Annotated in this window: 463 protein-coding genes, 9 tRNA genes, 9 pseudogenes and 2 riboswitches (2 of these 483 cut by a window edge); of the genes and pseudogenes, 219 read left to right on the forward strand and 262 right to left on the reverse strand. The window is 53.2% G+C overall.

All coding sequences use genetic code 11. The features are described 5' to 3' along the window. On the forward strand, nucleotides 1-383 hold the 3' portion of the coding sequence (galE, locus tag CAP31_RS06385; protein WP_087446771.1) for a UDP-glucose 4-epimerase GalE. It extends 625 nt beyond the left edge of the window; the window shows 383 of its 1,008 coding nt (coding positions 626-1,008); its start codon lies off the left edge, out of view; it ends in the stop codon at nucleotides 381-383. A 44-nt stretch (nucleotides 384-427) separates the two neighbouring features. Here galE and CAP31_RS06390 read toward each other — a convergent pair whose 3' ends face one another. Continuing rightward, entirely contained in the window at nucleotides 428-1,273 is an 846-nt protein-coding gene (locus CAP31_RS06390; RefSeq protein ID WP_157662681.1) for a GGDEF domain-containing protein, read from the reverse strand. A gap of 331 nt (nucleotides 1,274-1,604) precedes the next feature. On the opposite strand from CAP31_RS06390, the gene CAP31_RS06395 reads away from it, so the two are divergent. Continuing rightward, nucleotides 1,605-2,093: a low molecular weight protein-tyrosine-phosphatase gene (locus CAP31_RS06395; RefSeq protein WP_223247398.1), complete on the forward strand. Its 489-nt coding sequence runs from the start codon at nucleotides 1,605-1,607 to the stop codon at nucleotides 2,091-2,093. A gap of 64 nt (nucleotides 2,094-2,157) precedes the next feature. Here the strand turns inward: CAP31_RS06395 and CAP31_RS06400 are convergent, their stop codons facing one another. After that, nucleotides 2,158-5,037 carry an Rne/Rng family ribonuclease gene (locus CAP31_RS06400; RefSeq protein ID WP_087446774.1) on the reverse strand — a complete coding sequence of 960 codons (2,880 nt, stop codon included), beginning with the start codon at nucleotides 5,035-5,037 and terminating at the stop codon, nucleotides 2,158-2,160. A gap of 565 nt (nucleotides 5,038-5,602) precedes the next feature. Here CAP31_RS06400 and CAP31_RS06405 point away from each other — a divergent pair. From CAP31_RS06405 to CAP31_RS06435, 7 genes are read left to right on the forward strand one after another with little or no spacing between them, the layout of a single operon-like run. Beyond that, nucleotides 5,603-6,562: an RluA family pseudouridine synthase gene (locus CAP31_RS06405; RefSeq protein ID WP_087446775.1), complete on the forward strand. Its 960-nt coding sequence runs from the start codon at nucleotides 5,603-5,605 to the stop codon at nucleotides 6,560-6,562. Next, on the forward strand, nucleotides 6,546-7,202 hold the full coding sequence (locus CAP31_RS06410; protein WP_087446776.1) for an HAD-IA family hydrolase: 657 nt from the start codon (nucleotides 6,546-6,548) through the stop codon (nucleotides 7,200-7,202). The genes CAP31_RS06405 and CAP31_RS06410 overlap by 17 nt, the downstream gene beginning before the upstream one ends. A gap of 59 nt (nucleotides 7,203-7,261) precedes the next feature. Continuing rightward, nucleotides 7,262-8,209 (forward strand): S49 family peptidase, encoded by a 948-nt coding sequence (locus tag CAP31_RS06415; RefSeq protein ID WP_087446777.1) that lies wholly within the window; start codon nucleotides 7,262-7,264, stop codon nucleotides 8,207-8,209. Next, the gene (locus tag CAP31_RS06420) at nucleotides 8,206-8,454 is read left to right on the forward strand and encodes a hypothetical protein (protein WP_087446778.1); all 249 of its coding nucleotides are present in this window, start codon (nucleotides 8,206-8,208) and stop codon (nucleotides 8,452-8,454) included. The genes CAP31_RS06415 and CAP31_RS06420 overlap by 4 nt, the downstream gene beginning before the upstream one ends. Nucleotides 8,455-8,462: 8 nt before the next feature. Beyond that, the gene (locus CAP31_RS06425; protein WP_087446779.1) at nucleotides 8,463-9,023 is read left to right on the forward strand and encodes an RNA polymerase sigma factor; all 561 of its coding nucleotides are present in this window, start codon (nucleotides 8,463-8,465) and stop codon (nucleotides 9,021-9,023) included. Continuing rightward, nucleotides 9,016-9,393: a DUF3619 family protein gene (locus CAP31_RS06430; protein ID WP_087446780.1), complete on the forward strand. Its 378-nt coding sequence runs from the start codon at nucleotides 9,016-9,018 to the stop codon at nucleotides 9,391-9,393. The genes CAP31_RS06425 and CAP31_RS06430 overlap by 8 nt, the downstream gene beginning before the upstream one ends. Continuing rightward, on the forward strand, nucleotides 9,393-9,797 hold the full coding sequence (locus tag CAP31_RS06435) for a DUF3106 domain-containing protein (RefSeq protein WP_223247419.1): 405 nt from the start codon (nucleotides 9,393-9,395) through the stop codon (nucleotides 9,795-9,797). Before CAP31_RS06430 ends, CAP31_RS06435 begins: the two co-directional genes overlap by 1 nt. Nucleotides 9,798-9,803: 6 nt before the next feature. Here the strand turns inward: CAP31_RS06435 and CAP31_RS06440 are convergent, their stop codons facing one another. The 5 genes from CAP31_RS06440 to CAP31_RS06460 all read right to left on the reverse strand — a co-directional run bounded on the left by CAP31_RS06440 (nucleotide 9,804) and on the right by CAP31_RS06460 (nucleotide 16,525). Further along, on the reverse strand, nucleotides 9,804-10,256 hold the full coding sequence (locus CAP31_RS06440; RefSeq protein WP_087446782.1) for a NifU family protein: 453 nt from the start codon (nucleotides 10,254-10,256) through the stop codon (nucleotides 9,804-9,806). Between the two features lie 2 nt (nucleotides 10,257-10,258). After that, nucleotides 10,259-14,212 (reverse strand): phosphoribosylformylglycinamidine synthase, encoded by a 3,954-nt coding sequence (gene purL, locus CAP31_RS06445; protein ID WP_087446783.1) that lies wholly within the window; start codon nucleotides 14,210-14,212, stop codon nucleotides 10,259-10,261. Between the two features lie 149 nt (nucleotides 14,213-14,361). Beyond that, a complete protein-coding gene (locus CAP31_RS06450; protein WP_087446784.1) occupies nucleotides 14,362-14,793 on the reverse strand; it encodes an Hsp20/alpha crystallin family protein in 432 nt (143 codons plus the stop codon). Nucleotides 14,794-15,079: 286 nt separating this feature from the next. After that, the gene (locus CAP31_RS06455; protein ID WP_087446785.1) at nucleotides 15,080-15,898 is read right to left on the reverse strand and encodes an NYN domain-containing protein; all 819 of its coding nucleotides are present in this window, start codon (nucleotides 15,896-15,898) and stop codon (nucleotides 15,080-15,082) included. Between the two features lie 114 nt (nucleotides 15,899-16,012). Then, a complete protein-coding gene (locus tag CAP31_RS06460) occupies nucleotides 16,013-16,525 on the reverse strand; it encodes a DNA-deoxyinosine glycosylase (protein ID WP_087446786.1) in 513 nt (170 codons plus the stop codon). Between the two features lie 240 nt (nucleotides 16,526-16,765). Here CAP31_RS06460 and CAP31_RS06465 point away from each other — a divergent pair, with 240 nt between their 5' ends. From CAP31_RS06465 to CAP31_RS06490, 6 genes are all read left to right on the forward strand, one after another. Continuing rightward, complete coding sequence (locus CAP31_RS06465) at nucleotides 16,766-17,350, forward strand: OmpW family protein (protein WP_189836656.1); 585 nt, start codon at nucleotides 16,766-16,768, stop codon at nucleotides 17,348-17,350. Nucleotides 17,351-17,581: 231 nt separating this feature from the next. Then, entirely contained in the window at nucleotides 17,582-17,959 is a 378-nt protein-coding gene (locus CAP31_RS06470; protein WP_087446787.1) for a DsrE/DsrF/DrsH-like family protein, read from the forward strand. Then, a complete protein-coding gene (locus CAP31_RS06475) occupies nucleotides 17,959-18,336 on the forward strand; it encodes an HIRAN domain-containing protein (RefSeq protein ID WP_223247399.1) in 378 nt (125 codons plus the stop codon). Before CAP31_RS06470 ends, CAP31_RS06475 begins: the two co-directional genes overlap by 1 nt. A gap of 64 nt (nucleotides 18,337-18,400) precedes the next feature. Continuing rightward, complete coding sequence (gene tsaB / locus CAP31_RS06480; RefSeq protein ID WP_087446788.1) at nucleotides 18,401-19,072, forward strand: tRNA (adenosine(37)-N6)-threonylcarbamoyltransferase complex dimerization subunit type 1 TsaB; 672 nt, start codon at nucleotides 18,401-18,403, stop codon at nucleotides 19,070-19,072. Continuing rightward, nucleotides 19,069-19,542 carry a ribosomal protein S18-alanine N-acetyltransferase gene (gene rimI, locus CAP31_RS06485; RefSeq protein ID WP_087446789.1) on the forward strand — a complete coding sequence of 158 codons (474 nt, stop codon included), beginning with the start codon at nucleotides 19,069-19,071 and terminating at the stop codon, nucleotides 19,540-19,542. The genes tsaB and rimI overlap by 4 nt, the downstream gene beginning before the upstream one ends. Beyond that, nucleotides 19,535-19,999 (forward strand): DNA polymerase III subunit psi, encoded by a 465-nt coding sequence (locus CAP31_RS06490; RefSeq protein ID WP_087446790.1) that lies wholly within the window; start codon nucleotides 19,535-19,537, stop codon nucleotides 19,997-19,999. Before rimI ends, CAP31_RS06490 begins: the two co-directional genes overlap by 8 nt. 61 nt (nucleotides 20,000-20,060) lie before the next feature. Here the strand turns inward: CAP31_RS06490 and CAP31_RS06495 are convergent, their stop codons facing one another. After that, complete coding sequence (locus CAP31_RS06495) at nucleotides 20,061-20,384, reverse strand: hypothetical protein (protein WP_087446791.1); 324 nt, start codon at nucleotides 20,382-20,384, stop codon at nucleotides 20,061-20,063. Nucleotides 20,385-20,488: 104 nt separating this feature from the next. Here CAP31_RS06495 and CAP31_RS06500 point away from each other — a divergent pair, with 104 nt between their 5' ends. Genes CAP31_RS06500 through CAP31_RS15005 form a run of 4 tightly spaced genes read left to right on the forward strand, consistent with a single transcriptional unit; the run spans nucleotide 20,489 to nucleotide 24,308 of the window. Next, nucleotides 20,489-20,902, forward strand: a complete 414-nt coding sequence (locus CAP31_RS06500; protein WP_087446792.1) for a hypothetical protein — start codon at nucleotides 20,489-20,491, stop codon at nucleotides 20,900-20,902. Next, nucleotides 20,899-21,747: a CbbQ/NirQ/NorQ/GpvN family protein gene (locus tag CAP31_RS06505; protein WP_087446793.1), complete on the forward strand. Its 849-nt coding sequence runs from the start codon at nucleotides 20,899-20,901 to the stop codon at nucleotides 21,745-21,747. The genes CAP31_RS06500 and CAP31_RS06505 overlap by 4 nt, the downstream gene beginning before the upstream one ends. Before the next feature lie 30 nt (nucleotides 21,748-21,777). Further along, nucleotides 21,778-23,493, forward strand: a complete 1,716-nt coding sequence (locus CAP31_RS06510) for a hypothetical protein (RefSeq protein WP_223247400.1) — start codon at nucleotides 21,778-21,780, stop codon at nucleotides 23,491-23,493. Next, on the forward strand, nucleotides 23,379-24,308 hold the full coding sequence (locus tag CAP31_RS15005) for a nitric oxide reductase activation protein NorD (RefSeq protein WP_223247401.1): 930 nt from the start codon (nucleotides 23,379-23,381) through the stop codon (nucleotides 24,306-24,308). Before CAP31_RS06510 ends, CAP31_RS15005 begins: the two co-directional genes overlap by 115 nt. A 61-nt stretch (nucleotides 24,309-24,369) precedes the next feature. On the opposite strand, the gene smpB is transcribed toward CAP31_RS15005, so the two are convergent. Next, nucleotides 24,370-24,852, reverse strand: a complete 483-nt coding sequence (gene smpB, locus CAP31_RS06515; RefSeq protein ID WP_255377136.1) for an SsrA-binding protein SmpB — start codon at nucleotides 24,850-24,852, stop codon at nucleotides 24,370-24,372. Between the two features lie 32 nt (nucleotides 24,853-24,884). On the opposite strand from smpB, the gene CAP31_RS06520 reads away from it, so the two are divergent. Further along, nucleotides 24,885-25,322, forward strand: a complete 438-nt coding sequence (locus tag CAP31_RS06520) for a type II toxin-antitoxin system RatA family toxin (protein WP_087446795.1) — start codon at nucleotides 24,885-24,887, stop codon at nucleotides 25,320-25,322. Beyond that, nucleotides 25,319-25,645: an RnfH family protein gene (locus tag CAP31_RS06525; protein WP_087446796.1), complete on the forward strand. Its 327-nt coding sequence runs from the start codon at nucleotides 25,319-25,321 to the stop codon at nucleotides 25,643-25,645. Before CAP31_RS06520 ends, CAP31_RS06525 begins: the two co-directional genes overlap by 4 nt. A 54-nt stretch (nucleotides 25,646-25,699) precedes the next feature. Here the strand turns inward: CAP31_RS06525 and CAP31_RS06530 are convergent, their stop codons facing one another. Beyond that, complete coding sequence (locus CAP31_RS06530) at nucleotides 25,700-26,026, reverse strand: hypothetical protein (RefSeq protein WP_087446797.1); 327 nt, start codon at nucleotides 26,024-26,026, stop codon at nucleotides 25,700-25,702. 220 nt (nucleotides 26,027-26,246) lie between these two features. On the opposite strand from CAP31_RS06530, the gene guaB reads away from it, so the two are divergent. The 22 genes and pseudogenes from guaB (at nucleotide 26,247) to CAP31_RS06640 (ending at nucleotide 53,972) form a co-directional block, all read left to right on the forward strand. After that, entirely contained in the window at nucleotides 26,247-27,710 is a 1,464-nt protein-coding gene (gene guaB, locus CAP31_RS06535) for an IMP dehydrogenase (protein ID WP_087446798.1), read from the forward strand. A gap of 72 nt (nucleotides 27,711-27,782) precedes the next feature. Next, nucleotides 27,783-29,348 (forward strand): glutamine-hydrolyzing GMP synthase, encoded by a 1,566-nt coding sequence (guaA, locus tag CAP31_RS06540; RefSeq protein WP_087446799.1) that lies wholly within the window; start codon nucleotides 27,783-27,785, stop codon nucleotides 29,346-29,348. A gap of 22 nt (nucleotides 29,349-29,370) precedes the next feature. Continuing rightward, entirely contained in the window at nucleotides 29,371-30,660 is a 1,290-nt protein-coding gene (gene aroA / locus CAP31_RS06545) for a 3-phosphoshikimate 1-carboxyvinyltransferase (RefSeq protein WP_087446800.1), read from the forward strand. An 8-nt stretch (nucleotides 30,661-30,668) separates the two neighbouring features. Next, nucleotides 30,669-31,352 carry a (d)CMP kinase gene (gene cmk / locus CAP31_RS06550; protein ID WP_087446801.1) on the forward strand — a complete coding sequence of 228 codons (684 nt, stop codon included), beginning with the start codon at nucleotides 30,669-30,671 and terminating at the stop codon, nucleotides 31,350-31,352. Nucleotides 31,353-31,404: 52 nt separating this feature from the next. Then, on the forward strand, nucleotides 31,405-33,123 hold the full coding sequence (gene rpsA, locus CAP31_RS06555; RefSeq protein WP_087446802.1) for a 30S ribosomal protein S1: 1,719 nt from the start codon (nucleotides 31,405-31,407) through the stop codon (nucleotides 33,121-33,123). An 11-nt stretch (nucleotides 33,124-33,134) separates the two neighbouring features. Then, a complete protein-coding gene (locus CAP31_RS06560) occupies nucleotides 33,135-33,422 on the forward strand; it encodes an integration host factor subunit beta (RefSeq protein ID WP_087446803.1) in 288 nt (95 codons plus the stop codon). 206 nt (nucleotides 33,423-33,628) lie between these two features. After that, nucleotides 33,629-33,892: a lipopolysaccharide assembly LapA domain-containing protein gene (locus tag CAP31_RS06565; RefSeq protein WP_087446804.1), complete on the forward strand. Its 264-nt coding sequence runs from the start codon at nucleotides 33,629-33,631 to the stop codon at nucleotides 33,890-33,892. Between the two features lie 33 nt (nucleotides 33,893-33,925). Continuing rightward, complete coding sequence (gene lapB / locus CAP31_RS06570; protein ID WP_087446805.1) at nucleotides 33,926-35,086, forward strand: lipopolysaccharide assembly protein LapB; 1,161 nt, start codon at nucleotides 33,926-33,928, stop codon at nucleotides 35,084-35,086. An 8-nt stretch (nucleotides 35,087-35,094) separates the two neighbouring features. Next, nucleotides 35,095-35,802, forward strand: a complete 708-nt coding sequence (pyrF, locus tag CAP31_RS06575; protein ID WP_087448295.1) for an orotidine-5'-phosphate decarboxylase — start codon at nucleotides 35,095-35,097, stop codon at nucleotides 35,800-35,802. After that, nucleotides 35,799-37,120 (forward strand): annotated as a pseudogene (locus CAP31_RS06580) (UDP-glucose/GDP-mannose dehydrogenase family protein). Before pyrF ends, CAP31_RS06580 begins: the two are co-directional and overlap by 4 nt. Continuing rightward, nucleotides 37,117-38,064 carry a D-glycero-beta-D-manno-heptose-7-phosphate kinase gene (gene rfaE1, locus CAP31_RS06585; protein ID WP_087446806.1) on the forward strand — a complete coding sequence of 316 codons (948 nt, stop codon included), beginning with the start codon at nucleotides 37,117-37,119 and terminating at the stop codon, nucleotides 38,062-38,064. Before CAP31_RS06580 ends, rfaE1 begins: the two are co-directional and overlap by 4 nt. 2 nt (nucleotides 38,065-38,066) lie before the next feature. Beyond that, nucleotides 38,067-40,280, forward strand: coding sequence for a CHASE2 domain-containing protein (locus CAP31_RS06590; protein WP_223247402.1), 2,214 nt, complete (start codon nucleotides 38,067-38,069; stop codon nucleotides 40,278-40,280). Beyond that, entirely contained in the window at nucleotides 40,277-41,041 is a 765-nt protein-coding gene (locus tag CAP31_RS06595; protein WP_087446807.1) for a 3',5'-cyclic-nucleotide phosphodiesterase, read from the forward strand. The genes CAP31_RS06590 and CAP31_RS06595 overlap by 4 nt, the downstream gene beginning before the upstream one ends. 197 nt (nucleotides 41,042-41,238) lie before the next feature. After that, a riboswitch (guanidine-I (ykkC/yxkD leader) is annotated at nucleotides 41,239-41,342 on the forward strand. Nucleotides 41,343-41,470: 128 nt separating this feature from the next. Continuing rightward, nucleotides 41,471-42,316 (forward strand): ABC transporter permease, encoded by an 846-nt coding sequence (locus tag CAP31_RS06600; protein ID WP_087446808.1) that lies wholly within the window; start codon nucleotides 41,471-41,473, stop codon nucleotides 42,314-42,316. 9 nt (nucleotides 42,317-42,325) lie between these two features. After that, nucleotides 42,326-43,174, forward strand: a complete 849-nt coding sequence (locus tag CAP31_RS06605) for an ABC transporter ATP-binding protein (RefSeq protein WP_087446809.1) — start codon at nucleotides 42,326-42,328, stop codon at nucleotides 43,172-43,174. A 44-nt stretch (nucleotides 43,175-43,218) separates the two neighbouring features. Then, nucleotides 43,219-43,956 carry an urea amidolyase associated protein UAAP1 gene (locus tag CAP31_RS06610; RefSeq protein WP_087446810.1) on the forward strand — a complete coding sequence of 246 codons (738 nt, stop codon included), beginning with the start codon at nucleotides 43,219-43,221 and terminating at the stop codon, nucleotides 43,954-43,956. 10 nt (nucleotides 43,957-43,966) lie between these two features. Continuing rightward, nucleotides 43,967-44,605, forward strand: a complete 639-nt coding sequence (locus CAP31_RS06615; protein ID WP_087446811.1) for an urea amidolyase associated protein UAAP2 — start codon at nucleotides 43,967-43,969, stop codon at nucleotides 44,603-44,605. Nucleotides 44,606-44,680: 75 nt separating this feature from the next. Further along, on the forward strand, nucleotides 44,681-48,283 hold the full coding sequence (gene uca, locus CAP31_RS06620) for an urea carboxylase (protein ID WP_087446812.1): 3,603 nt from the start codon (nucleotides 44,681-44,683) through the stop codon (nucleotides 48,281-48,283). A 1-nt stretch (nucleotide 48,284) separates the two neighbouring features. Then, nucleotides 48,285-50,099: an allophanate hydrolase gene (atzF, locus tag CAP31_RS06625; protein ID WP_087446813.1), complete on the forward strand. Its 1,815-nt coding sequence runs from the start codon at nucleotides 48,285-48,287 to the stop codon at nucleotides 50,097-50,099. 219 nt (nucleotides 50,100-50,318) lie between these two features. Further along, nucleotides 50,319-51,635, forward strand: coding sequence for an acetamidase/formamidase family protein (locus tag CAP31_RS06630; RefSeq protein ID WP_087446814.1), 1,317 nt, complete (start codon nucleotides 50,319-50,321; stop codon nucleotides 51,633-51,635). 95 nt (nucleotides 51,636-51,730) lie between these two features. Further along, nucleotides 51,731-52,651, forward strand: coding sequence for a metal ABC transporter substrate-binding protein (locus CAP31_RS06635; RefSeq protein ID WP_087446815.1), 921 nt, complete (start codon nucleotides 51,731-51,733; stop codon nucleotides 52,649-52,651). Between the two features lie 10 nt (nucleotides 52,652-52,661). After that, nucleotides 52,662-53,972: a metal ABC transporter permease gene (locus tag CAP31_RS06640; protein WP_087446816.1), complete on the forward strand. Its 1,311-nt coding sequence runs from the start codon at nucleotides 52,662-52,664 to the stop codon at nucleotides 53,970-53,972. Nucleotides 53,973-54,187: 215 nt separating this feature from the next. On the opposite strand, the gene CAP31_RS06645 is transcribed toward CAP31_RS06640, so the two are convergent. The 9 genes and pseudogenes from CAP31_RS06645 to CAP31_RS06685 form a co-directional block, all read right to left on the reverse strand. Next, nucleotides 54,188-56,359: a bifunctional diguanylate cyclase/phosphodiesterase gene (locus tag CAP31_RS06645; protein ID WP_087446817.1), complete on the reverse strand. Its 2,172-nt coding sequence runs from the start codon at nucleotides 56,357-56,359 to the stop codon at nucleotides 54,188-54,190. Nucleotides 56,360-56,366: 7 nt separating this feature from the next. Then, complete coding sequence (locus tag CAP31_RS06650; protein ID WP_223247403.1) at nucleotides 56,367-57,152, reverse strand: N-acyl homoserine lactonase family protein; 786 nt, start codon at nucleotides 57,150-57,152, stop codon at nucleotides 56,367-56,369. Continuing rightward, nucleotides 57,136-57,827 (reverse strand): annotated as a pseudogene (locus tag CAP31_RS06655) (cysteine hydrolase family protein). Before CAP31_RS06655 ends, CAP31_RS06650 begins: the two are co-directional and overlap by 17 nt. Before the next feature lie 2 nt (nucleotides 57,828-57,829). Continuing rightward, nucleotides 57,830-58,600 (reverse strand): creatininase, encoded by a 771-nt coding sequence (locus CAP31_RS06660; protein ID WP_223247404.1) that lies wholly within the window; start codon nucleotides 58,598-58,600, stop codon nucleotides 57,830-57,832. Then, on the reverse strand, nucleotides 58,587-59,498 hold the full coding sequence (locus CAP31_RS06665; protein WP_087446819.1) for a DMT family transporter: 912 nt from the start codon (nucleotides 59,496-59,498) through the stop codon (nucleotides 58,587-58,589). The genes CAP31_RS06660 and CAP31_RS06665 overlap by 14 nt, the downstream gene beginning before the upstream one ends. Continuing rightward, the gene (locus CAP31_RS06670) at nucleotides 59,495-60,235 is read right to left on the reverse strand and encodes an SDR family NAD(P)-dependent oxidoreductase (protein ID WP_087448298.1); all 741 of its coding nucleotides are present in this window, start codon (nucleotides 60,233-60,235) and stop codon (nucleotides 59,495-59,497) included. Before CAP31_RS06670 ends, CAP31_RS06665 begins: the two co-directional genes overlap by 4 nt. A 5-nt stretch (nucleotides 60,236-60,240) precedes the next feature. Then, entirely contained in the window at nucleotides 60,241-61,026 is a 786-nt protein-coding gene (locus CAP31_RS06675; protein ID WP_087446820.1) for an SDR family NAD(P)-dependent oxidoreductase, read from the reverse strand. Between the two features lie 3 nt (nucleotides 61,027-61,029). Then, nucleotides 61,030-62,049 carry a fatty acid desaturase gene (locus CAP31_RS06680; protein WP_087446821.1) on the reverse strand — a complete coding sequence of 340 codons (1,020 nt, stop codon included), beginning with the start codon at nucleotides 62,047-62,049 and terminating at the stop codon, nucleotides 61,030-61,032. Nucleotides 62,050-62,102: 53 nt separating this feature from the next. After that, nucleotides 62,103-63,110: an ABC transporter substrate-binding protein gene (locus CAP31_RS06685; RefSeq protein WP_189836657.1), complete on the reverse strand. Its 1,008-nt coding sequence runs from the start codon at nucleotides 63,108-63,110 to the stop codon at nucleotides 62,103-62,105. 46 nt (nucleotides 63,111-63,156) lie between these two features. Then, nucleotides 63,157-63,260, reverse strand: a riboswitch (guanidine-I (ykkC/yxkD leader). A 419-nt stretch (nucleotides 63,261-63,679) separates the two neighbouring features. On the opposite strand from CAP31_RS06685, the gene CAP31_RS06690 reads away from it, so the two are divergent. The 10 genes and pseudogenes from CAP31_RS06690 to CAP31_RS06735 all read left to right on the forward strand — a co-directional run bounded on the left by CAP31_RS06690 (nucleotide 63,680) and on the right by CAP31_RS06735 (nucleotide 75,032). Beyond that, the gene (locus CAP31_RS06690) at nucleotides 63,680-64,495 is read left to right on the forward strand and encodes a TorF family putative porin (protein ID WP_087446822.1); all 816 of its coding nucleotides are present in this window, start codon (nucleotides 63,680-63,682) and stop codon (nucleotides 64,493-64,495) included. 89 nt (nucleotides 64,496-64,584) lie between these two features. Then, nucleotides 64,585-65,810: pseudogene (gene fmdA, locus CAP31_RS06695) on the forward strand (formamidase). Between the two features lie 69 nt (nucleotides 65,811-65,879). After that, nucleotides 65,880-66,236, forward strand: coding sequence for an FmdB family zinc ribbon protein (locus CAP31_RS06700; protein WP_087446823.1), 357 nt, complete (start codon nucleotides 65,880-65,882; stop codon nucleotides 66,234-66,236). A gap of 541 nt (nucleotides 66,237-66,777) precedes the next feature. Beyond that, nucleotides 66,778-68,028, forward strand: coding sequence for an urea ABC transporter substrate-binding protein (gene urtA / locus CAP31_RS06705; protein WP_087446824.1), 1,251 nt, complete (start codon nucleotides 66,778-66,780; stop codon nucleotides 68,026-68,028). 101 nt (nucleotides 68,029-68,129) lie between these two features. Further along, the gene (urtB, locus tag CAP31_RS06710) at nucleotides 68,130-69,047 is read left to right on the forward strand and encodes an urea ABC transporter permease subunit UrtB (RefSeq protein ID WP_087446825.1); all 918 of its coding nucleotides are present in this window, start codon (nucleotides 68,130-68,132) and stop codon (nucleotides 69,045-69,047) included. Nucleotides 69,048-69,060: 13 nt separating this feature from the next. After that, a complete protein-coding gene (gene urtC, locus CAP31_RS06715; RefSeq protein ID WP_087446826.1) occupies nucleotides 69,061-70,263 on the forward strand; it encodes an urea ABC transporter permease subunit UrtC in 1,203 nt (400 codons plus the stop codon). Continuing rightward, nucleotides 70,260-71,003 carry an urea ABC transporter ATP-binding protein UrtD gene (gene urtD, locus CAP31_RS06720; protein WP_087446827.1) on the forward strand — a complete coding sequence of 248 codons (744 nt, stop codon included), beginning with the start codon at nucleotides 70,260-70,262 and terminating at the stop codon, nucleotides 71,001-71,003. The genes urtC and urtD overlap by 4 nt, the downstream gene beginning before the upstream one ends. A 20-nt stretch (nucleotides 71,004-71,023) precedes the next feature. Next, a complete protein-coding gene (gene urtE, locus CAP31_RS06725; RefSeq protein ID WP_087446828.1) occupies nucleotides 71,024-71,713 on the forward strand; it encodes an urea ABC transporter ATP-binding subunit UrtE in 690 nt (229 codons plus the stop codon). Between the two features lie 50 nt (nucleotides 71,714-71,763). Next, complete coding sequence (locus CAP31_RS06730; protein WP_087446829.1) at nucleotides 71,764-72,804, forward strand: aliphatic amidase; 1,041 nt, start codon at nucleotides 71,764-71,766, stop codon at nucleotides 72,802-72,804. Nucleotides 72,805-72,863: 59 nt separating this feature from the next. Further along, nucleotides 72,864-75,032: a nitric oxide reductase activation protein NorD gene (locus tag CAP31_RS06735; RefSeq protein WP_157662684.1), complete on the forward strand. Its 2,169-nt coding sequence runs from the start codon at nucleotides 72,864-72,866 to the stop codon at nucleotides 75,030-75,032. Nucleotides 75,033-75,075: 43 nt separating this feature from the next. On the opposite strand, the gene CAP31_RS06740 is transcribed toward CAP31_RS06735, so the two are convergent. Further along, the gene (locus CAP31_RS06740) at nucleotides 75,076-76,023 is read right to left on the reverse strand and encodes a cation diffusion facilitator family transporter (protein WP_087446831.1); all 948 of its coding nucleotides are present in this window, start codon (nucleotides 76,021-76,023) and stop codon (nucleotides 75,076-75,078) included. 297 nt (nucleotides 76,024-76,320) lie between these two features. Here CAP31_RS06740 and CAP31_RS06745 point away from each other — a divergent pair, with 297 nt between their 5' ends. From CAP31_RS06745 to CAP31_RS06785, 9 genes are all read left to right on the forward strand, one after another. Beyond that, a complete protein-coding gene (locus CAP31_RS06745; protein ID WP_223247405.1) occupies nucleotides 76,321-77,271 on the forward strand; it encodes an urease accessory protein UreD in 951 nt (316 codons plus the stop codon). A gap of 51 nt (nucleotides 77,272-77,322) precedes the next feature. Further along, nucleotides 77,323-77,625: an urease subunit gamma gene (gene ureA, locus CAP31_RS06750; RefSeq protein WP_087446832.1), complete on the forward strand. Its 303-nt coding sequence runs from the start codon at nucleotides 77,323-77,325 to the stop codon at nucleotides 77,623-77,625. A 9-nt stretch (nucleotides 77,626-77,634) separates the two neighbouring features. Further along, nucleotides 77,635-77,952: an urease subunit beta gene (locus CAP31_RS06755; RefSeq protein ID WP_087446833.1), complete on the forward strand. Its 318-nt coding sequence runs from the start codon at nucleotides 77,635-77,637 to the stop codon at nucleotides 77,950-77,952. Further along, nucleotides 77,949-79,655: an urease subunit alpha gene (ureC, locus tag CAP31_RS06760; protein WP_087446834.1), complete on the forward strand. Its 1,707-nt coding sequence runs from the start codon at nucleotides 77,949-77,951 to the stop codon at nucleotides 79,653-79,655. Before CAP31_RS06755 ends, ureC begins: the two co-directional genes overlap by 4 nt. A 9-nt stretch (nucleotides 79,656-79,664) precedes the next feature. Further along, a complete protein-coding gene (gene ureE / locus CAP31_RS06765) occupies nucleotides 79,665-80,144 on the forward strand; it encodes an urease accessory protein UreE (RefSeq protein WP_087446835.1) in 480 nt (159 codons plus the stop codon). Then, entirely contained in the window at nucleotides 80,131-80,817 is a 687-nt protein-coding gene (locus tag CAP31_RS06770) for an urease accessory protein UreF (RefSeq protein WP_087446836.1), read from the forward strand. Before ureE ends, CAP31_RS06770 begins: the two co-directional genes overlap by 14 nt. A gap of 56 nt (nucleotides 80,818-80,873) precedes the next feature. Further along, nucleotides 80,874-81,488 carry an urease accessory protein UreG gene (ureG, locus tag CAP31_RS06775; RefSeq protein WP_087446837.1) on the forward strand — a complete coding sequence of 205 codons (615 nt, stop codon included), beginning with the start codon at nucleotides 80,874-80,876 and terminating at the stop codon, nucleotides 81,486-81,488. Nucleotides 81,489-81,828: 340 nt separating this feature from the next. Next, the gene (locus tag CAP31_RS06780) at nucleotides 81,829-82,167 is read left to right on the forward strand and encodes a P-II family nitrogen regulator (protein WP_087446838.1); all 339 of its coding nucleotides are present in this window, start codon (nucleotides 81,829-81,831) and stop codon (nucleotides 82,165-82,167) included. A 21-nt stretch (nucleotides 82,168-82,188) separates the two neighbouring features. After that, the gene (locus CAP31_RS06785; RefSeq protein WP_304442142.1) at nucleotides 82,189-83,484 is read left to right on the forward strand and encodes an ammonium transporter; all 1,296 of its coding nucleotides are present in this window, start codon (nucleotides 82,189-82,191) and stop codon (nucleotides 83,482-83,484) included. Between the two features lie 81 nt (nucleotides 83,485-83,565). On the opposite strand, the gene CAP31_RS06790 is transcribed toward CAP31_RS06785, so the two are convergent. From CAP31_RS06790 to CAP31_RS06830, 9 genes are all read right to left on the reverse strand, one after another. Next, entirely contained in the window at nucleotides 83,566-85,347 is a 1,782-nt protein-coding gene (locus CAP31_RS06790) for a BatD family protein (protein WP_087446840.1), read from the reverse strand. Nucleotides 85,348-85,349: 2 nt separating this feature from the next. Then, nucleotides 85,350-86,225, reverse strand: coding sequence for a tetratricopeptide repeat protein (locus CAP31_RS06795; RefSeq protein ID WP_087446841.1), 876 nt, complete (start codon nucleotides 86,223-86,225; stop codon nucleotides 85,350-85,352). Beyond that, nucleotides 86,216-87,211: a VWA domain-containing protein gene (locus CAP31_RS06800; protein ID WP_157662685.1), complete on the reverse strand. Its 996-nt coding sequence runs from the start codon at nucleotides 87,209-87,211 to the stop codon at nucleotides 86,216-86,218. The genes CAP31_RS06795 and CAP31_RS06800 overlap by 10 nt, the downstream gene beginning before the upstream one ends. After that, the gene (locus tag CAP31_RS06805) at nucleotides 87,202-88,167 is read right to left on the reverse strand and encodes a VWA domain-containing protein (protein ID WP_087446843.1); all 966 of its coding nucleotides are present in this window, start codon (nucleotides 88,165-88,167) and stop codon (nucleotides 87,202-87,204) included. Before CAP31_RS06805 ends, CAP31_RS06800 begins: the two co-directional genes overlap by 10 nt. After that, nucleotides 88,164-88,625, reverse strand: a complete 462-nt coding sequence (locus CAP31_RS06810; RefSeq protein ID WP_087446844.1) for a DUF4381 domain-containing protein — start codon at nucleotides 88,623-88,625, stop codon at nucleotides 88,164-88,166. The genes CAP31_RS06805 and CAP31_RS06810 overlap by 4 nt, the downstream gene beginning before the upstream one ends. After that, complete coding sequence (locus tag CAP31_RS06815; RefSeq protein WP_087446845.1) at nucleotides 88,613-89,515, reverse strand: DUF58 domain-containing protein; 903 nt, start codon at nucleotides 89,513-89,515, stop codon at nucleotides 88,613-88,615. The genes CAP31_RS06810 and CAP31_RS06815 overlap by 13 nt, the downstream gene beginning before the upstream one ends. Further along, nucleotides 89,512-90,504: a MoxR family ATPase gene (locus tag CAP31_RS06820; protein WP_087448301.1), complete on the reverse strand. Its 993-nt coding sequence runs from the start codon at nucleotides 90,502-90,504 to the stop codon at nucleotides 89,512-89,514. The genes CAP31_RS06815 and CAP31_RS06820 overlap by 4 nt, the downstream gene beginning before the upstream one ends. Before the next feature lie 149 nt (nucleotides 90,505-90,653). Then, a complete protein-coding gene (locus CAP31_RS06825) occupies nucleotides 90,654-91,190 on the reverse strand; it encodes a hypothetical protein (protein ID WP_087446846.1) in 537 nt (178 codons plus the stop codon). Nucleotides 91,191-91,193: 3 nt separating this feature from the next. Next, nucleotides 91,194-91,469 (reverse strand): hypothetical protein, encoded by a 276-nt coding sequence (locus tag CAP31_RS06830; RefSeq protein ID WP_087446847.1) that lies wholly within the window; start codon nucleotides 91,467-91,469, stop codon nucleotides 91,194-91,196. A 171-nt stretch (nucleotides 91,470-91,640) separates the two neighbouring features. Between CAP31_RS06830 and hflX the strand changes: the two genes are divergently transcribed. The 4 genes from hflX (at nucleotide 91,641) to CAP31_RS06850 (ending at nucleotide 94,319) form a co-directional block, all read left to right on the forward strand. Then, complete coding sequence (gene hflX, locus CAP31_RS06835; protein ID WP_087446848.1) at nucleotides 91,641-92,960, forward strand: GTPase HflX; 1,320 nt, start codon at nucleotides 91,641-91,643, stop codon at nucleotides 92,958-92,960. A gap of 248 nt (nucleotides 92,961-93,208) precedes the next feature. Then, on the forward strand, nucleotides 93,209-93,595 hold the full coding sequence (locus CAP31_RS06840) for a glutathione S-transferase N-terminal domain-containing protein (RefSeq protein ID WP_087446849.1): 387 nt from the start codon (nucleotides 93,209-93,211) through the stop codon (nucleotides 93,593-93,595). 174 nt (nucleotides 93,596-93,769) lie between these two features. Next, on the forward strand, nucleotides 93,770-94,069 hold the full coding sequence (locus CAP31_RS06845; protein ID WP_087446850.1) for a BrnT family toxin: 300 nt from the start codon (nucleotides 93,770-93,772) through the stop codon (nucleotides 94,067-94,069). Continuing rightward, a complete protein-coding gene (locus CAP31_RS06850) occupies nucleotides 94,053-94,319 on the forward strand; it encodes a BrnA antitoxin family protein (protein WP_087446851.1) in 267 nt (88 codons plus the stop codon). The genes CAP31_RS06845 and CAP31_RS06850 overlap by 17 nt, the downstream gene beginning before the upstream one ends. Before the next feature lie 125 nt (nucleotides 94,320-94,444). On the opposite strand, the gene CAP31_RS06855 is transcribed toward CAP31_RS06850, so the two are convergent. The 6 genes from CAP31_RS06855 to CAP31_RS06885 all read right to left on the reverse strand — a co-directional run bounded on the left by CAP31_RS06855 (nucleotide 94,445) and on the right by CAP31_RS06885 (nucleotide 98,438). Beyond that, nucleotides 94,445-95,173: a hypothetical protein gene (locus tag CAP31_RS06855; protein ID WP_087446852.1), complete on the reverse strand. Its 729-nt coding sequence runs from the start codon at nucleotides 95,171-95,173 to the stop codon at nucleotides 94,445-94,447. A gap of 87 nt (nucleotides 95,174-95,260) precedes the next feature. Further along, nucleotides 95,261-95,674, reverse strand: a complete 414-nt coding sequence (locus tag CAP31_RS06860) for a GFA family protein (protein WP_087446853.1) — start codon at nucleotides 95,672-95,674, stop codon at nucleotides 95,261-95,263. 400 nt (nucleotides 95,675-96,074) lie between these two features. Continuing rightward, nucleotides 96,075-96,626, reverse strand: a complete 552-nt coding sequence (locus tag CAP31_RS06870; RefSeq protein ID WP_087446855.1) for a hypothetical protein — start codon at nucleotides 96,624-96,626, stop codon at nucleotides 96,075-96,077. Between the two features lie 72 nt (nucleotides 96,627-96,698). Next, on the reverse strand, nucleotides 96,699-97,004 hold the full coding sequence (locus CAP31_RS06875; RefSeq protein WP_087446856.1) for a hypothetical protein: 306 nt from the start codon (nucleotides 97,002-97,004) through the stop codon (nucleotides 96,699-96,701). Between the two features lie 352 nt (nucleotides 97,005-97,356). Then, complete coding sequence (locus CAP31_RS06880) at nucleotides 97,357-97,827, reverse strand: GNAT family N-acetyltransferase (protein ID WP_087446857.1); 471 nt, start codon at nucleotides 97,825-97,827, stop codon at nucleotides 97,357-97,359. Then, a complete protein-coding gene (locus CAP31_RS06885; RefSeq protein ID WP_087446858.1) occupies nucleotides 97,824-98,438 on the reverse strand; it encodes an XRE family transcriptional regulator in 615 nt (204 codons plus the stop codon). Before CAP31_RS06885 ends, CAP31_RS06880 begins: the two co-directional genes overlap by 4 nt. 148 nt (nucleotides 98,439-98,586) lie before the next feature. Between CAP31_RS06885 and purU the strand changes: the two genes are divergently transcribed. From purU to CAP31_RS06930, 9 genes are read left to right on the forward strand one after another with little or no spacing between them, the layout of a single operon-like run. Further along, nucleotides 98,587-99,447 carry a formyltetrahydrofolate deformylase gene (gene purU, locus CAP31_RS06890; protein ID WP_087446859.1) on the forward strand — a complete coding sequence of 287 codons (861 nt, stop codon included), beginning with the start codon at nucleotides 98,587-98,589 and terminating at the stop codon, nucleotides 99,445-99,447. A gap of 10 nt (nucleotides 99,448-99,457) precedes the next feature. After that, complete coding sequence (locus CAP31_RS06895; RefSeq protein ID WP_087446860.1) at nucleotides 99,458-100,699, forward strand: FAD-dependent oxidoreductase; 1,242 nt, start codon at nucleotides 99,458-99,460, stop codon at nucleotides 100,697-100,699. 2 nt (nucleotides 100,700-100,701) lie between these two features. Continuing rightward, complete coding sequence (locus CAP31_RS06900; RefSeq protein WP_087446861.1) at nucleotides 100,702-100,977, forward strand: sarcosine oxidase subunit delta; 276 nt, start codon at nucleotides 100,702-100,704, stop codon at nucleotides 100,975-100,977. Continuing rightward, the gene (locus CAP31_RS06905) at nucleotides 100,974-103,892 is read left to right on the forward strand and encodes a 2Fe-2S iron-sulfur cluster-binding protein (RefSeq protein ID WP_087446862.1); all 2,919 of its coding nucleotides are present in this window, start codon (nucleotides 100,974-100,976) and stop codon (nucleotides 103,890-103,892) included. The genes CAP31_RS06900 and CAP31_RS06905 overlap by 4 nt, the downstream gene beginning before the upstream one ends. Beyond that, nucleotides 103,889-104,551: a hypothetical protein gene (locus CAP31_RS06910; RefSeq protein ID WP_087446863.1), complete on the forward strand. Its 663-nt coding sequence runs from the start codon at nucleotides 103,889-103,891 to the stop codon at nucleotides 104,549-104,551. The genes CAP31_RS06905 and CAP31_RS06910 overlap by 4 nt, the downstream gene beginning before the upstream one ends. 2 nt (nucleotides 104,552-104,553) lie before the next feature. Further along, entirely contained in the window at nucleotides 104,554-105,882 is a 1,329-nt protein-coding gene (glnT, locus tag CAP31_RS06915) for a type III glutamate--ammonia ligase (RefSeq protein ID WP_087446864.1), read from the forward strand. A gap of 33 nt (nucleotides 105,883-105,915) precedes the next feature. Further along, nucleotides 105,916-106,809: a hypothetical protein gene (locus CAP31_RS06920; protein WP_087446865.1), complete on the forward strand. Its 894-nt coding sequence runs from the start codon at nucleotides 105,916-105,918 to the stop codon at nucleotides 106,807-106,809. After that, the gene (locus tag CAP31_RS06925) at nucleotides 106,797-107,486 is read left to right on the forward strand and encodes a protein glxC (protein ID WP_087446866.1); all 690 of its coding nucleotides are present in this window, start codon (nucleotides 106,797-106,799) and stop codon (nucleotides 107,484-107,486) included. Before CAP31_RS06920 ends, CAP31_RS06925 begins: the two co-directional genes overlap by 13 nt. Before the next feature lie 15 nt (nucleotides 107,487-107,501). After that, nucleotides 107,502-108,857 carry an FMN-binding glutamate synthase family protein gene (locus tag CAP31_RS06930; RefSeq protein WP_087446867.1) on the forward strand — a complete coding sequence of 452 codons (1,356 nt, stop codon included), beginning with the start codon at nucleotides 107,502-107,504 and terminating at the stop codon, nucleotides 108,855-108,857. Nucleotides 108,858-109,136: 279 nt separating this feature from the next. On the opposite strand, the gene CAP31_RS06935 is transcribed toward CAP31_RS06930, so the two are convergent. The 3 genes from CAP31_RS06935 to CAP31_RS15150 form a co-directional block, all read right to left on the reverse strand. Further along, nucleotides 109,137-109,820, reverse strand: coding sequence for a hypothetical protein (locus CAP31_RS06935; RefSeq protein WP_157662686.1), 684 nt, complete (start codon nucleotides 109,818-109,820; stop codon nucleotides 109,137-109,139). Nucleotides 109,821-109,915: 95 nt separating this feature from the next. Further along, nucleotides 109,916-111,115: a hypothetical protein gene (locus tag CAP31_RS06940; RefSeq protein WP_157662687.1), complete on the reverse strand. Its 1,200-nt coding sequence runs from the start codon at nucleotides 111,113-111,115 to the stop codon at nucleotides 109,916-109,918. Between the two features lie 26 nt (nucleotides 111,116-111,141). Next, nucleotides 111,142-111,267 carry a hypothetical protein gene (locus CAP31_RS15150; protein WP_255377131.1) on the reverse strand — a complete coding sequence of 42 codons (126 nt, stop codon included), beginning with the start codon at nucleotides 111,265-111,267 and terminating at the stop codon, nucleotides 111,142-111,144. A 358-nt stretch (nucleotides 111,268-111,625) separates the two neighbouring features. Here CAP31_RS15150 and flhB point away from each other — a divergent pair, with 358 nt between their 5' ends. From flhB to CAP31_RS06990, 10 genes are all read left to right on the forward strand, one after another. Further along, nucleotides 111,626-112,798: a flagellar biosynthesis protein FlhB gene (flhB, locus tag CAP31_RS06945; RefSeq protein WP_087446870.1), complete on the forward strand. Its 1,173-nt coding sequence runs from the start codon at nucleotides 111,626-111,628 to the stop codon at nucleotides 112,796-112,798. Beyond that, entirely contained in the window at nucleotides 112,795-114,876 is a 2,082-nt protein-coding gene (gene flhA / locus CAP31_RS06950) for a flagellar biosynthesis protein FlhA (RefSeq protein ID WP_087446871.1), read from the forward strand. The genes flhB and flhA overlap by 4 nt, the downstream gene beginning before the upstream one ends. Next, nucleotides 114,873-116,183 carry a flagellar biosynthesis protein FlhF gene (flhF, locus tag CAP31_RS06955; protein ID WP_087446872.1) on the forward strand — a complete coding sequence of 437 codons (1,311 nt, stop codon included), beginning with the start codon at nucleotides 114,873-114,875 and terminating at the stop codon, nucleotides 116,181-116,183. The genes flhA and flhF overlap by 4 nt, the downstream gene beginning before the upstream one ends. After that, nucleotides 116,176-116,958 carry an antiactivator of flagellar biosynthesis FleN protein gene (locus tag CAP31_RS06960; protein ID WP_087446873.1) on the forward strand — a complete coding sequence of 261 codons (783 nt, stop codon included), beginning with the start codon at nucleotides 116,176-116,178 and terminating at the stop codon, nucleotides 116,956-116,958. Before flhF ends, CAP31_RS06960 begins: the two co-directional genes overlap by 8 nt. Before the next feature lie 9 nt (nucleotides 116,959-116,967). After that, nucleotides 116,968-117,699, forward strand: a complete 732-nt coding sequence (locus CAP31_RS06965; protein ID WP_087446874.1) for an RNA polymerase sigma factor FliA — start codon at nucleotides 116,968-116,970, stop codon at nucleotides 117,697-117,699. Next, nucleotides 117,681-118,421 (forward strand): flagellar motor protein, encoded by a 741-nt coding sequence (locus CAP31_RS06970; RefSeq protein ID WP_087446875.1) that lies wholly within the window; start codon nucleotides 117,681-117,683, stop codon nucleotides 118,419-118,421. The genes CAP31_RS06965 and CAP31_RS06970 overlap by 19 nt, the downstream gene beginning before the upstream one ends. 14 nt (nucleotides 118,422-118,435) lie before the next feature. Beyond that, nucleotides 118,436-119,194, forward strand: a complete 759-nt coding sequence (motD, locus tag CAP31_RS06975) for a flagellar motor protein MotD (protein WP_087446876.1) — start codon at nucleotides 118,436-118,438, stop codon at nucleotides 119,192-119,194. 116 nt (nucleotides 119,195-119,310) lie between these two features. Next, nucleotides 119,311-120,876 carry a DNA mismatch repair protein MutS gene (locus CAP31_RS06980; RefSeq protein WP_087446877.1) on the forward strand — a complete coding sequence of 522 codons (1,566 nt, stop codon included), beginning with the start codon at nucleotides 119,311-119,313 and terminating at the stop codon, nucleotides 120,874-120,876. Nucleotides 120,877-120,928: 52 nt separating this feature from the next. Then, nucleotides 120,929-122,005 carry a 23S rRNA (cytidine(2498)-2'-O)-methyltransferase RlmM gene (gene rlmM, locus CAP31_RS06985; protein ID WP_223247406.1) on the forward strand — a complete coding sequence of 359 codons (1,077 nt, stop codon included), beginning with the start codon at nucleotides 120,929-120,931 and terminating at the stop codon, nucleotides 122,003-122,005. A 37-nt stretch (nucleotides 122,006-122,042) separates the two neighbouring features. Then, nucleotides 122,043-122,660, forward strand: a complete 618-nt coding sequence (locus CAP31_RS06990; RefSeq protein ID WP_087446878.1) for a DUF2238 domain-containing protein — start codon at nucleotides 122,043-122,045, stop codon at nucleotides 122,658-122,660. On the opposite strand, the gene CAP31_RS06995 is transcribed toward CAP31_RS06990, so the two are convergent. The 9 genes from CAP31_RS06995 to CAP31_RS07035 form a co-directional block, all read right to left on the reverse strand. Then, nucleotides 122,643-124,268 carry a glycosyltransferase family 39 protein gene (locus CAP31_RS06995; protein ID WP_087446879.1) on the reverse strand — a complete coding sequence of 542 codons (1,626 nt, stop codon included), beginning with the start codon at nucleotides 124,266-124,268 and terminating at the stop codon, nucleotides 122,643-122,645. The genes CAP31_RS06990 and CAP31_RS06995 overlap by 18 nt on opposite strands. A gap of 3 nt (nucleotides 124,269-124,271) precedes the next feature. Then, nucleotides 124,272-125,171 carry a polysaccharide deacetylase family protein gene (locus tag CAP31_RS07000; protein ID WP_087446880.1) on the reverse strand — a complete coding sequence of 300 codons (900 nt, stop codon included), beginning with the start codon at nucleotides 125,169-125,171 and terminating at the stop codon, nucleotides 124,272-124,274. Between the two features lie 74 nt (nucleotides 125,172-125,245). Next, entirely contained in the window at nucleotides 125,246-126,289 is a 1,044-nt protein-coding gene (locus CAP31_RS07005; protein ID WP_087446881.1) for a bifunctional UDP-4-keto-pentose/UDP-xylose synthase, read from the reverse strand. Nucleotides 126,290-126,316: 27 nt separating this feature from the next. Then, nucleotides 126,317-127,240, reverse strand: a complete 924-nt coding sequence (locus CAP31_RS07010; protein ID WP_087446882.1) for a formyltransferase — start codon at nucleotides 127,238-127,240, stop codon at nucleotides 126,317-126,319. After that, on the reverse strand, nucleotides 127,237-128,178 hold the full coding sequence (locus CAP31_RS07015; RefSeq protein ID WP_087446883.1) for a glycosyltransferase: 942 nt from the start codon (nucleotides 128,176-128,178) through the stop codon (nucleotides 127,237-127,239). Before CAP31_RS07015 ends, CAP31_RS07010 begins: the two co-directional genes overlap by 4 nt. After that, on the reverse strand, nucleotides 128,175-129,299 hold the full coding sequence (locus CAP31_RS07020) for a DegT/DnrJ/EryC1/StrS aminotransferase family protein (protein WP_087446884.1): 1,125 nt from the start codon (nucleotides 129,297-129,299) through the stop codon (nucleotides 128,175-128,177). Before CAP31_RS07020 ends, CAP31_RS07015 begins: the two co-directional genes overlap by 4 nt. Then, on the reverse strand, nucleotides 129,299-129,670 hold the full coding sequence (locus CAP31_RS07025; RefSeq protein WP_087446885.1) for an SMR family transporter: 372 nt from the start codon (nucleotides 129,668-129,670) through the stop codon (nucleotides 129,299-129,301). Before CAP31_RS07025 ends, CAP31_RS07020 begins: the two co-directional genes overlap by 1 nt. Further along, nucleotides 129,667-131,322: a glycosyltransferase family 39 protein gene (locus tag CAP31_RS07030; RefSeq protein ID WP_223247407.1), complete on the reverse strand. Its 1,656-nt coding sequence runs from the start codon at nucleotides 131,320-131,322 to the stop codon at nucleotides 129,667-129,669. The genes CAP31_RS07025 and CAP31_RS07030 overlap by 4 nt, the downstream gene beginning before the upstream one ends. Before the next feature lie 71 nt (nucleotides 131,323-131,393). Beyond that, nucleotides 131,394-132,413, reverse strand: a complete 1,020-nt coding sequence (locus tag CAP31_RS07035; RefSeq protein ID WP_087446887.1) for an AI-2E family transporter — start codon at nucleotides 132,411-132,413, stop codon at nucleotides 131,394-131,396. 113 nt (nucleotides 132,414-132,526) lie between these two features. Between CAP31_RS07035 and CAP31_RS07040 the strand changes: the two genes are divergently transcribed. Further along, nucleotides 132,527-133,126 carry a peroxiredoxin gene (locus CAP31_RS07040; RefSeq protein WP_087446888.1) on the forward strand — a complete coding sequence of 200 codons (600 nt, stop codon included), beginning with the start codon at nucleotides 132,527-132,529 and terminating at the stop codon, nucleotides 133,124-133,126. A gap of 69 nt (nucleotides 133,127-133,195) precedes the next feature. Here the strand turns inward: CAP31_RS07040 and CAP31_RS07045 are convergent, their stop codons facing one another. Next, on the reverse strand, nucleotides 133,196-134,875 hold the full coding sequence (locus CAP31_RS07045; RefSeq protein WP_087446889.1) for a glutamine--tRNA ligase/YqeY domain fusion protein: 1,680 nt from the start codon (nucleotides 134,873-134,875) through the stop codon (nucleotides 133,196-133,198). A 64-nt stretch (nucleotides 134,876-134,939) separates the two neighbouring features. On the opposite strand from CAP31_RS07045, the gene CAP31_RS07050 reads away from it, so the two are divergent. Further along, nucleotides 134,940-136,028, forward strand: coding sequence for a TRAP transporter substrate-binding protein (locus tag CAP31_RS07050; protein WP_087446890.1), 1,089 nt, complete (start codon nucleotides 134,940-134,942; stop codon nucleotides 136,026-136,028). A gap of 14 nt (nucleotides 136,029-136,042) precedes the next feature. On the opposite strand, the gene arfB is transcribed toward CAP31_RS07050, so the two are convergent. Genes arfB through CAP31_RS07065 form a run of 3 tightly spaced genes read right to left on the reverse strand, consistent with a single transcriptional unit; the run spans nucleotide 136,043 to nucleotide 138,318 of the window. Further along, nucleotides 136,043-136,468 carry an alternative ribosome rescue aminoacyl-tRNA hydrolase ArfB gene (arfB, locus tag CAP31_RS07055; RefSeq protein WP_087446891.1) on the reverse strand — a complete coding sequence of 142 codons (426 nt, stop codon included), beginning with the start codon at nucleotides 136,466-136,468 and terminating at the stop codon, nucleotides 136,043-136,045. Between the two features lie 18 nt (nucleotides 136,469-136,486). Continuing rightward, the gene (locus tag CAP31_RS07060; protein WP_087446892.1) at nucleotides 136,487-137,062 is read right to left on the reverse strand and encodes a PleD family two-component system response regulator; all 576 of its coding nucleotides are present in this window, start codon (nucleotides 137,060-137,062) and stop codon (nucleotides 136,487-136,489) included. A gap of 59 nt (nucleotides 137,063-137,121) precedes the next feature. Further along, nucleotides 137,122-138,318: an FGGY-family carbohydrate kinase gene (locus CAP31_RS07065; RefSeq protein WP_087446893.1), complete on the reverse strand. Its 1,197-nt coding sequence runs from the start codon at nucleotides 138,316-138,318 to the stop codon at nucleotides 137,122-137,124. 45 nt (nucleotides 138,319-138,363) lie between these two features. Between CAP31_RS07065 and smc the strand changes: the two genes are divergently transcribed. The 6 genes from smc (at nucleotide 138,364) to CAP31_RS07095 (ending at nucleotide 145,726) form a co-directional block, all read left to right on the forward strand. Continuing rightward, a complete protein-coding gene (gene smc / locus CAP31_RS07070) occupies nucleotides 138,364-141,879 on the forward strand; it encodes a chromosome segregation protein SMC (RefSeq protein WP_223247408.1) in 3,516 nt (1,171 codons plus the stop codon). Nucleotides 141,880-141,964: 85 nt separating this feature from the next. After that, entirely contained in the window at nucleotides 141,965-142,630 is a 666-nt protein-coding gene (locus CAP31_RS07075) for a metalloregulator ArsR/SmtB family transcription factor (protein WP_087446894.1), read from the forward strand. A gap of 41 nt (nucleotides 142,631-142,671) precedes the next feature. Next, nucleotides 142,672-143,406 (forward strand): MBL fold metallo-hydrolase, encoded by a 735-nt coding sequence (locus CAP31_RS07080; protein ID WP_087446895.1) that lies wholly within the window; start codon nucleotides 142,672-142,674, stop codon nucleotides 143,404-143,406. Continuing rightward, on the forward strand, nucleotides 143,403-144,695 hold the full coding sequence (locus CAP31_RS07085; RefSeq protein WP_087446896.1) for an MFS transporter: 1,293 nt from the start codon (nucleotides 143,403-143,405) through the stop codon (nucleotides 144,693-144,695). Before CAP31_RS07080 ends, CAP31_RS07085 begins: the two co-directional genes overlap by 4 nt. Before the next feature lie 15 nt (nucleotides 144,696-144,710). Further along, nucleotides 144,711-145,055 (forward strand): DsrE family protein, encoded by a 345-nt coding sequence (locus tag CAP31_RS07090; RefSeq protein WP_087446897.1) that lies wholly within the window; start codon nucleotides 144,711-144,713, stop codon nucleotides 145,053-145,055. Nucleotides 145,056-145,084: 29 nt separating this feature from the next. After that, nucleotides 145,085-145,726 (forward strand): class I SAM-dependent methyltransferase, encoded by a 642-nt coding sequence (locus tag CAP31_RS07095; protein ID WP_087446898.1) that lies wholly within the window; start codon nucleotides 145,085-145,087, stop codon nucleotides 145,724-145,726. A gap of 267 nt (nucleotides 145,727-145,993) precedes the next feature. On the opposite strand, the gene CAP31_RS07100 is transcribed toward CAP31_RS07095, so the two are convergent. Next, complete coding sequence (locus tag CAP31_RS07100; RefSeq protein ID WP_157662688.1) at nucleotides 145,994-146,857, reverse strand: hypothetical protein; 864 nt, start codon at nucleotides 146,855-146,857, stop codon at nucleotides 145,994-145,996. A 411-nt stretch (nucleotides 146,858-147,268) separates the two neighbouring features. Here CAP31_RS07100 and CAP31_RS07105 point away from each other — a divergent pair. Further along, nucleotides 147,269-147,364 (forward strand) — tRNA-Sec (locus tag CAP31_RS07105). A 10-nt stretch (nucleotides 147,365-147,374) separates the two neighbouring features. On the opposite strand, the gene selB is transcribed toward CAP31_RS07105, so the two are convergent. The 13 genes from selB to CAP31_RS07175 form a co-directional block, all read right to left on the reverse strand. Continuing rightward, nucleotides 147,375-149,294 carry a selenocysteine-specific translation elongation factor gene (gene selB / locus CAP31_RS07110; RefSeq protein WP_087446900.1) on the reverse strand — a complete coding sequence of 640 codons (1,920 nt, stop codon included), beginning with the start codon at nucleotides 149,292-149,294 and terminating at the stop codon, nucleotides 147,375-147,377. 106 nt (nucleotides 149,295-149,400) lie between these two features. Continuing rightward, complete coding sequence (locus CAP31_RS07115) at nucleotides 149,401-150,753, reverse strand: (Fe-S)-binding protein (RefSeq protein ID WP_087446901.1); 1,353 nt, start codon at nucleotides 150,751-150,753, stop codon at nucleotides 149,401-149,403. Next, a complete protein-coding gene (locus CAP31_RS07120) occupies nucleotides 150,750-151,427 on the reverse strand; it encodes a nitrate reductase (RefSeq protein WP_087446902.1) in 678 nt (225 codons plus the stop codon). Before CAP31_RS07120 ends, CAP31_RS07115 begins: the two co-directional genes overlap by 4 nt. A gap of 45 nt (nucleotides 151,428-151,472) precedes the next feature. Continuing rightward, nucleotides 151,473-152,879 carry an L-seryl-tRNA(Sec) selenium transferase gene (gene selA, locus CAP31_RS07125; protein WP_223247409.1) on the reverse strand — a complete coding sequence of 469 codons (1,407 nt, stop codon included), beginning with the start codon at nucleotides 152,877-152,879 and terminating at the stop codon, nucleotides 151,473-151,475. Nucleotides 152,880-152,944: 65 nt separating this feature from the next. Further along, nucleotides 152,945-153,874, reverse strand: coding sequence for a formate dehydrogenase accessory protein FdhE (fdhE, locus tag CAP31_RS07130; RefSeq protein WP_157662689.1), 930 nt, complete (start codon nucleotides 153,872-153,874; stop codon nucleotides 152,945-152,947). Beyond that, nucleotides 153,871-154,506 (reverse strand): formate dehydrogenase subunit gamma, encoded by a 636-nt coding sequence (locus CAP31_RS07135; protein ID WP_087448304.1) that lies wholly within the window; start codon nucleotides 154,504-154,506, stop codon nucleotides 153,871-153,873. Before CAP31_RS07135 ends, fdhE begins: the two co-directional genes overlap by 4 nt. A 43-nt stretch (nucleotides 154,507-154,549) precedes the next feature. Further along, a complete protein-coding gene (fdxH, locus tag CAP31_RS07140; RefSeq protein WP_087446905.1) occupies nucleotides 154,550-155,428 on the reverse strand; it encodes a formate dehydrogenase subunit beta in 879 nt (292 codons plus the stop codon). Nucleotides 155,429-155,439: 11 nt separating this feature from the next. Next, nucleotides 155,440-158,502: a formate dehydrogenase-N subunit alpha gene (fdnG, locus tag CAP31_RS07145; RefSeq protein WP_157662690.1), complete on the reverse strand. Its 3,063-nt coding sequence runs from the start codon at nucleotides 158,500-158,502 to the stop codon at nucleotides 155,440-155,442. Nucleotides 158,503-158,643: 141 nt separating this feature from the next. Continuing rightward, nucleotides 158,644-159,000 (reverse strand): copper-binding protein, encoded by a 357-nt coding sequence (locus tag CAP31_RS07155; protein WP_087446908.1) that lies wholly within the window; start codon nucleotides 158,998-159,000, stop codon nucleotides 158,644-158,646. Nucleotides 159,001-159,026: 26 nt separating this feature from the next. Continuing rightward, nucleotides 159,027-162,158 (reverse strand): efflux RND transporter permease subunit, encoded by a 3,132-nt coding sequence (locus CAP31_RS07160; RefSeq protein WP_087446909.1) that lies wholly within the window; start codon nucleotides 162,156-162,158, stop codon nucleotides 159,027-159,029. Further along, nucleotides 162,158-163,651 carry an efflux RND transporter periplasmic adaptor subunit gene (locus tag CAP31_RS07165; RefSeq protein ID WP_087446910.1) on the reverse strand — a complete coding sequence of 498 codons (1,494 nt, stop codon included), beginning with the start codon at nucleotides 163,649-163,651 and terminating at the stop codon, nucleotides 162,158-162,160. The genes CAP31_RS07160 and CAP31_RS07165 overlap by 1 nt, the downstream gene beginning before the upstream one ends. After that, the gene (locus tag CAP31_RS07170) at nucleotides 163,648-164,883 is read right to left on the reverse strand and encodes a TolC family protein (protein ID WP_189836658.1); all 1,236 of its coding nucleotides are present in this window, start codon (nucleotides 164,881-164,883) and stop codon (nucleotides 163,648-163,650) included. The genes CAP31_RS07165 and CAP31_RS07170 overlap by 4 nt, the downstream gene beginning before the upstream one ends. Nucleotides 164,884-164,955: 72 nt before the next feature. Beyond that, entirely contained in the window at nucleotides 164,956-165,342 is a 387-nt protein-coding gene (locus tag CAP31_RS07175) for a hypothetical protein (RefSeq protein WP_157662691.1), read from the reverse strand. A gap of 395 nt (nucleotides 165,343-165,737) precedes the next feature. Here CAP31_RS07175 and CAP31_RS07180 point away from each other — a divergent pair, with 395 nt between their 5' ends. The 7 genes from CAP31_RS07180 (at nucleotide 165,738) to CAP31_RS07210 (ending at nucleotide 173,800) form a co-directional block, all read left to right on the forward strand. Next, a complete protein-coding gene (locus tag CAP31_RS07180; RefSeq protein ID WP_189836659.1) occupies nucleotides 165,738-167,246 on the forward strand; it encodes an N-acetylneuraminate synthase family protein in 1,509 nt (502 codons plus the stop codon). Then, nucleotides 167,246-169,069, forward strand: a complete 1,824-nt coding sequence (locus CAP31_RS07185) for a thiamine pyrophosphate-binding protein (RefSeq protein ID WP_087446913.1) — start codon at nucleotides 167,246-167,248, stop codon at nucleotides 169,067-169,069. Before CAP31_RS07180 ends, CAP31_RS07185 begins: the two co-directional genes overlap by 1 nt. Before the next feature lie 243 nt (nucleotides 169,070-169,312). After that, nucleotides 169,313-170,152 (forward strand): class I SAM-dependent methyltransferase, encoded by an 840-nt coding sequence (locus CAP31_RS07190; RefSeq protein ID WP_157662692.1) that lies wholly within the window; start codon nucleotides 169,313-169,315, stop codon nucleotides 170,150-170,152. A gap of 7 nt (nucleotides 170,153-170,159) precedes the next feature. After that, on the forward strand, nucleotides 170,160-171,335 hold the full coding sequence (locus CAP31_RS07195) for a class I SAM-dependent methyltransferase (RefSeq protein WP_157662693.1): 1,176 nt from the start codon (nucleotides 170,160-170,162) through the stop codon (nucleotides 171,333-171,335). Further along, nucleotides 171,332-171,979: an HAD family hydrolase gene (locus CAP31_RS07200; RefSeq protein ID WP_157662694.1), complete on the forward strand. Its 648-nt coding sequence runs from the start codon at nucleotides 171,332-171,334 to the stop codon at nucleotides 171,977-171,979. Before CAP31_RS07195 ends, CAP31_RS07200 begins: the two co-directional genes overlap by 4 nt. Beyond that, nucleotides 171,972-173,003, forward strand: a complete 1,032-nt coding sequence (locus CAP31_RS07205; protein ID WP_087446917.1) for an NAD(P)-dependent oxidoreductase — start codon at nucleotides 171,972-171,974, stop codon at nucleotides 173,001-173,003. The genes CAP31_RS07200 and CAP31_RS07205 overlap by 8 nt, the downstream gene beginning before the upstream one ends. Then, entirely contained in the window at nucleotides 172,955-173,800 is an 846-nt protein-coding gene (locus CAP31_RS07210) for a sulfotransferase domain-containing protein (protein ID WP_157662695.1), read from the forward strand. The genes CAP31_RS07205 and CAP31_RS07210 overlap by 49 nt, the downstream gene beginning before the upstream one ends. Here the strand turns inward: CAP31_RS07210 and CAP31_RS07215 are convergent, their stop codons facing one another. Further along, nucleotides 173,801-175,162 carry a glycosyltransferase family 2 protein gene (locus CAP31_RS07215; RefSeq protein ID WP_087446919.1) on the reverse strand — a complete coding sequence of 454 codons (1,362 nt, stop codon included), beginning with the start codon at nucleotides 175,160-175,162 and terminating at the stop codon, nucleotides 173,801-173,803. Nucleotides 175,163-175,394: 232 nt separating this feature from the next. Between CAP31_RS07215 and CAP31_RS07220 the strand changes: the two genes are divergently transcribed. Beyond that, nucleotides 175,395-176,330, forward strand: a complete 936-nt coding sequence (locus tag CAP31_RS07220; RefSeq protein WP_157662696.1) for a hypothetical protein — start codon at nucleotides 175,395-175,397, stop codon at nucleotides 176,328-176,330. A gap of 34 nt (nucleotides 176,331-176,364) precedes the next feature. Here CAP31_RS07220 and CAP31_RS07225 read toward each other — a convergent pair whose 3' ends face one another. The 5 genes from CAP31_RS07225 to CAP31_RS07245 form a co-directional block, all read right to left on the reverse strand. Further along, nucleotides 176,365-178,878 (reverse strand): tetratricopeptide repeat protein, encoded by a 2,514-nt coding sequence (locus CAP31_RS07225; protein WP_223247410.1) that lies wholly within the window; start codon nucleotides 178,876-178,878, stop codon nucleotides 176,365-176,367. Between the two features lie 173 nt (nucleotides 178,879-179,051). Beyond that, a complete protein-coding gene (gene fliD, locus CAP31_RS07230) occupies nucleotides 179,052-180,482 on the reverse strand; it encodes a flagellar filament capping protein FliD (RefSeq protein WP_087446922.1) in 1,431 nt (476 codons plus the stop codon). A 16-nt stretch (nucleotides 180,483-180,498) separates the two neighbouring features. Continuing rightward, entirely contained in the window at nucleotides 180,499-180,843 is a 345-nt protein-coding gene (locus tag CAP31_RS07235; RefSeq protein WP_087446923.1) for a flagellar protein FlaG, read from the reverse strand. Nucleotides 180,844-180,908: 65 nt separating this feature from the next. Beyond that, a complete protein-coding gene (locus CAP31_RS07240; protein WP_087446924.1) occupies nucleotides 180,909-181,634 on the reverse strand; it encodes a flagellin in 726 nt (241 codons plus the stop codon). Nucleotides 181,635-182,195: 561 nt separating this feature from the next. Next, the gene (locus tag CAP31_RS07245; RefSeq protein ID WP_087446925.1) at nucleotides 182,196-183,119 is read right to left on the reverse strand and encodes a histone deacetylase family protein; all 924 of its coding nucleotides are present in this window, start codon (nucleotides 183,117-183,119) and stop codon (nucleotides 182,196-182,198) included. Between the two features lie 154 nt (nucleotides 183,120-183,273). Between CAP31_RS07245 and CAP31_RS07250 the strand changes: the two genes are divergently transcribed. The 3 genes and pseudogenes from CAP31_RS07250 to CAP31_RS15015 all read left to right on the forward strand — a co-directional run bounded on the left by CAP31_RS07250 (nucleotide 183,274) and on the right by CAP31_RS15015 (nucleotide 188,588). Next, entirely contained in the window at nucleotides 183,274-185,952 is a 2,679-nt protein-coding gene (locus CAP31_RS07250; RefSeq protein WP_087446926.1) for a bifunctional acetate--CoA ligase family protein/GNAT family N-acetyltransferase, read from the forward strand. Between the two features lie 23 nt (nucleotides 185,953-185,975). Beyond that, nucleotides 185,976-186,686 (forward strand): class I SAM-dependent methyltransferase, encoded by a 711-nt coding sequence (locus CAP31_RS07255; protein WP_087446927.1) that lies wholly within the window; start codon nucleotides 185,976-185,978, stop codon nucleotides 186,684-186,686. A 1,306-nt stretch (nucleotides 186,687-187,992) separates the two neighbouring features. Further along, a pseudogene (locus CAP31_RS15015) lies at nucleotides 187,993-188,588 on the forward strand (GGDEF domain-containing protein). A 13-nt stretch (nucleotides 188,589-188,601) separates the two neighbouring features. On the opposite strand, the gene CAP31_RS07270 reads toward CAP31_RS15015, so the two are convergent. The 9 genes and pseudogenes from CAP31_RS07270 to CAP31_RS07300 all read right to left on the reverse strand — a co-directional run bounded on the left by CAP31_RS07270 (nucleotide 188,602) and on the right by CAP31_RS07300 (nucleotide 196,229). Beyond that, entirely contained in the window at nucleotides 188,602-189,708 is a 1,107-nt protein-coding gene (locus CAP31_RS07270) for an ABC transporter permease (RefSeq protein ID WP_087446930.1), read from the reverse strand. Between the two features lie 6 nt (nucleotides 189,709-189,714). Next, entirely contained in the window at nucleotides 189,715-190,836 is a 1,122-nt protein-coding gene (locus tag CAP31_RS07275; protein ID WP_087446931.1) for an ABC transporter permease, read from the reverse strand. Between the two features lie 11 nt (nucleotides 190,837-190,847). After that, nucleotides 190,848-191,189, reverse strand: a complete 342-nt coding sequence (locus tag CAP31_RS15285) for an AAA family ATPase (protein ID WP_369802458.1) — start codon at nucleotides 191,187-191,189, stop codon at nucleotides 190,848-190,850. Next, nucleotides 191,163-191,782 (reverse strand): annotated as a pseudogene (locus tag CAP31_RS15290) (ABC transporter ATP-binding protein); the annotation flags it as partial. The pseudogene CAP31_RS15290 and the gene CAP31_RS15285, both read right to left, overlap by 27 nt. A gap of 26 nt (nucleotides 191,783-191,808) precedes the next feature. Next, the gene (locus CAP31_RS15025) at nucleotides 191,809-192,624 is read right to left on the reverse strand and encodes an ABC transporter ATP-binding protein (RefSeq protein ID WP_223247204.1); all 816 of its coding nucleotides are present in this window, start codon (nucleotides 192,622-192,624) and stop codon (nucleotides 191,809-191,811) included. A 23-nt stretch (nucleotides 192,625-192,647) separates the two neighbouring features. Then, nucleotides 192,648-193,688 (reverse strand): efflux RND transporter periplasmic adaptor subunit, encoded by a 1,041-nt coding sequence (locus CAP31_RS07285; RefSeq protein ID WP_087446932.1) that lies wholly within the window; start codon nucleotides 193,686-193,688, stop codon nucleotides 192,648-192,650. Nucleotides 193,689-193,914: 226 nt separating this feature from the next. Further along, nucleotides 193,915-194,100 (reverse strand): cation transport regulator, encoded by a 186-nt coding sequence (locus CAP31_RS07290; protein ID WP_087446933.1) that lies wholly within the window; start codon nucleotides 194,098-194,100, stop codon nucleotides 193,915-193,917. 69 nt (nucleotides 194,101-194,169) lie between these two features. Next, nucleotides 194,170-194,673: an HPP family protein gene (locus CAP31_RS07295; protein WP_087446934.1), complete on the reverse strand. Its 504-nt coding sequence runs from the start codon at nucleotides 194,671-194,673 to the stop codon at nucleotides 194,170-194,172. Further along, nucleotides 194,670-196,229, reverse strand: coding sequence for a molybdopterin-dependent oxidoreductase (locus tag CAP31_RS07300; protein ID WP_223247205.1), 1,560 nt, complete (start codon nucleotides 196,227-196,229; stop codon nucleotides 194,670-194,672). The genes CAP31_RS07295 and CAP31_RS07300 overlap by 4 nt, the downstream gene beginning before the upstream one ends. Nucleotides 196,230-196,407: 178 nt before the next feature. On the opposite strand from CAP31_RS07300, the gene CAP31_RS07305 reads away from it, so the two are divergent. Then, complete coding sequence (locus CAP31_RS07305) at nucleotides 196,408-196,818, forward strand: PRC-barrel domain-containing protein (RefSeq protein WP_087446936.1); 411 nt, start codon at nucleotides 196,408-196,410, stop codon at nucleotides 196,816-196,818. 333 nt (nucleotides 196,819-197,151) lie between these two features. Here the strand turns inward: CAP31_RS07305 and CAP31_RS14800 are convergent, their stop codons facing one another. Then, complete coding sequence (locus CAP31_RS14800) at nucleotides 197,152-197,379, reverse strand: hypothetical protein (protein WP_157662698.1); 228 nt, start codon at nucleotides 197,377-197,379, stop codon at nucleotides 197,152-197,154. Between the two features lie 329 nt (nucleotides 197,380-197,708). Here CAP31_RS14800 and CAP31_RS07310 point away from each other — a divergent pair, with 329 nt between their 5' ends. From CAP31_RS07310 to CAP31_RS07365, 12 genes are all read left to right on the forward strand, one after another. Next, nucleotides 197,709-198,422 (forward strand): hypothetical protein, encoded by a 714-nt coding sequence (locus CAP31_RS07310; RefSeq protein ID WP_223247206.1) that lies wholly within the window; start codon nucleotides 197,709-197,711, stop codon nucleotides 198,420-198,422. Between the two features lie 177 nt (nucleotides 198,423-198,599). Continuing rightward, nucleotides 198,600-200,051 carry a sensor histidine kinase gene (locus tag CAP31_RS07315; protein WP_087446937.1) on the forward strand — a complete coding sequence of 484 codons (1,452 nt, stop codon included), beginning with the start codon at nucleotides 198,600-198,602 and terminating at the stop codon, nucleotides 200,049-200,051. 7 nt (nucleotides 200,052-200,058) lie between these two features. Then, nucleotides 200,059-200,706, forward strand: coding sequence for a response regulator transcription factor (locus CAP31_RS07320; protein WP_087446938.1), 648 nt, complete (start codon nucleotides 200,059-200,061; stop codon nucleotides 200,704-200,706). A 165-nt stretch (nucleotides 200,707-200,871) separates the two neighbouring features. Then, complete coding sequence (locus CAP31_RS07325) at nucleotides 200,872-202,443, forward strand: GGDEF domain-containing protein (protein ID WP_087446939.1); 1,572 nt, start codon at nucleotides 200,872-200,874, stop codon at nucleotides 202,441-202,443. A gap of 385 nt (nucleotides 202,444-202,828) precedes the next feature. Beyond that, complete coding sequence (gene fliS, locus CAP31_RS07330) at nucleotides 202,829-203,302, forward strand: flagellar export chaperone FliS (protein WP_087446940.1); 474 nt, start codon at nucleotides 202,829-202,831, stop codon at nucleotides 203,300-203,302. Between the two features lie 3 nt (nucleotides 203,303-203,305). Beyond that, nucleotides 203,306-203,641 (forward strand): flagellar protein FliT, encoded by a 336-nt coding sequence (locus CAP31_RS07335; RefSeq protein ID WP_087446941.1) that lies wholly within the window; start codon nucleotides 203,306-203,308, stop codon nucleotides 203,639-203,641. Between the two features lie 2 nt (nucleotides 203,642-203,643). Beyond that, on the forward strand, nucleotides 203,644-204,648 hold the full coding sequence (locus tag CAP31_RS07340; protein ID WP_087446942.1) for a flagellar hook-length control protein FliK: 1,005 nt from the start codon (nucleotides 203,644-203,646) through the stop codon (nucleotides 204,646-204,648). Then, complete coding sequence (locus CAP31_RS07345) at nucleotides 204,641-204,931, forward strand: EscU/YscU/HrcU family type III secretion system export apparatus switch protein (RefSeq protein ID WP_087446943.1); 291 nt, start codon at nucleotides 204,641-204,643, stop codon at nucleotides 204,929-204,931. The genes CAP31_RS07340 and CAP31_RS07345 overlap by 8 nt, the downstream gene beginning before the upstream one ends. Before the next feature lie 35 nt (nucleotides 204,932-204,966). Beyond that, nucleotides 204,967-205,716, forward strand: coding sequence for a flagellar brake protein (locus tag CAP31_RS07350; RefSeq protein WP_087446944.1), 750 nt, complete (start codon nucleotides 204,967-204,969; stop codon nucleotides 205,714-205,716). An 18-nt stretch (nucleotides 205,717-205,734) separates the two neighbouring features. Next, a complete protein-coding gene (locus CAP31_RS07355) occupies nucleotides 205,735-206,856 on the forward strand; it encodes a glycosyltransferase family 4 protein (protein ID WP_087446945.1) in 1,122 nt (373 codons plus the stop codon). A gap of 77 nt (nucleotides 206,857-206,933) precedes the next feature. Then, nucleotides 206,934-207,914 carry a glycosyltransferase gene (locus CAP31_RS07360; RefSeq protein WP_087446946.1) on the forward strand — a complete coding sequence of 327 codons (981 nt, stop codon included), beginning with the start codon at nucleotides 206,934-206,936 and terminating at the stop codon, nucleotides 207,912-207,914. 37 nt (nucleotides 207,915-207,951) lie between these two features. Further along, nucleotides 207,952-209,235, forward strand: a complete 1,284-nt coding sequence (locus tag CAP31_RS07365) for an O-antigen ligase (protein WP_157662699.1) — start codon at nucleotides 207,952-207,954, stop codon at nucleotides 209,233-209,235. Here CAP31_RS07365 and CAP31_RS07370 read toward each other — a convergent pair. Next, the gene (locus CAP31_RS07370) at nucleotides 209,225-210,280 is read right to left on the reverse strand and encodes a glycosyltransferase family 4 protein (RefSeq protein WP_087446948.1); all 1,056 of its coding nucleotides are present in this window, start codon (nucleotides 210,278-210,280) and stop codon (nucleotides 209,225-209,227) included. The genes CAP31_RS07365 and CAP31_RS07370 overlap by 11 nt on opposite strands. Nucleotides 210,281-210,343: 63 nt before the next feature. On the opposite strand from CAP31_RS07370, the gene CAP31_RS07375 reads away from it, so the two are divergent. Further along, nucleotides 210,344-211,162, forward strand: a complete 819-nt coding sequence (locus tag CAP31_RS07375; protein WP_223247207.1) for a glycosyltransferase family 2 protein — start codon at nucleotides 210,344-210,346, stop codon at nucleotides 211,160-211,162. Here the strand turns inward: CAP31_RS07375 and CAP31_RS07380 are convergent. The 12 genes from CAP31_RS07380 to CAP31_RS07435 form a co-directional block, all read right to left on the reverse strand. Next, on the reverse strand, nucleotides 211,159-212,235 hold the full coding sequence (locus CAP31_RS07380) for a glycosyltransferase family 9 protein (protein WP_087446949.1): 1,077 nt from the start codon (nucleotides 212,233-212,235) through the stop codon (nucleotides 211,159-211,161). The genes CAP31_RS07375 and CAP31_RS07380 overlap by 4 nt on opposite strands. Nucleotides 212,236-212,246: 11 nt before the next feature. Continuing rightward, nucleotides 212,247-212,888, reverse strand: coding sequence for an ATP phosphoribosyltransferase (gene hisG, locus CAP31_RS07385; protein WP_087446950.1), 642 nt, complete (start codon nucleotides 212,886-212,888; stop codon nucleotides 212,247-212,249). 10 nt (nucleotides 212,889-212,898) lie between these two features. After that, nucleotides 212,899-214,152, reverse strand: a complete 1,254-nt coding sequence (gene murA / locus CAP31_RS07390; RefSeq protein ID WP_087446951.1) for a UDP-N-acetylglucosamine 1-carboxyvinyltransferase — start codon at nucleotides 214,150-214,152, stop codon at nucleotides 212,899-212,901. Continuing rightward, entirely contained in the window at nucleotides 214,145-214,390 is a 246-nt protein-coding gene (locus CAP31_RS07395) for a BolA family protein (protein WP_087446952.1), read from the reverse strand. Before CAP31_RS07395 ends, murA begins: the two co-directional genes overlap by 8 nt. A 9-nt stretch (nucleotides 214,391-214,399) precedes the next feature. Beyond that, nucleotides 214,400-215,155: an ABC transporter permease gene (locus tag CAP31_RS07400; protein ID WP_087446953.1), complete on the reverse strand. Its 756-nt coding sequence runs from the start codon at nucleotides 215,153-215,155 to the stop codon at nucleotides 214,400-214,402. Further along, entirely contained in the window at nucleotides 215,152-216,054 is a 903-nt protein-coding gene (locus CAP31_RS07405) for an ABC transporter ATP-binding protein (protein ID WP_087446954.1), read from the reverse strand. The genes CAP31_RS07400 and CAP31_RS07405 overlap by 4 nt, the downstream gene beginning before the upstream one ends. Before the next feature lie 6 nt (nucleotides 216,055-216,060). Then, complete coding sequence (locus tag CAP31_RS07410; RefSeq protein WP_087446955.1) at nucleotides 216,061-216,327, reverse strand: lipid asymmetry maintenance protein MlaB; 267 nt, start codon at nucleotides 216,325-216,327, stop codon at nucleotides 216,061-216,063. 12 nt (nucleotides 216,328-216,339) lie between these two features. Beyond that, nucleotides 216,340-216,927 (reverse strand): phospholipid-binding protein MlaC, encoded by a 588-nt coding sequence (locus CAP31_RS07415; RefSeq protein ID WP_223247208.1) that lies wholly within the window; start codon nucleotides 216,925-216,927, stop codon nucleotides 216,340-216,342. Nucleotides 216,928-217,031: 104 nt separating this feature from the next. Beyond that, nucleotides 217,032-218,387, reverse strand: a complete 1,356-nt coding sequence (locus tag CAP31_RS07420) for a TolC family protein (protein WP_087446957.1) — start codon at nucleotides 218,385-218,387, stop codon at nucleotides 217,032-217,034. Next, nucleotides 218,380-218,895 (reverse strand): outer membrane lipid asymmetry maintenance protein MlaD, encoded by a 516-nt coding sequence (gene mlaD, locus CAP31_RS07425; RefSeq protein WP_087446958.1) that lies wholly within the window; start codon nucleotides 218,893-218,895, stop codon nucleotides 218,380-218,382. The genes CAP31_RS07420 and mlaD overlap by 8 nt, the downstream gene beginning before the upstream one ends. 3 nt (nucleotides 218,896-218,898) lie before the next feature. Further along, nucleotides 218,899-219,690: a lipid asymmetry maintenance ABC transporter permease subunit MlaE gene (gene mlaE, locus CAP31_RS07430; RefSeq protein WP_087446959.1), complete on the reverse strand. Its 792-nt coding sequence runs from the start codon at nucleotides 219,688-219,690 to the stop codon at nucleotides 218,899-218,901. Beyond that, nucleotides 219,690-220,499 (reverse strand): ABC transporter ATP-binding protein, encoded by an 810-nt coding sequence (locus CAP31_RS07435; protein ID WP_087446960.1) that lies wholly within the window; start codon nucleotides 220,497-220,499, stop codon nucleotides 219,690-219,692. The genes mlaE and CAP31_RS07435 overlap by 1 nt, the downstream gene beginning before the upstream one ends. A gap of 147 nt (nucleotides 220,500-220,646) precedes the next feature. Between CAP31_RS07435 and CAP31_RS07440 the strand changes: the two genes are divergently transcribed. Then, nucleotides 220,647-221,699 carry an LLM class flavin-dependent oxidoreductase gene (locus CAP31_RS07440; RefSeq protein WP_087446961.1) on the forward strand — a complete coding sequence of 351 codons (1,053 nt, stop codon included), beginning with the start codon at nucleotides 220,647-220,649 and terminating at the stop codon, nucleotides 221,697-221,699. Nucleotide 221,700: 1 nt separating this feature from the next. Further along, on the forward strand, nucleotides 221,701-222,588 hold the full coding sequence (locus CAP31_RS07445) for an NAD-dependent epimerase/dehydratase family protein (protein ID WP_087446962.1): 888 nt from the start codon (nucleotides 221,701-221,703) through the stop codon (nucleotides 222,586-222,588). Nucleotide 222,589: 1 nt separating this feature from the next. Here CAP31_RS07445 and CAP31_RS07450 read toward each other — a convergent pair whose 3' ends face one another. The 6 genes from CAP31_RS07450 to CAP31_RS07475 form a co-directional block, all read right to left on the reverse strand. Continuing rightward, nucleotides 222,590-223,894: an arsenic transporter gene (locus CAP31_RS07450; protein ID WP_087446963.1), complete on the reverse strand. Its 1,305-nt coding sequence runs from the start codon at nucleotides 223,892-223,894 to the stop codon at nucleotides 222,590-222,592. Beyond that, the gene (locus tag CAP31_RS07455; RefSeq protein ID WP_087446964.1) at nucleotides 223,894-224,301 is read right to left on the reverse strand and encodes an arsenate reductase ArsC; all 408 of its coding nucleotides are present in this window, start codon (nucleotides 224,299-224,301) and stop codon (nucleotides 223,894-223,896) included. The genes CAP31_RS07450 and CAP31_RS07455 overlap by 1 nt, the downstream gene beginning before the upstream one ends. A gap of 75 nt (nucleotides 224,302-224,376) precedes the next feature. Next, nucleotides 224,377-224,724: a metalloregulator ArsR/SmtB family transcription factor gene (locus CAP31_RS07460; protein WP_087446965.1), complete on the reverse strand. Its 348-nt coding sequence runs from the start codon at nucleotides 224,722-224,724 to the stop codon at nucleotides 224,377-224,379. 1 nt (nucleotide 224,725) lies between these two features. Further along, nucleotides 224,726-225,082 carry a hypothetical protein gene (locus CAP31_RS07465; RefSeq protein WP_087446966.1) on the reverse strand — a complete coding sequence of 119 codons (357 nt, stop codon included), beginning with the start codon at nucleotides 225,080-225,082 and terminating at the stop codon, nucleotides 224,726-224,728. Beyond that, nucleotides 225,079-225,825, reverse strand: a complete 747-nt coding sequence (locus CAP31_RS07470) for a type 1 glutamine amidotransferase (protein ID WP_087446967.1) — start codon at nucleotides 225,823-225,825, stop codon at nucleotides 225,079-225,081. The genes CAP31_RS07465 and CAP31_RS07470 overlap by 4 nt, the downstream gene beginning before the upstream one ends. Before the next feature lie 15 nt (nucleotides 225,826-225,840). After that, nucleotides 225,841-226,734 (reverse strand): selenium metabolism-associated LysR family transcriptional regulator, encoded by an 894-nt coding sequence (locus CAP31_RS07475; protein ID WP_087446968.1) that lies wholly within the window; start codon nucleotides 226,732-226,734, stop codon nucleotides 225,841-225,843. Between the two features lie 70 nt (nucleotides 226,735-226,804). On the opposite strand from CAP31_RS07475, the gene CAP31_RS07480 reads away from it, so the two are divergent. Genes CAP31_RS07480 through CAP31_RS07490 form a run of 3 tightly spaced genes read left to right on the forward strand, consistent with a single transcriptional unit; the run spans nucleotide 226,805 to nucleotide 230,524 of the window. Continuing rightward, nucleotides 226,805-227,356, forward strand: a complete 552-nt coding sequence (locus CAP31_RS07480; RefSeq protein WP_087446969.1) for a hypothetical protein — start codon at nucleotides 226,805-226,807, stop codon at nucleotides 227,354-227,356. A gap of 8 nt (nucleotides 227,357-227,364) precedes the next feature. Beyond that, nucleotides 227,365-228,591 carry a lysophospholipid transporter LplT gene (gene lplT, locus CAP31_RS07485; protein ID WP_087446970.1) on the forward strand — a complete coding sequence of 409 codons (1,227 nt, stop codon included), beginning with the start codon at nucleotides 227,365-227,367 and terminating at the stop codon, nucleotides 228,589-228,591. Next, nucleotides 228,584-230,524, forward strand: coding sequence for an ATP-dependent DNA helicase (locus CAP31_RS07490; RefSeq protein ID WP_087446971.1), 1,941 nt, complete (start codon nucleotides 228,584-228,586; stop codon nucleotides 230,522-230,524). Before lplT ends, CAP31_RS07490 begins: the two co-directional genes overlap by 8 nt. Here CAP31_RS07490 and radA read toward each other — a convergent pair. Next, nucleotides 230,521-231,879, reverse strand: a complete 1,359-nt coding sequence (radA, locus tag CAP31_RS07495; RefSeq protein ID WP_087446972.1) for a DNA repair protein RadA — start codon at nucleotides 231,877-231,879, stop codon at nucleotides 230,521-230,523. The two genes, CAP31_RS07490 and radA, sit on opposite strands and share 4 nt — an antisense overlap. Nucleotides 231,880-232,003: 124 nt before the next feature. Here radA and CAP31_RS07500 point away from each other — a divergent pair, with 124 nt between their 5' ends. Next, nucleotides 232,004-232,396, forward strand: a complete 393-nt coding sequence (locus CAP31_RS07500; RefSeq protein ID WP_087448308.1) for a hypothetical protein — start codon at nucleotides 232,004-232,006, stop codon at nucleotides 232,394-232,396. A gap of 88 nt (nucleotides 232,397-232,484) precedes the next feature. On the opposite strand, the gene CAP31_RS07505 is transcribed toward CAP31_RS07500, so the two are convergent. From CAP31_RS07505 to CAP31_RS07520, 4 genes are read right to left on the reverse strand one after another with little or no spacing between them, the layout of a single operon-like run. After that, nucleotides 232,485-233,687 carry a tryptophan--tRNA ligase gene (locus tag CAP31_RS07505; RefSeq protein ID WP_087446973.1) on the reverse strand — a complete coding sequence of 401 codons (1,203 nt, stop codon included), beginning with the start codon at nucleotides 233,685-233,687 and terminating at the stop codon, nucleotides 232,485-232,487. Between the two features lie 6 nt (nucleotides 233,688-233,693). Beyond that, complete coding sequence (locus CAP31_RS07510) at nucleotides 233,694-234,395, reverse strand: site-2 protease family protein (RefSeq protein WP_087446974.1); 702 nt, start codon at nucleotides 234,393-234,395, stop codon at nucleotides 233,694-233,696. Next, on the reverse strand, nucleotides 234,396-235,022 hold the full coding sequence (locus CAP31_RS07515) for an L-threonylcarbamoyladenylate synthase (RefSeq protein ID WP_087446975.1): 627 nt from the start codon (nucleotides 235,020-235,022) through the stop codon (nucleotides 234,396-234,398). It abuts the gene before it with no gap. Further along, nucleotides 235,022-235,867: a 3',5'-nucleoside bisphosphate phosphatase gene (locus tag CAP31_RS07520; protein WP_087446976.1), complete on the reverse strand. Its 846-nt coding sequence runs from the start codon at nucleotides 235,865-235,867 to the stop codon at nucleotides 235,022-235,024. Before CAP31_RS07520 ends, CAP31_RS07515 begins: the two co-directional genes overlap by 1 nt. Nucleotides 235,868-235,941: 74 nt before the next feature. Here CAP31_RS07520 and CAP31_RS07525 point away from each other — a divergent pair, with 74 nt between their 5' ends. The 6 genes from CAP31_RS07525 (at nucleotide 235,942) to hfq (ending at nucleotide 238,928) form a co-directional block, all read left to right on the forward strand. Then, nucleotides 235,942-236,661: a hypothetical protein gene (locus CAP31_RS07525; RefSeq protein WP_087446977.1), complete on the forward strand. Its 720-nt coding sequence runs from the start codon at nucleotides 235,942-235,944 to the stop codon at nucleotides 236,659-236,661. A gap of 3 nt (nucleotides 236,662-236,664) precedes the next feature. After that, on the forward strand, nucleotides 236,665-237,201 hold the full coding sequence (locus CAP31_RS07530) for a septation protein A (protein ID WP_087446978.1): 537 nt from the start codon (nucleotides 236,665-236,667) through the stop codon (nucleotides 237,199-237,201). Further along, nucleotides 237,198-237,506, forward strand: a complete 309-nt coding sequence (locus CAP31_RS07535; protein WP_087446979.1) for a YciI family protein — start codon at nucleotides 237,198-237,200, stop codon at nucleotides 237,504-237,506. The genes CAP31_RS07530 and CAP31_RS07535 overlap by 4 nt, the downstream gene beginning before the upstream one ends. Next, nucleotides 237,503-237,766, forward strand: a complete 264-nt coding sequence (locus CAP31_RS07540) for a BolA family transcriptional regulator (RefSeq protein WP_087446980.1) — start codon at nucleotides 237,503-237,505, stop codon at nucleotides 237,764-237,766. The genes CAP31_RS07535 and CAP31_RS07540 overlap by 4 nt, the downstream gene beginning before the upstream one ends. Nucleotides 237,767-237,788: 22 nt before the next feature. After that, complete coding sequence (locus CAP31_RS07545) at nucleotides 237,789-238,622, forward strand: peptidylprolyl isomerase (RefSeq protein ID WP_087446981.1); 834 nt, start codon at nucleotides 237,789-237,791, stop codon at nucleotides 238,620-238,622. A 78-nt stretch (nucleotides 238,623-238,700) separates the two neighbouring features. Beyond that, nucleotides 238,701-238,928: an RNA chaperone Hfq gene (gene hfq / locus CAP31_RS07550; RefSeq protein ID WP_087446982.1), complete on the forward strand. Its 228-nt coding sequence runs from the start codon at nucleotides 238,701-238,703 to the stop codon at nucleotides 238,926-238,928. A gap of 61 nt (nucleotides 238,929-238,989) precedes the next feature. Here hfq and CAP31_RS07555 read toward each other — a convergent pair. Beyond that, a tRNA-Ser gene (locus CAP31_RS07555) sits at nucleotides 238,990-239,080 on the reverse strand. A 147-nt stretch (nucleotides 239,081-239,227) separates the two neighbouring features. Here CAP31_RS07555 and CAP31_RS07560 point away from each other — a divergent pair. Beyond that, nucleotides 239,228-240,097: a diiron oxygenase gene (locus CAP31_RS07560; RefSeq protein WP_087446983.1), complete on the forward strand. Its 870-nt coding sequence runs from the start codon at nucleotides 239,228-239,230 to the stop codon at nucleotides 240,095-240,097. A 55-nt stretch (nucleotides 240,098-240,152) separates the two neighbouring features. On the opposite strand, the gene CAP31_RS07565 is transcribed toward CAP31_RS07560, so the two are convergent. From CAP31_RS07565 to aat, 10 genes are all read right to left on the reverse strand, one after another. Then, nucleotides 240,153-240,491 carry a P-II family nitrogen regulator gene (locus CAP31_RS07565; RefSeq protein WP_087446984.1) on the reverse strand — a complete coding sequence of 113 codons (339 nt, stop codon included), beginning with the start codon at nucleotides 240,489-240,491 and terminating at the stop codon, nucleotides 240,153-240,155. Then, nucleotides 240,488-242,104, reverse strand: a complete 1,617-nt coding sequence (locus tag CAP31_RS07570; RefSeq protein WP_087446985.1) for an NAD+ synthase — start codon at nucleotides 242,102-242,104, stop codon at nucleotides 240,488-240,490. Before CAP31_RS07570 ends, CAP31_RS07565 begins: the two co-directional genes overlap by 4 nt. Further along, complete coding sequence (gene sucD, locus CAP31_RS07575) at nucleotides 242,101-242,973, reverse strand: succinate--CoA ligase subunit alpha (RefSeq protein ID WP_087446986.1); 873 nt, start codon at nucleotides 242,971-242,973, stop codon at nucleotides 242,101-242,103. Before sucD ends, CAP31_RS07570 begins: the two co-directional genes overlap by 4 nt. Next, entirely contained in the window at nucleotides 242,970-244,145 is a 1,176-nt protein-coding gene (sucC, locus tag CAP31_RS07580) for an ADP-forming succinate--CoA ligase subunit beta (RefSeq protein ID WP_087446987.1), read from the reverse strand. Before sucC ends, sucD begins: the two co-directional genes overlap by 4 nt. 45 nt (nucleotides 244,146-244,190) lie before the next feature. Further along, a complete protein-coding gene (locus CAP31_RS07585) occupies nucleotides 244,191-244,688 on the reverse strand; it encodes a sensor histidine kinase KdpD (RefSeq protein WP_157662700.1) in 498 nt (165 codons plus the stop codon). 164 nt (nucleotides 244,689-244,852) lie between these two features. Continuing rightward, entirely contained in the window at nucleotides 244,853-246,478 is a 1,626-nt protein-coding gene (locus CAP31_RS07590; RefSeq protein ID WP_189836598.1) for a response regulator, read from the reverse strand. Nucleotides 246,479-246,525: 47 nt separating this feature from the next. Next, nucleotides 246,526-247,320: a thymidylate synthase gene (locus CAP31_RS07595; RefSeq protein ID WP_087446990.1), complete on the reverse strand. Its 795-nt coding sequence runs from the start codon at nucleotides 247,318-247,320 to the stop codon at nucleotides 246,526-246,528. A 2-nt stretch (nucleotides 247,321-247,322) separates the two neighbouring features. Continuing rightward, nucleotides 247,323-247,727 (reverse strand): group III truncated hemoglobin, encoded by a 405-nt coding sequence (locus CAP31_RS07600; RefSeq protein WP_087446991.1) that lies wholly within the window; start codon nucleotides 247,725-247,727, stop codon nucleotides 247,323-247,325. Then, on the reverse strand, nucleotides 247,696-248,424 hold the full coding sequence (locus tag CAP31_RS07605) for an arginyltransferase (protein WP_087446992.1): 729 nt from the start codon (nucleotides 248,422-248,424) through the stop codon (nucleotides 247,696-247,698). The genes CAP31_RS07600 and CAP31_RS07605 overlap by 32 nt, the downstream gene beginning before the upstream one ends. After that, on the reverse strand, nucleotides 248,421-249,119 hold the full coding sequence (aat, locus tag CAP31_RS07610) for a leucyl/phenylalanyl-tRNA--protein transferase (RefSeq protein WP_087446993.1): 699 nt from the start codon (nucleotides 249,117-249,119) through the stop codon (nucleotides 248,421-248,423). The genes CAP31_RS07605 and aat overlap by 4 nt, the downstream gene beginning before the upstream one ends. Nucleotides 249,120-249,240: 121 nt before the next feature. On the opposite strand from aat, the gene CAP31_RS07615 reads away from it, so the two are divergent. Continuing rightward, nucleotides 249,241-249,369, forward strand: a complete 129-nt coding sequence (locus tag CAP31_RS07615; protein WP_087446994.1) for a DUF3149 domain-containing protein — start codon at nucleotides 249,241-249,243, stop codon at nucleotides 249,367-249,369. Between the two features lie 6 nt (nucleotides 249,370-249,375). On the opposite strand, the gene CAP31_RS15295 is transcribed toward CAP31_RS07615, so the two are convergent. From CAP31_RS15295 to CAP31_RS07625, 4 genes are read right to left on the reverse strand one after another with little or no spacing between them, the layout of a single operon-like run. Beyond that, nucleotides 249,376-249,543, reverse strand: coding sequence for a hypothetical protein (locus CAP31_RS15295; protein ID WP_369802377.1), 168 nt, complete (start codon nucleotides 249,541-249,543; stop codon nucleotides 249,376-249,378). Continuing rightward, entirely contained in the window at nucleotides 249,527-249,922 is a 396-nt protein-coding gene (locus CAP31_RS15300; protein ID WP_369802378.1) for a peroxiredoxin, read from the reverse strand. Before CAP31_RS15300 ends, CAP31_RS15295 begins: the two co-directional genes overlap by 17 nt. Continuing rightward, nucleotides 249,919-250,194 carry a hypothetical protein gene (locus CAP31_RS15030; protein WP_223247209.1) on the reverse strand — a complete coding sequence of 92 codons (276 nt, stop codon included), beginning with the start codon at nucleotides 250,192-250,194 and terminating at the stop codon, nucleotides 249,919-249,921. The genes CAP31_RS15300 and CAP31_RS15030 overlap by 4 nt, the downstream gene beginning before the upstream one ends. Before the next feature lie 23 nt (nucleotides 250,195-250,217). Beyond that, nucleotides 250,218-251,108: an MFS transporter gene (locus CAP31_RS07625; protein WP_223247210.1), complete on the reverse strand. Its 891-nt coding sequence runs from the start codon at nucleotides 251,106-251,108 to the stop codon at nucleotides 250,218-250,220. A 54-nt stretch (nucleotides 251,109-251,162) separates the two neighbouring features. Between CAP31_RS07625 and CAP31_RS07630 the strand changes: the two genes are divergently transcribed. Beyond that, nucleotides 251,163-251,238: transfer RNA gene (locus CAP31_RS07630), tRNA-Arg, on the forward strand. 49 nt (nucleotides 251,239-251,287) lie between these two features. Here the strand turns inward: CAP31_RS07630 and CAP31_RS07635 are convergent. The 3 genes from CAP31_RS07635 to mltF form a co-directional block, all read right to left on the reverse strand. Beyond that, on the reverse strand, nucleotides 251,288-252,184 hold the full coding sequence (locus CAP31_RS07635) for a D-hexose-6-phosphate mutarotase (protein WP_087446995.1): 897 nt from the start codon (nucleotides 252,182-252,184) through the stop codon (nucleotides 251,288-251,290). A 62-nt stretch (nucleotides 252,185-252,246) separates the two neighbouring features. Next, the gene (locus CAP31_RS07640; protein ID WP_087446996.1) at nucleotides 252,247-254,043 is read right to left on the reverse strand and encodes an ABC transporter ATP-binding protein/permease; all 1,797 of its coding nucleotides are present in this window, start codon (nucleotides 254,041-254,043) and stop codon (nucleotides 252,247-252,249) included. Between the two features lie 80 nt (nucleotides 254,044-254,123). Next, the gene (gene mltF / locus CAP31_RS07645) at nucleotides 254,124-255,548 is read right to left on the reverse strand and encodes a membrane-bound lytic murein transglycosylase MltF (protein WP_087446997.1); all 1,425 of its coding nucleotides are present in this window, start codon (nucleotides 255,546-255,548) and stop codon (nucleotides 254,124-254,126) included. A gap of 49 nt (nucleotides 255,549-255,597) precedes the next feature. Between mltF and CAP31_RS07650 the strand changes: the two genes are divergently transcribed. Continuing rightward, nucleotides 255,598-255,687, forward strand: a tRNA-Ser gene (locus CAP31_RS07650). Nucleotides 255,688-255,824: 137 nt separating this feature from the next. Further along, nucleotides 255,825-256,307, forward strand: coding sequence for an SRPBCC family protein (locus tag CAP31_RS07655; RefSeq protein ID WP_087446998.1), 483 nt, complete (start codon nucleotides 255,825-255,827; stop codon nucleotides 256,305-256,307). A gap of 11 nt (nucleotides 256,308-256,318) precedes the next feature. Here CAP31_RS07655 and CAP31_RS07660 read toward each other — a convergent pair whose 3' ends face one another. The 5 genes from CAP31_RS07660 to CAP31_RS07680 form a co-directional block, all read right to left on the reverse strand. Beyond that, a complete protein-coding gene (locus CAP31_RS07660; RefSeq protein ID WP_223247211.1) occupies nucleotides 256,319-256,858 on the reverse strand; it encodes an NADPH-dependent FMN reductase in 540 nt (179 codons plus the stop codon). Between the two features lie 99 nt (nucleotides 256,859-256,957). Further along, on the reverse strand, nucleotides 256,958-260,473 hold the full coding sequence (locus CAP31_RS07665) for an FAD-dependent oxidoreductase (RefSeq protein ID WP_087447000.1): 3,516 nt from the start codon (nucleotides 260,471-260,473) through the stop codon (nucleotides 256,958-256,960). A 145-nt stretch (nucleotides 260,474-260,618) separates the two neighbouring features. Next, on the reverse strand, nucleotides 260,619-262,031 hold the full coding sequence (locus tag CAP31_RS07670) for a hypothetical protein (protein ID WP_157662701.1): 1,413 nt from the start codon (nucleotides 262,029-262,031) through the stop codon (nucleotides 260,619-260,621). A 192-nt stretch (nucleotides 262,032-262,223) separates the two neighbouring features. Then, nucleotides 262,224-262,595 (reverse strand): VOC family protein, encoded by a 372-nt coding sequence (locus CAP31_RS07675; RefSeq protein ID WP_087447002.1) that lies wholly within the window; start codon nucleotides 262,593-262,595, stop codon nucleotides 262,224-262,226. After that, nucleotides 262,592-263,485 carry a DMT family transporter gene (locus CAP31_RS07680; protein ID WP_223247212.1) on the reverse strand — a complete coding sequence of 298 codons (894 nt, stop codon included), beginning with the start codon at nucleotides 263,483-263,485 and terminating at the stop codon, nucleotides 262,592-262,594. Before CAP31_RS07680 ends, CAP31_RS07675 begins: the two co-directional genes overlap by 4 nt. A 162-nt stretch (nucleotides 263,486-263,647) precedes the next feature. Between CAP31_RS07680 and dapC the strand changes: the two genes are divergently transcribed. After that, nucleotides 263,648-264,847, forward strand: a complete 1,200-nt coding sequence (dapC, locus tag CAP31_RS07685; RefSeq protein ID WP_087447003.1) for a succinyldiaminopimelate transaminase — start codon at nucleotides 263,648-263,650, stop codon at nucleotides 264,845-264,847. 18 nt (nucleotides 264,848-264,865) lie between these two features. Further along, on the forward strand, nucleotides 264,866-265,687 hold the full coding sequence (gene dapD, locus CAP31_RS07690; protein ID WP_087447004.1) for a 2,3,4,5-tetrahydropyridine-2,6-dicarboxylate N-succinyltransferase: 822 nt from the start codon (nucleotides 264,866-264,868) through the stop codon (nucleotides 265,685-265,687). Nucleotides 265,688-265,825: 138 nt separating this feature from the next. Here the strand turns inward: dapD and CAP31_RS07695 are convergent, their stop codons facing one another. The 5 genes from CAP31_RS07695 to CAP31_RS07715 form a co-directional block, all read right to left on the reverse strand. Continuing rightward, nucleotides 265,826-266,728: a PhzF family phenazine biosynthesis protein gene (locus CAP31_RS07695; RefSeq protein WP_223247213.1), complete on the reverse strand. Its 903-nt coding sequence runs from the start codon at nucleotides 266,726-266,728 to the stop codon at nucleotides 265,826-265,828. Further along, nucleotides 266,616-267,128, reverse strand: coding sequence for a thioesterase family protein (locus CAP31_RS07700; protein ID WP_223247214.1), 513 nt, complete (start codon nucleotides 267,126-267,128; stop codon nucleotides 266,616-266,618). Before CAP31_RS07700 ends, CAP31_RS07695 begins: the two co-directional genes overlap by 113 nt. Before the next feature lie 10 nt (nucleotides 267,129-267,138). Then, entirely contained in the window at nucleotides 267,139-267,447 is a 309-nt protein-coding gene (locus CAP31_RS07705; protein WP_087447006.1) for a hypothetical protein, read from the reverse strand. 24 nt (nucleotides 267,448-267,471) lie between these two features. Then, nucleotides 267,472-268,233 carry a hypothetical protein gene (locus CAP31_RS07710; protein WP_087447007.1) on the reverse strand — a complete coding sequence of 254 codons (762 nt, stop codon included), beginning with the start codon at nucleotides 268,231-268,233 and terminating at the stop codon, nucleotides 267,472-267,474. 88 nt (nucleotides 268,234-268,321) lie between these two features. Next, nucleotides 268,322-268,828 carry a hypothetical protein gene (locus CAP31_RS07715; protein WP_087448311.1) on the reverse strand — a complete coding sequence of 169 codons (507 nt, stop codon included), beginning with the start codon at nucleotides 268,826-268,828 and terminating at the stop codon, nucleotides 268,322-268,324. Nucleotides 268,829-269,143: 315 nt separating this feature from the next. On the opposite strand from CAP31_RS07715, the pseudogene CAP31_RS07720 reads away from it, so the two are divergent. Next, nucleotides 269,144-269,975: pseudogene (locus CAP31_RS07720) on the forward strand (IS3 family transposase). Nucleotides 269,976-269,993: 18 nt separating this feature from the next. On the opposite strand, the gene CAP31_RS07725 reads toward CAP31_RS07720, so the two are convergent. The 15 genes from CAP31_RS07725 to CAP31_RS07790 form a co-directional block, all read right to left on the reverse strand. Beyond that, nucleotides 269,994-270,764, reverse strand: coding sequence for a haloacid dehalogenase type II (locus CAP31_RS07725; RefSeq protein WP_087447008.1), 771 nt, complete (start codon nucleotides 270,762-270,764; stop codon nucleotides 269,994-269,996). 150 nt (nucleotides 270,765-270,914) lie between these two features. Then, entirely contained in the window at nucleotides 270,915-271,676 is a 762-nt protein-coding gene (locus CAP31_RS07730; RefSeq protein WP_087447009.1) for an amidohydrolase family protein, read from the reverse strand. A gap of 88 nt (nucleotides 271,677-271,764) precedes the next feature. Beyond that, complete coding sequence (locus CAP31_RS07735; RefSeq protein WP_087447010.1) at nucleotides 271,765-272,127, reverse strand: nuclear transport factor 2 family protein; 363 nt, start codon at nucleotides 272,125-272,127, stop codon at nucleotides 271,765-271,767. Nucleotides 272,128-272,217: 90 nt separating this feature from the next. Continuing rightward, nucleotides 272,218-272,976, reverse strand: coding sequence for a nuclease-related domain-containing protein (locus CAP31_RS07740; RefSeq protein ID WP_087447011.1), 759 nt, complete (start codon nucleotides 272,974-272,976; stop codon nucleotides 272,218-272,220). A gap of 139 nt (nucleotides 272,977-273,115) precedes the next feature. Then, a complete protein-coding gene (locus CAP31_RS07745; RefSeq protein WP_157662702.1) occupies nucleotides 273,116-273,439 on the reverse strand; it encodes a hypothetical protein in 324 nt (107 codons plus the stop codon). Nucleotides 273,440-273,676: 237 nt separating this feature from the next. After that, entirely contained in the window at nucleotides 273,677-274,009 is a 333-nt protein-coding gene (locus CAP31_RS14810; RefSeq protein WP_157662703.1) for a hypothetical protein, read from the reverse strand. A 150-nt stretch (nucleotides 274,010-274,159) separates the two neighbouring features. Continuing rightward, entirely contained in the window at nucleotides 274,160-274,393 is a 234-nt protein-coding gene (locus tag CAP31_RS07750; protein ID WP_087447013.1) for a hypothetical protein, read from the reverse strand. A gap of 86 nt (nucleotides 274,394-274,479) precedes the next feature. Further along, on the reverse strand, nucleotides 274,480-274,863 hold the full coding sequence (locus tag CAP31_RS07755) for a hypothetical protein (RefSeq protein ID WP_157662704.1): 384 nt from the start codon (nucleotides 274,861-274,863) through the stop codon (nucleotides 274,480-274,482). Then, the gene (locus CAP31_RS07760) at nucleotides 274,841-275,380 is read right to left on the reverse strand and encodes a hypothetical protein (protein ID WP_087447015.1); all 540 of its coding nucleotides are present in this window, start codon (nucleotides 275,378-275,380) and stop codon (nucleotides 274,841-274,843) included. The genes CAP31_RS07755 and CAP31_RS07760 overlap by 23 nt, the downstream gene beginning before the upstream one ends. 111 nt (nucleotides 275,381-275,491) lie before the next feature. Further along, nucleotides 275,492-275,911, reverse strand: a complete 420-nt coding sequence (locus CAP31_RS07765; RefSeq protein ID WP_223247215.1) for a DUF2185 domain-containing protein — start codon at nucleotides 275,909-275,911, stop codon at nucleotides 275,492-275,494. A 77-nt stretch (nucleotides 275,912-275,988) separates the two neighbouring features. Next, nucleotides 275,989-277,032 (reverse strand): IS481 family transposase, encoded by a 1,044-nt coding sequence (locus tag CAP31_RS07770; protein WP_087446117.1) that lies wholly within the window; start codon nucleotides 277,030-277,032, stop codon nucleotides 275,989-275,991. A gap of 187 nt (nucleotides 277,033-277,219) precedes the next feature. Continuing rightward, nucleotides 277,220-277,633, reverse strand: coding sequence for a DUF2513 domain-containing protein (locus CAP31_RS07775; protein ID WP_087447016.1), 414 nt, complete (start codon nucleotides 277,631-277,633; stop codon nucleotides 277,220-277,222). A gap of 118 nt (nucleotides 277,634-277,751) precedes the next feature. Further along, entirely contained in the window at nucleotides 277,752-278,306 is a 555-nt protein-coding gene (locus CAP31_RS14815) for a hypothetical protein (RefSeq protein ID WP_157662705.1), read from the reverse strand. A gap of 414 nt (nucleotides 278,307-278,720) precedes the next feature. Beyond that, nucleotides 278,721-279,380: a hypothetical protein gene (locus CAP31_RS07785; RefSeq protein WP_087447018.1), complete on the reverse strand. Its 660-nt coding sequence runs from the start codon at nucleotides 279,378-279,380 to the stop codon at nucleotides 278,721-278,723. A 77-nt stretch (nucleotides 279,381-279,457) separates the two neighbouring features. Beyond that, a complete protein-coding gene (locus CAP31_RS07790) occupies nucleotides 279,458-280,129 on the reverse strand; it encodes an HNH endonuclease (protein ID WP_087447019.1) in 672 nt (223 codons plus the stop codon). Nucleotides 280,130-280,250: 121 nt separating this feature from the next. On the opposite strand from CAP31_RS07790, the gene CAP31_RS07795 reads away from it, so the two are divergent. Together CAP31_RS07795 and CAP31_RS07800 are read left to right on the forward strand one after the other, a co-directional pair. Further along, the gene (locus tag CAP31_RS07795; RefSeq protein WP_087448313.1) at nucleotides 280,251-281,249 is read left to right on the forward strand and encodes an integron integrase; all 999 of its coding nucleotides are present in this window, start codon (nucleotides 280,251-280,253) and stop codon (nucleotides 281,247-281,249) included. 103 nt (nucleotides 281,250-281,352) lie between these two features. Next, nucleotides 281,353-282,657: a M18 family aminopeptidase gene (locus tag CAP31_RS07800; RefSeq protein WP_087447020.1), complete on the forward strand. Its 1,305-nt coding sequence runs from the start codon at nucleotides 281,353-281,355 to the stop codon at nucleotides 282,655-282,657. Here CAP31_RS07800 and CAP31_RS07805 read toward each other — a convergent pair whose 3' ends face one another. The 8 genes from CAP31_RS07805 to CAP31_RS07840 form a co-directional block, all read right to left on the reverse strand. Then, the gene (locus CAP31_RS07805; protein WP_087447021.1) at nucleotides 282,658-283,065 is read right to left on the reverse strand and encodes a type II toxin-antitoxin system HigA family antitoxin; all 408 of its coding nucleotides are present in this window, start codon (nucleotides 283,063-283,065) and stop codon (nucleotides 282,658-282,660) included. Beyond that, nucleotides 283,062-283,346 (reverse strand): type II toxin-antitoxin system HigB family toxin, encoded by a 285-nt coding sequence (locus CAP31_RS07810; RefSeq protein ID WP_087447022.1) that lies wholly within the window; start codon nucleotides 283,344-283,346, stop codon nucleotides 283,062-283,064. Before CAP31_RS07810 ends, CAP31_RS07805 begins: the two co-directional genes overlap by 4 nt. A 102-nt stretch (nucleotides 283,347-283,448) precedes the next feature. Beyond that, nucleotides 283,449-283,949 carry a L,D-transpeptidase gene (locus tag CAP31_RS07815; RefSeq protein WP_087447023.1) on the reverse strand — a complete coding sequence of 167 codons (501 nt, stop codon included), beginning with the start codon at nucleotides 283,947-283,949 and terminating at the stop codon, nucleotides 283,449-283,451. After that, nucleotides 283,946-284,425, reverse strand: coding sequence for a tRNA adenosine(34) deaminase TadA (gene tadA, locus CAP31_RS07820; protein ID WP_087447024.1), 480 nt, complete (start codon nucleotides 284,423-284,425; stop codon nucleotides 283,946-283,948). The genes CAP31_RS07815 and tadA overlap by 4 nt, the downstream gene beginning before the upstream one ends. A gap of 2 nt (nucleotides 284,426-284,427) precedes the next feature. After that, the gene (gene cysM / locus CAP31_RS07825) at nucleotides 284,428-285,315 is read right to left on the reverse strand and encodes a cysteine synthase CysM (RefSeq protein WP_087448314.1); all 888 of its coding nucleotides are present in this window, start codon (nucleotides 285,313-285,315) and stop codon (nucleotides 284,428-284,430) included. Between the two features lie 8 nt (nucleotides 285,316-285,323). Continuing rightward, the gene (rfaD, locus tag CAP31_RS07830) at nucleotides 285,324-286,313 is read right to left on the reverse strand and encodes an ADP-glyceromanno-heptose 6-epimerase (RefSeq protein ID WP_087447025.1); all 990 of its coding nucleotides are present in this window, start codon (nucleotides 286,311-286,313) and stop codon (nucleotides 285,324-285,326) included. Between the two features lie 15 nt (nucleotides 286,314-286,328). After that, nucleotides 286,329-287,210: a M48 family metalloprotease gene (locus tag CAP31_RS07835; protein WP_087448315.1), complete on the reverse strand. Its 882-nt coding sequence runs from the start codon at nucleotides 287,208-287,210 to the stop codon at nucleotides 286,329-286,331. An 18-nt stretch (nucleotides 287,211-287,228) separates the two neighbouring features. Then, nucleotides 287,229-287,741: an SH3 domain-containing protein gene (locus tag CAP31_RS07840; protein ID WP_087447026.1), complete on the reverse strand. Its 513-nt coding sequence runs from the start codon at nucleotides 287,739-287,741 to the stop codon at nucleotides 287,229-287,231. Nucleotides 287,742-287,842: 101 nt separating this feature from the next. Here CAP31_RS07840 and CAP31_RS07845 point away from each other — a divergent pair, with 101 nt between their 5' ends. From CAP31_RS07845 to CAP31_RS07885, 9 genes are all read left to right on the forward strand, one after another. Then, the gene (locus tag CAP31_RS07845) at nucleotides 287,843-288,628 is read left to right on the forward strand and encodes an ABC transporter permease (RefSeq protein ID WP_223247216.1); all 786 of its coding nucleotides are present in this window, start codon (nucleotides 287,843-287,845) and stop codon (nucleotides 288,626-288,628) included. Between the two features lie 203 nt (nucleotides 288,629-288,831). After that, complete coding sequence (locus CAP31_RS07850) at nucleotides 288,832-289,083, forward strand: hypothetical protein (protein WP_087447027.1); 252 nt, start codon at nucleotides 288,832-288,834, stop codon at nucleotides 289,081-289,083. Beyond that, nucleotides 289,080-290,030, forward strand: coding sequence for an MlaD family protein (locus CAP31_RS07855; protein ID WP_087447028.1), 951 nt, complete (start codon nucleotides 289,080-289,082; stop codon nucleotides 290,028-290,030). Before CAP31_RS07850 ends, CAP31_RS07855 begins: the two co-directional genes overlap by 4 nt. Then, entirely contained in the window at nucleotides 290,027-290,680 is a 654-nt protein-coding gene (locus CAP31_RS07860; RefSeq protein WP_087447029.1) for a hypothetical protein, read from the forward strand. The genes CAP31_RS07855 and CAP31_RS07860 overlap by 4 nt, the downstream gene beginning before the upstream one ends. 17 nt (nucleotides 290,681-290,697) lie before the next feature. Next, nucleotides 290,698-291,774 (forward strand): transaldolase, encoded by a 1,077-nt coding sequence (gene tal, locus CAP31_RS07865; protein WP_087447030.1) that lies wholly within the window; start codon nucleotides 290,698-290,700, stop codon nucleotides 291,772-291,774. Nucleotides 291,775-291,897: 123 nt separating this feature from the next. Continuing rightward, on the forward strand, nucleotides 291,898-292,422 hold the full coding sequence (locus tag CAP31_RS07870; RefSeq protein WP_223247217.1) for an SCP2 sterol-binding domain-containing protein: 525 nt from the start codon (nucleotides 291,898-291,900) through the stop codon (nucleotides 292,420-292,422). Nucleotides 292,423-292,555: 133 nt separating this feature from the next. Next, entirely contained in the window at nucleotides 292,556-295,963 is a 3,408-nt protein-coding gene (gene mfd, locus CAP31_RS07875) for a transcription-repair coupling factor (RefSeq protein WP_087447031.1), read from the forward strand. Nucleotides 295,964-295,967: 4 nt separating this feature from the next. Then, nucleotides 295,968-296,816 carry a phosphoserine phosphatase SerB gene (serB, locus tag CAP31_RS07880; protein ID WP_087447032.1) on the forward strand — a complete coding sequence of 283 codons (849 nt, stop codon included), beginning with the start codon at nucleotides 295,968-295,970 and terminating at the stop codon, nucleotides 296,814-296,816. A gap of 12 nt (nucleotides 296,817-296,828) precedes the next feature. After that, on the forward strand, nucleotides 296,829-297,035 hold the full coding sequence (locus CAP31_RS07885; protein WP_087447033.1) for a heavy-metal-associated domain-containing protein: 207 nt from the start codon (nucleotides 296,829-296,831) through the stop codon (nucleotides 297,033-297,035). On the opposite strand, the gene dnaQ is transcribed toward CAP31_RS07885, so the two are convergent. Beyond that, entirely contained in the window at nucleotides 297,032-297,733 is a 702-nt protein-coding gene (dnaQ, locus tag CAP31_RS07890) for a DNA polymerase III subunit epsilon (protein WP_087447034.1), read from the reverse strand. The genes CAP31_RS07885 and dnaQ overlap by 4 nt on opposite strands. 234 nt (nucleotides 297,734-297,967) lie before the next feature. Here dnaQ and CAP31_RS07895 point away from each other — a divergent pair, with 234 nt between their 5' ends. Continuing rightward, nucleotides 297,968-298,366 (forward strand): hypothetical protein, encoded by a 399-nt coding sequence (locus CAP31_RS07895; protein ID WP_223247218.1) that lies wholly within the window; start codon nucleotides 297,968-297,970, stop codon nucleotides 298,364-298,366. Nucleotides 298,367-298,457: 91 nt separating this feature from the next. Here the strand turns inward: CAP31_RS07895 and sdhA are convergent, their stop codons facing one another. Genes sdhA through CAP31_RS07935 form a run of 8 tightly spaced genes read right to left on the reverse strand, consistent with a single transcriptional unit; the run spans nucleotide 298,458 to nucleotide 306,405 of the window. Beyond that, nucleotides 298,458-300,203, reverse strand: coding sequence for a succinate dehydrogenase flavoprotein subunit (gene sdhA, locus CAP31_RS07900; protein ID WP_087448319.1), 1,746 nt, complete (start codon nucleotides 300,201-300,203; stop codon nucleotides 298,458-298,460). After that, nucleotides 300,200-300,508 carry a succinate dehydrogenase, hydrophobic membrane anchor protein gene (gene sdhD, locus CAP31_RS07905; RefSeq protein ID WP_087447035.1) on the reverse strand — a complete coding sequence of 103 codons (309 nt, stop codon included), beginning with the start codon at nucleotides 300,506-300,508 and terminating at the stop codon, nucleotides 300,200-300,202. The genes sdhA and sdhD overlap by 4 nt, the downstream gene beginning before the upstream one ends. Before the next feature lie 8 nt (nucleotides 300,509-300,516). After that, nucleotides 300,517-300,891 (reverse strand): succinate dehydrogenase, cytochrome b556 subunit, encoded by a 375-nt coding sequence (gene sdhC, locus CAP31_RS07910; RefSeq protein ID WP_087447036.1) that lies wholly within the window; start codon nucleotides 300,889-300,891, stop codon nucleotides 300,517-300,519. Nucleotides 300,892-300,935: 44 nt separating this feature from the next. After that, nucleotides 300,936-302,129, reverse strand: a complete 1,194-nt coding sequence (locus CAP31_RS07915) for a malic enzyme-like NAD(P)-binding protein (RefSeq protein WP_087447037.1) — start codon at nucleotides 302,127-302,129, stop codon at nucleotides 300,936-300,938. Nucleotides 302,130-302,145: 16 nt separating this feature from the next. Beyond that, the gene (locus CAP31_RS07920; protein WP_157662706.1) at nucleotides 302,146-302,853 is read right to left on the reverse strand and encodes a hemerythrin domain-containing protein; all 708 of its coding nucleotides are present in this window, start codon (nucleotides 302,851-302,853) and stop codon (nucleotides 302,146-302,148) included. Nucleotide 302,854: 1 nt separating this feature from the next. Beyond that, a complete protein-coding gene (locus CAP31_RS07925; RefSeq protein ID WP_087447039.1) occupies nucleotides 302,855-304,771 on the reverse strand; it encodes a hypothetical protein in 1,917 nt (638 codons plus the stop codon). A 2-nt stretch (nucleotides 304,772-304,773) separates the two neighbouring features. Beyond that, nucleotides 304,774-305,727 (reverse strand): mitochondrial fission ELM1 family protein, encoded by a 954-nt coding sequence (locus tag CAP31_RS07930; protein ID WP_087447040.1) that lies wholly within the window; start codon nucleotides 305,725-305,727, stop codon nucleotides 304,774-304,776. Nucleotides 305,728-305,733: 6 nt separating this feature from the next. Then, nucleotides 305,734-306,405 (reverse strand): 2OG-Fe(II) oxygenase, encoded by a 672-nt coding sequence (locus CAP31_RS07935; RefSeq protein ID WP_223247219.1) that lies wholly within the window; start codon nucleotides 306,403-306,405, stop codon nucleotides 305,734-305,736. A gap of 120 nt (nucleotides 306,406-306,525) precedes the next feature. Here CAP31_RS07935 and grpE point away from each other — a divergent pair, with 120 nt between their 5' ends. From grpE to dnaJ, 3 genes are all read left to right on the forward strand, one after another. Then, a complete protein-coding gene (gene grpE / locus CAP31_RS07940) occupies nucleotides 306,526-307,083 on the forward strand; it encodes a nucleotide exchange factor GrpE (protein WP_255377095.1) in 558 nt (185 codons plus the stop codon). 83 nt (nucleotides 307,084-307,166) lie between these two features. Beyond that, complete coding sequence (dnaK, locus tag CAP31_RS07945; RefSeq protein WP_087447042.1) at nucleotides 307,167-309,083, forward strand: molecular chaperone DnaK; 1,917 nt, start codon at nucleotides 307,167-307,169, stop codon at nucleotides 309,081-309,083. Between the two features lie 107 nt (nucleotides 309,084-309,190). Continuing rightward, a complete protein-coding gene (dnaJ, locus tag CAP31_RS07950) occupies nucleotides 309,191-310,294 on the forward strand; it encodes a molecular chaperone DnaJ (protein WP_087447043.1) in 1,104 nt (367 codons plus the stop codon). A gap of 98 nt (nucleotides 310,295-310,392) precedes the next feature. On the opposite strand, the gene CAP31_RS07955 is transcribed toward dnaJ, so the two are convergent. The 17 genes from CAP31_RS07955 to CAP31_RS08035 all read right to left on the reverse strand — a co-directional run bounded on the left by CAP31_RS07955 (nucleotide 310,393) and on the right by CAP31_RS08035 (nucleotide 323,721). Then, nucleotides 310,393-310,941 carry a DUF1439 domain-containing protein gene (locus CAP31_RS07955; RefSeq protein ID WP_087447044.1) on the reverse strand — a complete coding sequence of 183 codons (549 nt, stop codon included), beginning with the start codon at nucleotides 310,939-310,941 and terminating at the stop codon, nucleotides 310,393-310,395. After that, nucleotides 310,925-311,665 (reverse strand): EI24 domain-containing protein, encoded by a 741-nt coding sequence (locus CAP31_RS07960; protein WP_087447045.1) that lies wholly within the window; start codon nucleotides 311,663-311,665, stop codon nucleotides 310,925-310,927. The genes CAP31_RS07955 and CAP31_RS07960 overlap by 17 nt, the downstream gene beginning before the upstream one ends. Then, complete coding sequence (locus CAP31_RS07965; protein ID WP_087447046.1) at nucleotides 311,662-312,435, reverse strand: TatD family hydrolase; 774 nt, start codon at nucleotides 312,433-312,435, stop codon at nucleotides 311,662-311,664. Before CAP31_RS07965 ends, CAP31_RS07960 begins: the two co-directional genes overlap by 4 nt. A gap of 22 nt (nucleotides 312,436-312,457) precedes the next feature. After that, nucleotides 312,458-312,817, reverse strand: coding sequence for a PilZ domain-containing protein (locus tag CAP31_RS07970; protein ID WP_087447047.1), 360 nt, complete (start codon nucleotides 312,815-312,817; stop codon nucleotides 312,458-312,460). Nucleotides 312,818-312,888: 71 nt separating this feature from the next. Then, the gene (gene holB, locus CAP31_RS07975) at nucleotides 312,889-313,890 is read right to left on the reverse strand and encodes a DNA polymerase III subunit delta' (protein ID WP_087447048.1); all 1,002 of its coding nucleotides are present in this window, start codon (nucleotides 313,888-313,890) and stop codon (nucleotides 312,889-312,891) included. A 4-nt stretch (nucleotides 313,891-313,894) separates the two neighbouring features. Beyond that, nucleotides 313,895-314,503, reverse strand: a complete 609-nt coding sequence (gene tmk / locus CAP31_RS07980; protein ID WP_087447049.1) for a dTMP kinase — start codon at nucleotides 314,501-314,503, stop codon at nucleotides 313,895-313,897. Nucleotides 314,504-314,505: 2 nt separating this feature from the next. Further along, the gene (gene mltG, locus CAP31_RS07985; RefSeq protein ID WP_087447050.1) at nucleotides 314,506-315,492 is read right to left on the reverse strand and encodes an endolytic transglycosylase MltG; all 987 of its coding nucleotides are present in this window, start codon (nucleotides 315,490-315,492) and stop codon (nucleotides 314,506-314,508) included. Continuing rightward, on the reverse strand, nucleotides 315,485-316,297 hold the full coding sequence (gene pabC, locus CAP31_RS07990; protein ID WP_189836600.1) for an aminodeoxychorismate lyase: 813 nt from the start codon (nucleotides 316,295-316,297) through the stop codon (nucleotides 315,485-315,487). The genes mltG and pabC overlap by 8 nt, the downstream gene beginning before the upstream one ends. Beyond that, nucleotides 316,297-317,607, reverse strand: coding sequence for an aminodeoxychorismate synthase component I (locus tag CAP31_RS07995; RefSeq protein WP_087447052.1), 1,311 nt, complete (start codon nucleotides 317,605-317,607; stop codon nucleotides 316,297-316,299). The genes pabC and CAP31_RS07995 overlap by 1 nt, the downstream gene beginning before the upstream one ends. An 86-nt stretch (nucleotides 317,608-317,693) precedes the next feature. After that, nucleotides 317,694-318,932, reverse strand: coding sequence for a beta-ketoacyl-ACP synthase II (gene fabF / locus CAP31_RS08000; protein WP_087447053.1), 1,239 nt, complete (start codon nucleotides 318,930-318,932; stop codon nucleotides 317,694-317,696). A gap of 28 nt (nucleotides 318,933-318,960) precedes the next feature. Then, entirely contained in the window at nucleotides 318,961-319,200 is a 240-nt protein-coding gene (gene acpP / locus CAP31_RS08005; protein ID WP_087447054.1) for an acyl carrier protein, read from the reverse strand. A gap of 67 nt (nucleotides 319,201-319,267) precedes the next feature. Continuing rightward, the gene (gene fabG, locus CAP31_RS08010; RefSeq protein ID WP_087447055.1) at nucleotides 319,268-320,008 is read right to left on the reverse strand and encodes a 3-oxoacyl-ACP reductase FabG; all 741 of its coding nucleotides are present in this window, start codon (nucleotides 320,006-320,008) and stop codon (nucleotides 319,268-319,270) included. 12 nt (nucleotides 320,009-320,020) lie between these two features. Beyond that, a complete protein-coding gene (fabD, locus tag CAP31_RS08015; protein WP_087447056.1) occupies nucleotides 320,021-320,950 on the reverse strand; it encodes an ACP S-malonyltransferase in 930 nt (309 codons plus the stop codon). 11 nt (nucleotides 320,951-320,961) lie between these two features. Beyond that, nucleotides 320,962-321,921, reverse strand: a complete 960-nt coding sequence (locus CAP31_RS08020; protein WP_087447057.1) for a beta-ketoacyl-ACP synthase III — start codon at nucleotides 321,919-321,921, stop codon at nucleotides 320,962-320,964. A gap of 2 nt (nucleotides 321,922-321,923) precedes the next feature. Next, nucleotides 321,924-322,946 carry a phosphate acyltransferase PlsX gene (gene plsX / locus CAP31_RS08025; protein ID WP_087447058.1) on the reverse strand — a complete coding sequence of 341 codons (1,023 nt, stop codon included), beginning with the start codon at nucleotides 322,944-322,946 and terminating at the stop codon, nucleotides 321,924-321,926. Nucleotides 322,947-323,028: 82 nt separating this feature from the next. Next, on the reverse strand, nucleotides 323,029-323,208 hold the full coding sequence (gene rpmF, locus CAP31_RS08030; RefSeq protein ID WP_087447059.1) for a 50S ribosomal protein L32: 180 nt from the start codon (nucleotides 323,206-323,208) through the stop codon (nucleotides 323,029-323,031). Between the two features lie 18 nt (nucleotides 323,209-323,226). Then, nucleotides 323,227-323,721: a DUF177 domain-containing protein gene (locus CAP31_RS08035; protein WP_087447060.1), complete on the reverse strand. Its 495-nt coding sequence runs from the start codon at nucleotides 323,719-323,721 to the stop codon at nucleotides 323,227-323,229. Nucleotides 323,722-323,775: 54 nt separating this feature from the next. Here CAP31_RS08035 and CAP31_RS08040 point away from each other — a divergent pair, with 54 nt between their 5' ends. From CAP31_RS08040 to CAP31_RS08050, 3 genes are read left to right on the forward strand one after another with little or no spacing between them, the layout of a single operon-like run. Beyond that, on the forward strand, nucleotides 323,776-325,194 hold the full coding sequence (locus CAP31_RS08040; protein WP_087447061.1) for an acetyl-CoA carboxylase biotin carboxylase subunit: 1,419 nt from the start codon (nucleotides 323,776-323,778) through the stop codon (nucleotides 325,192-325,194). 28 nt (nucleotides 325,195-325,222) lie between these two features. Beyond that, complete coding sequence (oadA, locus tag CAP31_RS08045) at nucleotides 325,223-327,070, forward strand: sodium-extruding oxaloacetate decarboxylase subunit alpha (RefSeq protein ID WP_087447062.1); 1,848 nt, start codon at nucleotides 325,223-325,225, stop codon at nucleotides 327,068-327,070. A gap of 8 nt (nucleotides 327,071-327,078) precedes the next feature. After that, a complete protein-coding gene (locus CAP31_RS08050) occupies nucleotides 327,079-327,672 on the forward strand; it encodes a Maf family nucleotide pyrophosphatase (RefSeq protein WP_087447063.1) in 594 nt (197 codons plus the stop codon). Between the two features lie 57 nt (nucleotides 327,673-327,729). Here CAP31_RS08050 and CAP31_RS08055 read toward each other — a convergent pair whose 3' ends face one another. Genes CAP31_RS08055 through CAP31_RS08065 form a run of 3 tightly spaced genes read right to left on the reverse strand, consistent with a single transcriptional unit; the run spans nucleotide 327,730 to nucleotide 330,851 of the window. After that, nucleotides 327,730-329,646: an ATP-binding cassette domain-containing protein gene (locus CAP31_RS08055; protein ID WP_087447064.1), complete on the reverse strand. Its 1,917-nt coding sequence runs from the start codon at nucleotides 329,644-329,646 to the stop codon at nucleotides 327,730-327,732. A gap of 16 nt (nucleotides 329,647-329,662) precedes the next feature. Next, nucleotides 329,663-330,112: a ribonuclease HI gene (rnhA, locus tag CAP31_RS08060; RefSeq protein ID WP_223247421.1), complete on the reverse strand. Its 450-nt coding sequence runs from the start codon at nucleotides 330,110-330,112 to the stop codon at nucleotides 329,663-329,665. Between the two features lies 1 nt (nucleotide 330,113). Beyond that, nucleotides 330,114-330,851, reverse strand: a complete 738-nt coding sequence (locus CAP31_RS08065) for a class I SAM-dependent methyltransferase (protein WP_087447066.1) — start codon at nucleotides 330,849-330,851, stop codon at nucleotides 330,114-330,116. A gap of 15 nt (nucleotides 330,852-330,866) precedes the next feature. Between CAP31_RS08065 and gloB the strand changes: the two genes are divergently transcribed. Then, a complete protein-coding gene (gene gloB, locus CAP31_RS08070) occupies nucleotides 330,867-331,649 on the forward strand; it encodes a hydroxyacylglutathione hydrolase (protein ID WP_087447067.1) in 783 nt (260 codons plus the stop codon). 50 nt (nucleotides 331,650-331,699) lie between these two features. Continuing rightward, nucleotides 331,700-333,424: a LysM peptidoglycan-binding domain-containing protein gene (locus tag CAP31_RS08075; protein ID WP_087447068.1), complete on the forward strand. Its 1,725-nt coding sequence runs from the start codon at nucleotides 331,700-331,702 to the stop codon at nucleotides 333,422-333,424. Between the two features lie 29 nt (nucleotides 333,425-333,453). Here the strand turns inward: CAP31_RS08075 and CAP31_RS08080 are convergent, their stop codons facing one another. Genes CAP31_RS08080 through CAP31_RS08095 form a run of 4 tightly spaced genes read right to left on the reverse strand, consistent with a single transcriptional unit; the run spans nucleotide 333,454 to nucleotide 339,966 of the window. Continuing rightward, on the reverse strand, nucleotides 333,454-335,442 hold the full coding sequence (locus CAP31_RS08080; protein ID WP_087447069.1) for an ABC transporter ATP-binding protein: 1,989 nt from the start codon (nucleotides 335,440-335,442) through the stop codon (nucleotides 333,454-333,456). After that, nucleotides 335,439-336,848 carry an ABC transporter permease gene (locus CAP31_RS08085; protein WP_087447070.1) on the reverse strand — a complete coding sequence of 470 codons (1,410 nt, stop codon included), beginning with the start codon at nucleotides 336,846-336,848 and terminating at the stop codon, nucleotides 335,439-335,441. Before CAP31_RS08085 ends, CAP31_RS08080 begins: the two co-directional genes overlap by 4 nt. Beyond that, a complete protein-coding gene (locus CAP31_RS08090; protein WP_087447071.1) occupies nucleotides 336,845-337,822 on the reverse strand; it encodes an ABC transporter permease in 978 nt (325 codons plus the stop codon). The genes CAP31_RS08085 and CAP31_RS08090 overlap by 4 nt, the downstream gene beginning before the upstream one ends. After that, on the reverse strand, nucleotides 337,819-339,966 hold the full coding sequence (locus tag CAP31_RS08095) for an ABC transporter substrate-binding protein (protein WP_087447072.1): 2,148 nt from the start codon (nucleotides 339,964-339,966) through the stop codon (nucleotides 337,819-337,821). Before CAP31_RS08095 ends, CAP31_RS08090 begins: the two co-directional genes overlap by 4 nt. 77 nt (nucleotides 339,967-340,043) lie before the next feature. Between CAP31_RS08095 and fabI the strand changes: the two genes are divergently transcribed. Beyond that, nucleotides 340,044-340,829: an enoyl-ACP reductase FabI gene (fabI, locus tag CAP31_RS08100; protein WP_087447073.1), complete on the forward strand. Its 786-nt coding sequence runs from the start codon at nucleotides 340,044-340,046 to the stop codon at nucleotides 340,827-340,829. 90 nt (nucleotides 340,830-340,919) lie between these two features. Here the strand turns inward: fabI and CAP31_RS08105 are convergent, their stop codons facing one another. The 9 genes from CAP31_RS08105 to CAP31_RS08145 form a co-directional block, all read right to left on the reverse strand. Further along, entirely contained in the window at nucleotides 340,920-342,830 is a 1,911-nt protein-coding gene (locus tag CAP31_RS08105) for a SurA N-terminal domain-containing protein (protein ID WP_087447074.1), read from the reverse strand. Nucleotides 342,831-342,889: 59 nt separating this feature from the next. Then, nucleotides 342,890-342,966 (reverse strand) — tRNA-Asp (locus CAP31_RS08110). A 17-nt stretch (nucleotides 342,967-342,983) separates the two neighbouring features. Continuing rightward, a tRNA-Val gene (locus CAP31_RS08115) sits at nucleotides 342,984-343,059 on the reverse strand. An 11-nt stretch (nucleotides 343,060-343,070) separates the two neighbouring features. Further along, the gene (locus CAP31_RS08120) at nucleotides 343,071-343,343 is read right to left on the reverse strand and encodes an HU family DNA-binding protein (protein ID WP_087447075.1); all 273 of its coding nucleotides are present in this window, start codon (nucleotides 343,341-343,343) and stop codon (nucleotides 343,071-343,073) included. A 122-nt stretch (nucleotides 343,344-343,465) separates the two neighbouring features. After that, nucleotides 343,466-345,883 carry an endopeptidase La gene (gene lon, locus CAP31_RS08125; protein WP_087447076.1) on the reverse strand — a complete coding sequence of 806 codons (2,418 nt, stop codon included), beginning with the start codon at nucleotides 345,881-345,883 and terminating at the stop codon, nucleotides 343,466-343,468. Nucleotides 345,884-346,054: 171 nt separating this feature from the next. Beyond that, a complete protein-coding gene (gene clpX / locus CAP31_RS08130; protein ID WP_087447077.1) occupies nucleotides 346,055-347,314 on the reverse strand; it encodes an ATP-dependent Clp protease ATP-binding subunit ClpX in 1,260 nt (419 codons plus the stop codon). A gap of 29 nt (nucleotides 347,315-347,343) precedes the next feature. Then, nucleotides 347,344-347,973 (reverse strand): ATP-dependent Clp endopeptidase proteolytic subunit ClpP, encoded by a 630-nt coding sequence (gene clpP / locus CAP31_RS08135; protein WP_087447078.1) that lies wholly within the window; start codon nucleotides 347,971-347,973, stop codon nucleotides 347,344-347,346. A gap of 4 nt (nucleotides 347,974-347,977) precedes the next feature. Further along, on the reverse strand, nucleotides 347,978-349,285 hold the full coding sequence (gene tig, locus CAP31_RS08140) for a trigger factor (protein ID WP_087447079.1): 1,308 nt from the start codon (nucleotides 349,283-349,285) through the stop codon (nucleotides 347,978-347,980). A 77-nt stretch (nucleotides 349,286-349,362) separates the two neighbouring features. After that, nucleotides 349,363-349,447 (reverse strand) — tRNA-Leu (locus tag CAP31_RS08145). A gap of 87 nt (nucleotides 349,448-349,534) precedes the next feature. Between CAP31_RS08145 and hpnC the strand changes: the two genes are divergently transcribed. The 12 genes from hpnC (at nucleotide 349,535) to thiO (ending at nucleotide 361,656) form a co-directional block, all read left to right on the forward strand. Beyond that, nucleotides 349,535-350,347: a squalene synthase HpnC gene (gene hpnC, locus CAP31_RS08150; RefSeq protein ID WP_087447080.1), complete on the forward strand. Its 813-nt coding sequence runs from the start codon at nucleotides 349,535-349,537 to the stop codon at nucleotides 350,345-350,347. 9 nt (nucleotides 350,348-350,356) lie between these two features. Further along, nucleotides 350,357-351,190 (forward strand): presqualene diphosphate synthase HpnD, encoded by an 834-nt coding sequence (gene hpnD / locus CAP31_RS08155; protein WP_087447081.1) that lies wholly within the window; start codon nucleotides 350,357-350,359, stop codon nucleotides 351,188-351,190. 14 nt (nucleotides 351,191-351,204) lie between these two features. After that, nucleotides 351,205-352,491 (forward strand): hydroxysqualene dehydroxylase HpnE, encoded by a 1,287-nt coding sequence (hpnE, locus tag CAP31_RS08160; RefSeq protein ID WP_087447082.1) that lies wholly within the window; start codon nucleotides 351,205-351,207, stop codon nucleotides 352,489-352,491. A gap of 3 nt (nucleotides 352,492-352,494) precedes the next feature. Next, nucleotides 352,495-353,238, forward strand: a complete 744-nt coding sequence (locus CAP31_RS08165; RefSeq protein ID WP_087447083.1) for a YciK family oxidoreductase — start codon at nucleotides 352,495-352,497, stop codon at nucleotides 353,236-353,238. A 158-nt stretch (nucleotides 353,239-353,396) separates the two neighbouring features. Beyond that, entirely contained in the window at nucleotides 353,397-353,864 is a 468-nt protein-coding gene (locus CAP31_RS08170; RefSeq protein ID WP_087448321.1) for a type IV pilin protein, read from the forward strand. Continuing rightward, nucleotides 353,858-354,367 carry a GspH/FimT family pseudopilin gene (locus CAP31_RS08175; RefSeq protein ID WP_087447084.1) on the forward strand — a complete coding sequence of 170 codons (510 nt, stop codon included), beginning with the start codon at nucleotides 353,858-353,860 and terminating at the stop codon, nucleotides 354,365-354,367. Before CAP31_RS08170 ends, CAP31_RS08175 begins: the two co-directional genes overlap by 7 nt. 1 nt (nucleotide 354,368) lies before the next feature. After that, nucleotides 354,369-354,836 carry a type IV pilus modification protein PilV gene (gene pilV, locus CAP31_RS08180; protein ID WP_087447085.1) on the forward strand — a complete coding sequence of 156 codons (468 nt, stop codon included), beginning with the start codon at nucleotides 354,369-354,371 and terminating at the stop codon, nucleotides 354,834-354,836. A 12-nt stretch (nucleotides 354,837-354,848) separates the two neighbouring features. Next, complete coding sequence (locus tag CAP31_RS08185) at nucleotides 354,849-355,925, forward strand: PilW family protein (protein WP_087447086.1); 1,077 nt, start codon at nucleotides 354,849-354,851, stop codon at nucleotides 355,923-355,925. Further along, nucleotides 355,922-356,518 (forward strand): hypothetical protein, encoded by a 597-nt coding sequence (locus CAP31_RS08190; RefSeq protein WP_087447087.1) that lies wholly within the window; start codon nucleotides 355,922-355,924, stop codon nucleotides 356,516-356,518. Before CAP31_RS08185 ends, CAP31_RS08190 begins: the two co-directional genes overlap by 4 nt. 453 nt (nucleotides 356,519-356,971) lie before the next feature. Next, complete coding sequence (locus tag CAP31_RS08195; protein ID WP_157662707.1) at nucleotides 356,972-360,007, forward strand: pilus assembly protein; 3,036 nt, start codon at nucleotides 356,972-356,974, stop codon at nucleotides 360,005-360,007. A gap of 3 nt (nucleotides 360,008-360,010) precedes the next feature. Next, nucleotides 360,011-360,421, forward strand: coding sequence for a hypothetical protein (locus CAP31_RS08200; protein ID WP_157662708.1), 411 nt, complete (start codon nucleotides 360,011-360,013; stop codon nucleotides 360,419-360,421). A 149-nt stretch (nucleotides 360,422-360,570) separates the two neighbouring features. Next, a complete protein-coding gene (gene thiO / locus CAP31_RS08205; protein WP_157662709.1) occupies nucleotides 360,571-361,656 on the forward strand; it encodes a glycine oxidase ThiO in 1,086 nt (361 codons plus the stop codon). On the opposite strand, the gene fliE is transcribed toward thiO, so the two are convergent. Beyond that, nucleotides 361,653-361,994 carry a flagellar hook-basal body complex protein FliE gene (gene fliE / locus CAP31_RS08210; RefSeq protein WP_087447091.1) on the reverse strand — a complete coding sequence of 114 codons (342 nt, stop codon included), beginning with the start codon at nucleotides 361,992-361,994 and terminating at the stop codon, nucleotides 361,653-361,655. The genes thiO and fliE overlap by 4 nt on opposite strands. 212 nt (nucleotides 361,995-362,206) lie before the next feature. Here fliE and fliF point away from each other — a divergent pair, with 212 nt between their 5' ends. From fliF to fliR, 13 genes are all read left to right on the forward strand, one after another. Further along, a complete protein-coding gene (fliF, locus tag CAP31_RS08215; RefSeq protein WP_087447092.1) occupies nucleotides 362,207-363,913 on the forward strand; it encodes a flagellar basal-body MS-ring/collar protein FliF in 1,707 nt (568 codons plus the stop codon). After that, nucleotides 363,906-364,907, forward strand: a complete 1,002-nt coding sequence (gene fliG, locus CAP31_RS08220) for a flagellar motor switch protein FliG (protein ID WP_087447093.1) — start codon at nucleotides 363,906-363,908, stop codon at nucleotides 364,905-364,907. The genes fliF and fliG overlap by 8 nt, the downstream gene beginning before the upstream one ends. Before the next feature lie 18 nt (nucleotides 364,908-364,925). Further along, nucleotides 364,926-365,582 (forward strand): flagellar assembly protein FliH, encoded by a 657-nt coding sequence (locus CAP31_RS08225; RefSeq protein ID WP_087447094.1) that lies wholly within the window; start codon nucleotides 364,926-364,928, stop codon nucleotides 365,580-365,582. Beyond that, the gene (gene fliI, locus CAP31_RS08230; RefSeq protein ID WP_087447095.1) at nucleotides 365,579-366,982 is read left to right on the forward strand and encodes a flagellar protein export ATPase FliI; all 1,404 of its coding nucleotides are present in this window, start codon (nucleotides 365,579-365,581) and stop codon (nucleotides 366,980-366,982) included. The genes CAP31_RS08225 and fliI overlap by 4 nt, the downstream gene beginning before the upstream one ends. 82 nt (nucleotides 366,983-367,064) lie before the next feature. Beyond that, the gene (gene fliJ / locus CAP31_RS08235; RefSeq protein ID WP_087447096.1) at nucleotides 367,065-367,535 is read left to right on the forward strand and encodes a flagellar export protein FliJ; all 471 of its coding nucleotides are present in this window, start codon (nucleotides 367,065-367,067) and stop codon (nucleotides 367,533-367,535) included. 30 nt (nucleotides 367,536-367,565) lie between these two features. Then, nucleotides 367,566-368,654 (forward strand): flagellar hook-length control protein FliK, encoded by a 1,089-nt coding sequence (locus CAP31_RS08240; RefSeq protein ID WP_087447097.1) that lies wholly within the window; start codon nucleotides 367,566-367,568, stop codon nucleotides 368,652-368,654. Nucleotides 368,655-368,706: 52 nt separating this feature from the next. After that, the gene (gene fliL, locus CAP31_RS08245) at nucleotides 368,707-369,210 is read left to right on the forward strand and encodes a flagellar basal body-associated protein FliL (RefSeq protein ID WP_087447098.1); all 504 of its coding nucleotides are present in this window, start codon (nucleotides 368,707-368,709) and stop codon (nucleotides 369,208-369,210) included. Nucleotides 369,211-369,216: 6 nt separating this feature from the next. Continuing rightward, nucleotides 369,217-370,215 carry a flagellar motor switch protein FliM gene (gene fliM / locus CAP31_RS08250; protein ID WP_087447099.1) on the forward strand — a complete coding sequence of 333 codons (999 nt, stop codon included), beginning with the start codon at nucleotides 369,217-369,219 and terminating at the stop codon, nucleotides 370,213-370,215. Then, nucleotides 370,212-370,631 (forward strand): flagellar motor switch protein FliN, encoded by a 420-nt coding sequence (gene fliN / locus CAP31_RS08255; protein WP_087447100.1) that lies wholly within the window; start codon nucleotides 370,212-370,214, stop codon nucleotides 370,629-370,631. Before fliM ends, fliN begins: the two co-directional genes overlap by 4 nt. A 35-nt stretch (nucleotides 370,632-370,666) precedes the next feature. Further along, a complete protein-coding gene (gene fliO / locus CAP31_RS08260; protein ID WP_157662710.1) occupies nucleotides 370,667-371,041 on the forward strand; it encodes a flagellar biosynthetic protein FliO in 375 nt (124 codons plus the stop codon). Further along, entirely contained in the window at nucleotides 371,034-371,792 is a 759-nt protein-coding gene (gene fliP / locus CAP31_RS08265) for a flagellar type III secretion system pore protein FliP (protein WP_223247220.1), read from the forward strand. Before fliO ends, fliP begins: the two co-directional genes overlap by 8 nt. Before the next feature lie 15 nt (nucleotides 371,793-371,807). Further along, the gene (gene fliQ / locus CAP31_RS08270) at nucleotides 371,808-372,077 is read left to right on the forward strand and encodes a flagellar biosynthesis protein FliQ (RefSeq protein WP_087447103.1); all 270 of its coding nucleotides are present in this window, start codon (nucleotides 371,808-371,810) and stop codon (nucleotides 372,075-372,077) included. A 14-nt stretch (nucleotides 372,078-372,091) separates the two neighbouring features. Continuing rightward, the gene (gene fliR / locus CAP31_RS08275; RefSeq protein ID WP_087447104.1) at nucleotides 372,092-372,868 is read left to right on the forward strand and encodes a flagellar biosynthetic protein FliR; all 777 of its coding nucleotides are present in this window, start codon (nucleotides 372,092-372,094) and stop codon (nucleotides 372,866-372,868) included. Between the two features lie 14 nt (nucleotides 372,869-372,882). On the opposite strand, the gene CAP31_RS08280 is transcribed toward fliR, so the two are convergent. The 24 genes and pseudogenes from CAP31_RS08280 to flgB all read right to left on the reverse strand — a co-directional run bounded on the left by CAP31_RS08280 (nucleotide 372,883) and on the right by flgB (nucleotide 396,551). Continuing rightward, nucleotides 372,883-374,094: an EAL and HDOD domain-containing protein gene (locus tag CAP31_RS08280; RefSeq protein WP_087447105.1), complete on the reverse strand. Its 1,212-nt coding sequence runs from the start codon at nucleotides 374,092-374,094 to the stop codon at nucleotides 372,883-372,885. 19 nt (nucleotides 374,095-374,113) lie between these two features. Next, nucleotides 374,114-374,758: a protein phosphatase CheZ gene (gene cheZ / locus CAP31_RS08285; protein ID WP_087447106.1), complete on the reverse strand. Its 645-nt coding sequence runs from the start codon at nucleotides 374,756-374,758 to the stop codon at nucleotides 374,114-374,116. 8 nt (nucleotides 374,759-374,766) lie between these two features. Then, nucleotides 374,767-375,156, reverse strand: coding sequence for a chemotaxis response regulator CheY (gene cheY / locus CAP31_RS08290; protein ID WP_087447107.1), 390 nt, complete (start codon nucleotides 375,154-375,156; stop codon nucleotides 374,767-374,769). A gap of 47 nt (nucleotides 375,157-375,203) precedes the next feature. After that, nucleotides 375,204-376,268: a chemotaxis response regulator protein-glutamate methylesterase gene (locus tag CAP31_RS08295; RefSeq protein WP_087447108.1), complete on the reverse strand. Its 1,065-nt coding sequence runs from the start codon at nucleotides 376,266-376,268 to the stop codon at nucleotides 375,204-375,206. A gap of 48 nt (nucleotides 376,269-376,316) precedes the next feature. Next, nucleotides 376,317-376,928, reverse strand: a complete 612-nt coding sequence (cheD, locus tag CAP31_RS08300; protein ID WP_087447109.1) for a chemoreceptor glutamine deamidase CheD — start codon at nucleotides 376,926-376,928, stop codon at nucleotides 376,317-376,319. A gap of 10 nt (nucleotides 376,929-376,938) precedes the next feature. Beyond that, the gene (locus CAP31_RS08305; protein WP_087448322.1) at nucleotides 376,939-377,805 is read right to left on the reverse strand and encodes a CheR family methyltransferase; all 867 of its coding nucleotides are present in this window, start codon (nucleotides 377,803-377,805) and stop codon (nucleotides 376,939-376,941) included. Nucleotides 377,806-377,903: 98 nt separating this feature from the next. Then, nucleotides 377,904-379,592: a methyl-accepting chemotaxis protein gene (locus tag CAP31_RS08310; protein ID WP_087447110.1), complete on the reverse strand. Its 1,689-nt coding sequence runs from the start codon at nucleotides 379,590-379,592 to the stop codon at nucleotides 377,904-377,906. Between the two features lie 104 nt (nucleotides 379,593-379,696). After that, nucleotides 379,697-380,770 (reverse strand): annotated as a pseudogene (locus CAP31_RS08315) (methyl-accepting chemotaxis protein); the annotation flags it as partial. Nucleotides 380,771-381,010: 240 nt separating this feature from the next. Next, entirely contained in the window at nucleotides 381,011-382,720 is a 1,710-nt protein-coding gene (locus CAP31_RS08320) for a methyl-accepting chemotaxis protein (protein ID WP_087447112.1), read from the reverse strand. Between the two features lie 33 nt (nucleotides 382,721-382,753). Continuing rightward, a complete protein-coding gene (locus CAP31_RS08325) occupies nucleotides 382,754-383,248 on the reverse strand; it encodes a chemotaxis protein CheW (protein WP_087447113.1) in 495 nt (164 codons plus the stop codon). 25 nt (nucleotides 383,249-383,273) lie between these two features. Further along, complete coding sequence (cheA, locus tag CAP31_RS08330; protein ID WP_087447114.1) at nucleotides 383,274-385,349, reverse strand: chemotaxis protein CheA; 2,076 nt, start codon at nucleotides 385,347-385,349, stop codon at nucleotides 383,274-383,276. A gap of 145 nt (nucleotides 385,350-385,494) precedes the next feature. Continuing rightward, entirely contained in the window at nucleotides 385,495-385,860 is a 366-nt protein-coding gene (locus CAP31_RS08335; protein ID WP_087447115.1) for a response regulator, read from the reverse strand. Nucleotides 385,861-385,919: 59 nt separating this feature from the next. Beyond that, the gene (locus CAP31_RS08340; RefSeq protein ID WP_087447116.1) at nucleotides 385,920-386,453 is read right to left on the reverse strand and encodes a hypothetical protein; all 534 of its coding nucleotides are present in this window, start codon (nucleotides 386,451-386,453) and stop codon (nucleotides 385,920-385,922) included. Between the two features lie 105 nt (nucleotides 386,454-386,558). Then, nucleotides 386,559-387,491, reverse strand: a complete 933-nt coding sequence (flgL, locus tag CAP31_RS08345; protein ID WP_087447117.1) for a flagellar hook-associated protein FlgL — start codon at nucleotides 387,489-387,491, stop codon at nucleotides 386,559-386,561. Between the two features lie 12 nt (nucleotides 387,492-387,503). Beyond that, nucleotides 387,504-389,438, reverse strand: coding sequence for a flagellar hook-associated protein FlgK (gene flgK / locus CAP31_RS08350; protein ID WP_087447118.1), 1,935 nt, complete (start codon nucleotides 389,436-389,438; stop codon nucleotides 387,504-387,506). A 61-nt stretch (nucleotides 389,439-389,499) separates the two neighbouring features. Continuing rightward, complete coding sequence (flgJ, locus tag CAP31_RS08355; protein WP_087447119.1) at nucleotides 389,500-390,369, reverse strand: flagellar assembly peptidoglycan hydrolase FlgJ; 870 nt, start codon at nucleotides 390,367-390,369, stop codon at nucleotides 389,500-389,502. An 8-nt stretch (nucleotides 390,370-390,377) separates the two neighbouring features. Next, nucleotides 390,378-391,490, reverse strand: a complete 1,113-nt coding sequence (locus CAP31_RS08360) for a flagellar basal body P-ring protein FlgI (RefSeq protein WP_087447120.1) — start codon at nucleotides 391,488-391,490, stop codon at nucleotides 390,378-390,380. 16 nt (nucleotides 391,491-391,506) lie between these two features. After that, a complete protein-coding gene (locus tag CAP31_RS08365) occupies nucleotides 391,507-392,169 on the reverse strand; it encodes a flagellar basal body L-ring protein FlgH (RefSeq protein WP_087447121.1) in 663 nt (220 codons plus the stop codon). Nucleotides 392,170-392,185: 16 nt separating this feature from the next. Further along, nucleotides 392,186-392,968 carry a flagellar basal-body rod protein FlgG gene (gene flgG / locus CAP31_RS08370; protein ID WP_087447122.1) on the reverse strand — a complete coding sequence of 261 codons (783 nt, stop codon included), beginning with the start codon at nucleotides 392,966-392,968 and terminating at the stop codon, nucleotides 392,186-392,188. Nucleotides 392,969-393,018: 50 nt separating this feature from the next. Next, complete coding sequence (flgF, locus tag CAP31_RS08375) at nucleotides 393,019-393,759, reverse strand: flagellar basal-body rod protein FlgF (RefSeq protein ID WP_087447123.1); 741 nt, start codon at nucleotides 393,757-393,759, stop codon at nucleotides 393,019-393,021. A gap of 25 nt (nucleotides 393,760-393,784) precedes the next feature. Next, entirely contained in the window at nucleotides 393,785-395,017 is a 1,233-nt protein-coding gene (flgE, locus tag CAP31_RS08380) for a flagellar hook protein FlgE (RefSeq protein ID WP_087447124.1), read from the reverse strand. Nucleotides 395,018-395,043: 26 nt separating this feature from the next. Beyond that, a complete protein-coding gene (locus tag CAP31_RS08385) occupies nucleotides 395,044-395,715 on the reverse strand; it encodes a flagellar hook assembly protein FlgD (protein ID WP_087447125.1) in 672 nt (223 codons plus the stop codon). An 18-nt stretch (nucleotides 395,716-395,733) separates the two neighbouring features. Then, complete coding sequence (gene flgC, locus CAP31_RS08390; protein WP_087447126.1) at nucleotides 395,734-396,138, reverse strand: flagellar basal body rod protein FlgC; 405 nt, start codon at nucleotides 396,136-396,138, stop codon at nucleotides 395,734-395,736. 5 nt (nucleotides 396,139-396,143) lie between these two features. Beyond that, a complete protein-coding gene (flgB, locus tag CAP31_RS08395) occupies nucleotides 396,144-396,551 on the reverse strand; it encodes a flagellar basal body rod protein FlgB (protein WP_087448323.1) in 408 nt (135 codons plus the stop codon). Nucleotides 396,552-396,713: 162 nt separating this feature from the next. Between flgB and flgA the strand changes: the two genes are divergently transcribed. The 3 genes from flgA (at nucleotide 396,714) to CAP31_RS08410 (ending at nucleotide 398,299) form a co-directional block, all read left to right on the forward strand. Further along, nucleotides 396,714-397,403: a flagellar basal body P-ring formation chaperone FlgA gene (gene flgA / locus CAP31_RS08400; RefSeq protein WP_087447127.1), complete on the forward strand. Its 690-nt coding sequence runs from the start codon at nucleotides 396,714-396,716 to the stop codon at nucleotides 397,401-397,403. Nucleotides 397,404-397,507: 104 nt separating this feature from the next. Continuing rightward, complete coding sequence (gene flgM / locus CAP31_RS08405; protein WP_087447128.1) at nucleotides 397,508-397,819, forward strand: flagellar biosynthesis anti-sigma factor FlgM; 312 nt, start codon at nucleotides 397,508-397,510, stop codon at nucleotides 397,817-397,819. A 6-nt stretch (nucleotides 397,820-397,825) separates the two neighbouring features. Beyond that, nucleotides 397,826-398,299, forward strand: a complete 474-nt coding sequence (locus CAP31_RS08410) for a flagella synthesis protein FlgN (protein ID WP_087447129.1) — start codon at nucleotides 397,826-397,828, stop codon at nucleotides 398,297-398,299. Nucleotides 398,300-398,338: 39 nt separating this feature from the next. Here the strand turns inward: CAP31_RS08410 and rimO are convergent, their stop codons facing one another. Next, complete coding sequence (gene rimO, locus CAP31_RS08415) at nucleotides 398,339-399,652, reverse strand: 30S ribosomal protein S12 methylthiotransferase RimO (RefSeq protein WP_087447130.1); 1,314 nt, start codon at nucleotides 399,650-399,652, stop codon at nucleotides 398,339-398,341. 31 nt (nucleotides 399,653-399,683) lie between these two features. Between rimO and CAP31_RS08420 the strand changes: the two genes are divergently transcribed. Continuing rightward, entirely contained in the window at nucleotides 399,684-399,872 is a 189-nt protein-coding gene (locus CAP31_RS08420) for a hypothetical protein (protein ID WP_087447131.1), read from the forward strand. Here the strand turns inward: CAP31_RS08420 and CAP31_RS08425 are convergent. From CAP31_RS08425 to rluD, 3 genes are all read right to left on the reverse strand, one after another. Next, nucleotides 399,863-400,645: a ZIP family metal transporter gene (locus CAP31_RS08425; protein ID WP_087447132.1), complete on the reverse strand. Its 783-nt coding sequence runs from the start codon at nucleotides 400,643-400,645 to the stop codon at nucleotides 399,863-399,865. The genes CAP31_RS08420 and CAP31_RS08425 overlap by 10 nt on opposite strands. 84 nt (nucleotides 400,646-400,729) lie before the next feature. Then, a complete protein-coding gene (gene pgeF, locus CAP31_RS08430) occupies nucleotides 400,730-401,464 on the reverse strand; it encodes a peptidoglycan editing factor PgeF (RefSeq protein ID WP_087447133.1) in 735 nt (244 codons plus the stop codon). Between the two features lie 44 nt (nucleotides 401,465-401,508). Beyond that, entirely contained in the window at nucleotides 401,509-402,483 is a 975-nt protein-coding gene (rluD, locus tag CAP31_RS08435) for a 23S rRNA pseudouridine(1911/1915/1917) synthase RluD (RefSeq protein WP_087447134.1), read from the reverse strand. On the opposite strand from rluD, the gene CAP31_RS08440 reads away from it, so the two are divergent. The 7 genes from CAP31_RS08440 (at nucleotide 402,482) to panC (ending at nucleotide 408,274) form a co-directional block, all read left to right on the forward strand. Next, nucleotides 402,482-403,273, forward strand: coding sequence for an outer membrane protein assembly factor BamD (locus tag CAP31_RS08440; RefSeq protein ID WP_087447135.1), 792 nt, complete (start codon nucleotides 402,482-402,484; stop codon nucleotides 403,271-403,273). The genes rluD and CAP31_RS08440 overlap by 2 nt on opposite strands. 6 nt (nucleotides 403,274-403,279) lie before the next feature. Further along, the gene (locus CAP31_RS08445) at nucleotides 403,280-403,948 is read left to right on the forward strand and encodes an HAD family phosphatase (RefSeq protein ID WP_087447136.1); all 669 of its coding nucleotides are present in this window, start codon (nucleotides 403,280-403,282) and stop codon (nucleotides 403,946-403,948) included. A 48-nt stretch (nucleotides 403,949-403,996) separates the two neighbouring features. Beyond that, complete coding sequence (gene pcnB, locus CAP31_RS08450; protein ID WP_087447137.1) at nucleotides 403,997-405,349, forward strand: polynucleotide adenylyltransferase PcnB; 1,353 nt, start codon at nucleotides 403,997-403,999, stop codon at nucleotides 405,347-405,349. Beyond that, a complete protein-coding gene (folK, locus tag CAP31_RS08455) occupies nucleotides 405,342-405,857 on the forward strand; it encodes a 2-amino-4-hydroxy-6-hydroxymethyldihydropteridine diphosphokinase (protein WP_087447138.1) in 516 nt (171 codons plus the stop codon). The genes pcnB and folK overlap by 8 nt, the downstream gene beginning before the upstream one ends. Before the next feature lie 134 nt (nucleotides 405,858-405,991). Then, a complete protein-coding gene (locus CAP31_RS08460) occupies nucleotides 405,992-406,636 on the forward strand; it encodes a deoxynucleoside kinase (RefSeq protein ID WP_189836602.1) in 645 nt (214 codons plus the stop codon). 9 nt (nucleotides 406,637-406,645) lie between these two features. Beyond that, nucleotides 406,646-407,443 carry a 3-methyl-2-oxobutanoate hydroxymethyltransferase gene (gene panB, locus CAP31_RS08465; RefSeq protein ID WP_087447139.1) on the forward strand — a complete coding sequence of 266 codons (798 nt, stop codon included), beginning with the start codon at nucleotides 406,646-406,648 and terminating at the stop codon, nucleotides 407,441-407,443. Between the two features lie 3 nt (nucleotides 407,444-407,446). Further along, a complete protein-coding gene (gene panC / locus CAP31_RS08470) occupies nucleotides 407,447-408,274 on the forward strand; it encodes a pantoate--beta-alanine ligase (protein ID WP_087447140.1) in 828 nt (275 codons plus the stop codon). A gap of 39 nt (nucleotides 408,275-408,313) precedes the next feature. Here panC and motB read toward each other — a convergent pair whose 3' ends face one another. The 9 genes and pseudogenes from motB to uvrB all read right to left on the reverse strand — a co-directional run bounded on the left by motB (nucleotide 408,314) and on the right by uvrB (nucleotide 419,338). Next, entirely contained in the window at nucleotides 408,314-409,237 is a 924-nt protein-coding gene (gene motB, locus CAP31_RS08475; protein ID WP_087447141.1) for a flagellar motor protein MotB, read from the reverse strand. Between the two features lie 12 nt (nucleotides 409,238-409,249). Next, on the reverse strand, nucleotides 409,250-410,113 hold the full coding sequence (gene motA, locus CAP31_RS08480) for a flagellar motor stator protein MotA (protein ID WP_087447142.1): 864 nt from the start codon (nucleotides 410,111-410,113) through the stop codon (nucleotides 409,250-409,252). Nucleotides 410,114-410,265: 152 nt separating this feature from the next. Beyond that, nucleotides 410,266-411,003 (reverse strand): class I SAM-dependent methyltransferase, encoded by a 738-nt coding sequence (locus CAP31_RS08485; RefSeq protein ID WP_223247221.1) that lies wholly within the window; start codon nucleotides 411,001-411,003, stop codon nucleotides 410,266-410,268. An 84-nt stretch (nucleotides 411,004-411,087) separates the two neighbouring features. After that, nucleotides 411,088-411,653, reverse strand: a pseudogene (gene flhC, locus CAP31_RS08490) (flagellar transcriptional regulator FlhC). 26 nt (nucleotides 411,654-411,679) lie between these two features. After that, nucleotides 411,680-411,997 (reverse strand): flagellar transcriptional regulator FlhD, encoded by a 318-nt coding sequence (flhD, locus tag CAP31_RS08495; protein WP_087447143.1) that lies wholly within the window; start codon nucleotides 411,995-411,997, stop codon nucleotides 411,680-411,682. Between the two features lie 462 nt (nucleotides 411,998-412,459). Further along, nucleotides 412,460-412,702, reverse strand: a complete 243-nt coding sequence (locus CAP31_RS08500; protein WP_087447144.1) for an RNA-binding S4 domain-containing protein — start codon at nucleotides 412,700-412,702, stop codon at nucleotides 412,460-412,462. 57 nt (nucleotides 412,703-412,759) lie between these two features. After that, nucleotides 412,760-414,934, reverse strand: coding sequence for a bifunctional (p)ppGpp synthetase/guanosine-3',5'-bis(diphosphate) 3'-pyrophosphohydrolase (locus CAP31_RS08505; protein ID WP_087447145.1), 2,175 nt, complete (start codon nucleotides 414,932-414,934; stop codon nucleotides 412,760-412,762). A gap of 15 nt (nucleotides 414,935-414,949) precedes the next feature. Next, nucleotides 414,950-417,298 (reverse strand): DNA internalization-related competence protein ComEC/Rec2, encoded by a 2,349-nt coding sequence (locus CAP31_RS08510; RefSeq protein ID WP_087447146.1) that lies wholly within the window; start codon nucleotides 417,296-417,298, stop codon nucleotides 414,950-414,952. 3 nt (nucleotides 417,299-417,301) lie between these two features. Continuing rightward, nucleotides 417,302-419,338, reverse strand: a complete 2,037-nt coding sequence (gene uvrB, locus CAP31_RS08515; protein WP_087447147.1) for an excinuclease ABC subunit UvrB — start codon at nucleotides 419,336-419,338, stop codon at nucleotides 417,302-417,304. A gap of 82 nt (nucleotides 419,339-419,420) precedes the next feature. Here uvrB and CAP31_RS08520 point away from each other — a divergent pair, with 82 nt between their 5' ends. Further along, nucleotides 419,421-420,614, forward strand: a complete 1,194-nt coding sequence (locus tag CAP31_RS08520; protein WP_087448326.1) for a pyridoxal phosphate-dependent aminotransferase — start codon at nucleotides 419,421-419,423, stop codon at nucleotides 420,612-420,614. A gap of 294 nt (nucleotides 420,615-420,908) precedes the next feature. Here the strand turns inward: CAP31_RS08520 and CAP31_RS08525 are convergent, their stop codons facing one another. After that, complete coding sequence (locus CAP31_RS08525) at nucleotides 420,909-421,142, reverse strand: hypothetical protein (protein WP_087447148.1); 234 nt, start codon at nucleotides 421,140-421,142, stop codon at nucleotides 420,909-420,911. Nucleotides 421,143-421,327: 185 nt separating this feature from the next. Between CAP31_RS08525 and CAP31_RS08530 the strand changes: the two genes are divergently transcribed. The 4 genes from CAP31_RS08530 (at nucleotide 421,328) to CAP31_RS08545 (ending at nucleotide 424,965) form a co-directional block, all read left to right on the forward strand. Beyond that, complete coding sequence (locus CAP31_RS08530; protein ID WP_087447149.1) at nucleotides 421,328-421,927, forward strand: hypothetical protein; 600 nt, start codon at nucleotides 421,328-421,330, stop codon at nucleotides 421,925-421,927. After that, nucleotides 421,920-423,113 (forward strand): class I SAM-dependent methyltransferase, encoded by a 1,194-nt coding sequence (locus CAP31_RS08535; protein WP_087447150.1) that lies wholly within the window; start codon nucleotides 421,920-421,922, stop codon nucleotides 423,111-423,113. Before CAP31_RS08530 ends, CAP31_RS08535 begins: the two co-directional genes overlap by 8 nt. 323 nt (nucleotides 423,114-423,436) lie before the next feature. Beyond that, complete coding sequence (locus CAP31_RS08540) at nucleotides 423,437-424,078, forward strand: c-type cytochrome (protein ID WP_087447151.1); 642 nt, start codon at nucleotides 423,437-423,439, stop codon at nucleotides 424,076-424,078. Continuing rightward, nucleotides 424,075-424,965 carry a c-type cytochrome gene (locus CAP31_RS08545; protein ID WP_087447152.1) on the forward strand — a complete coding sequence of 297 codons (891 nt, stop codon included), beginning with the start codon at nucleotides 424,075-424,077 and terminating at the stop codon, nucleotides 424,963-424,965. Before CAP31_RS08540 ends, CAP31_RS08545 begins: the two co-directional genes overlap by 4 nt. A 335-nt stretch (nucleotides 424,966-425,300) precedes the next feature. Here the strand turns inward: CAP31_RS08545 and CAP31_RS08550 are convergent. Next, nucleotides 425,301-425,385, reverse strand: a tRNA-Leu gene (locus tag CAP31_RS08550). 39 nt (nucleotides 425,386-425,424) lie between these two features. Between CAP31_RS08550 and rnr the strand changes: the two genes are divergently transcribed. From rnr to CAP31_RS08600, 10 genes and pseudogenes are all read left to right on the forward strand, one after another. Continuing rightward, on the forward strand, nucleotides 425,425-427,767 hold the full coding sequence (gene rnr, locus CAP31_RS08555; RefSeq protein ID WP_087447153.1) for a ribonuclease R: 2,343 nt from the start codon (nucleotides 425,425-425,427) through the stop codon (nucleotides 427,765-427,767). A gap of 14 nt (nucleotides 427,768-427,781) precedes the next feature. Further along, nucleotides 427,782-428,513 carry a 23S rRNA (guanosine(2251)-2'-O)-methyltransferase RlmB gene (gene rlmB, locus CAP31_RS08560; RefSeq protein ID WP_087447154.1) on the forward strand — a complete coding sequence of 244 codons (732 nt, stop codon included), beginning with the start codon at nucleotides 427,782-427,784 and terminating at the stop codon, nucleotides 428,511-428,513. Between the two features lies 1 nt (nucleotide 428,514). Next, nucleotides 428,515-429,066 carry a hypoxanthine-guanine phosphoribosyltransferase gene (locus CAP31_RS08565; RefSeq protein WP_087447155.1) on the forward strand — a complete coding sequence of 184 codons (552 nt, stop codon included), beginning with the start codon at nucleotides 428,515-428,517 and terminating at the stop codon, nucleotides 429,064-429,066. A gap of 85 nt (nucleotides 429,067-429,151) precedes the next feature. Continuing rightward, nucleotides 429,152-429,991: a Tim44 domain-containing protein gene (locus CAP31_RS08570; protein WP_087447156.1), complete on the forward strand. Its 840-nt coding sequence runs from the start codon at nucleotides 429,152-429,154 to the stop codon at nucleotides 429,989-429,991. 95 nt (nucleotides 429,992-430,086) lie between these two features. Beyond that, nucleotides 430,087-430,838, forward strand: a pseudogene (locus tag CAP31_RS08575) (S-methyl-5'-thioinosine phosphorylase). A gap of 59 nt (nucleotides 430,839-430,897) precedes the next feature. Beyond that, nucleotides 430,898-430,972 (forward strand) — tRNA-Val (locus tag CAP31_RS08580). Nucleotides 430,973-431,081: 109 nt separating this feature from the next. Next, on the forward strand, nucleotides 431,082-432,104 hold the full coding sequence (locus CAP31_RS08585; protein WP_087447157.1) for a site-specific integrase: 1,023 nt from the start codon (nucleotides 431,082-431,084) through the stop codon (nucleotides 432,102-432,104). Nucleotides 432,105-432,141: 37 nt separating this feature from the next. Next, nucleotides 432,142-432,489, forward strand: a complete 348-nt coding sequence (locus CAP31_RS08590; RefSeq protein ID WP_087447158.1) for a type II toxin-antitoxin system RelE/ParE family toxin — start codon at nucleotides 432,142-432,144, stop codon at nucleotides 432,487-432,489. A gap of 3 nt (nucleotides 432,490-432,492) precedes the next feature. Then, nucleotides 432,493-432,819, forward strand: a complete 327-nt coding sequence (locus CAP31_RS08595) for a DNA-binding protein (protein WP_087447159.1) — start codon at nucleotides 432,493-432,495, stop codon at nucleotides 432,817-432,819. A gap of 21 nt (nucleotides 432,820-432,840) precedes the next feature. Beyond that, nucleotides 432,841-433,785: a DUF6685 family protein gene (locus tag CAP31_RS08600; RefSeq protein WP_189836603.1), complete on the forward strand. Its 945-nt coding sequence runs from the start codon at nucleotides 432,841-432,843 to the stop codon at nucleotides 433,783-433,785. 108 nt (nucleotides 433,786-433,893) lie between these two features. Here CAP31_RS08600 and CAP31_RS08605 read toward each other — a convergent pair whose 3' ends face one another. Beyond that, nucleotides 433,894-434,343, reverse strand: coding sequence for a hypothetical protein (locus tag CAP31_RS08605; RefSeq protein WP_087447160.1), 450 nt, complete (start codon nucleotides 434,341-434,343; stop codon nucleotides 433,894-433,896). A gap of 2 nt (nucleotides 434,344-434,345) precedes the next feature. Between CAP31_RS08605 and CAP31_RS08610 the strand changes: the two genes are divergently transcribed. Next, the gene (locus tag CAP31_RS08610) at nucleotides 434,346-434,636 is read left to right on the forward strand and encodes a hypothetical protein (RefSeq protein WP_087447161.1); all 291 of its coding nucleotides are present in this window, start codon (nucleotides 434,346-434,348) and stop codon (nucleotides 434,634-434,636) included. A gap of 177 nt (nucleotides 434,637-434,813) precedes the next feature. On the opposite strand, the gene CAP31_RS08615 is transcribed toward CAP31_RS08610, so the two are convergent. The 9 genes from CAP31_RS08615 to CAP31_RS08650 form a co-directional block, all read right to left on the reverse strand. Then, nucleotides 434,814-435,110 carry a hypothetical protein gene (locus CAP31_RS08615; protein ID WP_087447162.1) on the reverse strand — a complete coding sequence of 99 codons (297 nt, stop codon included), beginning with the start codon at nucleotides 435,108-435,110 and terminating at the stop codon, nucleotides 434,814-434,816. 11 nt (nucleotides 435,111-435,121) lie between these two features. After that, the gene (locus CAP31_RS08620; RefSeq protein ID WP_087447163.1) at nucleotides 435,122-435,424 is read right to left on the reverse strand and encodes a hypothetical protein; all 303 of its coding nucleotides are present in this window, start codon (nucleotides 435,422-435,424) and stop codon (nucleotides 435,122-435,124) included. Nucleotides 435,425-435,454: 30 nt separating this feature from the next. Then, entirely contained in the window at nucleotides 435,455-437,923 is a 2,469-nt protein-coding gene (locus tag CAP31_RS08625; protein WP_157662711.1) for a DotA/TraY family protein, read from the reverse strand. After that, nucleotides 437,886-438,395, reverse strand: a complete 510-nt coding sequence (locus CAP31_RS08630; RefSeq protein WP_087447165.1) for a hypothetical protein — start codon at nucleotides 438,393-438,395, stop codon at nucleotides 437,886-437,888. The genes CAP31_RS08625 and CAP31_RS08630 overlap by 38 nt, the downstream gene beginning before the upstream one ends. 54 nt (nucleotides 438,396-438,449) lie before the next feature. Continuing rightward, on the reverse strand, nucleotides 438,450-440,645 hold the full coding sequence (locus CAP31_RS08635; RefSeq protein WP_087447166.1) for a MobA/MobL family protein: 2,196 nt from the start codon (nucleotides 440,643-440,645) through the stop codon (nucleotides 438,450-438,452). A 14-nt stretch (nucleotides 440,646-440,659) separates the two neighbouring features. Beyond that, a complete protein-coding gene (locus CAP31_RS08640) occupies nucleotides 440,660-441,004 on the reverse strand; it encodes a hypothetical protein (protein WP_157662712.1) in 345 nt (114 codons plus the stop codon). Continuing rightward, nucleotides 440,991-441,230 (reverse strand): hypothetical protein, encoded by a 240-nt coding sequence (locus CAP31_RS14820; RefSeq protein ID WP_157662713.1) that lies wholly within the window; start codon nucleotides 441,228-441,230, stop codon nucleotides 440,991-440,993. The genes CAP31_RS08640 and CAP31_RS14820 overlap by 14 nt, the downstream gene beginning before the upstream one ends. A 438-nt stretch (nucleotides 441,231-441,668) precedes the next feature. Beyond that, nucleotides 441,669-442,577 carry a hypothetical protein gene (locus CAP31_RS08645; protein ID WP_087447168.1) on the reverse strand — a complete coding sequence of 303 codons (909 nt, stop codon included), beginning with the start codon at nucleotides 442,575-442,577 and terminating at the stop codon, nucleotides 441,669-441,671. Next, entirely contained in the window at nucleotides 442,574-442,804 is a 231-nt protein-coding gene (locus tag CAP31_RS08650) for an AlpA family transcriptional regulator (protein ID WP_157662714.1), read from the reverse strand. Before CAP31_RS08650 ends, CAP31_RS08645 begins: the two co-directional genes overlap by 4 nt. Nucleotides 442,805-442,894: 90 nt before the next feature. On the opposite strand from CAP31_RS08650, the gene CAP31_RS08655 reads away from it, so the two are divergent. The 3 genes from CAP31_RS08655 (at nucleotide 442,895) to hemN (ending at nucleotide 447,002) form a co-directional block, all read left to right on the forward strand. Next, nucleotides 442,895-443,638, forward strand: coding sequence for a hypothetical protein (locus CAP31_RS08655; RefSeq protein WP_157662715.1), 744 nt, complete (start codon nucleotides 442,895-442,897; stop codon nucleotides 443,636-443,638). A 312-nt stretch (nucleotides 443,639-443,950) separates the two neighbouring features. Next, on the forward strand, nucleotides 443,951-445,546 hold the full coding sequence (locus tag CAP31_RS08660; RefSeq protein ID WP_087447171.1) for an MFS transporter: 1,596 nt from the start codon (nucleotides 443,951-443,953) through the stop codon (nucleotides 445,544-445,546). A gap of 85 nt (nucleotides 445,547-445,631) precedes the next feature. After that, nucleotides 445,632-447,002, forward strand: a complete 1,371-nt coding sequence (hemN, locus tag CAP31_RS08665) for an oxygen-independent coproporphyrinogen III oxidase (protein WP_087447172.1) — start codon at nucleotides 445,632-445,634, stop codon at nucleotides 447,000-447,002. Between the two features lie 18 nt (nucleotides 447,003-447,020). On the opposite strand, the gene CAP31_RS08670 is transcribed toward hemN, so the two are convergent. The 4 genes from CAP31_RS08670 to dcm are packed head-to-tail and all read right to left on the reverse strand — an operon-like array spanning nucleotide 447,021 to nucleotide 450,230. Beyond that, complete coding sequence (locus CAP31_RS08670; RefSeq protein ID WP_087447173.1) at nucleotides 447,021-448,247, reverse strand: MvaI/BcnI family restriction endonuclease; 1,227 nt, start codon at nucleotides 448,245-448,247, stop codon at nucleotides 447,021-447,023. Next, nucleotides 448,225-448,665: a very short patch repair endonuclease gene (locus CAP31_RS08675; RefSeq protein ID WP_087447174.1), complete on the reverse strand. Its 441-nt coding sequence runs from the start codon at nucleotides 448,663-448,665 to the stop codon at nucleotides 448,225-448,227. Before CAP31_RS08675 ends, CAP31_RS08670 begins: the two co-directional genes overlap by 23 nt. Next, nucleotides 448,665-448,946 (reverse strand): hypothetical protein, encoded by a 282-nt coding sequence (locus CAP31_RS08680; RefSeq protein ID WP_087447175.1) that lies wholly within the window; start codon nucleotides 448,944-448,946, stop codon nucleotides 448,665-448,667. The genes CAP31_RS08675 and CAP31_RS08680 overlap by 1 nt, the downstream gene beginning before the upstream one ends. A gap of 9 nt (nucleotides 448,947-448,955) precedes the next feature. Next, nucleotides 448,956-450,230 (reverse strand): DNA (cytosine-5-)-methyltransferase, encoded by a 1,275-nt coding sequence (dcm, locus tag CAP31_RS08685; RefSeq protein WP_304442132.1) that lies wholly within the window; start codon nucleotides 450,228-450,230, stop codon nucleotides 448,956-448,958. 180 nt (nucleotides 450,231-450,410) lie between these two features. Between dcm and CAP31_RS08690 the strand changes: the two genes are divergently transcribed. Together CAP31_RS08690 and ycaO are read left to right on the forward strand one after the other, a co-directional pair. Then, nucleotides 450,411-451,148, forward strand: coding sequence for a pseudouridine synthase (locus tag CAP31_RS08690; protein ID WP_223247222.1), 738 nt, complete (start codon nucleotides 450,411-450,413; stop codon nucleotides 451,146-451,148). A 12-nt stretch (nucleotides 451,149-451,160) separates the two neighbouring features. Then, nucleotides 451,161-452,885 carry a 30S ribosomal protein S12 methylthiotransferase accessory factor YcaO gene (gene ycaO, locus CAP31_RS08695; RefSeq protein WP_087447177.1) on the forward strand — a complete coding sequence of 575 codons (1,725 nt, stop codon included), beginning with the start codon at nucleotides 451,161-451,163 and terminating at the stop codon, nucleotides 452,883-452,885. 56 nt (nucleotides 452,886-452,941) lie between these two features. Here ycaO and iscX read toward each other — a convergent pair whose 3' ends face one another. The 10 genes from iscX to CAP31_RS08745 all read right to left on the reverse strand — a co-directional run bounded on the left by iscX (nucleotide 452,942) and on the right by CAP31_RS08745 (nucleotide 460,062). Next, the gene (gene iscX, locus CAP31_RS08700) at nucleotides 452,942-453,142 is read right to left on the reverse strand and encodes a Fe-S cluster assembly protein IscX (protein ID WP_087448329.1); all 201 of its coding nucleotides are present in this window, start codon (nucleotides 453,140-453,142) and stop codon (nucleotides 452,942-452,944) included. Then, entirely contained in the window at nucleotides 453,138-453,476 is a 339-nt protein-coding gene (fdx, locus tag CAP31_RS08705; RefSeq protein WP_087447178.1) for an ISC system 2Fe-2S type ferredoxin, read from the reverse strand. Before fdx ends, iscX begins: the two co-directional genes overlap by 5 nt. Nucleotides 453,477-453,487: 11 nt before the next feature. After that, entirely contained in the window at nucleotides 453,488-455,350 is a 1,863-nt protein-coding gene (hscA, locus tag CAP31_RS08710; RefSeq protein WP_087447179.1) for a Fe-S protein assembly chaperone HscA, read from the reverse strand. A gap of 4 nt (nucleotides 455,351-455,354) precedes the next feature. Further along, entirely contained in the window at nucleotides 455,355-455,891 is a 537-nt protein-coding gene (hscB, locus tag CAP31_RS08715; RefSeq protein WP_223247223.1) for a Fe-S protein assembly co-chaperone HscB, read from the reverse strand. A gap of 83 nt (nucleotides 455,892-455,974) precedes the next feature. Beyond that, entirely contained in the window at nucleotides 455,975-456,298 is a 324-nt protein-coding gene (gene iscA, locus CAP31_RS08720; RefSeq protein WP_087447181.1) for an iron-sulfur cluster assembly protein IscA, read from the reverse strand. Between the two features lie 10 nt (nucleotides 456,299-456,308). Further along, the gene (iscU, locus tag CAP31_RS08725) at nucleotides 456,309-456,710 is read right to left on the reverse strand and encodes a Fe-S cluster assembly scaffold IscU (protein WP_087447182.1); all 402 of its coding nucleotides are present in this window, start codon (nucleotides 456,708-456,710) and stop codon (nucleotides 456,309-456,311) included. 16 nt (nucleotides 456,711-456,726) lie between these two features. Continuing rightward, on the reverse strand, nucleotides 456,727-457,938 hold the full coding sequence (locus tag CAP31_RS08730) for an IscS subfamily cysteine desulfurase (RefSeq protein ID WP_087447183.1): 1,212 nt from the start codon (nucleotides 457,936-457,938) through the stop codon (nucleotides 456,727-456,729). A 36-nt stretch (nucleotides 457,939-457,974) separates the two neighbouring features. Continuing rightward, nucleotides 457,975-458,448, reverse strand: coding sequence for a Fe-S cluster assembly transcriptional regulator IscR (gene iscR / locus CAP31_RS08735; protein ID WP_087447184.1), 474 nt, complete (start codon nucleotides 458,446-458,448; stop codon nucleotides 457,975-457,977). Between the two features lie 54 nt (nucleotides 458,449-458,502). Beyond that, entirely contained in the window at nucleotides 458,503-459,255 is a 753-nt protein-coding gene (cysE, locus tag CAP31_RS08740; protein WP_087448330.1) for a serine O-acetyltransferase, read from the reverse strand. A gap of 51 nt (nucleotides 459,256-459,306) precedes the next feature. Then, nucleotides 459,307-460,062 carry an RNA methyltransferase gene (locus tag CAP31_RS08745; RefSeq protein WP_087447185.1) on the reverse strand — a complete coding sequence of 252 codons (756 nt, stop codon included), beginning with the start codon at nucleotides 460,060-460,062 and terminating at the stop codon, nucleotides 459,307-459,309. A 104-nt stretch (nucleotides 460,063-460,166) separates the two neighbouring features. Here CAP31_RS08745 and CAP31_RS08750 point away from each other — a divergent pair, with 104 nt between their 5' ends. Both CAP31_RS08750 and CAP31_RS08755 read left to right on the forward strand, forming a co-directional pair. After that, nucleotides 460,167-460,964 (forward strand): inositol monophosphatase family protein, encoded by a 798-nt coding sequence (locus CAP31_RS08750; protein ID WP_087447186.1) that lies wholly within the window; start codon nucleotides 460,167-460,169, stop codon nucleotides 460,962-460,964. A 64-nt stretch (nucleotides 460,965-461,028) separates the two neighbouring features. Further along, nucleotides 461,029-461,373: the 5' end (the start) of an aspartate kinase gene (locus CAP31_RS08755; protein WP_087447187.1), read on the forward strand. 882 nt of this gene lie beyond the right edge of the window; only the first 345 of its 1,227 coding nucleotides appear in the window; its start codon is at nucleotides 461,029-461,031; its stop codon lies off the right edge, out of view.

Raw genomic sequence — 461,373 nt, forward strand, 5'->3', positions numbered from 1 at the left:
GCAAGTTGGCTCAGTTGTCTGTATTCGGTGGTGATTATCCGACACCTGACGGTACTGGCGTACGCGATTACATTCACGTAGTGGATCTTGCATTGGGGCATGTGCTTGCCCTGAATGCTTTGGCAAATAAAAGCGGAGTGGTCACCTATAATCTGGGCACAGGGCGTGGCTATAGCGTGCTGGAAATGGTTGCGGCTTTTGAGAAGGCGAGCGGTAAGACGGTGCCATATCGCATCGTTGACCGGCGCCCTGGCGATATTGCGGCTTGCTATGCCGATGCCGGTTTGGCGGAACGAGAGTTAGGCTGGCGCGCACAACGTGATATTGATGTGATGTGTGAAGACAGCTGGCGCTGGCAAACAACAGGGGCGTTGCTGGGTTGAGGGGTTCGTTAACCGTATCGGGCGCAGACCGGGTGGGAACGGATTCAAAACATTTCAATATCGTTGCTGTATGCGATTTCCGAATAGGCTTGCCCTTCGGCCTGCAAGGCTTCAAATGAGCAAACCTGGTTCCGGCCATGCTCTTTGGCATGATATAGGGCATGGTCGGCCTGTTCGATAACCGTGCTGGGCAAATTCTGTCCAGCAATCGTCACAAAACCAATGCTGACGGTAATACTGCCGATTTGCGGAAAAGTATGGGCTTCGACCTTCTTGCGGAAGCGTTGCAATATATTCATTGCCATATCCGCACGGGCATTTTTGAGAATGACGACAAACTCTTCACCGCCATAGCGGAATAGTTGATCACTTTCGCGGAATGCCTGGCGCATGATGCTCGAAAACAATAACAGTACTTCATCTCCGTATAAATGTCCGAACTTGTCATTTATTTTCTTGAAATGATCTATATCCAGTATCGCCAGATAATCCGGATGGTCGGTATCTTCGCTGCGTTTTTTCCCGGCGTGAGCTGCGACCAGAGTTTTCTCGATATGCGCATCGAAAGTTTTGCGGTTGAGCAAGCCGGTCAGCGTGTCACGTTCATTGTCGTTAATGAGCTGTAACCAGTTGTAGTAGATGCGCATGAACCCTGCGGCCAGATCCTGATCTTTTTGTATCAGCGATGCGCAGTCGATTATCAGGAATCCGATGATTTTATTGATACCCTGTACAGGATGAATTACACGCACACCGGTGTGGAGTTTTGATTCGACGACTATCTGGGAATTGGTCAGATAGCTGCTCAAAATGCCATCGTCATGTTCCATGACAATGGAGAGCCGATTTGCTTCGGTGGATATCTCGTTTGCATCATGTTGTGCATTCATGCTGACCACAGCGTTTAAGAGATGATGGTCACTGCGATCTTCTATCTCATAGAAACTGATGCAATAGGCCGAAATGATTTCCTGCAGGGTCCTGATCAGGCACGTTTCCAATGCGAATTGATCGCGTGTCGATGTAAGACTAACGACTGACTGCAGTAAATGGTAAGGATTGGTCTTTAACACAATTTTAGCCGATTCGAATGCGCACAGGGCAATAGTACTACATCTGAAAATCAGTGGGCTTATAAAATATCAAATTTCAATCTGCGTAGCAGAGAATCGGTTCTGCAATGCAGTATCATGCGTATTTTCAAACAAAAGGTATATTGGCGTGGCAAGTTCGAAGAAGATTGCAGTGCTTTTTATTTGCATGGGCAACATCTGCCGCTCACCCATGGCGGAAGGGGTATTTACTCAAAAAGCTGATCAGTTGGGTTTGGCAGAATATATATTGATCGATTCGGCGGGTACTCATGATTATCACATAGGGGCGATGCCCGATCGGCGTGCTCGGCAGACGATGGCCGATGCCGGCTACGATATTTCAGGTTTGCGTGCACGTCAGGTTTGCTCTGATGATTTCGAAAAATTCGATCATATATTGGCAATGGATGAGAATAACCTTGCCCATTTAAAACGCATGGCGGGCATTAATCAGCACAAGGTCCAGCTGTGCCTGAATTTCAGCAGCAGGTTCGTTGGGCAAGCGGTGCCTGATCCCTATTACGGTGAGCAAGACGGGTTTGAGTTGGTGCGGGCAATGGTGGATGCTGCTGCTGATGGATTGCTGATTGTCGTAGGGGACGATTTGAAAGCATAATTATCGGAAACGATGGATGTTTTTCCATCGTTTCCGGAATTATTCCGGTCTGCGTTTACACTGTTTAGTGTTTGGTCTCGACCTGGGTGAGCTGGACTTCAGCCACATTCTGCGTGTTCTGTTGCAATGATTTACGTTCGCGGCGAGGTTTGTTCGTTCCGATCTCGGCATTGACGACAGGTGCTGCTGTGGTCTCGACTTGCAACAACGGTGCGCTCTCTGCCTCTGTGACAACCGGTTTGGCTCGAGCCGCTCTGGCCTTGGGGGTGGCTGTCGGAGCGCTTTGCTGTTCCTTGCTTGCTGCTTGCGTCTCGATCATTTGTAAATTCGCGGCTTCGGTAGAAGGCGCCAGCAGCTCGGCCAGTAATTGCTCAATGGCTGGTTTTCCCGATGCCGCAATTGGAGCAGCTGTGACGGTACTGCTAGTGTCTGTAGTAGCCGGTGCGAATATGTCCATTTGCGTTGCTGCTACAGACGGGCTTGTCGGGCTGACAACGGCGGCTGGAGCAGCAATGATCTCAACGGGAGCTGCGATCGGTTCAATCTGCTGAATCTCGGTTGCCGCTTCATGAACTTCAACAACCGGTTCAGCAACAACCGGTTCAGATACGGCAATTGCATCGCTCTTGATTTCAGCCGGAGCAGAAGTTGCTGCTTCCGCTTCCGTAGCGATTGCAGGCGCAACTACGTCAGGCGCAATTTCGTTTTTAGCAGTCGAAGGCAGCTGGTTGGCTGTATCTGCAGTCGCGGTCTCGGCTTGGTTGTTTGCATGCTCAGGACGGCGCTCGCGACGGCCCCCGCGACGTCCACGGCGACTGCGGGGTTCTTGCGGTGCAGTCGCAACGCCGGTGGCGGCATCGTCATTTGTCAGCGTGGCTTCCGCTGCTGCGGTCTCATTCACGTTATTGTCAATGGCATGGCGCGGTTGGCGTGGTGGGCGTGGCTTTTTGCCGGATTCAGGTTTGGCTTGTTTGTCCGAATTCATTTCAATGCCGACTTCTTGCGGGCCGCGATCCTGACGCGGTGCACGCTCCGGACGAGGCGGGCGTTCAGTGCGGGCAGGACGTTCGGTTGCCGTTTCGCCTTTCGCTTCGTTACGTATTTCATTGCGTGGCGGACGCTCATTGCGTGAGCGATTGCGGTTGCGTGTATCTTGTTGTGGGCGATGCTCCCGTACGGTCGGCGCAACTGGTTCAACTGCAGGCGTAACGGCGGCAGGTTTATCTTCGCCAAATTTTTGCAGCCAGCCAAAAATCCGCCCAATCAAGCCGGATTTGGCAGAAGTGCTTATGGCTGAAGTGATTTCAGCTGCCTTTTCAGCAATAATCGGTGCCGGTTGGGTTGGAGTAATGCCGCGGACCACAGGAACTTGCGCTGCCGGCTTATTCTCTTTCCGGGTTTCTGCCGGGGTCGCCTCTTCGATAGTTTCGCTTAATCGATAACTTGGAGTAAGCATTTCCAGCGGATTGATTTCATCGTGACGCAGGCGGGTAATCTTGTAATGCGGCGTCACTAAATGAATGTTGGGAATGAGCACGACACTGACCTTGAGCCGTGACTCGATGGCAAAAATATCAGCACGTTTTTCATTTAACAGGAAGGTAGCAACATCAACCGGAATCTGGGCATGGATCGCACCCGTCTGATCTTTCATCGCTTGCTCCTGAATGATGCGCAGGATATGCAATGCGGTTGATTCGATACCGCGTATGAAACCGGTGCCATTGCAGCGGGGGCAGGGTTGGTGACTGGATTCGCCGAGAGAAGGCTGCAAGCGTTGACGCGATAGCTCCATCAGGCCGAATTTCGATATTTTGCCAAACTGGACGCGAGCGCGATCGTAATGTAATGCATCGCGTAAACGATTTTCCACATCACGTTGATTTTTTTGGCTTTCCATGTCGATGAAATCGATAACGACCAGTCCGCCCAGATCGCGCAAGCGCAACTGGCGAGCGACTTCTTCCGCTGCTTCCAGATTGGTGTTGAATGCTGTCTGCTCGATATCGGTACCGCGGGTGGAGCGTGCCGAGTTGACGTCGACCGAAACCAGGGCTTCGGTGTGGTCGATCACGATTGCGCCGCCGGAAGGCAGACTCACTTCGCGGGAAAAAGCGGTTTCAATCTGATGTTCGATTTGGAAGCGGGAGAACAAGGGCACATCGTCTTTGTACAATTTGACTTTGTGCACATTGCCGGGCATCACATGGCTCATGAACTGCTGCGCCTGCTCGTAGACCTCTTCGGTATCAATCAGGATTTCGCCAATGTCAGGCTGGAAGTAGTCGCGAATGGCGCGTATCACCAGGCTGCTTTCCTGATAAATCAGAAATGCACCTTTTTGGCTATTTGCCGCGCCGTCAATAGCGTTCCATAATTGCAGCAAGTAGTTCAAATCCCACTGCAATTCTTCTACTCCGCGTCCGATACCGGCGGTACGGGCAATAATACTCATCCCGGCGGGTATGACGAGTTGGGCCATTACATCGCGCAGTTCGTTACGTTCCTCGCCTTCAATACGACGGGAAACGCCGCCGCCGCGCGGATTGTTCGGCATTAATACCAGATATCGACCGGCTAGGCTGATGTAGGTGGTGAGGGCCGCGCCCTTGTTGCCGCGCTCGTCTTTTTCTACCTGAACGATGAGCTCCTGCCCTTCGCGCAAGACGTCTTGTATGCGCGGGCGGCCGGATTCCGGTGCATCAACCGAATAGCATGCGCGAGATAATTCCTTGAAAGGCAAAAAGCCATGCCGGTCGCTGCCATAATCGATAAAAGCGGCTTCCAGACTGGGCTCGACACGAGTGACGATACCTTTGTATATATTGCTTTTGCGTTGTTCCTTGTTTGCAGATTCAATGTCCAGATCGACCAGTTTTTGGCCATCGACAATGGCGACACGGAGTTCTTCTGCTTGTGTCGCATTAAATAACATGCGTTTCATTTGTTTAATTTCTCCCGCGCGCGATGACACGGGACGAAGGCACACCACCGCGTATGCGGTTTAACAGCACGTTTATCGTCTGGTAACAGTCATGATGGACATCCAGGTTAATCGGTCATGGTGATTCTTCGTGATGCGAATGTGTTTAAACATCAGCAAAAAACTAGCCAGCGTTTCAATATGCTTAACCATACAGGTAGTTTGACGAGGATAAATAATTTTGTAGGGGCAACTTGTTCTGCTTCATTATGGGTGCCGAAGTGACAAAAGATACTATCGAGTCATAACCAATGCGGATTGGCGTGAATGAACTGTGATTCAAGCTAGGCTGCGTTTCGCGCGCTAAAAATACTTAAATATCGCTACTTGTTTGGAGCCATATGCACTATGCATTCATGGTTTTTCCGTGCTCAGGTATGGTGGCGTGTATAATTGCCGCCTCATATGGGTTGAGGTTCCGGTGAGCGAAATTAACCGGTTAATTTTACTTTTGGATAACGCATTTGGCGCATGATTAAATCCATGCCCTGCAGCCATCACAAGAAGTGCTATCAGTATATGCAAAATGAATGATTTACGCAAAGAATCTGTCACTTTTATTAAAGTGGATGAGTCTTCGGAAGGGCAGCGGATCGATAATTTCCTGGCGCGCCATTTGAAAGGTGTACCCAAGAGTCATTTGTATCGCATACTTCGCAGCGGCGAAGTGCGCGTCAATAAAGGGCGGGCAGAGGCTTCGCGCAAACTGGTGCTGGGAGATGAAGTCCGGATTCCGCCGATCCGCGTGTCTGAGCCCGCACCCAAAACGGCCACTTTGCCAAAGGGTGGTATACGTTTGCTCGACCACGTGCTGTATCGTGACGATGCCGTTATCATATTGAACAAGCCGGCCGGAATGGCGGTGCATGGCGGCAGCGGGGTTAGCCTGGGTGTGATTGAGCAACTGCGGCTGGAATTGCCGGAATGTCGTTTTCTGGAATTGGCGCACCGGCTGGACCGAGAAACTTCGGGTGCATTGATTCTGGCGTGCAAGCGCAGTGCGCTGGTCAAGCTTCATGATATTTTTCGGGAAAATCGCGTGAACAAACGCTATCTGGCGCTGGTCAATGGTCAGTGGAAAGCGCCCACGCAACATGTCAAGGTCGCATTGCATAAGTATCTCAATGCAGACGGCGAACGCCGGGTCATGGTAAGTGCGGATGGGAAAGCTGCGCATACTATTTTCCGTTTGCGCGAATCCTGGCCCGATTATACATTGCTCGAAGCGGAATTAAAGAGCGGGCGTACTCATCAAATACGCGTGCATTTGGCGCATCTGGGTTTTCCGATCGCAGGTGATGATAAATACGGCGATTTTGCACGCAATCGGGAGTTGGCGAAAAATGGCCTGAAACGCATGTTTTTACATGCATGGCGTGTGGAATTCCGGCATCCGTTAACGAACGAGCCGTTAGTGATAGAAGTGCCATTGCCAAAAGAATTGCAAAATTTTATTGACAGATTGAATCATGCAAAAACAGTTTGACTTGCTGATCTTCGACTGGGACGGCACTCTGATGGATTCAACAGGTGCTATTGCCAGCTCGATTCGGGCGGCATGCGCCGACCTGAATTTGCCTGTACCCAGCATGGAGCAGGCCAACCATATTATTGGTCTGGGTCTGACTGAAGCGATTGCGGCGCTATTGCCGGCGTTGCCGGCTGCGGATTATCCGCAGCTGGTTGAGCGTTATCGGCATCATTTTTTGGGTCAGGATCATTTATTGCCGCTGTTCGATGGCGTAGCGCAAACCATCCCGCAATTACATCATGCCGGGTATTGGATTACGGTCGCGACCGGCAAAAGCCGCAGAGGACTGGAGCGAGCGCTGGATCAAAGCCGGTTGCGCTCGTATTTCCATGCTTCCCGTTGCGCCGATGAGGTTTTTTCCAAACCGCATCCGGGAATGATTCTGGAATTGATGGATTGCTGCGGTGTGCGCCCCGAGCGCACATTGATGATAGGCGATACCAGTCATGATCTGCAAATGGCGCAAAATGCCGGTGTGGCCAGTGTCGGTGTCGGATACGGCGCGCATTGCGCATCAACGTTGCAGGCATTTGAACCATTATACATCGCGCATGATTTCGCGGCCCTGGCAAAATGGTTAAGTCAGCATGGCTAGTGCTTGTTATCTGCTCTTGGGGTTATACTTAGACATTGATATTTAACGAAGGAAGTGGCATGTCGGAACCGGAAAAATCTGCTAGTTGGGAACGCGAAGTGCTGGAAAAGCTTGCCCTGGCGGCGTTAAAAGAACAGCGTGTGGCGAGACATTGGAACATTTTCTTCAGGATCCTGGGTTTCAGTTTCCTATTTCTAATCTTTTTCAGCGTCATGGGCTGGATAGGGAATAACGCTATAGAGATAACCGGCAAGCATACCGCTCTGGTCGAATTGAATGGCACGATTGCGTCTGGAGAAGTCAGCGCAAATCAAATCATTAGCGGCTTGCAGGCGGCATTCAAGGATAAAAACACCAAAGGCGTTATTCTGCGTATCAACAGTCCGGGCGGCAGCCCGGTGCAGGCGGGGCAGATTTACGACGAAATCAAACGGTTACGTGTCAAATATCCAAATATCCCGTTATATGTTGTGGTTGATGATTTGTGCGCTTCCGGCGGTTATTATGTCGCCGCGGCGGCAGATCGCATCTATGTCGACAAGGCCAGTCTGATAGGTTCTATCGGCGTATTGATGGACGGTTTCGGGTTTACCGGCACGATGGACAAATTAGGAGTGGAGCGCCGTTTGCTAACGGCGGGTACCAATAAAGGCTTCCTCGATCCGTTCTCGCCGGTTAATCCGCAACAGGAAAATTACGCCAAAGTGATGCTGGAAGAGATCCATCAGCAATTCATCAAGGCGGTGCGAGACGGACGCGGTGCACGCCTGAAGGAAACCCCCGACATGTTTAGCGGTTTGATCTGGAGCGGCGAGAAAGCAGTGTCGCTGGGATTGGCTGATGGCTTCGGCAGCACAGAATACGTGGCGCGTGATGTGATCCATGCCGAAAATGTGGTGGATTTCACCCCGCAGGAAGGTTTTGCCGATCGTTTTGCCAAGCGTTTTGGCGTCGCCTTGGGCAAGAACATTAATCCTTTGGCCGCCATGGGGATGGAGTTGCATTGAACCCTGAAGTCAACTATCAGCCTATTGCTTGCACGCTTCATGAAGGGTTGGAGTTTGCCGTGCTGAAGCGCAAGAAGCTGCAAATGCGTTATCGCAATGCCGGTGGACAGGAAATGATATCCACGATATTGCCACTGGACGTATACAGTGCAAATGCCGCTGAATGGTTAAAGATGCAGCATGCGGACGGCAGGGTGGAAATCTTGCGTCTGGATGCGATATTGTCGTTTGCCGATCAAATTTAAGGATTCTTGTGGCGAACACAATAGAGCTTGCGCGGTTTCTTGCTGAAGTTGAGCGCAGGGCTTATCGCCAGGCTGTATTCGCAGTGCGTGACGAGCAGGCGGCCCTCGATATCGTGCAGGATTCGATGCTCAAGCTGGCTGAAAAGTATTGCGGGCATCCGCCGGCAGAATATCCCATGTTGTTTCAGCGTATTTTGCAAAATACCATACGAGATTATTACCGGCGTCAGAAGGTGCGGAATTTCTGGGTAACGGCGATATCTTTTTTTACCTCGGGCCGGGATGACGAAGACGACGAGCCGATGGAATATGTGCAAGCGGCCGATGAAAAAGACAGCCCGGCTAATCAATTGATGAGCGGCAAGAATCTGGCATTGATCGAAGCCGCCATAGAAAAATTGCCGCCGCGTCAACGCGAAGCCTTCTTGCTGCGTTATTGGGAGGAGATGGATATCGCAGAGACGGCTGTGGTGATGGGTTGCTCGGAAGGCAGCGTCAAAACGCACTGCTCGCGTGCGGTGCATGCGCTGGCTGCTGCATTGCAGGATAAAGGAATGACCGATGAATAAGGATGTTTACGTAAAACAAGTGATTGCTGTCTTAAATAGCAGTCTGGATTCGATAGGCCCGGATGCGTCGCGCAAGCTGCAATCCGCGCGCGAACGGGCATGTTCGCTTGCAGCGCAGCAGTCGCAATCACATCAACTCAGGTCGGCGCATAGTCTGGCCTGGAGCGATTGGATGCGCCAGCATCGTACCGGTTTGGTCGGCATGTTACTGGTGATAGTGCTGTGTGCGACAGCAGCGATATGGCAGACATCTTTTTCCAGTGATGACGATACCGCGGCTATCGATACCGAATTGTTGACAGGAGATTTGCCTGTAAATGCGTATCTGGATGGACATTTGAGCAAATGGGTCACCAACTCTACCGATTAATGCTATTGCTGACATGTTTGTTCTGTCTGTCTGAACCGGCCTGGTCAGCAGGCAAGACAGGTTCGCCTGAATGGAGCCGACTGACGCCGGCACAGCAAAATATACTTGCGCCCGTCGCTTCCAAATGGTCCGGCATGTCGGAATTGCAGCGGACCCGTCTGCTTGCTATTGCAGCAAAATATCCCCAGCTGAAACCGGAGGAGCAAAAGCGTTTCCAGAAGAGACTGATTGCCTGGAGCTCGCTGACGCGTGAACAACGTGAATTGGCAAGACGGAATTATAAAAAGTTAAAGCGGTTACCGCCCAGCAAGCAGCAAGTGGTCAAGCAGAAATGGCTGGAAAAACATCCTGTAAAGCCGGCGGAGCAGCCCGCACTGGCTGAGCAAGCCCCGCCTCTTCCTTGATCGGTTTTAGTAGGTGTTCTGAACTTCCGTTACCTGCGGAAAAGTGCGTCGAACGATTTTTTCGACGACATTCTTTAGATCCAGCATCGAGTTAGGACAGCCAACGCATGCGCCCTTCAGACGGACGCGCACGATGGTCCCCTGAATGGCGACCAGCTCCAGATCGCCTCCGTCACGCAACAGTATCTGCCGTGCTTCTTCCAGTACCGCAATTAATGCAGCTTCGGTAAGTGGCGGGGTTTCGCCATTGACTATATACGGGCGCAGTTTGTCGATACGCGCCTGACGTTGGGCGATGCGTGCTGCAAGAAGCGGGTCGCGTTCTTCCAGTTCATCCAGTTCCTCCTCGCTGTACCAACGGGTATCGTCTGCACCCGCATTCAGACCCATTTCATTATCCCGCGCAGCGATCTCGTCGGCTGAAAAGCGATGTATGGGAATGGATTTTCGTGTACTCATGATCAGCCTACCCAACGACGTGCATTCTGGAACAGGCGTAGCCAAGGGCCGTTTTCCTGAAGGGAATCAGGATGCCAGCTATGTTGTACGGCGCGGAATACGCGTTCAGGATGCGGCATCATGATGGTGAAACGGCCATCGGTACTGGTAACGCCCGTCAAGCCATTTGCCGAGCCGTTAGGATTGAGCGGGTAGGCTTCGGTAGGCCGTCCGTGATGGTCCACGAAACGCATGGCGCCGATTACCTGACCGGCATCGCCAGTCTGGCTGAAATTGGCATAGCCTTCGCCATGAGCGACAACGACAGGCATTTTGCTGCCGATCATGTCGCCAAGCAGAATGGACGGACTGTCAGTAACTTCGACCATGACAAAGCGCGCTTCAAATTGTTCGGATTGATTGCGCGTGAATTTTGGCCAGTGCTGAGCGCCAGGGATAATGGATTTGAGGTTGCTCATCATCTGGCAGCCGTTACAGACACCTAATGCAAAACTGTCCGTACGACTGAAAAACGCTTCGAATTCATGTCGCGCTCGCGGGTTGAACAGGATGGACTTGGCCCAGCCTTCGCCAGCGCCCAATACGTCGCCGTAAGAGAAACCACCGCAAGCGGCCAATCCGCGAAAATTACCCAGACTGACACGGCCTGAAATAATGTCGCTCATATGTACGTCGACCGCATCGAAACCGGCACGGTCGAATGCGGCTGCCATTTCCACTTCGCCGTTGACGCCTTGTTCGCGCAATATCGCTATGCGCGGTTTATTGCCGCCGATAACGATGCTTTGTTCGGGGTCGAAACTCAGTTCGACGGCAAGGCCGGGGTCGTCACGCTCCTGAATTTGAGCAAATTCGCTGTCTGCGCAGGCGGGATTGTCGCGCAGGCGCTGAATACGATAACTGGTTTCGCTCCAGATCGCGTGCAGCTTGGTGCGGTCGAAGTCGAGTATGGGCTTGTCGTTACGGGTGACGACGATGCGATCGTCTGAATTCAGTGTGCCGATGACATGGAACTCGCTGCGTAACCCGGCCTGGAAGAAAGCTTGCATGACATCGGCGGTATATTCGCGCTTGACCTGGAGTACTGCGCCGAGTTCTTCATTAAACAGCACGTCGAAAATGCGTGCACTGTAGTCCTGGTCGTTCGGGATTTGTGGCGCTTCATCGTCCGCGCCTTCTGTTTCAACTTCAACGCGGAAACGATCCTGGCATAACTCGCCGGCATCGACAGTGATGCCGCAATGTCCGGCGAACGCCATTTCGCATAATGCTGCCCATAAACCACCATCAGAGCGGTCATGATAGGCAAGCAATTTTTGAGCGGCATTCAGTGTCTGGATAGTCTCAAAGAATGCCTTGAGCTGACGCGGCGAATTAACGTCAGGACTGATGTTGCCAATCTGTTTATACACTTGCGCCAATGCGGAACCGCCTAGACGGTTACGGCCGCAACCCAAATCGATGAGGATGAGGTCGGTTTCACCCTGATCGGTGCGTAATTGGGGCGTCAGTGTCTGGCGTGCGTCGGGCGTAGGCGCAAAAGCGGTAATAATCAGCGACAGGGGAGAAGTGACTGCTTTATCGACGCCGTTCTCCTGCCAGGTCGTACGCATGGACAAGGAATCCTTGCCTACCGGAATACTGATGCCCAGGGCAGGACATAATTCCAGACCAACGGCCTTAACCGTATCAAACAATGCAGCGTCTTCGCCAGGGAAACCTGCGGCTGCCATCCAGTTTGCGGAAAGTTTGATATCGCCTATCTGGGCTACGCGTGCTGCGGCAAGGTTGGTCAGTGATTCGCCGATGGCCATGCGGCCTGATGCCGGAGCATTGATCAGGGCGAGCGGTGTGCGTTCGCCTACGGCAAAAGCCTCGCCGCAGTGGCCGGTATAGCTCATCGTGGTGACGGCGACATCGGCTACCGGAACCTGCCAAGGGCCGACAAATTGATCGCGTGCGGTATAGCCGCCGACAGTACGGTCGCCAATGGTTATCAGGAACGACTTGGAGGCCACACTGGGCAAACGTAATACCCGGGTTGCGGCTTCGGCAAGCGTTATGTCGCGGGTATCGAAGACGGCAAGCTGGGGTTGCGTGCGCGTGACATTGCGGGTCATGCGTGGCGGTTTGCCCAGCAGCACCGACATGTCCATATCGACAGGTGTTTCCGGCAATAAACTGTCGTTTACGGTTAAATGCGCTGTTTCAGTGGCGACGCCGACTACGGCAAACGGGCAGCGCTCGCGTTCGCACATGGCGCGGAACGATTCCAGACTGGCCGGCGCAATGGCGAGCACATAACGTTCCTGTGATTCATTTGACCAGATTTCGCGTGGTGACATGCCGGATTCTTCCAGTGGCACATCGCGCAGCTGGAAGGTTGCGCCGCGTCCTGCACCATCGACCAGTTCCGGGAACGCATTGGAAATGCCGCCAGCACCCACATCGTGAATGGACAGAATAGGATTGTCTTTGCCCAGTTGCCAGCAGCGGTCGATGACTTCCTGTGCGCGGCGCTGCATTTCCGGATTGCCGCGTTGTACCGAATCGAAATCGAGATTCTCGGCATTGGTGCCGGTGTCCATGCTGGATGCCGCACCGCCGCCGAGGCCGATCAGCATGCCCGGGCCGCCGAGCTGGATCAGCAGGGTGCCGGGTGCAAACGCATGTTTGAAGCAATGCTCTGCATCGATATTGCCGACGCCGCCGGCGAGCATGATGGGTTTGTGGTAACCGCGCATTTCACCTGCGCATTGTTCTTCGAAGGTGCGGAAATAGCCGGCCAGATTAGGACGGCCGAATTCATTGTTGAACGCGGCCGCACCCAGCGGGCCGTCTATCATGATTTGCAGCGCGGAAGCGATACGCTCGGGTTTGCCATAGCCGTTGGCATTATTCTGATAGCTTTCCCATGGCTGGGTGTAATCGTTGATGCGCAGATTGGATACGGAAAATCCGCACAATCCGGCTTTGGGTTTGGAGCCGATACCGGTTGCGCCTTCGTCGCGAATCTCGCCGCCGGAACCGGTGGCTGCACCCGGGAATGGTGAGATCGCGGTAGGATGGTTGTGAGTTTCGACTTTCATCAAAATATGGGTTGTCGCCTGATGGTAATCATAGCGGCCATCAGCATCAGGATAGAAACGCGCGATGTTTGCGCCTTCGATTACCGACGAATTGTCCGAATAGGCGACAACGGTGCCGGCCGGATGGCGGGCATGGGTTTCGCGGATCATGCCGAACAGGGTGTGGGGCTGCATCTCGCCATCAATGACCCAGGTCGCATTAAAGATTTTGTGACGGCAATGCTCGGAATTGGCCTGTGCGAACATCATCAATTCAACATCAGTCGGATTGCGCCCGATTTGGGTGAAGTTCGCCACCAGATAATCGATTTCATCGCCGGATAACGCCAATCCCATGTCCTGATTGGCACGGGCCAGCGCATCGTTGCCGCCGCCAAGAATATCGACAGTGGTTAGGGATTTTGGTGGCAGATGACGGAACAGCGCCTGCGCGCCGTCCAGCTCACCCAGTATGATTTCGGTCATGCGGTCGTGAATATGCGGCGCAATCGCCGCCAGATCGGTTGCCGTTATTGCTGCGCCGTCACGGCGCACGAAATAATAAACAGTGCCCCGTTCTATGCGGATGATATGGTTCAGGCCGCAGTGATGGGCAATGTCGGTGGCCTTGGACGACCAGGGTGAAATGGTGCCGGGGCGGGGCACGACCAGCATCAGCGTGCCATTGGTGTTGGCTGCAGCCGGGGTGCCGTAGGTGAGCAAGCTGTCGAGCGTGCTTTGTTCGGCAGTATTTAACGTTTTGCTGGTTTCTGCGAAATGCCAGAATTGGGTGCTTATGCAATCATAATCAGGTAAGGCAACGGCGAGTTTGTCGAGACGGAATTGCGAAAGAGCCGCGCCACCGGGCAATTTGATTAAATCAGACATAATGCGTATCAGCGTTAAATAAAAGTGAATTTTACCCGAAAATGGTCACTCTCGCTCAGTGGTGTGTTTGCGGCAGAGGGACCTGCAAAAGAATACGCTGCCATTTTAAAAACGACAGCGTATTCTGATTTGTACAGAGACAGCGGAAATTATTGAATAGTCAGTTTTTTGGCTTCGCTGCTTTTCTTTTTCGGCAAGGTCAGATCAAGCACACCGTCAGTGTATTTTGCGACAGCCGTTGCTTCATCCACATCCTGATCCAGTGTGAAGCTGCGGTATAACTTGCCGTAATAGCGTTCGCTACGCAGTACTTTCGCACCTTCTTTTTCTTCTTTTTCTTTTTTCACTTCGGCGCTGATACTGACTTGCTTGCCATTGATCGCAACGTGAATATCTTCTTTTTTGACACCGGGTATTTCAGCGTGAACCGCGTAGTTTTTATCGGTTTCCTTTACGTCCATTTTGATTTGTAATTGTTGGGGTTGATTCTCGAAACGTACAGGCTGTATAAAGCCCCGGAACAGATTGTCGAAAGGCTCGAAGGTCAAGTCAAACGGATCATAACGGGTTAAGTTTGCCACGATAATTCCTCCTTGCAGGACAAAGATGAAATGACGTTTAGCCGGTCCTGATACAGCTAGCGTCTGATCAAATACCTATTTGATATTTTAGCAGGCGACTAGCAAGATGCCAGGTGTATATTGGTATTTGCGTATCCTTTTACCCGTTTTGAAATGCATGCGTTGCATGTTCAGTGATCCGTTAAGGGCATGCTTGGTCCGGCGATCCTGTATCAGCCACATCAAGGCAATGGATGCATAGATTGCACTGGCGATTCCCGGCTCAAAGAAAGCAGCGAGATCGGATTTATTTTATCTTCAGATAGAGTGTCTTCTTATCGGAATTCGGCGACTTGCGTTCCTCGGTTTCGAATAACTCTGTTTTGGCCTTTACCAGGTCGCTTAATTTTTTGAAACCGTATAATCTGGAATCGAAATCCGGTTTCAATTTGGTCAGATAACTGCCAAACGTGCCGAGGTTTGCCCAGCCGTTGTCATCGCATGAGTTTTCAAGGGCTTGCAGAACAAATTCCTTGGGAAATTCCTTGGCGGTCACAGGGGATTTTGCTGATTTTTCAGACGATGGAGCGGTTTTTTTCGGTTTGGGTGATGCGGAAGACTTTGCGGTCACGGTTTCGGTTTTGGTTGCCGATACCGGTCTCAATACTTCGGTGAAGATGAATTTATGGCATGCGTTGCGAAACGCATCGGGGGTCTTCTGCTCACCAAAACCTAATACGGTGAGTCCTTCTTCGCGAATACGCAGCGCCAGGCCGGTGAAATCGCTATCGCTGGAGACGATACAAAAGCCGTCGAAACGGTGGGTGTAAAGCAGATCCATCGCATCGATGATTAAGGTGCTGTCGGTCGCATTTTTGCCTGTCGTGTATGCAAACTGCTGCACGGGTTTAATAGCGTGTTTGTTTAACACTCTTTTCCATTGCGCGCTGGCTGGGGAAGTAAAATCGCCATAAATCCGCTTAACGCTGGCTTCACCATAGCCGGCGATTTCCGCCAGCAAACCTTCAATAATGGCTGCCTGCGCATTGTCCGCATCGATTAGTACCGCCAGCCTGAGCGCGGGCTCTTCCGCTTCCATTTTGGCTGTCATGCGTGGGTTTGTCATGGTCTGCTCCTTCTTGGTTATTATTAAAAATCGAAGTCAAAGAGCCGTATCAGCGACGTATCCTGAATAGTTCTCGTAATAATACACCTTAAAAAGCCGTTGCCATCTTCGCTGTTATCCGGGGCAGCGCGCATTGCATATGGCTTGCCATGCTCCCAGCTTGCGTTCCAGTGGTATGGATGCATTGGCGGGACTGGTTGACGGCAGGCGCTGATATTCGATGCGGTTTATTTCCATGTTGGGGAGTACGAGTGTTCGATAAGCTTGTTCAGCGGCAGTGCCATTAAAAAATACATGCGTGATATGCGTATGCTGCAGGAAAAATGTTCCGAAGTCGTTCGGAGTTTGCGTGGCTTTGTCGATACTGGTATCGAGGCTGCCTTCGCGTTTGCATGAATGAAGTACATCCCACAGCGCTATTCGCGCATGTCGTAATGCCTCAATACGTTGTTCATAGGGGGATTCCGGATCTAGCTGTATGAGCGTACCCATGATGCGCCAGAAGAGATTGCGAGGATGTGCGTAGTATTGTCCGGAACGCAACGAGGCAACGCCCGGCATGCTGCCCAGGATCAATATGTTTGCGGCGCTGTTTTCGACGGGGGCGAAGCTTGTTATGTGCGACATGGCGTGTCCGGCATTTACCAGTTGAGTGGGGAATTTTAACGTGGATCCATCTATTCAGGCGATGGCTTTACCTCAAGTGAAGCAGTTTATTTCGTTTTCCGTTAAATGTTCGGCTCGGACTGTGGATGATTCTCGACGGCTGTCGTCGCCAGAATATTCGATGCAAAATCTTTGTTGTGTTATTGATAATAGTATATTAAGATATCAATCTCTTTAATTAATTTAAAAAGGATATCGATCATGATAAGAAAAAATGCAGTCATTCTATTGGGCCTTTTGGCAAGTACAGCCGCGAGTGCGGATCAGGGGGATTGGCTGGTACGCGCGCGTGCGATCAGCGTTCAGCCGCAGGAAAGTTCATCTCTGGGCCTCAGCGTGGATAATGCACTGGTACCGGAAGTCGATTTCAGCTATTTTGTAACCAAGAACGTGGCGGTGGAATTGATTTTAGGCACTTCTCGTCATGAAGTATCCCTGGAGTCGACCAGTCTTGGCAAAGTGAGCGTGCTGCCACCGACATTGACTGCACAATACCATTTCGCGCCTGATGCAACAGTGCGTCCTTATGTGGGCGCCGGTGTCAATTACACGCGTTTCTATAGCAATGACCTGAAGGTGGGCACACAAAATGTGGAGCTGGATAACAATAGCTGGGGCGGGGCATTGCAAGCGGGCGTTGATATTGCAGTCGGAAAGAATTCCTTTATCAATCTGGACATAAAGAAAATCTACATTAAAACGGATGTCGCTCTGGCAGGAACGAAAATTGACACTTTGAAGCTGGATCCACTGGTTTTGGGCGTCGGCTACGGCATGAAATTTTAAGTAGCAAACTTTAAATTGTCTGGAGCGGGGTTGCCGGATGTGCCTGAATGACACATCCGGCGACGAAGCCTGGCTCAGCATTCTCTGTCTTTTCTGTTGTATCTCTTGCCTTTTTCTCGGTAGTAATCAGGTTGTGATATTCTTAGCCCATTAAGACACTCACGCTGAAATGATGTGATGCGGCATGGGGGGCGTGCATGTCTGCAATTTTGTAAGTATGGAGAAGGTAAGATGGCGGAGAAGTTGGTAATCATGCTGTTGACGATTAGTCCGGATCAGCCGCATTTGTGTGGTACGCCATTTTTTCAGGCGGCTTCGGCAGCGGCGATGGACGTAGAGGTGGAGATTTATTTTGCCAGTGCGGCAACACGTTTGCTGGCAAAAGGCGTGGCGGAACGAATTTATCCATCCGAAAACAAAGTGAAATCGGTATATGGATTCATGCAGGATGCGGCCAATCTGGGCGTGAAGTTCTATGCGTGCGGCGGCGCACTGGATGCCTATGCGATCAAGCCCGATATTCTCATTCCGGAATGTACCGGCGTTGCGGGTGGAGCGACATATATCAGTCGCGTGATGGATGATGAGTGGCGTTCGATTAGCTATTGATGATGAGGTTCTTTACCCTGGTGTTGCTGTGGCTGGCAGCGGGCAGTATCCTCGCAGCGCAAGTGACTGCGCAGATTCTGGTGCAGTCTTCGCCATTGGCCGGATTCCAGTATTATGCAGGCAAGACGTTGTGGAACGAATTGCATGAAGGCGATGCGCTTGTCTTGGTGCGCGAGCCCGGTAATGAACATGACCCGCGTGCGGTGCGGGTGGAGTGGCGTGGGATAAAATTAGGGTATGTGCCGCGTCGCGATAATGCGGCGGTGGCGCGAATGCTGGATAATGGCACTCCGCTTGATGCTAGGATTACCCGTTTGAACAAGAGCCGTAATCCCTGGCAGAGAATTTTGTTTGAAGTGTATGTGCCCTTGCAATGAGGAAATGTTGCATGGTTACGTTTATGTCGCCAGTTCAGGCGGCCTGTTTTAGATATCGATCTTAATGAAAATCCTGGCTTTCGATGCTTCTACCGAGTATTGCTCCGCCGCCCTGTGGGCGAACGGCGAGATATTGACCCGGCAGGCACATGCGGGACAAACCCATTCGCAATTGTTGTTGCCGCAATGCCAAAGTATATTGGCTGAAGCCGGATTGAAATTTGCGGATCTGGATGGTATCGGCTTTGGCGAAGGGCCGGGTTCATTTACCGGCCTGCGTATCGCATGCGCTGTCGCCCAAGGCCTGGCTTTTGCAGTGGATATTCCAGTGGCTGGGGTGAGCAGCTTGCAGGCACTGGCGGCCGCCAGTGATGGCACGAGGGTGATCGCCTGTCTGGACGCGCGCATGGGCGAGGTTTATCACGCAACTTATCAACGCGTAGCCGATGACTGGTTGATGCTGAGCGAACCGATCGTCTGTAAACCGCAGGATGTGCCGGCAGTTGAAGGTGTTGGCTGGGTGGGGTGCGGTAGCGGATTTCTGGCGTATGCCGACGTGCTGGCAGAACGCTATGGCCGGGCGCTGATAACGGCAAAGCCGGATATTTATCCGCACGCCCGCCATATTGCCGAGCTGGTGGCAGGGAGATTCGCGCAAGGCCAGGGAAAACCTGCCGAATTGGCGATGCCATTGTATATCCGCAACAAAGTTGCATTGAAGATTTGCGAACGATGAGTACCGTATTGCAGATACAGCCTATCGTACGGCCAATGACTGAGGCCGATTTGCCGGAAATCGCGGCGCTGGATGCGCAGAGCTATCCTTTTCCGTGGACGCTGGGCAACTTCGCCGACTCCATGCACTCGGGTTATCGTTGTTGTGTATACGAATTGGATAACGAGATCATCGGTTATGCGGTGATGATGCTGGCGGTCGGCGAGGCGCATTTGCTCAATATCACCATTGCTCCGGACCGGCAAGGGCAAGGTTGGGGGCGGGTGCTGATGCACTATATTATCGGGCGTGCACGGCAGGATCGTGCCGAGTCGCTTTGGCTGGAGGTGCGGCCATCGAATAGTGTGGCGCGGCGCTTGTATGACACTATGGGATTTGATTGCGTGTCGGTGCGCAAGGATTATTATCCTGCGGTAGACGGACGTGAGGATGCAGTAATTATGCGATTGGATTTGATCGATCATGCGTGAAGCGGTGCTGGAAGAATTGGGGCTGATGCCGCTGTGGAGATTGCGTCCGATTTCGGAGACTGTGCCGGATGCCATTTTGCAGAGCTCGGAATCATTGACTCCGGCAGATGTGGAATTGACCGTGGTAGATGTACTGCGCGCTGATGGCGCCCACGGCTGGGTGTTGTTGGAGAAGGCACTGACAGGCGACGCTGCGGTTCTGTTCTCGAATATGTTGGACGCGATGGGCTTGCGTAAAACCGGACTCAGACAGATCAATTATGCGCGGCTGAATGAATCGGTGACCGCCAGTGGGGTGCAATGGTTGTGGGTGGTCGGCGAAAAGGCGGCGCGTCACATGTCGGAAAGCGGCGTGCCGCTATCGCTATTTGTCAGCGTGCATCCCGACGAATTGGTGATCAAGCCTTTGGCAAAAGCGGAGGTATGGGCTGGCTGGTGTAGCTGGTTAAGAGGTTGATGAAGGATGTTGGTCAATAAAAAAGCCCGTCGAAACGGGCTTTTTTATTGCTTGCCGGTTTTTAACCGTGCCAGGCGTGTTCCATGACATCGAGACGAATGTCCAGAGCGAATTTTTCACCATTGCCTTCAACGTTGAGGGTAACAACGCGAACGCCGGGGGTTGGGAAGGATACTTCGTGAGTATAAGTGCCGGGTGCATTAACGCTTTGCTCGTTAATCACTTTACCAGTGGTATCGGTTAGTTTGCATTTAACCTGACCGCTGCCATCCACCAAAGCCTGAATACGGAAATTTTCATTGGCGCAACGACGATATACGGCTGGATCGCGGTTGACGTTATATTCCAGGTTGTTGACCTTGACGAGCTTAACCAGCTTTTTCATATCAGCATTCCATTTGTGAGTAAAGTTGAGTAAAATAATCGGGTATTGCGTAAATCACAATTTCGCAATTTTATTCTTAAACTTCTATTCGGTCTAGTCAGAAAATGGATCATCAACCCTTAATACAGGCTTTTGCACAAGTCGATGAGCAAATCATCGATCTCGAACGCATTTTGAACGAGCGGAAATCGTTGCCGTTGCAGGCGACCGTGGAACACGCGATGACGCTTACCAAACAGCTGATTATTGCTTATATCGTCGATGTCGGGGTAAAGGAAGTCCCCGATATTAGCGGCGATTTGCTGGATGTGTTCAAGGTGCTGGTCAAGAGTGATCCGTCCTGGAATACGATCCGCGATAATTGCCGTGAATTGGTGTATTACCATAATTGCATTACGATGGATCGCATGGATGCATTACCTGAAAATCCGGAAAAAATGGCAGTACGTACCTTGCGTCATTTGTATTTATTCATGAAAACACGCTGTATGCGTGAAGAACGTTTGGAGATGGCATGAAAGGATTTTTGAATCGTTTGCGCGGCGTAGAGCGTGACATTATTCAGCTCCCTGTAGAGGATGCTGCCGCTGCGCCTTATTACGAGGCCCAAAATAACGAAATCGAGATTTTTGAGGCGGCTTATAAAAAACGCTTGCCGGTGATGCTCAAGGGCCCGACCGGTTGCGGTAAAACCCGCTTTCTCGAATACATGGCCTGGCGCCTGAAGCGTCCTCTGGTCACGGTGTCATGCCACGAGGACTTGACCAGTTCGGATCTGGTCGGACGTTTCCTGCTGGAAGGCGAGCAGACAGTGTGGCAGGACGGCCCGCTTACACGTGCTGTGAAAGCTGGAGCCATCTGCTATCTGGATGAAATCGTGGAAGCGCGTACTGACAGTACGGTGATTATTCACCCGTTGACGGATCACCGCCGCCAATTGCCGCTGGAGAAAAAGGGACAGGAAATCGAGGCGCATGAGGATTTCATGCTGGTGATTTCCTATAACCCGGGTTATCAAACCGTGTTGAAGGATTTGAAGCCTTCCACCAAACAGCGTTTCATCGGTATCAATTTCGATTATCCGCGCGAAGAAATCGAGCGCAAGATCGTCAAGAACGAGGTGCCGGAGCTGGATGATGGACAGGTTGAAAAACTGGTGGCCGCCGGTCGGCGGGCGCGTACCCTGAAGGATCATGGCCTGGAAGAGGCGACCTCGACCCGCGCGCTGGTGTATGCCGGCAATATGATCGCAGCGGGCGTAAGTCCGTTTGAAGCATGCAAAGCGGCGCTGGTAAATCCGGTGACCGATGACCCTGAGTTATCCGAGGCGCTGCTGGAGATTATTCGAGCGCATTTTGCCTAGTCTGTTTAATCCTGTGTCGCTTACTTATTCATGACCGATTTAGAAACTCTCGCCGCCATCCAGCAAGCCTTGGTTGATCTGGAACAAATCAGTTTTGTCGCGCATCGCGATACCCAGGCTGCATTAAGCGTGATTCAACCTTATGGCGATGATGTGGTGCTGGAATGGGTGCTGGCCTGCAAGGCCCTGTTTGCTCATGACCGCGATGCCGGCAAGGCGTTTATTCGTGGCAGTGAGGTTGCGTGTCTTGCCAGCCAGTCGGTATTGCCGTGGACGCATCAGGCGCTAAAATTTCTGGCATGGCGTGGCTCCTGGAAAGCCGTTGACGGTTTCATGAATCAATTGCCCGATGCTTATAACAGCCTGGGTGCAGAAGGCGAGGAGCGTTGGGCCGCTTTAGGGCTGGACTGGTGCGAACGCCATCTGGATTCCGGAGTGGCTTATTTCCGCTGTCCGGTACTCGAGCTTGAAGGCGGGCATGGCATTGCCGGCATCGAAGAAGTGGTTTTGCCCAGCCTGGAGCTGTTCACCAAGCGTCGCTTGGCATTGGGCACCTATCTGTGCGGTGCGATTCGCGTACGCAATCTGCTGGGCATCGATGCAGTATTGCCATGGGCGAAGCGCGGGGCGGATATTCTGCAGGCAGGTCGCTTGCGCGGGGAAGCGTTTTTCAAGCTGGAATCCGAAGAGAGCATGTCGCTGCTGCTGGAAAATCTCCCGGGTTTCCGCACACCGGAACATCAGCGCCTGCTGCAACTGGTGCTATACGCCTGGTTCAGTGAGACATTCGATTTGCTGGAAGGTAACTGGTCGCCGGACAAGGGGCGTGCGTTTGTTGAAACTGACGGTGCGGCGCTGTATCTGCCCATTGCGCTGCCGAGCCGTGAGGAAGCGATACTGGCAATCATGCATACCGCCGGACACCTGGCATTTTATTCGTATGAGCGGCGCTATATTGAGGCGCTATTCCGCGAAGCGGGGCGCGAGCATCCGCCGCTGGATGAGCAGCAGCGCATTACCTGGCGTCCTCTGTTCGCGGCTTATGGCGAAGACATGATACGTTTTCAGCTGATTTTCGACTTGTGCGAGGATACGCGCGTGGATGCGCGTATCGGCGCCACGGTGCCGAATTATCTGGCGCGCTTGCAGGCTGCAGCAGATGCCGCACCGTTGCCTGAAGGTGTGGCGGCAAGCTATTTCAAGTGGGCGCGGCAGGCGCTGCGCTGGATGGTGGAAGGAGCGCCGGTGCATGTGGATTTTGATGCGCTGCGCCCCTTGCTGTCAGCCCAAGCCACGGTGATCGATGCCTTTAAGATCGCCAATGAGATTTATAAAAACAGTACGTTGCCTGCGATTTCTCTTGTAGAACGCGAGTTTGCGTTTATCCCCGGACGTTCGCCTAATGCTGCGCGACCGGTGTATCCGCGCCGCGCTCTGGAGCAGGCTGAATTCGGTACCGGGATGGAAGACAAGGACGATGTTGTCAAACATGATGACATCAAGCCCAATCCCGAGCAAAAGCAAATCCCCAAGCATGCGGCTGGAGAAGATCCTGATTTCGATATTCCCCGGAAGAAACAGCCGGATCAGGCGGCCGGGTCGGGGTCGGTATTCCGCAACCGGCTCATGTCATGGGTTATGCCAAGGGTGCTGAATACAGCGAGAAAGGCAAGCCTTATGCCGAATGGGACTATCGCGATAATCGCTATAAGCGCAATTGGGCATGGGTCCAGGAAAAGGAGCTGACCGAGCTTGATGCCGGCGAAGCGACCAAGCTGCTGACGCAATATGCGCCAGCGTTAAAACGCCTGAAGCGTGCCATTCAGACGCAGAAACCGGCGCGCATGGCCCCCTTGCGGCGTCAGTTCGATGGTGACGAGCTGGATCTCGAAGCGACGATGTCTTATATCGCCGAGAAGCGGGCCGGCATGTCGCCCAAGGCCAATATTTATCGGCAGCGGGTGGTGCAGCATCGTGATACCGCTGTGACTTTGCTGGCGGATATTTCCACGTCGATCATGCAAACCAATCCTGATGGTGGCGGGCGGGTGGTCGATAGCCTGCGGGCGGGAATGTTGCTGTTCGCCGAGAGCATGGAAGAGGTCGGGGATCCTTACAGCCTGGCCGGGTTTGCGTCGAAATATCGGGATAATGTGAGTTATTATGCGATCAAGGGCTTTGACGAGCGTTTGACACCGCATACGCGCGCGGTGCTCGGCGGCCTTACGGGGCGATTGGCTACGCGCATGGGTGCAGCGATACGGCATGCTGTCGCCGGCTTCGACAAGGCACCGTCACAGCGGCGTTTGTTATTGATTCTGTCTGACGGGCGTCCGGCTGATTACGATGACGGCGGTGATGAGCGTTATCTGCACGAGGATACGCGCATGGCAGTGAAAGAGGCGGTGGATGCGGGTGTGCATCCTTTCTGTATCACGTTGGATGCGACGGGGAGCCAGTATCTGCCACAGATATTCGGGCCTGGACATTACCTGATTCTGGATCACATCAACGATTTGCCGAAAAAACTGCCGGAAGTGTATCTGCGTTTGCGTAAGTAAGTTGTTGAGACAGGCTGATAGTGGCTACGCCAGCTTGTTGTGACTGCGCCGAGGTTTGTGGCTACGCCAGCTTGTTGTGACTGCGCATGGCCCGCTGGATTTCCAGATTCGATTCGCGGGTTTTCTCGGTCTGGCGTTTATCATGCTGTTTCTTGCCCTTGGCCAGCCCGATTTCCAGCTTGATGCGACCCCGGCTGTAATGGAGGTCAAGAGGCACCAGCGTATAGCCTGAACGTTCCACCTTACCGATCAGCTTGCTGATTTCTTCTGCATGCAGCAACAGCTTGCGGGTGCGCGTGGCGTCAGGATGTACGTGCGTGGATGCCGTGGCAAGCGGGCTGATATGAGCTCCGATCAGGAACACTTCGCCATTTTTTATGACAACATAGGCTTCCTTGAGCTGGGCGCGGGAGGCGCGGATGGCCTTCACTTCCCAGCCGGTCAGCATAAGTCCGGCTTCATATTTATCCTCAATGAAGTAATCGTGGTATGCTTTTTTGTTTTGTGCGATGCTCATAAGTTTGTTCCCGTTCTGAGCAAGTATTTTAACAGCTTTTATATTAGGCACTAAGGGTTATGGCGCAGGTAAACAAAAGTGTTTTGGTTGGGCATTCTGCTCAGCAGATGTTTGATTTGGTCGATAGAGTAGAAGATTATCCCGATTTTTTGCCCTGGTGCGGCGGTACAGAAGTCAAAAGCCGGCGGGATGACCAATTGGTGGCGAGAATCGATATCGATTATATGCACATCAAGCAGCATTTCAGTACAGAGAACTCGAATCAGCCGCCAAATCTTATTAAAATGCGCCTGCTCGATGGCCCGTTCAAGCATCTGGATGGAGAATGGCGCTTCAAGGCGCTTGGTAGCGAAGCCTGCAAGATAGAGTTTGTGCTGCATTACGAATTTGCGAACAAGTTGCTCGATACCGTATTGGGGCCGGTGTTCAATTATATCGCGAACAGTTTTGTTGAGGCGTTTATCCAACGCGCAGAGCAGGTGTATGGTGCATCATGACAAGTCAGATTACAGTAGAAGTGGCCTTTGCCAGACCCGATGAACAGTTGATTTTATCGCTGCATGCTCAGGAGGGTATAACCGCTCTGGCGGCAATTGAGGCCTCGGGAATTTTGGCCAAATTTCCCGAGATTGATTTGAAGCAAAACAAGATCGGCGTGTTTGGCAAGCTGGTCAAGCCGGATACGGCGTTGCGGGACAAGGATCGTGTCGAAATATATCGCAAGCTGATTGCCGACCCTAAAGAAGTGCGCAGACGTCGTGCGGAAGAGGGTAAGGTGATGAAAAAAGGCGGCGGGGATATTGAAAAGGCAGATGAATGATCATTTGGCGGGCAGCTTCTTATTAACCAGGAGCTGCCCGTTTTTGGTCCATGCTTATTTGAATTGATCGGTGCTTGGCAGGCTGGCTTGTTCTATGCCCAGTTTGGCAGCATCGCTGGCTGTTTTTGAATCCTTGATGACGGTAGCGCTGTCGCCGGTTTTGGCGGCTGCTTCAGCAGCTTTCAGTGCGCTTTCGGCGTTGGTCCACAGGGCTTTGTGTTTTTTCGCAGAGGCGACATCCGCTTGTGCTTGCGTTAATGCGGTTTGCGCTTCGGAACTCAAAGTGCCGGTAGCTGGTGCGCTGGCTGTTTGTGTAGTGCCTGCGCAGCCACTGATTGCCAAAACTGAAGCGCCGATTAACGCAATAATAAATTTATTCATCTGCAAATCTCCTCAAAAGCGATTTGGTTAGTATTAAAAATAAGTCGCTAGTACGAACCTGTCCTGACTAGGTTGCGTAAACATAACGATTTGAGTGGCTTGCGTCAAATGCTTTTATGTAAATTAGTAGCTTTTTACCATGGAAAATGCGTATGCGGTTTCCGATTAGCGGCCAACTGAACTTTGCCGTATAATGTTGCTTTGCTCTGGAACAATAACCATGCGCGTGATTCAAAAAGCCCTCACCTTTGATGACGTTCTGCTCGTCCCCGCTCACTCTGATGTACTGCCTCGCGATGTGAGTTTACAAACCCGTTTGACGCGTGACATCACTTTGAATATTCCATTGCTCTCAGCGGCAATGGATACCGTGACGGAAGCGCCTTTGGCTATTGCGTTGGCGCAAGAGGGCGGTATTGGTATTGTTCATAAAAATATGACGATAGCGGCACAAGCTGCCGAAGTGGCGCGAGTCAAGCGCTTCGAATCCGGTGTCGTCAAGGATCCGGTCACGGTCACGCCAGAAATGAGCGTGCGCGATGTTCAGGCGACAACCCGCCAATATCGTATTTCCGGGTTGCCGGTTGTCGATGCAGCGGGCAAGGTGGTCGGTATCGTCACCAACCGCGATCTGCGTTTTGAAACCAATCTGGATCAGCCGATCAGTCAGGTCATGACGCCGCGCGAGCGTCTGGTGACGGTAAAAGAGGGTGCAAGCCGGCTCGAAGTGCTGGCATTGCTGCACAAGCATCGTATCGAGCGCTTGCTGGTAGTCAATGACAATTTCGAGTTGCGCGGTCTGGTTACCGTTAAAGACATACAGAAATCTTCCGAACATCCAAATGCCTGCAAAGACAGTCAGGGGCGTTTGCGCGTAGGCGCGGCGGTAGGGGTGGGTGCGGGAACTGAAGAACGTGTTGCTGCATTGGCGCAGGCCGGAGTGGACGTAATCGTGGTGGATACCGCTCATGGCCATTCCAAGGGGGTGCTCGACAGGGTCAAATGGGTTAAGACCAATTTCCCGCATATCCAGGTTATCGGCGGCAATATTGCTACGGCCACTGCCGCGCTGGCGCTGGTTGAGCATGGTGCCGATGCAGTGAAAGTCGGTATCGGCCCAGGTTCGATCTGTACTACCCGGATCGTTGCTGGCGTGGGCGTACCGCAGATTACCGCAATTCAGAATGTGGCTGATGCGCTGCGCAGTTTGGGTGTGCCGTTGATTGCGGATGGTGGCGTGCGTTACTCAGGCGATATTGCAAAAGCGATAGCTGCGGGCGCCAGTACCGTGATGCTGGGTGGCTTGTTTGCCGGTACGGAAGAAGCGCCCGGCGAAATCGAATTATTCCAGGGTCGATCCTATAAATCCTATCGCGGCATGGGCTCCCTTGGCGCGATGCAAAAAGGTTCAAGTGACCGTTACTTCCAGGATAATGAGGCTAATGCCGATAAATTCGTTCCGGAAGGAATCGAAGGGCGTGTGCCATATAAAGGCAGTATGCTGGCAGTTATCCATCAGTTGATGGGTGGTTTGCGTTCAAGCATGGGATATCTGGGTTGCGCAACGATTGCCGATATGCAAGCGCGCGCCGAATTCGTGGAGATAACCTCTGCCGGGGTGCGCGAGTCGCATGTGCATGACGTGCAGATCACCAAGGAAGCGCCTAATTATCGTTTGGATTGACGGATTCCGATTTTTAAAACGATGACACAGCAGGTTCGCCTGCTGTTTTTTTATATAGTCTAGAGTTCAAATATGGCACATCAGAAAATACTGATTCTTGATTTTGGTTCCCAGTACACCCAGTTGATCGCCCGCCGCGTGCGCGAAACCAACGTGTATTGCGAGTTGCATTCGTTTGATGTGAATGCTGAGTTTATACGTAACTTTAATCCGGCCGGAATCATTTTGTCCGGCGGCCCTGCATCGGTGACCGAAGACGAGACGCCGCGTGCGCCGCAGATTGTATTCGAGCTGGGCGTGCCGGTTTTAGGGATTTGCTACGGCATGCAAACCATGGCAGCACAGCTTGGCGGCGCGGTGGAAAACGCGCTGCATCGCGAATTCGGTTATGCGCAATTGCGCGCGCATGGTCATTCTGCGTTGTTGCGCGAAATTCAGGATCAGGTTAATGAACAAGGCCATGGCATGCTGGATGTATGGATGAGTCATGGCGACAAAGTGACGGTATTGCCGGATGGTTTCAAAATTATCGCCAGCAATGCCTCAACGCCGATTGCCGGCATGGCCGATGAGGCGCGGCGGTTCTATGGATTGCAGTTCCATCCGGAAGTGACCCACAGCTTGCAGGGCAAGGCGATCATCGCGCGTTTTGTGCACGAGATTTGTGGTGCAGGCGCGGATTGGACCATGCCCAATTACGTCGATGAGGCTGTCGCTCGAGTGCGTGCCGAAGTCGGTAACGACGAAGTAATTCTTGGCCTTTCTGGCGGTGTGGATTCCTCCGTCGTTGCGGCGTTGTTGCACAAGGCCATAGGTACCCAGCTGACTTGTGTATTCGTCGATAATGGTTTGTTGCGCCTGAATGAGGCCGAGCAGGTTATGTTGACCTTTGCCCGGAATCTGGGGGTCAAGGTCATCCACGTGGATGCCAGCGCAGAGTTCATGAAGCACTTGGCCGGCGTGACCGATCCGGAACAGAAGCGCAAGATCATCGGACGCGAATTCGTTGAGGTTTTCCAGCGCGAATCGGCTAAATTGCCAAATGCCAAATGGCTGGCGCAAGGCACAATCTATCCGGATGTGATCGAGTCGGCGGGTGCCAAGACTAAAAAGGCGCACGCGATCAAGTCGCATCATAATGTCGGCGGTCTCCCGGATACTTTGCATCTGAAATTGCTGGAACCATTGCGCGAACTGTTCAAGGATGAAGTGCGCGAGCTGGGCGTAGCATTGGGATTGCCGCAGGATATGGTATATCGTCACCCCTTTCCCGGACCGGGTCTGGGAGTGCGAATACTCGGGGAAGTGAAGGCTGAATATGCCGATCTGTTGCGCCGCGCCGATGCGATTTTCATAGAAGAGTTGCGTGCGAGCGGCTGGTATGCGAAAACCTCGCAGGCGTTTGCGGTATTTTTGCCGGTTAAATCGGTAGGCGTGATGGGAGATGGCCGCACCTATGAATATGTCGTGGCTTTGCGTGCCATCCAGACGCAGGATTTCATGACTGCACATTGGGCCGAATTGCCTTACAGCCTGCTGGGCAAGGTTTCCAATCGTATTATCAATGAGGTGCGTGGCATCAATCGCGTTGTCTACGATATTTCAGGCAAGCCGCCAGCCACCATCGAGTGGGAATAATTAATTGAATCACCGGATAGTCATGGAATTTCTCGATCTTCCTCCGCTGACCCAGGCGCACGGCACCGTGCAATTGCCAGGGTCGAAAAGCATCTCCAATCGTATTTTGCTGTTATCGGCATTGGCTGTCGGCACGACGCGCGTGAATCATCTGCTGGATTCGGACGACACCCGGGTGATGCTGGCCGCGTTAACCGAACTTGGCGTGCCTGTTACCCGGCTCGGCGACAGCCGGGACTATCGGATAATTGGGGTGGCGGGGCAATTCCCGCAACATTCGGCTGATTTGTTTCTGGGTAATGCCGGCACGGCTTTTCGTTCTCTGACTGCCGCGCTGGCCTTGTTACATGGCGACTACAAATTGTCGGGCGTGGCACGCATGCATGAACGGCCGATCGGCGATCTGGTGGATGCGTTACGCCAGCTGGGCGCACAGATCGCCTATCTGGGAGAGGAGGGTTTCCCGCCTTTGAAAATTTTACCGTCGGTGTTGAATGAGCATGCCGAAGTAACGGTGCGCGGCAATGTCTCCAGTCAGTTTCTGACAGGGTTGCTGTTGGCGGCGCCATTGACCGGCCGTGCTGTGTCGATACGCGTCGAAGGGGAATTGATCTCCAAGCCTTATGTCGAGATCACATTGAACCTGATGCGCCGTTTCGGTGTAACCGTGAGCAGGGATGGCTGGGAAAGATTTGAAATTGCAGGGGGACAGGTTTATCAAAGTCCGGGGAGTGTCGAAGTTGAAGGTGATGCATCGTCGGCGTCCTATTTTCTGGCTGCTGGCGCCATAGGCGGTGGCCCGGTACGTGTGGAAGGTGTCGGCCGCACCAGCATACAGGGTGATGTGCGTTTTGCCGAAGCCCTGGAGCAAATGGGTGCAAATATCGTTTACGAAGACAATGCCATAATCGCTTCTGCCGGTTCGGGCTTGCGCGGTATCGATGCGGATTTTAATCATATTCCCGATGCCGCGATGACGATTGCTGTTGTGGCATTGTTCGCCGAAGGTCGGACTACCCTGCGCAATATTGCAAGCTGGCGTGTGAAGGAAACCGATCGTATTCATGCCATGGCAACCGAGCTGCGTAAAGTCGGGGCAGTGATTGAGGAAGGTGCCGACTACTTGCGTATTACGCCTCCTGCGCAGTTACATGCGGCGACGATTGATACTTATGACGATCATCGCATGGCGATGTGCTTTTCATTGGTGGCATTGGGTGGCGTGATGGTGCGTATCAATGATCCTCAATGCGTGAATAAGACCTTTCCCGATTATTTTGCTGCGTTCGCTGCAATTACGCAGCCCACCTAGGAATACAGATGCATAGCGATATTCCCGTTATTGCGATCGATGGCCCTTCCGCTTCGGGCAAGGGGACGGTAGCCGCGTTGGTGGCCAAAGCGCTTGGTTTTCATTATCTGGATAGCGGTGCGCTGTATCGGCTTACCGCACTGGCGGCGCAGCGCAGCGGTGTGGCATGGGATGACGAAGCGGCATTGGCCGAGCTTGCATTGCATCTGGATGTGCGCTTCGTGGAAGGCGAGATTTACTTGCAGAATGTGTGCGTCAGTGACGAAGTGCGCACTGAAAATTGCGGTATTGGCGCATCCAGAGTCGCTGCATTGCCTGTCGTGCGTACGGCATTGCTGGCACGCCAGCATGCTTTCAGGCAAGCGCCGGGCTTGGTGGCAGATGGGCGGGATATGGGCTCGGTGGTGTTTCCGGACGCAGTACTCAAGGTGTTTTTAACGGCTACCGCAGAAGAGCGTGCGCAAAGACGCTATAAGCAGTTGATGGAAAAAGGAATTAGTGCTAACCTTATAAACTTGCTGGATGATTTGCGTGAGCGTGATGCGCGAGATAGTGCGCGTGCGGTGGCGCCATTAAAGCAAGAAAAGGATGCTGTTTTATTGGATACGACGCAAATAGGCATTAATGATGCAGTCGATTTTGTGTTGAAAAACTTTAAGTTAGCGAGTGGTGCTCAAGTTGAATCTAACTGAGCTTTTTTAAATTAACTCCGCATTTTGCGGATATTTTGGGTCATTTTTTTACATGTCTACTGTTTCCTCCTCTACCGAATCCAATATGGAAAGTTTTGCCGCTCTGTTTGAAGAGAGTTTAACTCGTCAAGAATTGCGTGCAGGTGAAGTTATTACCGCCGAAGTTGTTGGAATCGACGATAATTTTGTTACCGTTAATGCTGGTCTGAAATCAGAAAGTCTGATTGCCATCGAAGAATTTCGCACTGATCGCGGCGAACTTGAAGTTAAAATCGGTGATTTTGTCAGCGTAGCAATTGAAATGCTCGAAGATGGCTATGGCGCAACCAAGCTGTCACGCGACAAGGCCAAGCGTTTGGCGGCATGGATTAGTCTGGAAAAATCCATGGAAGAAGGCGAAATCATTACCGGTATGGTTAATGGTAAAGTCAAGGGCGGTTTGACGGTAATGGTAAATGGCATTCGCGCTTTCCTGCCAGGCTCACTGGTGGATACTCGCCCAGTTAAAGACACCACTCCATACGAAAACAAAGAAATGGAATTCAAGGTTATTAAGCTTGACCGCAAGCGTAATAACGTCGTTGTATCGCGTCGTGCGGTACTGGAAGCTACCATGGGTGCCGATCGTGACGCGCTGATGGCCAACCTCAAGGAAGGTGCCGTTGTTAAAGGCGTGGTTAAAAATATTACTGATTATGGCGCTTTCGTTGATCTGGGCGGCATTGACGGTTTGCTGCACATTACCGATATGGCATGGCGTCGTGTCAAGCATCCTTCAGAAGTGGTGCAGGTTGGCGATGAAGTCGAAGCCAAGATCCTTAAATTCGACCAGGAGAAGAATCGTGTTTCCCTGGGTATCAAACAATTGGGCGACGATCCTTGGAGCGGTTTGGCACGTCGTTACCCAGCGGGTACCCGTATGTTCGGCAAGGTAGCTAATCTGACCGATTACGGCGCATTCGTGGAAATCGAAACCGGTATCGAAGGTTTGGTTCACGTTTCGGAAATGGATTGGACCAACAAGAACGTTCATCCATCCAAAGTGGTTCAGCTTGGTGATGAAGTCGAAGTCATGGTATTGGAAATCGATGAGGAGCGCCGTCGTATCTCTCTGGGCATGAAACAGTGCAAGTCCAACCCATGGGAAGATTTCGAACTCAGCCACAAGAAGGGCGACAAAGTCAGCGGTCAGATCAAGTCCATCACTGACTTCGGCGTATTCATCGGTTTGCCTGGTGGTATCGATGGTCTGGTTCATCTATCCGACCTGTCATGGAGCCAACCTGGCGAAGAAGCTGTGCGTAACTTCAAGAAGGGTGACGAAGTTCAAGCCGTGGTATTGGCGATCGATGTCGAACGTGAGCGTATTTCCTTGGGTATCAAGCAGATCGAAGGCGACCCGGTCAACAGCTTCGTTTCCAGCTTCGATAAAGGCAGCATCGTCAAAGGTACTGTCAAGTCACTGGATGCCAAAGGTGCTGTGATTCAATTGGGTGATGACGTAGAAGGTTACTTGCGTGCTTCCGAATTCTCGCGTGATCGCGTTGAAGATATCCGCAACCATCTCAAAGAAGGTGACGAAGTCGAAGCGATGATCATCAATGTGGATCGCAAGAGCCGTAGCATCAATTTGTCCATCAAGGCAAAAGACGCTGCTGAGCAAACCGAAGCAATGCAAAAAATGGCGGGTGACCAATCAGCAAACACCGGCACTACTAATCTCGGCGCGTTGCTCAAGGCTAAACTTGACAACAAAAACGCTGAATCCTGAAAGGTAGTGTCATGACCAAATCGGAGTTGATTGCGCAGTTGGCTGCACGCCATCCCCAGTTGGTCGCGACAGATGCGGAAATGGCAGTTAAAACTATTTTAGATGCCGTTTCCAAAAGTCTGGCTACTGGTGAACGGGTGGAAATTCGTGGTTTTGGCAGTTTTAGCCTGAACTATCGCCCGCCACGTTTAGGGCGTAATCCTAAAACCGGTGAGAAAGTGGAAGTGCCTGAAAAATACGTTCCACATTTCAAAGCAGGTAAAGAATTGCGTGAACGTGTGGATTATCCGGCTAGCTGATTATAGTTGCTGGTGCATCAGAAAAGCGGCATATCGTTTAGATATGCCGCTTTTTTTATATTAAGGCAGCTAACGCAGTTGTGATTTGTCTGTTAAATGCAAACTTGCAGGTGAATGTCGTTTAAAAGCCACTCTTGCTATGGTGCCGGCGGCTGAATTGATCTTTTTAGGGTAAAATTAAATTATTCTGGTGTGATTTGGTCACTATGCGTTATTTGAGCGGATTGTTAAAAGTCGTCTTGTTCTTCTTCTTGCTCGGCTTTGCCGTAAAAAATAGCGAGCTGGTGACCTTGCGTTATTATTTCGGCTACCAATGGCAATTGCCGTTGGTGCTGATTATTCTGATTTTTTTGGCACTCGGTGCTGCATTGGGAGTTGCTGCCTGTTTGGGCTATTTGTTTCGCCAGCGCCGGGAGTTGAATCGATTGCGGCAGGCGCTATCTGTATCCAAGACCACACTGAGTGAATGAGAGGGTGCGTGATTAGTTACGCATAAACACAAGATGGAATTTGAATTGTGGTGGTTATTGGCTCTGCCCTTGTTCTTTGGATTGGGCTGGCTGGCGGCGCGGGTTGATATCCGCCATGTCATGACAGAGTCGCGCAGCGTGCCAGCGTCCTATTTCAAGGGGCTGAATTATTTACTGAATGAACAGCCTGATAAAGCCATCGAAGCATTTATCGAAGTGGTCAAGGTCGATAGCGATACGGTGGATTTGCACTTCGCTTTAGGTGGTCTTTTTCGCAAGCGTGGCGAAGTCGAACGCGCTATTCGCATGCATCAGAATCTGGTGGCACGAGAAGATTTGTCGGCTGAGCGCCAATTGAAAGCGTTGTCCGAACTGGGGCAGGATTATCTGAAGGCAGGTCTGCTGGATCGTGCAGAAGAGATCTTTGATCGTTTGCAGACAAGCGATGCAGCCGGCCAGGCGCGGCAATTTCTGCTGGAAATATATGTGCAGGAAAAAGACTGGGAAAAAGCGGTGGCTGCAGCGCGTGAATTATCCAGGATTTGTAATCAGCCTTATCATGTAGAAATTGCGCATTTCTTATGCGAGCTTGCCAATCATGCTTATTTGCACGGGCAGATCGATGTTGCCCGGACGCATTTGAGCGACGCGCTGAAGGCGAATCGTGATTGCGTGCGTGCCAACGCATTGCTCGGCGATATTGAAGCCTCGCTCGGTAATCATGCGCAGGCGATCGCTGCCTGGCGACGTATTGAATCGCAAAGCATCGCCCATCTGGCGCTGGTTACCGAACGCATCATGGCCAGTTACCGTGAGCTTGGCCGCGAAGCGGAAGGCGTGGTCTACCTGCGCAGCGCCTTGGCACGCCAGCCTTCGTACGAACTGTTTAATACCGTATTTGCAGGAACGCTCAAATTATCCGGTGCCGCTGCGGCTCATCAGCTGGCTCGTGAAACATTGCAAAGCAACCCGAGCATGCGTGGGCTGGATCGCCTGCTGGAAGCCGAATTATTGACTGCACCGGCCGAACGCCAGTCTGATCTGCAGTTGATGAAAAGCATCGTGCAACGATACAGCCAGCGTCAGTCCATGTATCAGTGCGAGCACTGCGGCTTCAAGGCACGCAGCTTTTTCTGGCATTGCCCGGCGTGTAGTCATTGGGACAGTTTCCCGCCCCAGCAAAAAGAAGAATAATCGAAATGATGAAAACTACTCCAATTATCGTTGCGCTGGATTACCCTGACGAGCGCAGCGCCATGGCACTGGTTCGGCAGCTTGACCCAAGCCTGTGCCGGCTCAAGGTGGGCAAACAGTTATTTACTGCAGCCGGCCCTCGCTGGGTAGAACAGCTGGTCAAGCTCGGCTTTCCGGTTTTTCTGGATTTGAAATTTCATGACATTCCCACGACAGTCGGTCTGGCGTGCAAGGCCGCCGCCGATCTGGGCGTATGGATGATGAACGTGCATGCATTGGGCGGCGGTGCCATGCTGCGGGCGGCGCGCGAAGGGCTGGGCGATGTAGCTGACCGACCGCTCCTGATTGCCGTCACCCTGCTGACCAGCATGGGAGAAACGGAGATGCATGAAATTGGCCTGAACGGCACGCCTCAGGAAGCGGTGCTACGCCTGGGGCGTCTTACCCAGGCCAGTGGGCTCGACGGCGTAGTCTGTTCAGCCCAGGAGGCAACTATGCTCAAACGTGAACTGGGTGCACAATTTAATCTGGTCACGCCAGGGATACGCCCTGCCAGCGCAGCTTTGGGCGACCAGCAACGGGTGATGACGCCTATGGCAGCACTCGCTGCAGGAGCGGATTATCTGGTAATCGGGCGACCTATTACGCATGCGCCGAACCCATTGCAGGCATTGTTAGCGATTCATCAAGAGATTACACAAGGAAAAACAGCATGAAAATTACCGTGATTGGTACAGGGTATGTAGGGTTGGTCAGTGGCGCCTGTTTGGCTGAGGTAGGGAATAATGTGTTGTGCCTGGATGTGGATGCCAAGAAAATCGCCATTTTGAATCAGGGTGGTATCCCTATCTATGAACCTGGTCTGGAAGATATGGTCAAGCGTAACGTGGCCGAAGGCCGTCTGCAGTTTACGACGGATGTTGAACTTGCCGCTCAGCATGGACTGATTCAGTTTATTGCCGTGGGTACGCCCCGGATGAAGATGGCTCGGCGGATTTGCAATATGTCGTGTCAGCTGCGCGCAATATCGGCAAGCATATGACCGAATACAAGCTGGTAGTGGACAAATCGACCGTACCGGTCGGAACGGCGGACAGGGTGCGCGCAGCATTGCAGGAAGAACTGGATAGCCGTGGTGTGTCGCTGGAGTTTAGCGTAGCCTCCAATCCCGAGTTTCTGAAGGAAGGTGCTGCAGTCGATGATTTCATGCGTCCCGACCGGATTATTGTGGGCACTGACGACGAACGTGCGACCAACCTGATGCGTAAATTGTATGCGCCGTTTCAGCGTAACCACGACCGTCTGATCAGTATGGATGTGCGTTCAGCCGAATTAACGAAGTATGCAGCCAATGCCATGCTGGCGACGCGTATCTCATTCATGAACGAATTGGCCAATCTCGCAGAGAAGCTCGGCGCAGATATCGAGCACGTGCGTCAGGGAATAGGTTCCGACGAACGCATTGGCTATCATTTCCTGTACCCGGGGTGTGGTTACGGTGGTTCCTGTTTCCCCAAAGACGTGCAGGCACTCCGCCGCACTGCTGCAGAGAATGGCGTGCCGATGCGCGTTATCGATGCAGTGGAAACAGCGAATGAGGCACAAAAGCATTTGCTGCTGTCCAAAATCATTGCGCGTTTCGGCACTAATCTGAAAGGGATGCGTTTTGCGTTATGGGGATTGGCTTTCAAGCCGAATACCGATGATATGCGCGAGGCATCAAGCCGGGTGCTGATGGAGGGTTTATGGGAACATGGAGCGCATGTACAGGCTTTCGATCCTGCTGCCGAACATGAAACCCATCGTATTTATGGTGATCACCCGCAACTCACATTGGTAGAGAATCCGGAAGCTGCGTTGGCAAATGCGGACGTTCTGGTCATTGTGACCGAATGGAAAGTATTCCGCAGTCCGGATTTCGGTGTGATCAAGGCCGCGTTAAAGTATCCCGTGATTTTTGACGGGCGTAATTTGTATGAGCCGACACAAATGCGGGAATTGGGTTTCGAGTATTTTGCCATCGGGCGTAAATGAACAAAGATCACATTTCCAATAGCAGCGGTATCGCCGACGCCCGTATCCTGGTGGTAGGCGACGTCATGCTGGATCGCTACTGGTTTGGCGATGTGGCTCGCATTTCGCCGGAAGCACCAGTGCCGGTTGTCAAAATCAACCGCCAGGAAGAGCGACTTGGCGGGGCCGCCAACGTTGCGCGCAATGCGGCTGCATTGGGGGCGACTACGGCATTGTTGTCAGTCGTGGGCGCAGACGAGGCCGGCAGTACCATACATCGCCTTTTGACAGAGGCGGCGATCGATGCACATCTGCACGAAGACGCCATTCTGGACACCATCATCAAGCTGCGGGTAATCGGCCGGCAACAACAGCTGCTGCGCATCGATTTCGAAACGCCTCCCAGCCAGAATGTGCTGGCAGACAAACTGGCGCGCTTTCATACACTGTTACCCGACTGCGATCTGGTGATCTTGTCGGATTACGGCAAAGGCGGGTTGGCGCATATCGAATCCATGATAGCGGCGGCGAATGCGCTGAATATCCCCGTGCTGGTGGACCCCAAGGGGGATGATTACGCGCGTTATCGCCATGCTACCGTGCTCACTCCGAATCTGAGTGAATTTCGTGTGGTTGCAGGCAGCTGGCAAGGCGAGGAAGAATTCCGCAACAAAGCCGAAGCATTGCGGCAAAGCCTCGATTTGAGCGCGTTATTGGTAACTCGCAGCGAGGCCGGCATGACTCTGTTCAGCGGAGCTGGCGTATCGCATCAGCCCACCGTTGCACGCGAAGTGTTTGATGTGAGCGGGGCGGGTGATACCGTAATCGCGACGCTTGGCGTCATGCTGGCGGCTGGTAAGAGTCTGGATGATGCCGTGGCATTGGCGAACCGCGCCGCCGGAATCGTCGTCGCAAAACTGGGCACGGCAGTGGTTTTCCCGGAAGAGTTATGGGGTGAGTCATAACCATGTTCAAACAACACCTTCCGCGCATGATTTTAAGCTTGTTAATCACTGTGCTGCTGGTGTTGCATACTGCGGGTGTCGTTCGTTTGAGCATGCTGGATAGACTGGAAGCGTGGAGTTACGATACGCGTTTGCTGCTGACCATGCCGCATGAACTTGATCCGCGTATTGTCGTTATCGATATTGACGAAGCCAGTCTGAAGCAAATCGGTCAGTGGCCCTGGGGGCGCGACCGGCTGGCGCAATTAACTTCCGCATTACTGGATCGCTACCATGTCGCCGCCATTGGGTATGACGTAGTGTTTGCCGAGCCGGATACCCGCTCCGGACTGGCATCACTGACACATCTCGCTGCTACCCATTTCAAGCAGGATAAGCTGTTTAAACAGGCTCTGGATAAAGCACGGCCATTGCTGGATTACGATGCGCGGTTTGCCCAATCCATGAGTTCGGGGCCGGTGGTGCTGGGTTATTATTTCACGCCCTATCCGCAAACTGAAGGCGCATTGCCGCAACCTGTGTTTACATCTGGTGTTATGGCCGGTTTGGATCGCAGCTTCGTCCATAATCAAGGCTATGGCTCGAATATTCCGCAATTGCAGCATGCAGCTGCAACGGGTGGTTATTTCAACATGTCTGCCGATTTCGATGGCGTGACACGGCGCATGCCGATGCTCGCTGATTATCATGGCGCGGCGTACGAGGCACTTTCCCTGGCGACACTGCGTGCGGCATTAGGCGCGCAGCTGCAGTTGCACAAGACTGGCGATACGCAATGGTGGCCGCATTCCCATCATCTCGAATTGCTTGCTGACGATATGCGGATTCCGCTTGACGCGCACGGCGCGATCCTGGTGCCGTATCGAGCCTATCCCGGCTACACATATTTATCCGCCGCAGATGTAATCAATGGACGAGCACCAGCGGGTCTGCTGGAGAATGCGATCGCCCTGGTGGGGACCACTGCCCCCGGCCTGCTGGACCTGCGGGTGACACCGGTTGCGAAGAATTACCCCGGTGTCGAGATACACGCCAATCTGATTTCCGGCATTCTGGATGGCAACATCCGTTATCAGCCCGGTTTCGCCCATGCGCTGGAATTGGCCTTGCTTATCGTGCTGGGAGCAGGTCTGGCCTGGATATTGCCGCGCCTGACGCCATTGCGCGGTGCTATTCTGGGGCTAAGCCTGACTGTTGCTTATATTGCCGCGAATGCCTGGGCCTGGCAGCATAACTGGGTGCTACCCTTTGCGCCTGTGGTGCTGCTGATTGCCGGCTTGATGGTGCTGAACATGGCGTGGGGCTATTTTGCCGAAACCCGTGCAAAGCGCCAGATCACCGGATTATTCGGGCAATATGTGCCGCCTGAACTGGTCGAGGAAATGAGTCATGACCCGTCGCGATTCAACATGCGTTCGGAGAGCAAGGAATTAAGCATACTGTTCTCGGATGTGCGCAGTTTTACCACGATTTCGGAAAGCCTGACTCCTCAGCAATTATCGGATCTGCTCAACGAGTTTTTAACCAGCATGACCACGGTCATTCACGGTTACCATGGCACCATAGACAAATACATGGGCGATTGCATCATGGCATTCTGGGGCGCGCCGCTGGACAATCCGCAGCATGCGCGCGATGCGGTATTGGCAGGTATGGCGATGCAGGCGGCATTGACCGAGCTGAATGTCAGTTTTGCTGCACGCGGCTGGCCGCAATTGCATGTCGGCGTCGGCGTCAACACCGGTAGGGTCAGTGTCGGCAACATGGGATCTAAATTCCGCATGGCTTATACGGTGATGGGAGATGCGGTGAATCTGGCCTCACGGCTCGAAGGCATTACCAAGCAGTATGCAGTGCCGATGGTGGTGGGGGAAGCAACTTGTGCGGCATTGCCGGAAATGGCATTCCAGGAACTCGATCTGGTGAGGGTAAAGGGCAAGAACAAGCCGGTGACCATTTACCAGCCGCTGGGTTTGAAAGCCGGGATCGATGCGGCACTCGTCACCCAGGCAGATGTGTTTTCCGGCGTCCTGGCGGATTATCGCGCCCAGCGTTGGGAAGTCGCGGAGACGAAATTGCGCGCGTTGATCCAGCAGACAGAATCAACATCTGCTTCGATACAACTTTATCAAATCTATTTGGAACGCATCAATCATCTGCGCCAGCATCCGCCGGCACCGGATTGGGATGGCGTATGGGTATTCGAAAGCAAATGAACATCACCATACTCGGATGCAGCGGAGGCATAGGCGGCGGCCGACATACCACTTCATTGCTGGTCGATGACGACATTCTGATTGACGCTGGCAGCGGGGTGACCCGATTGTCACTGGCTCAGCTTGCCGCCATCGATCACGTGTTCATTACGCACAGTCATCTTGACCATATCCTGTCATTGCCGCTATTGCTGGATTCGGTTGGGGCCATGCGAAATCGCCCGGTAACGGTGTATGCGATCGACGGTGTGCTGGAAATCTTGCGGCAGCATATCTTTAACTGGCGTGTATGGCCGGATTTTAGCGAGATTCCGCCTGAGCGGCCTTACTTGCGTTATATCGCGATCGATGTGTATCAGGCGGTACAATTGGATGGCCGTGCCATTACTGCCTTACCCGCCAGTCATACCGTGCCTGCGGTCGGCTATCAGCTGGACAGCGGCAGCGGCAGCATCGTTTTTTCCGGAGATACCGGACCTGATCCGGCACTATGGGATTGGGTCAATCATATCGGAAATCTCAAGGCACTCATTATCGAGACCGCTTTTCCACAGGAGGAGCACGGCATTGCCGAGCTATCCAAACACCTCTCTCCCCAAAGTCTGATCGATGAATTAAAGCAGTTCAAACTCGATGCGCCTGTCTATATCACCCATCTCAAGCCGGGGCGCGAGGATGCCATCATGAGTGAAATCGCCGCACTGCACCCGGCTGTCAATATGCCGCAACAGCTGGTGCCCGGACAAATCTTCAGCATTTGAACATAACGGCTGTTCAGCATGTGCCATACCGGTGCATTTCCATTTCTGCGCACTATCCCGATGCATGATTGAATCGATTGGTTTGCAGGTATCCGTTGAATAGTGCGACAACTATTTGAAATAAAATAGCTAAATATTTGGCACGCATGTTGCTAAGTAATCTGCAAGAGAGGTGCAGTCGTCACTGCAGCCTTTGTCATCAGGGCATCTAGGGTTCCGGTCCCATATTGGGATGTCTGGTCCGAGAGTTGCCCGGTCTCGGTTGGCCGGGACTCCACGGAGGGATAAAAGCCCGGGAGGTTGCGATCGGTTGTCGCTTCATCCTCTCGCTTTTAACTTTCAAGGAGTCGCGGTTATGTTATTCCAATATCGGTTCGGCCACATGTTGCGCGTATTCCCTCTCCCGTTGACCGGAAAATAGAGGCGAATATGTCATTGCCTGCACAAAATCCCGTTATCCAACCGCATGCATTCTTGCGCCGGCTCTGGCGCAGATTCTGGACGATCCGCGGCCATCTGAGCCGCAAGGAATTCCTGCTCTTTGCTGTACTGGGTATGCTGGTTCCTTTTGCCGGCTGGTGGTTGCTGGCCAACAGCGGCATCATGGACAAAGTGTTCCTGCCCAGCCCAATGGACGTGGTGGCGCGGGTTTATCACTGGTTCGAAGACGACGATCTGGTCGGCGATGCGTGGATCAGTATCTACCGTGTCACGGTAGGCTTCCTGCTCTCGGCAGTGATTGCAGTGCCGCTGGGGATAATGATAGGCACTTACCGCCCGATACAAGCCATATTCGAACCGCTGACCGACTTCATCCGCTATATGCCCGCCGTGGCTTTTATCCCCTTGGTCATGCTCTGGGTGGGTATCGACGAGGGTTCGAAGATAGCCATTATCTGGATCGGTACTTTTTTCCAGATGGTGCTGATGGTGGCTGAGGACATACGCCGCGTGCCGATGGCGCAGATCGAAGCGGCGCAGACCATGGGAGCCGGGGACGAAGAGATCGTATCGCTGGTGATCTTCCAGTCGGCCAAGCCCGCATTGCTCGATACCCTGCGCATCACCATGGGATGGGCCTGGACTTATCTGGTGGTGGCCGAGATGGTGGCGGCCAACTCGGGACTGGGTTACGCGATCCTCAAGGCGCAACGTTTTCTGCAGACCGACAAGATATTTGCCGGCATTATCCTCATCGGCCTGATCGGCCTGATCATGGATCAATTGTTCCGCCTTGCGCACCGCAAGAGCTTTCCCTGGTTATATAAAAAATAGGCGAACTCCATGGATACCAAGATCCAAATCAATGCTGCCGGCAAGATATTCAGCACCGGCAAACAGGAAGTCGTGGCCTTGCAGGATATCAATCTGTCTATCGGCACCAACGAATTCATCACTTTTGTCGGAGCGTCCGGCTGTGGCAAGTCCACCTTGCTGCGCTGTATCGGCGGCCTGGAAACACTCAGCTCCGGCGAGATACGGGTGAACGATAAAGCAGTGCAAGGCCCCGGTATGGACAGGGCGATGGTATTCCAGAATTACAGCCTGTATCCATGGCTGTCAGTGGTCGACAACATCAAATTCAGCCGGCGGCTGAAGGTGAATCGGGAAGGTGCCACTTCTTCGGAAGTCGAAGTGGCATCGGGGCGCGCCGATGCATTACTGTCGCTGATGGGACTGGCGCATGCCGCCAAAGCTTACCCTAATCAGCTTTCCGGCGGCATGCAGCAGCGTGTGGCGATAGCGCGCGCCTTGTTGCCCAAGCCGGAAATCCTGCTGATGGATGAGCCGTTCGGCGCACTGGACGCGCAGACGCGAGAGGTAATGCACGACCTGATCCTGCATCTGTTCAATCTGGAAAAGACTACCATCGTGTTCGTGACCCACGATGTGGAAGAGGCCATTTATCTTGGCCAGCGTATTGTGCTGATGGCGCCGCGCCCAGGGCGTATCGATACCATCTACGAGGTGCCGCTGCCGGACAAGCGCGATCAGGAGATGAAGCTGTCGCCTGAATTCATTGCGTTGAAGAAGGAAATCCTGACCCGCATCCGGGAAACATCCGGCATGCATACCGACCAGGATTTGCTGGAACGCATGACCCGGCAGATAGAAGGCAGCGAAATAGTTTAAGTAGTGCAGCCGTTCAGTTTTAACCAGTAGAAGAGGATAGCAGCATGAAAACATCAACAACAGCATTCAGTCCGGATCGGGTGTTGTGGGAAGAAGAGATTCCCGGCGGCGCGCACTGGTCGTTCAACATGAAGCGCGGTACTACCTTGCGCGTGACCGACGTCGAAGGCAGCGCCAACCTCTCTGTGCTGTTTTATAACCGGGATGAGAAACTGGAGCGCTATAACATGGCGGACACGCTCAAGGCCCAGCATACCGCGCACTTGACCAAAGGCTTCGTGTGTTATTCGGACATGGGCCGCGTGCTGTGTTCGATTACCGAGGATAGCTGCGGCTGGCATGACACGGTATGCGGCATGACGGATGCTGCCCAGGTGCTGGCCAAATACGGCGAAGCGCGTTACCAGACCCATCTCAATGCGATGCACCGCAATGGCCGCGACAGCTTTTTGATTGAACTCGGCAAGTGGGGCTTGGGCAAGCGCGACATTGTCGCCAACGTCAATTTGTTCAGTAAAGTCAGTGCCGATGCAGAGGGTAACCTGGTTTTTCATACAGCTAATTCGGTAGCCGGTGATTTCGTCGATCTGCGTTTTGAAATGGATACGCTGGTGGTGCTTGCAGCGACCCAGCACCCGCTGGATCCGAATCCGCAATACCAGCCCAAGCCGGTGAAGTTTACCGCATGGCGTTCCGAATTGCCGGATGAATACGACTACTGCCGCAATTTCCGTCCGGAAAACCAGCGCGGCTTCCATAACACCGAATTGTTATACCGTTGAGGGGAAGAACATGGCTATCGTAGAAAGTAAACTCGACCCCAAAGACGCCGTGCACGATGAAATCGTGCCCGCAGGCGAGCCCTGGCTGCATGAAATCAAACACGGGCAAACATTCCGCATCCTCGATCTGGAAGGCAATCAGGCTGTCGATACCCTGTTTTATAACGCGCAGGAGCCTGCGGAAAGATACAGCGCGGTGGATACCATTCGCGCGCAGGGCAATCTGTATCTGACCGCCGGTTCGAGACTGTTGTCCAGCGAAGGCAATGTACTGGTGACCATTACTGCCGATACCTGCGGGCGTCACGATACGCTGGGCGGCGCCTGCGCCGCGGAGAGCAACAGCGTGCGTTATGAAACCGGCAAGAAGTTCATGCACAGCTGCCGTGACAGCTTTCTACACGCGCTGGGCCATTGCGATTGCCATATGGACAAGCGCGACCTCACCAGCAACGTCAATTTCTTCATGAACGTGCCGGTGACCCCGGAAGGCAAGCTGACTTTTGAGGATGGCATTTCCGCTCCCGGAAAATACGTGGAAATGCGTGCCGAGATGGACGTGATGGTGCTGATTTCCAACTGTCCACAGTTGAATAACCCGTGTAATGCTTACAATCCGACGCCGGTAAGATTGCTGATCTGGAATTGATCACTCCGGTTGCAGGACGACCTGCAATAACAAGAATAATGATGGGACGACCCGTTATGAAATGGGAACAAGATCATGTTTGATAAAGTGTTGATAGCCAACCGCGGCGCCATTGCCTGCCGTATTATCCGGACACTGAAACAGCTGGGTATCCGTTCGGTCGCTGTGTATTCCGAGGCCGATGCCTATTCGCTGCATGTGGCGCAGGCTGACGAAGCCGTGTGCATAGGGCCGGCGCCCGCCGCAGAAAGCTATCTGCGCGCTGAAAGGATACTGGAAGTCGCCCAACAGACCGGCGCCCAGGCCATCCATCCCGGTTACGGCTTCCTTTCCGAAAATGCCGCATTCGCCGAATCCTGTGTTGCTTCCGGCATCGTGTTCATCGGCCCGACGCCGGATCAGATGCGGCGCTTCGGTCTCAAGCATACGGCACGCGAAATCGCCGAGCAGAATCAGGTGCCATTATTGCCCGGTAGCGGGCTGCTGGCCGACGCCGGTCATGCCCAGGCCGAAGCCGCACGCATCGGCTATCCGGTCATGCTCAAAAGCACCGCAGGCGGCGGCGGTATCGGCATGCGCCTGATCTGGAGCGCTGACGAGCTGCTGGAAGCATTCCAGTCGGTCGCACGGCTGGCCAGCGCCAACTTCAAGGACGCCGGTATCTATCTGGAAAAATACGTCGAGCAGGCGCGCCATATCGAAGTGCAGATCTTCGGCGACGGCAAGGGCAATGTGGTCGCTCTGGGCGAACGCGATTGCTCGGTGCAGCGCCGTAACCAGAAGGTGATAGAAGAAACCCCGGCACCGGGGCTGACTGATGCGCAACGTGCGCGTTTGCTGGCAACCGCAGTACAACTCGGCAAGGCGGTGAACTACCAGTCTGCCGGTACGGTGGAATTCGTCTATGACGCGCAGAACGGCGAGTTTTACTTCCTCGAAATCAATACCCGGCTGCAGGTGGAGCATGGCGTCACCGAACAGGTGACCGGCATCGATCTGGTTGAGTGGATGGTGCGTCAGGCCGCAAATGACTTGCCTGCGCTCGACAGCATGACCATCAATCCATGCGGAGCCTCGATACAGGTGCGCCTGTACGCCGAAGATCCCGGCAAGAATTTCCAGCCGTCCAGCGGCGTGCTCACCGAAGTCGTGTTCCCGGAGAGCGCCCGCGTCGATACCTGGGTCGAACGCGGCAGCAATATCCCTCCATTCTACGATCCGATGGTAGCGAAAATCATCGTTACCGCCGCCGACCGCGAACAGGCCATTGCCGGCATGCAAAGCGCGCTGGATGCGACCCGTATTGCCGGTATCGAGTGCAATCTGGATTATCTGCGCCAGATTATCCGCGACCACGTGTTTGTCGCGGGCAGGCAGACTACGCGCTATCTGAATGCGCTGCATTATCAGGCAGCGACTATCGACGTGTTGGAGCCCGGCGTGCAGAGCAGCATTCAGGATTACCCCGGACGGCAGGGCTATTGGGACGTCGGCGTGCCGCCTTCCGGCCCCATGGACGCACTGGCATTCCGTCTGGGTAACCGCTTGCTGGGCAACGCCGATAATGCCGCCGGACTGGAATTGACCGTGGCCGGGCCGACCCTGCGCTTCAACCGTGACAGTGTGATCGCGCTAACCGGGGCGGGCATGACGGCCGAACTGGATGGTGAAGCGTTTGATTTCTGGCGTGCGCAACCGGTCAAGGCTGGCAGCGTATTGCGTCTGGGCAACATACAGGGCGACGGCTGCCGCAGCTATCTGGCGGTAGCGGGCGGTTTTGACGTACCGGACTATCTGGGCAGCAAATCAACCTTTACGCTGGGTCAATTCGGCGGTCATGCAGGACGCACGTTGCGGGTGGGTGATGTGCTGCATCTGGGGGCAACGCCTGCTGCTGTGCAAGCCGATGTGGCGCTGGATGCGGCTTTGATACCCGAATACCACAGCCATTGGGACATCGGCGTGCTGTACGGCCCGCATGGCGCCCCGGATTTCTTTACCGATGCCGATATCGACATGTTCTTTGCCACCGACTGGGAAGTGCATTACAACTCCAGCCGCACCGGGGTACGCCTGATCGGCCCCAAGCCGCAATGGGCGCGGACTGATGGCGGCGAGGCAGGCTTGCATCCGTCCAATATTCACGACAATGCCTATGCCATCGGCGCAGTGGATTTTACCGGCGACATGCCGGTGATCCTGGGCCCGGATGGTCCCAGTCTGGGTGGTTTCGTGTGCCCTGCGACCATCGTCCAGGCCGAATTATGGAAGATGGGGCAGCTGCGTCCCGGCAACACGGTGCGCTTCAGGCGTATCGGGCTGGATGAGGCGATGCAGCGCGAACAGGCTCAGGATAGCGCCATCGCTACTCTGACACCGGCAGCAGACATGAATATTTTCACCATGACAACGTCTACCCCGGTGTTGCATCGGCTCGAAATCCAGGACGGGCAGGTCGCGGTGACTTACCGGCCAGCCGGCGACAAGTATCTGCTGGTGGAGTACGGTCCGCTGGTGCTGGACATCAATCTACGCTTTCGTGTGCATGCGTTGATGACCTGTCTGCAGCAGAAGAATATCCCCGGCATCATCGACCTGACTCCCGGCATCCGTTCGCTGCAGGTGCATTACAACAATCAGCGGCTGCCGCTGCCGCAATTGATGGATGCGCTGGCCATGGCGGAATCTGCCCTCGCCAATATTGAGGATCTGGTTGTGCCTGCCCGTATCGTACATCTGCCATTGTCGTGGGATGATCCGTCCACTCGTCTGGCGATAGAAAAATACATGCAGTCGGTACGCAAGGATGCGCCCTGGTGCCCAAGCAATATCGAGTTCATCCGCCGCATGAACGGGCTGGACAGTATCGAGCAGGTGAAAGAAATCGTGTTCAACGCCAGCTATCTGGTGATGGGTCTGGGTGACGTCTATCTGGGCGCACCAGTCGCCACACCGCTGGATCCACGGCATAGACTGGTGACCACCAAATATAATCCGGCGCGCACCTGGACGCCGGAAAACGCCGTCGGTATCGGCGGTGCCTACATGTGCGTGTACGGCATGGAAGGCCCCGGTGGTTACCAGTTTGTCGGCCGCACCATACAGATGTGGAACCGCTACAAGCAGACTGCCGATTTCATCGACGGTAAGCCATGGTTGTTGCGCTTCTTCGACCAGATCCGCTTTTATCCAGTGTCGGAAGACGAATTGCTGCAACTGCGCGAAGATTTTATTGCGGGTACGTTCAAGCTCAAAGTGGAAGAAACCACATTCAGCCTGCGCGAATACAACCAGTTCCTGCAGGACAACAATGCCGACATTGCCGCATTCAGGGACAAGCAGCATGTTGCTTTCAATGCCGAGCGCGAGCGCTGGCAGGCAAACGGCCAGGCTGATTATGCATCGGATGTTACCGTTGCCGAAGCGGCAACCGATAGCGAGCTGGATTTGCCGCCTAACAGTCGTGCTGTTGCGGGGCATGTGGCGGGAAATATCTGGAAGATAGAAGTGGCGGAAGGCGATACGGTGCAGGCGGGAGATACCCTGCTGATCATCGAATCCATGAAGATGGAAATCAACGTGGTAGCGCCGGTTGCCGGAAAAATAATACGTATGTTCTGTCGCGAGGGCAGCCAGATTGCTGCCGGACAGGACTTGCTGGTAATACAAGGGGAATGATGTGGAAAACTTGAGTCTGGATATCGCCAATTTGCAGGCGTTGTATCGTGCGGGTGCGCTGACGCCACGTGCGCTGGTGGATGTGGTGCTGGCACGTACTGCCGGGAATAATACTGATAATGCCTGGATTTATCAGCTGCCTGCAGAGCAGCTGTATGCCTACGCAGATGCACTGGCGGACAAGGATCCGGCGCAGCTGCCGCTGTATGGGATACCGTTTGCCATCAAGGATAATATCGATCTGGCTAATGTACCGACCACTGCCGCGTGCCCGGAATTTGCGTATGTGCCGGAGCAAAGTGCTACGGTAGTGCAGCGGCTGATCGATGCCGGTGCCATTCCGGTTGGCAAGACCAATCTGGATCAGTTTGCAACCGGCCTCAATGGCACGCGCTCGCCTTACGGCGCCTGTCGCAATGCCTTTGATCCCGAGTATATCTCCGGCGGCTCCAGTGCCGGATCGGCAGTTGCCGTCGCCAAAGGCTGGGTCAGTTTCAGTCTGGGTACCGATACCGCCGGCTCCGGTCGCGTGCCCGCGGCATTCAATAATCTGGTCGGACACAAGCCGACTTGCGGCTGGCTATCGACTACCGGAGTAGTGCCGGCTTGCCGTTCGCTGGATACGGTGTCGGTATTCACCCTGACCGCGCAGGATGCGGAGCAGGTCGTCGCCGCTGCGGCCGGTATCGACGAAGCGGATATTTACTCGCGTAAAGTGGAAGGGCACGGTTTCGATTTCGGCCGCGCCGCAACGTTTATCTTCGGCGTACCGCGTACCGAGCAATTGCAGTTTTTCGGCAACGCTGAAGCGGAACGCCTGTTCCGCGATGCGGTAGCCCGGCTGCATGAGCTCGGCGGAGTGGCGATAGAGATAGACCTGGCACCGTTCCTGGAAGCCGCGCGGTTGCTGTATGACGGCCCATGGGTGGCGGAGCGTTATGTGGCGATCAAGGGTTTTTTTGACGCACATGCCGACAGGATATTTGCGCCGGTGCGGGAAATCATCGGAGGTGCAGCGCGCTATTCCGCAGCAGATGCCTTTGCCGGACAATACCGCTTGCGTGAACTGAAGCGCCAGGCTGATAAGGTATGGGCAGCGGTGGACTGCCTGGTGACGCCGACTGCCGGGACGATTTACACGATAGCCGAGATGCAGGCCGATCCGATCAGGCTGAACTCGAATCTGGGTTATTACACCAACTTCATGAATCTGCTCGATTATGCGGCGGTGTCGGTACCTGCCGGATTCCAGCGGGACGGATTGCCGTTCGGCATCACATTGGTAGCGCCTGCACATCAGGATGTGCCGCTGCTGCATCTTGCAGCGCGCTGTCAGCAGGCTGTGGCGACTCCGCTGGGGGCGACCGCTATCGCGCAGCCAGCCTTGTCAGTCGAATTGACTGCGGTGCTGCCGTCTGGCCAGGTACGGGTAGCGGTGTGCGGTGCGCATTTATCCGGCCTGCCGCTGAACTGGCAGCTCATCCAGCGCGGCGCGCGGCTGGTGCAGGTTACGACCAGTTCGCCGGATTACAGGTTTTATGCGTTAGCCGGTGGCCCGCCATATCGTCCGGGCATGGTGCGCGTACAGCCTGGCGAACAGGGCGGTGCGATTGCGGTGGAAGTATGGGAAATGCCGGCGCGCGAATTCGGCTCGTTCGCGGCCGGGATACCTGCACCGCTGGGCATAGGCACGATTACGCTGGCAGACGGTACTCGGGTTGCCGGTTTTGTATGCGAAAGCTATGCAATTGCTGATGCTATTGATATTACGCATCTGAACAGCTGGCGCATCTATTTGAAAAGCAAATGTAAATAAATGAGTCATTATACCGGATGCTTTTATTTGTGATTGTCTGTATATAAATCTATGTACGGGAATTGGGCGTTGATGAGATACATATATTTTCATTGTTTTTTAAATAAAGCTATCTGGCATGCTTGTTGCTTATTCATGGCCGTCAAAGCACAACAAGATCATAATCCCATCCTGCAGAAGTTAATTTAAAAGATTAACGGATAATTTAAAGGAAAGTAAATGAAATCAATGAGTAAATGGAAGTTATCTGTGGGCTTGGCGCTGGCTGGTGCTACATTCGGTGTAGGTGCGTATACTTATGAGCAACTGTCAATGGAAGAAAAGCTTCGTATTGTTCCGGCAGCCCATGTTTCAGGTAAGCTGCATTTGCTTCCTGCAACTATGGAAACCACACAATGGGGATGGTTTGACAATGCACAAACCCCGGTCATGACTATTATGCCTGGCGATACCGTTGCACTGGAAACCATGATGCATTCCCATAATCAGATTGTGCCTGGCACGACACTGGAAACCATTAAAAAACTGCGGATTGACAATCCGGGACGTGGGCCGCATACCCTCACAGGGCCGATTTTTGTGGAAGGTGCTGAGCCGGGCGATGTATTGAAGATACATATCAACAAGATTATGCCACGTTCTTACGCAACAAATTTCAATATTCCCGGCATGTTCGGTGAATTTCCCAAGGAATTCCAGGATGGTCAGGTTAAATATTTTTATCTGGATATGGATAAAAAAGTGACTGAATTTGCACCGGGAATTGAAATCCCATTGCACCCTTTTCCTGGAACGATAGGCGTTGCGCGAGCAGAACCCGGTAAATATAGCTCGGTTCCACCGGGACCATTCGGCGGAAATATGGATATTCGCGAGTTGACTGAAGGCACTACGTTGTACTTGCCTGTGTTTGTGAAAGGCGCACTATTATGGAGCGGCGACTCGCATGCGGCACAAGGCAACGGCGAAATTAACCTTACTGCACTGGAAACCGCCTTCAAGGAAATGAATATCACCGTTGATGTCATCAAGGGCACCAAACTTGATTGGCCTCGGATTGAAACATCCAGGAACTGGATCACAATGGGATATGACAATGATCTTAACAAGGCCTGGGACATAGCGAAAGCTGAAACGGGCAAATATCTTGGCCAGCAACGTGGCATCTCCCCGGAAAAAGCTGTCGGCCTGATGCAGAAAGTATCGGACTGTCGTATTTCGGAAGTGGTTAATATCAAAAAAGGTGTGTATTGCATGAATCCGAAGGATGCCAAATCCACAATCACAGTGGATCATCCTGTTGCTGAAACCAACCGCTATTGGGTTACTACTGCAACTGATGCTGATCTGAATAAAGCCATGGATCAAGCGTCAATGGCAATGATTGGTCTGTTGCAGGAGAAGAAAGGCTTGTCACGTCTGGATTCTTACGGGCTTGCGAGCATGTCCATGGATTGCCGTTTAGGCGATTTGTCCGATGATTCCAAAAGCGTACATTGCCTGATGCCGAAAAGCCTCTGGGTAGCCAAAAAATAAGGCATGTTTAAACCGGGCGGAACCTCGGCATTTTCCCGGTTTTTCGGATGGAAAATTAACCTGCCGAGCAAAAATGGTCAGCAAATTATGACGACATGATAAAAAGATTTTTGACAGTAATGATAATGATGCTATTGCTGGCATCGTTTTCAGTGTCGGCTGAAGATAAATTCAGGATAGTCACGACTACCTCGGATATGCAAAATTTGGTACAGGCTGTTGCCGGAACATTGGCAGACGTGACTGCAATTGCCTCGCCGGCACAGGATCAGGAAGAATTCCAGCCTCGTCCGACAGATATACTGAGGCTAAAAAACGCAAAAATGGTGGTACGAGTCGGATTGGATTACGATCTATGGCTAGACAGATTATTGCAGGAGGCGGGTAACCCAGACCTGTTGCCTGGAGGGCGCGGCTATATAGATGCGTCTAAGGGAATTGCGCTGCTCGAGATTCGCTCGGTATCTTTCGGACCATCCATAGGGCATAACCATGGCGCAGGTAACCCTCATTATTGGCTAGACCCGGAAAATGCCAGAATAATCACGGCTTCCATACTGGAGGGCTTGTTGAAATTGGATGTCAATCATGCCCAAATATATGAGAAGAATCGTACAGTATTCTTATCCCGTCTAACGCATGAAATAAATGGCTGGACCGGCCGACTTGCCAGATTCCGGGGTGTTCCCATCATCGCATACCATAATAGTTGGCCCTATTTTGCTCGACGTTTTCGGCTCAACATCATTGATTACATAGAACCTAAAGTAGATGTGCCACCAAGTACAGCGCATCTGGTCGAATTGCTGACAGAAATGCAAACGCAGCACGTTAGAGTAATTATCAAGGCACCATTTGAGCCGACTCGGACGCCTGGACTGCTCGCCGGAAAAACTGGGGCAAAGGTGCTGGAGTTGGCACCTTCAGTGGGCGTTATTGCTGGGAAGGATACGTATTTCTCAATGATGGAATATAACGTAACTCAGCTGGTTCAAGCATTTAGTAGAGCTGATTGAGAGAAAATTTATGAATGTTGTATTTCAATTATTGATACCTCCCTTCATTGCTACCTTGCTTTTGACTGTAATACATACCTATCTCGGGATACATGTGCTGCGTCGCAATGTTATTTTTGTTGATTTGGCGCTTGCACAAATTTCCGCATTTGGCGCCACCGTAGCGTTTATGCTTGGTCATATGCCGCAGAGCGCTGCCGTATATGGCTATTCGCTTTTTTTTACCCTGCTGGGTGCCGCGTTACTTTCTTTTAGCCGGCATTGGAGCGGGAAGGTCTCCCAGGAAACTTTTGTCGGCATCATCTATGTGGCCTGTGCAGCCGCCGCTTTTTTGCTGATCGACAAGGCGCCGCAGGGGGCCGAACATATCAAGCAACTGCTAATCGGAAGTATTCTGACTATTACGAATAATGATTTGATCAGACTGGCGACACTTTATGGTTTTGTCGGGCTTTTCCACTGGGTCTTCAGAAAACAGTTTGTGATGATTAGCTTCAATCCCGAGCAAGCTCGGGAAAAGAACATCAGATTATGGTTATGGGACTTTTTGTTTTACGCTTCCTTTGGTGTGGTGGTAACCAGTTCGGTTGCCATTGGGGGCGTGTTGCTTGTTTTCTCATTTTTGATTATTCCTTCTGTCATTGGTGTGCTCTACGCTACCAGTATTTTGTCCAGGCTATTGATCGGGTGGATTGCTGGTGCGCTTGCCGGTATAGCTGGGTTAGGTACTTCATATTTAATGGACTTGCCTACCGGGGCAACTATGGTAGTGGCTTTTGCGGGAACGCTTGTCATCGCTGCGATAATGCGCCCTTTTTTCTTTACCTCAATCAAGCAAAAAATAGGCACGCTGATCAGGTACATTAAGGTGAGCGCCATATTGATAGTCGTTGTTTCCCTTGCTTCCAGTGCCTGGCTGATATTGTTTCCTCATGCGGATCAGCCCTTACTTGAAATCATGGAGAGGCAGTCGCCCTGTATGTTGAGTAAATTTCTCAGTGCGGGCGAATCGAAAACCTTACTGACTTCGAGAAATGATGAGCGTCATTATTATTTTGAAGCGCATCGTTTGATAGAAAAAGAACGTGATAGTCGTTGGCAGGGGGCGGGGCTTACTGATGAGGAATTGAGAAGCGTGTCATCCTATACTCAAGTATTTCAGGAAATGCAGAAAGGGGAGGAGTTTGTGCAGCAAGAAATACTTGAAAAAGCAAGAGGCCGGCAGCGATGGATAATTGGTATTCCGCTGTTGATGATATCATTTGGCTTCTTGTTGATCTTGCTGGGGAACGAAAACATTGTGGGTACCCCCCCTTTTTAGGGGCGTCTAAAAGTAGAGCTTAAGCGGCCAAGGCCAGCTTCTGTATTGGTGTGATGCCACCAATGGCCATGTTAGGTCGCTCGTGATTGTAAGTCCATGGCCAGTTTGTGGCAAAGTTCTGCACCCCATCAATTGAATCAAAATTCTACTTCTAAATACCTTTATTTACTGGAGGGGGATTACCATGATTTTTGTGGCCGATTTGGCAGGATTTTTCAGATGCTTGCGTTGTTATCGCAGGGTAGTTGGCATAATTTGTTTTGCAGCAGGATTCCCATATCGGGAGCCGGCACTGGACGGCTGAAATAGTATCCCTGAATCTCGTCGCAATGATGCTGTTGCAGAAACTCGTAATTCGCCTGTGTTTCCACGCCTTCCGCAACGACTTTTAGTCCCAGTTCATGGCCCAGCGTGATGATGGCGCGGACAATGGCGGCATCGTCCGGATTGATGTCGATTTCCTGTACAAAACTTTTGTCTATCTTCAGGTGGTTCACCGGGAAGCGCTTCAGGTAGCTCAGGCTGGAATAGCCTGTGCCAAAATCATCTATCGCTAATGCTACTCCAAGCGATTTCAGCGCGGTGATGGCAACATTGATGCGTTCCGCGTCCTGCATGAAGAAGGATTCGGTGAGCTCCAGTTCCAGGTAGCTGGCGTCCAGGCCGGATTGCACCAGTGCGTTGGTGACCGCATCGATCAGGCCGGGTTGACGAAACTGGATAGGGGAGAGGTTTACCGATACGCTGATCGGAGGCAGCCCCGCATCGTGCCAGGCCCGATTCTGTCGACATGCCTCGTGCAATATCCATTGACCGATAGGAACGATCAGGCCGGTTTCTTCCGCAATGGGGATGAAGCTGTCGGGGGGGATCAGCCCTTTTTCCGGATGCTGCCAGCGAATAAGTGCCTCGGCGCCGATGACTCTGCCGTTGGCGACATCAACGCGCGGCTGATAATAGACGCGGAACTCGTCGCGTTCCACTGCACGGCGCAGGTCATTGGCCAATTCGAGACGTTCGGTCACGGCCTGATTCAATTCCGGCGTATAGAAATGGAAGGTGTTTCTGCCGGCGTTCTTCGCTTCGTACATGGCCGCGTCGGCACATTGCAGCAGCGTATCGGCTCTATCGCCATCACAGGGGAAGCAGCTGATGCCTATGCTGCAGCTCAGCGAATATTCGTGCTGTTCGTCCATCCAGGGTTGGGAAATGACTTCCAGCAAGCGCCGAATGATATGAATGACGCCGGGTTCGTTTGTCTGTTCGGTCAATACCAGCACGAATTCATCTCCGCCCAGACGGGCGACCGTATCCTGGTTGCGGATGCAAGCGCTCAGGCGCGATGATATTTCGAGCAGCAATCGGTCGCCGACATGATGACCGAGACTGTCGTTGATGAGCTTGAAATGGTCAAGATCCACGAATACCACCGCAACTTTCCGCGATTCGCGTTTGGCGCGGCTGATGGCGCGTTCTATCCTGTCCATGAGCAGCATGCGGTTGGGCAAGCCGGTGAGAATGTCATGGCTGGCCTGGTATTGCAGCTCTTCTTCGTGATATTTGCGTTCAGTGATATCGACGACGGTGCCTTCGTAGAACTGCACGGCGCCGTTGGAGTCCATTACCGCCCGTGCATTTTCCGAGATCCAGATGATGCTGCCGTCCTGGCGATATACCTGGGATTCGAAATTGCGCACACTGCCATGCTCGAACATGAGCCGCACGAATTCGTCGCGACGCGACTGATTGACGTACAGTTGATGCCGAATATCCTGCAATGCGGAGATCATGGCTTCAGGGTTGGGGTAGTTGTAAATGCGTGCCAATGCTGGGTTGGCATCGATATAGCGCCCGTTGGGGGTGGTCTGGAAGATGCCTTCGGTCGCATGTTCGAAGATGCTGCGGTAACGTCTTAATGCTTCATGCAAGGCTTTATTGGTGCTGATGCGATCGGTAATGTCCTGGATAAAGCCTTCGATGGCGATGCGCTGGCCGTGCTGATCGAACACGCCTACTCCGCGTTCCGATACCCAGCGTATGGAACCGTCGGCGCGAATGATGCGATATTCGGTGTCATAACTGTTCCGCTCCTCCAAAGCAGCATGGATGCTCGCATTCACGCGCTCCAGATCGTCGGGATGGGTGATCTGTCCGTATGAAATGCGGCTATCGAAAATCAGCTCATCGGGACGGTATCCGGTCAGCTTCAGACAGCCTTCGCTGACAAACTCCATCGTTCCCAATTCATCGATATTGCAGCGATAAATCATGCCTACCAGATCGCTGGTGATGGTATTGATCAGACAGGTCGGGTCCAGTCCTCCTGCCGGTTTTTGCGACGCACGGGGAGGGGTGCTTTTGACCACATTCAGAAAGGGTATTGTCATGGGTGGCCTATTCATGAAATTCGGGGAACTGACGCAACGTTCTCCAGAAGTTGATATCGTGATTGGGCCAGAGGATCGCATTTTCCTCTGCCGCCAGTTTCTTGAGTTTGCGTATGCTGGCTATGGCCTGGTCTTCCTGTTCTTGCCAGCACAGGCCCGGCGGAATCTCCTCCGCAATGTTTTCCGCCAGATCGGCGGCGTCACCGCACAGAATGACGGGCGGTCCTTTCGGCAATTCGATCCACAGCGACATGTGGCCTGCGGTATGGCCGGGCGAGGATACGGCACGTACACCCGGTGCCACGTCGTATTCTCCCTGCATCATTTTCCATGGATACTGGCCATTGAAATCATCGGGGAAATAGGCAATATCCTGGCCGGATAATGCTGCATCCAGCTCGTCTTGCTGCACATGCACTTCGGTGCCGCAGACGTCGCACAATCCACCGGCATGATCGAAGTGCAAATGGCCGATGAATACGACATCCACATCAGCCGGCGTCAGGCCCATGCGTGCCAGATGGGTGGGCAGGCGTTGCGATTCATCCATTTCCGGCGGACCGAAAGGGAATATTTCCGGATCGTAGTAATGCTGCTGCCGGGCCGGGTCTGCAATCTTGTTGTAATCGCAGCCGACGTCATACAGGATCCGGCCGTTTGCCGTTTCGATGAGATAAGCGAGAATAGGCGCCTCGATGATCTGTCCCTGGCCACGATGGCGAGTCGATAGCGACTTGTCGTAATGGTGGGTGGCCGTCAGCAGCGGCCACAGTTTTTTAACTTGCGTCATCATCGCGATTCTCCACAGAGGATGACTTCATCATTTCGAGCATCGCCCGGGTGCTGACGACTTTGCCGAATATGCCGCCTTCGACGGCGATCATTGCCATGCTGGCGTGATGCAGCTCCGGATAGGCCGAGCCGCACGCATCGCTGACGGTCATGCACTCGTAGCCCCTGTCCACGGCCTCGCGCAAGGTGGACTGCACGCATACTTCAGTGGTAACGCCAGTCAGGATGAGCTGCCGGATATCCTGGCTGCGCAAGATGATTTCCAGATCGGTCTGGTGGAATGCCCATAGCCGGGCTTATCGATGACAGGTTCGCCTGCATGCGGAGCCAGCTCATCGATGATGTCATGTCCGTATTCGCCGCGGACAAGAAGCCTGCCCATCGGGCCGGATGAACCGACAGGAGCGGCGGCATAGTCGCTGCGCAACCTTTTGGCTGGCGTGCAATCCAGCAGATCGCTGCGATGGCCTTCACGTGTATGGATGACCAGCATCGCCTGTTCGCGGGCTGCGCCCAGCAGTTTCTGAATCTGCGGGATGGGTTTGCGCAGATTTTCAATGTCGAGCCCCGCTGTTTCGGCGTAGCCCCCGGTGGCACAAAAATCGCGCTGCATGTCGATGACGAGCAATGCAGCGCGATTTAGCTTGGGGGAAGGGTGAGGGTGTGCAAGATTCATGATCACGCTCGTTCGAATTCCGTCATCACGGCTTTTGCGATGCAGGCTGCCAATTCGGTGGCCATGATTTCGCCTTTGACCGCATCGGCACCGCGCGCCGAAGATAGCACACCCGATGGCGGTACCCAGTCGGGATCGGCGGGATAAATATCGTAAGCCGGAAAATTCGCCGGGCCGTCATCCGGAATCAGGTCGAGCCGCACCAGTTCCGGGTGGTAATGCAGCATCAGCGAGGTTTCGATGACGGCAGCATGCTCCAGCGCATAGCCGGGAAAGCCGTCGGGGAACACCGCGCGCAAAGTGGCTGCAGTCAGGAAATCCCAGTATTCCATGCGCATGACTTGTATTTTGGCGCCGGGCTGGAGGTCGCGCATCGCCAGATCGATGCCTTCTGTGATGAACCATTGGTTCTCGTAATGGCCGTTGACGACGACCAGCTTTTCCACGCCATGACGGGCGAATTCGCGGACCGTATCGCGTACCAGGCCAATCAATGTTTGTGCGTCGACTGAAGTAGTGCCGCAGAAATGCTGGCCGCCACCGCATTTGGGTTGCGATTTGTAACCATAAGACAGGGCAGGTGCAACGATGCCGTCTATCTGTTCGGCAGCGCTGGCTGCAACGGCGGCCGACAGCAGGGCGTCGGTGCCTAGCGGCAGGTGCGGGCCGTGCTGTTCAAGCGCGCCAACTGGCAGAAAAATGGGTGGATTGGCTGTGGCGATACGGTCGCGGTAAGCAACCCAGCTCATTGTATTCATGTTAACGGTATTCACGGTTTTCCTTATGAGATTCGTCAGCGCTAGCTGTCGCTTCGATTACTGCAGCTGAAGCAATAAGCGTGCCGCCCATCCATTCACGCGGTAAAAGCTGTTCGCCGCCGACTATCACCGCAGAGATCACTGCAGCCAGCAGTTCCACTATCAGTATGATGCCGGCACGGCCTGTTTCCAGATGAGTAACGCCGTATTGCGTGGTAAAGGTGGCCAGAATCAGCCAGCCGAAGCCGAAGGCTGTCAGCGCAATCAGCAAATTCGGCGACCAGTCGGGCTGTGCGGCGCTTTGCTGCCAGACCATCAGCGCGGATATGACACCGCAGCCGATGAATACGGCGACGGTTTTGGAAATCATGGGGATGGCCTGGGCGGCGCGCGTGACCAGATTGTTGCCGGCAAAAGCGAGTCCGGCGGAAAGTGCGAGCAGATCGGCTACCGATAACGGTGCGGTAAATGCCGCGGCACCGCCGATGACCAGGAATGCACCAAAAATGGATATGAATACGGCCAGCATGCGGCGCCGGGTAACCCTCTCTTGCAGAAACAGTCTGCCGCCGATCACCGACCATACTGGCGCCAGATAAAACAGCAGCATGACGCGCACCACGTCGCCAGTCGTCAACGCCCGCACAAAAGACGCGTTGGCCCAGCCGCCCAAAAGTGCGAGCAACAGCAGCAAGCTGATTTGTCCCTGCCAGAGATGGCGTTCCCGCAGCAGCAGGGGCAGGCCGAGCAGTCCTACCAGCCCATAGCTGGCGAGGGAGATCAGCGGGCCGGATAATCCGGCAGTACCGAATTGCTTGAGCGGCCACCAGGTAACGCCCCACATGGCGGCGGAAAAGGTCAATACAGTGAGCGGCAGCCAGGTTTGGGGGATGGTGCGAGCCGGATGGCTCATGGCATGATCGATCCGCCGTTGGGGCCGAGCACCTGGCCGCAATAAAAACGGGCGTAATCGGATATCAGGAAAAGTACCGTGGCGGCAATCTCGTCAGGCTCCGCAAAGCGTTGGTAAGGAATGTCCTTTTCCTTCGCTATCCATTCCATCGACATGGATTCAGTTGACAGCATAGCGGTGTTCACCGGTCCCGGGGCTACCGCATTGATGCGGATGGCCGGCGCGAATTCACGCGCCAGCGAGCGGGTGAGACCGATAACGCCCGCCTTGGCTGCACAATATGACGCGTACTGTTCGCGACCCAGATATCCCAGATCGGAGCTGATATTGACGATGATGCCAGTGCCCTGTTTCGCCATGCGGCCGAGTACGGCCTGACTGCATAGAAACACCGATTTGAGGTCGCTGTTCAGCACGTGATCCCATTCGAGCTCAGTGATGTCGAGGAACGGTTTCTCCGCAATTACGCCGGCGTTATTCACCAGAATATCGATTTGATTGCAGCTTTCGACCATCTGCCGTACCTGATGCGCGTTGGTCACGTCGGCTTCGATGGCGGCAGCCCATCCGCCTGCAGCGGCAATGGCTTGTACTACCTGGTCGGCTTCCCGCGCGCGGTTGAGGTGATTGACGATGACCCGTGCTCCGGCCTGTCCGAGCATGATGGCAATGGCTCGTCCGATGCCGGTGGCGGCACCGGTTACGATAGCGGTTTTGTTGTGTAAGCTGATATTCATGATGGTCAATGCATGACTTCTCCATTGCTGACGACGATGGTCTGTCCGGTAATCGCGAGTGCATGGGGGGAGGCGAGGAACAGGAAAGTGCCGGCGATATCGACCGGATTGAGCAGTTCGGGTATGGCTTGCTGCGCCAGGATTTCGTCTATCATTTGCGACGCTGACTTGCCTTCGGTTTCCGCCATGGCACGCATGGAGCGCATGGCGGCATCAGTGGCAACCCAGCCCGGACACACTGCATTCACTCTGATTTTATGTCTACCCAATTCCCATGCCAGCGAGCGGGTGAGGCCGATAACCGCATGTTTGCTGGTGACATAGGCGGAAAAGTCCGCCACGCCGCTCAGCCCCCAGATCGAAGACTGATTGATGACGCTGCCGGATTCATGAATCAGCGGCGTTAGTGCCCGGGTCAGCAGGTACATGCTGCTGACGTTGTTGTGCAACAGGTCTTGCCAGCGCTGTTCGGCATCGGGCGCAGCATCGCCAAGCGGCGTCGGATATTCGATGCCGGCATTGTTGATCAATGCATGGATGCTTATCTGCCGCCGTTCCAGATCATCTGCCAGCGCATGGATCTGCCCGGCATCGGTCAGATTCAGGGCGTGCGAGGTGATGTCTGCCCTGCGCGCCAGCCGCCGAGCGATGGCTGTCAGCGCTTCTGGATTGCGGTCGATCAGCTCCAGACTGGCGCCGTGCGCGGCGAATGCCTCGGCAATACCCAGCCCTATGCCGCTGGCGGCACCGCTGATGACGATAGTGCGGCCTGCAAAATCAAGAAAGGGCATGGTTCATACCGCCGTCAGGAATGACACACCGACAGCGCCGTAGAATGCGGACGGGTCGAGTTGGCCAGTCGGCAATTCGGGCACATCGCCGTAGTCGTCGGACAGAATGCGTTTGACCCGGTAACGATGATGGGCGGCCAGTAGCGTGCTCATCGGCAGCACTTGTGGGTATGCGTCTGCAAACAGCTTTTGATGCAATTGCGGCAACCGGTACCAGGGCTCTATCGGACGTTCGTGATGGGCATTGTGATAGGAGAAGTTCAACAGCAGCAGATTCCACAGCGGATGTGCCACGGAAACCAGATTGGAATAGGTATTGCGCTGCTCGTAAGCGTGATCGCGCACCTTGTCTTCGGGAATAGTTCCGCCCTGCAGGATGGCGAAGGCGTCATAGGTATGCTGATACGCATCGGCAAAACGCAGTACATGCAACATGATCAAATAGGCGACGGCGTAACCGAGCAATCCGACAGGAGCAAGCCAGCCCAGCGCAGCAAAGACTGCTGTGCGCACAGCGATAATGGCCAGAACACGGCCGCGGTTTTGTTTCTTCTCCGTAGCGATGAAGGGCTGCAGTATCACGTAGCCGTGCATGATGAGTTCCACTGCGGGGATGTAAGCCCATTCCAGTGCGAGCACCAGCCGGCGAAACCAGGCAGGCGACTTGAGCAGAAATTCCTTGAAGTCGAAGGTGATGACGTCGGCGCGATCGACGTGGTGACGCACATGCTTGCGCCGCAGGTCGTTGAACGTAGCGTAGCAGGAGCCGTTAATCCAGGTCATCAAGGTGCCCCAGCGGCCATTGTCAGCCGCGTCCTTGAATATGGAGTTATGAGCAAACTCGTGAAAGAAATAGCCGGACAGTATCAAGGCGTGCGCAACCAGCAGGGTGCCGATGATCTGGCCCGGCAAAGGTGCCAGTGCGAGCAGAATGACGCCGCCAAGATAAGCGCCTAATGTATAGGATAAGGCTATTACGTTCGGCAAGACACCGTCGGCGTAGCGAAATTTTTGTTGCAGCATGACATTCTCCTTGAGCAAGGTCGCCCCACGGGGGCGGGCGCGACCTGCCAAACTTACTTGACCAGCGATTTGACGAACTGGCTGTCGATCGTGGTTTCAGTTGCAGGAATGGTCGTGATCTGACCCTTGTTCTTGAGGATGCTGCTGATGACTTCGCCGCTGGCATAGTAGGAAGTGGTTTCCGCTGATTTGACGAAAGCCTTGGGCATTTCCGCCAGCGGGATGTTATACACGCCGCTCATCTGCTCCATGACTTCCTTGCCGCTGATACCCATGGCTTTGCCGATGATCCTGGCCGATTCGTCAGGGTGCGCTTTCATGTAAGCCATGCCGTCCACATACGCTTCGATCAGGCCTTTGATTTCCTTGGGGTGAGCCTGGATGTATTTCTGGTCGAATACCAGCACGTCAGCGATCAGACCCGGTGCATTCCTGGAAGAGAACACCACATGGAATTTCTTGCCGCCGCCCTGGCTCAGAATCTGCGACAGGCTCGGTTCATACGTTACGCCGACAGGGATACCGCCTGAGGCCATCGCGGCAGGCACGGCTTCCGGCGTCATCGGCACGGCTTCGTAGTCTTTTTCAGAGAGGCCGTTCTTTTTCATCGCGTAGGACAGCAGGAAATCGGATGGGGACAAAGGATTGAAACCGATTTTCTTGCCTTTGAAGTCGGTGACCCTGGTAATGGCGGTTGTGGCCACGATCGCGTCACCGCCGTTCGAATAGTCGATTGGCATGACTACCTTATGTGCCAGTCCTTTGGCGTCCGATCCGATCACCTGATCGTAAGTCAGCATGCCGCCGTCCACGGAGTGGCTGGCGATCGCAGTCGGGATAAGCGCAGGGTCGGTAAACATTTGCAAGGTGACCTTGAGGTCATACTTTTTGTAGAAGTCCTTGGCATCGGCAACGAAGAACGGGCCATAGCCTATCCATACGACGGTACCGATTTTCATTGAGGTGGCAGCGTGTGCAGCGACAGGATTGATGCTTGCCGCAGCAAGCATCATTGAAGCAAGGCAGATTTTCTTGAACGATTTGGCGGGTGCTATTGACATGACTGGCTCCTGTAAAGGTTAAAGGAAACGGGAAAGCAACTGCGCTCTCTCCCGGGCTTTTATCCCTCCGTGGAACCTCACCTTGAGGCCGGATCGCTCTCGGACCAGACATTCCATGTAACTGGAACCGGAACCCTAGCAATCCTGATACAGACATTTGTGTGAAAGCGCTGCCAGTGCAGCGGCAATCCCGTCCTGCCTTCTTTTACGCAAAGCTTGTGCCAGTTACCGGAAATGGACGAATGAATCAAATTAAAATCATTTGATTCAATGGGTTGATAATTTTTCTGGAAGGTGTGCGTCTGTATTCCGTGTCTGTTTATTCATGCATTATCCATCGTGAAAATGATCGATAAGGGTGCATGCTAACCCTGCCTTGCGCAGCTTTAGTGCATGCCAAATGAAGGATTGCAGCCGACCGAAAATGCCGGAAAATTAATATAACCGCATGAAACTTAATTAATATGCATTAAATTTTTCCCTTGATTCGATTTCTGGCACGGTAAATGCTGTCACACAACTGACATGTTGTTCTGTCGCTAATTTTTTCAACTTAGGGAGATTTCCTCATGAAGGTGTTTAAGTCTAAAGAAAGCGTTACCTCGGCTGCAGTTATCGGTGCATTAGGTTGCATGTTCGTATCCTTGCCTGCTGCAGCTGACGTGACCGGCCACCTTGACGTCGTGTCCAAATATGTCCTGCGCGGTATCACCACCACTTATGGTTCCAGCGGCATTCCAGGCGGCAACGCGAATGGCGATGCACCGGAGAGCGAAGGTCCTGCATTGCAAGGCGGTCTGGATTATGTGAGCGACAGCGGCTTTTATGCCGGCTGGTGGTTCTCGACTCTGGGTTACTCCTACAAGTCGTTTAACGGTCAGGGCACTTCCATGGAGCATGACCTGTATGCCGGATACAAAGGCAAGATCGGTGCAGTCGGTTATCAGATCGGCCTGACCAATTACCACTACGTGCCAAGCTCCAATGCCACCGGATATGAAACCATGCTGGGTCTGAGTTACAACCAGTTCGGTTTGAATGCGCAAACCTTGCTGAACGACGTTTCCTACGGTAACAAAGGCGACACTTACTTTACGGCGACCTATAACGACAGCGTCCATTTCGATGCGTTGCCGAAGGATCTCAATGTAAGCGCAGTCATCGGCTATTACACCTATAAAAAGACTGAAGCAACCAGTACTGATTTATATGTGCCTTACGCAGCCAATCAGGTTAACTCGGCATTCCGTCACGCGACGCTGGGTGTCAGCTATCCGTTCCTGAAGAATGTATCAGGTGGTCTTAGCTATATCTTCGGTGGCGAAAACCGTTACGGTATCAAGCAGGATAACCAGCTGGTCGGCAACCTGAGCTACACCTTCTAATGGTTGGGGCCGGGCAGAGGTCTGCTGCCCGGTCAACGGCTGTATTGGTCTTAACTGTTGATACGACAAGTGATTGCTAGGAGATTGCTGTGCCCAAGACGCTGATTAAAGTAGATCTTAATAAGTCCCCGAAGAACAGTCTGACGTGTTGCATAACCGGTGGCACCCGGATATCCCCATGGTAGCCATGGTGAAGCCTGGCGATGAGTTCCGCGTTGAATGCATCGACTGGACCGGCGGGCAGATTAGTAATGATGATAGTGCCAACGATATACGCGATGTCGATCTGACCAAGGTGCATTATCTGAGTGGCCCGATCGGTGTCGAAGGTGCCGAACCTGGCGATCTGCTGGTCGTCGATATTCTGGATGTCGGTGCATTTCAGGAGTCGGAATGGGGTTTTACCGGTCTGTTCGCCAAGGAAAATGGCGGCGGTTTTCTGACCGATCATTATCCGGATGCACGTAAAGCCTGCTGGGATTTTCATGGCATTTATACCACTTCCCGGCATATCCCCAATGTGAAATTCGCCGGCATCATGCATCCTGGTCTGATCGGATGTCTGCCTTCACGCGAATTGCTGAATGAATGGAACAAGCGCGAAGCCGCTCTGGTGAGCACCGATCCGGAGCGTGTGCCACCGCTGGCAGCCTTGCCCTATGCTGAAACGGCCCTGATGGGGCGGATGACCGGCGAAGCTGCGAAAGAAGCCGCAAAGGAAGCTGCGCGTACCGTACCGCCACGCGAGCATGGCGGTAACTGCGATATCAAGAATCTCTCCAAGGGTTCACGTGTCTATTTTCCGGTTTATGTCAAAGATGCCGGCTTGTCGATGGGTGATCTGCACTTCTCCCAGGGCGACGGCGAAATCACGTTCTGTGGCGCGATCGAGATGGCCGGTTATCTGGATATCCATGTCTCTGTCATCAAGGGTGGCATGGCGAAATACGGCATTAAGAACCCGATATTCCAGCCCAGTCCGATGGAGCCGCGCTATAACGATTACCTGATTTTTGAAGGTATCTCCGTTGATGAGAAGGGTAAGCAATATTATCTGGATGCGCACGTCGCCTACCGTCAGGCATGCCTGAATGCAATCGAATACCTGAAAAAATTCGGCTACAGCGGTGAGCAGGCTTACGCGATATTGGGCACCGCGCCGGTGGAAGGGCATATCAGCGGCATCGTCGATATCCCTAATGCTTGCGCCACATTGTGGCTGCCGACCGAGATCTTCGATTTTGACATGAAACCGAATGCGGAAGGGCCGCTAAAGCTGGTAACCAGCACTTCCGATCTTGCTTCGACATCCTGATCCAATGTGATTTGCTGCCGCCCGTTGTAGTGCGGGAGGCAGGTAACCTGTCCTGAGTGAGGATACAACGTGCCTATATATGATTATCAATGTTTGCAGTGCGGTGCATTTACTGCATTGCGAAAAATGAGCGAGTCGGATATGTCGGTAGCCTGTCCGGGTTGCGGCAATGCGTGCGAACGCATGATTACCGCGCCTCAATTGGCGATTTTAGGCAAAGCCCAGCGCAGCGCCTATGAATGCAATGAAAAATCTGCGCATGAGCCCAAAGTCGGGCGCCGTAGCAGCTGCGGATGCAGCGGGGCGCATACCTGTTCGAATTCCGGTAGCAAGGTATCAAAATCTGCGGAAAAGGTGGCGGCAAAAACCGGCGGCTTTGAAATGCAAACCAGAAAAACCGCACGGCCCTGGATGTTGGGGCATTAACTTCAATACTGGCCGGGACGAATCCTGCCACAATTGATTTTGATTTGCTCTGATTTCCTGTTTATCAAATTAGACCGTTGATAGTTTTATCAGCGGTTTTTTCGTTTTATATAAACAATAAATTCATTTTTATTCAAAATGATATTTATGTATTTGCAAGTGATTTATGTGATTTTTCCTGATTGGGCAAGCTTGCAGGTACGCACCTAAATTGAGCATCAGGAATATTTTATGCACAAAATTATTCAGGCCCTATCAGGAAATAGAGCTATTTTCCTTCACGCCTGATAACCGAGAGCGATAAACAGGACATTCACCTGGTTATGCCAAAAAATAACAATATGAAATAAAAGTAAAAAACTAAATGTCCTGACTGGAATATTTCAATTCTGACAATGTGGCACATCTATTGCTCATGGTTGAATACCAGTCTAAAAATGTGCATGTACAGAAACGCGATGGGTATATGTGGCGTAGTGGACGGTTAGCTCTTCTATAGGGAGGGGTATTAATTGCATGCAATCTTAATAAGGAGCAACAGATGAGTAAGTATGATAGACGTCAATTTATGAAAACTGCCGGAGCGGCCGTCGGTGCTTCGCTGGCATTGAGCATGGGCGTGGGTGCGGGATCTGCGTTTGCAGCGGATTATTCGACTGCGAAAGTCAATACGACCAAGCTGGCGGTGACCGACAAGACCGTCAAGGTGGGGATACTGCATTCCTCTACCGGCACCATGGCGATCAGCGAAACCGGTTCGATTCAGGCAGAAAAATTGGCGATTGCTCAAATCAATGCTGCCGGCGGTATTTTGGGTCGCAAGATCGAAATCATCCAGGAGGATGGCGCCAGCGATTGGCCGACGTTTGCCGAAAAAGCCAAAAAACTGCTGGAAAACGATCACGTAGCGACGGTGTTCGGCTGCTGGACATCGGCTTCACGCAAGGCTGCATTGCCAGTGTTCGAGAAAGACAATGGTCTGTTGTTCTACCCGACTTTCTATGAAGGTCTGGAACAGTCCAAGAACGTGTTTTATACCGGTCAGGAAGCCACCCAGCAGATTCTTGCCGGCCTGGACTGGGTAGCGAAAGAAAAGAAAGCCAAAACCTACTACCTGATCGGCTCTGATTATATCTGGCCACGCACCTCGATGAAGATCGCCCGCAAGCATATCGAACAGCATCTGGGCGGCAAAGTGGTCGGTGAAGAATATATCGCGCTCGGCGATACCCAGTTCGGTTCCGTCATCAACAAGATCAAGCTGAAAAAACCTGACGTGATTTATGCGGCGGTGGTTGGCGGCAGTAACGTTGCATGGTTCAAGCAGCTGAACGCCGCAGGTATCAACTCCAAGAAACAAACCTTGCTGACAATTTCCGTGACTGAAGATGAAGTGCTGGGCATCGGTGGTGAGAATCTGGAAGGTTTCTATTCCGCGATGAAGTATTTCCAGAGCCTGAAAAATCCAAACAACGAAAAATTCGTTGCCGACTTCAGGAAGATGTGGGGTGCCAAAGCCGTTATCGGTGACGTGACTCAGGCCGCCTATCTTGGTCCATGGTTATGGAAAGCCGGTGTAGAGCGTGCAGGCAGCTTCGACGTCGACAAGGTGGTGGCCGCATTGCCAGGTTACGAGATGAAGACCGCCCCTGAAGGTTATGTCAAGGTCGACCCCAACCACCACCTCTGGAGCAAGCTGCGTATCGGTAAATGGCGTGCAGACGGCCAGGCTGACGTGGTGTATGAGTCCGGTCTGATCAAACCCAATCCTTTCCCTAAAGGTTATCAGTAAGCGTATGACCCACTTGCGCCGCCGGATAGCGCTGCAAGTGGTATTTGGCAATATCTCTTCTGTGCAAGTTACAACCTGTTGGTAAAAGTGGAGCGTTAATCATGTTTGGATATTCGATGGCGGATATAGGGAACATCGTGGTCATGCAGGGCTTTTCCGGCCTGAGCATGTTTAGTGTATTGCTGCTGATGGCGCTGGGACTGGCAATCATTTTCGGTCAGATGGGCGTAATCAATATGGCTCACGGCGAATTCATGACCATAGGCGCCTATACCACGGTGTTTTTGTCCAAGCTGGCAGTGAAATACGGCATCGTGAATTATTACTTTGTATTTGCCATTATTGCGGCCTTCATCATCGCTTTCGCTGTCGGCTATCTGGTGGAATTCGTGCTGATCCGGCATCTCTATAAGCGACCGCTGGATACGCTATTGGCGACCTGGGGTTTGAGTCTGGTGATGCAGCAGATATTCCGTTCCATGTTCGGCGCCAAGGAAGTCAGTGCGGAGTTGCCGCAATGGCTTTTGGGCGCATTTCAACCTACTCCCGATATCGAGATTCCAATTAACGGCGTGTTCGTCATGGGTCTGGCAGCCGTGGTGACGCTCGGCGTATTTCTATTCATGTTCCGTTCCCGCTGGGGGCTGAACGTAAGGGCAACCGTGCAGAATCGCATCATGGCCGGCGCGGTTGGCATCAATACCAAAAAAGTCGACCGCGTGACTTTCGCGCTGGGTTGCGGCATTGCCGGTGTGGCTGGCGCAGCATTCACCACGATCGCTTCTACCGGGCCTACCAGCGGATCGCTGTACATAGTCGACAGCTTCATGGTGGTGGTATTCGGCGGAGCCGGCAGTCTGGTGGGGACGATAGCGTCAGCGTTCGGCATCGCCCAGGCGCAGTCTGTTCTCCAGTTCTTCATGTCAAGCTCGATGGGCAAGGTTTCAACCCTGCTGGTCATTGTGATGATCCTGATGATGCGACCTGAAGGTCTGTTTGCAGCCAAAGTCCGCAAGTAAATAGGAGATATACATGAACGCATTTGCAAATAAACTGTTGGGCGGCAAGCAGGGCGCAATCGCCCTGGCCATACTGGCCGCTCTTATCCTGATCGTGATGCCGCTGGGACTGGATGTGTTTCGTATCGGTCTGGTCGGCAAATACCTGACTTACGCTTTTGTCGCAGTAAGCCTGGTGCTGTTATGGGGTTACGGTGGCATTTTGAGCCTGGGCCAAGGGATATTCTTCGGTCTGGGCGGCTATTGCATGGCCATGTTCCTCAAGCTCGAAGCGTCTGACCCTGTCAGCACCAAGATACAGACTACACCGGGGATTCCCGACTTCATGGACTGGAACCAGATTACGGCTATCCCCCTGTTCTGGCAGCCGTTCCATAGCTTCACCCTGACCGTGCTGGCGGTGCTGCTGGTGCCGACCCTGTTTGCCTTCATCATCGGTTTTGCGATGTTCAAGCGTCGTGTCGGCGGGGTGTACTTTGCCATCATCACCCAGGCTATTGCGCTGATTCTGACCATTCTGATTGTCGGCCAGCAAGGTTACACCGGCGGCGTTAACGGTATCACCGACCTCAGAACGCTGATGGGCTGGGATATTCGTACCGATCATGCCAAATACGTGCTGTATTACGTCAATGCGTTCCTGCTGCTGTCCGTCATCCTGGTGTCGCGTCTGATCCTGTCCAGCAAGTTCGGCATGCTATTGCTGGCGATGCGTGACAAGGAAGAGCGGGTACGTTTCTCCGGTTACGACGTGTCCAATTTCAAGATATTCGTGTTTTGTGTTGCGGCGATGATTTCAGCGATCGGCGGCGCAATGTTTACGCTGCAGGTAGGCTTCATGTCGCCGACCTTCATCGGCATCGTGCCTTCGATCGAAATGGTGATCTTTGCTGCTGTCGGTGGCCGCATGTCGCTGATCGGCGTGGTGTATGGCACGTTGCTGGTGAATTTCGGCAAGAGCATCTTCTCGGAACATTACCCTGAACTGTGGCTGTTCTTCATGGGCACGCTGTTCATCGCGGTTGTGATGTTCTTCCCCAATGGCTTGGCCGGTGTTTTCACTGATCTGGTGAAGAAATACAAACAACGCAAAATCAAGCCCGCGTCCACACAGATTGAAGCCGTGACTGAACACATCGAATCATCCGCAGAGGCTCCTGTTCAATCCGTATCGACGCCATCCGTTTCCACCGAGCCAGCAGGAGCAAAAGCATGAGCAATACCGACTTTGTACTTGCCATTGAAGATTTGACGGTGTCTTTCGACGGCTTCAAGGCTGTCGATGCATTGACCTTGTACATAGACAAAAACGAGTTGCGGGTAGTGATCGGGCCGAACGGCGCGGGCAAAACCACGGTGCTCGACCTGATCTGCGGCAAGACCAAATCCACTTCGGGTTCGATCAAATTCAACAACAAGGAGCTGACCAAACTGTCCGAGCACGAGATCGTGCGTGCCGGCGTGGGGCGCAAATTTCAGACGCCATCGATTTATGAAAATCTCAGCGTATATCAGAATCTGGAGGTGTCTTATCCCCGCGGCAGAAATGTGTGGGGAAGCCTGACCTTCAAGCGTACCGATGAAGTGGTGGCACAAGTGCACAAGATCGCAAGGGAAATAATGCTGGAAGATTCCCTGGAGATGGAAGCGGCGCTGCTGAGTCACGGCCAGAAACAGTGGCTGGAAATCGGTATGCTGCTGATGCAGGAGCCGGAGCTATTGATGCTGGATGAGCCGGTGGCTGGCATGAGTGCCAAGGAGCGTGATCAGACCGCCGATCTGCTTAATCGCATCTGCCAGAACCGTTCGGTCATGGTAATCGAGCATGACATGGAATTCGTCAAGAAAATTGCCCACAAGGTCACGGTATTGCATCAGGGCAAGATACTCGCAGAGGGCACCATGGAACACGTGCAGGCTGATGAACGCGTCATTGAAGTTTATTTGGGTCACTAACAGGTCGGGAGGGGATAAGCATGTTTGAAATTGCAGACTTGCAGGTGAGCTACGGGCAAAGCCAGGTTATCCACGGGTTGAGCTTTAAAGCGGAAAAGAATGAGACGCTGGCCATTATGGGGCGTAACGGCATGGGTAAGACCACCCTGTTCAAATCCCTGATGGGGATATTGCCTAGCAAATGCGCCAAGGCTACGGTCGATGGTGAGGATCTTAGCGGTAACGAGAGTTATCAGCGCGTTGCCAAGGGGCTGGCGTATGTACCGCAGGGTCGCATGATCTTTTCCAATATGACCGTGCAGGAAAACATCGAAACCGGATTGGGAAAATCGAAATCCAGACACATTCCCGACGACATCTTCGCGCTGTTTCCGGTGCTGTACGACATGCGCAACCGCAAGGGCGGCAATCTGTCCGGCGGTCAGCAGCAGCAATTGGCCATTGCGCGTGCGCTGGTGACCAACCCGAAAGTGCTGCTGCTGGATGAGCCGACCGAAGGTATCCAGCCGTCCATCATCAAGGACATTGCCAAGGTACTGAATGAAATCCGCAAGATGCGCGAGATTACCATCATCGTTTCCGAGCAGGTGCTGAGCTTCACCATGGAAATCGCCGACCGTATCATCGTCATCGACAAGGGCAGATTCATTCATGAAGACAAGCGCGGCGATGTGGATGCGGCGAAGATCAAGGGTTATTTGTCAGTGTGATGGTGTTTGTAATGGTTGTATTGAAAATCAAAGAAGGAAACAGGTGAATTATGAGACATGGTGATATTTCCAGCAGTAACGACGCAGTTGGCGTAGCGGTAGTCAATTACAAGATGCCGCGCTTGCACACCAAGGCGGAAGTGCTGGACAACGCACGCAAGATCGCCGAGATGGTGGTGGGCATGAAGCTGGGTTTGCCGGGGATGGATCTGGTGGTGTTCCCGGAATACAGTACCCACGGCATTATGTACGACAGCCAGGAAATGTACGACACTGCCGCGACCATTCCCGGCGAAGAAACCGATATTTTTGCCGAGGCCTGCCGCAAGGCCAACGTCTGGGGCGTGTTCTCCCTGACCGGCGAACGTCACGAAGAGCATCCCAACAAGGCCCCGTATAACACCCTGATCCTGATGAACAACAAGGGCGAGATCGTGCAGAAATACCGCAAGATCATGCCCTGGTGCCCGATCGAAGGCTGGTATCCGGGCGACCGCACCTACATGACCGAAGGTCCCAAAGGCATGAAGATCAGCCTGATCATCTGCGATGACGGCAATTACCCAGAGATCTGGCGCGATTGCGCGATGAAGGGCGCCGAGCTGATCGTGCGCTGCCAGGGTTATATGTACCCGGCCAAGGATCAGCAGGTGCTGGTCGCCAAGGCGATGGCGTTCATGAATAACGTCTATGTCGCAGTTGCCAATGCCTCCGGTTTTGACGGCGTTTATTCGTATTTCGGGCATTCCGCCATCGTCGGTTTCGACGGACGTACTCTGGGCGAATGCGGTGAAGAGGATTACGGTATCCAGTATGCCGAGCTGTCTACCTCGCTGATCCGCGATGCGCGCAAGAACGGCCAGTCGCAGAATCATCTGTTCAAGCTGCTGCACCGCGGCTATACCGGGAAAATCAACTCGGGCGAGGGCGACAAGGGCGTAGCCGAGATTCCGTACGAGTTCTACAAGAAATGGGTGATGGATCCGGAGTCGGCACGCGAACAGGTCGAGTCGTTCACGCGCTCGACGGTAGGTACGGCGGAATGCCCGATTGCGGGTATTCCTAACGAAGGTGATGTCAAGCACAAATAGGCAGCATGAATGGGACCGGCAGCATTTCGGATGCCGGTCCGGCTGGAACAATGACCGTAATGACGTTTGATACTGTCGGACATGCGGGGCTGGGAGCAGCTTCATGGCAATTGTTCAGGAGCGTGGCAGCCGAGCTGGACGCGTTGCTTGGACAGCAATCGGTTGACGATCTCTTGTCGGCTATCATCAATATTCATCCCCGAACCAGTGCTGCGGCAGTCGATCTGATTCTCGAATCCTGCCTGCACGCTGCCCGCAAACTGGGTAATCCCCATTCTTTTAAACGCTATCTGGCGCTGCTGGAAGAGCTGGTGACAGCGGCCCCCCGTGGTTTGCGTCCCATGCTGGCCAAGCAGGATATTTTGCTGGAACGGCTCAGTATCGGTGGTTTGCAATGCTGGGCGCGTAATGGGATAGCACGCTATAGCCGGGATTTTTCCGGATTGGCGCAATATTTCGCATTGGAAAATGAAGCCTCCTGGCACATGCTTAATCTGCAGAGCGGCAATACGCTGTTTCTGCACGAGCGGCGGCGCCTTGGGCTGTATCTGCGCGCCCTGTGGGGCCGCGAATTCAAAATGCAGCCATTCCCGGTGGGCAGCGACGCCCATGCGGGATTGGCGCGAAGCTTTGTCGATGATGCCGTCATTCATTTGCCGGACACATTCAGCAACGTCGCCGCCAGACCGGGCAAGGATGTTTACCGGGCAGCGGCAGTGCATGCAGCCGCGCATATCGTTTATTCACGGCAAACCTTCCTGCGCCGTAAAATCAACCCGATGCAAAATAGCCTGATAGCACTGATTGAGGATGCACGGGTAGAGGCGCTGGTGATGCGCGATTTTCCCGGATTGCGCAATCTGTGGCTGGACCTGTATCCGCAGTCGCCTTTCCGCAATACCGATTTCCTGTCGCTGGCGCGCCGGCTGACACGGGCGCTGCTTGATCCGGCATATATTGACGACAATGGCTGGATGCAGAAGGGACGGCAGCTGTTTCTGGCACAGCAGCACGATTGGGATGACCCGCAAGTGTCGATCAGGCTGGGATTACTGCTGGCTAATGATCTGGGACAGATGCGGGTCAGGTTCAATGCGCCAGGCTATCTGGTTGAGCCATCCTATCGTGACGACAATCGGGTGCTGTGGCAGCGTCAGGAGAGGGAAGTGCCGCTGCCGGATCAGTCGCAACCCGAGCAGAACAGCGGTGATAGCCGGGCAGCGTTTGTACCTGCTGCGACAGTGGCAGGGCAGCAGGCAACGCAGCCTACCGAGGCCAGTGCCGAAATTTTCCAGCTTGCTACGCCACTGCTTAAGGACGATGCACCTGTCAGGCCGGCATTTCATTATGCGGAATGGGATTATCGTCTGGGTATGGAGCGGCCCGATCGGGCACAAGTGATCGAGCAAGCCTGCGATGAAGCCGATGTCGGCGTTATCAATACGATAGAAGACAGCACCAGCGCCATCCTGTCCAGGCTGAAACGCATTAATCAGAGCGTGCGTCCCAATCTGCTGCGCCGGATCAGGAAACAGGAAGAGGGGGACGAGCTCGATCTCGATGCGGCTATCCGCGCCGCTGCCGATATCAGGCAGCAACGTACGCCGGATTTGCGTATCAACAGCCGCTTTGTCCGTTCTGCGCAGCCGGTGTCGGTATTGCTGTTACTGGATTTGTCCGAGTCGACCAATCAGCGTCTGGCTGATACGGATAAGACCATTCTTGCGCTGGCGCGGGAAACGGCTGTGCTTTTTGGCGGCGCGGTGTCCGATCTGGGGGATAGTTTTGCCATACACGGTTTTTCCTCGAATGGCCGCAACCATGTCGATTATTATCGGCTGAAAGACTTTGATGAAACTTACGACGACCGTATCCGGAAAAGACTGTCCGGCATGAGCGGCAAACTATCGACCCGGATGGGGGCCGCGGCACGCCATGCCGGCCGCTATCTGTCGCAGCAGTACGCCACGCGCAGGATACTGCTGATCGTCAGCGACGGCGAGCCTGCCGATATCGACGTAACCGATGCCAATTATCTGGTGCATGACGCCGCCCACGCGATCAGAAATCTGCGCAGGGCTGGCGTGGATTGTTTCGGTCTGAATCTGAATGCCCGGACAGAATCCCATACTGCCCATATTTTCGGGCGGCGGGGTTACCGTATGCTGCAGGATATTTCCCGTCTGCCGGAAATCTTGCCTGCGATCTATCTGCGTCTGCGCAGCTGATCTTTCGCATTACTCCAGGCGGTTACCGGATTCGTGCTATCGATCATGCATCCGGTTTGATGTGATCCAGATCGGGGCGCCGCCAGGGATCTACGTGCGCCATCAGATCCAGCACGCGATGTCGCTGCATCACCCGCGCTCGCGCGACGACGGCGATGTCATGCCCGGCCTCGACATTGATATCGGCGTCGACTTCGATGTGCGCATCGACGACGATCATGTCGCCCATCTTGCGGGTGCGGATGTCGTGCACTCCTTTGACCCCGGCGGTTTCGATCAGCGTCTGGCGTATGGCGGCCACCTCCTGTTCGTCCACGGCGCGATCCATCAGGTCATGCAGTGCATCCCAGCCGAATCCCCAGCCCATGTTGGCGACCATGAAACCCACGATCAGCGCAGCGATGGGGTCCAGTATCGGATAGCCTGCCAGGTTGCCGACGATACCGATCCCCACCACCAGCGATGAGGCGGCGTCGGAACGCGCATGCCAGGCGTTGGCCACCAGCATGCTCGACTTGACGCGCTTGGCCGTTGTCAGCATGTAGCGGAACAGCAGCTCCTTCGCGATCAGCGCGCCGCCGGCCACCCAGAGTGCGGCGACACCGACTTTGGGCACCGTATCGGGGTCTTCCAGCTTGATAAAAGCCGACCACAGCATGCCCACGCCGACCGCCAGCAGCAGCCCGCCCAGTACCAGCGAGGCGGCGGTCTCGAAGCGTTGATGGCCGTACGGATGATCCTCGTCGGCGTCCTTCTTGCTGTGATGGCTGGCAAACAGCACCACGAAATCCGCGACGAGGTCAGAAAGTGAATGGATGCCATCGGCAATCAGACCTTGGGATTTGGACAGCATGCCGACCGCAATCTGGGTGATGCTCAGGCACAGGTTGACGATGACGCTGACCCAGGTCGTGCGCGATGCGGCAGCAGCACGTTCCGCCAATGTGTGCGGCGAGGCTTCGGGATCGTCAGTGATGTCGGTATGGTCCATGAGGAAATGATGTTGAATATCTGCTGCACCACTTTGTTTTACAGGGGGTGATGGCTGATTTTGGAAAAAGTTTTACTATACAGGAAAGTGCCCCGTTTCGGGGTCGGGGCTGGTTAAGATGCATCAAACCCTGTCAATAGTGTAGCGGAATGCGACCTAGGCAGATGGCGTTTCGATCCCCCGTTTTGGTGCACAATGCACCAGGATGGTGTCTCTGTGAATAAATACAAGTTTCCAGCCAATTATTCTCTGACTTAACCATATGAATCCTATTGGTAAAGGAAAGTGGCGCGGTTCTTGCTGATATTTTTCGGGATACTGAAAATTACCAGAGGGGATATTTTGTCCTGTGACGACCTTGCAGCGAGTCTGCTTCCTGAATTAAGACAAATACGTGCTCAGGTTAAAGGTGCAGGGAAAAGCGCTGGCTGGGATGCATCGCTTGCATTGGGCTATGAACTCACCGCAGACAAAACGGTACTTGCGCGTCGCCAGCATCATGGCCCCCTGGTCGTACAAAAGCCGCTGTATCCGGAAGGCAGCGAAGTGTGCCATACCATCGTCTTGCATCCGCCGGGTGGCATCGCCGGAGGCGATACACTGGAAATTCGCGTGGTACTGGATCGCGCCAGCAAGGCTTTGCTGACATCGCCCGGCGCAGGGAAATGGTATCGGTCGGCGGGTGCGCAGGCCAGCCAGCGCTTGAATTTTACGCTCGCCAAAGGCAGTGTGCTGGAATGGCTGCCGCAAGAAACCATTCTGTTCGATGGCGCACGGGCGCGCATGGATATGCAGGTCGAGCTGGAGCAGGGCGCAATGTTCATGGGCTGGGAGATAGTGTGTCTGGGACGCGCGGCTGCCGGGGAAAGATTTGCACACGGTCATCTGCGCCAGACCGTGCGCATCAATCTGGCGGGCAAGCCGGTGTGGCGCGAATACGGTGATTTGGCGGGCGGAGCTCCGTTGTTGCATTCCCCGGCTGGCCTGGCCGGTTGTACGGTGATGGGCACGCTGATATTTGCAGGCAAAACCGTTCCGGTCAGCTTGCTGGGGGCTTGCCGCAATATTGCAGTGAATGACCATGCCGGGGAGCATTGCGGCGTCACGGCGCTGCCCGACGTACTGATCGCTCGTTATCTGGGGCACAAATCGGAAGCGGCCAAACGCTATTTTATTGCGTTATGGCAGCTGTTGCGGCCCTTTGCGGCAGGCAAAAAAGCATCGATACCACGCATCTGGATGACGTGAAGTATCGCTTCATGTTTTTCAATCAACTTTTTGAATTAAAAAGAGGTCTGGATGGAATTAACCCCGCGGGAGAAGGACAAGTTGCTGATTTTTACAGCGGCATTGCTGGCTGAACGGCGTAAGGACAAGGGGCTGAAACTGAATTATCCGGAAGCGGTTGCCTATATTTCTGCAGCGATCATGGAAGGCGCGCGCGAAGGCAGGACGGTAGCCGAACTGATGGGCTATGGCACCACATTGTTGAAGCGCAGCGATGTGATGGATGGCATACCTGAGATGATCCCGGATATCCAGGTGGAAGCCACTTTCCCGGACGGCACCAAGCTGGTCACCGTACACAACCCGATTGCGTGAGGAGGCAAGATGATACCTGGTGAATTAGTGCCGATGGACGGCGAAATCGAGCTGAATGCGGGTATGGCAACGCATACGCTCAGCGTCGCCAATACCGGCGACCGGCCGATACAGGTGGGTTCGCACTACCATTTTTATGAAACCAATACCGCGCTGGCGTTCGATCGAAATGCCGCCTATGGCTTTCGTCTGAATATTCCGGCAGGTACTGCCGTCCGCTTCGAGCCGGGGCAGGATCGTACTATCGAGCTGGTAGCCCTGGGCGGCGAGCGTGTGGTGTACGGATTTAATGCGCAAGTGATGGGCAAGTTGGAGGAGCGGTCATGAGTCTGAGAATCGGGCGCGCTGCCTATGCCGAGATGTATGGCCCAACCGTTGGCGACAGGCTGCGTCTGGCTGATACCGAGCTGTGGATAGAGGTAGAGAAGGATTTCACCCTCTACGGCGAAGAAGTGAAATTCGGCGGTGGCAAGGTTATCCGCGATGGCATGGGACAGAGCCAGCGTACTTACGCCCATGTGGTCGATACCGTGATTACCAATGCGCTGATCGTGGATCACTGGGGTATCGTCAAGGCTGATATCGGCATTAAATCCGGCCGTATCGTCGGCATCGGCAAGGCAGGCAATCCGGACATACAGTCCGGCGTCGACATCGTTATCGGCGCCAGCACCGAGATCATCGCCGGGGAAGGCTTGATCGTCACGGCGGGCGGCATCGATTCGCACATCCATTTCATCTGCCCGCAGCAAATCGAGGAAGCGCTGATGTCGGGGATAACCACCATGCTCGGCGGCGGCACCGGCCCTGCCACGGGTACCAACGCGACAACTTGCACCTCGGGGCCGTGGTACATGCATCGCATGTTGCAGGCGGCGGATAGTTTCCCGATGAACCTGGGATTTCTCGGCAAGGGCAATGCCAGCCTGCCGGAGCCGCTGCGCGAACAGGTCGCCGCCGGGGCGATCGGGCTGAAACTGCATGAAGACTGGGGCACTACACCGGCAGCGATCGATAACTGTCTGGCAGTCGCCGACGAAATGGATGTGCAGGTCGCCATCCACACCGACACCCTGAACGAATCCGGCTTTGTCGAAACTACGCTGGCGGCGTTCAAGGGCCGGGCGATCCACACCTATCACACCGAGGGCGCAGGCGGCGGCCACGCGCCCGACATCATCAAGGCCTGCGGCGAGCTAAACGTGCTGCCGTCGTCCACCAACCCGACGCGCCCGTACACGGTCAACACTATAGACGAGCATCTGGATATGCTGATGGTGTGTCATCATCTCGACCCCAATATCGCTGAAGACGTGGCTTTTGCCGAGTCGCGTATCCGCCGCGAGACCATTGCCGCCGAAGACATCCTGCACGACCTCGGCGCTTTCAGCATGATCTCCAGCGATTCGCAGGCGATGGGGCGGGTGGGCGAAGTCATCATGCGTACCTGGCAAACCGCGCACAAGATGAAAGTGCAGCGTGGCGCCCTGCCGGAAGACCACGCCAAGAAGGACAACCAGCGGGTGAAGCGCTACATTGCCAAATACACGATCAATCCGGCGATCACCCACGGTATCGCGCATGAAGTCGGCTCGGTGGAAGTGGGCAAGCTGGCCGATCTGGTGCTGTGGCGTCCGGCGTTCTTCGGTGTGAAGCCGTCGCTGATTATCAAGGGCGGCATGATTGCGGCAGCGGCGATGGGCGATCCCAATGCCTCGATCCCGACGCCCCAGCCGGTGCATTATCGGCAGATGTTCGGTGCCTACGGCAAGGCCTGTACTGCGACCTCGGTGACTTTTGTGTCCGGGCTGGCCGCGCGCAGCGATCTGGCCGCGCAACTGGGGCTGGACAAACGCCTGGTGGCAGTGAGCGGCACGCGCACGGTGACCAAGCGGGATATGGTGCATAACGCGCTAATGCCGAAAATCGAAGTCGATCCCGAGACCTATGAAGTCAGGGCGGACGGTGAATTGCTCACCTGCGAACCCGCCGACCTGTTGCCGATGGCGCAACGCTATTTCCTGTTCTGAGTACAGTTTATGTTATTGATTGAGCAATTCTGCAGCACAGCACAACCACCCGACGAGCAGCTGGTGCTGCCGTTCGAACGCAGGCAGAAGAGCCGCTTGCGCACCCGGCTGGCATCAGGCGAAGAAGTAGGGCTGTTCTTGCCTCGCGGCACCATCTTGCGCGGCGGTGACTGCCTGCAAGGCAATGACGGCAGAGTTGTGCTGGTGGTGGCTGCGCCGGAGCCAAGTTTGCTGGTGACGGCCGCAATCGAACGTGACCTGGCCAGAGCAGCCTATCATCTGGGTAACCGGCATGTGCCGCTGCAAGTCGGCGATGGCTGGCTGCGGCTGGGTGCCGATTATGTGCTGAAAGACATGCTGGACGGACTGGGCGTGCAGGTCAGCGAAGAAATTGCCCCGTTCGAACCCGAAGCGGGTGCCTATGGTGGTCATGTGCATAATCACGGCGATGAAGCCGGCCATAAAGGCATCATCCATGAATTTGACTGATTTATCACTGTTGCGGTTATTGCAATTGGCCAGCCCGATGCTGCCGGTGGGCGCATACAGCTATTCGCAAGGACTGGAGTGGGCAGTCGATCAGCGCATCGTGCATGACCGCGATTCAGCGCGGGTGTGGATCGGCGATGTGCTGCAATTCAATGTGGCGCGCTTTGAAGCGCCGTTGTTGCTGCGTTTATATCGTGCCTGGGAACACGATGATTTTGTTCAGCTCGCGCACTGGAACGAAGTGTTCTGCACATCGCGCGAAGCTGCGGAATTGCGCGCCGAAACCGAACAGATGGGTTATTCCATGCGCCGCCTGATGCAGGAGATGGGCGGCTTTGACGCTGCAAGACTGGATCAGTTGTCAAGGCTGGAGCCGCTGAGTTTCCCGGCCGCTTTTGGTTGCGCGGCGGTGTGCTGGAATATTCCGCCGGAAGCGATGGTTTCTGCCTATCTGTGGGCGTGGGTGGAAAATCAGGTCAGCGCTGCGATGAAGAGCATACCGGTCGGGCAAGTAGCGGGACAGCAGATTCTGGCTGAAATCGCGGCGCAACTGCCGCAGTTGGTAAATGCCGTGATGGTCATGGCTGATGATGAAATCAGCAATTACGGACCGATGTTCGCGATAGCGTGCAGCCGGCATGAAACCCAGTACAGCCGGCTGTTCAGGTCATGAGCCGGGATGAAAAGCGTTCGTGGACAAAAGCGCTGTAAATTAAAAGGAAAATCATAATGAACAATACCCAACCTCTGCGCGTCGGTATCGGCGGGCCGGTCGGTTCCGGCAAGACTGCATTGACCCTGGCGCTGTGTAAAAGCCTGCGCGACAAATACCAGCTGGGCGTCGTCACCAACGACATTTACACGCAGGAAGACGCGCAGTTTCTGGTGCGTAACGAAGCCTTGCTGCCGGAGCGCATCATCGGGGTGGAAACCGGCGGCTGTCCGCATACGGCGATTCGCGAGGATGCCTCGATCAATCTGGAAGCGGTTGCGCGCCTGTCGCGTAAATTTACCGATCTGGACATTATTTTCGTCGAGAGCGGCGGCGATAATCTGTCAGCGACATTCAGCCCCGAGCTATCCGATTTGACGCTGTATGTGATCGACGTTGCGGCAGGCGACAAGATTCCGCGCAAAGGCGGCCCGGGCATCACCAAATCCGACCTGCTCATCATCAACAAAATCGATCTGGCACCGATGGTCGGTGCTTCGCTGGAAGTGATGGACAGGGATGCCGCCAGAATGCGCGGCGAGCGGCCATTCGTTTTCAGCAATCTCAAGACCGGTCAAGGGCTGGACAGCATCATCCAGTTCATCGAGCAGAAGGGCCTGTTGAGGGATTAGGCGGACGTCATGCCGCCTGATTAACCGTTTCCAGGTGAAATCTGGCCATACTCAGCGAGTTTCACGCTGGCTCTGCGGCTGTCGCGTTCCTGAAGCGTTTTCTCCCAATTGAAACACCTGCGCACCAGCACTTTCATAGCGCACCGCTGCGAAATCCTGCACCAAAACAGGCCTTGTCCGAATGCCCTTGACCTCTATCCATTTACAAAACCCCGGTAAATCGGCTGTCCAGCCCGTTTTGCGCTTGGCATCAAAATTGCTAATTGTTTCCCGTGGATAAATTTTGATTCACTTCTATTAACATTTTTTGGAGTCTTTCTTAAATTCGAGGGGAGAAGCAATGAAACTTGTTACTGCGATTATCAAGCCGTTCAAGCTTGAAGAAGCACGCGATGCCTTATCCGCTATCGGCATACAGGGCATTACGGTTACCGAAGTAAAGGGATTTGGCCGCCAGAAGGGGCACACCGAGTTCTATCGCGGTGCGGAGTACATGGTGCAATTCGTGCCCAAGATCAAGATCGAGATCGCGATCACCGACGAGAAGCTGTCCCAGGTCATCGAGAGCATGGAAAAAACCTGCAAAACAGGTTCGATAGGCGACGGCAAGATTTTCGTTACCGATCTCGAAAAAGCAGTTCGCATCCGTACCGGCGAAACCGACATTGACGCACTTTAAGGGAGCAGATAGATGAACAAGATGTTAACGAATCGTGTCCTGCCGGCATTGGGCCTGCTGGGATACAGCACCATGAGCCTTGCCGCTGACGCGCCCAGGATGGATGGCGCCAGCACTGCCTGGATGATTACCGCGACCGTGCTGGTGATATTGATGACGATACCGGGGCTGGGGCTGTTTTACGGCGGCCTGGTGCGCACCAAGAACATGCTGTCGATACTGACTCAGGTATTCATTACCTTTTCCCTGCTCTCGGTGCTGTGGGCCTTGTATGGCTACAGTCTGGCCTTTACCACTGGCGGCGAGATGAATTCGATCGTGGGCGGACTGAGCAAGTCGTTCCTGTCCGGCGTCAGCAAGGATTCGCTCACCGGCGTCATTCCTGAATACGTGTACCTGACTTTCCAGATGACCTTTGCGGCCATCACCCCTGCGCTGATTATCGGCGGTTTCGCCGAGCGCATGAAATTCTCGGCGATATTGCTGTTCATGGCCGGCTGGCTCACGCTGGTGTATGCGCCTATCGCGCATATGGTGTGGGGCGGCGGCTGGCTGCAAGGCATGGGCACGATGGACTTTGCCGGCGGCACCGTGGTGCATATTAACGCCGGTATCGCCGCGCTGGTCGGCGCGCTGGTGCTCGGCAAACGCGTCGGCTTCGGCAGGGAATCCATGTCGCCGCACAGCCTGACCATGACCATGATAGGCGGTTCGCTGCTGTGGGTAGGCTGGTTCGGTTTCAATGTGGGCAGCGAGCTGGCGGTGGACAGCACCGCAGGCATGGTGCTGCTCAATACCCAGCTGGCGACGGCTGCCGCCGCAATGGGCTGGCTGTTCGTCGAATGGATCATCAAGGGCAAGCCCAGCATGCTGGGCGGCGTTTCCGGTGCGATCACCGGGCTGGTGGCCATCACTCCGGCCTGCGGGTTTGTTGGCCCCATGGGCAGCATCGTGCTGGGTATCGTCGCTGCCGCTATCTGCTTCTGGTCAACCTCCAGCCTGAAAAACTGGCTGGGCTACGACGATTCGCTGGATGTGTTCGGCATCCACGGCATCGGCGGCATCGTTGGCGCGATCGGCACCGGTTTCCTCGCGTCCACCACTTTCGGCGGTGTCGGTTACGCTGCCGGGGTAAGCATGGGCGAACAGGTGCTCAAGCAATTGACAGCGACCGGCACCACCCTGATCTGGTCGGGCGTAATCAGCTTCATCCTGTTCAAAGTGATCGACATGGCTATCGGCCTGCGCGTGACCGAAGACAACGAACGCGAGGGGCTGGACATCACCGAGCACGGCGAGAAGGCTTATAACCACTGATCCGGAATTGACAGCCGGATTGCAAAGGAGGCGCATTGATTGCGCCTCCTTTTTTATGCTTCGCCGCAGGCAAAGTCTGATCTACGGATATAACGGGGCCAGTCCCTCATCCGTTCGCGCATCAGGTTTGTCCTTGCCGGACAGCGATGGCAGCGCTTCCAGCAAGGGCTGCCCCTGCCATTTACCGCCCGTATAACAGGCGCGGTCGAGCTGCTGCAGCAAAGGTTCGAGTACCGGTTCGCCGATGCGTGCTGCGATGGATTTGATGCCGATAGGCGGATCATCCGGCCAGGCAGTGTGCGCCCAGGCCAGCAGTTGGCGGCGTGCCGTTTGCGGGTCATTCTCCCGGCAGGCTTGCTGGAAGGCTTTGCGCGCCTGGTTCGAATCGGGCATGGCAGGCAGAATCGGCTCCTGCCGCTTGCGCTGGCCTGACATGGCGCCATTGTTGCGCCGTTTTCTTTGCCACAGGACGAGCATGGTTCCTAGCCACAGCAGCGCCAGAGCGAGACTTATCAGCGGCCACAGATAGCCTGGCGGAATGGCAGGTGCAGGATTTGCCGGGTGCGAGGAGGGGGCTGCGCCTCTCTGTGTGGAATCTGCGGCACGCGGCAGCGGCGGCGTCTTTCCGGCGGAAGCGTCAGCCGCACCGGGCAGGATTTCGAGTGCATGTTCACTCAGGTCGATCCTGCGCTGAACATTTTTGGCAGTGTCCCACCAGTACAGATGCATGGCGGGTATGACATAGCGGCCGGCCTGACTGGCGATAATGGCGATATCCTGGTCGCGCGTGCCGAGTACGCTGCTTCCTTGCACGTTGTCATTCAGTTTCGCCTGATCCGGATAGGCGCGCAGACCGTTCGGCAGGGTCATCAGCTGGCTCAGATCGGGCAGCTGGGAAGCGGTCAGTCCCAGTGCTTCAAGGTGCAGATGCAGTGTGATCGGGTCGCTGGCATGAAATGTGCCGCTGGCGGGCTGCAGCGTCTCCGTCAGGGTGACATTCTGCGCCGGCAGCCAGTCCTGATTGGCGTTGGCGGCAGGGCGCGGGCGCACGTTCAGCGCTAGCTGGTCACCCTGGATGCGTATCGGCCGGGTGGCGTTCATCATGCCTGCGAACGGGGTGTGGCCGAAGGCATTGCCGAAGAACGGATCAGCCGCAAAAGGGTCGGCATTACTACTATCCGGCACCTGGGCGTCCAGCACCGGCCCATCGAGCTTGATCGCGCCGCTGCGCTGCGAGAACAGCAGGTATTTGCGCTCTACCATCTGGTATTCCCGGCCGTGATACGACTCGCTGGTCTGTCTGTCCTTGCCCAGCTGCTGAATCAGCACGTCGTTGTTGGGCTGCAGTTCGAGGCTGGCCTGATACAGCGGCTCGTCGACATAAAGCTTGACGGTAAGCGTGACCGCGGCCTGGACGTAGGGCTGTTTCTGGTCCAGCGAGGTGACGATGAAGACATGGGCGTTACCGGCGGATGCCGCATTCCCCGGCTGGGTGCTGGTGCTGTTGCCGCCCACGGTCAGCGTCAGCGCAGGAGATGACTGGCTGCCCCATTGCAAAGCCGGTATCACGATCTTGCCGCCGTGCTTCGGCATCAGCGTCAGGTTCATCTGGGTCTGCGCGGACATCTTGCCGTTGACGATCTGGATGCTGGAACCGGTGCTGCGGCCGACTATGTCGAAATCCTGCCTGAGCGCGCCCAGATCCGGCTGGCTGTCGGTCTGGCCGTCGTGCTGCAAGGTGAGCTGAACCGCTTCGCCTGCGCCCACCTGGCTGCGGTCAAGCGAGGCGAGGACCGCAGCTTCGGCGGACAGACTGAGGCTGGAAAACAACAATGCAATAACGATAAGGCGGACGTTTCTCATGGTTACCTTTCCTGCTGTCGTATCATGTGCTCGATCATGAATTTGCGCCGCAACAGCCCGCCGGGATCGTCGGGGATGCTGCGCAGCCATTGTTCCTGGGCGAGTTTCTTCTCGCTGACAGGGGCATCGGCGGGGAAGGCCCGCTGACCGCTCGCAGCATCGTTACGGGCTTGAGCCGGGGCAGGTTGCGGCTGGCCTTGGGGCTGGCCGCCCGGATTGGAAGGATGGGCTGACGCGGATTGCGGCTGTCCTTGCTGCTGTTGCGACTGCGCGCCTGTCTGCCCGTCCTTGTCGCTGTCTTTATTCGGCTCGGCGTTGTTATGCTGATCGCCTTTGCCCGGCTTCGAGTTCGCGTTCGGGGAAGATGGCTGCCGGGAGCCGTTTTGCTTGTTCGCGTCTTTGTTGCTGCCGGATTGGTTCTGGCTGTTTTTGTTGTCCTTGCCGGAACCGGCGTTTTTATTCGGGGCCGGCTTGGGCGGGGGCGGCTGTTTTTTCAATGCCTGCATCACCAGATCGCGGTTGCGGCGTGCATCCCTGTTCTTCGGATCGAGCGCCAATGCTGCGTCATAGGCCTTGATCGCATCCTGCAGCTGACCGGCATGAGCCAGCGCGTTACCGCGGTTGTAGTGGCTTGTGCTGTTGTTGAAAGCGCTGAAATCCTGCGCTGCGCGCTGATAATCGCCAGCCTGCAATTCGGCATAAGCCTTATGCTGCGGATCGGCGTAGGTACGGGCCGCCGCTGCGGCATTGCCCTGTCGCATCAGATGTTCGCCGCGCTGATTGGCGTTGTGCCACAAGCTGTCCCAGAAATCATTGGCGCTGGCGCCAGACGCCCAGGCCAGCATCGCCGCCAGTAACATGCCGCGTATCATAGCCATCCCCGCCTTGCCAGCAGTGCGGCTACCAGAAGCAGTAGCGGCAGCAGCCAGACGCCGCCGTCCAGCCAGTGCACGACGCTGACGTTGTTCGCGGCTCTGGCTTTTCCGCTGTGCGCTGCGGCAGTCTGCAGATCGTCGATCAGCGTCGGCAGCTGGTCAAGATCGACGTAAACGCCGCCGCCCATCGTGGCCAACTGGCGCAATTGATCGGTATCCAGCCGGACGAGTTTCAACTGGCCATGCGCATCCTGGGCAAAGCCGCTATCGGCCTGATTGACCGGCGCGCCGGCTTTGGTGCCGATCCCCACCACATTGACCGTCATGCCTTGCGCTCGGAGTTTTTGGGCTGCGCCGAAAGCCGCGGACGGATCGGCAAAGCCGTCGGTGAGCACCACGATCTGGCCGTTTTTGCTGCCGCTCCGGGTCAGGAGTTCGCGCGCCTGATCCAGCGCCGGGGTCAGATTGTCTCCGGCGCTCGGCATGATGTCGGGATTCAGCGGCGGCAGCAGCGTGCGTATCGTGGCGACGTCGTCGGTCATCGGCGTGACCGTGTACGGTTCATCGCTGAATGCCACCAGACCGACCCGCGCATCCTCCGCGGCATTGAGAATATCGTCCAGCGCATAGCGTGCGCGCGTATAGCGATTCGGCGTCAGATCGGTAGCCGCCATCGAGGGGGACAGGTCCAGCACCAGCGCCCATGCCTCGTTGCCGCGATAGGCGGCAGAGGGCAGCTGCTGCCAGCTGGGTCCGGTCAGTGCCAGCACGGCCAGGGTCCACGCCAGCGCCAGCCAGGGCCATGGCGTCCGGCTGCGTTTGCCGCCGCCGTCCAGTAACAGCCCCGACAACAGCTCTGTATCGACGAGCCCGGCCCAATTGCCGTTGTTGTCGCGGTGGCGAGCCAGCCAGTAGCTCAGCCCCCATAGCAGCGGCAGCGCCAGCAGCCAGGCGGGGCGCAGAAAATGGAAATGGTGCATTAGCTCCATCTGCGGCCTCTCCATAATACGGCAGGCAGGCTGAGCAGCAACGCTGCGCCCAGCGGCCATGGGAACCATTCATCGCGCGGACGATACCATTGCGCCTTTGCGGCGCTGGGTTCGAGCTTGTCGATGCGGGCGTACACATCTTCGAGCGCATCGGCATCCGTGGCACGGAAATATTCGCCGCCCGTGATCTGGGCGATGCGTTTGAGGGTGTCTTCGTCGAGATCGCCGCCCAGGCCCATGAACTCGGATTGCGACTCGGAACCTACCCCGATGGTGTAGATGCGCAGACCCGCTGCTGCAGCCAGCCTGGCGGCTTCATCCGGCGGCATCGCACCGGCATTGCTGCTGCCGTCGGTAAGCAGGATCAGCACCGTGTCGCCCTTGTGCGGCGTTTTGCCGGGGTCGCTGCGCAGCCGCTTGATGGCCAGGCCGATCGCATCGCCGATGGCCGTCTGTCTGCCGGCGATGCCGATCGCGGCCTCATTCAGAAACTGGCCGACAGTATCCAGATCGGTGGTGAGCGGTGCTTGCAGGTAAGGGCGCGTGCCGAACAGGATAAGGCCTACCTGATCGCCGTGGCGGCGCTGGATGAAATCGCCGGCTACCTTCTGCACGACTTGCAGGCGGCTTAAGTCACCGGCCATGTCCGGGGTCGCCATCGACCCGGAGACATCCACCGCCAGCAGCAGACGCCGGCCGGTGGCCGGAACCGGCTGGGGGTCGCCCAGCCATTGCGGACGGGTGGCAGCGATTACCAGCAATAGCCAGACCAGTACAAACAACACCTTGCGCGGCGATGGCATGGTATGAACGAGCGCTGTCGTTCCGGCGCCGACCATAGCGGCAAAGGGCAGGAACAGCGCCGCCCCCTGCGGCTGTGCGGGCGGGAGCCAGTGTTTCAGCAGCCAGGGCAGCGGCAGCAGGAGCACCATCCAGGGCCATTCGAAATGGATCATTTGCGTCGCCTCAGAAAATTGCGCGCGCCTTGCAGCCAGCGGCTGCGGTCGCCCTGCACATGTCCGCCGTAGGCTGCCCGCAACAGGTTCCGGCCAGATTCGCCGACAAGCTCTTTGCCGCCTTTGGCGACGACGAAAGCCAGCCACGCATCGCCGCTCAGGTTGGCTACAGCCTCGCGGCCGTAGGCGGCAAGGGCATAGCGGCGCAGCAGGTGTTCCAGTGCTTTCGCCAATCCGGCATCGTCGTCGGCGCGGGTTTCCAGTAACTTGAGCTCGCGCAATGCGGTGCGGCGCAGTCGCCGCGACGGGTGCCGCAGCCGGTAAATCAGCGCGCCGGCAGTCAGCACCAGTAATGCAGCGACTATCCACCATCCCGGCGCCAGCGGCCACCAGCCCGGAGGCGGCGGGGCGTGGGGCGGAGCCAGTTGCGCGAGCCAGCCGGAATTCATGCTGCCCATGATGGTTCTCGCAGCAAGGGCGGCAAGCTGCTGGCGACCGGGTCGGATGTATGCAGCCGGGTCAGCGGCAGGTTGAGGCGGCGTGCCAGATTGGCTAGCCGCTGTTCCCGAGTCGCCCATTTCTCCAGCCAGTCCGCCCGGCTGCGGTCGCCGTCCAGCCACCACAAGCGGCCGGGCAGCCCCACCCGGTAATTCCCCGCGGGCAGGCCGGCATGCTCGATCGGATCGACCAGCCACAACAGGCGGCAATCGTTATGCAGCGAAATGGCCGACAGCGTGTTTTCGGCGGCGTCGTCCAGACTGCTGAAGTCGCTCAGCACCAATATCAGGCTGCCGGGCTGGAGCAAGGGGCGCAATGAGCCCAGCAGCGTATTCAGGCTATGGGGATTGGCCTCGCCGGGTGCCTGCGGCTGGGCTGCCGTCAGCGCCTGGAGCACCGGCAATACGCCGGCCTCCCGGGCACGGGGCGGGAATATGCGGGGCGGATTTCCGTTGTCGGCGATGAGTGCGCCCAGACGATCGCCGCCCAAGACGGCAACCCATGCCAGCAGTGCGGCCGCACGCAGCAACAGTGCCGATTTGAGCTGATAGCGGCTACCGAAATAAAGGCCGGGATGCAGATCCGCCAGCAGCCAGACTGGCCGTTCGCGTTCTTCGCGGAACAGCTTGGTGTGCGGCTGACCGCGCCGGGCCGTGACACGCCAGTCGATGTTGCGGGCATCGTCGCCAGGGGCGTACAGGCGTACCTCCTCGAATTCGAGACCGCGGCCGCGCTGGGCGCTGCGGTGCGCGCCCTGCAACCGCGCCATGGCCGGATGACGGGCGTGCAGACTGAGGCCGTGAGCTGCGCCGCGCAAGGCGACCAGCTCGGCGAGGTCGGGCAATATCATGGCGCAGGTACCTGACGCAGCAGTTCGACGACGCAATCCTGCGGAGTGACGCCGCGGGCCTGAGCCGTGTAATCCAGCAGCAAACGGTGGCGCAACGCATCGGGCGCGATGGCCTGCACGTCCTCGGGGCTGACGTAATCGCGCCCGTCCAGCCAGGCCAGCGCACGTGCGCCGCGCTCCATCGCGATGGCCGCACGCGGGCTGGCACCCCAGCGCAGCCATTCGGCCAGTTTCGGACTGTATTTTTCGGGAATACGTGTGGCCTCGACCAGCGCGGCGATGTATTCGGCGATCGAATCGGCCAGCGTGAGATTGAGCACCTCGCGCCGTGCCGTGAAGATAATATCCTGCGTCAATGGTTGCGCCGGCTGCGGCAGCTCCTGCGCATTTTTCGTTTCGCGTCGCGACAGCGCCATGATGCGCAGCGTGGTGGCGCGATCGGGATAATCCACCAGCGTGTGCAGCATGAAACGGTCGAGCTGGGCTTCCGGCAAGGGATACGTGCCTTCGTGCTCTATGGGATTTTGGGTCGCCATCACCAGAAACAGCTCGGGCAACGGATAAGTGGCGGAGCCGACGCTGACCTGATGTTCGCCCATGGCTTCGAGCAGGGCGGATTGCACCTTGGCCGGGGCGCGGTTGATCTCGTCGGCCAGTATCAGGTTGTGGAACAGCGGCCCGCGCTGGAAATGAAAACCGCCTTCTTCAGGCCGGTAGATATCGGACCCGGTGAGGTCGGCGGGCAGCATGTCAGGCGTGAACTGCAAACGCCGGAAATCCGCCATGATCCCTTGCGCCAATGCCTTGACGGCGCGGGTCTTGGCGAGGCCCGGCGGCCCTTCTACCAGAAGATGCCCATCGGCAAGCAGGCCCACCAGCAATCGTTCTACCAGATTTTCCTGCCCCAGTATCTGTTCGTTGAGATAGCTGCGCAAATCATTGAGTGCAACGTAAGCAGGGGTAGTATGAGGGGCTGTACCGACATCCATTGCGATTCCTTCCATTGAATTCACTACCGATACAGAATGGAGATTTCAGAAGAAGTTCCGCGGGCTATGCAAGAGCGCTTGAAAACGTAATTTTTTATATAAAAATCAATGATTAGGTTTCTTTCTGGCTGCTGACAACCCGGCGGTTTTCAGACAGCCAGTCCGGCGAGATGGGGATCCAGCTTGAATAGCAGCAAGGCGACAATGACGAGATATATCGGCCAGGATCGAAACGACACCTGCCAGTCGGTCAGCGACGGCCACATGCTGGAAAATTGCGGCGCCAGCAGGCACCAGATGGCGATGTCCCCGGTTTTGAACTGATAACCGCTATCGACCCGGTAAACCGCCACCAGCAGCGTCACATACAACCCCAGCAGCGGCGCCACAGCGGTGGGCAGGGCGTTATACCAGCGCACGTTGGCGAAACGTACGCTACCCATAATCAGCCGGCCGTTGCCGTCCTGTTTCGGCAGCAGGCTGAACGACACCGGCTGCGCATTGGTGAGGCCGCCGACGACAAGATGCAGCAGTTCATGCAAAAAGGTGCCCGGCAGCGACAGTATCGAATAAATGACAGTGCGCCCGGACAGCCCTTTCAGGAACAGCCAGACGATCAGGGATGGAATCAGGTACAGGGAAGCCTGCTTCAGTGTCTGCAGGCCGGGCAACAGCAGATGGTGCATGCGCTAGAACAGGCGCAGTGAAGCCGATTTCTGCTCTTTTGCGATCTTCTTCAGTGCGTTCTGCGCGGCATTGGTCGCGCCATTTTTTTCGGCGTGTTTGGTGAATTTGGCGATGGCCCGATCCAGCGATGCGCTCATCTCGCGCCATTCGCTCTGGAATTCCGCGTGCTTCACATACGAGGTAGTCAGCTTGCCCGAGCGCATGATGATCATCAGCACGGCGCAGCTGGTGCGGCGCACAGCCAGCGCGGTTTTTCGGTTGCGGTTAATGACCACCATGACAGTCTCCTCTGCATCGCATTGCCAGTTTTGCCTACAATAGCCGATTTGCCGGGCTTGCTCAACTCCAAAGCATAATAGCGTCTTGTCCGCCAATGTTTGCTTCACCTGCGGGCGGTTATCGACGATAATCGTCGTCCGACCTTACTTACCGATGAGAAACCTCCGCGCATGCGAACAGAAACCCAAGAGAAACCCACGCGTGCCGTCGTGGCGGCTGTGCAACTGCCTAACGTGACCGACCTGGAATTCGAGGCGTCGCTGACCGAGCTGCGCGAGCTGGCGAAAACGCTGGGCTATGTGGTCGTGCATACCTTCACACAGAAGCGCGCCAGCTTCGACACGACTGCCTATCTCGGCATTGGCAAGCGCGAGGAAATTCACCTGTACGTCAATAGCGAGACTGACGACGCCGAGCCGATTGAGGCCGTGCTGGTCGATCACGAGATATCGCCGTCGCAGGCGCGCAATCTGGAAAAGGAAGTCGGCTGTGCGGTGATGGACCGCACCATGGTTATCCTCGAGATTTTTCATCGCAATGCACGCTCACCCGCTGCGCGCGCACAGGTCGAGATCGCGCGCCTCGGCTACATGGCGCCGCGCCTGCGCGAGATGGCCAAACTCGCAGGGCCGCAAGGCCGGCAACGCAGCGGCACCGGCGGCCGTGGCGCAGGCGAATCGCACACCGAGCTGGACCGGCGCAAGATCCGCGACCGCATCGCCGAACTGCAACTGGAAATCATCGCCATGGAAGCCGATCGCAAGATCCAGCGCGCACGGCGGCAGGAGCGCCGCAGCCAGGCATCGGTCGCGCTGGTCGGCTACACCAACGCCGGCAAATCCACGCTGATGCGTGCCCTCACCGGCAGCGAAGTGCTGGTTGCCAACAAGCTTTTTGCCACCCTCGACACCACGGTGCGCGTGCTCCAGCCCGAGAGTGTGCCGCGCGTGCTGGTCAGCGATACCGTCGGCTTCATCAAGAACCTGCCGCACGGCTTGGTCGCCTCATTCAAATCGACGCTTGACGAAGCGCTGGATGCATCGCTGTTGCTGCACGTCATCGACGCCAGCGATCCCGGCTTTGAGCGCCAGCTCGAAGTCACTAACGACGTGCTGGCAGAAATCGGCGCGCAGGACGTCCCGCGCATCCGTGTCTTCAACAAGATCGACCACGTCGGCGACGCCCTAGCGCAAGCCGAGTGCGAAGCCGCGCTCAAGGAAAAATACCCAGGCTGCATCGTGATGAGCGCGCACCGCCCTGACGATGTAGCCCGTCTGCACACGGCCATCGTCGAGTTTTTCCAGCGGGATCTGGTCGAGGGCGAGCTGTTTCTGCCCTGGTCGGCACAGCAATTGCGCAGCGACATCTATGCGAATTGCCAGGTAGTGGAGGAGCGGGCAGACGAAGAGGGCGCCCATTTCCGGGTGAGAGGTGAGCCTGACGTGTTGCAAGCCCTGCGCGAGAAGTTCAAGCAGGCGCGAAAAATTTAGCATAGCCAGCTATCGCGCAGCGTTGAGTACCGCTCTGTTAGTTAGCTGAAAGCAAACATTGATAAACTGGCTGTCTTTTCAATTCTACGCAAGTCTATCGTCACGGCCATTCATCGGCAGCAGTAAATGAACAGGAACGCGGGTGAGGCCAAATCCAAACCTGCAAATTGCCGCCCGGATTAGCGAAGCCAGCCTGTACGCTAATACCGCTTCCCGCCTTCAATAAATCAATATCGTGAGAATTCCAAATGAAATCGTTGTTTAAAATATTCTTCAAAACGCTCCGCATCGTGCTGACTCCGTTCATGCTGCTGTGGGAAAAAGCGACCACGCCAAAAGGTGTTGTTCGTCCCTCTCAGGCTCAGCAACTCGTTGACCAGCAATGCAAAAATCTGGCGCTCTACCAATTCAAAACTTGCCCGTTCTGCATCAAGGTCCGGCGCGAGCTTGGCTGCCTGTCGCTGAATGTCTCTTTGCTGGATGCGCAAAACCACCCGCAAAACCGCGAAGCACTATTGCAGGGCGGCGGTCAGGTCAAGGTGCCTTGCTTGAAGATTACGGATGAAAAGGGCGGCGTGCAGTGGATGTATGAATCAGCGGACATCATCCAGTATCTTCATAAGAAGTTTGCCTGAATTTGCAGATCAGTATCTGCTGTGCTTGGGTGAAAGTTTGAGTTAACGCAGTGAAGTGCCGTCATGCGCATTATTTCCTGAACTAGATATTGCTAATCAATTACTTAATGGGATTTATAGTGCCGAAATATGAGTTATCTTGCTTTGTTCTGTATATTGCGATAATATACATGCATGATTGATCTGACCAAGATTACCCATTTTGAGTGGGACGATGGCAATGCTCGCAAGAACGATAAGCATGGCGTTTCAATGGCTGAATCAGAACAGGTATTTTTCAATGCGCCACTTCTGATGATTGCCGATATCAAGCATAGTCAGGATGAGTCGCGCTATCATGCATTGGGTAAAACAGATGAAGGGCGAACTTTGCACATCACTTTTACCCTAAGAAATGAGGGGACAAGTATCCGCGTAATTTCAGCCAGGGATATGCACAGAAAGGAGCGAACAATTTATGAGCAAGTTACTTAAAACAGTTCCAAAATTTGCCAATGAGGCGGAAGAGCGGCTTTTCTGGGACACACACGACTCCACTGAATATCTTGACTGGACCAAAGCGCAAAGCGTTGTATTGCCAAATTTGAAGCCGACAACCAAAACGATTTCATTACGCTTGCCTCAGCACCTGCTCGATTCCATCAAGGCCGCTGCAAATGCACGTGATGTGCCTTATCAATCATTGATCAAGGTGTGGTTACAAGAAAAATTGCATAATCATTGATTGGATTCAAGAGAGGTAAGGGGGTACGAGTTTTACATTCAATTGTTGGAATGTTAGAACTGATCCCGCAACCTGAGCGACCCCGCTCGAATGCTGGGTTAGGACGGTTCAATCGCACAAACTGATCATTGGTGACCTCTTTCTTTGCTGGCGAAAAAAACCTCCTCTATCGTGAGGCTATCCCTTAAAAGGGCTCGCAGGGACTCTCTGGCCTGTTTCAATAAAGCGTTCTGATGCCTAATCATTGAGGCAAGCTCTGTGGCCGCTTGTGGCTCAATGAATGTGATATCCACGGAATTGAAGTCGTTGAAGTAATCGAAAACGCCTTCAGGCCAATAATATCTTTCTCCGCGCTTATGTTTTTGAGTGCACACATCATAGATGCTTTGAAAGTCAGTCGAGAGGATTATTGCGTTTGGCACTTCTACCGTAATTTTTGGCTTATCGCTAGCAGTAGATACTTGAATTGAGCAAGACAGGAAGCTCAGAAAGTTTCCTTTGCCTGTTTCAAGGAAATTTAGGCAGTTTGCTAGAATTGGATCAAGGATTAAAAGTGCGTCATGAAGTTCATCGCTAAGTTCCGCAAAGGTGTATGAGGCAGCATCAATTGCTTGGGCTTTGCTTTTGATAGCAATATGCAAGGCCTCACTTGTGTCGACACCTTTGCTGAAGCGATCAAATATCTCCAAGAATTGATCTGTGACCTCATCTAGTTGCACCGTTGCGAAGTAGAGCTTCGTTAATGCTTGAGCTATGCTGCGGCGCTTATCAAATGGAAGTGCTAGCAGCTTGGATGCTGCTTTGACAACAATCGCTGTGATGGTCTTGCCTATCAAGCCTTCGCCGGTGAGCATATGGCCTCCCAATGATTTTGTAACGTAAAGTTGAGGGACGCCACACTTTCGCGGCGTCCCGCTCGAACGACAGGTTATGCACTATTGTTAGCTTTGTGCAGTCCCTTGCTTTTTAGGTAGCTCTGGGTTCATAAAGTCCCAAGGTGCAACACTACCTACATAGAAATCTAACTTTGGAACATAATTCGATGGGTCATCTAAAGTTCCAGCCTTTATACCCAGCACTCCTGGCATATTGCTGAACCGAGCGAACAATTGAGAACCACAATTCGGGCAGAAACCTCTTTTGTGCATATTTCCGCTGTCTGCCTGAGATTCGAAATATTTTACTTCACCTGAAACAGCAACATCTTTTTCAGGGAAAATCATCGCTGGAATGAATGCACTGCCTGATGATCTTTGACAGTCTTTGCAAAGACAATTTCCAGTAAATATTGGCTCAGTATCAACTGAATAGCTGATCTCCCCACAAAGACACTGCCCAGAATACTTTGCATTCATAAAAGACTCCTATCTGATAATGGGTGCATAACGTAGAGCTAACCGGCGGCGCTTTAGCGCCGTCCAGCGACCGGAGGGAGCGAGGTTGAGCGCCGAGTTAGAGCGCGATGCAGTTGGCGAGTTTAGGAATGATTTATCCACGCGAAGATTTCGACTATGAGAATGATCGTTAGAGTTCCACCAAACAAACTCACAAGGGGCTGGCTGGTGTCGCCAATCTTTGGCTTGCACCGCCCGAACGTAATGATTGCGAGATAAACCCTCCCAAGTTGAAAGGCCACGACTTCGGATAAAAAATCAAAAACGGCATCAAGCATCTTGGGTTGCGCTCTAACGTAGAGCTAACCGGCGGCGCTTTAGCGCCGTCCAGCGACCGAAGGGAGCGAGGTTGAGCGCCGGGTTAGCCACCTTTCGCCTCCAGGGTGAACTGAGTCCTAAGCTGCAAGCTGGTGTTTCTATTTACGTCGTGGATGCCTACTTCAACTACCCACTTGCCAAGTGGATCGCTTTTCTCTCCCACAAAATGGATGACCGCGGGAGACAGACGAATGTTGTTTGGGTTTCCTAGTACCTTGCCCTTCATGCACGGAATGTTCTTTTCATCTACGGAAACGGTGCCATTAGGTCGGGTGGTTTTGATGCTGCATAAGACGTTCGTATCGCCGTTGCCGTCAGCTTTCGGGTTAACGAAGAAGGTAAGTATCACAAGTTCCTCACCGACCTTTACAGTCTTCGCCTCTCTGAAATAGGGAATGGTGTCGGGTGGCGTATTCCATTTTCGCTCCCAATCAGTATCTGGCGTAACCAAAAGCATGCCCGCAAAATCGTTTTTAGTCTTCCGAAACTCAGTATCTGGCCATTTGCTTCTGTCAGGGCCGAGCCAAACGTTGTCGGCACCGATGACATGAAAAGATGCGAAGGCCAGTACAAATAGAAGAAGCTTGCTCATCATGTATAGGTGACTAACGTAAAGTTAAGGGGCGGCGCGCTTTTGCGGCGTCCCGCTTGAACGACGGGTTGGGCATTAAATATCTCCTTTATTTCGTGAGATAAGCCCCCAGAGTTCATTGTTATCAGATGCTTCAAATTTAACTGCACCAGCACGAACTAGAATTTTTCGAAGCTCATCATCTTCGAAGCCACCAATGCGCTTTTTAATTTCAGTAAAACTTCTTTTTTCCCATTTTTCATTTTGGAGCAGTAAATTTACAGCTTGCTCGGCCATAAATTCGGTACGAAGCTCAGCTTTCAGTTTGCGCTCTTGAATGGCGAAAGTGATGACGCCAGTAACAATGGCTGTAATAGCGGAAGTTAGTATGGTTGTTAACATTTGAGGTACTCCGTCACAATAACGCCCAACGTTTAATAAGCACCGATTTCGGTACCTATTTTATTGAGTAAATCGGTGTATAACACAGCCACTCCCTATAAATTTTTCAGCTTAAATATATCTGTTGTGATTTGAAAATCAATTATTATCAATAATATAAATGAACTTCATGAACCATATTGTGAATATTGTTTTGCGCTGATCAAGTTAATTGGAAAATACAAACACACCTGTTTTCCGACCTTTCAAAACTACTCGATCAGTTCACCAACCTCATTAGGATCAAGCATTGCAGTATCTGCACGGAAAAGCAATATGGACAGTGGATTAAACGCGATATTTTGCTTCACGTTTAGCAATCGACTTTTACCAACCCCAACCGATGCGCAACCAATCTGGTCTTCTTCCAACCCGCTCGCTGATAAAAATCCAGCGCCGGGATGTTATCCATATCGGCCAGCAGTTGCGCGCGCGTAGCGCCTTTGCTCGCGGCCCAGTCCAGTACGCTGGCTAGCAGCGCCGAGCCGATGCCGTGCTGGCGGTAATTGGCATCTACCACTACATCTTCTATCCAGGCGGAATACGCGCCTTCTGCGGTCGATACCACCAGTTGCGCGCTGGCCATGCCGATGACTGCGCCGTCGGTATGTCTGGCGACGGCGATATAGGCCATGCCGGGTTGCTGCAATAGCAGTTCCAGCCCCTGGTGCTGCGCGGCGTGGTCGGGGGTGAAGTCCTGCTCGATGGTGAACAGCGCATCGAGCAGTGTGATCAGTGCCGGTATGTCTTCATGCCGGGCGGCCTGGATCGTGTACGCATTCATCTGTAATCGGCTTGCGGGGTAGGGTAGATGGTGATGGAAAGGAAGCGGATCGGCAGCTCGACCAGCTGTTCCGGGCCGTGGGGGACTTCGCCGCGGAAGGTGAGCGAGTCGCCCGGCTCCAGCATATAGGTCTGCTGGCCGTGGCGGTATTCGATCTTGCCTTGCAGCATGTAGATGAACTCGGTGCCGGGATGCTCGAAGGTGGGGAATACTTCCGAGGCGTCGTCCATGGAGATCAGGAACGGCTCGAACAGCTTGGTCGGCCCCTGATCGTACGCAAGCAACTGGTAGGTGTGGCCGTGCTTGGTGCCGCGCCGTACTACCTGCATGCCTTTGTCATTCTTGATGTGCTGTGCGCCGCCTTCGGGAATATTGTAGCCCTTGAACAGCGTGGACAGCGATATCCCCAGCGCCTGTGCGAGCTTGGACAGGGTGTCCAGGCTGGTGGCAGTCTGGCCGTTTTCGATCTTGGACAGCATGCCGCGGCTGATCCCGGCGCGCTCGGCGATGTCGGCGATGGTCAGGCCGTGCTTCTGCCGCAAGTCGCGGATGGCGTTGCCCAGATAGCGTTCCAGTTCGTTATCGGGGTTGTGATCTTCTCTTTTCTCCATGCTGCACTCCATGTTTATTTTGACTAGATTTGATTATCGCATAATTGATAATTAATTATGAATTATTGTTGACTTGTGTGAATCATGTATGCACAATATTCACTAATGTTTCATTTAGTGAATCTTTTGGGAAGCACATAAAGTCATCATGCCCAACGCACGACGCTATACGTTAAGCCTTTCCTGTCCTGACCGCACGGGCATTGTAGCCGCTGTCAGCAGCTTTATCGCAGCCAGCAACGGCTGGATAGTCGAAGCCAATCACCACGCCGATGCCGCTAGCCGGCATTTCTTCATGCGCCAGGAGATACTGGCCGATTCCTTGCCGTTTGATATCACGCAGTTCAGGGTTTTGTTCGCGCCCATTGCCGCGCAATTCGACATGCAGTGGCGCATCACCGATTCGGCTGTGAAGAAGCGCGTGGTGCTGCTGGTGTCGAAACAGGAGCATTGCCTCTACGACATACTGTCGCGCTGGCAGAGCAACGATCTGGATGTGGATATCCCGTGCGTGATCTCCAATCACGAGACCTTGCGCGGCTTTGTCGAGTGGCACGGGATTCCGTTCCATTACGTGCCGGTGACCGCGGCAACCAAGGACGATGCCTACGCCGAAATCGCACAGCTGTTCGACGCAGCCCGCGGCGACGTGATGGTGCTGGCGCGCTACATGCAGATACTCACCCCGGCGCTGTGCCAGCGTTATGCAGGGCGCATTATCAATATCCACCATTCCTTCCTGCCCAGCTTTATCGGCGCAAAACCCTACCATCAGGCGTTCGAACGCGGGGTGAAGCTGATCGGCGCGACCTGCCATTACGTGACCGAGGATCTCGATCAGGGCCAGATCATCGAGCAGGATGTGATACGCATCAACCATTCCGATCAGGTCGACGATCTTGTGCGCTACGGCAAGGATATCGAGAAAGCGGTGCTGGCACGCGGTTTGCGTTACCACCTGGAAGACCGTGCGCTGGTGCATGGCAATAAAACCGTGATTTTCAAATAAAGGATTAACGATGCCCTGGCGACTGTTACGTTTTGCGCTGTCGAAAAAGCATCCCGAGCCGCGGATGTTTACGCAGCCCGACAAGCTCAAAACCAGCTACGACGCGGTGATAATCGGCGGCGGCGGGCACGGCCTGGCGGCGGCGTATTATCTGGCCCGCGACCACGGCATGAACAATATCGCCGTGCTCGAGAAAGGCTACATCGGCGGCGGCAATACCGGGCGGAATACCACCATCATCCGTTCCAATTACCTGACCCCGGAAGGCGTCAAGTTCTACGATGCGTCGGTCGATCTGTGGAAAGACCTGTCGCAGGATTTCGACCTCAATCTGTTCTATTCGACCCGCGGCCATTACACGCTGGCGCACACCGATGCGGCCATGCGCACCATGCGCTGGCGCGCCGAGGTGAACAAGCATTACGGCGTCGATTCCGAAGTGGTCGGCCCGGAGGAAATACGCAAGGCCAGCCCGCAAATCGACCTCAGTTGCGGCGGTCATGCACCCATTCTGGGCGCGCTGTATCACGCGCCGGGCGCGATTGCCCGCCATGATGCGGTAGCGTGGGGTTACGGGCGCGGTGCGGGCATGCGCGGGGTGGAAATCCACCAGCAGACTCAGGTCACCGGAATAGACGTGCAGGGCGGCAAAGTGTGCGGCGTGCATACCGACAAAGGTTACATTTCTACCCCTAAAGTATTGTGCGCGGTGGCAGGCTCCACTCCGCGCATCACCGACATGGTCGGGCTGCGCACGCCGATCTATATCCACCCGCTGCAGGCCATGGTCAGCGAGCCGATGAAACCCTGGCTGAACCCGATACTGGTGTCGGGTAGCCTGCACATCTACGTCAGCCAGAGCGCGCGCGGCGAGCTGGTGATGGGCGCGTCGCTCGATCCGTACGAGCTGCATTCCACGCGTTCCACGCTGGATTTCGTCGAAGGCTTGTCCGCGCACATGCTCGACATGTTCCCGTTCCTGTCGCACGTCAAGGTGGTGCGGCAATGGGCAGGCATGGCCGACATGACGCCGGATTTCGCGCCGATCATGGGCAAGACGCCGGTGGAAGGTTTTTATCTCGATGCAGGCTGGGGCACCTGGGGATTCAAGGCCACGCCGATCTCCGGCAAGACCATGGCGTACACCCTGGCCAACGACCGCAACCATGAACTTATCGACGGCTTTTCCCTGTCCCGTTTCGCGCAATATGCGCTGACGGGGGAGAAGGGCGCCGCATCCGTGGGGCATTAACCATGAAAATTCTGACCTGCCCGATCAACGGCCCGCGCCCCATCAGCGAATTTACCTACGGCGGCGAATATCGTCCCATGCCTGACCCGCACGCGGCGAGCGATGTCGCATGGGCCGATTACGTGTTCAACCGCAACGGCGGACCGGGCATGAAGTGGGAATGGTGGTGCCATACGCCTTCGACCACCTGGTTCATCGCCGAGCGCGACACCGTGCGCGATGTGGTGATGCGCAGCTTTCTGTTCGACGATATCAGTAAACAAGGCGGTGCAGCGTGAGGCTTAAGGCGATACAGGGCGAATGGATAGACCGCAGCAGCGAGGTCGAATTCGAGTTTGAAGGCAACACCTGTCGCGGCTATCGCGGCGATACCATCAGCAGTGCGTTATGGGCAGCCGATGTGCGTCTGCTCGGCCGCAGTTTCAAGTATCACCGCCCGCGCGGCATCCTGTCGCTGGCCAATCACGACATCAATGCGCTGATGCAGGCCGGACAACGGCTCAACGTGCGCGCCGACGTGGAACCATTGGCTGCGCAACAGCAACTGACCAGCGTCAATACCTTTGGCGGCTTGCAAACTGATTCCGGGCGCTGGCTGAATCATCTGGCGAAATTCCTGCCGGTCGGTTTTTACTACAAGGCTTTCCACACCAAGGCGCTGTTTCCGCTATGGGAGCGGCTGTTCCGGCGACTGACCGGGCTGGGCAGGCTGGATTTCGATACGCCGCATTTGTGCACGCCGAAGGATTACGGGTTCTGCGATGTGCTGGTGATCGGTGCCGGGCCATCCGGGCTGAGTGCGGCACTGGCTGCGGCCGATGCGGGCGCCGAAGTGGTGATCGTCGATGAGAATGCCCGTGCTGGCGGCTCGGCTGCTTATCAGCGCGGCGGCAAGGTTGAGCGTTACCAGCGCGTTAACGAGTTGCTGAATTCGGTGGTCAGGCATCCGCGCATCCGCCTGCTCACCAGCACGGTCGCGGCGGCTTATTATGCCGATCACTGGGTACCTCTGGTCGACGAGCAGAAGATGACCAAGATGCGTGCGAAAAGCGTGGTAGTGGCCGCGGGCGCATTCGAGCAGCCGGCGGTGTTCCGCAATAACGATTTCCCCGGCGTGATGCTGGCTTCTGCCGCACAGCGTCTGATCTATCGTTATGCCGTGCAGCCTGTACGCTGTGCGGTAGTGCTGGCCGCCAATGCCGACGGCTACCGCGCTGCGCTGGATCTGGCCGTAAATGGCATCAGAATCGCCGCACTGGTCGATTTGCGCGGAAAACAGGCGTTGTCACAACTGGCTGACGCAGTACAGGCATGCGGCATCACCATATTCCATGCGCATTGCGTGCTGGAGGCGGAAGCCTCTGCCGACGGTAACGGCGTGGCTGCCGCCATCATTGCGCCGTTCGATGCAGAAGGTAATGCAGACACTGCATCGACGCTGCGCATTCCCTGCGACGGCATCGTCATGAGCGTGGGCTGGGCGCCGACGGCCAATCTGCTGTATCAGGCGGGTACGCGGATGCATTTCAGCGACGCAGTGCAGCAATTCATACCCGCGCAGCTGCCTGACGGCGTGTTCGCCTGCGGCCGGGTGAACGGCATATACGACATCACGCAAAAATACCGGGACGGCGAGCGTGCCGGGCGCGATGCAGCGGCACACGCGGGTTATGCAAGCGCGACGGCATCTCCGCAAATTGCGGCCGAAACCGAATCGCCGTCGCATGCGTGGCCCATCGTGGCCCATCCGAAAGACAAGAATTTCATCGATTTCGACGAGGACCTGCAGCTCAGGGACTTTGAGAACGCAATTCAGGAAGGCTTTGATAATATTGAATTATTGAAACGCTATACCACGGTCGGCATGGGCCCGTCGCAAGGCAAGCATTCGAACATGAACGCCTTGCGCGTGCTGGCGCGGCTGACCGGCAAATCACCGGGGCAGGTCGGCACCACGACGGCACGTCCGTTTTTCCATCCGGTGCCGCTGTCGCATCTTGCCGGTCGCGGATTCACGCCGGAGCGGCTGACACCGCTGCATCAGCAGCACCGGCAGCTCGGTGCGGTATTCATGCCCGCCGGCATCTGGCAGCGCCCCGAGTATTACGCCCAGCCCGGCAAGACGCGCAGCGAATGCATACAGGGCGAAGTGGCTGCCGTGCGCAACCAGGTCGGCATCATCGACGTCGGCACACTGGGCAAGATCGAGATTTACGGCCCGGATGCGGCCGAATTTCTGGAGCGTGTCTATATCAGCCGTTACGCCAATCTCAAGGTGGGCATGACCCGCTACGCGGTGATGTGCGACGAGTCGGGAGTAATCATCGACGACGGCGTGGTGGCGCGGCTGGGGGAGCAGCATTTCTACTTCACTACCACGACTTCCGGCGCGGCACCCATCTACCGCGAGCTGACCCGGCTGAATACCTTATGGCAGCTCGATTGCGGACTGGTGAATCTGACCGGCGCGATGGCGGCAGTGAACCTTGCCGGACCGCAGGCTGCCGAAGTGCTGGCGCCGCTGACCGGGCTGGATCTGGCGTTGATCGAATTTCCGTACATGGCGATCCGCGAGGCGACGATAGCCGGTATCCCGGCACGGCTGATGCGCGTCGGTTTCGTCGGCGAGCTGGGTTACGAAATCCATGTGCCGGCAGCGTATGCCGATGCGCTGTGGCAAGCCTTGTGGCAAAGCGGCCAGCCACAGGGTATCCGCGCCTTCGGCGTGGAAGCGCAGCGTCTGCTGCGCCTGGAAAAGGGCCACATCATCATTGGCCAGGATACCGACGGTCTGACCACGCCGCTGCAAGCGGGTCTCAACTGGGCGCTGAAGATGGACAAGCCGTTCTTCATCGGTCAGCGCAGTCTGCAGGTCGTTGCGCAGCAGGCGCTACAGCAAAAGCTGGCGGGCTTCGTGCTCGATGCCGGCTACAGCGGTACCGTGCCGCAGGAATGCCATCTGATCATCGAACAGGGCGATATCGCCGGGCGCATCACCAGCATCGCCTGGAGCCCGAGCCTGCAACGCCGCATCGGGCTGGCTTTCGTGCGACCCGATCTGGCGGTTGAAAACGGCGCCATTTCCATCCGCTTAAGCGACGGCAGCATAGTCAGCGCGCGTATTCATCCAACGCCATTCTATGACCCAAAAAATAGCCGTCAACAACATCCTGCCCAGGAGCTAGCCATATGAATGCGTTACGCAAAAGTCCGCTTCACGATGCGATCGCTGCGCTGCAACCGGAATGGGGCATGCACAACGGCATGCCGGCCGCGTTGCAGTTCGATCAGGGCGACAGTCAGCGTATGGCTGCGCTGGGTATCGCCGATGTGTCCTGTTTGTGGCGTTGCGGTCTCAAGGGTCCGCGCAGCATGGCCTGGCTGACAGAGCAGGGGGTCGCCGTTCCCGCGGTGAATAGCTGGACGCCGCTAGCCAATGGCGGATTGATTGCGCGACTGGGTAACAGCGAATTCCTGCTCGAGGACAGCCCTGGCGGCAGCACCGCGCAGCGCATGCAAAGCCTGCTCGCCGATCGGCCGCATGGCGTCTACCCGGTACTGCGTCAGGATGCCGCGCTGCTGCTGACCGGCGCCGGGCTGCACCCGCTGCTGCGGCAAACCTGCAGCTTCAATTTCATGACACTAGACACGGCAGTCCGGCCGGTGGTGCTGACCACGATGGTCGGCGTGGTGGTGATCGTACTGCCGCAACAGATGCCCGATGGGATGCATTACCGGATCTGGTGCGACGGTACTTACGGCGAATATTTATGGCGCACGCTGCTGGACATAGCCCGCGAGCTGGACGGCGGCGTAACCGGTTTGAATCACTTGATACTCGAAGGGAAATAGCAATGAACTTAGTAGAGGCAAAGGCATTTTTTGAAACGCATCAGATCAAATTCGTACTGGCGCAATTCGTCGATATCCACGGCGCGGCCAAAACCAAAGCGGTGCCGGTGAATCATTTCGAAGACATCCTCAAGCAGGGTGCCGGTTTTGCCGGTTTTGCGATCTGGGGGCTGGGCATAGCGCCGCACGGCCCGGATTACATGGCAGTCGGCGATATCGGCACGCTGTCGCTGGTGCCCTGGCAGCCGGGTTTTGCCCGCATCGTCTGTAACGGTCACGTCAATAAACAGCCGTATGAATACGATTCCCGCGTGGTGTTGCTAAAACAGATAGCACGCCTCAAGCAGCACGGTTGGATATTGAATACCGGGCTGGAGCCGGAGTTTTCACTGCTGAAGCGCGACGAGCAGGGCGCCATTCACCCGTTTGACGACAGCGATACGCTGGCCAAGCCGTGTTACGACTACAAGAGCCTGACGCGCAGCAGCGCCTATCTGGAAAAGCTGGTGGCGGCATTGCAGGCGGTCGATATCGACGTGTTCCAGATTGATCACGAAGATGCCAACGGCCAGTTCGAAGTCAATTACACGTATAGCGATTGTCTGAAATCGGCAGACAATTTCGTCATGTTCAAGATGGCGGCGTCCGAGATCGCCAACGAAATGGGCCTGATCTGCTCGTTCATGCCCAAGCCGTTCGCCAACCGTCCGGGTAACGGCATGCATATGCACATGTCGCTGTCGGACGGTCAGCGCAATCTGTTCGCCGATGCAGCAGACCCGCGTCAATTGGGCTTGTCGAAGCTGGCCTATCATTTCCTCGGCGGCCTGCTTGCCCATGCTCCGGCGATTACCGCAATATGCGCGCCGACCGTCAATTCCTACAAGCGTCTGGTGGTAGGGCGTTCATTGACTGGTGCCACCTGGGCGCCGGCTTATATCAGCTACGGCGACAACAATCGCTCCAGCATGGTGCGCATCCCCGGCGACCGTATCGAGCTGCGTCTGCCCGACGGCGCGGCGAATCCGTATCTGGCTGCCGCAGCCATCATCGCCGCCGGACTGGACGGCATAGAACGCGAGCTCGATCCGGGTGATCCGCAAAACATCAATTTGTACGATCTGAGCGCCGAAGAACTGACTGCCAAAGGCATAGGCGTATTGCCGCAAAGCCTGCATGAGGCGGTGACGGCACTGGCGGAGGACGAGATCGTCTGCAATGCGCTGGGGCCGGTGGCGCAGGAATTCATCAAGCTCAAGCGCATGGAATGGATAGAGTACATGCGCCATGTATCCGAGTGGGAAATCAACAGCTATCTCGAATTCTTTTAACCAGCTAGCGCAATATAAGGCAAGGAGAGTGTCATGTGTGGAATTGTAGGATTACTCGTCAAGACTCCGGCGCTGCGCGCACGGCTGGGCGAAATGCTGGTGCCGATGATGGTGGGCATGACCGAACGCGGCCCGGATTCCGCCGGGCTGGCGGTGTTCAGCGCGCCGTTGGCCAACGGGTATAAATACAGCCTGTATTCAAGTACCGCCAGCTTCGACTGGGAAGGTCTGGCGCAGCAGATGTTTGCGCACCTGCGTGTGCCTGCGCAGTGCGAAGGTCACGGCAATCATGCGTTGCTGGTGACCGGGCTGGCACCTGCGGCGGTCAGGCAATGGCTCAGGGAAAATTTCCCGGCGCTGCATGTATTGTCGTGTGGCCGCGCCATCGACCTGTACAAGGATATCGGCACGCCTGGCGAAGTGGCGCAGCGTTACGATTTCGCCAGCTTGCACGGCAGCCATGCGGTCGGGCATACGCGCATGGCGACCGAATCGGCGGTTACTCCGGACCGCGCCCATCCGTTCACCGCCGGCGAGGATTTCTGCCTGGTGCATAACGGCTCGCTATCGAATCCGTATGGGCTGCGGCGCAAGCTGGAAACTGAAGGCATCCACTTCGAAACCGACAACGATACCGAAGCCGCCTGCCGCTTTCTGGAGTGGCGCATGCGCGAAGGCGATGTACTGGAAACCGCGATACAGAAAGGTTTCGAGGAGCTCGATGGCTTTTATACCTTCCTTATCGGCACCGAAAACAAGCTGGCGCTGGTGCGCGACCCTTTCGCCTGCAAACCCGCCATCGTCGCCGAGACCGGAGATTACGTGGCCATCGCTTCCGAATTCCGCTCGCTGGCGCATCTGCCGGATGTGAAAAACGCCCGCATTTACGAACCTAATCCGGAGGAAATGTACGTATGGACAGCCTGAGTTTTGATCTGGCGGCAACGCCATTGCGCGATCTCAACCGTTTTCTGCATAAGGAAGCCGTGGCGCAGGGAGTCAGGCAGGTGACTGTGCTGCACCCGGATGGCGCGCACAACATTGCCGTCGGCCTCAATGCGCCGGTCGCGGTCGAGATCGAAGGACATGCCGGCTATTACGCCGCCGGCATGCTCAAGCTCGGCGAGGTCACCATCCACGGCAATGCCGGTACTGGTGTGGCCGAAAACATGATGTCGGGCAAAGTGCATGTCAAGGGCTTTGCCTCGGTGTCAGCAGGTGCGTCCGCGCATGGCGGGTTGCTGGTGGTGGACGGCGATACCTCGCTACGTTGCGGTATTTCATTGAAGGGCGGCGATATCGTCGTCGGCGGTTCGGTCGGCAGTTTTTCCGGTTTCATGGCGCAGGCCGGGCGCATGGTGATCTGCGGCAATGCCGGCGATGCCTTGGGCGATTCGCTGTACGAGGCGGTGATTTACGTGCGCGGCAGGATCAAGTCGCTGGGTGCGGATGCGCGTATCGAGGAGATGACGGAGAGCGATTATCAGGCAGTCGGCGAGCTGCTGGCGGCTGCCGGGTTCAGCTACGACCCGCATGAATTCAAGCGCGTTGCTTCCGCAAAAAGCCTGTACCACTGGAATGCGGATGCCAACCAGGAATATTAAATCAGGAGCAGCAAAATGAACGACAACGAACACATACTCAAGCATATCGCCAAGGAAGCCAGCGCCGGTTACGACCGCAAAATCATGGACTATATCCACAATGCGGCTACTCATGGCTTGTATGAGATCCGCGGCATGGGCGCCAAGCGCGCGCTACCGAATTTCGATGATCTGGTGCTGCTTGGCGCATCATTGTCGCGCTATCCGCTGGAAGGCTATCGGGAAAAATGCGCGACTAAAACAATATTGGGCACGCGTTTTGCCAGCAAGCCGATCGAGCTGGAAATACCCATCACTATCGCCGGCATGAGTTTCGGCGCGCTGTCTGCCAACGTCAAGGAATCGCTGGGCCGCGCCGCGACCGAGCTGGGCACTTCGACCACGACCGGCGACGGCGGCATGACCGCCGAAGAGCGCCAGTCGTCGAAAACGCTGGTGTATCAATGCCTGCCGTCGCGTTACGGCTTTAACCCGGATGACGTGCGCCGTGCCGATGCGATAGAAATCGTCATCGGGCAGGGCGCCAAACCGGGCGGCGGCGGCATGCTGCTGGGACAGAAGATTTCGCCACGCGTTGCCAAGATGCGCACCCTGCCGGAAGGCATCGACCAGCGTTCCGCTTGCCGTCATCCGGACTGGACCGGGCCGGACGATCTGGTCATCAAGATCCAGGAACTGCGCGAGATGACCGACTGGGAAAAACCGATCTACATCAAAGTCGGCGCCACACGCACCTTCCATGACGTCAAGCTCGCCGTCCATGCCGGTGCCGACGTCATCGTGGTGGACGGCATGCAGGGTGGTACCGCTGCCACCCAGACCTGCTTTATCGAACACGTCGGCATTCCGACGCTGGCGGCATTACGCCAGGCCGTCGATGCGCTGGAAGACCTGAACATGAAAGGTAAGGTGCAGCTCATTATTTCCGGCGGGGTGCGCACCGGTGCCGACGTAGCCAAAGCCTTGGCGATGGGTGCAGATGCTGTGGCTATCGGTCAGGGCGTGCTGTATGCGCTGGGCTGCAATCACGACGCGTACACGCTGGACGGCTTGGTACATAGTGCCTGCAATGATTATGCCAATCTGGGTACCGCAGCAGGGTTTTGCCATCACTGCCACACCGGTCGCTGCCCGGTCGGCATCACCACCCAGGACGAACAATTGGCACAACGACTGATGCCCGATCTGGGGGCAAAGCGGTTGAAGAACTACCTGAAAACGCTGAACATGGAACTAACCACGCTGGCGCGCGCCTGCGGCAAGCAGAACGTGCATCATCTGGAACGCGAAGATCTGGCCGCGATGACGATCGAAGCGGCTGCGATGGCACGATTACCACTGGCGGGAACGGACTGGATACCAGGATTCTGAATAATCGATAATCCCCTTGGAAAGAATGCTATTTCTGAGGGGTTGCCGAGGATCGGATGCTGCAGCGATAGAGTAAACCCGTTTACACAAAATCCAGGACACCCTTGATGGGGGACTGCGCGTTGCATGTGGCGTGGCTGGTCGTGTCGACGGTATTGCCTGTATCCATCACCCCCCAAATTGGGTGACACACCGCGCTGTCAGTGAAACTGAATGCACAGCTGGTGATCACGGGTGCTGGTGGTGACGGCATCGGGCAGGTCTACCAAATGTTTTCCGTCATTTAGTTTCCAGCCAGCGGCACTGACGGCTATTGAGCGCTTTGCGGGCAGCGGCAATGGTTTTGAATGGGCTGGGGTTTTCAAGGCAACGATCGTCTTGCTGGATATTGAGTTTGCCGTTCTGTTCGCTAAAGCGAAGTAAGACGGTAGTGATAAATTCCTGAGGAGATTCATTCTTGTCGGCGGGTGCAGCGCTGTCGCTGTAGCCTAGCGTAATCAGCATGGCGTCGGGCACTGCCTTGGCTACTGCCATGGCCTTGACATAGCTGCAACGGGGTTTGCCCACCAACCTGCCCTTGACGCGTACAATATTTATTGGGAAAACTGCATTAACCGAAAGGTCGGGATTGAGCATGAACAGGTGGCAGGTCTGTTGGCGCTCATTTATCCAATTACAATTATCAGCAAGGGGATTGTCAGAATCGTGCTTGCAATCCGCCAGCGGTACTGGGTCGGAGTTAATGGATGCAAGAGCAGAATAGTATTGGCGGCCATTAAACAGCCATGCAAAATATGCTGAATCTTCGTACATAGCAGTTCCATCTATATTGTATGACGCTTTGAATCCATTGAATCCATCTGGCCATACTGACGTATGCGTATCTACGTAAGGTTTCACAATACGATCTATGACTGGTTCTAATTTATTAAATGCCTGCTTAGGCGTGATTGAACGATCCAATGTCAATTCCGCGTATGATGTTAAAGGCACGCAAGCCATTAGTGAAATGAATGTTACGTATAAATACGTTGCTATTCTCATAAAAATTCCTAATATTAGCTGAATGCGGCATAAGCCAGTTTTGCAAATTTGCGTCGATTAAGTACTGGGCTATCCGTTGTTGGATGTTTGTTATAAGCAGCCAGCTCGCCTGAGTTGACGATATGCGTCACTGCGTCAATGGCAGCGTCGTTCATGCCAGCATCCGCTGCCTGCCAGCAATGCTTGTATACCCAGAACACCACAGCCGATCGGATGGCATAAGGCATTTCGCTGACTTTGTCTGGGTGCGCAATAAAATCAACGTCCTCGCCCCATAATTCTTTGTGCTTTTCTTTAAATTTCTGATAATTGTCCCGCCCCGTAGTCTGCTTCATCCCGCGCCCACGGAAATTCCAGCCGTCGTTGGGTTGCGTCTTGTCATTACCTAAATCAGTGTTTCCCTTTGGCCCATAAACCTTATTCGCAATCACTCGCTGTTGTTCAGTGGTGAGCACGACTTTACTGTTTTCCGTACGGCCATCGGTTTTAGCTTCGTCGTGATGCCGTTTATAATAGCCAAACTTTGCTAGTAGCACCGATGCCTTGTAATTGAAGCTCTCGGGTGCGCCTGATAGTAATGGCCCGGCTTCCTGCTTCACTTGCCCAAAAAAATGTGCCCGCCGTATTGGCGTATCCAGCTTATACCTGGCAAGGTCCGTGTTCAGTTCGTCAGCGATCGCTTGCAAGTGTGCATCGGCTGGTTTCCCGCCTTTGTTTTTTGGAAAAATCTTCCTCAACTGCGCCACCGTAATCTCCCCCGGCACGGCCCGCTCAGGTCTGGCTTGCGGCTGCCCGTTCTCATTTTTGCCCTGATCGGGTTTAATACCCTGATCACCCGCTGGTGATGGCGCAGGGGCGGGCGCGGGTGCAGGTTGATTCGGACGTGGCTTAGTTGGCGGTGCATCGGGTAACGGTTCGGTTTTAGCGGGCACTTTAAATGTTTTGAGCATCTTGCGCACCAGCTTCTTGTGACCGGGCTCGGCGATGACATCGTCCAGTTTCTTCCAGGCTTTTGCCTGGCGTGACCAGACGAAGGTCAGAATGGGGTTGAAACTGCTGGGGGAGAGTTCGATACAATAATTTTGTGCCGTGGTCACGCCGCTTTTCTCATGTCCGTCGTATTTGATCTTGTACTTGACGTCATCCATGCCTTCCAGATAACGGTTTACAAAGCAGATCATAACTTTACCCGGTTTATTCGGATGGCCGAACACATCATCCAGAAAATCCTCCCATAAGTTCATGCCACGCCCTCGGAGAAAATCAGAATGGTAGTTAATGAGAATGTATGCTGGGACAAGTCGCTGCCGCGATAGCCAGCCAGTTTCGCTAGCTCGTGGCTGCGGATGAGGGGAGATTCGGTCATGGGAACCCGATTTGGTATAGTTGTGGGTTAATGGAGGCTACTTTTATTATGGATGGATAATAACTTTATAGGACCAACCCTGTCAATATGCCTGGGTTGTGGTTGGGTCACATTCCCTGAAGGTTGGCGTGTGGTTTCTGCGCACATAAACCTGAACGAAAATAGTTTGGGTTTGCCTGCGACTGCAATTAGCAAATGACTGTGCCGTACTGACAATATTTCAATTCAAGACCCGCTGCATTCGGAAAAGCAGGGGTTTTACGGTCTTATTCGGTCGATGCTTAACTGACTTTTTCGTCAATAATCGAAACTGTGTAATCCGTCTTTGTGTGAGACGGGTGTTCAGGAGCAATGAGCGATGGCTGAAGATAGCGATCTTGAGAAAACGGAACAGGCCACACCCCAGCGACTTGAAAAGGCGCGGGAAGAGGGCGATGTGCCGCGTTCGCGCGAATTGGCTACCTTCACCGGGTTGCTGGCTGCAGGGAGCGGCATCTGGCTATCCGGGGATCATCTGGTACGGCAACTGGAAACCATACTGATTTCCGGCATGTCGTTCGAGCGTGCACAGGCCTTTGATTTTGCTATGGTTTACTCGCGAATGGGGAAAAATCTGAGCGATTTGCTACTGGCATTTGCACCGCTGGCAGGATTGCTGATTGCGGTAGCAATCCTGTCGCCAGCGTTAATCGGGGGCTGGCTGTTCAGTACCAAGGCATTGGTGCCGAAATTTACGCGCATGAATCCAATCAAGGGATTGAGCAATCTGGTATCGACCCATGCGTTGGTGGAACTAATAAAAGCAATCGGCAAATCAGCGCTGGTCGGTGTGGTGGCATGGATGGTCGTTGTTCATGAACAGGATGCTGTGTTCTCGCTGAGTGTCGAGTCCATCCATGAAAGCACAACCCATCTGGGTGCATTGTTATGGTTTGCATTTATTTCGATGACCGGCGCGCTGGGTCTGATTGTGCTGATCGATGCGCCTTATCAGATGTGGAATTACGCCAAGAAATTGAAGATGACGCGCGAAGAAGTGCGGCAGGAAGCCAAGGAATCCGAAGGCGATCCTCAAGTCAAGGCCCGTATCCGGGCGCAGCAACGTGAAATGGCGCGTCGCCGGATGATGGCGGAGGTGCCGACCGCCGATGTGGTGGTCACCAACCCCACGCACTATGCCGTAGCGCTCAAGTATGCGGACGGCGCGATGGGTGCCCCTATCGTTGTAGCGAAAGGCGCCGACGAAGTTGCCGCCAAAATCCGCGAACTGGCCGCCGAGCATCGCATTCCCACTCTGGAAGCGCCGCCATTGGCACGTGCGCTGTATCGCCACGCCGAGCTGGGCACCGAGATCCCTGAAGCGCTTTATACTGCCGTCGCCGAAATCCTGGCTTATGTATTTCAGCTGCGCGCCTATCGCCAGCGCGGCGGTGTTGCACCGACCATTCCGAGCGATATCGAGGTGCCGCCTGAACTTGACCCACTGAATCCGGCGGCAACCGCAAAGCCCGCTAATGGAGATATGCAATGAACGATTTCAAACTTCCGGCCTGGTTGGCTGTACCCGGTGGTGCAGTACTGGTCGCACCGATCATCATCATCGTCATGCTGTCGATGATGGTGCTGCCGTTGCCGCCGTTCATTCTGGATATCTTCTTCAGCTTCAATATCGCGCTGTCGATTATTGTCTTGCTCACCAGCCTGTATACCGTCAAGCCGCTGGATTTCATCGTGTTCCCGACGGTTCTGCTGGTCAGCACCATGCTGCGCCTGTCGCTTAACGTGGCTTCCACCCGTGTGGTGCTGACTGAAGGCCACACCGGCCCTGACGCTGCGGGCAAGGTGATCGAGGCTTTCGGCCATTTCCTGATCGGCGGCAATTACACGGTCGGTATCGTGGTGTTCATTATTCTGACCATCATCAATTTCATGGTTGTGACCAAGGGCGCAGGACGTATTGCCGAGGTCGGCGCACGTTTTACCCTGGATGCGATGCCGGGCAAGCAGATGGCGATTGACGCCGATCTGAATGCGGGCCTGATCGGCGAACAGGAAGCACGTCTGCGCCGTACCGAAGTCGCTCAGGAAGCCGAATTCTACGGCGCGATGGACGGTGCCAGCAAATATGTGCGAGGCGATGCTGTTGCCGGCATCATGGTGACTATCATCAATATCATCGGCGGCCTGATCGTCGGTATGGTGCAGCACGATTTGAGCTTCGATGTCGCGATCAAGAATTACACCTTGCTGGCAATCGGTGACGGTCTGGTGGCACAGATTCCTTCCCTGATCATTTCTACCGCAGCAGGTATCGTCGTATCCCGCGTGGCCAGCGATCAGGATATCGGCGGCCAATTGCTGGGCCAGCTCTTTGCCAAGCCGGTGGTGCTGTTTATCGCTGCCGGCATCATCGGCGGCATGGGCGTGATCCCGGGCATGCCGCATCTCGCTTTCATCATGCTGGCTGCGGTTTTGGCTGGCGGGGCGTATACCTTGACGCAGAAAGCCAAACTGGCGGCCACCGCAGCTGAACCCGAAGTGCCGGCTGTTTCTCTGGAAATGGAAGAAGCTACCTGGAAGGACATCATGCCGGTTGATACGCTGGGCCTGGAAGTCGGCTACCGCCTGATTCCGCTGGTGGACAAGATGCAAGGCGGCGAACTGCTGCGCCGCATCAAGGGGCTACGCAAAAAATTCGCGCAGGAGATCGGCTTTCTGCCGCCTTCCGTGCACATACGCGACAATCTGGAGCTCAAGCCGTCCGGTTACCGCATTACGCTAAAAGACGTCGAGGTCGGCAGCGGCGAATCGCATACCGGACAGTTCCTTGCCATCAATCCCGGCGTAGTCAGCGGCACCTTGCCGGGAACGACCACCACCGACCCTGCCTTTGGCCTACCGGCCATCTGGATAGAAAGCAATCTGCGCGATCAGGCGCAGGCGATGGGCTATACCGTGGTGGACGCCGGTACTGTGATCGCGACGCACCTCAATCACCTGATCACACAGCATGCCGCTGAATTGCTCGGTCGTCAGGAAGTGCAGCTGCTGCTGGATCATCTCGCCAGCGAGTCGCCCAAGCTGATCGAGGATCTGGTGCCGAAACTGTTGTCGTTGTCGTCATTGCAGAAAGTGTTGCAGAACCTGTTGAGCGAAGGCGTACATATCCGTGACATGCGTACCATCATCGAAACGCTGGCTGAACATGCCGTACGCATCCAGGACACCAACGAATTGACCGCCATGGTGCGCATTGCGCTGGGCCGTGCGATCGTTCAGCAGATCTACCCCGGCGCGCAGGAATTACCTGTCATGGCGCTGGATAACCGTCTGGAGCGTTTGCTGATGCAGGCAATACAGGCGAGTGGCCCTGAAGGCGCAGGCATAGAGCCCGGGCTGGCTGACACGCTGGCTACACAGGCTGATCTGGCGACCCGTCAGCAGGAGAAAATGGGTCTGCCGCCGGTTTTATTGGTTCCCAATTCATTGCGTGCCTTGTTGTCACGTTTTTTACACCGCGCGATTCCACAATTGAAAGTATTGTCGCATTCGGAAATTCCCGACTCTAAAACGATTAGAGTCACCAGTCTGGTTGGAGGCCAAGCATGAACGTACAAAAATTTATAGCCAGCAATTCCCGTGAGGCATTGCGCCAGGTGCGCGATGTATTGGGTGCTGACGCAGTGATCCTGTCCAACCGCAACGTAGCGGGTGGGGTCGAGATCATGGCGCTGGCCGGGGATGATATCGCCTCGCTGGTATCGCCTTCAGTCGAAAGGGAAGCGGAACCCAAGGCTGCGCTGATGGCGCTGGATACCGCGCCGAGGCCACAAAAAACCGTATCGCGCCGCAATCAGGCCGAGGATCTGGCCAATGCCCTGCAAACCGCACGGGCACCGGCTGCCATCGTCAAAACAGGCAAACCGGCAAAACCTGTCGCCTCGCAGGAGCTGGATGAAGTCATGAATGAAATTCGCGCCATGCGCGGTATGCTCGAAGCACAGTTAAGCGAAATCGCCTGGGGCACGATGCAGAATCGCGAGCCTTTCCGTGCTGACATCATGCGCGAATTGCTGTCGACCGGCTTTAGCGCCAGCCTGTCGCGCCATTTGACCGAGAACCTGCCTGAAGTCAAAACTGCGGAAGACGGCATGCACTGGGTCAAATCGGTACTGTCACGCAATCTGAACGTGATAAGCAATGAAAACGAGATCCTCGAAAAAGGCGGCGTATTCGCGCTGGTCGGACCGACCGGCGTAGGCAAGACCACGACTACCGCCAAACTCGCAGCACGCTGTGTCATGCGCCATGGCGCGAACAAGCTGGCATTGATCACCACTGACGGCTATCGTATCGGCGGCCATGAGCAATTGCGTATCTATGGCAAAATTCTTGGCGTGATGGTGCATTCCGTCAAGGACGAGAGCGATTTGCGCATCGCGCTGGAAGAACTCAAGGGTAAACATACCGTGCTGATCGACACCGTTGGCATGAATCAGCGCGACCAGATGGTGGCGGAACAGGTCGCAATGCTGTCCGGCGCCGGTGCGCCGGTCAAGCGTTTGTTGTGCCTGAATGCGACTTCGACCGGTGAAACCCTGAGCGAAGTGGTGCGTGCCTATCAAGGCTCCGGATTGGCCGGCTGCATTATTACCAAGCTTGACGAAGCGGCTACCATGGGCAATGTGCTTGATGTGATCATCCGCCAGAAACTGAATTTGTATTATGTCGCCAATGGCCAGCGCGTTCCTGAAGACTTGCATATCCTCGGCCGCGAAGCCATGATTGATCGCGCTTTCAGATTAAAACGCGATTCCGCGGCATTCCAGTTCCAGGATGATGAATTGTCCCTGGTGGTCGCCAATGCGGTGCGTGCGAACCAGGACAAGACTTTACGCGAGGTGAATCTTGGCTAATTTCAATATCGATCAGGCGGAAGGGCTGCGGCGCATGCTGGCCGGACCCAGACCGCGCATAGTGACATTATTGTCCGTACTGGGTACCGCGGAAAAAAATGCCATGTTAACCAATTTGACCGCCTCGCTCGCACATCTGGGTAGCGATGCCTTGCTGGTAGACGCTCGCCGCACCGATGGGGTTGGCATGCATCTGGGGCGTATGCGCAGGAATGGCTTGCTGGAAGTGGCGAGACAGCAATGCGCGTTGAATGAAGTCATTCAGTCCGCGCCACAAGGCTTCAGCTTTGCCGCGATGATAGGCCGACAGGTTGCTTCTATTCATGACAACGCCGCCGACAATCACCGTTTGTCCAATATCTTCAATGTACTGGCGCAACAATACGGCACCATGGTGGTTGATGCCGAACTGGATGCCGAAGACCGGCTGCCCGTCACCGCAATGGCGGAAGGGGAGATTGTCGTGCACATCACCACGAGCGCGGAATCCATCAAGGCCGGTTACAGTCTGATCAAGCGCCTGCAGGCAAATCTGGGGCGGCGTTCATTCGGAGTGCTGGTTACGCATGCAGATGAAGCCCAGGCACAGCTGGTTTATGCTAATCTTGCACAAACGGCAAGTCGTTATTTGGCAGTGCCGCTACATTTTATGGGGTCGATTCCCGCTGATGATCATTTGAGTCGCGCAGCGCGATTGGGGCGTTCGGTGATAGACGCATTTCCGATGGCCTTGGCCTCAGTGGCATTCAGACGAATTGCAGGACAATTGGGCTAATCTTGAAATATGTACACCGTTAACGGAAAAACAGATAAAAATCAACTGCTCACGGAACATGCACCACTGGTAAAACGCCTGGCATACCAGCTCAAAGCGAAACTGCCGCCCAGCGTCGAAGTGGACGATTTGATTCAGGCCGGCATGATGGGATTGCTTGATGCAGTCAATCGCTATGAAGAATCTCACGGCGCACAGTTTGAAACTTATGCCGTGCAGCGCGTGCGCGGCGCGATGCTGGACGAGTTGCGCAGCACCGACTGGCTGCCGCGCAGCTTGCGGCAGAGCATGCGCAAGATCGAAGTTGCGATGTCGGCATTGCAACAGAAACTAGGGCGTATGCCTACAGAACTGGAAGTTGCCAAATCCATGAAAATGTCACTGGCGGAATATCAGGGCATGCTGACCGAAGGCAGCGGCCACCAGCTGGTCTACTACGAGGATTATCATGACGATGAAGATCATGACAGTTTTCTCGACCGCTTTTGTTCCGACCTGTCCGGTGATCCGCTTGTGGGCTTGCTGCAGGACGATTTCAAGGATGCGCTGATAGATGCGATCGACAGTCTGCCCGAGCGTGAGAAGATACTGATGGGTTTGTATTATGAGCAGGAATTGAACCTCAAGGAAATCGGCGCGGTGATGGGCGTTTCCGAATCCCGTGTATGTCAATTACATAGCCAAGCCGTTGCCCGCATCCGCGCGAGCCTGAGAGGACAATTGTGGACTGGGGCAGCTTAATTGGCGTTGCGCTGGCATTAGCCGGCGTATTGAGCGCACATATGCTCGATGGCGGGCGTATCGGTTCGCTGTTGCAGCCGGCAGCCTTCACGATCGTGTTCATCGGTACATTAGGCGCGGTGCTGTTGCAGACCAGACTGCCGGTTTTTATTCGCGGTATCAGGATGTTACGCTGGGTATTCAAACCACCGCAGGATAATCGGCAAGCGTTGGCCAGGGACATCAATTTGTGGAGTCATGCCGCGCGCCGCGAAGGTTTCCTGAGCCTGGAAACGTACATGCGATCCAATCGCGATCCTTTTACCGTCAAGGGGTTGCGGCTCATCATTGATGGCATTGATCCGATCAAGCTAAGAGAGATACTGGAAGCGGAGACCTATGCTTTTGAAGTCGAACAGCGCCAGGCAGTCAAAATCTGGGAAGCAGCCGGCGGCTATTCGCCGACCATCGGCATTCTCGGAGCCGTGCTGGGCCTGATTCATGTGATGGAAAATCTGTCCGATCCGACCAAGCTGGGCGGCGGTATCGCAGTTGCTTTTGTCGCGACTATCTACGGCGTTGGTTTTGCCAACCTGATCTTTTTACCGGTCTCCAATCGTCTCAAATCGATTGTCACTCAGGCGATCAGCCAGCAGGAAATGATTACGGAGGCATTGCTGGCAATCGCCACCGGGGAAAATCCGCGCGTCATCGAAGAACGTCTTGCGGCTTATTTAAGATAACCCCTCGAGATATCATGGCGCGCAAGCAATTACATGAAGAACACGACAATCTCGACCGCTGGCTGGTGTCGTATGCTGATTTCATCACCTTGCTATTCGCATTTTTCGTGGTGATGTATGCGATATCAGCCGTCAATGAGGGCAAATACCGGGTGTTGTCCGATGCCCTGGGCAGCGCTTTCGGATTTGCCGGTGAGCAGGCCAGGGATGCCAAAAAATCGAAATCCGGTTCGCCATTGAGCAGGGCTCATGTAAGCGCGATCGTGCATGAGGAAAGCGGGCTGATGACGAATATCGCCAACAGCATTCTGCAATCGTTGTCGCCGCTGGTGAAAGAAGGCAAAGTCCGTGTCACTCAGAGCGCGCGCGGGGTCAATGTGGAAATCAACGCGAGCCTGCTGTTTGCGCCCGGAGACGCCAGACTGACCGACGAATCACGCAAGGCCTTGCAGGCGATCGCCGCCGTGCTCAAGGATCAGCGCAACGACCTGGAAATCGACGGTTATACCGATGATGTTCCCATCAGTAACCCGCTGTTTCCATCAAACTGGGAATTATCGGCCGTGCGGGCGAGCAGTGTGGCCCGCGAATTCATTGCCAGCGGCATTGCCGAAAATCGGCTGATGGTAGTTGGCTACGGTTCGAACAGGCCTATCATGCCCAACGACAGCAGTGAAAACCGCGCCAGGAACCGGCGCGTCGAGGTGGTGATCCTGTCCTCATTACCCGAAGCCACCAAAGAAATATCGATGACCACCAAACCCGTCAATTGATGTTTTTTAACTTCAATTTGGACTGGAGGGCGACTGTTCATCCCAGGCCGGACAAAGGCCGCATTTGTATTACCACCGCATGTTTGTTACGATTTTGATTTTTGAGCTGACGGTTTATGCAAAGTGATTTAAAGGCACTGGAATTTGATGGCATACGGCGAATCCTGGAACGACTGACATTTTCGCCCTATGGGGCTGATGCAGCCAGGAATCTTGAACCGGCACCGGATTTGTCGATCGCCAGACAAATGCAAGCAGGTGTCAGTGCCGCCCGGCAGATAGTGGATGCTTATCTGATGCCGCGCCTGCAGAACGTGCCCGATATTCGTGCCGCATTGCGCCAGGCCAATCAGGCAGGCGCCGCGTTGCCTGCAAGCGCGCTGCACAACCTGCGCATGATTATGCAGATTGGCCTGACCTTGCGCGATCTGGTAGCCAATCATCCTGATTTGTATTCCCAGATTCACACATTAAAGGCTCCTGCCACTCTGGTCGAAGCGCTCGACAAGACCATCAATCCGGCGGGGCGCTTGCGCGAGGATGCGACACCCGAGCTGGACGGTCTGCACAAGCAGTTCAATCAGGTGCAAACCGCGCTGGAAGCGCAACTCAAGGCTTTGATGCTATCGCCTGAAAACGCGGGTTTCTTCGATGAAAACAGCCGCGTTCAGTGGCATGGCATGCGCGCGGTGCTGGCAGTCCGCACTATCCATGCAGACAAACTCAAGGGCGTACGTCGCGGTTCCAGCGGTGGCGGGCGAGATACCCTGATCGAGCCGATAGAAGCCGTTGCGCATAACAATCGCCTGGAAACGCTGAATGGCCAGATCGAAGGCCAGAATCAGATCGTATTGCGCGCTGTCACCGATACCGTACGCGAACATCTGGACGACCTGAACCAGCTGGTCGATGCCATTACCTGGATAGATCTGGCGCTGGCTGCCGGCCAGTTTTCTGCCGCGATGAATGCAATGCCGCCGCAGCTGGTAGATAAGCCGTGCGTGGTATTGCAACAGGCTTATCATCCGCAACTATTACTGCAATTCCAGGAAAAGAACATCCCCAAACTGGTGCCGCTGGACATCGATCTTGGCGGCAAGCAGTCGATGATGGTGATTACCGGACCGAATACAGGCGGCAAGACCGTCGTACTCAAAACCGTCGGCCTGCTGGTGACCATGGCGCACTGCGGCTTGCATGTGCCTGCTGAAGGCAATTGCATCATCGGCAATTTCAATCGCGTGATCGTGGATGTGGGTGACAAGCAAAGCCTGCATAACCATCTGTCGACCTTTGCCGGGCATGTCGAAGTACTGAAGAGGCTGCTGGCGGAAGCCGACGACCGTACGCTGGTGCTGATGGATGAACTCGGCACGGGAACCGACCCTGAAGAGGGCGCTTCGCTGGCAATGGCGGTACTGGACGAGCTCGCCATCCGCAAAGTGCATGGCATCGTCACTACCCATCTCACACCGCTCAAGGCGTTTGCCGACCAGCATCCTTATCTGAGCAATGCATCCATGCGTTTCGATTACGCCACCTTGTCACCCACCTATCAACTGGAATTCGGTCAGCCCGGCAAATCCCTGGGGCTGATTATCGCTGAAAAGAACGGTTTGCCTTCCGATCTGATTAGTCATGCGCAGAAGTATCTGCAAACGATACAAGCAGATAGGGCCTAACCCGGCTTGAATAGCAGTTATACTGTCGCCTTTCCGGAAATAGGTAGTTGTCATGAGCCAGATGAATGCGTTGTTGTTATATTGTCGCGCAGGGTTTGAAAAGGAGTGCGCGGCTGAAATCATGGCGAATGCGGCTGAACTGGGTGTGCACGGTTACGTAAAAGCTGCGGAAGGCAGCGCATGGGTGCTGTTTCAGGCTCAATCTTCCGATGAAATCGAACTGCTGACCACGCATCTGCCGTTCTACAAACAGATTTTCGCACGTCAGTGGATACGCGTTGCGCCATTACTGGAGAATCTGCCGGAAGGCGACCGCCTGAGCGCAGTTCGCGAGCTGGTTGCCGAACTGGCGCCGCGCTATAGCGACGTTTGGGTGGAAACGCCGGATACCGATGCGGCCAAGACCCGGCTGGGATTCTGCCGCCGCTTTACCAAGCCGCTCACTGCTGCGCTGGAGAAAAAACGCCAGTTGGTACCGGGCAGCCCGGCGCCGCGTCTGCATGTGTGTTTTGTCGCCGACGATGCAGCGTTCGTCGGCGTGATGGAAGCGGAAAACTCCTCACCTTGGTTTATGGGAATCCCGCGCGTGCGCGTCGGCAAGGATGCGCCGAGCCGTTCGGCGGGCAAGCTGGCGGAAGCCTTGATGGTGATGGTACCGGAAGATCGCGCCAACGAACTGAAGCCAGGCATGCGCGCGGTCGATCTGGGTGCGGCGCCGGGCGGCTGGTCATGGGTGCTGGCACAACGCGGCATACGGGTGACAGCGGTCGATAACGGCCCGATGGCCGCAACTGCGATGGCTACTGAAATGATCGAGCATGTGCGCAGTGATGGTTTCAGTTATCGTCCACATCATCCGGTGAACTGGCTGGTATGCGACATGGTGGAAAGCCCGTCGCGTATCGCCCAGCTCGTCGCCGAATGGATCGCCCGCGGCCATGCTCGTCATGCGATTTTCAATCTCAAATTACCCATGAAGAAACGTCTCGATGAAGTGCGCCGCTGTGAAGCCATCATCGAAGCGCGCCTGGAACGCGAAGATATCGCTTACACAATTGAAATCAAGCAGCTATACCATGACCGGGAAGAAGTCACGGTATGCTTGATGCGGGATAAACAGAACCGCTGAATCCGATTCCCATCATCCGGTACTTCATTGAAAAGTCATGATTGATTTGCGCGTGAGTTTGTTGGGGATGGTATTGCTGGTTCTGGCATGGTCGGGCATACAGCCGCGTGACACCTTCACCTGGCTGCTGGAGGTCATGCCGGTCCTGATTGTACTGCCGCTATTGCTGATTACCCGCAACCGTTTCCCGCTCACGCCGTTAAGCTATACGCTGATTGCGATTCACGCCATTATTCTGATGATAGGCGGACATTACACCTACGCCGAAGTGCCTTGGTTTGACTGGCTACGCGATACATTTGAATTGTCCCGGAATCATTACGATAGAGTCGGTCATCTGGCGCAGGGCTTCGTGCCCGCCATTATCGCCCGTGAAATCCTGCTGCGCACCACGGCTTTGCGTCCGGGCAAGATGCTGTTTTTTCTGGTGGTGTGCGTGTGCATGGCGATCAGCGCGAGCTATGAAATCATCGAGTGGCTGGTAGCGGCGTCGAGCGGTAGCGATGCGGTGGCGTTTCTTGCCACGCAGGGTGATGTCTGGGATACGCAGAAAGATATGCTGTTTGCGCTGGTCGGCAGCATTGCGGCGTTATTGCTGCTATCGCGCAAACATAACCATCAGTTGCGGCGCTTCGATTCAACGCTGCACGTATAACCAGAACCGTTCTTCATCATCGCCGGGACGTGCACCGTCCCATGCCAGCTGCCAATTGCCGGCAAGATCATGCGGCGGCTGCTTGGTCCAACCATCGATAAGCAGCACGTCGCAATCCGCATCGGGATGCAGCTCGCGGCGCCGGGTGAGTATGCCCAGATAATATTCCAGCATGGGGCGGGTGGATTCGCCCAGCCCCTGGCTGGCTATGCAGCGGTATCTGGCGGGTAGATGCGGCTGCATTGCCATGTATACGCTACGGTAACTTTTGGCGTTATCGACCCACGGCAGCCAGAGCGTGGCAAACAGTATCCAGAACAAGGTAATGCCGCTGGCCAGACTGACCACGGCCCGGCTACTGAGCCGCGGCAGCCAGCGCCATGCAGCCAGATAGGCGCAGGTAGCCATTACAGCGATAGTGACCGCCACAGGCTGCAGCGGCATGACGAAGTCCATCGGCAGACCGCGTGCGAGCAGATGCCAGGCCGGTGGTCTACCGGTGAATATCATCATTCCCCACACATACCAGCTGATGATGGCCAGCGGCGTGAACAGCAGGCGGGCAAAATAATCGGTATAGCGGTTCAGGCATTCAGGCAGGACATTGATTGCCGGTACGGCAAGTATGGTCAGACTGATCAGCATCGGCAAGCCGTACGCCGTACGCGCGGATGCCGATACCTGCATGACCAGAAAATACACTGCAAAGGCGATCAACCCATATTGCAACGGCGCGCTCTGGCGTAACTGGTGACGTTGCTGCCACAGGCTGATGATGGCCAGCGGCAGCACCGGAAAGGCGAACCACGGCAGGGTCCTGGGCCAGAACCAGGGCGAGTTGTCTGCACCCAGTTGCGGCACCGAAAAACCGAGAAAACGCCCTACATTATTCAGCCAGAACCATACGTAAAACAGCTCCGGCGAGCGTAGATAAAGCGCGATCGGCCAGATCAGCAGCCAGGGCAGGGCGACCACGCCGGCAATGAGCAGCGTCAGCATAAACTCTCGACGGCGCCAATTGACGAACAGCAGGGGAAGCAGGACAGCCGTAACCCCCAAGGCGCCCGGCACCAGCAGGCCTTTGGAAAGAAAGCCGATGCCGGCACCGATGCCCAGCCACCAGCCTGCCAGCAACGGACGACGCAGGCTTAAGGCGAAGCCGTAGCTGGCAATGGCAAAACCGGTCAGCATCGGCACATCGGTAATCATGATATGGCTCTCGAACAGCAAGCCAAAACTGGCAATGAGCGCGATGACGGCATAACGGCCATTGCCGTTACCCCACCACAGTCTGGCAGTAAGCCCGGTAAACAGCAGGGTCAATGCGCTAAACAATCCGGTTGCAAGCCGGGCACCGTCATGCAACGGTAGCCAGCCGCTGTTGAGTTGGGCGGAAATGGCCGCAACCCAGTAATACAGCGGCGGTTTTTCCAGGAACGGTTCGCCGGCGACTTGCGGCACTATCCAGTCACCGCTTTGCAGCATGTGATAAACCATGCCGAAAATGTAGGTTTCGTCCTGCTTCCACGGCTCATGCCCGATCAGGCCGGGCAGCAGATAGGCCAGCGCCAGCGTAAAGACGAAAACAAACGGAATTTGAGCGCGCATGAATTAGCTGGATTGCAACGCGAGCTTGCCTGAGCGTCCCGGAATCTCGCCTTGTATCACACGTTCTTCAGGGAGCCTGCTGCTGTCCAGCGCGGCATAATAATCGGCGAGGCTGACCAATCGATAGCCCTGCTGTTTCCAGCCGCTGAGCAGTTGCTCAAAAATGGGCGCGAGCTTCTGGCCTTCAAGCTCGGCGTGCAGGGTGTAGACATGCCCGTAAGGCCGCTCGTCGGCCGTCATTTTCAAAATCGCATCGGCAACATTGTGCGTATCGATGCCGTCGGTACCGATAATCTCATCCAGCGTGGGCAGAGTGGTAGGCAGCTGTGCGCAACTGGTTTCGCCGTTGGCAAGCACCGGTATGAACGGATGCGTGCCGCGGGAATCCGAGGCATAGGTCATTTCCCATTGCTTCTCTTGCAGGTAGGCAGCATCGTTCATTTGCCAGCCTGCCGCGCAATGGGTAGTCGGAATAGTGCCGAACACCTCCAGATAGCGCCGATAGGCTTTATCCATTTCACGCTGCGTCCAGGCTGGGGTTTGCCGGGCAACGTTATCCTGCCATTTGACATGATCATAAGTGTGGATGCCAGTCTCGAAACCGGCAGCGGCGACATCACGCAGTATCGGCGCGCATTTGCGACCGATATCAGGACCGGGCAGCAGCGTGCCGTAAAGCAGTGTTTTCAGTCCGTAGTGTTCCAGCACCGAGGTACGCGATACCTTTTTCATGAAACCGGGACGCAATGCGCGACGCACTGCACGTCCGGTATGGTCAGGGCCGAGGCTGAACAGGAATGTCGCCCCTGCGCCATGACGTATCAGCATATTCACTAATTGCGGCACGCCTTCGCGCGTGCCGCGATAAGTGTCCACATCGATTTTGAGTGCGAGTAGGCGCATGTTGGATTTTTGTAAGGTGATGCGGAATGGATGGTACGGACAAGGCTTGTTGTCCGTACCATGAGTGGGAGAGATTAGTCCATTAATGCGCGAGCGGCAGAAACCTGTCCGCGGTACGCATCGAACACGTGCTGCAATGCCTGCTCCATGGTGTATTCAGGCTTCCAGGACAGATCCTGCATGGTGTTGTCGATTTTCGGCACGCGGTTCTGCACGTCCTGATAGCCTTTGCCGTAATACGCTGCAGAAGTGGTTTCCACGATATTCACCTTGGCGGCGGTATCGCTATATTCAGGGTATTTCTTAGCCAGCGCCAGCATCATGGTCGCCAAATCGCGGATGGAATGATTGTTACTTGGATTACCGATGTTGTAGATCTGACCCGAAGCAACGCCATCCTTGTTCTCGATAATCTTCATCAACGCGGAAATGCCGTCGTTGATATCGGTGAAGGCACGTTTCTGATTGCCGCCATCGACCAGCTTGATGTCTTCACCGCGCACGATATGTCCGAGGAACTGGCTGATAACGCGCGAGCTGCCTTCCTTCGGTGTATGGATACTGTCAAGACCAGGGCCGATCCAGTTGAACGGACGGAACAAGGTGAAATCCAGTTCGCCCTTCATGCCATAAGCCCAGATCACACGATCCATCAGCTGCTTGGAGCAGGAATAGATCCAGCGCGGCTTGTTGATAGGGCCCAGTACCAGTTCCGAATTTTCCGGATCGAACTGCTCGTCATGGCACATGCCGTAAACTTCGGAGGTGGACGGAAACAGGATGCGTTTACGGTACTTCACACACTGACGCACGATAGGCAGATTGGCTTCGAAATCGAGTTCAAATACGCGTAACGGGTCGTTGACATAGGTTGCAGGTGTAGCAATTGCTACCAGCGGCAGGATCACATCGCATTTCTTGACGTGGTATTCAATCCATTCCTTGTTGATGGTGATGTCGCCTTCAAAGAAATGGAAGCGCGGATTGCCGGAAAATTCAGCAACTTTATCCTGCATCATGTCCATGCCGTAGACTTCCCAGTCAGTGGTTTCCAGAATGCGCTTGGACAAGTGGTGACCGATAAAACCGTTAACACCCAAAATGAGGATTTTTTTCATGAAAGTCTCTTGGTTAAGTTGTTGAATTCAATTTATTTGCAATGCCTTATTACCGAATGTCGCGAGATACTCGGCGGAGCTGACTGCTTTTCCATCCCATTCCAGTGCAAGCAACTGTAAAGTGCCGCCACCGCTACAATGGACATAACAGCCATGATTATCGCAAAAAAACACAGAGTTGGCATCGTTGTTTGACGCCTGGTCGATAACACGGCTGCGTAACACGCGTAGCGGCTTGTCGAGCAAGGTGGTATAAGCGCCCGGATAAGGTGGCGCTACAGCACGGATCAGATTGTGAATGGCATTGGCGGATTGCGACCAGTCGATCTTGCCGTGCTCCGGACGGCGACCGCCGAAATAGCCGCCTTTGCTCAAGTCTTGCGGTTTGGCTACCGCCGTGCCTGCAACCAGTGACGGCAGTGCGCGATGCAGTGTGATTTCGGCTGCGCAGGTCACTTTACGGAACACGTCGCCTGCCGTATCGTCAGTCAGTATCGGCACGGCTGTCTGCTCGACGATTGCACCGGCATCGGGCTTTTCGGTCATGTAATGCAGCGTCGCGCCGGTTTGAGTCTCGCCATGAATGATGGCCCAGTTCACCGGCACCCGCCCACGGTACTCGGGCAGCAAAGAGCCGTGCATGTTCAGGGCGCCTCGCGCTGGAATAGCCAGCAGGGGTGCCTTGATCATCAGTTTGTAATAGAAAGAGAAGATAAAATCGGGAGCGAGCGCTGCGATTTGTGCAACGATCTCTGGCACATTTGGATCGTCTGGGGTAATGACCGGAATGTCATAGCGCGCTGCAAGTTCGGCAACGCTGTCAAACCAGATCAGCTCACCCTGTGCATCTTCATGTGTCACTACCAGCGCGATTTCAATACCGGCATCGAGCAATACCGACAAACAGCGTACTCCGACGTCATGATAGGCAAAGACGACTGCCCGGGTCATGATTTGTCTTGCTCTAATACGGTTTCAATCAGATAACGTGGGCGCTGGCGCACCTGCTGGTAGATGCGCCCGATGTATTCGCCGAGTAGGCCGATACCAAACAGAATCGCGCCCATCAGGAAGAACATGATGCCGAACAAGGTGAATACGCCGTCGACCTCAGGCCCGTAGAAAATGCGGCGGTAAGCCAGATAAGCGACAAAGAATGCCGACAGTATCGACAGACCAACGCCAACCAGCGAAAACATTTGCAGCGGCACCAGCGAGAACCCGGTCACCAGATCGAAATTCAACCGAATGAGCTGATACAACGAATATTTGGATTCACCCGCCGCACGTTCTTCGTGAGCAACCTCGACTTCGCCAGGATGGCGGGCATAGGTGTAAGCCAGGGCCGGGATGAAAGTGTTGACTTCCTTGCTGTGGTTGATGGCGTAAATAATCTCGCGACTGTAGGCACGCAACATGCAACCCTGATCCGTCATCACCACATGAGTAATGCGTTCGCGCAATTTATTCATTGCCCAGGAAGCATGCCGACGCCATGATGAATCCTGGCGCTGCTGGCGTACGCCGCCGACATAATCGTAACCCTCATCCATTTTAGCCAGCAATTTTCTGATTTCTTCAGGCGGATTCTGCAAATCCGCATCCAGCGTGACAATGCGCTCACCGCGGCAATGGGAGAAGCCGGACATGATCGCCATATGCTGACCGAAATTCCCGGCCAGCAATACCACGCGGGTGACATCGGGACGCACATTAAATTGTTCGCGTAATCTTGCGGCAGAACCGTCACGACTGCCGTCATTGATAAAAATGACTTCATAAGTGAGTCTGAGCGCATCCAGGGCCGGATAAAGCCGGTCAAACAGTGCCTGCAGACCCTGTTCTTCATTGTAAACCGGGATGACGACGGATAATTGCAGACTGCTCATAGCTTGACCTCGGTAAGTATTTCAGCGCACGCGGCACAAACACGTTCAACATCACTGTGCGTCATCGTCGGGAATAAGGGGAGGGTGACGATGCCCGCACCGACATGCTCGGCATTGGGAAATTGTCCTTCCGCATAACCCAGGGCGCGGTACAGTTTGAATAAATGGATAGGGGGATAGTGGACCCCAACGGCTATGTCACGGGCCTTCATGCGGGCGATAAACTCACCCCGGCTGATATTCATGTGCGCCAGCGGCAGCACTATCTGGAACATGTGCCAGTTACTGTCGGTGAAATTGGCTAACGGCAGTTCGCAGCCCAGACCTGTGTCGAATCCGGCAAAATAATGCCGGGCCAGTTCGCGGCGGCGTTCGGTAAATTCGGTCAGATGCGGCAATTGGCCGAGGCCTATCGCTGCAGCAATATCGGTGAGATTGAACTTGCCACCGGCGACATCCACTTCCATCGTGCCGTCAGCCGAGCGCACGACGCCTTGTAGACGAAGTTTCTCGCATAATGGCGCCAGAGTCGAATCCGGCAATACCAGGCAGCCGCCTTCTCCGGTGGTGAGGTTTTTGTTGGCATGAAAACTGAATGTCACCAGATCGCCAAAACTGCCGATCGCGCGACCGCCCCAACTGGCGCCGAACGATTGCGCCGCGTCTTCGATTACACGCAATTGATGTTTGCTGGCAATGGCATACAGCGCATCGCGGTCAACCGGCAAGCCTGCCAGATCAACGGCGATGATGGCGCGCGTGCGCGAGGTGACGGCAGCTTCGATCAGATTCAGGTCGATATTGCGGGTATGCGGATCGATATCGACAAATACCGGTTTTGCGCCCGCCAATACGATGACATTGGCGGTCGCCACCCAGGATAACGGCGTGGTGATGACTTCGTCGCCAGGCTGGATGTCGATCAGATCCAGCGCGATTTCCAGCGCCGCAGTACCGGAATTCAGGCTGCGTACGGCACGGCCATTCATTAATGCAGACAATTGCGCTTCAAATGCCTGGACCTTGGGCCCGCTGGTGAGCCAGCCGGAGCGCAGCACATCGCTGACTGCCTGTATGGTTGCTTCGTCGAGAGTGGGGCGGGTAAAAGGAAGAAATTCCATCAGCTTCTCGTAATCAAAAATACGCCAAAAATAATCACGCCTATGCCTATCATGCGTTCTACGCTCACGGCCTCGCCAAACAGCCACCAGGCTGCCAGTGCATTGACCACGTAGCCGAACGACAACATCGGATAGGCAACGCTAACCTCGACGCGGGATAACGCCATGATCCATACCACCACGCTGATAACGTAGCAGGTCAGCCCGCCGATAATATGCGGCTCGGTAGCCAGCTTGAAGCCGATGGGGATGATATTGCTGGCATTGAAAGCGAACGTGCCTATGCTGTTGGTGCCTGCCTTAAGCAGCAATTGCGCTATGGCATTCAGCATCACGCCAGATAAAATCAGGATCCAGCTGATCGCGCTCATGGCGTCACCACCACAACACGCCGAGTATCGCGGGCGATGACACGCATCGGAAGTCCTTGCGCAGCGAATTGCTGATAATAAACGGGTGACATGACAGCCAGTGCATACGGTTGTTGGGGCCAGAGTTTAAGGAAGGTAGCGACGTCAGGAATCCATTTGTTCGGTTCCTGTTCGATACCAAAATACATTTCATCCGGATGCGCCACCAGTGTCATCGTGCGTTGCAGATAGGGCGGCAAGGTCTGTTCGTACATCGCGACACTGTAGAACGGTACGCCCGGCTTCAGGTAGGGCTTGATCTGCTGCGCGATGAGGTAAGCCGAACTTGCAGGCGATAGCGCATTGTAACCAAGATAAACCGATTGCCCCATCAGCAGGCCGGCGACAGCCATGACCGTCACAGCGGCGATAATCTGCTCGCGCCGTGCCAGCCACATGGCAATCATGGCGCCAATCAGCCAGCACAGCGCTGCGGCTTGTATCCATGGAATGAAATTGTCATACAGCGCAACCGGCACTTCGGCGCTGGCACCTTTACTGGCCAGTGGTGCAAACCACCATGCCGCCATTGCGATGGGCAGCATGATGCTGATTTGCCAGGACAAGGCCTTGCCGGCAATCTTGCTGAGGCGCTCGCCGATCAACAATGCCAATGCAGGAAAAATCGGCAAAATATACGGCACCAGCTTGGAATGCGATATGGAGAAAAATACGAAGATAAACGCGACCCACACCATCAGCATGCGATTAGCCTGGAATTGATTCGATGCTGGTTGCCTTTCCCAGCCGCGCCACAGGGCATGCAGCATCGGTCCCAGCCAGGGCATGATGCCGAGCAATACGACAGGAATGAAGGTATACCAGGGATGCACGCGTCCGCTGATGGGCGTCAGGTAACGCAGCACATGTTCATGGATGAAGAAGAACCAGAGAAACTCCGGATTGGCGCGCGATACCATGACAAACCAGGGGACCGTGATTACCGCAAAAATCAGCAATCCCTTGATCATGTGCAGGCGTTTCCATAATCCCCAGTCACGCTGTATCAGCGTATAGAGGATTAACACCGCTCCGGGAATGGCGATGCCAATCAGGCCCTTGCTCAACATGGAGAAGCCCATGCCGGCCCAGCATACATACATCCACCAGCGCGTTTCAGATTCGTTCGCGCCCGGACGCTGCGCCAGTACCAGTGCAGCCAGGCTCAGGCTCATGAAGAAGCTGACACCCATGTCCAGAATATTGATGTGGCCGATGGCGAAATACAGAAAGCTGCTGGCAAGCACCAAGGCCGCCATGTATCCGGCACGCTGACCATACAAGCGCAAGCCGGTGAAATAGACCAGCAATATGCCTAAAAATCCGGTCAATGCAGCCCATAGCCGGGCCGTCCAGTTGTGTTCGCCAAACAGGCTGTAGGCAATGGCGGTCGCCCAGTATTGCAAGGCCGGTTTCTCAAAATACTTCAGATCATTCAAGCGCGGAGTGACCCAATCGCCCGAGGCAACCATTTCCCGCGGAATTTCAGCATAGCGCCCTTCATCCGGACGGACCAGTGCGTTGTGATCCAGAGTGGCGAACCAGAGGAAGGCCGTCAGCGCAAACATCAGCCCGAGCATGATTTGCGGGAATACAGAGCGATTTGAGTTCAAGGCAATATGAGACCTGTGGCAAAATCAGTGCATGAAAGTCGGGATTATAACAAATTCGTTTGATAAAACGCTTACACCCACCCGCGGGCAACCAATTCATCCTTGATATAAGCATAATAGATCGGCGCTGCCACTACGCCGGTCAGACCGAAAATCGATTCCATCAGCAGCATCGCTATCAATAATTCCCAGGCTCTGGCATGAATCTGACTGCCGACTATGCGGGCGTTAAGGAAATACTCGAGCTTATGGATAACGATTAAAAACACCAGGGAACCGATCGCAATGTTGAGTGATTGACTCAAACTGACGATGACAATAACGCTATTGGACATCAGATTGCCGATAACAGGTATCAGGCCGGCCAGAAAGGTGATGGCGATCATGGTTTTGGTCAGCGGCAAATGCACGCCGGCCACAGGTAAAATAACCGCCAGATAGATCGCGGTAAATATCGCATTGATCGTTGCTATGCGCACCTGGGCAAAGACGATGCGGCGAAAAGCCAGCCCGATGCGTGACGCCCGTTCTACCAAGGCCCGCGCCAGCGGCTTGTAGTGGTCCATGGGGATGACTTCGCGCAATGCCAGCATGCCGCCGATAATCATGCCGATTAGTACATGGGCGGCCAGACGGCCGGCTTCCTTGCCGGCCAGCTGTAATTCGGCAGCATGAGTGCGCAGCCATGTGGTAATGGCGAGCCGAAATGCATCGGCATCAGGCGGCAGGGAGGTGAGCAACCAAGCAGGAAAAATCTGGCGTGAGCTTTCGAGAATTTCAGCCATTTTATCGAACAGCAAAGTCAGGCTGCCCGCATCGGAACGAAAAAAGGCGACCAGGCCCACGCCCGCCAGGGTTAGCAGGCTTACCACGCTGAAGGAAAGCAGGCCCACGGCAATGATTTTTGAGCGCTGTCCTGGCAGGTGGCGCGCGAACCATGGGGAAATCACGTGAACCAGTTCAAAAACCAGCAAGCCCGCCAGTAGTGCCGGCAGCAAATGGAAGATGAGCACCAGAATCAGGACGGCAGCTGCAATTATCCATGCCGAGATTTCAGCAGGAGAAGGACGAGTATCGGATGATATAAACATAAGCAGGATTTCTTAAATGATTTTCATCTAATAATTGACAAGGGCAGCTGCAATGGATAGATTCTAACAGCTGACATGCATCTTTTAACCTAACTTTATTCAAGGAGCGCTACATGAGTGTTTTAGTTTGCAAACCCGCCCCCGACTTTACCGCAACAGCGGTCATGGGCAACAATGAAATCAAAGATATCACCTTTTCCGAATTCACCAAAGGCAAGTATGTGGTGATATTTTTCTATCCGCTTGATTTCACGTTCGTCTGCCCATCCGAATTAATCGCTTTCGATCATCGCCTTAATGAATTTGCCAAGCGTGGCGTCGAAGTGCTGAGCGTATCCGTCGATTCCCAGTTCACCCACCTTGCCTGGAAAAACACTCCGGTCAACAAGGGCGGTATCGGCCAGGTCAAGTACACCATGGTCGCCGATATCAAGCATGAAATCGCCAAAGCCTACGACGTGGAACTGGACGGCAGCGTAGCCCTGCGTGGCTCCTTCCTGATCGACCGTAGCGGTATTGTGCGTCACCAGGTAGTGAATGATCTGCCTTTGGGCCGTGACATCGACGAAATGCTACGCGTTATCGACGCATTGCAGTTCACCGAAGAGCACGGTGAAGTTTGCCCGGCTGGCTGGAAAAAAGGCGATGCCGGTATGGGCGCTTCTACTGAAGGTGTTGCCAAGTATCTGGCTGAAAACGCTGACAAGCTGTAATCGTCCGGTTTAGTTTAAAAAAAAAACGGCTATCTGCGCAGATAGCCGTTTTTATTTGTGCAGCTTCAATTATTTTGCCCAGGAATCTTTCAGGGTCACGGTGCGATTGAATATCGGTTTTCCGGGCATGCTGTCCACCATGTCAGCAACGAAATAGCCATGACGCTCAAACTGGAAGCTCTCTTCGGCCGCAGCAGCTGCCAAAGCAGGTTCAACATAGGCGGTAATTACCTGTTTTGCATGAGGATTGATATCCAGCAGATAATCCCGGTCATCGGCACCCGGATGCGGTACCGCAAACAGTCGATCGTATAAGCGCACTTCGGTTGCCAGCGCATGCGCGGCAGACAGCCAGTGGATGTTGCCTTTGACTTTCACGCTGTCCGATCCCGGCGTGCCGGATTTGGTGTCGGTCAGGTAATTGCAATGGACTGCCAGCAATTCGCCTTGATCGCTGTAATCCGCGCCAGTGCATTCAATCACATAACCATAGCGCAAACGCACCTTGTTGCCGGGAAACAAGCGGAAATATCCTTTGCTCGGCGTTTCCATATAGTCCTCGCGCTCTATCCATAATTCGCGGGAAAGCGGAATGACGCGTTTGCCGAGTTCCGGTTTGAGCGGATGATTGGGTGCAAAGCAATCCTCGCTGTGCGTTTCCGGATAATTATCGATAATCAGCTTGAGCGGATTCAATACCGCGATGCGGCGCTCCGCAGCGAGATTCAGGTCCTCACGCATGCAGTCTTCGAGCACGCTCATGTCTATCCACGAATCCGCCTTGGATACGCCGATACGATCGGTAAACAGGCGGAATCCCGCTGCGGTAAAGCCGCGCCGGCGAGCACCCACCAGCGTTGGCAAGCGCGGATCGTCCCAGCCGTCGACATGACCGCCCTCGACCAGAGTGATGAGCTTGCGTTTGGAGAGTACGACGTAAGTCAGATTCAGCCGCGCAAATTCGATCTGTTGCGGATGCCAGCCGATTACCGGCTGCAGCTGATCCAGCACCCAGTCGTACAGCGGGCGATGGTCTTCGAATTCCAGCGTGCATATCGAATGGCTAATGCGTTCCAGCGCATCGGAAATGCAATGCGTGTAATCGTACAGCGGATAAATGCACCACTTGTTGCCGGTACGGTGATGCTCGGCGTGACGAATGCGGTAAATAACAGGATCGCGCAGATTGAAATTGGGCGAAGCCATGTCGATTTTGGCGCGAAGCACGTGTGTGCCATCGGCGAATTCGCCCGCTTTCATGCGCCGGAACAGGTCCAGATTTTCAGCAGCGCTGCGGTCGCGGTAAGGGCTATTCTGCCCGGGAATGATGTGCGTGCCCCGACGTTCGCGCATTTCCTCCGCGCTCTGGCTGTCGACATAAGCCAGGCCGCGCTCGATCAGAAATTCGGCAAATGCATACAGTTTGTCGAAATAATCCGAAGCGAAATACTGATTGCTGCCCCAGTCGAAACCCAGCCAGCGAACTGCATCGATAATCGAATCGACATATTCCTGCTCTTCCTTTTCCGGGTTGGTGTCATCGAAACGCAAATGACAGACCCCGCCGTAATCGTGCGCCAGTCCGAAATTCAGACAGATCGATTTGGCATGACCGTAATGCAGATAACCGTTAGGCTCAGGCGGAAAGCGCGTAGCCATACGCCCACCCCATTTATTGCTGGCAATATCGTCATCGATAATGCTGCGAATAAAGTTGGAAATAGCGGGTTTTTCTGTAGCATCAGTCATTTTATGTATGCGAGTAATCAGTTGGTCGTATAATTTTACCTTAATTGCGCAACGGGGATAATAAATGCAACGACGAGATTTTATTAAAGGGGCCGCTGGGGCCGGGCTGGCAGGAGTGGCGGCGATTGCGCCATCATTGGCCATTGCGGCAGATGCGCCGGTGATCAGCTGGCGTCTGGCATCAAGTTTCCCTAAAAGCCTGGATACGATATACGGAGCAGCAGAGACCTTATCCAAACGTGTTGCCGCGCTTACAAATGGCAAATTCCAGATTCGGGTATTCGCTGGCGGCGAACTGGTTCCCGGCTTGCAAGTACTGGACGCTGTACAGAACGGCACTGTCGAATGTGGCCATAGCGCCAGTTACTACTACGTAGGCAAGGACATGACTTTCGCGTTTGACTGCGCCGTGCCATTCGGCCTGACAGCACGTCAGCAGAATTCGTGGATGTACGCCGGCGGCGGCATGCAACTGATGCGCGATTTCTTCAAAAAGTACAATATCGTGCAATTTCCCGGTGGCAATACCGGCACGCAAATGGGCGGCTGGTTCCGCCATGAGATCAAATCGATGGCCGACCTCAGAGGCCTGAAAATGCGTATCCCCGGATTGGGCGGCAAAATCATGGCCAGGCTCGGCGCGGTACCGCAAACCTTGCCGGGCGGCGATATCTATCCGGCACTTGAACGCGGTGCGCTGGATGCCGCCGAGTGGGTAGGGCCGTACGATGACGAAAAGCTCGGTTTCTACAAAATCGCCAAGCACTATTACTATCCCGGCTGGTGGGAAGGTGGCCCGCAACTGTCATTCATGGTCAACATGCAAAAATGGAATGCCTTGCCCGAAGTCTATCGGCAGGCATTCGAAGTCGCGGCTGCCGAAGCCAACATGATGATGCTGGCACAATACGACGCCAAGAACCCGCCGGCGATGATGCGTCTGGTGCAGCAGGGTGTAAAAATCCACGCGTTCCCCAAGGATGTGATGCTCGCCGCACGTCGCGCCGCATTCGAGATTTTTGACGAAGAGGCGGCCAGGAACCCGGCGTTCAGAACCATCTATATCGAATGGAAAAAATTTCGCGACAGTGAAATACAGTGGTTCAAGGTGGCAGAAGCGCCTTATGAAAATTTCTTGTATTACATGAAATAACGGTAGCGCAAGCCTTATTGATAGCCTGCCTTGACCTTCGAGCGTTGCTGTTTGGTTTCGCTTCGCTGCTGTTTGTTTGCCAGACGACGCTGTTTCGAAGCCAGGGTAGGCTTGGTTACATGCCGCGTTTTGGGTTCAGCCGCGGCGGCCCGGATCAGCTCTGCCAGCTTGACGCGGGCGTCATCACGATTGCGCCCCTGACTGCGGTAACGCTGGGCTTCGATGATCAGAATGCCGTCCTGCGTGATGCGGTTGCCTGCCAGCTTGAGCAGGCGTGCCCGTACTGCATCCGTAAGCGACGGTGAGGCCTGTACGTCGAATCGTAACTGAACGGCTGTGCTTACCTTGTTTACGTTCTGCCCGCCCGGGCCAGAGGCGCGGATAAACAGTTCGAACAATTCCGATTCGGGAATGCTGAGATTACGGGTGATGCGTATCATATCAAGCTTGTCCGATGCTCACGAGTTTAGGTTTTTTGGCACGGAATCCGACGCAGGTACGGATATCCGGCGCGGAATCAGATCGGCATCCAGCAGGCGCTCTATCCTTGCGAATACTTCAAAACGCGAAAAGGGCTTTTTCATGAAATCCTCTGCGCCGATGCGACTGCCGAAAAACTGTTCGGTGGCCTGTTCATTGCTGCTGATCATGATGATTGGAATAGGTTGAGTCAGCGGGTCACGCCGCAGCATCCGTAGCGCAGCAAAACCATTCATGCCCGGCAGCACGATATCCAGAAAGATGATATCGGGACGTTCTTTGCGGGCCAGTGCCATGCCTTGTTCGGCATCCGATGCTTCGAATGTCACATATCCGGTCGATTGCAGCATCTTTTTGAGCGCGAATATGATAGTCGGTGAATCATCGATAATCAGCGCACGCGTACCTTTGCGCGCATTCAGCCGTTTTTTGTTGCGGCGTTCGGTCTGCATATGTGAAGGCAAATGGCGAGTTGTTTTGTGCTCGTTCGCGGGATTTGACGGTTCGACAGCCGTCTTGCCGAGCAAGGTACGGAAAATATTGATATATCCCATGATTATCTTTAATTAATTTTAATAATAGTTATCAAACTAAAAGACATAAACATACATTTTCATTCTGCCAACCAGTCTAGACCTTTAGCCAGTATTGCGCTACCAAATGCTGCATCCGTATTTTTGGCTATCGCCACCGGCACGCCCAATCGGCGCTGACGAATCGCCTGCCATTGCCGGTTGCGGCTTCCGCCTCCAGCGGTCAGGACCTGCTGCAGCGGTGTCGCACCGAGCTCGGCAAATTTGGCGTAGCCTTGCTGTTCAATCCTGGCCATGCCTTCCAGAAGGCCGTGCAAGAATGTCACATCATCATTGGGGCGAGACGTAAGGCGAGGCGCAAGCCCCGCATCGTTAACGGGGAAACGTTCGCCCACGCGGGGGAGCGGGTAATAATCCAGTTCGCTGGCTATTTCCGCTGGTATCTGCTGGCTGTAACGCGTTAATTCTTCGTCGCTAAAGAACTGGCGCAGCACCGCGCCGCCACTGTTTGAAGCGCCGCTCACCAGCCACCATTTGCCGAATCTATGGCTGTATACACCATGCTGAGGCGATGCGACATAGCGTTCGGACAGCAATTTCAACACCAGCGTGCTTCCCAAAGAGGTAACTGCGACACCGGGGGTATGCACACCCGCAGCGATAAAGGCAGCAATGCTGTCAGTCGTGCCGGCCTTCACGATGCAGGCAGAATTGAGATTGAAATGCCGGGCAATGCGCCGTTGCACCTTGCCGATGATCGTCCCTGGTGCGACGATGCGCGGCAGCAATGCGACATCTTCAGCCGCATAAATCCCGTCGCGCCAGGCAAGCGTGCGGATGTCCAGCCCGCTTTTCAATGCGTTGTGATAATCGCTGACGCCGCCCACGCCGGTGAGATGGGCATTGAGATAGTCTGCCTGGTGCATCAGATAGCGCGCAGCATGGCCATGATGATGTTGCTTCAACCATGCCAGTTTGGCCGCAGGGTCGCCAGACAAGGGGTGGTTATAGAGCAAGACCGGCGTAACCGGATTCAGTTCGTCATCGACGAGCAAGACCGTGCCCGAAGTAGCGTCCATGGCGATCGTTTGCAGCCCGGCGCGGAATGCCGCCGGAATGCGTGCCAGCAGTTCGAATAGCGTTTCATGCCAGATGGCAGCATCCTGTTGCTGTGGAGAAGGGTAGGCGATTTGTGCCGACCACATTTCTGTTTCGCTCTCATCCATTATCACGCCGCGCGCACCGGAAGTACCAAAGTCCAGACCCAAGTAATACATAGTAAACGGAGGTTTTCAGGTAAAATATCGTGTCATCAGTTTACCTTGAATATTGCCCAATTGCGCCTGACAGCTATCAAACTTGCCGGTTTCAAATCGTTTGTTGATCCGACGCATATTCCTATCGTCGGGCAGATGGTGGGTGTAGTAGGCCCTAACGGTTGCGGCAAGTCCAATGTGATCGACGCGGTACGCTGGGTGCTGGGCGAATCGCAAGCCAAGCAGTTGCGCGGCGCCAGCATGGCGGATGTGATTTTTAACGGCTCGACCTCGCGCAAGCCGGTGTCGCGGGCTTCAGTCGAGCTGACTTTCGACAATAGCGACGGCAAAGCGCCCGGACAATGGGCACAATATGCCGAAATCTCGGTCAAGCGCATATTGACGCGTAATGGCGAATCCAGCTATTACATTAACAACATGCATGTTCGCCGTCGGGATCTGGTAGATATTTTCCTCGGTACCGGCCTGGGCACCAAAACTTCCTACGCGATCATCGAGCAGGGCATGATCTCGCGCATCATCGAAGCCAAGCCCGAAGAGTTGCGCGGCTTCCTGGAAGAGGCAGCGGGCATTTCCAAATACAAGGAACGCCGCCGCGAAACCGAAACACGCCTCAACAACACGCGTGAAAACCTGATCCGCTTGGAAGATATCCGGCGCGAACTCGGCGAGCAGATCGAACGCCTGCGCGGCCAAGCCGAAGTCGCACGCGAATATCAGACGCTGCAAAGCGAATTGAAAGCCACACAGCAATTACTCTGGTTCGTAAAGAAACGCGATACGGAGTCCAGCCGCCTGCGTTACCACGGTCAAATTCAGCAGACCCAGCAGCAGCTGACCGGACAAGTCGATGCCCTGCGCGGTATCGAGCACGAGCTTGATACCAGCCGCAACGCGCATCAGCAAGCCAATACTGCATTAAATGACGCTCAGGGCGCATTTTATGCGGCTGTCGCCGAAGTCTCCAGGCTGGAACAGGCGGTTCGTCACCTTGCCGATACGCGCACGCGCCTGCATGCGCAGGCCGAGCAATTAAGCGGACAGCAGGACAGCCTGATGCGGCAACATCAGGATATGGAATCCAGCCTGGCCGACTGGCTGCAACGGGTTGCAGACACCGAATTGAATATGGAAGAAGCCGCGCTGGCGCTGGAAAGCGCTACGGATGTATTGCCGGAAATCGAATCGATTCTGCAAACCACACAACAGCGCGTCAATGAATTGCAACGCGATCTGGCTGCGGCTGAACAAGCGCGCCAGGTCAATGAAACGCACCTACAACACGCAGCCAAGACCCTGCAGCAACTCAATATCAGACAAACGCGTTTGCAGCATGAGCAAGGCGGCTTGCCCGATGAAGATCAGACCGCGATCGAGAGCATCGAACAGGCCTTGAATGATACAGCTGCACTACGCGATGAGCTGGCCGAGCAATTCGAAGTCGTGCAGCACACGCTGGCAACGCTGGAGGGGCAGCGCCAGCCGCTGCGCACGCAGCTGGAACAGCACACCCGCAGCCTGCATCAGGTCGAAGGCGAGCTGGCCGGTCTGATGAAAGTGCAGCAACATTTGACCGAGAATGTCAGTGCCGACGCCTGGCTGGCACGCCATCAATTGAACAATTTGCCGCGTTTATGGCAACAGATCGATGTCGCCAATGGCTGGGAAACCGCGTTTGAAGCGGTATTGGAAACGCGGATACAGGCCATAGCAGCCGATACCAGCACACTGGATCTCAGCGACATTCCCGCTGCCGGTATCAGTATCTACGATGGTGCAGCTCCTCATGCGGAACTTGACGCCTGCGCGTTACCGCGTCTGCTGGATAAAGTCACCGTTAAATCCGGCGGCGCTGGCGCGTTACAGGACTGGCTAAGTCATGTTTTTGTCGCCGACAACGCTGAAGCAGCCGCCGTAGCACAAGCCCGATTGCCTTTGGGTGCGCAGCTTGTAAGTACCGAGGGACACATTTTCACCCGCCATAGCATACGCTATTACGCCAAATCATCCGGGACGCAAGGCGTGCTCGCCAGACAAAAGGAAATCGAGCGCTTGTCGGCCAGCGTGGCTGCACTTCATGAACAAAAATCCATTGCAAGCACGCAATTAAGCAGCATAGAAGCGGAGATCGGCAGCAACCAGCAGGATCTGGCTACGCTGCGCAGTCAGCTGCAACAGACCCAGCAGCAATTCCATCAACGCCAGCTGGAAAGCGTGAAATTGCAGCAGGCGCAGGAGCGCACGCAGCAGCGCCGCGCCCAGATCACGGCAGAGCTGGCTGAAATCGACACCTTGATCGAGACAGAGCAAAACGCGCAGATGGATACCGAAGAGCAGCTTCAGCAGCATCGTGAACAATCCGCACAGCTTCGCAGTCATCTGGAAGACGCCCGCCGTGCGCGGCAGGATGCAGAAAACCTGTTCAACCAGAAACGCGAGCAACAGCGTCAACTGGAGCGGAAGCTGCAGGAAATCCGGTTTTCCGCACAGTCTGCACAGTCAAAAATCAATGACTTGCATAACGCACTTAAAGTAAACAAGGATCAGCAGCAGCGATTGATCGAACAGCGCGAGGAGGTGCTTGGCGAAGCGATGGCGCTGGATGAGTCGACCCAGAGCATCGCCTTGCAGGATGCGGTCAATCTGCGCCAGCAGGCCGAGCAGAATCTTGCGCTGATGCGCGAACAGCTGGAAGCGGCTGGCACACAGTTGCGCCAGCAGGAAGAAGCGCGCATGGCATTGGAGCACTCGCTTGCGCCGTTGCGCGAACAGCTGGAAAATTTGCGCCTCAAGCATCAGGAAGCCGAGCTGCTCGAACAGCAATGCGAGGAACAACTGCAGCTCCTGCATGCCGACCAGACTGAATTGGCCCAGAGAATAGCGCAAGGCGCCAAAGTCACCGGGCTGAACAACGAAATCAACCGGATCACTGTCGCAATCGATGCGCTGGGCGCAGTCAATCTGGCTGCCATGCAGGAACTGGAGCATGCCGTCAAGCGCGAAACCTATCTGCAGGACCAGGTTAACGACCTTGAGCAGGCGATTGCAACCCTGACCGAAGTCATCACCACGATCGACAGCGAAACCCGTGAATTGCTCGCAATGACCTTCAATACGGTCAATCAGTCCATGTCGGAATTATTCACCACGCTATTCGGCGGCGGGCGGGCAGAACTGATCTTGTCCGGAGAAGAGTTGCTGGATGCCGGGATACAGGTTTTCGCCCAGCCGCCCGGCAAGAAAAACAGCTCGATACATCTGTTATCCGGCGGCGAAAAAGCACTGACCGCATTATCGCTGGTATTCGCGCTATTCAAGCTCACGCCGGCGCCATTCTGCCTGCTGGACGAGGTCGATGCGCCGCTGGACGATACCAATACCGAACGCTATGCCAGACTGGTCAAGCAGATGTCGGCGCAGGTGCAATTCCTGTTCATCACGCATAACCGCATCACCATGGAAGCGGCCGAGCAATTGGTCGGCGTCACCATGCAGGAGTCTGGCGTGTCGCGTACTGTTTCAGTTGATCTGGAACAGGCCACCAGATTGGCCGAGGTTTAATCTTTTAACTTTTTTCAATTTTTATTTGACCTGCATTGAGCGAATCATGTATTCTATATTCTAATAATCGTTGGAGTGTATGATAATGGACGACTCACGTGAAATAAAAGATTTGCTGTACGAACAAGTCGCACGTATCAGCAAGGCGGCATCCAGCCCGAAACGGCTCGAACTGATAGAGGTGCTGTGCCAGGGCGAGAAACGCGTTGAGCAATTGGCCAGCGATACCGAGTTGTCGGTCAAGCTGACCAGCGCCCACTTGAAAGAGCTCAAGGCAGCGCGTCTGGTAGAAAATCGCCGTGATGGCAAAAATATTTATTACCGGCTTGCCGATCCGCGCGTTGCCGATCTGTGGGTCATGCTGCGCGAACTGGCTGAAGAACGATTGCTGGAACTACAGGCGGCAATGCACGAATTGATTACGCAATCGGATGAGCTATCACCTATCAGCGGTGCGGAACTGCTGACGCAGGCTCAGCACGGTGAGCTGGTAGTGATTGACGTCAGGCCCGAAGCCGAATACGCCGTTGCCCATCTGCCATTTGCGCGTTCCATCCCGTTGTCCGAATTAAAGCAACGGCTCAACGAGATACCCGCCAACAAAACCGTCGTAGCTTATTGCCGCGGGCCTTTTTGCCTGATGGCAAAGGATGCTGTGGACATGCTCCGTCAGCAGGGTATTCATGCATCTCGTCTGGAAACCGGGGTGGCTGAGTGGCGGTTAAATGGGTTGCCATTAGCAACAGATTAAACCGGTAGCATATTTTTTATAATTACCAAGGAGGTATCACCATGTTTTTCAAACAGTTAGCGACAACATCAGCTTCCCTTTCCTACTTTTTCGGTTGCGGCACGCTCGGCAAATCCATTGCTGTCGATGTCGTGGCTGGCGACGAAGCCTGGTTTATCGAAGAAGCGAAAAAAGCCGGCGTAACGATCACCCACGTGATCGACACGCACATTCATGCCGACCACTATTCCGGCGGACGCAAGCTGGCTGAAATGACCGGCGCGCAGTATTGCCTGCATGAAAGTGACAAGCCATTAGTCAAGTTCTCGTTCCACCCTTTGCAAGACAGGGAAAAAATTGAAGTAGGCAACGTCGTGGTTCAGGTCATCCATACTCCGGGACATACCATGGACAGCATCTGTTTACTGGTTACCGACAAGCGCCGCGGCGATGAACCCTGGTTCGTCATTACCGGAGACACGCTGTTTGTCGGCAGCATTGGCCGCCCGGACCTTGCCGGTCAGGAAGCGACGATGGCCGCCATGCTGTTCGATACCCTGCACAACAAGCTGCTGACTTTGCCTGACACCACCGAGATTTTTCCCGGCCATCAGGCTGGCAGCGCCTGCGGTGCAGGGATTTCCGGCAAGCCGTCATCCACCATCGGCTTCGAAAAACGTTTCAATCCTAGCCTGAGCATTACCGACAAGGCTGCCTTTGTCGCCGCACTCACCAGTGACATTCCGCCGCGCCCGGCTGACATGGATGCCATGGTGGCGGCGAATATTGCATCATGAATAAAATGACCTACGTATATGGCATCAGGCTGAACCAGACGCAGTTTCTGCATCAGCTGTTTCAGGTGCTGCTGGTAGGGCTTACCCTGGGCATGATGCGCACTGTGGTGCCCGCATTGGCCGAATCCGAATTCGGCGTACCCAAAGGTTCGTTCATGCTGCTGATGGCGTTTGTCGTGGCTTTCGGCTTCGTCAAGGGCTCGCTTAACTTTGTTGCCGGGCGCTTGTCCGAGCGGGTAGGGCGCAAAAAGGTATTGCTATGGGGCTGGCTCTCGGCAGTGCCCATTCCATTCATGATCCTGTACGCACCCAACTGGAACTGGATCGTTGCCGCGACGGTGTTGCTGGGGATCAACCAGGGTCTGACCTGGTCGATGACCCAAACCGCCAAGCTCGACATCACCCGTTCGGATCAGCGCGGCCTGACCATAGGCCTGAACGAGTTCTCCGGCTATGTCGGCGTAGCGCTGGCCGGCATTGCTACTGGCTATCTGGCGACGGCATTCGGAGCGCGTCAAGGCTTGCTCATCTTCGGCCTGAGTATCATCGTTCTGGCGATAGTCTTGACACTGATCTGGGTTAAGGACACGCTGCCTTGGGCAAAATACGAAGGTGTGCGCCATGCCGTAGGACAATCCACCGGCCCGATCGCGCGCTTTCCGCAGAACATCTCCGATAACCCTGGCACATGGGAAGTCTTTACACTGATGTCGTGGCGCGACAAACGTATGGCAGCGATTAGCCAGGCAGGGCTGGTGGAGAAATTCGTCGATGCGCTGGTCTGGGTGTTTTACCCGGTCTACCTCTATCAACACGGCCTGAATCTGTCGCAAATTGGCTGGGTGGTCGGTGTTTACGGTTTTGTCTGGGGCGGTACGCAACTCTTTACCGGCAAGCTTTCCGACCACATCGGACGCCATAAACCTATCATAGCCGGCATGTGGATTTGCGGAGCAGGCGTCGGCATGATGCTGCTGGGCGAAACTGCATTGTGGTGGTCATTATCTGCAGCGGTGACCGGGTTCGGCATGGCTTTGCTGTATCCGAATCTGAGTGCAGCGGTGGCGGATATCGCCCATCCCAATTGGCGCGGTTCAGCAATAGGCATCTACCGTTTCTGGCGCGACCTCGGCTATGGTATCGGCGCGCTGGCGTTAGGGCTGGTAGCCAACCTGAGCAATGCCATCAGCAGCGGGTTCTGGTTTGTCAGCATTGCCATGTTCGTATCGGGCCTGATCGTGCTGATTTGGAGCGAAGAAACACATGCCCGGCTGAATCCGGCGAAATAAGAAAGGGAGTCCATTATGACCAAGGCACTTATCGTGCTGCATGCTGCAGCGGATGCACCGGATAATCGCGCATTGACAGCCTTGCGTCTGGCTGGCGCCCTGATGGCGGATAACAAGGATGTCGCGCTGTTTCTGGTGGAGTCCGGCGCCAGGCTTGTTGACCCTGCACTGGATGCAGACAATCCTTGCCGTAGCCTCTTTTACGAGATGCTGGAAGTAGGGATGCTGGTCCATGTATGCGGCGCAACGATGCGCAAATTGGGGCTGGAGGAGAGTGCGCTCCCGGCCGGGGCAACCCGCAGCTCAATGAAAGCATTAAGCGCATTGATGAGCGAAGCCGAGGAAATCATCAGCTTCTGATTCATCCAGCCTCGCACGGAGGGTAACGCATGCAAGCCAAGGACTATGATGCCTGGTACCAAACGCCGCGCGGCAGCTGGATAGGCGAGCAGGAATACCGGCTGCTGCGCCGGTTGCTGCAGCCCACCGCAGGGCAATGCATGATCGATGTCGGCTGCGGCACCGGCTATTTCACGCGCCGGTTTGCCGCAGATGGCGTGCGAGTGTCCGGCGTTGACCCGGATGCAGCTATGATCTCTTATGCTCAATCGCAAAAGATAGCTGACGAAAGCTACCTGTACGGCGATGCGCGCGCATTGCCATTCCCTGATCGAAGTTTCGATTATTGCATTGCCGTCGCCTCGCTGTGCTTCATCCAGGAGCAGGAATTAGCGCTTGCAGAAATGGTGCGCGTAACGCGCAAGCGCATCGCCATCGGCTTTCTGAATCGGAATAGCCTGCTTTACTGGCAGAAGGGAAGGCACGGCGGCAGCGGCGCCTACTGTGGTGCCCATTGGCATACGCCCGCAGAAGTACGTCGGCTGTTCCATGACTTACCAGTCAGCAATCTGCAGCTTCGTTCTGCTATTTATCTGCCCGGAGGTAACCGCTTCGCTCGGGCTGTCGATGCATGCTTGCAGCAATGGCCGCTGATTGGCGGTTTTTTGGTAGCTGCGGCGGATATTGGTTGAAGCGGTTTGAATGTTTATCTGTGCGTGTATTCCGTTTTAACATTTGCAATGTGACAGCGCTAGATAAAATAAAATTCGCCTTTTGACCTAAAGCAGAAGTTCAGTGTGTACCCCTTGACCGTCTTGTTTTCGGCCAAAACGGACTGTGAGGCTTGCTGAAAATGACTGTCGCATCAGCCTGCCGGAATGTCTGTTTTCGACTTTTCCGAGCCGTCACTTTCGACCCAAAGCAGCTATCCAGCAAGGTGGAGGCGCTTATCAGGCTTTTCAGTCAGACGTAGCTTTCGAAGGGCTGTGATGAGTGTGTAGTGCATTGGTGAAAGCAACGAGGGTTTCATTCAAAAACGCATCCAGAAACCCTGCTCTCTCATTGAGGACGTCGCAGAGGCGATTTGGTGTGCCATTAAAGTTGAGATTTTCTCCCCCTCCAACAAGCCGAAACCCATCGTAGGTAAGATTGAAAGTACCTGCAGAGACAAATTCGTAGTGAGAGATCGTGTCCCGCACAGAGCGACGAGAATTTTCAATCGAAAGTACAAAGTCGAAGCGGGTCTTGTGCTCATTAAAGAGCTGCAAGATGGGAGCAGTAACTGTTTGAGGGTTTTTAGGTCGGGTGAGAACATTTGGTAAATCCTTGAACGAATTGCAGTCACTTTTAAAGTAAGCGGCAATACCTGCGGCGAAATATTCCAAAGTCCTTCGATAGGCAAATACAAAAGCATGGTACTCAACATCCAACTTCTGGGTATTTCCAATTGCGTGGCAGCTTCCCTTCGGAATGCCTGAGAAATCATGATGACTTAGGTACTCCTCCACCTCATTTTCTATTTCAATAATCCGATCTAGATGATACTGAACCGCCCGCCTTGCTCCTGGCACATTCGAGAAGATGCTGCCGCTTAGCCTTAAGTACCACTTTAGGGAGCGTTCGTTGGCGCGAAGCTCTGTGACCCAATCAGGTTGAGAGTTTGTAAAGTAGTCATAAAAATGGGTGAATCCGTACCGCTGCTCGTCTGGAATAGGTGCGATTCCTGCAATCTCGTTTACTGCCACGACACATTTACCGATTGGGTCAGGGAGGAGGGTTTGAAGCATCATCGCAATTTGCTGTGGTAGTACCTGTTTTTTCATGATGAGCAGTATAGTGTCTCGACAGTCTGATGCCTTCAAAGAGATAGGGGTTGTAGTCAGTTTTCGTTGAGTATCTTTTTCTGCTGCGCTTCAAACTCGGCTTCATTGATAACAACGATTGAGGGCACCTTTTACATTTCGTGACAGAATAGTCTAAAACCATCGACCATAAATACACGACCAGCAGCCTATGACAGGCAGCGGCAGTAGCACTATGTAAATAGTCTGCCACAAAACGGTCATTGGACTCTGAGTGACGGTTCGATATTTTAGAGCTAGCCCCCAATATAACATTCAAATACTGCTTCTTGATTAATACAGACAACCAACATTCGATAATGAATTGCTATCATCGGCAGGATAATGCCCCACGCCACAACCCACATTCAGGTAGAATAGTTTCACCAAAACGGAAGGGATTCGCTCCCCGGTGGGGCGGCCGGACTTCAAATTCGGTTAAGCACGCCAGCGTGCTTGGGTGGGTTCGACTCCCACTCCCTTCCGCCATCGCGCCGATTCAGAATCCCGTATTCATTACTGATGCTTCCTGGCGTAGCTGGTGCTTGTCGCCGGTGCGGCGGGTGTAAACGATACGATCGAAAAACTCCAGTATCTGGATAGCGAGTTTGCGGCCGGTTTTGATTTTGTCACGGAATTCGGCGGCACTGATGCCGTCCCGAGTCGCTGCCATATTGCTGATGATTACCGATAATTGCGCTACCGCCTGCCTGGTAAAGTAATGATCGTGGGCGACCAGATAGACATCGCCCACCCTGGCCACGCGACGCAATAACATGCGGACATTGTTTTCATCCAGAGATAAAGCCTGGGCCAGATCCCTGACCCGGGGCGGCTGAAACATGTCTGCCTGCAATAACGGCAACAGCATTTTCCATTGTTTCTCTTCAGCGGCTGTGAGCGTTATGGTGTGATCGGGTAAATGCAGCCAGGGGCCGCTTTGGGATAATTGCCCGCTGAACAACAATTCATCCAGCAAAGCCGTAAAAACCTGACGCGGCATCGAGGGCAGTGTCATGCGCTGCAACCGCGTGCGGTCCGGGCCGATGAAATCCGGGTTTTCCGTGTGCTCGATTTTTAAGCGCGCCAATACGTTTTGCTGTAATTGTGACCAGCATGCCGGTGTAAAACCGAAGGCGGCCGCTTGAGTAGTGACGACATGCATGGACAGGCTCCGCCAGAGCTGCTCGGCTTCTTGCTGGCGGATATTCCGGGTCTGTGCAAAGCGCGTCAGATCCAAACCGCTGGCGGCGCCATCCAGGGCAAGCTTCAATGCCGGATGATGTTCGGCTATCTGCATGGCGTGCAGCGCGGCGATGCGTGCCGGGGAACGTCGATTTCTGGCGGGCGGGAATGGGTCCAGCACCTTGCCGCCTCCCAGGGTACGGTTTGCCGACTGGTCGCGCAGGATGAAGCGGTCGCCATTGAGCGGGCATATCGGCTTGTCGGTGATAAGCTGAACCAGCGCCATGCCGCCGGGTTCGATCGTTTCTCCTTGCAGGATGGCCAAGCGGGCTGTCACGTCTGAGGCGCCGATGTGCAAATGCACTGGCGTCCAGTGTTTGAGCGCCTTCTGTTCGTCGGCGAGTAACTGAAACTGCGCATCGAAGCGTTGACTCGGCGCGTGGACCGGCGCTTCCAGCAACCAGTCGCCGCGATGCACATCGCTTTTCTCAAATTGAATACCGGCAAGATTCAGCGCGCAGCGCTGGCCGGCATGGCCGGATTCTGCCGGCCGATTCTGCGCATGGATGCCGCGTACGCGCACTTCGATGTCCGTTGGCGAAATGATGAGTTTATCGCCTGTATGGACTTCACCTGAAAACACGGTGCCGGTGACGACGGTGCCGGTACCGGCAATGGTAAATGCACGATCTACCGCCAGCCGAAAATGCCCCGCGCTGGAATGCGAAGGGATCTCGAGGGCGGCTCCATCCAAATGCGCACGTAATTCTGCCACCCCTTGGCCGGTAATGGCGGAAAGCGGGAATATCGGGCTATTGGCCAGAGCGGTATTCGATAACAAATGATGAATTTCATGCATAACCGCCGCAATGCGTTCGGGGGCAACGCGGTCGATTTTTGTGAGGGCGACTGCGCCATGATTAAGCCCCAGCAGATCGAGTATGGCCAGATGTTCGCGTGTCTGCGGCATCGGGCCATCGTCTGCGGCGATGACCAGCAGCACATAATCAATGCCGGTGGCGCCGGCCAGCATGTTGTGTACGAGCTTTTCATGCCCCGGCACATCGACAAAGCCCAATACATCGCCGTTGGGCAGGGGAGTGTAGGCATATCCCAAGTCTATGGTAATGCCGCGCGCCTTTTCTTCTTTCAGCCGATCAGCATCGACCCCGGTAAGTGCCTTGACCAGTGAGGTTTTACCATGATCGATATGGCCAGCAGTGCCGATGATCATTTATTGGGACTCGCCATGATTAAATGTTAACTGAACACACACTATGCCATAGACATCCATCAACAGACACAAAAAACGCGTTGACGAGTATCCACAAACCGACAGTCTATTCGGCCAGGTTATCAGCCACCAATTCCAGCAAGCTGTGCATGGTCTTGTCCCACTGGAAATGAGCCTGTCCGTCGTCAAAAGTCTGGCGGCAATTGGAGCAGCTGGTAACGGCGAGATCTGCACCTGCTGCATCGATCTGCTGCATCTTTATTTCAAACGCTTTATAACGTAGCGAGTCGGCACGATGGATCGTGACCACGCCGCCACCGCCGCCGCAGCACCAGTTCAGGTCTCCGGTGTCTTCCGTCTCTTTAAGATCGGCGCCGAGCGCCTGAATGACTTCCCGCGGTGCCTGGGTAGCGCCGCCGCGGCGTGATATCTGACAGGGATCATGAAAAGTGATCGATTTCGCCAGTGGTTTTAATTTTATTTGGCCGCTTCGTACTTTCTCGGCAAGGAATTCCGAGATATGCAGCACCTGGAATGGCAACGGCTTGCCGTACATGTTGGCGCCCTGCCAGCGCAACGCGCCATACGCGTGACCACATTCCGGCATGATCACCAGCCGGGCACCGCAATCGATGGCGGCCTGAATCAGCTTCATGCTCATGTCTTTTTGCCATTCGCTGTTGCCCGAGAGCAGCCCGAAATTGGTGGCTTCGTAACCGTCGCTACGCAGCGTCCAGGACAGTCCCAGGTGATTCAGCACCTTGGCTGTGGACACAATGGATTGCGGGTATTTCATGATCTCGATGGAGGAGAGGGCAATGAGCACATCGGCCCGTTCCTTATCCATGGGGATGGCTATGTCGTGTTCATCGGCGAGCCAGTCGATGCGCTCTTTCAATACCTTGGGAGTCGCGCCCAGCGGGCTGCCTTCGCGTTCTGCACGCTCGGCTACGGCCCAGAGTTCGTGCGGGACCAGTCCGGCTTCGAACATGCCATGCCGGGCCTGACCGACAAGGGTCGCGATATCGATGCCCATCGGGCAGATCAGGCTGCAGCGACCGCACATGGTGCATGAATCGTAAAGCAGGGTCTGCCAGTCTTCCAGCTCTTCAATGGTGACTTTGTGTTTGAGATTGAGTGCTTTATATATAAATGAGAATGCGCCGGATTCGCGCTTGTAGGCCTGCTTGAAAGGTTCCAGTTTCCAGATTGGCGTATATTTCGGATTTTCCGTAGCGGTGTAAAAATGACAGGCCTTGGCACACTGACCGCAATGTATGCACGATTCCATATAGGTCGCTGCAGTGCGGCCAAAATCCTTGCTGAAACGTTGCATGGCAGCCGCGACACGTTCAGCATCGGGGCGTTCTCCCTGTTTATCATATCGGGCTTGCGGGTTCTCGACACTCAGGCGAGGAGAGTCCAGGTCAAGCGGATGTAGCGTGTCGATATCGCTCATGTGCGCGCCCCTTTCCTGGCAAATTGGGAACCCGTGGTTCCACGCGATACGAAGACCAGTACAGCATGTGCAAGCTTGCCAAAAGGCAGCCAGATCAGCAGCAACTCGAAGCTCAGCAGGTGCACGGCGACAGCCAGTCCATTCTGTGACGCACCGAGTGCCGAATCGCTTTCCCCCAAGGCACCCAGCGCGACCATGCCTGTAGCCAGCGGCAACATCGTTACCAGCCAGCTGAAATAGTCATCAAAATTGGACAGCAGCGCCAGCACAGGATTGTTCATGCGCACCATGAGCGCGATCAACAGTGACATGATGGTGATAGCGGCGACCAGATAGACGATGCCATTAGGCAGTGCAGGCCAGGAGATACCGGTCAAACGGGTTATGAAAACGATGTGCGGCAAAAAACCAAACACGATGATGGCAAGACCAAGGTGGAACACATAGCCGTTAATGACGGAAAACCGTGTGCTTGCACGGAATTCGCGATGCGGGACCATGCGGCTGAAAATCGTGCGGATCGCGCCGGACAGGGTATGAGTCGTGCGCGGGGCGGATAAATCCCTTTTCACGGGATGACGGAATATGGCGATCAGACGCCACGCAATGCCGATAATGAATATGGTGAACGCCGCATCCAGCGCCGTCCCCCTTGCAAAAGTGATCAAATCCATACTGATTTATCCCCTCCGTGCTTCGGACAGTGCTGAATCTGCCCATTAAATTATGGTTAATTGTCTGATTTGTCCAATAAACTCATTCACATGCACGGTTTCCAGGCAGCGCATATCCAGACAGAAAGCGCCGTCTGCGATCCTGCCCAGGATGGGTACTGGCAATTGACGAAAGGCTTGATCGATTTTCTTCAGAGCACTGCCTTCGCCTCTGCCTTTGATGAGCGGTGAAATAGCGAGACACTCGCTGGAGAGCAGGTTGACCGGCAGCGACCCGCTACCGATCTGGCTATGACAAGGTTTGATTGCGACGGTGGCGTGGCCTGACATAGCCAGCATGACAGCGGGCAATACCTCTTTTGCCACAACTTCAATCTCTGCTGTAGATCGCGTCAGCAAGCGCAGGGTAGGTAAATTCTGAATGAGGCGCTCCGGGTCGCGATATAGCCGCAAAACTGCATCCAGTGCGGCATAAGTCATCTTGTCCACCCGCAGCGCCCGCTTGAGGGGGTTTCTTTTGATTTTGGCGATCAGGTCTTTACGGCCGATGATAATGCCGGCCTGCGGTCCGCCCAGTAATTTGTCACCGCTAAACGTCACCAGATCCGCGCCATTGGCGAGCGATTCCTGCGGTGTCGGCTCGCTGGGCAAGCCCAATTTGTCGAGATCGGCCAAGGTGCCGCTCCCCAGATCCACCATGAATGGCAAGCCATGTTCATGGGCAAGCGCGGCAAGATTCTTTTCCGCAACCGATGCGGTAAATCCCTGTATCGCATAGTTGCTGGTATGAACCTTGAGCAGCATCGCTGTTTTGGCTGAAATCGATTCCGTATAGTCCTTCAGATGCGTACGGTTGGTAGTGCCAACCTCCCTAAGCCGGCAGCCGGCACGCGACATGATGTCCGGTACGCGAAACGAACCGCCGATTTCCACCAGCTCACCGCGCGAAACTATTACCTCCTTGCGTAACCCCAGCGTATTGAGCGCCAGAAAAACAGCTGCCGCGTTGTTATTGACCACAGTTGCCGCTTCGGCGCCGGTCAGCTCCTGCAACAACGGCTCAATCAGATTGTCGCGATCACCGCGAGAACCGCCATCCAGGTCATATTCCAGATTGCAGGGACGGGTCATGGCATCGATGACCGCTTGCACGGCTACATCCGGCAACTGGGCACGGCCAAGGTTAGTGTGCAGCACCGTACCTGTCAGGTTGAATACAGGACGCAGCGAAGGCCGGAATGAGCGCTGGAGTGCCGATTGCAGGCGCAGATTAATCGCAGGTTCCGAAAATATATCCGCAGGCAAGCTATCGCTCCGCGTTACATGGTCGCGTAATTCAGCAAGCAGGGTACGTATCGCGGATACTACCGGTGTCCGTCCATATTCGGCGATTAATACCTGAGTAGTAGCCATGTTCAGCGCACGATCCACTGACGGGATGGCAGCCAACATGGCGCTGGTTGAATTTTGCGATGATGTATTCGACCTGGAACTCGGCATGGGTATTGTTCTGATAGTTACGCGGCTATGGCAGAGGTGGATATCAGAAACAGGTTAGGGCCGCTGCGCAACTTGCCGCTTTCGTCCATCATCAGGTCCAGAGCAAGCGTAGCCAGGTCATCAGCAACCGGATCGACCAACGGATCTTTGTCCATGTACATGATCTTGAGATAAGTGCCGCATTCTTCGCAGGTTTCTGCCTTCACTGCACCGGAACTGCTCTCGATCATATAATAGGAAATGCCTTTGGTGGACTCGCAATTAGTGCACTTGACGCGAACCATATGCCATTGTGTATTGCATACCGAGCAGCACAGATAACGCAACGCATTTTCGGCACCGCCGATACGGATTATGCTCGAAACCGGCGGTGACGTGCACACAGGGCACAGATTGCTGATATCGTTGGCACCGAAAGCCTGCGCGCCCAGCGTGGTTGCCATATGTGTCCAGTAAATCTGGAGCGCGGCGGCGACAAAAGGAGCAGCGCCCAGGTCCATCTCGTCGAATTCGCCCGCGAGAATGGCGGTTGCGAATGACTCCAGCGCGATGCTATCCATTTCCTGCAAACGCAAAAGAATCTTTCTGGTATCCGGCGTCGCAGCAGGCATCACATCGGCAACTATTTTCTTCAATGCGGCTTGCCATGCAATATCGCGTGGCCAGCTTTGTACCGAAAGCGGCGGCATGCCATGTTCCCGGCACAATTTCATCTCGGCTTCAGTTGGTAGAGGTATCCTGGGGAAAGTCGCCAGCGCAGCATGCTGGGCATCGCTCAACTTCGCCATGAACAGCAGGAAATCCTTCATCACGTGACCTTCTGCCAGTTGTCGAAGACGTCCAGCACGGTCGCGAAAAACATTATCCCTCGGCGGAATATAGATGAAAGGGATTTCACCGGACGGGGGTTCTATTTGTCCGGGCTGGATGATGGGGGTTGTACTCACAACTTGTTTTCCTTTGAAATTTCTTTGTACCATCCGGGATGATGATGTTTGGCCCAGGCTGCCGTAACAGTACCACGTGTCATGGCACGGATGGTACCTTTGGTCCAGATCGCCGCATACACATGCACAATGATGGCCACGATGGCAATAAAAGCCGCCACTGAATGTATCAACGCTGCCAGCCTGATAATGGGGATTGAAAAGAAAGGAGCGAAGTACGGACGCCAGATAATGAAGCCTGACAATACCAGAAGCGGGATACTGACCACCAGTGACCAGAATAAGTATTTCTGACCAATATTATATTTGCCGATTTCGGGCAAATTTGCAGCCTTATTGGCCATGATCTCGCCAAAATGTTTCTGCCACTCGCGGTCGGCTTGGGTAATGTGATTGTTTTCCCAGAACTTGACGATCAGTCCCAGAAAAGAAACGAACATGACCACACCGATAAACGGATGCAGAATTCTGGTCCAGGGACCGCCGCCAAACAAATTGCTCAAAAAGAAAAAAGCGGGGTGGAACAGCGCCAACCCGCTTAATGCCAGCAAGATAAAAGCGATCGCGACCAGCCAATGATTGATGCGATCATTGGCAGAATAACGCACTACAAGATTGGACTTGTTTGACATTTGCTGCTCCTCGTTTTCTTGGTTATCCATCAATCACCTGTCATTAATGCGGCTCGGATTCGCTCTCTTCCTCGTCGACTTCATTCGGACCGACTTTGATGTAGTGGAAGAATCCGACCAGTGCTGCCAAACCAATACCCAGGTTCATTAGCGGTTTGGTGACGCCTTTCCACAGCGATACGAGCGGGCTGATGGATGGATCTTTCGGTAAACCATGGTACAGCTCGGGCTGATCAGCATGTTGCAGCACATACATCACATGCGTTCCGCCTACGCCTTGCGGATCGTAAAGCCCTGCGTTGCTGTAACCGCGCTCCTTGAGGTCAACAATGCGATCCGCCGCATGCTCGACCATGTCCTCTTTGCTGCCGAACACGAGTGCGCCGGTCGGGCAGCTTTTCACGCAGGCCGGTTCCATGCCGACACCAACCCGGTCTGAGCAGAGCGTACATTTGTAGGCTTTGTTGTCCTTCTTGGAGATGCGAGGCACATTGAATGGGCACCCGGCAATGCAATAGCCGCAACCGATGCAGTTTTCCTCGTGAAAGTCGACGATACCGTTGCTGTACTGAATGATCGCACCGGGTGCCGGACAAGCCTTGAGACATCCCGGATCGGCGCAGTGCATGCAACCATCCTTGCGGATCAGCCATTCCAGTTTGTCTTTTTCGACTTCAACTTCCGAAAAACGCATGACCGTCCAGGAATCAGCGGTCAGATCGCGTGGGTTATCGTAAATGCCGGCATTGCTGCCGATTTCGTCACGAATGTCGTTCCATTCCATGCACGCCGATTGACAAGCCTTGCACCCTATGCACTTGGATACGTCGATCAGCTTGGCGACATCAGTCGTCTGACGAACCTTGGGCGAAGGGGTTGTGGTGGCGGAACGGCGCAGGATATCCAAAGATTGTAATGCCATGATCCGCCTCCCTATGCTTTCTCAATATTGACGAGGAATGACTTGAACTCGGGTGTTTGCGTGTTCGCATCACCTACATATGGCGTCAAGGTATTGGCAAGGTAACCGTTCTTGGCCAGCCCCTTGAATCCCCAATGAATCGGAATGCCGACCGTATGCACCGGCTGCCCATTGACGTTAAGCGTTCTGAGACGCTTGGTCACAACGGCCACAGCCTTGATATGCCCGCGGTTGGACGTGACCTTGACCTTATCTCCGGCCTTGATGCCTTTGGCCTTGGCCAGATCCTCACCAATTTCAACGAATTGCTCCGGTTGCAGAATGGCATTGATCCTGGCGTGCTTGGTCCAGAAGTGGAAGTGTTCGGTCAGGCGGTATGTCGTCCCGACGTAAGGGAACTCCCTGGCTTTGCCAAATGCTTCCATGTCGCCCTTGAATACCCGTGCAGCCGGATTGCTGATGACATTGGGGTGCAGCGGATTGGTGCCGATGGGCGTTTCAAACGGCTCATAATGTTCGGGGAACGGGCCTTCCGCCATTTTATCAACGGCAAACAGACGGGCAACGCCCTCCGGATTCATGATGAATGGGCCGACATTTTCGTCCGGCGCCGCGTCCGGACGCATATCAGGAATATCCATGCCTGCCCATTTGTTCTCCTTGGCATTCCAGGAAATCACATTGCGCGTGGCATCCCACGGCTTGCCGGATGGGTCGCATGAGGCACGGTTATAAAGTATGCGGCGATTGGCAGGCCAGGCAAAAGCCCAGTTCAGCGTATTACCCAGACCACTCGGATCGGAATTATCGCGTCGCGACATCAGGTTGCCGGACTGTGGCCAGGCACCGGAGAAAATCCAGCAGCCGCAGGCAGTAGTGCCGTCATCACGCAGCTGCGCAAATCCGGCCAACTGCTCGCCGGCTTTAGCCAATACCTTGTTCGGATCTTTGGGATCGACAACATCAGCCAGGGCCTTGCCGTTAAATTCCTTGGCAAGTTCTTCCGAGGAAGGGCTATCAGGGATTTTGTACGGCCAGGTAAGGTTGAGTATCGGGTCAGGAAATGCACCGCCTTCCTGCTTGTACATCTCGCGCAGCTTGAGGAACAGAGCGCCCATGATCTCGGCGTCGCCTTTAGCTTCACCCGGTGCGTCAGCGCCCTTGAAATGCCATTGCAGCACGCGGCTGGAACTGACCAGCGAACCATCTTCTTCCGCGAAACAGGTGGAAGGCAGACGGAATACCTCGGTCTGAATTTTGGAGGAGTCAACATCATTGAATTCGCCAAAGTTTTTCCAGAATTCAGAGGTCTCTGTCGCTAGCGGGTCGATGACCACCAGATATTTCAACTTGGCAAGTGCACCGCCAATTTTGGCCTTATTCGGGAATGACGCCAGCGGGTTAAAGCCTTGAGCGAAGTAACCGTTGATCTTGCCCTGATGCATCAGCTCGAATACTTGCAGCACGTCGTAGACTTTGTCCAGCTTGGGCAGCCAGTCAAAGCACCAGTTGTTTTCCCTGGTAGCAGCATCGCCATACCAGGATTTCATCAGGCTGACGTGGAATTTTGGATAGTTTTGCCAGTAACTCATCTGACCTGGACGCAGTGGCTTCAGCGCACGTTTGTCCAGATAATCAGCAAAATCCTGTTCCTTCTCGCCAGCCAGAGTCATGTAACCGGGCAGCATATTGGAGAGCAGCCCCAGATCGGTCAACCCCTGAATATTGGAGTGTCCACGTAGCGCATTGATACCGCCGCCCGCCATACCCATGTTGCCCAGCAGTATCTGCACCATCGCCATGGTGCGGATGTTCTGGGAGCCAATAGAGTGTTGCGTCCAGCCCAACGCGTACAGGAACGTGGTGGTTTTATTTGGCACCGCAGTTGCGGCGACCATCTCACACACATGAAGGAACTGCTCTTTGGGCGTACCCGTGATTCTGGATACCATTTCTGGCGTGTAGCGGGAATAGTGCTGCTTCATCAGATTGAATACGCAACGCGGATCCTGCAAGGTCTCATCCACCAGTACAAAACCGTCAGCACCTTTCTGATAGGACCAGGATGCCTTGTTATAGCTGCGTTTTTCCTTATCATAGCCGGAGAATAAACCGTCATCGAACTGGTAATCGCCATTGACGAGGAAAGTCGCGTCAGAATATTTCTTGACGTATTCATGCTGAATCTTGTCATGGCTCAGCAGATAATTAATTATTCCGCCGAGAAATGCGATATCGGTGCCGGAACGAATCGGTGCGTAGTAATCCGCCACCGCCGCTGACCGAGTGAAGCGGGGGTCAACCACGATCAGTCTGGCTTTATTGTGCGCTTTGGCTTCCGTTACCCATTTGAAACCGCATGGGTGTGCCTCGGCAGCATTGCCGCCCATCACCACAATCACATTGGCATTCTTGATATCGACCCAATGATTGGTCATCGCGCCGCGGCCGAACGTAGGGGCAAGACTTGCCACCGTAGGTCCGTGTCAAACACGCGCCTGGTTATCGAATCCTAATATGCCGAGGTTGCGAACAACTTTTTGAGTCAGGTAACCGGACTCATTGGAAGAGGCTGAAGCCGCCAGAAAACCAGTGGTCAGCCAACGATTGACAGTTAGACCATCGGCCGTTTTAGCAACGAAGTTCTGGTCGCGATCAGCTTTCATCAGCTTGGCGATGCGAGTGAAAGCCTCGTCCCAGGAAATACGTTTCCATTCACTGGCGCCTGCTTCGCGCACTTCAGGATATTTGAGGCGGCTGGGGCTATGCACGAAATCCAGCAGGCCAGCGCCTTTGGGACACAATGTGCCGCGATTTACCGGGTGGTCGGGATCGCCTTCGATATGAATGATCGTGGATTTTGCGTTTTTGGATTTATCGCCCATGCTGTACATGAGCAGACCGCAGCCGACAGAGCAGTACGGACAAGTGTTTCGAGTTTCAGTCGCGCGTTCAAGTTTGAAATTACGGATTTCCGCCAAAGCATCTGCGGAAGAAAATCCCATCAATGCCAAACTGGAACCTCCTAAGCTCGCGGTGCAGATTTTAAAGAATTGTCGCCTAGTAACTTTCATAACCCCTCCAGATGGATGAAATCAGAATTTTATTTTTATCTTTGCAGCGTAACACTTGTTCTTCAATTAAAGACCCGGCATCGACAATTGTCAACCAACATTTATCGATGCCGGAAACTGTCCAGGTTCGCAATAAATCGATTATTTGGCTGGTGCTATTTTTGTTATCACATACTGCCCCTTGGGTTGCTCGGATAGCTCGAACTCGACTTTCTCACCCGCTTTCAGCGTGCTTAGTACGTGCTTGTCGAACACCTTGAAGTTCATGGTCATTGCTGGCCAATCAAGGCTGGCAATCGCCTCGTGGGTAATATTCACTTTGGCTTTTTTCTGATCCACGGAGTTGATCACACCTGTGCCGTGATGCGTTTTACCGGCAACAGCTTTGCCTGCATCCATCTTCATGCCCGGCATGTTATCCATGTCGGCCGCGATAACAGGCATGGAGATTACGCCTGCGAAAATGACTGGGATAAATGCTAATTTCAGTTTTTTCATGACACTTTCCTTTCAGGTTAAAAAATTTATGGATTTAACTTATGGCCCTTCCACAGCAGGTACACAACCGGTACAACAAACATGGAGAGCAGGGGAGCGGTAATCATACCGCCTATCATCGGTGCCGCAATACGCTGCATGATTTCCGAGCCGGTGTCGCTGCCGAACATGATGGGCAGCAAGCCGGCAACGATAACCATCACCGTCATGGCTTTAGGGCGTACGCGCAACACGGCACCTTCGATAATGGCTTCCATCAGTCGCTGCCGCGAATTCAGCCTGCCCTCAGCCTGATATCGATTGATAGCCTGATCGAGGTACAGCAGCATGATGACGCCGAATTCTGCCGCAACGCCCGCCAGCGCAATAAAACCGACAGCGACGGCGACTGACATGTTGTAACCCAGCAAATAGATCAGCCAGAATCCGCCTATGAGCGCGAAGGGCAGGGTTGCAATAATCAGCAAGGCTTCGCTGGCGCGCTGGAAGGTCAGGTAGAGCAGCAGCAGAATAATGGACAGAGTCAAAGGCACAACCATCGCCATACGCTTGCTGGCGCGCTCCAGATATTCAAACTGACCCGACCAGGCGATGGAGTATCCTGGCGGCAATTTCACCTTGTCGCGCACAATTCGCTGTGCCTCGGCAACATAAGAACCGAGATCACGGCCGCGAATATCCACATATACCCAACCGCTGGGGCGGCTATTCTCGCTTTTGAGCATGGGTGGGCCATCTACGATTTTCACCTCGGCTACCGCCGATAACGGTACGGTGGCACCGCTATCGGTAATGATGGGCAAGGATTGCAGCTGGCTCAGAGAGTCGCGCGTCGCCTGCGGATAGCGGATATTGATAGGATAACGTTCCAGCCCCTCGATGGTCTCGCCGATGTTGTCGCCGCCAACCGCCGTAGCAATGACTTCCTGGATATCCTTGATATTCAATCCGTAACGGGCCGCAGCCGTGCGGTCGATATTGACGTCGATATAGCGACCGCCATTCAGGCGTTCCGCCAATGCCGAGGCAGTGCCGGAAATGGGTTTGATCAGGCCTTCGATCTGTTCGCCGATGCGCTCGATGACCTTGATGTCGGGGCCGGAAATCTTGATGCCGACCGGTGTCTTGATGCCGGTTGCCAGCATGTCGATACGGTTGCGGATCGGTTGCACCCAGACATTGGACAGACCGGGCAGTTTGACTGTGCGATCCAGTTCGTCTACCAGCTTGGCTTCGGTCATGCCCGGACGCCATTCCGCTTTGGGTTTGAACTGGATGGTGGTCTCGAACATTTCCAGCGGGGCAGGATCGGTCGCCGTTTCCGCACGGCCAGCCTTGCCGAAGACGCGTTTGACTTCAGGAATCGTTGCGATCAGCCGATCGGTCTGCTGCAGCAGTTCCGCGGCTTTGCCCGCCGACAATCCGGGTTGCGCAGTAGGCATATACAGCAGATCACCTTCTTCCAGCGGCGGCATGAACTCGCTGCCGAGCTGGGAAACCGGGAACCAGGTCAGCAACAGCAGCAAGCCTGCGACGCCCAGCGTGGTTTTCGGATACCGGAGTATGCGTGCGATCAATGGCCGATAAACCGCGATCAACCAGCGATTGAGCGGATTTTTGCTTTCCTCGACGATCTTGCCGCGTATGAAGTAACTCATCAGCACCGGTACCAGCGTCACCGATAAACCGGCCGCAGCCGCCATGGCGTAAGTCTTGGTAAAGGCGAGCGGTGCGAACAATTTTCCTTCCTGCGCCTGCAGGGTAAAAATAGGCACGAAACTCACGGTAATAATAAGCAGACTGAAGAATAGTGCGGGTCCGACTTCAGCCGCCGCCTGTGCAATCAATTGCAGGTGTTGTGCAGCGGAAGGCGGCTGATCCGGAGATTGCCGATGCCATGCTTCCAGATGTTTGTGCGCGTTTTCTATCATCACCACCGCAGCATCGACCATCGCGCCGATAGCGATGGCAATACCGCCCAATGACATGATATTGGCGTTGATGCCTTGATGCTGCATGACGATAAAAGCGACCAGAATGCCAATGGGCAGGGTGATGATAGCCACCAGAGCAGAGCGTAAATGGAAAAGAAATATCAAACAAACCAATGTTACTACAATGAACTCTTCAACCAGTTTATGACTGAGTGTATCGACTGCGCGCTGGATCAAATCCGAGCGGTCGTAGGTCGGCACGATTTCCACACCAGCGGGCAAACCCTGTTTCAGGGTTTCCAGTTTAGCCTTGACCGCCTTGATCGTATCCATCGCGTTTTTGCCGGAACGCATGATAATGATACCGCCGACCACCTCGCCATTGCCGTTGAGTTCGGCGATGCCGCGCCGCAATTGCGGCCCGATCTGCACCCGTGCCACATCTTTCAGTAATATCGGCGTGCCGGCGTCGCCCATCCCGACAGGGATATTCCGGATAGACGCAACGGAATTCAGATAGCCGGTCGCACGTACCATATATTCGGCTTCAGCCATCTCCACCACGGAGCCGCCGGTTTCCTGATTGGCTGACTGCACCGCCTGGATGACCCTGGACAACGGGATCCGGTAGGCACGCAATTGCTGGGGATCGACCACGATCTGATATTGCTTGACCATGCCGCCCAGGGTCGCCACTTCGGCCACGCCGGGCACGCTGCGCAGCTCATATTTAAGGAACCAGTCCTGCAGGCTGCGCAACTGCGACAGATCATGTTTATTGCTGCGATCGACCAGAGCGTATTCGTAGATCCAGCCGACCCCGGTAGCGTCCGGCCCGATCTCGGGCTTGACTCCGGCGGGCAGCTTGCCGGCCGCCTGGTTGAGGTACTCCAGCACGCGGGAGCGTGCCCAGTACTGGTCGGTGCCATCTTCGAACAGCACATACACATACGAATCGCCGAAGAATGAGTAACCACGCACCACTTTCGCGCCGGGCACCGACATCATGGTGGTGGTAAGCGGATAGGTGAGCTGATCCTCAACCACCCGCGGCGATTGTCCGGGATAACCGGTCTTGATGATCACTTGCACGTCGGACAGGTCGGGAATCGCATCCAGCGGCGTCTCCGTGATGGCGCGCACGCCCCACGCACTTAGCAGCACAACGGCGACGATGACCAGAAAGCGGTTCTGTAGCGACCAGCGTATCAGTGCCGTTATCATCAGTGCGCTCCTTTGCTGATGCCGGTAATCACGTATTCGCCCTTGCTCGATTCCGCCAGGTCAAAATCCACGATATCGCCGGGTTTGATGGCCTTCAGCATCTGCACATCCTTGACGCTGAAATCCATGGTCATGCTCGGCCATTTCAGGTTGGGGATAGGATCGTGCGTGATGTTGACGCTGCCATCTTCCATATCAATTGCATTAACCTTGCCGTGGCCTTTATACGATGGCGGCATGGGCATTTTTGCATCTTGCTTCCGTGTGTTTTCAGGAGATTGCAGCCGATCCAGCGCTGTTCTCAGATTGCTCTCGGAATCAATCATGAACTGCCCGGAAAGCACGATGGTCTGTCCTTCGGTCAAGCCATCCAGAATTTCATACTGGCCGCCAGACTCCCTGCCCGGATGCACTTCCACCGGATGAAACTTGCCGTCACCATCCGCGACAATGACGACGCTGCGCCGTCCTGTGGTAATCACCGCTTCGCTCGGCACCAGCAACGCTGCCTGTCCTGTACCGTCTTTCAGCGCCACATTGGCGAACATGCCGGGCTTGAGCAGGCCGTCCGGATTGGCAAGACGTATCCGCACCTGCAGTGTGCGCGTTGCCTGTGCAACATTGGGGTAGACATATTCGACGTGACCGCTCAGCTGTTTGCCGGGATAAGCAGGCACCGTGATGCTGGCTGCCATGCCTTCATGTATCCAGCCGCCCTGATTTTCCGGAATCTCGGCGGTGACCCAGACGCTGGACAGATCAACCAGCGAATACAGATTCATGCCCGGAGCAACCTGCGCGCCTTGACGTACATTCAGCTCAGTCACCACGCCGTTGCCGGGTGCATAATAGGCAATCAGGCGGCTGGGCTTGTTACCTGCCTGCAATTGGGCGATCTGTTTGGAACCGAGTCCGAGCAATGACAATTTGGCTTGCGCCGCCTGAAGCAAGGCACTGCCATCGGTTTCATTACGATTCTGCCGTGCCAGCAGATACTCTTCCTGTGCAGCGACCAGATCCGGCGAATACAGTTCCAGCAGCAATTGCCCGCGTTTGACCGGATCGTTTACGGCACTGACATGCAGCCGCTCCACCCAACCCGCGGCACGGGTCTGTACCACCTGAATGCGATGCTCGTCCGGGTTGATGTAGCCCACCGTATCGAGCTGCCGATCCAGATTCGCACGCGTCACCTTGGCGGTACGTACCCCCATGTTCTGTACTGTGGACGGATCGATTTTTACAGTACCGGGCACGGCGCTGTCATCGTCATACATGGGTACCAGCGCCATGTCCATAAAAGGTGACTTGCCGGGTTTGTCAAAATGCTGGTTAGGCACCATAGGGTCATACCAATACAGCACTTTGCGCTCTTTTTGCGGCTGGACGGGCGCGGATGTCGCAGACGGCTGGGGGGTATTATGTCCCGCCAGATAGCCGATACCGCCGGCAAACAGCATGGATAACACGATGAATAATGATGTTTTTTTCATTTTGAGTTTTCCTCGCCTGAGAAATAGCTGAGTTGTACCCGAGCGCGCGCTTGCGCTACCCGTTGTGCGAGCAATTGCAAATTGGCATCGAGCATGGCGTGGTGAGCTTCGAATACATCACCCATGCCGGATGCCGACGTCCCGTAGTCGATTAGCGCCGCCGAAATGCGCTGTGCGGCATCGGGAACCGTACTTTTTTGCAACAGCGCAATCCGGCTGGTAGCAGCTTGCCATTCGGCGTATGCAGCGGCCAGATCGGCTTGCATGCTGCGTAGCCGGTCTTCACGTTGATAGCGGGCTTTGCTCAGTAAAAATTGGCGGGCAGCGCTAGTGCGGTCTTGCCGATTACCGGGAAAGACCGGCAGATCTACCGCGATTTGCGCCGATACCATGTCGGCATAAGCCGGGCCCCGTTTTGAATAACCGAGCTCTACACTCCAGTCCGGTTTGCTGGCTTCCCTGGCCAGCGCCACATCCGTTTTGGCGGATACGATAGCCTGATCCAGTTTGCGGATTTCAGGATGCTGACCGAGCTGCGCATCGAGCCGGGATAGTGTGGCTGGCGGCGGGTAATTCGGCAATTGGTTTGCCAGTTCGCGTTTGGCTTCGGCGCCGATCCAGCGAGCCAACAGGGCGCGCGCACGTTCGGCTTGCGCCTTGAATTCCAGTTCCTTATCCAGTAGTTGATTCAAGCCGTTTTGCAGTCCCAGCACCTCGGCTTGCGAGCCTTTATTGGCCCGGTAGCTGATACGTGCAGCAGCGATTTGCTGCTGATAGGCGTGTTGCTGCTCATGAAGCAGATGCAACGCCTGCAATGGATAATACAGATCGAGCCAGGCGAGTCCTGCGGCGCGTTTCACATCCAGGGTACTGGCAGCCAGATCGGCCTTGCTTTGCTCGGTTTCGGATTGCGCCAGCTGCCCCCGTAACTCGCGTTTATTCCCGCCAGGGAAGCTCTGCTCGATGCTGACGGTACGTTGCGTCATCCCGTCCTGGGTCAGACTGTAAGTATCGACTGGTACATTGCTGACGCCCAGTTTTAATTTGGGGTCAGGCAATTGCCTGTCGGCCACTTCAGCTTGCCGATCGGCATCAATCAAGGCGCGTTGACCGGCAAGCAGAGGTTGATTGACGGCAGCAAGATTCATTGCGTCATCAAGACGCAACTGGTCAGCAACCGCGAACGGGGCAAAAACGGTAAGCCCTGTTATTAAGACTATTCGGATAAACATGGCAACTCCAAGCGACAACATTAACGAAAATCAGGCCGACACAAGCCGGCGGTTAATGAAACCGTAGGAGTTTTAAATGCGGAAATTCTGATGCAGCAGGTAGGGGGGCGGCCCGACAATCCGTGCGAGCAGAACAGGGTAATACCGGGATGGGGTTGGGCCAGGCTGGCTGGCGGATGTCAGTGCTGTTGGCAGCATGACCACTGGCAGATCGAAGGCGCCATGGTGAGTGCCCAGCATCTGATAATCTGATGTGCAATGCACGAAGCAGGCATTCGGATTGTGCTTGTCGGTATCTTGCATATGACAATCCGGCATGTCGTCGGCAGCGAAAGCCATTGCCGGTTCTGCTTCCGGCAACATGCATGCCTGCGTTGCCAGCGAATACTGGGCGAACAGCATCACTGCCAGCACCAGGCGGGCAATGGTCATCAGTAATTTCCGGCTAATAATACGCATGATCCTTTCAGTCTAATCGATTATTTTTACGATAACAAGCAGATGTTTATACCAAATATTTGAATTGATTCAGCCTGCCAATGACAGTCCCACTGATAATGTAATTACCGCGGGATGAAATCCGGATTATTTCAAGGTAGAATCGCTGACGAGGTTGATGTCAATGGGTGTTTTGCATAATCGATTTTTCAATTAGCTAAAGTCGTAGCAATCCAGCCCGAAATTCATCCCTATGGGATCGAAACCGGATTAAATCAAGCCCCATCGTTTATACTGGATGCATGAAGGCAATGCGTCTGCGTGACCCTGCAGACAGTCTTGGCTTGCGTAAGGCTTAAAGAACCGTCGAATTCTTCGGGCCTGGCTGATAACACGTTTCATTGAGGAGATTATTAATGCCCACGACCATCCCGACGCCGCTTTTCGTTTTGGAAATGGCAAATAATCACATGGGTGACGTCACACACGGACTGGCCATAATTCGTGCATTTGGCGAAATATGCCGGGAATTTCCGTTCAAATTCGCATTCAAACTGCAATACCGGGATCTGGACACATTCATCCATCCTGCGGCTAAAGAGCGTGATGACATCAAGTACGTCAAGCGCTTCGCCGAAACGCGCCTGAACCGGCAGGATTTTGATTTGCTGGTGGCAGAGATGCGCAGTTGCGGCTTCCTCGCCATGGCGACCCCGTTCGATGAACCATCGGTCGACGTTATCGAGTCCCAGAACATCGACATCATCAAGATCGCCAGCTGCTCTTTCACTGACTGGCCGTTGCTGGAACGCATAGCCAAAGCAGACAAACCGATTATCGCTTCCACAGCCGGTGCCGATCTGGAAGATATCGACCGGGTGCTGAGCTATTTCGAGCACCGTGGCAAATTCATCAGCCTGATGCACTGCGTCGGCGAATATCCGACCTTGCAGGCGCATCTCCAGTTGAATCAGATTGATTTGCTCAGGGCGCGCTATCCAAACGTATCAATTGGTTATTCGACCCACGAATCGCCTGATAACTGTGAAGCTATCCAGATGGCTATTGCCAAGGGTGCCGTCATTTTCGAAAAACATGTAGGCGTTCCGACCGAACAATTGCCGCTGAATAATTATTCGGCAACACCCCAACAAATAGTGGCCTGGCTGCGATCTGCTCAGCGCGCTTATGAAATGTGCGGTCTGCCGGATAGCGTACGGGTCGAGGCCACGGATGCCGAAATGGCGAGTCTACGCTCCCTGCGTCGCGGCATCTTTGCCAAGCATCCGATAAAGGCAGGGGAGGCTGTCACCGATTCCGATGTATTTATGGCTTTTCCTCCACAGGAAAATCAGGTCACTGCGAATGACTGGTCGAAATTCGCCAAATTTGTAGCTACTCAGGAAATTCCGGCGAATACCGCGCTCACGGATGCGAATGTCCATTGTAACGACACTCGGCAGAAAATCGCCGAGATCGTTCAACGGGTCAAGATTTTACTGCTGGAAGGCCATGTTATCGTGCCCGGCAATACCGATCTGGAAATCTCCCATCATTATGGCCTGGAACAATTCGACGAATACGGTTTGGCATTGATTACGGTGGTGAACAGGGAATACTGCAAAAAGCTGATCGTCATGTTGCCTGGCCAAACCCATCCTGAACAGTATCATCTGAAAAAGGAAGAGACTTTCCACATCCTGCACGGCGAGATACATATTGCTCTGGATGGCCAGGAAAGAACCTATAATCCCGGCGAGGTGGTAATGGTTGACCGGGGCGTACGCCATATGTTCTTCAGCCCCGGAGGCGCAGTATTCGAGGAAATATCTTCAACGCATCATCAGGATGATTCCTATTACACGGACGAGGCGATTCAGGCCAATAAAAACCGCAAGACTTTATTACCCCACTGGATGAAATAATGAGCAATCTGGTTCGTGTCGCCGATTACATCATGACGCGTCTTGCCGCTGAAGGCGTGAAACATGTTTTTGTACTACCCGGCGGGGGGGCCATGTATCTAGTGGATGCACTCGGGCTCAATCCGGATATGGATTACGTGCCGAATCATCACGAGCAGGCCTGTTCGATTGCGGCTGAAGCCTATGCCCGCGTCAACGAAAACCTGGGCGTAGCACTGGTGACCACTGGACCAGGCGCTACCAATGCGATAACCGGCGTAGTCGGTGCGTGGATAGAATCGGTTCCGATGATGGTCATATCCGGCCAGGTCAAGCGCACAGATATGCTGGGCGACAGTGGCGTTCGGCAAATGGGCCCGCAGGAAGTTGATATCGTTTCAATCGTGAAATCCGTTACCAAATATGCGGTTACCCTGGACGACCCTTTGCAGGTACGTTATCACCTCGAAAAGGCATTGACGCTGGCGCGAGACGGACGGCAAGGTCCGGTCTGGCTTGATGTGCCACTGGATGTACAGGCGAGCCAAATCGATCCGGACGCATTAACGGGCTATACGCCTGAATCGCAGAGCTCGCCGTTACAGCCTGGCGATCTTCAGATTAAGCAGATACTTGATTTGCTGAATCATGCCGAGCGTCCCTTGATTCTTGCCGGCCATGGCATTCGCCTCTCAGGCGCAGCCGATAAATTCAGACGCCTGTACGAAACATTGGACATTCCGGTGGTAACGACATGGAACGCCATGGATCTGATCCCCCATGCGCACCCGTTATGTGTCGGTAAACCGGGTGTCGTGGCATTGCGTGCCCCCAATTTTGCCGTGCAGAATTGTGACCTGCTGATCGCTATCGGCTGCCGGCTCGACAACGTGGTGACGGCCTATAGTCCGCAAAACTTCGCCCGCGCGGCAAAAAAGGTGGTGATTGACATCGATGCCAGCGAGTTGACAAAACTCGATATGCCCATTGACGTGCGCATGCAGGCAGACGCAGGACGCACTATCGATGCCTTGCTGACACACGCATTGGATCTTCAGTGCAAACGTACGGATTGGCTGGCGCGGTGCCGGTCATGGAAACAGCGCTACCCTGTCATGGATGGCGCGCCGTTTCCGACGACAGGCCCGATCAGCCATTATCAGCTCAGCGATATGTTATCGGATGAAATCGCCGAGGGCACCCTGATTGTCACAGGCAGCTCGGGGTTGGGTGTCGAAGCGTTTTACACCGCTTTTCGCAATAAACCGGGCCAACGCGTATTCCTGACATCCGGCCTGGGTTCCATGGGCTATGGCCTGCCTGCCGCCATTGGCGCCTGTCTCGCTGCAGGCAAGAAGCGCATGGTAGCCGTCGAAAGCGACGGCAGCCTGCAACTTAACATTCAGGAGCTTGCCACATTGCGCGGTCTTGATCTGCCTATTATTATGTTTCTTATGAATAATCAAGGTTATGCCTCCATCCGCAATACGCAACGCAATTATTTCCAGGGACGCTATGTCGCTACTGGGCCGGAAGGAAATCTGACGTTACCCGACTTGCAGGATGTCGCCCATGCATACGGGATTCCATCGATGCGGATAGACGATATTGCCGATTTGCAGGCGGGCGTGCGCAAGGCTCTGAATCAGCCGGGGCCATTTATTTGTGAAATCATGTTAATGCCCAATGAAATCTTGTGGCCCAAGGTGGCTGCCATGCCGCAAGCGGACGGCACCATGATTTCAATGCCGCTAGAGGATATGTCGCCCTTATTGCCATTGGCGCAACTGCAGCAGGAAATGCTGATTCCGTTGCATCCTGCTTCGTTAAGCGTCAAACGTTGATTCAGCATGCATAACCACGTCATGTATCGTATGGAAAGCAGGTTGTAATCGATGTTGCCTGTTTGTCCAGCCTGTCTTGGCAAAGAGACAGCCCAGTACAATAGCCCTGTTGCCTGCTATCTTTGCCGCCGTTGCGGCCACCGCTGGCGTGCAGCCGCTGAAATACCGTTCACCCAGCAGCATGACTACTACGCCCAATTGCGTGGGCGTAATATGATTGCTGATTCAGCCTGTAACAGAAAGATGACCGACCGGCTGAATGATCTGACACCGCTATTGCATGATGGCATGCGGATACTGGAAATCGGATGCGCCGAGGGAGAGCTGGGGAGGCGTATCAAGGCAATTGCAAATGTCGAATATACCGGAATAGAGCTTTCGGAAGATGCGCTGGTTGCCATGCGATGGCTGGATCATGTCAGCCGCCATGCTGCAGCGGCATTGGAGGACGGCCCTTATGATCTGATACTTTCCTTTCATGTGCTTGAACATATTCCGGATATCCACGCCGAACTCGGGCATTGGTCGCGGCTATTGAAGCCATCGGGAAAGCTGGTCGTGGAAGTGCCAAACGAAGCAGGGCACCCATTGTTGTCATGGGATGCCAATGCCGAACATATCCATCAATTCACCATGACCTCATTATCCGAGTTACTTCATCAGGCAGGGTTTTCGATTCAGCAATTAACGTCAGGGCATTTTGAATCCGCCGTCTATTCCGACAGCTTGCGCGCCCAGGCTTATTTGCGCACAGATGCACAAACGCGGCGCAATCAGTTGATTGCCAAATTCAAGACCACTTTCCCTGATAAATTCGTTATCTACGGTATCGGCGGCGATTTCAACAACTACGTCGCTCCGCTTCTTCTTGAGTTGTCAGCCGCCGCCCTCGTCGATACCGATACAACCCGACATGGAGTGCGTATGGCAGGCTATCGGATTGAAGCGTTTAATCCGGTAAAATTTACCGGGCTGCCCATCCTGGTAACCAGCTTGCGCTATCAAACCGAGATCAGGGCCGCATTACAAGAACAAGGCGTGCCATCCCACACAATTTATGGCCTTGACGCTATTTTCGGATGAATCGATTGTGACCACAATTTACCCTCGGCATCGCCCGTGTCCTGTATGCGATAGCGATAACGCCACGCATTTATATACCAATACCATGACCCCGATCGGCGGTCTGGACATGAGTTATCAAGTAGTCAACTGTGCTGATTGCGGCTTCATCTACGCATCGGAATTGCCCGAATCCGCCAGTTACGAGGCGTATTATCGGGAATTGTCAAAATACGATGTAATGACTTCAACTGCGAAGATTCGCCCTGTCGATCAAGTGCGCATGGCCGCAGCAGTTAATTTATGTGTGCCGCATTTGACCGCTGACGCCCTTATCATCGACATTGGGTGTGGCCACGGGGCTCTGCTCAATGCTTTTCATACAGCAGGATGGGCATGCCTGTATGGGATAGACCCCGCGCCCGAGGCATCAGCCAAAGCAAATGCGCTATTCGGTTTGCAAAATGTGCAAACGGGAATCGTCCGTCAGGCACCGCAACTGCTACCGCTTGATCAGGCTGCGCTGATTTGTTTGACGGGAGTACTGGAACATCTGCCCGACTTGCGCACCGATCTGGCTGCGCTGATCAAGGACCTGAATCATCGGGCCATGATTATGGTGGAAGTTCCTGCATCTGAACGTTTCACTCGAACTCCGCTGGAGCCCTACGGCGAGTTCTCATTGGAGCATATTCAATACTTTTCGACGCAATCGCTTGACCGCCTGATGGCGGAATTAGGCTATGTCCGCAAAGCTGGCGAGATCGTAGCGCTTTCCGAAGGCGTCACCGATAGCCTGTTCGGGCTGTTCGTACGGCAAGAGCCGGCAACCGCCGATATGCCATACAATCCTGTCGGGCTTCAGGATTACTTGACGCTTTCAGGGCAATTGATGGGACAGGTGATCGATACAATCATCCAATGCAATGCCAGACAACTGGTGATCTATGGTGCCGGCAGTCATAGTGCGAGATTGTTGCCGAAAATGGCAGCTGCCTGTATCGCCGAGCGTATCGTCGGAATTGTAGATGGCAATCCCAATCTGTTGGGAAAGATGATAGGCAGACATCAAGTATGTTCATCCGCCGATCTGGGGCAATGGCCGGATGCAACCATAGTCGTTTCGTCATTTGGCGCACAAGATGCCATCGCAGAATTTATTGGGCGGCAATTTCCCAATCCCATACTGAGACTTTATCCATGACGCACAAACCGGTACTGATTTTTGACCTGGATGGAACACTGATTGATTCCGCTCCCAGCATTCTCGCGTCATTCGCCATGGTGCTGAAAGAAGCAGGCATGACTGCCAAAGTGCCGCTTGCGAACAAACTGATAGGGCCACCGTTACAGGAAACCTTGTCGATACTGACGGGTGTCGATGATTTGCATATCATCAACACTTATGTTGAATCCTTCAAACGCCACTATGATGCAAGCGGATACAAGGAGACCAAAGTATATTCCGGCGTGCCGGAATTACTGGCGACCTTGCATGCCAGTGGATTTATGCTGCACCTCGCTACCAATAAACGGTTGGCGCCGACCCGGCTCATACTGGATTACCTGGGCTGGAATTCGTATTTTCAGTCTGTGTATACACTGGATTTATTCAACCCGCGCCTGCCGGACAAAGGCTCCTTGCTTGAATGCCTGCTAACAGAACAGACGCTGCGGCCATCCGAGGTGCTTTATATAGGCGATAAAATGGAAGATGCGCTGTCGGCGGAACAAAATGACATGGCTTTCCTGGGTGTGGCATGGGGCTATGGTGATTTCGATAGCGCATGCAAATGGCGGGTACTGAATTCGCCCGCATCCTTGTTGCAACAAGTGCGCAATGACTGAATCGCAATCTGCTGCCTGCCGGGCGACGATTATCGATGATGTCATACGCGTATTGCGCTTATATCCACTCCCGGAGCTAACTGGTAAACGCATATTCCTGACGGGTGGAACCGGCTTTATCGGCTATTGGCTGCTGATGACCCTGGCGCAACTGAACGCATGGGGAGGGGGCATATCGGTTGTTGCGCTGTCTCGCAATCCTGAACGTTTTCTTGAGCGTTATCCTGAATTCAGACAGGCTGTGTGGCTGCAATTTATCCGCGGCGATGTGCGGGATTACCCCATCCCTGGAGGAAATTTCGACCTGTTCATCCACGGGGCCGCGGACACCAGCCCTGATGCCGCCCATCATGCGCGTGAACTGTTTGACACTATTATGCGGGGGACGCAGCGTGTTCTTGATCATGCCGTTGCCTGCGGAACATGTCGTGTCCTGATAATCAGTTCAGGTGCTATCTATGGTGAACAGCCTCCCGAAGTATCGCATATTCCGGAAAATGCTCCCTACGCGTGTAACTCGACTGACCCTGTGGATGCCTATGCTGAAGGTAAGCGGGCGATGGAAATGCTGGCGGTATGCTATGGTCGTGAATATGGGATAGAACTCGTCATTGCCCGATGTTTTGCCTTTGTCGGCTATGGTTTGCCGCCGCATCTTGCGATAGGGCAATTGATAAGCAGCGCCTCGGCAAATGATCGTATTGTAATTACAGGCGATGGGAAAACGGTCAGGAGCTATTTGTATGCAGCTGATCTTGCTATCTGGCTGTTCGCGCTTGCGTGCAAGGGGAAATCAGGCGTGCCTTACAACGTGGGTTCTGATGAAGCTTTCAGGCTGGATGAATTGGCTCAATTGATAGGCAACACCTTGGGCCTGGACAACTCAGTGGCAATACTCGACCGCCCCCAATCTGCGCGGCGTATCCGTTACATCCCTGATGTGTCGCGTATTCAGCAGGATATTGGTGTCGGGATATGGACGGACATGACAACAGGAATCAAGCGTATGGCGAGCTGTGTGTAATGGAAAAGCGGGTGATACTGGTTTCGGTACCGAAGGCGGGGACTTATTTGATGTCCCAGGTATTAAGCAGGATAGGGTTCACGGATACGCATCTACATGTGCGCTATGATGATCAGGCGATCGGGATATACGATTTTCGGAATGCGCCGAAAAAAATGTCCATGAGTGAACAAGAGCAGCGTTTCCAGACTATGCCACTGGGTGATTCATTGGCAAAGATTCAAAGCGGGAAGTTTGCCCTGGGTCATTTGCCCCCGATACCGGAAGTGAAGCGGCATTTATGTAACGATATTAAAATCATTTTTCTGGTGCAGGATTTGAGGGACTGCCTGATATCGCATATGCGCTATATGATTAGCGTTGGCGTTATTACCGAACAGGCTCATCCTTGGTGCAAGATCACGGATGAGCGGGAAAGATTCAAGCAATACCTGTTGAACTATGCAGAAAAGGTAGGACCGCTGGTGCATATGAAACTAATTGCCTGCTGGGAATACGATATACACAATCCGTGCCAAGGAATGGAAATATTCAAGCTGCGCTTTGAAGACTTGATTGGCGCTAACCAGACTATGACTGGAATGGTCATTAAATCACTTGCGAAGTTTCTGGAGATTGAAGCCCCGCAAGATGTAAAGGCCATGCTTAAATCCGTTATGGGCGCCGAAACACTTACAAAGTCCGACGGGGTGACAATCCGTCAAAGATATTGGTCGCACTTTGCGGAGCAGTGGTTTACTGAGCGGATACATGATCTTCAGGGAAATAACGTGAATGAAATAATCGGCTACCCGTAATCATGTGTGCACGGAAATCCTGCCTTTAACGCTGATTATGCTCGCACCTGTCTTCATGACAGACATCGCAGTAGTGCTTATTTCATCGACAAAATCCCTGCGCGCACCAATTACCAGGATGTCCAGCGCGGCATCAGGCAATGTGGCAGGATGGGCAATATGCAGTGTTGTACCATCAAACAGTGTGCCATGTAGCGAGGTATCCCGATCAGCGACCCAAACCAGATTCTTGTGCAACAGAGGGGGAATTTTTACAAAAAGACGGCCTCTTCCCAATATGCCCCATAGCCCGATTCTGGCTTCAGGGTTTTCTGCGGCTATTTGGGTAACGCACGCAGATAAGTTTTCAGCATCATGTTCCATTTCGAGATTCAGGCGCGACTCCGCCGTAAAAGCATCCCAAAATAACAGGTGACCGGCAGAGGCTGGAATCGCTTTCTCCAGAACGATATCCAGCCCTTTATGTTCTTCCTTGTAATGCAGCATGCGAAAAAACAGTCGCCCGGCCATCTGATAATAACTATTCCACAGATGCTGCATGGCATCGCTGGCAAAAGATGTTTGTCCGAGCCATTCAAAGAACTGGTGTGTGCCAAAAATCATATTCTTGTATGCGTAGCTACCCCATTCCCAGCCGCTGATGCCTTGCATGAGGCAGGGCGTGCCGACATAGGCGATAGGTTTTCCTGCCACTCTGGGCAGGGAAAGCATGGCGTGAGGGAAACAATCGGCAATGATGGTGGAGGAACCGTCCAGACTGTCGCTGGGACGCAAAGTGTCCACGGCATCGATGAAAAACTGCCTGCGTGTCACAAAACAAAACACGCCGCTAAAAATGGCAGAAGGGTTGTCAGCTGGAAGGAACACCACATCTTCAAGACGCTGCAAGCGCTGCCAATTGGTCTCTTTGCATTGCAGTCGGTTAAATGAAGACGCTGGCGGTTGCCCATCCATCTCTCGCACCACCTGGGTGCGGAACTGGCAATCTATCCAGCCAAAGTTGAGGTAATGATAATCGACATCGGGCGTCTTGCTGATAGACTCAAGTATGCGTGCAACGCCGCCAGGCAAGACAAGATCATCATCTCCGATTACCCATACGAATTCACCTGAGGCAAGACCTGCTGTGGCAAATAACACATTACGGGCAAATCCGACGGTACTTTCTTGCCTGTCATAGATAATCGGCAAAGCACTGCGCCGAACAACATCCGCGGTTTCGTCGATTGATGCGTTATCTGCGACTACAATCTCGATTTTGTCGAGATAAGCAAAAGCTTCTCGCGTCAAATTCTCCAGGATGACTTCCAGTAACGCACTTCGATTTAGCGTAGGAATGCAAATGGAAAGTATGGGCTTCATGGCATGCAAAATGGAAAATGGACTAAGCCCGTATCATATCGTCATAACTCACGATTTGAAATTAGCTCCAGGCAAGAAATAGCGCTTGTCAGGATGAAAGCAATCAACGAGAATACAAATGATTATGCGCCATCCATAGGCTTGCTTTCGCGGGCAAAACTTTCAATCGTTGGCCCGCAGGACTCCAGCTGACACGGCTCGCCTGGAATCTGTTTTTTGCCCGAGACAAAAATTGTTTTGGCTGGTCACTGCTCATCTTCATAAAGACAACAAAATGCGCAATTTTTATTCAACCGATCACGCGCCTTACTATATATTCGCTCTGGATTTTCTTCAGCAATCGGCTGGTATCCGTGCTTTGCATTATCTTTGCCATGCCCTAAATGAAAGCGGTAAAGAAGCGTATGTAACTTGTGAAGTAACAGACCCCCGACTGAGGACGCCTGTCTTAACGCCTGCAATCATGATGCAGCATCATGCATCTGGCAGAAAACCCATTATGGTCTATCCGGAAATCGTGTCCGGCGACCCGCTCGCCGCAGGCGGCATCGTCGTGCGATGGCTATTGAACACACCTGGACATGTAGGCGGCGATACCTCTTTCCCAAAAGATGATCTTATCTTTGCCTATTCACATATCTATCTCCCGGCAGGAATGCAGGGGCATCTATTGCATATTCCGACTTGCGATCTATCCATCTTCAATAACGATAATAACCCCGATGATGATGCTCGTGATCTGGTTTGTTTTTATGCTCATAAATATCTGTTCAATGGCGGGGCCCTCACAGAGCACGTGCAGGGAGCAATCAGCCTGTGCAAGGATCAAACATTGACACATGCCGAGATTGCGTCCTTGCTGCGGCGCGCCAAGCTGCTTTATGTATATGAACCGAGCGCACTGGTTACGGAAGCATTATTGTGCGGCTGTCCGGTATCGATTATCGAGACAGATTATTGGCGTGACCATGTAGTGAATTTTTCATGCGGTACCGATAGCGGGGTGATCATGGACGATCGACCCGAATCAATCGCACGGGCAAAAGCACATGTCCACAATTTTCGCATCAATCATGAAAAAATCGTATTGAAAACCGCCTGGGCGCAACTCGATTATTTTGTGGAAGTGACTCAGAATGCAGCCAAAGCGCGGTTGAAAAATAACTAAATAATGCAGTAATATCCGTACTCATGCAAAGCCGTCATGGTTGATGGCGCCATGCCTCCCACATGCTGCGAACAGCGCTTTCAAAATGAATCGCAAAGCGCCGGGCATCCATAATCGGAGACATCTGCAGTCGTTGACGCAGTCCATTTCGAAGTGCAGAGAGTCTTTGCAAATCACCGGTCAGCAATGCTGCGCGCCTCACATAGTCATCCTTGCCCGTCGCAACCCATTCCGGCAAGCCCGCATTCATCAGGATTCCGACACCTTGTCTGGACAGGAAACTCGCTCCAGTCAGGGTCAATACCGGTACCCCCATCCACAAGCTTTCAACACTGGTAGTACCGCCGGTATAGGGGAACGGGTCAAGTGCAATATCGACCTGATGATAAGTAGCGAGGTATTTTTCCCTGGAGCCAGGGCCTTCCAGGATCAACCGGTCAGCATCGACGCCATGTTCGGCAAAACGTTCGACCGTGTGCTCGCGTACTTTCAATTCCGTAAGTTGTTTGGCCTTGAGAAACAATCGGCTGCCGGGTACGGATACCAGCACTCGCGACCAAAGAGCTATGACCTCATCATTCATTTTGGTCAGGTTATTGAAACAGCCGAAGGTGATGCATCCGTTCGTCAACGCGGGTAACGGTGATATATCCAGCTCGATATCGGGTGGCGTGAAACACAGCCGGGTCTCGGGCAATCGCCAGATTCTTTCGGTGAAATGGATTTCTTCAGATTCGGGTAATGTCCATGGATCAGCAATGAGATAATCCATTTCCGCAACGCCTGTGGTTGCAAAATACCCAAGCCAGCTTACCTGTACCGGGGCGGGTTTCCAGGCAAACACCGGCAACCGGTTATAGCGGGTATGGCCGGACAAATCGATCAGCACATGGACACTGTCGCTGTGTATCAATCGTGCGGCGGTTTCGTCACTCAAGCCGGACAAAGGTTTCCATGCAGAAAAGAGGGATTTGATTCGTGCCGTGAACTCATCGACATGTGAGTCGGTTGGGTAAGCAATCAGCTCGACAGCGGCTGAATCCAGATGATTCAGCAGATTTTCCAGAAAATAGCCTACGGGATGATTCTTGAAATCGCCCGATACAAATCCGATTCGTAACCGCTCCGGGTGCAAAGTGCATGACCATTCCGTAAATCGTGACGCAACTTGCTGACTCAATTTTCGGCCATACAGCTGTGCTTCCGCAAATCCGTAAGAGGGCGCATTGCTCGCCGAATGATTAAGTGAAAACAATAGATTGCTATGCGCTTTAAAATAACCCGGCTTGAGCTGCAGAGCCTGTCGATAACTGGCCTCAGACATATCCAGCCGGCCCATATCCTGAAGCACATTGCCCAGATTGTTATACGTTTCCGCGAGGTCCGGCCTGATTTCCAGTGCGCGACGGTAACTGGCCTCCGCCTCAGCCAGACGCCCCATATCCTGAAGAATATTGCCCAGATTGCTGTGCGCCTGAACATAATCCGGCTTGAGTTGCAGCGCTAGGCGGAGACTTGCCTCTGCTTCATCTGGCCGTCCAATACCATTGAGCATGATGCCGAGATTGCTATACACCTGAACATAATCCGGCTTGATTCCAAGTGCACGCCGATAGCTGTCTTCGGCTTCATTCAAACGGCCTGATTCCTTTAAGCAATTACCCAGATTGTAATGTGCCTCGGCAAGATCGGGCCTGATCTCAAGTGCGCGCTGGTAACTGACCTCGGCCTCCGTCAGACGCCCCAGTTCCTGCAAGGTCGAACCCAGATTGCAATGAGCTTCGGCGAAATCCGCATCAATCGCCAACGCTCGGCGAAGACTCGCTTCCGCTTCATCGGGCCGGTTCAAGCTGCTATATAGATTACCCAGATTGCTGTATGCATAAGCATCGTCCGGCGAGAGCGCTGCAGCTTTCTGCATGGGTACCAGCGCCTCATCATTCTTCCCTGTCTGCATAAGTACCGTGCCCAGCGCTTTCCAGCCGAAGCCAGCGGACGGGAAGCGTACCGTCATCCTTTGGGCTAACGTTGCCGCTTCTGCGTATCGTCCTTCGGTGAACAAAGCCACAATCGCATTTATCTCTGATGCGTCAGGCGCCTTACCTTTGTGCTGAGTCGATTTTTTAGCAGGTTTTATTTGCCTGGCCGCTTCATGCTTCACATTCTCCTTCAAGCACGCCGCCAGAACATTTATCTCGCTGCCTTGCAAGCCTTGCTGACGGGCCAAGGCCAATACCTCTCGCGCTGCATCCGGCTGACCGGCCTGAAACAATGCATCAATATAACTTAGCCAGTATTGTCCATGAGCAGGGTTGGCCTCCAGAGCGGCGATGAAATAGGACAGACCGGCTACCGGCTGTTTCATGTGGAGCGCCAAAACGCCCATGTTATGGTTTGCTTCAGGATGATTAGGATCGTGTTGCAGGATACTGCGATAGAGTTCTTCAGCTTCTGTCAGCCGACCTGCCTGATGATGAATTACGGCTTGCTGGAAAGTTTGCTCGAAAGTATGAGTAGCAGATTGTTGAGATGATTCAACGTTAGGCACGATAGGTTTCATGCAGTAAGTTTATTACATTTGTCAGTGCTCATCGCATCAAACATGATTTTACGCCAAGGGGGGATTTGCGATAGTTGAAAACCGGCCAGGTTGCCCGATCAGTCGATATCAATCGATCTGCCAACAAAGCAAAACCATGTATGGCAGATCGTCAATTTTAATCAGCCAAGTTGCTTCGCCAAATAAGCACTCGTGCTATCCATGCTACTCAGCAATGCGTTCAGATTACTATATTGAGCAGTATATTGTGTCTGGAGCGTCGACATTCTGACTTCCAAGTGGCTAATTTGGTCGTTATATCCGCTAATGGCTGTATTAAGACTCGCTATGCTATTAGGGATCAGGCCGTCACCGGACTGAAGGACAGTGGTCGTCCATGTATCCAGTCGGGTAGCGTAACCAGTAGTCGAAGAGAACAGATTGGTAACGTCGCTGAAATTGGCCGACATTGCGCTATTCAGTTTACTGCTATCCAGTTTTAATGAGCCATCTGCCTGGAAAGAGATACCAACTTGTGACAACGTTGTCAGAGTGCCAGTTGCAGGCGAATTAAAAATGCTGCGCAGTTGATCCATCATCGCACGTACTGTTCCGTCACCTGCCAACGAACCGCCGGAAGAGCCGGAAGAGCCGGAAGAACCGTAGGCAGAACGGGATTTAAGCTGACTGTACAAACCATTATACGTATCGACAAAACTTGAAACTGCTGTCGCGACAGCAGCCGTGTCATGCGCTACCGTCAATGTAGTCGGTGCTGTTGTCAGATTTTTAAGCGTAAGTGTAACGCCCTGAATCGCACCGGTGACCGTATTTGAAGCACTGGTGATTGCGATGCCATTCACCGTAAGATTGGCATTTTGCGCAGCCACACTCTGGTTCAGATTTTGCGTGCCGGCAGGATCATAAGCCAGCAGGTTGTTGATGGTTCCATCGCCACCGCTGGTCGTGATTTTAAGGCTGTTGCTTACACCGGGGTTGCTCGAAGTCAGCGACAGACGGTAAGGTGTGCCGCTACCGTCGTTGACGATGGTAGCGCTTACTCCCATATTGGCAGCATTGATGGCATCCCTTATGCCTTGCAGGGTATTATTGGTCCCGTCTATAGTGATGCTCTTGGTACCGCTGCCATTCGATGTGAAGGTGGCGCCGCTATATGTCCCTGCGCTCAGCGTACCGCCGCTAATGGTGCCGAAATCGAAAGTAACTGTCGTTGCCGTGCCATTACCGATAGCTGTTGTACTGCTGGCCTGACCTGCCGCAACCAGATTCTGCGACTGGGCGAGCTGTGACACATTCAAGGTATAAGTACCGGGCACTGCGGTGCTGGCCGCAGCGGCAGAGAAAACGCTGGCATCGGAAGGGGTGGCGCTCAAGTTCTGCAGACCGCTCATTATGCTTTTTAGTGCGGTCTGAAAACTTGAGACCAATCCGCTGATGGTGCCGAAGGAAGATATCTTGGTCTGGTCGGTGCTTATCTTGGCGTTAAGCTTATCGATAGGCTGACGTTCTACTGCCATCAACTGCGAGACGAGAGATTGCACATCAAGCAAATTTCCGCTGGACGACGATGCCGATACTGAGCTGGTTGCCATGATTTACCTCCTGAAGCTAGACCTTCTGGCTTAAAAGCATGCCATGCTGAGACTGGTCTATCGATTGCGCGATCGCCAGTGTCACTTTTGAAGGGATTTGCAATAATAACTGACCGGTTTCTGTATCGACAACTTTGACTACCGACATTTTCGTGCCCGTATCCACAGTAAATTCGAGATTCTGGTTCGATTGCCGCATGGCCTGATTAATGCCATCCACTGCTGTCATCAATTGTTGCGACGAAGGTTGCGGAGTAGCGATTTGTATTGGGGTCTCTGCAACGAGCGCAGGCGCGTTATCGCTAACGCGCGTGCCTATCGGTGCGACCTGATTCGGAGAGTTTGTATTTTGGATGATCATCTTGGATCTCCTTGCTATAAAGTACCTGACCGGGCATCCGGTCAGGCATTTATCATATTAACCGCTTACCGCAATAATGTCAGTACAGTATTCGGGGTTTGATTCGCTTGCGCCAACACCGCTGTACCGGCTTGTTGCAGGATGTTGTTTTTCGCCATGTTTGCTGATTCGGCAGCGTAGTCAGTATCCATAACCCGGCTGTACGAAGCGGAGGTATTCACCGAATAAGTCTGCAGGTTGGCAACGGCGGATGACAGTGAAGCCATGTCGGCACCATAGTTGGCGCGGGCGTTGGATACGGCAGTGATATCCGTGTCGATCTGGGCAACCGTAGAAGTGCCAGTGCTGCTAAGAGTTGGCTTGACGCCGGTAGTGGTAAATGTACCGCCATCCGCGCTATTCACGACAGTAGTCGTAGCAGAGTTCACCAGTCCGTTAAGACGGGTATTTTCTGTTACGAGTGCAGAAGCCTCTACGCCTGAGGCTGAGCCGCCGTTTTGCACTGCGATTTCACGCAAGCGCTGCAGGTTTTCGGTGATTTGAGACAAATAGCCGTCGTTGGTCTGTGCTTTGGAAATACCGTCATTGGCATTGCGGATAGCCTGGTTCGCACCGCGGATCTGGCTGTCGTAGTTGGTAGCGGTAATCAAACCGGTAGGATCATCCTTGGCACTGTTGATACGCAGGCCGGAAGACAGACGCTGCTGGGCAGTTTGCAAAGCGAGATTGGATCTGTTCAAAGCTGCGCCGGCAAACAGGGCAGCAACGTTTGTGTTAATGACTTGTGCCATGATAATTCTCCTTGTAGTACGGGTTACGATAAATATGGCATCAGTGCCATTAATCTTGCGGTTGCCTGCATCTGGTTTGGCATTTAACCGCTGTTGTAAGCTTTATCGGTTGATCGACGAATAACTTTAGGGTGAATATCAAGCTTCTAATCTTGCTTGCTGCCCGAGACCATGTAGCTTGCAATTTCTTTATCGATTGCAATCACAAAAACTTTAGAATAATTTTAAAAAATGCAAAAATTAATTTAATATCAATGTGTTAATAAAAAATATGATGTGGATTAATATATTCGAATTTGTGTAGCAGCTTGAAAATAATTTCACAATAGCCACATTATCCCCAGAATATTATTCAAACAGACAGATTGGAAAACCATTCCCGGGCATAAAATCTTCGGAAAAGCGAACTTTGTTTATGAATTTCACGCATCTTTTGTCAGATTGGCCTGCTGTTCGTGGAGTAAATTCACTGCATGAGCCGTATTGGATCTAATTAGTGTTTTAGTTGTCAGGCTTGAGATCAGCCGAGAAGGGAGTTCAGGGAAATCGGGCTCGCTGCGTTTATAAATCGCATAACTCACGAATGTGAGCCGTAGCGCTTCTACCTAGCGCATGCAAGGCATAACCGCCCTCGAGGCTGGAAACGATGCGCTTTTGTGCATACTTGGCCGCCACCATTTTGACTTGCTGTGTTATCCAGCTGTAATCGGCATCAACCAGAGCGAGGCTCGCCATATCGTCTTCACGGTGCGCATCGAATCCGGCCGAGATAAAGATCATTTCCGGCTTGAACGCTTCCAGTTTCGGCAATACAAATAAATTCACCGCATCACGGAAACCCTTGCTTCCGGTGTACGCTGCCAGCGGCACATTGACGATATGGTCATTGCCGCTATCGGCACCGCAATACGGGTAAAAAGGATGCTGGAAGGTCGAGCACAGCATCACCCGCACATCGTCCCTGAAAATATCTTCGGTCCCATTGCCGTGATGTACATCAAAATCCACGATGGCAACACGCGTCAAGTCGTACTGCGACATGGCATGCGCAACGCCGACGGCCACATTGTTGAATATGCAGAACCCCATGGCTTGATTGCGGGTTGCATGATGCCCTGGCGGGCGTATATTGCAGAAGGCATTCTCAACCTGGCCGGACATGACCAGGTCGGTCGCCAGTACCACCGCTCCAGCGGCACGCAAGGCAGCTTCGAGCGTATGGGGATTCATTGCAGTATCCGGGTCAAGGTTGATCAGACCTTGCTGCGGTGCAGCCGCTTCTATACTGCGAATATAATCTTCGGAGTGCACACGCATTAATTGCACACGCTCTGCGCGCGGCGCATCATGGAGCTGGAGAAAAGGGAAAACCCCTGACGCAATAAGTTGGTCTTCAATAGCGGTCAACCGGGCAGGAGATTCTGGATGGCCTGTGCCCATGTCGTGTTCCAGACAAGCAGGATGAGAGATAAATGCAGTTTGCACAGGCACTTTCCTTAGGGATTTTTAATATTTAAGCATAAATAAATCCCGAACGCAGCGCTGCAATAGAATACGTTATACAAATCAGCTATATTAGACAGGGCAAGCCACAATCCTCGTCTTCCAACTTTATTGATGCAATATCACAGGTATCTTCATGGGCCAACATTATTTGAGTCCCCTGTTTGCTCCCCGCTCAGTTGCTGTGATCGGGGCAAGCAATCGCCCTGAATCAGTAGGCGGTGTGGTCTTCAAGAACATGCTGGAAAGCGGTTATCGGGGGAAACTGTATCCCATTAACCCCGGCTATCCGGAGATTCAGAGTCAACGTGCCTATGCCAGCATAGAACAAATCGGTGAAGCAGTTGATCTCGCCGTTATCGCCACCAAGGCCGCCACCGTCCCGGAGATCATAGAGGCATGTGGTCGACATGGCGTGCGCGCAGCAGTGATTTTATCGGCAGGATTCAGCGAAGCGGGGCCGACAGGCATAGCACTGGAGCGTGCGGTTCTGGAAAACGCACGGCGCTATGACGTACGGTTAATCGGCCCGAACTGTCTCGGCATCATGCGACCTTCGGTCGGATTGAACGCCACCTTCAGCAATGGCGGCGCCAAAGCCGGAAATCTTGCGCTGATTTCCCAGTCAGGTGCACTCTGCACTGCGATTCTGGACTGGGCGCATCCCAATGACGTGGGGTTTTCCAGCATTATTTCCATGGGCGCTACGGCCGATGTGGATTTTGGAGAGATACTGGATTATCTGGTGTCGGATCCGCAAACCGAGAGCATCCTGTTGTACATCGAAGGCATCCATCACTCGCGCAGCTTCATGAGCGCGCTGCGTGCCGCCACCCGTATCAAACCGGTCATTCTGGTAAAGGCAGGACGCCATGAAGCGGGCTCCAAAGCAGCATTTTCCCATACCGGCGCCCTGGTCGGCGCTGACGATGTATTCGATGCAGCCTTGCGGCGTGCCGGGGTAGTGCGGGTGGATACCATCGTGCAACTCTTTTCCGCAGCCAAGGCGTTATCCACGCGCTTTCATCCGGCAGGGAACCGGCTCGCCATCGTAACCAATGGCGGCGGCCCAGGGGTCATGGCCAGTGACCGTGCCGCTGATCTGGGCGTCAACATGGCGACACTGACTGCCGACACGATTCGCCAACTGGATGCCGTACTCCCGGAAAACTGGTCCCATGGCAACCCTGTCGATATCATCGGCGATGCGACGGCCGAGCGCTATCGCGATGCAGTCACATTATGCATGCAAGCCCCCGGCGTTGATGGCGTGCTGACGATACTGACGCCGCAGGCCATGACTCAGCCCTTGCAAGCCGCGCAGGCGGTAATTGCGGTGGCAACGAAATTCAACAAGCCTCTGGTAGCCTGCTGGATGGGGGAAGAGCAGGTGGCCGAAAGCCGATTGGCATTTGCCCAGGCGAAGATCCCGAGTTTTCGCACCCCGGAACCAGCGGTAGAAATTTTTTCTTTTATTGCCGCCTATTACCAGAATCAGAAACTGTTACTGCAGACTCCCGGCCCGCTATCCCAACATCAGGTGCCCGATGTCGAAGGCGCGCGTTTTCTGATTGAAGGTGCGCTGGCAGAACGCCGTACGGTACTGAATGAAATGGAATCGAAAGCGGTATTAGCGGCATTTCAGATACCCATCGCCAAAACCGTGATAGCCCGCTCACCGAATGAGGCGTTATTGCTGGCAGAGGAACTGGGGTTGCCGGTGGTGATGAAAATCAACTCCCCGGACATTTCGCACAAATCCGATTCTGGCGGTATTCGCCTGAATCTGGGCAATGCCCAGGCGGTAAGAGCTGCCTATCACGAAATCATCCAGGCGGTGCAGGAAAACCGTCCCAATGCCAGAATCGACGGGGTAGTAATTGAACCAATGGCCGTCAAACCGAATGGTCGCGAATTGATGCTGGGCGTCACCACCGATCCCATCTTCGGCCCGGTCATCACTTTTAGCGCTGGCGGCACGATGGTCGAAGTGCTGGCCGATCGCGCTGTAGCTTTGCCGCCGTTGAACAGTTTCCTGGTGCGCGACATGATCAACCGCACTCATGTCGCAAAATTACTCGGCGCATTCCGTCACATGCCGCCAATTGACATGGCTGCTTTGGAAGATGTGTTATTGCGCGTTTCGGAAATGGTATGCGAATTGCCCTGGATCAAGGAAATGGACATCAATCCTCTGATAGTGGATGAACAGGGCGCCATTGCGGCAGATGCGCGCTTTGCGGTGGGCTTCCCCGTACCCTCGACGCAGCGCTATGCACATATGGCTATCCACCCCTATCCGACCCATCTGATCAGCCATTGGCAATTGCCCGACGGGGAAGATATCGTCATTCGCCCGATCCGGCCCGAGGACGCGGAACTGGAACAGGTATTTGTGCGCGGCCTGTCGGAAGAGTCCAAATATTTCCGCTTTATGGATTCATTGCAAGAACTCACGCAGAATATGCTGGTGCGTTTCACGCAAATCGATTACGACCGTGAAATGGCATTGGTCGCTGTGCTGGAACAGGACGATCGGGAAATCGAGTTAGGCGTATGTCGCTACATTACCAATCCCGACGGGAACAGTTGTGAATTTGCGCTGGTCGTAGCGGATGCATGGCAGCATAAAGGCATAGGCCTCAAATTAATGAGCAGCTTGATAGAAGTTGCTGTCGCCAAAGGATTAAAACTGATGGAAGGAGAGGTGCTGGCAAGCAATCATGCCATGCTGGCGCTGGTTGAACGACTGGGATTTGCCATTAGCACCAACGACGAAGATATTTCCATCAAGCGCGTGGTAAAAACACTCTGAATTATTTAAAGAAAGGCAGCGCAATGCAGATATCTATTCCCCATATCGATTTAATATGCGACGAACAGGAAATTTACGAACAATTACTCCCCCTGGAGCGGGCCAAAGTACTTGAGCTGGGCTGCGGCAAGGCTGACAAAACACGCGCCATTGCCAAGGCGGGGAAGATCGCCTCCATACTGGCGCTCGAAGTGGACGCCATTCAGCATGCCAGCAATCTGGCCGTCACGGATTTACCCAACGTATGTTTTGAATCAGGGTGTGCAGAAGATATTCCGGCTGCAGACGCCAGCGTGGATATCGTATTGATGTTTAAATCCCTGCACCATGTGCCGATGGATAAAATGGATCAAGCGCTTGCCGAAATCCATCGCGTACTCAAGCCGGGCGGCCTGGCCTATATTTCCGAACCGATTTTCGCAGGCGAATTCAATGAGATACTGCGCTTATTTCATGATGAACAAAAAGTCCGTCAAGCGGCATTTGCTGCAATTGAACGAGCCGTATCTTCAAAATTGCTGACTTTAATCACACAAAAATTTTTCAAGACCCCTATACATTTCGATGATTTTCCGCAGTTTGAGGAAAAAGTCATTAATGTCACGCATACCAAACATAAATTATCACCCGAACTGTATAACGCTGTCCAAACCGCGTTTATGCGAAACATGACCGCCACTGGCGCGGATTTCTTCATGCCGATCAGGGTGGATCTGTTGCAAAAGGCGGCATAACAAAGTGCAAACTCAAAAAACATCGGCATAGTGCGAAGGAGACACATTGATCTATACGGAGTACGGAACCACTCTAAATTAAATTAGGATAATAAATGGGCAAGGGAATCGTATGAGCGAATTTTTCAAAGGGCAGGCAGACTACTTCTTCTTTGTCTATGGATTGACCTTCATCATTCTGGGAACAGTTTGTTTCATCGAGAGAAAGTCTGACAGCGGCACATTCTCACTGAGTTTTCTCGGCCTTTTCGGATTCGCATACGGATTGCGGGCATGGCTGGGAATGCTGGAACTCGTGATTGGCGACCAGTATTGGTCCAGCATTTCGCGTTTGGCATTAATGCTTCTGTCTTTCATATTCCTGCTTGAGTTTTGTCGAATCGGTTACGCTCAAATAAAAGGGAAAAAACCGGCAGGGCGCTGGATTTTCATTCCGCCGTTGTTACTTGTCATCTCGGGTGGCGTTTTATATGGTTATACAGGCCTTGAAGACAGTATCCGATTAGGTTTCGGGCTTGGCAGCACTATCCTTGCTGCGATAGTCCTTTACTTGTGGGGGCGGAAAATTGACGGAGTAAGTGTCAATGTACTGTTTTCCGCCAGTCTGGGCATGGCCTGCTTTGGATTGACAAATTTAATCGTAACGCCCGATTCCGCAATCTTTGCCGCACAGCTACCTACCGAAACGACATTCATGGCGATTACCGGTATTCCGATTGAATTCTTTCGGGCCGGGTTCATCGCCTGGATTGCGGGCGCCATCCTCAGCTACGAGATTCGCAAGATGGAATACCCCATGCCTCGTCAATCTCTTTGGTTAATGAACCTTGGCTTTACCGTGCTCGTCGTGCTATTGGCCGCCGGCTTCATACTTACCAATTATTTCGACCGATTTCATCAGCAAAATATTCGAGATCATATTACAGTTGAAGTAAATACGCTTGCCGAACGGATGTCCAGCCAAATCCATGCCTGGGGTAAGCAAGATGATAACAGTGCTGTATTAAGTGAAAATATACAGGCTCAGAATCTCGGCTTGAATAATATTTACGCCATCTTCCTTGTCGATGCCAAAGGCAAAATTCTGCTGACAAAAGACATCCGCAATATTCCGGAATATTTATGGAGTCCGCACAAAAACCATATACCAGCCTTATTTGACCGCGCCCTCATCAATGGCGAAAAAATAACATTTGAGAAACATGCTTATGTGGTTGGGCGAAAAGTTATCAACAGGGAAGGCTGGTCATTGATCATGCTGGAGCGAGAGACCTTCACGGGGGTCAACCGGCTATTTGCCATTATCATGACATTGCTGATTTGCACGCTGACTCTGGTATTGCTGGTTATCCTGCAGAAAAATATCCTGACCGAATTAAAACTCAGACATGATCACCAGGAACTTCGCAAACTTTCGGAGGCATTCGAAAAACAGTCTATTACAGATACATTAACAGGCGCCAATAACCGTCTGAAATTCGATATCGCTTTACAAATGGAAATGAAGGCAGCCATACGTTATCAGACTCCATTGGCACTCCTCATGTATGACATTGACCACTTTAAAAAAATTAACGATACCTATGGTCACCCGACGGGGGATCACGTACTAAAAGAATTAACGGCGCTCGTCGCCGGCAATATCCGTGCCTCCGACCTGCTGGCCCGATGGGGGGCGAGGAATTCATGATTATTGTGCCACATGATCCCAACCCTCGCGCGCTAGCCGAAAAATTGCGCTATGTCATCGAGCATCACGATTTTGCAGGAGTAGAGCAGATCACATGCAGCTTCGGGGTCGCTATCATGTTATCCAAAGACACCTCTGAAACGTTTACCGGACGTGCCGATGATGCGCTTTATGAAGCAAAACTGAAAGGTCGCAATCGCGTAGAGATCTGACTGCGATGGCGATTCAATAAAGCCGATGCCGAAACAGCCAGCCGGCAATTGCCAGCGTAATGACACCGATTACTGCCAGAGGCCAAAACTGGGGAATAAGCAAATGGAACGGCGTACCCTCAAGAAACACACCCCGTAGCACCAGCAGGAAATAGCGCATCGGATTCAACAAGGTCAAATCCTGCACCAAAGACGGCATATTGCGGATCGGGGTTGCGAATCCGGAAAGAATGATGGCAGGCACCATGAAAAAAAATGCGCCGAGCATGCCTTGCTGCTGGGTAACGGCCAGCGAAGAAATCATCAACCCGATGCCGACTGCTGACAACAAAAACAGCAGCACCCCTGTATAAAGCGTAAACAGGCTGCCCAATAATGGCACCTCGAACCAGAATACCGTCACCAGCACGATCAGGCTGGCCTCGACGATACCAATCAGGAAACCCGGCAGGGCTTTGCCGATGAGGATTTCCGCCGGATGCAACGGCGTCACCAGCAATTGATCGAAAGTACCTTGTTCGCGCTCGCGCGCAACGGAAAGCGCGGTCACCAGAATCGTGACAAGCAGGGTTAGCAGGCCCACGATACCGGGCAGAAAGAACCAGCGGCTTTCCAGATTGGGATTGAACCACGCCCGTGTCACGATGTGTGCTGGCGGTGCTCCGCCATTGCTGGCGGTCCAATCGTTGTTGAATCGATTGATAATATCCTGCGCATAATTCACAGTCAGCAATGCAGTATTGGAATTACGTCCATCGACGAGAATCTGAATGGGGGCAGGGCGGCCGCTGAGCATATCTGCACTGAAATGCGGCCCGATATGGATAACCATTAATACCGTTTTACGATTTAGTAATGGTGCGATCTGATTATTGCGGGTAATCCGCTGCTTTGCCATAAAACTGGGCGAACCGCTAAAAGCCGAGACCACATCCCGGGAAATCGAGCCAGTATCTTCATTAAATACCGCATAAGGCACATGCTTGAGATCGAAAGTCGCCGCATAGCCAAAAACCATGAGTTGCACCAAAGGTGGAATAATCAGTACGAAACGACTGCGCTTGTCCTTCAGCAAGGCCAGAAACTCCTTGATCATCAAGGCGAATATCCGTCTTAACATCGACCTTTACTCCAGCCGTTTACGCGCTTTGATCCGCGTAAGTCCAAGAAAAATGGTAGCGAGCAATATCAGCGCGAGCGCATTCGGCAGAATCACACTCCATTCATTGCCAACCAGGAAAACCGTTTGCAGGATTGCCACGTAATATCGCGCCGCAACGACATGCGTAATTACTTGAACTATGGCAGGCATACTATTGATATCGAATATGAATCCGGATAACAGAAAGGCCGGTAAAAACGTAGTAATGATCGCCAGCTGACCGGCGATAAACTGGCTGCGCGCTATCGTGGAAATGAGTAGCCCCATGCCCAGTGCAGTCAACAGAAACAATGCGGATGTTGCAAACAGCACCCATACAGACCCGCGCAATGGCACTTCGAAGAGCCAGAGAGCCATCGCGACCGACAGCGCCAAACCGCCCATGCCGAGGATGAAATAAGGTATCAGCTTGCCCAGGATCACTTCATTCATCGCGAGCGGGGTAACCATCAGTGCTTCCATCGTGCCGCGCTCCCACTCCCGCGCCATGACCATGGCAGTCAGCAGGGCGCCGATCAGCGTCATGATAACGGCGATCAGCCCCGGCACCAGAAAATTGCGGCTCTTCAGCTCCTCATTAAACCAGATACGCTGCGTCATCACTACCGGCACGCTGAGCGTCTTCCCCTGATCCAGGCTGCTGTGTTCCAGCCATGTCCCCCATGCGCCAGTAACATAGCCGGTCACTATGCGGGCTGTATTGGCATCCACCCCGTTGACAATCAACTGGATAGGTGCACCTTGTGGCTGGCGCAGACGTTGCGCAAAGTCATGGCGCAACACGATGATGGCACTAATGCGGCCTGCCATCATCGCATCAACTGCCTTTGGCGTACTCTGGAAAGATACCGGGGAGAAATAACGCGAATTATGAAGTGCTGCGGTAAAACTCGCCGTATCAGCACTGGGCTGTTCGACTACCAGCCCTAATGGCACATGTTCAGAATCCAGCGATACGCCGTAACCGAACAGCAACAACAGAATCACCGGCATCAGGAATGCAATCGCTATGCTGCTGGGATCGCGGATAATCTGCAGGAATTCCTTGCGAATCAATCCGGTCAGCCGCATGCTTGCGCTATTCATGCCGCGGCCCCTCACGCTTCATGTGCCTCGATCAGCCCAACGAACGCATCTTCCATACCCGGATGAGGAAGTATCGCGGAACGTGCCTGGACCTTGATTTCAGAGGGGGTACCGATAGTAAGAATTTCACCGGCTGCCATGATGGCCAGTCTATCGCAATACTCGGCTTCCTCCATGAAATGCGTCGTTACCATGATAGTCACGCCTTGCTCGGCCAGCCCATTTATTCTTCGCCAGAATTCGCGGCGCGCCAAGGGGTCGACCCCGGAAGTCGGTTCATCGAGGAACAGGATTTGAGGCTCATGCATCAAAGCGCATGCCAAGGCCAGACGCTGCTTGTAACCCAGCGACAAATCACCGCTGACAAATTCGGCAATGGGCGCCAAATCAAACTCTTGCAGTGCCCAGTTAATCCGTTCACTGCCATGTTTACCCGATAGTCCGTAGGCGCTGCCAAAGAAACGCAAATTTTCGACAACGCTGAGATTGCCGTATAACGAAAATTTCTGCGACATATAGCCAATACGGGCGCGAGCTGCTGCTGCCGCATAACGCAGATCCGCGCCGGCGACACGCAAGCTGCCGCTGCTGGGGGCAGCAAGCCGCACAACATGCGGAACAGGGTGGATTTACCGGCACCGTTCGCTCCCAGCAAGCCGAAAACTTCGCCTTCAGGAACCGCAAGCGTGACATTTTTCACCGCCAGAAAGCTGCCAAATTTTCGGGTCAGATTCTGCACTTCTATCATTGGCGCTGTTGTCTTGTCGCGCACAACTGCGGCAATAATAGGCATTCGCAACTCAGGATGACTTGTTTCCGGCTCAATTCGGGTTTTAAGCAAAACCACGAAACTGTCTTCAAAACGCGGCGGCAACGCATTTATCTCGACATCTGTCAAATCAGGGAGCAAGGTCTCGGGAACAGGGGGCGATGCATCCTGTCGCATGACGATACGCACATGATCTCCCTGAATCAGCGCATCCAGCACGCTCGGGACTGAGCCAATCGCGCTTGCAGCACACGTTTGGCAATACTGCCGGAGGTAACCGCAAAAGCACGGTCGCGCAGAGGTTCCTGCAGGCTGGCGGGTGTTCCCTGATCCAACAGTTTCCCGTCATGCAGCAGCACCACTTCGTCGCAACGCTCGGCTTCATCCAGATAAGCCGTGCTCAATAACACGCTGGTGCCTTGCTCCTTCACCAGACGATAGACGATGGCCCAGAGTTCGCGCCGTGAGAGAGGATCAACACCCACAGTCGGTTCATCCAGCAACAGCAGAGGAGGCTGCTGCACCAAGGTACAGGCAAGACCGAGTTTCTGCTTCATGCCTCCGGAAAGCTGTCCTGCCAGACGCCCGGTAAATGCCGCGAGTCCGGCCATTTGCATCAAGTTCCGATAGCGCTCCGGGCGCACATGCTTGGGCACGCCTTGCAAATCCGCATATAAGTCGAGATTTTCCTGAACGGTCAAATCTTCATACAAACCAAACCGTTGCGGCATGTAGCCTATCGTGCTCTGTATCGCTAATGACTGCGTAGCTGCATCGTTGCCCAGCACTTGAATGGAGCCTGCATCCGCCAGTAGCAAACCGGCCGCCAGCCGCATCAGCGTGGTTTTGCCAGCACTATCCGGACCGACAAGACCGGTGACGAGGCCGCGTTTGATGGTAAAACTGACATCGTGCAATGCTTTGACCGATCTTTGCCCAACACGAAACGATTTGGAAATACCATCGATCTCCAGTGCAAACTGGCTCGTCTGGCCTTGTTCGAGTGAAAAAATAGGCACTGCAGGCATCGGTCGGTATGGCGTCAGGTTTTGTTACAGACAGCCATGCCATTCGACTGAGGAGGAGGGGGCTGATCCAGGCGTATCGTCACGGTCGCCGGCATGCCGAGGCGCAGTTCATTTTGTGTATTGCAGGTAAGGATCCGCACCTGATATACCAGATTGCTGCGAACTTCCACGGTTTCAACTGATTTAGGGGTGAACTCGGCGCTGGGGGAAACATAACCGACCCAACCGTCATAATATTTACCGGGGAAGCTGTCGGTGCTTACGCTGGCGCGCATGCCGGGCTTGACTTTGCCTAATTCGCTACCGGAAACGTATGCCCGGATCCAGATAGGGTTGGTAAGCGCCAGTGTGTAAACGGGACGTTGAGGTGAGGCCATATCCCCAGGCTCAAGAATGCGATCCTGTATGACACCATCGGATGGAGCGTAGAGAGAAGCATCGGCCAAATCCTTGCGCGCGATTGCCAGCGATGCTTCATTCGTCTGCAAAGCGGCTTGGGCTGCGGCAATGTCTTCCTTGCGCGGCCCCAGGATAGCCAATTTCCAGACTTCATGTGCTGCATTGGATCTGGCTTGTGCGGCCTCAGCTGCCGATTGTGCATTATCAGCCTGCTGTTTTGCGATGAAACGCTGTTTCACCAGTTCGACGAGCCTTTGATAAGTCCGTTCGGCATTATCTGCATCTATTTTGGCCGCTTCCGCATCGGCTTGCGCCTTGCGGATTTCTTCCGGACGATTACCGGCCTGCAGGCGCAGAAGTGCTTGTTGTTCAGCCACCACCTGGGATTGACGAAACGCCACATTCTGTTCCAGCCGTTTGGTGTCCAAAACCGCCAACAGCTGGCCTTTTTTGACCGGATTCCCTTCCTGAACGAGCATCCGGTCAATACGTTCAGAACCATTAAACGCGAGTTGTACCTGCCTGACATCCGCATTTCCGTAAATGGTTAACGCCGTATCCGCAATTCCCCGGTCATGCTGGGTACGCCAATAACTGACGCCGCCCACCCCGATTAATGCAACAACCAGTATTGGAATAAGTATTTTGCGATTCATGGTGTACGGTGTTCAATCCATAAGCATCGAAGGTGACATCTTATCAGGATTATAGTTGGCAAACCGCCACCATGACACCATACTCTCCCGTAAGCAAAGGAACCGGATATCGCTAAGGGTCAGGGGAGAAAAGACGTGGCTTAATAAAACTCAAGCCACGCAACAAGTTTCCGGTATTGGGTCACAGGGAGTATCCGGCTAACTGGCAGGAAATACGATCAGTAATTCAGCTTTTATCGGCCTTTTTACCCGCTTGCTGGGCGGCATGGTGAGCCACTGCAAAAGCTCGACTCTCATCATGCTTATATTCCTTGTAGGCGTTATTGAACGCCTTGAGAAACGCGCGTTTCTGATGCGCATCATATTGATCTACCTGTGCTTTCGGCAATTCGCTTACAGTTTTATATGGCATGTTTTCCTCCGGACACATTCTCTGATTGAACAACCTCATGACATATTGAAAATATGCCATGTTCTCTATTCAAGCCGTTTTTTCGCTGAATATGCGGCGCACGGCTTCTCCCGCAATGGCGAGCAAAATGACGCCGGTCAGCACAGTGAGCATTCCCGAACCCGTCGAGGGCAAGGCGCCCAGCGCCACAAGTAAGGTGGTGGCTTGCGCGGGCGGATGGTCAGCTCTGAGCACATACTGCATCGACATTGAAAACAATATCGCAAGCACAGCGGCTATCACTCTCGAACCAACAAGTATATGCATTGCATTAAATGCAGGCGCATTTAATGCCCCTGCGAGATAAACGGCCAGCACGCCTGAAAATAGGCCGACAATATGCCCTGCAATTACATTCCAGGGCTTGGCGATGCTCAAATCCGGCGAATTAGCCTGAATTGCGATGGTCGGTCCCAAGCTGGGGAATAGCCACGGCGTCCCTGACCATAAGGCAAACCCTCCTATCATCCCCAGAACAACTGCAGCCGTCCCTGCAGCAAGCAATGGTTTAAAAGGTTTATTGAAGATATTCATGACGGAACCACCAGCGTTTGGGGCGCAGCTTGACGAATTCGGGTCCACAGCCAGACGGCTTGCCTTTGGTTTTGTTGCCGGATATGACCGATTGCAGCTTCCAATTCCTGATCACGGAGAGCTTTGGAGGCCTGCTCCAGTACGTCAATCGAGATCAGGCTTTCATTTACCATTAGCCACAGATCATGCAAATGACGCAACAGGTTGAATCCACCCGGTTTGCGCGGTATTAACAGTGCGGCATCCAGGCGTTCCGGCTCGCCTGCCTGCCTTTCCCCGTACTGTTCGGTAAAAGGCTGCAACGCCTGCACGGCGTTTTGAGACCAGGAAGCGAATAAGCGACTGAGTGTGCCGATATCAGGTTCTTCCGCATGCGTGTGGGCAAGCTGATTCAAGCCCTTCACTAAACGCTGCTCGCTTTCCTGCAATAGACCGATATAGTCGGCGATATGGGCGGCAGGGGGAGGGGGATTGCGGAAACTCTCATTTGCATTGGCCCCACCTTCATTATCGGCTACTCTCATTGATTCAGGTTGCAGCGAACTCGGCGAAGCAATCTTCTCGAGTTTGACCGCAGCATATTTGTAATGAGGCTCTTTACTGACTGGGTCCCACTCGTAAATCGTCAGCTCATTGGCTGCCCGTGCACGGCACGGATTATCCCAGTAACCATAGTGGAAGGGTACAAAGAGTTCGCCGGGCGCAATATTTCCAATGCGGGCAGGGGCTTCCATTTGGCCGCGTCGAGATGACAATCGTATCCAGTCATTCTCCTTGATGTCCAGATCGGCGCGCGCCTCGCCCGGAGGCTCCACAGCCTTGTGGCTGATATGCACGGTCCGATCCACATTGGTAAAACAACCCGTTTTTTCACCCCAAAGCGCGGCGGGTAGCACTACATCTGCAAATTGCGCGGTTTCGGTAAGAAACGCATCCTGCACGATGACAAACAGCCCGGAACGTTCAAGAATTTGACGAACACGATTGAGATTGGGTAAGGATACGGCTGGATTGGTTGCCTGTATCCATAAAAAACGTATCGACCCGATTTCGCAATAGCGAAAAATTTGCAGCGCATGAGTAAGGGGCGACCAGTGCGGAATAATGGCAGGGTCTACGTTCCATATTTCTGCAAGCTGTTCAATATGCTGCGGATTATCCCAATTGCGGAATCCCGGCAAATCTCCATCAGCTCCGGATTCCCTGGTGTTTTGCGCGGTTGGTTGTCCATTCATTTGCAAAAGTCCGCATCCCGGCCTGCCGATACGCCCCAGAATCAAATTGATATTGTTGACCTGAACCGCTGCGGCAGTCGCCTGATTGGATTGATACACGCCTTGCAGGCAAGTTGAAACCAGCATGGAGGAGCGGGTAATCAGTTCAGCCGCCTTTTTAAGATCGGCCGCCGGCACACCGGAAAGCGCTTCTACCCGTTCCGGCGCATACGTCATCACCACCTTTGCAAGTTCATCGAACCCTAGCGTATGTTGCCGTATAAAAGCTTCATCTATATTGCCGTCGGCAATCAGCAAATGCAAAAGGCCATTTCGGGACAAAACGTCTGCCTTGAAATTTGCATATATAAATAAAGAAATTGACTAGCCAATTCCGTACGACAACCCACATAACGCGCGATCCACGGCTTTAAACAGGATTGTTAGATATCGAACAGACCCGTTTAAGTACGACTCATAAGATGAACCTTCCTCAATTGATTTTTGAAAGGAATCCAAAATGAGCTTTCTAAATCGCGATACTTACGGCATGTATAAATCGTATGATGGGGAAGGTCCCGGGCCTTCCTTAATGGGTGCAGATACATTGATGGGTGAGGATGTTTACAATCATCTCGATGAAGACCTCGGGGATATCAAGGAAATCATGATTGATATGCGCAGCGGCAAAATTGCTTACGCGGTTTTGTCGTTCGGAGGATTTCTCGGATTGGGTGAAAAACTGTTCGCCGTGCCGTGGAATGCGTTAACACTCGATACGGTGAATAAGCGTTTTATTCTGAAAGTCGAGAAAGAACGGTTGAAGAATGCGCCTGGCTTTGATAAAGACGACTGGCCAGATATGGTCGACCAGACTTGGTCAACAAGCGTACATTCGTTTTATGGCACCAAACCTTATTATGATTTGTGAGTAACTTTAATCAATCTAAGTTTAAAATGCCCGCTGGGAGCATCGACCGGAAGGCGATCTTGAAACGGGTTTTTTCAGGGCAAATCGGGGCAAAAACCGCCCTGTTATGTCATGCCTGACTTCGCATAATGTATATTATGTTAAATCAATTTCACAAATACCAAGGCGATTTCTTCGATTTGCATACAATTGCAAAATTAAACAACCTGAAAAAATAAAAAAACACCTCAATTTACCGAGGTGCCTTGCATGAAACTAAATTCGCCTGGATCTAGATCCACCCCAAAATTCGTCTTCATTTATTTCCAAACACAATTTTAGTGATTTTTCTTTTTAACGCCGCCATTGTGCAACCAGTTTACGGCATTCTCTTCCCCATTCACAAAGCTCGGTGCACGTATAACGTTTATCTGTAGCAAAGCATGGTTCATCCCCGTACTGCAACTGCATTATCCTGATTAATTGCCCTTTGGAATGATAATCACCGGTTCCCTTAATTTCATGAATTGCATGCTGATTTGCAATTTTATTTTTTCGTTGCGGGATTTCATTCATATTCATAATCCATCTCCTTCCGAAAAATATTTAAATAATCAGACCTATGTTAAGACAGTGACTTTAATAAAAGTGATCATCGCACAACAGTATGTCGGTTTGATGAAAATATAAATTTCTTTCCAAATCCATAACGCTTACTGTTTGAATCATGTAAACCGATTTTTGGTGGATATACTGAATGAGTGAATTACTCATAATGAATCATAGCTAAAGATCTGGTTTATTCAATGAAAAAATGAGCATTCTAAAAAATCAGCAGGTGGACTATCCTTAACATACGCTACATCACATTACAATTCTTTCTTATCAATATGTTTTAATTTATTAAAACGATGAACAAGACATCTATTGCACACAGCCGGAATGGTTTGGATATCTCCGGACTATTGAAAAAATCAGGCGGCAGCTACGCCAAAGCGCTCGGTATCAAATTAACCAGGACGTCCTCGCCCGAAGTCTATAAATGGTTTATTGCAGCTATTTTATATGGCACACGGATAACAGAGGATATCGCGACCCGTACATGGCATGAATTCGAACGCAACAACATGCTGACACCTCAGCGCATCGTTGACGCAGGCTGGAATAAACTGGTGGAAATACTGGACCGCGGCGGTTATGTGCGTTACGACTACAAAACGGCCGCCAAATTACTCGACATCAATCATGCGTTACTTGATGGGTATGAGGGCGATCTCAATAACATGCATGCCGCGGCACTCGACGTCGCCGATCTCGAACAGCGCATCATGGCATTAGGCAAGGGTATCGGGAAAGTGACTGCCGCCATATTTCTGCGCGAATTACGTGGCAAATGGAAAAAAGCCAATCCGCCACTGTCTCCTCTTGCCATCTTGGCCGCACGCAAACTGGGATATCTGCCGAGCCATATCAGAACAAACCATCAGAGATTGGTGTATTTGCAGCATTTATGGCGCGAACATGGCAAAACCTCTACGAGCTTTCCGGAGTTGGAGGCAGCACTGGTACGCGAAGGGCTGCGACTGCGCCGTCACGCGAACCGGCATATCCGTCATGAGATTTGATTTCTTATCATCTCGTCTCAGTACCCGCATAACCTGCAAGTTGTTGCTACTAATTTATCTTTATCAGCAATAATGATAATGTAGTATCGGATAAGGATTTTGAGCTCAGGCTTACTCTCAAATTAGATGTTCTCTTCAAGTAATGAATCATAAATTTAGAATTTCCATACTTTTCATATGAATAACATTAATGATCACGCAATTGATGGTGCATGGCTGTTAAGCGTATTGGACGGATCTTTCAGTGAAATTTATTTTGTTGATTGCAAAACCAAACGATTTATTCATGCGAATGATTCCGCTCAACAAAATCTGCAGTACACGATGGCCCAATTAGAGACTATGTCGCCATTGGATCTCGCCCCGGATTTGACTGAAGCCTCGTTAAAGAAAATTTTAAACCCCCTGCGTGAAGGTATTACAGATCGTGTCACATTTGAAACTGTGCATCACCGCAAAGATGGCTCCACTTACCCGATTGAATTCCGGATATTCCGCTCTCCTCCCCATACCACGCCTGTATTTATCGCGATTGGCAATGACATTAGTCAGCACCATGCAGCGGCGGTTGCGCTACAACTCAGCGAATTGCGTTATCAAGCCATAGTTTCCAATATACCCGGCCTCGTTTTCCAGTTTCTGCGTCGTGCTGATGGTCATATCGAATTTACTTATGTCAGTGACCGCTGCGAAGACTTGCTGGACATTTCAGCAGCGCAGCTTAAAACCAATCCCGAATCATTCCTGAATTTGATTATGAGTGACGACAGGGCGAGTTATCTGGAATCCATGCTGCTCTCCGCACAGCAGCTTTTAACCTGGAACTGGAAAGGCAGAATCTGGATTGAAGCCTGGCAAGACATCAAATGGATAGATATTCGAGCTACACCGAGTGCAATGCCGGACGGTACAGTGGTATGGGATGGCGTGATTACCAATATCACCCAGACCAAACTTGAAGAAATCGAAGCCAAGCGTTCGAGCGAACGCCTGGCAGAATTATCGGCTCATATTCAGCAAGTCAAGGAGCAGGAACGGATGCGTATCGCCCGGGAGGTTCATGATGATCTCGGCGGCAATCTTACCGCCATAAAAATGGCGCTGACGCTCGTCAAACGCCGAATATCCAATAAAGACACAGCGCTAATCGAAAAAGTAAATTATATAGACACACTCGCAGACCGGACCATTGAATCAGTACATCGCATTGCCGGCGATTTGCGTCCCAGCATACTGGATTTCGGCATCGTCGCAGCCATTGAGTGGCAATCGCAGGAATTTGAACGTCAAATGGGCATACCGTGCCAGTTTTCCAGTACGGATGAAGATATAGAGCTTAATGCCGACCAGGCCACTGCCCTCTTCCGGGTTTTTCAGGAAGCATTAACCAATATCAGCAAACATGCTCATGCAACTCGAGTGGATGTGAACCTGAAACGAACCAAAAATGGCATTACTTTAGATATTGCAGACAATGGCCGAGGTATGGAACAATCTGATAGACTCAAACCTCATTCATTTGGCATACGCGGCATGATGGAGCGCGTAAGTTCATTAGGTGGTAAATTATCGATTACAGCCAGCCCGAGTGCCGGCAGTTTAATCACTATTCAAATTCCGTTAAATTAAAGTAATCATGACCTCACAAAAAGTTATACGTGTATTTATTGTCGACGATCACGCCATTGTGCGCGAAGGTCTCAAGCAAATTCTGGCGGACACACCGGATCTCGTTGTGGCAGGCGATGCAGAAACCGGACATGAGGCAATAAAACTTGCGCGGCAAGGTAAATACGATATTCTCTTGCTAGATATTTCCATGCCCGACCGCAGTGGTATCGAGGTATTAAAGCAAATTAAAAAAGAAGCGCCGGATATTGCGGTCCTGATGTTATCCATGCATCGTGAAGATCAGTACGCCATTCGTTCTCTGAAAGCAGGTGCAGCTGGCTATTTGAACAAGCAAAGCGCGCCCGCTGAACTGGTCGTGGCGATTCGGGAAGTGATCGCGGGACGCAAATACATAAGCAATGCATTGGCGCAGGAACTGGCTAACCAGGTGGGCGGTAACCATCAGACTGCACTGCATGAAACCTTGTCCGATCGCGAATATCAGACCATGACCATGATCGCATCCGGAAAATGCGTCAGCGATATCGCTACCGAATTAAATCTTTCAGTTAAAACTGTCAGCATGTATCGAGCTCGATTGCTGCAAAAGATGAAATTGAAAAACAATGCGGAATTAATGCACTATGCAATGAAAAACCGGCTTGTCGAATAATATAATATATTGATTTTTAATATATTTTTTATATGTACACATACGTTTATTCCAAAACCCGAAAGTAATCCATTTTTGTGCCGCTAATCGGCTGATTGCCTTTTCATGCACGGCGTATCATGCCCCTAAATTGGAATTGATATCCGTGCACAAAAGAGCGCGATCATGAAAAACACACCTGAAAATGAAGTCCCGCAAAACCCTGCAGAAATCGCGCGAGAAGCTTTTCGCCGCCTTGCCATGCAGCGTATCGCGCCTACTCCCGAAGCTTACCGCACCGTTTACAATGAAATAGCTGGCCTCTCTGAGGCTGTAAGCGCCGAACAGATTCTGACAAGTTTTGCAGCGCAGCTCTCGCAACTAACAGGCGAGACCTCGATTTTTGGCAAACGCTTGCGCCGGGCAGCGGAAGCCCATGATTGGCAGGATTACAATAGCGGCCTGACTGCATTGATTGAGGAACAACTAAAATCCCCGCCCGTTACTGCCACAGTTGCAACGAGCAGTCCTGTCCAGACCATCCCTGTTGATGGACAGAATACCCAAGTATTGCGTGAGCTCCTAACCCGCACCTTAACGTTTGCGGTTGCATCGTTATTATCAAATATTCCCGAACTAGCCGAGGAATCCGAAGCTCTGGGTACCGCGATCAGAGATGCACGCACTGACGAAGAGTTAACCGAGATAGGTAAACGCCTCAAACAACTCTGCTTCCGCATCGAACTAAAAAGCGGAGACATTGCCGAACAACAGGATTTGCTCTTGCGTTTATTCCGGCTGCTGCTCGATAACATAAGTTATTTGCTGGATGATGACAGCTGGTTACGCGGGCAAATTGATGTGGTGCAGAATCTGATATCCGGCCCCATCAATCATCGTTCACTTGAAGATGCGACGCAAGGCCTCAAAGAGATCATCTACAAGCAAGGCACGCTAAAAGATAGCTTGTCAGAGGCCAAGATCACTGTCAAAAACATGATCACGATCTTCATCGATCGACTGGGCGCAATTGCGACCAGCACTGGTGATTATCATGGCAAGATAGATTCTTATACGCACAAAATCGCCAAAGCCCAGCATATTGGCGAATTGAATACCATACTGGACGACGTAATGCGCGATACACGCTCCATTCAGGCCGAAGCATTACAATCCAGAGATCAGATGCTGGCTGCTCGCCAGGAAGCGCAGGTCGCAGAAGCGCGTATACATGCACTGGAAACCGAACTCGCTGAAATCAGCGCACTCGCCAGCCATGATCAACTCACCAAAAGCCTTAATCGTCGTGGACTGGACGAAGCGTTCGAGCGCGAACAGTCCCGTGCAGATCGCCATGGAACCGCGCTTAGCGTCGCCATGCTGGATATCGATGACTTTAAAAAAATAAATGACACCTATGGACATGAAGCCGGCGATGAGGCATTGATCCACGTCGTGCGCATCATCAAGGAAACCCTTCGCTCCATGGATGTAATCGGCCGGTTTGGTGGCGAAGAATTTGTCGTGGTACTGCCTGACACGCCCGAAAACGAAGGTATAGCAGTTATAGCACGATTACAAAAGGAACTAACCAAACGCATTTTCATGCATAACAACCAAAAACTGTTTGTTACGTTCAGCGCCGGGTTAGCGACACGTAACCCAGGTGAAAATCTGCTTGACACCATGAAACGCGCAGACAGCGCCATGTACAAAGCCAAAAAATTGGGCAAGAACCGGGTTATAGCTGCTGATTAAAACCATTAATTATTAAATAATAAAACGGCACTTCATTATTTTGTTGCAATAGGGGAAACAAGGAACGAACTCGGGCACCAAGCCCGCAACGTCCTTGATATTAATCAATAAATTCAATATATATTACATATCTATAAAACCAATACAATGATCAAGAACTTTCCTGTAAAAGACGACTCCACCCTGTTAGTGCGCAATGGCATGTATACGATACCCTCATCCTTGCAGAAACTGTCAAATTGTTCTATACCTAATTGATTCCGATGAAAGTTGGATACAGGGCTAAATTTACTGCTACAGATGCCGATATAAACAACATGAACACAGCCAGCAACAGCCTGACACAATAACTGGCGAATTTACTTAATCAGCCTAAGGAAATATCATGTTTGGCACAGCACACAAAGGCGCGAACGCCTATGCAAAGGTAGATCTCGAAACAGGCGTACTGGCGGCCACACCGCACAAATTGATTGTTATGCTGTTTGATGGTGCAAAGATGGCGGTAGACCGAGCCTGCCTGCATATTCAAAACAAGGAAACCGCAGCCAAAGGCCAAGCCATTTCGCATGCGATATCCATTATTAATGATGGTTTGCGGGCAAGCTTGAATAAACAGGTCGGCGGCGAAATCGCATTAAATCTGGATGCGCTTTATGAATATATGTGCAATCGCCTGTTTGAAGCCAATCTGAAAAACGACCTTGCCATACTAAGCGAAATAAACGGTTTAATCATTGAACTACGTGATGCCTGGCTAGCGATTGAAAATACCCCTGGGGCATCCATACCGAAACCTGTTGCTGCTGAGCATAGTGATCCGCTAGCTCACCGTGTTACATCTTTTGCAAGGGCTTAAACCATGAATAGCGAAGAAGTAATTAGCCTGTACGAATCGGTCGCTCAAATTACAAAACAAATGCTAGCCGCTGCACGCCAAGGCGACTGGGATCATCTCGCGACCCTGGAATCGCATTGCGCAGATCATGTCCATACCCTGCAAGCTGACGAGGCACCAGTTAAACTGAGCGACGAACTGCGCAGTCGCAAGATGGCCGTCATCAAGCAGATTCTGGCTGATGATCGCGAAATTCGTCATATTACCGAGCCGTGGATGACGCACCTGTCGAAGCTGATAAATAGCAATCAGACAGAGCGCAAACTCTCCATAGCCTATGGTAATCATCAAGTGCGCTAATCATGTTATTTCCCCGGCCAGAACCTACAGGCACACGGCCGGTAACGCTTATTCAAGCGTTATTACCAACCCCACCTCAGGGAGATTTGCGGGAAGAAATTCTGCATCGACTGACTCAGATTAAACTGGGTCAGCAATTGGAAGCCGATGTTCAAGCCAAACTAAGCGATGGCAGCTTTCTGGTTAAAATCGCAGATGCAACCACTCGCATGAATTTACCCGTATCTACCAACATAGGGGATAAAGTTGCACTGACATTAATCAGCAAGGAACCGCGCCCTACTTTCCTGCTTAACAGTGAAGCCATGCTACCCCATGAGATCAGCAGCAGCACCACCTCACTAAGCTCTACCGCAAAATTGATTGATACGCTGTTGCATAATGCACCCACCGGCCAGCAAGCAGAACCCGCTGTCATTGGCAAGACGCCAATCATCCCTCAAGCCGGCCTTTCCGCACCGCAATTGGCAAATGCATTAGAGCAGACACTTACCAAGACCGGCGTATTCTATGAGTCTCATTTAAACGAATGGGTAAATGGACAACGCACCCTGATTGACATCAAACAGGAGCCACAAGCTCAGCAGACCAGTCAAATCAGCACCGCTACGGATACTAAACTGTCGGCTTCCCCGGCAGAGACTGTAAATCAGACGCTAACCCAATTGGTCAATCAACAATTGCAAACACTCGAGCAAAATCGCATCCTTTGGCAAGGGGAAGTTTGGCCAGGGCAAACCATGCGCTGGGAAGTAAGCGAAGATACTCCGGAAGCGGTTAGCGAGCAGATGCAGACATCGTGGCGTAGCGAAGTGCGTTTCGAGATGCCGCAATTAGGCCTGATTACAGCGACTTTACAACTGACAGGTGAACGCCTGACGCTACAGATTCATACAGATACCGCCTTGGCAGCGGCGCAATTGCAGGCACAGGGAAACAAGCTTGGCGATGCGCTCGCTGCAGCAGGGATACCCCTGGATGGTTTACGGGTGAAAATAAATGAATAAGCCAACGCCATCCGCGGTAGCATTAGCCTACCAGACTGGGGATGCCGCCCCCAAGATTGTCGCGAAAGGCAAAGGGTTAATTGCTGAAGAAATTATCGCACGTGCCAAAGCTCATGGTGTTTTTGTGCATGAATCCAAAGAATTGGTCGCGTTATTAATGCAAGTCGATTTGGATCAAAACATTCCACCTGCACTCTATCGGGCAGTCGCCGAATTATTGGCATGGTTATACCGTATCGAGAACGGACAAAAAACCACGCTTAATGACTCGTCTCCGCTATAATAATCGAACATTTTCCTGAATTAATGATTAGACCCATGCCGCTTACTCAACCTGAACTTGGTACCGAAAATCAGAGTCTCTATCAAGTTCATTCACGCCGTGAAATTATAAGTTTGCTGCAGGGTATTCAGAACCAGCGTCAGTTAATTACCATGCTGATCAATGGCGGTGCAGAAGTGGTGGTCACCTCCATTCTTGATATCGACGATAAAAAGAATATTGTGTATATCGACTGCGCCCCCAATCCTTTGATCAACCAGCGTATTCTTGAGTCAGATGATATCGAGTTCGAATCTACTCTGGATAAGGTTCGTATTTCATTTTCTGCATCCGAGGTGAGCGACTGTACTCAAGATGGACAGCCCGCACTCTGCATCGCCCTCCCTACCTCTTTGATTCGTCTCCAGCGACGCGAATATTTTCGCGTCAATACGCCGGTCGGCCAGCCTGTCTATTGCCAAATACCCTTAGCCACAGGCGATTATGCCGTTTCCGTAGTGGACATTAGCGGCGGCGGCATTGCTCTTCTTGATGAAAAACGTGTTCTGGACACAAAAATTGGCCATGAATACCAAAATTGCCGGATTGATCTCCCCGAAAACGGATCAATCAAGGTTACCTTGCGAGTTCGCAACATACAGGATTTCAGCCTTGCAAATGGCAAAACCAATCGTCGGCTGGGGTGTGAGTATGCAAACATGGCACCAGCAATGTTAACGATGGTTCAACGTTATATTATGCATCTTGAGCGCGAACGCAATGCTCGAATGCATGGCATGGGATAAGAAAACCGGAATTTGCGCTTGCCTACCCATCGCCCACTCACCGTCCTGCAAATTCTCCCCGCATTACATGCGGGCGGTGTCGAACGCGGCACACTGGAAATTGCCCGGCATCTTGTGCAGAATGGACATCGCTCACTTGTGATGTCAGGCGGTGGCCGCATGGTGGCACAACTCGAGTCAGAGGGTTCCACGCATTTCAACTGGAACATCGGTAAAAAATCCTTACTGACATTACGTCTTGTGCCACAATTGCGGCAATTCCTGATTGAACACCAGATTGATATCCTTCATCTGCGTTCGCGCATGCCAGGGTGGATAGGCTACCTTGCCTGGCGCAAAATGGACCCTGCAACGCGCCCTAAGCTCGTCACGACAGTACACGGCGCCTATACGGTAAATGCCTATAGCGCTGTCATGACCAAAGGTGAACGGGTGATTGCAGTTTCCAAAACTATCCACGACTACATCCTGACCTATTATCCCCAAGTCGCCCCCTCTCGTATCCGCCTCATCTATCGTGGCGTTGACCCACTGGAATTTCCTCGCGGATATCAGCCGGATAGTGCATGGCTGACAAAATGGCGCAATGATTATCCACATCTGGCCGGCAAATTAATCATTACGTTACCGGGTCGAATCACGCGCTGGAAAGGACAACTCGACTTCATTCAGCTGATTTCCCGCCTAAAGCACGCGGGAATCAATGTACACGGGTTGCTCGCAGGTGAAGCAGATCCCAGGAAAACAGCTTTTCTGCAGGAACTGAAAACACAAATCAGCGCATTAGACCTTGATCAGGATATCAGTTTGATTGGTCACCGTACCGACCTGAAAGAAGTCATGGCAGTGTCCGATCTTGTGCTGTCTCTCTCCCAGGACCCTGAAGCTTTTGGCCGAATTACGCCAGAGGCGCTGAGTCTGGGAATTCCGGTTGTAGGCTACAACCACGGCGGCGTTGGTGAAGTCTTGCAGGCGCTTTTTCCAGCAGGCCTGGTACCGTTAGGGGATCTACAGAAATTCGAAAACACCGTTCGTCATTGTCTTTCCCACCCGAGCATCATCGCAGAGAACAAGACATTTACGTTGGCCCACATGCAATCCAGTACACTTGCCGTTTATCAGGAGCTTGTCACCAGTTAAATTTGGCACCCAAAGAGAATAAGAGCTAACAAATCTGCGTATGCTTGGAAGAGACATCAAAATTCTGGAGACTCTGATTGATTAAGGTATTGGTAGTAGGCAAATACAACAGCATTGTCCAATGGACGGAAAATACTGTCACGGCCTTTAAACAAGCCGATTGCAACGTTGATTACTTTGCTGTAAACGGCGACAGCATTGCAAATTCACTGTATTTGAAATTGCTCGGAAAGGTGCATGGCGATAAAACCAAAGTCATTGCTGACAGTTTGCGCAAGAAACTTGAAACATTCCAGCCTGATCTGATAGTCTTTGTCATGATAGCCTCCAATTGGTTACCAGCTCATGTATTCCAACTAACAGGGGAAACCTGCCCTAAAGCCGCGAAAATTGTTTGGGTCGGGGATAAGTTCAATCGTGATGAAGGAATATTCGCTGACCATGTGGATTGGGTGTTTTGCACCGACACAGCCTTTATCGATGCGGTACATGAATACGGGTTTTCCGCACCTGCAAGCTATTTGCCGCTGGCCCTGAATCCGGACATTTTTCATCCAATAGCCGCTAACCGCTCCAATGCCGTCATCTATGTTGCAAATAACACAATCGGTCGCGGCAAAATGGTAAGCACCATTAAGCGGCCAATTACACTCTACGGTAAAGGCTGGTCGAAATTGAAAAACAGTCCGCATATAATTAACGCCTACCGGTTACCCTACTCAAAGCTGCCCACAGTGTATGCTTCATGCCGTGCCGTACTCAATATCAAAAACGAGAAAAATGTCATTAACGGCCTTAATCAACGCAGCTTTGAACCGTATGGTTGCATGACTCCGGTACTCAACGACGACATGAAGGATATCAATCGATGCTTTGAAATAGACAAAGAGATTCTAGTCTATCATTCAATAGACGAGCTACACGAATTATATGACCGTGTAACCACTGACGCCACTTTCGCCAATTCGGTTGGTCAGGCAGGCTATAAACGCGTCATGGCCGAACATACCTATGCGCATAGAGCACAAACCATGCTTGTTCAAATCGGCTTGAAATAAAATCATGATTTTTGACTTAAATACACAGGGAATCTCAATGCCCCAACAATTAACTGCTCGATCAGAATTTGCGGCCTTCATCCAGAATTACGGCTGGTGGCTCATTGCTCTCTTTATTTTTGCGATGCCGTTTGGCAAAGGTTTTGAAGTACCCCTGGCATTCATGGCGATCGGAGGCATGGTATTGCTGGCAAAGGAAGGTACAAGTCAGATCAAAACTGACAACATGCGTTGGGCGCTGATCCTGTTTGCCTGCATCTGGCTTCCCATCCTGATTTCCTTGCCGGATGCTGTCGCGCTCGAACCTACTGCGAGTACCGCATTGGCGTTCCTGCGTTTCCCTTTTGCGATCATCTTTGCGATATATGCGCTGTCCAATCCCGAGCATAGACCGAAACTTTTTACTGCAATTTTCGGAATGTTCACTATCGTGATTGCCGATGGCTTACTGCAGGCGATGACAGGCAGAAACATCCTAGGCTCCCCAATGATAGCGGACAGGCTCAGCGGCCTGTTTTATCCAAAGCTGACCATGGGCTTATGGATTGCACCATTCGGAGCGATCTATTTTGAAAAAGTACGTCAGTTAGCAAAAACGAGTCGCTTCGGATGGGCATACTGGCTGCTACTGGCACCTTATACGATAGTCGTTCTACTTTCAGGCAGCAGAGCATCCTGGGGAATTTATGCTGTGAGTATGGCCGGATTTGCACTCTACCTTTATTTAATCAACCCCCAGCGCGCCGTCAAAAAATATATTGCGATAGCGCTCCTGCTATTCATTCCTATGGCGGTGATGCTGGACCATTACCCGCCATTCAAGGAAAAAGTGGCCGCCACTGCCGGATTGTTCAGCGGAAATTATGACAAGATCAATGCGGCAACCAGCATCCGTTTACCGATCTGGACAGTCGCACTTAAAATGAGCAAGGATCATTGGATTAACGGCGTCGGTCCGCGCGGATTCCGCTATGCTTATCCGCCTTATGCTGAAAAAGACGATGTCTTCCTCAAAATGAACCCCAACATGGGCCCCAATCATCCGCATCAGATATTTCTGGAAGTTCTGGTAGAAACCGGCATCATCGGCGTAATCGGTTATTTACTGTTTCTGGGATTACTCATACGCTTAATATGGCAGGCCATACAGGCACACAACCACTATGCACCTCCGCTCGGCATCGCCGTATTCGCAGCGATCATGCCTATCAATGCAGGAATAGGTTTTTACGCGAGCGTATTGTCGGCAATGAGCTGGTGGATGCTGGCCATCTTCTTTGCCGTGCTCATGATAGACAAATCAAAACCGGCTACCGATTAAGCACATGACGATAAACCTTTAGAGTATCTTGCGCCTGTTTCTCCAGGCTGAATTGTGTTTGCGCCGTTATCCTGGCTGCTTGCGCATAACAGGCACGACGATCGGTATCGGTAACCATAGACATGATTGCATCGACAATGGCACCACTTTCGCCTGGGGGAATCAGTATCCCATTCACACCGGACTCAAGCATCGTTGGGATCGCGCCGGTTCGAGTACCTATACAAGCCAGCCCGGTCGCCATTGCTTCCAGAAAAGCGATGCAAAACCCCTCCTTGATGCTGGGCTGCAAATAAATATCCGTAGCTGCAAGCAACTCTGCTACGTCACCTCTCGACCCCATCAAGCTTAGGTGCTCCGACACACCGCATTTATCGGCTTGTTGCTGCAGTTTTTCGCGATCCGCACCCTCTCCTACCAGAACCAACCTGATATTCGGCAATTGCGGTAACAGTTGCGCCAGTGCGTCTATTGCATAAACCTGACCTTTCGCGGGAACCAGACGCGCAACACATAACACGATCAGCTGTCCTTGCCAGCCTTGTCGATGGCGCACTTCATCCCGTTTCCCGATATTGAATGCCCGGGTATCTACCGCGTTATGTACGACAGTAGCCTTTACCGCCGGGTATTCCAGATGACAGAGCGAATCACGCACCATATCGGAAACACAAATAACATGCTGACAATGACGAAATGGCTGAAGGTGTTTGACAATATTATGCGCAGTTGCAACACAGGGAATGTCTCGCCCGGCATAACCCACCATAGAGGCGGATTTCAGCATATGAGCATGGATCAGGTCAGGTTGAAGACGGCGAATGACTTGACGTAACGACCACAGCGCCAGAGGGTGCCAACGTCCACCACCCCGGATCAGCAAATACTCGATACCCTCTGCATGCAATGCCTGGCTCAGGGCGCCTTTTTTCGGTAATGCCACATTGACCTGCAGCCCCAGATCGCGTTGTTGCAGACATAAATCGAGCAAATGCTTTTCCGCACCGCCTACGCCGGTCGAAGCAATGACATGCAAGATTTTCAAGGGAGTACCTTACGCTGTGGTATAGTTTGGCTCATTTTCGAATTGTATGGCGTCATTATTTCCATGGAAAAGCTCTCCGCATTTGTTACCACATTCAACAACGCGCGCACGCTAGCCAGCTGTCTGGAAAGCGTCAAATGGGCGGATGAAATTGTCTTGCTGGATTCCGGAAGTACCGATGCGACGCTCGATATTGCCGAACAATACGGATGCAAAATTTTCCATCATCCTTTCCTTGGCTATGGCAAACAAAAACAATTAGCACTCACTAAAACTACCCATTTATGGGTTTTACTGCTGGATGCGGACGAGGCGCTCTCACCCGCATCGCAACAGGAAATACGCGATTTGTTGCAGCGCGGCCCCGAGGCGGATGGTTATGCCATTCCCCGTCAGGAACAAATGTTCTGGCAAATGAATAACCGTTTTGTCCGCCTCAACAAATTTCTGCGCTTGTTCCGCAAGGATAAAGGCCATATCACCGATATGCCTGTTCATGCCGCCCCTAAAGTCGATGGTGTAGTCAAAAATCTGACGGCACCATTTTATCATTATGGCGAGACCGATATCGATGTGAAAGTAAGCAAGCTTAATGCTTACTCAACCGGTCTGGTCAAGGACAAGGTGGCCAAAGGTACGCGCCCTAATCCATGGATGCTGGTGTTCTATCCGCCTTTCTATTTTTTGCGCGCCTACTTCTTTAAACGAGCATTCCTGAACGGCTGGGGAGGATTCATCACCTCTGTTTGTGGCGCATTTTATGTATTTTTGAAATACGCCAAACTCTACGAATTCCATCAGCGCAAACGCTACGGAAAATCCCTCATGCCTGCCAGCGCACCCAATAATCCGCCAGTTTATGAGTCGGACAAACCCTGCTAAGATTCTTCTACAGGAACCATCATCACCGGTCCGCCCTTATAGTTTAATGCAGCAATTACATGCTCAGGCTGAAGAGCCTTCATGCATGAATGGTGCGTGCAATCCTGCTTGCAGTAACAATTCAGACATGACATGTCTGCCTGGATTGCAACTACATTATCGCCTTGCGGCTTAACTCTGTACGGATCGGTCGGCCCGCAGACAACCACCATAGGCTGACTGGATGAGGCCGCCAGATGCGCGGTACCCGTATCGTTACCTACCTGATATTTCGCATCGCGCGCCAATGGTACAATATCCAGGACTTCCGTCTCGCCGCACAAATTGACGATACCTTCGCCTGCCAGTTCGACAATAAGCCGGCAGTCCTCCATTTCGTCCTTGCCGCCAATCAGCACCACATGATCCACATCACTGGCCAGCAAGCGGCGCGCCAACTCAGCATACTTTTCTTCACCCCAGCGTTTCAGATAACCGGCTGCCTGGCATCCCGGATAAAAAATGGCATAGCGGCCGGGCACAAGAGCATGACGTTTCTGCAATTCCTGGGCATGTTGCTGATTACGATCGGGAATATGGAGCACAGGACGTGGCGTATTAACAGGAATGCCTGCGGCCTTTAGACCAGCGCGCATACGCTGCACCGGATTAGGATCGCCAGGTATTTCCGGGCCGCTGATATTATAGGGCCGACTGGCATGATTACCGATCAAGTATCGCGTGACGTTACCGGTCAATTGCAAGAACAGCAGCATGAAGCGGGAACGATCGTTGGATTGCAAGTCGATGATCAAATCATAACGTTGGCGGCGAACTTGCTGCATCCATGCCCATATTGCTGACCATTTTCCTTTCCTGGCCCGAATATTGATTTTGCTGATATTGGCGAACCGAGAATCCCCGATAAATAACTTATCCCATGGCGGCAAGGTATTCAGGTCAATTTTGGCATGCGGAAATGCACGTGCCACATCTTCCATCACACAAGTCGACATTGCAACATCGCCTAACGCACTCCATTTGATAATCAGGATACGGCGTATGCTGGGGTCGTTAGGCAGATCAAAAAGCATATTATTCAGATTCAGTCGGCTTTGACCGCCTGCGCGAAAGTATCCAGCAAAGGCTGGATTTCTGCACGTTTAAGTTTGAGTGCTGCCTGATTCACGACCAGCCGGGAGCTGATATCCATGACATCGGCAACGGCAACCAGACCATTGGCTTTCAGCGTGCTGCCGCTGCTGACCAGATCCACAATGACATCAGCCAACTTCACCAGCGGCGCTAATTCCATGGAACCGTACAACTTGATCAAATCCACGTGCACACCTTTGGCGGCAAAATACTCTCGTGCGGTTTTCAGGTATTTGGTCGCCACACGCAATCGCGCACCTTGACGGACAGCCTGTTCATAATCAAATGCAGGATGTGCGGCAACCATCATCTTGCACTTGGCAATTTTCAAGTCCAGCGGCTGATACAAGCCTTCACCGCCATGCTCAATCAGCACATCCTTACCGGCCACGCCCATATCTGCCGCCCCATATTGCACGTATGTCGGCACATCAGTGGCGCGAATGATAATCAGGCGTACATCCGCTTGATTTGTGCCAATGATCAGTTTCCTCGATTTTTCGGGATCCTCGCGCGGCACGATACCGGCTGCCTCCAGCAATGGGAGCGTTTCCTGAAAAATACGTCCTTTGGACAAGGCGATAGTAATCATGTTTTCCCCTTCAATGTACGCGTCGTATGCGCGCACCGACCTGGTTGAATTTTTCTTCTATGCATTCGTATCCGCGATCGATATGATAAATCCGTTCAATCACCGTTTCGCCTTCCGCCACCAGCGCAGCCAATACCAATGAAGCCGAAGCACGTAAATCCGTCGCCATAACGACCGCACCCTGCAGACCTTCCACCCCGCGTATCACCGCGGTATTCCCTTCAATTTCAATATTAGCGCCTAAACGCTGCATCTCCTGCACGTGCATGAATCGATTTTCGAAAATGGTTTCAGTTACCGTCGCCACGCCATCGGCGATACAATTCATCGCCATGAATTGCGCTTGCATATCGGTTGGGAATGCAGGATAAGGCGCAGTTTTGATACTTACGGCACGCGGGCGCTGATCCATATCCAGCGTGATGCTACCCTCACCTATTTCGATTTTTGCACCAGCTTCGCGTAGCTTTTCCAGCACCGCGTCAATTGTATCAGCTCGGGTATGCGTGACCTTGATCTTGCCTTGCGTCATCGCTGCAGCTACCAGATAAGTGCCGGTTTCAATGCGGTCAGGCATGATGTCAAAATGGGCACCATGCAGCTTGTCAATGCCGTTGATCGTAATCGTATCGGTACCTGCACCGCTAATGTCAGCACCCATCGCAATCAGGCAATTGGCAAGATCCACTACTTCCGGTTCTCTCGCAGCATTTTCCAGGATGGTGACGCCTTGGGCCAGAGTGGCGGCCATCATCAGATTCTCGGTACCGGTCACGGTCACGGTATCCATAAAAATACGGGCGCCCTGCAAACGGCTGGCTTTTGCATGAATATAACCATGTTCAATGCGGATTTCCGCCCCCATCGCCTGCAGCCCCTTGATATGCAAATCCACTGGACGCAAACCAATTGCACAGCCTCCGGGCAAAGACACCATCGCCTCGCCGCAACGGGCGAGCATGGGGCCGAGCACCAGGATCGAAGCACGCATGGTTTTGACCAGCTCATAAGGGGCTTCCAGATGTGTCAATTCTGCGGCATGCAAATCAACGCCGCCTTGATCATCCAGACAGACTTGCATCCCGATATGCCCGAGCAAAGTCAGTGAGGTACTAATGTCTTTCAACTTAGGCAAATTTCCCAAATGCAGAACGTCCGCAGTCAGCAGACCTGCACACAATATGGGTAAAGCGGCATTCTTTGCTCCGGAGATACGCACTTCTCCAGCCAAACGCATACCGCCATGTATAGCCAGTTTATCCATGGTTTACCTCGGCCCATTGCTCCGGCGTGAATGTTTTCATGGATAGCGCATGAATTTCTGCTTTCATGCGATCGCCTAAGGCGCGATATACCAGCTGATGCTGCTGTATACGGCTTTTGCCTGCGAACTCGGCGCTGACGATAACAGCTTCGAAATGCTGCCCATCGCCTGACACGCGCACCAGCTCGCAAGCCATGCCCTGTTCGATGGATTGTTTAATGCTATCGGGTTGTACCATTTCAATATCTCAATGTCGCAGCTTGTAGCCGCGTTGTAATAAAATCAAACTAAATACGGATAATGCCACAAAGCACACGAGCACGACTAGCAAGCTCAAGCCCGGCGTAACATCACTCGCGCCAAAAAAACCATAGCGAAAACCGTCGATCATGTAAAAGATCGGATTGAAGCGGGACACGGTTAACCAGAACGGAGGTAAGGAATGTATGGAATAAAACACGCCTGACAGGAAAGTCAGCGGCATGATGATGAAATTCTGGAATGCGGCAAGCTGGTCGAACTTCTCGGCCCAGATACCGGCAATCACACCCAACGCGCCCAAAATACCGCTACAAACAAGGGCAAACAAAACCAGCCATAGCGGATGATCGATAGATACCGAGGTAAAAGCCAGTGTCACCACGAACACGCCCAAACCGACCACCAGCCCTCGCGCAATCGCGGCGACAAGATAAGCTGCAAAAAACTCCAGATAGGATAATGGCGACAATAATACGAAAACAATGTTGCCGGTTATCTTGGATTGAATAAGGCTGGATGAGCTATTGGCAAAAGCATTCTGCAACATCGACATCATTACCAGACCGGGCACTAAAAAAGCAGTATAACTGACCCCCGGATAAACCTGCACATGCTCGGCTAGCACATGTGAAAAAATCAACAAATACAACAAAGCCGTGATGACAGGGGCCAATACGGTCTGAAACGAGACTTTCCAGAACCGCAACAGCTCTTTATAAAGCAACGTATAAAAGCCGATCATGATTGCCCCATAATCTGGACAAATATGTCTTCAAGATCCGGCTGCGTCAGTGCGATTTCATTCACGCTGATCCCGGCCAGGCGCAAACTGGCCAAAATACCTTCAATCTCGGCAGGCATCCTTAGGCCGAAGGTGTATACGTTATCTGTATACCTGACAACTCGCGACTGGATATCTGCCGGCAGCACGTTGGGATGTATGCCAATCTGCAACTGCAACTCGTTTGCATTCTTTAACAGATTAGCGGTTTTATCAAGCGCAACAATCTGCCCTTGCTTCAGCATGGCGACACGGTCACATAAGGCTTCCGCTTCTTCCAAATAGTGCGTGGTCAGGATAATGGTATGACCTGCAACATTGAGTTCACGCACGAAGCTCCATAAGGACTGGCGCAATTCCACATCCACGCCCGCCGTCGGTTCATCCAGAATAATCACCGGTGGCTTATGCACCAAAGCCTGTGCAACCAGTACACGGCGCTTCATTCCGCCGGATAATGCGCGCATATTGGTATCAGCTTTATCAAGCAAGCCGAGATTAGCCATGATTTCATCGACCCAGTCGTCATTATGCCGCAACCCAAAATAACCGGATTGAATGCGCAAATTTTCCCGAACCGTAAAAAACGGATCATAAGCCAGCTCCTGTGGCACTACACCGAGTAATTGCCGGGCTGCACGATAATCGCGAACGACATCGTGTCCCATGATTTCTGCAGTACCACCATCTGCACGGGTAAGTCCCGCCAGAATGCTGATGAGCGTAGTTTTTCCAGCACCATTAGGGCCCAACAGAGCGAAGAATTCGCCGGGATAGACAGTCAGATCGACACCGCGCAAGGCATGTAATGCGCCGAAGTGCTTATGCAGCTGATGAATACGTATTGCGGGCGTGGTCACGACAGTTCAGGCGGAAATATAATTTTCCACACCATACAGCGCGGCCAAATTTTCAAGATTTTCAGGCAGGTTGATGCAATGCAACTGTTTACCCATACGCTCAGCTTCCCTGCGACAAGCTAAAATCAGCGCCAGTGCAGTGGAGTCCAGTCCCCGCAGTGCCGAGAAGTCGAATACATCATTCCCTTTTTCCAAGACAGCAATAGCTTCGGCCAATTGGACTGTGGCTGTAGCAATGGTTACTTCTCCCGAAACAGGATAAATATTGCTCATTCGTTGTATAACTTATTTGGAGGTTGTTGCGGCAGCATGATTTTGCTGATTACGTGCCGCCAGCGTATGAATCAGGCTATCAACGCCGTTTTTGCGGATTTCCGCACCGAAAGAACCGCGATAATTCAGAACCAGACTCACACCATCTATCGCCACATCATAAACCTTCCAGCCAGTTGGCGTTTTCTCCATACTGTAATCTATGGGAATAGGCTGTGCACCTGGCTGCTTGACTTGGGTTTGCACTGTCACATCCGTCGCGCCGGCAACCATCGTAAAAGGTTTAAACTCAATCACCTGATTATTGAATGCAGCCAAAGCATTGGAGTAGGTACGCACCAGCAGAGTACGAAACTCTTTAACCAGCGCTTGCTGCTGTGCCGGCGTTGCTTGCCGCCAATAGCGTCCAACAGCCAGCATCGTCATTTGATTAAAATCGAAATGCGGCAATACCTTGGCATCAATCAACGCATAAAGCTTTTGTGTATCGTTTGTCACCGTTTTATCGCGCTTAAGAATGGCAGTGACTTCCTGAGTCGTCGTCTTTACCAGCACATCAGGGGCCATTTCATCAGCACGTGCTGACAAGCTGCATGTCATGACCAGTCCCGCAATTAGAAAACAGCTTAGCTTCTTAAACAGATTAAACATATTGTTATTCGCTTACAAAAATTAGGTTGACTGGAAATTAGAATGTCAACCCGCTATTTAGTTTCACCGATAGCGCGGGATAATTGCGCTACATTCATATTGTAATCATTGACTGTACGCAGATACTCGGCTTGAGTGAGTGCATAGGTTTTCAATGCATCTGCCACTTTATCTGCCTTTTCCAGTCCTGCATTAAAGTCGGCCAGTGAGGTGATCATCCAGCGTCTTCCGGCTGCAGCGCCGTCAGCCAATTGTTGCTGCGCCTTATAATTGGCCTGAACCTGGTTATAGGCTTCTGCCACCTGGAACGGAATGCCTGCCTGGGCAAATTGCGTTTTATAATTCAACGCCTCCAAATTAGCCTGCGCTTGCGCGACTTGTGCCGGAACCACACCAAACGCCATGTCCCATTTCATTCCCACTACCGGAGTTAAACCAGCGTTATTGTATGGATCGTACACATACGGGTTATTAAGCGTATCGCGGCGCGAAGCAAAATTGGCTTGTCCAATGATACCCGCATAAACATTTGGATACATTTCAGCCTTTTTCGCAGCAACCAGCGCCCGACGTGCGCGCATGCCGGCTTCGAGCTGCGCCATTTCCGGGCGATCGGCAACTGCACGCGACTCAAAATCAGCAAGCGTGCCGGCAGGTAATGGCACTGGGGTCAGACTGTCATCTGCCACCTCAAGTTTACTGTCCAGACCAACGCCAGTAAGCAGTTTTAATCCGTCCAGGCTGATCTTCTCGATTGCCGTGGCCTGACTCAGGTATTTGCCCAACATGCCATCCGCAGCTTGCAGCGCATACAAATCCGATTGTTTCGACTCGCCATTATCGTCTTTCAGATTTTTCTTGACTCGACCAAGCGCATCGTTCAAACGGCTTTGCACATCTTCCAACAAACGGCGTGAATCCCGTGCGGTCAAATAACCATAATAGGCGCGTTTCACGTCCATCACAGTATCAGCCTGGCTGATGCGGACATCTCCGCGTTTGACGTCAATGTTACCCTTCGCCGCTTCACTGTATTGTTCAACCTTACCAAATGTATAAAGCGGCTTAATTAATGCAAATTGCAATGAAGTCCAGTCTGACAATCCGCCGGGAAATGGCCCGTCAGTACGGGGAGTCGTACCTGAAGTCGCTCCATTTTGATAAAAACCACCGGAAACTTGCGGCGCCAGTCCAATAAATATGTTCGCACTGACACGCAAACCGTCGTTACCCTTGGCCTCGTCCAGCAATGCTCGCGCAGATTCGACCAGTTGTTCCCGTTCCTTGATGCGCGGATCGGCATTCAGACTCATTTGCACTGCTTCAGTAAGATTCACCACCTGAGCGGAGACGGCCATGGGTGAAGCTAGCGCCATAGCAAGCATGATACTTATTGGATTTTTATTCATGGCTGTGAACTCCTGTATTAGGGGCTGGAACGCGAGCTGGATCAGCTTTAGGCGCGTCTGATGCTTTATTATATAGAAATTGACTGATTAAATTTTCCAATACCACCGCTGATTGCGTAATTTTAATTTTATCGCCTGCAGCAAGGTTTTTTGCATCACCGCCGGGTTCCAGCGCCAGATACTGCTCGCCTAACAAACCAGAAGTCATGATAGCCGCAGAGGTATCTTTTGGAAAAACATAGCGATCATCGAGTTTCAAGCTTACTTGCGCTTCAAAGGTGTTATTGTCGAAACGAATATCGCTCACCCGCCCGACAACGACCCCCGCACTTTTGACGGGCGCCCGGATTTTCAAGCCGCCAATATTGCTGAAATCAGCGTGTACGGTATAGCTGTGCGTCGTACCGAAGCTGCTCATGTTGCCGACCTTCAATGCCAAACCCAAGAGAGCTGCCAAACCCGCAACAACAAATAGCCCGACCCAGAAATCTAGCGTGGCTCTTTCCATGTATCACACCCCTCTGAACATAAACGCGGTTAATATAAAATCAAGCGCCAGGATCGCGAGCGAGGACATTACAACCGTACGAGTCGTTGCACGTGAGATGCCCTCTGCCGTCGGCATAGCGTCATAGCCCTCGAATAACGCGATCGCCGTTACCGTAAAACCAAATACGGCACTCTTGATTACGCCGTTGAGCACGTCTTCACGCACATCAACTGCTGCCTGCATTTGTGACCAGAATGAACCTTCGTCGACACCGATCAGTACCACTCCTACCAGGTAACCGCCGAACACACCGACAATCGAAAAAATCGCCGCCAGCAGGGGCATGGAAATCACGCCACCCCAGAATCGGGGGGCAATCACCCGGGCGATAGGGTCAATCGCCATCATTTCCATGGCTTTTAATTGCTCAGTGGTTTTCATCAAGCCTACTTCCGCAGTAATTGCAGAGCCGGCACGACTGGCAAACAACAAGGCCGCCACCACGGGGCCCAGTTCACGCACCAGAGAGAGCGCTACCAACACACCAAGAGCCTGTTCGCTGCCATAAGTCTGCAGGGTTTCATAGCCTTGCAAACCCAGCACCATACCCACAAATAATCCGGACACGACGATAATCACCAGCGACAACACGCCGCTCGCATAAATCTCCCGAATTATCAGATGAAAGCGCCGCCAGCTTGTTCCCGAGCGCCATAACACCTGCATCAGAAACCGGGTTACGACGCCCATCGTCCAAACACTGTCAATGACATAATGCCCGAGACGGCTAATTACATTTTGCTTGGTTGCCATCAGCTACCGCTCCGCAATCCCAGATCAACGGCATAGTCGGGGGCCGGATAGTGGAATGGCACGGGTCCGTCTTCCTCGGCATGCACAAATTGATGCACAAACGGCAATTTGGATGCCCGTATCTCATCAGGCGTACCTTCCGCTTCTACCACACCGTTGGAAATAAAATAAACATAATCAACTATTTTGAGCGATTCATGTATGTCATGCGTCACCACAATGGAAGTCAGCCCCAACGCATCGGTCAAGCGCCTGATCAGATTGCCGATGATGCCTAGCGAAATAGGATCAAGGCCGGTAAATGGCTCATCGTACATGATCAACATCGGATCGAGCGCCACCGCACGTGCCAGCGCCACACGGCGGGCCATACCACCGGATAACTCATGCGGCATCAACGTATGGGCACCACGCAAGCCAACCGCATGCAGCTTCATCAACACCAGATCATGAATCATTTCTTCGGATAAATTGGTATGTTCACGCATCTGAAAGGCAATATTGTCAAACACCGTCATGTCGGTGAACAAGGCACCGAACTGGAATAGCATGCCCATTTTGCGCCGCATTTTATACAGCGCATCAACTCCGAGTTGATGAATGATCTCACCATCGACCCGCACCTCGCCTTGCGTAGGACGCAATTGGCCGCCTATCAGACGTAACAAGGTCGTTTTACCGCAACCGCTGCCGCCCATGATCGCAATCACTTTACCGCGTGGAGCGACCAAGTTTATCCCTTTCAAAACAGGGCGATCGCGATAAGCAAAAGACACATCGCGGATTTCGATGAGATTATCTGTGGGCACGGCGTATTATAAGGATTTTAGAGGTTAGTATTCTAACCCGATATAGTCATTGCAACAAATATATCCGGTGCACAGAAACAGAAATCCGTTTGGTATTTAAGCTGCAACAGTGGCATCATAAGCATATATTGATTATGTTCAAACGCCATGCAACTCGACCTGTTTTATGAAATCTCGCAGCCTCCGCAACTCCATCGCAGTGAAGCCGATGCATTTGAACAAACCCTGAACGAAATTGCCTTGGCAGATCGCCTGGGTTTCGGCTGCGCATGGCTGGTAGAACATCACTTCATGCGCGGTTATTCGCATTCATCCAAGCCTGACCTGGTACTGGCAGCAGCCAGTCAACGCACCTGTAATATACGACTTGGCCTGGGTGTCACGCCGCTCCCCTATCACCATCCGATACATGTAGCCGAGCGTGCGGCAACGCTGGACATCTTATCGAAAGGCCGATTTGAGTTAGGTATCGGACGCGGTTTTTCCCCTCAGGAATACACAGCTTTCGGTGCAGACATGCGCCACAGTCGCACGCTGACTGCCGAGTCACTAGCGATTCTGCAACTGGCTTTTTCGCGCCACCCGGTCACTTTCCATGGCGAGCACTATCACCTGGATGCACTGGATATCCTGCCCTACTCGATTCAGCAGCCGCACCCCCCGATATGGACTGCTGCGGTAAGCCCGGATACTTTCATCTGGGCGGCGCAGGAGCAGCTCGGCATGCTGGCCGGCCCATTCAAGCCATGGATGATGGTTAAACAGGATATACGACATTATCTGGATGCATGGCAAGGAGCAGCCGCGCCCCGGGCAGGCATGACTGTCGGCATTCTGTGCCTGCCTGACGGCAAACGGGCAAAAGCACTCGCCAAGGACGCGCTGGTCTGGTTTTATCAGCAGCTATTTGCTACCACCCTGCCCGTGCTGGAAAAGCTTTATCCCAGCTACGAGCATTTCCATGACCTGGGGAAATTCCGTAATCTGCTGAAATTGGGCATCAACATGACTATGCTCGAAACATTCGGCATGGTGGTAGTCGGCTCGCCTGCCGAATGCATCGAAAAACTGCAGAAATATCGCGAAGCAGGCGTTACCAACCTGCTTTGCGCAATTGGCGCAGGCGCCTTGGATACCGGGATTATTCAGGAATCAATGCAGTGCATCGCCAGTGAAGTGATGCCGGCATTACAAGACTGATATGCGCGTCCTGGTTACCGGAAGCAGCAGCCATCTGGCACAGGCCTTGCTGCCGTTACTGAGCGGCATGCCGGAAATCTCCGGCATTACCGGCATAGACCGTCAGCCAGGACTTGGCGCCCATCCGAAATTTCGCGCCATACAGGCAGATTTGACCCGAATCGAACTTGCTCCGCTGCTAAGCGGACATGATGCGTTGATCCATCTGGCATTTGTAGTGCTGCGCGGCAAGACCCCGCTGCATGTCATGCGCGCGGTCAATCTGGATGCCTCGCAGCGGCTCTTTGATGCCGCAACGAACGCAGGCATGACGCGCATCATCCATTTATCCAGTGCCTCGGTGTATGGCTCAGGCACGAATGTGGATGAGCGGGCCCTGCTACGCCCCATCCCAGGGTTCCTTTATGCTGAACACAAAGCTGAACTGGAGCACTGGCTGGCAGAACACCATCCGCACATCACCCGGTTACGGCCTCATATCATCCTGGGGAAACACGCACAGCCGCTGCTCGTTAATTTATTACGCCAGCCGTTCTATGTAAAACTGCCCGATCCGCAACCTGTGCTGCAATGCGTACACGAAGACGATGTAGCGCGGGCAATCGTACAGGCATTAATGCATCCTGCCAGGGATGCCTACAATCTGGCTGCGTCAGAATCATTCAGCTTCCGCGATGCTATCATCCGCCGCCATCCTTTTGCCATGCCCATTCCGGCCACCGCTGCCAGGTTCGCTTTGAAACTCTCTTGCAAGACAACAGGTATAGGTGGAGAAGCCGGCTGGATCGAGGGTGTGCCTAACAGCCTTACCCTGGACTGCAGCAAGGCCAGACGCGAGCTCGGCTGGCAAGCGCAAATCGGCCCCTGGGAAATGCTGACCGAAAATTAGATTACGCCAGCACAAACGCCAGTGCCAGCAGCACCGTCAGCAGCACCGGAATCGTCAACACGATACCAATGCGGAAATACTGTCCCCAGCCGATAGTCATGCCGCGCTGCATGAGGATATGCAGCCAAAGCAGCGTCGCCAGACTGCCTATCGGTGTGATCTTCGGCCCTAAATCACAACCGATAATGTTGGCATACACCATGGCCTCACGCATTGCCGGAGTTATTTCCGCCTGGGCAATGGCAAGACTGCCAGCCAGGACTGCGGGAAGGTTATTCATGATGGCTGACAATCCTGCCATGATAAATCCGGTTCCTATTGTTGCCACGGTCAGTCCTTGCCCGCTTAACCACTCGAGTATCGCCGCCAATTCTGCGGTCAGCCCCTGATTTCGCAAACCGTACACAACCAGATACATACCCAATGAGAAGATAACCACTTGCCAAGGCGCTTCGCGAAACAATGTCCACACGGGAATGACGGCCCTTTCCTGCTTTCCCGCAAAATGTTCGCGGCCTGCGAGCACCACCAGTATCAATGCCCCTGCACCCGTAATGAATGAGGTCGGTATCTGCAACCGCTGCGACAGGAGATACCCTGCCAACAAACCGGCCAGCACTGCCCAGCCGGCACGAAACACCAGGGGATCACGAATTGCACTGTCCGGCTGAGGCAATCCGCTGGCGTCATACTGGGCTGGAATATCCTTTTGAAAATACCAAAGCAGAATCAACAGCGAAGCGGCTACGGACACCAGATTTACCCAGCCCATGACTGCCGCATAATCATTGAAACCAATCTCTGCGTAGTTGGCGGCAATAATGTTCACAAGATTGGAAATCTTGAATGGCAAACTGGCCGAGTCAGCAATAAATCCTGCAGCCATCACGAAAGCCAGCATGGCTGCAGGCGTAAAGCGCAAAATTCGCAGTATTTCGATCACCAGCGGCGTTAGAATCAGTACCGCACCATCATTGGCGAACAATGCCGCAATCACGGCGCCCAACAACACGATAAACACAAATAGCAGATTCCCGCGCCCCACTGCCCGTCTGGCGATATGCAGCGCGGTCCATTCAAAGAATCCGGCGGCATCCAGAATCAACGAGATTAAAATCAGCGCAATCAGGGTAAAAGTCGCATCCCAGACAATATGCCAGACAGTCGGTATATCGTGCCATGACACCACCCCAGCCAGCAAAGCCACTCCCGCGCCCAGCCATGCCGATGTGCCTATGCCCAGACCTTTGGGTTGAGTGATAACCAGTGCGAGGGTTGCCAGAAAAATCAGGAATGCCAGCAACATTACAGTAACCGATTCGCAACTTCTGCAACCAGACGTGTACGAATTTCATCACGCACGGCGATAAAGCTATCCAATGGCTCGCCGTACGGATCATGAAAAGGCATATGCAGGCTCGGTATAGCGCGCGGGAATACCGGGCATGCTTCTTTGGCGTTGTCACAAACCGTGACGACCAAATCGATGGGCTGGTCAATGATGGCATCGATATCCTTTGGATACAGGCCATTTGTTGCAATTCCCAGATTCTGTAACGCGGCGATCGCGCCCTCAGCCACTTTTGACTGAGGTTTCGTACCCGCAGAAATCGCATGCACTTGCTCGCCCAAATCATAATTCACCAGTGCTTCCGCCATCTGGCTGCGACAGGAATTGCCGGTACATAAAATCAATACTGTTTTCTTGCTCATTTTAATCCACTCCAATCAATAATATATCCGATTATACAGATATATTATGACGGAACAATGACCCTGGAACGAGGCTTACACGCAGCAGCGTGTGGGCCGATTAGGCATAGCATGCAATCGGAGATTATCTTGCTGCCGGACCGGGTCCGACTTCCAGATATCCTGCAATGCCGCGAAAACCGTTCTGCTCCATGCCGGTAATTGCGGATTCAGGCGATAATATATCCATGTGCCGTCACGGCGCACGCTCAACACATCTGCATCCCTGAGTACGCTGAGATGACGCGAAACCTTCGGCTGCGGCATGGCCAAAGCGAAATGCAGCTCGCAAACACATAGTTCGCCTTCCAGCGCCAGTAAAGCCAGAATTCGTCTTCTGGTTTCATCCGAAAGCGCATCAAAAAACCCGGACTCGGTAATCATCTCAACTCTGCCGGAATCTCGCGATATGCGCTTCATAATGACGCTTGAAGACGCATTCGAGCTCGTCGATTACTTCGACGGCGGGGACACTGTGTATCATGTGGCGCGACATCTGGTCGGACGTATCATGCAGCAGTTTATTCGGCTCCAGCATCGGATAGGTAGCTCGCAAGCGCTTGATGGCCTTGACGACGCTTTCATGATCGGGACGCGGAATGGCAACAGGCTGCGGCAATTCTTCGGCCGGGACGTCTGACGGGCGAGATGACAGGAATGCCAAAAAATCCTGCGCAGTTTGCTGCTGAGCGGGATTCAATCGGCGGAAATTCTCAAGCAATTTTCGTTCTGCGGATGTCATTCGGTTTTCACAACGTTCAAATTAAACACCGGCATTTTATGTCTTTCAGTCATTAAATCCAATGCCGTGACCAGAGCCAGGCAAATCTCAGCGGCAATTTTCTGCCCTTCTGCCCAGTTTGCGCGCGCCTGTTCCAATATTTCGCCGATATTATCCGGTAATGGACGGTTATCCTCCATCATCATGTCTTCGATCATGCCCGGTTTGATTTCCGGCCTGAACAGCATGGCGTAGCTTAAATCGTCGGGGCGTACCGCCAGCCAGCGCCCTTCATCATCCACCACAATCGGCTCCATGCCTTCAGGCAAGGTTGCACTTCCGTTGTACATAACCAGCAGTTTTTTGCCATCCACCGCATTGGCCAATGGGTCGTCCCGCCCGGCTTCGGTTTTGTGGCAAGTCGTCCAGTAGGTATTAAAATAAGGCTCGTCGCTGACTTCGCCGCCTTCATGCAATACCATGACCAGTGCACCAAAGCCGATGCCGACAATGGGGCGGCGCATCTTCTTGAAATTGGTGATCAGGCGCAATTCCTGCGCCAGCCAGGGGTTCGCCTCTTCATCGGTAACCGGGTATGCGCCGCCCAACAGCCATAAGGCATCGTGCTGCGTCGCAGTCGTAGGCAGATCCACGCCTAAAAAGGGGCGTTGATATTGAAAACCGATATTACGTGATTCCAATTGTTTCTCTACCATTCCCAAAAACTCGGAATAGGAATGCTGCACTAGCATGAATCGTTTCATAATATAACCTGTTAATTACGGTTGAGGAGTGTCTGCGATTAAATCGATAAACGATTGCAATAATCTGGAGCGGAATTTTTCTTGCGTGTAAACCAAGGTTAAATCTCGGCGTAAAGGGGGGTTCAAGGGAATTGCCATTAGTTTACCTAATTCACGTTCTTTTATCACTGTTGCTTTTGAGACTACGGATATGCCCAAACCGGCCTCGACCGCACCCTTGATCGCTTCAGGGCTACCCAGCTCCATCACCACGTCCAGCAATTCCGGTTGCGCACCATGCTCACGCAGATATTGATCCACCACTTCACGCGTACCTGAACCGGGCTCACGCCCGATAAAAGGCTCGTTGATCAATTGTTCGGGATGGATATTCCCGTACGCCGCCCAGACATGATTGGCGGCACAAATCACCACCAGCTCATCCTGATAGAATACCTGCGATACCAGACTGGGATGATGCGAGGGTGATTCCACCAGACCTACATCCAGGCTATGATCGATAATGCGGTTTTCGATAGTTTGCGAATTGGCTACAGACAGCCGAACTTGCACTTGGGGAAAACGAGACTTAAATACCCCCAGCATTTGCGGTAACATGTAATCGGCTATCGTGGTCGAAGCGCCTATCATCAATGTGCCATTTGCATGGTCGCTCATTTCCACAAGGCGCGTTTCCATCTCGGTGGTCAGATTCAATATTCTTTCTGCATATTGCATCGCCAACTCACCGGCGGGCGTCAGTATGATCTTGCTGGGTGTGCGTTCGAACAGGCTGATATTGAGCTGCGCTTCCAATTGCTTGACCTGAAAAGTGACCGCAGGTTGCGTCATGCACAAACATTCTGCTGCTTTAGTAAAGCTCAATTGCTTGGCGACAGTGTAGAATACTTGAAGGCGGCGATCGGCCATATGCGGTTCGCAGTAAAAAGTTAATGTCACATTCAAACATATTTAATGCGATGAAGATAGGTAGTTGTTTATGAGTGATGCTTGGAAAAACCTGAATCTCGAAGGCGATGGTTTGCAGGCTGCCAATTTGAAATTAGTGCAACAAATGAAAAAACGCCGGCAGGCCTATATTTTATTGGCATTTTTCCCTTTAGGTCTGCATCGCGACTACCTGGAAGATGTACGCGGCGCCTGGCTGTACCGGATCGCAAGCATTATTGCCGTGGCTGGGTTCTGGCTGGGTTATCTTTGGCCTGCGCTCACTTTGGTCGCACTGATAACAGGCTTCGCCTTATACGACATTCGCTGGATTGAAGACAAAGTGACCGCCATCAACAAGGCGTTGCGCATCCAGGCTTATAAAGCCAAGCCGAGCGTACCGATGCCGAAGGATTTCCGCGGCCGTTACACCGATGAAGGATTGGACGACTATCTGAAACTCAAGGAACAGGAACGCGGTGGACACGTTGCTCCCGGCAAAGACCCCGCCCTCAACAGCCGTAGCCGCGCACCCTCTTTTGCTGAACAGGAAGCCATGCTCAAAGCATTGTCCAAATCAAAATCCGACTCGTCTTCTGACTAAAACGCTGCATGAATCTTGGTTTCTATATTATTTTAACTGCGCAGTTTTTGTCTGCACTGGCAGACAATGCTTTGCTGTTTGCTGCCATCGCCTTATTGAAAGACCTCAATGCACCGAGCTGGCACACGCCAGTCTTGCAAGAATTCTTTGTCGTATCCTATATCGCGCTTGCGCCTTTTGTAGGTGCATTTGCTGATGCCATACCCAAGGGACGGGTGATGTTCATCAGCAACAATATAAAACTTGTCGGATGCTTTGCCATGCTGGGAGGGTTAAATCCACTGTTTGCCTATGGCATCGTCGGTCTGGGAGCGGCAGCGTATTCGCCGGCAAAATACGGCATCCTCACTGAATATTTACCTGCAGAGAAACTGGTAGCTGCCAATGCATGGATGGAAGGCGCTACCGTGTTTGCCATCATTCTGGGTGCCATTATTGGCGGCCTGATGCTCAATCCACATATCAGCGCCACGATGTCGGGTTATCTGCCATGGCTCGACCAGATCGATGTGGCAAAATTCGCCATCATTCTTATTACGCTGCTCTACATCGCCGCCGCTGTCGCAAACTTATTTATCCCGGTTACGGCACCCGACCATCGCCCTCCGCGGCGTGATCCGATTTTCCTGCTGCGAGATTTCGGGCACAGCTTCAAGCAATTATGGAAAGATCCATTGGGACAGGTCTCTCTGGCGGTTACCACCTTGTTCTGGGGTGCAGGTGCCACCTTGCGCCTGGTCATCCTGAGCTGGGCGTTGCTGGTGCTCAAATTCGACATCCAGCAAGCCACACAGCTCACTGCGATTGTCGCAGTCGGCATTGCCATAGGCTCCGTGGCAGCAGGACGCTATGTCAAGCTGAACGACTCGGTCAAGGTGATTCCGACCGGCATAATCATGGGCGTCGTCGTCATGAGCATGGTATTCGTCACCAACGCGATATTAGCTGCCGCACTGCTGATGGTGATAGGCATCCTGGGCGGCTTCTTCGTCGTGCCGATGAATGCCTTGCTGCAGCATCGTGGGCATTTGCTCATGGGCGCAGGACACTCGATTGCCGTACAGAATTTTAACGAAAACCTGTCGATTCTTATCATGCTGGGCCTGTATGCGCTGCTCGATAGTGCAGGCTGGTCAATCAATGCCATCACCATCGTATTCGGTGCATTCATCAGCCTGTCCATGCTGATTATCCAGGTACATTATCGTCACATCAATCCGGCCCATCATGGCTGAAATTGAGCAAGCATTCGCCGCTGATGGGCCGCTCGCTGCCGTTATTCCCGGTTTCCGCGCACGCGATCAGCAAATCGAAATGGCGCTCGCAGTGCAACAGGCGATCACCTCGCAAAGCACCCTGATTGCGGAAGCCGGCACAGGAACCGGAAAAACCCTGGCTTATCTCACCCCCGCCTTGCTCAATGGCGGCAAAGTCATTATTTCCACCGGCACGAAAAATCTGCAGGATCAGCTGTTTCACCGGGATTTACCCGCCGTGCGTGGTGCCCTCGGCGTTCCTGCCACCATCGCACTACTCAAAGGCCGGGCGAATTACGTTTGTCACTATCATCTTGAACGCGCAAGGGAAGACGGACGATTCATGTCGCGTGAAGATGTTGTCCATTTGCAGCAAGTGACCCAATTCGCCGAGCATAGCCGTACAGGCGACAAAGCCGAACTGGCCGGTGTGCCGGAAGACGCCAGCATCTGGCGCCATGTCACATCCAGTCGCGACAATTGCCTGGGGGGCGACTGCCCGCAACACAAACAATGTTTCGTCCTGGAGGCGCGCAAAAAAGCGATGGAAGCCGACATCATAGTCGTCAACCACCATCTGTTTTTTGCCGACGTCTGGTTACGCGATGAAGGCGTTGCCGAATTGCTTCCCGCCTGCAATACCGTGATATTCGATGAAGCGCATCAACTACCCGAAACTGCCGGCCTGTTTTTTGGTGAGACCGTATCGACCGGACAGCTCATCGAACTTGCACGGGATGCGCGTATTGAAGGCGTCGCGTCGTGCAAGGATTACGCCGCCCTTCCCCTTGCCGCACTGGAGCTGGACAAGGCCGCACGCGATTTGCGTCTGGTCTTCACTGAGGACAGCGGGCGCTGGCCATTGGACAAGATCATGCATCGTGACGGTTATGCGGATGCGCTCAAACAATGCGACACCGCATTAACCGCCTTGAATACGCATCTGGAGAGCCAGGCACAACGAGCTCCCGGTATCGAAAATGTATGGCAACGCGGCATGGCTCTGGCAGCCCAGCTCAGCAAATGGCAGCAACCTGCTCCGAATGACGTAGTGCGCTGGGTAGAAGCCTTCAGCCATGCGCTTACCCTTAACACCACGCCGCTCTCGGTTGCCGAAGTCTTCACCAAGCAAATCGAAGATAATGCGCGCGCCTGGATTTTCACCTCGGCGACCTTGTCGGTCAAAGGTGATTTCAGCCACTATCGCACTCAACTCGGATTAACCGATTGCGCCAGCGCAAGCTGGGATAGCCCATTTGATTACGGCAATCAGGCCGTCTTCTATTTGCCGGCAGGCATGCCGGAACCCAACACATTCGGCTACACCAAGGCTGTTGTCGACATTGCGCTGCCATTGCTGGCAGCCAGTAACGGACGGGCATTCCTGTTATTTACCTCATTACGGGCGATGAAAGAAGCGCATGCCCTGCTTCAAGCCGGATTTGAACAGAATCAGCTGGAATATCCGATACTCATGCAAGGCGAACGTTCGCGTACCGAATTGCTTGAACAATTCCGCTCGCTAGGCAATGCGGTATTACTGGGCAGTCAAAGTTTTTGGGAGGGGGTCGATGTCAAGGGCGATGCGTTATCATTGGTCATCATCGACAAACTGCCCTTCGCCCCGCCGGATGATCCGGTATTGTCCGCACGCATTCAGCAAATCAATCAATCCGGCGGCAATGCATTCATGGAATACCAGCTCCCGCATGCGGTGATTACCCTGAAACAGGGGGCAGGCCGCTTAATTCGAGACGAAACGGATCAAGGCGTATTGGTGATCTGCGACCCGCGTCTGGTGTCCAAACCTTACGGACGCCGTATCTGGCAAAGCCTGCCGCCGATGAAACGCAGTCGCGATGCGGATGAAGTGATTGCATTCCTCCGGCAGATGCGACAAACACCACCTTAAAAATCGCGCAGACAGGTTACCGCATCCTGCAAGCGTTCAACCCCGATCACCTCCATGCCGGCAATTACCTGCCGCGGTTTATTGGCATTAGGTACGATAGCCCGCGTAAAACCCAGCTTGGCCGCTTCTTTCAAGCGTTCCTGACCGCGTTGTACCGGTCGGATTTCTCCCGCCAGACCAACTTCGCCAAACACCACAACTTTATCCGGTATCGCCTTGTTTTTGAAAGAGGATACTATCGCCAGCAATAGCGGCAAATCAGCAGCCGGCTCGTTGATGCGCACGCCGCCGACCGCATTGATGAACACATCCTGATCGTAGCAGGCCAGGCCCGCATGGCGGTGCAGCACCGCCAACAACATCGCCAGACGGTTCTGTTCCAGCCCTACCGATAAGCGACGAGGATTCGGGGATGGCGAAGATTCAACCAGTGCCTGTATTTCCACCAATAGCGGGCGTGTTCCTTCTTGTGTCACCATCACACAGGAACCGGGTACATCGGCGCGATGTCCGGACAGAAATATCGCGGACGGATTGGATACGCCTTTCAGCCCCTTATCCGTCATCGCAAACACACCCAGTTCATTGACCGCGCCGAAACGATTCTTGAATGCACGTACCAGACGGAAAGTGGAGCTGGTATCGCCTTCAAAATACAGCACTGTATCCACGATATGCTCCAGCACACGCGGCCCTGCCAATGCACCTTCTTTGGTCACATGCCCGACCAGAAAAATCACGGTTCCGGATTGTTTGGCAAAGCGGGTCAATTGCGCGGCGCACTCCCGCACTTGTGCGACCGATCCTGGTGCAGATTGCAATCCTTCCGAATAAATTGTCTGGATGGAATCAATTACCGCAATAAATGGCTGATGCTCCTGCAATGTCGCCAGGATCTTTTCCAACTGTATTTCGGCCAGCAATTGCAGATTATCCGCATCCAGCTGCAAACGATGCGCCCGCAAGGCAATCTGGCGAGCGGATTCCTCGCCACTGACATACAGCGTCTTATGCGTTTCACTCATCGCCGTCAATGCCTGCAATAACAGCGTGGATTTGCCGACCCCGGGATCTCCGCCGATCAATACCACACCCCCTTTCACCACACCGCCGCCTAACACGCGATCCAGTTCGGATATGCTCGTTTCCACCCTTTCATCTTCTACTGCCTCGACACTGGCCAGGCTCTGAATCTGACTTACCACCGACAAGGCGCTATAGCGGGGAGGCGCAACCAGTTCCGTCACGGTTTCAACCAGCGTATTCCAGGCGCTGCAATGCGAACATTGCCCTTGCCATTTACTCGATGATCCGCCGCATTCGGTACAGGTATAAAGGATTTTTGGTTTAGCCATCTGATTTAGAAAGGTAAATTAAGCAAGTGATTTGGCTGAAACGGTGTTGCTAGACACCGGTCATTAAGCTATGCTTGTTCGGCAGTTATTTTTATACAACAAAAAACAAGGACACAACACCATCATGGGTAACAAAATCAAAGTCGCTATTCTGGGTCTGGGTACAGTTGGAGAAATCTTCTCTGAAAATTTTCTCGAAAAAATTCAAAGACAACATATTAACGTAGAGATTGTGGCGGTAGCCACCCGTCATCCGGACTCGCCTGTTGCATTAGGTTTTGCTCACAGCAATGTTCCGGTTTTCGATAACGCATTAAAAGTCATAGAGCTAGGTGAAAAAGTCGACATCATCTTTGACCTGACCGGCAATATCGAATTGCGCAAGGAGCTGCGCAACCAGCTGCAAGCCACCAATAATCGCCACACCGTTATTGCACCCGAAATCTTCGCACAACTGCTGTGGAATTTCTTTGGAGAAGATAGCGATTTGCCGCAAAGCAAACAGACAGGATACTAAAAGCGCTTCGCAGGCCACCGCCGTGGGGATTTATGCATATCTGAGTCCCCACCGAAACCCCGATACCGACGCATTAAACAATTCAATCTCAGTCGTAGCGTAGTCTCATCGCCTCTCGTACGTCACGCATCGTATCACGGGCATATTCCCTGGCCTTCTCACAACCGTCTGCAATCAGATTGCGTACGAGCGATGGACTTTCCATGTACATTTTAGCGCGTTCCCGCATCGGCTCCTGTTCTTTCAGCACACCATCGATCACAGGCTGTTTGCATTCCACACAACCAATCCCGGCACTTACGCAGCCATTTTGTACCCAGGCCCGCGTGCCTTCATCGGAATAAATCTGATGCAAAGGCCATACCGGACATTTTTCCGGCGTACCGGGATCCATTCTGCGCACACGGGCCGGATCAGTGGGCATGGTGCGTATCTTCCGGGTGACACTCTCGGCGTCTTCACGCAAGGTGATGGTGTTATGGTAAGACTTGGACATTTTCTGACCGTCCAGTCCGGGCATTCTGGATGCAACCGTCAACAGTGCCTGCGGTTCAGCAAGAATAACTTTGCCACCGCCTTCCAGATAACCAAACAGGCGTTCGCGGTCGCCCAATGAAAGATTTTGTTGCTCGTTAATCAACGCATGCCCCGCTTCCAGCGCGGTATCGTCCCCTTGCTCCTGATAACGCGTGCGCAACTCTTCATACAAGCGCGCTTTCTTGCTGCCCATTTTCTTGATGGCGGCCTCCGCCTTTTGTTCGAAGCCGGGCTCGCGACCGTATAAATGATTAAACCGCCGCGCCATCTCGCGCGTAAATTCGACATGGGGTATCTGATCTTCCCCCACAGGCACCTGATTCGCACGATAGATCAGAATATCCGCACTTTGCAACAATGGATATCCCAGAAAACCGTAAGTCGAAAGGTCCTTTTCGGTTATTTTTTCCTGCTGATCCTTGTAGGTAGGGATACGCTCCAGCCAGCCCAACGGGGTAATCATCGATAACAGCAAATGCAATTCGGCATGTTCCGGCACTTGCGACTGGATAAACAGGGTAGCCTGATTGGGATCCACCCCAGCTGCCAGCCAGTCGATCACCATTTCCCACACATTATTCTGAATGATTTCGGGGCTATCGTAATGCGTAGTCAATGCATGCCAGTCAGCAACGAAGAATAGGCACTCATGCTCATGCTGGAGTTTGATCCAGTTCTTCAATACACCATGGTAATGGCCCAAATGCAGCCCCCCTGTCGGGCGCATACCCGATAAAACTCTATTTGCGTACATAATTATTTAACTTGTAATGATTCCAATAAGAGTAACCAAATCGCCATGTGACAACCCGGAGAAATTGCTGGTGAACATGAGAATTAACGCAAGCAGCGGACTCAGTATCAATCCCAGCCATCCGATGAACATCAAAGCCAGCAAAATATAAAAACCATAAGGCTCGATCTGGGCATAACGATAAGCATATCGATTAGGCAGCAAACTAAGCGCAATTCGTCCACCATCCAGCGGCGGCAATGGCAACAGGTTCAATGCCATCAGGATCGCATTGATAAATATTCCTGCTGCTCCCATAAGTGCCATAGGCTGGGTATAGTTATCGCCCATACTGATGCCGAGCTTGATAATCAGCGCCCAGAAAACCGCCATGATCAGATTGGCAGCAGGTCCCGCCAGTGCCACCCAAAGCATATTGCGTTTGGGATGATGCAATGCGCCAAAATTGACCGGCACAGGCTTTGCCCAACCAAATAAAATAAAACCGCCGCCCAACAATTTACTCATTAACAAAATCGACAACGGCACCAGTATCGTGCCTACCAGGTCGATGTGCTTCAATGGGTTCAAGGTCACCCTGCCCAGCATCCACGCGGTCTTATCGCCGAAATATTTGGCTACATAGCCATGCGCTGCTTCATGCAGCGTAATCGCAAAAATGACGGGGATCGCCCAAACAGTAATTTTTTGTATCAGGTTGAGTTCCATTTAATCCAATCCAAAAGGTGCTAAATCACCGCATCCGGCTCGCAACAATTGCGGCTCGCCGTGGCTTAAATCTATGACAGTAGTCGGCTCGATACCACAAGCACCCGCATCCAGAATTAAATCCAGCTGATGTTCGAGTTGATCGCGAATGTTATCGGCTTCATGCATAGGCATGGTTTCGCCTGGCAAAATCAGCGTCATCGTCAACAAAGGCTCATCCAGTTCAACCAATAACGCCTGGGTAATCGGATGATCGGGTACACGCAGGCCTATTGTATTACGTTTGGGATGCTGCAAGCGCTTAGGCACTTCACGGGTAGCTTCAAGGATGAAGGTATAACTGCCTGGCGTATTGGCTTTAAGCAGACGAAACTGCTGATTATCTACCCTTGCATATACCGCAATCTCGGATAAGTCACGACACATCAAGGTAAAATGATGCTTGTCATCCACGCCGCGCAATGCGCGAATCCTATCCTGCGCATGCTTGTCTCCCAAATGGCAGGCAATTGCATAACTGGAATCCGTCGGCAACGCGATCACGCCGCCATCGCGCAGGATAGCAACCGCCTGCTTGATTAAACGCGGTTGAGGGTTATCCGGGTGAAGTGTAAAAAACTGCGCCATTATTCACAATTCCAGTTTTGCCAAATCGGCGTGCACATCGTCGGCAACGGTGGCAACCGCCCAATATCGCGATATCCTTCCCCCGGCGCATGGAAATCCGATCCCCGCGAACTCAACAAACCGAACTTCTGTGCCAAATTGGCAAAATGCGGGTATTGTTCAGGCGTATGACTGCCGGTAACCACTTCTATGCCTTCGCCGCCCACTGACTTGAAGACTTCCAGCAATTCATGCATTTTACCGCTGCCCATCTGATAACGACCGGGATGCGCGAGCACGGCTTGTCCGCCGCTGGCGCGTATCCAGCTGACCGCATCGACAATATCGGCCCATTGATGGGATACGTAGCCCGGCTTGCCTTTAACCAGGTATTTTTTAAATACCGTACGTACGTCTTTGACCAAACCTCGCGCCACCATGTAACGAGCGAAATGCATGCGCCCGATCAGGTTCGGATTCTCCGCATGCTGATAGGCACCCGCCAGGCTGTCAGGAATCCCTGCTTTGGCAAGCTGCTCGGCCATTCGAATGGCGCGCTCACCCCGCCCGGTACGAATGGCTGCCAATCCGGCTACGAGTTCAGGATGATCGGGATCGATATTCAATCCGACGATGTGCAAGGTATGCGTACCCCAGCTCACCGAAATCTCAACACCATTAATTAGACGCACGCCCAATTCATTTGCTGCCATCCGCGCTTGCGGCAGACCAGCCACATCGTCATGATCTGTCAGCGCCAGCACCGTCACCCCTTGACCGGCGGCGCGAGCGACCAAATCGACGGGCGGCAACATGCCATCGGATACGTTAGAATGGCAGTGCAAATCAATATTTTGCGCGGACATAATTTGTTTACTTGTGGACTAAGGGCAAATCATAGCAAAATACAAGCTCACTCACTATCTCAGTATTATAGAATATGGCAATTCCAGCAGAAATTCGTACGACCTTCGAAGAAGCCAACCGTATCGTACAACAAACTTTCCAGGAATCGGGCATACAATCAGGTTCACAGGTTACACCCGATCAGTTAGGAGAAGCGATTAGCCAGTTTTTGTTCGTATTTGATAAACTCGATAACGAACATGGCGAGAGTGGGCCGATCTTGTTCGACGATGTCAATCAGCTCGGTGACCACGCAATCGGTTTTTTGATGGACTTAGCCTATTGGGCAGAGCGCCTGCGTCTGCCTAAATCTAAAATGGACATTGAAAAAACCGCTTTGGGTGTAGCGCACTGGATTATTCGTCATGAAGGCGAACTGCGCACGCTGGAACCCCTGGTCAACAGTCTCGCAGCCAGCGCCAATTTGACACAGGATCCTGCTACGCTCAAAGCGCTCGTTCAAGTGATTGGCGACATCATCGAACATGCAGCACCAGGCATTAAATCTGATTTGGAAAAACACGACGCTACCCGCCCATGGCGTATCCTGAATTTTAATTATGCCATCGTAGCTACCCGCACCCAGGACACAGAGCTAATGAGCAAAGCATTTGATACTCTGGGCCACAATCTGCCGGAAGACTGCCCTGCATTTTTTGAACAGGGCCTGCAACAGGCGCAAAAAGAATCCTACAGCCCAGCCGTGCGCGAAATGCTGCAGGAACACTTTAATCGCTGGGCGACGAGACATTAAGCCATGAAATACTTATTCGATTTCTTTCCTATTCTGCTATTTTTTATTGCCTATAAGTTTGGTGGCATCTATGTCGCCACCAGCGTCGGCATCGCCGCAAGCTTTGTTCAGATCGGCTGGCTGCTGCTGCGCGGTAAAAAAGTAGACACGATGATGTGGCTAAGCCTGGCGATAATTGTCGTCTTTGGTGGCGCAACTTTATTATTTCATGACGAAACCTTTATCAAGTGGAAACCGACAGTCCTGTACTGGATGTTTGCATTAGGCCTGCTGGTCAGCTCGGTACTTTTCAAGAAAAACGTCATTCGCACCATGATGGGCGAGCAAATCACTCTCCCGGAACCTGTCTGGCGCAATCTTAATCTGAGCTGGGTGCTCTTTTTTATAGTAATGGGTCTTGCAAACCTCTATGTTGCCTTCACCTTCAATACGGATACTTGGGTGAATTTCAAATTATTCGGCAGCACTGCTATGATGTTCCTGTTTATCATCGGACAAGGCATCGTACTCAATAAATATGTGGATGACAAAAAACCATGAGTAACTGGTATGCCATTATTGGAGAAGATGTGCCAGGTAGCCTGGAAAAACGCATGAACGCGCGTCCAGGCCATATCTCCCGGCTGCAAATCCTGCAAGATCAGGGCAGATTGCTTGTTGCCGGCCCCTTTCCCGCAATAGACAGCATGGATCCAGGTCCGGCAGGATTCAGCGGCAGCCTGATCATCGCAGAGTTCGATTCTCTTGCAGCTGCACAAGCATGGGCTGATACTGACCCTTATATAAGCGCGGGCGTCTATGCAAGCGTCACAGTTAAACCATACAAGAAAGTCCTTCCCGCATGAATACTGTGGAACTAATGCAGGAAAAACTAGCCATACTGCAACCAAGCCTGCTGGAAATCGAAGACGAAAGCGCACAACACGCCGGCCATGCTGGTGCCAAAAGCGGCGGCGGACATTACCGCTTACACATCGTCTCCCAGGCTTTTGCACAACAAAATACTTTAGCGCGTCATCGCTTGGTATATGCAACACTGGGCAATTTAATGCAAAATAAAATTCACGCGCTAAGCATCACAGCGTATAGCCCTGAAGAAATTTAATAACTCACCCAAAGGAAGACAAATGCACTTAAAAAAAATAGCTATCGCTACCGTTTGCGCACTTGGATTGACTGCGCTCACCGGTTGTAATGCTGCCGAAGATAATAAAACAGCAACCGCAAAAACTCCTGCAAGCACCAATTCCAAAGCATTTGCGGTCATCAATGGCGTTGCCATTCCTCAAGCGCAGTTCGACGTTCTCAAGCAGGACCGTGCCGCGCAAGGCCAGCCCATGAACGATCAGACATCCGCCGCCTTACGCGACAGCCTGATCAATGCCGAGATCCTGGCTCAGGAAGCCAAGAAAAAAGGTCTGGACAAGGACCCAACCATTCAAACCCGTCTTGATTTAGCCAAAACCCAGATGTTGGCCCAAGCGTTCATTGCTGACTATGTCAAATCGCATCCGATTACCGAAGAAGCGATGAAAGCCGAATACGAACGTGTCAAAGGCATGATGGGCACCAAGGAATACGAAGTTCAACACATCCTCGTTGATAACGAAGCTGAAGCCAAAGACATCATCGCCCAGCTAGGCAAAAAAGCCAAATTTGAAGACTTGGCCAAGAAAAAATCCAAAGACTCCTCAGCAGCGAACGGCGGAAAATTGGGTTGGGTTGCTCCGGGCAATCTGGTTAAGGAATTCTCCGATGCCATGGTACAGCTGAAAAAAGGCGAATATACAAAAACGCCAGTCCATACCAAATTCGGTTGGCACATTATCCGTGTCGATGATATCCGCGATCTGAAACTGCCACCTTACGATCAAATTAAAGATCAGTTGCGTACCGATATGGAACAGCAAGCAGTGAAAAAACTAGTTACAGATTTACGAGCAGGTGCTAAAGTAGAATAATCAATGATGTAGCTCGCGCCTGATTCATCCAGTGATCAATCAGGCGCGATTTATCCCGACTTAAGTGGATGACTAAAAATGAAAAACTTACAAGATCAATTTCTCAATGCCCTGCGTAAAGAGCATGTACTCGTTTCCGTGTTTCTGGTAAACGGCATTAAACTGGTTGGAAAAATTGAATCCTTTGATCAATACATGGTAATGCTAAAAGGCCATGACAATGTCAGCCAGGCTATTTTCAAACACGCCATCTCCACACTTTCACCTTCACGGCAAATCAACATCGATACCAACCCCGTGGAATAGCCACTGATTGTATTCAATAAAAAAGCGCACTTCAAAGTGCGCTTTTTTATTGAACCATGCATGGCGGAGAAGGCGGGATTCGAACCCGCGTTGGGATATTATCCCAAACACGCTTTCCAGGCGTGCGACTTAAACCACTCATCCACCTCTCCTTATTTCCGGAGTTGCTGAACAACCCCAGAAAGTCCGCTAGGATACCGTATATAGGCACCCAGAGCAAGGTTTTCTGTTTACTCCCTGTCTTATCTTTGTAAAAATTGGTATCATTAGCAAATGTTCATATATGCAAACTGTGGCTGATGGCGCACGCGGAACTCTCCCTGCTTGAGCAGCTTTCTACCAATAGCTCACCCTACTCCGATCCATTGACTCGCCTGGATTGGGAAGGTCTTGACTTGACTCGTCCATGGTTACCGGAAGAAGCTGTATCCTTATTCGGTTTACCCGAATACACGGCATTGCCTGAAGCGATCCGCACCCGTTTATCGCAATATGAATTTACCGGATTCATCCAGGCAGGAATTTGGCTGGAAGCAATTTTCATTGAACGTTTATCAAAAAATCTCAAACATACTCAATCAACTCAGGAACTGGCATATTACCTCCATGAAATTCGGGAAGAATCAGGTCATAGTCTGATGTTCCTCAAATTGATGGAAAACAGTGGGCTAAGGCTACCAGGAATATGGCGCAACCGGCCTTTTATAGCCGATTTCCTCGGACGTCACACACCGCTTAACACGACGCTCTTCTGGCTGGCAGTCACCATAGGCGAGGAAGTACCCGATCGGCTCAATCGTTATGTACGTACCCAAGGGCATGATAAAGTCGAGGGTGTCATCCATCAGATGTGCACTTTGCACATCATTGACGAAGCGCGCCATATCGCCCATGCACGCAGCGCGCTGGAAGCAAGTTTGGCGCACTGCGGCAAACTGGAACGCAAATTGCTCACGCCCATCGTCAATTTATTGATTCGCCAATTTGTGCGCACCTTCTATTTGCCTGGCGCGGACGTTTATGAGCTGGCAGGCCTCAATCCCGGTAAACAGTGGCGGGAGATGGCTCGCAAGAACCCGGCACGCAATGAGTTTATTCTGAAATGCCTGAATCCGACACTGCACATGCTGCGCAGCCACGGTTTTGCGGTGGCTGATCCGGTCTTATAAAACACTGGCGGTGCATCGAGGCTCCACGCCAGTTTTCAATACCGTATTTTTCTGGCTAAATCGCCGCTTCACCATTCTCACCAGTACGGATACGGACCACCTGTTCAACATCGGTCACGAATATCTTGCCGTCACCGATTTTCCCGGTACACGCTGACGTCACTATGGTTTCCACAGCCTGATCTGCCAAAGCGTCAGCCACCACAAGTTCGATTTTTACCTTAGGCAGGAAATCAACTACATACTCAGCACCGCGGTACAATTCGGTATGCCCCTTTTGACGACCGAATCCCTTGACCTCGGTTACCGTTAAGCCAGTCACACCGATTTCAGATAAAGCTTCACGCACCTCATCCAGTTTGAACGGCTTGATAATAGCGTCTATTTTCTTCATTTTATTTGCTCCTCGGCAGAGTTGAATCTGTTTGTTATCGGATATCGCCTGTCTTTCCCAAATGCGCGTGTGGTAATACGCGTACCCACGGCAGCCTGGCGGCGTTTGTATTCGCTTCTATCTATCATGCGCACTACACGCCCTACTTCCTCCGCATTAAATCCTGCGGCCACTATTTTCGCAACACTTTCATCGCGTTCTACATAACGTTCGATAATGGCATCCAGGATTGCATATTCAGGCAACGAGTCCTGATCGGTCTGGTCAGGTCGCAATTCGGCCGATGGCGGACGATCAATTATTCGTTGCGGGATAACCGGACTTAATTGATTGCGATAATGACTCAATCGATAGACCAATGTCTTGGGCACATCACGCAAAACGGCAAAACCACCCGCCATATCGCCATACAACGTTGCGTAACCCACCGCCATCTCTGATTTATTACCCGTGGTAATCACGAGCTGGCCAAATTTATTCGATAATGCCATCAGCAACATGCCGCGAACTCGCGCCTGGATATTCTCTTCCGTCAAATCAAACGGCTTATCGGCAAACACGGGAGCAAGGCTGGATAAAAACTGCTCGAACAACGGCTTGATCGGCAATTCGCTGTACTTTACCCCCAGTGGGGTTACCATGGTGCGAGAATCGGCAATGCTGATATCCGCGGTGAATTCGGACGGCATCATGACTGCATGCACTTTATCCGCCCCAAGTGCATCCACGGCTATCGCCAGGGTCAGCGCGGAATCTATTCCTCCCGACAAACCCAGCAATACGCCAGGGAAACGATTCTTGCGTACATAGTCCTGCAACCCGAGCACGAGTGCCTGATAAACGCTGGCTTCCACTGTGGGCGCGGGGCAGATTTCCGACTTGACCGGCGAAAGCCCATCCAGCTCGACGTAGTAAACGGCCTCGCTAAAGCAGGGAAATTGATTGGTCAGTCGGCCATTCGCGTCCATGGTGAACGACCCGCCATCGAATACCAGTTCATCTTGCCCACCCACCAGATTGCAATACAGCATGGCCAGATCGGTTTCCTGAATGCGCTTACGAACTACCGCGTAACGCTCTTCCTGCTTGGCAATATGGTACGGCGACGCATTCAGCACGAGCAATACATCGGCATTGGCTCCGGCCGCGCACTGTGGCGCCTCGCAATGCCAGACATCCGCACAGATATTTACGCCGAAACGTATGCCATCCTGCTCGAATACGCATGCTGCAGTGCCTGGCGTAAAATAACGCACCTCATCAAACACGGTGTGATTGGGCAAACTCTGCTTATGATACGTTGCAATGATAGCGCCATCACGCAACACGGACGCTGCGTTATAGCGATGCTTATCCTGTCTGACCGGATGGCCAACTACCAGAGTAATGCCATACGAGAATGCAAGCAAACGTTCCAGCGCATGATCGATTTGCTGATAGAAATCATCCCGTAATAGCAAATCCTCGGGCGGATAACCCGACAATGCCAATTCCGGAGTAAGCAGTATCCCGGCATGTGCCAGTTTTGCTTTGGTAGCGGCATCAATGATCTTGGCGGCGTTACCTGTAATATCGCCGACCGTGGCGTTGATTTGCGCCAAGGCGACTTTCATCGTTGCATCGCCCGCTGTACGGCCAGCCCCATCTCGGCGGGGGAAGCCGCAACTACTACGCCGGCATCGGCCAGTGCGCGAATTTTCGCCTCTGCCGTTCCGCTGCCACCCGCAATGATCGCGCCTGCATGCCCCATGCGTTTGCCTTTAGGTGCTGTCTGTCCAGCAATATAAGCGGCCACCGGTTTGGTGATGTGATGCTTGATATAATCAGCAGCCTCTTCTTCACGGGTACCGCCGATTTCACCGACCATGATGATCGCCTCGGTTTCCGCATCGGCTTCGAACATCGCCAGGCAATCGATGAAATCGAGGCCTTTAATGGGATCGCCGCCAATACCGACACAAGTCGTCTGCCCCAGACCCAGCTGGGTTGTCTGGTGCACTGCTTCATAAGTGAGCGTACCCGAACGAGAAACGATACCGACTTTGCCCCGTTGATGAATAAACCCGGGCATGATGCCGATTTTGCACTCGTCCGGCGTAATCACGCCGGGACAATTAGGACCGATCAGTTTAGCTTTATTAGCCCGCAATGCCGCCTTGACATTAAGCATGTCCAGCACAGGAATACCCTCGGTAATGCAAACAATCAGTTCGATGCCCGCATCGGCTGCTTCCATAATCGAATCCGCGGCATAATTGGCGGGCACATAAATCACACTTGCATTTGCACCGCTCTGATGTACCGCCTCACGCACTGTATTGAAAACAGGCAAATCCAGATGGCGCTGACCACCTTTGCCCGGCGTAACACCGCCTACCATCCGGGTACCATATGCAATAGCCTGCTCTGAATGGAATGTCCCTTGCTTGCCGGTAAACCCCTGACAAATAACTTTTGTATTTTTATTGACGAGTATGCTCATAACGTTGCACCTTTTACTGCTGTTACGGCACGTTGCGCCGCATCAGTCAAACCATCAGCAGTAATAATATCCAATCCGCTTGCAGCCAGTTTCTGTTTACCCAAGTCGACGTTGGTACCTTCCAGACGTACCACAACAGGTACCGTCACCCCTACTTCTTTCACTGCGGTGATAATGCCGTCCGCAATGATATCGCAGCGCATGATCCCGCCAAAAATATTCACCAGTACCGCCTTTACCTGACTATCGGAAAGAATGATCTTGAATGCCTTGGCAACGGTCTCGGCAGTCGCCCCGCCGCCTACATCCAGAAAGTTGGCCGGCTCGCCGCCATGCAGTTTAATCAGATCCATCGTCGCCATCGCCAAACCTGCGCCATTCACCATGCAGCCGATATTGCCAGTGAGCGCGATGTAATTCAGGCCGGCTTCCTGGGCAGCCACTTCTTTACTGTCGATTTGCGTATCATCGCGCATATCGGCAAATTTCTTTTGGCGTCCCAATGCATTGTCGTCGAGCGCCATTTTGCAATCGAGCGCGACCATGCGTCCGCCCTGTGTAATCACCAGCGGATTTATTTCCAGCAGGCTCAGATCCGATTCGATAAAAAGCTTGTACAGCGCCCGCAGCATACGGGTAAGGTCGCCGACGTGGTTTCCCGACAAACCCAGCCCGAAGGCCAGATTGCGGCACTGGAATTCCTGCAGACCTAAAATGGGATCGCAATATTCCCGCAATATCTGTTCAGGGCTGGTTTGAGCGACTTCCTCGATCTCCATGCCACCGGCGCTGGAAGCGACCACGGCGACACGTTCGGATTCCCGATCAACTAGCAAGCTAAGGTAGAGTTCACGTGTGATATCCAGCGTTTCTTCAACCAGCAAACGCCCTACCCACTGACCTTCAGGCCTATTTTGATAGGTAACCAGATGCGTACCTAACAATGCCGATGCAGCTTCACGCAACGCCTCCAGTGATTTAACCAGACGCACGCCGCCTGCTTTACCGCGGCCGCCTGCGTGAATCTGGGCTTTAACCACCCATGATTCCCCACCGAGATAACCGGTCGCGGCCAATTCAGCGTGAGAAGGGTCCTCAACAACAATGCCACGTGGTGTATCGATATTAAATTCACGCAATAATTGCTTGGCTTGATATTCGTGTAAATTCATACGTGTTAGTTAATTTCTAATAAAATCATGTTAAAAATGAATAATTCAAGGCAATTGCAGGGTGAATATTCCTCCCTGATTCTTACCTTTATTATGCAATAATAATCCGCCTCGGCGCGCCTTATTTATATGTGCCCTGGCAATTATTTCTGCGAGAAACAATCCCAAACCCATCCCATCCGTATGCTGATTTGATAATGTTCCGATCGGATTATTCAAAATAGCCTGGGGAAAACCGTGACCATCGTCTTCCACCGTCAACAATAGCGCATTATCCGCCAAATTCGCCCGAATAACGATGCCTTTATCAGCATAACGCAAAGCGTTATGGACTGCATTGAGCATCGCCATTTCGATCAAATCACGATCAAAAAACCAGTAAGGCGGCGCATTCTCGATATCCATTTCAATTGCGATCCTGTTTCCTGCCAAAACTGCTGCGTTCTGCACGAACTCTTCAATGAAATCCGCCGGCGAATGCGCTTCAATATTGGGGATCAATCGCTCCGCCTGTAAATTGAACAGCATCAGCATCTGTTCCATGCAGTCATTCACGCGATGACACAATAATCGGGAATCACTGACGTCTATATTCTCGGATTTGATGGCGTCCAGCCGCAACATCAGCAATGCCATCAGATTCTTGATTTCATGAATATTCAAGGCAAACAGCATTTTTAGATCTATGGCGCTTACGTTATCCGTATTCATGCGACCTTCACCCCGAATTTAAGACTGACGTCCTTGAATAGTGCGCTGACTTTCTTGAACTTATCCAGATTGGCATGTTTGGCAGCATGTCCATTAATGAAGCTTCTGGCCAAAAACATATTGCCTTCATTCCAGCCGTTACGATCGCTGTCAACAATTAGCGCATGCGCCGCATTCAATGCGACCTGCACATTTTCCGGCATACGCTTTGAGGCCGCGACCAGCAAATCGATCGCTCCGGCCAGATCGCCGTTCTTGGCACGCAAAACGCCCTCGTTATTGAGCTTGATCACTTCGGTGACACTCTTTTCAATCAAGTCCTGGCTTTCGTTCCCACGCCCGACCTTATCCAGCATCTGCCGGACCATTTTCTGAATCTTTTCGTCATCATAGAAATTGCTGACGACATCCTTGACCAGCGCCCGCGCTTCGTCCTCTTCATCATTCAGGAAGCAGCTCTTGGCCAGATCGATGGAGACGGCATCAGACAAACGCAAACCATGCTCTTTCCTCACTTCCAGCGCCTTCGCTAACGCTTTTTGGGATTCGGCATGCCGGGCGGTTCCCTGATAAATCAGGCTTTCCATTACCGAACTGGCCAACTCGAGTTCCGGTGTATTCTCAAAGGATTTTTTCGCATCGCCTATCACATTCAGCGCCTCTTCGTATTTGTTATCATCCAGCAAGGCGCGCGATAAATTAACATAATCGTTATGCGACCGTGAAAAGGAATATTTACCCTTATTCACAACCAGACCGAATGCTTTTTGGGCTGTTTCCAGATCCCCGTTGCGGTAGGCCATCTCGCCTATCATGGTCTGACGTGACAACGTATTAGGAGAAATATCTACCGCCTTTTCAAGTATGTTTTGGGCTAATTCGGCATTACCCTGCTGTTCATGTGTCTGCGCCAATAAATCGTAAGCTCCCAGGTATTGCGGAGTATCCGCTATCGCCAGCTCCAGAGTCTCGATCGCTTCCGTAGATCGACCCGCCATGCTCAGCGTCTTTGCCAGACCGATACGTGCCCAGGGAATTGCCCTTGCGGCAATTATCTGTTCGTATAACAGACGCGCATCTTCATGCCGCCCCAAGGTAATCAGCAATTCCCCTTTTAATCTGATCAGATCAATTGCAAATTTATTTTTCAGATCCAGAATCCGGTCACACTCGGTAATAGCTTCTTCTGCTTTACCGCCGCCGATCAGCTCATAAATCGGCGCAAACACGTCTTTTTTTTCAAATACCCGCTCGACCCTGATCCGCATCGTTTCCGCTGTGAACGGTTTCAACAAATAATCATCGGGGGCCAGTTCGGCACATGACACCACTTTCTCGTAACCGCGTTCAGCCGTCACCATCAGAAATGCGACTGTGGGAGCTATCAGCGCACTCTTGCGCAGCTGCTCCAGAATTTGCTGTCCATCGCTACCATCCCCCAGGCAATAATCGCACACGATAAGATCAAAATCGCGCTGACGGATGCGGAACACGGCTTCATTCGCCGAATTCGACATTTCGCAACGCGTAATCCCGAAATTGCTTAACGTAGTCCGTAGTGACGAGCACATGGCAGGACTATCATCGATGATGAGTGCCCGTTTTTTGCCTAAATCGATCATGCCATCTCCCATTTCGTCAGCTTTATTATTGTATTAACGAGACAAATCTATATAGCGACCGGTGCTTTAATCGTGGGGTGCGGATCGTAACCCTGTAACTCAAAATCCTCAAAAGTGAATGCAAACAGGTCCTTGACTTCCGGATTGATATGCATCACCGGCAGCGCTCTCGGCGCACGGCTCAGTTGCTCACGCGCCTGCTCCAAATGGTTGGAATACAAATGCGCATCGCCCAGCGTATGAACGAAATCGCCCGCTTTCAGCCCGCTTACCTGCGCAACCATCATCGTCAGCAAAGCATAACTGGCGATATTGAACGGCACACCCAGGAATATATCCGCACTGCGCTGATAAAGTTGACAACTCAATTTGCCATCGGCCACATAGAACTGGAAAAAAGCATGACAAGGCGCCAACGCCATGCGGTCAAGTTCGGCGACATTCCATGCGGAGACGATGATGCGACGCGAGTCCGGATTATGTTTTAAGTCATGCAATATCCGCGCAATCTGGTCGATATGGCCGCCATCCGGGGTAGGCCAGCTGCGCCATTGCTTGCCGTAAACCGGCCCCAGATCGCCATTCTCATCTGCCCACTCATCCCAGATAGTGACCCCGTTTTCCTTCAGGTAACGAATGTTGGTGTCACCCTGCAAAAACCACAGCAACTCATGGATGATTGAGCGCAAATGACACTTTTTGGTCGTCACCAGCGGGAATCCCTGGCTCAAATCGAAACGCATTTGATAACCGAATACCGACACTGTACCTGTACCGGTACGATCGGATTTGACCGTACCGTGCTGTTGCACATGTCGCATCAGGTCTAAATATTGACGCATGATTACCCCTGTATTTGTAAATGACGTTTCATGGTATCAGCGATACCCTGCGCCATTTGTAGCCAACGTTGCGCCAACTCAGGCGACAGATGCGTGAGTAGCGTTTCTTCAAAAACCTGTAGCCAGCGATCGAATGCAGCCATGTTCAAATTCAATACGCGATGGCGCCCCAGCATATCGAATGGCCGCGGCCCATCGATTTTCCCGCCGAGTACGGTCCACCAGTAATCGGCAATCAATGCTTCATGCTCGCTGAAATCGCCCATGTTGGCAAAAAACGGGCTCATCATTGCATCCGCCTGCAGACGCCCGTAAAAATCATGCACCACGCGCTCCACATTGTCGCGTCCGATCTTATCGCACAGCGGCTCCAGCTTACGGCGTGGGGTAGGTTCGCCAATCTGCATCTATTAATCCTTGTAACGGTTGATATTGCTGCTTATATGCCATTTTACGGCTGTCGGCTATCCAGTAACCCAAATACAGATAAGGCAAACGGAATTGGCGCGCCAGATCGATTTGCCACAATACATTAAAGACTCCCAGACTGCGTGCGGGCAAATCCGGATTAAAAAAGGTATAAACCGAAGAGAACCCGTCAGCGACACGATCGACCACGCTCACCATCTGGACCTGATCGCCTTCGTGGAACGACAGCAAATAAGTATCAACCTGACTGGCTACCAGAAAATGCGTATATTGATCCCTGTCATCATGATCCATACCGCCGCCGGCATGCCGTGCAGCCTGATAACGCTGATACAGCACAAAATGCTCGGGATCGAAATAGGGCTGCTGCACGCTAACGGTCAATGCCGCATTGCGTTTAAGTACGCGGCGCTGCGTGCGGTTCGGCTCGAATTCATCGACCACGACCCGCACAGGCACGCAGGCGTGGCAGCCATCGCATTGGGGGCGGTAGGTAAATAGGCCGCTACGGCGAAATCCGGCACGGATAAGCTCGCTGTAAACCGCGCTATCGACCAGATGCGCAGGCGTCGCCACTTGCGAACGGGCGGTATGACCGGGTAGATAGCTGCATGGATACGGCTGGGTCAAATAAAATTGCAGCAGTACCGATGGCATGTCGTTTAATCGCTTCATTCGACTAAATCGCCCTCCAATTGCCAAGGCAAAGTCACGCCGGGTGCATGCACCCCCTCTGCCAATAACTGCATAAAGTCGGCTCGCGGAATCTCGCGCGCACCGAAACGCGCCAAATGCGCAGTATTCATCTGGCAGTCGATCACCTTGAATTGCCAGCGCTGTAACTGACGAACCAAATGCACGAATGCAATTTTAGACGCATCTGCAACCCGTGTGAACATCGATTCCCCGTAGAAAACCCGCCCTAACGCAATGCCGTACAACCCGCCTGCCAATTCCCCATTGATCCAGGTTTCGACGCTGTGCGCCACGCCTAACCGATGCAATTCCGTATAAGCCGCTATCATTTGCGGACTGATCCAGGTGCCATCCTGACCGGCGCGAGGCTGACTACAGCCTTCCATCACCTGCCTGAACGCAGTATCCACGCGAATTTCATACTGGTGCTTTCGCATCACCCGTTTCAGGGAATGCGGTACCCGCAATTCCTGCGGAAACAGCACCATCCGCGGGTCGAGACTCCACCATAAAATCGGCTGGTCCGCATTAAACCAGGGGAAAATCCCTCTCGAATAAGCCCCTATCAGCCATTCTGCGGATAAATCGCCTCCTGCTGCCAGAAGTCCGGCAGGTGCTGTCAGCGCCTGGGTAACTGGAGGGAAATCATCAACTGTTTTGAGCCACGGTAACATGTTTGTTATTTTACCTTAACCGGGATTAATTATTGCGTGACATAAAAAACACACAAGGCTTGACAAAAAATAATAAAGAGATATATTTATCCTAATACCCTGTTAAAAGAAAGGAAATGCCATGATGAACCTGTTTCATATGCTATTAACTTCCCGTATCGGCTTGATGAGCCTGTTCACCGTCGTTTTCGCCGTAGGCATGATGTCCTGGTTTACCTGGTGGTTCTTAAAGAAATCCAGAAACAAGTAACCGCTGTTACCGAGATGATACCGCCCGCAATGCCGTCAGATCAGCGACCACTTGCGCAGGATGCCGGGCGGCATCGACGGACTGGTAGATTTTTGCTATTTTGCCTTCGGGGTCGATGATGAACGTATTGCGTTTCGCAAATTTCACTACCAGCAAATCAGTAATTAGAGCCATAACGCGCAGCTACCAGACCATTTCTATCCGCCAGCAACGGGAAAGGCAAACCGTGTTTGCGTGCAAATTCGGCATGTGATTCCGTATTATCGACACTGACACCGATCACTTCCGCACCAAGCGCACGGATTTTAAAGATGTCATCCCTGAATTGGCAGGCCTCGGTCGTGCAATGCGGCGTTTCGTCTTTCGGATAAAAATACAGCACCAGCCATTTCCCCCGAAAATCAGCCAGTTTCTGCAATTTTCCGCTCTGATCAGGTAGCGCAAAATCCGGTGCCAACTGTCCCACTTGCGGCACTTCCGCAGCCTGCCCCATACGTGACCACATAACCGTCAACAGTGCCAGACCCAAGCCCAGCAGGATAATCATCTTCATGCACGTCTCCTGGAGTGAACCGGCCAGGCCCATAAATGCATGCCTAAAGCAGCACACAGAGCCAATAAGCCGGCATAACGAAAAGCGAGTTCGGCGCCCTGCCACTGCCACACCAGACCGAATATCAATCCTGCCGGAATCGCAGCGACACCCGTCATCAGATGGTACCAGCCGAAAGCCGTACCCCGGTATTTGTCACCGGCAAAATCGCTGATTAATGCCCGCTCCGGTCCTTCGGCAAATCCGGCCATCACCCCATACAACATGGTCACGGCCCATAAGCCATGCTGACCGCTCACCCAGCCCAAACCGAGAAAGCATACCCGAATGCAATCCAGCCAAACAGGATCATCGGCTCCTTGCCCAGCCTGTCTGCCAAAACGCCGCCGCGTATCGAGGTCAATGCCTTGGTCAAATTCAGGATTGCCCAAAGTATCAGCAGCTCAACCACACTCATCCCCAGCTCGTGTCCGCGCAACACAATAAATGTCTCCGAAGCGCGGGCAAAGGTAAATAGCATCAGCACCCACAAGTAACGTCTCAATGCCACGGGTAATTGCAGCCAGGGCAATGTCGGCAGAGGTTCGTGCGCTACGGCATGTTTAGGCTGCGGCTTTTCCCCCACCCCGAATACAATCAGCATCACCCCTATCGCGCCGGGAACGGCCGACCATAAAATCACCTGCGACAATGACAATCCGGACCAGGCCAGCACCGCAGCAGCCACCAGGCTCCCGCCCACCGCACCCGCATTGTCGAATGCACGATGCAGACCAAATGCCAGACCGCGTATTTCCGGTGGTGTCGCATCTGCCACCAAAGCATCGCGCGGCGCGCTCCTCAGCCCCTTGCCCACCCGGTCGACGCTGCGCAGCAACAGCAGTATCGGCCAGCTGCCTGCCAACCCCAGCAATGGGCGCGCCAGATTGGATAAACCGTATCCGGCCACTGCCAATCCCTTGCGCCGTCCACCCAGCACATCCGAATACCGTCCCGACCAGAGCTTGAGCAATGACGCCACGGCATCCGCCACTCCCTCCACCAGGCCCAACGCCACAGGGCCGGCCGCCAATACCGTTGCCAATAGAATCGGAATAAGCGGCACCACCATTTCCGATGCCAAATCATTAAAGAAACTGACCAGACTCAGTATGATTACCGTGCGCGGCACACGCGATATCGACATATTTACTCCTCGGTGGGTTATGGATTAGCGCATAATCAGCTAAAATGCGAGCACGCCCCGGTAGCTCAGTGGATAGAGCATTCCCCTCCTAAGGGAAGGGTCACACGTTCGATTCGTGTTCGGGGCACCAAACCAATTCACGCGTCTGCGACCTCAATCGCAACCGCTCAGGCACCGCTTTATTCACCGACACTCACAGTGGCTACCAAATGATGACTTTGTCCAGGTGCCACAGTGACGGTATCGGTAGCGGCATTGCAGGTTTCCACACATAGCATTCCACGATATTCACCGGCTGCCATATCCGCAAAACCCTTTTCCTTTTCTGTCCATGGATTCCATACCACGGTGGAATCACTGCCGGATTTGGCCACATAAATCCTGCGTTTTAATTCGGCATCATTAATCACGCACTCGGCTTGCGTATCGAGATAAACGCGATCCGTCTCGCCGCTGAAGGTCACCGCGCCATGCTGGGTTGCTTGTCCAAAATCCAGTACTTTGTCCAGATAGGACGTGTTATCCAGCCCTAGCACCTCTGTTTTCGTGATATCGCCGGTGCGGAAATAAGTATGCAGCGCATCCGTAATAGTGAAGGGCTCGACGCAAGTATTATGCGTGACCAGTTCCATGGTCAATATTTTCCCGGCCACGACGATCAGCTCCAGGTCGAAGGCATGATCCCACAAGGAACGCGTCTCGGCATCATCGCCGATGCCCAGTTTAACAAAGACACCCTGCGCATTTTGTCCGGTTTCACGCACTTGCCACATACGGGTACGCACGAAACCATGCGCCGGTTTGCCTGCCTCTCCTGCACCGAACCAGGGCCAGCACACCGGCACACCGCCGCGCACGCCCTTGCCCGCCTGATATATCGCGGCACGGCTGACCCAAAGCACAGGCTGCTGCCCGACCGGCTGCCATTCCAGCACTTGCGCGCCTTGAACGGCGATGCGCGCGCTGGCATCAGCACCCGTGATCTCGATGACAGGCACGCCTGCTCCGGCTTCGACAAATTTCAATACGTTTGGAATCGCAAACTGCTGATTAAGGGCTGCAACGCTGACTGACATAAATCACTCCTGTTAATTAAGATATCCGGTAAAAGTACGAATCGGGTGGCTATAACCGCTTATCACAACGGCTCAACAGCTTCAGCCTCTTCCTGCTGCTGCATCGCCCAAAGCTTGGCATAAACGCCATCAGCCATGAGCAGTTCGCGATGGCTGCCGCGCTCGACGATCTGACCTTGCGCCATCACCAGTATCTGATCAGCATCGACTATCGTCGATAGCCGGTGTGCGATGGTCAATGTGGTACGGGTTCTGGCGATTTCCCTGAGCTCGGCCTGAATGATCTTTTCCGTCTGGGTATCCAGTGCCGAAGTCGCTTCATCCAGAATCAGGATAGCCGGATTCTTAAGCAAGGTACGTGCGATGGCGACTCGCTGTTTTTCGCCGCCGGACAGTTTAAGGCCACGCTCGCCGACAGTGGTATCCCAGGTGTTGGGCAGGGACTCGATAAATTGCAGAATATGTGCAGCCCGCGCTGCCTCAACGACCTCTTCCCGGTTCGCGGTCGGACGGCCATAGGCGATGTTGTAATAGATGCTGTCGTTAAACAGCACCGTATCCTGAGGCACAATACCGATCGCGGCGCGCAAGCTTTGCTGGGTGACTTCACGCACTTCCTGCCCATCTATCGTAATGCGCCCGTCATTCACTTCGTAAAAGCGATACAGCAAACGCGACAAGGTCGATTTACCTGCGCCGCTAGTGCCCACCACGGCCACATTGTGTCCAGCCGGAATAGTGAAACTGACGCCTCGCAGAATGATGCGGTTCTTGTCGTAGCCGAACCGCACATTCTCAAAGCACACAGCGCCGCCGCTTATCTGCAGCACCTTGGCGTCAGGCGCATCAGCCACCTCACGATTGACATGCAGCAGCTTGAACAGGCGCTCGATATCCGTCAGCGACTGCTTGATTTCACGATACATGACCCCGAGGAAATTCAACGGAATGAACATCTGGATCAGGAATGCATTAATCATCACCAAATCGCCCACGGTAAGCTTGCCGGCCACCACCCCAGCCGATGCCCGCATGAGCATGATGGTCACGCCTATCGCAATAATCGCAGCCTGCGCAGCATTCAGCATTCCCAGCGAAGTCTGATTCTTGACCGCCGCGACTTCCCAGTTTTGCAGGCTGGCATCGTAACGCTTGGCTTCGAATTCCTCATTGCCGAAATATTTTACCGTTTCGTAATTCAGCAAACTGTCGATCGCCTTGGTATTGGCCTGCGAATCCATTTCATTCATTTGCCGGCGCAGTTTGGTGCGCCATTCGGTAATGCTGACTGTCAGCGCAATATAAATCACCAGCACCACCAGGGTAATCGCCGCATAAATCCAGTCGAACTTCGCGAACAGTATCCCCGCCACAAGGCTGATCTCGATCAGCGTCGGCAACACCGAAAACAGGCTTAAATGGATCAGGGAAGAAATGCCGCGAGCCCCACGCTCGATATCCCGCGACACGCCGCCAGTCTGGCGTTCCAGATGAAAACGTAACGACAGGCTATGCAGATGCTTGAATACTTCCAGTCCGACGCGCCGTATCGCCCGCTGCGTGACTTTGGCAAAGACGATATCACGCATGTCCGAAAACACAGTGCTCGCCAGACGCAACGCGCCGTAACCGAACAGCAGGGCCACTGGCACTGTCAGCAGCGCATGCGGCTGATTCAGATTATCGACAATGTGTTTTAATACGACAGGAATGGAAACGACCGCCAGTTTGGCGCCAATCAGAAAGCTCAGCGCGATGAACACGCGCCATTTGTATTCCCACAAATAAGGCAACAATAAACGCACAGTACGCCAATCGGCAGTACCGGGCTGACCACCATCAGAACCAAAACGACGCATAGTTACTCGATTTATAGAATTCCGGAACACAATACCCAAAGGTATCAAAATTACTATTTCACATAGCAGAACATCAATTGCTAATCATTTTTAGACATCAGCAAAGGTTTGAAAGGCTGCTCGTATTTCAACAGGATATCGTAATAAGTACGAATATTCTCAACGAACACGACCGCTTCACCGCCGCGGCAGAAGCCGTGCTTCACCGTGGAATGATGTGCTGAACTGGCCAGCAGCGGCATGGTCTGCTTGATGTCGCACCACGCCGCAGGATTAAGCTTGCGCCGCTGCGCCAGGACTCGAGCGTCTTCCAGATGCCCTTGCCCCTGATTATAAGCCGCCAGGGCCATCCAGGTGCGGTCCGGCTCTTCGATTTTTAGCGGCATCTGGTCTATCAGCATTGCGAGATATCTCGCCCCGCCCAGGATACTCTGGCGCGCATCGAGCCGGTCATTCACGCCCATCCTGTCGGCGGTATCGGTCGTCATCATCATTAGACCGCGTACTCCGGTGGGCGAAGTGGCATAAGGGTCCCAGTGCGACTCCTGATAACCGATCGCCGCGATCAGACGCCAATCTATTCCGGTTAGCGTCTGCGCCTCCTGGAAAAACTTGCGGAACTTGGGCAATACGCTATGCATTTTATCCAGAAAACCGGCAACATCCGCCTCTTCCAGCCTATCGGCATGCCCGTAATAACGATCGATGATCCGTTTTAAGGTGCCATCATGGCTGATTTGCTGGAAGAACTGCTGCGTCTGTTTGTACAACACCGGATCGGAGATCTTGGGAAAAGCCCAGGCCAGCTGATCCGCCTGCGGTACCTCGAAAGCCACATCAAGATTGGTGTAAAACTTGCGGGCGATATCGAATTCATTGGAATCAACCAGGACAGCATCCACTTCCCCGCGCGACAGGCGTTCCAGCGATTCTTCATCCCATTTGGCCTGCATTTCCGTCCAGTGCAATCCCGGTACTTTGGCTGCAACCTTGCGCAAGGTTTCCACATGACTGGTGCCAGCCACCACCTCAACGCGCAGATTTTTCAAATCATTGAAGTTTTTAGGCTTGTCTTCGGCAGTATTGTAAATAATCTGCTGCTTCACGGTTAGATAGGGCGACCCGAACTGAAACCTTGTTTTGCGCGAATCCAGCGCACTGAGCCCTGCCGCTGCGAAATGCGCCTGATGCTGCGACAGCAGATTAAATAAATCGTTAAGATTATCCGCCTCGACAAAACGCACCTTATAGCCGTATTGCTGGGCAAACAGAGTCACCAGGTCGTATTCAAAACCGCTGGGTTTGCCATCGGCGCCTTCAAAATAAGTCGTCGGGCCGTTGTGAGTCAGCACCACTAGTTCACCTGACTGCTCTGGCGACGGGATGGGACGCGGGGGGATGGAGGCAGATGCGGCATATCGCACCCACCCAGCGCGAGTATCAATAAGAATAGTATTATTCGCATAAATGCCAGTCTCGCCGAGTTTTGAAGAATTGTCTAGCATTCCGGGGCACTTCTAATTTTTGCCGGATGACGATACAATAGCGGGCTACGGAGAGGTGGCAGAGTGGTCGAATGTACCTGACTCGAAATCAGGCGTAGGTGCAAACTTACCGTGGGTTCGAATCCCACCCTCTCCGCCACTCCCATCAAGACCTGCTGATTCCCTGCCTGCTTCCCGATATATTCCGGACTTACCCTTAGATTAGTGTGCTGCTTGCAAGGTTCAAGACCTTATGTCAGGCTTCGATAAAATATCCGGAATAACCAGCGGTGCCCCATGAAATTCGAACATATCATTGAAATCAACAATCCGAACAATCGCAATATTCCGCCTGTATCCCTAGAACAACTCTGGCAAGGCCTGGTGCTGCGTGCCAAATCGCCGAAGTTGTTCATACCGCATCTGGATGAATGCCATATACTGGAGGCGTCTGAAAATACCGTATCGCGCATTTCGCATTATGGCAATCTGACAGTGCATGACACCGTCACTTTCGCCCCGCAGCAACATGTGCATTATCAAGTTCCGGCGCAAGGCGAAGTGCCGGCCTCCACGCTGAAAATGACGATAGAGTCACCGCAGGATGATGTGCTGCTCGTGCGTTTTGTGTATGAAGACAACAAAAGCGATGCTGAAAATGCGGCTGACAAGATGTATGATGATTTTCGCAAATCGGCTTATCATGAGGCGGATATCGATACCATCCGCATTATCCGTGAGCTGGCACTCGAGGGACGCTTTGACACCCCATTGATTTAACCCGATTCAGTTCACATCTTCCATGCGGAGCGCTCTGTTGCAATTTGCAGCGCCTGAAGCGCCGTACGCAACGCATTAGCGAGATGCGGATGAGCCGCGATAGCTGCCTCATCCAGATTCGCGCCTATGATCGGTACGATAATGGATGCCTCCTCCACTATCCGCGCCGACATGACGCTCATGATCTCCTTTAACGAGGCCTGTGCATGCACAGCTCTTGGCGAGACGTTGAGCAGTGCCACCGGCTTATTCACAAATGCTTCGCAACCCACCATCCAGTCCAGCGCGTTTTTCATTACACCAGTCACACCATGCGCATATTCCGAGCTGGCGATCAATACCGCATCCGCAGCCGTCAGCTGCTCTCGGAAAGCGGCGACGTACGGCGGATCGATACTTTCCTTATCAGGATTGAACAGCGGCAGATTCCCAAGATCGCCATACAATTCAATCTGCATGCCTGCCGGCGCCAAACGCATCATCGCGCGCAGCAGCATCGTGTTGTTGGATGCGGCACGCAAACTCCCGGAGATGGCCAGCATCTTCATCATTGAAGACATTGATTCGTATGGCGAATGCCGATTTTTTTCATGACAGGCTACCTTCCGGAAAAAAATCACTATCAATCCCCCGATGCGACTCGCAATCCTTTAAACGTGGGCAATCCCGCTCCGCACGAGCAGATAATCCAGCCAGATATTGGTCAGTTTTTCCGCCATGGAATTCTGCGCAAGGCGTGCGTCCAGATTATCCATATCGACCCACTGCAACGGCTGATCCTGGCCTGCACAGGAAAATACCGCACGTGTGCGCAGACCGGTAGCCGGATCGACATGCCATTGCAGGCATTGCGCACACACCCCCTGCAACATGCATTGCATGGGGCTGGGGACGGAACAGATGGCGGTGACATCGCTACGAAACCGGGTGCGCAAATCCCCTTGCATCGCGTCCTGCATCATGCGCAGCAACACCCGGCTGCCAATGACCAGCACACGGTCCACGCTGGACAACGGAATCAGCGTAGCGGGATCGCTGCCTGCAAACTCGCCGTCGGCGTAGCGGCGCAGCATGGTCATGTAATCGCCAGTCAGGCTGCTATCCTGAGGACGCCGTGCAGGGATAGGATGGCCGCTCGCGGTACACCAGATCACCGCATCGGCTGCCTCCTCGAGCCGATCCTGCTGATACACCTCATCCGCAGTACGAAAGCCGGCGAAATACAATACCCGGTTGCCGCGGGCACGCAGCGCCGGGCCCAGCGTGCCCATCACAGCGGCTCCACGCCGGCCTGCCGTCACCAGTACGGTCTGATTCTCGGGCAATTCTGTCGCCTTTCCGGTCGGTCCCATCAGCACCACCGGCGTATTCACCTGCAATGTTGCGCATAATCGCGAGCTGGCGCCGGCTTCCAGTATCATTAGCGAGATCAGCCCGCTGTCCGTCTCCACTCTGGCGCCAGTCAACGCCATGCCCTCGGTTTGCAGGCGGGTGCCTTCCACCATCGGGCTCAGGCTTTCATAATTCTGCAAGCGATAGAACTGGCCGGGATGGAAATTGCGCGCCGCCATCGGCGCGCGGATACCGAGTTCTATCACGCTGGGGCTGTGACGCCGCACACTGACCACACGCGGTTGCAGCATATCGACCATCCGTTCGCGGAACGCTGGATAATCATTGGGATCACCCGCAGCCTGCTGTCCAAGCACCTCCATGATCCGGGGATAGGTACGCATGCTGGACGCTATCGCCTTGACCACACTGCCATGGAACACCGGATGGGTGTCACCGATGAAAGTCACCCGGTGACTGTCGGACTCATAGGAAGTAAACGGTCCGGCGTTCGCCGCCTTGTTGTTCTGCGCCACTTTTACCGGCTGCAAACCGGCGGATGTTTCCACATGCGGCATGAAATGCTCGCCCTGCATCTCGAAAGTGCCCGCATGCTCGCGTTCATATATCGTATTTGGCGCCGCGCCTGCCGCAGTAAAGATCGCACGCGCTGGCAACGTCACGACGCTGCCGCTGTCCTCCCATTTGCCTTCCGTGCTCAACTCGAAGCGCTGACAGGTCAGCGATTCCACATACGCGAACCGGTCCAGATTCGCCTTCAGCGGCTGCATGCCCTCTGCGTAATAGATTCCCTCCTCCAGCGCCTTGCTGACCTCCTCGTGATTGCGCAGATAGGCTGGGGATTCATTCATGCCGCGACGGTAAATCACTGTGACGCCACCCCAGGCATGCAGCAGCGGAATGAAATCGGGTAATTCGTTGGCGCTGGCGGCCCGCATGCGTTCATTACGTACTGCTTTGCCGTGCTCCAGGAATTCTTCCAGGATGCCGATGGATTCTTCATCAAGCTGCTCGCGCACCCTTGCTTCACCCAGTGTGCAGGCCAGCCGCTCATAACGCAGCAAAATCTTCTCCACCTGAGCGATATAATAAGCCTGCACTTCGGTGGCGGTATCGAGCGCGGTAAGGCCGCCGCCTATCACTATGGCAGGCAGGCGCACTTGCAGATTGGCCAGACTACTGGCCTTGGCCGCACCCGTCAACTGCAACGCCATCAGAAAATCGTTCGCCTGGCGCATGCCGCGCGCCAGACTGTTCTCGATCACCACCACGCGCGGCAGCCCGGCGCCGGTCGCGATACTGACGTGATCGAATCCTAGCGCCCATGCATCCTCCAGCGTCACTGTGCCGCCCAGACGCACGCCGCCGAATACCTGAAACAGCCTGCGTCGGGCCAGGCTCAGGTAAATGAGTTTGAGAAAATTCTTGTCCCATCGCACCGTGATGCCATATTCGGCAACACCGCCAAATCCGGCCATGATGCGCGTATCGAGCTGCTCTTCCAGCGTTCCGTAATCACGTACCGCGCCATGCAGCAGCGCATCGGACAACGGCTCGATTTTCAGGCCGTCGATCCCGACCACGGCACAGCCTTCCATGGTCAGATGATGCGCCATGGTGAAGCCCGCCGGCCCCATGCCGGCGATCAGCACCTTTTTGCCGTTATAAGGTTTTGGCAGGTATTGCCGGGCGCGCAGCGGATTCCAGCGCGTCAGCAAATCGTATATTTCCACCCCCCAGGGGAGGTGCAACACATCGGTAAGCACACGCGTCTCGATCTGCGGGATATCGACCGGCTCCTGTTTCTGATAAATGCAGGATTTCATGCAATCGTTACAGATACGATGCCCGGTGGCCGGCACCATGGGGTTATCCACCATCGCCATCGCCAGCGCGGCGATGTTCCGGCCGTCGCGCTTTAACAGATTCATTTCCGAAATCTTTTCTTCCAGCGGACACCCTGTCAGCAGCACACCGAGCGGGTTCTGCTTGAAGCCGCGCTCCGGCTCACCCTTTTTTTCCGGGAAGCCTTTCGAACAAAAATCGCCGTCATGCTCGTGACAGTAAATGCAGTAATGCACTTCCCCCATCACTGCCCGCTCGGTCATGCGCGGATCGGTCAGTTTGAAGCCATCGCGATGCCGCAATGCATCCGGCAAACCCTCTACCCCGACAGCCCGCTCTCCGCTCCGCGGCTGAAACTCCACCAGATGCTGATAATCTATTCCCTGCGGCAAATTGAAACTGGCCCAGCTGCTGACGGCGGCGCGCCCTTGCTCATCGGTCAGGGCGAGCAGGCACCATTGCGTCAGTTTCTCTACCGCGTCCGCATTGCCGGGCTCGTCATGCAGCAAAGCCAGCCCGTAGCGCGCCACCGCAAACTCGCGATCGGCATACGCAGGCAACTCGCGTTCCAGCCAGATATCGAGTTCAGCGAAGCTTGCCGTTACATCCTTCACCAGCAAACGTTTGCGGGCACGTCTTTGCACATAGAGTTTCTTGAATTTGAGGACGACACCCTGGGAACGCACCTGCTCGCACAGTGCGGCGACAGCTTGATCGATATTGAGCAGTTCGCTTATAAACGCCTCCAGCAGCGGCGCGCAAGCCAGCAACAAGGCACTGGTCTCGATGGGCGGCAGCCCTCCGCCATCTTGCCGATATTGCAGCAAGCGCGCATGCAGGTCAGAATCCCGCGCACTCACCCGAACCAGGAATGCATCGTCCAGCTGTTGCAATCCCTCCAGCGTAAACAGATCCGGAAACGTCAGCCCCGGTAGCGTCAAGGACGGATAACTGAATGACTCATTCATCGTGGCAAACCCTATGACAGGAAGTATATGAGGGATAACAAGTATCGATAGCTTGGTTCATTTTAGCGTGAGTATTCTGACGAAAACAACAAGGCCCTCAGCATTCGCCATGCTGAGGGCCTTGTTCACCGGGATTCGATATTGATTAATTCGCCGCCGGGCCACTCATCAAATACAGCTGACCACCCTGTACCAGCTCGCCATCCAGCTTGTAATGCGCCTGAGTGGCGCCAAGCAGATATTTCTTGCCGGCATCGAACCAGACGGCATCCTTGACCAGCGCAGTCACATCAAGCACGCCGGAATTTTCTTCGTCCTTGGTCAAAAACCCAGGCTGGCCTTCGACAAAGCGCGCCGGATCAGAGACGAAAATCCGTCCGGTTTTTTTCGTGGCTGGGTCGAATTCCCAGATACCCGCCAAATGATCCTGCTTACCCGGATCTTCCTGAATATAAATCTTGCCGTCAGCGGTCATGGTGACGTTATCGAACATTTGCGCGCCGATGTCCTTGCTGTTTAATACAGGTTCGATAAAGCCGCCCGCTGCCGGGTTGGCAATCTGGTTAAAGGTCATCTTGTACAAACGGCTGTTGCCGTCAAAACGATCGGTCGTGACAAAATAGTAAACGTTAGGATGCTTCACATCCCACAAACCATCCTCTGGCCGGGCGAATGCCGTAATACCGCGCTCGCGGCTATCCGCCATCAAATCCATGCCCGACTTGTTCGCTGCCTTGCCATTACCGAACATGGGTTCCAGTACGAATGCGCCGATTACGCCCTGCTCCGAATTCTCGATCGCATCCGCAGTCTTGACGCCATACAGCTTGCCGCCGGTCAAACCGGCCTGTTCGATTTCGCTGCCGTTCTTCTGTTTCTGACCGATATAGAAATACACGTTACCCGGCATCACATCGTTATTCATCGCGACCAGCGTCATATCGCCAGTCGCAGGATGCGCCAGCACATTTTCGATCGCAAATTTTCCCATATCCGGCAATTCAAAACTGGTACCGGCATTGTCGCCAGTCGCAATATGCGCAAATACGCGACCTTCCGGCGTAGTTTCTTCACCGTTCAGGAATATCCTGCCAGGGTAACCCTTGCTGCTGCCGGCATTGTACAGCGCGCTCGCGGCTGGCAAATCGGCCGAACAAAAACGATCGAAGCTATTGGCCCTGTTGTAGATATAGCTTGAAGAGGCGGTATCCCAGGTAAATACCTGCTTGATCAGATCCTCACCTTTAGTGGCTTTCAGCGTATTTTTATCGAATACCCACTGCGATACGAATGCACCCTTTTCGCCATGGGCACGGGCTATCCCTTCGGTTGGTTTCAACTCGTGATCCATCAATACAATCAGATTGGCTTTATCGCTGTAAGCACCCAAACCGTCAGGCACGCCTACCATTTGATAGGGCTTGCCGTCCGCCTTCATATTCACAGAGTCTCCGGCCGTCAACAGCGGCATGACATGCCAGCCGGCGGCTGTAGGAATGATATAGGCAGTTTGTTTGGTAACAGGCGCAGGCTGGGTAGCCGCTTTGGACAATGGCATCGCCTTTTGCTCCGATTGAAGCGGATGCGTGGCACATCCGGCCAAAGGCAAACTCGTGATAACCAGGGCAGTCAGAATATTGAAACGGAATGGCATAGAAAACCTCTAAGTTAGTTAATAAAGCCACGCCAGTCTATCGGCCAATTATGACAGCAGGATTTCAGCAAGCTTTCCGACAGGAAATATATTTACTTATCCGCATATAAATTCAAGCGCGTTGCCATCCGGGTCACGACAGAATAACGCACCGCGCCCGGACTGACTAAGCGTAAAATGAATGTCAGCTTTTGTTAAGCGTTCTTTCAGCTCATGCATATCGCTAATGACAAATGCAGCATGGCGATCACGTCCGCCATGCTCCGGCCGCACCAGTCCCGCTTCGGGGTTAGGCAGACACATCAGATGGATTTGCGTTGACCCGATGTCGTACCAGACACCAGCGAAAGACATTGTGGGACGAGCCTGGTTGATTTCCAGACCGAGTATGCCTTCATAAAAATCGCGTGCTCGCTGTAAATCTGCCACCAGTAACGAGATATGACGAAACGCTACCATTAAACTCATTTTGAATGCTCCTGTTCAAGCTTTCCGGAAAACAGACTGGCAATCATGATCATCGCCGCGCCGACCCACTCCCTGGCGCTGAGAGACTCGCCCGCCAGCCAGTATGAGCTGATCGCGGCGACCACCAGCTCGAATAACAGAATCACGATGGCGCGATTGGCCGCGACGTGCATCAAGCCATACTGTATGCACAAGGTAACGCCTATCATTGCCAGCGCAACAAGCAACAAGGCACCCCATAACAGCGCGGTATAGTCGCCCACCCCGGCGAATACCGCAGGCTGCATCAACAGCAAGGGCAGCGGCGCCAGCGTCCCGCCTATCCAGATGCCGATGGATTTGGCTTCGATAGTGATCATGTCGGTTTTCTTGATCAGCACATTGGTAAAGGCAAAACTCATGCCGACGGACAAACCTACCCACTCAGCAGTATTGGCCGGGAGCGGCAATCGTCCGTCAGCCTGCCATAACATGACCATCGCGCCGGTCAACGCCAATACGATAATAAAATACCCCAGACGGCCTAAGCGTTCGCCAAGCATCCACCACGAAAAAAGGATGGTCCATAACGGTGCCAGATAAAACAGCAACAACACACGTATGATTTCACCGTGGATTACCGCCATGACATAACCGGTATTTGTCCATCCCGAAGTGATGATGATCGCCAACCAGAACCATTTTGCATTAACAATGCTTTTCAAGTGTCTGAAATAAAAAGGCAAGCCGATGATCAGCGCGATGCCGTAGGAGATGAACGTGGACATCAACCCGGATACGCCCATCTCGTTCAGCCAGCGATAGGGGTACCAGATAGCGCCCCATAAAGCGGCGCTGGCCAACAAAGCCGCTATCGGCAGAACTGTGTTTTTGTTATTTGAGTGCATCATCCTGAATCCGGTGTTGACCGCTTATTTGATAAATTAATCTGACGACTGCAAGGTTAAATCCTGCTCATATTTCCCGTTGACTACCCGTGCGATCGCGTTTGCAACCCGTCAAACTGCCGGGTTTAGGATTATAATATCGGTTTTCCTCAATGCGTTTGGGCTATGAACCCTTATCTTGACCTTTTACAACCCTATCCGTTTCAAAAATTACGGGAGCTTTTCGCCGGAATTACTCCGTCGTCCGAATACACCGCGATCAATCTGTCGATAGGTGAACCCAAACACGCTACGCCGGCATTCATCAAGGAAGCGCTGATCGCCAACCTCGATGGTCTCGCCAGCTATCCGCTTACCGCGGGGTTGCCTACATTGCGGCTCGCCATCTCCAACTGGATCGCGCGGCGCTACGATATCCCTGCCCCCAATCCTGAAACGCAGATTTTGCCGGTCAACGGCAGTCGCGAGGCCTTGTTCGCGTTCGCGCAAACGATTGTCGACCCGTGCTTTGATCAACCGGTCGTCATCTCGCCCAACCCGTTTTACCAGATTTATGAAGGCGCTGCATTACTGGCTGGCGCCCAGCCGTATTACCTGCCGACACTGCCTGAAAACGGCTACCGCATGGATTTTACCAGTGTGCCTGAATCGGTGCTGGCACGCACGCAATTGATTTACGTGTGCTCGCCGGGCAACCCGACCGGCCGGGTCATGACGCTGGAGGAATGGCGCGCGCTGTTTGCATTGTCCGACCGCTACGGTTTTGCCATTGCCGCCGACGAATGCTATTCCGAAATCTATTTCGATGAAGCCCATCCGCCGCTGGGCGCCATGCAGGCTGCGCAGCAACTGGGCCGCACTGACTACAGGAATCTGGTGGTATTTTCCAGCCTGTCCAAACGCTCCAATGTCCCCGGCATGCGCTCGGGCTTTGTCGCCGGTGATGCTGCCATCATCGCCAAATTCCTGCTCTACCGCACCTATCACGGCTCCGCCATGTCGCCCAGCGTGCAAATGGCCAGTGTCGCAGCGTGGAATGACGAAGCCCATGTGGTGGAAAACCGTCGCCTGTATGCCGAAAAATTCGCTGCCGTACAGCCCATGCTCAACAGCGTCATGCCTGCCGCGATGCCGGATGCCGCATTCTACCTGTGGATACGCGTCCCCCACGGCGATGACGCTGCGTTTGCCCGCAAGCTCTATCAGGACTATCACGTCACCGTACTGCCCGGCTCCTTTCTCGCCCGCGATTTCGCGGACAGCAATCCCGGCGCAGGCTTCATCCGTATCGCGCTGGTTGCCTCACTCGCCGAATGCGTCGATGCCGCAACCCGTATCCAGCAATTAATCACCCACACCAGTTAACATTAAAAAGGAAACAAAATGACCGAAATCCAGCAACTCATCGAAGAAGCTTTCGAACGCCGCGCCGACATCAACCCGCGCAACGCCGAACCCAGGCTCAAGGACGCCATAGCCCATGTGCTGGAAGAGCTGGACAAAGGCCGCCTGCGCGTCGCCAGCAAGGAAAACGGCGAGTGGGTCACCCATCAGTGGCTGAAAAAGGCGGTGCTGCTGTCATTCCGTCTGGAAGACAACTACTTCATCAAAGGCGGTTTCACCAACTACTTCGACAAGGTCCCGTCCAAATTCGCTGACTATAACAGCCGCGACTTCCGTGAAGGCGGCTTCCGCGTAGTGCCGCCTGCTGCAGCACGCCGCGGCTCGTTCATCGGCAAAAACGTGGTGCTGATGCCTTCCTACGTCAACATCGGCGCCTACGTCGATGAAGGCACCATGGTCGACACCTGGGCCACCGTCGGCTCCTGTGCCCAGATCGGCAAGAACGTCCACCTGTCAGGCGGCGTCGGCATCGGCGGCGTGCTGGAGCCTGTGCAGGCCAACCCCACCATCATCGGCGACAACTGCTTCATCGGTGCACGCTCGGAAGTGGTCGAAGGTGTCATCGTCGAAGATAACGTCGTCATATCCATGGGCGTATATATCGGCCAAAGCACCAAAATCTATGATCGCGAAACCGGCGAAGTCATGTACGGCCGCGTTCCGGCCGGCTCCGTGGTCGTCAGCGGCAACCTGCCTTCCAAAGACGGGAGCTACAGCCTGTACTGCGCCGTGATTGTGAAGAAAGTGGATGAAAAAACGCGATCAAAGGTTGGTATTAACGAGCTGCTACGCGGAATTTGATACATATTCAATATAACCGCAGTAAATTGCGTTTTTCGGTGAGGGCTAACATGCACATCGGGCATGTTAAGCCGCAAAGCGGCGGCCTAGCCAAAAAACGCGCTCAAAAATGGGCATCAATGAACTTTTACGGGGGATTTAAGTAAACTTTCGGCATGGATTGAAGATGATTTCCGCCTCCATGAATGTGACCGCACAGCCGGAAAGCACGACACGATCGGCTTTCACCTCGCAGGTGAGGGTGCCGCCGCGCCTGGAAACCTGCCTGGCACGGAGGATATTCCTCCCAAGCTTGCTGGCCCAGTACGGCGCAAGCGCGCAATGCGCAGAGCCAGTCACGGGGTCTTCAGGAATGCCGAATTTGGGAGCGAAAAAACGGCTGACGAAATCGGTATCCGTGCCGGGTGCGGTAACGATGACACCGCGCAAATCAAGCTGGGCCAGCAGATTTTGGTCAGGCATAATGGCGCGAACGATTGCCTCGCTATCGAAAACCGCCAGATAATCATCTGCAGCCAATACTTCAACAGGACGCTGGCCGAGGCCTTTGACCAATGTCTCGATAACATTGCAAGGCCTGAGCAAACGGGCAGGGAAATTCATTTCCAACAACCGCCCCTTCTTTTCAACGAACAGATCGCCACTACGTGTTTCAAAAGTAACCACTGACCCGGAATAGCCCAGAATATCGAAAATGACATGTGCCGTTGCCAACGTGGCATGACCGCACAGATCAACCTCCTTTACTGGCGTAAACCAGCGTAACTCGAAACCTTTTTCCGAGGGGACAAAAAAAGCCGTTTCGGATAAATTATTTTCCTCCGCTATAGACTGGAGAAGATCGTTGTCAAGCCAGCCTGGCAGTAGACACACTGCGGCCGGGTTGCCTTCAAATGCACGGGTCGCGAATGCATCCACCTGATATTGTTTAATTCTCATGTTCGTTACCGGCTCTCTTAGCCGCAACCCTGGCATCAAATTTTCCCTTATTGATAATGAATCGTTCGTGCCGCCCTCTGGAAATGAGGTCAATGCCATCATGGGCTTCCACAGCAAAAATCAGTTTTCTGCCTTCTACCGCAATCAATTCGACGTTCGCAGTCACTTCGAGGCCAGGCGGTGTTGCCGCTTCGTGACTTACATCGATATGGGTACCGACCGTTTGCTCATGTGGCCAGTCGAGATGGGGATTAATCGCCTTGATGCAGGCCCATTCGAGAAATCCCACAAGAAAACCGGTGGCAAAGACTTCCGGCATTGCCAAAAACTCGTCTGACTCAGGGTAAAGCGCCGGAACGGTCTTCGATTGCGGAACAGTGAATCTATGCTCATAGCGGATACCGGGTTGCAATGTTTCCTTCATCCATTTCTCCTGACGTTGACCAGACTCGATTACCGTTCCGCTTATCTCGGCTACCCACAAGCGAGCCATGTCGCCCATTTCCCGGCTGCTATCCAGTACATTCTGTAAAAAATATCGGCCATGCATCCCTGGAGCCAGCCAGCAAATCCAGCTCGCCCGGCACTGGCTTTGCACAAGGAATGGCATTCACCGCCGTTGCGGCCATAACAGATGACGGCGAGAAATAAATTCTGACTTCGCAATGCAACCGGCCTTCAGATTCGTGGCGAATAAATACAGCCATTTCCTTCGGCTGGCCTGCCTTTTCGTATTCCCCGAGGAACAGCGCTTTGATAGCGGCCAGCGACTCCCCTGCCAACATCGCATCACCGAGATTTTTGGTAAACCATGTGTTCATGTTTCCGCTGCCTGACTTAAAGCGCTAAGACTCCGCCCTGTTTTGCCGATTTCTGTGGGAAAGGAATATCCCCGATGCGATCAGTACCAATAAAACTGCCGATGCCGAGTAACGGCTTAATGCCAGGCCGCCCTGACTGATCGGTTTATCCAGAAAATCGCCGACCACCGCACCCAGCGGCCGCGTCAGGATGAATGCCGCCCAGAAGAGCGCTGTATGGGAAATCCGGGTCCGGTAATACAACAACGCGATAATCGCCAGCATGGCGCCGAACACGATAGCACCTCCCTCGTAGCCGAGACCTGCCGTATCAGCCGTCCAGTCGCCGAGGGCTGTACCCAAAGTTTGAGAAAACATGATGGTGATCCAGTAGAACATTTCGGATTTTGGCGAGCTGACCGTATCCACCGCTACCGAACCAAGCGTGCTGTACCAAATGAAAAGCGATGCCATAAGCAAAGCAAACAGTATCGCCGTGCCACCTGCGTAACCGACACCCAGAGACCGGTCTGCGAAATCTGCCAGCGTCGTTCCTACTGTCGTTGTTGCGATAATGGTCGTCCAGTAGATGAGCGGGTGAAATTTCTTTGCGGAAATCTGCGCAATGACTGCCACAATGAAGACAGCAGCAAATATCCCGGTAGCGACGAGATAGCCAAGATGCATCGACATCGAAACCGCATCCCCGCCCGTCTCGCCGAGTGTTGTGGCCAGAATTTTTATGATCCAGAAGGTCAGCGTCACTTCCGGCACCTTGCTTAAAACCTGTTGTTGGTCTGTGTTCATTTTTTCTTGTTCAGTTGAGGAAATATCTGATTGTGTCGACTAACCCGGCACTAAGCAATCAAAATCAGTTTACCGATGCCAGCCGCCGTCATTGCTTGAGTTTTTCATCCTCGCTCTTCGCCTCGGCCATGGCTTCCGGCTCAAGTTCTTCTGCAAACCGGTTGAAACGGACGAAGACTCCCCATGAGGCCAACAATACGCCCACGGAAACGATCAGCGCTGCTGCGTACGGCAGCTGTGAGGGCGCTTCATGAATCGCCTTGAAAGTCGCAACCAGACCTTCTATCGCCAGAGAGACGATCACCACCACGAAGAAGCGGGACAGAAAACGGCGAACACGGGTAGGCGCGCTGATGTCCGCCGCGCGAATGACTTCTTCTTCGGTGATGGTCTCGGCGATCTGGAGCGCGACGACGGCTGCTGCCAGCAAACCCACCGCTTCTATGATGCTCTGTGCCGCGGCGCTATCCAGTCCGCCCGCAAAGGCCTGCCATCCGATACGCGAAGCGATGATGATCAGCATGACCGCAGCACAGGCAAACAGCGCTGCCATGAGGCCGTGAACGATACGGAAAAGCCGAAGGACTATTTTCATCTCAGTGCGCAGTAATGGCGATTTACCAATGTGACTTGCGCCATGATGATTGGTTCCGGCTAACAGCAACAGCTTGCTCCAGCCTTTGACCTCAAGCCCCTTGCGACCGGATGAACGCGTCCAGCGGGGGCTCCGAAACCTTCCAGCGTTTCAATCTTCGTTGGCATCATCACTATGGAATCTCCGGCTCGACGAGCTGCACAAGCAATGTGAGCGATTCCTGCCAGCCGAGGTAGCAGTTCTCCGGTGGGTGTAGTGGTCTAATTTACACAGCCTCCCCGATAGGGGGATCATTCACCTATGGAGGAAATTCAGATGGGCAAGCAACGCAGGCATTTTGATGCCAATTTCAAATTGGAAGTAGTACGCATGGTCAAGGATCAAGGGCTAAGCGTCAGTCAGATCAGCCAGACCATGAACTTGGGCGAGACCGCCATCCGGCGCTGGATTCATCAATACGAGAGCGAACTGACAGGCAAGCCGGGCATAGGCAAACCGCTGACGCCGGAACAGCAGCGTATCCGCCAGCTGGAAGCCGAACTACGTCAACTACGCATGGATAACGACATATTAAAAAAGGCATCGGCCTTCTTTGCCCGCGAACTCAAATGAGCTATCACTTGACGCATGCATTGCAGGCACAAGGGTATCTAACATTACCTATATCCGCACCCGTGCCGGATGGCTGTACCTGGCGGTGGTGCTGGATTTACATACGCGCAAAGTAGTGGGCTGGGCAATAGCGCCCACCATGCCAACCGCGCTCGTTGCAGCCGCATTGACCATGGCGCTGCAACAGCGCCGCCCTGATGTTGGCCTGTTGCTGCATTCAGATCGGGGCAGTCAGTATGCCAGCCGGGAATACCAGGCTTTGCTGTCTCGAAATGGTATTCGATGCAGCATGAGCCGCAAGGGTAATTGCTGGGATAATGCAGTAATGGAGCGCTTCTTCCTGAATCTGAAGATGGAGCGCGTGTGGCAACGTGACTATGCTAATTTCGATGAGGCTAAACGTGATATTACCGATTACATCGTTGGCTTCTATAACTGTACCCGGCTGCGTTCAACACTGGGGTATCTGTCTCCAGCCGCCTTCGAGCGCAAAATGGCAGTAACACAACCTATCGTTGTGTCTGAAAATACTTGACCACTACAGGCATCAATTTCAACGAGCTGCTTTCACGAAAGCCAGCAAATCGGTTAGGTTTTGCCCAACCGCATCGGGGACAACGCCGAGCTTTTCGGCCGGGAGGTTCAGGCGATTAACCCAAAAAGTTGTATAGCCAAACGACTTTGCCCCAGCAGCATCCCATCCGGCAAACGGAACGAAGAGAATTTCCTCACGCTTCAGATTGAATGCATCAATCGCCATCTGGTAAGCACGTGGGGCAGGTTTGTATGATTTTATCTTGTCTGTGCTAAGAACATGTTCAAAGAGACCATCAAGTCCGGAGTTCTTGATGCCGGCGTCGAGTATCTTCGAAGTCGCGTTGGATAGGAACGCCAATCGGATACCATCACTCTTAAGTGACCGTAGTGCTGGCAGGGCATCAGGCCAAACCTTAAGTTCAAGATAAGCATCCATCAGTTGTTTGCGTTTATCCGAGGTCAGATCAAGTTTTAACAATTCACCCGAAAACACTAAAGCATCTTCCGTTGTCTGCCAGAAATCCGCATAGTGACCGGATAATGCACGTAACCATTGGTACTCGAACTGCCTAGTGCGCCATGCGATGCTAAGTTCAGCGCCTTTGCCCGGAAAGAGTTGTTCGGCAAGCGCAAAGACCGGGCGGGGATCAAAGATCGGGAAAGCATCGAAGGCAATAGCTTTGATCTTAGAGCTTGTAGCGGCACGAGCTAAAGGGCTTGACACCATAAGCCCCGTTACAATGCCTGCGGCTGCTAGATTGATAAACTCCCGACGATTTAACGACATGAATAACCTCCGTTTTTCTGTTTCTGTTAAGACGGACGAATCGCGGAGAATATTCCACTAGTCAGCAAACTTGCTGGCACCTAACGTGGAGCTAAGGGCTGCGCGTTTTTGCGCAGTCCCGCTTGAGCGTAAGGTTAGATGTTGCTCGTTTTAGCATGGAAGACGATAGAAATTGACCGCATTTTTCCATAGCACCAACTCACCCCCTTCGTTCCCTAACGCCTCAAGTAGTAGCGAGATGTCGTTCGCTTCAAATGGACGCGGTGCGCGCGTCGATGGTAGATCAGTACCAAACATCAGAACGTGCGGATTCGCCGCATGAATGGCTCGGAGTGCCTGACCGACCGGGAATTCAACGCGTCCAAAACCCGTTGCCTTAATCCTTACGCCCTTCTCCGCAAGGCGCAGTAATGTTGGAAAACCCTCCTTTGACAGTCCGAGATGATCGATGCTGACCGCAGGAAGGCTCAGCAGCGTTCCTCGCAACTCGTGAAGATCGCGTGCATCGACATAGAGCTCGGCATGCCAACCAACGAGATCAAACACACGTCGCGCGAACGACTCCAGATGTTCGACTGACTCAGAGCCGCCGCGCATCAAATTGAACCGAACTGCCCTGACGCCTCTTTCGTCAAGCCGCCTGATTTCTGCGTCGGACACCGATGCGGGCAGTTGTGTGACGCCAACGAACTTTGGTCCAAGCCGCTCAAGAGCACTCAAGAGATAATCCTGATCGAATGCCTGGAAAGAGCCTGAGACAACAACACCACCCACGACACCAAGAGATCGCGCCATCACGAGGTAGTCACTCGTTGTGAACGGGTCAGGAAGATACCCATTGTTCGGCACCAGTGGGAATGCCGGGTCAATGATATGGAAGTGCGAGTCGAATACGTGTGCGTGCGAGTTCATTAGGCTTTCTCATGCAATTATGTAGCTCCTGTGGTCTAACGTTCAAGGTAAGGAGCCCGCTGTAAGCCAGTCCCGCTTGAGCGCTATGTTAGAGGTCATAAGTGTAATGGGCGTAGGATTTATCAACCATTCCTTCAGGGTTGATATGAAAAACTTCAGCAGAAAAGCCCCGCGCTCCCTTGTAGTAGAGGGTAATGCTATTTACACCGAACAAGATTGTGATGAGATCAAAATGAAGAGAAGGATTTAGCTGCAAGGCTTTTGCCCAATAGGCCCCAACTTTATCTTTTCCCTTCAGCGTTCCAGAGCTTTCATCGGTGATTTTGGTAATGACAGGAGAGGACATTTCAAAATCATCGGTGTAGTGCGAAAGAATGCGATCCAAATCATGGGTGTTCCAAGATTCAATCCATTCGCTCGCGAAATGCTCAGCAAACTCTTGAGTGATCATGGGGGATACCTCTAACGTAGAGCTAACCGGCGCTGCGCGGCTTTATCGCGCAGCGTCCAGCGACCGAAGGGAGCGAGGTTGAGCGCCATGTTAGGTGATTTTTTGGATCGTGCGGCATTTTGGAAAAGCGGAGCATCCCCAAAATTTGCTGCCCGCGAGGTCTCCGCTTTTTGTTATGCGCAGAACCATTTGTTCACCACATTCTGGACATGACCTTGGCGCATCGGGATCTAAGCGGCGTTGAACATTCTGCACATGTTCACGATTTGTGGCGAACGACGGAGCCATTCTACCGGTGCTAATTGCAGTGGCCACTGCCTCAACTTCGGGGAGCGACAGAAAAACCTCGGTCTTTGACTTGATGTAAGAAATATATCCACCCGCGTAAGTGACGTTTGCCGGCATCTTCGTCTTGAACTCGCTCCCGCCGACAAAGACAACGACAGAGTGAATTTTCTCCGGCGAAAGATTTAGCAGGGCTTCCAATGCTTTAACATGCTTATAGTTTTGACGAAGCGGGTTTTGAAATTTGTTGGTCTTCTTGAAAATCTTCTGTGTCCACATGGGCTGATGCTCATCGCCAAAAATCCAGCCGCTGTAGTTTTTTGTTTCAACGACGAACAAACCAAATCTTGATACGAAAATGTGATCAATTTGCGTCGTTCCATCGGGTGTTTTAAGCGTGACATTGTGAATCGGTCGGTACTCCTGTGGGTCAAGGAGGAACTTTGCAGACAACCTGACCAACCATTCGCCAAAGAGTCCCTTAAACCATGGAGTTTTAACGACAACGCCTGCAATGAGCAGGGGAAATATCCACCACAGTTGAACAAAGAATGATTTGAGCATGGATGTATGTACCTGCTGAAGTTATCTAACGTAAAAGTAAGGGGCTGGCCGCGCCTAAAACATGCCGCAGCCAGAAAGGTAAACAATATCACAAGCCTAACCGAAGCTGCATAACGGACAGTCCCGCTTGACTGACAAGTTAGGAGTTTTTATCGCTATCAGCTTTAGGCAAATACTCAAGCTCCATATTACGGAAATGCGAAAAAAGCCAAATACCGAGATAACCAAAACTTGCGGCAAAAATCGTAATGAAACCCGCTAAAAAAATGGAGCCAAAGAAACCACCCAGCAACCCTATCCAGCCAAATAGCGGCTCGCCATTAAACTGTACTGTATTAAAACCAAATAATGCAAATACACCCATAAACAAACCAAATGGGAGTAATGAAGAAAACGACGAGACAGCCACAAGCTTTACCCAACTTCGGTGAGTTGGTCGTTTGAATGCAAGTAACTCGGTCATTATGATGACTCCTAACGTAAAAGCGAGGGGCTGCGCGCTTTTGCGCAGTCCCTCTCGACTGCCGGGTTGGGCATCATTTACACCCGCCCTTTGATTTTTTGGTCCCGCATCCCGTCGAACAATCACCCACATTTGGCGAGGGCTGAATAGCGGGGATACCAACTTGTTTGTGATTGGATTTTCGAGCCCAGCTTATTATGGAAACGGCTTCAGACTTTTCTTCCTCCGAATATCCAGTTAGTAAAATACGCGCACCATTTTCATACATCCGGCGCGCCAAATTAGGGGCATGGATGTGCAGTAACGGGCCATCGTGTTCAAGCAAAAAAAATGCTCAAACGAAATGATAGGTGCACCGTTAACTTGATGTCGTGATGGTTTGGGGTTAATGCCAACCCAGTTAATTTTGCGGTCAATTCCATATGCACGCGGCTCTGCACCAATGCCACCAACTCCGATAACCGCTTCAAAAGCGTAGCCTCTTACTTGCCCCATGCATCCATTGATGCCAAAGCTCCCATTATTATCTGGGTCGCCTGTGTGTGTTCGCTTGTAGGTCAATATCCGCATGAATACGTTACCTTGACGCCCAACGTAGAAGTGAGGGGCTGGCCGATTGCAAAACTTGGCGGAAGCCCCGGATGTACAAATGACCGCAGGCCATAGAGAAGCCACTTATCGGCCAGTCCCTCTCGACTGCTGGGTTAGAGAGCGGCTTGTTCATGCGAAGGCTCCAGAAAAGTATAGTGTTAACCCAACCAGCAATGCAGCAAAAGCTACTATGGCAACAAATTCGCGGTTGTGTGGGTGTTCTTGGGGCGGTGGATAGCGCCCCAACGTAAGCACGCGAAGAATAACCCACCCAGGCCAATAGAAGATGCCAACAAACAATACCTCAGCAACAAACTGCCCGATAACGCGGATAACAATTTCAGCGATTGCATCGAGTGCCATGGCTCTAGCTCTCTAACGAGTAGCTAAGGGGCGCCGCGCTTGCGTGGCGTCCCGCTTGAGCGCAGGGTTAGAGGGTGTTCTCCAAGTTATGGGCATTCGATCATCGCAATGGATTTCAACTCTACTTTTGTTGCGCCGATTGCTGGTTCAATTAGCGCAAGCTGGATACTTTTTTGCGCATTAACTAACAGAAGCGCGGCCTTTTTCCCATAGCCCCAATAACCTGTGTAACCAGAAAACATAAAGCAACGTCCGTTCATTCGATAGACATCTTTATCCCACTTGATATTAAACGGTGGCTCGACTTTGGAAACTTCGCCAACATCCGCAATAATATAATTTTTCATTTGTTCTTGTTGACCAAACATATCCCAACCATCTGCCGCAGCCTGCGCTGAGGTAAAGGCTAGAAACACTGCAACCAATGCCTTGTTAAAACACATTGGATTAATAATGCTGTTGTAGTTCATTCTCAACCTCGCGAATAAGTGATATGACCTGCCGACAAAAAGCTAATGCAGGAATGCCTTTCCCAGACAAGCTGCCAAAGTGAAAATCCTCCGGAAGCAGTTTGCCGCTTGTCATCATAGACAAAGGGTAGTGGTGGGTATTGCCTTTGCGGAGACCATAAAGCTCCTTTGTAATTTCGTGCTGCCCCGCTGTCTTAATGTAAGTTGGCCGCTTTGCGTCTTGAAATACTCGCACATAGCAACGAAGTGTTTCTAGCGCCTCTTGATTTTCGATTGGGTCGCCTGTTTCCGGATGATGAAAGCTTTGATATGCCCGAAGGGCATTGATTTCGAAAAAACTGTAGGCCGCGCCAAAAAATGCACTTATAAGCCAACGAAATTTGTCCTTATCGTTTTCTTGCGTTGCGAGTTCGAGAAAAAATTCGCATTCAGATAACTTGTCTGATGGGTCTACTATTGCGTCAAGATCAAGCAGGTTTAGCCAATCTTCTGTGTCATCTGTGAGCTTACGAGACATTGACAAACACCCTCTAACGTTTGAAGTAACCGGCGCCGGAGCGCAGCGGAGGGAACCCACCAGCATAGCTGGTGGGTGTCCGGTTGACTGAAGTGTTAGAGGTGTTTTGATTCATGGCGCGACCGGACGATATTTGTTTGACCCCGGAATTTTCTCGAATGCACACGGGGCGGGAGTATTGAGGTAAGGAATAATATCCGGGTCATAGTTTGCGACGGTGTTTAATGCGTAAACACCTGTGTGACTAAGATCATTTATGTAGTCTTGGTTTTCATCACCGGAGAAAAAGCGCCACCCAGAATCTTCCGTGCGTGTTGTTGCTTCGCGATACATATAACCGATCTTTTTCCCTTCGACCATTATTCGATCCGTAGCAAAACCTGCGAACGGCAGCGAGATTAACTCTCGAATGTTTTGTTTTGGAATGGCGAAGGTTTTCACAGGCATGGTCATATTCTTGGGTTGCTCGGCTAAAGAGATCAGCGGGGCGGCTGAGAAAATAAGCACATATAGAAAAAGGCCACGATTCATGTACACCTCTAACGTGTAGTAGTCGCGATCTGATCTGACAGTTCCCCGGTTTGACAGATGCAGCTGTCAGTTCAGATTCAGTTGTTCAATGTGGTGATTTTATCGTGCCATGCCTCCTTTCCGTCAATAAGTGTTTGCGTCGGAGTGCGGCCGCAGCACATCTTGCCCTGATGGGTGCGGTCATTGTTGTAATAAACCAGCCATTCATCCAGATCCGTTTGCAGCTCCGCGATTGACCGGTAAATCTTGCGCCGGAACGCGACCTGATAGAACTCCTGCAGGATGGTCTTGTGGAAGCGTTCACAGATGCCGTTGGTCTGCGGATGATTGGCTTTGGTCCTGGTATGCTCGATGTCATTCAAGGCCAGATAGAGCTGATAGTCATGGGATTCCGGTTTGCCGCAATATTCGGTGCCGCGATCCGTCAGGATGCGTATCATCCCCATGTTCTGCTCGGCGAAGAATGGCAGCACCCGGTCATTAAGCAGATCGGCTGCGGTGATCGGCATTTTGGTCGTGTAGAGTTTGGCCGCTGCCCACTTCGAATAGGTGTCAACGAAGGTCTGCTGGTAAATCCGGCCGACGCCTTTGAGGGTGCCCACATAGAACGTATCCTGGCTGCCGAGATAGCCTGGGTGAGCCGTTTCAATCTCGCCATGCGCCACATCGTCGTCCTGTTTCTTTTCCAGGGCGCCTACTTGCGCTTCGGTCAGCACCTCGCCCGTTTCAGCAACATGCCGTTCCAGTGCAGTCAGGCGCTTCTTGAACGATTCGAGATCACGCCGCAGCCAAACAGAGCGTACACCAGAGGGAGAAACAAAGATGCCGCGTTTGCGCAGCTCATTGGATACGCGCACCTGACCAAATGCCGGTTGTTCCAGGGCGAAGGCGGCAACCGCTAATTCTGTGGCCTCTTCAACCCGGTTCTTGTGGTTCGGCTTTCTGCGATTAGCATCGATCAGGGCGTCGACACCACCGTTTTCCATAGCCGACTGATAACGGTAGAAGGTATCGCGGGAAAAGCCCATCACCTTGCAGGCGCGGGACACATTACCGAGTTCAGCAGCCAGATTCAGCAGGCCAACCTTGTGTTTGATAACGTTTTGGTGAAAACTGTTCATGGGGTTACTCCTTGGCGCTTGCGCGCTTTGTTTGATAAAGATTCGCACCTATATCAAACCGGGTAACCTCACCTTTGGCAAGGCCATACTGTCAGATCAAGTCGGAACTACTACATCTAACGTTAAATTAAGGGGCGCGCTTTAGCGCGTCCCTCTTGAATGCCGGGTTGGGCCTCGCAACTAGCTATTACTCGAATGCGCTCTTTAATGCAAGCGCGCCTAATGCCTTAATTGCGTCAAAGGTCAATTCGATGCCTTTTGCTTTTGCCGTTGTCTTAATCTTTTCCCAGATCGTGGCTGATCTCATAGTATCAAGAAGATCATGACCTGCCCTCGTTAGCCGTGGGCTATGAAGACCGTAGCTAAACAACCCATCTGCCGATCTTACAACTTGCAAACCATCAATGTATCCAGCATTAACAAGCAGTTCAAAATGCCCGAATATTCGACCTTCAATTGCCCGATGTTCTTGTAATTGTTTTTCGTAAATATCCCATTCTTGACTCTCCCAAACTGGTTCTGAGGGAATCTCATAAAAAAGATCATTACCCTCTTCAACATCGTTAAGTTGCTTGCGTATCAGATCCCAGTCTCTTTTCATTATGAGTGCCTGCTATAAGTGAGGTAAACTGGTGAAACCCAACGTTTGAATTAAGGGGCGCGCTTTAGCGCGCCCCGCTTGAATGATGGGTTGGGTATTCTCAATGTTGGCACTTCTACTAAATGCCGAATAGACGACGCAGTGCGTTCTTCTTTTCTGGAACTTTGATGGTCACTTTGCTCTTATCACCCGTTCCAGTAGGAATCGATTCATATAAAACAATATCTGCTCGAATAGTTTCACGTGTCCAAACTTTGCGTTCAAATTTCATATCTGGCGTGATTGATACTATCGGGCCAAGTGCATTTTCAATCTCTCTTATTAAGTTGATTCCTACTTTAATATCAGACTCAGCATGTTCAAGTGCAAGATGAGCTATTGGGACAAAGTGAGTATCGTGCATACTTCCCAAATATTCCCCACCATTAGCATAAGAAGGGATTAAATTCCATTTCTTAAAGTTATTCATTACGTCTGCCCCCAAAGTCAGAGCACGATATGCATCTCTGTACTTTCCAAGGTAAGTAAATAGCTGGGAGCGTTGGTCAATCGAATTAGCTATTTCATTGCGACATGTTTGACACTCGTCGTGAACCTTTCTGCCCCGTGGACCATTTTTGAAATGAATAATTTCTCCAGTGAATCCGCAATTTTTACAGGTTTTTGTTGTCATTTGGTGTCCAGCATTTTAGTGATTAAATACAACCACGTAATAGGAGATGAACATGTGAATGCCCAACGTAATTGAGTTAAGCACCTTGACGCCCATAGGGCGGCGAGTGTGCTTGGACGAACCGTTGGACGTGAGAGGTGGCGGCACATAACAACCTGGTATTTGATAAGCATCTTCGGCAAAAAACACCCTCTCCAATATGAATAAACCAAAGCGTTGCATCGACCGTGTGCATCAACGCTCGCGTTATACACCGGTACGTGCAACGCTTTGCACCGTACCATATTTGGCAACCCTTTATATAGCCTCGACTTTAGGTATAAAATCATCGGTTGCCAAATCGGAGACACCTATTGCGTGCAACGTAAAGTTGAGGGGCGCCGCGCTTTTGCGGCGTCCCGCTCGAACGCCGGGTTAGCCATTTCTGCTCACTTTCTCGGGAAGAGCAGCCTTACCTTTTTGAACAAACTCGGCCATGATTGCCAAACGCCGGTAATGGGCAAGCAGAAGCTTTAAGCTGACCTCTGGATTGCCCGTCTGTTTGTGAAGCTCGGCAACATTTTTAAACCCGAGGTGCTTTGCGATGTCGTTCGACATGCTCATCATGTTTTTTATTTCTGCCTGTGTGAGCTTGGTATTCTGAAGATTATTTTTCTGACGATGTACGTTGAGATCGGACAGGGTTCTTTGAATTGAGCTGTAGGTCTTGGTAGCAGCGGCTGCCGTTCCAAGAAGCACACCCACAGACTTTGCGACCTGAATTGCAACGTCAACATTGAGCACTAGATCGAGCCAACCAGGAGATGACTTCTGAATTGAATAAATCTTCGGGCGCTCTGGGGGAGGAACTTGGTTTTGGAGAACGGTATAGATGTTGACGTAGCTATACCCGCCCTTCCACGGATAATCAGTCAGTGCCGTGTTTATTCTGTCTCTGTCTCTCGGGTCAAGCTCGGAGTCCAGACAGTAGACGAATGCATAGGTCTGCGAGAACGCATGGGGGAAAGTGTAAAGATCAGCAAGCTGCCAATCGCTATCGAGCAAGACGCGGTAAATATTATTGTCGAGTGGCAAGCTAATCTCCTAAATGGCTAACGTAAAATTGAGGGGCTGCCCGCTTCTGGGCAGTCCCGCTCGAATGCCGGGTTAGCCTACGAAATTGGCGGCTTAAGCTCACCTGCTTTTAACAACGTCAATTTGCGGTTGCGTTCTTGGAATTCAGTTTCACTAAGATAACCTTCTCGGAATAGCCTACGCAAAAAATCTTCGGCAGAAGTTGCACCTTTTTTATTATTTGCCTCACGAGAGGCGGCTACCAAATTTTTATAACTATTATTACCTTCCGGTCTCGATACAACATGCTCAACAACGAAATTGCTCTCATCAAGACTTTGAAGTGTATAGAAGCAGCGAAAATCTTCCCGTTTTAACAGCAGAACCCGATTTTCTGGAACATTAAAAAAATCCATGCTCTCTAAATCCAACTCAACTTCCGGCTGTGCTTCTTGAATTACCCCTGGAATTTCGTTCGGCAGATGCAGCTTTAATGCACGGCCTGTATGAGTAGTGCGAAGAATAGAAATGCAACCTTTCTCTTGCAACGATGCCAACTTTACATAGGCCGAATTTTCCGACATGGGTTTTCCTTTTTCACCTATGCCACAGGCCATCCGAATTCGAGCAGACTTGAAACCAATGGTCACTTCTTCAATGCCAAGTAAGCGACTATGCCTGAATATGTACAAGTATATAGCTTGCTCGTAAGTGTCTAACTTGGGCGCAAGGTGATCTTGAAACTGGATAAAAAATTCTCGGTAATCCATGGTTGTTGATTTTGTAGGCTAACGTAAAGTAGACACCCTAAAAAGCGCCGATAAAAGCACCTTCAAGGTGTATAATCTGGAAATAATTTTCCAATGCATTGTATTTAATAAGGATAAAATTTTGGCACACCCTAATTTTCCTGTTGAAAACACCACCACAAATCCCCCCAAGCTGCTCGACCAGGTACGTCATAAGTTACGCGTAAAACATTACAGTATTCGCACTGAGCAGACCTATCTGGATTGGATTAAACGCTATATTTTATTCCATGGCAAGCAGCATCCCAAGAGCCTCGGGGCAATTGATGTTGAGGCATTTCTTACGCATCTCGCGGTGGCTGGCAACGTCGCCGCCTCTACGCAGAATCAGGCAAAGAGCGCATTGTTATTTTTATATCGCGAGGTGCTGGAAATACAGCTACCTTGGCTGGATAACGTGACGCAAGCCAAGGCGCCTAAACGCTTGCCTGTGGTTTTGACGGTTAGCGAAGTGCAGGCTGTGTTATCTCGCCTCCCCGGTACCCATGCCCTGGTTGGTAATTTGCTGTATGGATCAGGCATGCGCTTGATGGAGGCGATACGTTTACGCGTCAAGGATGTGGATTTTGCTCGACGTGAAATCATTGTGCGCGAGGGCAAAGGCTTCAAGGATCGAGTCACCATGCTGCCGGAAACCTTGATCGCCCCACTCAAGGCACATTTGCTCAAGATCAAGGCCCTGCATGACGAAGATCTGGCACAGCATTTCGGTCAAGTATATTTGCCGTTTGCGCTGGATAAAAAATATCCCAATGCGGGTCACGAATGGGATTGGCAGTATGTTTTTCCATCACGAAACTTATCGGTTGATCCACGCTCAGGCGTAACCCGCCGCCACCATATGGATGAAAAAGGTTTGCAGCGGGCCATTAAACAGGCTGTGCGCGACCTTGGGTTGGTCAAACCTGCTACACCACACACTTTGCGCCATTCTTTTGCTACGCATTTGCTGCAATCCGGCTATGACATCCGCACCGTTCAGGAGCTACTTGGACATTCAGATGTCTCAACCACCATGATTTACACCCATGTACTGAACAAAGGCGGACGCGGTGTGACCAGTCCGCTGGATCAATTATGAGTGTAGCTGGCTCACACTGATTTACGGCCCTCCCCTTTATTCTTGCCTTTTCAGGTTAAATCTCGTTATCATCGACTGATATTTTTGATGATAGCTAACCGCAATGACCATTCCCGACCAGACCCGTGCCCAGGCGCAAGACCTCCTCAATTTCATCGATGCCAGCCCCAGCCCCTGGCATGCGGTGCAAAGCGTCGTGCAACGCCTGCTGGCCCAAGGCTATAGCGAGCTGAAGGAAACCGAGCGCTGGAACCTGATGCAGGGCGGGCGCTATTTCGTCGTGCGTGGCGGTGCATCGGTGATCGCCTTCCGGTTGGGGCAGCGCAGTCTGGCTGAGACCGGCTTTCGCATGATAGGCGCGCATACCGATTCGCCGGGCTTGCGTCTGAAGACCCATACCGCGCAGGCCAGCGACGGCGTGGTCAGGCTGGGGGTGGAAGTGTACGGCGGGCCTATTCTGGCGACCTTTACCGACCGCGATCTGAGCCTGGCCGGGCGCGTCAATATTCGCACCGCGGATGGTTTTACCACGCGTCTACTGAAATTCGATACCCCGCTGGTGCGCCTGCCCAATCTGGCTATACACATGAACCGCGAGGTCAATGAGCAGGGACTGAAGCTCAACAAGCAGACCGAACTGCCGCTGATCTTCGGGCTGGCTTCAGACAAACAAACCGCACGCGAGCAGTTTCTCAGCCACGTTGCCAGCACATTGGACGTGAATATCAATGACATTCTGACCTATGAGCTGAATGTGTTTGATACCCAGCGCGGTGCGTTCTGGGGTGCAGATCAGGAATTCATCGCCGACAGTCAGCTTGATAATCTGGCGTCCTGCCATTCGGCATTGACCGCAATGCTCACCAGCGAAGATGCCAGTGCAACCAATATTTGCGCTTTCTTCGATCACGAAGAAGTGGGCAGCGAGAGCGCCACCGGTGCGGGCGGCAGTTTTGCCCAGGACATGATTCAGCGCATCGCCAACGCACTTGGTCTGGATGCAGAAGCGCAACATTGCGCGCTGGCGCAAAGCTTCTTTATCAGCGCCGATATGGCGCATGCGTATCACCCCAATTTTCTCAATGCCTATGAACCCAGCCACCGGGTGATGGTAAATGCCGGCCCGGTGATCAAGACCAACGCCAACCAACGTTACACCACCAATGCCGATACTGCGGCGCGGTTCATGACGCTGTGCGAGGCTGCGGGCGTGCCAGTGCAGCATTACACTCACCGCACCGACCTCGGTTGCGGCAGCACCATAGGGCCTATTATTGCGTCACGTCTGGGAATTGCCAGTGTCGATGTGGGCTGCCCGATGTGGGCGATGCATAGTCTGCGCGAAAGCGCGGGGGTAATGGATCATGGCTACATGATTGCAGCCATGCAGGCAGCGTTTAGGAGCTAGTCAGGCTGCCAACAACGCCAATGACACACCGAATCTGGCAGCCAGTGCACGTGCCTGGCGCAGATTGATGCTGCGCTTGCCGGATAAAATTTCAGATACTTTGGCCTGATTGCCGATCTCCGGCAAATCCGACTGACGTAAACCTTCTCGCTCCATCAAAAACTGCAATACCTCAGCCCCGCTCATTGCAGGCGGCATAGCATAGTGCACCTGCTCATAAGCGGATACCAAATCGCCTAACATGACAGCCAACCCTGCCAAAGGGTGCGATTCATCAGCACCACCCGCATCCAGTACCGCATCCAGCGATTCAACCAAAGCCTGATATTCAGCCTCGGTTGCAGGTGGCGTTAGCAGTGGGGCGATATAACCCCAATGTGCGAGCGCAACATCCAGTCGTGCATTCATTTCCAGTCTCCTTTATCGTATTGCTTATGCGTCAGCACCGCCCGCACAAATACTCGGCCAAGATTGAAGTGGATGGCCGCAATCAGTCGTAATTTATTGCCGCCCACATCAAATACGTACTTATCTCCCACCTTGTCAGTAGCCGGAAAACACGCTTTCACTTCAGCAAAATTGCGCCAGTTTGCTCGCTTCGTAAGCCTGTACCATTGATCCAGTGCACTACTACAATCAGGATGTACCGCTTGCGCCTGGATTATTTTCAAGTGGGAAATAATATGCATAGATAATTATATCCCTTTTTGGGATATTTACAACAATCAGAATAAACGATTCCCAAATGAAATTAGCGTGAATAGTTCAAATCGATCCGCCAAAGCCATGATTTACCATTCAGTAATATTCACCGCAGCACCCTCTTCCACCCGTTCAAACAGATCCGCCACATCGGCGTTGCGCATGCGTACGCAGCCGTGCGAGGTCGGCTTGCCGATGAGGTGTTCTTCGCTGGTGCCGTGGATGTAGATATAACGGGCATGGGTATCGACTTCGCCGCCCTGGTTTTTGCCGGGTTCACGTCCGTCCAGCCACAGGATGCGGCTTAATATCCAGTCGCGCTCGGGATGAGCGGCACCCAGTTGCGGGTTCCAGATTTCGCCGGTGGGCTGACGGGCACTGAATACCGCAAACAGCGGCGCCATTGCACCAATTTTATCGCTGATAACATGACGACCACGTGGGGTTTTATAGCTGCCCATCTGCTCGCCAGGGCCGTTGGCGGCAGTGGATACCGGATATTGCCGCAATAGCTGCGGGTCGCCGTTGTCGTCATCTTCAAACAGATACAACTGCTGCAGGCGAATGCTGATCTCTATGCGTTTTTTCATACGGCTGCATTCACTTTCTTGAGCTGGGCGCGACGCTCGGCAAAGAAGGCCGACAGCATGGCACCGCATTCGGCTGCCAGCACGCCGCCCTGAATCTCGGTGTGATGATTGAGCCGGCGTTCATCAAACAGGTTGAGCACGCTGCCGGCCGCGCCGGTTTTCGGATCGCTGGCACCGAACACCAGCCGCGAGACACGCGCATGCATGATTACCCCGGCGCACATGGCGCATGGCTCCAGCGTGACATACAGGCTTACTTCAGGCAGACGGTAGTTGCTCAGATACTGCGCAGCATCGCGCAGTGCCAGCATTTCCGCATGGGCGGAGGGATCATGCCGCGAGATAGGCGCATTGGCACCGCGCCCGATGATCTTGCCTTCGTGCACGACTACAGCACCGACCGGCACTTCACCCATTTGCCAGGCTTGCTGTGCCAGCGCCAGCGCTTCGTGCATAAAAAACGCATCGTCAGCCATATTCAGGCCGGAAACACGCCGGTGGATAGATAACGGTCGCCGCGATCGCAGACGATGGAAACGATGATGGCATTGCTGACCTGCCTGGATAGCTCCAGTGCGGCGAATAGCGCGCCGCCCGAGGATATCCCGGCGAAGATGCCTTCTTCGCGTGCCAGCCGGCGCGTGGTTTCCTCGGCGTTGGCCTGACTCACCAGCCGGATCTCGTCCACGCACTGCCTGTCGTAGATCTTCGGCAGATAGGCTTCCGGCCATTTGCGGATGCCGGGGATTTGTGCGCCTTCTTCCGGCTGCACACCGACGATACGCACTGCGGGATTCTGCGATTTGAGGAAGTGCGCGGTACCGGTAATCGTGCCGGTGGTGCCCATGCTGCTGACGAAATGCGTCACCGTGCCTTCGGTATCGCGCCATATCTCGGGGCCTGTGGTATCAAAATGCGCTTGTGGATTGTCGCTGTTGCTGAACTGGTCGAGGATCTTGCCCTGCCCGGCCTGCTGCATTTTATTGGCTACGTCGATGGCTTCTTCCATGCTACCGGTTTTGCTGGTCAATACGATCTCTGCACCGAATGCACGCATCACCTGACGCCGCTCTATGCTCATGTGCTCGGGCATCACCAGTATCATCTTGTAGCCGCGCATGGCAGCAGCCATCGCCAGCGCAATGCCGGTGTTGCCGCTGGTGGCTTCGATCAGGGTATCGCCGGGACGAATCTCGCCGCGAGCCTCGGCACGGTTGATCATGTTCAGCGCCGGACGGTCTTTCACCGACCCGGCGGGATTATTGCCTTCCAGTTTGACCAGTATGGTATTGCCGGTTTGACCCGGCATGCGCTTGAGCTTGACCAGCGGAGTATTGCCGACGAAATCTTCCAGAGTTTTATAGATAGGCATGATCAGGCCTTGTACTGTTTATATAATGCATCGACATAAGTTGCCACGCCTTGTTCCAGATCAAGCATGGGTGCGTCGTAGCCTGCCTGCCGCAGGGCACTGATATCGGCCTGGGTACGGGCCTGGCGCTTCTCAGGAAAATCGACATATTCGATCATGCCCTGCGCCTGCAGCCAGGCCAGCTCCAGCGCTGACTTTCCGGCGAGCCGGCGGCACTGGTTGATCACGGCGACGGCGACATCATTGTACGTATGGCTGCGCCCGGTTCCGATATTGAAAATGCCGGATTGCCCGGGATGATCGAGAAACCACATATTTGCCTGCACCACGTCCGTAACAGAGACAAAATCACGGCTCTGTTCGCCGTTCGCAACGCTTTCAGCGCCCTTGAACAAGGTGACCTTGCCATTTGCCATGAACTGGCTGAAACACTGATAAACGACGGATGCCGCATCGGCTTTATGCTGTTCGTCCTGACCGTATACATCGAAATAACGCAAACCGACGATTTGCGAGGTCCGGTCTTCCCAAATCCGGCGTACAGCCTGATCGAACAGGAATTTGGAATAGGCGCCCACATGGAGAGGCGACTCATTCGCTCGCGCCTCGGCAAATACATTACTGGCGCCATATACCTCTGCCGATGAGGCATACAGGAAAGCCGTCTGATTCTCCTGGCAGAAATCCAGCATATCCATCGAATAGCGGTAGTTGTTCTCCATCACGTAACGCCCGTCGCTTTCCAGCGGATCGGTGCATGCGCCATGATGGAACAAAGCCAGCACCGCGCCGTCCAGGGCATTTTTATGCATGAGCTGCAGGAAATCGGTCTTATCGATGTAATCCGCGATTTCACATTCCACCAGATTGCTAAACTTGTCAGCATGGCTGAGATTATCGACCGCGATAATGTCAGTGACGCCCCGGGCGTTCAGCGCCTTGACGATATTGGAGCCGATAAAACCGGCTGCTCCTGTAACCACATAATACATAGTAATCTTTCCTGATTATTTGACGCGATGAAAACGGTCTGCAAGCTCTTTCCCCGGCGGCAGATTATCCAGACGGTCGCCGACGGCCGCGCTCAACATGCTAAAGCGCACATCGGGCGCAGGATGGGTTTTGAATAACAGCGCAACACTGCTGTCACCCGGCGCGACATGGCCGATCTCTTCCAGAACGGCAGGCAGGCCATAAGCATCGTAACCGGCACGGGCGGCCAGCACCAGGCCCATGCGATCGGCCTCGAACTCGGCATTTTTATCCAGCCGGCGCGACATGATCTCGGCGCCGCTGCCGATCAGATTCTGGATAGTGTCCTGACCCTTGACTTCCCTGCCCAGCGCATCGGCGCCGAGACCTATCCACTGGCTTTGCTGCAGAATTTTAAGCTGATGCTTGCGCACCACGTGCGCGATCTCATGTCCCAGCACGCCTGCAAGTTCAGATTCATTATTAAGTTTATTGTACAATCCTTTGGTTATAAATACATATCCGCCCGGCGCCGAAAACGCATTAATGTCGGTACTGTCGATGACACCGAACTGCCAGGGCAGATCCGGGCGCTCGCTTTGCAGCGCCACCCAGCGCCCGACCTGATTGACGTAATGCTGCAATGCGGCATTCTTGACCAGCGGCGATGCACCCAACAGGTTACCCGCAATCTGGCGGCCGATCTGCACTTCGTCATCCACCGAATTCTGTCTCAGCGCCCCGAGCAGGACGGTAGCCGGATCAAGTTTATTACTTGCAGGCTGCTCAGTCGTGGTCGTCGTATTCTGATTGGTGGGGAACTGTTTCAGAACATTGCCCAGGTCATTCAAATCAAATGCATTCGCCAATGGCGCAACGGATACGGTTGCCAGCAATACCATTAATATTTTTTTCATCATGATTTGCTCCGCGAGTTAATTAGCCGCATTAGGATCAGGAAGGTAGGGGATGGACCGGCGAACCAGCTTGCCTTGACGGGCAAAACTCTGCGCCGCAGAAGCGCTCAGTTTATAACCTGCCAGCTCATTCAACCCCTGTTCATTAAAATGCGCCGCTTTCAGGTCCTCTTCGCTCAGACCGCGCACACCCGCCGTGGCTACGATCTGCCCGGGCTGACGTTTCCCGGTCGCCATTTGCGCGACACCGGCGATATCGGATGCGGCGCTGCTGGCAAAGGCTGCCGAAGTGCGCACCGACAATATCCTTACCCAGCCTTGTTTTGTCCCGGTGCGGACCTGTATCCAGCCACTCTTTTTGGCGAGGACATTCACGTTGCTGCCTTTGGCGACGCTGCCTACATTCGCGCTGCTGCTTGCAGGCTGGGCATGCAATATTTCACTTCTTATCAGTACGCCATTCTGGGCGGCATGCACGGCACCGCTTAGTAACATCATGCAAAGTGCGATGCTTACGCGTCGATTGATCATAATAGCCTCCGGCAGGTAAAGATAAATTATTCTACCCCGACTTGCGCATTGCGCGCTCACAATAGATACTAATCACCATTAATAACAACAGGGAATCTGCATTGACGGCTTGGATTGAACAATTGGGCGATGCAGTATTGAAGCGCTGGGCGGCTTTCATGGCCTTGCTGCGCTTCGGCTTTCATCTGCTTGAAGTCGCGTTCAACCCCCACACCTATGACAGCGCGACACGCTGGATCATCACCAAGCAAATCTACTTTACCGCAGTGCAGGCGTTGCCGATTTTCCTGATTTATTCATTGGTTATCAGCAGCGTGCTGATCCGGATCATGGTGTCGGTCGCACGCGATTTCGGTCTGTCCGAGTATGTGCCCGGCCTGATTGTGGGGTTTCTGGTCATGGAGTTATTGCCGCTGCTGTCGGTGCTGTTTGTCGCCTTGCGCTCCGGCGCTGCGATCAATACCGAAATCGCGCTCATGCATGTCAACAACGAGATCGTGGCGTTCGAGCATGCGCAAATCGACCCTGCCCGCTATGAATTCATGCCTCGCGTTGTCGGCGGCGTGCTCTCGGTACTGGCGCTGACCGGCTTGTCTGCACTCAGTGCACTCGTGGTGGCGTTCTTCGTCATATACGGCCTGGACTGGAGCAATCTGGCAAACTATACGCATGACATGGCACAATTGCTGCCGGTAACGCAGGTGCTGGGGCTGACAGGTAAAACCATCCTGTTCGGTCTGTGTGTCACGCTGATTCCGATCAAGACCGGTCTGGAAATCCCCAAGCGTCTGTTTCTGGTGCCGGTCTCGGTACTCAAGGGCATGATGCGCGTGTTCTTTGCAATTGTATTGATCGAGGTGGCATCATTGACGTTCAAATACATGTAACGTGGTGCGATGACGAGCCGGCACGGCGGACGCAAATCCGCGCACTGCTGGGCGACAGCGGATACGAATGCGCGCTGGTTTCCCCCGATCTGCCGTTACGGGTAAACCTGACCGCGCTGGAAAACATCGCACTGATCGCCCAATTCCATCATGCTACGCCCTGGCATGAAGCCAGCGCTCAGGCCCAGCGCGTACTTGACTGCATGACGCATGGCGACATAGCGCTCAAACGCGACGAAGACTTGACGCTGACCCAGCGCTTTGCGGTAAAAATGGCACGCGCCATCATGCTGCGCCGTCCGCTCATCGTCATAGACCGCCCTGCCCTGCTGCTGGCCGATGTACCGTATCCTCAGGTATTGCATGACATGCTGGACTGTCTGCAGCACGAATACAGCGATCATCGCATCATCGATTACATCTGGAATCAATCCGTTTATGAGTATCGAAAATGAATAAGTCCATACAATTCAAAGTGGGATTGTTTCTTCTCACCGCCGTGCTGATCAGCGCCTCCTCCTTCATTTATCTGCTCTACGCCCGTGGCTGGTTCGAGCACAGCCTGCAATACACGCTGATCGCCCCCAACGCCGAGAACATCAATGTCGGCATGCCGCTCAGCTTTCGCGGTATCACCATCGGCAAAGTCAGTTCAATTTCGCTCACCCCGCAGGGCATGGCGCGCATCATCGTCAGTGTCGATAGCCGGCAAAGCAAATGGCTGCGCACAAATAGCCAGTTCTCCCTCGACAAACCGCTGGTAGGCGCTGCCAAAATCCGGGTTGAAGTCAGCAATCTGAACAATCCTTTGCTGAATCCGAAAAAGGAATATCTGCTTAATCTGGGCAGCGGCGGTGTCGATGTCCCGGCCCTGGCAGCCAAGGCCAATGACATTCTGGATCAATTAAGCACGGTCGCCAAAAACGTGGCGTATCTGACGCGACGCGACGGTGAAATCAATGCGACCCTGAGTAATGCAAAAACCATTACCCGGCAGATGACCGGCAAATACGGCGTGGCGCAAGGCGTGCTGGGGAGCGAGCAGAACGCGCAAGTATTGATGGATACGCTGCAGCACACCCGCGAGCTGACAGCGAACCTCAACCAGATATCGCACAAGCTCGACCACCAGGCTTTTGACAAAGGGGGACTACTGGATAATGCCAACCAGTCCGTAGCCCAGCTGCCGTTAATTCTGGAAGATATCCGCACCAGCCTTAAAAAGGTCGATGAATTGCTGGTCAATGCCAATGGGCTCACCGCCAATCTGAAAGAAGGTACGGATGACATGGGGCAATTGCGTTCCGAGGTTGATGAAGCCATCAGCAAAACCAATCAGCTCATCACCAGAATCAACCGTTTCCTGCCGTCAGGCAAGGCTGGCGAGGTCAAGCTGCCATGAAAACCCTTTTCAGCCTGATATTGTTAAGCACGCTGGCCGCATGCAGCGGCGGCCCCACCGTCCCCGACTGGAAAATCGACACCCAGACAGGAATCGCCCGCTATACCCAGTATTATCTGGAAGGACGCAGCAAGCTGGCCGAAGCCAGCTTCGCCAAATCACGTGCGGCCACAGCAGCTACCGGGGATATCGCCGCCGTCGCCCACCTGGAGCTGGTCAAATGCGGCGTACAGACCGCAGCTGTCGATCCGTCCCCTTGCCAGGCATACACCGCGCTGGCGGCAAATGCGACCAGCGCTCAGGATGCCGCTTATTACCGCTTTATCAGCGGAGACTGGCAAGGACTTAACAGCGCCGACCTGCCGGCGCAATACGCGCCACTCGTGAACAAATCCACCGCTGACGATATCAACCCGCTGTTGCAACACATCAATGATCCGCTTTCGCGCCTCGTCGCCAGCGGCGTTGCGGTAAAACGCAACCAGTTCAACCTGAAGACCTTGCAAATAGCTGCGGATACCGCAGCGGCGCAAGGCTGGCGGCGGCCGCTGCTCGCCTATTTGCTGCTTGAGGAAAAAAACACGACCGAGTCGGCGCAGCTCCAGCAAATACGGACTAGAATAGAAATCATTGAATCATCACTGCATTAGATAATCAGGAGATCGATATGAGCAAATTAAGTGAAATCAACGCATACGGGCAATCCATCTGGATGGATAACCTCTCGCGCACATTGCTGCAGGATGGCGAACTGGCGCGCCTTATCAAGGAAGACGGTATCTCGGGGATTACCTCCAATCCGACCATTTTCCATAAGGCAATGACTGACAGCCCTTACTATAAAGCCGACATGGCGCGCCTTAAAACGACAGTCACGGATGCCGAAGCCCGCTACGAAGCGCTTGTCATCCCGGATATCCAGGCCGCTTGCGATATGCTATTGCCTGTATTCAAGCGTACCGAGGGCAATGACGGCTACGTCAGTCTCGAAGTCTCACCCAGCCTCTCTCACGATACGAATGCCACCGTTGCCACCGTCCGGCGTTTACGCGCTGCGGTAAACCGCCCCAACGTCCTCATTAAAGTGCCGGGAACGACAGCCGGAGTTGCCGCTTTCGAGCAACTGATAGGCGAAGGCATATCGATCAATGTCACTTTATTATTCTCGATCACGCAGACCATCCGCATCCTCGAAGCCTATATTCGCGGCATGCGGCATTTCATTGCACAAGGGGGCGACGGGCGCAGCGTCAAGGCAGTAGCCAGCCTGTTCCTGTCCCGCATCGATTCCCATATCGACCCGCGACTGGCCGCCATCGGTACCGAACCGGCGCTGGCATTGCAGGGACATGCCGCACTCGCCGTAGCCAAACTGGCCTATCAGCGCTACAAGCAGTTATTCCACGGCGAATATTTTGCCGATCTCGTCAAGGCCGGTTGCCGTCCGCAATATTTGTTATGGGCCAGTACCGGCACCAAAAATAGCGCTTATTCGGATGTGAAATACATCGACAACCTGATCGGTGCAGAAACGGTAAACACGGCACCCAATGCGACCATCAATGCATTCCGCGATCACGGCACCGTAGCCGCCACGCTCGAAACCGGGATCGAGCAGGCGCAGAACGATTATCTGGCGCTGGAAAAACTGGGGATTTTCCCGGACGAAGTCGGTGAAATCCTGCAGCAGGAAGGTCTCAAACTGTTCGCCGATTCTTACCAGCAAATCCTGCTAACCTGTTGATTCAATAAAGTCTGCCATTTTATGTTTGACAGCCACCGGTTATGCAGGTAACTTTTTGCGTGCAGTAATTATTACTGACGCACAATAATCAAAATTCAATTATTAAATTAGGAGACTCACTGCATGATTAAGCGTATGAAAAGCCTCACCCTGTTCTCCGGCCTGATGTTATCGGCATTCGCCGGCACCGCAACAGCTGCACCGGTATTGATGTCCGCCGAATGGGCCGCTCAAGCCTGTGAAGCCTTTAATAAAAATCCCAAACTGACCGATGGCCTGGGCGGCAAATGGATCGGCAACAATAAAGGCCGTGGCTATAAAGTCATCCACTTGTACCGCAGCGATTGCGAGAACAGCCCGCAAGTCGAAATGCGTATTTCCGATAAAAATGGCAAGGCGCTGTGCACTTACGGCGGCAAGATCGAAATGGCGAAACTTGATTCCGGCGCGGATTACCTGATGTACGCCACCACCGAGAAATGGCATGAAATGGGTGCAGGAGAATACGGCCCGATGAAAGCCATGATGTTCGGACGCCTGCAATTCCAGGGTCCTAAATGGGAAGCCATGAGCGTCATGACACCGTTCGAGCAATTCCTGCTGCTCGCTGGCCAGGTGCCTTCTACGGAAACCAGCTGCCCTAAATAAGCAGAATCTCATGCAGCACATTAGACGAGACCCGGTTCTCGTCTAATCCCTCCGTTCCTCCGCACTTACTTGCTCTCCTGCCGCTTGCAATTCTAGGTTAAAATAACGCGTTTACTTGCCAGTTTCTGCGCTCATGCTTATCAACCAACCTCTGCCGCCTTCTGGTCAACGTGTTCAAATCGAGCCGTTAGTCGGCTCGGCTGACGCGCTGGCGATTAGCGAACTCGCAGCACAATCCGGACCTGTCGTAGTACTCACTGCCAATGCGCTGGATGCACAGCGTCTGCTCGATGAAATCCGCTGGTTCGCCCCCAAGCTGACCATCAATCTGCTGCCGGATTGGGAAACCTTGCCGTACGATCACTTTTCGCCGCATCAGGATCTGATTTCAGAACGGCTAGCGACGCTTTATCATATCTCGCAAAGCCAGTGCGACATCGCGATCGTGCCGGTGACCACCGCGCTCTACCGCCTTACCCCGCCGACATATCTTGGCGCCTACACATTCTTCCTGAAGCAAAGGCAGACTCTGGACGTCGATGCATTGCGTCAGCAGATGTCTGACAGCGGCTACACCGCCGTCAGCCAGGTGCTCTCCCCCGGCGAATTCAGCGTGCGCGGCGGCCTGCTCGACTTGTTTCCGATGGGCAGCGCGCTGCCTTACCGTATCGATCTATTCGACAACGAGATCGAAAGCATACGCACCTTTGACGTCGATACCCAGCGCAGCATTTATCCGGTAAAGGAAATTCGGCTGCTGCCGGCACGCGAATTCCCGCTGGACGAAGCGGGTATCGCGCTGTTCCGCCAGAATTTCCGTGACCGTTTTGAAGGCGATGCCTCCAAACGCCAGATTTACAAGGATGTCAGCAATGGTCTGGCGCCTGCCGGCATCGAATATTACCTGCCGCTGTTCTTTGAACAGACTGCCAGCCTGTTCGATTACGTGCCGGATAACGCCGTCATTTGCCTGCATGGCGACATTGAAACTGCCGCCAATGAATTCTGGCGCGACACCGAAACGCGCTACAAACTCATGCGCGGCGATCCGCAACGGCCTATCCTGCCACCTGCAGACCTGTTCCTCGCAGTGGACGCCCTGTTCGGCCATTTGAAATCGCATGCGCGCGTTGAAATCAGCCAAGGCGTCACCGCAGAGGGCCTGACTCGTCCTCTGCCCGACCTGAGCGTCGAACGCCGTGCCGATGATCCGCTGCACCGCATCAAGGCTTTCATCGACAGTTTCGGGGGGAAAATCCTGCTCCTGGCCGAAAGTCTTGGCCGACGTGAGACCATGACCCAGTATTTTACCGAGCATGGCATCAAATTGGGCGTATGTGAGGATTACAGCACTTGCCTGGAAAATCTCGCCCAGCCCCGTCTGGGTGTAGCTCCGCTGGCGCATGGTTTTATCCTGCAGACTACGCCGCCGTCGGCATTCATCACCGAATCCGAGTTATACGCCACCACCGTTCGCATCCGCAACCGCACCGCACAGCGCCGCAGCCAGGTTGACGGCATGCTGCGCGATTTATCCGAAGTCAAAGTCGGCGATCCGGTGGTGCACGCCGATCACGGTATCGGGCGCTATCTGGGTCTGGTCAGCATGGATCTGGGCGAAGGCGAGACCGAATTCCTGCTGCTCGAATACGCAGGCAGCGACAAACTCTATGTCCCCGTTTCGCAACTGCATCTGATCGGCCGTTACAGCGGTGCCGCGCCCGAATCTGTGGCCTTGTCCAGACTGGGCAGCGGGCAATGGGAAAAAGCCAAGCGACGCGCCATGGAACAGGCGCGTGACACCGCCGCCGAGCTGCTTAATCTGTATGCACGCCGCGCCGCACGCCAGGGCCATGCCTTCACTATGAAACAGCATGATTACGACGCCTTTGTCGAAGGTTTCGGCTTCGAGGAAACCATAGACCAGGCCAGCGCGATTGAAGCTGTCATCAATGATTTGTGCGCGGCGCGGCCGATGGACCGGCTGGTATGCGGGGATGTCGGCTTCGGCAAAACCGAAGTGGCACTGCGCGCCGCATTCGTCGCGCTGATGGACGGCCGTCAGGTCGCCGTGCTGGTGCCCACCACGCTGCTGGCCGAACAGCACTTCCAGAATTTCTCCGACCGCTTCGCCGACTGGCCGGTGCGCATCGCCGAGCTGTCGCGTTTCCGCTCCGCCAAGGAACAGACACAAGCGCTGGCAGGATTGGCCGCAGGCACGATCGATATCGTCATCGGCACGCACAAGTTGCTGCAAAAGGACGTGATATTCAAGAATCTGGGACTGGTCATCATCGACGAGGAGCACCGTTTCGGTGTGCGCCAGAAGGAACAGATGAAAGTGCTGCGCGCCGAGGTCGATGTGCTGACGCTGACCGCCACGCCTATTCCGCGTACGCTGGCGATGTCGCTGGAAGGTATCCGCGATTTTTCGGTAATCACCACGCCGCCGCAGAAACGGCTGTCGATCAAGACCTTCGTCTCACGCTACTCCGACGGCGTCATCCGCGAAGCGGTGCTGCGTGAACTCAAGCGCGGCGGGCAGGTATATTTCCTGCATAACGAAGTCGACACCATCTACAACATGGAAGCCAAACTCGCCAAGCTGCTGCCCGAAGCGCGCATCCGCGTAGCACACGGGCAAATGCCCGAACGCGAGCTGGAGCACGTCATGCGCGACTTCCATCAGCAGCAGGTCAACGTTCTGCTGTGCACTACCATTATCGAAACCGGTATCGATATCCCTACCGCCAACACCATCATCATGAACCGCGCCGACAAGTTCGGACTGGCGCAGCTGCACCAGCTGCGCGGACGGGTCGGGCGCTCGCACCATCAGGCCTACGCTTACCTGCTGACACCGGAAGAGGATGCCATTACGCCCGCCGCCAAGAAGCGACTGGAAGCCCTGCAGATGATGGAAGACCTCGGCGCGGGCTTTCATCTGGCCATGCACGATCTGGAAATACGCGGTGCTGGCGAAGTACTCGGCGACTCGCAAAGCGGAAGCATGCAGGAGATCGGCTTCAGCATGTACAACGACATGCTCAATCATGCCGTCGCCGCGCTGAAAAAAGGCCTGGAACCGGACATGAACCAGCCACTCGGCGTCACCACGGAAATCAATCTGCACACCCCCGCCCTGCTCCCCGACAGCTATTGCGGCGATATACATGAACGTCTGGTGCTGTACAAACGGCTGGCCAACTGTAACGATCAGGACGATCTGGACGCGCTCCATGCCGAGCTGGTCGACCGTTTCGGATTGCTGCCCGAATCGGCCCAGGCGCTAGTGGAATCGCATCGGCTGCGCCTGCTGGCGAAACCCCTCGGCATTGCCAAACTGGATGCCTCCAGCGACGCCATCAGCCTGCAATTCATTCCCAAGCCGCCGATTGATCCGGCGCGACTAATAGAATTGATACAAACACGCCGCCATTACAAACTGGCCGGGCCTGATAAATTGCGCGTCACCATCACCAGCGACACGCTGGCCGAACGCGTCAAAAACATCCGAAACCTTTTGAAAGAACTGAATTAACACCATGCTTACCAATTTGATTATCCAGGGCCCTCACGTCCCTACCCAAACCCTGAAACAGATTGCCAAGCTGTGTTCGGTTGACGCCATCGAAGCCATTAACCAGCAAGCGTTCAGACTCGTCAATGCCGACAGCAGCAATCAGACTGCTATCGCCGAACTATGCGCCGAAGCCGGGCTGGATTACGGCTTCATTCCATTTCACCGCCATCTGAATGATTTCAGACTGGTGGTGATGGACATGGATTCCACGCTGATTACCATCGAATGCATCGACGAGATCGCCGACATGATCGGCATCAAGCCCGAAGTTGCCGCGATTACCGAATCCGCCATGCGCGGCGAAATCGTGTTCGCCGAAAGCCTCACCCGCCGCGTTGCGCTGCTGGCCGGGCTGGAAGCTTCCGCACTGGAACGCGTTTATGAGGAACGCCTGCGCCTTACCCCTGGCGCTGAATCGCTCATCAATACCCTGCAGCAACGCGGGATCAAGACCCTGCTGGTATCGGGCGGCTTCACTTATTTTACCGAACGTCTGCAAAGCAGGCTCAACCTCGATTTCAGCGCTGCCAATACACTGGAGATCATCGACGGCAAGCTGACGGGGCGCGTGCTCGGCCACATACTGGACGCGCAAGGCAAAGCCGACTGGCTCAACAAGGTTCGCGAAGAATTGGGATTGGCGCAGAAACAGGTCATTGCGATCGGCGATGGTGCCAACGACCTGCTGATGATGGCCCAAGCTGGCGTTTCCATCGCCTATCACGCCAAACCTGTCGTGCGCCAGCAAGCAAATTATGCATTAAACTATAATGATCTGGACGGCGTACTGCCGCTATTGGGCAAACTCTAAGAGGACATAGTCATGCAACATATTGTTTTGAACATATCCGGAATGACCTGCGGCGGCTGCACCAACAGCGTAAAGCGCGTATTGAGCGCATTGCCTGGCGTCAACGCTGTTAATGTCTCGCTGGAACACGCCAATGCCGAGGTTGAATTCGATCCTGCGAAAAGCAGCGTCGAGACATTAAAACACGCGATTGAAACAGCGGGTTTCGAAGTAGCTTAATCCTCGGTAGCCAGCCACAGACACGCGCCCCGGCTCTCTTTCTGGATGGCGGCGAGTGTTGCCTCATGGGCGGCCAGTTCGTCAGCCTCAGCCTCTATCACACGGATAGCTGCGTGCTGCGCACTTCCAGCCGGCGCGCGGACTACCTGCTCGACCTCTACCGCCATCATCAGGCTTTCCTGGCCGCGGGTCATGCCCAGATAGACTGCCGCCAGCAACTCGGCATCCAATAGCGCGCCGTGCAAAGTCCGGTTGGCGTTATCCACTTCGTAACGCCGGCATAGCGCATCGAGATTATTCTTTTGGCCGGGATGCAGATCCTTTGCGAGCTTAAGCGTATCCAGCACTTCAGGACAATACTCAGACATGGGCGGGCGCTTTAATTGTGTCAATTCGCTATTGAGAAAACCGATATCGAACGGTGCGTTATGGATTACCAGTTCGGCTCCGCTCATAAACTCCAGCAGCTCGTCAACGATATCGGCAAAACGCGGCTTATCCTGCAGGAATTCCGTCGTTAAACCGTGCACGGCCACCGCTCCGGCATCAATTTCACGCTCGGGATTAAGATAGCGATGAAAATGCCTACCGGTCGGGCGCCGATTGATCATCTCCACCCCTGCCACCTCGATAATGCGATGCCCCTGCTTGGGATCGAGACCTGTCGTTTCGGTATCCAGAAAAATTTGCCGTGTCATAGTGTCATCATCATGGTTAATACTGAATGATTCATTTTAACATCGTAGCATCGACATTGGTTCTCACACCGTAAACGCGTTCCGGCAGTTATTTCATGCCCAGTCTGCATTCGCTCACCATTAGCCGGAATTTATGCTAGATTGAATAATATCTTGAAAATTAATCACTTTTATAATGGAACCCGATGGGTCGGGGGAAAACGACCTTTATGCGATGCATGAGGAGAGAGAAGCATGATTAATAAACGTACTTTCATACTTTCTGTAATAGCGGGTACCCTGTCATCAGGCCCGGTGATTGCCACTGCCGCGGATGCGACCCAAACGCAGACTCAAACAAAAACCCAGAATCAGATGACGGTATACGGCAGCCAGTTAATGACCCGACAGGAACGTAACGAATACCGTACCAAGATGCGCAGCATGAAAACCCAGCAGGAACGGGAGGCCTACCGCCTGGAGCACCACAAGCAAATGCAGGAACGCGCCAAGGCAAGAGGAGTTACGCTGCCTGACATGCCCCCTCCTGCCGCCGGTAAAGACATGGGACCGGGAGGCAGAGGCATGAGTCCCGGCGGAAGCATGGGAGGCAGAATGGGGAGTGGTGGAATGGATTCAGGTGGCAGCCGCTAACAGTCCGCAACTTTTCATCCGGATAGAGTCGAGACGTTGTCAGCTCTTGACTCTGTATCCGTTCACCCGCTCTTTCACATCGTTAAACCTGTCAATACACCCGTGCTACCGGCACAAAAGCCTCCACCGTTTGCGGACTCAAGTTTACCGATTTTGTTGTCACCCGATCGTTCAAGGTTTGATACAGACTGTGTCTCAGCCAATTCCGGTCGTCGCGCTGCGGGAAATCTTCACGCGCATGCGCACCCCGGCTCTCAGTGCGTGCCAATGCGGAAACCAGCGTAGCGCGCGCGACAGGAAACAGATTCTCCAGTTCCAGCGCTTCGATACGTGCCGTGTTGAAAACATGACCATGATCGGTGATACGCGCACCTGGCAAGCGCTGCTGCAACTTATCCAGCTCCGCCAAACCGATGCGCAATAAGGCATCGGTACGGAATACGCCGCAATGACGCTGCATGAGTTTTTGCAGCTCATTACGTAATGTCGCAACCGGCTCGCCCTCATCCCGCCTATCCCATGCACTCAGGCGCGACAGACTGGCAGCCAGCTGTTCATCCGAAATCGCGGGCGCTGCACCATTTTGCGTCAATTCGGCAGCGATATGCATCCCTGCCGCCCGTCCGAACACCACCAGATCCAGCAGCGAATTGCCGCCCAGCCGGTTCGCGCCGTGTACCGATACGCATGCGCATTCGCCTACGGCGTACAAACCCGGAACAGCCTCGCCAGCCAGTACCTGGCCGTGCAGATTGGTGGGTATCCCCCCCATCATGTAATGAGCGGTAGGCACGACCGGAATGGGGTCGGTAATCGGATCGACGCCGGCAAAGCGTATGGCCAGCTCACGGATGCCCGGCAAACGCGCTTTAATCGTATCTGCGCCCAGATGATCGAGCTTCAGGTGTATGGTATCGGCATTTGCCCCACAGCCGCGTCCCGCATGGATTTCCGTGGCCAGAGCGCGCGCCACGATATCGCGGCTGGCAAGATCCATTGCATGAGGCGCATAACGCTGCATGAAACGTTCACCCAAAGCATTCACCAGATAACCGCCCTCTCCGCGCACGCCCTCGGATATCAGACTGCCGGAGCCCGGCAAGCCGGTAGGATGAAACTGCCAGAATTCCATATCCTGCAACGGCAGACCTGCTCGCAGCGCCATACCCAGGCCATCGCCGGTATTGATATGGGCATTGGTGGAATGCTGGAAAATGCGACCGGCGCCGCCGGTCGCAAGCAGGATCGCCCGGGCACCCAATGCCAGGGTCTCGCCAGTGGCGATCGACATCGCGGTTACACCGGACATCCGCCCATCCCCATGCTGCAGCAGATCCAGCGCAAAATATTCATCAAAAAAATGGGTGCCGACCCGCAAATTCTGCTGATACAGCGTATGCAACAATGCATGTCCGGTACGATCCGCCGCGGCACAAGTGCGGGTAGCCTGTTCACCGCCGAAATTCATCGACTGCCCGCCAAATGGCCGCTGATAAATACGCCCGTTTTCCAGCCGTGAAAACGGCAAGCCCATGTGCTCCAGCTCGATGACGGCTTCTGCCGCGTGGCGACACATGAATTCAATGGCGTCCTGGTCACCCAGATAATCGGAACCCTTGACCGTGTCGTACATATGCCAATGCCAGTTATCAGGGGTGACATTGCCCAAGGCCGCGGTAATGCCGCCCTGCGCCGATACCGTATGTGAGCGCGTCGGAAACACCTTGGACACCAGCGCCACTTGCCAGCCCGCACCCGCCAATTGCAGGGCGGCGCGCAAGCCTGCGCCACCGCCGCCGACGATGACGACATCGAATGTTTGCCTGGTCAATTTCAGCGCCATAATGTTCGTACCACTGCAATCACGCATGCCAGCAGCCACAGCACTGCGCCGGCATTCAGGAAACCGCGCAAACGCGGCAATTTAATGTAATCCAGTAAAATATCCCGCACCCCTGTCCATGCATGCAATACCAGCGCCAGCACGAATACCAATGTCGCCATCCGTACCGGTATTGGATCAAATAATTGCCGCCATGTCTGTGCATCGAGCGGTGCATGCATCCATACGTAAACCGGCATCAGCATCGAATAAACGGCCAGCACTACTGCGCTCACCCGCTGCGTCAGCCATATCTTCATGGCTACCCTCACCACCAGCCTCCGGCGATCAGCAGCGCCAACAATCCGCTCATTACCAAAGTCGCTCCGGCCAACCGGCGTGCCAGCGGCAAACGCGTGCCAATATGAATATCCAGCATCAGAAAACGGATACCGGCCAGGAAATGCTGCAAATAAGCCCATAACACCGCCATTATCAGCAACCTGACCGGCCATAACTGCTGCCAGTGCATGAGCTGCGCATAACCGGCATCGTCAAGCGACAAATGAAACAGGTAAATAAGGACAGGCAACAAGAAAAACAGCAATGCCCCGCTCATGCGCTGCAGGATCGACACCCAGCCCGGCAGGGGCAGGCGGATATGCAGCAGATTCAGGTATACAGGAGATTTGGAGGCAGCCATGGGTATAACGAGGCGAAAATACTGATGTCATTCGCCCTGCAGGATCAAACCGCTTTGGCTACTGCGGACGGGATACGCTCTATCAGGCGCGGATCGAATGGCTTGGGCAGGATATATTCCCTGCCGAACGCCATGGATTCGACTTTATAGATAGCCAGCACTTCAGCCGGCACCGGCTCACGGGCCAATTCTGCCAATGCGTGCACAGCAGCGACTTGCATCGCCTGGGTGATGCGCTTGGCGCGCGCATCCAGCGCACCGCGGAAAATGAACGGGAAGCCCAGTACATTATTCACCTGATTAGGGTAATCCGAGCGCCCGGTGGCCATGATCAAATCATCGCGTGCGGCATGTGCCTCTGCCGGAGAAATTTCCGGATCGGGATTCGCCAGCGCAAACACGACCGGCTTGTCCGCCATGCTCTTCAGCATATCCTGCGACACCAGATTACCGGCCGATACGCCGATGAACGCATCCGCCCCGCGCATCGCATCCGCCAGGGTTCTCGCCTCGGTATCGGCTGCAAAGAAGGCATGATGCGGCGGCAGATCCTGCATGCCGGTATGCAGAACGCCGGCCTTATCCACGACCAGAATCTTGGATTTGTCTGCGCCCATCGCCAGCAGCAGGCGCAGCGATGCGGTACCTGCTGCACCGGCGCCCAGACAGACGATACGGGCGTCGGCCAGCTTTTTGCCCTGTACATGCAGCGCATTAATCAGACCTGCGCAGATAATGACAGCCGTGCCATGCTGATCGTCGTGGAACACCGGAATATCAAGACGTTCGGATAATTCTTTTTCTATTTCAAAACAATGTGGTGCAGCAATATCTTCAAGGTTGATACCACCAAAGGTAGGCGCAATGTTCACCACGGTTTCAATAAAATCCCGCACGCTTGGCGCCTTGATTTCGATATCGAACACATCGATATTGGCAAAGCGTTTGAACAGGATGCCCTTGCCTTCCATGACCGGTTTCGATGCCAGCGGCCCGAGGTTACCCAATCCCAGAATTGCCGTGCCATCGCTGATCACGGCAACCAGATTGCCCTTGTTGGTAAAACGATAGGCATTCTCCGCATCTTCGGCAATGGCGCGCACCGGCTCGGCGACACCGGGGCTATAGGCCAGCGCCAGATCTTCGGCAGATTCGCAAGGTTTGGATGATTCCACCGAGATTTTGCCCGGTTTGGGAAATTCATGATAATCAAGTGCGCGCTGTTTAAATGTAGTCATGTCGTTCAATCGAAAATTATATCGAGCCATCCAGTGTCGCCAGCACCTGTTTAAACAGGGCTGAACGCGCTGCTTCAGGGGCCTTGTTAATCGCGCCGGTCCAGATCGGAAACAGTGTGGCTTCTTCGCGGTACTCATGCTTGGATAAATACCCGGCCAGAATTGCCAGCAAGGGCGAAATGCTGCCCGGCGTCGCATCGGCTTCTTCAAAGCTCGATTCTATCATTACTGACTGATTCAGTATTTCATTATGTTCCTGCATCATCGCTGCGGTGGGGTCTTGCCCCATCGCATTCGGCGGTGTACGAATCGCCTTGGCCAGTATGTCATGCTCCACGGCCAGATGACGGCGCAAGCCCTCGGTAAACGCCTGCATGATGGCGTAAGCCTGTACCAGATGATTCTGGTCAGTAAGATGGATCACCTGCGAGAACATCGCATCCAGCCGCTTGTGATCGCGTTTCAACGCATCGAGCACATCCACTGACGGCACATCTTCCGCGCGGTGGATCACCGTCAGCCACTGCCCTGCCTCGTTCCGGCTGATTTCCCAGCGCAGATTGTTGCGCAATTGCAGATTCAGGCTGTGCAGCACGATGGCAGGATCCTCCGCAAACAGAATGGTTGCCGTTTCGCCGCGCGGCATGTCCTTGATCTCGTAAAACACGGCCGTTTGCAAATGGCTCGGTGCAGTCCCGGTCAGATCGCAATATTGATCGCTCATATCAGAACCCGAACATGTGATCCATGCAGAATGCCGTATCGCCATTGACGGTACCGTGATAGCCGAACAGGCGGCAAGTCAGGTCGCGGATGATGATATAGCCGCCATCGCCGGCACGTTGCCGCGTCGCGGCATCGAACACCTCGCTGTAGCGCCAGTGCAAGGAACCGCTGCACGGAATGCTGATTTTGGTCTGCGCAATCTGTTCACCCATACGGTTGAACAGCACCAGGCTGGTATCGGATTGTACATGCCAGGGCGTCGATGCGGCATAAATCAGATGGCAGAACGTATCCAGTGGCGCGTCGCCAAGACGCAGGAACAGGCGCGTACTCAGACCGGGAGGCGCGGCTGCATAAGACTGCGGTTCGTTCTTGTAAGTCAGCACGGTATTGAAGATATGACCGCCAAAACTGGTTTCGGCGATATGGCCGCTGCTGCGCTGCGTATAACGGAACAGGCCGTGCAGCCAGCCATCGCCGCCGCCGCCGTCACTGAAATCATAGACCAGCTCAACATGGCCGCTGCCGCTGGGTAACATCGCATTCTGTGCCGCCAGCATGGCATTCATGTCAACTGCAACACTGTCGCTGCGCTGCAAGCGGCCGAACTTGTGGCGCGCCACTTCCACGCCAGTGGCGTCATAGAAAATCGCAGCAATCGGCAGATCGGTTTGTGCGGTAGACATCGGATTAGGCTGCATCACGCTTTGCCATTGCGCGACAGGCATGATCGGCGCAGGCAGGATGTAGGATTTACCCAGATGCTGCGTCAGATTCGGGATATTGGGATCCACCACCAGATCATTGCGCTCCACATTGACGTGGGCAATGCGGCTGCGGCCATTTTTAACGTGCACTTCGTAACGCGGGCGCACGAAATAACGTCCGGCCTGCACTTCGAGTTGCTGCGGCCAGCGCACTTCGGGGAACAGATCCGCGACATTCAGCGCATAACAGGCAAACGGCGCAATTTCGGTGGGAATGGTGCGGATATCATCCGACCCCATCAGGTTAATGCCGACCGCATGCGCAGGAATAGGCACAGGGTGGCTGTTCTGTATCCACATCACCACGGTTTCATCATCATGCGGTGCCGGTAGGCCGGCAAACAGATCGGACGGCCAGGCATTGGCATCATGGGTGCAGGACAATACCGTATCATCATCGCCATACACATCGAGCGCGTATTTGACGATATCATGCCGCGCCACGCCCAGAATATGAATAAACAGCGATGCAGTAAAATCGCCCAGATTAAAGCGCTGACGTATCTCGCGGCTGTCAATAATCAGACTCGCACCCGCGGCAGGTATCGCCTCCTGCCATTGCGCCAGCACTTTGCCGGACTGATCGAACAGGCAATACCAGACTTCGGGCACGGTTTTCGCGCCCAATCCTGACCAGTAATCGCAACTCACGATGCGCGTATGCTGGCCATTGCCGTCGCGCAGGAAGCCGAAATTGGTCGCGAAATTCAACGGATCCAGATAACGATTGGGATTGGTCAGCATGCTTACCGGCAGACGCAATTCATCCAGGCTCAGCAGCTCGACCCCGGCCGGCACCAGATGCCGGATATGATCCATCAGGCGCCCGGCATCGAATGCCGTTACCAGAACGATACCTGCGCCGGATTGCGGCAAGCCTGTCACCGCCTGAACATCATGCCCGAGTACCGTCTTGCCCATATCTTCCACACGCTGCACATAAACAGCTGTGATATCGAGCGCATCCATAGGATAAAATTCTTGCAGGCCTTCGGCCATGCCAAGCGGGTCATAAATCGCCACCTTGCCTGCTTTGCGCAATCTGGCGTATAAGTCAGCCGCCCTGGCGACCGTCAACGGATGCCCTAACGCCTTGAAAAAACTGTTACCACCCTTGGCATTACTGTAAGTTTCAATTTTTAATGACATGCTTACCATCCTAACCTGTGCTTGATTTCATTTGCCACGCGATATGTTTCATCTAGCGGCTCATAGTGCCAATGCGTTAACTCACCCGTAAACGGACGGGTGCAACCACGGGCCTGTAAACTTCGGTGAAAATCTTCAAACTTGCCTTTGCCGCCAGTCAGACCGGCTACAAAAACCGGCCTGCCGGTGAAACTGGCTTCGGACGCCATATTGACCGAATCCGCAGTCACCACCAGATAATCAGCCAGCGCCAGATAGGCGAAATACGGGTTTTCACCCGTACCATCCCAGATCACTGCCGAATATTGTGCCAAGCGCTCACGCAATACCCCTACCGCCGCAGCATCGGTGCGCCGCGACGGCGTAATCAGCACACTGCCGCCATGTTGCTTCAATGTCAGAATCAGCTTGTCCGCCAGATCATGGGCAAAGGCCGCATCGATCACATAACGTTTATTGGTGCCGCCCAGCAGAACGCCGATCAATGGCCGTGGCAGGCCGACAAATTGCGGCGCGAACTGTTGCGCTGCACTATCCAGCCGGGCCTGTGTAACCCTGTTCACCGCGCCCAGCGTTTCCAGCACATTGTCGCCGCGGCAATGGTCGTGTTGCGGCGCGACGATCAAATCAAATTGACGCAGATCGATTTGCGGATTCTGGATACGGATGTTCAGCGTCCGGCCGCCGCTGGCTCGTTTAATGGCAACCGCGACCGCCACATTGAGCCGCCCTGTACCGATCACCACATCCGGCCAAGGAGGCTGCAAAGCATCGCTGCCTTCGCCCAGGAATTTTAGCGGCAACAGCCATAAACCGGGCGGCAGGTATTTCCAGGGTGCTGCGGGAACAATGCGTTTTTTGATACAGTCGAGGCCCAAGGCCTCAACCAGGCCAAACGACTGATTATCCATGCCAACGACATCATTTGACAGTACCCATGCGACACGGCTCGACATCAGTGCTTAACCTGCATATTCCTTGTTGCCAAACAACTTCTTGAAAAAGGCTGACACACCATGCCGCTTCTGTTCACGTCGTTTGACCTGCTCGTCCAGCACCCAATTCAACTGCAATGCCTTACGCTCGCCTACAAAGGGTTTATGGCCATGCCAGGAGTGATCACTGCGCCGGAATGCAAGCAGCGTACCGATAGCGGGCTCGACCTCTGCGGCATAATCTTCCAGATCGGTGCCGGAACGCAGTATACGCAGACGACCGCCGGATTTTTGCCATGCCTCATTGAAATAAATCAGCATGGTAATGATTTTGGTTTTACTGTCGGTGTGAATGCGACCATCGGTTTCATCGGTGTGACCGCGCACGGTAATCATGGTCGGACGTCCGGTAAGATCAACATCAAATTTTTGCCCAACGGCATGCCGGAAGGTTTCGCTTTCCAGCTGGCGCATCAATTCAATAAATGCCGGACCGCATTTTAGCGTGTCGGCCGGGAAGCTCCCTGCCTGCTTGATGGACGGAAAATCTTTGGCTATCGCCTCCAGCGCATCCGCTTTAAGAAATCCAGGCAATACCATGTATTCATAGGGAGTCTTATTCAATTCGACGGCGTTGAACTTGGTCAAATCCAGCATGGATGTGGCATCGGATTGCATGGGCGCGGCATAAGAATTCATTTCGGACAACCAAATCTTATTTTAACAAACCCTTAGTCTAACGCCTTTCCGCCCGGAGATAAAGCCATCACAAAAATTATTCATCGCAGCGCTTGAAATTCCTGACACCACCCCCATCTCATGCCAAGTTCAACCAAGGAGCCGACAATGCAAACAGAAAATCCAAATCAAGATCAATCTCAGGAAACAGCAAATAATGAAACGGAAGCTATGGATTCCATGCCCAGTATTGAGCAATCCCTCAAACAGGCCGAATTGTTAGCCCAGGAACATCACGATGCATGGCTACGCGCCAAAGCCGAAGCCGACAATATCCGCAAGCGCGCGCAAAGCGACGTCGCCAACGCTCACAAATACGCTATTGAAGGCTTCGCCAGCGAACTGCTCGCCGTCAAGGACAGCCTGGAAGCGGCCCTCAGCACCGAATCCCCTAGCATGGAAAACCTGAAGAACGGGGTTGAACTCACTTTGAAGCAACTATCATCCGCCTTCGAAAAATTCAATTTGAACGAGATTAATCCCGTCAACGAAAAATTCGATCCGCACAAACATCAGGCAATCAGCATGGTGGAAAGTGCCGCCGAAGCCAATACCGTTGTCGCTGTTCTGCAAAAAGGCTACCAGCTGCATGAGCGCATCGTACGGCCGGCCCTGGTTACGGTGTCCAAGGCAAAATAGCGCTGCACACCTTGAAATGCCGAAATTCAGCTGCATATTGATAACATCCAAATTATTTAACAACTAACATTAAGGAACTCATCATGGGAAAAATCATCGGTATTGACTTGGGCACTACGAACTCCTGCGTTTCCGTCATGGAAAACGGCGTTGCCAAGGTCATTGAAAACGCTGAAGGCGCCCGCACCACGCCATCCATCATTGCTTATGCTGAAGATGGCGAAGTACTGGTAGGCGCCGCAGCGAAGCGTCAGGCGGTAACCAATCCAAAGAACACCCTGTTTGCGGTCAAACGCCTGATCGGCCGCCGTTTTGAAGAAAAGGAAGTGCAAAAAGACATCAACCTCATGCCCTACAGCATTGTCAAGGCCGACAACGGCGACGCATGGGTGGAAGTGCGCGGCAAGAAAATGTCCGCACCGGAAGTCTCCGCGCAAGTGCTGATGAAAATGAAGAAGACTGCCGAAGATTATCTGGGTGAACCCGTCACGGAAGCCGTTATCACCGTCCCGGCCTACTTCAACGACAGCCAGCGTCAGGCCACCAAGGACGCCGGCCGTATCGCCGGTCTGGAAGTAAAGCGCATCATTAACGAGCCTACTGCTGCCGCTCTGGCATTCGGTATGGACAAGAAAGAAGGCGACCGTAAAATTGCCGTGTACGACCTTGGCGGCGGTACTTTCGATATTTCCATTATCGACATTGCCGAAATCGAAGGCGAGCATCAGTTCGAAGTCATGTCCACCAACGGTGACACCTTCCTCGGCGGTGAGGATTTCGACCAGCGCGTGATCGATTATCTGGCTGACGAATTCAAGAAAGAGCAAGGCATCGACCTGCGCAATGACATGCTGGCACTGCAGCGCCTGAAAGAAGCGGCAGAAAAAGCCAAGATCGAATTGTCTTCCGCACAGCAAACCGAAGTCAATCTGCCTTATATCACGGCAGATGCGAGCGGTCCCAAGCACTTGGCAGTCAAGATCACTCGCGCCAAGTTCGAGAGCCTGGTCGAAGACCTGATCGAGCGCACCATCGCTCCATGCAAACTCGCGATCAAGGATGCCGGCGTCAGCGTATCCGACATCAGCGACGTGATTCTGGTCGGCGGTATGACCCGCATGCCCAAGGTTCAGGAGAAAGTCAAGGAATTCTTCGGCAAGGAGCCACGGCGCGACGTGAACCCTGACGAAGCCGTTGCGGTCGGTGCATCGATCCAGGGTGGTGTGTTGCAAGGCGAAGTGAAGGATGTGCTGTTACTGGACGTTACCCCATTGTCTCTGGGCATTGAAACCATGGGCGGCGTGATGACCAAGCTGATCCAGAAGAACACCACGATTCCGACCAAGGCCAGCCAGGTGTTCTCGACTGCCGAAGACAACCAGAATGCGGTGACCATCCACGTGCTGCAAGGCGAACGTGAAATCTCGTCCGGCAACAAGAGTCTGGGCCAGTTCAATCTGTCCGACATTCCGCCAGCACCACGCGGCATGCCGCAGATTGAAGTGACTTTCGATATCGATGCCAACGGCATTTTGCATGTGTCTGCAAAGGACAAAGCCACCGGCAAGGAAAACAAGATCAAGATCCAGGCCAGCTCCGGTTTGTCGGAAGCCGAGATCAACCAGATGGTGAAGGATGCCGAAGCTCACGCTGAAGACGACCGCATTGCCCGCGAACTGGTAGATGCGCGCAACCAGTGCGACAATCTGATTCACTCAGTGAAAAAATCATTGACTGAATACGGTGACAAGATCGGAGCCGATGATAAAGTCAAGATCGAAGCCGCCATCGCCGAGGCCGAAGAAGCAATCAAAGGCAACGACAAGGCCGCCATCGAAGCCAAATCACAAGCATTGGGCGAAGCATCGCACAAACTGGCCGAACAGATGCAAGCAGCTGCATCCGCCACCGCTGGCGGCGCTGCCGACTCCGGTTCAGCCAAGCCGGCGGACGATGATGTGGTCGACGCCGAGTTTGAAGAAGTGAAAGACAAGAAATAATCCTTGTCGGCATCATAACGGGGTTGGCGAAAGTCAATCCCGTTTTTCAATTAAACATTGTAACAACATGAACAAATGCATAACCGCATTTTAAATGGCTAAAAAACATGTCTAAACGCGATTATTATGAAGTGCTGGGCGTCAATCGTGATGCCAGCGAAGACGAACTGAAGAAAGCTTATCGCCGTCTGGCGATGAAGCATCACCCTGATCGTAACCCGGACAATCCCAAGGCCGAAGAGCATTTCAAGGAAGCCAAAGAGGCTTACGAAACCCTGTCGGACAGCCATAAACGCGCAGCTTACGATCAATACGGTCATGCTGGCGTAGATCAGGCGGGCATGGGCGGCGGCGCAGGCGGTTTCTCTGATGCGTTTGGCGACATTTTCGGCGATATCTTCGGCGGCGGACGCAGCCGTTCCAATGTCTATCGCGGCGCGGATCTGCAATACAATCTGGAAATCACGCTGGAAGAAGCCGCACGCGGCACCGAAACCAAGATTCGTATCCCGACCCAGGAAGAATGCGAAACCTGTCACGGCTCCGGCGCAAAACCGGGCACCGAACCCATTACCTGCACCACGTGTGGCGGTCATGGCCAGGTACGCATGCAGCAGGGATTCTTCTCCATCCAGCAAACCTGCCCGAAATGCCACGGCACCGGCAAGATCGTGCCTACACCATGCCCTGAATGCCATGGTGCAGGCCGCGTCAAACGCCAGAAAACATTGTCAGTGCGCATCCCTGCCGGCGTCGATAACGGCGACCGCATCCGCTTGTCCGGCGAAGGCGAAGCTGGCGTCAATGGCGGCCCGACTGGCGATCTGTATGTAGTCATTCATCTCAAAGCGCATTCGGTGTTCGAACGCGACCATAATGACCTGCATTGCGAAATGCCGATCAGTTTTACCACAGCGGCATTGGGCGGTGAGATAGAGATACCTACGCTGGATGGCCACGCCAAAATCAAGATACCTGCCGAAACCCAGACCGGCAAGGTATTCCGCCTGCGCGGCAAAGGCATCCAGGGAGTACGTACCCATGCGCCAGGCGATTTGATGTGCCACGTCATGGTGGAGACGCCAGTCAGCCTGACCGAACGCCAGAAAGAGCTGTTACGTGAACTGGAAGCGATCAATCAGGCCGATGATGCACGCCACAGCCCCAAGGCCAGATCGTTTATGGACAAGGTGAAGGCGTTTTTCGGCTAACCGTCTTGCCACAAACTGGTAGTTAGGCTATCCGCAACTCCCGTCCCGCTTGCATGCAAGCGGGACGGTTTTCAATTATACGGTTGACCTGGCAGCGCTCATTTTGCGATATGGACAACCACACCCTGTTCGGTAATCTCGATGCTTTCCGGCTCCAGGTGCATACCGATAAAATGCAGATCATCCGGATTAAAGGTATAGATGCTGGCACCTTGCAACGTTTCGTTGATCAGTACCGAAGCCAGTTGCGTTAATTGCTGGGCGCTCTCATGCGACATGCCGTCGACGTCGATCTTCTCCAGCCGCGGGTCTTGCAGCAAGATACTTCTGGTAGCCGGGTCGTATGCCAAAGACGTCGTAATATCGAGCTTGCTTTTCACAACCTGACTGGCACCCAAAGCTGCCATGACAGCATCGAATTGCATGGCGATGTGCTTGATCTCCGGACGCATGCTGACTTGGGGATGACTGATGGTCAGATCGATCAAGCCGAGATAGTTCTTTTGCACCGGGAATTTTTTAGACAAGGCTGCCTGAAACTCTGCCGGGGTGAATGTTACGGTAGTCGGTTTGAACAGATTTTCCTTGCACCCGAACAAACTGCTCAGCAATACCAGCATTAATGCAAATCTAATGAATGATTTCATCGGCTTTCCCTTCTGTTCGAGCGCGCAGCTGCCGCAGTTTTGCCAGACAAAAATGGATATAAGCGAGACCGGTATAGATAGGCGAGACCAAATTGATCACCGGCACCCAATGCAGCAGCGCCAATAACAGCCCCATACCGTACAGGCTGCCGCCATGCCGTTCCATAATGATCTCGAATTCGTCACGGCTGGCATGCTCTGCCAGGGCATCGTAGCGAAACAGGCGCTGGTTCAAGTACGCTGTCAGCAGCAATGAAAATACGGCTCCCAGCCCCGCTGCCAGCCAGAAAGGCAAGGTCACCAACCACAAACCGACGAACACCCCCACCGCGATCAATGCATTCCACACACTCCCCAGCACGGTACCCCCATGCAGGCGTGCCAGATCCGGATAGTCACGTTTAGCCACATGATTAACCATCATCGGCATGGCTATCACGGCCGCGATCAGCAAAGCCGTAGTAAGTGCCAGCGGCGCGATCATCAGCAGCATGAGCGTCACGGTCAGCGCACTGGCTATCCAGGTAAAATCATACTGACTCAGAAACACCTCGGCCGGTTGCACCCAATCATTCATTAACGCAAGCCAGTCGGCCCAGAATACCCATGCCAGCACACTCCACAGCACTAATGCAAATACCATGGGCCACAAAACGATCGAGAGTATTTTCGGATGAAACAGGCCTTTAGCGGCGGCGGCCAACGCTCCGAAGATGTCCTTCATACCGGCTGTGCCGTCTCGAACAGGCGGAAGAAATTACGGGTAGTAGCAGAACCCAGCTCTTCCACCGAGACGCCGCGCAATTCCGCAATGGCTGCGGCAACATGGCTGACCCACGCGGGTTCATTGGTCTTGCCGCGATGCGGCACCGGCGCCAGATAAGGCGAGTCCGTTTCTATGAGTAGCCGATCCAGCGGGACAGTTTTGGCCACTTCCTTCAGCGCAACGGCGTTCTTGAACGTCACGATGCCCGATATGGAAATGTAGAAGTTCAGTGCCAGCGCGGCTTCGGCAACCTCCTGGCTCTCGGTAAAGCAATGCATGACGCCGCCGATCCGATCGGCACCTTCTTCACGCATGATGCGCAAGGTGTCTTCAGCTGCGGAACGTGTATGAATGATTAATGGCTTGCCCGCCGCGATTGCAGCGCGGATATGGGTGCGAAAACGTTCACGCTGCCATTCCAGATCGCCGGTTAAACGAAAATAATCCAGACCGGTTTCGCCTATGGCCACTACACGCGGGTGAATTGCCAATTCGACCAGACGCGCAACATCCGGCTCAGTGATATTTTCATAATCGGGATGCACGCCTACCGAAGCAAAAACGTTAGCATGGCGTTCCGCCACAGCCAGCACTTGCGGATAATCTTCCAGATTGACGCTGACGCAGAGCGCATGAGTGACCTGATGCGCCTGCATATTGACCATCACTTCGGCCTCGCGCGCGACCAGATCAGAAAAATTGAGATGACAATGGGAATCTACAAACATACATCAAGGCTCGCAATACATATTACATGGTATGCGTAGGCCGCACTGCCTTGAGCGCACCGCCTAGCAAACCTTCGATCTTATTGCGTGCTACGACCCCGTTCTCATTCTGGTCGAACTGCACGCCGATGCCCGGTGTCTTGCCGCCATGGCAACCTACAGGCGTTATCCAGACCACGCGTCCCGCCACCGGAATCTTGTTCACATCATCCAGCAACGACAGCAACATGAATACCTCATCGCCAATTTGATAACTTTTCGTCGAAGGCACAAATAAGCCGCCACCTTTAACAAAAGGCATATATGCAGCAAATAATGCGGATTTTTCCTTGATCGCCAGCGATAGAACGCCAGGACGCGTCATGCTCGGGACAGAACTCATGATTTCACTTCCATTCAGTACGAGGCCTTTGCACAAGGTAACGAGCGCAGCTCAGTCACCGCGCAACGGTCTCAGAACGCGCTGGTATATTCCAGCAGAATATCTTCCAGCACCATTTGCACATTCAAGGGGTGCGCAACGACTGCGCGGGCCTGCTGCAAACGTTGCTGCAGTTTCAATAGTGGACTCAACTTAACACGCATGGCCAAGTTACGCAATTGCTCGCTGAAGTCCTGATGGTAATACACCTTGCCCGCCAGTTTCATGCTCTGCATATCATGCATCCACTGCTGCAGCCATTGCAACAACTGCGAATAATCGGCAACGGGCAATTTTGCATAGCGTTCGGCCATCGCCAATACAGGTGTCTGTGCCGCGTCCAATAAATCCGTTACGAATGCGCGACGGCGCACCTGGTATTCTTCATCTGCGAAGGTCGTCGCCAGCAAAGGCGAGCCCGCAGCCAATCCCAGACACAGTTGCGCATCGGACACGCCCTGCGCTGACAGCCAGTCCAGCGCCTGCGCCGTATCAGGCAAATTAATCCGTAATTGGTGACAACGGCTCAAGATGGTCGGCAACAACCGGGAAGGCTGATGGCTGACCAGAAGCAGCAAACTGTTGGCTGGCGGCTCTTCCAGCGTTTTCAGCAATGCATTAGCCGCTGCCGCGTTCATCGCCTCCGCCGGATTGAGCAACACTATCCGCAAACCATTGCGATGCGAACTCAACTGCAGGAAATCTATCGCATGGCGAACCTGCTCGACACTGATCCATTCGCTTTTCTTGCGCTCGGAGCCTGCATCATCGGCATCATCCATCGCGCCAGGCTGTAATATGTGGACATCGGGATGACTGCCTAGTTCAAACCAATGACATGACGGACATGTGCCGCATGCGGCGGCGGCCGCGCCTGCACCGCGCTGTTCGCATAACAGCCATTTGGCAAATACCTGTGCCAGCTGGTATTTACCCAGCCCTGCCCGCCCGTGCAACAAAATCGCATGGGGTAATTGCGCGCGCAATGACAATAATCGTTGTGCACTGTCTGCTTGCCATGGGTAGATATGCATATCTCTAGTTAGCTGACAATGGCTTCAGCATTGCAGCGAGTTCGTTGCGTATAACCTCTATCGTCCGGTCGGTACGCACCACGCGTATCCGCGCCGGATACTTTGCAGCACGGTGTAGATACATGGCCCGCACACGCTCGAAGAAATCCTGCTGCTCCTGTTCGAATCGGTCCGGATCCGAGTGCGTACGCACACGCTGGTGGGCAATCGCCACATCGACATCGAACAATATCGTCAGATCGGGCTGCAATCCTTGTTGCACCCAATCTTCCAATACCTGCAAACGCGCTTCGGCTATGCCGCGCCCGCCACATTGATAAGCGAAACTGGCATCGGTAAAACGATCCGACAGCACCCAGTCACCTCGTGCCAGTGCCGGCGCGATTACCTGCGCGATATGTTCGCGCCGCGCAGCAAACATCAACAGCGCTTCGGTATCGATATGCATGGGCTCACTCAACAGCAACGCCCGTAACGATTCGCCTAACGGCGTCCCTCCGGGTTCGCGGGTTACGACCACATTCGCACCCTGCGCCCGCAGGAAATCGGCCATCCACTGCAAATGCGTGGTTTTACCTGCACCATCGATACCTTCCAGACTAATAAACGGCATGCTTACCCATTCTTCTGATATCGTGCTACCGCACGATTATGCTCGACCAGATTATTCGAAAAATAATGCGTCCCATCGCCTTTCGCCACAAAATAAATGATATCGCTGTGCGCGGGATGCAATGCGGCTTTAATTGAATCCAGCCCCGGCATCGCGATCGCCGTCGGCGGCAGGCCAGCGCGAGTGTAAGTGTTATACGGCGTATCAGCCAGCAAATCACGTTTACGGATATTACCGTCGTAATTCTTGCCGATGCCGTAAATTACCGTGGGGTCAGTCTGCAGGCGCATCCCCAGGCGCAATCGATTGATGAACACGGCAGCGATTAGCGGCCGCTCATCTTTTACTCCGGTTTCCTTTTCTATGATCGACGCCATGGTCAAAGCGTCGGCTGGCGTTGCATAAGGCAAATTCTTATCCCGTCCCGCCCATTCATGCTGCAAATGCATTTGCATGGTTTCGTAAGCGCGACGCAGGATCGACACGTCACTACTTCCCGCATCAATATAATAAGTAGAGGGGAAAAACCAACCTTCGGCATGATTCAGCGGTATATTCAGCAATTGCAATACCTGCTGCTCGCTCATGCCCAGGGTTTCATGTTTGACCAGGGGATGTGCATTCAAGGCATCACGCATCTGGGCAAATGTCCAGCCCTCGATGAATACGATTTCACGCAAGCTCACTTCACCTGCGGTCAATTTAGTAAGTAACTGCAACGGGGTGATCTGTTGATTAAGCGTATAAAAGCCTGCCTTGATTTTACCGGCCTTTCCCATTATCCGGGCCAGCACACGGAAGCGTAATCCATCATTCATAACCCCGGCTGCCTGCATCCGACTGGTAATCGTAACCAAATTGCTGCCAGGCTTCAAATCGAATTCGAGCGGCGTTTGTTTCAATGGTAACGACGTATGCGCATACCAGTACATATAAGCGGTAGCCAGACCGAGGACAAGCATTCCCCAGATAAATGCGCGCTTAATCATTGTCCGCCTCCAGTAAAGAACGGAGCAATGCAACATAGTGCCCTTTTTGCCATTGTTTCTGCCCTAACTCTCGCACTTGCCATATACCTATCACACTATTGCAGAGCATGACTTCATCAGCTTCGAATATGTCTGACAAACTTAATTGGCTGATTTTGATGGATAGCCCCAGCTTTACGGCAATTGCCAGAATACGCTCGCGCGTCACTCCGGCAATACCGCTATTACTCAAATCCGGGGTAAATAATTGGTGTCCGCGCACCGCAAATAAATTGGTCATTGTGCCACCGATAACATGCCCTGTGTCATCCTGCAACAGACCTTCCATGATATCAGGGTCTTGCCATTCACTGCGCGCCAATACATTTTCCAGCCGGTTAAGATGCTTGATGCCGGCCAATAATGGCTGCCGCGACAAGCGTAACTGACACACATATACCATCACGCCATCAACATCACATTGCGACGGGTAAACCGGCAATGGTGCAGTGCTGACAATACGGGTGGGTGATATTGGCTGGTGCATCGCATAGCCGCGCTGCCCCGCACCGCGGGTTACGACAAGCTTGAGCACACCTGCATTTTCGTTCGCATCAAGCTGGGTAAAGTCCTGCTCAAATACCGCCATGTCTGGGCAAATAATGCCCAGGCGCGCGCAATCGGAAGCCAGTTTCGCGTACTGACGGCGCCAATTCGCGTTAAATGCATCACGCAGCAACAGCGTGCGAAACACCCCGTCACCGTAACTGAGACCGCGATCCGCAGGATGCACCATCGCATTGGCAACACCATTCACCAGTATCATTATGCCAAACCCAATGCACGCAACAAGCCTTTGGCCTTGGCGCGCGTTTCATTCAGTTCGCGCACGGGATCGGAATCGGCCACTATTCCCGCACCGGCCGAAAATTCCAGCTCCTGTCCGGATAACATCATGGTACGAATCAATATATTCAAATCGAAATCGCCATCCAGATTGATATAACCCATGCTGCCGGTATAGGCGCATCGCGGCGTGGATTCCAGTTCGCGAATAATCTGCATGGTGCGCACTTTAGGGCAGCCGGTAATCGTGCCTCCGGGAAACAAAGCGCGCACCACATCCAGCGGCGAAATTTCAGCAGCAAGCTGCCCGCTGACGCTGGATTCAATATGATGAACGTGCTGATAACTTGCTACCGCCATGAGTTCATCCACTTTTACACTGCCGGGCACACATACCCGCCCCAGATCATTGCGCTCCAGATCAACCAGCATGACATGCTCCGCACGCTCCTTGGGGTGTGCAATCAGATCCTTGCGAATTTGCGCATCCTGCGCAGGATCGGCGTGACGGGGATGCGTTCCGGCGATGGGGCGCGTCAATGCCCGCCCCGCCTCGACCCGGACCAGACGTTCCGGCGAAGAACTGATAATGTATTGCTCATTACCCAAATTGGCGATTCCCGCAAAAGGCGCCGGGTTATTGCTGCGTAATGCCCGATACAGTACGGGCGCGCTATTCCGATTACTGACCCGGCCGCGCCAGCGCCTGGACAAATTCACCTGAAACACGTCACCTGCCGCAATATAATGCTGAATCTTTACCACACTCTCGAGAAAATCATCAGCGGGTTCTTCTGCCAGCACCTGCAGTTCCAAAGTCGATAGCGTCGTCGCCATGGACTGTGCGATCTCGTCCTGCATACTTACCAACAGATTCTCCGATTCGGCAAACAACCATGCTTCACTGGTCTGATTGTTGACCATAATCGCAGCAGGAACGCGCATGAAAGACGCAACCGGGAAATCGCTATCATCGGCAGGACGCATCGGCACACTCGGCTCCAGCGTGTGCAGCAACTCATAGCCGAGGTAAACAAACCAGCCGCCGCGGAACGGGAGATGTGCGACATCCGTTGCCTTGTCGCCCCGGAGTTGCTGCCAGCTACGTTCAAGCTGCTCGAAAAAATCCGCACTTCGATCAACAGTATAGCGCTGCAACTGGGTCGGATGCGCCATCAGGATATGCCATCCGCTACCGGCAGCGGTCTCCAGCAAAACCGGGAAACGATGCGGATCGCTTGCGTGAAGGTTGAACAGATCGGGAATCGCAGATAAGCGAAAGGTGGGCACGGGGAAACTACTTTACGAACAAAGCCGCTGATAATTTTTACCGTGTAAACGGTACAAGTTACCAACGGTCTGCATGATAGGACTAATCAGACTTTACGAAACACCAGCGTGCCATTCGTTCCACCGAAACCAAACGAATTGGACAGCGCCACATCAATTTTCATCGAACGCGCGGTACCAGGCACATAGTCCAGGTCACATGCCTCATCCTGATTGAAGATATTGATGGTTGGTGGTGCAACCTGGTGATAAACACTCAATGCTGAGTACACTGCCTCAACACCGCCAGCCGCGCCGAGCAGGTGCCCGGTCATGGATTTGGTTGAGCTGACCGCGGCTTTATGCGCATGCTCGCCTAATGCCAGTTTCATTGCCGCAGTTTCGGCAATATCGCCTAGCGGCGTCGAAGTACCGTGCGCATTGATATAATTCACCTGATCGGGATTTACTCCAGCATTGCGCATCGCATTGCGCATACAACGCGCCGCGCCTTCGCCACTTTCAACAGGCGCAGTCATATGATAGGCATCGCCGCTCATGCCGAAACCGGCCAGTTCGGCGTAAATACGTGCACCGCGTGCCTTGGCGTGTTCGTATTCTTCAAGCACGACAACGCCCGCACCCTCACCCATTACGAACCCATCGCGTTCCCTGTCCCAAGGACGGCTGGAGGTAGCCGGATCATCATTGCGTGTCGACAATGCACGGGCTGAGGAAAAACCGCCAATACCCAGAGGGCTTAATGCAGACTCCGCGCCGCCGGCAATCATCACATCGGCATCGCCGTATTCGATCAGCCGTGCTGAATCGCCAATCGCATGGGTAGCTGTTGCACACGCTGTTACCATCGCCAGATTCGGGCCTTTCAACCCGTACATGATCGACAGATTGCCGGAAATCATGTTGATAATCGAAGCCGGAATAAAAAACGGGGAGATTTTACGTGGCCCGCTTTCCAGATAGGTACTGTGCGTTTCTTCGATAAGCGGCAAGCCGCCTATGCCCGAACCGATGCTGACACCAATTTGTTCAGCATTGGCCTCAGTGACCTCCAGCCCGGAATCCTTGAACGCTTCCATCCCCGCTGCCATGCCGTACTGAATAAACAGATCCATGCGACGCGCATCTTTCGGATTCAGGTATTGGCTGACATCGAAGTTTTTAACTTCGCCTGCAATTTGCGAGGCAAAAGGGCTGGGGTCGAAACGGGTAATACGTGTAATACCCGATTTACCTGCCTGAATATTTGCCCAGTTTTCCTGGACACCTATACCGACCGGGGAAATAATCCCCAAGCCGGTTATCACAACTCTGCGTTTGGACAAAACAGCTCCGCAAAAATATAGAAGGGAATTATTTGGCTAGATGGCCATTGACGTAATCAATGGCTTGTTGAACTGTGGTGATCTTTTCCGCTTCATCATCAGGGATTTCGCATTCGAATTCTTCTTCCAATGCCATCACCAATTCCACCGTATCCAACGAATCCGCGCCCAAATCGCCAGCGAATGAAGATTCTGTTTTCACTTCAGCTTCATTAACACCCAGTTGTTCTGCGACGATTTTTTTGACACGTTGTTCGATATTGTCCATCTGTGTTACTCCCAAGAATTAAAAAAAGCCCTGCTATTCTAACAAAAATCCGAAAATAACCCAAAGATTATTCCATGTACATGCCGCCGTTGACATGCAACGTAGCGCCCGTTACATAGCCGGCCTGCGCGGAGGCCAGGAAACCGACCGCATGAGCGATGTCTTCAACCTGCCCCAAACGACCCAACGGAATATGATCCAGCAAGGCAGTACGCTGCGCTTCAGGCAATGCGCGCGTCATATCGGTATCAATAAAACCCGGAGCAACGCAGTTAACCGTAATATTCCGGCTACCCACTTCACGTGCCAGCGATTTGGAAAAACCCACCATCCCGGCCTTGGCAGCAGCATAATTGGTTTGACCGGCATTGCCCATCGCTCCGACCACCGAAGCAATATTGATGATGCGGCCGTAACGCGCCTTCATCATTGCACGCAATACCGCTCGCGACAACCGGAAAACCGAAGTCAAATTGGTCTCGATAATGCTATCCCACTCATCGTCTTTCATCCGCATCAGCAGATTATCGCGGGTAATGCCTGCATTATTGACGAGAATGGCGATATCACCGTGATTTTTCTGGATTGCGGCAATGGCAGCATCTACACTCGCCGCATCGACCACGTTCAATGCCATGCCTGCGCCGGCCACACCAGCCTGTTGCAAATATTCGGTAATTGCAGCCGCTCCGTTTTCACTGGTTGCGGTTCCGATGACTACAGCGCCCTGTCGACCTAATTCCAGCGCAATTGCCTGCCCTATTCCACGACTTGCGCCAGTCACCAGCGCTACTTTTTGTTGAGGCATGAAGCCTTCCTCCTAGCCAATCAAAGTTTTGAATTCGGTAATCGCATCCACGCTGATCAGAGCCGTAGCGGCAACACGCTCGTCAATACGCTTGGTCAACCCGGCCAATACCTTACCCGGGCCACACTCAGCAGCCAGAGCCACACCATCGTGCGCCATCGCCTGCACGCTTTCAACCCAGCGCACCGGACTGTACAACTGCCGTGCCAAGGCATCTCGAATTTGATCCGGATCAGTATATGCCGCAACATCAGCGTTGTGCAGTACGGGTATTTGCGGGGGCTGAATTGCTACATTCGCCAATGCGGCCGCCAACTGTTCAGCCGCCGGACGCATCAAAGCGCAATGCGAAGGCACCGAAACCGGCAAAGGCAACGCGCGCTTCGCGCCCTTTTCCTTAGCCAGAACCATACCCCGCTCGACGGCGGCTTTATGTCCGGCAATCACTACCTGCCCCGGAGAATTGAAGTTAACCGCCTCCAGCACTTCGCCTTGCGCTGCTTCCGCGCATACTGCACGCACAATCTCATCATCCAAACCCAGAATCGCCGCCATTGCACCCACACCTTCAGCCACTGCCGACTGCATGGCGGTTGCACGCAAACGCACCAATGGCAAGGCATCTTGAAGAGTTAGCGCACCGGCAGCAACCAGAGCACTGTATTCGCCAAGACTGTGCCCTGCCATGACATCAGGCGCTCGACCACCCTGTTCCAGCCATGCGCGATAGGTAGCCACGCCTGCCACCAGCATTACCGGCTGGGTATTCACGGTTAAATTCAGTTGTTCGACAGGGCCTTCAGTGATTAGCACCCATAAATCCTGACCCAATATCGCTGAGGCCTCGGCAAACGTATCACGCACAACTGTCAACGCATCCAGGCCTTGCATCATGCCGATCGATTGGGAGCCTTGACCGGGGAATAAAAAAGCAAATTTCATTTATCTGAACCTCAAGCCCACTTTAATAATACTGAACCCCACGTAAAGCCACCGCCAAACGCCTCCATCAGCACGACATCACCCTGCCTGATACGACCATCGCGCACCGCCGTATCCAACGCCAGCGGAATGGAAGCAGCCGAGGTATTAGCATGTTGGCCCACCGTCACCACGACATTATCCATGCTCATGCCCAGCTTTTTGGCTGTCGCCTGAATAATGCGGATATTGGCCTGATGCGGCACCAGCCAGGTCACATCGGACTTTTGCATACCATTGGCGATGAGGGTTTCGTCCACAATCGCGTCCAGCGTTTTTACGGCCATTTTGAAAACGGCGTTGCCTTCCATTTTCATCGCCAGCGCGCCATCCGTACCGGCTGACACGCCGCCATTGACGTGCAGCAAATCACGGTAACGGCCATCGGCATGAAGATGGGTTGCAATTACGCCGGGAGCGTCGCTCGCAGTCAGAATAACGGCACCAGCACCGTCACCCCACAAGATGCAATTGCTGCGGTCGGTCCAGTCGGTAATGCGGGATAGCGTTTCCGCACCGATGACCAGGGCACATTTGGCCTGGCCGGCGCGAATAAAATTGTCAGCCGTGGACAAAGCATAAACAAAACCGCTGCAAACCGCCTGCACATCAAAGGCAGCACAGCCATTGGTAATGCCAAGCTTGTTTTGCAACAGACAGGCCGTACTCGGAAATACCAGATCCGGCGTAGTCGTCGCCACGATGATCAGATCAATGGCATTGGCATCGATCCCCGCCGCCTCGATCGCCTTGCGCGCGGCAGCGGCAGCCAGATCGCTGGTAGTCTCATTATCGGCAGCCAGATGTCGCTGGCGAATACCCGTGCGTTCGACTATCCATTCATCACTGGTATCAATACGCTCGGCCAATTCATGATTTGTAACGATGCGTTCCGGCAAATAGCTGCCGGTCCCTTGGATTTTCGAATACATATTTAGGCAGCATCCTTTTGCATTATGGCCATTTTTTCGCTAATACGTTGCTGCACGTTGTTTCGCACTTCCCGCACAGCCTGTTCGATCGCATGTTCAAACGCATAACGATCGGCACCGCCGTGGCTTTTCACCACTACGCCACGAAGACCAAGCAGCGTAGCTCCATTGTAACGACGTGGATCGACACGTTTCTTGAAAGCGCGCAATACAGGCAACGCTATAAATCCCGCCAGTCTTGTAAAGACGTTGCGGGTGAACTCCTCGCGCAACATCGTGGAGATCATCTTTGCCAGCCCTTCCGAGGTCTTTAATGCGACGTTGCCCACAAAACCATCACATACCACGACATCGGTAGTGCCTTTGTAGATATCGTCACCCTCGATATTGCCGTAAAAATTCAAACCGCTCTGACGCAGCAGATCGGCAGCCTGCTTGACGGTTTCATTCCCCTTGATTTCTTCTTCGCCGATATTCAGCAGCCCGACGCTAGGTGCATCACGCTGGTCAAGCGCAGATACCAGCATCGCACCCATGATACCGAACTGCAGCAGGTGTTCAGGCGTGCAATCCACATTTGCGCCCAGATCCAGCACGAATGTACGACCTTTGATCGTCGGCAGTTCGCTCGCTATCGCCGGACGCTCGATACCGGGAAGCATTTTCAGCACGAAGCGTGCTGTCGCCATCAGGGCGCCGGTATTCCCCGCCGAAATGCAAGCACCGGCTTCACCGCTTTTGACCAGATTGATAGCCACACGCATGGAAGAATCTTTTTTGTTGCGCATAGCCAGTGCAGGCGACTCATCCATTCCCACCACTTCCGCGGCATGCTGGATGCGCAGACGCGAATCCGCTTGCGCATGATGAACGCGTAACTGTGTCTCGATTGCGTCCTGCAAGCCAACCAGTACGATATTGAGCGCCGGATCGCGCGCAAGACATTTCAATGCGGCAGGTACGGTCACAGCCGGTCCGTGATCGCCGCCCATCGCATCAATTGCCACTGTTACATCATTTGTCATGTTTAAATTCGTGCGCGATAAAAACAAAATGCCGCAAGAAATGCTTCTTGCGGCTTACTCGGTCACGAAACGTGCACCGCGTTTATTCGCCTTTGGTAGCAACAACCTTACGACCACGGTAAAAACCGTTAGGGCTGATGTGATGACGCAAATGCACTTCGCCAGTGGTAGGTTCCACGGCCAACGGAGGGTTGGTCAAGAAATCATGCGCACGATGCATACCGCGCTTGGACGGGGATTTTTTGTTCTGCTGAACAGCCATTTTACTACTCCAATCAAATTAATGTTGCCGTTTTAATGCCGCCAATACCGCAAATGGGTTTGGTCGCTCACTTTTCCCTTGTCCGGCCAATTCCGGACATCCATCGTTTGGGTGAACTGGCGATACTGGCAAAGCCAACAACACCTCTTCCTCCAACCAGACTTGCCAATCGAATTGTTCGTCTGCCAACATCGCATCCGCCAATCCGTCCGCTTCTCGATCCCACGCGTCTAATTCGCGCTCATCCTGAGCCAACCACACCTGGCATTCCAAATTCAGATGCCAGGATAATGGTTGCGCGCACCGTTGACACAATAACGATAAATCGCTGGCAACTTTCAGCAACAAATAAGGACGGACATTTACCCCACCCTCGATTGTATAACCCAAGCTACTGGCGTCATCCATCACAGCGTCTTTCAACCGGGATAATTTACCCACAGAGATGACACCATTTATTGTGCTTTTGTTCCGTGCAAAAGCGAGACTATCTATGACTGCCTGTTCCGACATAAGCCGCGCATGATATAATTTTAAAATTGTATTGTCAAAAGAAGGCTTCGGCGCGTGATAAAGAAAATACTTATAGCCAACAGAGGCGAGATCGCCGTACGCATCGTACGTGCATGCTCCGAACTCGGCATAACCTCAGTCGCAATTTATACTGATGCGGATCGCCATGCGCTTCACGTCAAAAAAGCTGATGAATCTTATAACATCGGCTCAGATCCGGTACAGGGTTATTTGAACGCGCATAATATAGTCAATCTGGCGGTTGCCAGCGGCTGCGATGCACTGCATCCCGGGTACGGCTTCCTGTCTGAAAACCCCACTCTTGCCCAAATTTGCGCACGGCGTGGCATCCGGTTCATAGGCCCTGATGCGGATGTCATTCGCATGATGGGTGACAAGATCGAAGCACGCAAGGCCATGATCAAGGCCGGCATCCCCGTTATCCCCGGCAGCGAACACAACCTCGAGAACGTCGAAGAAGCTCGCCAGCTTGCCAATGCCATCGGTTACCCGGTGATGCTCAAGGCGACCAATGGCGGCGGCGGCCGCGGTATTCGTCGCTGCGACTCCGAAGCAGAATTGCTCAAGAACTATGATCGGGTTGTATCCGAAGCCGGCAAAGCCTTCGGCAAACCTGAAGTGTTTCTCGAAAAATGCGTCGTACACCCCAAACACATCGAAGTTCAGGTCATGGCTGACAGCTTTGGCAATACCATACATCTGTTTGAGCGCGACTGCTCCATTCAGCGCCGCAATCAGAAGCTGATCGAAATCGCGCCATCGCCGCAGCTTACCGAAGCGCAACGCCAATACATAGGCAAACTCGCCGTAACGGCCTCCAAGGCTGTAGGTTATGTGAATGCCGGCACTGTCGAGTTTTTGCTCGATGCAGACAATCAGTTCTATTTCATGGAAATGAATACCCGTCTGCAAGTCGAGCATACCATTACCGAAACCATTACCGGCGTAGATATCGTACAAGAGCAAATCCGCATCGCCAGCGGTTTGCCGTTACAGTACAAACAGGAAGAAATTAAGCACAACGGCTTCGCAATGGAATTTCGTATCAATGCCGAAGATCCGAAAAACAACTTCCTACCAAGCTTCGGTCGCATCACCCGTTATTATGCACCAGGCGGGCCAGGCGTACGTACTGACGCAGCCATGTACAGCGGCTATGTCATACCGCCCTATTACGACTCCATGTGCGCCAAGCTAACGGTCTGGAATCTGACATGGGAAAGCGTCATTGAACGCGGTCGCCGCGCATTAAACGACATGACTGTATTCGGGGTTAAAACCACCATTCCGTATTATCTCGAGATTCTGAGAAATGCCGAGTTCCGCAGCGGTCGTTTTAATACTTCATTCGTCGAATCGCACCCGGAACTGATAAACTACGATGTGGGTCAGCCGCCTGAAATGTTGGCCGCAGTGATTGCCGCTGCCATCGCCGCCCATAATGGATTGTAATTCGCTTAAATTTTAGACTGTCTCAACTATGCCAAAAGTATTTATTACCGATCTTGTCCTGCGCGACGGCCACCAATCCCTGATTGCAACCCGCATGCGCACCGAACACATGCTCCCTATCTGCGCCAAACTCGACAATATCGGGTTCTGGTCACTTGAAGCCTGGGGCGGTGCCACTTTCGATGCTTGCGTACGTTTTCTCAAGGAAGACCCTTGGGAACGCCTCGCAAAATTACGCAAGGCATTGCCTAACACGCCGATACAAATGCTGTTGCGCGGACAAAATCTGTTAGGTTATCGTCATTATGCCGATGACGTCGTACGCGCTTTCGTACAAAAATCCGCAGACAACGGCGTTGATGTATTCCGCATATTTGATGCAATGAACGATTTGCGCAATATGCGTGTTTCTATCGAAGCCGTTAAAAAATCCGGCAAACATGCTCAGGGCGCAATTTCGTATACCACCAGCCCGGTTCACGACATTCCCCACTTTGTCGAGCTCGCAAAGGGACTGGCTGATTTGGGTTGCGACACCATCGCCATTAAAGACATGGCTGGCCTGCTCACGCCTGGCGTTGCCTTCGATCTGGTTAAGGCCATTCGCGAAGCGACCGGATTGCCTGTGCACACTCACAGCCATGCCACATCCGGCCTCGCCAGCATGGCTCACCTCAAGGCTGTTGAAGCCGGTGCCACGATCATCGACACCTGCATCTCCGCCTTTTCCGAAGGTGCCAGCCATCCCACCACTGAAAGCCTGGTGGCCGCATTGGCCGGAACAGAATACGACACCGGCATCAATCTCGCCGATCTCGAAGAAATCGCTGCCTATTTCCGCGAAATCCGCAAACTCTACTGGCAATACGAAAGCAGTTTCACCGGCGTCGACCCACGCGTACTGATTAGCCAGGTACCTGGCGGCATGATTTCCAACCTTTCCAACCAGCTCAAGGAACAAGGCTCACTGGATCGCATGGACGAAGTGCTGGCGGAAATCCCGCGCGTACGGGAAGACCTGGGTTACCCTCCGCTTGTGACTCCGACATCGCAGATCGTTGGCAGTCAGGCCGTGATTAACGTCTTGACCGATGGCCGTTATAAAACCATCACCAATGAAGTCAAGCTGTATATGCAGGGCCGCTATGGTCAGGCGCCGGGCATCATCAATGAGGCGGTAAGGGATCTGGCCATCGGCACTCAGGAAGTCATCACCTGCCGGCCAGCAGATCTGATTCCGGATGAAATGGATAAATTGCGCAACGAAATCGAAGACGTTGCCAAAACGGAAGAAGACGTGCTCACCTATGCCATGTTCCCGGATCTTGGCCGCACTTTCCTGCAGGAACGTAACGCAAACAAGCTCACTCCGGAAGTACTATTACCGATCGAAGCCAAAAATGCCAGCTCTTCGACCCGCTTCGCCGCTGATGAATTCCGTATCACGCTGCACGGCGAAACTTACCACATTCGCCTCACCGGCACCGGGCACGGTTCGCAAACCGAGCGCCCATACTACGTATCTGTGGATGGCGTGACTGAAGAAGTCTTCGTTGAAGCACTCAATGAAATCGAAGTCAGTGCCGATGGCAGCTCAACCGGCAAAGCCAAATCGACCAGCAAAATCAGCTCTAGCGGCCGTCCACGTCCCAGCCATGCAGGCCATGTCACGACAGCCATGCCGGGCAACATCGTTGACGTACTCGTCAGCACCGGGCAAAAAGTCAAAGCGGGTGACCCGGTTTTGGTCATTGAAGCGATGAAAATGGAAAATGAAATCCAGGCTTCGATTTCAGGTACGATCATCAACCTGTTTGTGGTTAAAGGCGATGCAGTAACCCCCGATCAGGCTCTGCTTGAGATTCAACCTGAGTAATCGCAACAATGATAGCAACTTCAAGGACGCTTGTACTCGCCTCAACCTCGCCTTACCGGCGGGAATTGTTAGCGAAACTGCAAGTGAACTTCGAAGTTGCCGCTCCCGAAGTTGATGAAACTCCCCTGCCCGATGAAACCCCTGCTGCTGCCGCACTGCGTCTATCTGCACTCAAAGCCAAAGCCGTAGCGGACCGCTTCCCCAACGCGCTGATCATCGGGTCCGATCAGGTTGCCACGCTCAACGGCATGCACATAGGCAAACCCGGCACGCACGACAAGGCCGTGGCTCAGCTCCGCCTGATGCGCGGGCAGCAAATTGTTTTTCATACCGCGTTAAGCTTGTACAACAGCGCAACCGGCCGTCTGCAATCAGACATCATCCCGACAACCGTACAAATCCGCCCGCTAACCGATACCCAGATCGAACATTACCTGCGCAAGGACCAACCTTACAATTGCGCAGGGAGTGCCCGCTCCGAGGCTTTAGGCATAGCGATCATGGAAAAAATGGAAGGCTCCGATCCCAATGCATTGATCGGCTTGCCATTAATTGCACTGACTCAAATGTTGATGCATGAAAACTGGGACGTTTTACTGTAAAAACACCCAGCAAGATTTTGGAAATGCCAGGCGCCCCAACAGCCCCCGCCAAATGTTTCAAGACTTGGCCTTGGCTTCCAGAGTTTCCCAGCGCCCCAGCGCATCCACCAACTCAGCATCAATGGCTTCGAATTTTTTCTGCAAATCAGCTACTTGCTGAAGATTATTGGTGTAAAGGTTTACATCAGCCAACTGCTCGGTAATGCTTGTCTGTTCCGCTTCGAGCGCCTGGATCCTATCGGGCAACGCAGACAGTTCCTGATTTTCCTTCCAGCTTAATTTCGCCTTTCCCGATCCTGGCTGTGCCGGCTCAGGTTTTGCAGGTTCCGTTTTACGGGGAATGGCAGTGGCATTCGTTGCGTTTGCCTTACCCCTGGGGCGCTGCATCAGCCAATCCTCATAACCGCCGGCATATTCACGCAGCACGCCATCGCCTTCAAAAGCGATCACCTGCGTCACCACGTTATCCAAGAACGTACGGTCATGTGAAACCAGCAGCACTGTGCCCGGATAATCCTGCAATAACTCTTCCAGCAATTCCAGCGTATCGATATCAAGGTCATTGGTAGGTTCGTCCAGCACCAGAATATTGGCCGGGCGCGTAAACAATCGCGCCAACAACAGGCGATTACGCTCACCACCGGAAAGCGACTTCACGGGTGAGCGTGAGCGTTCGGGTGCAAACAGGAAATCTTCCAGATAACTAATGACGTGTTTGCGCTCACCGCCGATCTCGACGTAATCTCCACCCTGGCTAATGGTATAGGCAACGGTCGCTTCTTCGTCGAGCTGAGTGCGAAACTGATCGAAATAAGCTACGGAAAGCTTGGTACCCAATTTTACCTGGCCGCTATCCGGTTCGATCTCGCCCAGTATCAATTTGATCAAGGTCGTCTTGCCAATCCCGTTGGGCCCAACCAGTCCCACTTTATCGCCGCGCTGTATCACTCCGGAGAAATCCTTGATCAGCATGCGCCCCCCGTAGGATTTGCTGACATGCTCCAGCTCGGCCACACGCTTACCCGATTTCTCTCCGCTGTCGACATTCAGATTGACCTGCCCCAGATGATTACGCCGTTCGCTACGCGTGATGCGCAGCTGTTCCAGGCGCCGTACCCGGCCCTCGTTTCGCGTGCGCCGAGCCTGGACGCCTTTGCGTATCCACACCTCTTCCTGTGCCAGAAACTTGTCGAATTTGGCCTGCTCTACCGCTTCAATCGCCAACTGCTCAGCCTTGAGTCGCTGATAATCGGAGAAATTCCCCTCGAAGCTGCGCAACTTGCCACGATCCAGCTCTATGATCTGTTGCGAGATATTGTCCAGAAAACGCCGGTCGTGGGTAATCACCACTACGCTGCCGGCGTAATTGCGGATCAGCTCTTCCAGCCACTCGATCGAAGTCAGATCCAGGTGGTTAGTCGGCTCATCCAGCAACAGCAAATCCGGCTCCGCCACCAGAGCACGGGCAAGTGCCACGCGCTTCTTCAATCCGCCGGACAAGGTACCGATCAACACATCCTCAGGCAAATTCAATTTGGTCAACGCTGTTTCCACTCGCGCCTGCAAATTCCAGCCATCATGCGCTTCGAGAGCAGTTTGCAAGGTTTGCATCTGCGCCATCAGCGTATCGAAATCCGCATCCGGCTCACCCATTTTATGGGTAACCTCATGGTAGTCCAGCAATAGCTGGCTCACCTCGCCAAGTCCTTGCGCTACCGCCTCGTAAACCGTATGTTCGGCATCCAGCGCCGGCTCCTGCGGCACATAGCCCAATTTGATGCCCGGCTGGCGCCATACGACACCATCGTCTGGCGGAATATCGCCCGCCAGTACTTTCAACAGACTCGACTTACCCGCACCGTTGCGGCCAATCAATCCAATATGTACACCAGGTTCTATTACCCAGCTAGCTCGATCCAGTAAAGCAAAATGACCAAACGCCAGTGAAGCATTTTCTATCGTCAATAACGGCATAAAAACAATCTATGAATTAAAAATTAACACTGTTGAGATGTTCAGCAACACCCATATTCGCCAGTTCGTCGGCACGTTCGTTACCGGGATGACCATTATGTCCCTTGACCCAGAACCATTGGATTTCGTGCTCTCCCGCCAGTTCATCCAGACGCTGCCACAAATCGACATTTTTGACCGGCGCGTTACCGCTGGTGCGCCAGCCGCGTTTTTTCCAGTTTGGCAGCCACTCGGTAATTCCCTTTAACACGTATTGCGAATCCGCATGGAGCAAAACGCGGCTCCGCTTCTTCAGACTTTGCAATGCGGAAATAACCGCCATTAATTCCATACGGTTATTGGTTGTTGCCGCCTCACCGCCATAAATTTCCTTGCGATGCACGCCGCTAACAAGCAGGGCACCCCAACCACCTGCACCGGGATTACCCTTGCATGCACCATCGGTATAAATCTCAATTTCAGGCAACTTATTTATCACAACATTTGCTTCCATTCTGTAAACTGCGTGTCGCCGGACTCAGCGCGCGCGCGAATTTGCTCCTCCCTTGCCAGCGCGGGGTAATCAGACGCATCCCGTGCACACGCTTGACCGCATGAATAAAATATACGCCGCCACCCATTGCCCACCAGCGATCCCCTGCTGCCTCCATGAATTCGAAATGCTGCATCAGGCCGGCGTTGCTCAAAGGCGGGGCATAACAGCACATGCGTCCACCGACGATATCGCACCCCAGCAATGACAACCAATCCTTCAGACGGCCAAGATTGACAAAATCACCACGCCACGGGTAATCGCCGCAACTACGCTTATACCAGCGATGCAATCCCCATAGACTGCGGGGATTGAAGCCGCTGATCAGCAGATTCCCTTCGGCAATCAGCACACGTTCGGCTTCTCGCAAGATTTGATGTGGATAGTTGGAAAACTCAAGCAGATGCGGCAATACCAGCAGATCAACCGATTGATTGGCAAACGGCAAATGGGTAGGCTCTGCCAGTACATCACCGGCATGAGCGCCAACGCAAAAACGATGCGGGATACGGCTGTTACGCAACATTTCCCAGTGCGGCAAACCGATTTGCAAGGCATTGAATCCAAACAGATCGACCACAGTCTGATCGAAATATGCCTGCTCACGCTCCTGCAGATACTGCCCTAACGGACTGGTCAGCCATTCGGTAAATGAAGTGTAACGAGTTGTCATGTTATCATATAAAAAATGAATACCGATTTACACATTACCCCAATTGCCGCATTCAGCGATAATTATATATGGGTTATTCATAATCAGCGTTACGCCGTTGCGGTTGATCCCGGCGATGCCAATGCTGTGACTGCATTTCTGCGCCAGCATGATCTGTCTCTTGCCGCCATTTTAATCACCCATCATCACCATGACCATACGGGAGGCAATGAGGCGCTGGTTTTAGCCTTTAACGTTCCCGTATATGGCCCTTCGCGCGAAAGCATCCCCTGCCTGACCCATCCCTTATCGGAAAGCAGCACAATCCGGCTCGAAGAGCTTGATCTCGAACTGCGGATACTGGATGTCCCAGGGCATACCGCAGGCCATATCGCCTATTACGCAGACGGCATGCTGTTTTGCGGTGACACCTTGTTTGGCTGCGGGTGCGGCCGTTTGTTCGAGGGAACACCCGAGCAAATGCTGGCCTCGCTTAGCAAATTGGGCCAATTGCCAGAAAATACAAGCGTCTACTGCGCGCATGAATATACTTTGAGCAATATCGAATTTGCCCTCACACTGGAACCCGATAACCAGGCGCTGCAAGCCCGCGCTGCAACAGACCTTAACAGCATTCTCGAGGGCCGCCCAACTCTGCCTTCCACCATTGCCCGGGAACGGGCGACCAACCCGTTCCTGCGCTGTCACTTACCCAGCGCGCGCGTTGCTGCCCAACAGGCGACAGGCAAATCCATTACCGGTATTGTTGAAATATTCAGCGCACTGCGTACCCTCAAAAACGATTTTCGTACGTCCTAAGGGACTGACGTTTCCTTGCCCACCCGCATCGATTCCGGTATCATACCACCATGATCGAATTGCGAAATTTTGAAACTTTCCCGAATAAATTCAAGCAATTTCTGCTATGCTTCGGCTTGCTGGCACCTCTCGCGAGCATCGCAGACAGCGGCATTATCAGCTCGGCCGCCGCATCATCGAATAATACCTACATCAGTACTGCACCAACCAGCGCTTCCGGCAATGCCAACACGCAAAATTCCGCGAATGACCAGGGCGATACAGCCGATTTATGGGATCGTATCCGCATGGGTTTTGGGATGGATACGCTGGATACACCTTTGGTGGCGACGCATATCAACTGGTACGCGCAGCGTCCGGAGTATGTGCGCCGCATGGTTGAACGCAGCCGCCGCTATCTTTACCATATTCTCGGCGAAGTCGAAAAACGTGGCATGCCCACCGAGATAGCCCTTCTGCCCATGGTTGAGAGCGCATTCAACCCCATGGCTTATTCGACCAGCCATGCCTCAGGCATATGGCAATTCGTCCCGGCTACCGGCAAGGATTTCGGCCTGAAACAAAACGGCTGGTACGACGGTCGGCGCGATATTATCGCTGCCACAGACGCCGCTCTGGATTATCTGACCAAGCTGCATAACCAGTTCGGTACCTGGGAGCTGGCTCTGGCTGCCTACAATTGCGGCGAAGGCTGCGTTGCACGCGCCATTGCCAAGAATCAGGCGCAAGGCCTGCCCACAGACTATCTGAGCCTGAATCTGCCTACCGAAACGCGGCATTACGTGCCAAAATTGCTGGCCGTCAAGCAAATCATCGCCGACCCCGAAAGTGCAGGGCTTAATCTGGACAGTATTCCCAACCAGGCCTACTTCACCACCGTTACATTAACCAAACCAATCGATGTAAGCCTTGCGGCCAAGCTGGCAAATATGCCCGTCAATGAATTTGTATCGCTCAATCCTGCGTACAACAAACCGGTAGTGCGCTCGGATACCCCTGCGCAACTGTTATTGCCGGTAGACAAGGTCGACACCTTCTCCAACAATCTGCAAAACTATGATCGCCCACTCGTCACCTGGCAAGTTTACGCAGCCAAAATTGGTGAACGTATCAGCACCATTGCCAAAAAATTCGGTGTCACTGTCACATGGCTGAAGGAACATAATCCCATTCAGCTTTCACATAAAGGCAAACTCACCAGCGACCATGCACTTATGGTTCCGCTGAAAGGTAACGCTGATAACACCTATGCAACAGATAAAACCAATAATAAAATCGCTTTGGCTGAACCAGGCATAGTGAAAGTCTCGATGCAAGATACTCCAGGTCAGGGCATACCCAATAAAACCGCCAGGATCGAACAATCGCATCAGGAGAAGATGCCAAGAGAAATCACTGTCAAGGCCGGCGACACCCTGTACAACCTGGCCACACGTTATCAGGTGACAGCTCATGAACTGGCTCAATGGAACAAGATCAAACCCAATCAGCTCAAATTGGGCCAGACGCTTATCGTAGCGGCACCTAATGACAGCCACGAGACATCCAGCAAACATGAGACCAATGACAGACAAGACAAATCAGGATCACGCAAAGCAGACAAAAAACCGGTCAGACAGGAAAAGCCTCGACATTACATCGTCAGGAAAGGCGACACTCTGTCCAGCATCGCGCAAAAGTACGATCTTGCAATAGATGACATTCAGCGCTGGAACAAACTCAAGCATCACGCCGTTCTCCAACCCGGATCAAAGCTGTTGCTCAAATCCGGTTAACCTCCTGAAAACCAGAGCCATCGTTTGTGTCAGGTTTGTGTGGATTGCGCTACTGCGTGACATCTGACTACATGTGTTTCGCCAAGCCGGGTTTCCTCCGGATAGCGCTCCAGACAAACAGGTATGGCTAATGGGCAGCGCGGATGAAAATGACAGCCACCGGGAGGGTGAATGGCTGACGGCACATCGCTATTGATCACGCTGCCAGCCACCGCTCGCGTCATGCTCGGCACCGCAGCCAATAAAGCCTGAGTGTAAGGATGACGCGGCGCGGTAATGATTTCCGTACTGCTGCCGGTTTCGACTATGCGCCCAAGGTACATGACGGCGATACGTTGGGCCAGATAATCGGCAACAGGCAGATTATGGGTAATGAACAGCAGACTCAGATTGAACTCTGCTTGCAGATCTTTGAGCAAGTTGATGATCTGTGCCTGCACAGACACATCCAGCGCACTGGTAGGCTCATCGCATACGATCAGTTTTGGCCGCACTGCGAGTGCACGCGCGATAGCAATACGCTGGCGCTGTCCGCCGGAAAATTCATGCGGATAGCGTTGCAACGCGTTACCCGGCAATCCGACCTGATCCATCAGTTTGACCAGCGTTTGGCTGCGCCGAACGGCATCCTGTTCCACCCCAAGCGCTACCATACCCTCTTCCAGCAGATCCATTACACGCAAATGCGGATTGAGCGATGAAAAAGGGTCCTGGAATATCATCTGCACATGAGCACGCTGCTGCAGCAGTTGCCGCTTATTCAGCGCACCCAGATCAGTCCCGTCCAGCACAATACGGCCTGCAGTAAGCGGCTGCAACTGCACGATAGCCTTACCCACAGTGGTCTTGCCGCAACCCGATTCACCTACCAGAGCCAGCGCTTCCCCGTGAAGGATATGCAAATTCACGCCATCAACCGCCTTTACTGTTTTCTGGTGGCGTCCCCATAAGCCGCCCTTCAACGGGAAATGTACCCTGAGGTCGGTCACGCTCAATATTATTTTCCCGGAGGCTGCATTTGGCTGGGCATATTCGGGCACGCTAACAGGCTGAGAAGCACTATGCATTTCCAATAAGTGGCAACGTGCGGCATGCCCATCCGCGAGTTGTGTCCATGCCGGCGCCTCTTCCCGACAACGGCTGAACGCAGATTCGCAACGTCCGGCAAAACGACAACCGACGAATTCCGTATCGAACGCCGGCACATTCCCGGCTATATTGGCCAAACGTGCATCGCGTTGCACCCGGTTAGGCAGAGCGGCGAACAGTTTCCGGCTGTACGGGTGTTGCGGATGATCAAAAAATGCGTCGCGCGGCGCGATTTCGACCAGCTCGCCGGCATACATGACGCCGACATGATCGGCCATTTCCGCGACCACCCCCAGATCATGTGTAATCAGCAACATACCCATGCCGCGCTGCTGCTGGATGCGCCGCAACAAGGCCAGCACTTGCGCCTGGATGGTCACATCCAATGCCGTGGTCGGTTCATCGGCGATCAGCAATGACGGATTGCCCGCCAATGTCATCGCAATCATTACCCGCTGCTTCATGCCGCCGGAGAGTTGGAACGGATATTCACCCAGGCGTCTTGCAGCATCGGGCAGACCCACTGCCTGCAGCAATGCGGCAGCCTCGTCCCGTGCGCCGCGCTTGTGCATGCGCCGGTGACGGTTCAGCGTTTCCATGATTTGCTCGCCGAGGGTCAACACCGGGTTAAGACTGGTCATCGGCTCCTGAAATATCATGCCTATCTCGCCGCCGCGCACGTCGCGCATGCTCGACTCGGGCAGCAGCAATAAATCACGCCCATTAAAATTCACCTGCCCAGCCTGTATCCGCGCAGCTTCCGGCAGCAAGCGCATAATCGACAACGCCGTCATCGACTTGCCACAACCCGATTCCCCCAATACTGCAAAAGTTTGCTGGCGGTTGACGTTAAAGCTCACGCCATCGACTACCCGCAACTTGCCCAGTCGCGTATATAACTGTTCGACCCGCAGCAAGACGTCGCTCATCGCGGCCTCCCATGCGGATCAAAAGCATCGCGCACGCTATCGGCAAACAGATTTGCCGCCAGTACCAGCGTAAACATCAGGCCAAACGCCGCCACCAAGGGCCACCATACCACCGGGTCCCGCGCCATCTCCAGCCGCGCCGCATTGATCATATTGCCCCAGCTCTGCATCGCCGGATCCACACCCACGCCAAGATAAGACAACACCGCTTCCGCCAGCACCAGTCCGGAAAAATCCATCACCACGCTGATCAGGACCAGATGATAGAGATTGGGCAGAATATGCCGCACCATCAATCGCCAATCCGATACGCCGAATGCACGCGCGGCCTGCACGTAATCCAATTCCCGCAATTTCAGGGTTTCACCGCGCAGTAAACGGCACAAGCCAGTCCAGCTGGTTATTCCTAAAATAATGCACAGGAAGAGCAAACGGAAATCAGTGCGTGCCGCCGCGCTATCGAACATGGCCGGGTGCATCTCTATATACACCTGCATGATCAATACCGCTGCCGCAATCAGCAACACGCCCGGAATCGCATTCAGCGTGGTATATACATACTGAATCAGGTCATCTATCCAGCCACCGAAATATCCCGCACTGATACCCAACAGCACCGCAAACGGCAGCATGATCAATGTCGTCAGCGTACCGATCAGCAAGCCGGTACGGATGCTCTTCAGGCTGCTGTACAACACATCCTGACCTATCTTGTCAGTCCCGAAAACATGATAGGCAGCGGCTAATTCGACCATCACGGCCACAATGATGCTTAATACGGTCACGGTCAATAATGCCGTACGCCACGGCAAACGATTGTCCTCCGACAACAATTGCTGCAACAGCTCGTTCAGACTGCAACGACGGCGGGTCACTAACATCAGAGCGATCAGAGCCGCCAGCAATGCGGATAGCAATAGGCCGATTGCGCTGCCGCGCACCACCCTTTGCACGATATCTGCCCGCTTGTCCCGCTGCGGATGCAGCAATTGTGCCCCGCCGAATTGCAAACGCGGATAATCGCGCAATACAGTGCCATTGCCCAATGTCACGGTCTCCTTGACATAGAGCCGGGTTGCCAGCGGGGCCGAATAGGTTTTTTCCTTATGCTCCCGCAGCGGTTGCAACAGCGTGTCCAGAACGCTGACGACCTCGATACCGTATTGCGCTGATTGCCCTGGTTGAGCCGGCAACAAAGGGCGATAATGCAACGAATCCAGCAAGGCGATCGCAACGAAAACCAGCAGAACCAGACCGGTTGCCATCGCCATGGGCATTTGCCACAGGCGCTGCCAGGCTTCATGCAATTGCCCCTGCGGATGACGGCGGCTCACTATCAATATAATGGCGGCCACCATCGTGAAAACCAGCGCATCCGTCCATAACACGACAGGCTGCCAGCTCATGACAGCCTCACCCGGGGATCAGCCCAGCTGTAGGCGATATCCGTCAGCCATAACCCCAGGATATAAAGTACCGAGCCGATAAATACCATGGCCCGCACGATAGCGAAATCCTGCGCCTGAATGGCATCGATAATATAAGAGCCCAGACCGGGGATGCCGAAGAATGACTCGGTCAGCAAACTGCCCATGAACAGCAGCGGCAACACCACCACAGCACCGGTCAGAATCGGGATCATGCCGTTCTGCAAGACGTGGCGGAACAATACCCGCCATTCGGAGAGCCCTTTGGCACGCGCGGTACGCACATAATCCTTGCTCATTTCCTCCAGAAAAATGCTGCGGTACCAGCGTGTACCGCTGCCCATCCCAGCGACAATGGACACCAGCACCGGCAACAGCACGAAACGCCAGCTATCCAGACCGGCAGCAAACCCGGAAACGGGCACCAGATGCCATAATTTGGCGAATAAGAACTGGCCGGCAATGATGTAAAACAAACCTGATATCGACATCAATACCACTGCCACCACTACGCCGAGGCGGTCCAGATAAGTGGCGCGAAAAAAAACCATCATCAGGGCGAAACTGATATTCACCAGCAAGCCTAATGCAAACACCGGCACGGCGATCGTCAGGCTAGGTCCTGCGCGCGTTTCGATTTCATGAGCGATATCACGACCATCATCCGATGCGCCGAAGTCCAGCACAAACATGCGTATGGATTTATCGAAAAATATGGTGTCAGTCAGCGTCGCCATACCCTTCGCAGCATGGTTGAGAAACAGCGGCTTATCATAACCATGTTCGACCTTCCAATGTGTAATGGCCTGCGCGGTAACATGCTTGCTGCCCAGGTGCATGCGCGCCATGTCGTCCGGCGTATTGACCACAAAGAACAACAGGAACGTCAGCACATTTACCCCGAGCAAAATCGGCACGGCGTAGAAAAAGCGGCGAACCAGATACGCAATCATTTGGCCACGCTCCGCTCACGTTTGCGCCATGCCCGGACTGCCGGCAGCAGCAAAACCATGACCAAACCCAGCACAGCCAGCAACGGCCATAGCACCGGGCGATTCCATCTGTCGCGCAGCTGCTGCCGCAGTGCGGGATCAATCTTGCGGTATTTCAATGTATTGTTTGCAATGACGTTAGGCTTGGCAGGCGCAACCCAGGCTTGGCGCAAACTGAATGCCTTGGGGAAAAATCCGAATATCCATGGCGAATCGTCGCGCACAATTATCACCATCTGCTTGATAATCGCCAGCCGTTCAGGAGTATTATCCAGATATTTCATCTGATCAAACAAGGCATCGAACTGGGGATTTTGATAATTTGCCGCATTCTCGCCATTCTGGCCGACCTTCCTGTTCGGCCCATACAATAGAAACAGGAAATTTTCCGGGTCGGGGTAGTCGGCATTCCAGCCCCATTCGAATATTTGCGCATTGCCGCGCCGCATCTTGTCCTGAAAGCGATTGTAATCGGTACTGCGAACCACCAGCTGTATATTGAGCTTGGCAAATTGTTTCACCATCCAGTCCAAGCGCGATTTGGCATCGGGCCCGGTCGCCGCAGTATCGAAGTACAAAACCAGCGGCGCTCCTGTTCTCGCGTCGCGCCCATCCGGATAGCCGGCTTCGGCCAACAGTTGCTGTGCATCGCTGATCGGGCGACGCTCGACACGACCATTCACCAGATGATAGACCACAGGATTAAAACCAGCCGCACTGCCGTCATAACCGAATATGCCTGGCGGAATCGGTCCTTGTGCCGGAATGCCGCGCCCATTGGCGAAAATCGAAATGAATTCCTCGTAATCAACGGCAATGGAAATGGCCTGACGCAGTTTACGTGCACGCTCCGATAAACCGCCAACCACACTGTCCTGCATATTGAATCCCATGTAGCGGTTGGATGCGGTTACCGCAGTCACCAATGCCATCCCCTGTTGACGCATCGCATCGGTCAGTTGCGGCTCTCCTTGCGCATTAATCTGCACCGCCTGATCAAAGCTGTCCGAACTGATCCCTGACAAATCATAATAGCCTTGCAGAAACTTGTTCCAGTAGGGAATGCTTTCCTTCTCCAGACTGAACACCATCTTGTCGATGAATGGCAACGGCTTGCCGGCATCTTGCAGTAACCCGGCCGCAGCATCTCCCGGCTCACCGGTTGATGGGTAGGTTTCACCATGAAATCGTGGATTGCGCGTAAGGATCATTTGCCGGTTAGGATTATTGACGGCGAGTTGGTAAGGCCCGGTACCGACGGGGTGCCAGTCCAGCGTGAAATTCCGTTCAGCCATACCCGGCTGATGATAAAAACGGTCAACTTCCGGCGGGATCGGCGCAAAAAAAGGCATTGCCAGCCAATACAGGAATTGCGGATATTTGCCGTTAAGCTTGATGCGATAGGTATAACGATCGACAACCTCGGCACCGGCAAGCGGATAGCGCGTCAGATCGAGATACGCGTTATCCGGCAATAATCTGGCCTGTACAGCCAGCATATCGGAATAATCCTTCAGCCCGACAATATAATCCGCCATTAAACCAAGAATCGGCGAATTTACCTGCGGAGAAGCCAGACGTTTAATTTGATAGACATAATCCGATGCGGTAAGCTCTCGCGTGCCAAGTTGCTTGAAATCCTGCCAGTCACGGATATGTGCCAGATCATCGGCACTTAAGTGTGCATAGCGCAATTGTTCGTGCATGTCGCGGGCAAAAGCAGGATGCGGCTGATAATAGATGCCGGGTCGGATATGCAACTCATACATGCTTTGAGCGATGCTGCCGGGTGCTGCGTCATGTGGCAGCACATGTCCTGCGGCATCCAGATAAGTCACGTCGGGCATGGCTGTCAGGGTTTGCGGAATCAGGATATAAGGGCGTTTCAGATAGTGATACTGCAGCGGAGGTTCATAAATCTGCGAGATGATTTCGGTTTCATTGCTGCTGTACGATTGTGCCGGATCAAGGTGCTTGGGGCGCTCCTCAAACGAGGAATACATTATGTTTGCACCGCGTTCGCGTGCAGGATAAGGGTCGTTCCAGACATGCTGATCACAGCCACTCAACAACACCAATATGACAAATAGCCAGATCCGATTCATACATGCGAGTTTAACCTAGTCATCCGACTATGGGTATAATAGCTCTAGCTTTTTACTGCAATGGACAAGGATAAAACATGGGATTCCTCAAAGACAAACGCATACTCATTACCGGCCTGATTAGCGATCGCTCCATCGCCTATGGCATCGCGCAGGCTTGCTATCGTGAAGGCGCCACTCTGGCTTTCACTTATCAGGGTGAAAAAATCAAGGACCGTGTTGAGGCATTGGCCAAAGAATTCGATAGCAGCATTGTGCTGCCTTGCGATGTCGCCAGCGACGATGAAATTAACCAGCTGTTCGCCGATCTGGGTACCCGATGGGACAGCCTGGATGGCATCGTTCACGCCATTGCTTTTGTGCCTAAAGTCGCTTTGACCGGCGATTACCTGGATGCCGTCACCCGCGAATATTTCCAGATCGCGCACGACATCAGCTCTTACAGCTTCGCCGCGCTTGCCAAAGCCGGATTACCGATGATGCAAGGACGCAATGCCGCCATGCTTACGCTCTCCTATCTGGGATCCATTCGCTCGGTGCCAAGCTATAACGTCATGGGCTTGGCCAAGGCCAGTCTGGAATCCAACGTATACTACATGGCGCAGAGTCTGGGTCCGAAAGGCATTCGCGTCAACGCGGTTTCCGCCGGCCCTATCAAAACCCTGGCTGCAAGCGGCATCGGCGGATTCAACAAGATATTGAACCATGTTGAGAAAAATTCGCCGTTGCGCCGCAACGTAACCATACAGGAAGTTGGCAATACCTCGGCTTTCCTGCTCTCCGATCTGGCAAGCGGCATCACCGGTGAAATCACCTATGTTGATGCCGGATTTAATACCACTGTCGGCGCCAGTTTCGACTAATTTTGTTCACAGCAATAGCGGCGTAAAAAACCCAAACCCAGGTTTGGGTTTTTTATTGGCCAACTCCGATCCCGAATCAATGACCGCCTGTTATTGCGGCGATTTCTCCAACGCCGATGTCTTGATATTAATCTTGGCTGCCCGGCTCAGCCCTGTCAAATAATCACTAAAAGCCTGCTGCGCAACAATGTTGGCTAACTGCACCTGCATGGCTTTGAGTTTCAATGCATCCGGCACAGGCGCGGGCACAACGCGCGTTATCCGCACCAGTTGATAACCGCCATCCGCGTCTTCAGTACCCACATAGCCAGGCATCGCTTTTTCATCCGCAGCAAATATGCCTTCAATCAGTTTTACTGATACGGCCTCCGCATGATTACGGCTCACTAACTGAAATGCACCCCAATGCACATCCGCCGGTTCTTTGCCTGCTCGCAACTGTGCCAATATCGCCTCACCCTGCTTTTGCACCAAGCCACGTACTTGCTGCTTTATTAACAGTTGTTCAATTGCACCGCTGACAGCAACCAGCGGCTGTACGCTAGCCGGCTGATATTCGGCAAGACGAGCCGATACCAGCACATTAGGTGCAACTTCTATCGCATCGCTGTTACGCTTATTTTTAAGCACATCATCCGAGAACATGGCCTGCAACATCTTCGGTGAATTAAGCACACCTGCGCCCGCACCGCCCTTACGGGATATCCAGCCGGAAGTAGCCAATTTTATGCCCAATGCATCTGCCGTTGACTTTAATTCGGTAGACTGTTCATATACCCGATTGCTAAAACGTTCAGCTGCGTCCGCAAAGCGTTTACCCGCCTGCTCTTTTTGCAGCTCGGTTTTAATGCTTGCCTTTACAGCGTCAAAACTTCGGGCTTGCGCCGGTTTGATGCCAGTCAGTTGAATGATATGGTAGCCAAAATCTGTCGCGATCGGCCCTCTGATTTCGCCTTCTTTCATACCGAATACTGCATCGGCAAAGGGTTTGACCATTGCATTGCGCGGGAACCAGCCCAAATCCCCGCCTTGTGCAGCCGAACCGGGGTCATTGGAATCCTGCTTGGCCAGCTCTGCAAAACTCGATGGCGATGCGCTCACCTGCTTGAATAACTGCTCGGCTTTAGCTTTCGCCTCGGCACGCTTTTTTGCATCATCCGTCGGAGAAACTGCGATCAGAATATGGCGCGCCTGACGCTGCTCGGGTTCACTGTATTTAGCTATGTTCTGATCGTAATCCTGCTTAAGGGTGACATCATCGACAGGAATATGTTGCGCTATCTCATCCAAAGATAATACCGCGTATTGGAATTTCGCTTGGGCAGGGACAGTATATTCTGACTGATGTGCATCGTAATACGCCTTGATCTGATCCGAGGTAACTTTTACCTGCTTCACGAATTCTGCCGGATTAATTTTGTACAGGTTGATCTCACGCTGCTGCTCAAAGGCGGCGGTGAACAGCTTTGCCACACTCGCAGGCATGACCGCCGATTGGGAAAACGCTGCCCGCATGTCGTTCATCAGCAACTCCTGACGAACGCGGCGTTCAAATTCAGGGATAGTCATACCTTGCTGACGTAATAGCTGCTCATAGCGGGTATTGGAGAATTGACCATTTTCCTGGAACGCCGGAATCTCACCAATAAATTTGGCCAGTTGCGCATCGCTGACCAGCATGCCCGCTTGGCGGGCTGATCCAATCAACAGTTGCTGCTTGATCAGGCCATCCAGTATGGCGTGGCGAATCTTGGGGGCATCCAGCACTGACGGGTCAAAGCTGGGGCCCATGGACGCCGCCAGTTCGGCTTGCTGATCCTTGAGCGCACGATCGAATGACTGACGGCTGATTTTGTCGCCGTTCACTGTCGCGACGATGTTGTCACCACCGCGATTATTAAAATATGAATCAATTCCAAATAACGCAAAAGGAATGGTAATTAACGCTAATATAATTTTAGCCAACCAACCATGGGTACGTTCACGAATCGAATCTAGCATTGGTATTCACCGTATAAAATATACGAAAAAAAAGGCGAACCTAAGTTCGCCTTTCATGTTGGCGGAGTGGACGGGACTCGAACCCGCGACCCCCGGCGTGACAGGCCGGTATTCTAACCAACTGAACTACCACTCCAAAAACAATATGAAACTTGGTGGGTGCTGAGGGGTTCGAACCCCCGACAATCGCCTTGTAAGGGCGGTGCTCTACCAACTGAGCTAAGCACCCAGGAAAGTCGACTAGTTTACAGCATCTTTAAGGGTTTTACCAGCGCGAAATTTAGGAACTTTCGCTGCTTTGATCTTGATGGCTTTACCAGTTTGAGGATTACGGCCGTCGCGCGCAGCACGATCGCCAACGTAGAAAGAACCAAAACCAACCAAAGTAACCATTTCACCATTTTTCAATGATGCTGTAACAGCCGCAACAGTTGCATCCAATGCACGGCCAGCAGCAGCCTTGGAAATATCAGCCGATTCAGCGATAGCATCAATCAATTCAGATTTATTCACGTGTATCCCCTTCTGTTAAGTTTTGACAGGAAAATCCTGCAATCCGCTTTATAACAAGCCGCAAAACCTTATGTCAAGCGGCTTGTAGCGATTTTACCGATAAATTTACTATTTAGTCAAAATTAATGCTTGGTTGTTGCAATTTCAGTTGCCGCCGCTGTTGCAGGTACAACATCGACGGCAACCTCCGGGGCATCAGGCAACGGTTCCGGTTGACGCTCCAGCACCAATTTCAATACCTGATCTATCCATTTCACCGGCTGGATATCGAGCTTGTTCTTGATGTTCTCGGGTATATCAACCAGATCACGAACATTCTCTTCCGGAATCAGCACGGTTTTAATCCCGCCACGATGCGCAGCCAGCAGTTTCTCTTTCAGACCGCCGATAGGCAGCACTTCACCGCGCAAAGTAATCTCGCCTGTCATCGCGACATCCGCGCGCACGGGAATACCCGTCAGCACCGATACCAGTGCGGTACAGATACCTATACCTGCACTTGGACCGTCTTTGGGCGTAGCACCTTCAGGCAAGTGGATATGGATGTCATTCTTCTGATAAAAATCATGAGGAATGCCCAGAGCCTGAGAGCGGCTGCGTACTACCGACATTGCAGCCTGAATCGATTCCTGCATCACCTCGCCCAACTGGCCGGTGGTAATCATTTTGCCTTTACCCGGCAGCAAAACGCTTTCTATCGTCAGCAGTTCGCCACCCACTTCCGTCCATGCCAAACCCGTCACCTGACCAACCTGGTTATATTTCTCGGCGACGCCATAACTGAACCTGCGCACACCCAAATACTTGTCCAGATTACGTGCATTCACGGTAATCTTGCCAGTCTTGCCCGGCTTGGTAAGCAATGCCTTAACCGCTTTACGGCAAATCTTGGCCACATCGCGATCGAGGTTACGCACACCGGCTTCCCGGGTGTAGTAACGCACGATGTCGCGCAATGCACTCTCTGAAATCATGCATTCCTCAGGCTTTAACCCGTTTGCAGCCATCTGTTTCGGCACCAGATAACGCTCGGCAATACTTACCTTCTCATCTTCGGTATAGCCGGACAGACGAATGATCTCCATACGATCCATCAAAGGTGCCGGAATGTTCAAGGTATTTGCCGTCGCCACAAACATGACATCAGAGAGATCGAAATCGACTTCGATATAGTGATCGGCAAAGGTATGGTTTTGCTCCGGATCCAGCACCTCCAGCAATGCAGATGACGGATCACCACGGAAATCCTGACCCATTTTATCCACTTCATCCAGCAGAAATAATGGATTGCGCACGCCGATCTTGCTCATGCTTTGCAGGATTTTACCTGGCATGGAGCCGATATAAGTGCGACGGTGACCGCGGATCTCGGATTCGTCACGCACGCCACCCAAAGCCATGCGGATGAATTTCCGGTTGGTGGCTTTGGCGATTGATTGGCCAAGAGAGGTCTTGCCCACTCCGGGTGGCCCTACCAGGCACAGGATAGGCCCTTTGAGCTTCTCGACGCGCTGCTGCACGGCCAGATACTCGACAATACGCTCTTTCACTTTTTCCAGGCCGTAATGATCCTTATCCAGGATCATTTCAGCTTTGGTCAAATCCTTGCTGATCTTGGTTTTTTTCTTCCATGGCAAACCGATCAGCGTTTCGATGTAGCTGCGCACCACAGTTGCCTCGGCTGACATGGGCGACATCATCTTCAGCTTCTTAAGCTCGGATTCGGCCTTAGCCTCGGCATCCTTGCTCATTCTGGCGTCTTTGATGCGCTTTTCCAGTTCTTCGAGCTCGACACCTTCATCGCCGTCGCCCAATTCCTTCTGGATCGCTTTGACTTGTTCATTCAGGTAATAATCGCGCTGGCTCTTTTCCATCTGGCGCTTGACCCGGCCACGGATGCGTTTTTCCACCTGCAGGATATCGATTTCGCCTTCGAGCAAGCTCATGAGATGCTCAAGACGAGCCTGTACCGGGAACATCTCCAGGATTTCCTGTTTCTGCTCCAGCTTGAGCGGCAAATGTGCCGCAATGGTGTCGGCCAGACGTCCGGCTTCATCAATCCCGACCAGCGAAGTCAGAATTTCGGGAGGGATTTTCTTGTTGAGTTTGACATACTGATCGAATTGAGCCACCAGCGCACGACGCGTCGCCTCGGCTTCGTTATCATCAGTGGTATCGTCATTTGGCACCAACTCGACCGTGCCGACAAAATGGCTATCCAGATCAGCATACTCGAGCACATTTGCGCGCTGACTGCCTTCGACCAGCACTTTTACTGTGCCGTCTGGCAGTTTCAGCATTTGCAATATGGTTGCCACACTGCCGATATGGTATAAATCTTCTGGAGTAGGCTCGTCTTTGGAAGCGGACTTTTGCGCGACCAGCAGGATGCTTTTGCCCGATTCCATGGCAATTTCGAGCGCTTTGATTGATTTGGCGCGCCCCACGAACAGCGGGATCACCATATGAGGAAAGACCACCACATCGCGGAGCGGTAGTAATGGCAGTGTTAATGCTTCAGCGTCTTGGAGTAAGGCCATGATAGTGATCCCTATATTGAGAATTGAACGACATAGGACACATATACGGGCAGCTTAACAAAATTCAAGCTGTACCTGCATATATTATCCGCAAGCGCCTGAATCCAAGCGTGTTTTACTAAAACGACTTCGACCGGATAGCGCCTCTATGGCGATCCGGCCGGTTTTCGATCATGAAGCCAGTTTGGCCTGATCGGCAAAAATCATCAACGGTTTCGCAGTCCCATTGATAACATTTTCATCGATCACGACCTTCGTCACGTTTTCCATCGATGGCAATTCGAACATGGTATCCAGCAATGCATGCTCGATAATGGAACGCAAGCCGCGCGCGCCGGTTTTACGGACAAGCGCACGTTTGGCGATCGCGATCAGCGCATCTTCACGGAATTCCAGTTCAGCACCTTCCATCTCAAACAGCTTACCATATTGCTTTGTCAACGCATTCTTTGGTTGTGTCAGTATAGTCATCAGCGCAGACTCATCCAGCTCTTCCAAAGTCGCAATCACCGGCAAGCGGCCGATCAACTCCGGAATCAAACCGAACTTGATCAGATCTTCCGGCTCGACCTCCTGCAATAATGCAGAAATGTCCTTGCTATCGTCTTTGCTCTTTACTTCTGCACCAAAACCGATGCCGCCTTTGGTTGAGCGATTCTGAATAACACGCTCCAAACCGGCAAATGCACCACCGCAAATAAACAGCATATTGGTAGTATCAACTTGTACGAATTCCTGATTCGGGTGCTTGCGCCCGCCTTGAGGCGGAATGGACGCCGTCGTACCTTCGATCAGTTTGAGCAGGGCTTGCTGCACACCCTCGCCCGACACATCCCGCGTGATCGACGGATTATCGGATTTACGCGAGATTTTATCTATCTCATCGATATATACGATGCCATTTTTGGCTTTTTCGACATCGTAATCACATTTTTGCAAGAGCTTCTGAATGATATTTTCGACGTCTTCGCCAACATACCCGGCTTCGGTCAAGGTTGTGGCGTCAGCCATCACGAACGGCACATCCAGCAAACGAGCCAAGGTCTGAGCCAGCAAGGTTTTTCCTGAGCCGGTGGGACCGATCAGCAGAATATTGCTCTTGGCAAGTTCGATCTCGCCCTTGCTGTCAGAATGACGCAAACGCTTGTAATGATTATAGACAGCAACGGCCAGAATGCGTTTGGCTTTGTCCTGACCGATAACGTAGTCATTCAATATGACCTGAATCTGCTGTGGCGTTGGCAAAGCGGATTTATCCGTTTTGCCCATCTTATCCTGCTGAATTTCCTCGCGAATGATATCAGTGCATAATTCAACACATTCATCGCAAATGAATACGGATGGACCAGCAATGAGTTTACGCACTTCGTGCTGACTCTTACCGCAAAAAGAGCAGTACAACAGTTTTTCGCCGCTATTTTTGTCAGACATGGCAAACTCTCCGTTAAGATTTAACTTAATTATGCCGCAGCTTCAGCGCGACTTGTTATCACTTTATCAATCAAACCATAATTCACGGCCTCTTCGGCGCTCATGAAATTATCGCGGTCGGTATCCTTCTCCAGCGTCGCCATATCCTGACCGGTATGGAATGCCATCATGGAATTTAAACGCTCACGCAGATAAAGAATTTCCTTGGCATGAATCGCAATATCGGATGCCTGACCCTGAAAACCGCCTAACGGTTGATGAATCATGACTCGCGCATTCGGCAAGGCAAAACGCTTGCCCTTGGCGCCCGCCGTCAGCAGAAACGCGCCCATACTGGCAGCCTGCCCCATGCATAAGGTACTGACATCCGGCTTGATGAATTGCATGGTATCGTAAATCGACATGCCTGCTGAAACCGAACCACCTGGCGAATTGATATAGAAATAGATATCTTTGTCAGGATTTTCGGATTCCAGAAACAACAACTGGGCAACCACGAGATTAGCCGAAGTCTCATTAACCGGCCCCACCAGAAACACTACCCGCTCTTTAAGCAAGCGCGAATAAATATCATAGGAACGTTCGCCACGCCCGCTTTGCTCAACTACCATCGGGATGTAACCCAATGCCTGTGGATCCCAGTTGCTATTGGTCATCATTACGTTATGCCTTCCCCATCAATTCGTCAAAAGCGAGCACCTGATCTGTCACTTTGGCTTGCCCCAATACCCATTCTACAACATTGTTCTCCAATGCCAAGGATTCGATTTCCTGCATCTTTTCAGGATTTTTCCGATACCAGCTCACCACATCCTTCGGTTCTTCGTAGCTTTGTGCAATTTCCTCGATCATTTCCCGGATTTGTTCGGGTTTCGCTGCCAGCGCATTAGTTTGTACGACTTCCGACAAAATTAGGCCTAATGCTACACGCCGTTGTGCACGTTCTTCAAACAAATCCGTAGGCATGGGGATATCAGCAACATTCATGCCACGCGCCTGCAAATCGTTGCGAGCCTGTTCCATCAAACGCTGGGCTTCATTTTGAACCAGCGATTTTGGCGTATCTACTGAGGTTGCTGCCAGTAATGCCTGCATTACCTGATCCTTGACCTGCGCCTGCACGCGATTTTTCACTTCGCGCTCCAGATTCGCCTTGATCTCGGCACGCATTTTAACCACATCGCCATCGGCAACGCCCAGACTCTTGGCAAACTCGGCATCGACTTCAGGCAGCTTTGGTGCGGCCACATCGGTTATCTCAACGCTAAACTGTGCGGTCTTGCCGGCCAGTTCCGCTGCCTGATAATCAGCAGGGAATGCCACATCAAAAGTCTTCTTGTCACCGGCTTTGACATCCAGCAAGGCTGTTTCAAAATCCGGCAAGGTGCGTCCTTCACCGATCACTACGCGAAACCCCTTCGCCTCGCCGCCTGCAAATACTTCACCGTCAACCTTGCCGATGTAATCCAGCGTAACCAGGTCATTGGTTTGCGCTGCACGATCCGCACTTTCGTACTGCACGCGCTGTTTGCGCAATACGTCCAGTGTTTTATCAATTTCGGTATCACCCACGGTTACCACCGGGCGGGAAATCTCGGCCGTGCTGATATCACCCAAGGTAATTTCAGGATAGACCTCGAACACGGCATAAAATTCGAACAAGGACTGGTCTGCCGCATCGGTTTTAGGTTCGATGCGCGGGAAGCCGGCCACCTTCAGTTTGTTTTCCTGCACTGCATTCGAAAATGCTCGCTCCACCGCATTACCGAGCACTTCCTGACGCACTTCATCACCATACTGTTTGGCAACAATCGACATAGGCACTTTGCCATGGCGGAAGCCGTCCACACGAGCTGTACGCGCGATATGCTTCAAGCGCTTAGCCACTTCGGACTCGATTGCCTGCATTTCCACAGAAAGGTTAATACGACGTTCTAATGCGCTGAGTTGTTCGATATTAGCGTGTTGCATGAATTATCCTTGATTGAGTTGGATAGGTAATGTGAAAAATGCGCCGCAATCGGCGCATAAAAGTCCTAGAAAAAAGATGGTGCGAAAGGGGGGACTCGAACCCCCACACCTTGCGGCGCTGGAACCTAAATCCAGTGCGTCTACCAATTCCGCCACTTTCGCAAGCCGCTTAGTGTAATATAATTGGGTACGCGCTGCCAGTATCAATTCTCTAAAACAGCAAATTTTTCCAATTTTCCAATAGCCTGCATGTCAATAAACCATTACGAAAACTTCCCGGTCGCATCCGTGTTACTGCCGCGTCGTTTACGCCATGCAGTAGAGGTTATTTATCACTTTGCCCGCAGCGCCGACGACATTGCCGATGAAGGCGATGCCAGCGCCACCGCACGACTGGCTGCCCTCAATGATTACCGTGCCGAATTAACACGTATCGCGAACAACACAGAACCGCAAGCGCCGCTATTTCGCAACTTGGCCGCAGTCATCGCCCGTCATCAGCTGCCGATGCAGCCGTTTTACGACCTGCTGGATGCCTTTTCGCAAGATGTCGTTAAAACACGCTATGCCAATTTTGGCGAAGTCATGGATTATTGCAAGAAATCCGCCAATCCGGTGGGCCGCCTGATGCTCGCCTTGTATGGCGAGAATGACCCGCGTAGCATGGCATATTCCGATGCGATTTGTTCCGCATTGCAGATCATCAATTTCCTGCAGGATATTGCGATCGATTACGACAAAGCCCGCATTTACATGCCTCAGGATGAACTGCTCCGGTACAAAATCAGCGAAGCGCAAATCGCCGGACACGACACCGGCGGCGCATGGTCGCCATTCATGCTGATGCAGATTGAACGCACACGCAAATTGTTGCAGGCCGGTGCCCCGCTGGGTAAAGTGCTAAAAGGCCGTATCGGTCTTGAATTACGCATGATCATCATGGGCGGATCGACCATTCTGGAAAAGCTCCACGCCAGCAAAGGCGATATATATAACCAGCGCCCCGTACTCAAGCCCCGCGACTGGCTTAAAATGCTTTATCGCGCCCTGCGCGCCAAATAGGATACCGCTTTGGACCCGAATCAATATTGCCAGGACAAAGCCGCTGCCAGCGGCTCCAGTTTTTACTACAGTTTCCTGTTTTTGCCCGCACCTCGCCGCCGCGCCATCATCGCACTCTATGCCTTCTGCCGCGAAGTGGATGATATCGTTGACGAATGCAGCGACGAACATGTTGCACAGACCAAGCTCAACTGGTGGCGGCAAGAAATCAGCGACCTTTATCAGGGGCAACCACACCATCCTGTCAGCCATGCGCTATTGCCGGTGATCCGCGATTTCAACCTGCCTGCCGAGCAACTGCTGGAAATCATAGACGGCATGGAAATGGATTTGAACTTGCACCGCTATGAAGATTTCAAGTCGCTGCGCTTGTACTGCCACCGTGTCGCCGGCGTAGTCGGCGAACTGTCCGCGGTTATTTTCGGCTACACCGACCGCGCCACCTTGCGCTATGCCGCCGATCTGGGGCTGGCGTTCCAGCTTACCAACATCATCCGCGATGTCGGGGAAGACGCGCGCCGTAATCGCATTTATCTGCCGATGGACGAACTCGCCAAATTCAACGTGCCTGCCAGCGACATCCTCAATGCGCGCCAAACGGACAATTTCCGTGAATTGATGGAATTCCAATACCAGCGCGCACAACAGTTCTACGACCAGGCTTTTGCCACGCTCCCCGCCGCTGATCGCAAAACGCAAAAGACCGGCCTGATCATGGCCGGAATTTACCGCACCCTGCTTGAAGAGATTCGTCTTGACGGTTTTCAGGTACTTACGCAGCGCACCGCACTCACCCCCATCCGCAAATTGTGGATCGCCTGGCGTACCTGGATGAAAGGCTAGCACGCGTGTCGGCAATGTCGACCAGACACGTCGCTGTCATCGGCGGCGGCTATGCCGGCCTGGCAGCAGCGGTTACCCTCGCCCGCCATGACGTCAAAGTGACTGTTTATGAAGCCGGTAAAATATTAGGTGGGCGTGCGCGCCAGCTCCTCCATCCACAACTGCACACGTCATTGGATAACGGTCAGCACCTGCTACTGGGTGCATATCAAACCACGCTGGCATTGGCGCAGTTAGTCAACCCGGATACCACTCCCTGGCTGCGCACGCCATTGCAACTCTGGACTCAGTGCGGCCTGCAACTTACCGCACCCAGCCTGCCTGCTCCATTCAATACGCTATTTGCCTTATTGACCGCACAAGGCATCAGCACTTCGCACCGACTGGCAGCCGTTAAATTCATGCTAAAGCATCGCTTGAGCGGTTTTAAACTGGCGCAAGACCGCACTGTTACCCAGTTGCTTGCGGATCAGCCGGAGCATTTAATCAAATTACTGTGGGAACCGCTGTGCCTCGCAGCACTCAACACGCCTGCCGCCACTGCATCAGCACAGGTATTTCTCAACGTGCTGCGCGACAGCCTCACTCGCGGCAGACAGGACAGCGATCTCATCATCCCGACTGTAGACCTCTCGGCGTTTTTCCCCAACCCGGCGGCCGACTATGTGCGCCAGCACGGCGGCGAAATCCTCACCGGCCATCGCATCAAACGCATAGCATCCGATGCTCATGGCTACATTGTGAACCAGATCTCGCACTCCGATGTCATTTGTGCCGTCGCACCGCACCAGGCATCTGCACTTATGACAGAATTACCAGGTTTGGAATATGTCAAACAGCAGCTGACCAATTTTTCCTATCAGCCCATCACCACGATTTATCTCCAATATCCGCCTGATGTACGCCTGGAGCGGGCGATGACCGGATTGAACGGCACCTGTGCACAATGGGTATTCGACCGCGGCATCAGTCATCAACAGCGCGGCCTGCTGGCGGCAGTTATCAGCACTGCCGGCGCACACAGCATCCTGAATCGCGACGCATTGGCCCAGCATATTGCCAACGAATTGCACCAGACATTTGGCACGCCATCCACGCCGATATGGCACCAGGTCGTCGTCGAAAAACGTGCCACATTTTCTTGCGATGCCAGCCTGGCACGTCCATCCCAACAGACGCCGTTAGCGAATTTCTATCTCGCCGGCGACTACACAGCCGGCGATTATCCCGCCACGCTGGAAGCCGCCACCCAAAGCGGGGTAAAATGCGCGCACTTGATATTGGCCAACCTCATTCACTAAACCATGAAAAATTACCAGGCTCCCAAAGACTTATTACAAAACCGTGTCATCCTTGTTACCGGCGCAGGCAAAGGCATAGGACGCGAAGCCGCGCTCACCTACGCCGCCCATGGCGCCACCGTGCTCCTGCATGGACGCAATGTTGCCCAGCTGGAAACGGTTTATGATGAAATAGAAGCCGCCGGATGCCCGCAACCCGCGATCATCCCGCTCGATTTCGAAAAAGCGGATGACAAGGCATTTGAAGGACTGGCCGGGTCGATAGGTCTGCAGCTCAAGCGCCTGGATGGCATCTTGCACAACGCCACAGCGGCATTGAGCCCCTTCCCGCTCGAACTGCACAGCATGGAGCAATGGCTGCAGCTACTCCGCGTCAACGTAGCCGCACCTGCCGCATTGACCCGGGCCTGCCTGCCCTTGCTCAAAGCCTCGCCCAGCGCATCCATCATCATGACCGGCGAATCGCACGGCCATACCCCAACCGCATTCTGGGGTGCCTACGCAGTCAGCAAAGCGGCTTTGGAACCCATGGTTAAAATCTGGGCGCAAGAGCTGGAAAACCTGCACCCAAACCTGCGTATCAACGCGCTCATCCCCGGCCCGGTCAACAGCCCTATCCGCCGCAAAACCCACCCCGGCGAGGATCATCTCAACATGACGCAGCCAGCCGATCTGATGCCCGCTTACTTATATCTGATGGGTGATGACAGCGCTGCGATCAAAGGCGAAGTGGTAACGCTGACCTAGCGTTATTCAAACTTGCCATATTCGCCTTCGCCATAAGAATACCAAATAGGCATGCCCGATTTACCACTCAGTCGGGTAAAGCAACCGCTTGTCCATAAATACTGGCATCGCCATATTTGATTAACTATCATCCAAATATAAAAATCGAGGGGAAGTCAATGAAATCGCCACAAGTCCACAACCTTGCTTTAAAGGGGATGCCCTCCGGCTTCACGTTGATTGAGTTGTTGATTACCATGGCCATCATCGGCATTCTGACTGCAATTGCCTATCCCGCTTATACGAGTTATATAGCGCGGGGTAAAATTATTGATGGACATTCGCAGCTCGCTCAATACCGCATTAAATTGGAACAATATTATCAAGACAATCGAAATTACGGGACTGCCGGCGGTAGCTGCGGCTCCCCCCTTCCCACATCCACATATTTCACCTTCACCTGCACAACAGGCAGCTCCGCACAAACATATACCGCTACGGCAAGCAGTAATGTCGGCGTAGGACTGGGTACCGCAGCCAATGGCTACGTTTATACCATTAACGAAACGAACACCAAAGCCACGACTGCCTTTGCCGGGAATACAGTAAACAAGCCCTGCTGGCTAGTTAAGGGCACAGAATGTTAATTGATTCTACATATCAGCGCGGTGTAACGCTTATCGAACTGCTCATAGCGATGGCGATCCTGGCTATTTTGCTGGGGGTCGCCGTACCCAATTTCACGACATGGTTACAAAATACGCAAATACGCACAGCGACCGAATCCATCAAGAACGGCTTGCAATTGGCACGAGCCGAAGCGATCCGGCGCAATGAGCCAGTTAATTTCGTATTGAGCAGTGCGACAAACACAGGCTGGACGGTAAGTACAGTTGCCGGAACTCAAATACAGCAACGTTTAAGCAGTGACGGCTCGCCCAATGTTACCGCGGCAGTTACACCGGCAGGCGCTACAACCGTCACATATAACAGACTTGGCCGGATTAGCAATACAGGTGCACTTACGCAGATTATATTGAATGGCCCCAGCCCGCAGGATCGATCCCTGACACTCAACATATCTGCCGGCGGGCAAGTTCGCGGTTGCGATCCCGCCATTTCGGATACCACCGACCCCAGGCATTGTTAACATGAATATTAGAACCACATTTTCAGGCCAACAATACCAGAACGGATCCTCGCTTCTGGAGGCGTTAATCGCAGTCCTTATTTTTTCGATTGGCGTAATTGGACTCATGGGTCTGCAAGCCACTTCTATAAAAAACAGCAGCGATGCGAAGTACCGTGCAGATGCAGCTTATTTGGCCAACCAGATTATTGGACAAATGTGGGTGGATAGGGCGAATATCGATAATTACGCGACTGGCGGCACAGGAGCAGCCTGTTCTGTGGGCACGCCTTCTACAAATACCAATATCAGCAATTGGTTAACTCAAGTAAGCAACTCATTGCCCGGCGCCACCTCGGCAATACAGCAAATTGCGGTCACCACCCCACTAACGAATACGCGACAAGTCAAGGTCACGGTTTGCTGGAAAGGTCCGCAAGACACGACAGCGCACAATTTCGTGGTAACGGCCCAAATCAATACCAACTAAGGCGAGACCAGAATGATCCATAACACTTTACGACATAATAAAAACGATAAAGGCTTCAGTCTGGTCGAGGCGATGGTCGGCATGACCCTGGGTTTGCTTACCGTGCTGGTCGTCATGCAAACCTTTTCGGTTTTTGAGTTCCAGAAACAAACCACCACAGCCGGCTCGGATGCGCAGGAAAATGGGTTGATGGCGATGGTACAGCTTGAACAGGATATTCGAGGTGCCGGCGCAGGTTTGATAAATAACAACGTAATGAGTTGCACCACTGTAAACAGCTACTATAACGGCACCATACCTGCCCCGGGCATGCCTACATCCGGCGGATTTGCGCCGGTATCCATCACGGATGGGGGCGCAAATGCTTCGGACACCGTAACAATAAGCACCGGTGGTGCTGATTCATTGGGCGCGATACCTGCCAATATTACAGTAACCATGCCGCCCACATCCGCTGAATTCAATCTGAGCAGCACCCTAGGGTTTAATATTGGACAACTTATTTTGTTGATGCAAGGCGGCAATTGTACGGTAATGCAGGTAACCCAGGTTCAATCTTCGGCCTTGAAGATCCAGCACAACTCTGGCAGCAGCGCTCCCTACAATCCTTCCACGCCGCCATCGACATGGCCAGCATATACAACCGGGGCCACAGTCTCAAATTTCGGATCGTACACGATACATACCTATTCCATTGATGCGAATTATAATTTGCAATTATATGACAGTTCAACCGGCACCACCGTGCCGCAAATGACGGATATCGTGCGCATGGATGCGCAATACGGCATCTCCAGTGCAGTGGGCGTTCAACCGGTATCTTCCTGGGTTGATGCGACCAGTACATTTGCTTCGCCACTGAGTACTGACAACATCAAGCGCATCAAGGCAATTAAACTCGTCATCGTTGCTCGCAGCAGCAAAAAAGAGATCGGCAATGTCACCACCAGCGCCCCCACCTGGTACGACGTCAGCACCGGCACGACCACATCTATCAACGTATCCTACTTACCAAACTGGCAGCAATATCGTTATAAAGTGTATACGACCGTCATCCCGCTACGTAATGTTATTTGGGCAAACGTATGAAAACGCATATCCACTCCTCTTTACGCCTGGCCCGTACACAACGTGGTGCCGCGCTGTTCATAGCGCTCATTGCCCTGGTCAGCATGACACTTGCGGGCATCGCGATGGTCAGATCAGTCGATACCAACAACCTGATCTCCGGCAATCTCGCTTTCAGGGAATCCGCTCTTCATACCAGTGACGTCGGTATCGAAAACGCCGTCAACGCTTTGGCAACCATCGTGACCACTTCTCTTGATGCCAATTATCCTTCCGGCTGTTCCGGTGGTGGATGCACTTACTATGCACTTATGCAAACCACTGATTCACGAGGGGTTCCCACCGTCATCAACTGGGCCAACGTTGCCAGCACCACAGTCAACACCGATTACAAGGTGCAATATGTCATCGATCGCCTCTGCACAGGCAGCCTGCCTGTCACCAATGTGACCCTTAATTGTTATGCCTACGTCCCGACCAGCGGCGGTGGCGGCAGCAAAAAAAGCAATGCGACATCGTTCACTTCGGCGACGCTGGTTTACTATCGCGTCACAGTCCGCGTCACAGGGCCGCGCAATACTACCAGCATGGCGCAGGCCATCATCTCGTCTTAGTATCGCATGCATATCAAGAATGAAAACCGTCTAGAAGATTATTGAGGAGCTCCCATAATGTGCCAACCTAATTGCTTAAGGTACCATCCGATACAGATCGCCGTATCGCTATTAATTATGGGACTAATTCCGAGCCTGGCGATTGCGGCTTCAACAGATATCGCCAATGTCCCAATGGCGGTTAAAAACTCCGTAACCCCTAATCTGCTGCTTATTTACGATAATTCCGAATCAATGGATGCTTATATGGCTGGCACCATGGTGTCCGGCAGTAATCCGAATACACGAGGCAATATCGGACGCTCGGTAATGCGGGATACCATCAACACTTACCGGACCGCTTTTAACTGGGGGCTGATGACCTATGGAACAAACACTCCAAATATATATAATACTTATGCTTACTATTTAGGTTCTGACAACGGCACAAGTCCTGGTGCTGCCGGTACGGGCATGTTATTTACTGACACCTGTACCGGTTATGTCGCGCCATCCTCTGCAAATAGTTATGTAGCGACGCCAGGTGTCGACAGCACTAACGGAAACCTTAAGTGCGTGGCCAACCCCCAACCTTTTACCGGCGGGAATTATGTCACTTATAATCAATCGGGTGACGATGCAAATATTCTGGATGTACTGTATTTTGACGCGTATACATCGGGGAATCCAGCAGCCTATACATCTCTGTGGGGATTATCCCAGCAAAACTCGTCCGCCCCAACAAATTACAATCTTTATACAACGCATAAAACATCCAGCGGCAATTCATGGGCCAGTACTGATTTTTCAGGCAGTGTGGGCGGCGGCACATTCACTGCAACCGATGCCGGCTTCCTGTCCAGCTTTTTAACCAATCCGCCAATTTATCGCCAGCTTTATTTGCCAAGAGGATGGGGATATCTCGCCGATATTACCGGTGCAGGCAATCTTAATGAACCTATCCAGGCCGACTCCACAACCCATTACAACAATCTAATTGCAAAACTGGGGAATGAGACTGACAGCACCTCGACCAGCGAAGTAAAAAATGCGGCCGTATTCACGCCGCTTCAAGGCACGCTCGCCTCCGCAAAATCCTATTTTTCCACTTCATATCAGGATCAAAGCAGCCCGGTTGCCTATTCATGCCAACAGAATTTCGTCATGCTGGTCACGGACGGGTTACCTACCGGAAAATCCGATGGCACGATGTATTCAAGCTCGGATCGAACCAACACCTGCACCTGGAGCACCAGCACTAATAGTTGCACAAGTGGTAATTTTGGCACGGCCGCTAGTGATGCGATCAGCGCGGTTACAAACTTGCGCACTACCAGCAATAGCCATAACAACACGCCTTACGATATCCAGACTTACGTCGTGGCGCTGGGTGATACAGTCGCAAATGCGAACGCGATATCGGTCATGAATGCCATGGCCTATAACGGCGGTACAGGCACTGCGCTATTCGCCTCCGATCCGACCGCTCTCAATAGCGCCATTAACACGATTACCACAGATATTACCGCCAAGGTTGGCGCCTCTGCTGCAGTTGCCGTCGCCAATGCCCACGTTACTTCGACAAATAACGCAACATATACCACCAATTACAATTCCGGCACCTGGACCGGGGATTTAAACGCTTATCCTATCGACATCAATACCGGCACTGTCGGCACAACTTCGCTCTGGACATCCGGTTCGGCCCAATACCAGCTGGATAACCGCACATCAGCCAACCGCCTCATTGCAACATCCGTGGATACTGCTGGCGCCATTGGCGGCATACAATTCCAGCCAACGACAGCAACAACCGCAACCAAGCTGAGCAGTGCTCAACAAACCTTGCTTAATACTCCCAGCACCACTGATGGTGCTGCAGTTGTGGCATATTTGCGAGGAGACACGACTGGCGAAACAAATGGCACTTACCGGGCACGCGCACATCTATTGGGCGACCTGGTCAACGCAGAACCCTTGGTCGCACCTCCTCCAAGCGCCAATTACGCTGATTCCGGCTACATGGGCAGCTCGACAACATTCAAAGAGGCGAACGCAAGCCGTCAAATCATGGTTTATCAAGGCTCGAATGACGGCATGCTGCATGCATTCAATGCAACGACCGGCGCCGAACAATGGGCATACGTACCTAACCTGGTAATGGCCAATCTGAATAATCTGAGCAGCAAATCCAGCTTTACCCATAAATATTATGTTGATGGCACTCCCGCCCTGGGTGATGTCGATTTCCGCAATACCGATGGTGCGACAGGTGCAAACACGCCTAATTGGCACAGCATTGTAGTTGGAGGTCTGGGTAAAGGCGGACGAGGATATTACGCACTGGATGTCACGGCGCCGATCGCCAGCACTGAAGCTACCGTTGCCAGCAAGGTATTATGGGAATTCCCCAATAGCGCAAACTCATCCACGGTCACCAAGAACACCGGTTATAGCTTCGGCAAACCCGTTATCGTCAAGACTGCGGCCGATGGCTGGGTAGTACTGGTAACGTCCGGCTACAATAACGGCACCAACACGGGCGATAGCGGCGGAGACGGCGTAGGCCATTTATTCGTACTCAACCCGAAGACAGGCGCCTTAATCAAGGATATTCCAACGACAGGTTGCACAACCACTCCGACCAGCAGTCCATGCGGGTTAGCGCAAATCAGCGCGTATGTCGCCAATCCCGATCAGGACATGACTACTGATTATGTATATGGCGGCGACTTAATGGGTAATTTATGGCGCTTCGATCTCACAGGCTCTGTCTCGCAATGGTCTGTTGCCAGGCTGGCGGTATTGAAGGACAGTAGCGGCGCGACTCAACCGGTTACCACTTCACCGGAATTATCCAATATAACCCTAGGCGGAACGCCTACCCGATTTGTTTATGTCGGTACCGGGCAATATTTGGGTGACTCGGATGTACCTACCTCCAGCACGGCTAATTCCCATGCGACCCAGACCCAGACGATATATGGCCTGGTAGACAGCATTACCAGCACCTTCACTGATCCGGTACGCTCTGTTCTGCAACAGCAGACACTGACAATCAACACAAACGGCACGAGTTCGATAAGTAACAATACAGTCGATTACACCACCAAAAAGGGCTGGTATATTGATCTGCCCACCTCAGGCGAACGCGTCAATACCGACCCGGCATTGGTGTCCAATGTATTGGCTTTTACCAGCAACATCCCAAGTACGACGATTTGTGTACCGGGCGGTAGCAGCTGGCTATATTACATAAATTATCAAACCGGCGGGACGACAGATATTAACAGCACGACCACGCTCACCGATGGTACAACCGTCACCTGGAATGGCGGGTTGTCCTTGGGTAATACATTGGCGAGCCGCCCGATTATCATTCAGTTACCGAGCGGTCAAATCGATGCATTGATACGTAAATCCGATGGAACGACAGTAAGTCAAACTGTTCCGGTGGCAACATCCTCGATGACAAAAGGCAGGGTTTCCTGGCGCGAAATCCTGGAGTAAATCTTGAACATCACTTTTGATAAATGGTGCACCATGAAATTCATACAACGAGTTATATTATCAAGCTTGGTATTATTGTGCCTAAACCAGTCTGCATGGGCAGTCAGACCTGCTCATGAGATAAACCAACCAGGTATCCTTCCTCCCGCAAAAGCCAAGAATATAATTCAGCGCGGCGGGAAGATTACGGCAATCAATACCAGTCAGCATACGATATCGGTAGATGAAGTCCCTTACCCATTGCAAACGGCATCAATCCCCGTTCACTCGGCCAATCCTCAATCGCACGGAAGCCTGGCGCAACTGGAGACAGGAACAATGATTCGTTTCAATACGACCAAAGAGGGATGGAATGGCAGAGAAGCCATCAATGAGATTTGGATTACGCCTGCCCGTCCATCCTTCAAAAAATGACCGGATAATAGGGTAATTAATTATCAATATTCATATAATTCAATTTCAAGTCGCATCAAAATGCGACTTGCCTGATTTTTCAGTTTCAAAAAACCCGACTTTACGTTAGGCTGTAAAACTTTCCTTAGCACGCTCATCGCAGAATCATCTTGAATCCAGACTTTCTCATCATAGGTGGCGGCATCATCGGGCTGGCAACGGCATTTCGCCTAGCGAAGGAAGGTGCGCAAGTAACAGTAGTCGAACGCAATATCGTGGGGGCGGAGTCTTCCTGGGCAGGCGGCGGGATACTCTTCCCTCTACTTCCCTGGCAATATGCGGCAGCAGTAACCGACTTATGTGATCTGGGGGCGGCACGTTATCCTGACTGGGTAGCATCTATCCAGGCCAGCAGCGGCCTGGATGCGGAATACTGGAATTGCGGGATGCTGGTATTGCCGCCTTTCGACACAGATACGGCGCAAATCTGGTGTCATCAGCATCAATGGCGCGCAGAGATGCTATCCGCACGCAACTATCTTCCGGAAATGACTGATATTGATGCACTATGGCTGCCCGATGTAGCGCAAGTGCGCAATCCGCGTCTGATCAAATCGCTGCGAGGCGCAGTGTCGGCGCTTGGCGTGCAGCTAATGGAACGTACGAGCATCACCGCACTGGCCGGAGACACGCATCATATTCAGCATCTGGATACGACAAACGGCAAACTGCTGGCCGGCGGCTATATCACATGCGCCGGTGCGTGGAGCCAGGGCGTGTTATCAGACTTCCCTCCAGTCAAGGCCATCAAGCCCATGCGCGGACAAATGCTGCTTTTCAAATCGCATCCGGATTTGCTGAAACAGGTTATTTATCGGCAAGGGATTTACCTTATCCCGAGAATGGATGGGCATATCCTGGCAGGCAGTACCGTCGAAGACGTGGGCTTTGACAAAGCCACCTTACCCGATACCCGATCAGCCTTGATGGATACGGCATTTGAATTGCTTCCCGCGTTACGCACTGCAAAACTGGTGCAGCACTGGAGCGGCCTACGGCCAGGTTCGCCAGACAATATACCAACCATAGCCCGGCATCCGGACGTTGATAACCTGTATATCAACGCAGGACATTTTCGCTACGGGGTAACCATGGCGCCGATCAGCGCGGATTTGATTGCAGAAGTGATACTGGGGAAAACACCGGGCATGGACATGACGGCATATCAGTGGAATGAACCGGCTTCCGTTCCTTAGACTTGCATATTCATGATTTCATGGTAAGCCGACACGAGCTTGTTGCGCACTTGCACGGTTTCCTGAAATGCGATGTTGGCCTTTTGCATGGAGATCATGACTTCGGACAAACTCACCTTGTCATCACCCATCACAAAACTTTTTCCTAACTGATCGGACTGCTGCTGCAACTGATTGACCTGATCCAGCGAAGATTTAAGCGCACTGGCAAAATCCACTTTTGGGGTAGCCTGCTCCGCCGGAATGGGATTATCCGGGCCTTGTGCACGAGCCGCAGCCGCTTTCAACTGCGCCATCATCGCCTCGATTTTACTCGTATCTATCGCACTGGTTATCATGATGCTGCTCCGCTTTTGCCATATTGATCGTCATGTTACGTCATGAGCACCATTAATCAGCTTAAGATTAGCGGGGTAAATCTGGCTTTATTTCCACTATTAAAATAATATCCAGCGTTGATAATGGATAATACGAATCTGTGTCTTGCCCATACGAATGGGCATGCATAGCTGGCAACACACTCATTCACTTAATAAACGGGAACATCACCATGGCGGCAGAAGGCCAAACAGTCGCTACGTCTGGGCTAACAGACTTTACGCAATCCGCAATCGGACGCAAGCTATTCCTCATGCTTGGAGTGGCCGCGGTCGTTGCAGTGATGGCCGGGGTATGGATGTGGAGTCAGAAGCCTGACTATCGGGTGTTATTTTCCAATTTCAGCGACAGGGATGGCGGCGCCATCGTCGCTTCGCTTCAGCAAATGAATGTGCCCTACAAATACGCTGAAGGCGGTGGAGCGATCCTGGTTCCCGCCGACCAGGTTCATGACATCCGCCTCAAACTGGCTGCGCAGGGCTTGCCAAAAGGCGGCAATGTCGGCTTTGAACTGATGGAAAATCAGAAATTAGGCACCTCACAATTTCTGGAACAGGTTAATTTTCAGCGTGCCCTGGAAGGGGAACTGGCACAGACCATACAAGCGGTAAGCGCAGTACAAGCCGCACGCGTACATCTCGCACTGCCGAAAGCTTCGGTATTCGTCCGCGACCAGCAAAAACCGACCGCATCGGTATTGCTCAATCTTGAACCTGGCCGCGCATTGGACCCCGGTCAAGTCAGCGCAATTGTGCATCTGGTAGCGAGCAGCGTCCCCGACCTGACCCCCGGCAATGTCACCATCGTCGATCAGAACGGCAATCTGTTATCCGACACCAATAAAAAACTGGCCAACAATGGTCTGGACCCCAGCCAGCTCAAATACGTCCAGGAACTGCAGCAGGATGTCGCCAAACGCATCGAATCCATCATCACTCCGATCGTCGGTGCGAATAACGTGCATGCAGAAGTCACCGCAGACGTCGACTTTTCCCACAGCGAACAGGCTGCCGAGACTTACAAACCCAATGGCACACCCGATGCAGCCACCATGCGCAGCCAGCAGACCAGCGAGACGCTGAATGACAACGGGAATGCCAGCGGCATACCCGGCGCACTCTCCAACCAGCCGCCCGCCCCTGCCACTGCACCTATTACCGCACCGGCAGCGCCAGCTCCTGCTGCGAACACTCCGGTATCCGCTGCGAATACGGCAGCCAGCACGGCTGCGACCAGCAGCACGCCGCCCGCCGTCGTGCATAAGGACGCCACCATCAACTATGAAGTCGATAAAACCATACGCTACATCCAACAGCCGATGGGTGGCCTAAAACGCTTGTCAGTCGCCGTGGTCGTTAATTACAAGCAGGTCACAGATAAAAAGGGACAGATCAAGAACGTTCCGCTGACCGATGCCGAGAAGGCGCAAATCAGCGATCTGGTGAAAGAAGCGATGGGCTACGATCAGGCGAGAGGGGACACACTGAATGTGGTAAACAGCCCGTTTGCGGCAACCAAGGAAATCATTCCCGAAGTTCCGTTATGGAAACAACCCGACAATATTCAACTGGCCAAGGATATCGGCCGCTATATCATCGCACTCATCGCCCTGCTCTTCCTGTACAAAAAATTCCTGAAACCCCTGCTTGAAAAATTCAGCCAGATGTCGCATAAACGCCATCATACAGCGGATGACGAAGAGGAAAAAGATGAGGATGAAGGCAGTGAAGTGCATCTATCCGGCCACGGAAAATCCGGAGAGCACACTCCCTATCCTGGTGGCGCTTACCAGAAAAATCTAGACATGGCGAAACAAATAGCCAAAGACAACCCCAAAGTTGTCGCCAATGTCGTAAAAGCATGGGTGAATAATGAGTAACGACGGCGTACAAAAAGCTGCGATCCTGATGCTGGCTCTGGGTCAGGATGAGGCCTCGGAAGTAATGAAACATCTGGGACCGCGCGAAGTTCACAAACTGGGTGAAGCAATGGCCGCAATGAGTGCCATCGCCCACGAGGAAATCGCCGAGGTTCTAAGTGATTTTAGCGATGTCACTTCACTGCACTCCGGCATAGGCCTGGATTCAAACGAATACATACGCGCGGTGATGACCCAGGCATTAGGCAGCGACAAGGCATCATCCCTGTTGAACCGCATCCTGGGCGGCAATGATGCCAGCGGTATCGAAAGCCTGAAATGGATGGACTCGGAGTCCGTGGCGGATTTGATTCTCAATGAGCACCCGCAGATCATCGCCACCATTCTGGTTCACCTGGAACGGGAGCAGGCCTCGGAAGTGCTGATGAAATTCACCGAACGTCTGCGTAATGACGTATTGCTGCGCATTGCCACTCTCGACGGTGTACAGCCGACTGCACTGCGCGAACTGAACGACGTGCTCACCAAGCTGCTATCAGGGAATGAAAACAGCAACATCAAGAAACAACCGATGGGCGGCACGCGTACTGCAGCTGACATGCTCAATTTCATGACGGGTGCAATCGAGGCTTCCGCCATGGAAGCACTCAGAAATTATGATAACGACATGGCGCAGAAGATCATGGATGAAATGTTCGGCTTCGAGAATCTGATGGACATCGATGACCGCGGTATTCAATTGTTGCTGCGCGAAGTACAGTCGGATGCATTGATCGTTGCGCTTAAAGGTGCGCCTCCGGAATTGCGGGAGAAAATCCTGAAAAACATGTCGCAGCGTGCCGCGGATATGATGCGCGAAGATCTGGAAGCCAAGGGACCTGTGCGCGTATCCGAAGTCGAAGCGCAGCAAAAAGCGATCCTGGTGATCGTGCGCCGCTTGTCGGATGAAGGTCAGATATCGCTGGGGGGCAAAGGCGAAGATGCATTCCTCTAATATGAAACGGCCACGATCATGATCCCCAAGGAACGGCTTACCGCATACCAGCGTTGGGAAATGGCCTCTTTCGATGAAGACGCCTCCAAACAGGAACAAGGGGCTGCAACGGCCATCCCGGCTGAAAAGCTCACCGCAATTCGCGAACAGACCCGCCATGAAGCCTACGCAAAAGGCCTGGCCGAAGGTTATCAGACGGGCCACAGCGAAGGTTTAACCGCCGGATTAGCCGAAGGCCATGAACAGTCACAGCAATTGATCGCCCAGTTATCCGGCCTCGTCACCCATTTCAGCGACGAACTGGCTCAGGCCGACACGCTCATTGCCGCAGATTTACTCGAGCTTGCATTGAATATCGCACAAGCCATGCTCAAAACCGCATTGCCCATCCGTCCCGAGTTAGTATTGCCCGTCATTACCGAAGTGATCCGCGAGCTCCCGGCCTTGCAACGCAATGCCAAGCTGATACTCAATCCTGACGATGCGATACTGGTGAAACAGCATTTGCACGAAGAGCTCAGCCAGAACGGCTGGAGCATCATCGAAGACGCAGGAATCGAGGCTGGAGGATGTCGCATAGAAACCGGTTCCAATCAGATTGACGCAACATTGGCTACGCGCTGGCAAAGACTGGCAGCCGCGTTAGGCAAAGAGGCTCACTGGCTTAAACCATGAACACCGGCCATACCCATAGCGAGCGCTGGAAAGCATATTTCGGCAGTTGCACGAATCTGCTCGAGACGACCAACCCCGTCCTGACCGCGGGCCGGGTGACGCGTGTCGCAGGGTTGGTAATGGAAGCCGTCGGATTAAAACTTCCGGTCGGCAGCGCCTGCGTCATCCCGCTATCCAACAGGGTCCGTCTGGAAGCGGAAGTCGTCGGATTCGACGGCGAACGATTATTCCTGATGCCGCAAAGCGATGTCGAAGGTATCGTTCCCGGCACACCGGTTTTGCCTCTGGAGGCGATGGCAATCGCCCCTACCCATCTTGCCTCAACTACGCCCAGACGGCGTGCTGCCGACCGCACCCGCCACTTGCCTGTCGGTGGCGCACTATTGGGCCGCGTACTGGATGGTGCAGGCCGCCCCCTCGATCAGCTAGGCCCGCTCCCGCCCATGGAAACAGCGCCGCTCAGCGTTCGTGCCGCCAATCCGCTGGGGCGCGCACCGATTACCGAAATCCTTGATGTCGGCGTCCGTGCCATTAACAGCATACTGAGCGTAGGACGCGGACAACGCATGGGACTATTCGCCGGATCGGGTGTCGGCAAAAGCGTATTGCTCGGCATGATGGCACGCTATACCAGTGCCGATGTGATCGTGGTAGGACTCATAGGCGAACGCGGCCGCGAGGTCAAGGAATTCATCGAGCAAATCCTCGGCGCCGAAGGATTGGCCCGCGCCGTGGTAATTGCCGCGCCGGCCGACACACCGCCGCTGATGCGCCTGCAGGGCGCCGCCTATGCCACCACTATCGCCGAACATTTCCGTGACCAGGGACTGAATGTATTGCTGATCATGGATTCGCTCACCCGTTATGCCATGGCGCAGCGCGAAATAGCATTGGCGATTGGCGAACCGCCCGCAACCAAGGGCTACCCTCCCTCGGTCTTTGCCAAACTGCCGACGCTGGTCGAACGCGCCGGCAATGGCAAAGCCGGCGGCGGCTCTATTACTGCTTTTTATACCGTGCTCACCGAAGGCGACGACCAGCAAGACCCCATCGCCGATGCGGCGCGCGCAATTCTGGATGGCCATATCGTACTCAATCGCAGTCTGGCGGAGAGCGGACATTACCCCGCAATCGATATAGAACAATCCATCAGCCGGGCCATGCACAACATCGCTTCGGAAGAGCATCAGCAACGGGCGCGACGTCTCAAGCAACTGTACTCGAGTTATCAGCGCAATCGCGACCTGATTAATGTGGGCGCGTATAGCGCAGGCAGCGATCCGTTACTGGACGAAGCTATCCTGCGCCATACGAAAATTGAAAATTTTTTACAGCAGAATATAGTGGAACGAGCAGGCATTCAGGAGAGCTTGGGGCAACTTTCCGCTCTGTTCGAGTGATTGAAATTCGCAAAATGGCGCTACAATGAAACTGTCAGAGCATCACGGACTCGTTTCTAAGGTTTTGGTTAGAGGATAAGGCATGGCGAATCATTCAGCAATTCAAACACTCATCGAGCTAGCGACAAGAGAGGTGGATGAATTTGCCAAACGACTTGGCATAGCCATGCGCGCGCACGAAGATAACGAGCAAAAACTCGCCCTGCTGCTGCAATACCGTGAAGATTATACGAATCGCTGCCAGCGGGATTTATCCGCTGGCTTGACGACCCTGGGTTATCAGAATTTCCGTGTTTTCCTGAACAAACTCGACGACGCCATTGATGGCCAGCGCGAAATCGTCAAACAGTCAGGCAATCATGTTGAAGAAGAACGCAAGGCCTGGCAGCATGCGGAACGCAAACGCATGTCTTTTGATACGCTGGCTCAGCGTGCACAACAGCAAGCACAACAGCAGGCGGCACGCCGCGAACAAAAGGCGACCGATGAATATGCCAGCAGACATCTGGCTGGCAAAACGCATCACCATAAACACTCCGCCGGGCACGAATAATCACGTCTTATCGAGACAAGGATAAACAAAATGGCAGTGACTCCTATCCATCCGGTGCAACCGGCAAACTTAGATAAAACGACCAGCGCGAGCACGCCCGATGTGCCGTTCAATCAGGTGTTATCAAATGAAATGGCTCAGCATCAGGATCTGAAAAAGCCCGATAATAAGAATGCCAGTCAGGCGGACCAAACCGATGCCCGGCAATCCGATAGCAAGCTCGACACCAAATCGCAAGCTGACAACACCTCGCCGCAGCCGTCGGCAGAAATGCTGGCGATATTGGGGCATTTTCAATCGATGTCAGCAACGCCGCATGAGCAAACTGTGCAAGCGGGTAGCAAACTGAAAGTCGCCGACAAACAGTTAATGCCGGTTACAACGGCACCCGCTCTGGCAGCCAAAGACGTGACAGCCGAACCGGCATTGGGAATACCGCATTCCGTCAAGCAATCGGCTGGCGAAGTAGCCGACAATCTTGCAGCAGACCCGAAATCTGCGAAAACCGATATGCGCATCGATTCGAAGTTCACCGCCATGTTGAAGAATGCCGAGACGATGAATAACAACCCGCACGCTGCGCATGCCGAAAACGATATCACTCCAATTCCCGCTACGGTACAAAACCAACTCCTGACTACGCCGATACAGCCCGCTCTCGTCGGCATGGTCCAGAATCCGACCGGATCTGTTACCGACAAGTTGACTCCCCGCGTCGGCACTCCCGCCTGGGATCAGGGATTCAGCCAGAAAATAGTCTGGATGGCAGGCAACGCGACACAAACCGCATCCATCTCGCTCAATCCGCCCGATCTGGGCCCATTGCAAGTCGTGTTAAACGTCACCAACGACCAGGCTAACGCCACTTTTATTGCAGCTCAACCCGAAGTACGGCTGGCTATCGAGGCCGCTTTGCCGAAATTACGTGAAATGATGAGCGATGCGGGAATACAGCTCGGACAAGCCAATGTAAGTGCGGGCACTTCCAATCAGCAAGGTTCGCAATCCGATTCACGCGCTTCGCGCCAATCCATCCCTATCCGGGAAACCGTCATGGATAATGTGAATGTCCCGATGAAAACGGTTTCAGGCCAAGGTTTGGTCAACACATTTGTGTAATTCCAATTACAATAGTCACACTAAAAATTTAACATTACAAGGTATTTGAAAAATGGCAAAAGCCCCGGCAAAACCAGAAGCTGCAGAAGAGGCACCGGCTGGAAAATCCAAGAAAACATTATTCATCATTATTGGTATCGTCCTGGTGCTAATTGCCGGTGGCGGTGGCGCAGCATGGTACTTCATGCACCAGTCCGGCGGACCCAATACAAAACAGGCTGAGCCGGAAAAACCGCCTGTATTCGTGACGCTGGATAACTTCACTGTCAACCTGTCGGCTGAGGATGGAGGGGACGGAGACAAATACCTGCAAGTTGCGTTGACGCTGCAAGTTCCGGAAGAGAAAGATGCCGAAAACATCAAATCGCATATGCCTCAGGTACGTAGCCGTATATTGTTATTATTATCCAGCAAGCAGGCATCCGAGTTGTTAACCAGTGACGGCAAAAGCAAACTTATGAAAGAAATCGTGTCCGAAATCAATAAACCCTTTGTCCCCAAAGGCGAATCACAAAAAGTATCCAGCGTCTTTTTCACTTCCTTTGTGATCCAGTAATACATCATGGCAGAAAATTTCCTTTCTCAGGACGAAGTTGACGCGCTGCTCAAGGGCGTCACTGGCGAACAGGACGACACTGAGACTCTGGAAGATAACTCAGGCGTACGCCCGTACAATCTCGCTACGCAAGAGCGAATAGTACGCGGGCGCATGCCTACGCTTGAAATCATCAATGAACGCTTTGCCCGTTTATTTCGCATAGGACTATTCAGTTTTATGCGCCGCACGGCCGAAATCTCGGTAGGCCCGGTCAGAGTCACGAAATACAGCGAATTCATACGAAATCTGGTCGTGCCGACCAACCTGAATCTGGTACAGATCAAACCGTTGCGCGGCACAGCGTTGATCGTGTTCGACCCGACGCTGGTGTTTCTGATCATAGATAATCTGTTCGGCGGTGACGGCCGTTTCCATACCCGGGTTGAAGGCCGGGACTTTACGCAAACCGAGCAGCGCATTATCCAGCGGGTGTTGAATATTTTCTTCGAGACCTACTCCAAATCGTGGTCGCATATTTACCCGATCGAATTTGAATATGTACGGTCGGAAATGAACACCCAATTTGCAAATATTGCCACCCCCAATGAAGTGGTGGTGACGACTACCTTCACCGTCGAAATCGGGCCATCGCACGGCGAAATCCACTGCTGCATGCCCTATTCCATGATAGAACCTATCCGCGACTTGCTCAGCAGCAGCCTGCAAGGAGAGACCCTGGATGTGGACAAGCGCTGGACGCGGCTGATGACGCAACAAATCCAGACTGCGGAAGTGGAAATAGTCGCCAATATGGGTTCAGCGAATTCCACTTTGGGCGATGTTTTGAACATGCAGGTAGGTGATGTCATTCCATTGAACATACCGGAACTTATCCATGCCACGGTGGATCAGGTGCCCGTCATGGAATGCAGCTACGGTACTTTAAATGGGCAATACGCGTTGCGTGTCGAGAAACTCATTTCTTACACCACGCCAGAAGTCAAACAAGGAGAGAAATCATGACCGAAACCACCCAGGACGACTCGGCGATGGACGACTGGGGTGCGGCAATGGCTGAACAGGCGGCTTCAGAGACCGCCCCGGAGGCTCCGGCTGCGACTGGCAATCCTTCAATTTTCAAGGAATTTACCGGCAATAGCACCCCTACTGACACGCACAACGACATTGATTTTATTCTGGATATTCCGGTTCAGCTGACCGTTGAACTAGGGCGTACCAAAATCGCCATCAAGAACCTGTTGCAACTGGCGCAAGGATCTGTCGTTGAATTGGCAGGCATGGCCGGCGAACCGATGGACATACTTATCAACGGTTTTCTGATTGCACAGGGGGAAGTCGTTGTGGTTAACGATAAATTCGGTATCCGTGTAACGGATATCATCAGTCCGGCTGAACGCATACGCAAATTAAACAAATGAAACTCAGGCAACTTCTACTTCTATCTGCGGGAAGCATGCATTCGCTTGCGTATGCAGCAAATCCCCCGGTCAGTACAGCATCGCCTACACTCGACCTGCTCCAGGTCGTGCTGGCACTGTTAGCGATACTCGCCCTGATTATCGGCGCTGCCTGGATGGCAAAACGTTTTCTGGCCGTGAATACCCACGCCGGCACCGCCATCAAGATGATAGGCGGTATCAATGTAGGGGGCCGTGAGCGGGTTCTGTTGCTGGAAGTCGGCGAACAATGGGTCGTGATCGGCGTAGCCCCCGGGCATATCAGCACACTGACCACCATGCCACGTCAAACTATAATCCCTGGCAATAATGAATCGCCCAAGGCGTTCTCTGCCTGGCTCAAGCAAAAAATGGAAAAAGGTCATGCATAAATCATCGCGTACCCGGCCCATTCTAATCGGCATGGTAGCGGCGGCAGGTTTAATGCCGCTACTGGCTTTGGCAGAGCCGACGGCCATACCTGCATTTACCAGTACTCCTGGCGCGGGCGGGCAAACCTACTCGCTCAGCATCCAGACCCTGCTCTTTCTCACTTCCCTGTCGTTCTTGCCTGCGGCATTGCTGATGATGACCAGCTTCACCCGCATCATCATCGTGCTCTCCCTGCTGCGTCAGGCACTTGGAACGCAAGGGTCGCCCCCCAATCAGGTGTTGGTAGGCCTGGCGTTATTCCTGACACTGTTCGTCATGGGGCCGGTATTCGACAAGATTTATGCTGATGCCTATCAACCGTTTGCCGAGAACAAGATCGGATTCAACGACGCATTAAACAAAGGTGCAGTACCGTTAAAAGCGTTTATGCTGAAGCAAACTCGCCAGGCCGATCTGGCCTTGTTCGTCAAGATCTCGAATACGCCTGCGTTGCAGGGGCCGGACGATGTACCGCTACGCGTATTAATCCCGGCTTTTGTCACCAGCGAGCTGAAAACGGCCTTCCAGATAGGCTTTGCCATTTTCATACCTTTTCTCATCATCGACATGGTGGTTGCCAGCGTGTTGATGTCTATGGGCATGATGATGGTTTCACCGTCCATAGTCGCTCTGCCCTTCAAGCTCATGCTGTTTGTACTGGTGGACGGCTGGCAATTGCTAATGGGCTCGCTTGCCCAAAGTTTTTATTAACGACAAGGAATAGATATGACCCCGGAAAGTGTTATGACCATCGGTCGGCATGCACTGGAAGTCACCTTGATGGTTTCAGCGCCGATGCTGCTGGTAGCCCTAATCATCGGCCTGATCGTCAGCATTTTCCAGGCAGCCACGCAAATCAATGAAACCACGCTGTCATTTATTCCAAAACTGGTAGGCATTTTCATCACCCTCGTTGTGGCTGGCCCCTGGATGCTGTCAGTCTTGCTGGATTACATGCGTGAGGTCTTCACCAATATCCCCAACCTTGTAGGATAGTTCAAGCGCTATCCATGATTTCATTTACCGATACTGCAATTTATGCATGGCTGGGCGGATTCATATGGCCGCTCACGCGCATACTGGGCTTGATCAGTGCCGCTCCGGTTTTAAGTCATGACAGCATTCCCATAACAAGCAAAATAGGTCTGGCAGTCATACTGGCGCTCATCATCGGCCCCACCCTTCCCCACATGCCGGCTGTAAATCCGGCCTCGCTCACCGGCATACTGATACTGGTGCAACAACTGGTCATCGGCTTGGCCATGGGCTTTGCGATGCGCATTGTCTTCATGGCAGTGGATATGGCAGGTACGATTACGGGCATGACCATGGGGCTGGGATTCGCCAGTTTCTTTGACCCGCAAACCCGTGGTCAGAGCGTTGCCATTAGCCAGTTTCTGAGCATGCTTGCGACGCTGATCTTCCTTGCGATTAACGGCCATTTAATGCTTATCGATGAGTTGGTACAAAGTTTTACTTCACTGCCCATTTCCATGGCATTTCCTGACACTCACGGATTTCTGCAAATGGCGAACTGGGGAGGAACCATTTTCAGCGCGGGGGTGCAACTTGCCATGCCTATGATCGCTGCGTTGCTCATCACCAATATTGCGCTGGGCATACTTACCCGTTCGGCGCCTCAGCTCAATTTATTCGGAATAGGTTTCCCCATTACATTGGGGATAGGTTTTGTTGTCCTGGCGTTGGCATTACCCTATCTGGCAACACCCCTGCAGGCATTAATTCAACAAGGATTCAACTTTACGCAACGCCTGTTTCATAATTGATCTTTGAAAATATCTCAGGCTTCCAGACTTTGCGCCCAGGCCAGTGCGGCCAGATGAGCACGATTAACGGTATCTGTATCGATATTCAGTTCTGACGACTGCATCATTGGCGCATCGGCAGAGTGCTCACATGCCTCTGCCAGATTCAGGAAAGGCGCATAAATACCTTCACGGGAAAGGAGAGCATCCAATACCGAATCCGGTAGCTGAATCTGTTCCAATGCCTGTTCCATCGGTACACCAAGCAATCGATCCAGTAACGAAAACATGCCGGTTATAAACAGGTTCTCCGCGTCACTTCTGGATAAATAGGCCTTGCCCAGCAGCTCGGTCAAGCGCCCACGGGTAATCGCCGTTTGCATCAGAATGAGTGAAGCCGTCGCAGGATTGGCGCTGGCCAGCAACACCGATAACCAGCGATATAACGGATTGTAGCCGAGCACCTGAATTGCATGACGCATGGATTCGATCTCGAAGCCCAGACCGAAACCCGCAGAATTGATGTAGTGCAATAACTTGTAAGAGATTGCAGGATCGTGTTTCAGCATTTCTTCAATCTGGTGGATGTCCGCATTATTGCGAACCAGCTCCATCAGTTGCAACAGCATGGCCTGGGATGGATTCAACTCGGCCGATTTCTGTATCGCTACCCTTGGCGTCAGATAAAACCGGCCTGCAAACGCTTGCAAGCCCAGTGTGCCGCAGGCGTCGTATTCCTGCCAATTACTTACTTTGCGCGCCAACATGCGGATAGGCGAGTTTTTCAGAACACCGTAAATACGCGCTTGCGAGGCAAAATTGTCGGGATCGAAATACACTTCAATCGCGGTAGAAAGAACCAGCTGTTTGGGATCCAGGGCTTTCATGTCTACCCCCCGCAACAAGATACCATAGCCTCCCTTACGCAAAAGTTTCACGGCTGCATACACTGCCGCATCAGCCAGATCTTCTACTGTAACAATTAAACTGGTATTGCCGGCGGGAAGGAGCGCAAAGGCTTCTTCCAGCAATAATGCTGCAGGCGCGCGCATGAAGCGCCTGTATCTGAACGATGCCAAGGCATCTTCATCATCAGCGCTATTGATGATCAGATCGATAAGTTTATGAGTGTCCTCAATTTCATCTGATGCGCCCAATGAATCGTGCATCCATGAAAACTCATAACCGGCTACTTGCTGCTGGGCATCCAATAATGGTTCACGAACAACCAACCGCACATCACTCATAACTTTTCCAGTACATACATCAGAAACCCAAACTATCCAACAAGTCATCCACTTGGGTCTGATTCGAGACCACTCCCTCCTGAGCAGGATCAATTTGAGGGCCGTTCAGCAATCCTGAGTTTTTCTCGCGTTTAATTTCTGCTGGTGCATATTCCAGCAGCAGCTTAACTAATTGATGTTCCAGATTATGCGCAATATCAGTCACTTTACGAATAACCTGTCCGGTCAGATCCTGGAAATCCTGAGCCATCATGATTTCCATTAATTGCTGTTTGGTTGCATCAGTATTCGTACAAGCCTCGCCCAGATAGCACACGGTCGAATCTGCCATCTTCCGATATGCGGCCTCGTCAAAAGGTTGTTTTAAAAGTGACTGCCAGTCATTGGCAAGTACGGAAGCGTCCTTGGAAATGGTTTCCTGCAACGGGATTGCCCGATCGATTGCGTTTAGTACACGCTGCGCGGCCTGATCGGTCATATTAACTACATAATTCAGGCGATCGCGCACATCCGGGATTTCCTGCGCCGCATTTTGTATGGCCTGATCGTAACCCAGCTCACGCAAATTATCATGCAAAGTGCGAGTCAGGTGCCCCACTCTGGACAATAATTCGTCAGGTACGGCTATATCATCCTCCGTCGTCGGCATCGGCTTATTATTCATAACGCCCCTTACATGCCTAGTTTTTCGAATATTTTGGTTAGTTTTTCATCCAGCGTCGCGGCAGTAAACGGTTTCACTACATATCCGTTAGCACCAGCTTGTGCTGCGGCAATGATATTTTCTTTCTTGGCTTCCGCCGTAACCATCAGCACAGGCAATTTTGCCAAAGCCGGATCAGCACGAATATGCTGCAACATCGTCAAACCATCCATATTGGGCATGTTCCAGTCCGATACGACAAAATCGAAATGTTCGCTTCTCAGTTTTGACAAACCGATCACGCCGTCTTCGGCCTCATCCACATTGGAGTAACCCAGTTCTTTTAACAAGTTTCGAACGATACGCCGCATTGTTGAGAAATCATCTACCACCAAAAACTTTAAATTTGCATCTGCCATATGTCACTCCATCATCAACAATCTATAAATCAGGCAACCGGAATAAACTACACTCGCAAAGAACGGCTTCCGTGCGTAGCCAGGTAATTTATCACCTTGCCAGGTAAATCCTTAATTGCAGCGACCTCGTCGACTGCACCAATCGCAATAGCCTCACGCGGCATACCAAATACCACACAGGAAGCCTCATCCTGAGCAAAATTCTGTGCGCCCGCATGCTTCATTTCCAGCATTCCCTGAGCACCGTCCTTGCCCATGCCGGTCATAATGACACCAACCGCATTTTTGCCCGCGAATTTTGCCGCTGACCCGAACAATACGTCCACCGAGGGGCGATGCCGGTTTACCGGCGGCCCCTGGTCTAATTGTGTCATATAATTCGCTCCGCTGCGCGTTAGCAATAAATGCGAATGACCGGGAGCAATATATGCATGCCCAGGCAAGATACGTTCGCCGCCCTCAGCTTCCTTAACAGCGATCTTGCATAGACTGTTAAGGCGATTCGCAAACGATTTGGTAAAGCCTTCCGGCATGTGCTGTGTAATCAGGATGCCGGGACAGTCCGGCGGCATTTGTATTAAAAATTCCTTGATCGCTTCCGTACCTCCGGTCGATGCACCTATCATAATCAGCTTTTCACTACTTAATAACGGATTACCCATTGAAGGCAATAAAACAGAAGTACCATCCGGCTGAATTTTCCGCGCTGTCACTCGAGCCCTGGCTGCCGCACGAATCTTGTCGCTAATCAGCTCAGCATACTCCATCATACCGTTTTTTATCGACATCTTAGGTTTGGTAACAAAATCGACCGCCCCTAACTCCAATGCCCGCATTGTGATCTCGGAGCCACGCTCAGTCAGGGAAGAAACCATCACAACCGGCATGGGCCGTAGACGCATCAACTTTTCAAGAAAATCCAGACCATCCATCTTCGGCATCTCAACATCCAGCGTCAGCACGTCGGGATTTGTGGCCTTGATCATCTCGCGCGCTACAATTGGATCCGGTGCGACGCCAACCACCTCCATGTCAGGCTGATCCGAAATGATTTCGGACATGACACTACGTATCAATGCGGAGTCATCAACTATCAGTACTTTTATTTTCATCATGCTATTCCTGTATACCACGCCGACAATGCAGCAATGTAGTGGAATTCAAAACAAATCGATTGCACCGCACACGGTGTCGACCTTTAAACGACTTGCGTATTCCGCCTCGCGCTGTGCCAGCGTAGAGTTGCGCAATTCTTTTATCTTACGCACCAGTACCTTGCCGGTGCGTGGGAAAAAATAGACTTTCCTGGGATAAATATCATTCAAATCTTCTGCTACGACACGCATTCGTTCCGCGCGCAGAAAATCACGCACAAACTGGGCATTGCGTTCGCCGACATTGATACTGCTAAAACCTTTCAAAACATTACCGCCGCCAAAAACCTTGGCTTCCAGATTGTCACGTTTCGCCCCGGCTTTGAGCAAATCATTGATCAGGATTTCCATGGCGTACGTGCCATAGCGCATTGATGGCGACACCGGACTATCGGCCTCAGCCCCGGAATCCGGCAACATGAAATGATTCATCCCGCCAATACCCTTAACCCGATCCCTTATACATGCCGAAACACATGATCCGAGAACGGTCACGATCAGCATATCTTTATCAGTATAATAATATTCGCCAGGCAGCAACTTTGCCGCATCACATTTAAATGTAGCGTCATAGTAAACATTACTAGCGAAGTGTTCTTCTGCCGCCTCCCAGCCCATCAATACTCCCTTACCCTTGCGATTTAGATTTTGCTGATTGGTGGTTCAATTCATATACAGTCTTGCTGATCAAACTAAAAGTGTCGGTAATGTTCAGGAAATTCTCGGAGTGCCCGGCAAACAGCAGTCCATCACGCCGCATTAATGGCGCAAACCGATTCAGAATTTTGGCTTGTGTCGGCTTATCGAAATAAATCATGACATTACGGCAAAAAATCACATCAAATGGGCCGGTAATCGGCCAATGCGCACTGAGCAAATTCAGTTGCTCAAAAGTAACCATGTCCCGCAGTTCTTTCCTGATGCGCACCATGCCTTCGTTTCCCCCTTTACCTTTCAGGAAGAAACGGCGCACCCTTTCCGCTGACATTTTATCAAGCCTATCAGCTGCATATATGCCATTTTCGGCCACTTCCAGCACATTGGTATCAATATCGGTCGCAATAATCCTAACCGGCGGGGTCAAGGTATTAAAAGCTTCACATGCTGTCATTGCGATCGAATAAGGCTCTTCTCCGGTCGAGCTTGCTGAACACCAGACATTGATTTCGGCAGGTCTTGTTTTTACAAAACTTGCCAGCATCGGAAAATGATGAGCTTCCCGAAAAAAGGAAGTCAGATTCGTTGTCAATGCATTGGTAAACGCTTCCCATTCTTTACTATTCGGGTCAAGCTCCAATGCACTCAGATATTTGGCGAAAGTATCGACTCCAACCGCTCTTAATCGCCGAGCCAGCCGGCTATAAACCATATCCTGCTTGTTCTCAGACAATGAAATTCCGGCACACCGGTATATCATTTCACGCACAAGCGCAAAATCGCGAGCGGTGAAGGTAAATTCCTTCGCTGTTACTGAGTCTTTACCCGCCACAGCCATGCTCGCCCATCCTATCTTCACCGGAAAATCCATACCGCGGCATAATTGCCACCAATCGCTCAAATCAAATCGACAGTCATTCTACCCGGCAAGCACATTCAAAACTCATCCCACTCTTCCCCCACGCCCTCGATATCCGTAGATTTTTTGGATGTCGCTTTAACCGATTGCGGCTGCTCTGATTTGTATGAACCGGTATCGAATTGATGATTGGTGCGTTCGTTTTTAGCCAGCTTAAACACACTGACTGCGCCTTCCAGTGCAATTGCCTGATCCTGCATGCTTTGTGCAGCAGCAGCGGCCTGTTCCACCAACGCGGCATTCTGCTGGGTCATTTCATCCATTTCGGAAACAGACTGGTTGATATTGGCGATACCCGAACTTTGCTGGCTGGATGCGTTATAGATTGTGTCCAGCAAATCGGTAAACAAGCCAACCACAGTCAAAATTTCTTCCATGTTCTCGCCAGCTTCTTCAACCAGCCGCGAACCATCTTTCACTTTCGTAACTGAATGATTTATCAGCGTCTTGATTTCCTTTGCAGCAGCCGAACTGCGCTGCGCCAGACTTCTGACCTCACCGGCGACTACCGCAAAACCGCGACCTTGCTCTCCGGCACGGGCCGCCTCGACAGCGGCATTAAGCGCCAGTATATTGGTTTGAAAAGCGATGCCCTCAATAACACTGATAATATCGACGATTTTCTTCGAACTGGTACTGATTTCGGCCATGGTGCTCACTACCTCACTCATGGTTTGGCCGCCGGCTTCAGCGATTTCGCGCGTAGTCGCGGCAACCTTCTGTGCGTGATGTGCGCTTTCAGTATTTTGCTGGACAGTGGAAGTCATCTGCGCAGTTGCAGCAGCCGTCATCGACAAAGCATGCGCCTGGGATTCCGTGCGATTGGATAAATCCAGATTGCCTGTTGCGATTTCCTGCGAAGCCAAAGCAATTGCTTCGGTGCCTGTTCTGACCTGGCTCACGATATCGAGCAAACCGTCATTCATGTCCTTCATGGCCTGCATGAGCACACCGGTCTCATCATTGGATTTAACAGTGATTTCCTGACTCAAATCTCCTGCAGCGACACGTTTCGCTACATTCACAGCTTCCGCCAGCGGACGGGTAATCGAAGTAAGCAACCACCAAGCCATAAAGGCAGCCACTACCACACCGAAAATCGTTAATAAAATGGCAAGCGTCCGCACCAGATTATAGTGCGCCTGTCCTTGATCATAAGCTGATTTGGAAGCTTCAATCTGAAGCTTGATCAACTCATTAAAATTAACGGTTAAACTCAAAAAGCGTTCGAGTAGCGGCCCTTGCAAAATTTCCGTAGCTTGCTGGTAATCATGGGCTTTCAATGCTGCCAGTGCCGGACGAACGGCCTCCCCTCCATATCTTTTCCGGGCTATAACTATCTTATCCAATAGCGCCCTTTCATCTGGCGACCACTGTTTGGCAAGCAACTCTTCTTGCATGTGATTAATCTTCTCAATAAATTGATCAATCTCAACAATGTATTTGTCAGTTTTAGCATCGTCATCTGGAAACGTGGCCATTTTCCCTGCAATCGCCTGCGCCAGCATTAATTGATTTTGATTCATTAAGCGCACCGTTGCGTCCAGCTCGCTTAATTTAGTAACCTTATCTTCATACATGTTTTTCACGGTGTCATTGGATAACCCCAGAAAATAAATTCCCATAAGACCACCAGCAATCAATGACACGCTAAGGAAACTAATCACGAAAATGAGTCTTGATTTAATTGTTAGATTTTTAAACATAGCACTGCTCCTAATAATTTACTTTTTCTGCTAAAACTCATTTCACTTTCAAACATCTTGCTTAAACATTCACATTGATACAAACGCAGCGCTTCCTGCCACCTTTAGAAGGTCTCCCACTCGTCACCACGATCAGTTGCAGCCGCCAGGCTTTGAACAGGCTTTGACTGATATTTACCCGGACTGACTGCTATAGAAGAAGCAATACGCCGACGGCTGGCATCTGCTTGCGATGTACGTTTCTTCCCGGATAATGACCTGGCATCGCCCAATTTAAACTTGTAAACCAATTCCTCGAGATGCCCGGCCTGATCCTGCATCGACTTGGCAGCCGCAGCAGCTTCTTCCACCAGCGCGGCGTTCTGCTGGGTGGTTTCGTCCATCTGACTGATCGCACGGTTGATCTCTTCGATGCCCATGCTTTGTTCGTGGCTGGCAGCCGTGATCTCGCTCATGATGTCGGTGACGCGCTGCACGCTCGATACCACTTCATTCATCGTCGTACCGGCCTGGCCTGCCTGTTTGTTGCCAACTTCGATTTTCTCTACCGAGTCGTCAATCAGTGATTTGATTTCCTTCGCGGCCGCCGCGCTGCGCTGCGCAAGGCTGCGTACTTCGGAAGCAACTACCGCGAAGCCTCGCCCCTGTTCACCTGCGCGCGCCGCTTCCACCGCAGCATTCAATGCAAGGATATTGGTCTGGAAGGCGATACCGTCAATCACGCCGATGATATCGGCAATCTTGCGCGCCGAGTCATTGATGGCACCCATGGTGGCGACGACTTCCGACACCACGGTGCCGCCTTTGACCGCAACTTCCGATGCCGTTTCTGCCAGTTGATTAGCCTGACGTGCGTTGTCGGCGTTCTGTTTGACCGTCGAGGTCAGCTCTTCCATCGCCGAAGCGGTCTCTTCCAATGATCCAGCCTGGGCTTCCGTGCGGCTGGACAGGTCAAGGTTACCGGCTGCGATCTGGCCTGAAGCAGACGCGATGGTCTCGGTACCAAGACGCACTTCATCGACGATCTTGACCAAACTGGCGTTCATCTCCCGCAAACCGGAGAACAATCGGCCCAGTCCGTCCTTGGCCACAAAATCGATTTCGGCGGTCAAATCACCTTCAGCAATCTTATGAGTAATCTCTATCGCCTGACGCAACGGACCGGTGATACTGCGCACGAACAGCGTCCCGATCACTACCCCCATAACAGCACCGACCACCAACAAAGCTATCACGATAATTTGCGCATTTTCCCAGCCGGAAAATGCAATCAGCGCGATCACAATCATGAATAGAAAACATAGCCCAAATGCCAATGCCAAACGTGTACTAATATTTATATTATTCATCTTATTTACCCCAAACCCGTCCAATCAGCCCCAACCCAAACAATCTTCTCCCGTGCGATTCAATCCGGGCTAAAACTCTTCCCATTCATCGTTATTCACCGTGGCCGCCAGTTTCTTGTTGGCGCTGGTTGAAGGCTTACTCGCTACCCGCTGACTTTGCTGGGCAGACAGTTTCTTTAACTTGGCACGCGCAGGCGCACTGCGTTGCGGGTGATCGACTTGGAATTTATTAACCAATTCCTCGAGATGCCCGGCCTGATCCTGCATCGACTTGGCAGCCGCAGCAGCTTCTTCCACCAGCGCGGCGTTCTGCTGGGTGGTTTCGTCCATCTGACTGATCGCACGGTTGATCTCTTCGATGCCCATGCTTTGTTCGTGGCTGGCAGCCGTGATCTCGCTCATGATGTCGGTGACGCGCTGCACGCTCGATACCACTTCATTCATCGTCGTACCGGCCTGGCCTGCCTGTTTGTTGCCAACTTCGATTTTCTCTACCGAGTCGTCAATCAGTGATTTGATTTCCTTCGCGGCCGCCGCGCTGCGCTGCGCAAGGCTGCGTACTTCGGAAGCAACTACCGCGAAGCCTCGCCCCTGTTCACCTGCGCGCGCCGCTTCCACCGCAGCATTCAATGCAAGGATATTGGTCTGGAAGGCGATACCGTCAATCACGCCGATGATATCGGCAATCTTGCGCGCCGAGTCATTGATGGCACCCATGGTGGCGACGACTTCCGACACCACGGTGCCGCCTTTGACCGCAACTTCCGATGCCGTTTCTGCCAGTTGATTAGCCTGACGTGCGTTGTCGGCGTTCTGTTTGACCGTCGAGGTCAGCTCTTCCATCGCCGAAGCGGTCTCTTCCAATGATCCAGCCTGGGCTTCCGTGCGGCTGGACAGGTCAAGGTTACCGGCTGCGATCTGGCCTGAAGCAGACGCGATGGTCTCGGTACCAAGACGCACCTCGCCAACTATGTGCGCCAGACTCGCATTCATATCCTTCAATGCATTTAGCAGCTTACCGATTTCGTCCTGATTAATGATGCTTACATCCGAACGCAAATCGCCATCTGCAACACGACGCGCCACTTCCACCGCATGCTGCAAAGGTATGGTAATACCGCGAATCAGCCACCATCCCGTTATCACTGCCATAATCACGCCAAGCAGAATGACAGCGATCAGCAGATAACTCATTTGAGCAATATTTGTATCAACCTGCGCCCGGTTTTTTTCTGCACGGCGCATCAGATATTCGGCTAAGGCTTTTGAATCTGCATCACTCTTGATAAATAACGGATTAATGACCTTAACAGTCATGGTTTCCGCTGTTTCCCACTGACCGGCCTGAACAGCAGCCATTACCTGATGAATCGTATCCACAGCCATATTATTGGAATCCGCTACCCAGCTATCAAATAGCTCCTTTTCCTTCGGGTCGGCAATCCCGGCCTTGTAATCCCCAAGCTTGTCCTGCAGTATTTTATTGCTTGCCTCGATACTCGCCACATGCTTGTCCACGGAATGATCATGCAGTGTCGAGATGCTGAATGAAGGATCATGCTGTATGGCACGCAGCAATTCGCTGCGATTGAATTCCATGCGATACTTGATCCGCAAGACATCCGCTTCTGCAGTTTTGTCCTTAATCGTCAGTGTTTTCAACAGCGCCACATTATGCTGCGCGCTATAAATCCCTAACCCGCCGACAAAAAACAACAAGAAGGTAAATAGTCCGAATGCGCCTATCAACCGGGTTTTAATACTCATCTGACTAAACATGATGTAATCCTTTTATGCTAATTATCAATCTGATCAAGCAACCATCTCGTCTATCAGACCCATTTCACTGCTGGACATCAATTTATCGATATCAACCAAAATCAGCATACGATCGTCTACGGTGCCCAAACCTATCAGATAGCTGGTATCGAGTGCGCTGGTCATCGACGGGGCAGGTTTGATCTGTTCGGGATTAAGCGTAATGACATCGGATACGCTATCTACCACCATCCCGACCACGCGACCGCCAATATTCAGAATGATGACGACCGTCAGGTTGTCGTAATTGGCCGTACCCAGTGCAAATTTAATCCGCATGTCCACTATCGGCACAATCAGCCCACGCAGATTAATGACGCCCTTGATGAAGTCAGGCGCGTTGGCGATGCGCGTAGGACTCTCATACCCCCTGATTTCCTGAACCTTCAGAATATCGATGCCATATTCTTCAGCACCCAATGTAAACGCCAGAAACTCGTGTCCTGCGGTATCTTCCGCATTACCGCTCATGTGCATATTAGTTTGCATAACTGACCTCTTGACCTAAATAGATTTATCCAAGTGAACGTATCAAAGCGGACACGTCCACGATTAACGATACGCCACCATCACCCAGAATAGTCGCACCGGATATGCCGGGCACTTTGCGGAAATTGGATTCCAGATTCTTGACTACGACTTGCTGCTGTCCAACCAGGCTGTCGACGAACATGGCCGCTTTTTTGCCGTCCATACCCAGAATTATCACGATTCCTTCCGAAGGTTCGGTATGGGATGGCTTGATTGAAAACTGTTCGTAAAGGTAAATTAACGGCAGGTATTCCTCACGCACCTTGATTAATCGTCCCTGACCAGCTACTTCCTTGAGCTCGGTCGTTGCCGGTTGCAATGATTCGATCACGTATGCAAGCGGCACGATGTATATTTCCTCACCGACCTTGACCGACATCCCGTCCAGAATGGCCAAAGTCAATGGCAATGAAATGCGCATGGTGGAGCCAAATCCGCGTGCAGAGCGAATTTCCACTGTCCCGCCCATTGCAGTAATATTTCGTTTTACCACATCCATGCCCACACCGCGGCCGGAAATATCTGTAACCGCTTCTGCAGTGGAGAACCCGGGCGCAAATATCAATTGCCAGACATCTTCATCGGGCATGTTGTCCGTCACAGGGATACCTTGCTGTCGCGCCTTGGACAAAATGCGATCGCGATTAAGCCCCGCGCCATCATCGCTGACTTCAATGACGATATTTCCCCCTTGATGGGAAGCAGCCAGCGTCAATTTACCCGCTTCAGACTTGCCGGCGGCCCGGCGTATATCCGGCAACTCAATGCCATGGTCGACGCTGTTGCGCACCAGATGGGTCAACGGATCGACAATGCGCTCGATCAGCCCTTTATCAAGCTCGGTCGCAGCGCCCTGGGTCACAAAATCTATTTTCTTGCCCAGTTTCCCGGCCAGATCGCGCACCATGCGCGGGAAACGGGAAAAGACGTAATCCATCGGCATCATGCGTATGGACATGACCGCTTCCTGAAGGTCATGGGTATTGCGGGTGAGTTGTCCAACACTATTCAATAAGCCTTCGTGCAACATCGGATCGAGATTGCCGATGCGCTGTTCAATCATCGCCTGGGTAATAACAAGCTCGCCCACCAGATTGATAAGCTGATCCACTTTTTCCACGCTTACCCGGATCGAGCTGGATTCCGCATTGTGTCCGGCCGACTTCTCACCATCCCGTTTACCTGATTTCTTATCCACCGCTTCAGCCGAGGCTGCACTTGCTTGTGCGGCTTCGGTCGCGGCGGCAGCAGCTTCCTTTGCTTCGATTTCCGTGCGCATCGGCTCGAAGAAACCGTACCCCACATCTTCGCCGGCAGATGCCGGAGTAGCCGCGGGGGGTGTTTGCTCCGGCGTGATATCGGTAATTTTCAAGGCATCGGCATCAAGCACAAAAGAACAAATCGCGACGATGTCATCAACGCTCTCCTCCGTCACCAGCACGAACACTGCGCGCTGATCATCCAGACGGGATTGCGTAATATCGCCAAGCAGGCCAAGCTCGCTTGCCAGCGCGTCTATATCGCGTTGCGGGGTCTCTGGTAACTCTATGCGAAAATGCTGTAGCGATGCAGCTGCTGCCGGGGGAACGATGGCATCCGTCTGGGCAGGTACGGCATGAGTCGATGCCGTCTTATCATTTGCAGTTTGCGGCATGCCCCCCGGCACCGCTCCTAGGGCGGACAGCGCATTCAAACGCGTGCTGATCTGTTCAACGGCCTCATGGTCCACGTCGCTGCCGTTTTTATGGCCGTCAATTAACATCTCGAGCACATCTTTTGCCGTCAGAAATGCGTCGACATGCTCGGAAGTTAAAGGTATTTCACCCTTACGGATACGGTCCAGCAAGGATTCCAGAACATGGGTCACTTCAGTAATATCATTGAATCCGAATGTCGCCGCCCCGCCCTTAATGGAATGCGCCGTACGAAAGATGGCATCCAGATCTTCCGAGTCCGGCGCTGCGATATCCACATCAAGCAATAATCTTTCTTTTTCAGCCAGTAATTCAGCGGCTTCATCAAAAAACACCTGGTAAAACTGACTCATGTCAACCGTCATTGCCAACTCCCTAAATTACGCGTTCCTGCTTTATTCCATGCGGGGTTACCGGAAAAGCATATCTTCAAAAAAGATCCGCTGTCCAGATTGAATCGGCAATCACTGCCATAAAATACAATATAAAAACAAATGCGTACCCCTGAAATCAGCCAATCACTTTTTTAACCACTTCCGTTAATTTTTGCGGATCAAACGGTTTTACCAGCCAGCCATTCGCACCGGCAGCCCGTCCCTGGGATTTCATTTCATCACTGGATTCGGTCGTTAGCATCAGAATCGGAACATGCTGATAATTTGCCATGCCGCGCAACATTTTGATGAGGGTCAAACCATCCATCCGCGGCATGTTCTGGTCGGTCAATACCAGATCAAAAGTGTGCTGTTTCGCTTTATTCAAGCCATCCTGCCCATCGACAGCTTCCGTCACTTCATAACCAGCCGCTTTTAGACTAAAGCTCACCATTTGCCGAAGGGAGCCTGAATCGTCCACTGCTAATATGGTCTTGGCCATCATATTCCTCTTTATATACTCTCTGTTCACAACCTGACGAATGCCGTCGTTCAGTACCTTTAAAACAATTCGATATCACCGCTATCCAGATGCTGCTGCGTCACTTTCTTGCGTGAAACGTCATCAAAAATCAGCCTCTGCCGTTGTAAATCCGCATTCATGGCATTTACGATTGCCAGGATATCCGCCTCGTCTGCAACCGCAGGGATTTGACGATCAGGCCTATCCATTACCGCGAACACATCGTGCAGTTCGGCTATATGCTTTGTCATTTTGGTAATAAGCTGGCTGGTCATATCCTGAAATTGCAGACCAGTAATGGCAGCATTGATATGCTGATTGATTTCCGCTTGCAGCCTTGTCAATTCCTCGCCTGACTGCCCATCCAGTAAATCCGCCGCCAAATTCTGATGCGATGACAAGCCCTGGTGTATGGACAGAAAGCTCTCGCCCAGTTTACGGATCGCTTCCTCCAGCAGGCTATTCGTTTGAGCCAGATCACGTTCTATTTCCAGCACATGCTGATTGCCGTGGATAGAAATCGCGGTCAGCAATTGCTGTAATTGCGCACCCATGGTCTGGTTATCCTGCATTGTATTCTCCTTCCAGGAAGCCTCATTAAACGCATGCAAATATTTACATGCAACGGCTACTCAGGAATATTTATTTTTATTTTTCTGAAAACAGAGAATTACCTGTTAATTAATATAATTAAATAGAGATAAATTCGATATTTTCACAAAAGACTGCTGCGCTGCTTGCAAGGTCGTCTGTTGTTGTGCCAGCTTGGTTGCGGCTTTAGCATAATCCAGATCTTGCAGACTTGACAAGCTCTGGCTGTACTGGAGATCGAGATTCGAACCGTAACTATTAAGCGAATCCAGCTCCTGCAACTTTGAACCAGCCGAAGCGCGCGCCGTCAGGACATTGTCCATCGTCGCTGAAATATTCGTATTCGCTGTTTGCAGTGCAGTGGTGATCTGGCTGGGTGTACTGGCCGGATTCTCCAGCACCGTTGCGAAAGCGTCCAGGGTTTTGAAAATATCCTGAGTGCCGGTTTGGAAAATACCCTGACCGGATTCGCTGATTCCAAGCTGACGCGTACTGCCCACCTGTAATTGGCGCTGACCCTGATCGCCAACGTATTGCGCACCGGTAACGGTGACACCACTTACCACGGTACTGGTTTTCACAAATGGCGGAGTCGCCGTGTGGTAACCACCAAATAAATAATTCCCGCTTGCATCTGTCGCATTAGCCAAAGATAGCAGACTGTCAAACCCCTGGCGGAACTGAGCGGCGATGGAAGCGAGTTGAGTGCTGGTCATGTTCGGGTTGCCGGCAGTAACAGTCAGTGTCCTCAAGCTCTGGAGCAGATCCGTAGCGCTTGATAAAGCCCCATCCACGGCACTTAACGAAGTCGTCGCTGTCTGGCGGTTCGTTGAAAACTGCGTGTTTACCGATTGCGATTGCGTAAGGTCCAGCACTTGTGCCATCGCATTAGGGTCATCGGCGGGCGTCAGCATCCGTTTACCTGTAGCCAGCTGTTGTTGCGTCGTTACCAGCGCACTTTGCAAGTCACTGATTTTGGCCGAACCCTGTTCATAAAGAGTACTGGTACTGATCCGCATGATTACCCCCCGTTACTGACCTAAAGACAGCAACACGCTAAATAACTGACTGGCCACTTGCATCACTTTACCTGCAGCCTGATAAGCCTGCTGATAACGCAACAGATTGGTAGCCTCTTCATCAAGATTCACGCCGGACGTAGACTGCTGTGCCGCCACAAGATTCGACAATGTCTGACCCTCGGCGGTACTCGTCACATTGATCTCATTCGTCTTACTGCCGATGGTGGCAACCATCTGGGAAAAAGCCCCTTGATAACTGGCTGTCCCATTCGCCAGCGTATTGGCAGTTTGCAGTGCACCCAACAGCAACGCATTACGATTATCGCCCACGCCGCCCGTATTCGGACCGACCGTAAACGTATCGGCATTCGCAGGCGTGCCGCTCAAAGTGAAACTGATGCCCCCGAAGCTGATGGTTGCTCCCGGCGTGTAAGTGACAGGCGCGCCTGCTGCAAAGGTAGTCGTGGTGCCATTGCTGGTCACCGTCACCGGCTGGGATGCCGGAAAGCCGGTCAACTGATTGGTTCCCGATGCATAAGTCAGCGTGACTGGCGCCGTTAATGGCGAAGCCAGATAGGCGCTGTCTACGCTCCCGGCACTGATTACCCCAGTACCTGTGTTACTGATGGTCGCCGATGTCACGATAGGGGCCGCGGCGGCAATCAGGCTTGGATCGCTAATATTCACGCCGAAAACGGTTGCGCCGGTCGCCGTAGGCTTGATCAGAAAATTGTCACCTGCCGCGGGCGTTCCCGTTAAATTGAACGAAACTCCGTCTATCGTTTGCGGAAAGCTGGCAAAGGTCGTAGCTTTGCCATCGGAAACACGTGTAACCGTGTAATTGGCGCCATCATATTGAAGGCGGTAATCGCTAACGGTCAAGGCATTGACGTCGCTAATGCTCGCCGTTGCCACACCGGATCCGAGATTACCGGTATTTGCGGTCACGGAAGGTGTACCGACGGTAAAGAAATCTCCCCCGAGATTGCCGTTCTGATCCTGCCCCAGACGATGCTGGGCATTGAAAGTCGTGGCCAGGCCAATCGCCACTCGTCCCAATGCATTCTTTGCAGGGTCCAGTGTCTGATTGCGGAAATCCAGCAAGCCGCCCAACTGACCGCCAGTGAGTGCACTGCCGTCCAGAAGCACTGTTTTACCTGGCGTATTGTAAGCAGGTACAACCCGGCTTGAGTCGGTAGGCGATACTGCGGTAGTCAGGCTGTAGGCCTGAGAGCCGACTACCAACGATTGCCCATTACCGATAAAGATGTTGTACTTGCCATCATCCTGTGGCACAACGCTGGTTTTAATCTGCTTGCTCAGATCCAGTACCAGTTGATCGCGCTGATCCAGCAAATCGTTCGGCGGCTGTCCGGAACCTTGCGCCAGTGCGATATTGGAATTCAGCTGGGCAATCTGGGTCGCTAGCGAATTGATTGTAGCAACGCTGCTGGTAACCTGGGCGTTAACGCTTTGGTTCATCTGATCAAGCTGGCTCCCCATATTCTGAAAAGTCGAGGCCAATGCATTAGCTGATGACAAAGTCGTCTGGCGCGCTGCGCCCGAGGAAGGATCTGAAGCCAGGTTCTGAATACCGCTGAAAAAACCCTGCAAGGTCGGCGACAAGCCCGACGTTGAATCTGCAAACATATTGTTGACTTGGGTAATCTGGGCGTAATAGCTATCCAGTCCGCTCTTCGCACTTTGCGTACTACGGACTTGCGCTGCCTGAAAATCGGAATAGATGCGCTGTATCGTCGTGACATCTACACCCTGGCCAACAAACCCGTAACCAAAGTTCTGCGCGAGGGCAGCTCCCTGCACGACCACTTGCCGGCTATAACCCGGCGTCGATGCATTAGCGATATTATGGCCTGTCGTGCTGATGCCCACCTGGGCTGCAGCAAGCGCGCTTTGTCCGATGCTAAGAATATTAGTGGCCATGATATTTTTACTCTAATACGTTACTCAGGTTAGCGGCAGATACGGGGGAAACTTTAACGAATCAGGCTGATAACGATTGATTAATAATTTTGGTCAGCTTATCTGCGTAGTGTGGATCGGTCGCGTAACCGGCTTGTTGCAAACCCTGGGCGAAGCCTGCCACATCATGCGCATTGGCAATCACGTTCTGATAGCGCGGATTACTGCGCAAAAGGTGGGCGTAGTCGCGGAAGGAATCTGCGTAACTGTCATAAGCCCGGAATTTCTCCACTCGCCTGTGTGCGACGCCGTTCACATACTCTGTCGTAACGGCATCGACGGTCTTGCCATTCCAGGATGATCCGGCCTTGATACCAAACAGATTATGGCTGGTCGAGCCATCCGCCGTTAGGATTTCCTTGCGACCCCAGCCGCTTTCCAGAGCAGCCTGTCCAAGCATGAATTTGGCCGGGATACCGGTCGTGCGGCTGGCTTCTTCGGCATGAGTCCGCAATTTATTCTGGAATGACCGTGCAAGCGCAGATTGCAGATGACCCGATTGAGCAGCGCTGTCAGACGCACCGGACTGAGCGGCGGCATGATTGTCAATCCCCGCCTTGGCAGATGCGGCGGCAGCCAAGGGAGCGCCGGCAAATGCGGATAATTGCCGTGTCAGCACATCTGCCAGACCGATGCCGCGGCTGGCCATGCTCTGACTCAATTGCTGATCCAGCATGGAGGTATACAAACGACTCTGTTCGTTATCGAACATGCCGTCCTGCGACGTGGCTTCACGCATGCTTTTCAGCATCATGTTCATGAACACCGCTTCAAACTGCTTGGCAACCGTCTTGATTGCTTCAGGAGAATTATCCTTGGCGGACCGGCGCAGCTCGGCCAGGCCCTGAGTATCGACTGCCAGACTGCTGGTAATGTCAGTTGAGCTGATCATGGCCGGCCTCAGATGATTTCCAGCTCGGCCCGCAAGGCGCCGGCCGATTTCATCGCCTGCAGAATTGCCAGCAGATCTTGCGGTGTCGCACCGATTGCGTTAAGCGCTTTCACCACGTCCGACAATGAAGCACCGCCTTTTACCATCATCATTTCGCCGGGTTCGCTTTTGATCTCGATCTGCGAACTCTGGGTGACGGTCGTCTTGCCTCTGGAGAAAGGAGCCGGCTGGCTGACTGACGGCTCGGACTTGATCACCACCGACAGATTGCCGTGCGAAACGGCACAAGGATCCAGTGTCACGGACTGATTCATCACCACCGAGCCGGTGCGCGCGTTCATGATTACCTTGGCGATGGTTTGTGCAGGATTAACGTTAATGCTTTCCAGATTGCCCAAAAACGCGACCCGTTCGTTACTGCCGACCGGTGTGCGCACCTGAATGACACGTCCGTCGAGTGCGGCAGCAGTATCCTTGCCAAAGCGCTGATTGATCGCGTCGACCACCCTGCTCGCAGTGGAGAAATCGGTATCATTGAGCTCCAGGTGAATCACATTGTCCTGCCCCAGCGCGCTGGCAACCGCACGTTCCACGGTCGCACCGGAAGAAATCCGCCCCACGCTGAGATGGTTGATTTGCGCTTTCGCGCCATTCACCGCAGCACCTGCGCCACTCACCACCACATTGCCCTGCGCCATTGCGTAGATCTGGCCATCCGCACCTTTTAACGGCGTCATCAATAGCGTACCGCCGCGGATACTCTTGGCATTACCCATGGACGACACGGTGACATCCAGCAACTGGCCAGGCTGGGCAAATGCCGGCAATGACGAGGTGACCATGACCGCAGCCACATTCTTCAGCTGTAACGTAGTGCCGGGCGGCAGGTTCACCCCCATGCCCTTCAGCATGCTTGCCACACTTTGTACCGTAAAAGGCGTCTGCGTCGTCTGGTCGCCGCTGCCATCAAGGCCGACCACCAGACCGTAGCCGATCAGCTGGTTCTGGCGCACGCCCTGTATGCTTGCCAGATCCTTAAGCCGGTCGGCATGCGCGACGCCTGACAGCGGCATCGCCAGCAAGGCAAAAATCAGTGATAACGATAATTTCCATGAAATCATGATGTGCTCACTATCGTTAGAAAGGTAATACATTCATAAAAAACCGTGCCATCCATGCCATGGCCGCCGCTTTATCGATACGGCTATTGGTGCGATATTCGATCCGCGCATCGGCAACCTGGGTCGAAGAAACCACATTCCCTGACTGGATCGTATCTGGATTGACCACGCCGGAGAAACGGATGTACTCCACGCCTTTATCCAGCGCCACCTGTTTTTCCCCGCTGACGACCAGATTGCCGTTGGACAGCACATCGACCACCGTAACCGTCAACGTACTGGTGAAGTTATTGGTCGCCGAAAGCACATCGCTATCCGCATTCTTGCCGGAAGAGCTTGCGGCTACCGACATGCCCTGCAAGGTCTTGAACGGCAGGCCGAAGATGGTCGGAATGCTCGAATTGATACTGCCGGTCTTGCTGCCTGAACTCGATGCCGCCTTGCCCGCGCTGGTTTTCTCGCTGATCGCGATCGTGATCACATCCCCGATCAGGCGGGCACGTCTGTCTTCGAACAACGGCCGGTAGGCGTTCGCCTGATAGATTGCACCGTTATTCGGCTGGACAGTGGAAACCGGCTGCGGTTTTGCCGTCATCGGCTGCTGCACGATACTCTCGGGCACGACTGCACAACCTGCCAATAGCGCCGACATACCCAATAATATCGCGTTGATTTTCATAACGGGCTCAAACCATTTACATCTGCGTCAGCTTTTGCAACATCTGGTCGGATGTCGTTATCGCCTTGCTGTTAATCTCATAGGCGCGTTGCGTCTGTATCATGTTGACCAGCTCGACCGCCACATTCACATTGGAAGCTTCGACATAACCCTGATTGACCGAACCCGCGCCATTCGTACCCGGTGTATTCGTATTCGGGCTACCCGATGCCGCGGTCTCGATATACAGATTCTCGCCGCGGCTTTCCAGACCGGCCGGGTTGATAAACGTAGCCAGTTGCAGCGATCCCACCTGAACCGGCGCAGTAACTCCGGGCTGGGTCACGGAAACGGTACCGTCTTTCGCGATCGTGAGACTCACTGCATTGGCCGGGATCGTAATAGCCGGTTGCACCGTATATCCGCTGGAAGTCACCAGCTGGCCCTGATTATCCACCTGGAACGATCCATCACGCGTATACGCGGTGGTGCCATCGGGCAGCAGCACCTGAAAGAAGCCCGCGCCCTGGATCGCGACATCCTTGTCGTTACCGGTCTGCTGCAGGTTGCCTTGAGTGAAGAGGCGCTCGGTCGCCACAGGACGCACGCCGGTACCGATTTGCAGGCCGGACGGCAGCTGGGTCTGCTGGGAGGATTGCGCACCCGGCTGACGCATGGTCTGGTACAGCAAATCTTCAAATACTGCGCGCGAGCTTTTGAATCCGTTAGTGCTGACGTTGGCCAGGTTATTGGAAATAACATCCATCTGCGTTTGCTGGGCGTCAAGTCCGGTTCTGGCTATCCATAATGAACGTATCATATTGTTCTCCGCGAAAATTTGCTTATGGTGGAATTATGCGCTTGTCAGTTTCAAGTCAAAGTCAGGATCTGACTGGCTTTATTGGCGTTATTCTCGGCGTTCGTCAATAACTTCATCTGCATTTCAAACTGGCGGCCGAGGCTGATCATATCGACCATCGCCGAGACCACGCTGACATTGCTCCCCTCTACCGCGCCTTCCACCAGGGTCACCGCCGCATCGGCATCCGCCGGCTTGCCGTCCCTGGTACGAAAGAATCCGTCGTCCCCGCGGGTCAGCGCCGTTTCCGGCGGATTGACCAGTTTGATGCGGCCCAATACATTGACCGAAGTCGCAACGCCGGTCCGGGGGATGGTCGATACCGTTCCGTCCTTTGCGATCGTCACGTTTTCATCCGGGGGAATGGTGATAGGGCCGGTCTCGCCCAGGACGTTCAGACCATTCTGGGTTTGCAACAGGCCATTCTCATTGATCTTCAAGCCGCCGTTACGGGTATAGCCTTCGGTTCCATTCCCCATATCCACCGCAATCCAGCCGTTACCCTGCACGGCGACATCCAGCGGATTGCCGGTTTGCTGGATCGGACCGGGAGTAAAGTCCGTACCCACAGTCGAATCGACAACGAATGTGCGCGTCGGTAGCCCGTCGCTTATTACCGGTACAGCACGAAATGAATCCAACTGGGCGCGAAATCCTGTCGTCGTCGCATTGGCCAAGTTGTGCGAGACATTGCTTTGCTGTTCCAGCACATGCTTCGCACCCGTCATTGCTGTGTAAATCAGACGATCCATGGTACGCTCCCCGCCCGGCTATTTATTAACGCAAGTTAACCAATGTCTGCATCACTTGGTCCTGGGTTTTAATGGTTTGCGCATTCGCCTGATAATTGCGCTGCGCGGTAATCATGTTCACCAGCTCGGCAGTCAGATCCACATTGGAATCCTCCGTCGCCGACGACTGCAGCGAGCCCAGCGGCCCTGATCCGGGCGCACCAACCAGGGCGGCACCCGAAGCGGCTGTTTCGGCCCACGCATTATCGCCCAACGGCTGCAATCCGTTCGGGTCTGTAAAGCTGGCCAACACGACCTGACCGAGCGTGGCCGATTGGCCATTGGTATAGCGCCCGACTATCGTGCCATCGGGCCCGGTGCTGAAACCGCTCAACTTGCCCGACGTATAACCATCCTGCTTCAGCGAATTGACGCTGAAGGCCGAACCAAACTGGGTCGTGCCGGTATAATCGACATTGACCGTAAATGGCGTTCCGGCACCTGTCGTCACCGGCACCGCGATGGGGACAGGCGAACCACCGGTCAATGTGCCCGAGCTATTGAAAGTCAGGGTGCCGACCGGCACGGCTGCGGCTGGCGGAGTATAGCCAATCGCCACACCGTCATCTGCGGCGTAGACATCCCAGGTATTGGCTGCGGTTTTCACATAGAATGTTTGCAAGGTATGTGAATTACCCAGGCTATCGTATATCGACACCGAGGTTGCGTTGTTGTAAGTGGTTGGGTTGGTCATATCGAATGCCCCTCCCGTAGGAACGGCACTACTCGAATCCAGATTGAGCACCGCATTGACGGTAGAGGTTACTTGCGGCGGAATATCGGCGGCGTTGATATTGATCTCCGCAGGCGCACCAGTCGACAGCACACCGCTGGAATTCGCCGTATAACCGGTTAATCGTGCGCCAGTAGCGTTGATGATATAACCCGACTTATCAAGCTGGAACTGTCCGTTACGCGAATAGCTGACCGTACCGTTATTACTTAGACGAAAAAAACCGTTACCGTTGATCGCGATATCCAGCGGATTATTGGAAGACGTGATATTCCCCTGGGTAAACTGCTGCGCTACCTGGGAGACTTTCGTACCGATACCTACCTGAGAAGATCCTGAGCCATTCAAGGAACTGGCATAGACGTCAGCGAATTGGGCTTGCGATTGCTTGAAGCCAACCGTGCCCGAGTTGGCAACGTTATTGCCGATCACATCCAGATTCTTGGAAGCTGCATTCAAGCCACTCAACCCTTGTTGGAAACTCATTTTATTCTCCTCGTCTTTCCGGTTATTTAAAGAATCTGAAGCACATCAGCCATATTGACGGTACCCAGACCGGATACATTCAATGTCACCCCTTGGCTGCCATTCGCCACACTTGCTACTTGCCCATAAGACAAACTCTGAGCCGACACGGCCTGACCGGCCGAAGTGGCATTCACCTTGAACGTATACGCGCCATCTGCCGCGGCCACACCGCTATCAGTGGTGCCGTCCCACTGGACGGGAATCAGGCCTGCCTGCTGCGCGCCCAGATCGTAGGTTCGCACCGGCAGCCCGTTTGCGTCCATCACCGTGACATTCACACTGTCGGCAGCGCCTGCCAAATCCACGCCAAACAACGCACTGCCATTGCTCAAAGTCGTTTCCGAGCCATTCACCATGACGCCGTGCCCTATCATGCTGGCAGCCTGGAATGTTTGATTCGACTGGTAATTGGTCATCATCGACGTCAACGTAGCATTCATTTTCTCAATGCCCGACACCGTGGAGAGCTGCGCCAGCTGGCTGGTTATCTGCGCATTATCCATAGGATTAAGCGGGTCCTGATTCTGCATTTGCGTGACCAGCAGTTTCATAAACTGATCCTGCGCCGCTGCAGTCGAACTCTGGGTCGAAATCGAACCCGGATTCATCGTCGATAACAGACTGGATGAAACGGTATTAGCCTGAACTGTGCTCATGATGGCTCCTTAAATTAATTACTGACCGATAGTCAGCGTTTTCTGCAACATGGATTTGGCCGCGTTCATCGTGTCCACGTTGGTTTGATATGAACGCGAAGCAGAGATCATATTGACCATTTCTTCCACCACATTGACATTCGGCATCGCAACATAACCCTTCGCGTCGGCCAGCGGATTTTTGGGATCGTACATCATGCGGGGCGAGGATTTGTCCTCAACCACCTGATCGACTTTTACCCCGGTCGCCTCTACTCCATTCACCGGCACTGCGGAAAAAACCACTTGCTTGGCTTTATAGACCTGTCCAGTGGAGCTGGTTGCGCTGTCCGCATTGGCAAGATTGCTTGCCACCACATTCAAGCGCTGCGCCTGGGCACTCATCGCCGAGCCGGCCACATTAAATATGCTGAATAATGACATGATGATTACCCCTGTATGGCTGCCAGCATGGCTTTGATTCGATCAGTGACCATCGTCAGACTGGCCTCATAACGCAGCGCGTTGTCAGTAAATTGATTGCGCTCGGTGTCCATATCCACGGTATTCCCGTCCACACTGCCCTGCTTCACAGTACGATACTGCAAGGACGCGCCACCAAAATCAGCCTCATTAACACCAGGCAGATGCGCGGCTGCAGTTTTGGACAACTCAGTGGGCGAATTGGCATTTCGCGACAGCACGCCCTGCAATGCCTGATTAAAATCGAAATCGCGCGCTTTGTAATTAGGTGTATCGGCATTCGCAATATTGGAAGCCAATAACTGCTGGCGCTGTTCACGCAACCGTAACGCGGCTTCATGAAACTGCATATTATTGTCAAACTGTCCTATCATTGCAGCCTCCATCAACGTAATAACACTACGATACAGTTCCTATCTTAATCGCCTTACTCAATATCAAACTGTCGAATAAGAGAACAATCCCCGGCTTATTCTTAGCTTTAAGAAAAACCGGGTGATTTAATATGCAATCAGAATATCGGATACGGTTGCCTCATGAAAACACTGCTTACCATCTTATGCTTGCTGCCAATGCTTGGTTTTGCTCAAACATCTGCGCCGCGTCAGGATCCGGCTCGAATTCTGCATAGCGTCGAACAATTCCTGCGGACGCAGACTACCGGATTGCCGGGCCAGGTAAAAATCAGCGTTGGCAATCTTGATAGCCGTCTAAATCTGGCTGACTGCGACGCGCTGGAACCGTTCATCCCCACCGGCAGCCGTATCTGGGGCAAAACCACGGTAGGCGTACGTTGCAACGCACCGGCCAACTGGACTATCTATGTGCAGGCGGACATTCGGGTAATCGGACAATACGTCATGAGTGCAGCGCCGCTGGCGCAAGGACAACTGGTGAGCGCCAATCAGCTGAGTTTTGCTTCCGGCGACCTGACCAAATTGCCAAACGGCATCATTACCGACGCAAATCAGGCCATTGGAAAAACGGTTGCCATGTCCATCCCGGCTGGCACACCGTTACGTATGGATGCATTGCGCGTGCAATTAGCCATTCAGCAAGGCCAAAGCGTCAGGCTGATATCCGGCGGCAACGGCTTTGAAGTCTCTGCCGAAGGACGCGCCCTTACTTCTGCCAATGCAGGACAATCAGTACAGATCAGGATTGCCAATGGCCAAGTTATCAGCGGTATCGCCCAGGCAGATGGTATAGTTGAAGTGGGTTACTGAAGTTGATAATTTTTTTTGCAGATTATGTTAAAGTTTGCAAAGATATTGCCGACAATTCAGTTGTAGCTCGGATTACCCGAGCGCTCACTAAAGAGATAAACATCATGAAAGTCAATGACTCTGTTAAAAACATCGCGGGCGTAACCGTAGGGTCGACCACCGCTGGCAAGGCAAAAACGACTGACAAAGCTGCCGGGGCACAACCAAGCAGCAGCGGTGCAACCGTTACCTTGTCGCCTTTGTCTTCCCAGCTTCAGGCGTTGCAAACGCAAATATCGGGCAGCAGCGCATTTGATGCGAAAAAAGTGGACGCGATCAAGCTGGCTATCGCCGACGGGCAGTTCCAGGTCAACTCTGAAAAGATCGCCAACGAACTGATTTCGTCAGTCAAGGATTTATTACAAGGCAGGAAATAGTCGACCATGAGCACTTTTGGCACAAGATTACTGGAGAATCTGGATGAAGAGAATCAGGCCATTCATAATCTGGTGAAACTGATTCAGGACGAACAAGCTCTGCTGATCGATGCCAATATTGAAGAAATCAAACAAATAGTAGAGCAAAAGGCTCAGCACGTCGCCAAGTTGGCAGAACTATCGAACAAGCGCCATTTAATTCTAGCCATGGCTGGACATCAACCGGATGAAACCGGCATGCAAACCTGGATACAGCAGAATTCCGCGCACGCCGTCAATGACGCCTGGCAAGCTCTGCTAGGCCAGGTAAAAGCGGCCAAAGAACTCAACCATACCAATGGATTGCTGATCAATACCCATTTAAGCCGCAATCAGAATACGCTTAATGTACTACGCGGGTCAACGAAGACCGGGAACTTCTACGGCCCTGACGGCAAAACCAGTAGCGTAACCAAATCCCGCAGTATCGTCGCAGGATAGCATTTGCCTCCCGCGATTTTCAGCATATTCGTGCCGAAATCAGACAGCCTCACCCCATAAATCATGTTCGCCGCTATCGATAATTTTAACGGTAGCGAATTCGCCGGGTACCAGACCGGCAGCCTCTTCGATAATGACAACACCGTCTATTTCCGGCGCATCGGCATAGCTGCGGCCTATGGCGCCTTCTTCGCTAATTTCGTCAATCAGCACCGTGAGCGTCTGGCCGATACGCGCCGCAAGACGATCCGCGCTGATATCCGCTTGCCGCTCCATTAAGCGGGCACGACGCTCTTCCTTGATTTCCTCCGGGACCTGATCAGGCAAGGCATTGGCCGACGCGCCCTCGACTGCAGAATAGGTAAAGCAGCCCACGCGATCCAGCTCGGCCGCATCGATAAAATCCATAAGCTGTTCGAAATCCGCTTCGGTCTCACCCGGGAAACCGGTAATAAAGGTACTGCGTATCACCAGCTCGGGACAAATCTCGCGCCATGCGCGTATGCGCGCCAGGGTGTTTTCGGCTGCAGCCGGACGCTTCATGGCCTTGAGGATGCGGGGGCTGGCATGCTGAAACGGAATGTCCAGATAAGGCAATATCTTGCCTTCCGCCATCATTGGAACCACCTCATCGACATGCGGGTAAGGATAAACATAATGCAATCGCACCCAGACATCCAGTTCGGATAATGCCGCTGCCAATTCGGTCATGCGTGTCTTCAAGGGGCGACCCTGCCAGAATCCGGTACGGTATTTGATATCGACACCGTAAGCGCTGGTATCCTGCGAAATCACCAGCAGCTCTTTGACGCCGGCCTCTGCCAGACGCTCGGCTTCCTGCATCACCTCGCCTACAGGGCGGCTTGCCAGATCGCCGCGCATGGAAGGGATAATACAAAAACTGCAACGATGATTGCAGCCTTCGGATATTTTGAGATAGGCATAATGATCAGGCGTTAAACGTATACCCTGCGGCGGCACCAGATCGAGATAAGGGTCATGCGGTTTCGGCAAATGCGCATGCACTGCTGCCATTACTTCAGCGGTCGCATGCGGCCCGGTCACCGCCAGCACGCTTGGATGCGCCTGCTGTACCACATTCGACTTTGCGCCCAGACAGCCGGTAACGATCACTTTGCCGTTCTCGGCCAGCGCCTCACCAATCGCATCAAGCGATTCTTCAACCGCCGCATCGATAAAACCGCAGGTATTGACCACCACCAGATCCGCATCCTGATAGTTCGGCGCAATTAAATAGCCTTCTGCCCGCAATTCAGTCAAAATACGTTCGGAGTCTGAAGTTGCCTTTGGACAACCCAATGAAACAAAGCCTACTTTTGGAATCATATTCATCTAAACAATCTTTCTTTGGCATTAAACCACTATGTACATTATATTTTTTGCGTTTGCCTACATCTGGATCATGCTTATCGTCACGGCATCCAGCTGGATCAGTAGCGCGATGGTATTTATTTTTGGTGGCACCTTATTGGCGGTGATTTACTATCTGCTCGACACACCGGGAAGAAAACATCGCCGCATGAAAGCAGAAGAGCAGGAGAATCAGGCATAACCGCGCGCCAGCCATTCGGTCAATGCAATCGATGCGACACCTGCCGCAATCAACGCAGCCTGTTCGATCGTCGCCGCCAGCCCTACCCGTTTATGCAACCCGGGGATCAAATCGGCTACAGCAACGTAAATCATGCTTGCTGCCGCCAACCCCAGAAACACCGGAATCAAATTCTGCATGGACTGCAATGCAAAATATGCCAGCAATCCGCCCACTAACGTGGCGGCACTCGATAATAAATTAAATGCCAATGCGCGGGATTTGGTAAATCCGGAATGCAATAGAATCAGGAAATCGCCTACTTCCTGCGGAATTTCATGGGCAATAATTGCCACTGCGGTAATGATGCCTAACTGCACGTCAGCCAGAAATGCTGCTGCGATCAGTATCCCGTCGACGAAATTATGGAAAGTATCGCCTACCAGTATCATCAAGCCACTGCGGCCATGGTCATGGGCATCATGCTCGTGCATCACGCCGTGCGTTTCACAAGTTTCATGATGGCAATGGCGCCACAACACCAGTTTTTCGAGTATGAAGAACCCGAAAATCCCTGCCAGTACCGTAGCCGCGGTAGTATGCGCGTTACCGGAAACCTCGATTGCATGCGGCAGTATCTCTAAAAACACCGCACCCAGCAACGCACCTATCGCATAACTCACCAGACCGCCAATCCAGCTCGGCCGGGCCGCAAATGCAAATACAGCCGCAGCGAAGACACTCAACGCTCCGCCGACAAAACTACTTACAACAACCCAGGCAAGTACAGACATGAACGGCCAACTCTAAATCGAAAGCATGATTATACGCTACCCTGCGCGCTAGCGTGCCAACCCCTCAGGCAGGCACCGAACAGACTAACGCCCCGCAATCCAGATCAGACTGCCCATACGCCCTGTCATGCCATCGCGCCGATACGAATAAAACCGCGCCGCATCACTGTAGGTACAGAGATCGCCGCCATAAACCCGGGTCACGCCGATACGTTCAAGACGCAATCTGGCAAGCTGGTATATATCCGCCATCCATTTACCCGCCTTCCCCGCACGAAACGCACTGGCGGCCTGCGGCAGATCATCAACGAACGCCTGCCTCACTTCACTACCCACTTCAAATGCGGCAGGACCTATCGCCGGCCCGAACCACGCCATGATCCGTGCAGGCGGATGCGCCATGACCTCGACCGTCTGTTCCAGCACGCCTGCCGCCAACCCGCGCCATCCGGCATGTGCGGCTCCAACGACACTTCCGTCCGTGGCGCAAAAAAGTACCGGCAGACAATCGGCTGTCAGCACTGCACATATCGTATTCACTTGCGTGGCTACCGCCGCGTCGGCTTCCACCTGCTCTTTCAATTGATCGGCGTATGCGACCGCAGTACCATGCAGCTGCTTTAACCAGTGCGGCTCGCTCGGCAATGCTTCCCGTACCAGAGTGCGGTTCTGGGCGACATCAACCCAGCTGTCACCTACATGATCCCCCAGATTCAGCCCATGATATATTCCCTGGCTTACGCCTTTTTCGCGCGTAGTCACCAGCGTTTTAACTTTTTCCGGCGCCGGCCAGTCGGGAGTGATCAGATTTAAATTCATGCGATTCAATCAATTGAAAATAATGCGGTTTTGGTAAAAAATCATCAATCCGATGTTGCCGTCAGACATTCAATCAGCCGGGAAAAATCATCCGGCGGCTCGGCTTGCCATGTCATCATTTCACCGGTGGCCGGATGGATCAAGCCCAGCTGTGTGGCATGCAGCGCCTGACGCTGAAAATCCCGTGCGCACTGGATATCATTCGCTCTGCTGCGATTGTAAACGCTGTCACCCACTAACGGATAACCGATCGACTGCATATGCACCCGGATCTGATGGGTACGTCCGGTTTCCAGCGCGCAACGCACCAAAGTATGTCTGGCGAAACGTGTCACCACACTATAGTGGGTAACCGCCTCGCGGCCATTGCTCACCACGGCCATCTTGGTGCGCTGGCTCGGATGACGGCCGATAGGCGCATCCACACGCCCATTCTGGGCAATGACCCCATGCGTTACTGCAAGATATTCGCGTTTCACAGTACGCGCCTGCAATTGGCGAACCAGATGAGTTTGCGCAATCAGGGTTTTGGCCACCACCATCAGGCCGCTCGTATCTTTGTCCAGCCTGTGCACGATGCCGGCGCGTGGTATGTGCGTTAATTCCGGTACATGATAAAGTAGCGCATTCAATAATGTACCTTGCCAGTTGCCGCTACCTGGATGCACGACCAATCCTGCAGGTTTGTTGATGATGAGGATGCTATCATCCTCATAAACGATATCCAGTGCGATGTCTTCGGCAACGGCCGGCAGCTCGGCAGGATGGGGTTCCGGATGGAGAGCGACTGTTTCGCCTCCCCATACCTTATCCTTGGGAGTAAGGACGCGACCGTTGACGAGCACTAATGACTGCCTGATCCAGTCCTGAATACGGCTGCGTGAATATTCGGGCATTAATGCGGCCAGTGCGCTATCGAGTCGGGAGCCAGCGCTGGAAAATGGAATTTCCAGTTCGATAACGCTGCTGGCTGTTGGCTTTAATGTATAATCTATTAACTGTTTTTCGGATGATGTCATGAAACGAAGTTTACTTGTTTTACTGCTAATTGGGTTGGTTGGTTGTGGCAGCACGCCCACCACCAATGACGAAACCAAAAATTGGTCAGCTCAAAAGATTTACGCCGAAGCCAAAGATATGCTCAATTCGGGTAGTTATGATAAATCCATCAAATTATTCGAAACCCTGGAAGCGCGTTATCCCTACGGGCGTTATGCTCAACAGGCGCAACTCGAGGTGGCTTACGCATATTATAAAGACAATGAACCCGTCTCGGCAGTTGCCGCATGCGACCGCTTCATCAAATTGCATCCGAATCATCCCAATGTCGATTACGCCTACTATCTCAAGGGGCTGGCGAACTTTACCGAAGACCAAAGCCTGTTCGCTCGCATAGCAGATCAGGATATGACCGAACGCGACCCTCGTTCTGCGAATAGCTCGTTTGAGTCATTTCGAGAATTGTCTACTCGTTTTCCTAACAGCAAATACACCCCGGATGCCATTGCGCGAATGAAGTATCTGGTAGACGCGCTTGCCTGGCATGAAGTTCACGTCGCGCAATATTATTACAAGCGCGGCGCCTACATTGCTGCAGTCAATCGTGCTCAATATGCGTTGGTACATTATCCACAAGCCCCTGCCAATGAACTCGGGCTGGCGATAATGGTTCGCGCTTATGACGCAATGGGCACCAACGATCTGCGCGATGACGCATTACGCGTGTTGCAAAAGAACTTTCCTGCCAGCAAATATGTCAATGGCAACTTCGATCGCAAGAAACCATGGTGGAGATTCTGGGAATTATAAATTAATATGAAACTGGTTTTATTTGATTTGGACAACACGCTGCTGGCAGGCGATTCTGACTATGAATGGGGCCAGTTTCTCATCGAACGCGGCATTGTTGATCGTGATTTGCATGAAGCCCGGAACCTCGAATTCTACCGGCAGTACAAAGCAGGCACATTGAACATCCACGAGTTTCTTGACTTCCAGCTGCGGCCGTTAGCCCGGCTAGCCCGCGCCGAACTGGATGCCTTGCACGCTGAATTCATGCAGCAGAAAATCCAGCCCATGATCACCCCGGTCGCCCGCAATCTGGTGAATCGGGCATTGGACGAGGCCGCGCTGGTTGCACTTATCACTGCGACCAACAGCTTTGTCACCGCGCCGATCGCGCGCGCATTCGACATTCCCCACCTGATCGCCACCGAACCCGAACAGATTAACGGCGAATTTACCGGTAAAGTCAGCGGCACCCCAAGTTTCCGCGAAGGTAAAGTCACGCGTTTACATGAATGGCTGGCCAGTCAGAACAAACAGCTCAACGATTTCGATGAAAGCTGGTTTTACAGTGACTCATTAAACGACTTGCCACTGCTGGAACTCGTCAGCCACCCAGTTGCCGTGGATGCTGACCCTACCCTGCACGCTCACGCTCAAGCCCACGGTTGGCCCAGCATCAGCCTGCGCAATCATTGACCAACATGCCCACTTTGCCAAGCGCGTCACAAGACACGCGTTCACCACATGATTAAACGCTTCATCCGACGCATTTTGGGTAACAAACCTCAAGCAACCAAAAAACCCCGCTTACAACGTTTACCCGTTAGCCAGCACGGTTTGACACGAACGCAAATATTACCTTGCGCGCTAAAAGTCACCGATACGCTGCAACAAGCCGGATTCAGCGCTTTTGTTGTCGGCGGTGCGGTTCGCGATCTGCTGCTGGGTAAAACGCCCAAGGATTTTGACGTTGCCACCAACGCGACCCCGGAACAGATACATAACTTATTCCGGCGTTCCCGCATTATCGGGCGCAGATTCCGTCTGGTACATGTCATGTGTGGCGGCGACACCATAGAAGTATCGACTTTCCGTGCCAGCGCAATGACTGAAGATGACACCAGCCACGTTACCGATGATAACGGGCGTATCGTGCGCGATAACGTTTTCGGTGATCAGGAGAGCGATGCCGAGCGCCGCGACTTTACCATCAACGCACTGTATTACGATCCAAACACTGAAGAAATCTGGGATTACCGGGGCGGGGTAGCCGATATTAAACGCAAGACTTTGCGCATCATCGGCGATCCCGCCACCCGCTATCGCGAAGATCCGGTACGCATGCTGCGAGCCGCGCGATTCGCGGCCAAACTCGATTTCCATATTGACGAAACCACGCGTGCGCCGATTGCCGAATTAGCCGAACTCCTGAGTAATGTACCGCCTTCGCGCTTATTCGACGAAATGCTGAAGCTGCTGCTGTCAGGTCATGCTTTGCGCGCTGTGCATCAGCTACGGGCTGAAGGTTTGCATCAGGGCATGCTGCCGATGCTGGACAGCATATTGGAACAGGACGCAGGCAAGCGTTTTATCACCGCCGCATTGCACAACACCGACCAGCGTTTGCAAGCCGGCAAATCGGTATCCCCTGCATTCCTATTTGCCAGCCTGCTCTGGCACGAGCTGCAAGTTCATTACCAGACACGCCTGGATGCGGGCGAGACAGCCGCACCTGCGTTATTCGCGGCCATGGACGATACACTCGACCATCAGCGTGCGCGGCTGGCCGTGCCCCGCCGCCTGGACGGCATGATGAAGGAAATCTGGAGCTTACAATCGCGCTTTGAACAGCGTTCGGGCAGTCGCCCTTACCGGCTGCTAAGCCACCCCCGCTTCCGTGCCGGTTATGATTTCCTGTTATTGCGGGCAGAGAGCGGTGAAATAGAGCAAACCCTCGCCGACTGGTGGACAGCTTTCCAGGACGCAGATGAAGCTCAACGAGCCGACATGCTTGTCAAGGAACCGGCCGCCGCCAAATCGAAACGCCGCAGACGTCCAAAAAAACCCATATCAACACCCCAGCTTATCAATGACTAACACTGCCACCCCTGCGCATGCATTTGTCGCAATCGGTAGCAATCTGGCAGATCCGGCGCAGCAAGCATTACACGCCTTTAGTGCCATTGCCGCATTACCGCATACCCGTCTTTGTTCCCGGTCATCGCTCTACCTGACAGCGCCCGTCGGCTATGCCGACCAGCCTGATTTCATAAACGCCGTTGCGCACATCCAGACTTCGCTCACCCCGCATCAACTGCTCAACGCACTGCTGGAAATAGAGCTGCTGTTCGGACGTGAGCGAACTTTCCGCAATGCGCCGCGCGTCATTGATCTGGACTTGTTGTTATATAATGAGTTACAACAGCATGATACGGGCCTGACTCTGCCTCATCCACGAATGCACGAGCGCGCATTTGTCCTGGCGCCACTCGTCGAAATCGCGCCGGACATTGCTATTCCGGGACATGGGCGAGCGGCCGACTGCTTGCACGCGACCCACGATCAGGACTTGCAACGGGTTGACGACGGCTGGCAGCGACACTAACCCGATACAGAAAATGATGCAGGATTTGCCCTGCCATATTTCAATAAATATGCACATAACGGCAAACACCCTAACCCGGTAAAACCCTTCTGTGAGGGTTTCACGAATTCGACCATGATCGTTTCCATAACAATATGAACATACTCGACAAGTCTCCCTATATTGCAATAGAAGGACCGATTGGCGCAGGCAAAACCAGCCTGGCCAAACGCCTTGCCGCTCACCTCAATGCGGAGTTATTGCTCGAAAACGCTGGTGAGAACCCGTTCATGGCGCGCTTTTACCAGGATCCGAAACGCCATGCGCTAGCAACCCAATTATTCTTTCTGTTTCAACGCAGTGGCCAGGTCAACACATTGCAGCAGAATGACCTGTTCCACAACGCCATAGTCGGCGATTTCCTATTGGATAAAGACCCATTGTTCGCCGAGCTCAATCTGGATGATGACGAATTCCGGTTGTATCAGACAATTTACAAAGAACTGCAACCGCAAGCGCCGGTCCCGGACCTGGTCATTTATCTGCAAGCCAAACCAAGCGTATTATTAACGCGCGTGCATAAACGCGGCATCGACTATGAGCACAATATCAGCATCCATTATCTGGAACGTTTGACGGACAGCTACACGCGATATTTTTATCGTTACGAAGCCGCCCCGCTGTTGATCGTCAATTGCGAACATTTCAATTTCGTGGACAATGACGAACACTTTGCCTTATTAATGCAGAAAATCACCTCCATGCGCAGTCCGCGCGAGTTTCTCAATCAGGCGATGTAAGGGATAAATATGGCTGATTTATTATCATTGCAGCAACGCGCCGCCCAAGGCGAAAAGCTCGCCATCCTGACCGGCTATGACGCGAGCTTTGCCGCACAACTTGAAGCCGCCGGAGTTGATGCCATACTGGTCGGCGATTCATTGGGGATGGTCGTACAGGGACAACGTTCAACCTTGCCCGTCACGCTTGCCGAGATGGCTTATCACACGGCAGCCGTCGCACGCGGCGCAGCCAATACGCTGATTATTGCCGACTTGCCGTTCGGCAGCTATCAAGCCAACCCTGCCCAGGCATTGCAATCTGCCAGTACACTCATGGCAGCCGGAGCGCATTGCGTCAAGCTCGAAGGCGGCGCGATCATGGCCGAGACTGTTGCATTTCTCAGCGCTCGCGGCATCCCGGTATGCGGGCATCTCGGGTTGCTGCCACAATCGGTGAACAGCCTTGGCGGCTATAAGGTACAGGCGAAAACCGACGCTGCTGCCCAGCAGCTGATCGCAGACGCTCACTCACTCACCCATGCCGGCGCAGCCATGATCGTGCTTGAAGCCATTCCAGCAACATTAGCCAAGCAGGTTACCGACTCGATTGCGATCCCGACCATAGGGATAGGCGCCGGCGTGGACTGCAACGGTCAGGTGCTGGTGCTCTATGATATGCTGGGTATTAACCCGGGCAAGCCGCCACGCTTCGCCCATAATTTCATGGAGGGCGCGGGTAGCGTTGCAGCTGCCATTACGGCTTATGTCACTGCAGTCAAGAAGAGCACGTTCCCTACCGAAAAACACAGCTTCCATTCCGCCTAGACCATGCAAATCATTCACAGCATCGAAGCATTACGCGCCTGGCGGGCACACCATAATGATGTCGCTTTTGTCCCTACGATGGGCAATCTTCATGCAGGACATCTCGCGCTGGTTGCTCAAGCACGGCATTGTGCCAAGCAAGTCGTAGTCAGCATCTTTGTCAATCCGCTGCAATTCGGTGCACATGAAGATTACTCACGCTATCCGCGCACGTTGCCGCAGGATGCGGAATTATTGCATAGCGCAGGGGCCGATATTGTTTTTGCGCCCACCGTCGATGAGCTCTTCCCTGTGCCGCAAAGTTTTCATATAGAGCCGCCGCCGTTCGCAAACGAACTTTGCGGTGCATTCCGCCCAGGACATTTTCGCGGCGTTGCCACCATCGTGATGAAGCTATTCAATATAGCCCAGCCTAAAACTGCGGTATTCGGCAAAAAGGATTATCAACAGCTTGCGATCATTCGTGGCATGGTCGCCGATTTTGCAATGCCGATCGAAATCGTCGCCGGTGACACGATGCGGGCAGGTGATGGTCTGGCTTTATCTTCCCGCAATGGTTTCCTCAATGAGAGCGAACGACGGGCAGCACCTCAGCTTTATCAGGTGTTGACGGACTTAAAGGCTCAAATCCTGAACGGAGCGAAAGATTTCAGCCGGCTTGAACGAAGCGCACAAGATCATCTTACTGCGCAAGGCTGGCGCGTTGATTATGTCGCCATTCGTACCCCTGAGCTGACTCTCCCCGGCATTGGCAGCAGGCAACTGGTGATCTTGGCAGCAGCCCATTTGGGTCAGACGCGACTGATAGACAACATCGAAATCGAGCGATAAAAGCATGGGCCGCTTCGGTCGCTAGCGGAAGGAACCGGCTTACTTGTTTACCGTCAAACCCGCTTTAACATCCTGCGCATCGGTAACCGACAACGGCAATTTACCTCCGTCTTTCATGACGGCGTCTTCGGTCTTTTTGTTCATCACGATAATGCTGATACGGCGATTAACCGGGTTCATCGGATTGTCTTTATCAAAAGGTATCGCTGAAGCCAAACCTATCACTCGCAGCACTTTGGATTCATCCATGCCGCCAGCAATCAATTCACGCCGTGAAGCATTAGCGCGGTCGGTCGATAATTCCCAGTTACTGTAAGATGTTCCGCCATTGGCGTAAGGTGCGGCATCCGTATGGCCTGACAGGGTGATCTTGTTGGGCACTTCGTTCAGCATTTTGCCTATTTCATGCAGAATTTCCTTGGTATAAGGCTGCAATTCTGCTTTAGCGGAAGCGAACATGGGACGATTCTTCTCATCCACTATCTGGATGCGCAAACCTTCCGTAGTGATATCAAGCAACAATTGTTTCTTGAATTGCTTAAGCATGGGATTGGCATCAATCGAGCTTTCAAGCCGCGCTTTAAGGGCTTTTAAGCGCATGGCTTCCAATTTCTCCAGATCGGCTTGCGCAGCCTTCAAATCATAGGTTTTTTTCTGGACAGGGTCTGACGCTTTATTTACCTGTCCGTCTTTGCGTGTCAAATCCTTACCCCCGGCTTGAATAACACTTGAACTGTCACCGCTTCCGGAACCGCCAGCCATCGCCACCTTCAGTGGAGTCGAAAAATACTCGGAAATACCTTTCAAATCAGCCTTGGTAGTCGAACCCAGTAACCACATCAACAGGAAAAAAGCCATCATCGCCGTCACAAAGTCGGCGTAAGCGATTTTCCAGGCCCCGCCATGATGGCCGCCAGCGGTTTTCTTGATCCGCTTTACAATAATGGGGCGTACTTCAGCCATAATTTATCTCACTTACGATTTGGATTTGGCCTGCTTGACATGGTCTTCCAGCTCAAGGAAGCTGGGACGCTCGGTGGAATAAAGCACTTTACGCCCGAATTCAACCGCCAATGCCGGCGCATAACCATTCAGGCTCGCCAACAACGTGATTTTGGTGCACTGCAGCATTTTGCTTGATTCATCCAGCTTCTGTTCCAGCAAACTGGCCAGGGGTCCGACAAATCCATATGCCAGCAGAATACCCAGAAAGGTGCCAACCAGCGCATGTGCAATCAGCATGCCCAGTTCGGCGGGTGGCAGGCCAACCGATTCCATCGTATGCACCACCCCCATGACAGCGGCGACAATACCGAAAGCCGGCAGGCCATCGCCCAATTTGGCAATACAGTGCGCGGGCACAGACCCTTCATGATGATGGGTGTCCAGTTCATTATCCATCAGGTTTTCGATCTGAAACGCATCCATATTGCCCGACACCATCAATCGCAGGTAATCGGTCATAAATTCCATGACATGATGATCTTTCAGAATCGTCGGATATTTACTAAAAAGCGGACTCGATTCAGGCGTCTCGATATCGCCTTCGATCGACATCAGACCTTCTTTGCGCACTTTGCTCAAAATCTCGTACAACAATGCGAGCAAATCCATATACAGCGCTTTGGTGTAATGGGAACCCTTGAATATCGAAGGCAACGCTTTCAAAGTCGCCTTAACCGATTTGCCATTATTACCTACAAAAAAAGCACCCGCCGCACCGCCGCCTATCATCAGCAATTCCAGCGGCTGAAGCAAAGCCGCCAAATGACCGCCCGCCAAAGCAAAGCCCCCGAAAACGGCGCCCAATACGACTACATAGCCAACAATTACTAACACGTGCCGCTCCCAGTAAAATGAGGTGGTGCCATCGTCATTCTTATCCTGAACAGGATCAAAGATACTTTCGCCGCGTACCTACCACCGAAAAATTGTCTCTGCAGATATTGTCGGCTTTTATTGATCGAACTTAAGCTCATGGCCACAAGCAGTTAAATATACCATGCATAAAGCGGCGTGCGCATCCGTTCCGTTTGTATTATCAGATCCGCCGCCTGATTTTCTATCGCAAATTCGTTGCTCAACAATAACGACCCTGGGCGCATTTCCACGCGGGCTTTCTCCCATACCGCCGACATCACAGCCGGCGACAAATAAGCAAATACCACATCAAACCGGGAGAAATCCATATCTGCATAGTCTGCTCGTATAAATCGCCCTCGACTCTGCGAAAATTGCGCGCGCACCCAGCTGATAAACCACGGTAACGGTGCCAGTTCGATGCCTATTATCTCACTATCCTCGCGCTTTGACGCCAGATTCAATACCAGACCGCCCAAACCGCTGCCAATATCGGCCATACGAATGGCACGGTCTGCTGGCAATAATTGGGCAACGGCGTCCCACACTCCGGCACTGGAAGGAAAATAAGGCACCTGCGTACGGAAGGTATGCCAATACAATACGAAAAACAGCAGGAATGCGACTAAAAACATGACAGGAGGGAGTTGCAGCGCCAGCGCAAAAAACAGAGCCAAAGGGAAACAGAATTGTATTACCCACCACCACCCAGCCAAATTACGCCAGCGCGCCAGAAACGCAGCGATGGCACCTTGCAGGATAACAGCGACCCCAATCGAAACGGGCATGACCGGAAACAAGCGCTCATACACCATCAAAAACAGACCGAGCATAAGCGCCGCCAGCCCTTGCAGTAACAATGCCTGCACGGCAGGTAAATGCCAGGCGCTACGCAGTCGATTTATTCTGGATCCGGAAGAAAAGAGATTTACCAAAAACAAGCCAGAAAACAATCAGATGGAACGTGCGAGCGCAACTTCCTCGCGCAATTTTTTGGTTTTACCTGCACGAGATGGCAGATGACACAAACCGCACACATAATTGCTGTTCAAATCGAAGCGATCGATCACGAAATGGCCACTGCACTGGGAGCACGCAATCTTTGCCAGCATATTGCGTTCGACAAAGCGAACCAGCGTCCAGGCTCTGGTTAGAGACAGCACCGCTTCCTCGCCCTCCAGGATCCCCACCTGTTCCAGATAGAGCTTATAGGCTTTCATGATGGCACGAATTCCCTGGATTTCTGCGTGCTGGACCAGATAATGATAAATATTGATGAACATCGACGAATGGATGTTCGGCTGCCAGGTTAAGAACCAGTCTGTCGAAAATGGCAACATGCCTTTTGGGGGGAGACGCCTTTTAATTCCTTATAGAGCTTGAGTAAACGTTCACGGGAAAGCGATGTTTCGGATTCTAGTAATTGCAAACGCGCGCCCAGATTTATCAACTCAATCGCAAGCTGGATGTCCTGGGCTTCTGTTATGACACTTTTTTTATTCATTTTTATTTGCCTCATGTCCCCGGTGAATCAGCAATCAGTACTTAAGCGCATTCCTCAACGGCCTGGCCCGCCATTAAAATGGCCGCATGTGAGTGCGCTAACGCGCGATCTTTATTATAGTTGGTCAGCATCCCCAATATGGCACCATCGTCGAAACGGAAGCGCGCCAGCATCATATTCGTGCCGGACAGTTTCAGCAACTGCGCATTGCTCAGACCTTCGATCAATTCGGCAATTTGTGCATCAATACCAAGGCGAAAAATAGCTGTTGCCTTATCAGCACGAATCATCTGCTGAGCCAGCATCAAATAGCTCAGATTAGCATCACGGATTTCAGCCAACATATCATTTACAGTCATTCCCATTCTCCCCAAAAGCCAACTCTATTATGTGCCGCGCGATTTGCGTGACAAGTGGTTAGCATATTGAAACGGGAACAAAAAAGCGCAAATAAGCCCTAATCGGTATTTTTGATAAGACGGCAATAAACAGGAAAGACGGCATTCATCTTACGAATGCGTCAGAAATCATGAAAAAAATCAGAAGATATTTTCATGAGCGGAGTAAAAAAACCAGTATTTACAAGGACAAAATCACTTATAAACAGTAAGCAGGAAAAGGCGACTATGTAAGTACTAAACACCCTTAAAAGTTAAAAACCATAATTTTTACGGAGAAAAATATTTCTCATATTGGTGTTATCGGACAACATTCGGAAAACTTTAGGAGTTTTTCGAAAAAAATTCACTTTTTTTCGAAAAAAAACTTAATCAATTGATTTATAATAAAATTTTTTTAAATAAATTTAAAAATAATTTAATTTATTTATTAACGTCACTTTTTGACCAAACTTTAATCTCGATATCACCGACTGTCACAATTTGACCTTCGTGGATTTTACAAGTCTTGCGCAACTCGACCAACCCATTCACCCGCACTATCCCTTCTGCTACCAGATGCTTGCCTGCTCCGCCACTATCCACGATCCCTGCCAGTTTCAACAACTGGTTCAACTCAACAAAATCGCGTTCCAGTACAAAATCCACGTGTTGTACAGGTTCCATTTTCATTCCTTACCAAATCGCGCCTGATGAGCGCTACAAAATACTGATAGGCACGGATTAATTAACCCGTGCCGCATTAACTACGTTGGATAATCGCTTGATACGCGCCAAGGCACGATTTAACTGTTGCAAACTGGTGAAATGCAAATGGAAATGCATAGTCGCCATACCTTCTGCGGTATCTGTATTAACACGGATTACCGGCATATGCTCTTTGGTAAAGATATCCGAGATATCGCGCAACAAACCATGCCGGTCGAACGCCTCCACTGCAATTTCGCAAACAAAACGCTCGCTTTCCTCGCCCCAGCTCGCCGCAAGCAACCGCGCCTTGCGCTCACCTTCTACACGCAACATATTAGGACAGTCGCGGCGATGAATGGTCACGCCGCGACCCTGCGTGGCATAACCGACAATCGCCGCGGGAGGCGCAGGCTGACAGCACCGCGCAAGCGTCACCGGCAGATTGTCCACCCCTTCAATCAGAATGTCGTGCCCGCTCGATTTCGCCGCCGGGCGCGGACCGCGTTTGACCGGCTCCAATACAGGCTGCGGCGCCATTTGCGTCTGAATGGCATCCACTAATTGACGGGCACTGATATCCCCGCGACCGATCGCAGCCAGAAACTCATCCCCTTTGGGCTCGCCCAGCTTGACCGCCAGCTTGTCCAGATTCACGTCGGACACGCCTAACCGCCGTACTTCGCGATCCAATATATCCCGACCCTGCGCAACATTTTCCTCGAAATGCTGGTAACGGAACCAGTGCCGTACCTTGGCACGCGCCCGCGGCGTGACCAGATAACCCAGTGCCGGATTCAGCCAGTCGCGGCTGGGCGCACCCTGTTTCACCGTCAGTATCTCGACGCGCTGGCCATTTTTCAACGGCGTATTCAGCGGCACAATGACGCCGTCCACCTTCGCTCCGCGACAACGATGTCCCAGATCGGAGTGGACATGATAGGCAAAGTCCACCGGACTCGCACCGGCAGCCAGATCGATCACCCGCCCTTGCGGGGTCAGCACGTAAATACGATCCTGGAACAACTCGTTCTTGAACAGCTCCGCCAGTTCGCGGCCGTCGGCAACCTCATCCTTCCACTGCAGAATCTGCCGCAGCCAGGCGATTCTGTCCTCGGCCCCCGTCGCTTTGGTCGCGCCTTCCTTGTAACGCCAGTGCGCCGCCACCCCCAGTTCAGCATGACGGTGCATATCAAAGGTGCGTATCTGCACTTCCAGCGCCTTGTTTTCCGGACCGATGACGCCCGTGTGCAGTGAGCGGTAATCATTGCTCTTGGGATTGGCGATATAGTCGTCGAATTCGCCCGAAATCGGCTGCCACAAGTGATGTATCATCCCCAATGCGGTGTAGCAGTCCTTCAATTCCGGCACCAGGATGCGTACTGCACGAATGTCGTACAGCTGCTCGAACGCCAGCCGCTTGCGATTCATCTTGTTGATGATGCTGACAATATGCTTGGGGCGTCCGGTGACTTCGGCCGCTATCCCCGCCGCAGCCAGCTCTTTCTGCAGGATATCCACCACATCCGCAATGTAGCGTTCGCGATCCAGCCGCTTTTCATCCAGCAGACGCGCGATGCGCTTGTAATTGTCCGGCTCCAGAATGCGATAGGACAGATCCTCCATTTCCCATTTGATTTGCCATACCCCCAGACGATTCGCCAGAGGCGCAAACAACTCGCGCACTTCGCGCGCCACCTGATGCCGCGCCGCTTCATCGTCGCTTTGCGTCAGCACGCGCAAGGTGTAGGCGCGTTCCGCCAGCTTGATCAATACTACGCGCACATCTTCCACCATCGCCAGCAACATTTGCCGCAAGCTCTCGACCTGACTGTGCCCATCGCGGCGTTCGCCTTCATTACCGGCAATCAGCTGCCCCACCGCATCCATTTTTGCCACACCGCGCGCCAGTGCCAGAACCGGCTCCGCGACCGGCAAAGGCTCTTCCAGCGAAACACCGTGTAGCAATGCGGCTGCCACGCTTTCCGCATCCAGATGCAATTCCGCTACTTGCAATGCGGTCCCCAATGCATGCTGCCAGCGCGCATTACCGACCTCGGAATCCGCATCCGGCAATGTGCTAGCCCACTTTGCGACATCTGCAATCAGCGCGGCACCAGCTGCATCCACTTCTGCCGTCAAGCGCGGCATGACGGTTTCCATATCCGGTAATTCGTTATCGAGCACTGCGTTATTCTGTGTTGTGACCATTATTTACCAAGCTTTCTAACTATCCTGCCAATAATGCTGTTGCAGCCGCCGCCAGCGGCTGACCTCAGGCACAGCATCTGGCGTAAAACGCACATTCACCAAACCATCCGCATCGGAGCGAAACAATTGACTGCCCGCGTCGCGATAACGCGCCACCACATCGCTGCGCGGATGTCCGAAACGGTTGTTGTAACCCACCGTAAACACCGTCATCGCCGGCTGCACTGCAGCAATGAATTCCGGAATGGATGAGGTTCGGCTGCCGTGATGCGGGGCAATCAGCAAATTGGCGCGCAATGCTGCCGGCTCTGTCGCCAGCAATTGAATTTCGTCCTTCGCTTCTATATCCGCGGGCAATAATACACTACCGCCCGCACTACTGAGCTTGAGCACGCAGCTACGATGATTGTCCTTGACTGCATTGTCCGCATAACTGCCCGCAGTCGGATGCAGTACGGCAAAGTGCACGCCATCCCAATCCCAGCTCTGCCCCGCTTCACAACGCAATATCGACTGGGCGTAATGATCAAAGACCGGATGCGTAGCCGGCAATGAAGTCATCACAGCCGCAACCGGCATTGCGCCCAGTATCGATGCAGCGCCGCCCGTATGATCATTGTCGTCATGCGACAGCACCAGCCTGTCCAGACGGGTGATGCCTTCCCCGCGCAGATAAGGCGCGATTATCCGGCTGCCGCTATCCGCCTCGCTGTTGTAACGCGGTCCGGCATCGAACAGCAGCGCATGATGCGCGGTGCGCACCAGCACGGCCAGCCCCTGCCCCACATCAATCGCACTTATCCATATCGCCCCTGGCACAGGTTGCGGAACAGTTACCAGCAATGCGGGCAGCATCCATACCGCTCCCAGCCAGCGTGCAGGAAATCCTCGTGGCATAAGCCACCATAACGCGCCCAACAACGCCAATCCGACTGCCCAGCGGCCCGGCTCCGCTTGCTGCCACATCGGCCAGTGCGCCAGCATTTGCAATAACCAGACGCATGCCGCCATCAACGCATGTGCCCAGTGCAGCGGCGCATCCATGCCAGGGAAACTGCCCAATAGCGCCAATGGTGTTATCAGAAAACTCAGCAGCGGAATCGCGAAAGCATTCGCCAGTGGCGATACCGTAGACAGTTGCCCGAACAGCAACAGCAATATCGGCGCCAGCGCCAGCGTCACGGCCCACTGCGTTTGCCACCACTCGCGCAGCCAATGCTGTTCGCCCACCCGCGAACCGGTGGCGAACAGCAATACCGCGACCGCGCCGAACGACAGCCAGAATCCCGCCGCCAGCACTGCCCACGGATCGATCAGCACCACGACCAGCAGCGCCCAGGCCAGTATTCGCGTCGGTGCCAGAGTGCGCCCTGTCCATAACGCAATCGCGACCACCCACAACATATACAGCGTACGCTGCGCCGGCACGCCGAACCCCGCCAGCACCACATAAGCCAGCGCAGCCAGCGCGCCGATCAGCACCGCTGCCCGCCGTGCCGGCAGCCATAACGTCAATCGTGTACTGCGCCGCCATAACGCATAGCACAATGCAAAGGCCAGACCGGACAGCATGGTCACATGCAGCCCTGAAATACTGATTAAATGCGTAATACCGGTACGCTGATAAAGCTGCCATTGCGCAGACGGAATAGCAGACTGATCGCCGATCGCCAGTGCCTTCAGCACCCCGGCGTAAGGCGCATCCGCCAATACACGATCAAAGCGTGCGGCAATGTGCTCTCGCACGGCCTCGACCAGATAGTGCGGTTCCGCAACTTGTACTGTCAGCAACCGGTGTTCGCTCCGCTCGCGCACCATTCCCAGAGTGCGTATGTCATGCGCGAACCACTGCGCTTCCATATCCATCACATGAGGATTCTGCGTGGCATGCGGGCGTCGCAGGCGCACCGTCAGTTGCCAGCGCTGCGCAGCATGCACTGTCAGCGCATCGGGTAGCGGCTTGCCGTTGAAACCGGTACGATACGTCGACAGTTGCACATGCTGCGGCACCACTGCGCCCGGTGTCAGCACCCGTTCGATATCGAATCCGAAACGCTGGCCGCGCTCAGTCGTCACCGGCAAACCCGCTACCACGCCCACCACTGCGACATCCACACCCTCCCATGCCGATGGCAAGGCATCCGCCAGACGCTGTTGCGCCAGCCCCGCCGTATAAAAAAACCCCAGCGCGAACCAGAATCCCAACAAAACCGAACCGCGCACCCGCCGCCAAGCGCCTTCTTTCGGCAACCCCCATGCCGAAGCCAGCAACGGCAAACCCCATGCCCAGGCCAGATCAGGCAACGCGGCTTGCAGCTGCAAGCACATTACCCCCGCCACAAACGCGAGTACGGCTAAGCGCATGGCTTAGTCGCCTTCATGCGTCCCGTCTGCGCCAAACAACACGGCTTTCAGATGCTTCAGCTCATCGCGCAATTCGGCTGCGCGCTCGAACTCCAGATTTTTGGCGGCAGTGAGCATGTCTTTTTCCACCTGCTTCAATTCGCGGGTCAGCGTCTTCTCATCCTTGGCATGATAGCTCGCCAGCTTTCGCGCCGCCTTATGGTTGGCTTGTGCGCTTTCCATATCATATGCGCCCTCGATGATATCCTTGATGCCTTTCACCACCCCGCGCGGCGTGATGCCATGCTCAAGGTTATATGCCACTTGCTTATGGCGGCGGCGTTCGGTCTCATCCATCGCCCGCCGCATCGAGTTGGTAATGCGGTCAGCGTACAGGATCGCACGGCCATGCAAGTTGCGCGCCGCCCGGCCGATGGTCTGGATCAGCGAGCGTTCCGAACGCAGGAAACCCTCCTTGTCCGCATCCAGGATCGCGACCAGCGACACTTCAGGGATATCCAGCCCCTCGCGCAGCAGATTGATGCCAACCAGCACGTCAAACACGCCCAGCCGCAGATCGCGGATGATCTCGACGCGCTCCACCGTATCCACATCGGAATGCAGATAGCGTACCTTCACCCCATGTTCCGACAAGTAATCGGTGAGGTCTTCCGACATGCGCTTGGTCAGCGTGGTCACCAGCACGCGCTCGTTAACCGCGACGCGTTTGGTGATTTCGGAGAGCACGTCATCCACCTGAGTCGCTACCGGCCGCACTTCGATCTCGGGATCGACCAGACCGGTCGGGCGCACTACCTGCTCCACCACCTGTCCCTGATGCTGCTGTTCATACTCGGCCGGCGTCGCCGATACGAACACCGTCTGGCGCATGATGCGCTCGAACTCATCGAAACGCAGCGGGCGGTTATCCATCGCCGACGGCAGGCGAAAGCCGTAATTGACCAGATTTTCCTTGCGTGCACGGTCACCCTTGTACATGCCGCCGATCTGCGGGATGGTGACGTGCGATTCGTCGATGATCATCAGCGCCTGCGGTGGCAGATAATCGATCAGCGTCGGCGGCGGCTCGCCCGGTTTGCGCCCGGACAGATGCCGCGAGTAATTTTCAATACCTTTGCAGAACCCCAGCTCGTTCATCATCTCCAGATCGAATCGCGTGCGCTGCTCCAGCCGTTGCGCTTCGACCAGCTTGTTCTCGCGGTAATATTCTTCCAGTTGTTCACGCAATTCGAGCTTGATCGCCTCGATCGCCCGCAAGGTGGTGCTGCGCGGGGTGACATAATGGCTGGACGGGTACACGGTGAACCGTGGCAGTTTCTGCAACAAATGGCCGGTAAGCGGATCGAACAGGCGGATGCTTTCCACCTCGTCGTCAAACAGCGAAATGCGCACCGCATGTTCGGCACTCTCCGCCGGAAAAATATCCAGTACGTCGCCGCGCACGCGAAACACGCCGCGTTTGAATTCGTATTCGTTCCTGTCGTATTGCATCGCAATCAACCGCTGGATCGCATCGCGCTGCGACAGTTTCTCGCCCTGGCGCAGATGCAAAATCATCTGATGATAATCGCCCGGATCGCCGATACCGTAAATCGCGGAAACCGTCGCCACGATGATGCTGTCCTTGCGCTCCAGCAGCGCCTTGGTTGCCGACAGGCGCATCTGCTCGATATGCTCGTTGATGCTGGAATCCTTCTCGATGAACAGGTCACGCGCTGGCACATATGCCTCGGGCTGATAGTAATCGTAGTAGGAAACGAAATACTCGACCGAATTCTCCGGAAAAAACTCGCGCATTTCCGCATACAGCTGCGCTGCCAGAGTCTTGTTCGGCGCCATGATCATCGCCGGCCGCCCCAATTGCGCGATGACATGCGCCATCGTGTAGGTCTTGCCGGAGCCGGTCACGCCGAGCAAAGTCTGAAACGCCAGTCCGTCGTTGATCCCCTCTACCAGCTTCTCTATGGCCTGCGGCTGATCGCCTGCCGGTAAAAAAGGTTGATGCAATCGAAAAGGACTATTGGGAAAAGTGACAATCACGAGTAAAATCCGTCTGTTTTTAACCTGTCAATCTTATCATGTCGGCGAATTCGCTCTGACATACTACTCAAGGATGTTTAAGTTGGAACTCTCAAATCGCGTTCAGGCCATCAAACCCTCACCTACCCTTGCTGTTACCGCACGCGCAGCAAAGCTCAAAGCTGAAGGCAAAGACATCATCGGCCTGGGTGCAGGCGAACCCGATTTCGACACCCCGGAGCATATTAAAGTTGCGGCGATCAATGCAATCAACAGCGGTTTCACCAAATACACCGCCGTGGGCGGTACGCCGTCGTTAAAACAGGCCGTCATCGCCAAATTCAGGCGCGATAACGGCCTGGACTATACCGCCAAACAAATTCTGGTGTCCTGCGGTGGCAAGCAAAGTTTCTTCAATCTGGTGCAGGCGCTGATTAATCCGGGTGATGAAGTGATAATCCCGGCACCATACTGGGTATCCTATCCCGACATCGTCATTCTTGCCGGCGGTACGCCGGTAATTATTGAAGCCGGCATCGCGCAAGGCTTCAAAATCACCCCGGCACAGTTGCAGGCCGCGATCACACCTCGCACTCGCCTGGTAGTGCTGAACAGCCCGAGCAATCCTAGCGGCGCCGTGTACAGCCTGGAAGAGCTGACGGCATTAGGTGCCGTGCTGCGCAATCATCCCGGCATCATCATTGCCACCGATGACATGTACGAACACATCCGCCTGCAGGATGGCCCGTTCAGCAATATACTCAACGCCTGCCCCGACCTCTATGACCGCACCATGGTGCTCAACGGCGTATCCAAAGCCTATGCGATGACCGGCTGGCGTATCGGCTATTGCGCAGGTCCGGAAAAACTCATTACCGCGATGGAAAATGTGCAATCGCAGTCGACTTCCAACCCTACCTCGATTTCGCAAGTGGCCGCCGAAGCAGCACTCAACGGCGATCAGAATTGCATCGTACCGATGATCGCCGCGTTCCGTGAGCGTCATGAATTCGTCGTCGCCAATCTGAACAAGATACCGGGCGTTAATTGCCTGCATGCCGGCGGCGCATTCTATGCCTTCCCGGATGTCAGCAATGCGATCCGGCGCCTGCATCAGGCAGGCAAAATCGCCGCGACCACCGACATCGCATTGAGCGAGTTTCTGCTGGAAAAAGCGGGCGTCGCAGTCGTGCCGGGTTCTGCATTCGGGAGCGAAGGTTATATTCGCCTGTCGTTCGCCACCTCGATGGACAATCTCAAAGCGGCATTGTCACGTCTACAGACCTGGATGGCCTAAAGCCACCTGTCAATACACGGGTGTCAGCCGCGGCCTTTACACCGGCACGCCGTTGACGACCCTGCTGCCTGACTATGATTACAGTCGGCAGAATCCAGGTGTAGCAGTCAATAATTTACTTCATGCTTGTCCGGAATCGAAGGACACAACAAGAAAGCGTATGCATGCGGTATTGAAGCATGAACTGCGGATGGGAAACTTGCGGGAAAGAATTGAAGCAATCTGACTAGCTCAATTACAGAATACTGCTCGCAACACTCGCTCTCACATGAGCATAGTGCAGGTACTGACCAATCAAAGCCCCAATGCAGTCGCACGCAAGCCCTGGTTCGTAACGTTTTCCAGAATAACCTTTGAGTTAGCACATTCGGGATTATAAGCGACCAGCATCAGATGCGGCGTTTTGTCATTCGCGCCGGCACTCACAACACAGGCATTTTCCCGAATCGAACTTTCCAGCCGATCCAGCTGTTCCCGAGTCAAGGACTCGTCAACATGTATAATGAAGTCAGAAATGGAAATATTCATGATAATCTCCTTTCGCAATCAGTTAATGTTCCGTGTGGTTCACGTATTTCAACTCCTCATTTATTTATAGCACAAAACTGGATTTCGTCGAGCTGTATTCGTCCCATGTCTCGGGCAGATATAGCTAAATAGCTACCGCATGCATCAGTCCGGTCCCCATTGTTTACCTGCATCGGAACAGTCCCATGAATGAAAAAATCAATAACTTGCTGACCCAAATGCATGCTCTGGATGAAGAACTACGCACCGCCCTGCATGAGCAGGAAACACGCGTTCTTTACGAAATCAGGGGCAAACACATCGAATTTGAACAGACTATCAAACAGGCGCATCGCAAACTCAAGCTGGGATTCTTTCGCTGGCTGGTGACCAATCGTCCGCAAAATCTGATTACCGGGCCTATCATTTACAGCATGGCCATCCCGCTGCTCATGATGGATTTGTTGATAAGTTTTTACCAGGCAACCTGTTTCCCGATTTACAAGATCGCCAGGGTGCATCGTGCCGATTTCATCCTATTCGACCGCAGCCAATTGCACTACCTTAATTTCATCGAAAAATTTCACTGTTTTTACTGTGAATACGCCAATGGTCTGATTGCCTATATTCAGGAAATCATCGCCAGAACCGAACAATATTTCTGCCCGATCAAACATGCGCGCAAAATACTCGGCTCTCACAAACGCTATGCCTATTTCCTGGATTACGGCGAAGCCGAGAGCTATGAAACAAAACTTGAGGCGTTCCGCACATCCCTTGCCAAAACGGATAAGACCGATGACTGAAGTCGCCTTCCTGAGCTGGACAGAGGCAGATGCCGTACACACGGCCATCTGGCGTTCGGAAAATAAAATGCCGGCACCCAAACGGGTAGTGATCGCTGACGACACCATGCCAGCCGATACTGCTTACCGGCTCGCCTGCGAGGGCACTACGTTGTTGTGGCGCGGCGATTTCCAGAATGCGCGTCAATTGCTGCAAGCATTGGCACGACGTATCGACCGACCGCCGCGTAAACCCAAAAAACCGGATAGTCAGGCAGTCTCCCCCACAGAGGCTTTCAATCTGCATCGTCGAGCACAATCGCTGCGCGCCCGCGTGCTGGCGATGCTGCTGATCCCGCTGGATGCCGATTACGTCATCCCGCTACGGCGCGCTCCGGACGTACGCGAAGCCTGCATTGAAGCCTACGGCACAGCGACTGCCGCTTCCGTTGTCTCGTTACGCGAACTGCAAGGTCTGATCGGCGCACACGAATGGCGCAAAAAGGGCGTGGCCGTCCCCGCGCTGGGCGATCGCATCCATCCATATTACGGGGTATTCTCGCCGGTACGTGGCGAGTATGCGGATCTGGTCGCAAAAACCCCGCTGCCTTCGACCGTGCTGGCATTCGACATCGGCACCGGCACCGGCGTGCTGGCAGCAATCCTCGCTCGTCGCGGAGTTGAACATGTTGTCGCCACCGATCAGGATCCGCGAGCTTTGGCCTGCGCCCGCGACAACATCGATCGGCTCGGCTTAAACAAGCGGGTAGAAGTCATCCAGGCAGACATGTTCCCGGCAGGACGCGCACCGTTGATAATCTGCAATCCGCCGTGGATACCGGCACGCCCCAATGCCGCGATTGAATACGCCATCTACGATCCGGATAGCCGCATGCTGCGCGGATTTCTCAACGGCTTGGCAGCACATCTTGAGCCAGAGGGGGAAGGCTGGCTGATACTTTCCGATTTTGCCGAACATCTCGGATTGCGCTCACGCAATGAACTGCTCGCGCTGATCGCCGATGCAGGACTGCAAGTATTGGAGCGTCTGGACATAAAGCCGCATCACCCCAAAAGCAACGATGCTGCCGACCCGCTGCACAGCGCGCGCGCAGTCGAGATTACCTCGTTATGGCGTCTCACCGCACGCCAGGACTTGAGCATATCCGATACAACCCGGAGCAAACAGTCCAAAACTACCAGATAATTTATCGATACAAATCGCTATAATTGTTAAGTATTTGTTACCGTGGTTAGTCGCGGTTATATTCGCAAGTTGCAATGCATTGTCATTTTGAATTTAACCGGCCCGCTCGTTATATTAGAATAATCTAATATAACGATAAATTTATATATCATATAGATGTCAGATATCCAAGCTTCACAATACCCATCCAAGCCTGACACATCATCAGGCAATTAACATTTTTATCTGCATGGCGATTAAATAATCTGATTATTTGTTAAGCAATAGCTATACACTCTGACTAATTCATCTTTACCATTACCTCAGTGCTGAAGGAGCATATTTTGAAGCATATCTTACTAGCCGCCATGACCTGCATCCCGCTCATGGCTCAAGCAGACGATGCTGCCCGGACCATTACCACCCAAGGCAATAAGCAAGGCGCCACGGCATGCATGGCATGTCACGGTGCTGACGGCGGCGGCACAGCGGCAGCCGGATTTCCTCGCCTGGCCGGTCTCAACGCAGCTTATATCGCTCGCCAATTGCACGATTTCCGCTCTGGCAAACGCAATAATCCGTTAATGCAACCTATCGCCAAAGCGTTGTCAGATACCGAGATCCAGCAAGTCGCAGCCTACTATGCCGCAATGCCTGCTCCCGCCGCTGCTCCGGCCGGGGGCGATCCTGCCTTGCTGCGCAAGGGCGAAGCACTTGCCACTACCGGCGACTGGAATCATGAAATCCCGGCATGTTTCCAATGCCACGGCCCCGCTGGCAAAGGCATAGAACCTGACTTCCCCGCTATCACCGGTCAATCTGCAGTGTACATTTCCAACCAGATCGCAGCCTGGAAATCCGGCGCCCGCGCCAATGACCCTGTCGGTTTGATGAAATCTGTGGCCACCAAGTTATCGGCAGATCAGGTAAAGGCCGTTTCGACCTATCTTGCCAATCACCCCTTAACCAATGGAAATCAACAATGAAGAACACAATCGCAACTGCCATGGCTTTGGCATTGTTCGCCATGTCCGGCATGACCGCTGCCGCCAGCAAAACCACAACGCCTGAACCAGTCAAAGCGCCGGTCTTCACCCCGCCGAGTGAAGACAGCATCCCCAACGATGAGTTTGGTCAGATCGTGCGTCAAGGCAAAAACATTTTCGACGACACTCAGCATTACGCGAAACAATATGTAGGCAATAGCCTGAACTGCGTAAACTGCCACCTCGCTTCCGGTCGCAAGCCCGACTCTGCGCCGTTATGGGGAGCCTATGTGCGTTACCCGGCTTATCGCGCCAAGAACAAAAAGGTGAATACGTTTGAGCAAAGAATCCAGGGTTGCTTCAAATTCAGCATGAACGGTAAAGCGCCTTCGGCCGACAGCCCGGAAATGATCGCATTGGTAACCTATTCGTACTGGATGGCAAACGGCGCACCGGTTGGCGCGAAACTTGATGGCGCAGGTTATAAGGCATTGCCGAAACCGGCCATCGCTCCCGATTTTAATCGGGGCAAAGCCATTTACGCTGCCAGCTGCCAGATTTGCCATGGCGCAGATGGAGAAGGCAAGAAAGTTGACGGTAAAACCATATTCCCGCCATTATGGGGATCCGAATCCTTTAACTGGGGCGCAGGCATGCATCAGATAAACAATGCCGCAGCCTTTATCAAGGCCAACATGCCGCTGTCCAAAGGCAATACGCTTACTGATCAGGAGGCATGGGATGTCGCCACATTCGTCATGTCACACGAGCGCCCGCAAGATCCGCGTTTCAAGGGCAGCCTTGAAGAAACCAAGAAGGAATTCCACAACGAAAATTGCAAATATGGCGAAACCGTCAATGGTAAAGTTCTTGGCGGCGCCCATTAAATAACAGTACCGCAGCAAAATGCGCCCTGCGCGATCGGCATTGCAGACCGGTTGCACAGGGCGCGTTTCATTTCAGCGCCGGCAACCACTGCCGCGCAGCGGCTCACTCAGCTTCCCAATACTTAGCGCAAAGATAAACTACTAGGTATAATGGCTCGGTCCATATACTATATTAACCAGTATTTACGAGCATCCATTTGAAATACCCAACTACCTCTTGCCCACAGCCGATCAATATCGGTCTGTACGATTAAAAACCACATGAACAACAAGACGAAAAAAAATCCATTAACGCATTCATCGTTAATGGATTTCTTTAAGAACAAACTAAAACTTGGTGCCCAGAAGAGGACTCGAACCTCCACACCTTGCGGCACACGGACCTGAACCGTGCGCGTCTACCAATTCCGCCATCTGGGCTAAGTGACGCGCATTATAAATGAACAAGGATACTTGTCAATGAAAACTATTACACCTACAAAAAAACCACGTAAAAGCAAAGCCCTTCGCTGGAGCGATCCGCACCTGGAACGGGAGCGCGAACGTTATGAGAACCCGCTGCCCAGCCGCGAATTCATCATGGATGTATTGCGCCAGCATGGCGCGCCATTACTCGGCGAAGAATTAGGCAGCTTGCTGGGCATCACTGCCGAAGAAGCCGATCTGTTCGCGCGCCGCTTGCGCGCCATGGAACGCGACGGCGAGCTGATCCAGAACCGGCGCGGCGATCTGTGCGTCGTAGAGAAACTCGACCTGATCAAAGGCCGCGTTGAAGGCCACCCGGACGGGTTCGGTTTCCTCAAGCCGGAAGACGGCAGCGATGATTTGTTCCTGTCGCCACGCGAATTGCAAAAAGCATTGCATGGCGACCGCGTCATGGCACGCGAAGTCGGCGTCGACCGGCGCGGCCGGCGCGAAGCCAAAATCGTCGAGGTACTGGAACGCGCCAATACGCGTATCGTCGGCCGGCTGATTATCGAACACGGCATCATGCTGGTCACACCCGAGAACAAACGCATCACCCAGGACATCCTGATTCCGGCAGGCAGCGAGGGCAACGCCAAAGCCGGTGAAGTCGTCAATGTGGAGCTGGTCGAACAACCCGCCAAATACAATAAACCGGTTGGCCGCATCGTTGAGGTACTCGGCAGCTACGCCGACCCGGGCATGGAAATCGAGATCGCGCTGCGCAAACACTCATTGCCGTATATCTTCCCCGATACCGTGGAAACCCTGGCAAAGAAACTGCCGAAAAAGGTGTTGAAAAAGGACCATGAAGGACGTGAAGATATTCGCCATCTGCCATTGGTCACCATCGACGGCGAAACCGCACGCGACTTCGACGATGCCGTTTACTGCGAGCCGCAAGGCAAGGATTTCCGCCTCATAGTCGCGATTGCCGACGTTTCCCATTATGTCCAGCCCGGCGATGCCCTCGACCTGGAAGCTTACAATCGCGGCAATTCGGTATATTTCCCGCGCCGCGTGATACCGATGCTGCCGGAAGCCTTATCCAATGGCTTGTGCTCGCTCAATCCGCAGGTCGAACGCCTGTGCATGGTATGCGACATGCAAATCGGTGTCATGGGCGCAGTGAAAAGTTACCGGTTTTACCGCGCAGTGATGTATTCACACGCCCGTCTTACCTACAACCAGGTCTGGGAATGGCTGCAAAAACCTGCCAACGCCGGTGAGCACAGCCATTTACTGCCCGAACTAAACCAGCTCTATACCCTGTACAAGGTTCTGCTCAAGGCCCGTGAACGCCGCGGCGCGATCGACTTCGAAACCATAGAAACGCAGATGGTGTTCAATAACGACAAAAAAATAGAGCGTATCGTCCCGGTCACCCGCAATGACGCACACCGCATCATCGAAGAATGCATGCTATCGGCCAACGTCTGCGCATCGGATTTCCTGAAAAAACAGAAACATCCGACCCTGTACCGCATCCATGAAGGCCCTACTCCGGAGAAACTCACAGCGCTACGTGAATTTCTGTCGGAATTCGGCCTGGGCCTGACCGGTGGCGATGACCCGCAAGCCAAGGACTACGCCAAGCTGTTGCAACAGATCAAAAACAGACCTGACGCCCAGTTACTGCAGACAGTGATGCTGCGTTCATTGCAACAAGCCGTTTACAGCCCGGATAATGTCGGCCACTTCGGCCTGGCGTATGAGCACTACACCCACTTCACCTCGCCGATTCGCCGCTATCCCGATTTATTGGTACACCGCTCCATCAAAGCCGCGCTCAACGGCGAAAAATACGTACCCGGCAACTGGGTGGAGCTGGGCGGCCACAGTTCGATGACCGAACGCCGCGCCGATGACGCCACACGCGATGTCGAAGCGTGGCTAAAATGCTATTACATGCAGGACCGCGTCGGCGAAGAATTCGTCGGCACCATTGCCAGCGTCACCGGATTCGGCCTGTTCGTCGCGCTGGATGATATTTACGTGGAAGGTCTGGTGCATATTTCCGAGCTCGGTAGCGATTATTTCCATTTCGACAAAACCCGTCACCAGATTCTCGGCGAACGCACCGGGGTGCGCTATCGCCTCGGTGACCGCGTCCATGTCAAGATCGTACGCGTCAGTCTGGACACCACGCGGATCGATTTCAGCCTGACTACCGTCGACAACAGCGCACGCAAAACAGCAGTCAAATCGGCGCAGAAACCAGCGGCAAAAGCAGGCGCCAAATCAGCGAAAAAATCCACGCAAGGCAAACGTGCTGCCGTACAATCCACGCCTTCCGCCGATGCGCCCGCAAAAAAATCGCGCCGGCGCCGCAAATAACACAGGAATAACACATGGCCGCAATTTTAATTTACGGGTTCCACGCTGTGACCTCACGGTTACGCGTCAATCCGGGCAGCATTGAAGAGATTTTCGTCGACGCCGCACGCCAGGATCCACGAGCACGGGATCTGATCGAGTCAGCAAAGCAGCTCGGACTGCGCATCATGCAAGTGGACAGCAAACGTCTTGACGGCATCGCCGGCGGTCCGCGCCACCAAGGCATCGCTGCACGCGTCACCATGGTGCAGCAACCGCGCCATGTCGATGAAGTACTGGAAGGCCTGCAAGGCCCGTTGTTGCTGCTGATACTCGATGGCGTGCAGGATCCGCACAACTTGGGCGCCTGCCTGCGCGTTGCCGACGCCATGGGTGCCAATGCCGTGATCGCCCCCAAGGATCGCGCAGTCGGGCTCACCCCTACTGTTGCCAAAGTCGCCTGCGGCGCGGCCGACACCGTGCCCTATCTGACCGTTACCAACCTCGCTCGCGCCATGCGCGACATCAAGGAATACGGCGTATTCATCATCGGCACCGATGGCACGGCCGAAACCGAGATCGCTCAGGCCGATGTCAGCGGTTCGGTCGCCTGGGTACTGGGTGCGGAAGGCACAGGCTTGCGCCGCCTTACCCGCGAACACTGCGACGCCATGGTCAAAATCCCCATGTACGGTACGGTGGAAAGCCTGAACGTTTCGGTTTCGGCCGGAATCTGCCTGTATGAAACCCGGCGCCAACGGAGCTAGCATGCTAAACCCCCATGACGCATGGCAAGTCCTGCAAAACGCAGAGCTCATTTTCTCGGCGGACGATGTGAATGATGCGATTACCCGGCTCGCAATCGACATCACCGCCGATTGCACCGACAAAAATCCGCTGGTCATTACCGTGATGAACGGCGGCATGATGTTTGCCGGACAGCTATTACCATTGCTGCGCTTCCCGCTGGACTGCGACTACATTCACGCCAGCCGCTATGGCGATGCGATGCAAGGCACCGAACTGAAATGGATCGCCATGCCGCGCGAATCGGTACAGGGCCGCCATGTTCTACTGCTCGACGACATCCTCGACGAAGGCCATACCCTCGCCGCCATCAAGGAGAAGCTGCTTGCCCTCGGTGCAGCGCAAGTTAGCTGTGCGGTACTGACCAATAAAAACATCGGCAAATCCAAACCCATCCAGGCCGACTACATCGGGCTTACCCTGCCCAATCGCTATGTATTCGGCTGTGGCATGGATATATCAGGTGCATGGCGCAACTTACCCGCCATCTATGCCTTGAAAGTAAAAGAATGAACCCCATCTGGGTCTAAGGTATGTCACAATCAGCTGCTATTGTATAAACATCATTACATCAACGTTTTTGAACTGGAGCGCCACAATGCGAAAAATTCTCGCCATCGCACTTACCCTATTTATCAGTCTGAGCCTGATTACCGGCACTGCCGAAGCCAAACGCTTCGGCGGCGGAAAAAGCTTTGGCAAACAAAGCCAGAGTTACACCCAGCAAGCTGCGCCCCGCGCTCCGGCTACCGCACCAGCGCCAACAGCCCCCGCTCCCACCGGCAATAAATGGCTAGGTCCGTTGGCCGGTCTGGCAGCAGGCGGCCTGCTGGCTTCCATGTTCATGGGACATGGCTTTGAAGGCATCAAGGGCATGGACATCCTGCTCATGCTGGCATTGGCAGCAGGCATATTTTTCCTGTTCCGCTCGTTACGCCGCATCGGCAACGGCGCGCAACCTCAAGCCGCCGCTTACAGCGCTTACGGGCAGACTGCTGCTGTCCCAGCCATGGACACTGACAGCCTTGCGGGCGGCAGTACGATGACGAGCATGCCCGGCAGCCGTCCTGATTGGTTTGATGAGGCCGCATTCGTACGCGATGCCAAGACCCATTTCATCCGCCTGCAAGCTGCCTATGACACAGCCGACCTGAATGACATCCGCGAATACACTACACCCGAAGTATTCGCCGAAGTCAGCATGCAAATACAGGAACGCGGCGATACGACGCAAAAAACCGATGTCACCCTGCTCAATGCCGACATGCTCGATATCGTCACTGCAAGTGACTACATCACCGTCAGCGTGCGTTTCCACGGCTTGATACGCGAAGAAGCCAATGCACCGGCAGAACCGTTCAATGAGATCTGGCATATCCAGAAACCGGCAAACGATCGCAGCGCACCATGGCATATTGCAGGCATACAGCAAGCATAAGCCCATAGCCGGAAATGCCCATTGAGCCATTATCGTACGCCGGTAATGGCTCAATGGCATTCAGGCTCATCATTACGAACATCAAGGAATAAACCATGCTGGCTATCATCGGCGGAACCGGACTCACCCAACTCGCAAACCTTGCCATCACTCATCGCCAAGTCGCGCGTACTCCTTACGGCGAAGCTTCCGGCGCTCTTACTTTCGGCGACATCAACGGACATGAAGTGATTTTTCTTGCGCGCCACGGTTACGGCCATACCATCCCGCCGCACAAGGTCAACTACTGCGCGAACATCTGGGCACTCAAGGACCAGAACGTCACCCATATCGTTTCCGTGGCCAGCGTAGGCGGCATCCATCCGGACCTGATTCCCGGTGCATTGGTCATCCCCGACCAGATTATCGACTATACCTACGGCCGCAAAACCACATTTTTCGACGGCAACAACGAACATCCCGTCACCCATATCGACTTCACAGAACCCTATTGCGAAGACATGCGCCAGCGCATCATGACCGCTGCGAACAGTGTAAAGGAAAGCTACATTGACAACGGCGTATATGCCTGCGTTCAGGGCCGCGTCTGGAAACCGCCGCCGAGATCAATCGCCTGGAGCGCGACGGCGCCACCATGGTCGGCATGACCGGCATGCCCGAAGCCAGCCTCGCTCGCGAACTCGACCTCAAATACGCCGCCATCGGCGTCGTCGCCAATCACGCCGCCGGGCGCGGCACCAGCAAAATCGCCATCAGCGGCAGCGAAGTCCAAGCCACACTCAATGCCACCATGGGCCGTGTGCGTAACGTACTGGAACACCTCGTCGCCTTACATCACGAGAGTTGAACGACCCATTAGCATTTGACGAAGCCCGGCGAATATGATTAAATGCGCCCCTCATTAAAGGGCGGTTAGCTCAGCGGTAGAGCACTGCCTTCACACGGCAGGGGTCACTGGTTCGAACCCAGTATCGCCCACCAATTTAAGATATTGATCGATAAGGGTTTTTAAGCACCGTCGATTTCTGTCCTCCCGAATCAAAGCTGTCTTGCCACAAAATTGCCACAATGATGTGGAAATGAGGCTGCGATGGCAACGATCAGACAAAGAAAAGCAACCAAGAAATACGAAGTGCAAATTCGTCGGGATGACTGGCCGAAAATCACTCGTACATTCTCTAAAGCGGCCGATGCGCGAGCATGGGCCGCCATCATCGAGTCCGAGATTGAACGCGGTGTTTTTATTGATCGCACCGAAGCCGAGAAAAATACACTCGGCGATCTCCTGAGGCGCTACCTGACCGAAGTATCCTGCCATAAGAAGGGTCGCGACTCCGAGCGTTACCGGCTTATCTCGCTCCAGCAGGACCCCATTGCCAAAATCAAGGCCGCCGGCTTATCCGGCAAACTAATGGCCGAATGGCGCGATCGACGACTTAAAGAGGTTTCCGGATCCACCACCAATCGCGATTTGAACCTGATCTCCCATGTCATCAATGTTGCCAGGAAGGAATGGGGTATCTATATCGAGAATCCCGTCGCCATGATCCGCCGCCCACCCGAAAACCGAGCGCGTAACCGACGGCTTGCGGTCGACGAGGAAAAAAAGCTACTGGCCGAACTGGAAGAAACAACCCGATCGGAACGCGGTACCTTCAACGAAGGCGGATCGCGTAATCCCTGGATGCGCCCGTTGGTAATCCTGGCGCTTGAAACCGCCATGCGCCGAGGTGAGCTACTGTCGTTACAGTGGAAAGATGTTTTTCTTGCTGATCGCTTTGTTAGGCTGCACGACACCAAGAATGGAGAATCCCGTGATGTGCCGCTTTCCATACGCGCCTATGAGGTTTTAACGCGTCTGCCAAGGCATATTTCAGGCAGAGTGTTCCCCACTACAGCAGACGCCGTTAAAAAGGCTTTTACACGCGCTGTAGCGCGCGCAGACCTCGGAAATTTCCACTTCCATGATCTCAGGCACGAAGCAACCAGCAGAATTGCCGAAAAGCTGGATAACGTCCTTGAGCTTTCGGCCGTGACTGGCCACAAGACACTGACGATGCTAAAGCGGTATTATCATCCACGCGCCAAGGATCTGGCTAAAAAATTAGGATAGTTCTTGCCTGAAAGTAACATATGAGTTACTATAAATCATGGCCATCAAGGTTGAAGAATATATAACCAAGGAACGAAAGAACCACTACAACGAGTGGTTCAGTGGCTTGCCGGTTGAGTACGCCGTCAAAGTTGCCGCAGCCCGTGTGCGCATGATGGCGGGCAGCTTGGGGAACGTGAAACCCCTCGATGGAACGCTCAAGGAATATCGAATTGACTGGGGGCCGGGGATTCGAATTTACCTCATCCAGGACGGCGATAAATTAATCGTGCTTCTTGGTGGCGGCACAAAGAACGGCCAAGCTGCAGACATCAAGCAAGCAAAAAAATTGCGGGATGACTACGATGCCCGCAAGGCTATGTTAAAGAAAGGTCAGAAAGGATAGGTTATGGGACAGCTAACTGTGGATTCCAGCGATACGGTACAAGCCCGGATCAAGGCAGATCCGGCGTTTGCCGAGGCATTGCTGAGAGAGGCAACCGATATGTTTCTCAATGGTGAGGCGGAAGCTGCTCGCTTACTGCTGCGCGACGTAGTTAACGCGACCGTGGGATTTGAGCAAATTGCTACGGCGACTAATCGCCCAAGCAAGAGCGTTCATCGAATGCTTTCTGCTCGAGGAAACCCAACCATGGAGAACTTGACAGCAGTTTTTTCAGCGATCCGAAAAGTTCTCAATATCTCTTTCGAGACGCATACCGTTCACCACGCTTGAGGGCGGAATATCTGAAAAAAGATGCATCCATTACTCAACACCATCTATAACAGCATCCGAAAGGACTCGGGCTTCCCTGTCAGTCTGATGCGACTACTGGAGCAGCACCCCGATATCCGGGTCGAACTGAGTGACCCTGCGCCTTGCATTGCAGCCGCCAGTGTCGTGCCGTGGCACGAATTAGGCACCCCCCCGGTATTGGACTGGCCTCGCCGCAATCGCGGCGACCTGACGGGATGGAAGGCAACAGGCGACCACTATGAGAGCTTCCAGCTACATCGGCCGGAGTACGACCAGATCGGCCAGCGGGAGATTATGGACAACTGGGTATGCGACATCACCGATGTGCATGGATTTTCTACATCGAAGTCAGAGCTTCGCGATTTCACCAGCACGGATAAAATGGTCGAAACAAACTCCCGCGACATGATCGACGAGATCAGTCACGCTAAGTTGACTAAGAATCTTGCGCACAGCGAAATTCGCATCATCCACACGAACAACACCACCGATCACTTCACCCGGTATTTGTGGGATGGGCGCCTATTTCTGATGAACAACGGCGGCTCTCACCACTTTGCTGCCGCCAAGTACATCGCGGCTCGATTGCCCGAGAACGTGACGCTCCGTGGCAAACTATACACCTACTCGCTCAACGCCATCGCCATCGCCTCTTTGCGGCGCGACTATGAGATGTTCGTCATCTCGGACAAGACCGACATCTCCTGCGCTTTCGACGATGCCATGCGTGCATTCAAGGCTACATGGCTTTGGCACCACATCCCACGGCCTTACGAAAACGCCAAAGCCATCCTGCTACCGAAAAGCGAGGCCCGATCAATGCGCGTAGCTGCCGCATTACGGCAGGCGGGCGTGGTCGATCTCGGCATATTTCTGGACGATCTCGCTGCCAGCCAGTCCAAGATTAGCACCCTATCCAATTATATATTCCGCCCTACCGGGTAACTAACGCCCAATCGATGCCAGAACCGGCATAAGATAAAGAGCCTGAATTTGACACACAGCCACCCTCTTAGCCCGCTCTAGTATCTGTTGGGCACATAAAGAGTTTTATCATGCTTTAGCCTCTCCCGGCTCTCTCCTCATCTCCTTAATCGGCAGCTCAACAAATGACAAGCGAAATGCGTTGATCCAGAACAGCAAGCCGATATAGAGCAGGATGGTAAGAAGACCCGCTCCCATCAGCATCGCCACGGTAAGCCATTTACCCGTCGTCCAACCGCGCTGCACTTCATCAATCGCCTTGTGCACCGTGCCGTTAACCTCCACCGCATACACGACATGAATCTTTGTTTTAAAAAAGAACGGCGTTGGCGTATTGATGGTCGCTACCCATAGCGTGCAGATCGCGCCGTTGCGTAGCAATGAATTCAGTACGCCGGGGATCTTAACCTGCTCCAGATACGCGTCGGAAATTCTAATATATCGATAAATCGTATCCACCTGATCGTGCCGTCTTAAAGGTCCCAAAGTCAGGACGCCTGTAATTTTCTTGATTGTCATAAATGTATCCCTCAAATTTCTTCGCCATTTATTACACCCCGGCAAACCGGCGAAGCCGTGGCTTGCTGGGTGTGGCCACCCCGCTCATTCAACCGATGGTTTGGCCGTTGCCGTTGCACTTGCCCTACCAACCGGTTTCGCTGGAGCGTACCAACGATGGGGCGAACGGCTCGCTGGGACAGCACGAAATCAAGGACCAGCCCGGAAGCCGCAGCCCCGCAGGGGACCGGGTGAGGACTGGAGCGCAGCGCGCCTTGATTTTGGGATGGCACTGCGAGACGCTTCGTCTTTGAGTTGGTACGCTCTCTTTGCGAAACCAAAAGCTTTTTTTGAGCAACGCGAGCCCGTAGGGCTGGCGTTTCCATAACCTGCAAGCGCAGCGCGCCGCGGAGCCGGTGGCAAAGCCACGAGCGCAGCAAAGCGTCTTTGTGCCCGCAGGGCATGCCCCATAAACGTTCACCTTACGCACTTTAAATGTTCTGAAAACACGCCGGAGGCACATCATCGGATTCAGCCAAGTTGGCAAGAAACAGCCGGTAAGCCATCGACGTTGTCCTGCATATCGACATCTTGTCGGATTGCTCAGCTGCCACGCGCTGCAAATCCACCGGCGTTTTACACGCCTTGATCACCTGGTTCAGTGCTGGGCGCAATAGCGAACGCAGCGCCTTAATGTAAATTTCAGCCTGAGGCTGTCCTTCAAGCTCCGGATCTGATTCGCAGATCAGATCATCGATCAGAACATTGGAAATAAGCATTTTCGGCATGACAAACTCCTTTACTGAATAAGGTTGGACTGAACGGGTAACGGCGTTGGCATAAGCTCTTCTACCGCCTTCTTGCACGCTTCTGCAGCTGTGTTGGCTTCTTGTTGAATCCGCATTGCACACGGATAGTCGCCGCTCTGGCACGGACTCGGGTTTTGTCGGGCGTTTTGGCCGGCTGATAGACACTGCACCATGTTCGGGCTCTGGCTCGGCAACGGCGACAACGTCGGACTGTCGTCCGCCAATACTGGTGTCGATACGGCCAGGATCAGCATCAGAAATGAAATACGCATGATTGAGATTGAATTTTGCATAAGATCTTCGTCTCCTGTCAGTTAAAGAAATCAGCCACCCAGGTGGATTGCATTTTCGCGATCCTTTTCGGCTTGGGATAAGGGATTGGCAGAGGCGGACGGGGATGCTGCCGGCGCGCCGGCGCTACCACCCATGCCATGGCTGGTCAAACCGCCCACCGCTTTATCCGTGCCGCCGCTTAAGCTGTGACCAGCCTCTTTGTCGAGGCCTTCGGCGATATTTCGACCTCCCACTGCACCACCGATAAACCGCATTACCTGTTCTGGCATGGAATGGATCAGCCCAAAGCAGACGTGAAGCACTGTAATCATTATTACGGTATAAACGGCACACAGCGCCACGAATCCCAACAGACCGGTGAAGCTGCCGGCGGTGATGCCGGAGACCATGGCCATAAAACCCTGGTTCACCAAATTAGCCAACGGTTTGGAGATAGCGATGGATGCCACCAACGCAAACAACATCAAGGCAGGTTGTATAACCATAGCCAAGATGAGCATGTACCCCGGGCCTGCTTTGCCCACAGCATCATCACCTTCCGGTATGTGCGCAACTGCCAAAATTGGGCCTGCCAACACTGCCTCGAATACGCTTACGAGCCACCTCGCCACCCCGGTCATAAAGGCGATATAAGGAGTGGCTGGCAAGTAATAGGCCAAAGACAGGCCCGTAGCCCACAAGATCGCAATGAGGATGTTAATGGAGCTGGACACGGTGGCAATAGCCGACTTGAAATCAAAGAGATTGCCCACTGTCCAATCCACGCCACGCGCACCGGCAATACCGGCTGCGGTGAAGATCGCCCCCTGGATCACCACCCCGGCAGTGACCATGTCATTTCCGGTTACGCGAAGCTGACTGACCGGAGAAAGATTGGAGCCAGCGATATCAGTTGTGACTGTCTCGATGCCCTTCAATGCAGGAAGGGACAGCAGGCGCATGAAATCGTCCCAGGAATGCGGTACCAACGCCGCATCGACCTCGGCATCATAAGCAGCATGCGGCGCGCCGCTGCGATTTTTGAGGTATTGATCGGTGGTTGTCATTGCGCTTTGGTAATTTAACAGCACCTCTTGGGCTTCCTTATCCTCGATGTCCATTGGCCGGCTGACAGGCAGCGTGTTAACGGCTGACTGGATGGCATCGTTGAGAGAAATAATGTGGTTAAACCAGGTACCGGCATAGATCCAGCCACCGTCGCGCGCATATTGCAAGAACCCTTCCCGCGCTACGTCGGGCGACAGCTTGATTGCCTGATGCGCTGCAGCCTGAATGGTGTTTTCATAAGCAGCGGCGGCCGCATCGATCGCACCGGGTGCCGGGGTCTTGTAATCGACGATCTGCTGGGCCACCGGCTGGAGCTGAGCGATCATGGCGCGTACCGCTTGTGCCTGTGCCGCGATGATGGGCGCCTTCACGATATTGGTGTTGCCTGCCCCCATATTGGACTGCTGCGATTCTTGCCAATTGAGTGAGCCGCACACTGCCGGGTTGATATAGTCAGGTGACCCCCAGCTGAATGAGGTGGTCGTGTACGATGCATTCAGATAAGAGGAAACAGCGCTGTATGCCGCATAGCCCGGCAAGGCGGCGCCAGCCAGGCCGCCTGCATTCACCTCACTGCTGTTTGAAGCGTGTTGCTGCGATTCCGAGACCAGGATGCGGGTGGTGCGTCCGGATTCGCTGAATTGTTTGTTCATCGCGGCCGCACACACTTCATAACGAAGAATATTAGCGGCGAGTGGACGGGAATCCGGCATGCTGACATGCGTCAGCGAGCCGTCCAATGACAACTGGTCAATCGCTGCCGTCCATATGCTATCGCCGATACCGGCTCCCTGCACGGCCAGCCACAGGATGACTACCTGAATAAGCGAATAGCCTGACGAGAGCGGTAGAACTAAGGCGCTACCGCCGACGGTGCGTAGCGGCACCCATATTGATGACATTTTCTTGCCCAACACCTCGCCGTCGTGCGCGCTGTCGACCAAGCCTTTCATGCTGGTGTAGGCGACAAACAACATTCCCAAAAACATGACCGCGCCGTTATAGACCCTGAACATAGCCCCCAGTACGCCATCCGTCTGCCCGGCGCCTGGTTGTGTGTTGTGGATGACAGAGTCGACCAGCCCACCGAATATTTCACGCAAATATTCGACAGAGACATCGCCGGCAGGCGGGGTGAATTGATTCAGGCTCGCTGCCTGGTCTGCTGCACCGGCAACGCCGGTGAGCAGCAACAGGGCAACGGCCAGAAGAGCTGTACTGGTTGTTTTTGTTTTCATGGTTTTCCCCAGATGGGCATAGGCAGTTCGAACAAGAGCGGCATATGCATCGCGAAGCGAAGCGACAACCCTAATACATACACGCCCAGGCATACCGTCAAAATCTTGAGTCCGTGTTTTTGGTGTGGCGTTAATCCGGAAAATCGTCTGGCCACTGTTTGCATAAACTTTAGCTTTACCATTTCCCGGCCTCCCCACGCAGCCATTCGCCAAATCCGAACAGCTGTTCTTCGCGAATCTGGCAGAACCTAAATCGCCAGGTAACGGCCTTGGCGGAGCTCATCAAAATGATGCCGAAGCACAACAGAAAATGAGAAAACGGCGAATTGGAGGTAGGCAGAAATGCCATCCAGAGCAGCCCGATGGCTGCGGACAGGAACCAGTTGGCGGCACGCGAATTGAATATTTTCGCCTGACGAATCAAGTCCTCCTCGGTGAGGCCAAGCCGGTCAACGGCATCATTGAACGATTCATGCCGGCAGGTGGGCTGTTCCGTCAGTTTGCGGTGAACATATGCCCCAAGATCTGATACATTGCTGGCAATGCGCACACCCTCGTTTTTGAGACTGGTTAAACCCAGCGACCAGGCCCAGCCTTTGCCAAGGCCAACGGCTGATTGCTTTATCAGCCACACCAAGCCTCGTTTTTGAGGTTGTGGTCGCAATTGAATGGTTGTATTACTCATGTTCGTATTCCTCCTGTGTGGGTTAAAAATAAAACAGCCCCGCGCGGCGTGTAATTAGCGCGGACGCGGGGCGTTAGATTTTTTTGCGCGTTCGCGTGCCTCCTCTTCGTCGTGGCCATCGGCAAGGGCTTCAAAATAGGCCATAAGCGCTTCTTTTTCTTCAATCTGTTCGGGTAACAGGCTGGTGTCTTGACTGAGTTGATCGCGCAACTCCTCGGCTTTCTTTTGAGCTTGTGCTTCACGTACGGACTGTTCCTGGCGCGCAATTGCGGCGCGCTCGCGCTCAGCCTCTAATTCCAAGGCTTTCTGTGTTTCCTCTCGCTCAAATTCAGCGGTGAGAATTTCCTTTTGCCAGTCGGACAGGGGTCGTGTGTTACGCGCCGCCCATGCTTCGCGGAACAGTCGATCGGTATTTTCCGGACTGACTGCATGGACCTGTAACTGGAAAGTCACTGCTTCGATTTGCTGTATCTGGCGAAGCAACGCCTCGCGGTCAGTTTTGATCTTATGGGCGCTTTGCAGGCGCTGCGCTGCTTCCGGCTGGGCCAGCACGCGGCGATACTCGGCTGCGAAGGATTCGCGAGCCTTGAGGGCATCTTGTTCGCGTCTGGATCGGCTGAAAATGCTGGCTTCTTTGGCAGTTTTATCCGCCAATTGCCAGTGACGAAGCGCCTCACGGTAGCTTTCATCACCGAATTCGCCGGCTACATCGCGTTCCAACTGTTTGAGATCGACCTCATTGCCCAAAGCGTTGAGCCGGTCACGCAATTTCTGCTTCTCGTCTTCCAGCGCCTCGCGTTTATGGTTTAATAATTCGACCCAACGCTTGGCACTCTTTTCTTTTTGAACATCGACCGCACCTACATCGGGTGTAAGTGCCGGCACTCCTCCTGCTGTTAACATAGGTTTACCCTCCTGATTGAGATTGTTACTGGCGATAATGAGGCCAGCGGCGCGGGCCTCATCTGCCACTTGGCGTTTAAAGTCTGCAGAGCCGCTGAGCGTGATTTGCTTCCAGCCTTTGGTCTTGGCCAGTTCCACCATGGCGCGAATGGCTGAATAATCGGTGCCATGGGTGATCATGGTGTCGCCCTTGTCGGTTACGCTGGCACCTGAGTTCAGACGGATCTCGATTCTGTCTGTGTGTGTTTGAACAAAGCGAAGCTGGTCGCGCAGACCGGATGTGATTTGTGTTTGATACGCTTTTTCCAGCAGCATCGCTTTGTATGCCTGTCGGCGGGCTTGACCTTCGTTACAATCTATTTTTCCGGGGTGTAGCTGGTGCAGCTCACGATCTCGGTTTCCAGATCCCTGAAGAGCTCCTTGCAATAGAGCGTCGCTCGATTCTGCGAGTCGCTGGCCAGTACCCGGTTGATGCAATGTAGGCATACGCTGCGGCCGAGCGTTTTGGCTAGCCCGCAATCCCGGACGATCTTCTGTGCCGTTGCGCCAAGGTGTGAAAGAACGGGTTGGTTTTTGGGTTCCATTGATTTTCCTTTCCTGGTTGAAAATCCCTTTTTTTACAGCGCTTAAATGCGAATTAAGATACGCAGCCTCACGATTTCGCAGGCCGCGCTTTGTGACTTTTCCGCTTTTCTCCAGACGTGTCGCTTTACGCCCAATGTGCACACCTGGGATTTCATCCAGCCCTCGGGCTTTGTGACTACGATGATCGATCTGAGCATCACTGCCTGCTGCTGCCAGATGACGATTAGCAACGTCTTGCCAGTTTTCCCGTATCTGCTTTACCCATTCAGGGCCGCGCGCATCGCCGCTGGCCTCTTTCCGGCAACCACCAAGTTCTGGATTCTTGGCGTTGTAACGCTTGAAAAACCGATCGGCGTCGCGCTCGATGCCATCAAGCATTCGACCAGAGAATTCGAGGTGGACATGAGGGTTACCCTCTTTATCATGCAAACCCCATTCAAATGGATGTTGAGTGCCACAGATTTGCTGCACATACTCTCGTGCGGCCTCGATCTGCTGCTGCCGCGTCAGCTCAAGCGGAAGGGCGAATTCGACTTCGTGGTAGAGCGTCGCGTTTGCACGCTCATGCGCGTCTACCTCTACCCAAAATTTGCGCGGATCATCAGTTGCCCATGAAGGCATATTTCCACTTTCTGAAAATGCCAATTCACCATCGTGGCGCTTAGCGAAACGACCAAGCCGCATGATGTAATCATGCTTGTCGACGGACAGCAGATTTTTAGATCGGCTGCCGCGCTTGACGCTAAGGTGGAAAATACTCATGGCGGAGATGGCTTTTAATCTTCGCGATTTTCGCCCGCCGCAGGTGCGCACTGTTTCTCCGCAGGAGAAACAGGTAAGTGCGCCTCGTTTGGCAACGAGGGAATTAAATTTGAGGTCGCAATCTCTTTATCACGCTCACTTTTAAGAATTTGACGACACGAATTTACCCATTCGACAGCATCAATTTCACCTGATTTAAGAAGCGCTTCAACGACAACGCCCCAGCGGATCAATTTTGCAGAGCGGCGTTTGCGTTCATCAGATTTAGTACGGGACTGAATTTCGCGCATGCGACGCTTGATTCGTGCTTCGCGTTCACGGAGTTTTTGCAAAGTCGTTTCGGTCTCAGTCATGGTCATGGCTTGCTCCAATTTGATCAATTGATTGCTGGAGATGACCAAGCTTTTCAACGATGCGTTGTTCCATACCAGTCAAAAGATCGGCTTGGTGATCCGCAGCCAAACAGTCGGATAGAGACTTACGGATGTAGTCTGCAACACTGATCCTGGCTGATTCTGCTTCTGTGACCACTTGTTCAAAAATCCCCAGTGGGACTCTGACAGTTAGCGTTTTTGTCGTTTGCATTTTTATCCTCAAAACATCGAAAACTTATATAAAAACAGTGCGTATTCGCTGTATGCGAGTGCATATGCGCACTTTGCTGCAAAATCGAGCGGGAGGGGGAGGACAGAAATCGGGGGGGTAAATGGTAACGAATCGAGCGAAACGCACCTTGAAAATATGATTGGGTCACTTGTGACCCAAAATTAATGGCAAAACTGTTTTACATGAGTCACATGTGACCCACCTTGGTATATTGCTTGATGTTGGCTGTAGAACAAGGGCGCAACAGATTGGTAAAATACGCACAAAACGTGTTTATTAGGCTTTTGATACGTTTTTTATGGGCAGACAAGAGAGGGGGGTTGAATAGGTGATTAAAGTGCCACTATCGGCCATTTTAAGCATAAAACGGGTTGCGTGGTAAAACAGACCGCTGGTGGCGGTCTGGTGGTGGTTTTTTCATGTTAATTTTTTTGAAGCAGCTTTATCCCTTACTTTTTTAAAAAAGTCTTCGCCAGCCTTAATCATCAAAGTGGAGTCAGCATCGTTTTTGAATGGCGACGAGGTTTCCTTGGCAGCTACCTGCCTAATGACAGCGGCGCGTTTTTTCCTAATTTTATAAGCAAAATCCAGGGTCAGATTTTCATTCCTTGCAGCCTGCACAAGGGTTAGCAGTAACCGCTCCGGATATTTTGCTACCCCTTCACTGATTTGCCCAATCAGCTCATCCACTACATCACGCTGGAGATCCGGGTTTAAGTTTTGAGTTGCCTGCCATGCTTTCTTTTGTAAATGATCTGGTAGTTCATTAAAAACACTACCACCAACTGCTGTGGTGGTAGTGTTTTTAATCTTTGTTGTAATCTTTGCATTAGTCTCTGTATTAGATGGTTGAATTCCAACCATCTTGTTGGTTGATTCCTGCCATCTAGATGGCGGCATTTCACCATCTAGATGGTGGAATACCGCTATCTGTTGATTATTAAGAAGAAAATCAGACAAATTTTTCAAATTAACCAAATAATGTAGCTTCGCTGGGACACCAAGCCTTCTTTCTTCCAGCAATCCATGCTGCTTAAGGATTTTTCTCGCCTCCTCTTGCTCTCCCCTACCAAGACCTAACTCCCATTCCCAGCTCTGCCTACTAGCCTTCGTTGGAGGTATGAGGTTGCCATTTTGATCCTTATCACCATCTCTTAACTTAAACCACCATTCACCAGCTCCGGCAATACCCTGCCAATAACAAGCTTGACAAAGAAATAAGGCTGGAATCGCTCCAAGGCGTCTAGCTAGCGCTGGGCGGAATGCAACTATTTCTCTATCTCCCAAGAGTGATGCAAGTAGAATCTGGGTATTTGCTGCACTCATTTTTTTGCGCTACTTGATTGACCAGAAGATCTTATCCACTCCCTGATATTGCCAAGCCGCCATTTCAAAATACGCACATTATTTATTGGCAGCGGAAATCCTTTTATCCGCCTTTGCTGAATAGTGATCTGAGCAAATCCCGTTATCTCCGCCACTTCTTCAACGCCCACTAAAATATCATCTGGAAGGCTAGACATCCGCTCCAATAGTTGGTAATTTCTACTCATCTTAAGCTCCTCTCTGCTAATCAGTACGATGTTGTGCATCGTGCATCAATACAAAAATTTGGGGGGAGGACAAAAATAGGGGGGTACGCAGTGCCGCTACGTGAACACGAATGGGCTCTAAACAGGGTGCTACTTGACTGGAAGGCGCGCAGTATTAGAAAACCGCGCGCGAACCTTCCGGTAGAATTCACGTCTAGCACGCTACGGTACATCCGCCAACGCGCCTGCCACACCGCAGACGGAGCAAATAATTGTGAGGTTTGGACAAACGGAGAGCGATACGTCGCTTTTGACGATGTGCCCTGCCAGCGCTGTAAACAGCCTGGCATATCAAATTTTCAATTTTCGGCTGCCCTGTTTGGACAAGATGAGTCTGATACAAAAGCTACCCTGTCCAAACTCGATAAAGACGTATTACTCAATAAAAAGAAGCGGGTTATCCGCCGCTTTATAAACTCAGAGGCTCCCATGCAATCTGATGATTTTAAGCGCGCAGTAGCTAACGCCTTGGTACATCGATGGATATCAGATCGGCAAGCCTACTCAATCCTGATGAATACGCTAGAGCTTGAATCCGCCTCTTCCTGGTTAAGACGTTTTATGAAGCGTTTTCGGGAGCGAATGACATTCAAACAGACGGGAATCATTGCGGATGATCCGGCGATGGTCGCCAGCCAACTTGACGCTGAACTGAGAAACACGCAAGTGGCATTTCTGGAAAAAGGGCGACAGAGAATCGCTGGCGCGCAAAATATGGATGCAGAGGACAAACAGTGGCTTTTAGATTTCTGCCACACTGGTGCCACACTGAAGAGTAAAAGACCAGCTAACTAGAGCTATGAGCAGCTAAGATAACCTAATGTTTTTTAGCGTATTATTTATAACCTATTCTGGCAAAACAGCTTTGTTTTCGATTCACACGGCAGGGGTCACTGGTTCGAACCCAGTATCGCCCACCAGACAAGACAACGGCTCAGGATTAAATTCCTGAGCCGTTTTTGTTTGTGCTGTCCGTGACCCGATTTCCCCCGGCTCTATCACCGCCAATGCATATCTGCTATCGCCTGGATAAAAAATCGCAGAATAGTGCATAATTCCTGATACCGCATGACCACTTATTCGGCAATCCGATCAGATTAAAACGCCATGACCGCAGATACGCCTAAGCACTTGATTTCTCCCTGGGCACCGTTGCGCCACAAAGTATTCCGGATGATGTGGGTCGCTTCGATAGTCTCGAATATCGGCTCCTGGATGCATGAGGTCGGCGCAGGCTGGCTGATGACCTCGCTCGCGCCCAGTCCCCTGATGGTGGCGCTGGTGCAGGCGGCCACGACTGCGCCGGTATTTCTGCTGGCATTGCCCGCCGGTGCGCTGGCGGATATCGTCGACCGGCGGCGTTACCTGATCGCTTCCCAAATATGGATGATGCTTATCGCCGGGACGCTGGGCGTACTTACGCTGTCGGGCGTCACGACGGCTCCGATTCTGCTGGTATTTACATTCGCCCTCGGCATAGGCACCGCAATGATGATGCCTGCATGGGGCGCCATTACACCGGAACTGGTGCCGCGTAACGAACTGCAGGCGACCATAGCGCTGAATTCCATGGGCATGAACGTTTCCCGTTCCGTCGGCCCGGCACTCGCTGGTTTGATCGTTGCCGCCGTTGGCCCCGGCATGGTCTTTGTACTCAACGCTGTCTCGTTTCTCGCTGTCCTTGCCGCGCTGAAAACATGGCAACGTCCGCCAAAACAAAGCGAACTGCCTGCCGAACGCGTTGTCGGTGCCGTGCGTGCGGGGCTGCGTTACGCACGCCACTCCCCGGAATTACGGGCGGTATTGATCAGGGGTGCAGCTTTCTTCGTGTTCGCCAGCGCTTCGTGGGCATTGCTGCCTTTGATCGTCCGCCATCATCTCAACAGCGGCCCTGGCACTTATGGCCTATTCCTGGCCTGTCTGGGAATAGGCGCTATTGCGGGCGCATTATTGCTGCCGCAGATAAATACCCGCCTGTCTCGCGACAAAATCGTAGCAAGCGCCACTGTGCTTTATGCAATTGCGATGCTGGCGCTGGCACATAGCGGAAACGTCTATGCGGCCGCTGGCGCAATGCTGGTTACGGGCATGGCCTGGATTTCCGTCGTATCGTCGTTGATGACGGCAGCCCAGACGGCCTTGCCAGCCTGGGTACGGGCACGGGGGCTGGCGCTATTCTGGGTAGTGTTCATGGGCGGCATGGCTGCGGGCAGCGCGCTATGGGGACAAGTCGCTTCATGGATAAGCATACCCTATGCCCTTACCGCCGCGGCCATCGGAGCGCTGTTCGGCATTATTGCGGTACGTTCATACCGCATCGGACGCCACGACATAGCCGACCTGTCGCCGTCGATATACTGGCCGACTCCTTCAGTAGCTTCGGAGTTCGAAATCGATAGCGGACCGGTGATGGTCACGGTGGAATATCATATCGACCCGGCCAGAATGCAGGAATTCACCCATGTCATGCATCAGATGCAAAGGCTGCGGCGACGTGACGGCGCTTTCATGTGGGAGCTGTTCAACGATATGGAACATCCCGAGCGCATCGTCGAATGTTTCATGGTCGAATCCTGGCTTGAGCATTTGCGCCAGCATGAACGCGTTACCGTGGCGGATCAGGATGTCATCGAACAAAGCCGCTCATTCCATCTCGGCAACGAGCTTCCCAAGGTCACGCACCTGCTGGCCGCCCATCGCTGAATCCACAACGAAGCAGCTAGCGCGACGACCCACATCCGGCCTATAATCGACAACATTATCCTTTTAAGCATTTACACCATCGATCATGGAACTGACAGCGTCCTTACTGGAAAAATACAACAAACCGGGGCCGCGCTATACCTCCTACCCAACGGCACCTTATTTTTCCGAAAACTTTGGTGAAGCCGCATGGCTGGAAGAATTACAGCAAACACAGAGCAGCGGACGCGATTTATCGCTGTATGTGCACATACCGTTTTGCGACAGCCTGTGTTATTACTGCGGCTGCAACATGGTCGCGACCAGAAATTACGCCAAAGCCACTGAGTATCTGGAGTTCCTGTTCAAGGAAATCGATCGTATGGCAGCACTTGCCACATCCAACCGTACAGTCCGCCAAATCCACTGGGGCGGTGGCACACCTACCTATCTGCACCCGGACGACATTCGCCGCCTGTACGCCCATCTGCGCGCCAGCTTCAATATCGCCAGCGATGCTGAAATCGGCTGCGAGGTCGATCCGCGCGAACTGAGCCGCGAGCATGTGCAAGCACTGGCAGACAGCGGTTTCAACCGGCTGAGCCTGGGCGTGCAGGATCTCGATCTCAGCGTGCAACAGGCGGTCAACCGCGTACAGACCGCCTCGCTCATCCGCGAAGTATACGGCTGGATGCGCGATGCAGGCATCCCCAGCATCAACATGGACTTGATGGTGGGCCTGCCGCACCAGACCGTGGCGGGCTTCAGCGACACACTCGAACAAATTATCGAAATGGCACCGGATCGACTGGCTGTATTCAATTACGCCCATGTGCCATGGATGAAGAAGCATCAGAAACTGATACAGGAAACCGACTTGCCGGATCTGCCGACGCGCATCGCCCTGCAGCAACTGCTGCTCGACAAGCTGAGGCACGCCGGCTATGTGTATATCGGCATGGATCATTTCGCCAAACCTGACGACGAATTGGTGAAGGCGCAGCACAACAAAACGCTGTACCGCAATTTTCAGGGCTACACCACGCACAAGGACTGCGACATCTACGCTTTCGGCGTATCCGCCATCAGCCAGACCGATGAAGTCTACGTGCAGAACGCCAAGAATCTGGCGGAATACCAGCAACGCATCGCCGCGGGCGGGCTCGCCACCGAGCGCGGCCTGCGCATCAGCCGCGAAGACCGGCTGCGCCGCGACGCCATCGTACGCATCATGTGCGATCTGGAATTGAACAAAGCCGCGTTTTCACAGCAATGGCAGATTGCATTCGACAACTATTTCTCCGAGGCATTGGCCGAGCTTGCGGACATGCAGGCAGACGGCCTGGTTGAACTGCACCCCGACGCCATCCGCGTCACCGAAACCGGCCGCCTGTTCCTGCGCAATATCGCGATGTGTTTTGATGCCTACCTCAAACAACCTAGTGAAGCTGCGCCGCGGTATTCGCGGACTTTGTAATATATCTAATCAACGGAGTCATCTGAGCTTTACCCGCAGTGAAAACAACTCACTAAGAAACTCTTCACCCGATAATCTCCATGGGTATCCGTGATTACGAACGCCACTCCCTTCCTTTTCGGACATCATAAATTCAAACACAATCCGTTTCGCTTGAACAAGATCAGTAAAACGCTGAATTGATGGTCGCTCACAGTAAACCAACTCATTGTAATGAAATCGTTGCCGGCCAGCGACATTAGATACTTTCGCTTTCACAAAAACTGCGCGTGCATGTTTTTCACGGAGTCGGCCCTCAAGCATCGCGAATGGCCAATAACCAAACCTTACAGACTCTTTCAATAAGTCGATCTGCTCGGAGATGGCAGACCGTTCAAGTGATAACCCGAGATTATTAGCCAGCGTAGTCACTTGTGAAAAACAGGAATAGCGACCTCGACCATCTTGCTGGCCAATCAAATGCAATCTCTCAAGCGCTGTTAACTTTTCCTCCCACATTGGGGCTTGCTGAAACAAATTTATCTTTCCACCATGCCCACCAGTTTCTTTAACCTGTTTACATTTAATCTCAATCCCCCTGAAATCAGCTCGTCGGTCATTATTTTCTTCAATACCCAACAGCGATTCAAAGGTATATCCAATACCAGTATCACCGATCCGAAGCGAATCTATATAGCCCTGTCCTTGTATACGATCAAAGTGTGTCAAAAGTTCATTAAGTGCATCATCAAAAACGATAGTTGGAGCATCAATGTTTTGCAGTACAAATAACCCTTCGCTAAGGGGAATTGAATCCCCAAACAGCAAAGAACAAAGCCGATGAAATTCGGAATCACCACGTTCCCGTAAAATGTCTACATAGTAGCTAACTGAACCATCAACATGATCTGCTCTCAAAAAAATCCCTAACCTTAGACCATGTTGTCTATCATTGAAATTGCCATTAAGACAGGTAATTCGGCGTTCTGGATAACGTTGATAGAACTTGTATGCCAGAGTCTGCTCCTCGCCTTTAATAGCATCAACTCCTAAAAAATGCACAGTCACATTTTGACTAGGATCTGCAATCTGCAACTCTGGAAAGAGATCGTATGCTTCGATAGGAACCAAGACCCCATGGCGGCCGGAGTCGTCATTTTTGGTTAGTATCTTTGCAAAAATCTCACCGCCACGAATCACTTTACCACCCAAGTGACTCAATCCTTCGCAGTAAGAAAACAAACTATCGAGTTGTCGATTCAGCATTTACTTCCTTATCTTTAGCTATGATTTTTCCGGCGAGACCCGATAAATAGCGATCATTTAATTGGCACTCCCAAACCGTCAAGATCCTCCAACCAAGTGCCTTTAGCATTTTTTTATTTCGTTGATCCCGCTCCCGATTTGCACCCAGCTTCTGTTTCCAGAATTCAATATTACTACCAGGCATAACTGCAAGCTTGCATCGAGGATGTTGATGCCAGAAACATCCATGCACAAAGACAACTGTCTTGTATTTTGGGAAAACCAAATCTGGTTTCCCAGGTAACTCTTTGGCATGAAGTCTGAACCGAAGACCTCGACTATGCAGATATTTTCTAACCAGAAGCTCTGGCTTGGTGTTCTTGCCCTTAATACCTGCCATCATCCGGCTACGCGTAGCCGAATCAACAATATCAACCATCAGGCATCCAGTTGAAGACCACAAGCATGCATAAAAACAGGATAAGCGGCCTCAATTATCTTTTCATGCCCTATCCCTTGCTCAAGTTCGTTTAGCAAGAAATTCAATTCCTTAACCTCAATTTCCGAAAAGAGGCGTTCGCCACTCGAAATACGGATAATGTCGGCAGGATCGTCCTCAGGATGAAAAAGCAGATTACTGCATTGCATCTCCGAAAACCACAATAATGCGCTATCAAACGAGGTGTCGCGTAGCTTCGGAATACGTGATTGGGTACGCATGATTTCTCCTTAGGCAGTTGCGTAATGAAGGGGTAATTCAGGTTCCAGGATATCAGCTTCAAGCATTGGCTGCATCAATTTAGCAACGTGAGCCATAACATCAACAACAACGGAATTCCCAAACTGTTTGTAAGCCCGTGTATCCGATACCGGAATTCTGAACGTATCCGGAAAACCCATCAGCCGTGCGCATTCACGCGGGGTCAAACGACGCGGATTGATGCCTTCGCCTTGATAGACAAGGATTTCAGAACCATCCTTGTAATAGCGCGCCGACAGCGTACGCGTAACACTTTCTGGCGTGACCAGACCGAAGCCGAAGCCGTTGCCTTTTGCTCTGTGTTTTTCCGCATAGCCTTGCAAGTAAGCCCAAAGTTTGTCGGTCAGCGTATATTTCGGGTCAACTCGCTGATTGGCATGATTAAAAAACCGATCACCATCCCATTGCAGATGCGGTTCAGTGCCATCGATCTTGTGCAAAATTTCGCCCAGTGTACGCCTGCCTTTGGCGGGCAACGGTAAGGCATCGAAATCAAAATTTACAGGCTCACGAAAACCGACAATAAGTATGCGTTCGCGATGCTGCGGTACAAAATGGGCACCATCTATCACACGATAATAAACGTGATAACCCAACTCTTCACTCAGCGTGCGACGGATGACATCGAAGGTGCGCCCCTTGTCATGAGAAACAAGATTTTTGACGTTTTCCAACAGAAAAGCGCGAGGCCGCTTTTCTTCAATGATGCGTGCAACGTCGAAAAATAGGGTCCCTTGGGTTTCGCAAGCAAAACCGTGAGCACGACCAAGCGCATTTTTCTTGGAAACACCTGCTATAGAGAAAGGCTGGCATGGGAAACCAGCCAACAGAACATCATGATCGGGGATGTCGGATGCAGCGACTTGTGTAATATCGCCGTTAATCTGGTGCCCACCGGGATAATTTTCTGCGTAGGTTTTTTGCGCATAACTATCCCATTCGCTGGTAAAAACGCAATGCCCGCCCAAACCTTCGAAAGCCATGCGGATGCCCCCAATACCGGCAAAAAGATCGATAAAAGTAAAGGGAACATCATCTGCAAGCGGCAATTCGAGCGGCAAGAGGCGTTGCAGGCCAAATGCATAGTGCGCCGGTACTGATTGCTCAACCACCCAGCGCCTGACAGTACGAGCATCTATACCCAAATGACGCGCTATTTCTGCTTGTTTGTGAATTTTAAGCGCGGCAGTAAGATAATTCGTCGCCATGTCGCGGTCAGGGCCGGTGTGAAGAACTGTAGTCATGACAAAATCCATATCTGGGTATAATAGCGGACATTATGCCCTCATTTAATCCTATTGCAACCACTTGATGAAATAAAAATACACGTCGCCAATACGCATTTTATTCATCAATAATTTGGGTATTAAATCGATTTCCCGCGTAAAATCACGCCTCTAATCGCAACAAATCATATCGCCAACATGTCTGAAGAAACACTACGCCTTTCAAAACTGATGTCCATGCGCGGGCTGTGTTCGCGGCGCGAGGCTGATGTGTATATCGCCCGCGGCTGGGTGCGCGTCGATGGCGTGCCGGTGACCGAGCTCGGCACCAAGGTGTCACCAAATTGTCGCATCGATCTGCAGCAGCAGGCGCAACGCGAGCAGAACAGCCGCGTTACCATTTTGCTGAACAAGCCCATCGGCTATGTTTCCGCCCAGGCGGAGGACGGCTACCAGCCTGCGAGCGTGCTCATCACCACGGCCAATCATTACGCCGAAGACCAGTCCGGCATCGCCTTTAGCAACGAACACGCCCACGGTCTGGCGCCGGCCGGGCGGCTCGATATCGACTCTATCGGGCTGCTGGTACTGACACAGGACGGGCGCATCGCCAAGCAATTGATTGGTGAAAATTCCGCTGTAGACAAGGAGTATCTGGTACGGGTCGAAGGCCAGCTTAGCGCACAGGGCCTGAAATTGCTGAATCATGGGCTGAGTCTGGATGGTGCGGCGCTGCGTCCGACGCAAGTGAGCTGGCAGAATCAGGACCAGCTGCGCTTTGTGCTGCGCGAGGGCAAGAAGCGCCAGATTCGGCGCATGTGCGAGCTGGTCGGCCTCAAGGTAGTCGGACTGAAACGCATCCGCATCGGCAATGTCTTACTGGGCGACTTGCCGGTCGGGCAATGGCGCTATCTCGCTGCCGGCGAGCAATTTTAATCGGGACGCTACATGACGCAACAACACTTTATTATCGGCAAGGATGCTGCGCTGGAAACCTCCATCGCCACCATGCAGGCCAAATTGATGGCACTGGGCTTCAACATCGAAGAGCGCTCCTGGCTCAACCCGGTCGCCGATGCCTGGTCGGTACACATCCGCGACCGCGACTGTCCGTTGCTGTTCACCAATGGCAAGGGCGCATCCCGAGAGGCCGCACTGGCCAGCGCATTGGGCGAATTTTTCGAGCGCCTTGGCTGCCGATATTTCTGGACGCATTATTATTTCGGCGAGACCATCGCCGGACAAGACTTCGTACACTACCCGCAGGAACGCTGGTTCGATTTGCCGCAAGACGACAAATGGCCGGAGGACTTGCTCAACGCCGAATTGCGCGAATTCTATGACCCGGACAGCGCGCTGGATTTGCAGACGCTGGTCGACCGCAATTCCGGCAATGCCGAGCGCGGCATCTGCGCCCTGCCCTATCAGCGCCAGCGCGATAATGAAACCTGCTGGTTCCCGGTCAACATCATCGGCAATCTGTATGTCAGCAACGGCATGTCCGCCGGTAATACACCCACCGAGGCACGCACGCAGGCCTTGTCCGAGATACTGGAACGCCACGTCAAGTTCCGCGTCATCAGCGAGGGCATCTGTCTGCCCGATGTACCTGAGGAAGTCATCGCCCGTTACCCAAGCATCGCCAAGGGTATCGCTGAATTGCGCGCTGCCGGTTTCGGCATACTGGTGAAAGACGCGTCGCTGGGCGGGCGTTACCCGGTGATGAACGTGACCATGCTCAATCCGCACGATCAGGGCTGCTTTGCCAGCTTCGGCGCGCACCCGCGCTTTGAAGTCGCGCTGGAACGCTCATTGACCGAACTGCTGCAAGGCCGCGATCTGGATGCGCTGGCAGGCTTTCACGAACCCGGCTTCGATCTGGAAGAGATCGCCGATCCGCAGAACATCGAAATCCATTTCGTCGACTCCAGCGGCATCATCAGCTGGGAATTCCTGCGCGACAAGCCCGATTATGACTTTGCCGACTGGGATCACCCCGGCACCACGGCGGAAGAATTCAACTGGCTGTGCGACTGCATCCATCAGGACGACCGCGACATCTACATCGCCGACTACACCGATCTGGGTGTGTACAGCTGCCGCATCATCGTTCCCGGCATGTCGGAAATCTACCCGATAGATGATCTGGAGTGGGACAACAACAGCATCGCCAACGACTTGCGCCCGGCGATACTGAATCTGCAAAATCTGGATGAGAGCGAATGCCAGACCCTGCTTGATACCCTGAATGAACTAGGGCTGGCAGACCAGCGCCCGGTGGCGGCACTGATCGGACTGGCTGCCGACCCCGGCTCGCACTGGAAGGATCTGCGTATCGGTGAACTCAAGACTCTGCTGGCGCTGGCTTGCGGCGATGCAGAGGCGATACGCGAAGGCTGCGACTGGATCGATCACTTCGAACAGATCGCCGCACCACGACGCCTGGTGTACCGCTGCATCGCCACACTGCTGGAGATGAAAGACGAGACGCCGTATCAAACCAGTCTGGCGCTGCTTTACGGAGCGGAAACGCTCACACAGGCACGCGCCCTGCTGAACCGTGACAACCGCTTTTTCGAGCTCGGCGCGCCGGGCATGGATTTAACCGGCTGTGACATGCACCAGCGCCTGCTGGATGCATACCGTAAAGTATCGGCACGTTCAGCCGAGTAAATCGGGCTGACCCTCATGCAAAAGGCCGGGAATATCCCGGCCTTTTGCATGAGTCATTATTCTGCTTCCTCTATCCACGCCATCTGGATAGCTTCCAGTATCTTTTCATTGGAGCGTTCGGGATCATCGTTAAAATCAGGCAGCGCGGTGACCCAGCCATGCAAATCGGTAAAGCGGATAAACTTCGGATCGACATCCGGGTGCGTTTCCATCAGTTCGATTGCGATATCCAGCGTATCCGTCCATTTCATGCTAATGCCCCTCCTTGACCATGTTGATGGTGTATTTAGGTATCTCGACCACCAGATCGGAATCCTCGACGATGGCCTGGCATGACAGACGCGAATTCGGCTCCAGACCCCAGGCCTTGTCCAGCATATCGTCTTCCAGCTCGGACGACGGCTCAAGCGAATTGAAGCCCTCGCGCACGATCACATGACAAGTCGTGCAGGCGCAGGATTTTTCGCAGGCGTGTTCGATTTCAATATCATTGGCTAACAGGGTGTCGCAAATACTGACACCGGGTTTTGCATCGATGACGGTGCCCTCGGGACAAAGCTCCGGATGAGGTAAGACTATGAGTTGTGGCATGGTACTTGTTCCTAAATGGTATCGAATCGTTGACCGGCCAGCGCTTGCTTGACGCTGGCATCCATGCGGCGCGCAGCGAAATCACGGGTGACATTATTCAGCACTTCGGCGGCATCCTTAATGGCACGGTGATCTGCACCCTCCAACTGCAGCGTCAGCGCCTGCATGGCTGAAGCGATGGTCTGCAATTCTTCTTCGGTTAGCAAATCCCTGCCATTTTCAGCCAACGCCGTTTGCGTGGCGTCGAGCAGCCGTTCTGCATCCACCTTCGCCTCTTGCATGGCGCGCATCTGCATGTCTTCCTTGGCGTGAACGTACGATGCCTGCAGCATGCGGGTAATATCTTCATCGGCCAGTCCATACGCCGGCTTGACCGCTATCGTGGCCTGTACGCCGCTCTTCAGTTCTTCCGCGGATACCGACAGCAGACCATCGGCATCGACCTGGAAGGTTACTCTTATTCGCGCAGCGCCAGCCACCATCGGCGGAATGCCGCGTAATTCAAACTTGGCCAGGGAACGGCAATCGCTCACCAGTTCGCGCTCGCCCTGCACGACATGAATGCTCATCGCCGTCTGGCCGTCTTTGTAGGTAGTGAACTCCTGTGCGCGAGCGGCAGGGATGGTGGTATTGCGCGGAATGATCTTTTCGGCCAGACCGCCCATGGTCTCTATGCCCAGCGACAGTGGAATCACATCGAGCAACAGCCAGTCGTCCTGTGCGCGATTACCTGCCAGCACATTGGCCTGTATCGCCGCACCAAGCGCAACGACCTTATCCGGATCGAGATTGGTCAGCGGTGTCTGGCCAAAAAATTCGGCAACAGCGGACTGGATCCGCGGCATGCGGGTGGAGCCGCCTACCATGACCACGCCCTTGATTTCATCCACCCCCAAACCCGCATCGCGCAGTGCCTTGCGGGTCGGAGCCAGCGTCTTGTTGACCAGACTGGCGGTAATTTCATTAAAGATTTTGGCCGTAAGCATCACATCCACCGTTTCCCCTGAGGATAAAACAGCGGTAATACCCACTTCCGGATGGTCTGATAGCGCCTCCTTGGCTTCACGCGCCTTGCTCAGCAACAGACGTGTGTCTTTGGCGGTCAACTCGGGAAATTTGGCTTGCTCCAATATCCAGCAGAATATGCGCTGATCGAAATCATCGCCACCGAGAGCCGAGTCGCCGTTGGTCGACAGCACTTCGAACACGCCTTGCGACAAACGCAGGATGGAAATATCGAAAGTACCGCCGCCCAGATCGTATACCGCATAAACGCCTTCGGCGGCGTTATCCAGGCCGTAGGCAATGGCAGCTGCAGTCGGTTCATTGAGCAGACGCAGGACATTCAGCCCGGCCAGCTTGGCCGCATCCTTGGTGGCCTGACGCTGCGCATCGTCAAAATAGGCCGGTACGGTAATCACGACACCAGTCAGATCACCACCGAGCGAGCGTTCGGCACGATCGCGCAATACGCGCAGGATATCTGCCGAGACTTCAACCGGGCTTTTTACGCCGGTTACCGTTTTTAGCTGCACCATGCCCGGCGCATCGACGAAATGATAGGGGAAGCTCGCCGCATCGACGATATCCTTGAGCCCACGACCCATGAAACGTTTGACGGAAACGATGGTGTTGTGCGGATCCTGGCTTTGCACCGCTTGCGCCGCATAACCCACTACAGGGTCAGCCGCTTTGCTGTAGCGTACGACAGACGGCAGCAATGCGCGTCCATCCTCATCATTCAATACCAGTGCCACGCCGTTGCGCACGCTTGCCACCAGTGAGTTGGTCGTGCCCAGATCGATGCCCGCCGCCAGCCTGTGCTGGTGCGGTGCGGTACTCATGCCGGGTTCTGAAATTTGCAAAAGTGCCATGTAATTAATTATCCAATACTGAATAAGCGTCGTCGATCTCGCTCATGATTTTGTCGACGAACTTGAGTTGACGCACCGTGTTGGTAGCGGCCACCAGATCGTGCTGCTGATCCAGCTGCGCTAAAAGCTGTTCGCGCCAGATTTTGGTTTGCGCGGCAATCTCGCGTTCAATCTGCTGCAAAGCGCCCAAGTCGCTACCGTCACGCGCATCCTGGATAGCCTCGCGCCATTCGATTTGCTGCATCAGGAACACGGGCGCGAGTTGCGTATTGGTTTCGGACAGCGCATTAATGCCGTTCAATTGCAATATGTACACTGCACGGTTAAGCGGTGATTTGAGAGTTTGGTAGGCTTCGTTGACCCGGGTTGACCACTGCATCGAGGCCCGTTTTTCTGCTTCGGACAAATGCGCAAACTTGTCAGGATGCACCTGAGCCTGCAATTGCCGATAAGCCGCTTCCAGCGTTGCATTATCCAGTTCAAACTGCGGTTTCAGGTCAAACAATTCAAAATGGTTACGGCTAAAATCAAATTGCATCATCCTGATCCGTATCTAGATAGCGTTAGCGCCCGATCCCGGAGGCAGGCACGCGATGCGCCTGATGCCGGGCCGTAATTAATAAGTCAGACGTTGAAACTTTCGCCGCAGCCGCAGGCGTCCTTGACGTTAGGATTGTTGAATTTAAACCCCTCGTTCAAACCTTCGCGGGTGAAATCCAGTTCCATGCCGTCTATGTACGGCAGACTTTTGGGGTCGACCAGCACAATGACGCCATGATTGACGAAGGTCAGATCGTCGTCTTCCACGGCATCGGCAAACTCCAGCTTATAAGCCATGCCCGAGCAGCCGCTGGTGCGGACGCCAAGTCGCAAACCCACACCTTTGCCGCGTTTTGCCAGAAAATTGGCAATATGTTTCGCTGCGCTTTCGGTGACAGTAATGGCCATGTTTCTCTCCTTAATGCACGCTGTCGGCGGTTTCGCCGTGTTTGGCCTTGTAATCCTCTACCGCGGCCTTGATCGCATCTTCAGCCAGAATCGAGCAGTGTATCTTGACCGGCGGCAATGCCAGTTCTTCGGCGATCGCCGTGTTCTTGATTTCCATCGCCTGATCCAGCGTTTTGCCTTTTACCCATTCGGTAACCAGCGAGCTGGAAGCAATAGCGGAACCGCAGCCATACGTCTTGAATTTGGCATCTTCGATGATGCCGTCCTTGTTGACCTTGATTTGCAGTTTCATCACGTCGCCGCAAGCAGGCGCGCCGACCATGCCGGTGCCCACTTCTTCGTCGTCTTTGGCAAACGAACCGACGTTGCGGGGATTTTCGTAGTGATCCAATACTTTATCGCTGTAAGCCATGAGTGTTCTCCTAAAATTAGTGCGCTGCCCATTTCACGCTGTTCAAATCAATACCGTCCTTGTACATTTCCCATAACGGCGACAACTCGCGCAATTTGCCGATCTTCTGATGCAGCAGATCGATTGCGTAATCCACATCCTGCTCGGTCGTGTAGCGACCGATGGAAAAGCGTATCGAGCTATGAGCCAGCTCATCCGATCGTCCCAGCGCGCGCAGCACGTAGGAAGGTTCCAGGCTTGCGGAAGTACATGCCGAGCCGGACGATACCGCCAGATCCTTGATCGCCATCAGCAATGACTCGCCTTCGACGAAATTGAAGCTGATATTCAGGTTGTGGGGTACGCGATGCACCATGTCGCCGTTGACATGAACTTCTTCGATATCCGACAGGCCTTTCAGCAGACGATCGCGCAATGCACGAATGCGCACGTTTTCGGTCGCCATCTCTTCGCGCGCAATGCGGAACGCTTCACCCATGCCCACGATCTGATGCGTCGCCAGTGTGCCGGAGCGCATGCCACGCTCGTGGCCGCCGCCGTGCATTTGCGCTTCGATGCGCACACGGGGCTTGCGACGTACATACAAGGCGCCGACACCTTTCGGGCCGTAAGTCTTGTGGGCGGAGAACGACATCAGATCGACCTTGAGCTTGTCCAGGTCGATATCGACCTTGCCGGTAGCCTGCGCCGCGTCCACGTGAAAAATAATGCCTTTCTCGCGGCAAATCTCGCCGATAGCCGCGATATCCTGAATCACGCCGATTTCATTATTTACGAACAGTATCGAGATCAGGATGGTATCGGGACGTATTGCGGCTTTCAGCTTTCCCAGGTCCAGCAAGCCATCCGATTCAGGCGTCAGGTAAGTGACCTCATAACCTTCACGCTCCAGCTCGCGCATGGTATCCAGCGTGGCTTTGTGCTCGGTACGCAAGGTGATCAGGTGCTTGCCCTTGGCCTTGTAAAAATGGGCTGCGCCCTTGAGTGCCAGATTGATGGATTCGGTCGCACCTGAAGTCCACACGATTTCCTTGGGGTCGGCGCCGACCAGCTGCGCAACTTGTTCGCGCGCGGTTTCCACCGCTTTGTCCGCTTCCCAGCCGTAAGCATGGGAGCGGCTGGCGGGGTTGCCATACATTTCGGTCAGATACGGGATCATTTTCGCGGCGACGCGCGGATCCACCGGGGTAGTGGCGGAATAATCCAGATAAATCGGGTGCTTTAACATTTTCAACTCCAATATAAGATGGCCGGGTTCAGATACCTAGGCAGCCACCGAAACTTTTTCACGTTTTACGCGGTGGTCGCATACCACCGCCGATGCTGAATTTTTAGCTTGCTGCTGTTCAACCAGATTCGCCAGAGTCACCGTTCTGAGATAATCCTGTATGCGCCGGTTCAGATTCGACCATAATTCGTGCGTCATGCAGCGATGGTCGTCCTGACAGTTTTCCAGCCCGCCGCACTGGGTCGCATCCATGGGCTCATCTACGGCCTGAATGATTTGCGCGACAGAAATCTCGGCTAACGGCTTGGCGACGCGATATCCGCCGCCGGGGCCGCGGACGCTTTCCACCAGTTCACGGCGCCGTAATTTACCAAACAATTGCTCCAGATACGAGAGCGAAATCTTTTGGCGCTCGCTGATCGCGGCTAAAGTTACCGGACCCTTACCATGATGCAGCGCCAAATCGATCATGGCAGTCACCGCAAACCGTCCTTTAGTTGTCAAGCGCATGATTCATTTCCCGTATCCGTCACAGTGAATTGGACAATACAATACCCGATAAATTCAGTCAACTATTTTATTTAAATACGCCGGGTCGAACTCATCTCGTTTCGGTGCCGGCGTAGCAGGCTCCACTCCCAATACTTTGAGCTGCTCAACTATCCAGTTGATACGCTCATCCATGGTCGCGGAATGATCGATCAGACCATGCACCACCTTCACCATCGGGTCATTCATGTCGGCGCTGATCGCGTAAGCGGCAAAACCGAGCTTCTTGACGGCAGTCGTCGCTTCTTCCGTTGCCGCGCTGGTTAAAATCCGCGCCGGAATACCCACTGCAGTCGCGCCTGCCGGCACATCTTTCACCACTACGGCATTCGAACCTATCTTGGCGCCTTCGCCAACTGTCAGCGGCCCCAGTATCTTGGCCCCGGCCCCCACCACCACGCCTTTACCCAGCGTAGGATGACGCTTGCCTTTGTTCCACGAGGTGCCGCCCAAGGTGACCTGATGATAGAGCGTGCAATCGTCGCCCACTTCCGCTGTCTCACCGATCACAACGCCCATGCCGTGATCGATGAATACCCGGCGGCCGATATGCGCGCCGGGATGAATCTCGATCCCGGTCGCCCAGCGTCCGAAATAGGCGGTAAAACGCGCCAGCCATTTCCAGCCCCAGCGCCAGAACCGCGATGACAGCCGGTGCAGCAGTATCGCGTGAATGCCGGGATAAGTGGTCAGCACTTCAAATACCGAACGCGCCGCCGGATCCCGCTCGAATACTACCGCTATGTCTTCACGCAATTGATCGAACACGATGACCCCTATCTGTTCCACAGGTGGACAAGTATGCAATACCTGACTAAATTAGTCAACAATATCCCAGTCCCTGGGTACATTGACCTGCGCCGGATTACGCATCAACTTGAGTATTCCCATTAAAATATTCAGCTCTTCCTTCTCCAGCTGCGCACGCGAATACAGGCGTCGCAGCCGAGTCATCAAACGCCGCGGCGCAGCCAGATTCAGGAAACCGATAGCCACCAGCGTCCGTTCCAGCTCACGATAAAACAATTCCAGATCGTCATGACGCGCCAATTCCTGCGGGACATTTTCCGGCATGCCCGGTTCCGGCATCGCGCAGCGCAGTTCATAACTCAATATCTGCACAGCCGACGCCAGATTCAGGGAACTGTAATCCGGATTAGCCGGAATATGCACCAGCATCTGACACTGATCCAGCTCGGCATTGGTCAATCCCGACATTTCCGTGCCGAACACCAGCGCGACAGGCGCGTTGGCGGCATGCGCCAGCAATAACGGCGCCGCCTCGCGCGCACTGAGCATGGTGTGCGACAGATCGCGCCGTCGGGCGGTACAGCCGACTACCATGACCGCTTCTGTCAATGCGCTGGCCAGATCCTGCGTGACCACGGCTCCATCCAGCACATCGGTAGCGCCGGAAGACATTGCCACTGCGGCGGGGTCGGGGAATTGTTTGGGCTGCACCAGGCGCAAATCATGCAAGCCCATGGTTTTCATCGCTCGCGCAGCCGCACCGATGTTGCCCGGATGGCTGGTATGGCTCAATACGATACGTACATTATCTAACAAGTTGGACATAGCTGTTTTCAATGGTTAATCCATGATTTATCAGCCTGACGCTGGGGAAAATCACGGTTTTGAGTTAAACTAAGCGTTATTATTTCGCTCATTGACATATTGCCATGCATCCTATGCTCACCACCGCGGTAAAAGCCGCCCGTCGTGCCGCCGGTATTATCAACCGCGCATCACAAGACACCGACGCTTTAACCGTCAAACACAAGCAACACAATGACTTCGTCACCGAAGTGGATCGCGCCGCCGAAGCCGCAATTATCGATGTGCTGCTGGACGCTTACCCAAATCATGCTATTTTAGCAGAAGAGAGCGGTCAGCAAGGCGATTCCGAATACCAATGGATCATTGACCCCCTCGACGGCACCACCAACTTCCTGCATGGCTTCCCCCAATACTGCATCTCCATCGCGCTGGTACACAAGGGCCAACTGGATCAGGCTGTTGTTTACGACCCGAGCCGCAATGATTTGTTCACCGCCTCACGTGGTCAGGGCGCCTATCTGAACGAACGCCGCATCCGCGTATCCAAACGCATCAAACTGGCCGATGCGCTGGTCGGTACCGGATTCCCCTACCGCGACTTCACTCACCTCGACGCCTACATGGGCATGTTGCGCGACATGCTGCAGAAAACCGCCGGTGTGCGCCGTCCCGGTTCTGCCGCGCTGGATCTGGCTTACGTCGCAGCTGGCCGCCTGGACGGATTCTGGGAAATCGGCCTGTCGAAATGGGATATTGCCGCAGGCTGCCTGCTGGTCAAGGAAGCCGGCGGTCTGGTAGGCGATTTTCAGGGTGACGACAGCTATATCGACAGCGGCAATATCATTGCCGGCAACCCCAAAATATTCGGCCAATTACTGCAAGCGCTTGCACCTCATATCACGCCCGCATTAAAAGGCTGATCCGGTGCTCGCCAATTCCCCCCGACTACGCTAGAATTTGCTTTTGCTTTTTTAACCAATTTTTATGGCACTCATTGTACAGAAATACGGCGGCACATCGGTAGGCAGCGTCGAACGCATCAAACATGTAGCGGAACGCGTAGCCAAATTCAAAATGCTGGGACATCAGGTTGTCGTCGTACTCTCCGCCATGAGCGGCGAAACCAACCGCCTGATTGCACTTGCCAAAGGCGTCCAATCCGATCCCGATCCACGCGAACTCGACGTTCTAGTGTCTACCGGCGAACAAGTGACTATCGCTTTATTAGCCATGGCGCTAAAAGATCTGGGATTGAAAGCCAAGAGCTACACCGGCTCGCAAGTCCGTATCCTCACCGACAACGCCCATACCAAAGCCCGCATTCTCGGC

The sequence above is a fragment of the Sulfuriferula sp. AH1 genome, assembly GCF_002162035.1.
Taxonomy (GTDB): Bacteria; Pseudomonadota; Gammaproteobacteria; order Burkholderiales; family Sulfuriferulaceae; genus Sulfuriferula.

Coding starts and splice junctions, on each gene's coding strand:
- CAP31_RS06390 (WP_157662681.1), bottom strand. CDS start 1,273: ATGAATGCACAACATGATGCAAACGAGATATCCACCGAAGCAAATCGG.
- CAP31_RS06400 (WP_087446774.1), bottom strand. CDS start 5,037: ATGAAACGCATGTTATTTAATGCGACACAAGCAGAAGAACTCCGTGTC.
- CAP31_RS06405 (WP_087446775.1), top strand. CDS start 5,603: ATGAATGATTTACGCAAAGAATCTGTCACTTTTATTAAAGTGGATGAG.
- CAP31_RS06410 (WP_087446776.1), top strand. CDS start 6,546: ATGCAAAAACAGTTTGACTTGCTGATCTTCGACTGGGACGGCACTCTG.
- CAP31_RS06415 (WP_087446777.1), top strand. CDS start 7,262: ATGTCGGAACCGGAAAAATCTGCTAGTTGGGAACGCGAAGTGCTGGAA.
- CAP31_RS06430 (WP_087446780.1), top strand. CDS start 9,016: ATGAATAAGGATGTTTACGTAAAACAAGTGATTGCTGTCTTAAATAGC.
- CAP31_RS06435 (WP_223247419.1), top strand. CDS start 9,393: ATGCTATTGCTGACATGTTTGTTCTGTCTGTCTGAACCGGCCTGGTCA.
- CAP31_RS06440 (WP_087446782.1), bottom strand. CDS start 10,256: ATGAGTACACGAAAATCCATTCCCATACATCGCTTTTCAGCCGACGAG.
- purL (WP_087446783.1), bottom strand. CDS start 14,212: ATGTCTGATTTAATCAAATTGCCCGGTGGCGCGGCTCTTTCGCAATTC.
- CAP31_RS06455 (WP_087446785.1), bottom strand. CDS start 15,898: ATGACAAACCCACGCATGACAGCCAAAATGGAAGCGGAAGAGCCCGCG.
- CAP31_RS06460 (WP_087446786.1), bottom strand. CDS start 16,525: ATGTCGCACATAACAAGCTTCGCCCCCGTCGAAAACAGCGCCGCAAAC.
- CAP31_RS06465 (WP_189836656.1), top strand. CDS start 16,766: ATGATAAGAAAAAATGCAGTCATTCTATTGGGCCTTTTGGCAAGTACA.
- CAP31_RS06470 (WP_087446787.1), top strand. CDS start 17,582: ATGGCGGAGAAGTTGGTAATCATGCTGTTGACGATTAGTCCGGATCAG.
- CAP31_RS06475 (WP_223247399.1), top strand. CDS start 17,959: ATGATGAGGTTCTTTACCCTGGTGTTGCTGTGGCTGGCAGCGGGCAGT.
- tsaB (WP_087446788.1), top strand. CDS start 18,401: ATGAAAATCCTGGCTTTCGATGCTTCTACCGAGTATTGCTCCGCCGCC.
- rimI (WP_087446789.1), top strand. CDS start 19,069: ATGAGTACCGTATTGCAGATACAGCCTATCGTACGGCCAATGACTGAG.
- CAP31_RS06490 (WP_087446790.1), top strand. CDS start 19,535: ATGCGTGAAGCGGTGCTGGAAGAATTGGGGCTGATGCCGCTGTGGAGA.
- CAP31_RS06495 (WP_087446791.1), bottom strand. CDS start 20,384: ATGAAAAAGCTGGTTAAGCTCGTCAAGGTCAACAACCTGGAATATAAC.
- CAP31_RS06500 (WP_087446792.1), top strand. CDS start 20,489: ATGGATCATCAACCCTTAATACAGGCTTTTGCACAAGTCGATGAGCAA.
- CAP31_RS06505 (WP_087446793.1), top strand. CDS start 20,899: ATGAAAGGATTTTTGAATCGTTTGCGCGGCGTAGAGCGTGACATTATT.
- CAP31_RS06510 (WP_223247400.1), top strand. CDS start 21,778: ATGACCGATTTAGAAACTCTCGCCGCCATCCAGCAAGCCTTGGTTGAT.
- CAP31_RS15005 (WP_223247401.1), top strand. CDS start 23,379: ATGGGTTATGCCAAGGGTGCTGAATACAGCGAGAAAGGCAAGCCTTAT.
- CAP31_RS06520 (WP_087446795.1), top strand. CDS start 24,885: ATGGCGCAGGTAAACAAAAGTGTTTTGGTTGGGCATTCTGCTCAGCAG.
- CAP31_RS06525 (WP_087446796.1), top strand. CDS start 25,319: ATGACAAGTCAGATTACAGTAGAAGTGGCCTTTGCCAGACCCGATGAA.
- CAP31_RS06530 (WP_087446797.1), bottom strand. CDS start 26,026: ATGAATAAATTTATTATTGCGTTAATCGGCGCTTCAGTTTTGGCAATC.
- guaB (WP_087446798.1), top strand. CDS start 26,247: ATGCGCGTGATTCAAAAAGCCCTCACCTTTGATGACGTTCTGCTCGTC.
- guaA (WP_087446799.1), top strand. CDS start 27,783: ATGGCACATCAGAAAATACTGATTCTTGATTTTGGTTCCCAGTACACC.
- aroA (WP_087446800.1), top strand. CDS start 29,371: ATGGAATTTCTCGATCTTCCTCCGCTGACCCAGGCGCACGGCACCGTG.
- cmk (WP_087446801.1), top strand. CDS start 30,669: ATGCATAGCGATATTCCCGTTATTGCGATCGATGGCCCTTCCGCTTCG.
- rpsA (WP_087446802.1), top strand. CDS start 31,405: ATGTCTACTGTTTCCTCCTCTACCGAATCCAATATGGAAAGTTTTGCC.
- CAP31_RS06560 (WP_087446803.1), top strand. CDS start 33,135: ATGACCAAATCGGAGTTGATTGCGCAGTTGGCTGCACGCCATCCCCAG.
- CAP31_RS06565 (WP_087446804.1), top strand. CDS start 33,629: ATGCGTTATTTGAGCGGATTGTTAAAAGTCGTCTTGTTCTTCTTCTTG.
- lapB (WP_087446805.1), top strand. CDS start 33,926: ATGGAATTTGAATTGTGGTGGTTATTGGCTCTGCCCTTGTTCTTTGGA.
- pyrF (WP_087448295.1), top strand. CDS start 35,095: ATGAAAACTACTCCAATTATCGTTGCGCTGGATTACCCTGACGAGCGC.
- rfaE1 (WP_087446806.1), top strand. CDS start 37,117: ATGAACAAAGATCACATTTCCAATAGCAGCGGTATCGCCGACGCCCGT.
- CAP31_RS06590 (WP_223247402.1), top strand. CDS start 38,067: ATGTTCAAACAACACCTTCCGCGCATGATTTTAAGCTTGTTAATCACT.
- CAP31_RS06595 (WP_087446807.1), top strand. CDS start 40,277: ATGAACATCACCATACTCGGATGCAGCGGAGGCATAGGCGGCGGCCGA.
- CAP31_RS06600 (WP_087446808.1), top strand. CDS start 41,471: ATGTCATTGCCTGCACAAAATCCCGTTATCCAACCGCATGCATTCTTG.
- CAP31_RS06605 (WP_087446809.1), top strand. CDS start 42,326: ATGGATACCAAGATCCAAATCAATGCTGCCGGCAAGATATTCAGCACC.
- CAP31_RS06610 (WP_087446810.1), top strand. CDS start 43,219: ATGAAAACATCAACAACAGCATTCAGTCCGGATCGGGTGTTGTGGGAA.
- CAP31_RS06615 (WP_087446811.1), top strand. CDS start 43,967: ATGGCTATCGTAGAAAGTAAACTCGACCCCAAAGACGCCGTGCACGAT.
- uca (WP_087446812.1), top strand. CDS start 44,681: ATGTTTGATAAAGTGTTGATAGCCAACCGCGGCGCCATTGCCTGCCGT.
- CAP31_RS06630 (WP_087446814.1), top strand. CDS start 50,319: ATGAAATCAATGAGTAAATGGAAGTTATCTGTGGGCTTGGCGCTGGCT.
- CAP31_RS06635 (WP_087446815.1), top strand. CDS start 51,731: ATGATAAAAAGATTTTTGACAGTAATGATAATGATGCTATTGCTGGCA.
- CAP31_RS06640 (WP_087446816.1), top strand. CDS start 52,662: ATGAATGTTGTATTTCAATTATTGATACCTCCCTTCATTGCTACCTTG.
- CAP31_RS06645 (WP_087446817.1), bottom strand. CDS start 56,359: ATGACAATACCCTTTCTGAATGTGGTCAAAAGCACCCCTCCCCGTGCG.
- CAP31_RS06650 (WP_223247403.1), bottom strand. CDS start 57,152: ATGATGACGCAAGTTAAAAAACTGTGGCCGCTGCTGACGGCCACCCAC.
- CAP31_RS06665 (WP_087446819.1), bottom strand. CDS start 59,498: ATGAGCCATCCGGCTCGCACCATCCCCCAAACCTGGCTGCCGCTCACT.
- CAP31_RS06670 (WP_087448298.1), bottom strand. CDS start 60,235: ATGAATATCAGCTTACACAACAAAACCGCTATCGTAACCGGTGCCGCC.
- CAP31_RS06675 (WP_087446820.1), bottom strand. CDS start 61,026: ATGCCCTTTCTTGATTTTGCAGGCCGCACTATCGTCATCAGCGGTGCC.
- CAP31_RS06680 (WP_087446821.1), bottom strand. CDS start 62,049: ATGCTGCAACAAAAATTTCGCTACGCCGACGGTGTCTTGCCGAACGTA.
- CAP31_RS06685 (WP_189836657.1), bottom strand. CDS start 63,110: ATGTCAATAGCACCCGCCAAATCGTTCAAGAAAATCTGCCTTGCTTCA.
- CAP31_RS06690 (WP_087446822.1), top strand. CDS start 63,680: ATGAAGGTGTTTAAGTCTAAAGAAAGCGTTACCTCGGCTGCAGTTATC.
- urtA (WP_087446824.1), top strand. CDS start 66,778: ATGAGTAAGTATGATAGACGTCAATTTATGAAAACTGCCGGAGCGGCC.
- urtB (WP_087446825.1), top strand. CDS start 68,130: ATGTTTGGATATTCGATGGCGGATATAGGGAACATCGTGGTCATGCAG.
- urtC (WP_087446826.1), top strand. CDS start 69,061: ATGAACGCATTTGCAAATAAACTGTTGGGCGGCAAGCAGGGCGCAATC.
- urtD (WP_087446827.1), top strand. CDS start 70,260: ATGAGCAATACCGACTTTGTACTTGCCATTGAAGATTTGACGGTGTCT.
- urtE (WP_087446828.1), top strand. CDS start 71,024: ATGTTTGAAATTGCAGACTTGCAGGTGAGCTACGGGCAAAGCCAGGTT.
- CAP31_RS06730 (WP_087446829.1), top strand. CDS start 71,764: ATGAGACATGGTGATATTTCCAGCAGTAACGACGCAGTTGGCGTAGCG.
- CAP31_RS06735 (WP_157662684.1), top strand. CDS start 72,864: ATGACGTTTGATACTGTCGGACATGCGGGGCTGGGAGCAGCTTCATGG.
- CAP31_RS06740 (WP_087446831.1), bottom strand. CDS start 76,023: ATGGACCATACCGACATCACTGACGATCCCGAAGCCTCGCCGCACACA.
- ureA (WP_087446832.1), top strand. CDS start 77,323: ATGGAATTAACCCCGCGGGAGAAGGACAAGTTGCTGATTTTTACAGCG.
- CAP31_RS06755 (WP_087446833.1), top strand. CDS start 77,635: ATGATACCTGGTGAATTAGTGCCGATGGACGGCGAAATCGAGCTGAAT.
- ureC (WP_087446834.1), top strand. CDS start 77,949: ATGAGTCTGAGAATCGGGCGCGCTGCCTATGCCGAGATGTATGGCCCA.
- ureE (WP_087446835.1), top strand. CDS start 79,665: ATGTTATTGATTGAGCAATTCTGCAGCACAGCACAACCACCCGACGAG.
- CAP31_RS06770 (WP_087446836.1), top strand. CDS start 80,131: ATGAATTTGACTGATTTATCACTGTTGCGGTTATTGCAATTGGCCAGC.
- ureG (WP_087446837.1), top strand. CDS start 80,874: ATGAACAATACCCAACCTCTGCGCGTCGGTATCGGCGGGCCGGTCGGT.
- CAP31_RS06780 (WP_087446838.1), top strand. CDS start 81,829: ATGAAACTTGTTACTGCGATTATCAAGCCGTTCAAGCTTGAAGAAGCA.
- CAP31_RS06785 (WP_304442142.1), top strand. CDS start 82,189: ATGTTAACGAATCGTGTCCTGCCGGCATTGGGCCTGCTGGGATACAGC.
- CAP31_RS06790 (WP_087446840.1), bottom strand. CDS start 85,347: ATGAGAAACGTCCGCCTTATCGTTATTGCATTGTTGTTTTCCAGCCTC.
- CAP31_RS06795 (WP_087446841.1), bottom strand. CDS start 86,225: ATGGCTATGATACGCGGCATGTTACTGGCGGCGATGCTGGCCTGGGCG.
- CAP31_RS06800 (WP_157662685.1), bottom strand. CDS start 87,211: ATGGAGCTAATGCACCATTTCCATTTTCTGCGCCCCGCCTGGCTGCTG.
- CAP31_RS06805 (WP_087446843.1), bottom strand. CDS start 88,167: ATGATCCATTTCGAATGGCCCTGGATGGTGCTCCTGCTGCCGCTGCCC.
- CAP31_RS06810 (WP_087446844.1), bottom strand. CDS start 88,625: ATGGGCAGCATGAATTCCGGCTGGCTCGCGCAACTGGCTCCGCCCCAC.
- CAP31_RS06815 (WP_087446845.1), bottom strand. CDS start 89,515: ATGATATTGCCCGACCTCGCCGAGCTGGTCGCCTTGCGCGGCGCAGCT.
- CAP31_RS06820 (WP_087448301.1), bottom strand. CDS start 90,504: ATGGATGTCGGTACAGCCCCTCATACTACCCCTGCTTACGTTGCACTC.
- CAP31_RS06825 (WP_087446846.1), bottom strand. CDS start 91,190: ATGCACCATCTGCTGTTGCCCGGCCTGCAGACACTGAAGCAGGCTTCC.
- CAP31_RS06830 (WP_087446847.1), bottom strand. CDS start 91,469: ATGGTGGTCATTAACCGCAACCGAAAAACCGCGCTGGCTGTGCGCCGC.
- hflX (WP_087446848.1), top strand. CDS start 91,641: ATGCGAACAGAAACCCAAGAGAAACCCACGCGTGCCGTCGTGGCGGCT.
- CAP31_RS06840 (WP_087446849.1), top strand. CDS start 93,209: ATGAAATCGTTGTTTAAAATATTCTTCAAAACGCTCCGCATCGTGCTG.
- CAP31_RS06845 (WP_087446850.1), top strand. CDS start 93,770: ATGATTGATCTGACCAAGATTACCCATTTTGAGTGGGACGATGGCAAT.
- CAP31_RS06850 (WP_087446851.1), top strand. CDS start 94,053: ATGAGCAAGTTACTTAAAACAGTTCCAAAATTTGCCAATGAGGCGGAA.
- CAP31_RS06855 (WP_087446852.1), bottom strand. CDS start 95,173: ATGCTCACCGGCGAAGGCTTGATAGGCAAGACCATCACAGCGATTGTT.
- CAP31_RS06860 (WP_087446853.1), bottom strand. CDS start 95,674: ATGAATGCAAAGTATTCTGGGCAGTGTCTTTGTGGGGAGATCAGCTAT.
- CAP31_RS06870 (WP_087446855.1), bottom strand. CDS start 96,626: ATGATGAGCAAGCTTCTTCTATTTGTACTGGCCTTCGCATCTTTTCAT.
- CAP31_RS06875 (WP_087446856.1), bottom strand. CDS start 97,004: ATGTTAACAACCATACTAACTTCCGCTATTACAGCCATTGTTACTGGC.
- CAP31_RS06880 (WP_087446857.1), bottom strand. CDS start 97,827: ATGAATGCGTACACGATCCAGGCCGCCCGGCATGAAGACATACCGGCA.
- CAP31_RS06885 (WP_087446858.1), bottom strand. CDS start 98,438: ATGGAGAAAAGAGAAGATCACAACCCCGATAACGAACTGGAACGCTAT.
- purU (WP_087446859.1), top strand. CDS start 98,587: ATGCCCAACGCACGACGCTATACGTTAAGCCTTTCCTGTCCTGACCGC.
- CAP31_RS06895 (WP_087446860.1), top strand. CDS start 99,458: ATGCCCTGGCGACTGTTACGTTTTGCGCTGTCGAAAAAGCATCCCGAG.
- CAP31_RS06900 (WP_087446861.1), top strand. CDS start 100,702: ATGAAAATTCTGACCTGCCCGATCAACGGCCCGCGCCCCATCAGCGAA.
- CAP31_RS06910 (WP_087446863.1), top strand. CDS start 103,889: ATGAATGCGTTACGCAAAAGTCCGCTTCACGATGCGATCGCTGCGCTG.
- glnT (WP_087446864.1), top strand. CDS start 104,554: ATGAACTTAGTAGAGGCAAAGGCATTTTTTGAAACGCATCAGATCAAA.
- CAP31_RS06920 (WP_087446865.1), top strand. CDS start 105,916: ATGTGTGGAATTGTAGGATTACTCGTCAAGACTCCGGCGCTGCGCGCA.
- CAP31_RS06925 (WP_087446866.1), top strand. CDS start 106,797: ATGGACAGCCTGAGTTTTGATCTGGCGGCAACGCCATTGCGCGATCTC.
- CAP31_RS06930 (WP_087446867.1), top strand. CDS start 107,502: ATGAACGACAACGAACACATACTCAAGCATATCGCCAAGGAAGCCAGC.
- CAP31_RS15150 (WP_255377131.1), bottom strand. CDS start 111,267: ATGACCGAATCTCCCCTCATCCGCAGCCACGAGCTAGCGAAACTGGCT.
- flhB (WP_087446870.1), top strand. CDS start 111,626: ATGGCTGAAGATAGCGATCTTGAGAAAACGGAACAGGCCACACCCCAG.
- flhA (WP_087446871.1), top strand. CDS start 112,795: ATGAACGATTTCAAACTTCCGGCCTGGTTGGCTGTACCCGGTGGTGCA.
- flhF (WP_087446872.1), top strand. CDS start 114,873: ATGAACGTACAAAAATTTATAGCCAGCAATTCCCGTGAGGCATTGCGC.
- CAP31_RS06965 (WP_087446874.1), top strand. CDS start 116,968: ATGTACACCGTTAACGGAAAAACAGATAAAAATCAACTGCTCACGGAA.
- motD (WP_087446876.1), top strand. CDS start 118,436: ATGGCGCGCAAGCAATTACATGAAGAACACGACAATCTCGACCGCTGG.
- CAP31_RS06980 (WP_087446877.1), top strand. CDS start 119,311: ATGCAAAGTGATTTAAAGGCACTGGAATTTGATGGCATACGGCGAATC.
- rlmM (WP_223247406.1), top strand. CDS start 120,929: ATGAGCCAGATGAATGCGTTGTTGTTATATTGTCGCGCAGGGTTTGAA.
- CAP31_RS06990 (WP_087446878.1), top strand. CDS start 122,043: ATGATTGATTTGCGCGTGAGTTTGTTGGGGATGGTATTGCTGGTTCTG.
- CAP31_RS06995 (WP_087446879.1), bottom strand. CDS start 124,268: ATGCGCGCTCAAATTCCGTTTGTTTTCGTCTTTACGCTGGCGCTGGCC.
- CAP31_RS07000 (WP_087446880.1), bottom strand. CDS start 125,171: ATGCGCCTACTCGCACTCAAAATCGATGTGGACACTTATCGCGGCACG.
- CAP31_RS07005 (WP_087446881.1), bottom strand. CDS start 126,289: ATGAAAAAAATCCTCATTTTGGGTGTTAACGGTTTTATCGGTCACCAC.
- CAP31_RS07010 (WP_087446882.1), bottom strand. CDS start 127,240: ATGACCCGGGCAGTCGTCTTTGCCTATCATGACGTCGGAGTACGCTGT.
- CAP31_RS07015 (WP_087446883.1), bottom strand. CDS start 128,178: ATGAGCAGTCTGCAATTATCCGTCGTCATCCCGGTTTACAATGAAGAA.
- CAP31_RS07020 (WP_087446884.1), bottom strand. CDS start 129,299: ATGGAATTTCTTCCTTTTACCCGCCCCACTCTCGACGAAGCAACCATA.
- CAP31_RS07025 (WP_087446885.1), bottom strand. CDS start 129,670: ATGAGCGCGATCAGCTGGATCCTGATTTTATCTGGCGTGATGCTGAAT.
- CAP31_RS07035 (WP_087446887.1), bottom strand. CDS start 132,413: ATGTTTATATCATCCGATACTCGTCCTTCTCCTGCTGAAATCTCGGCA.
- CAP31_RS07040 (WP_087446888.1), top strand. CDS start 132,527: ATGAGTGTTTTAGTTTGCAAACCCGCCCCCGACTTTACCGCAACAGCG.
- CAP31_RS07045 (WP_087446889.1), bottom strand. CDS start 134,875: ATGACTGATGCTACAGAAAAACCCGCTATTTCCAACTTTATTCGCAGC.
- CAP31_RS07050 (WP_087446890.1), top strand. CDS start 134,940: ATGCAACGACGAGATTTTATTAAAGGGGCCGCTGGGGCCGGGCTGGCA.
- arfB (WP_087446891.1), bottom strand. CDS start 136,468: ATGATACGCATCACCCGTAATCTCAGCATTCCCGAATCGGAATTGTTC.
- CAP31_RS07060 (WP_087446892.1), bottom strand. CDS start 137,062: ATGGGATATATCAATATTTTCCGTACCTTGCTCGGCAAGACGGCTGTC.
- CAP31_RS07065 (WP_087446893.1), bottom strand. CDS start 138,318: ATGTATTACTTGGGTCTGGACTTTGGTACTTCCGGTGCGCGCGGCGTG.
- CAP31_RS07075 (WP_087446894.1), top strand. CDS start 141,965: ATGGACGACTCACGTGAAATAAAAGATTTGCTGTACGAACAAGTCGCA.
- CAP31_RS07080 (WP_087446895.1), top strand. CDS start 142,672: ATGTTTTTCAAACAGTTAGCGACAACATCAGCTTCCCTTTCCTACTTT.
- CAP31_RS07085 (WP_087446896.1), top strand. CDS start 143,403: ATGAATAAAATGACCTACGTATATGGCATCAGGCTGAACCAGACGCAG.
- CAP31_RS07090 (WP_087446897.1), top strand. CDS start 144,711: ATGACCAAGGCACTTATCGTGCTGCATGCTGCAGCGGATGCACCGGAT.
- CAP31_RS07095 (WP_087446898.1), top strand. CDS start 145,085: ATGCAAGCCAAGGACTATGATGCCTGGTACCAAACGCCGCGCGGCAGC.
- CAP31_RS07100 (WP_157662688.1), bottom strand. CDS start 146,857: ATGAAAAAACAGGTACTACCACAGCAAATTGCGATGATGCTTCAAACC.
- selB (WP_087446900.1), bottom strand. CDS start 149,294: ATGATCATCGGCACTGCTGGCCATATCGATCATGGTAAAACCTCACTG.
- CAP31_RS07115 (WP_087446901.1), bottom strand. CDS start 150,753: ATGAGCGATATCGACACGCTACATCCGCTTGACCTGGACTCTCCTCGC.
- CAP31_RS07120 (WP_087446902.1), bottom strand. CDS start 151,427: ATGGATTTGATCACTTTTGCAAGGGGGACGGCGCTGGATGCGGCGTTC.
- selA (WP_223247409.1), bottom strand. CDS start 152,879: ATGTTGGCTGCCATCCCGTCAGTGGATCGTGCGCTGAACATGGCTACT.
- CAP31_RS07135 (WP_087448304.1), bottom strand. CDS start 154,506: ATGTCAAACAAGTCCAATCTTGTAGTGCGTTATTCTGCCAATGATCGC.
- fdxH (WP_087446905.1), bottom strand. CDS start 155,428: ATGGCATTACAATCTTTGGATATCCTGCGCCGTTCCGCCACCACAACC.
- CAP31_RS07155 (WP_087446908.1), bottom strand. CDS start 159,000: ATGAAAAAACTGAAATTAGCATTTATCCCAGTCATTTTCGCAGGCGTA.
- CAP31_RS07160 (WP_087446909.1), bottom strand. CDS start 162,158: ATGATAACGGCACTGATACGCTGGTCGCTACAGAACCGCTTTCTGGTC.
- CAP31_RS07165 (WP_087446910.1), bottom strand. CDS start 163,651: ATGAAAAAAACATCATTATTCATCGTGTTATCCATGCTGTTTGCCGGC.
- CAP31_RS07170 (WP_189836658.1), bottom strand. CDS start 164,883: ATGTTTATCCGAATAGTCTTAATAACAGGGCTTACCGTTTTTGCCCCG.
- CAP31_RS07175 (WP_157662691.1), bottom strand. CDS start 165,342: ATGCGTATTATTAGCCGGAAATTACTGATGACCATTGCCCGCCTGGTG.
- CAP31_RS07180 (WP_189836659.1), top strand. CDS start 165,738: ATGCCCACGACCATCCCGACGCCGCTTTTCGTTTTGGAAATGGCAAAT.
- CAP31_RS07185 (WP_087446913.1), top strand. CDS start 167,246: ATGAGCAATCTGGTTCGTGTCGCCGATTACATCATGACGCGTCTTGCC.
- CAP31_RS07190 (WP_157662692.1), top strand. CDS start 169,313: ATGACCGACCGGCTGAATGATCTGACACCGCTATTGCATGATGGCATG.
- CAP31_RS07200 (WP_157662694.1), top strand. CDS start 171,332: ATGACGCACAAACCGGTACTGATTTTTGACCTGGATGGAACACTGATT.
- CAP31_RS07205 (WP_087446917.1), top strand. CDS start 171,972: ATGACTGAATCGCAATCTGCTGCCTGCCGGGCGACGATTATCGATGAT.
- CAP31_RS07210 (WP_157662695.1), top strand. CDS start 172,955: ATGGACGGACATGACAACAGGAATCAAGCGTATGGCGAGCTGTGTGTA.
- CAP31_RS07215 (WP_087446919.1), bottom strand. CDS start 175,162: ATGAAGCCCATACTTTCCATTTGCATTCCTACGCTAAATCGAAGTGCG.
- fliD (WP_087446922.1), bottom strand. CDS start 180,482: ATGGCAACCAGCTCAGTATCGGCATCGTCGTCCAGCGGAAATTTGCTT.
- CAP31_RS07235 (WP_087446923.1), bottom strand. CDS start 180,843: ATGATCATCCAAAATACAAACTCTCCGAATCAGGTCGCACCGATAGGC.
- CAP31_RS07240 (WP_087446924.1), bottom strand. CDS start 181,634: ATGGCACAAGTCATTAACACAAACGTTGCTGCCCTGTTTGCCGGCGCA.
- CAP31_RS07250 (WP_087446926.1), top strand. CDS start 183,274: ATGGGCCAACATTATTTGAGTCCCCTGTTTGCTCCCCGCTCAGTTGCT.
- CAP31_RS07255 (WP_087446927.1), top strand. CDS start 185,976: ATGCAGATATCTATTCCCCATATCGATTTAATATGCGACGAACAGGAA.
- CAP31_RS07270 (WP_087446930.1), bottom strand. CDS start 189,708: ATGTTAAGACGGATATTCGCCTTGATGATCAAGGAGTTTCTGGCCTTG.
- CAP31_RS07275 (WP_087446931.1), bottom strand. CDS start 190,836: ATGAATAGCGCAAGCATGCGGCTGACCGGATTGATTCGCAAGGAATTC.
- CAP31_RS07285 (WP_087446932.1), bottom strand. CDS start 193,688: ATGAATCGCAAAATACTTATTCCAATACTGGTTGTTGCATTAATCGGG.
- CAP31_RS07290 (WP_087446933.1), bottom strand. CDS start 194,100: ATGCCATATAAAACTGTAAGCGAATTGCCGAAAGCACAGGTAGATCAA.
- CAP31_RS07295 (WP_087446934.1), bottom strand. CDS start 194,673: ATGAATATCTTCAATAAACCTTTTAAACCATTGCTTGCTGCAGGGACG.
- CAP31_RS07305 (WP_087446936.1), top strand. CDS start 196,408: ATGAGCTTTCTAAATCGCGATACTTACGGCATGTATAAATCGTATGAT.
- CAP31_RS14800 (WP_157662698.1), bottom strand. CDS start 197,379: ATGAATATGAATGAAATCCCGCAACGAAAAAATAAAATTGCAAATCAG.
- CAP31_RS07310 (WP_223247206.1), top strand. CDS start 197,709: ATGAACAAGACATCTATTGCACACAGCCGGAATGGTTTGGATATCTCC.
- CAP31_RS07315 (WP_087446937.1), top strand. CDS start 198,600: ATGAATAACATTAATGATCACGCAATTGATGGTGCATGGCTGTTAAGC.
- CAP31_RS07320 (WP_087446938.1), top strand. CDS start 200,059: ATGACCTCACAAAAAGTTATACGTGTATTTATTGTCGACGATCACGCC.
- CAP31_RS07325 (WP_087446939.1), top strand. CDS start 200,872: ATGAAAAACACACCTGAAAATGAAGTCCCGCAAAACCCTGCAGAAATC.
- fliS (WP_087446940.1), top strand. CDS start 202,829: ATGTTTGGCACAGCACACAAAGGCGCGAACGCCTATGCAAAGGTAGAT.
- CAP31_RS07335 (WP_087446941.1), top strand. CDS start 203,306: ATGAATAGCGAAGAAGTAATTAGCCTGTACGAATCGGTCGCTCAAATT.
- CAP31_RS07340 (WP_087446942.1), top strand. CDS start 203,644: ATGTTATTTCCCCGGCCAGAACCTACAGGCACACGGCCGGTAACGCTT.
- CAP31_RS07345 (WP_087446943.1), top strand. CDS start 204,641: ATGAATAAGCCAACGCCATCCGCGGTAGCATTAGCCTACCAGACTGGG.
- CAP31_RS07350 (WP_087446944.1), top strand. CDS start 204,967: ATGCCGCTTACTCAACCTGAACTTGGTACCGAAAATCAGAGTCTCTAT.
- CAP31_RS07365 (WP_157662699.1), top strand. CDS start 207,952: ATGCCCCAACAATTAACTGCTCGATCAGAATTTGCGGCCTTCATCCAG.
- CAP31_RS07375 (WP_223247207.1), top strand. CDS start 210,344: ATGGAAAAGCTCTCCGCATTTGTTACCACATTCAACAACGCGCGCACG.
- CAP31_RS07380 (WP_087446949.1), bottom strand. CDS start 212,235: ATGCTTTTTGATCTGCCTAACGACCCCAGCATACGCCGTATCCTGATT.
- hisG (WP_087446950.1), bottom strand. CDS start 212,888: ATGATTACTATCGCCTTGTCCAAAGGACGTATTTTTCAGGAAACGCTC.
- murA (WP_087446951.1), bottom strand. CDS start 214,152: ATGGATAAACTGGCTATACATGGCGGTATGCGTTTGGCTGGAGAAGTG.
- CAP31_RS07395 (WP_087446952.1), bottom strand. CDS start 214,390: ATGGTACAACCCGATAGCATTAAACAATCCATCGAACAGGGCATGGCT.
- CAP31_RS07400 (WP_087446953.1), bottom strand. CDS start 215,155: ATGATCGGCTTTTATACGTTGCTTTATAAAGAGCTGTTGCGGTTCTGG.
- CAP31_RS07410 (WP_087446955.1), bottom strand. CDS start 216,327: ATGAGCAATATTTATCCTGTTTCGGGAGAAGTAACCATTGCTACAGCC.
- CAP31_RS07415 (WP_223247208.1), bottom strand. CDS start 216,927: ATGACATGCAGCTTGTCAGCACGTGCTGATGAAATGGCCCCTGATGTG.
- CAP31_RS07420 (WP_087446957.1), bottom strand. CDS start 218,387: ATGAATAAAAATCCAATAAGTATCATGCTTGCTATGGCGCTAGCTTCA.
- mlaD (WP_087446958.1), bottom strand. CDS start 218,895: ATGGAAAGAGCCACGCTAGATTTCTGGGTCGGGCTATTTGTTGTTGCG.
- mlaE (WP_087446959.1), bottom strand. CDS start 219,690: ATGGCAACCAAGCAAAATGTAATTAGCCGTCTCGGGCATTATGTCATT.
- CAP31_RS07440 (WP_087446961.1), top strand. CDS start 220,647: ATGCAACTCGACCTGTTTTATGAAATCTCGCAGCCTCCGCAACTCCAT.
- CAP31_RS07445 (WP_087446962.1), top strand. CDS start 221,701: ATGCGCGTCCTGGTTACCGGAAGCAGCAGCCATCTGGCACAGGCCTTG.
- CAP31_RS07450 (WP_087446963.1), bottom strand. CDS start 223,894: ATGTTGCTGGCATTCCTGATTTTTCTGGCAACCCTCGCACTGGTTATC.
- CAP31_RS07455 (WP_087446964.1), bottom strand. CDS start 224,301: ATGAGCAAGAAAACAGTATTGATTTTATGTACCGGCAATTCCTGTCGC.
- CAP31_RS07460 (WP_087446965.1), bottom strand. CDS start 224,724: ATGATTACCGAGTCCGGGTTTTTTGATGCGCTTTCGGATGAAACCAGA.
- CAP31_RS07465 (WP_087446966.1), bottom strand. CDS start 225,082: ATGACATCCGCAGAACGAAAATTGCTTGAGAATTTCCGCCGATTGAAT.
- CAP31_RS07470 (WP_087446967.1), bottom strand. CDS start 225,825: ATGAAACGATTCATGCTAGTGCAGCATTCCTATTCCGAGTTTTTGGGA.
- CAP31_RS07475 (WP_087446968.1), bottom strand. CDS start 226,734: ATGGCCGATCGCCGCCTTCAAGTATTCTACACTGTCGCCAAGCAATTG.
- CAP31_RS07480 (WP_087446969.1), top strand. CDS start 226,805: ATGAGTGATGCTTGGAAAAACCTGAATCTCGAAGGCGATGGTTTGCAG.
- lplT (WP_087446970.1), top strand. CDS start 227,365: ATGAATCTTGGTTTCTATATTATTTTAACTGCGCAGTTTTTGTCTGCA.
- CAP31_RS07490 (WP_087446971.1), top strand. CDS start 228,584: ATGGCTGAAATTGAGCAAGCATTCGCCGCTGATGGGCCGCTCGCTGCC.
- radA (WP_087446972.1), bottom strand. CDS start 231,879: ATGGCTAAACCAAAAATCCTTTATACCTGTACCGAATGCGGCGGATCA.
- CAP31_RS07500 (WP_087448308.1), top strand. CDS start 232,004: ATGGGTAACAAAATCAAAGTCGCTATTCTGGGTCTGGGTACAGTTGGA.
- CAP31_RS07505 (WP_087446973.1), bottom strand. CDS start 233,687: ATGTACGCAAATAGAGTTTTATCGGGTATGCGCCCGACAGGGGGGCTG.
- CAP31_RS07510 (WP_087446974.1), bottom strand. CDS start 234,395: ATGGAACTCAACCTGATACAAAAAATTACTGTTTGGGCGATCCCCGTC.
- CAP31_RS07515 (WP_087446975.1), bottom strand. CDS start 235,022: ATGGCGCAGTTTTTTACACTTCACCCGGATAACCCTCAACCGCGTTTA.
- CAP31_RS07520 (WP_087446976.1), bottom strand. CDS start 235,867: ATGTCCGCGCAAAATATTGATTTGCACTGCCATTCTAACGTATCCGAT.
- CAP31_RS07525 (WP_087446977.1), top strand. CDS start 235,942: ATGGCAATTCCAGCAGAAATTCGTACGACCTTCGAAGAAGCCAACCGT.
- CAP31_RS07530 (WP_087446978.1), top strand. CDS start 236,665: ATGAAATACTTATTCGATTTCTTTCCTATTCTGCTATTTTTTATTGCC.
- CAP31_RS07535 (WP_087446979.1), top strand. CDS start 237,198: ATGAGTAACTGGTATGCCATTATTGGAGAAGATGTGCCAGGTAGCCTG.
- CAP31_RS07540 (WP_087446980.1), top strand. CDS start 237,503: ATGAATACTGTGGAACTAATGCAGGAAAAACTAGCCATACTGCAACCA.
- CAP31_RS07545 (WP_087446981.1), top strand. CDS start 237,789: ATGCACTTAAAAAAAATAGCTATCGCTACCGTTTGCGCACTTGGATTG.
- hfq (WP_087446982.1), top strand. CDS start 238,701: ATGAAAAACTTACAAGATCAATTTCTCAATGCCCTGCGTAAAGAGCAT.
- CAP31_RS07560 (WP_087446983.1), top strand. CDS start 239,228: ATGGCGCACGCGGAACTCTCCCTGCTTGAGCAGCTTTCTACCAATAGC.
- CAP31_RS07565 (WP_087446984.1), bottom strand. CDS start 240,491: ATGAAGAAAATAGACGCTATTATCAAGCCGTTCAAACTGGATGAGGTG.
- CAP31_RS07570 (WP_087446985.1), bottom strand. CDS start 242,104: ATGAAAGTCGCCTTGGCGCAAATCAACGCCACGGTCGGCGATATTACA.
- sucD (WP_087446986.1), bottom strand. CDS start 242,973: ATGAGCATACTCGTCAATAAAAATACAAAAGTTATTTGTCAGGGGTTT.
- sucC (WP_087446987.1), bottom strand. CDS start 244,145: ATGAATTTACACGAATATCAAGCCAAGCAATTATTGCGTGAATTTAAT.
- CAP31_RS07585 (WP_157662700.1), bottom strand. CDS start 244,688: ATGGAACAGATGCTGATGCTGTTCAATTTACAGGCGGAGCGATTGATC.
- CAP31_RS07590 (WP_189836598.1), bottom strand. CDS start 246,478: ATGATCGATTTAGGCAAAAAACGGGCACTCATCATCGATGATAGTCCT.
- CAP31_RS07595 (WP_087446990.1), bottom strand. CDS start 247,320: ATGCGTCAATATTTAGACCTGATGCGACATGTGCAACAGCACGGTACG.
- CAP31_RS07600 (WP_087446991.1), bottom strand. CDS start 247,727: ATGCAGATTGGCGAACCTACCCCACGCCGTAAGCTGGAGCCGCTGTGC.
- CAP31_RS07605 (WP_087446992.1), bottom strand. CDS start 248,424: ATGAAGCGATTAAACGACATGCCATCGGTACTGCTGCAATTTTATTTG.
- aat (WP_087446993.1), bottom strand. CDS start 249,119: ATGTTACCGTGGCTCAAAACAGTTGATGATTTCCCTCCAGTTACCCAG.
- CAP31_RS07615 (WP_087446994.1), top strand. CDS start 249,241: ATGATGAACCTGTTTCATATGCTATTAACTTCCCGTATCGGCTTGATG.
- CAP31_RS15295 (WP_369802377.1), bottom strand. CDS start 249,543: ATGGCTCTAATTACTGATTTGCTGGTAGTGAAATTTGCGAAACGCAAT.
- CAP31_RS15300 (WP_369802378.1), bottom strand. CDS start 249,922: ATGAAGATGATTATCCTGCTGGGCTTGGGTCTGGCACTGTTGACGGTT.
- CAP31_RS07625 (WP_223247210.1), bottom strand. CDS start 251,108: ATGTCGATATCGCGTGTGCCGCGCACGGTAATCATACTGAGTCTGGTC.
- CAP31_RS07635 (WP_087446995.1), bottom strand. CDS start 252,184: ATGTCAGTCAGCGTTGCAGCCCTTAATCAGCAGTTTGCGATTCCAAAC.
- CAP31_RS07640 (WP_087446996.1), bottom strand. CDS start 254,043: ATGCGTCGTTTTGGTTCTGATGGTGGTCAGCCCGGTACTGCCGATTGG.
- mltF (WP_087446997.1), bottom strand. CDS start 255,548: ATGCTAGACAATTCTTCAAAACTCGGCGAGACTGGCATTTATGCGAAT.
- CAP31_RS07655 (WP_087446998.1), top strand. CDS start 255,825: ATGAAATTCGAACATATCATTGAAATCAACAATCCGAACAATCGCAAT.
- CAP31_RS07660 (WP_223247211.1), bottom strand. CDS start 256,858: ATGATGAAGATGCTGGCCATCTCCGGGAGTTTGCGTGCCGCATCCAAC.
- CAP31_RS07665 (WP_087447000.1), bottom strand. CDS start 260,473: ATGAATGAGTCATTCAGTTATCCGTCCTTGACGCTACCGGGGCTGACG.
- CAP31_RS07670 (WP_157662701.1), bottom strand. CDS start 262,031: ATGCCATTGTCCAAAGCGGCTACCCAGCCTGCGCCTGTTACCAAACAA.
- CAP31_RS07675 (WP_087447002.1), bottom strand. CDS start 262,595: ATGAGTTTAATGGTAGCGTTTCGTCATATCTCGTTACTGGTGGCAGAT.
- CAP31_RS07680 (WP_223247212.1), bottom strand. CDS start 263,485: ATGATGCACTCAAATAACAAAAACACAGTTCTGCCGATAGCGGCTTTG.
- dapC (WP_087447003.1), top strand. CDS start 263,648: ATGAACCCTTATCTTGACCTTTTACAACCCTATCCGTTTCAAAAATTA.
- dapD (WP_087447004.1), top strand. CDS start 264,866: ATGACCGAAATCCAGCAACTCATCGAAGAAGCTTTCGAACGCCGCGCC.
- CAP31_RS07695 (WP_223247213.1), bottom strand. CDS start 266,728: ATGATGGCATTGACCTCATTTCCAGAGGGCGGCACGAACGATTCATTA.
- CAP31_RS07700 (WP_223247214.1), bottom strand. CDS start 267,128: ATGGGCGACATGGCTCGCTTGTGGGTAGCCGAGATAAGCGGAACGGTA.
- CAP31_RS07705 (WP_087447006.1), bottom strand. CDS start 267,447: ATGAACACATGGTTTACCAAAAATCTCGGTGATGCGATGTTGGCAGGG.
- CAP31_RS07710 (WP_087447007.1), bottom strand. CDS start 268,233: ATGAACACAGACCAACAACAGGTTTTAAGCAAGGTGCCGGAAGTGACG.
- CAP31_RS07715 (WP_087448311.1), bottom strand. CDS start 268,828: ATGAAAATAGTCCTTCGGCTTTTCCGTATCGTTCACGGCCTCATGGCA.
- CAP31_RS07725 (WP_087447008.1), bottom strand. CDS start 270,764: ATGTCGTTAAATCGTCGGGAGTTTATCAATCTAGCAGCCGCAGGCATT.
- CAP31_RS07730 (WP_087447009.1), bottom strand. CDS start 271,676: ATGAACTCGCACGCACACGTATTCGACTCGCACTTCCATATCATTGAC.
- CAP31_RS07735 (WP_087447010.1), bottom strand. CDS start 272,127: ATGATCACTCAAGAGTTTGCTGAGCATTTCGCGAGCGAATGGATTGAA.
- CAP31_RS07740 (WP_087447011.1), bottom strand. CDS start 272,976: ATGCTCAAATCATTCTTTGTTCAACTGTGGTGGATATTTCCCCTGCTC.
- CAP31_RS07745 (WP_157662702.1), bottom strand. CDS start 273,439: ATGACCGAGTTACTTGCATTCAAACGACCAACTCACCGAAGTTGGGTA.
- CAP31_RS14810 (WP_157662703.1), bottom strand. CDS start 274,009: ATGCGGATATTGACCTACAAGCGAACACACACAGGCGACCCAGATAAT.
- CAP31_RS07750 (WP_087447013.1), bottom strand. CDS start 274,393: ATGGCACTCGATGCAATCGCTGAAATTGTTATCCGCGTTATCGGGCAG.
- CAP31_RS07755 (WP_157662704.1), bottom strand. CDS start 274,863: ATGAACTACAACAGCATTATTAATCCAATGTGTTTTAACAAGGCATTG.
- CAP31_RS07760 (WP_087447015.1), bottom strand. CDS start 275,380: ATGTCTCGTAAGCTCACAGATGACACAGAAGATTGGCTAAACCTGCTT.
- CAP31_RS07765 (WP_223247215.1), bottom strand. CDS start 275,911: ATGAATCGTGGCCTTTTTCTATATGTGCTTATTTTCTCAGCCGCCCCG.
- CAP31_RS07770 (WP_087446117.1), bottom strand. CDS start 277,032: ATGAACAGTTTTCACCAAAACGTTATCAAACACAAGGTTGGCCTGCTG.
- CAP31_RS07775 (WP_087447016.1), bottom strand. CDS start 277,633: ATGAAAAGAGACTGGGATCTGATACGCAAGCAACTTAACGATGTTGAA.
- CAP31_RS14815 (WP_157662705.1), bottom strand. CDS start 278,306: ATGACAACAAAAACCTGTAAAAATTGCGGATTCACTGGAGAAATTATT.
- CAP31_RS07790 (WP_087447019.1), bottom strand. CDS start 280,129: ATGGATTACCGAGAATTTTTTATCCAGTTTCAAGATCACCTTGCGCCC.
- CAP31_RS07800 (WP_087447020.1), top strand. CDS start 281,353: ATGACCATTCCCGACCAGACCCGTGCCCAGGCGCAAGACCTCCTCAAT.
- CAP31_RS07805 (WP_087447021.1), bottom strand. CDS start 283,065: ATGAATGCACGACTGGATGTTGCGCTCGCACATTGGGGTTATATCGCC.
- CAP31_RS07810 (WP_087447022.1), bottom strand. CDS start 283,346: ATGCATATTATTTCCCACTTGAAAATAATCCAGGCGCAAGCGGTACAT.
- CAP31_RS07815 (WP_087447023.1), bottom strand. CDS start 283,949: ATGAAAAAACGCATAGAGATCAGCATTCGCCTGCAGCAGTTGTATCTG.
- tadA (WP_087447024.1), bottom strand. CDS start 284,425: ATGGCTGACGATGCGTTTTTTATGCACGAAGCGCTGGCGCTGGCACAG.
- rfaD (WP_087447025.1), bottom strand. CDS start 286,313: ATGTATTATGTGGTTACAGGAGCAGCCGGTTTTATCGGCTCCAATATC.
- CAP31_RS07835 (WP_087448315.1), bottom strand. CDS start 287,210: ATGAAAAAAATATTAATGGTATTGCTGGCAACCGTATCCGTTGCGCCA.
- CAP31_RS07840 (WP_087447026.1), bottom strand. CDS start 287,741: ATGATCAATCGACGCGTAAGCATCGCACTTTGCATGATGTTACTAAGC.
- CAP31_RS07850 (WP_087447027.1), top strand. CDS start 288,832: ATGACGCATGGCGACATAGCGCTCAAACGCGACGAAGACTTGACGCTG.
- CAP31_RS07855 (WP_087447028.1), top strand. CDS start 289,080: ATGAATAAGTCCATACAATTCAAAGTGGGATTGTTTCTTCTCACCGCC.
- CAP31_RS07860 (WP_087447029.1), top strand. CDS start 290,027: ATGAAAACCCTTTTCAGCCTGATATTGTTAAGCACGCTGGCCGCATGC.
- tal (WP_087447030.1), top strand. CDS start 290,698: ATGAGCAAATTAAGTGAAATCAACGCATACGGGCAATCCATCTGGATG.
- CAP31_RS07870 (WP_223247217.1), top strand. CDS start 291,898: ATGATTAAGCGTATGAAAAGCCTCACCCTGTTCTCCGGCCTGATGTTA.
- mfd (WP_087447031.1), top strand. CDS start 292,556: ATGCTTATCAACCAACCTCTGCCGCCTTCTGGTCAACGTGTTCAAATC.
- serB (WP_087447032.1), top strand. CDS start 295,968: ATGCTTACCAATTTGATTATCCAGGGCCCTCACGTCCCTACCCAAACC.
- CAP31_RS07885 (WP_087447033.1), top strand. CDS start 296,829: ATGCAACATATTGTTTTGAACATATCCGGAATGACCTGCGGCGGCTGC.
- dnaQ (WP_087447034.1), bottom strand. CDS start 297,733: ATGACACGGCAAATTTTTCTGGATACCGAAACGACAGGTCTCGATCCC.
- CAP31_RS07895 (WP_223247218.1), top strand. CDS start 297,968: ATGATTAATAAACGTACTTTCATACTTTCTGTAATAGCGGGTACCCTG.
- sdhD (WP_087447035.1), bottom strand. CDS start 300,508: ATGAAGATATGGCTGACGCAGCGGGTGAGCGCAGTAGTGCTGGCCGTT.
- sdhC (WP_087447036.1), bottom strand. CDS start 300,891: ATGGCTGCCTCCAAATCTCCTGTATACCTGAATCTGCTGCATATCCGC.
- CAP31_RS07915 (WP_087447037.1), bottom strand. CDS start 302,129: ATGACTACATTTAAACAGCGCGCACTTGATTATCATGAATTTCCCAAA.
- CAP31_RS07920 (WP_157662706.1), bottom strand. CDS start 302,853: ATGAGCGATCAATATTGCGATCTGACCGGGACTGCACCGAGCCATTTG.
- CAP31_RS07925 (WP_087447039.1), bottom strand. CDS start 304,771: ATGTCATTAAAAATTGAAACTTACAGTAATGCCAAGGGTGGTAACAGT.
- CAP31_RS07930 (WP_087447040.1), bottom strand. CDS start 305,727: ATGTCGAGCCGTGTCGCATGGGTACTGTCAAATGATGTCGTTGGCATG.
- CAP31_RS07935 (WP_223247219.1), bottom strand. CDS start 306,405: ATGAATTCTTATGCCGCGCCCATGCAATCCGATGCCACATCCATGCTG.
- grpE (WP_255377095.1), top strand. CDS start 306,526: ATGCCAAGTTCAACCAAGGAGCCGACAATGCAAACAGAAAATCCAAAT.
- dnaK (WP_087447042.1), top strand. CDS start 307,167: ATGGGAAAAATCATCGGTATTGACTTGGGCACTACGAACTCCTGCGTT.
- dnaJ (WP_087447043.1), top strand. CDS start 309,191: ATGTCTAAACGCGATTATTATGAAGTGCTGGGCGTCAATCGTGATGCC.
- CAP31_RS07955 (WP_087447044.1), bottom strand. CDS start 310,941: ATGAAATCATTCATTAGATTTGCATTAATGCTGGTATTGCTGAGCAGT.
- CAP31_RS07960 (WP_087447045.1), bottom strand. CDS start 311,665: ATGAAGGACATCTTCGGAGCGTTGGCCGCCGCCGCTAAAGGCCTGTTT.
- CAP31_RS07965 (WP_087447046.1), bottom strand. CDS start 312,435: ATGTTTGTAGATTCCCATTGTCATCTCAATTTTTCTGATCTGGTCGCG.
- CAP31_RS07970 (WP_087447047.1), bottom strand. CDS start 312,817: ATGAGTTCTGTCCCGAGCATGACGCGTCCTGGCGTTCTATCGCTGGCG.
- holB (WP_087447048.1), bottom strand. CDS start 313,890: ATGCATATCTACCCATGGCAAGCAGACAGTGCACAACGATTATTGTCA.
- tmk (WP_087447049.1), bottom strand. CDS start 314,503: ATGCCGTTTATTAGTCTGGAAGGTATCGATGGTGCAGGTAAAACCACG.
- mltG (WP_087447050.1), bottom strand. CDS start 315,492: ATGATTAAGCGCGCATTTATCTGGGGAATGCTTGTCCTCGGTCTGGCT.
- pabC (WP_189836600.1), bottom strand. CDS start 316,297: ATGATACTGGTGAATGGTGTTGCCAATGCGATGGTGCATCCTGCGGAT.
- acpP (WP_087447054.1), bottom strand. CDS start 319,200: ATGGACAATATCGAACAACGTGTCAAAAAAATCGTCGCAGAACAACTG.
- fabG (WP_087447055.1), bottom strand. CDS start 320,008: ATGCCTCAACAAAAAGTAGCGCTGGTGACTGGCGCAAGTCGTGGAATA.
- fabD (WP_087447056.1), bottom strand. CDS start 320,950: ATGAAATTTGCTTTTTTATTCCCCGGTCAAGGCTCCCAATCGATCGGC.
- CAP31_RS08020 (WP_087447057.1), bottom strand. CDS start 321,921: ATGTATTCGAAAATCCAAGGGACCGGCAGCTATTTGCCGGAACGCATC.
- plsX (WP_087447058.1), bottom strand. CDS start 322,946: ATGACAAATGATGTAACAGTGGCAATTGATGCGATGGGCGGCGATCAC.
- rpmF (WP_087447059.1), bottom strand. CDS start 323,208: ATGGCTGTTCAGCAGAACAAAAAATCCCCGTCCAAGCGCGGTATGCAT.
- CAP31_RS08035 (WP_087447060.1), bottom strand. CDS start 323,721: ATGTCGGAACAGGCAGTCATAGATAGTCTCGCTTTTGCACGGAACAAA.
- oadA (WP_087447062.1), top strand. CDS start 325,223: ATGCCAAAAGTATTTATTACCGATCTTGTCCTGCGCGACGGCCACCAA.
- CAP31_RS08050 (WP_087447063.1), top strand. CDS start 327,079: ATGATAGCAACTTCAAGGACGCTTGTACTCGCCTCAACCTCGCCTTAC.
- CAP31_RS08055 (WP_087447064.1), bottom strand. CDS start 329,646: ATGCCGTTATTGACGATAGAAAATGCTTCACTGGCGTTTGGTCATTTT.
- CAP31_RS08065 (WP_087447066.1), bottom strand. CDS start 330,851: ATGACAACTCGTTACACTTCATTTACCGAATGGCTGACCAGTCCGTTA.
- gloB (WP_087447067.1), top strand. CDS start 330,867: ATGAATACCGATTTACACATTACCCCAATTGCCGCATTCAGCGATAAT.
- CAP31_RS08075 (WP_087447068.1), top strand. CDS start 331,700: ATGATCGAATTGCGAAATTTTGAAACTTTCCCGAATAAATTCAAGCAA.
- CAP31_RS08080 (WP_087447069.1), bottom strand. CDS start 335,442: ATGAGCGACGTCTTGCTGCGGGTCGAACAGTTATATACGCGACTGGGC.
- CAP31_RS08085 (WP_087447070.1), bottom strand. CDS start 336,848: ATGAGCTGGCAGCCTGTCGTGTTATGGACGGATGCGCTGGTTTTCACG.
- CAP31_RS08090 (WP_087447071.1), bottom strand. CDS start 337,822: ATGATTGCGTATCTGGTTCGCCGCTTTTTCTACGCCGTGCCGATTTTG.
- CAP31_RS08095 (WP_087447072.1), bottom strand. CDS start 339,966: ATGAATCGGATCTGGCTATTTGTCATATTGGTGTTGTTGAGTGGCTGT.
- fabI (WP_087447073.1), top strand. CDS start 340,044: ATGGGATTCCTCAAAGACAAACGCATACTCATTACCGGCCTGATTAGC.
- CAP31_RS08105 (WP_087447074.1), bottom strand. CDS start 342,830: ATGCTAGATTCGATTCGTGAACGTACCCATGGTTGGTTGGCTAAAATT.
- lon (WP_087447076.1), bottom strand. CDS start 345,883: ATGGCCTTACTCCAAGACGCTGAAGCATTAACACTGCCATTACTACCG.
- clpX (WP_087447077.1), bottom strand. CDS start 347,314: ATGTCTGACAAAAATAGCGGCGAAAAACTGTTGTACTGCTCTTTTTGC.
- clpP (WP_087447078.1), bottom strand. CDS start 347,973: ATGATGACCAATAGCAACTGGGATCCACAGGCATTGGGTTACATCCCG.
- tig (WP_087447079.1), bottom strand. CDS start 349,285: ATGCAACACGCTAATATCGAACAACTCAGCGCATTAGAACGTCGTATT.
- hpnC (WP_087447080.1), top strand. CDS start 349,535: ATGTCAATAAACCATTACGAAAACTTCCCGGTCGCATCCGTGTTACTG.
- hpnE (WP_087447082.1), top strand. CDS start 351,205: ATGTCGACCAGACACGTCGCTGTCATCGGCGGCGGCTATGCCGGCCTG.
- CAP31_RS08165 (WP_087447083.1), top strand. CDS start 352,495: ATGAAAAATTACCAGGCTCCCAAAGACTTATTACAAAACCGTGTCATC.
- CAP31_RS08170 (WP_087448321.1), top strand. CDS start 353,397: ATGAAATCGCCACAAGTCCACAACCTTGCTTTAAAGGGGATGCCCTCC.
- CAP31_RS08175 (WP_087447084.1), top strand. CDS start 353,858: ATGTTAATTGATTCTACATATCAGCGCGGTGTAACGCTTATCGAACTG.
- pilV (WP_087447085.1), top strand. CDS start 354,369: ATGAATATTAGAACCACATTTTCAGGCCAACAATACCAGAACGGATCC.
- CAP31_RS08185 (WP_087447086.1), top strand. CDS start 354,849: ATGATCCATAACACTTTACGACATAATAAAAACGATAAAGGCTTCAGT.
- CAP31_RS08190 (WP_087447087.1), top strand. CDS start 355,922: ATGAAAACGCATATCCACTCCTCTTTACGCCTGGCCCGTACACAACGT.
- CAP31_RS08195 (WP_157662707.1), top strand. CDS start 356,972: ATGTTATTTACTGACACCTGTACCGGTTATGTCGCGCCATCCTCTGCA.
- fliE (WP_087447091.1), bottom strand. CDS start 361,994: ATGATAACCAGTGCGATAGATACGAGTAAAATCGAGGCGATGATGGCG.
- fliF (WP_087447092.1), top strand. CDS start 362,207: ATGGCGGCAGAAGGCCAAACAGTCGCTACGTCTGGGCTAACAGACTTT.
- fliG (WP_087447093.1), top strand. CDS start 363,906: ATGAGTAACGACGGCGTACAAAAAGCTGCGATCCTGATGCTGGCTCTG.
- CAP31_RS08225 (WP_087447094.1), top strand. CDS start 364,926: ATGATCCCCAAGGAACGGCTTACCGCATACCAGCGTTGGGAAATGGCC.
- fliI (WP_087447095.1), top strand. CDS start 365,579: ATGAACACCGGCCATACCCATAGCGAGCGCTGGAAAGCATATTTCGGC.
- fliJ (WP_087447096.1), top strand. CDS start 367,065: ATGGCGAATCATTCAGCAATTCAAACACTCATCGAGCTAGCGACAAGA.
- CAP31_RS08240 (WP_087447097.1), top strand. CDS start 367,566: ATGGCAGTGACTCCTATCCATCCGGTGCAACCGGCAAACTTAGATAAA.
- fliL (WP_087447098.1), top strand. CDS start 368,707: ATGGCAAAAGCCCCGGCAAAACCAGAAGCTGCAGAAGAGGCACCGGCT.
- fliM (WP_087447099.1), top strand. CDS start 369,217: ATGGCAGAAAATTTCCTTTCTCAGGACGAAGTTGACGCGCTGCTCAAG.
- fliN (WP_087447100.1), top strand. CDS start 370,212: ATGACCGAAACCACCCAGGACGACTCGGCGATGGACGACTGGGGTGCG.
- fliO (WP_157662710.1), top strand. CDS start 370,667: ATGCATTCGCTTGCGTATGCAGCAAATCCCCCGGTCAGTACAGCATCG.
- fliP (WP_223247220.1), top strand. CDS start 371,034: ATGCATAAATCATCGCGTACCCGGCCCATTCTAATCGGCATGGTAGCG.
- fliQ (WP_087447103.1), top strand. CDS start 371,808: ATGACCCCGGAAAGTGTTATGACCATCGGTCGGCATGCACTGGAAGTC.
- fliR (WP_087447104.1), top strand. CDS start 372,092: ATGATTTCATTTACCGATACTGCAATTTATGCATGGCTGGGCGGATTC.
- CAP31_RS08280 (WP_087447105.1), bottom strand. CDS start 374,094: ATGAGTGATGTGCGGTTGGTTGTTCGTGAACCATTATTGGATGCCCAG.
- cheZ (WP_087447106.1), bottom strand. CDS start 374,758: ATGAATAATAAGCCGATGCCGACGACGGAGGATGATATAGCCGTACCT.
- cheY (WP_087447107.1), bottom strand. CDS start 375,156: ATGGCAGATGCAAATTTAAAGTTTTTGGTGGTAGATGATTTCTCAACA.
- CAP31_RS08295 (WP_087447108.1), bottom strand. CDS start 376,268: ATGAAAATAAAAGTACTGATAGTTGATGACTCCGCATTGATACGTAGT.
- cheD (WP_087447109.1), bottom strand. CDS start 376,928: ATGGGCTGGGAGGCGGCAGAAGAACACTTCGCTAGTAATGTTTACTAT.
- CAP31_RS08305 (WP_087448322.1), bottom strand. CDS start 377,805: ATGGCTGTGGCGGGTAAAGACTCAGTAACAGCGAAGGAATTTACCTTC.
- CAP31_RS08310 (WP_087447110.1), bottom strand. CDS start 379,592: ATGTTTAAAAATCTAACAATTAAATCAAGACTCATTTTCGTGATTAGT.
- CAP31_RS08320 (WP_087447112.1), bottom strand. CDS start 382,720: ATGTTTAGTCAGATGAGTATTAAAACCCGGTTGATAGGCGCATTCGGA.
- CAP31_RS08325 (WP_087447113.1), bottom strand. CDS start 383,248: ATGCAAACTAATATGCACATGAGCGGTAATGCGGAAGATACCGCAGGA.
- cheA (WP_087447114.1), bottom strand. CDS start 385,349: ATGACGGTTGACATGAGTCAGTTTTACCAGGTGTTTTTTGATGAAGCC.
- CAP31_RS08335 (WP_087447115.1), bottom strand. CDS start 385,860: ATGGCCAAGACCATATTAGCAGTGGACGATTCAGGCTCCCTTCGGCAA.
- CAP31_RS08340 (WP_087447116.1), bottom strand. CDS start 386,453: ATGCAGGATAACCAGACCATGGGTGCGCAATTACAGCAATTGCTGACC.
- flgL (WP_087447117.1), bottom strand. CDS start 387,491: ATGCGGATCAGTACCAGTACTCTTTATGAACAGGGTTCGGCCAAAATC.
- flgK (WP_087447118.1), bottom strand. CDS start 389,438: ATGGCCACTAATATTCTTAGCATCGGACAAAGCGCGCTTGCTGCAGCC.
- flgJ (WP_087447119.1), bottom strand. CDS start 390,369: ATGATCAGCTCAACTGACATTACCAGCAGTCTGGCAGTCGATACTCAG.
- CAP31_RS08360 (WP_087447120.1), bottom strand. CDS start 391,490: ATGATTTCATGGAAATTATCGTTATCACTGATTTTTGCCTTGCTGGCG.
- CAP31_RS08365 (WP_087447121.1), bottom strand. CDS start 392,169: ATGAAAATCAACGCGATATTATTGGGTATGTCGGCGCTATTGGCAGGT.
- flgG (WP_087447122.1), bottom strand. CDS start 392,968: ATGATACGTTCATTATGGATAGCCAGAACCGGACTTGACGCCCAGCAA.
- flgF (WP_087447123.1), bottom strand. CDS start 393,759: ATGGATCGTCTGATTTACACAGCAATGACGGGTGCGAAGCATGTGCTG.
- flgE (WP_087447124.1), bottom strand. CDS start 395,017: ATGAGTTTCCAACAAGGGTTGAGTGGCTTGAATGCAGCTTCCAAGAAT.
- CAP31_RS08385 (WP_087447125.1), bottom strand. CDS start 395,715: ATGAGCACAGTTCAGGCTAATACCGTTTCATCCAGTCTGTTATCGACG.
- flgC (WP_087447126.1), bottom strand. CDS start 396,138: ATGTCATTATTCAGCATATTTAATGTGGCCGGCTCGGCGATGAGTGCC.
- flgB (WP_087448323.1), bottom strand. CDS start 396,551: ATGATAGGACAGTTTGACAATAATATGCAGTTTCATGAAGCCGCGTTA.
- flgA (WP_087447127.1), top strand. CDS start 396,714: ATGAAAACACTGCTTACCATCTTATGCTTGCTGCCAATGCTTGGTTTT.
- flgM (WP_087447128.1), top strand. CDS start 397,508: ATGAAAGTCAATGACTCTGTTAAAAACATCGCGGGCGTAACCGTAGGG.
- CAP31_RS08410 (WP_087447129.1), top strand. CDS start 397,826: ATGAGCACTTTTGGCACAAGATTACTGGAGAATCTGGATGAAGAGAAT.
- rimO (WP_087447130.1), bottom strand. CDS start 399,652: ATGAATATGATTCCAAAAGTAGGCTTTGTTTCATTGGGTTGTCCAAAG.
- CAP31_RS08420 (WP_087447131.1), top strand. CDS start 399,684: ATGTACATTATATTTTTTGCGTTTGCCTACATCTGGATCATGCTTATC.
- CAP31_RS08425 (WP_087447132.1), bottom strand. CDS start 400,645: ATGTCTGTACTTGCCTGGGTTGTTGTAAGTAGTTTTGTCGGCGGAGCG.
- pgeF (WP_087447133.1), bottom strand. CDS start 401,464: ATGAATTTAAATCTGATCACTCCCGACTGGCCGGCGCCGGAAAAAGTT.
- CAP31_RS08440 (WP_087447135.1), top strand. CDS start 402,482: ATGAAACGAAGTTTACTTGTTTTACTGCTAATTGGGTTGGTTGGTTGT.
- rluD (WP_087447134.1), bottom strand. CDS start 402,483: ATGACATCATCCGAAAAACAGTTAATAGATTATACATTAAAGCCAACA.
- CAP31_RS08445 (WP_087447136.1), top strand. CDS start 403,280: ATGAAACTGGTTTTATTTGATTTGGACAACACGCTGCTGGCAGGCGAT.
- pcnB (WP_087447137.1), top strand. CDS start 403,997: ATGATTAAACGCTTCATCCGACGCATTTTGGGTAACAAACCTCAAGCA.
- folK (WP_087447138.1), top strand. CDS start 405,342: ATGACTAACACTGCCACCCCTGCGCATGCATTTGTCGCAATCGGTAGC.
- CAP31_RS08460 (WP_189836602.1), top strand. CDS start 405,992: ATGAACATACTCGACAAGTCTCCCTATATTGCAATAGAAGGACCGATT.
- panB (WP_087447139.1), top strand. CDS start 406,646: ATGGCTGATTTATTATCATTGCAGCAACGCGCCGCCCAAGGCGAAAAG.
- panC (WP_087447140.1), top strand. CDS start 407,447: ATGCAAATCATTCACAGCATCGAAGCATTACGCGCCTGGCGGGCACAC.
- motB (WP_087447141.1), bottom strand. CDS start 409,237: ATGGCTGAAGTACGCCCCATTATTGTAAAGCGGATCAAGAAAACCGCT.
- flhD (WP_087447143.1), bottom strand. CDS start 411,997: ATGACTGTAAATGATATGTTGGCTGAAATCCGTGATGCTAATCTGAGC.
- CAP31_RS08500 (WP_087447144.1), bottom strand. CDS start 412,702: ATGGAACCTGTACAACACGTGGATTTTGTACTGGAACGCGATTTTGTT.
- CAP31_RS08505 (WP_087447145.1), bottom strand. CDS start 414,934: ATGGTCACAACACAGAATAACGCAGTGCTCGATAACGAATTACCGGAT.
- CAP31_RS08510 (WP_087447146.1), bottom strand. CDS start 417,298: ATGCGCTTAGCCGTACTCGCGTTTGTGGCGGGGGTAATGTGCTTGCAG.
- CAP31_RS08525 (WP_087447148.1), bottom strand. CDS start 421,142: ATGAATATTTCCATTTCTGACTTCATTATACATGTTGACGAGTCCTTG.
- CAP31_RS08530 (WP_087447149.1), top strand. CDS start 421,328: ATGAATGAAAAAATCAATAACTTGCTGACCCAAATGCATGCTCTGGAT.
- CAP31_RS08535 (WP_087447150.1), top strand. CDS start 421,920: ATGACTGAAGTCGCCTTCCTGAGCTGGACAGAGGCAGATGCCGTACAC.
- CAP31_RS08545 (WP_087447152.1), top strand. CDS start 424,075: ATGAAGAACACAATCGCAACTGCCATGGCTTTGGCATTGTTCGCCATG.
- rnr (WP_087447153.1), top strand. CDS start 425,425: ATGAAAACTATTACACCTACAAAAAAACCACGTAAAAGCAAAGCCCTT.
- rlmB (WP_087447154.1), top strand. CDS start 427,782: ATGGCCGCAATTTTAATTTACGGGTTCCACGCTGTGACCTCACGGTTA.
- CAP31_RS08565 (WP_087447155.1), top strand. CDS start 428,515: ATGCTAAACCCCCATGACGCATGGCAAGTCCTGCAAAACGCAGAGCTC.
- CAP31_RS08570 (WP_087447156.1), top strand. CDS start 429,152: ATGCGAAAAATTCTCGCCATCGCACTTACCCTATTTATCAGTCTGAGC.
- CAP31_RS08585 (WP_087447157.1), top strand. CDS start 431,082: ATGGCAACGATCAGACAAAGAAAAGCAACCAAGAAATACGAAGTGCAA.
- CAP31_RS08590 (WP_087447158.1), top strand. CDS start 432,142: ATGGCCATCAAGGTTGAAGAATATATAACCAAGGAACGAAAGAACCAC.
- CAP31_RS08595 (WP_087447159.1), top strand. CDS start 432,493: ATGGGACAGCTAACTGTGGATTCCAGCGATACGGTACAAGCCCGGATC.
- CAP31_RS08600 (WP_189836603.1), top strand. CDS start 432,841: ATGCATCCATTACTCAACACCATCTATAACAGCATCCGAAAGGACTCG.
- CAP31_RS08605 (WP_087447160.1), bottom strand. CDS start 434,343: ATGACAATCAAGAAAATTACAGGCGTCCTGACTTTGGGACCTTTAAGA.
- CAP31_RS08610 (WP_087447161.1), top strand. CDS start 434,346: ATGTATCCCTCAAATTTCTTCGCCATTTATTACACCCCGGCAAACCGG.
- CAP31_RS08615 (WP_087447162.1), bottom strand. CDS start 435,110: ATGCCGAAAATGCTTATTTCCAATGTTCTGATCGATGATCTGATCTGC.
- CAP31_RS08620 (WP_087447163.1), bottom strand. CDS start 435,424: ATGCAAAATTCAATCTCAATCATGCGTATTTCATTTCTGATGCTGATC.
- CAP31_RS08630 (WP_087447165.1), bottom strand. CDS start 438,395: ATGAGTAATACAACCATTCAATTGCGACCACAACCTCAAAAACGAGGC.
- CAP31_RS08635 (WP_087447166.1), bottom strand. CDS start 440,645: ATGAGTATTTTCCACCTTAGCGTCAAGCGCGGCAGCCGATCTAAAAAT.
- CAP31_RS08640 (WP_157662712.1), bottom strand. CDS start 441,004: ATGACCATGACTGAGACCGAAACGACTTTGCAAAAACTCCGTGAACGC.
- CAP31_RS14820 (WP_157662713.1), bottom strand. CDS start 441,230: ATGCAAACGACAAAAACGCTAACTGTCAGAGTCCCACTGGGGATTTTT.
- CAP31_RS08645 (WP_087447168.1), bottom strand. CDS start 442,577: ATGAGTGCAGCAAATACCCAGATTCTACTTGCATCACTCTTGGGAGAT.
- CAP31_RS08650 (WP_157662714.1), bottom strand. CDS start 442,804: ATGAGTAGAAATTACCAACTATTGGAGCGGATGTCTAGCCTTCCAGAT.
- CAP31_RS08660 (WP_087447171.1), top strand. CDS start 443,951: ATGACCGCAGATACGCCTAAGCACTTGATTTCTCCCTGGGCACCGTTG.
- hemN (WP_087447172.1), top strand. CDS start 445,632: ATGGAACTGACAGCGTCCTTACTGGAAAAATACAACAAACCGGGGCCG.
- CAP31_RS08670 (WP_087447173.1), bottom strand. CDS start 448,247: ATGCTGAATCGACAACTCGATAGTTTGTTTTCTTACTGCGAAGGATTG.
- CAP31_RS08675 (WP_087447174.1), bottom strand. CDS start 448,665: ATGGTTGATATTGTTGATTCGGCTACGCGTAGCCGGATGATGGCAGGT.
- CAP31_RS08680 (WP_087447175.1), bottom strand. CDS start 448,946: ATGCGTACCCAATCACGTATTCCGAAGCTACGCGACACCTCGTTTGAT.
- dcm (WP_304442132.1), bottom strand. CDS start 450,230: ATGACTACAGTTCTTCACACCGGCCCTGACCGCGACATGGCGACGAAT.
- CAP31_RS08690 (WP_223247222.1), top strand. CDS start 450,411: ATGTCTGAAGAAACACTACGCCTTTCAAAACTGATGTCCATGCGCGGG.
- ycaO (WP_087447177.1), top strand. CDS start 451,161: ATGACGCAACAACACTTTATTATCGGCAAGGATGCTGCGCTGGAAACC.
- fdx (WP_087447178.1), bottom strand. CDS start 453,476: ATGCCACAACTCATAGTCTTACCTCATCCGGAGCTTTGTCCCGAGGGC.
- hscA (WP_087447179.1), bottom strand. CDS start 455,350: ATGGCACTTTTGCAAATTTCAGAACCCGGCATGAGTACCGCACCGCAC.
- hscB (WP_223247223.1), bottom strand. CDS start 455,891: ATGATGCAATTTGATTTTAGCCGTAACCATTTTGAATTGTTTGACCTG.
- iscA (WP_087447181.1), bottom strand. CDS start 456,298: ATGGCCATTACTGTCACCGAAAGCGCAGCGAAACATATTGCCAATTTT.
- iscU (WP_087447182.1), bottom strand. CDS start 456,710: ATGGCTTACAGCGATAAAGTATTGGATCACTACGAAAATCCCCGCAAC.
- CAP31_RS08730 (WP_087447183.1), bottom strand. CDS start 457,938: ATGTTAAAGCACCCGATTTATCTGGATTATTCCGCCACTACCCCGGTG.
- iscR (WP_087447184.1), bottom strand. CDS start 458,448: ATGCGCTTGACAACTAAAGGACGGTTTGCGGTGACTGCCATGATCGAT.
- CAP31_RS08745 (WP_087447185.1), bottom strand. CDS start 460,062: ATGTCCAACTTGTTAGATAATGTACGTATCGTATTGAGCCATACCAGC.
- CAP31_RS08750 (WP_087447186.1), top strand. CDS start 460,167: ATGCATCCTATGCTCACCACCGCGGTAAAAGCCGCCCGTCGTGCCGCC.